This is a genomic window from Amphritea sp. HPY, from assembly GCF_050870985.1.
Classification (GTDB): Bacteria; Pseudomonadota; Gammaproteobacteria; order Pseudomonadales; family Balneatricaceae; genus Amphritea.
In genome coordinates, this window is the sequence record NZ_CP194015.1 from 2926744 (window position 1) to 3388116 (window position 461373).

Consider the following 461373-nt stretch of genomic DNA (forward strand, 5'->3'; position numbering starts at 1 on the left):
GCGATAACCTGTCGATAATCTCCGATACCACTATCGCCGCAACCCGCTCCCAGGGCTGTGAGATGCGCGATAAATTCCGCATGAATTTTAAAATCGCCATGCCTGCCGCAATGATTACGCTAATCTGGCTCTATCTGCAGGGCTCTGATGCTGTAATCTCACAGGCAACCGACTATGAGCTGATTAAAGTACTACCTTATCTGGCGGTGCTGACGCTGGCGTTAGCCGGAGTGAATGTTCTGCTGGTACTGTTCACAGGTATCGTTATGGCCGGGGTGATCGGCCTCGGTAACCTGCCTGATTACACCGTTGCGCAATGGTCCAAAGATATCTACAGCGGCTATACCGGCATGCAGGAGATTATGATCCTGTCCCTGTTCATCGGCGGCCTTGGCGCACTGATGAAAGCCCAGGGCGGATTGGAATTCCTCGCCCGCGCTATCGAACGTCTGACCAGCAGAGGCAAAGAGTCAACAGCCTCTACCCGCAGTGGCGAAATAGGCATCAGCGCCGCTGTAGCGCTAACCAACGCCTGCACCGCCAACAACACCGTATCCATCATCATCTGCGGCGGTCTGGCGAAGGATATCGCTGAGCGTAATAACGTCGATGCTAAGAGGAGCGCCTGCCTGCTGGATATATTTTCCTGCGTAGTCCAGGGCCTGCTGCCCTACGGCGCTCAGGTACTGCTGGCGGGATCTATCGCCGGTCTGTCACCGCTGGTTGTGATTGGTAACATTCACTACAGCTGGCTGTTGGGGGTGGTTGCGGTTGGCACTATTGTTTTTGGCGCGCGTGGGCGGAAAGCTGAGGGGGCTGTAGCTGTTAACTAAAAAGTGGCTAGACCGCGGCTTTGCCGCTAGCTAGAACACGCTTCGCGCTGCTAGTGGCTAGAAAAAGCGTACCAGCAGTTGCTCGTTGCTGCGTTCGAGCCACCAGCGGCTTTTCCCACTTTGTTTGTTTATACTTGCGTTACACCGTGTTCACGGATCATTAATTACAGGGAGTACTAATGAACAAATTACTATTTTCCATTCTACTGACATTGCTCAGTTGCGTCGCTATGTCAGCGGAGCCGGTGAGTAAGAGTTACTGGGGCGGTGTGGCGATAGAGAGTCACGATACGGTGGCGTATCACTCGGCTGAGGTCAGGGAAAAGCATGCTGAAGTTATCGGCGAAGAGCGCTTCACGGTTGAATGGGGTGGCGCTAAGTGGCACTTTGCCAGTCAGGAATCGGCAGATAAGTTTGCCGCTGATCCATTGCGCTATAAGCCGGAGTACAACGGTCATTGCGCCAATGCGCTAAGCCTTAGTGAGGGGCTGGTAAAAACCGACGGTACCGTATGGGAGTTTTTCGGTGAGGAGCTACACTTGTTCTACGCCGAGCGAGGCCGCCAACGCTGGTTAAATGGCGATTGGAAAGCCTACAAACAAGACGCCAATAAAGCCTGGAAAGAACTCACCCAGGACTAACTACAAGCTAAGTCCGAAAGCCTTCTTAATTATCGGCACAATTCTCTCGCTCCGGAACAGTTAAGAAGGCTGTTAAGTTTTTTCTAGCTTGATGTTGGGCATCGTTGCGCTCCGACCAACCTACAGATCCTACGAAGAGCCGGAGTTTGCCGCACCATTATCATCAATTAAGAAGGCTCTTTCGTTTTTTCTAGCTACTGCGGTGCGGCCGCACCGGTCTTCCAAACAACCTCCCTTCCCGGCTCTGGCACAGAGGGAATTAAACGAGCTAATACGAGCGAGACCCCACCCATCGCAGCACCGGTGAGGAATACTGCAGCCGGGGATATCATCCACAACAGGCCATAGGCTGCAGGCAGGACCACTGCTGCAACATGGTTAATAGAGAATGCCACACCCGCTGTCGAGGCCATATCTTTCGGATCGGCGATCTTCTGCAGATAGGTCTTCTGCGCGATCGCCATAGAAAACAGCAGGTGATCTGCTATATACAAACCCACAGCGATCCAGGGGTTGCTGACAAACGCATAGGCAGAGAAGACAATTATCAAACCGATATACTCCAGGGTCAGAGCCTTACGCTCGCCCCAGTGGCCGATCAGCTTGCCGATTTTAGGCGCCAGAATCATATTCAGGGCGCCATTAGCCAGAAACATGATCGATATTTCCCCCGCTGAGAAACCAAACTTCTCCACCATCAGAAAACCGGCAAAGACCACGAAGATCTGGCGGCGGGCACCGCCCATAAAGGTCAGTGCGTAGTAGAGCCAGTAACGTTTACGCAGAATCAGTTTCTTATGCTGTTCTACTTTCTCAGGAATACGCGGGAATACGGTCCAGCAAAACAGGGTGATGGCGATGGTGATACCACCGCCCAGCAGGTACACAATTTCCATCTCAATATTCAGAACATCCAGCGCCAGCCAGATCAGGCCAAAGGCAACTAAACTGGAAAATGAACGGATCGCCACCAGCTGTCCGAGTTTGTGCGCCGCTTCATCTTTATCAAACCACTGCAATGACAATGACTGGTTGATGGTTTCGTAATAATGGAAGCCAAGTGACATCAGCACTGTCGTACAATAGAGCCCTATTTCCGAGGGAAAAAACCCGGTTACTGCGGTACCGATCCCCAGTAATAACATGGATGTTAAGGCCAGCGTCTGCTCGCGCATCAAGACCAGCAGCAGTACCGCGCCAAAAGCCAGAAAGCCGGGAATCTCACGCAGAGATTGCAGGATACCGATCTCAACACCGCCGAATGAAGCACGTTCTATGGCGAAGTTATTCAGCAGCGCCTGCCACACACCAAAGGAGACTGGCATAGCAGCGGCTAATAAAAACAGAAACATCTCAGGCCGGCGGGAAAGATTCACTTCAAAACTCCTCTGTTCTCACCGGCTTTAGTGCGGGTGAATCTTAGTAGCTAGATCGGTTGAGATCAGTGGCTGGATCGCGGCTTCGCCGCTAGCTAGAACGCGCTTCGCGCTTGCTAGTGGCTAGAAAAAACCTTCTTACGAAGCTAATCCTGTTAAAAGAAACTCCGTACTCTGTAAGATTGCTTTTTTGCTTTTTTGCTTTTTCTAGCAAGTCGCTCTGCGACGTCTAGCCACTAGCAAGTGGCGTAGCCACGTTCTAGCTACCTGTCTGTTGTTCCTACTTTAAATCTGAAGCGATTTGTCGTATACCCTATGTTATGCCAACTTATATCGAGAAACAGACAAGACTGCCACAAGTGCCCAAGCACTGGACCCGCTTTGATGGCATCAACAGCCCCAGGATTGAAGAAACGCCCAGGACAGTCGTGGTACGTCAGGTTAGCCACGAACCCGGGGCGTATGCGCCTTATCACAGCCATGGCTGGGGCCAGTTACTATTCATTTACGAAGGATTGATGCAGGTATCGGCTAAGGATATCGGTTACTGGGTTGTGCCTCCCCAGCGGGCAGTATGGATTCCCGCCTTCACAGAACACGACGCCCGCACGATCCACTCAGTGCAGATGCGTAATGTCTATATCGCACCGCAGGCAGCCAGCGCTCTGCCGGACCATTGCCAGGTTATTCATATCACTCCCCTGTTGCGGGAGCTGATTCTGGCAATTGGGGATTTTGCTACGCTGTATGATGAGGCTGGCGCAGAAGGCCGGCTGGTGAAAGTCTTTCTGGATCAGCTGCAAACCACTCCCGAAGTACCGCTGTATCTGCCCCGTCCTACCAGTAAAATGTTGCAAAAGATTGCCGGCACTTTAGCCGAACAGCCTGCCGATCAGCGTTCGATGGATGACTGGGCTGTTGAACTAGGTACCAGTGCCCGTTCGCTGGCGCGGCATTTTCGTCAGGAAACCGGAATGACCTTCGGTCAGTGGCGACAACAGGCCAGACTGCTGTCAGCCATCACCCGGATTGCTCAGGGTGATGCGATCGCCAATGTCGCTCTGGATCTTGGCTACAGCAGCCAGAGCGCCTTTATCTCTATGTTCAAAAAAGCCCTGGGTAAAACACCTGGACGGTATTTTGAAAGCAGTCGCTAGAACGCGCTTCGCGCTCGCCAGACGCCACTGCGTGGCTTGCTAGTAGCTCGAAAAAGCATACAAGCCTTCTTTATTGATAGTCGTGGTGTAGCAAACTCAGGCTCTTCGTAAGAAAGGTAGATTGGTCGGAGCTCAGCGATGCCAAACAGTCCTTGTTTAACGGCTTTCATATTCGTATATTCGCGGTATTAAATTTTACAGAGAGAATCTGATGTCCAAAGTTACAGTGAAGTTTGAGTACGAAAAGGAAACCAAAAACAGCGTGCGTTATCAGGAAGTACCCGCAGAAGGGCAGGCGCCGATCATGGGCTCACTGTATGTACAGAAGTGGTTTGCGGGTAGCAGTAAGACTCTGGAAATCACGGTTGAGAAAAAGGATTAGAAGTCGTCCGTCGTGGCTCGAAAAGCCTTCTAAGATGAGCATGCTGTTGAAGAGGAATTCTTTCTTTGTAAGTAAGTGAGGATTGTTGGGCTTCGCTGCGCTCAGGCCAACCTACCGATCTTGCGAAGCGATGGAGCAAGCCGCAAATACTTATATACATTAAGAAGGTTATTACGCTTTTTCGAGCTACGAGCAACGAATAACGAGCGACTGATTTTTGGCTTTTCCAGCTACGAGCGACGTATTTTTACCCTACACTGACTTCATGTAACCCATCTTAGCCGTTGGACAAACATGGAGTTAAAGATGAGCAGAGCAAGCCCGTTACGTCACATTTCGCAGGCGCTGACTCTCAGTTTGGTGACTGCATCCATTTTAGCGCCACTGCAGGCTTCTGACAGCATTAATAAGACCCGACTAAAGGTACCACTGGCATTCACCTCCGCACTGCCGGCTGTCAAAAGCTCTATATTGTGGGTCGCCGATCAGGCGCCCATCATTAGTAACGGCTCCCTGCAGATTAAAACCTATGAGCCGGGGAAGCTGGTTGCGCCTTTTGAAATTCTTGATGCTGTCTCGACCGGTAAGGTCAATGCAGGCTTCGCTATTTCCGGCTACTGGGCGGGTAAAATTCCTGCCGCAAATATCTTCTCTTCCGTGCCCTTTGGCCCGGAGAGTGGTGAGTTCATGGCCTGGTTGTACTACGGCAACGGCCTGAAACTGTACCAGCAGATGTATGATCAGGCCGGTTATGCAGTGAAAGTCATCCCTTGCGCGATTCTTGCACCCGAGAGTGGTGGCTGGTTTAAGCAGCAGATTAACAAGCCCGAAGATCTCAAAGGCCTGAACATGCGTTTTTACGGCCTCGGCGGCAAGGTTTTCAGCAAGCTGGGCGCATCGGTATCGCTGATTCCCAGTTCCGAGATCTATCCGGCCCTTGAGCGCGGCGCGATCGACGCCACGGAATTCTCCCAGCCAGCCATCGATCAGATGCTGGGCTTTCACAAGATCGCCAAATATAACTACTTTCCCGGCTGGCACCAGCAGGCCAGCGTGATCGAGTTACTGATCAATAACAATACGTGGCAAGGCATGCATCTCAGCCAGCAGGCTACCCTTGAAGCCCTGTGCAAGGCTGCGATGACCAATACCTTAGCTCAGGGTGAGGCGATACAATATCAGGCGATGCAGAAGAATGAGCATGAGCGCGGTGTCACCAACCTCTACTGGAATTCCGAAATGCTGTCGCTATTCGAAACAACCTGGCAGCAGGTGGTCAGCGAAGAATCCGAGGATCCGTTCTTCAAGACCGTATGGGACGACCTGTCAGCATTCCGCAAAAATTACGACCTATGGCAACGCCACGCCTTCCTGCCACGGCAAACCGGCCGTTTAGCGGAATAACGGTCTGTGGACGGGACAATTTTCAAGAAGCCGTTTTGCTTTTGACTTTTCCAGCCACGAGCAAGCGGCAAAGCCGCGTTCTATCACCAATATTCCTCGGCATCATATTGTTGGGCTTCGCTGCGCTCAGACCAACCTACCGTTCTTACAAAGTGAAGAGGTTGAGTCTGGCGGAGCAATAATTAAGAAGGCTTTTTGCTTTTGATTTTTCTAGCCACTAGCAGGAAGGCTTGCCTTCCGTTCTAGCTAGCCGCGCAGCGGCGGTCTAGCTAGCTAAACTTGTTTAGCGGTCTGCTTTTAAAGGCCTGCCTTTATTGGTCTGAATTTCAGGTTATACTTCGCCCTATCAGTCGACAGGAATTAATCATGGCCAGAAATCCCAAAAGCGGCTCCGGGGCAGTCTCCGAAGCAACCAAAACCGAAGCGGCAAAAATTGCCAAAGCTACGCAAAAACCTGGTCAGACCAAGGAACAGACCAAGCTGATCGCGCAAGGAATTCAAAAAGGCATCGATCAATACAAGAAGCAGCATAAAGCAAAGTCGCGGGAGCTGGATAAACAGCGTAAAAAGTACCAGATACATAATTCCACAACGGCTGATGAGTCTGAAATAACTGAGCCACAGGAAACCGGATCCGGCAGTAAACTGCCATGGATTCTGCTTATATTGTCATGGCTACTGTTTGCCGCTTACATAACCCTGGCCTGATTCCTGTTTTCGGCTAATGCACTGCTACTTTTCGAGTAACGAGCTACTTTAGCGGTTGGATATTTTATGTCTCTGACACCTTTCTACTCCCTGCCAGAATTAGAAACCGAGCCATTCCCGGACTGGTCATACGTGTGTCAGAACACCAATGGCCAGGCATCACTACTTCTGGTCTATGCCACTAAGCGTGACTTCCTGTCGGTGCCTAAAACTTACGCTGTGGTGGAGTTCAGAGACAGTGAAGAGATTCCGTTAGAGCTTCACTCAATGGCGATTGAAGAGTATCTGGAAGATACCGAACTGGAAATTGAAGAAGAGACTGCGGGGATCTTTGAACTGGATGCTGCTGACGATTATCAGATAATTCTGCTGCTCAACAATATCACTGCTTTAGAGATCGCTTGCGCCAGCTTTACTCTGCATCAGGAGATCTACCACACGGCAAACTCCCGCGTCGCTTTGGCGCAGTACCTTAGTTCCTGTTGAAATAAGCTGTTGGGCTTCGCTACGCTCAGACCAACCTACCTTTCTTTCGAATACCGAAGACTACTTCAACCCTAAAGTACTATCCCTGCACGCCTATCAGCCAATATATGTTTTCTTTTTGCCCGGGTACCCTGCTATTTGGTCAGAGGTCTAAGAGGTGCATTGGTTATTTATATATTTACAGCAAAGCGTACCTGTTACCTGCTGACACTTCTTATCTTCAGTTTTTCCGGCGCGGTATTCGGCCATGGTGTAGACGCCAATACTGAGCAATTCCTGCTGGGTAACCAGGGTGTCGCACTTGTGCCGTATCTGTACATTGGCGCCAAGCATATGCTCACTGGCTATGATCATCTGCTATTCCTGATCGGGGTTATCTTCTTCCTCTATCGCAGCAAAGATATTCTGCTCTACGTCAGTCTGTTTACTCTGGGGCATAGCCTGACCCTGCTGTTCGGCGTGCTCCACAACGTTGCGATCAATCCTTATCTGATCGATGCCGTTATCGGCCTGTCGGTAGTTTATAAAGGCTTCGATAATCTGGGAGGCTTTCAGCGTACACTTGGCTTCCAGCCCAATACTAAGATCGCAGTACTGGTTTTCGGTCTGTTTCATGGCTTTGGTCTGGCCAGCAAGTTACAGGACTTTCAGCTACCCGCAGAGGGTTTGCTGGAAAACCTGCTGGCATTTAACCTGGGCGTCGAGCTGGGCCAGTTTATGGCGCTGGGCGCGATCTTAACCCTGATCGCTTTCTGGCGTAGGCATAAAAGTTTTATGCACTTTTCCACTGCTACAAACACCCTGCTAATGAGCGCAGGTATGCTGTTGATCGGTTACCAGTTAACCGGATACTTTGAGGGCACACTATGAATCAACTCACTCCACCGATAGCATCAGCAGCCACCCTGATCAAAGCCTGCATATCCGCGATCAGCCTGGCCGCTGTAGTTTTGACTGTTGCCATATTACCGGCTGAATACAACATCGATCCGACCGGACTGGGTAAGGCGATGGGACTCACCTCACTGGCCTCAGTTGAACCCATTAAGTCAGCTGTTACAGCGGCAAAAGTATCTTATCAAAGTGATACGGTGAGTATTGAGGTACCGCCAATGAGCGGACTTGAATATAAACTGCATTTGCAAAAAAACGCGAAACTGAAGTATCAGTGGAGCAGCGGAAGCGGCAGCAGGTCTGCGCCGATCTATTTCGATTTCCACGGCGAACCGCAGGGTGACAAGACCGGCTATTTTGAAAGTTTCACCATCAGCACAAGCAACGAAATCAGCGGCACCTTAACCGCGCCCTTCGATGGCTCCCACGGCTGGTACTGGAAAAACACCAGCTCCGAACCGATCACCATCAGCCTCAACATCGAAGGCGCATATCAGATTGAAGGGATTAAATAGCAAAGCCGTATTTGTAGTTCAAAAGTTGTTAAGCTTCGCTCCGTTCAGACCAACCTACCAATCTTTGTGGGAGCGACGCCCTCGTCGCGAGAATATGCAGAGCGCTAAACCAATCGCCACGAGGGCGTGACTCCCACATATCTGAGTCTTTACGCTTGTTCTAGCCACTAGCAGCGGCAAAGCCGCGTTCTAGCAAGTCGCGTAGCGACGTTCTATCTACTGCCCTCGTCTATACTACCCAACATGTTAAGTAACCCAAGGGAACGTTACTCCCATGCTATTACTCCTCTCCGGCCTCTTCCTTTTTTTAGGCATCCACTCAATATCAATAGTCGCGCTACCTCTGCGCGAACGTCTGGCAGCCGTCAGTGAGATCGCCTGGAAGCTGTTTTACAGTGTTATCTCTGTGCTTGGTCTGTACCTGATTATTCAGGGCTATGCCGAGCTGAAAACAACAGCAACGCTGCTCTACGTAACCCCGCAATGGACCCGTCACCTGGCAGCATTGTTGCTGTTACCGGTTTTTATTCTGTTCTTTGCACCCTATTTTCCCGGCAAAATAAAATACACCACAAGACACCCACAACTTGTCGCCGTCAAACTCTGGGCTGTTGCCCATTTGCTGGTTAACGGCACAGTGGCAGATGTGCTGCTCTTCGGATCTTTTCTGTTGTGGGCGGTGGCTGACCGCCTCTCTATGAGTAACCGCCCACTGCGCGCAGTACCCAGCGTAATAAAATCTAAAACCAACGATATGATTGTGCTGGTGCTTGGCATAGCGGTGTATCTGGCCACCGCTTTCTGGCTGCACGAAATGCTGTTCGGGGTACGGCCTTTTAATTAAAGCAGCTGCTAGATCGTCGCTCCGCGACTAGCCAGAACGGAAGGCAGGCCTTCCTGCTAGTGGCTAGAAAAAACATTCTTAATCGAGAGCATACTCACGGGGAGATTATTTCTTTGTAAGAAAGTGAAGATTGTTGGGCTTCGCTGCGCTCAGACCAACCTACCGAATTCAATCGCCGCGGGGCGCGCCTCCCACAAGCAGCAACGCTTACGAAGTGAAACAGTAGACCTCGGCACAGCAACAAAAAAGAAGGCTCTTCAAGCTTTTTCTAGCCACTAGCGAGTCACGCAGTGACGTTCTAGCTAGCTACTTGTCTATTAACTGCTCCACAACCTTGCCATGCCCCGCATCTTGTAAACCCTGCAAAATTCGGATGGCGGCGTACGCATCATTCGCGGCATAGAGCAGCTGCGCCGGAGAGAGCTGTTTCAGCGCCCAGTTAGAGGTGGATTGCTTCTTTGATTTCTGGAAACGCTGATTAAACTGCACTGCGATGGCAGATTTTACACCGAGCTGCTTGCGGTAACCCAATTTGCGATAGGCCCGATCCAGGTCAAACAGGGAATGCACAGTGACGCCGAATTTACGCAGCAGATGACTACGGTCGGATTTCAGGCCGAAACCAACTTTAACGACCTCGGCCGATTTCAGAATGCGGCAGATCGCGTCATGGTTTTGAGTATTGTGCAGTTGGAATATATAACCGGTTTTCAGGGTGCTGAACTGGACCACATGGGGGCCACTGGATTCCTGCCCCTTACGGAAAGTAGGCCTGGATTCGGTATCAAAGCCGATAAAACGGCAGCTTTCCAGGTCGACCACTGCGGCATCCAGTTCCTGCTCTGTTTCAGGCAGGACGATCTGCTCCAGGGTTAAACCCCGGAACAGTTCCAATTCGGCGATCTCATCTTTCGAAGGCGGTTGGTATTGTTCAGCCATAATTGATCTTTACTGAAATAGTCCGTTATATAACCAGAGTTTTTAGGTACCGTTTTACTGGCTCAGATTAGTAAGATTTCTTACCGCCTTTGACCGGCGCTTTACCCCACTGAAACTTTTCACCGCCAGAGTTTGACGGCTTAGCTGCGGGAGCTTTCTTAGCGGGTGCTTTTTTATCAGCAGCTTTCTCTGCGACAGGCTTGTTTGCTGCAGGTTCACTTTTAGCCGGGGCTTTTTTAACTGCTGCTTTATCAGTTGGCGATTTATTCGCCTTTGGCTCGCTTTTCCGCTCCCGATGCTGCAGTCCGGTAAGGAAGTTACGCAGAATCTGATCCTGGCATTCGCGGTAATTCTTATGCCCTTCCTTGCGGAAGAAAGCACTCAGTTCGTGCTTACTCACCTGCAAATTGGCTAATGCCATAATCGCCAGAATATCTTCTGCAGTCAGATTGAGGGCGATCTTCAGCTTACGGAAGATAATATTATTGGTAACCCGCCGCTCCGGAACCGGGGCCGGACCATCCTGCTTGCCGCGTTTTTCGACGATCAGACCATTCAGAAAAGTCGCCATCTCCAGATCCGGCAGACGGATGTATTCAGGATCATCGTCTTTCTTCAGCCAATGGTTCAGCTGAACCCGGGTAACCGCAAGGTCAGCCAGGCGAAACACGCCGATCATTTTGGTATCGCTGTAATCGAAGGTGTAACGGATGCGGCGCAGAATATCGTTATTGGTCACGGCTTAGCTCAAAGTATGAAAAGAAAGAAGAAACAGGAAAGCCGCCACTTTAACACAAACCCGCCTGCTAGTTGTCAGGTATCTCGTTGGGCTTCATATTGTTGGGCACCTATTGTTGAACATCCTATTGTTGGGCTTCGCTGCGCTCAGACCAACCTACCAGAAATAATCGCCGCGAGGGCGCGCCTCCCACTGGCGCCGCCCTTGCTTAAGAATGCCAATATCACAGTCCGCACCACTAGTAGTAAAAAAGGCTTTTCCGCTTTTTCTAGCCACTGGCAGGAAGGCTTGCCTTCCGTTCTAGCTAGCCGCGCAGCGGCGGTCTAGCTAGCTAAACTTGTTTAGCGGTCTGCCTTACAAATCTTTAACCAGCCGCAGCGCATCATAAATTGCCGCATGGGTATTGCGTGAAGACACGGCATCCCCGATGCGAAACAGCTGAAACTTGCCTTGCGGATTATTCATCTCCTGTTGCACACGCCCCGCGATCAGGTCATCGTGGTTAACCTCACCCAAATTGGTTGAATGGGGCTTCAGATCGAAATAGATCTCATCCATCGGGATAATGCCGTGGTTAATCACCACCTGATCCACTATCCTCTCCTTCGCCAACTCACCCCACTCTCCGCCCAGATAGTCACTGCCTACCCGCGCTTTAAGCCGTCCATCTTCCCGGACCACATCTTCAAGCCGGTACGTCACTGTAAACGTGACATCCTTCTGCTGCATCGCCCGCATGTAAGGCACCAGGTTCATCGCCATCACTTCAGGCGCAAATGAACGATCCGGGGTCATAATTTCCAGCTCAGCACCGGACTCAGCGATGATCTCAGCCGCCTGCATCGCGGCATGGTCGCCGGCATCGTCAAACAGCAGTACTTTACCAGTTGGCTTCACGTCACCGGCGATAATGTCCCAGGCCGAAACTACCAGGTCATTACCGGTTTTCAGCACTTCAGTATCCGGCAGGCCGCCGGTGGCGATGATCACCACATCGGGATTTTCCGCCAGTATATCTTCTGCTTCGGCCCAGGTATTAAAGCGGAACTCAACATCATGGGCGGCACACTGCGCCATACGCCAGTCGATGATTGAGATCATCTCATGTCGGCGCGGGCTCTGCGCAGTTAGGCGTACCTGGCCACCCGGATCAGACTGCGCTTCAAACACGACCACCTCATGGCCCCGCTCTGCTGCGACCCGAGCCGCTTCAAGTCCACCGGGTCCGGCGCCGACAATCACCACTTTACGGGACTTTTCTGCCTTAGGGATATCATGGGGCATACTCAGCTCGCGACCAGTTGCGGCATTATGAATACAAAATGCATCGCCGGCCTGATAGATCCGATCCAGGCAATACGTCGCGCCGACACAGGGACGAATATCGTCTTCCCGGCCTTCGATGATCTTTTTCACTATATGAGGATCGGCCATGTGAGCTCGGGTCATGCCGATCATATCCAGCTTGCCTTCAGCTATAGCATAACGGGCGGTCGCAACATCGGGAATTTTCGCTGCATGAAATGTCGGGAATCCGGTCGCTTCACGCACCGCAGCGGCAAAATCAAGGTGCGGCGAGTTTTTCATGCCCATCACCGGAATCACATCGGTCAGCGCCGGATCGGTATCGATGCGGCCACGGATAACATTCAGGAAGTCCACCTGGCCGGTATCTTTCAGGCGCCGGGATATATCGATCCCCTCGTCCCGGCTGATGCCACCGGCGACCATCTCATCCGCGGTGTACCGTACCCCGACAATAAACTCATCGCCGACCCGCTTACGAATAGCACTGAGTACATCCAGACTGAAACGCATGCGATTTTCCAGATCACCGCCATAGGACCCATCCAGAGTGTTGGTCAGCGGTGACCAGAACTGGTCCATCAGATGTCCGTAGGCCTGCAGTTCGATACCATCCATACCCGCAGCCTTCATTCGCTCGGCGGCGTCGGCATAGTCTCTGATGATACGATCGATATCCCAGTCTTCCATTTTCTTGGGAAATGCACGATGCGACGCTTCACGGCGATGGGATGGCGATACCACCGGTAGCCAATCACCCTTGGCCCAGCCGGTGCGTCGGCCCAGGTGCGTCAGCTGAATCATCACCGCGGTACCATGCTCATGACACGAATCAGTGACCTGTTTCAACCAGGGTACGACTTCATCTTTGTATGCAAGGATATTGTTAAACACCGGTGGGCTGTCTTTTGATACTGTTGCTGATCCTGCAGTCATAGTCAGCGCAACGCCTGCTTTTGCCCGTGCCTCGTGATAGGCACGATAGCGCTCCTTAGGCATACCATCTTCCGGATAAGCCGGCTCATGAGAGGTGGTCATAATGCGATTCTTCAGCGTCAGGTGCTTGAGCTGATAGGGCTGCAGAAGTGGGTCTTTACTGGTCATTGTTGGCTGCCTGCTAACGGAACGGTCATTGCCGTCACTGGATTATTGTTATCTTTGCCGGAGGCGCGAATCTGGATAGCATTAATTTTTACCGCTATGAAGCGCTCCCTTCAAATGATATTTTGAGGCAGCTCGCATGACTTTTTATCATGCGTAAACAAAGCCAGCAGCAAAAACAAGAGCTATTTCACATGCCAAGCCTGAAACAAAGATTGCCGCCCCTGAGTACCCTGCTAACTTTTCAGGCGGCCGCTCGTCACTTGAGTTTCACCCTGGCCGGTGAGGAGTTGCATGTCACGCAAACGGCTGTCAGCCGACAGATCAGAGGATTGGAAGAGTTTCTTGGCGTTGCCCTGTTTCAACGCGGCCACCGCAGCGTGCAACTGACAGAACCGGGGCAGAAGTTGCTGCAGGCTGTGACTATGGGATTGGAACATATCTCGACAGCCGTCGGTGAAATCCGTAACAGCCCGCCACAAGGTCATCTCACTGTTTCAGCAACCATCGCCTTCGCCTCATTATGGTTAACCCCCCGCCTGATGGAGTTCCAGAAACAGTACCCTGATCTGGAGGTACGTATTCTGGCAACCGACCGGGATATCAACCTGCAGGCTGAAAATGTCGACCTGGCTTTCAGCTGCGGTGATTACGACAAACAGAGCGGTATCAGCTCGACCTATCTTTTTGCCGATGAAATATTTCCCGTGTGCAGCGCCGATTACCTGAGCAAACATGGCCCGGTTAAAAAGCCTGAGGACCTGCTGCAGCATGACCTGCTGCATCTTGATGAAGAGCACTGGCGCGCCATCAGCTGGGAGGCAACCGACTGGTCGGTCTGGCTGAAAAGCCAGGGGGTGGATGGACAAGTTCCGGCACGGGGTTTAAGGGTGAATAACTACCCGCTATTACTGCAAACCGCTATCAACAGCCAGGGGATAGCGCTGGGCTGGAGCCACCTGGTCAGCGACCTGCTGGAGCAGGGGCTATTAGTGCGTCCGCTGCAAGCTTCGCTTTGCACCCAACGCGGTTACTATCTGGCGCAACCGAGCAGTGGCGAGCCGACCGAGGAAGTCAGAATCTTCCGCGACTGGATCTTAGAACAGACTTAAACCGGGAGCAGTCCGGTTCAAGTGATACAAAGTATCGCTAAGCTATCAGGCCTCCAGCATCCAGGGCGGCACCTGTCCCAGAAAGTTTTCAACACTCCTGACACCCGGGGTGTTCTGCGCGGCAATTTCAGCGGCGGTCTTTTCCGCGTCGTTATGTACCAGACCCCATAGCTGAACCACTCCGTCGCTAACAATCACATTAATTCTGCCGGAAACCAGGCCAACCTCCGCTGAAAGTTCCTGTTGCAGGCTTTGTCTTATAGTCCGGTCATCGGTTGAGCCCGAAACACCAAGGTCGGCACCTTTGGCGGTCAGTCCATGCAGTAGGTTTGCGCGACTGACAAGCCCGACTAATTGCCCGTCCCGGGTAACCGGAACACGTTTAACATGGTACTTCTCTAGCAATTGGGCAATCTCATGCAGAGGCGTATCTTCGTGCACCGCAACAACATCGCGGGACATAATCTCCCTTGCCGTACGGCCATGAGTTTTCAGGTAATGGTCGGCATCGTGGCTACTGGACAGGAGGTTCTCAACCCACCATGAGTGACGCTCTTCTGTTTCGTTCTCAGCCCGACGCATCAGGTCGCCTTCACTGACGATGCCCAGCACTTTATTGTCATCATCGATAACAGGGACTGCGCTGATCCGGTGTTGCAATAACAACCCGGCGATCTCCCGGACTTCAGTATCCAGTGAAATCGTGATGACATCGGTGGTCATAATATCTGTTGCATGCATATCTTATCTCCTCACTGAGGGAAGCTGCTGACCAGCCCCTTTGACAGTCAATAAGTCATGTAAAGTATAGATTATTCAGCAACGCATAATTATTACGCCAGGTGATGACGTTTGCTGTGATATCGCTCTTCAAGCCGACGCTTTCTCACTGGCAGGTGTTAAGCTAAAGTGAATAGACGGCAGTGATACTGGCCAGACAAGCTGTCTGAAACCGCCAGTTAACGGTCGTTTCAGCACTACAAATACTGCAGCGAGACTGATCCAGATCAGCATCCTGATCTCAACTTGTGCTATATAGCGTCACTGACATGTCGTAAATAAGCATGTGATAAGGCGCAACCAGAAGTATCCGACAATCTTTTTACCGGTATAACTTCACAGGTAATGCGGAAAAGGTATATTTAGTACGATCAGCCTGCACTTACTCTATAAAAAAAACATATCTCTAGTAAGATATGTTTTATAGGTAAAAAGGCTATTTCAGGACCCATATACTATTAAGCCCCATTCTGGTATCTATTGACTTTATAAGGTCTCAAATGCACCGGAATGTAAAAACAAAACTAGCCTAGCCTGACTTAGGAAATATTATGAAAAGAAGAAATATTCTAAAGGCCGCCGCTGCAGGTGTTGCAGCAGCACCACTGGCAATGACTGCAAGCAACTCTCAAGCAGCTTCTACCGTACGCTTGCGTATGCAGACTTACTGGGGCACCGAATCTGACGATATCCACAACGCTTTCGTTGACGACATCAAGGTTTCTTCTGACAAATCCCTACGCGTAAAACGCTTCCGTGGTAGTGAGCTGGTACCAAACGCTGACATGCTGCAGGCAGTGAGCAAGGGCACCATCGACATGTGCCAGGGTTACGCCGGTTACTGGCCTGGCCAGCTGGACATCGCTTCTATCGAAGCGGGGCTGCCAGGTGCCTGGACTGACTACGATGAAGCTCAGTACATCTGTGAAACTAAAGGTCTGAATGATCTGGTACGTGAAGCTTACGCTGAGAAAGGCGTTCACTACCTGGGTCCAATCATGGGTGGCCCATTCGACCTGCTGACTACTAAGCCGGTTAACAGCCTGGACGATCTGAAAAATATGAAGATCCGTGCAACACCTTCTGTTGCCAAGGTTCTGGAAAAGTTCGACATCCCAACCGTATACCTGCCAGGCGGCGAGCTGTACCTGGGTCTGTCGACCGGTACTATCGACGGTGTTATCTACGCCGGTACCAACGAGTACAAGGCGATGAAACTGTATGAATCTGCTAAGTACTACACTTTCCTGGGTATGGTTAACCCGGGTTATGCAGATGACATGCTGATCAACAAGGCGAAGTGGGATTCCCTGTCTGACGGTCACAAGCGCATCATCGAAATGGCATACGCTAAGCACGCTCGTAAGATGCACACCTGGATGGTGAGCGGTTCTATCGAAGCGGGTACTGAAGGCCTGTTCGAATTTAACACTCTGCCAGAATCTGATCAGCAGCGCCTGCGCGAAGCTGCGAAGGTTATCTGGGATGAAGAAGCAGCTAAATCCCCACGCAACGCTAAAGCGATCCAGATTCTGGCTGACGCTGCGAAAGCAACCGGGAGAGGCTGATGTCTGGGATATCTCGCTTACTAGACCTGCAAGACGAGATATCCGACTTCATAGGCAGGGCCGTCTCCTGGATGTGCCTTGCTATGATGGTTGTTCTCACCTACGAGATCACCGCTCGATATCTGTTTAACAGCCCTACCTCCTGGGCACATGAAACCACTACGATGCTGTATGGCACGTTCTGCATTCTTGCAGGCGTTTATACCCATCGTCACCATGGCCATGTGCGAAGCGAGGCGGTTTACCATCTATTCTCTGTCCGTGGTCGTGCCGTACTGGATGTAATTACCGGTGGTATTGGCCTGGTTATTTTCGCCATATTTTTCAATGTCGCATTCGAATTTGCTGCTGAGTCATGGGCAAGCGGAGAGCTTTCATCCAAGAGTACCTGGGCTCCGCCAATCTACCCGTTTAAATCAGTTCTGCCTCTGGCTGTTGGCCTGATGTGGCTGCAAAGCCTGGTTCACTTTATTCGGGACCTGCGTACCGCTCTGGGTATTACACCTCCGGTGGAAGTAACTGAACAATAACCTTTTAGTGTTTGTTTTTTTAAAATAAGCAGTTAACAGAATAAAAAAGGACGCTAACAGTGTTAGATCTCGATCCGTTAGTAGTAACAGGCGGCATGTTCGGCTGCATGCTGTTGCTATTGATTATGGGCGCCCCCCTGACCTGGGCGCTACTCACCGTTGGTGTGGGTTCTGCATATTTCCTTTGGGGCCCTGCCGGTCTTGAACTGCTGGCGATCAGTACGTTCTCCTCAATGGATAACTTTTTGCTGGTAGCCCTGCCCATGTTTATCTTCATGGGTCTGATGCTGCAACGCTCAGGTATCACCGATGATCTGTTTGAGATGATCAACAAGCTTATGGGTGCCACACCTGGCGGCCTGGGCATGGGTACCGTAATTGTCTGCGCACTGATTGCGGCAATGGCAGGTGTATCCGGTGCCGCAACAGTAAGCCTGGGCATTATCGCCCTGCCCGCAATGCTCAAACGTGGCTACGACAAAAAGCTGGCTACCGGTACTATCATGGCAGGTGGCGCACTTGGCTTCCTGATCCCGCCAAGCGTCCTGATGATTATCTACGCCTTCCTTGCACGTGAATCTGTCGGCAAGCTGTTTGCCGCAGGCTTGATGCCGGGTCTGATGCTGGCCGGTATCTATATCGTCTATGTGTATATCCGCGCAAAGATGAACCCTACGCTGGCACCGCCTATCGCTGAAGAGGATCGCGTCGACCTGCGTGGTAAGCTGATCGCCCTCAAGGCACTGGTTCTGCCTGGCTCGCTAATCGCTACTGTACTGTCATGCATCATCTTCGGTATTACGTCACCGTCGGAAGCATCCGCAGTCGGCGCGGTTGGCTCAGTTGTCTGCGCCATGATCTATCGCACCCTGAACTGGTCGGTAATGAAAGATGTATTGATCGGCACCACTAAACTGATGGGTATGCTGTTGTGGATCACTCTTGCAGCCGTATTCTTCAGTAAAGTATATATCGGCCTGGGTGCCGGCATGGTACTGGAAGAGTTCATCGAAGACACCGCGTTGTCACCTTACTGGGTAATTATCGCGATGCTGGCCTGCTACTTCCTGCTGGGTATGTTCCTCGATGACTTTGCTATCGTGTTCATCACGGTACCGCTATTTGTGCCTATCGTTGACACCCTTGGTTTCGATACCGTGTGGTTTGCAGTACTGTTTATTATCAGCATGCAGACTGCCTACCTGACGCCCCCCTTTGGCTACAACCTGTTCTATATGCGATCGGTGGCGCCACCAAGTATCAGTATCTATGACCTGTATAAAGCGGCTATTCCGTTCATTATCCTGCAGATTATCGGCCTGGCCCTGGTAGTAGCGTTCCCACAGATCGCACTATGGCTGCCGGAACTGATATTCGGTTAAACCCTGGTAGATAGTCATTAAAAAGCCTCTCATTTGAGAGGCTTTTTTGTTTCTGTCAGAAGCACTGCTATAGCTGTAACAGCAACTGCTACTCATGAATATCATGCGCCGCCAGTTTGCTGTCAGACTCACGCAGCCTGCGCGCCATCTCCCGGGAGAGATTCATCTGTAACACACCAAAATCAGCAGGAAAATCTTGTTGCATCTCGCTAAACAGAGCGGCCGAAACTTTAAGTAAACAACTCGGCTCCGCCGCGACTGCATCACCGGAACGATTATGCAGGCCAACCATAGCAACGAATCCGATGGTCGTGCCAAAACTATAATTACGAATATGGCAACGACCGGTCTCACAGGGCTTATAGAAGCTGATCAAACCGTCGAGAATGACATAGAAACAGTCTACCCGGTCACCATAACTAAACAGCAGCTCACCCTCCTTCAATTGCAAAATCTTGCCTTTTTGCAGTAGATAGCGAAGCGCCTGACTCGTCAGGGCACCTAAGGTCGAAGCGTCCTTAAAACGGTCCAGACCATAGCGATCAATAATTTCATTGCCGGGGATACTATGCATAGTCATATTCCCACCTCTCAGGTAACGATACATCTGTTCCACTTAAACTATAGCCTAGCTGCCAACTATGAATGCCCCAGCCCGCAGCACTCAATGCGGGTAACTGAGGTATCCTCGACTGGTCCAAATACAGACCATAAACTGGCCCTACTGGTACCAAGGTATAAGCCCTATGATTGCGCGCGAAAGCTGCCTGAATTGCCTTCAAACAGTGCAAACAGGGTGTAATGCGCACCAAAAAGCAGCAATCAGGGCTACGGCCATCCCTGAAACAGTCCCGGCTGTCTCAGCTCAAATAATAATAATGCGAGTACATGCAGTACTCCCCCGGATCGAACCAGTGCGACGATCCGCTACTCGCTCTCCTATACTGTGGTTAAACCAACCGGAGTAAGGGAGCAGCTTCCGTGAAGACGACGGAGCAAGACCAACTATTTTTTGAGCCCGGCAGTCCTGAGATGGCATGCCACTGAATGAGAACATGAAAGCTATGTCTGATTATCCTACCCTGAAAAAGATGGGCATTAAGTCAGTAGAGAGTGTCAATAAATACACCCTGCGTCATCAGGGTGATACTGATGTACTCAAGATCTACTACAAGCGCCCGAAAGGTTCCCTACTGTCACGTAGCAAAAAGTTCACCTTCATGCGTGGCCGTACCAGCCTGCCCCTTGAAGTACGTAACTCTAAAGCTTTTGAACAGATGGATCGTATCAGCCCGCAGCTGGTTATGGCCCTGGACGAACTGAAGCAGCTTGAAGCGACCCGTAAAGAAGTCGTACCACAGGATCCGAAAGAGAAGTTCCTCACCGACCTCGATCATCTGGAAAAAGTAATGACCGCCAAGATGGATGAAATCCGTCGCCAGATTAAAGAGATGGAATAAGAACAGTGGCTGAAAAGCAGTGGCGAGATCGCCGCTGCGCGGCTAGCTAGAACGCGCTGCGCGCTTGCTAGTGGCCAGAAAAATCAAAAGCATAAAAGCCTTCTAAGGTTACTATCGAGCAGCTTAAACTCCGGAACTTCGTAAGAATCGTAGGTTGGGTTAGCGTACCGTAACCCAACACCCCTCCCAGACTTGAGAATACCCAGAACAAACGTAGCTCAGGACTTAGTAGCAGTCGCTAGATCGCCGCTGCGCGGCTAGCTAGAACGCGCTGCGCGCTTGCTAGTGGCCAGAAAAATCAAAAGCATAAAAGCCTTCTAAGGTAACTATCGAGCAGCTTAAACTCCGGAACTTCGTAAGAATCGTAGGTTGGGTTAGCGTAGCGTAACCCAACACCCCTCCCAGACTTGAGAATACCCAGAACAAACGTAGCTCAGGGCTTAGTAGCAGTGGAGAGACCGCCACTGCGCGGCTAGCTAGAATGCGCTGCGCGTTTGCTAGTGGCCAGAAAAACCTAAAGCATAAAAGCCTTCTTAATATAGAGCCTGCCGGGGATATCCCGGCACTTCGCACAGATGGTTGCAAGGCCGCTCTTGCAATGAGTCAGACCTTTTAGGCCAATAACTAATTACTTTCAGTTTCTGAAGGAAAACCCGATCTCATGAAAGTGATAATTTTCCAAATAACTTCTCTCGGCAACTTGTCCTTAAACGCAGGCATCGCCGTTCCAAACTGTTCTCCGCCTTCAGAAATTGACCATAAGAGATAGCCATCAACCGTCATAGGCATTTGAATCAAATGTGCCAAAAGTGCCGGCGATGGATTTAATGAGTTCGCAATATCCCCATCCCCCATGCCTTGTGCACCATGACATTTCAAACAATTCTGACGATATAACAGGTTACCTTGTTCCTTAACTTCAGACGTCGGTAAAAGAGGATTCGTCGAACCGTAGTACTCCTTAGGCAATCCGGTGTTCATAAAGGACCAATGTCTTGTCATTCTCTGACGTTGCCCTGGTGTAATCATTCCTGGCCCCCACATACCATGATCAGTCCACCAAGGATTCCACCTATCGTTAATCGCTATAGTACCTGGTTGAATTATTACAGTTTCACTATAGATAGGCAGTGATACTAAAAGTGCTAAAAAGCTGGATACTAGTACAACAAATAACTTCCGGTATTTTTTTCTCATCTGAACCACCTGTTTCAGGTCATGACGGGCATTCAGCATTCAAAGGGCTTATGTCATATGTTTCAGCACCCTTGCCTGCTTATTCCACCTTTAATGAGAGTAGTTAATATGTTGAGATTATTCTCTAAACGAAGATTTTTTCTTTGTCGCTAAAAACAGGGTTATTTAATTAGGCAGGCTTATTAGTTGGCAGCGTTTGTGACAATAAGCGTGGGTAGCAAAGGTTACCTGCCCATCATCAAGTCCTGCACCTCTATCTATTAACTTACGTACTGTTAGTTTTTGATTTATAGCTGTTATTGCACGTTTACACAGAAGCTATGTGCGTTTGCATCTGGCAGTTTCTCAGAAAGTTAATTAGCATCAGGGAGTTGCATCATTGCGCATCAGAACTTATAGCAACGTACACAGCATAACGCGCGCTGACGTTAACTTAGATTCATCGGAGATGTATTTTTCTAACGAAGCTTTCGTATCAAATAGTTATTGTAAAATTTCAGGAAAGTTATGAAGTCAGTACTAAAATTTGGAGCCACTATTCTTGTTGCCCTTGTGATTTTCGTATCAGGGGTCATTGCTGGTAACACCTATCAAATCACTGACTTTCTTTGTCCTGGCACGGCATCTCCACATTTGCTCGAAGAAGATCTTGTCTCCGAAAATGGAATCATCTTCCCAAAAGGTACCGTTATCCCGCTCCGGCAATGTGCTTACATGCAGCGGTTCAAATGGCACTTCGCTATCGACAATTCAGTTCAACTAAACCAGGCCGAGCCCGAAAACGGGCATAACTATGGTTTCTCTGAACTGAGCAAGAAGGGGCAATGAAAATAAAACAATCACATCAAGAGCCCCTACGAGGCTAGTAACGCAGCAAGGTGGTAAACGGATGGATATAGCTTATAAAGGCAGTTGCTTGTGCGGACAGGTCACATTCGAAGCTGACAGACTGAGTGAACAAGCCGCTAATTGCCATTGCACTATGTGCCGGAAATTCCATGGTGCGGCCTTTGGTACATTAGTCAGTGCTTTGAACTTAAAGTGGTTATCAGGCATGCCTTTACTGCAAGACTATGTCGCTGCAAACGGAACAATACGAACGTTTTGTAAACAGTGTGGTTCCAGTTTGGGCTTCCGGGTAAAAGGCGCCCACTTTGAACAGCTTGAAATAGCTATATCTACGTTTGATGACGACATACCTGTAAAAGTAGACGCGCATATTTATACGAATCACAAAGCCTGTTGGCACTGTATTACAGACCAACTCCCCCAACATGGCGAGGGCCGTAAGTGATAGCTATTGGAGCTGTTATATAACAGGGCTTTTAAACAGAAAAACGCGCCCAAGGGCGCATTTTTTTTCTTCTTCACTCGCCTACACCGTAAGCACTCAACTGACCTGCCAGCAAAACCTATAAAGAAGGCTCTTACGCTTTTTCCAGCCACCAGCAGGAAGGCCTGCCTTCCGTTCTAGCCAGCCGCGTGCGCCGATTTAGCAACTTCTTTTAGTTAGTTGTTGGGTTACGCTGCGCTAACCCAACCTACGATTCTTACGAAGTGCCGGGATTGCCCCAGCAGGCTCTATATTAAGAAGGCTCTTATGCTTTTTCTAGCCACTAGCAGGAAGGCCTGCCTTCCGTTCTAGCTATTCGCGTGCGACGATCTAGCAACTTCTATTAGTTAGTTGTTGGGTTACGCTGCGCTAACCCAACCTACGATTCTTACGAAGTGCCGGGATTGCCCCGGCAGGCTCTATATTAAGAAGGCTCTTATGCTTTTTCTAGCCACTAGCAAGTCGCGAAGCGACGTTCTAGCGAGCTGAGCTTGCTCAGCGGTCTAGCAGCTGCTTTCCAATCCTTTCGCACTTATCCAACAGTTCCACCAGATCCTCATGGCAAACATCGCTGTTAGCCAAAATTAGTCGAATACCAGTACGGCCTTTATACTGGGCGTAATCGACGTAAGCGCCACCGGAACTGCGCATGGTTTTGCAGATCTCGATATTCAGTCGGCGCAGCTCCTGCTCATCAGTGATATGTTCAGGGCGGTAGCGAAACAGCACGTTGAGATAGGTCGCCGGGGCCAGCATCTCCAAGCGGTCGCGCTGTTCAATCATCCCGACGCAGTCGGTCTTGATACTTTGCAGGTAGTCGATCTTATCGGCAAAGCCTTTGTTACCGACCGCTTTCCAGCTCAGCCATACTTTCAGGGAGTCAGCACGACGACCACACTGAATAGAGCGCTCGCCGAGATTGTAGGCGGCGTTCTCATCTGCATGGAACAGGTAATCTCCACCACCACCGGAACAACAGTCTTTTAAAGCGCCGGGCTGCTTCACCAGAATCACAGCGGCGGTTAGCGGTACATTCATCAGTTTGTGGGCATCCCAGGCGAAGGAGTCCGCCAGATGGCTGTCCGCCAGCAGGTGACGATGCTGCGCTGAGAACAGAATCGGACCGCCCCAGGCGCCATCAATATGCAGCCAGATGTTATGTGCTTTTGCGATCTTACTGCAGGCGGCAACAGGATCGTAAGCACCCACTACCGTGGTACCCGCCGTCAGACCGATATAGAACGGGATATGCCCCTGCGCAAGGCTGGATTGAATAGCTTGTTCCAATGCTTCAGGTTTCATTCTGCCACTGTCATCGCTTTGAACAGCAATCAGGTTATCAGTACCTATACCCAGAACATTGGCGGCTTTCTCAGCCGAGTAATGCGCCTGGTCTGAGACGTATGCCACCAGTGTACGGCCACCCGCACCTTTGGTTTTGTAATCCGGACAGGCTTTATGCCGAGCCAGCATCATGCCGATCAGGTTCGCCTGGCTGCCACCGGCAACCATCACGCCTTCACCCTCATCGAAGCCAACCAGCTTATTCCACTGCCGGATCAGCTCAAGCTCCATCAGCGTCGCTACCGGTCCAACCTGATAGGTATGCATAGTGGCGTTACTCAGGCTGGTAATCCAGTCGCCCAAAAGTGCTGGTTTATTCTGTCCGGAATACAATAACTTGAAGAAACCAGCCTGAGAAACATCCGGGTTATAGTGCAGGTAATCACGCACTGCAGACTCCAGCGTTGCCTGATCGCAGCCTTCGTCTGATAATGTCAGATCGAGTGTTTGTTCCAGTTCTGCGGCACTCGGCGCTTGTGACACAGGCCGGTCTTCGGGGATCCATTGCTGAATTGCACGAGTCAGAATTTCTAGATTATCGTTCATCAGTCGCTGCCTTTAAGAAAATTGCTACAGCCAGGGGGTATATGATTCGATCACCACTGGTAACTTGAAATCAGTATAAATATGCTCGACGCCAATCGACCAATGCTGATTTTCTTCTGTCCGGTTACTTTTTGGCATAACAGCAATCAGGTCAAATTATCAGAAGGTGTTTCTGTCAGGTACTAGATAGTTTTGCATAACAGCAATCAGATTAATGAGTGCAACCTCAAGAAACCCATTCAATTGTCTGAAACTATTTCTGTCGGGTACTAATAGTTAGGCATAACCAGACCAACAAAGCACTATTTCACTATCTGTTACCCGCGGTTTCAACCGGATGACGCAGCATCATTCTGATTATACAGATCCTGCAGATAGTCCCAGAACTGTACTGCCGTGTCACAACGAGACTGGCGCAAACGATACAACCGGATGCTCAGGTCGACTGAACACAGCGGTTTGTCCAGCCGCCTTAGCTGGCCATTTAATAGCTCCTGTGTAATCAGGCTTTTTGGCAGCCATGCCATACCGTAGCCTTTTAACACTAGTGCTTTTAACGCTTCAGACAAGCCATTTTCACAAGCAACATGCAGCTTAATATCTTCGCTTAGCTGCGCCAGGCATTGCTGTTGCAGCAAACGACCAAAGAAAGACTCCGCAGGGTGGCTCAACACCTTCAGCATGTTATCCGGCTTGATATCGTGCAACGCCGCACCATCGTTATCAACCGCGCTGACCGGCACCAGCTCATCGACCCCGACCTGCAAGCTTTCAACATCGTCCCGCTGCAGCTGACTAAATATATCCGATGAGGCATAACAGAGCAGGAAGTCGCCGTTACCCGATAAAAAGGTTTCCACGTTGTCATGCAGATTACCGGTTTCGACCTTGATCAGGGCGCCATCGGTCAGGGCTTCTAAGGTCTGCATCCAGGATGGAAAGAACGATACTGCCAGCGCATGCTGCGCCACTATCCGTAACTGCGCCCGGGCAGCGCTGATGTCCCGCATCTGATTACGTACAGCATAGTTTTGGCTAATCAGCTGCCGGGCCTGTTCGGCAAAGGCTTCGCCAGCCGGGGTCAGGGTTGTCGGATACTGGTTACGGTCAACTAAACTTACCCCCAACCAGTTTTCTAACGAACGGATACGGCGGCTGAAAGCAGGCTGCGTGACAAAACGCGCTTCCGCCGCTTTAGAAAAGCTGCCCTGTTCAACCAACGCAACAAAATCTTTCAACCACTTTAGTTCCATTTCAGCTCCACTCAGCCCGCATCTGACTCGCGCTTTAACACTAAAAATCGACACTGTTTACATGCCTATACCGAAAAGTAACCGGTCACTATAAAAATAGCATTGGTCAGTGTGACCTCACTAATCCTACTATCTAAGCATCAACGGTGGCTGCCCGACAGGCCCTGCCACACTAAAGTACTAAGAATAAGAGTGAAGGTGAACTAATGGAATACCTGAAGAAGTCTAACGCACCGGTTGCCGAAAATGATGAGCGTATCCATGCCACGGTAAAAACTATGCTGGCACGGATCGAAACAGAAGGCGAAAGCGCAGTGCGTGAATACGCCGCGCAGTTCGATAACTGGCAGGGGGATTTTATTCTGTCCGATGCGAAGCGCGCTGAGCTGATCGCCCTGGTACCGGAGCAGACCAAACAGGATATCCAGTTTGCGTATAAGCAGGTGAAAACCTTCGCCGAAGCACAACGCGCCAGCCTGACTGAGTTTGAGATCGAGTCAGAACCCGGCGTTAAGCTCGGTCAGAAAGTCATTCCGGTCAACTGTGCCGGTTGCTATGTTCCCGGCGGCCGCTACTCCCACGCAGCATCCGCCCTGATGAGTATCGCTACCGCCAAAGTTGCCGGCGTCGAAACTATCGTCGCCTGTTCCCCGCCTAAAGATGGCAGCATTCACCCGGCAATTGTTTATGCGATGGATCTTGCCGGTGCCGATATTATTCTTGAAATGGGTGGTGTGCACGCTGTTGCGACAATGGCTAAGGGCCTGTTTACCGGCGTAGCCGCCGACATTCTGGTCGGCCCGGGTAACGGTTATGTAGCCGAGGCCAAGCGCTTACTGTTTGGCGAAGTGGGCATCGACGTATTTGCCGGCCCGACTGAATCCGCCATCATCGCTGATGACAGCGCAGATCCTATGACTATCGCCGTCGATCTGGTATCCCAGGCTGAGCACGGCTATGACTCCCCAGTATGGCTGTTCACCACCAGCCGTAGGATCGGTGAGATAGTCGCTGAACTGATGCCTAAAGTTGCTGCCGATATGCCTAACCAGGATGTTGTACAGTCGGCCTGGGATGTTCATGGCGAGATTATCTTCTGTGACAGTCGTGAGGAGTGCGTTGCAGTGAGCGACCAGTATGCTTCCGAGCACCTGCAGGTGCTGACCGAAGATACCGACTGGTGGCGCGATAACCTGAAAAATTACGGTTCACTGTTCCTCGGTGAAGGAGCCACGGTTACCCACGGCGATAAATGCTCCGGCACTAACCATATTCTGCCGACTAAAAAAGTAGCCCGTTACAGCGGCGGCCTGAATGTACATAAATTCCTCAAGATTCTCACTTATCAGGAGATCAGCGAAGAAGCTAACCTGGAGTTCAGCGCGGTCGGATCACGTATTTCACGTGTTGAAGGCATGGAAGGTCACGCCCGTGCCTGTGACTGGCGGTTGCGTAAGTACTTCCCGAATACCAAGTGGGACTTCAATGTCTACGATCAGAAGCGTTACGACTGAGGCAGCTTAGGATGAAGAAATTTACTAAATCGTTCACCCAGCAAGAGTCGATCCCTGAAGCCGGTATTAATTCTGCCATTGAGGTCATGCGCTCTGGTCGACTACACCGCTACAACACCCTGCCGGATGAAAAAAGTGAGACCGACCTGCTGGAGTTGGAGTTTGCCGAATATATGGGCGTGCCTTTCGCTCTGGCCTGCTCCTCTGGCGGTTACGCCCTGCATATCGCGATGCGCGCGGCGGGCGTCGAAGCCGGTGACAAAGTGCTCTGTAATGCTTTCACTCTGGCGCCGGTTCCGGGGGCTATTCACAATAGCGGTGCGATACCGGTACTGGTCGATGTCGCCGATGATTACTGTATCGATCTGGATGACCTTGAGGCGAAGGCGGCCAGCAGCGGCGCCCGCTACTTCATGCTCTCGCATATGCGTGGTCACCTGGCGGATATGGATCGCATCATGGCGATCTGTGATAAATACAGTTTATTCCTGATTGAAGATTGCGCCCATACCATGGGCGCCAGCTGGAATGGTGTTAAAAGCGGTACCTTTGGTGACATCGCCTGTTTCAGTACCCAGACCTATAAACACATTAATTCCGGCGAAGGAGGCTTTCTCACCACCCGTCACCCGGAGATAATGGCCCGGGCGATCATGCATTCAGGTTCATACATGCTGTTTGAGCGGCACTTCGCGGCGCCGCCGAAAGAGGTATTTGACGAGATCCGTTACCATACGCCCAACTACAGCGGCCGGATGGATAACCTGCGGGCGGCAATTCTGCGGCCTCAACTTGCCGACCTCGACCGCCAGTGCCAGCGTTGGAACGCCCGCTACCGGATTCTGGAACAGGTATTCAACCAGTGCGAAGGGATACATATCCCGCCACGGCCCGAGGCTGAGCAGTTCGTCGCCAGTTCAATCCAGTTCTCCCTGCCCGGCTTCAGCACTGAGCAGATTCTGCGGGTCGTTGCGCAATGTAATGAACGCGGCGTCGTGCTTAAATGGTTCGGCGCGGCAGAACCGCAGGATTACACCAGCCGCTATGACAGCTGGCGCTATATTGAAGAGATGCCACAGCTACCAAAAACCGAACAGGTACTCTCTACTCTGGTGGATATGCGTATCCCACTTACGTTCAGTGAAGACGATTGTCAGCTGATTGGTGAAGTGATTAGCGAAGTGGTCGCAACGGTCGCGACAGATAAGGATTAAATGTTCTTATGACGGTTTAATCGACCGGGTAAGCCTACTAAAACCATACACAGTTCTGTGTATGGTTTTAGCATCACATGTGAATAAACATCTCTTCACTTGAGCGGCGAACTTTATTCAACGCAGCATGGTGATCATTTGCATCCCTGAAACCCAGCGCCAGTAGCACCAGACTGCGCATATTTCTCTCTTTAAGCCCTAACAACTGGTCCAGCGCATCCTTATCAAAACCTTCCATGGGTGAGGCATCGATCCGTTCGAATGCAGCTGCCGTGACGGCGGTTCCCAGCGAGATATAAGCTTGTTTAGTCGCCCAGTGCATTTTCTCTACAGTGCTGAATCGATTCACCGCTCCTTTTATCATCGCCTTGTAATCATCTAGATCTGACACATCAGTACCCTGCGCTTGTGCAGTAAGCCGGATGAAATCGTCAACATGGCCCTCGTTAACATTGTCATGGGCAGCAAAGATCAGAAGATGCGACGACTCGATAATCTGAGGCTGATCAAAGGCGATCGGCCTGATCTTTTCCTTTAGTCCCTGATCCTCTATAACAAAAACGCTGTAGGGCTGTAAGCCGTATGAAGAAGGCGCCAGACGTGCGGCTTCAAGTATCCGCTCAAGCTTATCCTGCGGTACCTTCTCACCGTTCATCCGCTTCGTTGCAAAACGCCAGTTAAGCGCATCGGTTATGTTCATGGGGTATCTCCAAATCGTTCATATCAATACACAGACCAGAGGCCGTTATTCAAAAAGTGACAGCATTCAATTCAATTCAATTCAGTCCGGACCTTTCATTGCGAAGCGGAGTGTCCGTTAGCTGGCAGCACAGCCCTGGTCAGAACGTGCCTGTGCCCCCCGGTGAAACAGAAAAGTACCGATAATCACCAGCACTGCCGCCAGCGCCAGATTAGAAGGAGCCGCCTCACCCAGTACAAATACCGCAAACGAAGTGCCGCTCAACGCCGCCACAGTACCGATCTGGCTCAGATAAACCGGGCCGGCCAGCTGTTGCAACACAAAGTAAAACAGATAAAGAATGGCAAACACTGCGATCTCAAAGGCCAGTAGTTGGATCACCTGAGTTGATTCGAACAACGCCCCAACCTGACCCGGCTCAAACAGCAGCACAAAGGGCAGCAATGACAGCGCGCCGCCAAACATCATCAGCGCAGCAAGAAAGATCGGCGCAGCGCCTTCAGGCCAGCGTAGGGTGCGGTAGATGTTGCCAAAAGCAAGCACCAGCGGTAACGCCAGCACCAGAAGGACCCAGCCCTGCGCCTCTCCGGCACTGCCGCTCTTGGCTGAGGCCAGTACTATTCCGCCCAGCAATCCCAGCAACACACCGATAAATCGCATCGCACGTAAACGCTCCATACCCAGGAAAACGGCCAGCACCCAGGTAAGCAATATTGGAAAAGCGAAACTCAGCGATATAAAACCCGCCCCGACATGGCGTATCGCCAGAAAGCCCAGCGCATTAGGCAGTGCAATTAATACACCTGAAATAGCAGCATACTCCAGTGTGCGGCGATTAAAGGGCATCGGCTGGCGCTGCATAATAGCGATTATACCCAGAATTACTCCGGCCCCCGCCATAGCAACCAGCAGGAATGTTAATCGAGGTGCACCCGCGACATCGGCCAGCTTACCAACCACTAAAGACGCGGCCAGCAGAACACCTACCAGCAAGAGGCAGGCAAATGCATAAATGCCGGCTCGGTTTGAACTCTGAAATGACTTATTGATGTTAGACATTATCTGTCTCCTGTACTCTGTTACACTGTATCAACACAAAGCAACTTAATAGAAAGTATCTTAATACAAAGATATATTATGAAAAGTATCTTAACGTAGAGATAAATATAAAACAATGAATAAAGTAGAATTAGCTTCGATTCAATGGCAGCGGGAAATGCCCGAGCTGGATCTGTTACCGATGGAAGTGGTAGCCCGGCTGGGCACAGCCACCCGACTTATCAGCCGCGACTATCTCAATCCGTTCTTCAAAAGCCACGGTTTGCAGCAGGGAGAGTTCGATGTATTGGCTACCCTGCGCCGTTCAGGGGCGCCTTATGAACTGGTGCCGACACAGCTGTTTGAAGCACTGATGATTTCGTCCGGTGGCATGACTAACCGACTGGATCGGCTGGAAAAGGCCGGCTGGATTGCGCGTAAGCCTAACCCGGAAGACCGTCGCGGCACCCTGGTTGCCCTGACTGAACAGGGACTGGAACTGATCAACCTGATATTTCCGCTGCATGTTGAGAATGAAGCACAAGCGCTCACCACGCTCAGTAAAAAAGAGCAGCAGACATTACAGGAATTACTGGAAAAATTACTTGATGGACTGGATGCAGAATAAGGCTGGTGCTTATTTTTACCGCACTAAAAGCAGGTGTGAAATTTTGCGATGTAGTAAGTGATGAAATGAACACCCCACCGTCAGCGCTGACGGCAGGGGGTTCAACATTACTGTGCTTAAATATCTTAAGCGACTAAAGCTTACGCGACTTTAGCGATGTCTTTCTGATTCGACATATATTCATCGAACGTACCCGGGAAGTTAATCACTTCCTGGTCTTTGATTTCAATGATATAGGTAGCCAATGATGATACAAACGCCCGGTCATGGCTAACGAAGATCAGCGTGCCATCGAATGCTTCAAGGGCATTATTCAGTGCTTCGATCGCTTCCATATCCATGTGGTTGGTCGGCTCATCCATGATCAGCACGTTGATGTCCATCATCATCAGCTTTCCAAACAACAGGCGGTTCTTTTCACCACCTGAGCAGACTTTAGCTTTCTTATTAAAGTCATCGGCAGTGAACAGCAGTCGACCCAGCATAGCCCGCACTTTCAGGTCATCATGCTTTGGCGTGCGCCATTGAGACATCCACTCAAACAATGTCAGGTCGCAATCGAAATCAGCGGTGCTGTCCTGTGGACAATAGCCAATAACAGCATTCTCAGACCACTTAACAGTGCCTTCGTTAGCTTGTAGCTCATCCATCAGGCAGCGCAGGAATGTTGTTTTACCGGCACCGTTCTCACCTATTACCGCCAGCTTAGCGCCAGCTTCTAGAATCAGGTTACCGTCAGAGAACAGGTTCTCACCGTCAAAACCGTGCCCCATATCTTCCAGAATCAGTGCCTGACGATGCAGTTTCTTATCCTGCTTCAGCGTAATGGAAGGGATCTGACGGCTGGATGTTTTAACTTCATCCAGTTCGATCTTATCCAGCTTCTTAGCACGGGAGCTGGCCTGCTTAGCTTTCGATGCGTTGGCGGAAAAACGGTTAACAAATGACTGTAACTCGTCCATCTCAGCGCTCTTTTTCGCATTCTCTGTCAGCAGCTGTTCGCGGATCAGAGAGGAGGCTTCCATGAAGTACTCATAGTTACCCGGGTAGATACGCAACTCACCGTAGTCGATATCTGCCATGTGGGTACAGACCGCATTCAGAAAGTGGCGGTCGTGAGAGATAATGATCATGGTACATTTACGCTGGTTAAGTACGTGCTCCAACCAGTTGATAGTGTGAATATCCAGGTTGTTGGTCGGCTCGTCGAGCAACAGAATATCTGGATTTGCAAACAGCGCCTGCGCCAGCAGTACCCGCAGCTTCCAGCCGGGAGCAACCTGGCTCATCAGACCAAAGTGATACTCTTCAGCGATACCCGCTTCCAGCAGGATATCACCGGCGCGGCTTTCCGCGCTGTAGCCATCCATCTCGGCAAACTCTGTTTCCAGGTGCGCTACTTTCATGCCGTCTTCTTCTGACATTTCCGGTAGCGAGTAGATACGCTCACGCTCCTGCTTCACCTTCCACAGTTCGACATCGCCCATGATTACCGCATCGATCACACTATATTCTTCAAACGCGAATTGATCCTGGCTCAAAGTACCAAGCTTCTGACCCGGCGTAATAGAGATATTACCGGATGTCGGAATCAGCTCACCACTGAGGATTTTCATGAAGGTCGACTTGCCGCAGCCGTTTGCACCAATCAGGCCGTAACGGTTACCGTTGCCGAATTTAGCGGAAATATTTTCAAACAAAGGCTCAGCGCCAAACTGCATGGTGATGTTCGCGGTGGAGATCAAAGAAGTATTCCTGGGAGCTTACAGATTAAGGTGAAACCGATAGCGCCAATATAAGAAGTATAAAAGGAGGGCGAACTTTAAAGAGTTGCAGCGGTAATGTCGAGTGCAGCTGTACATTTAATGCACAAAAATCTGAGTATTCTGTTAGTGCTATACCGAATTACCTGTAGCCTGCCAGAGCAGGTCGGCTTCAGTAACCCCGTTGTTTATCCACCACTTGCGGCATCGTGCCATCGGCAAGGTAGTTTTTAACATTGCCGGCGACTATCAGACTCGCGGTACTAACACTGGTCGGCGCCGAAATGTGGGGTAATAACGTAATATTAGGGTTAGACCATAACTCAGAATCGGCAGCCAGAGGCTCCTGTTCAAACACGTCTAATACTGCATGGCCAACCAGGTCTTCGGCTAAAGCCTGAAGCAGATCAGACTCATTGATAGTCGCGCCACGGCCAAAGTTGATCAGCGAAGCGCCTTGTTTAACCCCAGCAAAAAAGGCGGTATTCATTATGCCTTTGGTTTCTGCGGTAAGGGGCAACAGGTTAACTATAATATCAGCCTGCCCTATGGCTTCAGCCAACCCCTGTTCACCGGCATAGCAGCGGATTCCAGAGATGGTCTTCAAAGAGCGACTCCAGCCCGAAATTCTGAAGCCGTTTTCAGCCAAACGCGATGCACTCTTCTGCCCCAGTTCACCCAGGCCAAGAATCACCACATGACGATCACCCGGCTCAACATAGGGCAGTTGCTGCCATTGTGCCAAAGCCTGCTGAGTTCGGTATCGGGGCATATCCCGGTGCAGATACATGACCCAGGCCAGCACCGCCTCCGACATCGTCTGTGCGAGGTTAGAGTCGACCAGGCGCACAATATCAAACGGCATATGCGCCAGTTCAGCCATCATACCTTCGACCCCGGCCCAGACAGAATGGACCCATTTCAGGTTCGGCAGCTGTGCAACATCTGCCGGTAGAGGATTGGCAACAATAGCGAGTTCCGCCCGCGCCTTTTCCTGTTCTGTCAGTTGGTTCAGAAGGCGTATATCGCAGTCGGGCAGTTGTCCACGCAAAGCCCCTAACCATTCATCGGCTTCCTGAGAATCTATCTGATGGACAAAGGGAATCAGTGAGCGCATTCAGGGATCCTTGCGAAACAGCCGCGGGTAAAACATCACGTCGGCCAGTCTGACTATTAGTAAAAGATGTAACAAAAAGATATAGCTAGAAGATGTAACTAAAGGGGCCAGCCCCTTTAGTCTATGGTATCAAACGACTTTACTTCATTTTGTTATATACGAACAACAGGATAAAAGCGCCAACGGTTGCCGTCGCGATGCTGCCGAGGTTAAAACCATCGGCGCCACCGAAGCCAACCAGACTGCCCAGAAAGCCGCCAACAAAAGCACCGGCAACACCCAGTAAAGTAGTGATAATAAAGCCACCGCCATCTTTACCCGGCATCAACCATTTCGCCAGCATACCGGCGACTAAACCTAAAACGATCCATGATAAAATTCCCATACTAAAACTCCTTTTTAAGTAACAAATATAAGGATCGCTAGCTTACCTCAAACCGCAATAAGATACTCCCCAGTTCCCCATATTGTAACGAGAATTCCTGATCTGGCGGCACCTCTATCACGCCCGCATACGAGCTGGTAATAACCAGCTGCCCGGCCTTGATATCGATCCCCTGTGCACTTAGAAAATTCACCAACCAGAACAGCGGCAGTTGCGGATATTTATTCGGGTGTTTGCCGGCGAGGGTTGTAGAAGTTGAAAGATCAGATGGGGCAGTCAAAGTGAACTCAATCTCTGACGCAGAAAAAGCCTGATCCAGGGTTATTTCCGGGCCGATAAACAATCCCTGATTAAACAGACAATCACCCAGATGTTCGAGATAGCTTGCCTCTTCAGAAGCCAGATAACGGTTCTGGATCAGTTCCAGCGCCAGATGCGCGCCAGACAGAGCAGCGATGACTTCCTGCTCGATATAGGGTTCGCTGCGGCTGGGCAGATCTTTGTGAAACCGAAACGCAATTTCCGGCTCAATTTTACACACGCCTTCATCCAGCCGGACGGGACAGGGTGAGCGATCATAAATAGTATTCGCAAATATCGGTGCAGCAACCGGCATTTCGTCCAGATCATTTTCACTAAAAGGCAGTGCGCACTTCCAGCCACCTACCTCATGACCTGTTGAATCCTTCATCTGAGAAATCAGTGCCTGCTGGATCGCCAGCGCCTGATCCGCATTATCGGGTCGAAGGCAGGGTTCAAGTCGAGCAGTTAATTTATTGTTCAGACGGCGCTTTACTAAAGCGTCTGCGGCGCCGTGAATATATTTATCTAGCATAATACTTCCTGAAATCAGTCCACTTTCCCGGATAACGAAGAGACTCGCTTCAACTGGATTATTTGACGCCAATCTCCAGCGCCATTAACTGCTCCTGCAGCCAGCTGCCCGCCGGACCCAGCTGACGGTTTTCGGTCCAGACCACATCGACGCCCTGCAGGATATCAGTTTGTTGATAAGATAACTTTAGTGCAACCAGTTCGCCTGAATCCAGTTTCTCCCGCACCACAGCCTCATGTAGAAATGCCCACCCCATGCCATTGCACAGCAGTTCCAGAATGATATAAGGGCTCTCCGACAGCCACACTTTAGGGCTGAACATATGCCGTTCATGGCTGCGATCTTCCAGATCAATACTGCGGGTTACCAGCTGTCTGTGATTTCGTAACCGGGCATGTGTCAGTGGTTGCTCACTTACCAGCGGATGTTGATGGTGGCACACCGGGATCAGGCTGGAATAGCCTACACCACTGAAGCTGAAACCCTGGGGATAGATTTCCCGTTCCAGCATCAGGCCGATATCGGCCCGGTTAGTGCGAATCAGCTCTGCCACATCACTGCTGCCCGGATCCAGTAGTTCCAGCTCGATATGGGGATAACGCTTCTCAAATTCATGCAACAGCGAAAGCACTGAGCGCCCGGAAATACTCTGCTCAATCGCCAGGCAAAGCTTGCTTTCTTCACTATGGCTGAGCGACAGGGCATGCACCATAAACTCATGCTGACTCTGCAGTACCGTTTTGGCATACGCCAGCAGCGCCTCGCCCTGAACAGTAAGTACCGGATTGCGGCTACTGCGATCAAATAGCTCAACTCCGGTATCCAGTTCCAGATTATTGATCGCAGTACTCACTGCCGATTGCGCCTTGCCCAGGTTGCGGGCCGCTGCAGAGAATGAGCCTTGCTCAGCGGCGATAACAAAAGCTGAAAGTTGATCCAGGCTGGCCATAGAACACCTCTATTTTAAAACCTACAACCTATCTGAATTTCAGATAGTAACTAACTTTAATATATCTGAATAACAACTAGAATGGCCACCACTTCAAATTATCAAATAAACAGAGGAATAGCCGTCATGTCTGATCAGATAGTAACCCGCAGCCCACTTGATCGGCTTCGTTATACTGTACTGTTTGAATTAATTCTGATCGCAATACTGGCTCCATTGATCTCGATAGTTATGGAACAGGAACTGTTCGACATGGGGCTACTGGCACTGGTGCTAAGCATTAAGGCGATGTGTCTCAACTTTATCTATAACTATTGCTATGACCGTATCGATGTTAGCTATGGTCGGGTACCAACCCAACGCTCGCTGAAAGGCAGGATCATTCATGCTGTGGGGCTGGAGCTGGTGCTGACATCGACCTCATTACCGATCATCATCTGGTGGCTGAAGACAGGCTTCATTGAGGCCTTGTTAATGGATCTTACTCTGCTAACCGCAGTGCTGTTCTACACCCTGATCTATACCTGGATTTATGACCGCATTTTTCCAGTACAACAGCCGATTATGTTATCTCAGGCCGGTGCGCCACGGTAATAGTGCCACAGGAAGAGAGAACCTGCGCTTCGCCAGGGCGACCAGTGAGCGATCAGCTCCCTGGCCTGCTTTGGTGTAGGTTTGCTGTCCAGCCTCTTCAGCCGGCCCAATGCCACCAGCAGCGCCAGATCATCCGCCGGAAAGATATCCTGCCGGCCTAACGAAAACATCAGGTAGATCTCCGCACTCCAGCGGCCAAAGCCTCTTAGTGCCACTATCGAATTGATCGCCTCGTCATCGCTTAACCCTGCTAACCCGGCAATGTCCAACTGGCCACTGGCAACCGCCTCGGCCAGCCCTTTGGCATACTCTATCTTACGAAAAGACAGCCCCGCAGCACGCAGGTCCTGTGCATCTGTCGCCAGCACCGTTTCAGCAGATGACTCTCCCAACAAGGTTTCTACCCGGCCCATAATCGCCCGCGCAGATTCAGTTGAAAGCTGCTGACTGACAATAATTGAAAGAAAAGTCGCAAACCCCGCGGCCCTGATCCGGGGTGCTGGATGACCCACTTCAGGCAGCGCCCGGGCGACATCACTGTCGACTTCGGCCAGTGCCGCCAGCGCTTGCTGAATATCAGTTTGATCCATCGGGGTTACTCCGAGCTTGTTTAGCATCAGCGTACCTTAGGCTGGCGGAACGGAACAACCCGGTTCTTGCGGTAAAAGTGGCTAGACCGCCGAACAAGTTCGGCTCGCTAGAACGTCGCTACGCGACTTGCTAGTGGCTAGAAAAATCAAAAGCGAAAAGCCTTCTTAATAATTGCTGCGCCAGGTTTCACCTCTTCACTTTATAAGAAATGTAGGTTGATGAGATGGTCTGAGAGAAACGAAGTCCAATAGGCTGTGCTCGAAAGGACCTTCTAAACCTATTAGTCTGCATGACTCACTTAATCCTTATGTCTTTAAATTCAGCTTTTTGCAGCTGTTAAATTCAGGTAAGCCCGCTCTCCTGTAATCAAGGGAAAGAATTTATTAACCGCAGCTTGTCTATTCATCCGGCAATGTCCAACTCCCCCACATCGTAAGTATTATGGGGTTAGCGCAGCACAACACCACTCCCAGATTAGGAAAAGACGTTTCTCGTGACTCGGAAAGCCTTCTTAAGGGGCAAACTGCCAACTTAAACCAGGTACCTGACAATAAGTAGTGCGTAACCTGAAGTTACTCCCTTATCATTTATGATCTGGTTGTATTGCATTGATTGAAAGCAGTTACTAAATTAAGAAAGCGAAAGAGATAGAGCTATTAGGGAGAGGTATATTGGCCAACCAGAAGAGACTCTTTAGTCCTAATGGGGGGGGGAACAGCAGAATCTAACATTCTGGTCGACCATGCATACTATACTGCCAATAACGTGCCACATTATAGATACACTTAATAATCAACAACTTAACCACATCCGGTCATATTTAGAATTTATAGATTCAAAAAAACAGTCGCTATTTAGTAACAGAAATTAAATCTGACTGTTAAGTATGCTTTACATTAATCAGGACTGATTCACCCGTTTAATAGCCGCAGCTATCAATTTTATTACTAATCAATAAGTTATCCATACTTCGCGGTGCATTAAGTGTATACCTTATGAAAAACTGTCTCTATTTAACAACAAAATAACGCAAAAAAATAAATAACACTTCCTTTTCAATTGGTTACATTGTCAGCAATTGGATACATCACATTATTTCGCCATCAATTGAGTATCTAAGTATAAAAAACCTTACCGTTCTAAAAGGTGGGGGGGGGGCGGTAATCGAGCCTTAGTCTGCCTAAGCAACGAGCATAAACATTCCCCCGTTACGGTATTAAAAAACCGCCAGCTGGCGGTTTTTGTTTTTGAGTTTTGTTTTTTCTAGCCACTAGCAGGAAGACTTGCCTTCCGTTCCAGCGAGTCTAACTTGTTCGATGGTTCTTGCAACTCAGAGATACCACCTATGAAACGGGTATTGCTCATTTTTTGTTGCCTATTCTTGGCATAGCTGGTGCTGGTAGTTCGGTTTCGCCTTTATGGCGAGCCAAGACCTTTAAACGGCCAAAGGTCTTAACAATCTAAAGCCGCCCCTACTGCTTGGTTGGCCAAGCCAACTCCCCTGCGCGTTTCGCTTACAAACGGGTGCACGGAAACTCATGCGCTTCGCACACTCAAACAGCCCTCGCACTTTTCCATTTGTAACCTGTAATACCCAAAGGGCACGATGTGCTCGGCTACACAGAAGGGGAATAGATCCGTGCCAAATCCTCCTTACGGAGTAATAACTTAAAGGATATAGTTAACTCTGAAAAGATGGCTTTTCAGTTTTTTCTAGCCACTAGCAGGAAGGCTTGCCTTCCGTTCTAGCGAGCGGCGAAGCCGCGTTCTGGCAAGCAAAGCTCTGCTTTGCGGTCTTAGAAGCCGCGTTTCGCGGCTTCGAGCGTCTGACTGATCAGCGCATTAATGGTCATAGGACCGACACCGCCAGGTACCGGTGTCAGGGCGGATACCCGTGCTTCCAGACCGGTTTTCTCAATATCGCCGATACCGCCTTCGTGGTAACCGGCATCGATCACTATGGCGCCATCTTTGATCCAGTTCGCTTTGATCAGCTCTGGCTTACCCACCGCGCCGACAACAATATCCGCCTGGGCCACCAGCTCTGCCAGATTTTCGGTACGGGAATGACAGATCGTCACTGTAGCATTGGCATTCAGCAGCATTGCCGCCATCGGCTTACCCAGAATCGGGCTGCGACCAAGGACAATGGCATGCTTACCGGATAACTCAATCTGGTAGTGTTTCAACAGCGTCATAATGCCCGCCGGTGTCGCTGAGCCAAATGCCGGCTCGCCCATCGCCAGCAGACCATAGCCCTGGGTAGTGACACCATCGACATCTTTGGCGATGGCTATCGTATCGAAGCAAGCACGCTCATTGATCTGCTCCGGTACCGGATGTTGCAGCAGGATACCGCAGACTTCGGGATCGTTATTCAACTGATCAATTTTGGCCAATAACTCTGCGGTCGTAGTCGACGCTGGCATCTCAATTTTGGCTGATCCCATACCGACTCTGGCGCAGGCATTTTGCTTCATCTGCACATAGGTGGCTGAAGATGGATCATCGCCCACCAGAATGGTTGCCAGTACTGGCTTGCGCCCACCAGCAGCAAGCAGCTTTTCGACTGCCGCGTGCAGTTGCTGCTCCCGGCTTTTTGCCAGGGCTTTACCATCCAGAATCAGTGCAGACATCGATCGAACCTCATATTAGTGCGGGGTTTCCAAAAAGGAGATAAAAACTACCTGTTCCTGCTCCCTTTGTATAGTCAGGGAACGGTTCAGTGTATCTATTGTAGCTCTGTCTATTGTAACTCTGGATATTGTACCTATGTATGTGGCATTGGCTTCTCTGAACCCGACATTATTTTTCTTTAAGAATTACAGAGAAGCACTCATACAGCCCGACTTTCAGGGCATACCTTCACCTGTGGCAACTAGCCAGGCACAAGATAAGGCATTCCGGACTGTACGGCTCTTCGAACTTTGCAAATGCCGGGCCTGTTCAGGCGTTCATCAGCATTTAATCTTTTCCATCGCAGGATCATATAAAGAACGCAGTGAAGGCGTCACTTTATAACGCTGACATTCAACTTCAATCTCAAACTCTGTACTCTCCAGCCACTCCTTAGTGACACCGGCAGCATGTTCGATATAGCCCATAGCCACTGTCGCGCCAACGGTATGACCAAACATACCTGCGGTAGTACGACCAACAATCCTGCCATCAGCATAGATAGGTTCTTCGTGATAGCACAGCGGCTCCGGATTCTCGAAGCGGAACGCGACGAAGCGTTTCTTTAATGCACCTTCCGCCTTCTGCGCCAACAGAGCTTCTTTTCCGATGAAGCCGCCCTCTTTATTGAAGTCTGAGGCAAAGCCGAGACCTGCCTCGAGCGCGGTGTCGACATCGGTAATATCATGGCCCCAGTGACGGTAGCACTTCTCCATCCGCAGCGAGTTCATCGTATGATAGCCATAAGGGCGAATACCAAATTCGGCTCCGGCCTCTAACACCGCTTCATACACACTAGGGGCATACTCGGTCGGAATATACAGCTCCCACCCCAACTCGCCAACATAGGTAATCCGCGACGCCCGTACTACCGCATAGTTCAGTTCAATCTCACGGGATGTCGCAAACGGGAATCCTTCATTGGACAGACCGTCGCGGGTCAGCTTGCTCAGAGTGTCACGAGACTTAGGCCCCATAACGGTGACCACGGCATAAGCCGATGTCATATCAGTAAAGACCAGCCGCGCGTCATCCGGTTTATTACGACGCAACCAATCCATATCCCGGGTCTGACAAGCAACGCCGGAAACCACCAGATAGCATTCATCGGCTAACCGGGTCACAGTGACATCCGCTTCGATGCCCCCCCGCTCATTGAGCCACTGGGTATAGACCATCTTACCTACCGGTACCGATACGTTGTTTGAACAGATCCGGTTAAGGAAGACTTCGGCATCGGCACCGGCCACCTGGTACTTGGAGAATGAACTCTGATCGATCACGCCGACGGCATTGCGCACCGCTTCATGCTCGGCTTTATTATTATCAAACCAGTTCTGACGGCCATAGGAATATTCATACTCAGCATGCTGGCCCGCTTCGGCGAACCAGTTAGCCCGCTCCCAGCCACTCTCAACGCCAAATACTGCACCTTGCGCCTTAAGCTGTTCATGCAGCACTGAACGACGCACGCCGCGGGCGGTCCTGAACTGTTTAAATGGATAGTGGGTTTCATACAACAGACCCAATGACTCGGTGGTGCGTTCTTCCAGGTAACGCTGCGTACCCTGAAATGGCATATTGCGTCGAATATCGACATCCCACAGATCCTGCGGTGCATGGCCTTTTTTGATCCATTCCGCCAGCATCTTACCGGCACCACCGGCCGACTGAATACCGACTGAGTTAAAGCCGGCCGCAACAAAGTAGTTGCGCAGTTCAGGTGCTTCGCCCAGATGATATCGATCATCCGGGGTAAATGCTTCCGGACCATTAAAGAACAGCTGCAGGCCGGTGCGTTCCAGGATCGGCACCCGGTGCATGGCCGCTTCCAGATACGGTTCCAGATGATCAAAATCATCCGGTAGCTGATCGAAGAAGAAATCTTCAGGGATGCCATCCATACCCCAGGGTTTGGCACCCGGCTCGAACATGCCAACCAACAACTTACCTGCATCCTCTTTGTAGTAGCAGTAGCCATCCATATCCCGCAAAGTCGGCAGTCCGGCCTGCAGGTCGGGCATGTTTTCAGTGACTACATAAAAATGCTCTGCCGCATGCAGCGGCACATTCACACCGGCTTTACGACCAAACTCGCGGGCCCACATACCCGCACAGTTGACCACGTACTCAGCATCGATATCACCCCGTTCAGTAATAACCCCGGCGGCTTTACCATCGCGGATTTTCATATCCAATACTTTGGTATTTTCAAATATCTGGGCACCACCCAAACGCGCACCTTTGGCAAGGGCCTGGGTCACATCAACCGGGCTGGCCATGCCATCCATCGGCAGATGAATAGCACCCAGCACGTCGTCAATATTTAACAACGGCCAGAGTTCCTTTGCCTGATCCGGAGCGATTACGTTGCAGGGAAAACCCGCCACTTTGGCCATAGAAGCGCCACGTTTAAGCTCAGACAGGCGCTCCTTATTGGTGGCAATCGTCAGTGAGCCATTACGTACAAACCCCGTCGCCTGACCTGTCTCCGCTTCCAGTTGCTCGTACAGGCTGGCGCTGTAGTTGGCCAGCATCGACATGTTATAGCTGGCGCGCAGTGTCGGCACCAGACCGGCAGCGTGCCAGGTGGTACCGCAGGTCAGCTGTCGCCGCTCCAGCAATACGACATCGGTGAAACCAAGTTTGGTCAGGTGATAAGCTACGCTGCAGCCGATTACGCCGCCGCCGACGATGACAACCTGTGCAGAAGTGGGTAGTTGCTTGGTCATTATTATTCTCCGTATCCTGCGGCCCAGGCGCAGCATTCAGTTACTTGTTTTTTTACAGCCGATTCGCCGTGCATCTTCAGATAAAAACACCGGTTACGCTCTTAGTTGAAAATAACGGTCTTATTTCCATGCACCAGAATACGGTCTTCAAGGTGTGCACGCAGTCCGCGCGCCAGTACCGTCTTCTCAACATCTTTACCCAGGCGAACCAGGTCATCGACCTTATCGCTGTGGCTGACCCGGACCACATCCTGATCGATGATCGGCCCCTCATCCAACTGTTCGGTAACATAGTGGCAGGTCGCGCCGATCAGTTTCACCCCGCGACGGGAAGCCTGGTGATAAGGTTTAGCACCGATAAAGGATGGCAGGAAACTATGATGTATATTGATCACTTTATGACGTAGCTTCTCGCACAGAGCCTGCGGCAGAATCTGCATGTAGCGGGCAAGCACTACGCACTCAGCCTGATACTCTTCCACCAGTTGCTCCACCTGGGCAAAGCCCCGCGCCTTGTCTTCTTTATCGATCGTGACACAGTGAAATGGGATGCCGTACCACTCCACCAGCCCCCGCATATCCTCATGGTTGGAGATGACGCAGGGGATATCGCATTTCAGGTCACCACTTTGCCAACGATCCAGCAGATCAGACAGACAATGACTGCCCTTACTGGCCATCAGCACCACTTTCTTCGGCGCTGATGTATCGATAATGCGCAGGTTAAGATTCAGTTCCTGCTGCAGGGGCGCAAACTGCGCCCGCAGCTCCTCAATACCAAACGGCAAAGAGTCGGCCTGGATCTCAAAGCGGGAGAAGAACCAGTTACTGTCTTCATCCGAGTGATGCGCGGCTTCGTTGATCCAACCGCCATTTCGGGTGATTACCTCGCCCGCGCGGGTCACGATGCCAACCTGGTCGGGACAATCAAGAATCAGTCGATAGGTACGATTCATGGGTTGCTTCCTTCACTAATATCACGGCCCCGCCTTCACAACTCCAGAAGAAACAGCAGCACTGATAATTTATGGAAAAACCTTCCATAAAATGAAAATATTATATTAAATTTCACACAGATGATTATATTTATCAAGCTTATAAAGCTATAAGCTTTGTTTTCTACTTTTCAGCCGGACGCTTGCATCGCGTTCGGCCAGCAAGGCTCAGGCTTGTACTCTCTAATCCTGCAGGATTACATAGTATTTCTGGCAGGTTTCCACGACCTCCCAGTAGCCATCAAAACCGTAAGGCAACATAAAGGAGTCGCCACTCCGATAACGTCTCTGGCCGCCTTTGGCGTCGCTGATAATGACATCACCACTGATGATGTAGCAGAACTCACGGCGTCCCGGCACCGCTTTCCACTTGCCCGGTTCACTCTGCCATAAGCCTGCAATCAGACGACCCTCTTCGCCCTCCACATAAGTGGCGATCGCCTGTTTCGGATCTCCTTTTAAAAGCCGCTCCGGCGGCGTGAAAAAGCCAACCATTGGCACCGGTTGTTCGTCAAAGCTAACAACCTGATCGATATATGTTGTCGTCATTGTGATTTCCTCCAGGAATTAGCGCTTCTCATCGCGGGCAAAATAGTAGTGGTACAACGCACGCTGCCCCATACGTCGGAAAGGCGCAAAAGGGAACTTTGGCATTGGTTTAGATAACACCGGTAGATCATGACCTTTACTAATACCGGCCACTTTCTCGGCCAGCCGCATGCCTGCCTGCACCGCAAACGACACACCACTACCGCCATACCCCATGGCATAGAACACAGAGCTATCGTCTTCGGTCTGATGGATATGCGGGATATCATCAAAGGTGACGCACACCCAACCGCCCCACTGATAATCAAAACTCAGATCGCCTAAGGCACTGAATTTGCTCGTTAGAGCCCTTAACAGATTATCGTTATGTTTCGGGTTGCAGGCGTCCGCACCGGTAATCGCACTGCGGCCACCGATCAGAATTCGGTTATCCGGCAGTTTGCGGTAATAAAAACGCAGGGTCCGGGTATCGGTAATCACATCCGAGCTGACGAACTGAGTAGCCGCCAGTTCTGTGTCGGTCAGTGGACGGGTAACAATCACGTTAGATAGCACCGGAAAACTGCGATTTTTCAGCTGCGGATGCAAGGTTTGTGAGGTGTAGCCGTTGGTGGCACAGATCACCTTTTTCGCTTTTACCACCCCTCCCGGCGTGACCAACAGGTGCCTATCGCCTTCGCGATACCACTGCAGCACCGGGCTGGAAGTGTGGATAGTGGCGCCAGCGGCCCGGGCCAGGCGATGATAACCATAAGCCAGCTTTAACGGATGCACCCCAAAGCCATGCCGGAAACGCATCGCGCCATGGGCTTCGTCACTGTCGAAATGTTGCTGTTTCAGCTCATCCCCACTGAGGATATCAACGTCATAATTGAAGGTATCTTTGAGGAAGCGGGCTTCGGATTCGATCACTTTCATCATTCGTGGCCGGTGCGCAACCCAGAGATGACCATCAGCCTGCTGATCACAATCAATATTATGATCCTGTATCAATCCGCGCACCCGGGCCAGGCCGTCATAGATCTCATTGAACATGCCCCTGGCAGTTGTTTCACCATAGCGTCGAATCATCTTCTGGTAAGACAGTCGTCCTCCCGCTTTCAGGGCAAAGCCGCCGTTACGACCGCTGCACCCCCAACCAGTGGCATTCGCTTCCAGCACCGTCGCTTCAATGCCTTGCTCATGTACCAGATGATATGCCGCCGATAATCCGGTATACCCGCCGCCGATAATGGCGACCTCGACCTCTTTATCCGCCGTAACAGGGCCATCATCTTGTGGCGCAGGGCCTGCGGTATCAGCCCAGTAAGAACCTGGGTAAGGCATGCCGGTTCCCGGATCTGTAGCAACTAAAGGATCGTACATTGCATCCTCCTGAAAAACGCCGGCCTGCATACCGATCGTTCAGAGTTATTTTTATTGTTTCGCTCCGGCAGGAATACACCATGACCCGAACCTGATGGATGCAAATATAGTGAAGGAGCGTCAAACTTGCAATGAAATTATTGTATATTTTTTCATGATTGAATATAAATAGCACAATATTTCATAAAGACAGGTATGAGAAATCCATTAAAATCAATCAATTATTAAATTTCAGCGAGCATTGGTTATTTCATTCAATTTGTTGGGCATCGCTCCGCTCAGACCAACCTACAACTCTTTCAAACCAACCTTTCGTTCGGTAATACAGTTTATTCAAGGCAATAAAAAACGCGCTCGAAGCGCGTCTATCACCAAACATTCTTACCAGGTCATACTCTTTAGGTATATCACTGAAGGAAACTAAGAAGGCTTTTCATGCTTTTTCTAGCCACTAGCAGGAAGGCTTCCCTTCCGTTCTAGCCAGTCGCGAAGCGGCGATCTGGCCACTAAAGAGCCTGCGGCTCTTAATACCCCCCTGCAAGCGTCCATATCACGACGGTCTCTTCTTCCTGCGACGGATTACGTGACCAGTGCGTCTCATCACCACTGAGAATAAAACTGTCCCCTGCGCTGAGCAGAAACTGCTTATCGCCAATCCCCAGCTCTAAAGTCCCGGACTGGACCAGTCCTCCCTCTTCACCTTTTCGCTGACGGGATTCCTGACTACCCGCACCAGGGGCGAAAGTCGTCAGCACCATCTGCAACTGGCCACTCAGTCGGGGGGACAGTAACTCTTCGCGGATGCCTGTACCGGAAAAGTTAAGACTACGACGGGCATCACTACGCACGATGTGATCCACTTCATTCAGCGGCACTTCGCCATCAGCATGAAAAAACCAGCTGATCTGTACGTCCAGAACCTGACTGATCGCTTGCAGTACCGGAATAGGTAACGAGGATACACCGCGCTCAACCTGGCTGACATAACCCACAGAGCGACCGATCTTTTCGGCCATGGTGATAAGAGTGATCCCTTTTGCCTTGCGCAGATCCCGAATCTGAGCACCGATGCGAAGATTCTCGTTATCTATAGCGTCTTGTTTTTGCTGCGTCATGTTGCATCCACCATTTCAGTTGCTACATAGATAACACCAACGAACACAATAATGAAGTTTGTTTATAGGTTTTCATTAAAACCATACACGTGATTAAAATTATTCATTATGTGAATAAACAGAAAACATATATGTCAGATGCCGGAAGAATACTACTATGACAGGAAAGCGGGGCTATTCAGCTCCTGTACTGCCCCGGGTTGCTAAATTCAGAAGCGGTTACCGAGCGCTCACAGATGGCAAAACTCAACTATAGTATGAATATTCGCTTTCCCGGCAACGCCAGTAACTACGCAGGATTCAGGCTGGCTCCAATACGGCAGATGAGCTGGTTCTAAAAAAGCCGGCCCCATGCGTTAACTATGTATAGCATTATCACGCTAAGATTCTGCACTCTGATAACCATCACGCTAAGCCTGATGGCCATCAGGTAACTAACAACAGATCTGAACGGAGTGATGATGACCCGCAGACAACCGATCCGTCCGTTCTGAATAACAGAACAATAAGAGATCGTCAGCAGCGGGTCGGTCAGCCGGGTCTGACCTACATGACTCTCCCTACCTATCTCAGGATGGGTGGATCAAACAACTCAGGAGTTACTTATGAAACATAAAAATAAGATCGCTAAAGTACTTTCCCTGACTGCTGGCCTGATATTCTCAGCCAGTACTCTGGCCGCAAACTGGAATATCGCTGTCGGTGATGGTGGTGGCAGTGCTCAGGAAGCACTGGGACTCAAATTTATTGAGCAGCTGGAAGCAAAAACCGGCGGTAAGCATTCAGCCAAACTGTTCCTGAACGGTCAGCTGGGCTCTGAACAGGACACAGTCAACGACGCCGCAATCGGCACCCTGGATTTCTCTATCCTGGCCAGTAACAACCTGGCGCCTTTCTCCCCAACTCTGGGTATCCTGTCCCTGCCATACATCTTCGAAAATCTGGATCAGGCAGTACAGACAGTTGAAGGCCCGATCGCCGCAGAACTGGTTAAGAATACGATTCGTGACTCCGGTGTTCGTATCATCGGCTGGACCTATTCCGGTTTCCGGGTACTGAGTAACTCCAAGCGCCCGATCCAGAAACTGGCTGACCTGGACGGTATTGTGATTCGTGTACCGAAAAACGAGATCATGATCGATACGTATAAGTCCTGGGGTAACAACCCTACGCCGATGGCCTGGTCTGAAACCTTTACCGCCCTGCAGCAGGGTGTAGTTGATGGTCAGGATACGCCTTACACTACTATCTACGCGATGAAGTTCGGTGAAGTTCAGAAGTACATCTCTGACCTGCACTACCTGTTCCTGCTGGAGCCGCTGATCGTTTCTGAATCTGTATTCCAGGATCAGAATGAAGCAACCCAGAAGGCAATTCTTGAAGCCGGTAATGAAGCGACTGCTTACAGCCTGCAATGGCTGAAAGATCAGGAAGCAGTTATCAAAGAAGAGTTGGTCAGCAAGTACGGTATGCAGATCGATACCCTGCAAGACGAAGCTGAATGGGCGAAAAAGGCTCAGGAAGCTGTATGGCCTAAGTTCTACGAGTCAGTAGGCGGCAAGGCTAAAGTTAATGAGCTGCTGCGTTCTCTGGGGCGCGATGAAGTCTAAGGTTTAATTAAACCGGCTTTATCAACCTAACAGGATCATGCACCCGCCATGGGTGCATGCTCTTTTTACCGGAGACCATACCATGGGCAGTAAGATCTTTAATTTTCTAAATAATATCGAAAGCTATATCTGTCGCACATTGCTGGCCCTGTTTGTCACCCTGCTGTTTGCACAGATCGTATCCCGTCAGCTGTTTGGATACTCATTTTCCTGGAGTGAAGAGCTTTCCGTTTATATGTTTGTCTGGTTTGTATTTTTCGGTGCCAGTTACGCAGCTAAATTAGCAGCGCATAACCGGGTTACCTTTCAATATAAACTGATGCCTGCGTGGATGCCTCCAATCCTTGAAGTCCTTTCAGACCTGGTCTGGATCGGTTTTAACGTATATTTTGTTTACCTGTCATACGACTTTGTGTTCAACAAGATGAACCTTTTCTGGAAGTCTCAGACACTCGGTATACCGATGAAGTATATCTACCTTATTTTACCGATTGCATTCAGCTTGATGACTATCCGTATCATTCAGGTGAACTATTACAAACTGGTTAAAGGCATCGATATCCGCGATCCCGACTCTCAGGAACTTGATGAGCTGATGGAACACGATATCGACGAAGAAGACAATAAGAAAAACGCCGCGTAATCCAGGAGCAGGTCATGGCTGAATCATCCATAGTATTAATATTATTCGGGTCCTTCTTGGTCCTGTTGGTAATGGGCGCGCCCGTTACCGTTGCGCTCGGGGTTGCGGCACTTTCATCGTTCCTCTATCTCGACCAAAACCCTATTAAGTTTGTCCAGATAGCTTTCACCTCCGTCGGCTCATTCCCGCTGATGGCGCTGCCCGCCTTCATCCTGGCCGGAGCATTGATGGAAGCCGCCGGTATATCGAAACGGCTGGTCACACTGGCGGAAAGTTTTGCCGGCCCGGTCACCGGCGGTATCTCTGCCGCTACCGTACTGGCCTGCATGTTCTTCGGCGCTATCTCAGGTTCCGGCCCTGCTACAACAGCTGCAGTTGGCATGCTAATGATCCCAGCCATGGTTAAGCGTGGCTACGATAAGGGCTATGCTTCGGCAATCACCGCATCATCCGGTGGTCTGGGTATCGTAATCCCGCCGTCCATTCCGATGGTAATCTTCGGCATCTCGGCGATCGGCCTGAGCGTACCGCCGGAAGCTATCGCTGAGCATGGTGAATTCCAGAGTGTATCCATCACTAAGATGTTTATCGCCGGAGTATTCCCGGGGCTGGTTATTTCGATCAGCCTGATGACGCTGAACTATTTCCGCTGTAAGAGACTGGGCTATGCAGGTACTGCTGAAGGCTGGGATTTTGCCCATATTGCAGAAGCATTCCGTACCGGGTTCTGGTCAGTTATGGCACCGCTGGTAATTCTGGGCGGTATCTACTCTGGCTTCTTTACGCCGACTGAGTCTGCGATTGTTGCGATCTTCTATACCTTGTTTGTCGGTGTCTTTATCCATAAAGAGCTGTCCTGGAAAGATCTGTTCCGCTCGCTGGAAACCACCACATGGCTGTCCGGCCGGGTACTGCTGATCCTGTTTACTGCAACCGTATTCGGACGCTTGTTGGTTGAGAATTCCATTCCGGCAATCGTTGCAGAATCGATGCTCAGCCTGACCGATAACATCTACCTGATCTGGTTCCTGATCATCGCTTTCCTGCTGTTCGTCGGGATGTTTATGGAAACCCTGGCAGCGATCATGATTCTGACACCTGTACTGTTACCGGTTACTTACAACCTGGGTATCGATCCGGTGCACTTCGGTATCGTCATGGTCTGTAGTCTGTCGATCGGCTTTGCCACTCCGCCACTGGGTGAAAACCTTTTCGTCGCCTCCGGTATATCCAATATCTCGCTGGAAGAAGTAACAGTGAAAGCATTGCCATTTGCGTTCGTCTCTGCAGTTGCCGTGTTCGTCATCGCCTTCTTCCCGGAAATTTCACTGTTCCTGCCACGCCAGTTTGGCTATTAGCAACAGTTCGCGAATGTCTGAACAACCGGCAGGCAGATGTCCTGCCGGTTACTCAAACTTATCTAAACAGGGAATTTGATTATGCTACCTGAAGTCCGCAAGATTCTTTACAGCACCGATCTTTCCAAAAGCTCTACCGCAGCCTTCGAGCATGCCGCTTATATTGCTAAGAAAACCGGTGCAGAGATCCATATCCTGCACATCGTAGAAAAACTATCCAACGATGCCAAGATAACATTCCAGACCTATGTAATGGACTCCAACAGCCGTCATGATCTACTGCAGGAGAGAGTTCACCGGGCGGAACAGAAACTTCTCGAAAGGCAGGATAACTTCTGGGATGACCTGCACCCGGAAGATGCCAAAGTCCGCAAGCAGATCAAATCGATCAAAATAGTTGAAGCCTATCCGGCGGAAACTATTCTTAAGATATCCAAAGAGCTGGATGTTGATCTGATTGTCATGGGCACCCACGAGAAAGGTATTTTGCATACATTCCTGGGCAGTGTTGCTAAAAATGTACTCAACCGCTCACGCATCCCGATGATGATAGTACCAATTGCGGAGAAAGAAGGATAAGCCCGACATCTAGTCTGGAATTCATTAAAACGCACCTTTCGGTGCGTTTTTTTATGCCTTAAAAAACAGACAGTAAGCGCACAAAAACAACCCGCACCAGTATATTGCAAACGAATTAACCTGAGCCCCAAAGCGATTCACAAAAGCTATACTTCGCGCACCAGAAAGAAACATATAGCCAATCAAATCAACAACTTGGCACCAGACTAAAGCATGAAAATCTGGTTCCAACACAAACAATATACTGGCCCTAATAATAAAATCACTGAACGACAATTATGTAGTCAGTCATTACAACAACAATAAAAACAGCGTTTAAGTCAGCCCCTGCCATGTCAGGTAGTGATACAAACGCACCCTCTCAGGAGTTCACATGAATAAGACCCGTACCCTTCTTTCTATCTCTGCTGGCCTGATGTTTTCTGCCAGCGCCCTGGCCGCAAACTGGAATATCGCAGTGGGCGATGGCGGCGGCAGCGCTCAGGAAGCACTAGGCATTAAATTCACCGAACTACTCAATGAGAAGACCGGTGGTAAGCACTCTGCCAAACTGTTCCTGAACGGTCAGCTGGGTTCTGAGCAGGACACTGTGAACGACGCGGCACTGGGCACCCTGGATTTCTCTATCCTGGCCAGTAACAACCTTGCACCATTCTCTCCGACGCTGGGCATTTTATCCCTGCCATATATCTTCGAAAACCTGGATCAGGCAGTTACAACTGTTGAAGGCCCTATCGCCGCTGAACTGGTGCAGAACACAATTCGTGATTCAGGTGTTCGCATTGTTGGCTGGACCTACTCCGGATTCCGCGTGCTGAGTAACTCTAAGCGCCCAATTCAGAAGCTGGCCGACCTGGACGGTGTCGTAGTTCGTGTTCCTAAAAACGAGATCATGATCGACACGTACAAGTCCTGGGGTAACAACCCAACGCCGATGGCATGGTCTGAGACCTTTACCGCGCTGCAACAGGGCGTAGTTGATGGTCAGGACACGCCGTACACGACTATCTATGCGATGAAGTTCGGTGAAGTTCAGAAGTATATCTCTGACCTGCACTACCTGTTCCTGCTGGAGCCGCTGATCGTTTCTGAGTCTCTGTACCAGGATCAGGATGCTGCGACTCAGAAGGCAATTCTTGAAGCCGGTAATGAAGCAACCGCTTACAGCCTGCAATGGTTGAAAGATCAGGAATCTGTGATCAAGAAAGAACTGGTTAGCAAGTACGGCATGCAGATCGATACCCTGCAGGATGAAGCTGAATGGGCTAAGAAAGCTCAGGATGCAGTATGGCCTAAGTTCTACGAGTCTGTAGGCGGTAAGGACAAGGTCAATGAGCTGCTGACTTCTCTGGGTCGCGATAAGATCTGAAGACTGACAATCCGTATCGTTTAAACTTAAGCGATACGATTAAATAAAAAAAGCCCCGGCTCATATGAGCCGGGGCTTTTTTTTAACTTCCTGCTGGAGGGGAAAGAAGTTAGGGAACCTTATATGGGCCTTAGCCGGCGATACCGACAAAATCGTAACGAGGCTGCTCAACAACCGCTTCTGCCGGCTTAGCCACTTCACGCATCATCGGCTCTACCTGCTTGATCGTCACGCGAATCGTATTCGCCTGAGTCGTTTCCTTAACAGATACCGAAGGTTGCACAGCAGCTTGAGCTAACATAATCACACCTCATTAGTGTTTTAAGCCCTTAGGCATCAGACACTCGTCTGATTGGGCCAGTTTGGATAACTTGATGGAGCCAGTATAAAGAGATCACATAGCGTGTAAATGAATATTAAATTCAATATTTATAACCAAATAGAATATACGACGTAACTATTTGATACGAAATATGTTTTTTTGTATAAAAAACAGTCAGTATATTTATATTTTCTCTTGCAACCGCCCTAATTAAAAATTCAAATTGGCCCTAACAGCATCTCCTGGCTGGCGCTTGGGAGCGATCGTCACTCTTCATATAGTGGGTTATAACCCAAACAAGAGTGTCAGATAATGAATACGAATATCTGTAGCGCTATCGCTCAACATACTGCTCAGGGATGGTCTCGCCCCAGTGTTCTGGTTGGCAGCGGCAACGATAACCGCAGCAGCCACAACGGCCTGCTGACAATTTTCTATAGCAGCCTGGAGCGAGCCGCAAATTATGGCTGGCTCAATGCCGGAAGAACCCTGATTGATAAAACCTATATCAACATCCTGTGGCAAGCCGCATCGCTGCCCCCGATCGGTGTCGAACCAACCAAAATAGCATCGAACCTTGATGCCTTTATTCGCTCCGAACTGGAACCAATATGGCAAGAAATTGAACATCTTAGCCATGATGAAAAACACCGGCTAAGTATCCGGCTGATCCAACAAGCAGCAGCTGAAGTATTTGGCAGCGGCTATCAGGAACAGTGTGCCAGTTGGTTATTGTTCTATCTCTGCCCGCAGTTACCAATTTTCCCAATCAGCGATAAGCTTGTACAGGCTGTTGCTGGACGACTGCAGCTGTCTGAACCCACGGCTGATTATGCCGATTACCATGAACAGTGCCGTCAGCTGTACAGCCGAATGCTGCCCAACATCCATACCACGACACCGGCAGCCTGCTATGGCAGCGAACAGGACAGGAATAACATTGATCATATCCTGCGCGGTAGTGACTGGTGGCAACGACATTGCTTCATTTCTCAGTTACTGGCTCGCTAAAGAAACTGAACTAAAATAACAACCAGCGAACTGGACAGGCATAACATTGCCACGGTTTCAATTACTCAGTTACAGGCTCGCTAAGAGGCCTGAACTAAAACAGACAATTACTCGCTTTTACGGAGATAGCTATGCCCGGATTATTACCCGATGTCGACCCGGATGGATTACTGGAATATTCAGTGGTCTATACCGATCGTGCCCTGAACCATATGTCGCAGTCATTTCAGGCAGTGATGAATGACATATCAACTAACCTGAAGCAGGTTTACAACGCTGATTCAGTAGCCGTAGTTCCCGGCAGCGGAACCTTTGCCATGGAAGCCGTGGCGCGACAGTTTGCCCAGGACAAAAAATGCCTGGTGATCCGCAATGGCTGGTTCAGTTACCGCTGGAGCCAGATTTTCGCAATGGCTAAACTTCCCTCCTCGGAGATTATTCTGAAGGCCAGACCAACCTCTGACCAGCCTCAGGCACCATTTATCCCGGCTCCTATCGAAGAAGTTGTAGCGACCATTAAAGCTGAAAGACCAGATCTGGTGTTTGCTCCCCACGTGGAAACCGCGTCGGGGATGATCCTGCCGGACGACTATATTGAACAGGTTGCTGCGGCGGTGCATTCTGTTGGCGGTATTTTTGTGCTGGACTGTATCGCCTCCGGTACCCTCTGGGTGGATATGCAAAAAACCGGTGTCGATATCCTGATCAGTGCACCTCAGAAAGGCTGGAGCGGCTCCCCCTGTTGCGGTCTGGTGATGATGAACAACAACGTCCGCCAGTTGATTGATGACACTGAGAGTAATAGTTTTGCCTGCGACCTGAAAAAGTGGCTGCAGATCATGGAAGCCTATGAAAGTGGCGGCCATGCCTACCATGCCACTATGCCAACCGACTCACTGACAAAATTTCGGGATGTGATGCTGGAAACAGAGCAGTATGGTTTCTTTAAAGTCTGTGCCGCTCAGAAAGAGCTGGGGATAAAAGTTCGGGAACTGCTAACCAGCAAAGGCATCAAAAGCGTCGCCGCAGAAGGCTTTGAGGCACCCGGAGTAGTCGTTAGCTACACCCGCGATGGTGATATCCAGAATGGCCGTAAATTCCTTAACGAAGGACTGCAAATTGCTGCGGGGGTTCCCCTGCAATGCGACGAACCCGATGATTACCAAACCTTCCGCCTCGGTCTGTTCGGGTTAGATAAACTGAAGAATGTTGACCGGACAGTGGCGGAGCTGGAGAAGGCGCTGGATAAAGTACTTTAATAAAAACCGCCTGCAGCAGTTTTTATATAAAGTACTCAGACCGCCGCTTCGCGGCTAGCTAGAACCGCTGAGCAAGCTCAGCTCGCTAGTGGCTAGAAAAAGCAAAAAGCCGCATCCGCGGCTTTTTTGCTATCTACTGCTTTCCCTCATTTCAGATTTCTCTTCTAAATGAAGGGTTTTCTATATATCTGAAATTAACTTTGAACGTACCGTCCTGTTGTTCACTTTGCCCAGTCACAACCGCCCGGTGATATAGCCGATCCTGCGATGCAGGATTCTCAATCGTAGTAAAGTTACGTTGAAAAACGTCGTATGGGTGTAGTGCTGTTGTTGCGTTTATTTCAGTCGCATCCGGGTCAAAACGCCAACGAAGAACTGAAGGGTTATCAATAGCCTGCCAGTTATTATTGAACACATCTGCCGATGCGATAGAGCCGGTACCTAATCCTAGTAACACAGCAATAAGTAATGAAAACCTTTTCATTGCCATTTCCTCAGGTACATTTGAGTTACACTCAGCATAGGAAATGTAACTGAAAGCAAGCTGAAAAAGCGGCTGTTTTTTAGACAATTGTTTACTGAGGTAATCGCAAAAAGAGCTAAAGCGGACGCAATTCCGACTGGATAAATTGCTCCCGATAGAAAAATCCCTGTATATAATCCAGCGGATACTGTTGCACCCGGGCTAACTGCCGCTCTGTTTCAATCCCTTCGAGTATAGTCTTACGACCAGCCGACCTGGCAAAGTTAAGCAGGCTGCGAAACAGCTCTTCATACTTTGGCTGATCGAGTAAAACCAGCCAGCGCCGATCGAACTTGAGGTAATCCACCGCAACTATCAGATCGACTGAGAGCATCGACTCCCGGGCCCCAATATCATCCAGTGCACATTTGATTCCCTTATTTCCTAAGTCCTGAAGCAGCTTAATACTCGCCTTTGAATCGAGCAGATCGGTATTCTCTATCAACTCAACGACCAGGTTTGTCTGCTGAGCCAGTAATACCATCAGAGAACAGTGCACCTCTTCTGTGACAGCATGAGGATCAAGATTGATGAACAGACGCGCGCCTTCAGGCGCAAGCGCTAACTGGTGCTGTTTCAATTGCAGCTCAGTTTTAGCCAGTAGATGAGGATTGCAATGCAGCGCCTGAAACACTGAAAGCGGTGACACATTTTCATTATTCTTACGATAAAAGCGCGCCAGCGCTTCGTAAGCATACACCGACTGATCATGCAGGCCGATGATAGGCTGATATTCAACACCGCAGTAATGGATGCCTATTGAACCAAGCAAAGGCTCTGTTCCAGCCATCTTATTGTTCTCCGGATTACAGAAACTTGCTACGGAATAACTACCCACTAATTATCGCCCTAAATTACTCAAATTTAACGTGCCACAAAACAATTCTATATGCGAATAATTATCATTACAATGCAATTAATAACCCTCTTTTCCCTCTCGGGTCTCAATCCCACAATAGGTTCCGGGTTAATAATCTGATGAACTATGTCAAACTTATCGGCCGACACAGACTCTTACCTCTTGTCACTGATGCTGATTTTCAAACCTCACACGAGGCAGCAGTATATTCGGAATCTAAATAACCATAAGGCCCGCAGATGACAATCCAACAGAAAGCAGTCCCCCTGAAAGCATTGGTATTCGATAACCGCTTTACCCGTGAGTTACCTGCCGATCCTGAATCTGAAAACTACTGTCGTCAGGTGATGGAATCATGTTATTCACGGGTACAGCCCACTCCGGTAGCAAAGCCTCAGCTGGTCGCTTGTGCCCGGGAGGTTGCTGAGCTGCTGGATCTGAGTCATGACGATTGTCAGAGTGAAATCTTTGTCAGGGCTTTTTCAGGTAACAATCTGCTGCCCGGTATGGACCCTTATGCAATGTGCTACGGCGGCCATCAGTTTGGTAACTGGGCGGGGCAACTGGGTGATGGCCGGGCGATTAATCTGGGTGAGGTGGTTAACAGCCAGGGGCAGCGCCATACGCTGCAGCTAAAAGGTTCAGGTATGACCCCCTATTCCCGTACAGCTGACGGTCTGGCAGTACTGCGCTCATCGGTGCGCGAATTCCTCTGCAGTGAAGCGATGTATCACCTGGGAGTACCCACCACCCGTGCCCTGAGCCTGATATTAAGCGGCGAGCAGGTTATGCGGGACATGTTTTATGATGGTAATACCAAGCTTGAACCCGGCGCTATTGTCTGTCGGGTTGCGCCCTCCTTTACTCGCTTCGGCAGCTTTCAGATTTTCTCTTCCCGGGGCGATAACGAACGCCTAAAACAACTGGCCGACTATACCATTCGTACCGACTTCCCCCACCTTGGCGAACCATCAAAAGCGGTCTACCTGGAGTGGTTTGAAGAGATCTGCCGCACTACCGCGGAGATGATCGTGCACTGGACCCGGGTCGGTTTTGTTCACGGTGTAATGAATACAGACAATATGTCGATTCTCGGACTGACCATCGATTATGGCCCCTACGGCTGGCTCGAAGACTATGATCCCGACTGGACACCGAACACTACCGATGCCCACGGACGGCGCTACCGTTTTGGTAACCAGGCCAAAGTTGCCCAGTGGAACCTGTTCCAGCTGGCCAATGCTATTTACCCGCTAATCGATGAAGCCGAACCACTGCAACAGGCTCTGACTGACTTTGCCGATACCTACGAGAAACTAAGCCAGCAGATGATGGCTGACAAACTCGGCCTTAACCAATACATGCCAGCAACCGATGATGCCCTGTGCAGCGAGCTTGAGGCGATTCTGCAGCTGGTAGAAACCGATATGACAATCTTCTATCGTCAGCTAGCTAAGGTCATATTGGATACAGATCTTGACTCTGCACAACGTTCGGCGCCTTTGCAGCATGCTTACTATGTTCCAGAGCAGCTAACGGATGAATACCTGAGCCGCCTGAATAACTGGCTGGATAATTATAAGTCTCGGCTACAGCAGGACGGTATCACGGAGAATGAGCGCAGTGCACGGATGAATAAAGTGAATCCTAAATATGTGCTGCGCAACTATCTGGCACAGCTGGCGATCGACAAATCTGAGCAGGGCGATCACGCGCTGGTTAACGAGTTGTTGGATGTGCTGCGCCAGCCCTATGACGAGCAGCCAGGTAAAGAGCAGTTTGCAGAGAAACGGCCCGAGTGGGCGCGCTCACGGGCCGGTTGTTCGATGCTGTCATGCAGCTCTTAGAGTTGCAATGTATCTATCAAGCCAGCTTATGGCTCCAACAGGTCGACATAGGCCTCATAGCTGGCATAGGCGGTCACCGGCAGTACGATGACTAACAACGGCAACGCGAACAACAGCGTCGTTAGCATAATCAGCGCCAGCGACAGTGCCCAACGCAACATCAGCAATTTATTACCCCAGACAGTGGCCACACTGGTAAACACCGCAGAAACAAAACTCACCCTCTGATGCATAATCAGAGGGATGGAGAAGGCCCCCACCATAAACCCCATCAAAGCGATCACCATCCCCATCAGGCCGGTGAACAGAAGATAGTGAAACAGACTATCCCGCAATGCCGGATCGGTCAGCAGCTCTGCACTGACCGGCACCGCCTTAACGCCAAAATACATACCATAAATAACCATCGCATCGGTCACCCAGATCAGATAACAAAGGCAAAGCACAAAAGTCAGGAAGAAGATCCCCGGCGTACTCTCTTTAACCCCGGTAATCAGATCCATGAAGCGAGGTTTCTGGCCTTCATGCAGTAACCGGCCTACTCGCTGGAACCCGGTCACCAGCAACGGTGCCACCACCATAAAACCGGTAATAAATGGATATAAAATCAGCCCCAGGTCCTGCTTCAATAGTTGCCAGTAAGCAAGCAAAGATATAATAAGAAACAGACTGCTGAAGCCCATGCTGATCCAGGGAGTCTGGCTAAAATCCTGCCAACCACGCCGTAACCAGAGCCTGACACCGGGAATATGATGAGTTGTTTCGCTACGCTGTTCGGACATGATCCCTCACTGATTTGTAATACCTGTTCATCCATCACAAAAGGTAACAGCTTAGTCGGTTAATACTTTGATCAAAGATCAAATAACTCCCTGTAAACAGATTCATCTCTGACTATATGTCCAGTATCTTACCGCTAACCTTTCCATTAGACAGAGTGCATAGCACCATCGAATTTTCACTGCCCTCTGATGCAATTATCACCTCGCCATCGGAACTCCATACCCGGCTTTTGCCACAGGACTTCCAACCACCGGTTTCGCCGGAATAGTTGGTCATCAATACTGGGAAAACATTCTCCCGTGCACGGCTCTGCAGCAACTGACTATCGGGGGCAAAACCGTTCTCAGAAATCAACACACTGCAAAGATACGCATCAGCACCTGCAGCTTTAGCTTCAGCTGAGTGGTCCGGGTTACAGAAGTCTGCACATATTGCCAACGCGATCTGTTGCCCTTTATAACTGATCACATAGCTTTCGTTTCCGGCAATAAAATACTCGGACTCACCGGGGTGAAGGTGCTGCTTACGATAGAGTTCGGTTATACCCGAAGGATAGGAGATCAGCGCGCCTATATACGGCCGTGTCCCATCACTTTGCAGAGGGCCGCCACTAACTACGATGACACCCTGTGTTTGAGCGGCTTCTGAAAGAGGTATTACAGGATCAGCATCAGCTGATGTATCAAGAGCAAGATCACTGGCCAACTCAGGCTCATAGCCGGTCAAAGACAGCTCCGGAAAAATGACAATATCCGCACCGTTTGCAGCAGCAAGCGCGACATATTTCAGATGGTTCTGCAGATTAAGATCGATACGGCCTTTGACCGCAGGGCATTGCACCAAGGCAAAAGTAACATCACTACTTTTCACCAACTGTCCTCAAATTACAGTAGACCAACATTACGCAGGCGCTAGTCAAACAGTACACTGCCTTGCGCTCGCGATTCCATTAGATGGATAGTGCCGAAAAACCAGCTGAGAAACAATTAAGAGAAAGCCCTGAGTCCAGCCCCTTACAAAGGGCCGGATTCAGAATTAAAAGGAAGGAAGGTATAAAGGCCTTTGCGAGCTACGAACGAGTCGCGCAGCGACGTTCGAACTACGAGCAACGACTTTTACGCCGCAACCTCTTCGCACTTAAGGATATGACTACGCGCTTCCAGCTGTTCAGCATCCAGCGAGTACAAAGTATCCAGGATATGCATATGCAAGCTGCCGGGACCGGCTGAACGTGAAGCCGCTACCTCACCGGCAACAGAGAGTGCCAGCAGTGCTTGCACCGTGGCATCAAACGCGCGGCGGTTAACGGCCAGGAATGTGGCAACAAATGCCGTTGCTGCGCAGCCCATCGCCGAAACCCGGGTTTGCATCAGGTTGCCATTGGCAATCATCAGCGCTTTGCTACCATCAGTAATAATGTCAGCCTCGCCGGTTTGCGCAACCACAGCACCGGTTTGCTGAGCCAGAATCCAGGCCGCTTCCGGTGTATCCCTGCCGACCAGGGCTTTAATTTCAGCGATATTACCGCGGATCACCGTCGGCTTCAGTTCCAGTAGTTCACGGGCGTAATCACAACGTTTTTCGGAAGCGTGCACCGATACCGGATCAAGTACCCAGGGACGGTGATAGTCCAGCGCGGTCTCTATTGCCGGACGGATCGCGGCTTTGCGGGCCGAATCCAGGGTACCAATATTGATACTCAGACTATCGGAACTGGCGACAAACTCCTGAATCTCATCAACCCCCATGGAAAGAGAAGGTCGCGCCCCCACCGCCAGCAGAATATCTGAGGTGAAGTCCATCGCCACCGTATTGGTAATACATTGAACACGGGGTTTCTGCTTCGCGATCGTGGCCAGCATAATGGCACAGGAGCGGGCATAGTCGGTATTGCTCTGGGATTCGATATCAAACACTTTAAAAACAGAAGACATAACACACCTCCAAAAGTATCCTGATCAGGCGCTCAGGCTCAGTCCCTGATCGACTTCAACTTTCTGAATGGCTACTACAAGCTGGGTTCTGTTCTCAATCTCCAGCTTGCGCAGAATATTCGACATGTGGGTTTTGATCGTATGTTCGGTCAAAGACATCTCACTGGCGATCTGCTTATTACGCAGACCGGAGCGTACAAACCGGAGAACGTTATTCTCCTGATTTGACAGACGCCTCAGGGCATATCCCAGACGGGTTTCCTGACCAAGCCACTGATCGACACTCACTTCTTCGTCATAACGCCAACTGCGCCCTTCCATTACAGTGCGGATTGCATCCCCCAGCTCTTCAACATCGGCGGTTTTTGCAATCGCGCCTTTTACACCGTGAAAAGAGGTCCAGCGCATAAAGGCAATATCTTTATTATCGGCCAACATCAGCACCCGTGCATCACTGGCACGAATTATCGCTTTCAACTGGTCAGCCTGATCCAGCCCTGGCAGGCGGGAATCAAGAATAATCATCACTGCATCCTGCTGATGTGACAGAGAACTCCGAAGCTCATCAAAACTGCTGACGAATGATGGCTGGACGGTAACTCCGATGCTGTTCAGGACGAGTTTCACGCCCTGGCAGTACAGAGGAGAAGCTTCAGCAACAATGATTTTCATGATCACCCCGATCAGCTCAGTTCTGCTTTCAGTCGGGCGCGTTCATCATCGCTGTACTGAACATAGCCAACGGGAATATGATCATTGATCGCATCACGAATACGTTGCGCATCATCACCGGAGAATCCACCACAGAGTTCAATCAGCTGAATCCCTTTGGTGATCATCTCCTGAGCGACCAGTTCGGCCTGAGCCACATCACTGACTCCGGCGATAGACATATCGAAGTTGTCACTGTGCAGGCGGGCATGATGTTTGAACATTTCAAGATCATCACTTTTAACAATAAAGCCGTAACGTTGTAGTGCCATATAAGCCTCCGAGCCTGATTATTTTTATATTCTGGGGATGTATTACATTAAAGACCCGATCCGTCTCACTGATTAGGACCAGAGTTTTTTAAACTTTAGGACCAAAAGACAAAGCGAAGCGAAACGAAACAGTGGCTAGAACGTCGAGCAAGCTCGACTGTCAGACGCAGCAAAAGGCCGCTGCTTGCTAGTGGCTAGAAAAAACAGACAAGCCTTCTTAATTATTTACGTGCCAAGTTCGAGCATATTGCTTCGTAAGTGTAGATGCTTGTGGGAGGCGCGCCCTCGCGGCGATTTAGATTGGTAGGTTGGTCTGAGCGCAGCGAAGCCCAACATTGTGGATTGATCCTGAATCGGGGGGGGATGAAAAACTATTTGTCCTTTAAGCTCAATTACTTTCAACAAACATCAGCGGTTAAAGCTAACCGGCTGCTCCAGTTCGTAGATCCCTTCGGTGACATCCTGCATCCGTTTTTCGACCACTGTCTGGGCATCGGCTAAGCCCTGATTGTAGAAATAGGCACCCATCTCCTTCGCTATAAAATCTAACAGAAAATCGGCATCGAACTGGCCTATTTCATGATCCAGCTCGTCATTGAAATAGCGTTGTAAGCGACCGACAAGAACTGCTTTTTCATCTTTAGAAAACTCTATTTGAGGCATTATCCATCCCTTATTATCAGTTGTTTTATATTGCTGTCTTTCCTGAACCCATTTTTATTTCAACTCTATTGAGGTTATTCCGCGACAACCTCTTTCAATCGGGCCTTACCTGAATCAGACACCATCAGAACCGCAACCCCACCATCACGCAACTTAGCTTCCAACGCCAGCGCTTTATCCTTAGGTGCAAAATAGGCTTCGATACCGTATTTAATCCGCACAACTGAAGAATAATACCGGCTTGCGACACGCCCCCGAAGAAACACTCCGGTTGCAGGCTTCTCAAGGGAAGCGCCGGAAAACTGATACAGCCCATCGCCGTTTTGCTCCAGAGAGACATACACCACTTCGCCATTGCGTAGCTGATTCATATTCGGATCTGAATCAGAGAATTCGGTCTCCACGATCTCAGATATCTCATAACGTAACTGGGCATAATTGCCCCGGAACATTGACCGGGGATCCACCGGTACGGTACTGATTCTGACCTCTTTACCCAGCCATAATGGCAACGCTGCATTAACATAAACGCCACATAGCACCAGTAACTGAAACCCGATTGCAAAGCCGAGGGTAGTAACAACTTTCCTGTTCATGACTGCTGCTCTCCCTGCTTAATTTCCTCTGGCTGATGCATCTTTAACTGGTAGCTCTTCCAGTATTTAGCAGCCCCCAGCAATAGTGCAGCGAATACCGCGAACAGAATTGCACCGCCGATATAGTCACCGATAAGATCGATGTAACGCATCAGAGCCGTCAGCATGATCGATGCAACCCCGAGAAAAAAATAATGTGAAATACCGCTATGTATCCCTCTGACAATGAGCCATATTCCCAGCGCCACCAGCAGCAAATTACTGGCGATCTGAAAATAGATCGCATCGCCGCTCTCAGTTGTATTCAGCACACCCAGCAATAACAACCAGAAACAACTGACCAGTCCGCTCACCGGAATCAGCCTTCGGGTAATGTAAGCAAGCAACAATGCCGCTATAGAAAATCCGGCGACCAGCGCAAGCACTGAAGTAATATGCCACCAGTCAGCACGAATCAGATCACGCCATGGGTCTTCAAATCCCATGACCAGCATAAACACCAGTCCGAAACGTAGACTCCACAAGGCCAGTATCGCGCCATAATCTCTCGCCCGCACCGACTCTCTCAGATGTAGCCAGTGACTGAAGGTATATGCCAGAATAAACAGGGCAACACTGACCACAACATGGCCCGCATGAAAATCAAAGTAACGCCCTTCGCGCCAGTATTCCGCCAATGAATATTCAAACCAAACAGCTATACAGGCCACAACCATCAGAAACAACAGAACGCTCTGTTGCCCCCGATACAAGACATAGAGACCACCGGCAATAAACAGCGGAAACAGCGCCGGATAGAACCCCATGCCCGCTTCCATAAAGAACCATATCAGGGCTAATACTAAGCTCTGTAACATCACCATTCTGCTACAGATTAAAATACCGATCGGCAGGCAGCCCAGTGCCCACCAGAACACGCCATCAGGCATATGCTCACCAAGATGATAAACCTGCGCGATGAGGATAATTGAAGCACCATAAAACAGGTTACCCAGAAAAAATATTCCGGTCGCCTGCGCCCGGCCTTGCAAATACAGCCGCAGTGCCAGCCCCTGGGTCGTCATTGTGACTGCGATCAGTCCCCACATGCGAACTGCCCGGGGTATCTCATCCCAGTTGGCTCCCAATAACGTAATCACCGACAAGCCTATAAACAGAAACCCCAGGCCCATTAACACGCTATAGCCAAAGGATCGATTTTTGATCTGATGGTAATCGACGTCATAGCGCTGGCAGATTTTCTCAGCCTGAGACTGACTGATCAGGCCATCGTCGACCCACTCGCAGGCTTCTCTGGCAATATCATTTTTTAACAACCGGATTAAACGCATGCGCATCCCTTACGTCTGTTCGACTATTCATTATTACCGTTTTAAGGAGCGGCCTTCTTATACAGCAACTCTTTGAAAACATACCTTAAAGATGAGCCATCGGCGGGCGGGTTGGCAATAGGATAAATAGCCACCCTGATCTTATAGTTGAAGCCTTCCTGATACTCAAAGCCCTCAATTCTGCCATAAAAAAATTGCCACTTATCGCTCACATTTTCACGAGTCTGCATACAATATTGCGGGACCATTCCCATACAGGGTACGCGCTGGCTATTGATCAGCAACACCTTAGAATCTGGCGTATCTTCCCGCTTAAACGAACCCTGTTTAAGAAAGCTGATAACCTGCTCTGTAACCTGCCTGTTATTCATCATCAACGGATGCGTAACCGGCAACGCAATATGATCAGACATCCCTTCGAGTTTGGTGTTTTCGACGCTGACCTTGCCATCGTCAGGGTTCGGCAACAACGTTGATAACAGGAGATTGATACTGCGTGTCCCCGCAATGATGCCCACTTCAAAATTAGCAGGCCCCAACCGGTTTGGTACACTCCACTCCCCGGTACCAAGCTGCATGCCAGCAGGGCCATTGATAAGCTTGAATCCCGGTACATTTTTTAGTTCATCGACAACCTGGCTGCCCTTATTCGGAGGCCCAAGCATCACCACCCGGCCCATATTACTGATGCTATGATCCATCAGATACTGGCGTACCAGAATGCCACCCATGGAGTGGGTTACAAAGTTAACCTGACTATCTGACGGGCATTTAGTCAGGGCCAGGTCAATCGTATCCTGCGCCAGCGTTTCGATAGCATATTCAGTTGAAGGGTAATTTTGATTGACCGTGTAATAACCCGCTCTTTGCAATCGCCGTTCCAGCGCCGACAGTGAACCGCTGCTTCGTGCTAGTCCATGCAACAACACAACACAGCCCTGTACCTGTATTTTGGGTTGAGTTTGCGCCTGAACATGAGTTTGTAGCGAAAGCACCATCAATATCGTAATAATCGAACCTAACCAATTCATAACCCTGCCCATCCTGTTGCAGCTGTTATTCAGACAGATAGCTTCCAGCTTTTCTATTATCAAACTGTCCCGCTATATCCATCACCAACTTTTCATTTTCATTGATTGCATCAAATTTACTAATTTAATCAGCAAACTGAATCTTTCTGTATAAAAGACTGAGTTACTGGTTTTCAGGCACCCCTTCTTCATACAGCGGCACTCCCTCAGGAATCGTTTCCCAGGCTGCTTTAGAACCAATATAGATATGCCGGCTAAGTTCAATCTCAGGATCACCATTGACGCAACCTAAAGTAACACCGTGAATAACACCATTATAAACAGTGCTCAGGGTAGAACCGCACTGGCGACAAAACTGAATGCCAAAACCATGCTCGCCAACGTAGGATGTCAGTAACGCTTCACCCGATAACCATCTGAATTCATCAGGCTCAACTAATGCACAAGCCGATGCCTGAGCACTAAACGCTTTACGACAGCGCGAGCAGTGGCAGGATCTGGCATCCCTGAGTTTTCCATGGACCTGATACGTTACTTCGCCGCAAAAGCATTCGCCGGTGATTGCCATCTCATTCTCCATTATGCGTTTGCCGGAACATCTGAATCCGGCTTGCTACTGACTGGCCTAACTCTGATTCTGCTATCCGCCTCTGGGGGCAAACATGATGATCGCCATACCGGTCACGGCGACAAACGAGCCAACAATATCCCATGTAGTCGGAGTGATCCCGTCCACCTTCCACAGCCAGAGAATAGCAACGAAAACATACACGCCGCCGTAGGCGGCATATACCCGACCCGCAGACGTAGGGTGCAGCGAAAGCAGCCAGGCAAACAGCGCCAGACTGATGGCTGCTGGAATCAGAAGCCAGATACTCTTATCCTGTTTAAGCCACAGGTAAGGCAGATAACAGCCAACAATTTCGGCGATTGCGGTGACCGTAAACAGTGCTATTGTCTTTAGCTCAAACATAGAGACCTTCCTCCACAATCATCCTCTGCCAGCGGGCAGCTCGAATCGCCTTGCCTAAGAGTTCAGTTCAGCCTGTACTCTCTTTGGTAAGCTACTCAATGCCTTATTATAAGACCAACCCACCAGCTCAGTCAGATACCTTTCATCCACCGCGCGCACATTGACGATAGTCACCCAGTAAAACCGGTGCATATACCGGGCAGGCTTGATCCCCGGCTGATCAGTCAACTCCAGAAAACGCTCAGGAGTCACCCTGATACTGAAGCGCCACTGTTCCGGCTCGCTGGTTTTGAAATAGGCGAATTTTTTGCTACCGACGAAGAACGATAAGATATTAGACGGATGACCGCTCTCTTTCACTGAGGCTCCCGAAAATGACAGGCACATAGCTTTAAGCTGTTCGACATTCATTACTTTCGCAGCTCATAATTCTGGAATCTCAACACCCGATAAATGACACTCTTATGCTTTCTCTGAAGCACCCGAAAATGACAGGCACATAGCTTTAAGCTGTTCGACGTTCATTACTTTCGCAGCTCATAATTCTGGAATCTCAACACCCGATAGATGGCTCTCTTATGCCTGATTAACCGACACATACTCTTCTCTGATGATCTTCCCGTTCTGCCATGTCTGGATATGCTTACCGGTGAATTCGGTGACCTTAGCATCAGCACCAGTCATCTTATAATGGAAGGTAAGCTTAGAAACGTTACCCTCAACTTGCCTGTTAACCAATCTGACATCAAAAGCTGTCACAGACTCAACAAAGCCTTTCTGCTTGTCGTATGACTCACGCATCGACTCTGCAAAAACAGCTCCGTTGTTAAGCATGACAACGTTCTCGTCGTAGTACTTTTCGCATAACTCTAAGACACGTCCCGCCCGGTTCATCGCAATGTAATCATCGATTAATTTTTTCACAGGCTAATGATCCTCTGTTATGAAAAGTACTGGGTATCTGAAAGCAGTTAGCCCGAGACGAGCACAAGGTCATTATTATCAATCTCTGTGCGCCACCAGCAAGCCCAGCCCGGCACACCCCAACACTCCGGCACAGCTCCGATTAAAGACTCTGCGCATCGCCGGACGGGAAAACCAGCTACGCAAATAAACCCCGAAACACCCATATAAGGCGATAGCGATCCACTCTAAACAGAGAAAAACCGCCCCCAGGATAAAAAACTGGAAACCGGCCTGTTCAGTCAGATCGACAAACTGCGGCAGGAAAGCGGTAAAAATAAGAATTGCTTTAGGGTTACCTGCAGCCAGCAGAAACTCCTGCCGGGCCAGACTTGCCAGCGTCAGATTCGACACTGTTAAGGTATCCTCAGCCGAGGGATCTGCCCGCCAAAGCTGAAAAGCTAACCAGAAAAGATAACCGGCACCCAACACCTTGATAACAAAGAACAACTGTTCCGATGCGTAAAGGATAGCGGCAAGCCCGGAAGCCGCCAGCGCGATCATTATGGCGAATGCCGCTATTCTGCCGCTGCCGGCGATACAGGCAGTGCGCAATCCATAACACTTCGCGTTATTCATTGAGAGCAGGTTATTCGGCCCTGGCGACATATTCAAAGCGAAGCAGGCAGGGGCAAACAGCAGCAAAGTTACTATATCCATCTTATCGACTCTATTCTGAGATCGGCTCCACCTGGCTAACAGCAAGGCAATAAACAGGAGCTAATAATATACCGCAGGCCTCAACGCAGCATACAGAATACTTCAGCTACCATCAGTGTGAATTATTGCATCTATATAACTACACCATCGCCTGGAAGCGGGGTCAGGCGTGTTCGGCTTATTACGGATTCCCAGTTTGAATTCAACCACGGATTTCCATTCCAGCGAACCGATATCCGGGCCATGCCCTTCAGAATCGCCGGTACCCAATCTGTCTTCAACCGATGTAAACCACTCAGCTGAGCAAGGCTCAATGGCGGTCGTGACCCTATATGTCTTGCCAATAAAACCGATAGCAACAGCAAGCAATAAAAGAATCAGAGGTAAGTAAAATTTCTTATACATGATCATGAACTACCGGGGCTCTTAATCTATTAAGCGGCGTAACCTTGAGCCTGTGCATACGAAGCCCTTCTCTTCATAGAACTTAATAGTTCCGGGGCTTTCGGCCGACGGAGGGCTGCCAACTTCAAAACGCTTCCAGCCTAACTGCCTGCCCTTCGCAATGGCAGCCTTAAGCAACAGGCTGCCTATTTCAGATGAACGGTATTGCGGCTTAACATACAGCTCTGATATCTCACCGAAGACACCCCCGGCGTAAATTGCCGCACACTCATGGAGCGTGATTCCACCGACGGTTTGTTCATCATGCCTGGCCAGAAACGCCCATATTTTTGAGGAACTTAACAGGGTTTGCGTAACCTGCCCCAACTGCATACCTTCAATTTCAGCTGCAGCTCCGGCTCAAGCTCAAGCAACAGATCCCTGACCACCCCTGAGACCTCCTCAGAATCACTTTCTGATGCTGCGACTATATCGATATTCTGCATGGGTATCCCGTTATTCTGGCGGCCTGCATTAGGGACGCTGCGTACTTCGTTCTCAGCCCCGCATGGGCGACCTTGATGTAACTGTCAGAACGCATTACTCGAATGTATCAAGGTCAATTTTATATTGTTCGAGAACCTGCTGTGCCTGAAGCCGCTTCTGGCCTGCTGCAACAGCCATAACTTTTGCCAAAACTTCAGACACCTCCCCCTTCTTTACCCCGGCCTTTTTGGCTTCGTGAAGGTAGTACCTGGTGCAAGGTTGGCAGTTCATGCCCATCGCGGCAGCCAGCCCTACCAGGACTTCGGTTTTTTGATCCAAAAATTCATTCTGATGGGTAGACTCATAGAATGCACTATAAAGCTCTTTCTGATGTTTGTTCAGCATGCCATTCCTCCTTGTGTGTTCTAACGCCTTGCTAAGGGGCAGCCGAAACGCAGTGTAGGCTGTCCCGCGGAGGCCGCGTCTTTTGCGGCCGGAGTGTACTTGAGCAACTTGTTATGCATTTAAAACATGCGCCCCAAACCGACTCGAACACCTACCGGTACCACCTTGTGTTGAGTAATGGAGTCGAACCAGATGACTGCCTCGTAAGGAGTGTCTCGTTCACCGCCAGCTAGAAGATTGGTAAATATTTTTCTGAAACCATTACCTGACTCCGACCATAACAAATGATCTTTAACCATTTCATCTACTTGAACAAGCTCCGCCTCTTCACCAGCCAGCTCAAAGTACAGTGTTTCTGGCTTGCTCATATTCAGCTCGCCACTTTTGAAATGAATACTCTTAAACTCTTCGCTCAACATTACTTCCTTAGTGATGCATAACGCCGCCAACAGAGGCCGCTGAAACAGAGCGAAGCGGCGAGTAAGCGGTCCTTTCTGATTGGCCTTGTTATGCGACAAGACCACGAACTCCGGCAAGCAAGGCAACATCAGGCATTGACGCCACAGCTTTAGATGAGAGAGCCCATGGATATGATAAGTTATCAAACCAATACATTACGTCAGATTGTGACTCTCGGGGCAAAATAATCATATCTTCGATAACTATTGTTAAATGACTCACAAGATTTGAACCTTCACTTTCAAAGCACCATTGGTAGTCTCCGAATCCTACTCGGGATAACCCGGAAGCCTTTTCTGTCATACCAACTATCCAGCGGCAATTGAGTGCGTCTTCGTGTTGCTCTACAGTGTCGGATAGACAAATTGTATAGATGTTCTCGTATGATTTATTAAATTCTCGAACCAATGTCTCTGTTATTTCATTTAAACCGGTTACATCAGATGGAAAAGAGATATTTTCAGTTTTAACCTTCATCCTCAAAGTTGCGTCTTCAGAAAAGACACTTTTCATCAAATGAGGCTTATTGTCATCCTTTGCCTTTATATATCTACTAATCAGCGTTCCATACTTATTATTCATAGAGCTTTAATTCAACCTCATAGTCTGTTCCAATCGCAGTTGATTGCATAACAGCTAAATATACGTCAGATTGACGTGTTATAACGCGTCAAATTGACGTATAACTCCGAAATAGAGTTTGAAGAAAGAAGTGGTAATACTTTGATATTCATAAGCTTTCCTTTGCTTATTGCATAACGATGTTTGGGGAAAAACATCAAACTGACGTATATCCTCGCACAATCCTCCTTCTCGTTAAAGTTGTATATAAATAGTGAAAAGCATGAGGGGATCTAACCCAACTGCTGGGCTTCGCTGCGCTCTACCCAGAACGCTTCGCGGGGCATACTAAGCGCCAACCTACTATTCTTTCGCATAAAGGCAGTGAAGCGAACATTTTTCAGGCATAAAAAAACCGGCGCAGCCATGTATAGGATAGCTGCGCCGGTTGGTTTCTTTCGCTAACTTAGACTAGTTTTAGCCAGTCAGCTGACCATAACGGGCCAGATGATAATCCGCATCCCCCAGACTCATCTGGGCAACCCGGATTCGCTTGAGGTACAGCCCGACATCCAGCTCATCGGTGACACCGATGCCGCCGTGCATCTGCACCGCTTCGCCACTGATCTTATCCACTGTCTGACCGACTTTCCACTTCGCCAGACTGATCTGTGCTGCCATATCTTCGGCTCCTGTATCAACCGCATTCAGCGCAGCCATAAGCGTGCTGCGGGCCAGGTTAAGCTCGACAAAACACCAGGATGCACGGTGCTGCAATGCCTGGAAGGTACCGATCTGAACGTCAAACTGCACCCGGGTCTTGAGATACTCGATGGTCATAGCAAACAGAGTCTCTGCTGCGCCCAGCATCTCAGCTGCGAGACACAGACGGCCACGGTCCAGTGCCTGTTCCAGTGCTGTCATGCCCTGACCGGCTTCACCCAGCAGGTTAGCAGCCGGGACGCAGACATTATCCAATGACAGGCGAGCCACGTTACGGGCATCGATCAGCGACTGACGGGTTACGGTAACGCCGTCAGTGCCGGCTGGTACCAGAAACAGGCTGATGCCATCGCTATCGCCTGCTACACCAGAAGTGCGTGCGGCGACGATCCAGCCGTCGGCATCAACACCATCCAATACCACTACTTTATCGCCGCTGAGACGATAGCCATCGGTATCACTACTGTTAGCAAGAGTCGCAGCCAGTGCGATTGCAGCAGGGTCGTGACGGTGATCTTCGTCCACCGCCAGTGCCAGACGCTTTTCGCCACTGATCATGGCACTGAGCCATTCAGATTGCTGCGCTTCACTGCCAAGGTACTGCAACACAGTACCGCTGAGCGCAATGGAAGAGAGCATTGGCGAGGCACTCAGGTGCCGTCCAAGCTCTTCAAATACTGCACCCATCCCTTTATAGCCAAACTCGAAGCCACCAAGGGATTCAGGGAACGGAATCGCGCCCCAGCCAAGCTCAACCATCTGTTGCCACAGATCGCCATCAAAGCCCAGAGCTTCATTGTTATCACGTAGCGCGCGCTGTGCCTGAACCGGACTTTTTGCGGCCAGAAACTCGCGTGCGGTATCAACCAGCATGCGCTGCTCTTCGGTATAAACCAGACTCATCGCCGCTCTCCTTTTTTGCCATCGGGCAGTTCCAGTACGCGTTTCGCGATCACGTTCAGCTGCACTTCAGACGCGCCACCGGCAATCGTCTGGGCAAAGCTGTTGAGCCAGGCTTTAGTGATCGCCCGCTCCTGATCGCTAAACTCGTCACCTTCCCAGCCAAGGGCACGGTAGCCCATGGCATCGAGCAGCAGTTCGAACTTAACCTTCTCCTGCTCGGTATGGACCAGCTTCATAATCGACATTACGCCCGAGACATTCTGTCCGGCGCGGGCCTCTTCACCCATCCGCTGTACGGTCAGGTTGTAGGCCTGCTCATCCATGGCACAGGCCTGAGCACGGGCATTCAGAACGATCTCTGCAGCAGTCTCAGGTTGTGGCATATAATCACGGATCAGCGACATCAGGTGGAAATGGGTCGGCAGGCTGAATTCGCCAAACTTCGACATCGCGCTGCGCTCATGCTGCAGCAACTTCTTCGCCAGATTCCAACCGCCGTTCAACGGGCCGATCAGATTCTCTTTCGGTACTTTGACATCGTCAAAGAACACTTCGCAGAAGGTCGACTTGCCGCTGATCAGGTCGATCGGTGCGGCCTGCACGCCTTCTGCATGCATATCCAGCACCAGCAGGCTGATACCCGCATGCTTAGATGCCTCATTATCGGTACGGACCAGGGCATACATCCAGTCGGACTTATCGCCATAGGAGGTCCAGATCTTGCTGCCGTTGACCACATAGTGATCGCCTTCATCCCGCGCCGAAGTGCGGATGTTGGCCAGGTCAGAACCGGCATTCGGCTCACTGAAGCCCTGACACCAGCGTACTTCGCCGCGGGTCATGGGCGTCAACAGACGCTTTTTCTGTTCTTCGGTACCAAACTCAAGCAGTACCGGCCCCAGCATCCAGATGCCGAGATTGATCTGCGGCGGACGACAACGCAGGCGGCGGTTTTCGCTTTCCAGCACCGCCATCTCTGCAGCAGACAGACCACCACCACCGTATTCAACCGGCCAGTCAGGACAAAACCAGCCCTTGTCGCGCATACGTTCAAACCAAAGCTGCTGATCTTCAGTGCTGAACTCCACCTGGGAACCACCCCAGATCAGGTCGCCCTCAGGGGTCGGAGTACGCAGTGACATCGGGCAGTTCGCTTCAAGCCAGGCGCGGGTTTCCTCGCGAAAGGTCTCAATTGTGCTCATAGTATTCTCCTTAGCCCTCAGCTTAGCGGACAGCGCGGGGCGTGCCCAAACCAAACTGTGCGATCAGTTCACGCTGAATCTCGTTAGCACCGCCACCAAATGTCAGTGTGACAGAAGCACGCACTTCATAATCCAGCTCACCCATCAGCAGGGAAGCGGCAGAATCTTCACGCACTAAGCCATTCGCACCGACAATATCCACCAGCCGACGCAGGATCTCAATCGCAGACTCAGAACCATACACCTTAGTGATCGACGCCAGTGCAATATCCATCTGCCCTTTTTCCAGGTCAGACGCGATACGGAAGTTGATCAGGCGCATCGCCTCAAGCCGTGAATAACACTCGGCCAGCGCGGAACGCACCCAGGCTTTATCGGTCGCACGGCGGCCGTTTTCATCGGCGGTGCGCGCCCACAGGTAAACCTTGCGGAACAGACCAGCCACTTTATCAGACCAGGAGCCCAAACCAAGACGCTCATGGTTAAGCTGCGAGGTGATCAGTTTCCAGCCACCGTTCAGTTCACCCACCAGCATATCCTTCGGCACTTTGACATTGTCATAGTATGTCGCCGCCGTCGGGTTGGAACAGGTCGGAATCACGGTACTGGAGAAACCTTCCTCTTTGGTATCCAGAATCAGGATGGATACCCCTTTATGCCGTGGCAGATCCTGGTCGGTACGCGCCGCGATCCAGATATAGTCGGCGGCTTCAGCACCTGAGGTCCACAGCTTGCTACCGTTAACCAGAAAATGATCCTCTTCCGGCTTCGCTGTCGTTTTCAGCGTTGCCAGATCGGAACCGGCACCAGGCTCGGAATAACCGATAGCAAAGGTCAGCTCACCTTTAGCGATACCCGGCAGAAACATCTCTTTCTGCTTGTCACTGCCTTGCGCCATCAGGGTCGGACCTACCGTGTTAATCGTTACAAACGGTAGTGGCGCACCGGCAATATTGGCTTCTTCAAAAAAGATCAGCTGTTCAGAGGCCTGATAGCCCTGGCCGCCGTGTTCTTTCGGCCAGCCTACTGCCAGCCAGCCATCTTCGCCCATCTGGCGAATCACTTTGCGGTATTCATCACCGCCCTCTTTGCCCCGCAATGCCAGACGCAGTTCGGGGGTCATCAGCTCGTTAAAATAGTCACGAACCTTAATGCGCAGCTCATGCTGCTCGGGTGTCAGGTCGACAAACATGCTTGCCTCCTCAGGCTGTGCCTAAAATCAGTCCGCTGGTCGGTACACCGGTACCTGCTGTAACCAGCACGTTTTCTACATCATCCACCTGGTTGACCGCGCTGCCGCGAACCTGACGGACCGCTTCTGCAACGCCGTTCATGCCGTGGATATAAGCTTCGCCCAGCTGACCACCATGGGTATTGATCGGCAGTTTGCCACCGCGGGCATGGTGCCCGGCACGGATAAACTCTTTCGCTTCACCGCGCTTGGCAAAACCAAACTCTTCCAGCTGCGGCAGAACAAACGGGGTAAAGTGATCGTAGATAACCGCGGTCTGGAAATCATCCGGTCCCAGGCCCGATTGGGAGTACAGCTCTTTGGCTACCACGCCCATCTCCGGCAGATCGGTAATATCTTCACGGTAATAGTTGGTCATGATCTGGGTACCGTCAGCGATACCCTGGGAGCCGGCCTTAATTACTACCGGGGTCGATTTCAGATCCTTAGCCCGATCCACGCTGGTGATGACCATAGCCACCGCACCGTCAGACTCCTGACAGCAATCCAGCAGATGCAACGGTTCACAGATCCAGCGTGAATTCTGGTGATCTTCCAAAGTAATCGGCTTTTCGTAGAAGAAAGCCGCCGGGTTAGTCGAAGCAAAATCACGCGCCGCCACAGCGATACGACCGAAATCTTCCGATGTTGCGCCATAGGTGTGCATATAACGTTGCGCGAACATACCGACCCAGGACGCCGGGGTATGGAAGCCATGGGGCATATACCAGCCATAGTTCACATTCTCAAAAATCGGCGTCGAAGCAAAACCGTAGCTGCCGGTACCAAAGCGGTACCATGAGCGTTCATTCATTGCCCGGTAAACGACAACTGTTTTTGCCACACCGGTCGCCACAGCCATCGCCGCATGCATGATCGGCGCACAGGCAGCACCACCACCATGAGGAATCTGGGAGAAGAACTTAACATCTTTACAGCCCAACAAACGAGCGATCTCGTACTCAGGTACTTTGTCGACCGAATAGCTGCTGAAACCATCGACCTCTGACGGATCAATACCAGCATCGGCGAGGGCTTCCAGTGTCGCTTCCATCGCCAGTCGCAATTCGGTACGACCGGAATTCTTGGAAAACTCGGTCGCGCCCAGGCCGACAATGGCTGCCTTGCCACTAATTGAATCATTCATACTTATATCCTCAGGCTTAAGGCAGAACCACAGCCACCGTACCGGTGACATGATTTCCCATTGAGTTTTTACCCTTAAGTGACACCTCAACCGTACGCGTCGCTTCATCCCGCGCGCTGATCTCACCCTGGAACTTCATGTTGTCCCCCGGATAATTCGGCGCTCCCAGGCGGATCTTAAGATCCTGAAAACGCGCACCCGGACCGCACCACTGTTCAACGAAGCGCTCTACCAGACCGCTGGTCGTCAGGATATTCATAAACACATGGGGCGAACCCAGCTCTTGTGCAGCATCTTTATCGTGGTGACCCGGAAAGTAGTCACGGGTCGCGATTGCGCCACCGCTGATCAGGGCCACGGTAATTGGTATATTCAGCTCAGGCAGACTCTCACCGAGGCTGACTTCATCAAAGCGTCTGGTTTTCATCGAGGTCATATTTCCATCCCAGCTTATCGTTAGTGGCCAGCCAGTCGCCGAGGCGTTCCAGAGTGGCTTTGCTACCGCCCAACCCAATACTCAGGGCGCGGCTCCAATAGAGAAAACGGTGCATCGGGTAGGTCAGATCGACCCCGAAACCGCCATGTACGTGTTGCGCTTTATGACCGATCTCATGACCTGCCTCACAGGCAAGCCAGGCGGTGGCCAGCGCTTCAGAAGGTGCCGGCAGACCAGCATCCAGTCGATAGCACAGCTGCCACAGCGTAGAACGCAATGTTTCTACCGCGATCTGACAGTCAGCCATCGCCATCTGTACCGCCTGGAAGCTACCGATCTGACGATCAAACTGACGTCGCTCAGTAATATATTCGACAGTACGACGCAGCTGCTGTTGGCTGACGCCCAGCTGCAAAGAAGCCAGCGCGGCGATGCTGCGCACCTCCAGCCATTGTGTCGCCGCTGCAGGCAGAACATGACTTGCCGCCACTTCCACCTGCTCGAGTATCAGATCCGATACCGACTCACCCTGGGTCAATTTGCCATCGATCCGGCTGATCCCTTTACTTGCAAGATCCAGCACCACCGGCACCACGCCTTGTGGTGTTTGCGCCAATACCAGCGCAGCCTTAGCACGTGCCGCTTCAGGCACCGCCTCAACACGACCGTTAAGAATCAAACCGCCAGCACTCTCTTGCGCCTGCAACTCAATACCATGGGAACGGGTTTCATCGGCCTGGGACAAGGTCAGCAGAACCTCACCGCTGGCAGCTGATTCAGCCAGTGGCAGCAGTTTGCCTGCGCCAAACTCAACCAGCGCGGTAGCCGCTATCTGATGTCGCCACAACGGCACTTGTCCTAATGCTCGACCCTGGGCTTCCAGAACGACCATCAGGTCGGTCATACCCAGCGCGCTGCCACCGGCAGACTCAGGGATGTACAGCCCGTGCAGGCCAGTCTCAAGACAGGTCTGCCACAGCTCTTCCATCGTGGTCTCACCGGATTCGTCAAACTTAATCAGCCGCTCATCGGTACAGATATCGCTGAACAGGCTTTCAGCCATATCTGCGATCGCGCGCTGATCTTCAGTTAGTGAAAAGTCCATGTTGCCTCCTTAACTCGCCACTGGCCGGAATAACGGCAGGGTCAGCTCATCGTCGAAGGTCTGGAATTCGACCTGCAGGCGCTGGCCAATTTCAATCTCACCCGGTTTAACACCCACCAACTGAGCAGTCAGGCGTACGCCTTCATCCAGCTGGATCAGGCCGATTGGATTCGGATGATCAAACGGTTGCACCTCCGGATAGTGCATCACCACGAAGGAGTACAACTCACCGGCACCGGACACAACCTGATAGTCGAGATCAAAAGAGTGACACTTAATGCAAACAGGCGCTGGCAGATGCTGCAGGCTGTCGCATGATTTACAGTGTTGTATGCGCAGCTCACCAGCTTCACAGCCTTCCCAGAAGAAGCGGGTATCATCGCTGATACCAGGCTTAGGACGTTTAACGACCGGCTTCTCTGCGGCCTTTTCTGCTGGTTTCTCTTCAGGCCGTTGTGCAGGCTTGAACTTGAATACGCGGAACAGCAGCTCACCGACCTTCTCGTCCCCTGACGCTTTCTCAGAGAAGAACGACATAATCAGGGTAACGAAGAAACCGGTACCCAGACCGGTTGTTTTCTCTTCGCCGATATCCTTTACCAGGGTGGTGTAGTAAAGCTTTTCACCCAGCTTAACGTAGCGATCAAAGGTCAGCTCAGAGTTAACCGCGACAACCGCCGGGTAACCCTGCTCTTCCATCATTTTCAGAACACCGTAGGGATTCTCATCGGTAGAACCCGGCGGGTAATTATTCATGTGCAACCCTTCCAGACACCAGGCCTGAAGCATTGCCGGTGGCGCTACCAGGCCACCAAATTCTGTGTCTGAGGCATACGCTTCATCGGTATACAGCGGGTTCTCGACCCCCATCACCTCACACCACTGCCGAATCATGGCAGCATTTACTTCATCCCATGCGTAGATACGGCCGTACTCCCGCCCTACCATAGATCGCACTTCGGACAACCACTCGTTATTAGCCAAGTTGAGCCTCCTGCATTCCAGAGCCGCTCGATTCTGAGCGGCGCTTAATTAGTTATTATTCACCGGCGCTCAAAAAAGCCGGACGCTCGCCGCCGCCATGCAGCAGCAAATTACTACCACTGACGTAGCCGGCTTGGGGCGATGCCACAAACAGGCAAGCGTTACCAATATCTTCAGGTTCCGCCATACGGCCGGCCGGGATTGTCTGGCTGACCGCAGCGATACCCTCTTCATCACCATAGTGCAGGTGAGACTGTTCTGTTTTCACCAGACCAGGACTCACTGCCACTACGCGTACTTTTGGTGCCCACTCAACCGCCAAAGACTGCACCAGCGAAAGGATGCCCGCCTTAGCCGCGCCATAAGCCGCAGTGCCAGGTGACGCCCGCATTGCGCTGATGCTGCCGATAAAGACGATGCTGCCACCGCTCTCCTGGGCCTGCATCAGACGGTTAGCGTGCTGTGCTACATTCAATGGCGCGATCAGATTCAGTCGCAATATGCTCTCGTGGAAACGCGGTGAGGTCTCCGCCGCCAGTGCAAAAGGGCTGCCTCCGGCATTATTGATCAGCACATCTAAACGGCCATACTGTTTCTGAATATCGGTAAACAGTGCATCCAGTGATTCAGAGTCACGCACATCCGCAGCAAGAAACGCAGCCTTGCGGCCATCAGCCTCTGGCAGCTGCTCCGGCGCATTACGGCCACAGACAATGACCTGCGCGCCAGCACTCAGGAAACAACGCGCAATACCTGCGCCGATCCCTTTTGTGCCACCGGTAATCAGAACCACCTGGTCCTGAAAGTTAAAATTTGCACCCTGTTTCATCGAAGTCTCCATTTAGAGGCATTTCATACAGTCTAATCAGTGGCCGGTAGATGGGTCTTCGTCTGAATGGACGATGCCGACACTGGCTCCCGACATGGACAATTCGTAACTATGGAAACCCTCTGTCCAGGTGAGGAACAGATCGATGACAGTAAGTAATGAACAACCGGTTTTATTGCAACGACCTGAAGAAGGTGTTGCCGTACTACGACTGAACCGTCCCCATGCCACCAATGCGTTAAGCCTTGAGTTGCAGCACCAGCTATCTGACTATTTCGCCGAGCTGGCGGTTGATGACAGCGTACGCTGCATCGTCCTGACAGGCGGTGACAAAGTATTTGCCGCCGGTGGTGATATCACCGGCATGATCGAAGCGGACCCGATTGAGATTTTCAAGCGCCATACCGAACGTCTCTGGGCACCGATTCAGCACTGCCCTAAGCCGGTCGTTGCAGCAGTTAATGGTTATGCCTTCGGCGGTGGATGTGAGCTGGCGATGCTGGCGGATATAATCATCGCCGGTGAGAATGCCAGCTTCTGCCAGCCGGAAATTCGTATCGGAATCATGCCGGGTATCGGTGGCACACAACGCCTGGTGCGCGCGGTTGGTAAAGCGAAAGCGATGCAGATGGCGCTGACCGGTAAACCGATCACCGCAGAGGAAGCCTGGATCGCAGGACTGGTCAGCGAAGTATGCGCTGATGATGAAGTGCAGGACAAAGCCCTCAGCACCGCCCGCGGCATCGCCCGCATGCCGCCTCTGGCAGCAGAGCAGGTCAAAGAAGTCATTATTGCGGGAATGGATGCATCACTGGATAGCGCCCTGGCGCTTGAGCGCAAAGCTAATGCGCTGCTGTTTGCCTCACGGGATCAGCAGGAAGGGATGCAAGCCTTCCTCGAAAAACGCCACGCCCGGTTCAAAGGGGAATAGGGTAAGGGCGAATAGACCGAATTACCGCACCACCCTTTTACATCTCGTTTGTCACTCTTGCCTCCGGCGGTTGCACCCCCGGAGGTTTTTTTTGTTCTGAAACTCTGCAGAACATTAGGCTCTACACTTCGTCGTTTGATGAGACGCCCCCCTCCTCTCCAGCGAATCGGCTTTAGTGAACGTTGTTGATACCTATTGTTGGGCTTCGCTTCGCTCAGACCAACCTACAGTCGTAATTGGTTTTGGTGCTAATTGTTGGGCTTCGCGGTGCTCAGACCAACCTACAGTCATAATTGGTTTTGGTGCTAATTGTTGGGCTTCGCGGTGCTCAGACCAACCTACAGTCATAAATGCTTTTGGTGCTAATTGTTGGGCTTCGCTCCGCTCAGACCAACCTACAGTCGTAATTGGTTTTGGTGCTAATTGTTGGGCTTCGCGGTGCTCAGACCAACCTACAGTCATAATTGGTTTTGGTGCTAATTGTTGGGCTTCGCGGTGCTCAGACCAACCTACAGCCATAATTGGTTTTGGTGCTAATTGTTGGGCTTCGCGGTGCTCAGACCAACCTACAGTCATAATTGGTTTTGGTGAAAGTTGTTGGGCTTCGCGTTGCTCAGACCAACCTACAGCCATAATTGGTTTTGGTGCTAATTGTTGGGCTTCGCGGTGCTCAGACCAACCTACAGTCATAAATGCTTTTGGTGCTAATTGTTGGGCTTCGCTGTGCTCAGACCAACCTACAGTCATAATTGGTTTTGGTGCTAATTGTTGGGCTTCGCGGTGCTCAGACCAACCTACTATGACCTACACTTACGTAGGTTGGTTTGAGCGTAGCGAAGCCCAACATGCAATCCACAACAACAACAACAACAACAACAACAACAACAACAACAACAACAACAACAACAACAACAACACGCACAATCTCTAACCACAAGGAATGTAACCATGCGTTATCGACGGAGCGATATCCAGGGCGGCAGCTATTTCTTTACCGTTAACCTGTTAGAACGAGAACGTACTTTATTAGTTGATCAGGTAGAGCTGTTACGATCAGTCGTCTCAAAGATTAAAACCAATCACCCTTTCACCATTGACGCTATGATCGTTTTGCCAGACCACCTGCATGCAATCTGGACTCTGCCCGAAGGCGACAGTAATTACGCCATACGATGGCGGCTCATTAAGGCAGGTTTTTCTCATGGACTAATCGGCGCAGAGCTTTGCAGCAAAAGCCGGCTAAAAAAACGAGAACGCGGAATTTGGCAACGTCGATATTGGGAGCACCTGATCAGAGACGATCAGGATTATGCGCGACACGTCGATTACATCCATTTCAATCCGGTAAAACATGGCTATGTTAGCCGGGCTTCGGAATGGCCGTATTCAAGCATTCATCGATTCATCCGAAATGGCATTTTAGATATGAATTGGGGAGCCGAAGCCTTTGATGATAGCGGTTATGGTGAGAGATAGCTGTGTTGTGTTGGGCTTCGCGATGCTCAGACCAACCTACGGTGTAGTTGCTATGTAGGTTGGTCTGAGCGCAGCGAAGCCCAACATATATAAACAATTATGACTTAAAGCACATCCGCAACCGGGGCTACTTCCATCGGCTCAGGTACGCCGCGGCGTACCCGCTGGGCCATAACACCACCGAAAATTGCGACAGCGATAACCGTCGATGCCAACGCCATTAACAGCAGCGGCAGATAGCTTTCAGCAACCAGCATACCCGCCAGCGCCGGACCGACCATAGAACTCAGGGCGAAGGCTGCCGGAATCAGCATGATGGCACGCCCCTGTGGATCGAGCCTTGCAACCGTTGCCGTTTGATAAACGCAACCCCAGGTAAAGCCGACTTCCCAGATCCAGGCACCAAAAGCAAAACTCAGAAAGCTATCGGCTTGCCACAACAACATCAGACCCGCGAGAGTCACCACCAGCACCACCAGATAAGGCACCCGCATCCCCAACCGATCGCCAACAATAGCGATAACAAAAGCCGCCGCACCGCCCAGCAGTTTCAATACAGCAAACACCGTGCCCAGTTCAGCAGGCGCCAGCTCAAGGCTATTACCCATACGCTCAAGAAAAGCCCACAGACCGATGTTACCGGCGCCGAACAGGAAGAAAACGAACAGCGCTAGCCAGGCGATTCCGGGCAGACGCATCTGCTCACGCAATCCCGGCCCGGCTTCGTCAGAAGAGGTGCCCTGAGGCAGGAAAATTGCACTCAGGCTTAGCCCAAGGATAATCATAACCAGCGCGATAGCCGTGCCCTGATAGCCGTAATACACGGTGACAAAAGCCGGCAGAATAAACAGCACTAAAGCAGTGACACCCAGCTCTATCCCCTGGCGCAGCCCCAGCGCCCGCTCTTTGTTAGCCATCTCACCCATGATGCGCAAACCAAGACAGGTCATCAGTGCGGCAAAGAAACCGATCACCGCCCACAGCGGCATCTGTAATTGCACCGGAGCAAAAGACGACAGCAGCAGCGCCGTAGAGGCAGCCAGGGCCGCAAAAACAGTGAGTTTGCGCCAGCAGAACCGGCTGATAATAAATACCGCCGCCAGCGTGCCGACAAAGAAACCAGCAAAACAGGCGGAGCCCAGAAAGCCGGTCTGCTGCGGGCTCAGACTAAAACTGTCCGCCAGCGAGCCTAGAAGTATCGGCAGGGAGTTAAAGGGTAAGCCACCGATAGTCGATGCAAAACTAGCCGCGATCATTACGGTAAAGGCCTGCTTTCCTGTGATTGTCATTATTATTTTCCTCAGGTTTTTGATGGCAGCAGGCTGCACTGCGGCACTTACTTCCGGTAAGGCAAATTCAGTTGCAGTCAGCCGCAATACCCTTCTCACGAGCAAATGACTGGGCGTTAATAGTGCGGAATTGGTAATCCCAAGCTGCAACATCGGTCGCCAGCCAGACAAAAACAGCAGCCGGTAACTCAGGTGGGGCAGTTTGATTACTGAGCGCAAGCACGCCTTTGTCGCCAATTGTCTCTTTCAGAGTTTCAGTGGTGATGACGCCGGGATTAACGGTAAAAGCCTGTATCCCCTGTTCACCCAGCTCCCGACTAAGAATGCCGGAAAGACGCGATACCGCCGCTTTACCCGCACCGTAGGCATAGCCCCAACCTCCCCGGTCTGCCGCAACCGGAGGGTCACTCTCACCGGCGGCCGAAGTGATGTTAATGACTACACCTGCCCCCTGTTCAAGCATCGCAGGCATCACCGCACGGGTCAGAAGAAAGGGCGCTAAGATGTACCCCTGTGCGATCCGCTCCAGGGTATCTGGCTGCAACTCCATGAAGGTCTGGTTGAGATCTGCACCTTGGTAGACGGCGTTATTGATCAGCACATCGATCCGGCCAAAATGCTGTAATACCTGCTGCGCAGCCTGTTGCACTGAACCGCTATCAAGCAGATCCATACGCAACACTTGCACCTGCGCACCCAGCTCCCTTGCCTCAGTTGCGGTTGCATTCAGCGAGCCGTCGAGTGGCCGACCATCGGCTTTACGCACGCTATGCTCGAACTCCTCACCCGACTCCAGCGTTCTCGCACTGATCGCGATATCAAATCCGGCACGGGCAAAGGCGATTGCGGTAGCCCGGCCGATGCCGCGACTTGCTCCTGTAATAAAGGCGACTTTTTTCATGACATCCTCACAGCATCAGGCTTGGGAATAAAACGAATCAATCCATTCTATTACCCGGCACAAGACCAGCATCCCTTGTTTGGACTAAGGCGCCTGTTAACAGATATCCGTGATGCTAAAAACGAGAATGAGTAGAAAAAGATAAAAAGGTCTTACAGAGGAAATGCACAGGAAAAAGAAACGCCCACCCTGGTCATGCAGAGATGGGCGTTTTTAAACGTTCAGACTAAATATTAAAAATCAGTATTAAAAATCCGTAATCAGGACTCGTCTTCGTTATAACCCAGGGCGGCAACACTGTTGAGGAAGATCCTTACCAGCTCGGTCTGGCGACGCACACCGGTCTTGGAGAAGATCGCACGCAGATGCGCACGGGCAGTATTACGACGGATATTCAACGCTTCGGCTGCTTCTTCCAGAGAGAGGCCGTTGGCCAGCTGCAATGAAAGTGCAGTTTCCGCAGGGGTCAGGCCAAACAGTTTTTTGGCGACATCGCTGCTGGCCTGGGATTTACCCACCGCATCGCGGATATAAACTACAGCTGATGATTGGCCTTTACCCTCAGCCCAGCCGCTACTCGGGATCACTTCAATCACCACGCCAAGATTCACTTCACCGGAAGGCCGGGTTATCGACATCGCTTCCGGCAATGTCGATGCAACCTGCTGCTGAGAACGGGCAAACGCCTCTTTGATCAGGCGGCGCAGTTCACGGTTATCGCTTGGATAAAAAGCTTCCAGTCGTCCGCCGACAACCTTCAGACCGTCGCCACTATCCAGAATCTGGCGGGCAAACAGGTTCTGATCCAGTATCACACTGTTCTCGTCGATCAGTACCGTAGCAATCGACAGGCGACCGATCGCCTGAGAATAAAGCGTACCAAGTGATTCACTGCGATCGATCTGATTATGGATATTCAGCGCCCGGCGCAGATGCGGCAGAATAAACTCGCATAACTCGCGGTCCTGTTGTGAAAAACCTTCAGCCGCTTTCGGACGGGTGATACGAAACCGCAGTGAGCCGGAATCTTTAGTCGAAATATCCACCGACATCACATGATAGACATCGTTTTGTGCACACCAGTGCTGACGATAAGGGCTGGCTTCCCACTCCTCTTCGCTCATCAGATCGGTGACGGTAAATATCTTATCCGGCTGCTGGTTGGAAAACGGCGTCAGGGTATGTTGATAGGGCAGATACTGAGCATCCCCCTCCTCTTCTATACCACCGCCAACAGCAACCATCAGGCCCTGTTCATTTTCATTTTCCGGGGAAGGGGTTTTCAGAATCAGCGTGACATAGTTCGCACCGAACAAGCTACGCAATAACAGTAGAGGCTCGGCAAAGCTAATACTGTCCTGTGCCGCATCATAAAGCTTACCCAGCAGCTGGTCATACTCGCCTAAATCAAGATTAATCTGCGCCAAGTTACACCCCGTTTATTATTGTTTTAGATCAGAATCCGGCACCACTCTAAGCAAAAAAAGCGGTGCCGACAAGATCAAACTCAGGCATCTGATAGTTTAGCAGTCAGTTCAGGGATCGCCTCAAACAGGTCGCTCTCCAGTCCATAATCGGCGATCTGAAAGATCGGTGCATCCGGGTCTTTATTGATAGCAACAATGACCTTGGAATCACTCATTCCGGCAAGATGCTGTATCGCCCCGGAAATACCTACAGCGATATACAGGTCCGGCGCAACGATTTTACCGGTCTGGCCGACCTGATAATCGTTAGGTACAAAACCAGCATCAACCGCAGCCCGCGATGCACCAAGCGCAGCACCCAGCTTATCCGCCAGCGGCTCAAGCAACTGATGATAATTTTCACCACTGCCCATACCGCGACCACCGGATACCACAATCGACGCTGATCCCAGCACCGGACGATCCGATTTACTCAATTCACGACCGACCAGGCTGGATAATCCCAGATCTGCTGCTGCATCAATCTGAACACATTCAGCACTGCCATCCATCTCGACTTTGTCAAACGCAGTAGGTCGGATAGTCAGCACCTGAACCGGCTCTGCCGATTCTACCGACAACATCACGTTACCGGCATAGATCGGGCGTACATAGCTACCCGCACTATTAATTACCGTCACATCGGACACCTGCGCTACATCCAGCAGCGCTGCAATACGTGGCGCCACGTTCTTACCAAAGCTGGAGCTAGGTGCCAGTACTGCGGTAAAGCCCTGGTCCCGGACCAGATCGACCGCCAGCTGCGCCAGGTTCTCTGCCAGTTGAGCTGCATAATGCGCGGCTTCCACCTGGATTACTTTTGTTACCTGGCCTACCCGGGCCGCCTCATCAGCAACCGCCTGGCACTGATCGCCAGCGACCAGCAGCTCAATTTCACCACCCAGCTGAGTCGCAGCCTGGACTACATTCAGCGTAACCGGAGCCAACTGCTGATTATCATGTTCTGCAATTACAAGTGTTTTCATCGCTCAATATTCCTCAAATAACCCGCGCTTCCTGGCGTAATTTTTCCACCAGCTCGGCTACATCCGCCACTTTCACACCACCAGAACGTTCTGCCGGAGCGGCATATCGCACTGCCTTCAGGCGTGCCGAGGTATCGACGCCCAGCTCATCGATAGCAATAACATCTAGAGGCTTTCGCTTGGCTTTCATAATATTTGGCAGTGAAGCGTAACGCGGCTCATTCAGACGCAGATCGCTGGTCACTACAGCCGGCAATTTCAGATTCAGGGTTTCCAGACCACCGTCGATCTCACGGGTTACCAGCATCGCATCGGCTTCAATCTTCAGTTCAGATGCGAAAGTTCCTTGCGGCCAGCCCATCAGAGCAGCCAGCATCTGGCCTGTCTGGTTGGAATCATCATCGATCGCCTGCTTGCCACAAATAACCAATTGCGGCTGCTCTTTTTCGACAATGGCGCGCAATGTCTTAGCCACCGCTAAAGGCTCAAGCTGAGCTTCGGTTTCAACCAATATGGCGCGATCCGCACCGACAGCCAGCGCTGCTCGCAGGGTCTCCTGGCTGGTTTTATCACCACAGCTGACCACCACAACCTCAGTCGCGACACCGGCTTCTTTCAGCTTCACAGCTTCTTCAACCGAGATCTCATCAAACGGGTTGATCGACATCTTTACATTGTTCAGATCGACATCGGACTCATCCGATTTCACACGTACTTTTACGTTGTAGTCGATGACCCGTTTTACCGGTACTAATACCTTCATGTTTATTACCTCAATTAGTGCAATACTCAGCCCTGGGAATAATCGCTGTAACCAGCAGCCCCGGCAGTATAAAGAGTGTCCCGATCGAAACCCGACAGCGCGATTCCCTGACGAATCCGGCGTACCAGATCAGGGTTTCCGATGAAGTGACGGGCAAATGAAACCGCCTCGCCCTGACCTGCTTCGACTGCATCACCCGCGGTATCAGGTTCAAAATTATCATTCAGAATCAACGACCCTTTGAAGTGCTCGCGCGCCATAGCAAAAGCATCGATCTTACGGGTCGGCGCCCGCATGACATGCAGAAAAGCTAATTCCAGCGACGCCGCCTGACGTAGCAACTCAATATGGCTGGCAGCCGGATCTTCATCTTTGGTGTCGTTAAAACGGTTACCCGGGTTGATACGTAAACCGACCCGGCCAGCACCTATCTCTTCAGCCATAGCCTGCAGGCACTCAAAGGCAAATCGCGCCCGTCCAGCCGCGTCACCGCCATACTGATCAGTTCGTTGATTAGTGTTAGAGCAAAGAAACTGCATCGGCAGGTAACCACTGGTACAGTGCAGTTCGACCCCATCGAAGCCCGCCTGCTGTGCATTTTTTGCCGCCTGACGATGTTCCTCGACCACAGCCTGAACCTCTTCAGTACTTAGTGCCCGGGGCATATCAAACGGCTGCATTCCGGCAGCATCGGTATAGACCTCACCCTGAGCCTGCAAAGCAGAAGGTGCGACAGACTCAACGCCTTCAGGCTTGATCTTGCTGCTGCCGATACGGCCTGCATGCATTATCTGCAAAACGATCTTGCCGCCACGATCATGCACCGCGTCGGTAATTTTTCGCCAGGCGGTGATCTGAGCTTCGGTCTCAATTCCGGGCTGACGGCAATAAGCCTGCCCGGTCACGCTGGGCCAGGTTCCCTCTGCGATAATCAGACCCGCTTCGGCCCGGTCAGCATAGTAATCGGTCATTACCTGAGTCGGCACACCGTCATTGTCGGCACGGTTGCGCGTCATCGGTGCCATCACGACACGGTTGGCAAGTTCAAGATCGCCTAACGTCAGCGGCTGTAACAGCGCCGCCTGAGAATTATCAATACTCATAGTTTTACCTCAGTCCATCGCTGTAATAAGCACGGCGGAACGACCACCATCAACGGGCAATGTTGCACCGGTGATATAAGACGACTCGTTACTGGCCAGGAAAAGGATCGCGCTGGCCAGCTCATCCGGCTGTCCGACACGCCCCATAGGAATCAGTTTTTCGGTGCTGCGACGGGAGTTTTCATCGTCCAGCATGCCCTGGGTTGCGGGTGTTTCAACCACCGCAGGAATAACCACATTGACCCGGATGCCGTCCGCAGCGCCTTCAGCCGCAGCCGCCCGGGAAAAATTAATAACAGCAGCTTTTGCAGCGGAATAACCCGACATCCATGGGGTACCCAGTTCGCCGCATATAGAAGCCAGATTAACAATAGAGCCGCCATTAGCTTTCATCAGTTTTATCGCTGTACGGGTGCCCCAGAAAGTACCGTCAACAGAGGTCGTAAAGTTGGCATGCCAGTCTGCGGTAGACATCTCTTCGATGCTGCCCCAGGTAAAGGCCATCGCATTGTTAACCAGAATATCCAGCTGGCCAAAACGATCTGCGGCTCCTTCAAGCGCACCCACAAATTCAGCTTCGCAGCTAACATCAGCAACCATCGCCTCGGCTTTGCCACCCGCCGCCTTAATCCGATCAACCACTTCAGCCAGCGGCTCCGCACGACGACCGCAGATCACAACCTGCGCCCCCTCTTTGGCAAAACGCTCTGCTGTGGCTGCGCCAATACCGCTACCACCACCGGTAATAAATGCCACTTTACCTTGCAAGCTCTCTCGCATAACGCTTTCTCCTGTCGCTGATCTCTGCATAGCAATTGCGCCTGCCTGCATTGAATTTGGCTAAAGACCGGTTCCTGAACGAAACAGATCACTATAGATTCAGAGTAAGAGGGACGCTCGCTTTCGCCATCGTCCAAAAAGACTAAACCCGTCAAGCGACGGGTTTATTGAATAGAAAAGAAGGAAGGTAAATCAGGTATACCGGATGCGAACCTTATCGGTTAACGGTACAGCCTGACAGGTCAGTGTCAGTGATTGCGAAAGATCCCGCTCATCGAGGACATCATTCACCAGCAACTTAACTTCACCTTCGGTCACCTCACACATGCAGGATGCACACATACCCGCCTGACAGGAGTAAGGCAGTTCAAGCCCGGCTTTCTCTGCTGCCTCGAGCAGGGTTTCATTGCCATCGCATGTAATCTCATGCACCTGACCATCGAGTTCAATGGTCACAGCGGCTTTATCCACACTGGCCGGCTGATCATGGGCCGCTGCCGCAGCAGCATCCCGAGCTTCCTCATCCGGCAATGAGATAAAGCGTTCTACATGAATCCGCTTTCGCGGCATACCGATCTGGCCAAGCGCGGCTTCAGCAGCATCCATATACGGTCCGGGACCACAGATAAAGGCCTGCCCCTGCACCAGCGGCTCAGCCAGACGCGCCAACAGCTCGGTGGAAGGTATTCCCTGCACCGAGTCCAGCAAGTGAATTACTTCCAGACGATCGGGATATTTAGCCGTCAGTGACTTCAGATATTCTTTGAAGATCACCGAAGCTTCATCCCGGTTGGCATAAATCAGACGAATCCGACCCTTACCATGCTCCAGCACCGCACGCAGTATCGAAAATACCGGAGTGACGCCGCTGCCACCGGCAAAGAGCACAAAGTTGCCATCATAGGATTTCGGCACAAATACACCTGAAGGCTGCATCACCTCCAGGGTATCGCCGGGCTTGACGTTATCGCAGATCCAGTTCGAGCCCCGGCCATCCTGCACCCGTTTAATAGTCACCCGTGGTGAAGAATCCAGCTCCGGAGTACTCGACATCGAGTAACAACGTAGCAGATGCTTGCCCTGCCAGGGCAGGCGCAGGGTCAGAAACTGACCCGGACTATAACGGTATGCTTCCGCCAGCTCCGGCGGAATTTCAAATACCAGAGAGCGGGCATCTTCGGTTTCATCGATCACCGACTGCACGGTAAGACTATGATAACGGGAAGCAGACATCGGCTTTTACCTCTATCGGTTATACGAACGGATCAGTATTAGGCATACCCAGCATGACTGAACCATGAGCCCGCAGATAAGCATCGGCGTTATTGGCAATATGACCACGACCCTGATTGATATCCCGCAGAGTTCGCTCAATCGGGTTAGACTTATACAAACCTGACGCGGCACAGGCACGCAACAGATCATCCACCCGTTGTGCGGTCAGCTTAGACACCAGTGAAGACTGGGCCCGTTGCAGCAAACGCTCTTCTACCGTCATCTGATCGCCGGTTTTGGCACACTCAACGATACGTGCATAGTTGCGGTACAGTACTAATTTTAGCTGATCGCTGGCGACCATTGCTTCAGCAACCGCCATCTGAGCGTTCGGATCTTCCGCAGTTTTTGCACCGTGCTTACCGATATGGGCAGCAGCACGGGTACGGAACTCGTTAATCGCCCCATCCATTGCACCGATACAGGAGGATGAAACCGCGCGCTGGAATACCTGGGTAAACGGAATACGGTACAACCAGCCCGAATTCAGCTCGCGTCCCGGACAGCCGGCATTAGAATGGTTGTTGGTACGCTGGGTGCGGTGCGCCGGTACAAAGGCATCTTCAACCACGATATCGTGACTGCCGGTACCGCGCAGACCATGTACATCCCAGTTCTTTTCAATGCGGTAATCTGATTTAGGCAGCAGGAAAGTAGTGTGCTCCATCCCTTCAGAACCATCCTGCTTTGGCAGCAATGCGCCAAGGAAGATCCACTCGCAATGCTCTGAACCGCTGGAGAAGCCCCAACGACCCGACAGACGATAACCACCTTCAACTTCTTCCGTCTTACCGACCGGCATATAGGTCGAAGCGATCAGGGTACCGGTATCTTTACTCCAGATATCCTGCTGCGCCTGCTCCGGGAACAGCGCCAACTGCCAGTTATGTACAGCGATAACACCATAAATCCAGGCGGTAGACATACAGCCTTCAGCCAGCGTCATCTGAATGGTATAAAAAACCCGAGGGTCCAGCTCATAGCCACCCCAGCGCTTTGGCTGCAGCACTTTAAACAAACCGGCTTCAGCAAGTTCCTTTACTGATTCTGGCGGTACGATGCCAGCCTCATCGGTGGCTTGCGCCCGATCAGCCAGCCGTGGAACCATCGCTCTGGCCGCTTCCAGCAGTGTAATAGCTTCCGGTGTCATAAAATCTTCTGTCGCAATGCCTGCAACCATGTTCTCTGTCAGCGCGCCCATATCACGAGCTCCCTCAGTTTTTATATTTAGTTTTGAAAGCCGGTCACTAGATAACCAAGCCCGGACTGTGGTCAGATTTCCACAGCTGGAAAAGGTACTCATCGTCAATTTGGACTAATGCTATTCACAACTATGCTTACACAGGAACAAACAGGCCCATACGCCTCAGGCCTTTCCGGAGCCTGCAGAAAAATCACTGGCTTTACCCGACGCATTCTGATCTTCCACTATGTGATATAACTCGTTTGGACGATGCTGCAATTCGGGGGCGTGCGAATAATGAATCCAAGCTCACAATACATCCAAGAGCAGGCAGGCAGTTTCTAAACTACAAAAACTGCTAACCTGAAAATAAAAAAGGAGACCAGCTATGCGAGCATCTTTAGGCATTGCAATATCGCTGATCGTGGCCGCCGCCGGGGTTTTCGCGTTCTCTCATCGGGATACCGCCCCGCTGGCAGAAACACGCATCCCGGTAGAAAAGATGAATCTCACCAGCATCAGCCGCACCTCGGCCGGACTGCTGGCCGCCGGCGAGCAGGGACACATCCTGATCTCCGGCGATGAGGGCAAGAGCTGGCAGGTTGCACAGCTTTCCCAGCAGCGTAGCGCACTGATTACGCAACTCACCTTCTCCGATGAAAATACCGGTCTGGCGATCGGCCATGAAGGCTGGATTCTGCGCACCACCGACGGCGGACTTAACTGGCAGGAAGTTGCCTTCAGCCCCGAGGTAAGTGAGCCGCTGATGAGTATCGCCCGCCTGCCCTCCGGTATCTGGATGGCGGTCGGCGCTTTCGGCAAAGTCCTGATCTCGGACGATGATGGCCTCAACTGGAACCCGATGCCTGCCCCGGGCGGCACCGACTGGCACCTCAACTCACTCATCCCCTCAATGGATCGAAAAGTATGGATGATAGTGGGTGAAGCGGGCACGCTGTTCCGCTCCGAAGATGGCGGCGATTCCTGGCAACAGATCCCTGAATTTTATAATGGTTCGCTCTATGGCGGCCTGCACCTGGGCCAGCAGGACTGGCTGGTTTACGGTATGCGCGGCAACATCTTCCGCAGCAGCGATAACGGCAGCAGCTGGAAACAAACCGGTATCGGCCTGCCAATATCAATGTTTACCCACGAGCAACTGGATAATGGCCAACTGCTGTTAGGTGGCCAGGGTGGCATTATCCTGTCCAGTCAGGATAAGGGCCACAGTTTCGAGATGCTGCTGGGTGGCGGCGGACGCATGTCCCTGACTGACATACAGCAACTGCCCTCCGGCAAGTTCATTCTTAGCAGCGATCAGGGCCTGCAACAGAAAGACTCTGATCAAATTATTCTACCTGCCCGCGCAGCTACCGGAGCGTCATGATGTCTCAGACCCAACCGACCCTAACCCAGAACGTTGTAGACCGCTGCGCCCGCATCCTGATCCGTGAGCGCAAGGGATTCGGCTTTCTGTTCCTGCTGATGACTATTATGTTCAGCTTCTCAGCCCTGCAGACCCGATTCGATCCGGGCTTCAATAAGCTGATCCCGCAGAAACACGACTATATGCAGGCTTTTTTTGAGCATGGCTCAAAATTCACCGGCAGTAACCAGATCATGGTCAGCCTGGAATGGACCGGCGAAGGCGATATCTACAACGCTGAATTTATGAGCCGGCTGCGCAAGGCAACCGACGAGGTGTTCTTCACTCCGGGTATCAACCGGGCTACCGTCCGCTCCCTGTTTACACCCGAAGTGCGCTACGCCGAAATCACCGAATTTGGTTTCATGGGTAATGTGGTCATCCCATCGCGCTTTACCGCCGATAAAGAGAGCCTGGCCCAGGTGCGTTCTAACGTATCTAAATCCGGCCAGGTCGGTAACCTGGTTGCCAATAACCTGAAATCCGCCATGGTCCAGGCTGAGTTGCTGGAAACTGACCCTGAAACAGGCCTGAAGACCGACTACGCAGCCGTTGCAGATCACCTGGAGAGTATTCGTAGCAAACTGTCCGGCGCCGGCATCGAGATTCAGATCATCGGCTTTGCCAAAGTGATGGGCGATGTGATGGCGGGCCTGACCACGGTAATACTGTTCTTCATCATCGCCTTTGCCATCACCCTGCTACTGCTGTGGCATTACTCACGTTCGATCAAACTCACCCTGCTGGCGATTACAGTCGCCCTGCTGCCGGTAATCTGGCTGCTGGGGATACTGCCACAGATCGGCTACGGCATTGATCCGATGTCGGTACTGGTACCTTTCCTGATCTTCTCAATCGGCGTATCCCATGCGGTACAGATGACCAACGCCTGGAAACAGGACGTATTGGCCGGCATGGGCGCAGAAGACGCAGCAGAGAGCGCATTCCGCAAGCTGGCAATTCCCGGCACCGTAGCCCTGTTGGCAAATGCACTTGGCTTTATGGTTATTATGCTGATTGACATCCCGATTGTGCATGAACTGGGGGTAACCGCCTGTCTCGGTGTCGCCCTGATGATCATGACCAATAAGATGTTTATGCCGATCATCCTGTCGCACCTGAAACTGGAAAAGATGGCCCTGCGCAAGCCAGACGACACGGACAAAAAACACCAGCTATGGTGGACCGTCTCGGCTCTGGCAGAGCCGCGTCCTGCCCTGTTCAGTATCGCAATTATGGTACTGCTGCTGGCGGCAGGCACCTGGCAATCCCGCTCCCTGCTGACCGGTGATATCGGCAGCGGTGTGCCGGAACTGCGCGAGAACTCACGCTATAACATGGACAACGCTCAGATCATCCGCGATTACTCAATCGGTATGGATGTCATGTCGGTCTATCTTGAAACAAGAAACCGCGCGGCATCCTGCCTCGATTGGGGGGTTATGAATGCGGTCGATCGCTTTGACCTGCACATGCGCGGCGTGGCTGGCGTGCAATCGGTCAGCACCGTAGCGGGCCTGGCCAAAGTTTATGTCTCAGGTAACAACGAAGGCAATCCACTATGGCGTACCCTGCAACGCTCAGAGCAGGCACTGATTGCCGGAGCAACCGCTGCAAATCCGCAGCAGGGCCTTAATGATGCTAATTGTCAGACCATCAACATGATGGTTTACCTGACCGACCATCAGGACGCTACGCTGAAGCATGTCGCTTCTGAGATCCAGAGCTTTATCGATAAAGAACAGCTGACCGACGCCAGCTTCCGCATGCTTGGCGGTAATTCAGGCGTTGCTGCAGCAACCAACGAAGCGGTTGAAAAAGCTGAAGCGCAAATGCTGGCCTCGATCTTTGGCGCCATTACGCTGCTGTGCTGGCTGACGTTCCGCTCATGGCGCGGTGTGCTCTGCGTTATTGTTCCACTGTTACTGGTTTGTATCCTGTGTAACGCCCTGATGGCGCTGCTGGGTATCGGCCTCAAAGTTGCCACCCTGCCGGTTATCGCGCTGGGTGTCGGCGTAGGTGTCGACTATGGCATCTACATATACGAGCGCCTGCAACACTCTCTGAAACTCGGCCATCCGCTGCGCGACTCTTTCTACGAAGCGATGCGCAGCCGTGGCACCGCGGCAGTGTTTACCGCAGTAACCATGTCGATCGGCGTCGGCACCTGGGCCTTCTCGGCCCTCAAGTTCCAGGCCGATATGGGTATCCTGCTAGCCTTTATGTTTCTGGTAAACGTACTGGGCGCTATCTTCCTGCTGCCGGCTATGGCCTGCTGGCTGGGGGTAAAACCGAAGAATGTCACTGCCACCGGCAAACAAACTGAAAATGTATCTGTTAAATCACCCGAGCAGGAAAAAGCAGAACACATAGGATGATCAACTGAACAACCCCACCCTTCATTCCGGAGCTGCTTGCAGCTCCTTTTTTTTGTCCGGCGGGCCTGTAGACAGAGACTAACAGCCCTGGTTGAAGGTCATGTTGGGCTTCGCTCCGCTCAGACCAACCTACGGCGCTCGTTGCTCGTTGCTCGTTGCTCGTTGCTCGAAAAAACATAAAACCTTCTTAAAATAGAACGGTAGGTTGAAAAGCGCTTTAAAAGATAAATTTATAGGAGTATCTATGGACAGCTATCGCGAAATTGAAAACCTGATATATACCTATGCAGAACGCATTGATGCCGGAGACCTGGAAGGCCTTGCGCAACTGTTCAGTCACGCAGAATTTATCAATGCCGAAGGTAAAGTCGTTGCAGCCGGTGCAGAAGAGTTTCTCAAACTGCAAACCAGCGCTATAAAAATCTACTCTGAAACTGGCACGCCACGCACCAAACATGTCACTTCAAATATTATTATTGAGGTTAACGAAGCCACAAACAGTGCTACAACCCGCTCCTATTTTACGGTGTTTCAGGCCGCTGAGAATTTTGCTTTACAGCCCATCATAGCCGGTACATATAAGGATATTTTTGAACGTGTTAACGGCAATTGGCGGTTCCGGCAACGACAGCCGATACCTGAATTGATTGGGGATCTGTCTCAACACCTGAAATTCGATCTTGGAAATTCTGAACGGTAGGTGGGGCTGAACGATAGGTCGGTTTGAAATCGGTGATGCCCAACATCACTGACGATAGTGTTGGGCTTCGTTTCACTCAGACCAACCTACCCGAGAACAAAAGTTGATTGGAAGCTTTGTAGGTTGGGTTAGCGCAGCGTAACCCAACATCCCATCTCTAAGGTGCAACATCACTGACTTAAAATAGTGTTGGGCTTCGTTTCACTCAGACCAACCTACCCGAGAACAAAAGTTGATTGAAAGCTTTGTAGGTTGGGTTAGCGCAGCGTAACCCAACATCCCATCTCTAAGGTGCAACATCACTGACTTAAAATAGTGTTGGGCTTCGTTTCACTCAGACCAACCTACCCGAGAACAAAAGTTGATTGAAAGCTTTGTAGGTTGGGTTAGCGCAGCGTAACCCAACATCCCATCTCTAAGGTGCAACATCACTGACTTAAAATAGTGCTGGACTTCGCTTCACTCAGATCAACCGACCAGAGAACAAAAATTGATTAAAACCTTTGTAGGTTGGGTTAGCGCAGCGTAACCCAACATCCCATCTCTAAGTTGCAACATCACTGACTTAAAATAGTGTTGGGCTTCGTTTCACTCAAACCAACCTACCCGAGAACAAAAGTTGATTAAAACCTTTGTAGGTTGGGTTAGCGCAGCGTAACCCAACATCCCATCTCTAAGGCGCAACATCACTGACTTAAAATAGTGTTGGGCTTCGTTTCACTCAGACCAACCTACCCGAGAACAAAAGTTAATTGAAAGCTTTGTAGGTTGGGTTAGCGCAGCGTAACCCAAAATCACTGATTTAAGAGAGTTGCAGCTGGTTTGGGAGATGGTATCTACGGTTCTGGCGCCGCGCAGTAGTAGCATTCCAAGACCTGCGAAGCAGGGCTGAAGTTGAGCGCCCTGTTATGCATTTTCGTCTTCAGGTCCAACCCAGAAAAATGGATTATATGCCACCTCCCACAGATGGCCATCCGGGTCTTTAAAATACCCTGAATAGCCGCCCCAGGACGCTTTGCGTGCTGCTTTTGAAAGCGTTGCGCCGGCAGAGATAGCTTGTTCCATTATTTGATCCACTTCGGTTTCCGACGACACATTATGTGCAAGAGCGAATCCACTAAATCCACTGCCATCCGGCACAACTGATGCGTCTTCTGCGAGAGCTTCCCGATCGTATAGACCTAACCAGCTTCCATTAAGGGTAAAAAATGCAACTTCAGGAGGTGACTCCATTTGAGGGAATCCTAATCCTTCTTTATAGAATCTAACGGATTTTTCCAGATTTTTGACACCCAAAGTAATCATGCTGATTCTAGGTTTCATGCATACTCCCTGCTTGTGCTGCACAACGCCGCTGCATAGCCTTTTTCGTCATTTCGTTTTTTTTCTTCTTTTTTGAAGACTAAGTCGGCTTTTCTTCGCTGACAAGCATGTCTATGAATTTTGCAAATCGTCTCTGTCTGGTTTCGGGTTTCTTCGCACTTGTCAATCCATGCGCGATGACATAATGACTCGATTTAGTGAGCGTTTCAAAAAATTGTTTCGCCTTCGGCTTGCTATCTAGTGCTGCCAGGAAATCCGTCGGCACTTTCATTTCACTTGCCGCATAGGCGTTCTCCCACCGGCCGTCTGCTTTGGCGGCATGAACGTGCACGAGTCCTGACTCCGTCATCCGGCCCTCGTTTATCAAACGCTCCACATGCTCTCTGTTCCTTTTTGACCAGTTGCTTCGCGCTTTTCTTGGAGTGACCCGCTGGAGATAGGCTTGGTCATCGATTGACTTCTTGACGCCATCGATCCAGCCCCAGCACAGCGACTCAATCACGACATCGTCCCAAGTCACGCTCGGAATCCCAGTCTGTTTCTTGAAAATCTTTATCCACAGTTCACTTTCGATGGCGTGATTCACCTTAAGCCACCGGCCGAGATCTTTCGGCGATGCAAAGGTCATGATTCTCGTTGGATCGGGTTCAGGCATAAAACTAGATTCTCTTCGGCATAATAGTTTAATTGTGGGCGTGCGCGTTTTACTGCCGCAGGTTTTGCGGTAAGGAGGGGAGGTATCTATCTGATATTGCCCGATTATTTTGAGTTATGCCAGTGACAAACCCTGCCGGATTATTGCGGTGTCTGGAATAAAGCGTGCCATATTGATCAGGTTATCCTAATAGACTGTATAGCCATTCATATTTTTCCAGCGCCTTATCCACAGATTTATCGCGCTTTCAGCAGCAGCTTAAAAACAAAAACCGCCACTGGCGATACCAGGGCGGTTTTTAATTTAAAGGGCTGTTTTAATTATGCTGAACACTTAAACAGCTCGACCAGATCGGCCTTCACTACTTTATTCGATGCATTGACCGGCAGCTCCGAAATAAAACGTACGAAACGCGGTACTTTGTAGTTAGCCATGCACTGGCGTGACCATCTGATCAGCTCTGCTTCCCCGAGATCCTGGCCTGGGCGGCATACTACATAGGCGCAACCGACCTCCCCCATCCGATCATCGGGTACGCCGATCACAGCAGACTGCGCTATGGCAGGATGTTCTGCCAGTGCCGCCTCGATCTCCGCCGGATAACAGTTAAACCCGCCAACGATAAACATATCTTTCAGGCGACCGGTGATCTGCAGATTACCCCGCGCATCGAGGTTGCCGATATCGCCGGTATGCATCCAGCCTTTAGCGTCGATTGTCTCTGCGGTTGCGGCTTCATTCTGGAAATAGCCCTGCATTACGTGAAAGCCGCGAAGGCAGATCTCACCGGATTCACCCGCCGCTAAAACTTCACCGTCTGCTGATTGAATCGTTACTTCAGTACCGGAAATTGCACTGCCACTGGTGGTGGCGATTGTGGTGGCATCATCTGCCGGATTGCAGATGGTGGCCAGGCCACCGCACTCGGTCAGGCCATAGGCCGTGGTAACCACGTCAAAGCCCAGCTCATTGCGCATACGCTCGATCAGCACCGGTGGTATTGTCGCGGCACCGGTCACGGCAACCCGCAGGCTGCTAAGATCGGCATCGGCCAGACCCGGATGCGCCAGCAGCGACAGGTAGAGGGTCGGCGGTCCCGGCAAGACACTGATCTTGTCCTGTTCGATACGGGCAAATACCTCTTCGGCATCAAATACTGATTGCGGCAGAATAGTCGCGCCAGCCAACAGACAGGTTACCCAGCCCGCCTTGTAACCAAAGGCATGGAAGAACGGATTGACCACCAGATAACGGTCTCCCGGCACCAGCCCCAGAACCCTGACAAACTCGGTAAAGGCCTGCAGACAAGCCCCGTGTGCGCTCATCACCCCTTTCGGTTTACCGGTAGTACCCGAAGTAAACATCAGGTCCGACAGATCGTCCGGGCCAATCGCTTCAGCCCGCTGCCGGGCGCTGGCTTCACTCACGCCATCGGCCTGCAGCAGGAACTCATCCCAGTCCAGGGTGTCGTCCAGCGGCGCGCCACTGCGTGGCGTCAGCAGTACCTGCAGCTCTATTGATGCAGGGCACTCTTGCGCCAGCATTGCCGGATAATCGACGTCGAGAAAATCCCCCACCATGAAGATTACCCGGGCACCACTGCGCTCAAGTACATCGGCGGCTTCCTGTGCTTTCATTCGGGTATTGATCGGCACCATCACCGCACCGGCCATCTGTAAACCCAGTGCCGCCAGTACCCAACGCGACTCATTGGGTGCCCAGATGGCAACCCGGTCACCCGGTTCTATGCCTTGATGCATCAATGCACGGCTGACCTGCAGCGCCCTGGCTGGCAGATCGGCATAATCAATACACTCACCGTTATCTTCGATAGCCGTAATACCGGCATGCAGCTTCGCAGCCCGAAATACCAGATCGGGAATTGAGCGGGCCTGAATGGCCGTTTGCTGTTTGATCATTTCCTGTTTAGTCATCTCAGATACTCTTCAGTGCGCTGGACTCACCGGCCCTGCCGGTGAACAGACTTTTTATCTCATGCCACGCTTAATACGGCAGCCAACAGGATCGATCCCTGCCAGGCCTGCGTATTATGATGAGCTATTTGCTGCAGCAGCCTGACCGGCACGCCGACCGGAAAACACACAATCTGCCAGGGACAGGCCGCTGATATAAAGATTCGACGGTATTCCTACCGCTGTACGTCCGGCGGCATACAGGCCGGGTATCGGTTGTGCGGAATCATCTTGTACCCGGCCATCGTCTTCAGCCACCTTTAAACCTCCCAGGGTCAATGCACCCAGCGGAAAGATCGGGCTGCCAACTGAAATATCCATGGCATAGTACGGTCCCTCTTCGAGGGACTGACAATAGTCGGTTGATTTACCCTGAGGATCGGCAACTCCGGAGCGGATCGCAGCGTTATAGTGCTGCACATCAGTTTCCAGCGTCGTGGCATCCATCTTCGCGGCTGCGGCAAGTTCAGCCAGGGTTTTACCCTTACGGGCACCCAGCAACATCAGCGCCAGCGCCGGTATGGATTGGAACCACCAGTAACCACCAAACAGCGCTTGTTTAATCGACTGCTTGCGCAACCGTTTATCAAGTACCAGCCAGGCTTTGCCATCCTGCTTTTCACAGATCGCATGACCTAAAGTAGCGCCATAGACCTCTTCATTGCAGAAGCGTTTACCTTCAGGATTAACCACAACCCCTTTAGGCCAGCAGACGGGCGGATTGATAAAGCGCCAGGCTGAAACTGTACCAAGGTGATCAGCTGCGGCACCGACCGACTGACCAAGCTGCAGACCGCTGCCGTCACAGCCGGTCGCGCCGATTTTGAAGTTACGGCGATAATGCGGAGCATGCTCTTTTAACAGGTCACGGTTAAAGATAAAGCCACCGGTACTGAGTACCACACCACGCTGTGCCCGAATCAGTTGCGGACGGGAAAATTCTTGCTCCAGGCGGCTGACTTTCCGGCGCAGCTTGTCACAATAACGCGGTGCCAGGTTCTGCATTTTCTCAGCGCGCCGGGCTAACCGGGCGTGCTGCCGTGCCGCCTTACTGCCCTCAGGCAGGGACCAGATTTCAGCACCAATCACCCGGCCGTCATGTTCATCCACCACCAGCCGACGCACAGCTGATTGTGTCATTACATTAATTCCTGGCTGGCGACAGGCTGCCTGCAGGTGCGAATAGAGCACTGCTCCCCCGTGCCCCTTGCCGACGGTACGGTGGCCGCGCGGCGCTGGTGATTGCTCACCCTGATAGGCTGGAACCTGTTCATTGCCTGAGTAGTAAAGATAGTAACCGTCCGGCGGGTAAGAGGTTTTACCGCCCGGTGGGACCTGATGGCTATAGGGGGCGCCCTTCGACTCTAGCCAGCTCAGGTTGTCACGGCTCTGATCACAGAATCGACGCAGGGTTTTATCCGACACTACGCCCTGGGTTTCATGACGCAGGTAATCGAACATCGCGTCCGGGGAATCACTGTAACCTGCCGCTGCTTGCTGGCTGGTACCACCACCGGCATAGACTACGCCACCGCTTTTAGCGCTGGCACCACCGCCCTGGAACCGGTCAGCAATAATTACATTTGCTCCCTGTTCACGGGCTTCGAGTGCCGCACAGGCTCCCGCGGCTCCCCAGCCAACAACCAACACATCGCACTCCAGATACCAGTTAAGGCTATCGGGGTCTGCTGTGGTCAGTGGCGGCTGGACAACTGTATTATAACTTTTGCTATCTGCGCTGCTCATCAGACGGCCTTGCTTTGCTGAGCCGAGGCAGCACCGGTAAGGTTCTGTTCTGTAAGATCCTGCACCGCGATATAACCAAAGGTCATCGCCGGGCCTAAAGTGGAGCCCGCACCGGGATAACTGGTACCCATGACGGACGCGGAGCAGTTGCCGATGGCGTACAGGCCATCGATCACCGAACCATCATCACGTACCACCTGGGCACGCTCATTGGTCATCAGACCGCCCTTGGTACCGATATCACCGGCATCCAGCCGCATGGCATAGAACGGCCCTTTGGCGATCGGTGCCATACAAGGGTTCGGCTTAACATTCATATCGCCGTAGTAACGATCAAACACGTTGCCACCACGCTGGAAATCTTCATCGACACCGCTGGCAGAAAAACCATTAACCCGTTCAGCCGTGGCTTGCAGACCCGCCGCATCAACACCGATCTTACCGGCCAGCTCATCCAGGGATTCACCTTTCCAGACCATGCTATTCATCCAGTCTTTCGGCAACCGGCTATCCGGCATGATCTGGGACGGCATCAGCGGGCCCATCGCATAGTGGAAGCGGAAATGGCTATCGAAAACCACCCAGGCCGGGATCGATTTACCACCGGTCTGTTCATTATTGCGGTACATCGCATCGCCAAATTCCAGGTACGGCGCTGCTTCATTGATAAAGCGCTTACCCAGAGAATCAACCACATAGGCACCGGGAAAAGCACGCTCGGCAAACACGCCGCGGGCTTTCTCTTCACGGGGCACATTGATGGTCGGCGCCCACCAGCACCAGTCCAGCAGATCGGTGGCCGCACCAACCGCCTGGCCGGCTTCCAGCGCAGCACCGGTATTATCACCCGGCGGCGTGGCACTCCATTCAACACGGGTAGGCTGCGGCAGATATTTTTCACGCAGAGCCTGGTTCTGTTCAAAACCACCGGAGCCCAGAATTACACCCTGACGCGCAGTAAGCACCTGCTTCTGACCATTGCGTTCGACAACAACACCTTCCACCCGGCCATCCTGAACTATCAGTTCGCGGAAATCAGTATTCAGCCATAAAGGAATATCGCGATCCATCAGCGACTGACGCAGCGATGCGACCAGTGAGCCGCCCAAACCAGCACGACGATCACGCTTGGTTTTACGGCGACGGAAAAAATCTAACTTGTAGCGTGCCATCAGCCAGACAATCATAAAATGCCAGCCACGTTCTTTCGAAATCGCCTTGTGCGCCTGACGGGCGGTCCACGCGATGCGGCCCATCAAAAGAGTTGAGGGCGATGCAGCGCGTTGATTGTCATACTCATCACCCAGCTTGGTGATATTGTAAAGCTCGGGATCCAGCGTCCGGCCACCGGGCAGCGAGCCTTCAAGGTGCGGATAGTAATCAGGGTATTTCTCAGCCACGTCGTAACGTACACGGCTGTATTTCTCAAGATGTCGGATCATCTTCGGCGCATTATCGAGATAAGCTTGCAGGCGCGATTCCTCAACCCGACCTCCGGTTGAGGCCTTAAGGTAGGTCATCGCCTTTTCATAGCTGTCATTGCCGCCTTTAGCTTTGAAATGATCATTGTTGGGAATCCAGATCCCGCCGCCAGACAGAGCGGAAGTACCGCCATATTTGTCGCTTTTCTCGACAACCAGTACCGACAGGCCCTGATCAGCGGCAAAAACGGCGGACGATAGGGCACCCGCCCCGGAACCAACTACGATCACATCATAGGTATCAGTGACCTGCGTATGAGATGTCATCTGCTATCTCCATATTGTTATTTTTTACGCTGGTACCTTATGTACTGTCGAACAGATACAACATGCACTCAGCTTTATGGCATTACCTGATAATGCTTGGAGCCGCCCGGACCATCATCGTCAATGCGGACTACAACCGGGACAGATATGAGGAATCAAAGGGAAAGAAAAAAGAAAAAACAAACGAAGGGCAAAAGGAAAGAAAAAACAGGAAGCTGGCAGGCGCATAACGCCTGCCAGAAGAGGGTCAAGCCAAAGGAATCAGGCTTACACTGAGAATTGCTTTTTCAGCTGAACCTTAAGCAGTTTACCAGCGGGATTACGCGGCAAACGCTCCTGCAGAATATGGATTTTTGAGGGCACTTTATACGCCGCAAGGTTAGCTGCAACATGCGCAGTCAGCGCCTGTTCTTCAACATCCTCACCCGGCGAAACAGAGACCACCGCGACAATCGCCTCTCCGGTCTCTTCATCAGGCACACCGTAGACCGCCGCCTCCAGCACATCGGAATGCTGCATCAGGCAGGATTCAACTTCCGCCGCGGCGATGTTTTCACCGGCACGATTAATCACATCTTTAAGGCGATCAACAATGAACATGAAGCCATCTTCATCCAGATAACCCAGATCACCGGTACACAGCCAGCCATCCCTGAAGGCATCTGCGGTGGCCGATGGGTTATTGAGGTAACCATCCATCAGGGTAGCACCCTGCAATTGAATCTCTCCGGTCTGACCGGTAGCCAGTACTTCACCATCCGCGGCACAGACACGCACCCGCATCAGCGGCGAAACGACGCCGGAGCTGCGTGGCTGAAAGCGGAACAGCTCGCCGGACGCGGCAGCACCAACACCATTGGTTTCGGTCATGCCAAAACCGATACCTACCATCTGGTTGCGCAACCGATCCAGCACCATATCGATCAGAGAGTGAGGCAGACCCGCACCACCAAAACCGAGGCCGGCAAACCCTTCCAACACTTCAGGGGTAGAAAAGCCCGGTTCGCGCAGCAGTTGCATCACCATCGATGGTGCGCCGTTAAACTGGGTTACCTGCTCAGCCTTGATCATTTCAACCGCGGTCTTCGGGTCCCAGCGATGCATAAACACCAGCCGCCGACCACTTCTCAGCGCCGACAGTAACTGCGCATGCAAACCACTGACATGAAACAGCGGCACCGCCGTCAGAATCACAGGCGCCCGTCCACTGGCCATAATCCGCGCCACCGCTTCCGGTGATGTCATCCCCGCCTGGGCGCCGATGTAATCGATGTTATACAGTGCCTGACACACCGCCCGCTGTGTTGAAACAACCGCTTTAGCTTTACTGGTTGCACCTGAGGTAAACAATATCAGCGCCGGATCATCAGCCTGAATTTCAACCTGCGGCAGATCGGCAACCGGATGAGTTAGCGCCTCTTCAAAGTTTGTCAGTGCAGCATCGATCTGCATTTGGATCTGGCCCGGACACTCGCCAACCAGCAATATCTGGCAACCGTTAACGCCGGTATCACCGTTGATACGCTTCAGCCGGTCACTATCGCACACCAACATGGCAGGCTGCAGATCTTCCAGCGCAGCGCGCAACTCATGCTCCTGGCCAAAACTGTTCAGTGGTGCAGGCACTGCGCCAATCAGCGCAACAGCGGCAAACGCCGCCACCCACTCCGGCCGGTTACGCATCGCAATAGCCACCCGCTGACCGGGCTCGATGCCCTGCTCCGCAAACCAGCTTGCCAATGCATCTACACGGCTATAAAACTGAGCAAAACTCCAGCGCTGCTCCTGATACACCATAAAGCAGTCGTCATCATCACGCCGCGCACTGCTGATCACCTCAGCAAGGCTCTGTGGCGCGTGTTTGTACACGGGTAACAGCTCCCCTCTGACGCTGACTTCGGTCAGTTCAAAAGGCGCACCCGACGCTGTTAGCTGAGCGTTAGCCTGCGCTACCTGAGCAACAATAGTCATGCCCATTCTCCTGTAATTTTTATTGTCTGTTTGAGCACTGGCTCAGACCGCTGCAGAATACCGGTCGACACCTGCGTCACCGGTTTCTCGTACTAATTCTTTTTGCTTAAGCAACCAGGAAAGATGCGCATGCGTCTCCCCCTGCGCCAGCATCGTTTCTACCGCCCCTAACTCCCTGTCAAACATCCATTTAAGCGCTTCGTAAGCTGTAAAGCCGGTCGTAGCGCGGGCTTTTTTCATCACCAGATCCAACTGGCGCTGGTGATGTTGATGTAACTGCTCAACCCGGCAATGTACATTTTTAAACACCGGACCATGGGAAGGCATCACCAGAGTATCCGACTCAATCTGACTCAGTTTATCCAGCGAGGCCAGCCATAGCGACAACGGATCAGCTTCCGGTTCGACATCGCTGACCAGCACATTAGAACTGATCTCCGGCAGTAGCTGGTCACCTGCGATCAACAGCGAATCCTGTTCGCAGTATAGGCAGGCATGCTCCGGCGAGTGTCCCTCGCCGATCAGAATCTGCCAGTTGCGGCCACCGATATTTAACTGCTGACCTTCTCGCAGGCGATTAAAATCAGGCGGATAATCTCCCATGAAGGGATCACGCTGACAGGCCTTAAGCATCTTATCTATCTGACTCTCAGACATCCCGCTACGCAGATAAAAATCCTTTTGCCGCTCCGACCCCATATCACCACGACTGGTAGCCAGCGCCCGCAACGTATAATACTCGCCATGGGTCATATACAACGGCGCATCAAAATGCTCCATCAGCCAGCGTGCCAGCCCCGCATGATCATAATGAAAGTGAGTACATATTAACCCCTTAACCGGCAAACCACGGAAGCTTTGCTCCGCGACAGTCTGCCAGACATCGCGACTGGCCTCAGTATTCAGCCCGGTATCGATCAGAAACCAACCGTCACCATCATCCAGCAGGTAAACATTAATATGGTCTAACGACATCGGCATCGGCATTCTGGCCCACAGCACACCGGGTGCTACTTCAACTACCTGGCCGTCAGCCGTCGGAGCTGGAAAAGGATAGTCCAATGCCGCCCGCTCTTTCTGCTTACGCGTTTGCAGTTGCTCCTGAACAGGCTTCTGTGCAGATTCACTCAGTGCCATAAATAGCCTCCGTTAATGCGCCATATTAATCCCCATACACGCGGGACACATCTTCCCTATATGAAAAGACATTAGCGCCCGACTCAATACGTCCAAAAGGACGATGTGACTTTATCCACAGGCAGTAATCTCCTATTCATCGAAGTTTTTTTGTAGGAACAACAAATGCAGTCTGCCAACCAACCCAGTGTGACATGGCGCACCCATATCACACTTATCCTGCTCGCATTGGTTTATGTGTTCTCGTTCATCGACCGCAACGTGATTGCGATCGTACTGGAACCGATCAAACAGGAGTTCGGTGCATCCGACACTATGATGGGCCTGATGAGCGGTCTGGCATTTGCTGTTCTCTACGCAGGCCTCAGCCTGCCCCTTGGTCGCATGGCCGACCGTGGCGTCAATCGCCGCACGATGATTGCAACCTGTTGCGGCCTGTGGAGCCTGGCGACGATGGCCTGCGGCATGGTCACGCAATTCTGGCAGCTGATGATGGCACGCATGACCGTTGCCGTCGGTGAAGCCGGTGGTATGGCCCCCTCTGTCTCGATGGTTTCTGACCTGTATCCACCGCACCGCCGTTCTCTGGCGATGAGCATTCTGATGCTGGGACCGCATATCGGCCTGCTGGCGGCGATGGTCGCTGGCGGCTGGATGGCTCAGGAATGGGGCTGGCGATCAGTATTCTTATGGTTTGGCGCACCCGGCATTGTACTGGCGCTACTGCTGTTTCTGTTCTGCAAAGATCCGGGCCGTGGCGTATTTGACAGCGCCGCAACTAAAGCCAGCGATGCTGCTGCAAAACAAGAACCCTTCATCAAGTCGCTAAAATCTATCCTTCAGGTAAGAGCCTTCCTTTTTGTTTGTCTGGCCTGCGCCGTTGCCGGCCTTGCCGGATATGGCTACGGCATCTGGGCGCCGACTTTCATGGTCCGGAACTTTGATATATCTCTGGCACAGGCGGGCCTTACTTTCGGTATCGCCAGCGGTATTTTTGCCGCCGCAGGCTCCATCCTGAGCGCCGTTTATTGTGACCGGCTGACCCGCAAGGATTGTCGCTGGCAGATCAGACTACCTTTAATTGGCATAATCATCAGCCTGCCGATGGGCATCGGCTTTCTGCTCTGGCCCGCCGATGCTTACTGGATGATTGGCGAGTTAAAAGTACCGCAAGCGATCATGTTTGCCGCCGGCTTCAGCTTTTTCAACAGTTGGTGGCCGACCCTCTCTTATGCCGCCGTCAGCCATCTGATGACCAGCCGGCAGCGCGCCACTGGCGCTGCGACACTGAACCTGTTCGTCACGCTGTTCGGTGCCGGCCTGGGCCCTTTAACTGCCGGTTCGTTAAGCGACGTTTTCAGCTCATCGATGGGCGACGACAGTCTGAAATACGCCCTGGTGGCAACGCTGTCGCTGTTAGTTTTTTCTGCGTACTTCTATACCCGCGCACTGAAACCCTACCAGAGTCGCATGGAAGATTTATCTGGTAGCGCAGCTACAGCATCCGGGATGACTGAAAACATCCAGAATAAACAGACAGATACACAAACCGTTTCTTGATATAGATCAATAGCCGTTACTCATATGGTCCATACAGAGTATGCCAGCCGCGCCAAGAGCGATGAAAATGAGTACAGACATTAAAAATAAGGAGAATAAAAATGGCAACTTCTGAGGAATATCGCCTGGGTGAGTATACCTACCCTCGCGGCTGGTTCATGATCGCCACAGCAGACGAAGTCAACAATCACAAGCCTCTGGCGGTGCGTTTCTTTGGTAAAGATTTTGCCTTATACCGCGGCCGCGCTACCGGTAAGATTGTGCTGCTTGACGCATACTGCCCGCATATGAAAACCCATCTGGCAGCCGAAAATGATACATCCTATGTAATCATTGACGGTGGCGGCACCAACATTGAAGGTGACGGCATTCGCTGCCCTTATCATGCATGGCGCTTTGGCCCGGATGGTGAGTGTGACGATATTCCTTACCATGATGGTGCGATCCCGAAAACAGCCTGCGTTAAGTCCTGGACTGTTGTTGAAAGCCTTGGCGCTATCTGGGTCTGGCATGATCCTGAAGGTGGTGACCCTGAGTGGGATCACCCATCATTGCCAGAATGGAACGACAAAGCCTGGGTAAACTGGGAGTTCGATAAACTGGGTATGCTGGAGCAGCATCCACAGGAAGTTATCGATAATATCTGCGATTACGGCCACCTGAGCCCGATTCACGGCTCAACTGTGCAGCGCTATGAAAACGAATTTACCGGTCATCACGCGATACAGCGTCAGTGCGGCCCGCACCGTACTCTGGTCGGCGACGATGGTGTCAGCCCGATTCTGCATACGATCACCAAGTACCATGGCCCTGGCGTCCTGATTTCGCATCTAACAGGATTCTATGAAGCGATCCTGATGATCAACCATACGCCGGTTGACGACGGCACTCTGAAAGTGTGGCACGCACTGCTGGTCAAGTCTCCGAACGGCAACGAAGTTGCCACAGTAGAAGATGAAATTGCTGCACGCCAGTTCCAGCATGCAAGTAAGCTGGCTTTCGCGCAGGACTTTGAAGTCTGGACCAACAAAGCGGCCTGCCTCAACGGTATGTTTATTCCTAGCGACGGCCCGTTCATGAAAGCCCGCATCTGGTATAAGCAGTTCTACAATCCGCGTGCACGCAAAGCTGAGTTCCTGGATAAGTGCGAAGGCGTCTATGTACCACGCGGTGCAGAGCCATACTCTGCAAATTGATCCCGTGAACTAAGTACAACAAGGATCAAGCTACGCAGACCTCGCTCAATAAACGGGTCTGCGGTTACCTGGCGCCATGCTTACCCGCTGGCGCCTGAGCAACACCCAAGCAACACCCAAGCAACACCCTGGCAATACCGAGCAGTTTTAATGACAGCTCACCCCTGGGAAGGTAATTGTTCACCCTTTTCCTGACCACTTCTTGTTCGCTAAATTTTTACCGGCCCCCTGGGCCGGTTTTTTCCTAATGCTTCTTTCCACTGCTGTAACTCCTTGTTTTAATTTCCTTTCTAACTCTAGAGTTAAACACGGGCAGCACGAAGCTCGTAGCGCTAAGCGCTTAAAAGAGTTCAGCGCCAACACTGCCCCCAGCCCCAGGCCGGTCCTACAGACTCCTTTTTTAACACTCCGTGCAAACTCAGGCAGAGCAAAGCAAACAATCGAAATCAAATCTCAGTGCCGCTAAAAACAGCAAAAAAAAAGCTAACCATCGCAAGATGGCTAGCTTATTCTCAGATCCTGAATTGATCAGACAGTCGGCTGATCAACCTCAGTCTGCGGTAACCTGCGCCTCCATCATCGCCTGAAAGCCGTCATGGTAAGGTGGTAACATTCCCCACTCACCACGTGGATCATATTCCGGCGCGGTAAATACCGTACGCATATGGCTGAATTCAAGGAAGCCTTCATAGCCATGGTAATGCCCCATACCGGAGGCACCGACACCACCGAACGGTGCTTCATGCATTGCGGCATGAATCAGCGCATCATTAACACTGACACCGCCGGAAAGCGTCTGGCTCAACACCTGCTCCAACTCTGCTTTGTCCTGGCCAAAATAGTACAGCGCCAACGGGTTGCTGCGGCTGTTGATATCTTGGATGACATCAGCGATATCATCATACGGCAACAGCACCAACGCAGGACCAAATATCTCTTCCTGCATGATACGACACTGCTTTGGCGGATCGATCACCAGACGCAGTGGTCGACGCCGGTTAACGTCAGACACCTGGCTATCATCATGACTTGATTCAATCCGTGCTCCCGCAATCCGGGCATCTTCGATATAGCCTTCGATGCGGCTCAGATGCTGCTCATTGACCACAGGTACAACATCCGGGTTATCGGTAATATTGGGATAAAAGCCACTGAACAGAGTCTTCAGATTATCGATCACAGACTCAAGTTGATCTGCAGGCACATAGAGCAGGTCAGGACTGACACAAAGCTGCCCGCCATTGGCACCTTTAGCCAGCGTCAGTCGCTTACAACTCTCTTCCAGGTCGGCGCTGCGACTTAGAATCGCCGGCGACTTACCGCCCAACTCTAAGGTAACCGGAACCAGGTTCTCGGCAGCCGCGCGCATGATTTTTTTACCGACTTCGGTGCTGCCGGTAAACATCAGGTGATCAAAAGGCTGCGCCGAGAAAACCGCACCGACCTCCGCGCCACCGGTGACGACACCGACAACTTCCGGATCAAGATGCCTGGCGACCGCATCAGCAATAGCCTGAGCGGTACGCGGCGTAATTTCAGACGGTTTAAGAATGGCACGATTGCCCGCCCCCAACACACAAGCCAGTGGGCTTAACAAAGTAAACAGCGGCGCATTCCAGGTGCCGATAATACCCACCGAACCTTTCGGCTGATACATAACCTGAGCCTGAGCACCCAACTGATCATACGGCGCAAAAGGCGTTCTCGATTGTGGTGCCAGCCAACCTTCCAGATGGTCCCGGGCATGCTTCAGTGAGCCCAGAGACCCCAGCACATCATTCATCAGCGAGAAACTTTCCGCACGTCCGCCAAAGTCTTCAGCCATCGCGGCCACCAGAGACTTATGCTCAGCCACCACCATATTAATGACTTGCTGGATACGCTCACGCCGTACTTCGGCGCTGACTGTTCCGGCACCAACGACTGCTTGTTGTTGCCGTTCCAGCAGCGCTGACAAACCATCAACGCTGTTCACAGATCTGTTCATGCTGCTATTTCCTTTCTAGGACAGGACTATTTACCCACACAGAGCAGTCGACCTCATACTCAAAAATGTGGGGCTTAGTCTCTTTTTAACTCTGATCACGGTCAACTGCGTCGTCCAATCGGACGACAGGGCTCAATACAGGTCAGGAAATGCATTAGTCCATAAAGACGATGATCTGATTTTGTCATATCGCGATACTCAGTCTCATACTAGCCGGCCAGAAGAGGCATTACCATGACACAACCTAGCTTTGACACCCAGGCATTTCGCACCGCTCTAGGGACCTTTACCACCGGAGTGACGATCATTACCGCTGAGGCTGAAGATGGCACTCAGGTCGGCGTTACCGCAAACAGTTTCAACTCGGTATCACTGGATCCGCCACTGGTACTCTGGAGCCTGGCCAAAAACGCCATGAGCCTGCCTATATTCACCGAAACCAAGCATTGGAACGTACACGTATTATCGGCTGAGCAAGAGCCCCTGTCCGGGCGCTTTGCATCACGGGGTGAAGATAAGTTCTCCGGCCTGGTGTTGGATGAAGGCATCACTGAAGCCCCGCTGCTGCATGACTGCACAGCTCGCTTCCAGTGCCGCACCGCATTTGCCCACGACGGTGGCGACCATATCATTTTCATCGGTGAAGTACTGGCATTTGACCAGAGCGAACTGCCGCCGTTGGTATTCCAGAGCGGTCAGTATGCGCTGGCGGCTCGCAAGCCGTGGGAAGGTGTCAACCTGAGTTCCGCCGAAGTACCCATTGAATGTAGTTACAGCGAAGATCTGCTGGGCTACCTGCTGGGTCGGGCTCACTTCCAGATGTTCAATAAGATGCAGGACTTGCTGACTAAGCAGGAACTCAATGATAAACAGTTTTTCACCCTGTCGGTGCTCTGTATCAACGACAATCTGACCCTTGATGAGATCAACGCCCATATCGATTACACCGGCCGGAGCGTCACCGAAGACGAGATGGCTCAGCTTACAGGCCGCCAGCTGCTGGCCCTTGAAAGCAACGGCGATAAGCCGCGTTACAGGATGACCGCCGACGGCCGCGAAGCTTCACTGCATCAGATCGCACAGGCCAAAGCGATCGAGGAGAGCCTGATAGACAATCTCGGAGCAGGCGAAGTAATGGCCCTTAAACTGCTGCTCAAGCGCGCGATTAACAGCACTGATCCTGGCCTGCCGGACCTCTGGTCTGCTGTATCCGAAAAGCAGTAAAGGCCCTGTCATTTACAAGACTATTTACAAGGAGCGGTTATGAGCATTCTGGATCAGTTTAACCTTGATAATCAGGTTGCCGTCATCAGCGGCGCAGGCAAAGGAATTGGACGGGCTATCGCCCTGGCCTACGCTGAGGCCGGCGCCGATGTGGTCTGTTCCGCACGTACCTTAGCCGATGTCGAAGCGGTTGCCGAAGAGATTCGCAGCATGGGCCGACGTGCCCTTGCCGTGAGCTGTGATGTCAACGATGAAAAGCAGCGTCAGCAACTGATCGCCAAAGCGGTTGAAGAGATGGGCAAAATCACCCATCTGGTCAACAATGCAGGCGGTGGCGGACCAAACGATCCTCTCAAGATGTCAGCTGAAAAGTTCGCCCAAGCGCTGAACTTCAATACCACGTCGGCCTATGCCCTGATTCAGCTTTGTGTGCCACACATGCGTGAAGCGGGTGCTGGCAATGTGATCAACATCACATCAGGCGCAGCCCGATACTCGCAGCCTTATTTCAGTGCCTATGGCACTGCAAAAGCGGCACTGACTCAGCTGACCAGACTGCTGGCACAGGACTTTGCGCCAGCCATACGCATCAACGCTATTGCACCCGGGCCTATTCTTACCCTCGCTTTAGAGCGCGAAGTAGCCCCCGAAATGCTCAAGGGCATGGCCAGCAATACTCCACTTCAACGTATCGGCAAGACCGACGATATTGCCGCGGCGGCCCTGTATCTGGCGACACCCGCTTCCAGCTGGGTTACCGGAAAAATAATCGAAATTGACGGCGGTGCTGAAAGCACTGTCTGGCCAGGCTGATTTATCAGCGGGAGAATAACAGATGAACACTGCTCTGATAGAACAACTGGGCGAAGAGCTTTATCACGCACTGCGCCAACGTCAGTCCCTGACACCGCTGATCGATCGTCATCCCGAGCTGAACATCGATGACGCTTATCAGATCTCCCTGCACAGCCTGCGCCTGCGGGAAAAAGATGGCGAACGGGTGATCGGAAAAAAGATCGGTGTGACCAGCAAGCCGGTACAGCAAATGCTCAATGTGCACCAACCGGACTTCGGCTTTCTGACCGACTCAATGCACTACACCGACGGCGCTGAAGTCAGCCTGAGTAAAGCCGGGCTTATCCAGCCCCGCGCCGAAGGCGAGATCGCTTTCTGCCTGAAGCAGGATCTGCAAGGCCCGGGTGTCACCGCTGCAGATGTATTGGCGGCAACCGACTGGGTAGCACCCTGCTTTGAGATTGTCGACTCACGTATTCAGGACTGGCAGATCAGTATCGTCGATACCGTAGCCGACAACGCCTCCTGCGGCGTGTTTGTGATCGGCGAGCAGCATACCGATCCCAACACGCTGGATCTGGCGGCCGTAAAGATGGAGGTGAGCCATAACGGCGCGCCTGCCGGTAGCGGCGTCGGCGCCGCCGTACAGGGTCACCCGGCACAAGCTGTCGCCTGGCTCGCCAACACCCTGGGCGAATACGATATCCCGTTCCGCAAAGGTGAAATCATTTTATCCGGAGCCCTGGCTCCGCTGGTCACGGCGGTAGCCGGTGATCATTTCAGTCTTGAGATCGAAGGCCTGGGTGGCTGCTCTATCAAATTCTGCGAGTAAGCTTCTACGAATAATAAAGCTCAGCGAATAACACTCAACTGGCTACGCTCCGATTCAATAAAGAGAGAGACCATGAAGAAAATTAAATGCGCGCTTATCGGTTCCGGCAACATCGGTACCGACCTGCTCTACAAACTGAAACGCAGCCCGCTGCTGGAGCCGGTATGGATGGTCGGTATCGATCCGGAATCGGAAGGTCTGGAACGGGCCCGTCAGGAGGGTCTGAAGACCACCGCTGAAGGCATTGACGGTCTGGTACCGCATATCGAAGCCGACGAGATTCAGATCGCATTTGATGCCACTTCAGCCTATGTGCACGCGGAAAACTCCCGCAAGCTGAACGAAAAAGGCGTGTTGATGATCGACCTGACACCTGCCGCAATTGGTCCATTCTGTGTGCCGCCGGTCAATCTGGAAAGCCTGCTCGACAACAGCCCGATGAACGTCAATATGGTCACCTGCGGTGGCCAGGCAACTATTCCGATGGTCGCTGCTGTATCCCGCGTACAACCGGTTGAATACGGTGAGATTGTCGCCACCGTTTCTTCCCGGTCTGTAGGCCCAGGTACGCGCCAGAATATCGATGAATTTACCCGTACTACATCCGGCGCAGTTGAAAAAGTCGGCGGCGCGAAAAAAGGCAAGGCGATCATCGTCATCAACCCGGCTGAGCCACCACTGATCATGCGCGACACGATCCACTGTCTCACCGAAGGCGAGCCCGATCAGGATGCTATCACTCAGTCAGTACATGACATGATCGCCGAGGTACAACGCTATGTACCTGGCTACACCCTGAAAAACGGCCCGGTATTCGATGGCCGCAAGGTGTCTATATTCCTTGAAGTTGAGGGATTGGGCGATTATCTGCCCAAGTATGCTGGCAACCTGGACATTATGACTGCGTCTGCCGCCCGTACCGCTGAGATGTTTGCCGAGCAGGTTATCGCCGGCACACTCACTCTTGAATCAACTCTGCAAGCTGACACAGCCACCGCATAAGGAGCCCTACGTGAATATACAAGGCAAAAAAATCACTCTGCACGATATGTCTCTGCGCGATGGCATGCATGCACGTCAGCATCAGATCAGCCTGAAAGAGATGGTTGATGTTTCTACCGCACTGGATGCTGCCGGTATTCCACTGATCGAAGTCACCCACGGTGACGGCTTAGGCGGTGCATCACTCAACTACGGTTTCCCGGCGCACAGCGATGAAGAATACCTCAGCGCCGTAGTGCCAAAGATGAAACAGGCGAAGATTTCAGCCCTGCTGCTGCCGGGTATCGGTACCCTTGATCACCTGCACATGGCTAAAGACCACGGTGTAAGTACCATCAGGGTTGCCACCCACTGTACCGAAGCGGATGTTACCGGCCAGCATATCGGCCTGGCGCGTAAGCTGGAGATGGATACCGTCGGCTTCCTGATGATGGCGCACATGGTGACCCCTGAGCAGCTGCTGGAACAGGCAAAGCTGATGGAATCCTACGGTGCCAACTGTATCTACTGTACTGACTCTGCCGGCTACATGCTGCCGGATCATGTTACTGATCGCATCGGTTTGCTGCGCGAAAAGCTGAACCCTGAAACCGAGATCGGTTTCCACGGCCATCATAACCTGGGCATGGGCATTGCCAACTCACTGGCCGCGATAGACGCTGGTGCAAACCGTATCGACGGTTCGGTTGCAGGCCTGGGTGCCGGTGCCGGTAATACGCCACTGGAAGTGTTTGTTGCAGTGCTGGATCGCATGGGTGCCGATCACGGTGTCGACCTCTACAGCATCATGGATGTGGCCGAAGATATAGTGGTACCGATGATGGATCAGCCGATCCGTCTCGATCGCGATGCCCTGACCCTGGGTTATGCCGGTGTGTATTCATCCTTCCTGCTGTTTGCTCAGCGGGCGGAGAAGAAATATGGCATTTCGGCACGGGATATCCTGGTCGAGCTGGGTAAACGCGGCACTGTCGGTGGTCAGGAAGATATGATCGAAGACACCGCGATGACTATGGCTCGTGAAAAACAGGCCGCAGCAAGCTAATGCCGAATCTGGCTAATCCGACAGCGGCCGGCGCCTCCTGGAGGCGCCACGGCCTGCTGTTGTTGCTGACCCTGCTCTACGCTGACGCTTTCATCGGCCGCCAGATCATGGCGGTAATGATAGAGCCGATCAAGCTTGAGTTCGGTGCCAGCGACACCGCCATGGGGCTGATATCCGGACTGGCCTTCGCCGCAGTCTTTGCCCTCTTTGGTCTCTCTGCCGGACAACTCGCCGACCGCGTCTCTCGCACTAAACTGCTGGCGGGTTGCGCCCTGCTGTGGAGCGTCACCACGTTACTGTGCGGCTTTGCCACCGGTTTCTATATGCTGATCGCTGCACGTATGCTGGTTGCAGTCGCAGAAGCACCGATAACCGCAGCATCAGTATCACTGATTTCAGACCTTTATCCCCATCATCGGCGCGCATTTGCCATCAGTTGCTTCAGCTCCGCCCCCACGTTTGCGGCGATAATCGCCATGAGTGTCGGCGCCTGGCTGGTCGAACAATATGGCTGGCGCTCCGGCTTTATGATGGTTGCCGCCCCGGCGATACTGATCGCACTGGTTTTTTCATTTTTTATCCGCGAACCCGGCCGTGGCACCTGGGATACACCGATCAGTGTTGCGCCAAAAACCCAGGGCCTGCGCGCTACCTTAAAAGCGCTGTGGCAAAATAAAACATTCCGTCTGCTGATCCTGTCCAGCGCGGTTACCACCATGGGCGCCAACGCCTACGGCATGTGGAATGCGACATTCCTGGTCCGCTCACACGGCCTTGAACTGCAACAGGCAGGTATGCTGGCTGGCTTTATAGGTGGCGGATCGGCCGCTATCGGTATGCTGTTCAGCGGCTGGTTTGCCGACCACCTGATCAGCCGTAATCGCAACTGGCAGCTACGACTGCCGCAGATCGGCCATATTTTTGGCATCATCGCTTTACTGGCTTACCTGCTCTGGCCGAGCGGCATCATGTTCCATATCGGCTCTCTGCCGGTGCCGAGCGCCATGCTGTGGTGTGCTCTGAATGGTTTCTTCTCGGTTTGGTGGGTCGGCCCCTGCTTCAGCTTTATAACCCAGTTGATTCCACCCGATCGACGCGCCATCGCAATCGCCTGCCAGACTGTAATGATCACCCTGCTGGGGATCGGTGTGGGACCGTTCGCGGTCGGCCTGATCAGTGATAGCCTGGTGGCGTCACTGGGTTCGGAATCGTTACGCTATGCACTGTTATTCTGTTGCCTGACAACAATTATCTCTGTCATGTTGTTGCTGCGAATAGCGCTGCAACAAGCCCAGACAGAGGAAAGCCAGGACAACTCAGCCCCTGGCGAAGCGCTACCCGGAAACAGTTAAAAAGAATAATAGCTGGCAAAGCACTGTTAATGCGATCTAGTCTTTGTGGACGAGGAGCTAAGAGACTTTTTAACGCAATCTATATTCAATGGCTGCTGCGACAGCTGAATGTTACTTAAGGAGAAAACTTATGCCCGTTACAGCTGTTACCGGATCCGCCTCTGGCATCGGAGCCGCCGTGTGCAACCTGCTCAAGCAGGCTGGCCATCGTATTATCGGTATTGATCGCGCTGATGCCGATGTCAGTGCTGATCTGTCAACTGCCGCAGGCCGTCAGGCTGCAGTAGAACAAGTTCTGACTCTGTGTGAAGGCAAGCTGGACGGTCTGATCTGCTGCGCAGGTGTCGGCGTTACCGCGCCATCCAGCGCTATCGTGATCGGGGTTAACTATTTCGGTGTCACTGCGCTGGTCGACGGCCTGCAGGAAGCCCTGAGTAAAGGTAACAATCCCGCCGCACTGATTATCGGCTCGGTTGCCGCCAACCAGCAACTGGGCAATCCTGACCCGATGGTCGCGGCGATGCTCGACGGTGATGAAGCCAACGCACTGGAACTGGCTAATCAGGGGCCAGGCCCGCACATCGCCTACGCTGCATCTAAATATGCGGTCACCGCATTTGCCCGTCGTAAAGCAGTCACCTGGGGGAAGCAGGGAATTCGTCTTAATGTCGTCGCACCAGGCGCGGTAGAAACACCTCTGCATCAGGCATCAATGGACGATCCGCGCTTTGGCGAAGCGGTGAAAAACTTTGTCGCGCCGCTGGGCCGTGCCGGTACGCCGGATGAGATCGCTAAAACCGTTGCCTTCCTGCAGTCTGAGCAGGCCAGCTTCATCCATGGCAGCGTGTTCTTTATCGACGGTGGCATGGACGCGATGATGCGCGCCGATCACTTCTGATCAGCACTGATTGATCTGTCGGGCCTGCCTTCATCAGGCCCGATTATCCTCTCACACATAAACCCAGTTATTTTTGCCTCTTCATGTGTTTACTGCTAAACCCACCAGAAAGCAGCTGATCACGGGATCTTTGATAGCACCTTGATCCAATTCCTGTATTGCATTGCAGGCAGGCCTTTTCTGACGCTGTTAAATCACCAGTTACAGGTTATGCTGTTAGACGTACTCCCCCCCTTCACCTACGCTTACTTTATATCAGCTGTCCATCCATAAGCCGGATGTTGTGATCCCCGATTTCAAATCTCCGATACCTGCTGCCTGATGTGCTATCCATCGACGATAGGAGGCTATAACAATGTATATTTTCGTGCTGCTTTTCATCACTTTATTAACCCCTGATACCCTCTTTGCAGAGCCCCGCACGGGTGTTGATACCATTTATAAGAACGGTAATATCCTGACCATGAATGACTCGAATGATGTTGTTCAGGCAGTAGCCGTAAAGGATGGGGAAATTGTAGCGGTCGGGCGTAACCGTGATATGCGAACGCTTGCCGGCCATAAAACGGAGGTAGTGAACCTGCACCGTAAAACGCTGATGCCGGGCTTTTACGATGCACATAGTCACTTTGTTTTTACTGGCCTCGCCAGCCGGTTTTATGTGGATTTGAATAGTCCGCCAATTGGTACGATAAATACTCTCACTGAAATAATCGAAGCGTTGCGGGCAAGGGCGAACGAGACGCCTGCTGGAGAGTGGATACAAGGTTTCGGCTATGATGACACCTTGATTGCCGAACAGACTCATCCAACGCGTGCTGACCTGGATCTGGCTTCGACAGAACATCCCATATTTATCACCCATAGCTCCGGGCACATAGCCGTGGCTAACAGTTTGGCCTTGGAATTGGCCGGGATCACCGCGGCTACGGCCGATCCTCCCGGCGGGGTGATTAGCAGGGACGCTGATGGCGAACCTACCGGTGTCTTGATAGAGGCTCCAGCGACCGATCTGGTTTTCAGTTTGATTCCTCCTCCGACGTTTTCAGATTTATTGGCGGGTATCGCCCATGCATCCGGAAACTACGCGGCTAACGGTGTCACCACCGCAAACAGCGGCGCAGCGCCTGCCGGATTTATCCCCCTGCTTAAGTTCGCTCTGGCCCAGGGCGTACTCCCGATCAGAGTGATCGTATGGCCTACGTTAGAAGAGGCTGATGCGGCGAACGACTTCGTACTCGAAACCAATATGATTACTGTAGGCGGGGTCAAAGAGTTTGCCGATGGTTCCATCCAGGGCTACTCCGGTTATCTGAGCGAACCGTATCATGTCCAGCCCCCGGGGGAATTCAATTTCCGTGGTTTTCCCCGCCACACACGAGAGATTCTGGTTGAAAGGCTCACCGAGGCACATTGCAAGGGTTACCAGAGCTTAGTTCACGGTAACGGTGATGCGGCCATTGATGACATTCTCCATGCCTGGGCGGAGGCACAGGTTCTGTGTCCGAGGGAAGACCCCCGTTTCGTCGTTATCCACTCACAGATGGCCCGAGAGGACCAACTGGATAAGATGGTGGAACTGAATGCGATCCCCTCTTTTTTCATGCTTCATACTTTCTATTGGGGTGATCGACACCGGGATATATTCATGGGGCCGGAGCGTGCTTCCCGCATGAGCCCCGCCAGGTCGGCGGCAGATCGAAGCCTTCGCTTTACGATTCACAACGACACCCCGGTTGTACCAATGAATCCGTTATTGTCGGTCTGGGCCGCCGTCAATCGACTTTCCACCAGCGGCGAGATTATCGGTGAGGATCAGCGGATAACACCTATAGAAGCGCTGCGGGCTACTACGATCGAGGCTGCCTATCAGAATTTTGAAGAGGAGATGAAAGGATCAATTGAGGTGGGTAAGCTGGCGGACTTTGTTATCTTGTCTGCTGACCCACTGGAAGTAGTGACAGACGATATTAAAGATATAAGGGTGTTACAGACAATCGTCGGTGGCAAGACTGTCTACCAGACCGAGTAGTTGATGATTGTAAAACAGTATGGCTGAGAAACCCGGCCACTGATGGATGTGAGGCTCACTGCCGACCAGACCATCAGCATCGGCACCACCGGCGTATCGGCATGCAGGGTAAACCTGATGCCCCTCTGCGCAGCAGACGGGGCGGACTTATGCGAGCAGCGCCCTCAGGCTAGCTACTCAACAACTGCATCACTAAAGATGGTAGGATCGCCAAAGATAAAACGATGGGAAGGGGGGTAACGTCCATCTATATCTGTCACGCCATATTCTTTAGCCAACTCGGCGCCCACCCATACCTGTCCGCTCCGCGCCATCAGGTTGTTATCTTTTGCCAGGGCATCGATCACAATGCCTGTAAACTGAGGTGACTCAGCGTTATTAATAGCTTCGGCATACAGTTCAGGTTGCGCCTCGAGCACGGCCATACTGCGCTCAGTTTTAATTAATCCCATCCAGATCGAAACCACCGCAACATTGTATGGCTTAAAATCATACGCCATATCATGTGCCATCTTATCAACCGCCGCTTTGCCAGCGCCATAGGCGGGCCCATGCATATAGCAACGACCACCAAAGGAGGAGGTATTCACGATCAGGCCCTCGCCGTTCCTGAGCAGCAAAGGCGCTGCATAGTAGCTGGACACATAAGACGAGCGCATACCCACATCGAGTATGTCCTGAAACGCAAGTGGCTTTTCCCAAAATGGGCCGGCCTGGGTTAAACCATCGGGCACAGCCAGCGCATTGTTCACCAGGATATCCAAACGCCCCTGCTCCCGCTCAACCTGCTCAAATAACGCTTTCACCTGATCATCATCGGCGTGATCACAGACCACAGCGATACCCTTGCCACCCAAACGCGTGATTTCATCCGCCGTGGCGTAGACACTACCAGGCAGTGGAGCAGCTCCCTCTTCCCTGGTACGCCCCGTTACATAAACGGTTGCGCCTGTTGCCCCCAGAGCCAGGGCAATACCCTTGCCAACCCCACGGCTGGCACCTGTCACAACGACTACCCGATCGTTTGTTAAGCTCATAATTAACTCTCTTTCATAGCTTAAGGTATGGATCATCATTCCTGTCACAGAGCAGACGTCCAGCGACTGTAGACTAATGCACCAATAAGAAGGGCTGATGTACCAAACATCAGCCATTTTGAGTCATCGATTGATGAGCCACACAAAAAGTAGTTGCCCGGTAGCTTATCCGGCTTTATTTCTACCTTAACCGGGCTATTTGTTCAGGGGATAAACCCGCTTATCCCCGACGATGGTTTCAAGCACCTGGATATCTTTGATAGTACCCGGCTTAACCGTTAAGGGGTTAGATGACAGAATGGCAAAATCGGCCAGCTTACCGACCTCAACTGAGCCCTTCACCTTCTCTTCAAAATTCTGATACGCCGCGTCGATCGTCGTAGCGCGCAGCGCCTGCAGCGGCGTAATAGTCTGCTCTGCGCCGATAACCCGGCCACTGGTCGATGTGCGGCTCACCGCCGACCAGATCATCAGCATCGGATCCATCGGCACCACCGGCGTATCGGCATGCAAAGTAAAGCGAATGCCCCTCTGTACAGCAGAACGGGTCGGACTCATCCGCGCGGCGCGCTCCGGCCCCATAAAGATATCGCTATGACGATCGCCCCAGTAATAAGTGTGCAGCTCGAAAAACGAGGGGATTATCCCCAACTCTGACATCCTGTCCAGCTGATCCTCGCGGGCCATCTGGGTGTGGATAAGCACATGCCGGGCATCATCACGGGGAAATGCCTGTTGCGCCTTACTGAAGCCATATAGGGCATCGTCGATAGCTGCATCACCGTTGGTATGGATCATCACCTGCTTACCCGAGCGATGAATTTTAAGTATCTTTGCTGCCAGTACTTCGCGATCATGACGGGAAAAACCTTTGTAATCCTCATCACCATGAAAAGCTGTATGGTAAGGCTGACTCAGATAGCCGGTATAGGCCTGGATAGAACCATCGGCAAACTCTTTGGTACCGCCAAGGCTCAGTTTGTCACCTTTCAGTTCCAGCGCATATGCCGCCTCGGCGGCATCCGCCGTAGGCCATGCATTGACTCGAATCGGCAGCAGCCCAGGTTGCTCTGATGCCGCCTTAAGTAGCGATACAAGCCCCATAGAGGCAGCCCCATCATTGGCGGTTGTCACCCCCTTAGCCGCATACAGGTTAGCCGCGTAGTTGATTGCGGTGAAGTATTTCTGCGGGGCCATCGGCGGAATAACACCGGTGACGATATCGGTCGCTGGCGCTTCATCCAGAATACCGGTCGGTTTACCCACGTCATCCTTTCTGATGACGCCGCCTTCAGGCTGCGGAGTATCCGCACTGATTCCAGCCAGCTCTAACGCCAGGGTATTGGCCACGGTCAGGTGTCCGGATACATGCCTAATCTCGATCGGGTGTTTAGTAGAAGCCCGGTCCAGATCGTAACGGGTTGGATGGCGGCCCTCGGCCAGCAGAGTGTCGTCGTAGCCAAAACCTTGTATCCATTCGCCCTCAGGCGTCTCGAGGGCCTTGCTTTGCAATAAGGCAACTATGTCATCGATGGTTTTTATCTGACCGATTGGCGGGCTGTTCAGATTAACCTGAAACAGGCCGATAATACCGGTCGCAACTATATGGCTGTGAGCATCATAGAAGCCGGGAATCAGCGTCTTACCCTGCAGCTCTACCACCCGGGTCCGGTCGCCTTTCAGGGAATCTATCTCCTGATCACTGCCAACCGCTACGATATTGCCATCTTTCACCGCAACAGCCTGGGCTATATCATTGGTGGCGTTGAGCGTAACAATTGCGCCGTTTCTATAGATGGTATCTGCTGATTCGTCCGCTGCAGCCTGGCCATAGGAACCGATCAGCAGTGACAGAACGCCTGCTATTAAAGGTTTTGACGAAAGAAACCGCACCATCAGACTTACTCCATGTGTATGTATTGAGTGGCTCTGTAGTTGATAGTAGTGGATAGCAGTTAAAGCCCGTTAATACCCGCTACAGCCATATAACACTCAATCGCAAAGATTCATTTATTGTTGCACAGCTTAAAGAACGCAAAGCCGTTAGCGACTAAAAAGTCGCAGGAAAAGAGGTTTTCAAAAAAGCTTTATGCCGCTTCAACAGGCATATTCTGCATATAATCTGCCGCTTCCTGGCGGGTAAAGAACCGACCCAGACGCACGAACCCTGAGATCACCGTACTTTTGATCTTCACTGCCCGGCCCTTTAGGTCACGCTCGACGATCCACTCTTCAGGTAAACCATCCAGCATATGACAAGGTGCCGGACGACCATCCTGGAAGCGTGAGATTTCTACTTTCCCGCTTCCTTCATCCTGAAAGGCTGGAGCAAAGCGGGCCTGAGAATTCCCGGCACTGACACCACCGGTGCCAGCAAACTGATGGTTCTCTTCAATCAAACGGGGTGCGTTCTGTTGTCGGAACATCTTCACCACCTCTGTTATACGTTTTTGATTATTCGGTTTAGCTCTTTGTCAGCCATAAACAATAAAATACCGGCTAGCTACCGTTACGGAATCGTCTGAAAGGATTAGTAGGTAGTTCCTGACAATCTCTGAACAAATTTGCTTTCTGCGTTGCGCCCATAACGACGAAGCCCGGCGCATGAGCCAGGCTTCGGAACGGACAAGGTGACAGTGGCTTATGGACAGATGCAGGTAGAAGCTTAAACTATCGTACCGGTATCATCACAGACACTTACCAGGCTGGTTGTTTCAACATCGCTCCGCTGCTGCGATAGCAGTAATGGCTCCAGCTCGGTGTAAGGCATCGGTCTGGCAAGCAGAAAGCCTTGTACCGTATCGCAATTCATCTCCGCCAGTAACTGCATCTGAGACTCTGTCTCAATGCCTTCTGCAACGACCTCCAGTTCCAGAGCCTGGCTCAGTGTGGTAATCGCTTTCAGGATAGCGGCATCGGTCGGATTTGAGACTGCCTCGATAATAAAACTGCGATCGATTTTAAGAATATCGATCGGCATATTTTTAAGATAGCTAAGGGAGGAATAACCGGTACCGAAATCATCAATGGCGATGCGTGCCCCCATCTCCCTGAGCTGTGCCAGGCTGGCCAGGGCTACGGCTTTTTGTTCCAGTAACAGGCTTTCGGTAATTTCAATCTCGATCGATTCAGACGATAAACCATGCTGTTGCAGAGCTTGCTGATAGGCCGTAACAAAATCGATGCTGCGCAACTGAACAGCGGAAACATTTATCGCAATGGGCACATGAATTCCCATCGTTTGTAACCTGGCAGCCCTGGCAGCGGCTTCATTGAGCACCCATTCTCCCATCGGGAGAATCAAGCCTGACTGCTCTGCAATAGGAATAAATTCTGCAGGTGATACAAACCCTCTTTCAGGATGACGCCAGCGCAGCAGCGCCTCACAACCGACAACTTTGCGGGTCTTAAGGTCAAATTGGGGTTGATAATAAAGCTCGAACTGCTGTTCCGGCAGGCCCTTATGGAGATCATTGACCATCTGCTGCTTTTCGGCGACTGCGGTTTCTAACTGTATTTCGAAGCGCTGGAATTTATTACGCCCCGAGCTTTTAGCGCTATACAGTGCCAGATCAGCTTGCTTAAGCAACTCTTTATAAGAAGTACCGGGGCTGATCAGCGTGATACCGATACTCACTGAGACATGCAACTGATTGTGCTGCAGCATGACAGGCTGACTCACCTTCTCCAGAATATGTTCTGCCACCTGGTCAATATAAGCAGGTTTACAACGGAGGATGACGGCAAATTCATCCCCGCCGAGGCGGGCAAGATAATCGTCGGGCCGCAGGTCCTGCTGAAATCGCATGATCATCTTTGTTAGCAGCTCGTCACCCATATCATGGCCCAGGCTGTCGTTAACATCTTTAAAGTGATCCAGGTCCAGGAGGAAGAGAGCATAAGAATCTGACTCGCTACTCAGCCGGTGTAGCAACTGCTCCAGCTTATCTTTGAAGTTACGCCGGTTGGGCAGTCCGGTCAGGTGGTCCCGGTTGGCCTGCTCCTCTGCTTGCTGAGTTTGTTCCCGGGATTGATGCAACAGACGTCGCATCCGGCGCCCCAGAAAGCCGAGACTTGCGGCCAGCTGTCCGGTTTTATCATTCACTATAAACGGAGGTAACCTGAAGTTCTCCAGGGCCGTTTCCTGAGCGTAGTTTTTTAGCAGAGATAGACGTCGATAAACCTGGTAGATAAACAGCAAGAAGAGCAATACCGGGATAATTAACAGCAGCCCGATCAGGATACTGATCTGCAGGCGCGGATGTTGATAACCGCTCTCAACCGTAGTCAGTTCTCGCTGCGCCTCTTCAGCCTCACTGACCAGTTGGCGACTGAGCTCGGTATTGCTTCGAGTAATTTCAGTCCGTCTGGTTTTAATAGCGCTAAGAACTTGTGTCAAAGGGTCAAGGGCATCACGGTAGAGTTGCAGCAGTTCGTTACTGTTCTGTGAGACTTCAGCTTCATAGGCAATATCGATCAATACTTCAACCGCACCCACAAACTCATCATCAAGACTGTCTCCGGCCAGGATCTTTACCTGATCGAGGCTGGCTTGCAGTCGCTGGATGAAACCCTCGACATTTTCAGATAACAGATCCAGGCTGATAGATCGGAGTTCCAGATAATGGATGAAGTCCTGGGCCTCAGAGGACAGGTCATTATACGCCAGTACCAGTGGGAAACGGGTATCAAGCATCTGTTGAGTATTGGACAGGGTACTGACAGCATGCTCATGGGACTCGTGAATTTTATCCTCGGCGCTGTTCAGCAGAAAAAAAACAAACACAACCCCAAGAACCAGGGTAATAAACTGAATGCTTATAAAAGTGTAAGCGAGACTTTCCAGGCGCCATAAACGATTCAGTTTTACACGGCTCATGACTTATTCCTCAGAACTGGAAGATCAGAGTCTGGGATATTGCGTGATCGTCGTTCTCTGAAGCATCGAAGACAGCAACGGCACCTCTTACCGCGGTACCAGGCACAAAAGCAACATCATCGCCGTTCCCGGTATCCAATTTCCGTTCCAATTCAAGGTGCCAGCGCCCCTCTCGCCAATCGCCCTTAGCCTTGATATCCGTTATCGAGCCCGTTACTTCTGCATTCAGAATATACTTTGGCATGACTGAATCGACCTGTTTACGGTAGCGTTTGGTCGTGTAGATCTTAGTGCCGGCATCGCTTTTCCGCATGACATACTGGGTATGCCCTGACGCCCCCTCAATAACACTCGAGCTTAGAACCTTCGTTGGGCTGTGCTCAGTATATTTATCATGAACCAATCCTAACGGGTTTGAACGCGAGGCTTTCCAATGCCACATATCAGCTTTAAAATTCCGGGCGTCACGCCAATCTGCACTCAACTCCCCTTCCATTTCAAACTGCAGAGCAAGGCGATCCTCACGTTGAGTCCCCTTCAGGTAGCGTTGGCTTTCGTTATTCCAGACGTAAGGTTTGTGCAGAAGGCTGGCTTCGCTATCAGGCCATTGAAGGTAGAAGTAAACATTCTCCCCATGGTAGCCAGCCTTGATGTCAACACTTTGAAGTTCCACCTGCGATGGTGTCTTTATTGCTCGCAGCGGAATCTCCTGGGCAGGTATAGCTTCCCAATCCAGCCCCTGACCATCGACTGATGGCGCGCTGGACAGAGGATAAACCTGGATAACCTGATTAGCAGCAGCACTGGTAGAGGACACAAAAAGGACAGACACAGCCCCTAAGACTTTCAGCTTTAGCATTAAACTTACCCGTAATACGACATTATTTAGTGATCTTTAAAATTAATGTAACATTCTGTCTGATCGTATCTAACCGGTTTATCAAGGGCGCTACCCAGATTGGGTAATACATCTCATCTTCACTGACTGGCAAGCTTTATTGAAATTATCCCCACACGGATCATCGGGAGCTTTAACATATGACACATAGCTGCCACCCGGCATTACAGAGCCTGAGCTGGAGACTAATATTAGCCAGGAACCTGCTGTGAAGGTACTGGCGGCATGCTTTCAATGTAACGACGATTGGCCTGCCACAATGTTTTTAACAGCCATGCGAAGCTGATCAAAAACAGTACAGCGGAAACAAATAGCAGTGGGTGTTGCAGCCCGGCACTGAAGAAAGAAATATAGAGAGCTACCAGTGCAGCGCTATGCAACCGGAACTGCCATTTTGAGTCCGAAACGGGCAGCAACTGCCTCATATTAGGTAGTTTCATAAAAGCGCCGGGATCCTTTATGCAGGCTCTCTGCAGATGCAGGAACATCAGGAACGGTACTATTTTCTGCAACATTCCCAACATTACCGACACGATAAACCCCAGACCAAAACCAAAACCCAAAAGCAGCTGAAGCTGATCCTGCCCGATCAGTATATCGATACCCAGCTGGTTTAAGAGATACAGCGCACACATCAAAATCAGATTTACAAAAGCCAGCTGCCAGAAACGAACCGTATAATCTGTCAGCTTGCGTTTACGCCGGTACAGCAGGTAGAGAGAATATGCCCCGTAGAAGCTGATAATCAGTGGTAGTAACAGTAACCCGGCAATTGAGATCGGGCCTTTAACAAACACACCAGCCGCCAGCGCCGCCACCAGGAGAGCAGAGCTCCCCCGGCAAAACCAGCGAGGGAATGCCGGAGCAACGTGAAACATGGGGATAACCTGAAAGCTGACCCCCATGATCAACAGCATCCCCCAGCCTAGCAAACCCAGTAATGCGTGGTGATCGGTACGCTCAAAGGAGTAGCCGATCCATCTTAGTTCCAGGTAAGTAGAGAGCTGAAGGACCCCAAATACCACTGTTATCAACAGGCACAAGGCAGCCAGGCGTAAACAGAATACCGAATCACCGCCTTTTCTGACTCGCACCAGCGCAACCCCAACGGCGCCCAGGAATATCAGGAAAGCTCCGCCCAGCATAGTCAGTGCTATGTAGAAGAGAGTATCCTGCATATATAGGAAACCCAGAGCAAGAAACAGAGATCCTGCAGTCAGCCCTCCTCTTATCCAGGGAGCTAAAGCCGCTGCCGCAGGCACTGGCTGGCTACTGATGACAGGAAGCACCTGTATCATTGCACCAACCATAATCATGGCACCGAAGCCCAGCGTCAGCAGATGTACCGTGGCCAGCATTGCCGGATGCCAGCGTGAACCGATGATCTCTGGGTAAAACATCAAGAGTAAGGCCGCCAGCATGCCGAACCATGGAGCTGTGAGAAAGAACCCCATAGGGACTCTGAACTCAGGTACATTATCCAGTGACAGCCCTGCGATATTCATGATGGCTGTTCCTGGCTTGCGGCTTGATGACAGAATTCTTCCAGCAACTGATCACCTTCCGGCCAGATATAGATAACCAGGTCGCTACGACCTAATTCCACACAATGATATGTATAACCCATCTCCTGCAGGAAACTATATAGAGGAAAGGGGCGCTTGCGGTGACAAACCCTTATTGCAGTAAGGGGTTGCAACTGACGCACTTCATTCAGAATAATCGTCATCGGTTCTGGCGGTTCTAGCTCACTAACATCCAGATGTATCAGCTGCGGCATAAGCTTGGTTACTTACAGATCATTCATACTGTTAATGACAGCAGCGCTATCCGGCAACGCCTGTTGCGTCATAGGATAGAGCATCTGCTCCTCTTTCATGTTGTGTTGCTGCATCAGGATCATCAGGGTTTCAGACAGGCCCAGGTATTCTTCACAATCTTTAGCCTGCAGAGCCTCAGTCATTGACGCAACCATCTCCCTCATCTGCACGTGTTCCAACCGCATGATGGCAGTTGGCCCACCGGTAGAACCTGTCACTTGTTCAAACCGGGGAAAAAGGGTTTCTTCCTCATTATTGAGATGAACCTCAAGGTTGTTGCAGAACAGACCCCATTGGTTTTCCGCTTCTCCCCAATTTTTTTCTGAAACCGCTGCTTCTGCAGCGGCAAAATCATCATCACAGCAGCGATGCTGCCCGGTCATATATTCAATTATTGTTGTCATTGGCTAACTCCATAAAGTTAACGAACTGTAGCAATTAAGCGTTTTGTAGCACCTTGATAAATGTCAGTTCAGGCTGGCATCCTAAGCGCCCCCGGTTATTCCGCCGAAAATTAGCTCAGCCCTTATCTTCAGGACAAATACTACGTGCCTTGGGCAGCCCTCAAGTGTAATAAAACTCATCCCCCCTGGATTGATGGGCACTTTTCATCGTCAACAAACACACCTCAACCATAGAAAATTGCATATGCAGCTTAATCCTGACCGCTTACAGCACCGTCTCACTACATTTGGCTATCACCCTCCTGACAACATCGCACTACGCCCAAAACGACGAAGCCCAGCTGCAAGAGCCGGGCTTCTATATAGATCGCGGTAAGAGAAAAATGAAAAGTGGGGATGACTGGTACATGAAGGGTATGCGCGATCACCTGCGGCGAACCACTTCTTTCCAGGTCAACGTCGCCAACTATCGTCATATTTTAACGCTCTGAATACCCCCTGCCCCGCTGTATATGGGCAGCCGGGAGATTTTTCCCACTCCTAACCCCCAGAACAATGAATCTGTAAATCACGTTATTGTAATTCCCTATTTACCTCCTACCCGATCAGAAGGCATCCCCAGGGTCGTATATTCCCTCTCCTGCTGACAGCTGTAACCGTGAAGACTTAATGCTTCTTCAAGGTAAACTGGCAGCAACGGTTTTGAAAGCAGGTATCCGGCTATATCTTCGCTGTGGGTTTCTTCTGCATCCGCCAGGCTCTGCTCCCATTCGCTAAACTCGTAATCACCGCGACCTAACCACAGCAACGCGATAAGTGCGGCCTGCTGATCGAGTTCCAGATCATCGACAATACTTTTGGCATCCATATAGGTCATATCACCACTATGAGCGGCAAGTATCTGGCGAGCCCAGTCTTCAGCAGGACTGTCGGCTTCGTCCGGAATGACAACCTCTTCCTTGGCATGGAACTCCCGGGCTTTCTCAATAAATGCGCAAACGGTTTCAGGATTGAGGTTCAGCATGACATTACTCCCTATTCAGACTGGCCGTTGGAATGTCAAAACCACTCCACCCGTTGGCCAATACCGTATTATCCAGTAGCAATAAAAAAGCTTCTATTAGTGTGTTAGTACAGAGCAGGTGATAATTCAAATACTTTCCGTTTTGAGCACCGGTGCGACGCCCCATTGAATCCACAGTAAAAAGCTGACGATCGAGAGCTTTAGCTATGGCACATTACTGCCACCCAGCAAAAAGCACAAACCAAAAAGCCCAGTCAGAGACTGGGCTTATGAATAGATGGCGGTATAAAGGGGACGACAGATACAGACGGAAAAGGTCAGGACTACTTGCATGCGGCTGCGTATGTCGACAACAAGCTGATCGATTCAAGACGATAAGGAAAGGCCCTGCCTATCACAACCATAGACAGAGCCTTTCAGGTATTGAGTCAATCTGCAGCTGGCATCATCAGTTATAGCACCTGCAGATTCACATCAATTTCTGACCAGACAGCACACCGGCCGAACGGCTGTTAAACCTTAATGACGCTCCCCCCTGCGGAACGGTACTAACAGCGCCTTTGGATAAACCGCCTTCCGGGCCAGCAGAGTCAAAGCGATAATGCTCAGGATATAAGGTGCCATCAGGAAGAACTGGTATGGAATATCAATGCCGTGCACCTGCTGCAGGCGAACCTGATAGGCATCAATGCCGGCAAACAACAGCGCACCCAGCAAGGCCTTTTTTGGCTCCCATGAGGCAAAAATAACCAGCGCAATACAGATCCAGCCGCGACCATTGATCATGCCGAAAAAGAACGCATCGAAGGCAGATATGGTCAGGAATGCACCACCAATCGCCATCAGGCTGCTGCCCATCATAACGGAAATGGTTCTCACCAGATGAACATTGATACCCTGCGCCTCTGCAGCCATTGGGTTCTCACCAACCATCCTCATTGCCAGGCCAAACGGGGTCTTATACATCACGTACATTACCACTGCGACCATGAGCAGTGAGAGGTAAGTCAACGGTGACTGAACAAACAAGATCTGACCTATAACCGGAATATCAGCAAGCAACGGAATGGCATAGTTAGTGAAGGCATCGATCTTCGGCGGAGTGGTCACATCCGGCAGCATCATTCTGAAAGCAAAATAGCTGATAGAGGATGCAAACATAGTAATTGCAATACCGGTTACATGCTGGGAAAGCCCTAGATATACGGTAAAGCCACTATGCAGTAAACCGGCCATCGCCCCGAGGAAAGCGACAAAGAAAACCGCACTCCACAGGTCGCCGCCCATATATACCCACATCCAGCCGGCCATAGCACCCAGAGTCATTATGCCTTCGATACCCAGGTTAAGGACGCCAGCCCGCTCACAAACCAGTTCACCCAACGTACCGAAGATTAGTGATGTTGCTATACGTATGGTCGCGGCCCAAAAGCCAACCTCTAAAAATATTGAAATAAAATCCATAACTTACCCCCTGATAACCCGGTAGCGAACAAGCAGCATACTCAACAGGATCATGAGGATTGATACTGCAACCATGACATCGGCGATATAAGACGGAATACCCATCCCCTGACTCATAGAGTCAGCACCAACATAGATACCGGCAAAGAAAATGGCTGACGCGATAACGCCTAAAGGATGAAGCATCGCCAGCATGGCTACTGCGATACCCGCATAGCCAAAGCCCGGTGACATATCCAATGTCAGATATCCCTTAAGGCCGGCCACCTCACTGACTCCCGCAATACCCGCCATGCCACCACTGATCAGTGCGGTCAGAACCAGAGTTCGGTTAATGTTAATTCCGGAAAATCTGGCCGCTTCGGAATTAAGGCCAACCGACCGGATTTCATAGCCCCATAGAGAGAACTTCATAAAGATCCAGCAACCTACCGCGGCAATCAGCGCCAGGATAAAACCCAGATGCAAACGGGCTTTATCCATGATCGGCATTAACACACCTTCATCGATAATCGGGCTGCCCTGGGGCCAGCCCATCGACATAGGGTCCTGCATAGGACCTTCTAAGAGGTAGTTAACAAAGAGCAGCACGATAAAATTGAGCAGCAGCGTCACCACTACTTCGTCAACCCGCAGATAATTTTTAAGCAGGGTTGGAATGAGCAGTAATAGCCCCGCCGCTACCGCTCCGGTAACCATAAGAAAGGGGATCATCAGTACCGGATGCAGCGTTATCAAGCCGGAGCCTAATACAGTCGCAAGCACCGCGCCCATGTACAACTGCCCTTCACCGCCGATATTCCAGAGCTTTGCCTTGAAGGCGATAGCTGCTGCCAGGCCGGTAAAGATCAGAGGGGTTGCACGAGTCAGAGTTTCAGATAACGCAAAAGATGTTCCCAGAGCGCCATCGATTAACAAGCCGTATGATTCTAATACCGGCTTTCCCGCCCATAGAATCAACAAACTGCATATGACTAACGATATAAAAATTGCCAGTACAGGAGCCAGTCCTTGTGCCCATATAGGTACGTTTTCACGAACTTCTAAGCGCATACCGCGTCCTCCCGAATATATTCCTTATTGTTATTTTCAATAGAACCGCCACTCATCAGACTACCCAGCTGAGCTTTGGTGATCTCTTTTGCGGAGTAAATCGGACTCAGTTCACCGTGACACATCACCGCCACCCGATCAGAAATACTCAGCAGTTCATCCAGATCTTCAGTAATCAGAATGACTGAAGCACCTGAGCGCCGGGCTTCAAGTAATCGCTCATGAACGTTAGCAATTGCACCGACATCCAACCCCCGGATAGGTTGATTGGCGATGATCAGATCCGGATTCTGAGACAGTACCCGGCCCAGTATCAGCTTCTGCATATTGCCGCCGGACAACAGCCGGGCTTCCTGCTCTATGCCATCACAACGGATGTCATAGTTTTCTATCAGCCCGCTGGTAAACTGTTTCGCTTTATTAAAATCGATAAAGCCAAACCGGCTTATTTTGCGGTAGATTTCGCTGATGGCGTTTTCCCATAAGCTCATCTCCCCGATTACACCTTCTTTGTTACGGTCTTCAGGCACCCGGGCAATCTGATTTTCAACAAAGCTTGCTGACGAAAAGTACGAGATACGATCAGCACTGAAATGTACTTCGCCGGCGTCAGGCCTGATCATTCCGCACAGAAGATTAGCCAGTGCACTCTGGCCATTACCCGATACACCGGTGACACCTAAAATTTCAGAACGCCGTGCATTCAGGTTTACCTGCTCTAAACGGTTACTGGCTTCGGCACTCTTAACAGAGACATTGGTCAGGCTGAAGATCTCCTCGCCGGGAGGCAACTCTTCGGCCATTGGCTCAGCGATACTCTTACCGACCATAGATTCACTGAGACGGTTTTTATCCGCATCGGAAGTTTTCATTTCATCCACCAATACCCCATGACGGAGCACCAGAACCCGATTACTGATTGCCAGAATTTCGTGCAATTTGTGGGAAATAAATATGATTGATAGCCCTTTACCAACCAACAACCTTAAAGTATCAAAAAGGCTTTCAGACTCCTGCGGCGTTAACACAGCAGTAGGTTCATCAAGAATCAGAACTTTCGCATCGCCGTATAAAGCCTTAAGAATTTCAACCCGTTGTTTCTCACCTACAGAAAGGGAACTCACCTTTGCATCGGGGTTTACCTCAAGGCCAAAGTCCTCTGACATCTTCAAAATTTTCTTGCGGGCAGCGGCTTTATCAGTCGAAAATGACCATAAGCCTTCGCTACCCAACATTATGTTTTCAAGAACTGTCAGATTCTCGGCCAGAGTAAAATGCTGATGGACCATACCCACACCAGCTTCGATTGCAGCTTTAGGATCTCCTGGTTGCAGTGTTTTCCCCAACACATCAACAGAACCTTCTTCCGCAACATAGTGACCAAAGATGATATTCATCAGTGTCGTTTTACCCGCGCCATTTTCGCCTAGCAGCGCTAAGACCTCCCCTTTTTGTAATTCAAAAGAGATATTGTCATTCGCGACAAACGAACCAAAGCGCTTGGTGACACCCTTAATATGCAAAGCTGAGTTCATAGCAAACCTCGATCAGAATGAAGATTCTGGTTTTTTGTCGTTAATCTCAACGGAAAAATCACCCGCAAGAATCGCAGCCGATTTAACATCCACCTGAGCTTTCACATCAGCCGGAACGACAGAAGCCATATCGTGATAGGGCGCCAGCATGGAGCCACCTTTGGCCATCATGGTCCACTCACGATAATCTTCACCTTTATAGGTTTTCTGTTTAACCCTTTGTACTGCATGAGCAATCGCGTTATCCATGCTCCACAATGCAGAGGTAACGACTACACCTTCACCCTTCTCCTCAACGTTCATATCGTTAACGTTACCGAACGCCAGAATGCCTTTTTCACGAGCAGCATCGACAACCCCGGCCCGTTCTGCGAATAGAATATCTACACCCGATTCAATCTGAGCAAAGCTTGCTTCTTTAGCTTTCGGTGGATCGTACCAGGAGCCGATAAAGTTAACTTTAAACTCCGCCTGAGGGTTCACCGACTTAGCACCTGCCATAAAGGCATTGAACAAACGATTAACCTCGCCAATCGGATAGCCGCCAACCATACCTATTTTATTGGTCTTGGTTATCGAGCCGGCAATCATCCCCATGAGGTAGCAGGGCTCATGAATGTAGTTATCAAAAACAGAATAGTTTTCTAAATCAGCTTTGAAGGGGTCGCCCATAAGAAAAGCAACCTGAGGGTACGTTTTAGCCACTTTGCGGGCTTCACGACCAATACCAAACGCCTCGCCAACGATCAGATCGGCGCCACCTTCCGCGTATTGCCGCATAACACGAGCGTAGTCAGCATTTGAAACTTTCTCAGAAAAGACATACTCGATCTCACCACTATTCTGGGCTTTTACCAGGGCGGTATGAAGGCGGGCGTCCCACTTTTGTTGAATCGGCTGCGTATATATCCCTGCAACTTTAATCGTTTCGGCAGAAACGGATGAAACAGCTATGACCGACACTAATGCGGATATAGCGACCACTGTCTTTATAAAGACACTTCTTATAATCTTTTTCATATTTTTACCTTATTATTTTTATCAAAATAATTATTAAGATTTATTTAAAAAACCAACATTCTCCTTTCATTAGAAATTAAACTAACAACACCATCTGATGCTAATCAGACACCCAATCAAAATAGATACATGCTGTAGCAGCAGCTTTGTTACACAAGACTGAAAAATCAACAAAAACCTAGATATCAATAACTTAAGAACACAACAAAACACTAGAACAGCTACTTGGCCAGTTCTTAAGGGTGCAGAAAACCGACGTCATCAATAATGACGACGGTCTCAGGCAAAGCTTCTATTTATTAACGGATTAAACAGTCTTTCAAAATCAAGCTACAGAAGATTTTCCCGCAGTATTATCTGAGTAGATAACCTTATAAAGCACTATGTAAGAAATTATCGCTGTAAAGATTGCATTAAGAGGCGCAACACTGAATATGCCACTATCAGGAGAGGCAAATGAAACCGCGATAGCAGCTACCCAGGCAATCATCGCCGCCCAGTTAATATCTTTAAACTGATGATCCTCTGGCTGAGCGTAATTGGTTTTACAACGCAGATAGAAATCGGCAATGATCACACCACCAATCGGCGGTAACGATACACTCAGAAAGACCAGCCAGCTGACAAAGTTGTTATACAGGAAGTCCGACAGAATTGTGCCTACAGCACCGGCAACAACAACCAGATGTACCCGCTTCAAGCCGGTAATATTCGCCAGCCCCAGCCCGGACGCATACAGAGCATTGTCGTTTGTAGTCCAGATATTCAATACCAGCAGTGCAATACCGGCACCCAGCAGTCCCTGTTGGGCCAGTACTTCGGCAATATCAGACAGCCCAGTTGCTGCGGCTCCCACAGCGCCAAAGATAAACATCAGACTATTACCGAAGGTAAATCCGATAATTGTTGCCCATACCCCGACTTTCCGGTTCTTGGCATAACGTACAAAGTCAGGCGTTAATGTTGCACCACTGATAAAAGAACCGACGGCTAAAGCGATACCAACTGCAAAAGTCAGGTTTTCGGTTGGCGAGAATGCCAGCAGCGCTTCCAGACCACCTTCTGTATCAGAAATAGCGGTTGAAACCGACATACAACCGAGAAGAAGAATCGCTGGCACAGCAATAACACTTAACCATTCAATCGCCTTAAAACCGATCACTACTGTATAGGTCATCAGAATACCGCCACCGATGATCAATGGCAGATTGGGAATATCCATAAACTTATTAATCGGGTAGGCAAACATCGCCACCCCCACGCCAAACCAGCCGATCTGGGTAACAGCCAACATGGTAGAGGGGAGCTTTGAGCCGATTCGGCCAAAGGCATATCTCGCGAGAACATGCGTCGAAAGATTGGTTTTCGCAGCAGCATAACCCAGCAAGGCGCCATACACTCCGAGAATCAGGTTACCACCCAGAATCACTATAAACAGGTCAGGCCAGAGCTTGAAGCCCTGTCCCAGGGTTCCGCCAGTCCACATACTGGCAGCAAAAAAGGTAAAGCCAAGCATAACTGCTGACATTGAGAACAGACCACGTCGTGCACTTTCCGGCACAGGGGATAACGCATAATCCTCATGCTCCGCGGCATAGTTTTCTTCATTTTGCCGATCAGACATGTTGTTTCTCCTATCTTGTTTTTATTCGTAGTTCGAAGAAATTTAACTATCAAGGGAATTTACAGACTCAAAAGAGACCTTTTGAGAAGCTCACCGGCTCTTCCTCACCACCAAGGGTTACATAGTTTTCTTGCGCAGGGGTTCGGGCTATAACATCACCATTTTTGATGACAAATAACCTGTTTGGCTTCAACTGCAGTGCTTCAATCGGACTTGCCGCCTGCAGGATAACAATATCGGCTTTGCAGCCGGGCTCGAGGCCATAACCTTCCAGCCCCAGTGCTTTCGCGCCATTTACTGTCACTGCATCATAGGCATGCTGCATACCGTCAAGACTGGTCATCTGGGCAACGTGTAAGCCCATGCTGGCCACTTCCAGCATGTCGTGGGTGCCCATGCTATACCATGGATCCATGACACAATCGTGGCCGAACGCAACGTTAATACCGGCGTTAAGCAACTCCGGTACCCGGGTCATGCCGCGGCGTTTCGGATAACTGTCATGACGACCCTGCAGGGTAATATTGATCAGCGGATTGGCGACGGCATGAATTTCGGCTTCACGCATCAGTGGTAACAGCTTACTGACATAGTAGTTATCCATTGAATGCATGGAGGTTAAGTGGGAACCCGTTACCCGACCGTTAAGGCCAAGCCGCTGGGTCTCACAGGCCAGGGTTTCAATATGCCGGGATTGCGGATCATCGCTTTCGTCGCAATGCATATCCACCCTTAAACCACGAGCTTCGGCAATTTCACACAACTCGCGTATCGCTGTCGCGCCATCGCTAATGGTCCGCTCAAAATGGGGAATACCGCCTACCACATCAACGCCTTTATCCAGCGCACGCAGCAGGTTTTCTCGTGAGCGGCTGTAGCGAAGGAAACCATCCTGAGGAAAAGCAACCAATTGCAGGTCAATAAAAGGTTTCATCTCTTCACGCACTTCAAGCAGCGCATCGACGGCTAACAAACGATCATCACAGATATCAACATGACTGCGAATGGATAAAGTCCCCTGCGAGACAGACCAGCGACACATCTCTAACGCGCGTTTCTTAATTGCTTCAACTGTCAGATGGGGTTTCAGTTCCCCCCACAGCTCAATGCCCTCGAGGAGAGTGCCGCTTTGATTCAGCCGGGGTTGACCGAGACTGAGTGCAGAATCCATATGAAAATGGCTATCGACAAAAGGCGGGGAAGCCAGGTAACCCAGACCATCAATTTCGGTGACTGCCCGGCCCTGTATTGCAGTGGCAACTTCGAGAATTTTTCCATCTTTGATCGCAATATCAACACCCTTGCGACCATCCGGTAAATTCACATTTCGCACAAGCATATCTAACATGCTTAACTCCTCAACATATAACGTAATAGTTATATAAACATCGACCGACCAGGTAGAGCAGTTATCTCTTTTTCAGGTTCAGTCAGTTGTTAAAACAATAGCAGTGATAATTGAAATATGACCCCTGCAGCACAGCCGCAGATCAATCCAAATCGCTATATATCTTTAAGAGAAGTTAGTTGATGATAAAAGCAAACAGCTTTGTCTGTTTAAGATTAAACAGGTAGATGGATGGCAGAAAAGAAGGGAATTTACTGAATGGAGTATTTCTTGCCAGGTAATCTGTACTAACAGCGTATTGTAGTTGGAGTGTATTCAACAGGACGGATAAAAAATGATCGACGTCAGCTGCCAGCGTTACCACGGAGGCAAAGCTTGGCAAACTTGTCTGACTAATCATTTTAAAATTCATCGCACTTACAACCCAATTATTATTAGTGGCGTTCAGGTCTGTAATAACCGCCTGATTAAGACGTAGCTTTATTATTACCAGATCTATAAAACTACATTTTTTTTACCCAATGGTCAACATAACTTTAAAGGCAATTTACATCTATATATATAACCAATTAAAACCTTTAATATCAAATAGATAAAAGTGCATATTACTAATTCTATTCATATTTTAAACGTATCGTTTAAGCTTAGCTTTCGCTATCCGGGTATTCTTCCGCTATTACACTGCCGCATCAAAATTCTGCGCCATAAAATCAGCCGCTTCCTGACGGGTAAAAAAACGGTTGAGCCGAACAAAGCCTGAGACAATTGAGCCTTTTACCCCCTGCACCCGTCCCTTCTCATCCCGTCTGGTTATCCACTCTGCAGGTATACCTTCCAGAATATGACAAGGTGCCTGCCGTCCGTCAAAGAAACAGGAGATTGCGATTCGACCACTTTCCATATCCATAAAGGCAGGGACAAAATTGCAATGCCGATTTTCTGAACTCACACCGCCGGTACCGGAAAATTCACAATTTTCTTTTTCAAGTCGGGGTTTGATATTCATAGTGGTCATAGCAGTCTCTCCTGGTTCGCAGCAGATGAGCAACAAACCTATTTATTTACCATATGGTAAATATAGACCAAATTTACCACTTGGTCAAATTTTATACAATAGCAACTAAATATCAATAACTTATACAAAAAAGCCACTCTAATAAACGTCGTTATTAGAGTGGCAATCTGAATGCCTCTGGGCTGTATTACTGCCCGTACAGACAAATATTCATCCAACCTAAGTCAAAGTTGCAGGCAGCAAGCTGAAGGGGATCTGCGGGGTATAACGCTTACCTCTAAGTTCGACACTGGAAGATATGAATTCAGCAAATAAAGGTCAGAAGTGCCACTTCAACAACAAAGCCGGATTACGTTCATCCGCCCCTTTAATACCAAACTTGTTGCTCCAGTGAGAGTACTCGACACCGACATAAACCGGAGACTTAGTACCGATAAGTTTTCCTGCGTTCCACTTCAGCTGAGAAGTAAAGTTTGTTTCAGATGCGTGATCCGACTCAGCACTGGACCAGTCGATAAAGCCATCATAAAGAAACTCTGAATCACTGATAGTAAAAGGCACACCCCAGGTCAGAGTCACCATGACGTCATCAGCGGTATGGTCATTGTTAACCTGGTAGAAATTTGCGTTAGCATACTGGAACCCCGGCAGATCAAGACTGACACCTACACCTGCCATATAGTTATCAAAACCGTCCCCACTCTCCCAGGTTCCGGTAAGAAAGAGATCTTTTACCAGGCCGAAAGAGAGATCAGCACCGGTGACATAACCAAGGCTCAGTCGGGGTGACAATTCAAAATATGTAGAAGTATCACCATCATCAGACTTCAGTCGATCAACGAAGAAAAAATTATCCCCCCAATTATGACCACTGGCATGCTCTACAGTGATAGTCTGCTGATCCGGGTCAACAACTTCATAGTCACTGCCTTTCAGGTAACTAAGACTGAAATCACTCCACTGCTGTTCTGCTGACACTGCCGTGGAAAGAACAGCACCGCCGAGTATACAAAATGTTTTTGTTGTTATTTTCATTCTAAACCTCATTGATTTCAATTTTTAGACCTTCATAAAAATCGCCACAAATATGTTCAAAAGCTATAAATAGTATTCAGAACTTTTGACTAACCAACAATTCAATAGCGAGCTAAGAAAGAAATATTATTTTTAATTTTTTTTACCAACTGGTCAACACCACTTTATAACCAACAAATCCGATTAAATACTTACAGTTAAGTCTTTTGTTACCTATAACCCAAAAAAAACCCAGTAATAATTTACTGGGCGAAGAAAGGGCCTTCGTTATGCATACGAAGGCTAGAGCAGAGCGGTATAAAGATTATGCTACAGCTTCGAGTTCATCAATGCGGCACGATATATCATAAGACAGATATTTATCAGGAAGGTTTTTATACTGTGGATATATGGCAAGACGCTCTTCGAGCCGAAATCCACATTCAGAGGTTTTAAATTCCAGCGACTTAATCTTAGGCCATGCCCGCTCAGGATTAATATGATCAATCGTCAGAGGCGAGACACCGCCCCAGTCATTAATCCCTGAGTATAGATAATCTTTGTAGTATTCCTGCAGATTAGGCGGCGCCTGTATGCTGATAGTCGGATCAAGAATCAGCCGGGCAACAGCCAGGGTTTTCAGCATATCTTCATGCTCAGGCTCTGGCGCATCAGCCATGGCAGTGCCAGGCTTAGCCTTAAAGTTCTGAATAATAACTTCCTGAATATGACCGTATTTCAGGTGCATCTCATTAATTGCGATCAGACTATCAACCCGTTCCTGCCAGGTCTCGCCGATACCGATCAAAATACCGGTAGTGAACGGTACGTTGTGCTTTCCTGTCAGCTCCAGCGTGCGCAAACGCTGTAGGGGGACTTTATCCGGGCAAGCATAATGCGCCTGTCCTTTCCCCATTAGCCGGCGGCTGACATTCTCCAGCATCATGCCCATGCTGGCGGACACCGGCCGGAGTTTAATGACGTCCTGTTCAGACAGGGTTCCCGCATTAACATGGGGCAGCATGCCGGTCTTCTCGATGACCATCCGGCACATATCATAGACATAATCGATAATGGTACTGTAGCCCCGTTCGGCCAGAAACTTTCTGGCTTCAGGGTAGGTCTTTTCCGGTTTTTCTCCTAAGCTGAAAAGTACCTCCTTACAGCCAAGCTTCTCCCCCTTGTAGACAACCTCCATCACTTCTTCCGGCGTCATTATATTCGCTTCGGAAGAGCCCGGTGGTTTTACAAAAGTGCAATAACCGCAGGTATCACGACACATATTCGTCAGAGGTACAAAGACCTTTTTTGAATAGGTAGCGACATCCCCCCAGTGGAGGTCCCGCAGGGCGGAAGCCTGATTTCGAACTACCTGAATCTGGTCGCTATCAGCATTTTCAAGATTATAAGCTTGCTCAACAGAGATCATCGTTAAGCCTCCCAAGTTCTTTTTATTTTAATAATCAAAGGTATTTCTGCTGCTATTTCACAACAATGAATACCAATATAGATTATTTTTACCACTTGGTCAAATTATTGAGTTTCAATGAATTACTTCAATAAAATCAAACAGCTAGCTTAACAACAAGCTGAGTTCTGTTCTTAGCTTGAAGCTTTTTCAAGATATCCGACACATGACGCTTAACCGTACACTCCTGTATGCCCATTTCGAAGGCGATCTCTTTATTCATAAGTCCTTCTTTCAGATAGCTAAGCACTACACCCTGCTTATCCGTCAGATAATCAAGCCTGGGGCTTTTAAACTGATACCCCTTCCTCAACTCTTTCTGAGGTCTTTCTGAAGCCGGGTAATAATCAGTTTTTGCCCGATAAGATTCAGCACTACAATGCGATCCATTCTTGCGTAGCAGAAGATCAAAAATCCGCTGCTCAATCTCTGCTACCGCATCTGTACTTTTAACCACACCGATTACGTCAAAGAATCTGATCTTTAAATCCAGATCCGGTGTTAACTCTTCGCATAAAACCATAATCGGATCTGATGTTTTATAAAGAAAAGAAGATATCAGTCCGTTGCGACCAACTGAAAGTAAGCTCGACTGAACAATAATCAGATCAAATTCAGAACTATTCCGGGTTGCTTTGATAAATTCATCTTCTGTTCCGGCCTCAAAGAAAACTATTGAATAGTCTCTTGTTGCCAGAATACTTTTCACCCCCTCTCTTACCAGTGGGTTTGAATTGGCTAAAAGAATTTTTTTCAGTCGCATAACATAAGCCTTTCTTATTATTGTTTGAATAAAGGCAACCCCTCCTTTATCCGGGAAGGGTTACGAGGGAGCTAACTAAAGCCCCGTCAGGGCTAGCTCCTGCTGCAATTACAACTATGATCTGAAAGGAACAAAATCAGCTGGGAAATGAGAAAGACACGCCTTCCCGAATACCGCTGGAAGGCCAGCGCTGAGTGATCGTTTTACGCTTAGTGTAGAAGCGAACTGAATCAGGACCGTAAGCGTGCAGATCACCGAACAGGGAGCGCTTCCAACCGCCAAAGCTGTGGTAGGAAACAGGTACCGGCAGCGGTACGTTGATACCCACCATGCCAACCTGAATATTATCGGAGAAGTAACGAGCGGCTTCGCCGTCACGGGTAAAGATACAGGTACCGTTACCGTATTCGTGATCATTGATCAGCTGCATCGCTTCATCCATGCTATTAACACGGACAACCTGCAATACCGGGCCAAAGATCTCTTCCTGGTAGCTCTGCATATCGGCAGTCACGCCATCAATCAACGTCGCACCAACGAAGAAACCACCTTCATAGCCGGCAACTTGCGGGTTACGACCATCAACAACAATCGAAGCTCCGTCTTTCTCAGCGCTGTCGATATAGCCATTTACCTTCTGCTGGTGTGCCTTTGTAATTACCGGACCGAAGTCATTATCGCTGTTGCTGTAAGCACCCACTTTCAGGGGTTCCATTGCAGCACGCATTTTTGCCACCAGGCTGTCTGCCGCTTCATCACCTACAGCTACGGCTACAGACAGGGCCATGCAGCGCTCACCGGAGGAACCGAAAGCAGCACCTAACAGCTGGTTGACTGCGTTATCCATATCCGCATCCGGCATCACGATAGCGTGGTTCTTAGCGCCACCCAGCGCCTGGCAACGCTTACCGTTGGCATTGGCAGTGCTGTAAATGTATTCCGCTATAGGTGTAGAGCCAACGAAACTTACCGCTTGAATCCGATCATCGGTCAGCAGTACATCAACCGCTTCCTTATCACCATTTACCACATTGATAACACCGTCTGGCAGACCTGCTTCCTGCAGCAACTGCGCCATAAACATTGTCGAGCTTGGATTACGCTCAGAAGGCTTCAGAACAAAAGTATTACCGCAGACGATAGCCATCGGGTACATCCACAGCGGCACCATCGCCGGGAAGTTAAACGGCGTAATACCTGCTACTACCCCCAGCGGCTGGAACTCGCTCCAGGAATCAATATTAGGGCCAACATTACGGCTGTGCTCGCCTTTAAGCAGCTCAGGCGCACCGCAGGCGTATTCTACGTTCTCGATGCCACGCTGCAGCTCGCCCGCCGCATCGTGGGCGATCTTGCCGTGTTCTTCGCCAATCATTGCAACGATCTTATCGGCATTGACTTCCAGCAGCCGCTTGAAGCGATACATCACCTGGGCACGCTTTGCCGGTGGCGTGTTTCGCCATGCAGGGAAGGCTTTTTCAGCCGCAGCTATAGCTTCCTCAACAGTCTCAACACTCGCCAGTGCAACCTGCTTGCTTACTTCACCGGTGGATGGGTTAAATACATCCTGTGAACGAGCCGCATCCGTGCGCAGTTCACCATTAATCAGATGGCCAATTGTATTCATTATTTACCTCGACGATATTAATCTTAATGTTTCTAAGCAGTGTTATATCCGGCCTCGCGACTGGTTCAGTCCAGTTCCAGAATTGACTCACCGACCGCATTAATTACGTTATCGATCTCTTCCCGTTCGGTTATGAAAGGCAGACCCAACTGGATGGTGTCGCCACCGTAGCGAACATAGAAACCTTTCTCCCAACACTTCATCGCGATCTGATAAGGCCGCAGCGCAGGCTCCCCTGGCGCTGATTCAATGGTGATACCGCCGGCAAAACCATAGTTACGGATATCAGAGATATACTTAGTACCCTTCAGACTATGAATCGCCTGCTCGAAGATCGGGCTCATCTCTTTCACCCGTGGAATCAGCTTTTCACTTTCCAGAACATCCAGAGATGCCAGCGCCGCAGCACAGGCCACCGGATGACCGGAATAGGTGTAGCCGTGTGGAATCTCCATCATGTATTCAGGGCCGCCGTTATCCATGAAGGTCTGGTAGATGTCAGATTTAGCGATCACAGCCCCCATAGGTACCGCCCCATTGGTCAACTGCTTGGCGACGTTGATCATATCCGGTACAACACCAAATTCTTCGGCGCCGGTGTAGGAACCCATGCGACCGAAACCGGTGATAACCTCATCAAAAATCAGCAGGATGTCATGCTGATCACATATCTCACGCAGACGTTGCAGGTAGCCTTCAGGTGGCGGAATAACACCGGCAGAACCGGCCATCGGCTCAACAATCACTGCGGCAATGTTTGACGCATCATGCAGGGCGATCAGTTCCAGCAGTTCATCAGCCTTCTCAACACCGTTCTCAGGCATACCCTGGCTAAACAGATTCTCTTTCAACAACGTATGAGGCAGGTGATCCGCATCGACACCCAGGCCATATAAAGTCCGGTTTGCACCGATACCACCGACACTGAAGCCACCAAAGTTAACGCCGTGGTAGCCCTTCGAACGCCCGATCAGCTTGGTTTTTGTCGGCTGCCCTTTCTTACGCCAATAGGCACGGGCCATTTTGAGGGATGTATCAGCGCTTTCCGATCCGGAACCGGTAAAGAATACATAATCCAGCCCTTCCGGGGTCAGCTCTTTAATACGGTTTGCCAGTTCAAATGCCTTTGGATGGCCATACTGAAAGGCTGGTGCATAATCCAGTTGGTTCAACTGGCGCGCCACAGCTTCAGCAATCTCCGGGCGGCAATGCCCGGCACCACTGGTCCACAAGCCTGAGAGACCATCAAAAACTTTGCGACCACTAGTATCGGTAAGATAGGCGCCTTTTGCCTCCACGAACATGCGTGGATCATTCTTAAACTGTCGGTTTGCCGTATAAGGCATCCAGTAAGCTTCCAGCTGCTCACGGGTCATACCTGCTGCATTGCGAGTATCAAATTCAGACATATCGTTTACCTCATGCCAGAGAAACAAGACCAGTTGTTCAGGTGAGCAACAGGCTTCAAGAACACACATATTCACCCCGGATTCACGATAGTTAAATTTCAAAGATGTTACTTTCAGTAAACCAAATACTTACCATTTGGTAAAATTTAGTCTAATGTATGAACAATCAACAACGGCCAGTGAGTGCTCGACAGAGGTGTCTATGACTAAAACAAATACAATGGGACATATAGCCGGAGCCGATATCCGGATGCTGAGAATATTTAAAACCATCGTCACTTGTGGTGGGTTTTCTGCAGCTGAATCCGAGTTGAATATCAGCCGGGCCGCCATCAGTATGGCGATGTCTGACCTTGAACAGCGCCTCTCCCTGAAGCTGTGCAACAGGGGCCGTAGTGGATTCTCGCTAACCGACGAAGGTGAACAGGTATATCAGGCAATCCTGCAGCTACTGTCGTCACATCAGGAGTTTCAATTAAGGATCAATAGTATCCATTCTGAACTGAAGGGTGACCTGGATATCGGGATCACCGATTGCCTTGTCACTATGCCCCAGATGCAGATAACCGATTCAATAAAAACATTAAAGGGCAAAGCACCCGAGGTTAATGTCAACATCGAAATGGTCCCCGCCATGGATGTGATCAAAGGCATCCTGGATGGTCGCTTGCATACCGGCGTTGCACCGGTAACCAGCAAAAACCCGAATCTGAAATACATTCACCTTTATAACGAACAGTCGAATCTCTATTGCAGCTCTGACCATCCACTGTTCAGCTATACCGATGAAGAACTCGAACCAGAACTGCTATTCAAATGCGATGCGGTGTTCCCTTCTTACCAGCAATCATCTGATATACGCAGTCACTTCAATCAATTTAAAAAAACTGCCCAGGCATCAGACCGCGAAGGTATCGCTTTCCTGATTTTAACCGGTAGTTACATCGGTTATCTGCCGACCCACTTTGCCCGTAAATGGGCAGACGAAGGCATTATGAAAGCGATCTCTCCGGCGCAATATAACTTTTTAACACCGTACGCCGCGATAACCCGAAAAGACCTTGCCCCGAACCTGATCCTGTCATGTTTTCTGGAAGGGCTACAGGATCTAATTGAACCGGCTTAATACCGTATCTAATACCATGTAAATAACATGAAACTTATGCATGTGCTGTGCATATAATCCGGTTTTAATTTCTCAAACCATAAATAAACACTTACCAATCAACAAGATAATTAACCATTACGTTAATTTTACCAACTGGACAAAAATAGTTGCCAGAGAAAATCATAAAGTCTATATTTACCACACGGTAAAAATTAATATCCGTGAAACACTCTTAATTAAACCAATAAAGTTCACAACCAACTTTAGATAATAAAAATAAGAGGAAATCTAATGAAGAACGCATCATCAGGCTCTTCATCCGCTATAAAAGTGGGTGAGTTTTATGAGCTACAGACAGGTTCTGATGTCTCAAGCAGTAATCACTATAACGACGATATAGCACCCACACAGGTCAAAGAACGCACCTGGAACACCTGGAACGTAGCTGCGTTATGGGTTGGTATGGCTATTTGTGTACCGACTTATACTCTTGGCGGGGTTTTAACCTCATACTTTGGATTATCAGTGACGGAAGCGTTGATGGCTATTCTTATAGCAAACATCATCGTGCTAATTCCACTGACATTGAATGCTTTCCCGGGCACTAAATACGGCATCCCTTTCCCTGTATTATTACGATCTTCATTTGGTGTATTTGGCTCCAACATCCCCTGCTTAATCCGGGCTCTGGTAGCCTGCGGCTGGTTTGGTATTCAAACCATGTTCGGTGGCCTGGCTATCCATATTTTACTCTCAAATATAATGCCGGGCTGGGAATCCCTCGGCGGTACCGGTGAAGTTATTGGCTTCTTTACCTTCCTGGTGCTGAACCTCTATATCGTAATCAAAGGCGCAGAATCTATTAAGATTCTGGAAACCCTTGCAGCTCCCCTGCTCTTAGCGGTCGGTATCGGCCTGATGATGTGGGCAAGCCCTAAAATTTCTTATGAAGCACTACTGGCTATTCCTGCAAATCGCCCCGAAGAGGCCTCTCTCTGGGGATACTTTTTTGCCGGTGTGACAGCAATGGTTGGCTTCTGGGCGACCCTTTCCCTGAATATTCCAGACTTCAGTCGCTATGTTCGTTCCCAGAAAGATCAGATCGTCGGCCAGGTTATAGGCCTGCCACTGACAATGTTCTTCTTTGCTGCTCTGGGCGTTGTCCTGACAGCTGCATCGACAACTCTGGTAGGTGAAACAATCTCTGATCCTGTCACCCTGATCGGCAAAATCGATAATCCTTTCTGGGTAGTTATCGCGATGGCGATCATCATCATTGCCACGTTATCAACCAACACCGCTGCAAACATCGTATCACCGACTAACGACTTCCAGAATGTAGCACCAAAGAAGATCAACCAGACCCGAGGTGTACTGTTAACAGGCCTGATCGGTGTTTTATTGATGAGCTGGGAGCTGCTGAAGAAGCTGGGCTGGATCGAATCAGATGTCAGTGTAGAAGCGATGTACAGCGGCTGGTTATTAGGCTATTCATCCATACTGGGCCCTATCGCCGGTATTATGATCGTTGATTACTTTGTCGTTAAGCGCCAGAAGCTTAGCCTTCCGGATCTGTATCTGACCGATGGTTGCTATAGCGGTTTCAACACTAACGGTATGATCGCTTTTGCTATTCCAGTGGCACTAACCTTGTACTCTCTGCTTAGCGGTAATCTGAACTGGTTCTATCAGTACGGCTGGTTTACCGGCTCCATCCTTGGTGGCCTGATCTACTGGTTCTGCGCTAAAAGCCGGACTGCTGATGTTCCGAACCTTGCGGTTCAAAGCGACTAATCGCCCTAAGCCCCTGCTCTGATGCAGGGGCTTCGCTTCCCTATTTCCTCTGCTTGCCCGAAAAATCAGATTCACTAACACCTGCTAATACCGGAAAAGCTTTTCTTAAGGAGTCATGACTATGTCCATTGTTATCCGAAACGGTAATATCGTAAACGCCGATCAGACTTTTGCTGCTGATATCTATTGTGAAGATGGCAAAATAGTCGCCATCGGTCCTGATCTTGATGTCCCTGCAAACGCCGAAGTGGTGGATGCATCTGGTCAGTACGTAATGCCCGGCGGTATCGATCCGCATACCCATATGCAGCTACCATTTATGGGTACCGTTGCCTCAGATGATTTCTTCACAGGTACCGCTGCTGGCCTGGCGGGTGGTAACACAACAATTATCGATTTCGTAATCCCCGCACCGCAGGAATCACTGCTGGAAGCCTATGAAAAGTGGCGCGGCTGGGCCGAAAAATCTGCATCCGATTACAGCTTCCATGTTGCCGTAACCTGGTGGGACGAATCGGTTCACGCCGATATGGAAACCCTGGTTAAAGAATATGGTGTAAACAGTTTCAAGCACTTTATGGCATATAAAAATGCCATCATGGCCGACGATGAAACCCTGGTAAAAAGTTTCCGCCGCTGTATGGAGCTGGGCGCTATTCCAACAGTACATGCAGAGAACGGAGAACTGGTTTTCCAACTGCAACAGGAACTGCTCAGTAAAGGCATTACCGGCCCTGAAGGCCATCCCTTGTCACGTCCGCCAGTGGTGGAAGGTGAAGCTGCCAACCGGGCTATTCAGATCGCCCAGGTCATGGACGTGCCTATTTATATTGTCCATGTATCCTGCAAAGAATCACTCGATGCGATAACCCGGGCCCGTAATGAAGGTCAGCGGGTGTATGGTGAATGTCTTGCCGGGCACCTGGTTATCGATGACAGCGTCTACCGTAATGAAAGCTTTGAATTTTCAGCAGCCCACGTTATGAGCCCGCCATTCCGTTCGAAAGAACATCAAAATGCCCTATGGAAAGGACTCCAGGGCGGCAACCTTCATACCACAGCTACCGATCACTGCGCTTTCTGTGCTGATCAGAAAGCTGCCGGCAAAGATAATTTCACGCAAATTCCAAATGGTACCGCCGGCGTTGAAGATCGCATGGCCGTGCTGTGGGATGAAGGTGTTAATACCGGTAGGCTGACCATGAACGAATTTGTGGCTGCAACTTCAACCAATGCGGCTAAGATCTTTAATATCTACCCACAGAAAGGTTCCGTTTCCATTGGCGCAGATGCCGACCTGGTGGTCTGGGATCCGCAAGGCAAACGCACCATCTCAGCTAAAACCCACCACCAGAACGTCGATTTCAATATCTTTGAAGGTAAAACAGTAACTGGTATTCCATCCCATACCATCAGCCGGGGCAAAGTTGTCTGGGCCAATGGCCAGTTGAATGTGGAACAGGGCGCTGGCCAGTATATTAACCGCCCCGCTTTTAATCCGGTATTCGATGCCCTGAATAAACAGGCAGAGCTGAACGCACCCAAGCCGGTTAAAAGAAGCTAACCGCTTTAAAAAAATCTGACATAAGGGGCCATAGGCCCCTTTTTTATTTGAGGTAAGCTGACATGGTTATGATAAGTATTTGCATCGTTTTGCTTGCCGGGGCGATGCTTCCCCTGCAGGCGGGTATCAATTCACACCTGGCCCGCTTCAGCGGCAGCACCCTCTGGGCTTCGGCTATCTCGTTTATGATTGGCTGCATGTTACTGATCGCTGTAAATTTAGCGCTCAGAACAACCACACCCAGCATTCTTCAACTTAAAGAGGCGCCTGTATGGGCCTGGGCTGGCGGTCTTCTGGGGGCATTTTTTGTTACTGCTATGGCTATTTTTGCCCCGAAACTGGGGGCATCGACACTGATCGCTCTGGTGATTGCAGGGCAACTACTGACAGCGGTTGCTCTGGACCACTTCGGGCTGGCAGGCTACGAGGCTTCCGAGACAAGCCTGACCCGCATAGCCGGTATCGGACTGGTCGGTTTAGGCGCGTTTTTAACCCACCGTTTCTGAGCTGAACCAGGGGCTGGTTTAAGCCTCCTCTCCTTTCTTAATATAATGATCTGCGCCCGCCCAGAGGGCGCAAACTACACACTCTCGCTGATACCCCCTCTACAGAATCAGACACTAGCCTGATAGCAGTATCCGGCACCTTCTTTCACAGGGTCAGACCCACATCTATTATGCTGATCGGGACAAGCTGACGCTCTGAAAGCGCTGTTACCAGTTTTCTATGCAACGATGAAACACCCGTTGAACAGCTGACGACAGACTTTTGCAGTAGCTATACATCATCTAGCCGACTGCAGATGCAGATGCAGATGCAGATGCAGATGTAGATGTAGATGTAGATGTAGAAACAGAAACAGAAACAGAAGTAGAAGTAGAAGTAGAAGTAGAAGTAGAAGTAGAAGTAGAAGTAGATATTACAAAACCAGGTAAGCTGTCTGAAACATAGTGAGGTAGGTATAAAAAAGCCCGGCCTGCCATAATGGCAACCGGGCTTTAACAAACGAACAGGTCAGGCTGCTTCGTGCAGCGCTGCAGTCAGGTCCATGATGGCCTGTTTACCATCACCGAACAGCATTACCGCATTGTCCTTAGCAAACAGAGGATTTGGCAGACCAGCAAAGCCGGGACTCAGGCTGCGTTTTACAATAACAACGTTCTGCGCCTGATCAACATTAAGAATCGGCATACCATAGATAGGGCAACCTTTGTCTTCCCTGGCCATAGGGTTTGTTACGTCGTTAGCACCGATAACGATAGCCACATCTGTTTTACTGAAATTAGGATTTGATTGCTCCATGGTTTTCATTGAGTCGTAATCAACCTCAGCCTCAGCCAGCAAAACATTCATATGCCCGGGCATACGACCAGCGACAGGGTGAATAGCAAATTCAACTGTGACTCCCCGGCTTTCAAGGGTATCCGCCAATTCACGTACCGCATGTTGCGCTTGCGCCATTGCCAGGCCAAACCCCGGTACAATAACCACTCGCTCAGCACCTTCAAGCATCATGCTGACTTCATCCGCGTTGGAAGACTTGACCTTACCCTTATAAACCTCATCGGCATCTATGGTATCGGCACCCGCTTCTGCCATTTTGCCGAACAGGACGTTCAGTAAAGAACGATTCATCGCAACACACATAATCTGGGTCAGGATAATACCGGAAGCACCGACCAGAGCACCGGAGACAATCAGCACATTATTGCCCATGATAAAGCCCGCAGCCGCTGCAGCTATACCCGAGTATGAGTTAAGCAAGGCAATAACAACCGGCATATCTGCGCCACCGATCGGCATCACCAGAGTCACCCCCAGCACCAGAGCCAATCCGATCAACAGTGCAAAAGTAGTCACGTCTGCAGCACCTGTCACCAGAAAAAAGGAGGTTATAAGTGCGCCAACCAGCAGTGCCAGATTGACAAACTTCATACCACTGAAGCCGATAGCCTGGCCCGGTAATATCTCCTGCAATTTACCGAACGCCACGGCGCTGCCGGAGAAAGTAACGGTACCGATCAGCACCGCCAGCATAATAGAGCTATTGGCGATAATCAGTGTCGCGCCAGACAACCCTGAGCCCATAACGGTGAAATAACTGGCAGCAGCTACCCCCAGAGAGGCACCACCACCCAGACCATTAAGAATCGCAACCATCTGCGGCATAGAGGTCATCTGCACCCTGGTCGCCATGATTACCCCGATGGCTGCACCGATAAGTAAGCCGATGCCGACCAGTTCATAATTGATCACCTGCTTATCCAGCAGCGTAACAACTATTGCCACCAGCATACCGACGGCAGCCATTCTGTTACCCTTAACCGCCGTTTTCGGACGGGTCAGGCCTTTGATACCAAGCACAAACAGAAGCGCTGCAACCAGATAAAAGATATTGATAATCATACTGTTCATTACCGGCCCCTCCGCTTAAACATAATCAGCATTCTATTGGTTACCATAAAACCGGCCACGACATTAATCGTTGCAAACACAATAGCTATAAAGCCCAGCACCTGAACTACAAGACCTGCCTCACTATCAGCTCCGGTGGCGATAATTGCACCGACAATAGTGATACCTGAAATAGCATTACTTCCCGACATGAGTGGCGTATGCAGGGTTGGCGGAACTTTAGTGATCAGCTCTACCCCCAGGAACACCGCCAGGGCAAACAGCGACAGTAAAATTACAAAGGATTCCATTACGCGACCTCCTCGATTAACGGTTGTTTCATCATCGGACTCAGGTTGAGTTTCTCTCTGATACGCTGATTAACAATTTCTGAGTCATGGGTAACCACCGCCTCTTCGATGATCTGATCGTTGAAATCAAGTCCGATAGCGCCCTGTTCATCAAGGATGAGTTTGAGGAAGTTTTCGATATTATTACCAAACATCTGGCTGGCGTGATGGGCTACGGTCGAAGCAATATTATCCGGTCCCATGATGGTGATGCCGTTTTCGGTTACGATCTGGTCATGCTGCGTCAGCTCGCAGTTGCCGCCGCGCTCCGATGCGAGATCAACAATAATTGATCCCGGCTTCATCTTTTTAACCATCTCAGCTGTGATCAGGACCGGGGATTTAGCACCGGGAATAGCTGCAGTGGTTATCACAATATCCTGTTCGGAAAGCACATCGCCCATCAGTTCACGCTGGCGGCGCAGAAAATCTTCACCCTGTTGCTTAGCATAGCCGCCCTGATCTTCAGTTGTTTCAGCCTCCAGCTCCAGCTCTACAGGCTTAGCGCCAACAGAGATAATCTGATCCCGCGCTGCCGGTCGGACATCATATGCTTCAACCACTGCTCCCATACGCTTGGCAGTTGCCGCAGCCTGTAACCCGGCAACACCAGCGCCCATGATGAAAACCCTGGCTGGGCTAAGGTTACCTGCCGCAGTCATCATCATTGGATAGATCCGTTCCGACGCACTGGCAGCGACAACCACTGCTTTATAACCCGCAATCGTAGCCATAGATGAAAGAACATCCATACTCTGCGCCCGGCTAATGCGTGGAATAAGTTCCATCGCAACAGTGGTGACGCCTTTATCAGCCATCAGAGCGAACTTATCCGCTTTGCCCAGCGGATCCATAAGGCCTATAAGTAGCTGACCTTGTTTGGCAAATGCTGCAGCTTGCTCAAAAGCGGCACCGGCTAAATTTACCTGCAGTACAATATCCGAGACCTGATAAATATATTCACAGCTTTCGGACAGTTCAGCGCCTGCGTCAACATAACTCTCATCGCTGAAACCCGCAGCGTTACCCGCTCCGCATTCCACAACAAAGCTAACGCCCCGGTTTGACAGATCCATGACATTTTGCGGGGTAAGCGCAACCCGGGCTTCATTAACCGGACTTTCCTTTGGGATACCTATTTTCATATTTATACTCCCCAAAACCGTTCCACTTTCATCAGGCAATAGAAGGCCTGTGCGCGTGAAAAACACGCACAGGCTTTGCTACTGATTGAATTACCTATCCGGGACCGGAATTAGTTTTTTTTAGATTTATATTCAGAGATAAACTTTTTTAGTTACAGGCTTGATTCAAGACCGCCTGAACCAGGACATTACAACCGGCATTAAGATCTTCCGGTGAGGCATTCTCTGCCTCATTGTGGCTGATACCATTCTCACATGGCACAAACACCATGCCTGTTGGGGCTACACGAGAGATATAGCAGGCATCATGGCCAGCACCACTGACGATGTCACGGTGACTGTAGCCAGCATCAACAGCAGCCTGACGTACGGATTCAACGCAACCTGTATCAAATGGTACTGGTGGCGAGTACCAGATCTCTTCAAACTTCATTTCCAGGCCCTGCTCATCAGCAATTTTTGCGCTCACTTCGCGTAGCTGTTGATCCATCTTAGACAGTACTGCATCATCCGGATGGCGGAAATCAATGGTAAAGAATACTTCACCCGGGATCACATTACGGGAGTTCGGGAACACCTGCATCAGGCCGACAGTTGAACAGGCATTAGGCTGATTAGTTAAGCCGATCTGATTCACTTCATCAATGATCTGAGCCGCACCCAGCAGCGCATCTTTACGACGCAGCATTGGGGTCGGACCGGCATGTGCTTCCTGGCCGGTCAGAGTAACTTCATACCAACGCTGACCCTGAGCATCTGTTACTACGCCGATCGTAGTTTCCTCTTCTTCAAGAATAGGTCCCTGCTCAATATGCGCTTCAAAGAACGCTTTTACCGGACTGCCTAAGTCATGCTCACCGGCATAACCGATACGCTGCAGTTCCTCACCCATGGTTTTACCATCCAGATCAGCCCTGCTCAGGCCATATTCCAGATCAAAAACACCTGCAAATACGCCTGAAGCAACCATTGCCGGAGCAAAACGGGATCCCTCTTCATTGGTCCAGATAGAAGCCTCAACGGGGTGGTCCGTTTCAATATTGTGGTCATTCAGGGTACGGATAACTTCAAGGCCTGCCAGCACACCATAAACACCATCAAACTTACCACCGGTAGGCTGAGTATCAATGTGACTGCCCATAACGACAGGTGGCAGATCATTATTCTTACCAGGACGGCGGGCGAAGACATTACCCATTTTATCAACACGAACGGTACAACCTGCATCCTCACACCAGGATACGAACAGATCCCGGGCCTGTTTATCCAGATCAGTCAGAGCGAGACGACAGCATCCCCCCTTTTCGGTACCACCGATCTCTCCCATTTCCATCAAACTGTCCCAAAGGCGCAGCTTATTTGTTGTTATGTTTTTCATCGCTGAATAGCTCCTTTCTTGTTGTCTTGGCTATGCCCCTGGCAATACAGGACTACCGAATATTTACCACACGGTAAAAGTTAGACTATTTTTACCACTTGGTCAAATATTTTTATATAGAGGACATTCCCCATAAATTCAAATAGTTATATGAATAAAATATAAATAAAGCCTGTTAGATAGCGTTTTTATCGAAGGGAAAAGTCAGTTTTGCATATTAGATATTAATAAAAACGCATAACTTAATACTGACGAACTATGAACAGATAAGATTCAGATAAGTGATCACTTACCCTATTACAAACAAGCCAGAATCAGAGACTGACCAGATGACCCAGCTTTCGCTGTTTGGTTTTCATGTAGCCCAGATTCTGAGCTTTATAAGCCACCTGAATAGGTAACCTCTGAGTAACTAAGATCCCCAGCTCCTGGAGCCCTTGTACTTTTTCCGGGTTATTAGTTAACAACTGAACCCTGCTGATATCTAACGATTTCAACATGCTAGCTGCGATAGTGTAACTACGGCCATCAACGGGTAAACCCAGTTCCAGATTCGCGTCGACCGTATCGAGCCCCTGATCCTGTAACCGGTAAGCTTTAAGCTTATTACTCAGGCCGATACCACGACCTTCCTGACGCAGATAGATTAAGATTCCGCAGCCAGCTTCGCTGATGACTTGTAATGACTGTTCAAGCTGCTCACCACAGTCGCAACGCTGGGAACCAAACAGATCCCCTGTGGCGCACTCAGAGTGGATTCTTACAATCGGAGCGAAGTCTTCCGAGGGGTCTCCCATCACCAGCAAAATATGTTCTTTAGCGTCATCCTGATCGGTAAATACCGTCATGCTAAACTCGCCATACTCTGTTGGCATAGGCACGGTGACAGATTGAGAATAACCTGATAATTTGGTTTCAGTACACATAACGACCTCTTTGCAGTCAGCTCTGATATTGTTCCCCTGATCCCTGATAAAAAAGTCAGTACCGTACCGCCGGCTCGGACGGTGGTACGGTACTTAGCTCAAACCTTACTTGGTAAATTTAGGGATGATGTGCTTACCGTATTTTTCTACGATATTTTCCTCATCTCCGTTATCCAGATAGATATTGAATTGAGTGGTACCTGCCTCTTCCAGCTGCTTCAGCTTAGAGATATGGTCATCAACAGTACCCAGAACACAGAACTCATCAACAATATCTTCAGTGATAAAATCCAGGAACGGGTTATCACTCTGGCCATGCTTCGAGTAATCATAACCCTGACGGTTTTTGATATAAGAGGTCAGACTTTCTGGCACAAGGCCACTGTCGTCGCCGTACTTTTCAACGATATCTGCAACATGATTACCGACCATCGCAGGGAACCACTTAGTCGCTTCAAGGCAGCGCTCTTTAGTACCAAAGTAAGCCGGAGCAGAAGCGATTACCTGATAGTTACTCATATCACGGCCAGCTTCCTTACCCGCTACGATCGCCTGATCTTTAAACCACTGAACCAGCGCTGGCGAACCGATCTGGAGTACTACACCATCACCAACCTCACCGGCGGTTTTCAATGCTTTAGGACCATAAGCACCGATATATACAGGCAGCTCATAGCCTTCAGCCCATGGGAATTTAACCGGTGCCGGACAATCGCCATACTGCACCTCTTCACCGCGAACCATCGCCTTAACTTTGGTGGTAAATTCAGCAACCCGCGCCAGGTTAGCCGGCTTTTTACCCAACACCCGGACACCACTATCACCACGGCCCAGACCGACATGAAAACGACCATTACTCTGCAGTGCCATGCTGCCAAACAGGCTGGCGGCCTGTGACCAGTCACGGGCATTAGGATGAGTTACACATGGGCCGAAGCTGATCTTAGAGGTATGCTCCATACACATAGCCATAGCAGGATAAGACTCACGCCACAGTACATGGGAGTCGTAGAACCAGCAGTGTGTAAAGCCGGCGTCTTCTGCCTGTTTTGCCAGGTTACGCGCGCGCTCAGGGCTGATAAAACCTTTAAATGTAATACCGAAATCCATAATTATTCTCCTAGTCAGGACTGTATTGTTTTTTTTGTGTAGCTTTTATAGGTAACTCTTAATGATCAGGCGCCCAGATCTTCACACCGGCGTGGGAGAACGGAACCTTCTTGGAAATATTCAGACGAATCAAAATCGGGGTAATCGCTTCTATGCAGCGGGCATTAACCGCAGGGCCAGCGTTATATGCCTTCACATCCAGGCTTGAGATCAGGTCCATGACCTTCTCTTTCGCTGCAAGGTTATTACCACACACCAGAATGTCGCAGTTAATGGCATGATCCAGCTTATTCAGCGTCGCGGCTGACACATTGTGCAGCGCTCCAACAACCGGAATTTCATCACCCAGCAGAGCCTGAGCAGCTTCAGTTGCTGAACCTTCAGCTGGCATATCCACAGCCTTAGGATCACCGTCAGCCAGTGGCACAACGATATCGACCAGAATTTTGTCAGACAGCTCACCCTTAATGGCTTCGAGGGTGGCATTGTGAGCAGAGAAAGGCACAGCCAGAATCACAATCTCATCAGCCGCGGCGGTCGCAGCAGCATTATCTGCACCGCTGATAACACCGGAGATACCCGGTTGCAACGCATTCAATTCGACTGCGATTTCTGCAGCGCGTGCACCGTCACGTGAACCAAGCGCCACATCAACACCGGCAGCGGCAAAACGAAGCGCCAGCCCTTTACCTTGTGGTCCAGTGCCACCCAAAATAGCAATTTTCATCTGAATAGATCCTCTTGTTGTGGTCGTACAAGATCGAGAGCGGAGCTTTCACTCCTTTCCCAGTCGACGCCTTTAAAAATCAAAACCGGCATTTTGCCGTCTTTACTCATCAATAAACCGGACGCCGCCGCAATCTCATCCGCCAGGGCTGGTACGGTCACAGACAGTACTCGCCCGTATGCATCTTTCTCACCCGCCAGATCAACTTTACTGGGTACATTAGCCAGACCGATTGCGACATTGACCAATCCCATCCGCCAGGGGCGTCCAAAGGTATCGGTAATAATGACGCCGAGCGTTTTTCCACTAGCCTCTTCTAAGTCCCGACAAATGTTTCGGGCACTGGCATCAGGGTCTTTCGGCAACAGGATTACATTTCCGGGCTCATCAACATTAGATTCATCTACCGCTGCATTGGCGCAGATAAATCCCAGTCGATGTTCGGCAATAATGGTGCCTTCAACCTGTTCAGGTCGTTTAGAGGCCCGGACTACTCTTGTGGACTCTGATAAAACAACTTCAACTTTGCGGGGGTCTTTTTCTAATTTCTCAGACAGCTCAATTGCTTCTGCCGAAGGGTTTATATCATTAAGGTTTACTATCTGACCTTCTGATTTTGAAACGACCTTATGGGCAATAACGATAATATCGCCATCATCGAGGCACATATTATTTTTATCCAGGGCGGCCATTATGTTTTCTGAAAGATCATCACCAGGTTTAATATCAGGAATACCTGGCAAGGCTTTAATTATTACGTCAGAACAACTCAGGTTATTCATAAAAACCTCTTATGCCGTTTTTTTATCAAAAGTAATATCAATTTTTTGCAGATCTTCGGGACGATCCACATCAAAAGAGAGACGTTCCAGGTATAACCTTTTAGTCTGCAAACCGAGCTCAAAAGCGGTTAGCAGATGGACCTGGCTGGAGTTTGGACCATAGCTGAACGGAATAGCGTCCGGTGGTGATGTCAGCAGAGCGTTGCTGCCTCCATCATATGATGGGCACACTATGACCGAACGCTTACTGCGTGGATAACTCAATAAACAGTCCAGCTCATGAGCGTCCAGCTTTTCGATATCACCAGGCACTATCAGCTGTGAATCGAAGTTGCGCTGTACATTAAATTCAGTGGCAGAACTGACCGCAGCGTTAAGGCCAGACAGCTTATCTTCAAGTAAAACCTCCGCCCCTAAAGATTCAGCAATAGATTTAATTCGGGTAGATTCTGTTACAACTAACAAATCATGTTCCGGATAAGTATCTTTAAAGAACTGAACATTTTGTTCAAAAAGAAAAACAGCTAGGTTTTTGCGCTGATTTCGGCTTAAAACCTTTGCAAGTCGCTGCTTAGATCGCTCAGGGCTCTTCATAGGAATGACAATACAGGTTTTCATTTATTCACCCCTAAGCTACAGAATTTAATAAATAATCGGACTGACTTCCCTTATCATATTTTTTAACTCTGTTATCAGAGTCAGCATCCATACTGTCTTTGCAGGCAGCCTCATATAAATGAATAATCGTTTCAGAAAGGCGTACCTTATTAGCCCGCGTCACCATCAGGGTATCGGTAGCTAAAACATGATTAACTTTTTCCGCCAGTTGCGGCACAAAAGTACGATCTAACTGATCAATTATCAGGGCATCGATTACACCATGGTAAAAATCGGCCACTCCTGAAACATCACTGCGATATCCAAGAGCCTGCATCATCCGGTCTGCTGGCCCCTTAACCGTCTCGCCAGCAATAATAGGTGATACAGCAACCTTGAAAGCGGCACTTTGTGCAAGCGCTTCCGATATACCCGGCACTGACAGAATAGGATTGATACTGACAACCGGATTGCTCGGCGCTATAACAATGACATCGGCCTCAGCGATGGCTGCCAGGGTTTCCCGGGTAGCTGAAGCCTGTTCAATACCACTGACCCGGACATCGATCACTTCCGGTAAACATGACCATTTAACAAAGTAATCCTGAAAAGCGATCCAGCCATCTTCAGTTTTTACCTGGGTTTGAATGCAATCATCCGTAGGCAATAAAATAGGAACTTCTACGCCGTATGATCCGGCAATCCTGGAGGCTATGTCTGTTGGCCTTACACCCTGCTGCCTTAATCCGGTCCTGAATATATGGGTAGCAAAATCTTTATCACCCAGATACATCCAGGTATCTGCACCCAGTTTGTTAAGATTGTTGAGGACCTGATTACTTTCATTCTTCAGCCCCCAACCCTTCTCTTTATCAATCTCACCGGCCAGAGTGTAGGTCAGGGTATCGATATCCGGAGAAACCCAGAGCCCGTGGAATTCCTGATCATCCGCCACGTTGCCAATAATCTTGAAGCTCTCTGCGTGGCGACTATTAGCAAAGCCTTCAGCCATTTTTGCACCGCCTACGCCACCAGAAAGCAGCAGGACTTTAATATCTGATGAATTGTTCATGCGAATACCCCGCTGGTTGCAATCAGCTGGAAGCCCGACTGGCTTTCTGAAGTCACACCTGATGCAGCGTAATCATCGAAACGCTCAACGACGCCATACAGGGTATTTCTGCGCACAGGATCCCTGCCCGCAGCGGAAATCATCCGAATCATGTCCTTAGGCACAATCTCCTGACCATGCTTACCACCGGCAGCTCTGGAGATGCTTTCATTCATCAGGGTTCCGCCCAGGTCATTCGCGCCGGACCTGAGCATCTGCTGAGCATATTCAGGCCCCAGCTTGACCCATGACGCCTGAATATTATCGATCCAGCCATTTAGCATCAGACGGGATACGGCATGCATGCGGATATTTTCTTCAGCAGTCGGACCAGGCCTGACATTAGGTGTGTTGATATACAACGGGGATTCATAATGAACAAAACCCAGGGGGACAAACTCAGTAAAGCCACCGGTTTGCTTCTGTATCTTGCGGATCGTATTCAGGTGCGCAGCCCAATGCTTAGGCTCATCGATGTGGCCATACATAATAGTTGCTGTGGTCGGCAGACCCAGCTCATGAGCGGTGGTAATAATTTCAACCCACTGCTCTGTCGTGAGCTTATCTTTGGTAAGCTGCTTACGAATTTCTACATCCAGAATTTCAGCGGCAGTACCTGGCATTGAACCCAGGCCGTGATCGATCAGGTCCTGAATAAACTCAGCTACGGACACTTTACTCTTAAGTGCACCAAACCAGATTTCGAAGGGTGAGAAAGCGTGGATGTGAATTTCAGGAACCCGCTTTTTAATCGCTTTTAGAATGTCCCGGTAATGACTGCCCTTAATATCCGGATGCAGCCCACCCTGAATACAAACCTCTGTCGCACCTTTATGCCATGCTTCCTCCGCCCTGTTAGCAATCTCTTCCAGATCCAGAAGCTCGGCCTGCGCATCATCTTTACGCTTAGCAAAACCACAAAACTTACAGCCCATATAGCAGACGTTGGTGAAATTAATATTGCGGGTGATAACAAAACTGGCTTCATTACCTGTAGCTTTCTGACGTAGGTAGTCCGCTGTTGCCACCAAGGCATCCAACTCGTCACCTTCGGTATTGAACAATGCGATCGCATCGCTTTCTTCCAACTCCTGACCATTCAGGGCACGACTGAGAATTTCACCGATACGTTTTTCGATACCGGAAAACAGGTTAATCAGTGATTGTTTTTCTGATTTTTCACTATCCAGACTTAATACACTCGGAGCATTCATAATTCTTTCCTTAACCTTGTTTCGATGCCATATAAAAAAAGACTTGGCTTTCTACAAAGGCACTGCAGCAAATCTGCCGCAACGGTGTTGAACAAACCGGTAGGGAATAGCGATCAATTACGAAGTGATATTCAGAGAATGCAGCGGTCTCTTCCGTTCTCTTACAGGCTTTCTCTTGCTCGCCTGCTGCTGCAATCTCCGGTAGCTGATGAAGCCGTTCTAGCTTTATGCCCATCAAACCCAGTCTCCGTATTTATTTTTATTCTCGATATAAGGTTTGTACCAACAAACTTTTTACCAAACGGTAAAATAAATACTAGACCAATACTTACCAAATGGTCAAGAAAAAAAACAAAGCAACTAGACAACGTCAATAAATCTGTCGATAGAACAGGTTAATCAATTGTTTCTAAACGATTTAAAGAGAAAGCCCTATGAAAAACCTAACTGCAAGCTGGTGTAGCCAGGGGCGAATCAGATCAAAAAACGCTAATAGAAGAGAACTCTGAACAGTCGAAGTCTGTTTGAAATTGTCAGGCTTCAGAGGTTTTTTGAATAATCAGGGGAGGATGTAACAAGCAGATACTGGGGTGTGTAGCCGGAGATAAAACTCAAAAACGGAGGTACAAGGCTATTGGATGCATATTTTATCCATCCATAGCCTTGCTCTTTAAGGGCTTACTTCAAGCCAATACCTTTAATAATGACATGAGTAAGAAAATCGGTAGCAGCTTGAAAATCTTCCTGCTCCAATTCATCCTTACCCAGTGACAGCTGTACCTGAGAAGAAAAGTCAGCATAAGTCTGGGTTGATGACCAGATCAGGAAAAACAGATGATATGGGTCGATAGGATCCAGCTTGCCTTCTTTTATCCAACCTTTCACCAACCGCACATCTTCTTCCAGTGCCGGCAGAACGTGAGATTTCAGGTGCTCTTTTAGAAAAGGAGCGCCGTTGATAATCTCTATCGCAAATACCTTCGATGCGTTCGGGTTGCTTCGGGACAGCTCAACCTTACCTCGGATATAGTTACGGAGCATTTCAGCCGGGTCCTCGCCCTCCTGCGTCAGGAGCACCATCTTTTCAACCCACAAACCAAGAATGTTCTCCAGCAACCGATGATAAAGTACTTCTTTTGAAGAAAAGTAATAGAGTAAATTTTGCTTCGACATACCTGCCTTTTCGGCGATAGTCTCGACAGCAGTTCCGTTATAGCCATTCCGGGAAAAAATGTCCTCAGCTGCACGAAGAATTGTTGCTTCATGCTCCTCTCTGATACGAGAGCGCCGACGAGGTTTCTTTATCACTGCTTCATCCAATGAATTTGGCATTATATTTTAATCCACAAGTAAACTTTCTATACGCCCAATATTTTACCATATGGTAACTATATTATTATAACAATTACTCACGCTTTAGGCGCACCAATATTAATCATTAAAGTACCTTCCTCTCTGTACTTTTAACTGAATTGACAGTTATCAGACATACTTGCGCCTGATAGGTCCCCCTGTAAACTTCATCTGGGGTTCAGCTCCTAGACTCTGCAATTTTTAGGCTGTCGTGGTTTTGGGACTCTCTATTAACCGCCGCTCGTCCCGAGGAGGAAGCCCGAAGTAGTCTCGGTAGCACTTGCTGAAGTGTGGTGCAGAAACAAAACCGCAGGCCAAGGAGACATCAACCACAGATTTGTCGGTCTGAAGCAAGAGCCGACGAGCGCAGTTGAGTCGTAGCTCCATGTAATACCGGGTGGGAACGCATTGCAGGTATTTCTGAAACAGACGTTCCAGCTGGCGTCGGGAAACACCTACCAGTTGGGAGAGCTCATCGACACTCATGGGTTCCTCTATGTTTGCTTCCATCAGGGAAACCACTTCTATTAACTTCGGTTGACCCGTGCCCAATTGTAGCTTCAGCGGCGTACGCTGGTGATCGTTTTTGCCACGGATCCGGTCGCACATGAACTGTTCAGATATATTGGCTGAGAGCTTGCCGCTGTGGGTATCGGTGATTATCCTCAGCATCATATCTAAGGCGGCACTACCGCCTGCACAAGTATAACGGTCACGGTCAACTTCGTAGAGTTCGTCGCTCACCTGGAGCTTTGGGAATTCCTCACGCATGCTTGCAAGATTTTCCCAGTGGATTGTGCAGCTATAGCCATCCAACAGACCAGAACGGGCGAGTAGATATGCTCCTGAGCAGAGGCCGCCGAGTTTGACCCTCTTACGCTCCAGACTGCACAGGTACTTTTGCAGCATTTTTGAAAAACAACCTGATGCGTCCACACCAGAGCAGACGAAGAGGATGTCCAGTTGAGTGGCATCATCAATGGAGTGGTTGGGTGCGATCATCAGCCCATTGCTGGCTGCTATAGGATCCCCGTCCATAGTGATGACCAACCATTCATACAGCTTTTTTTCGCTTAGCCTATTGGCCATTCGAAGCGGCTCAACGGAATTGGTGAAAGCGATCATCGAATACTTCGGCATTAATAAAAAACCGAAACGAAGGGGCTGTTGCTGAGGTTTCATATGTTCTCATAAGCAGAGTGGCCAAAAAATTGAATTCACCATGCTGCAGTCCGTAGCTTTAAAAAAAGGATCTAGATAATCTCGGGCAATCACTCGCGTGCACACCCCTGACGGCAAACTACCGCCATTAGTTAAAGATCCAACTCGGGCGTTTCTTGCTGCCACTGAGTCGTGGCCAATTTTACTCGATTCACAGTTTCCACCTTATCTCACCAACAAGACACCAATAATCAGCATACTGACTATGTGAATGTATTTCAATTACCTCGCGACTTCCTTTGTCTACTTCCTAAACATCACAGTTGTAAACACAAGGAATCTACGGTCAAGTAAAAAGAATATTGGTAGCGTTTCTCTTGATTTCTTCGGCCACGGCACTCAGCTCTTCGGTGACGATGGTGATTTGAGTATTCATATCGCTTACTGAATTAATCTTCTCCGAGATGTTATGCAGGGCGCTGCTCGCCTGCTCTACCCGGTTGTGCAATTTATTAATCATGGCCTCAATCTCGGTGATTGACGCCTGATGCAGCTTGTAAGTGTACGAACTTCATCGGCAATAACCGCAAATCCTCGCCCCGTATCCTTAGCCCCTACTGCTTCGATCGCAGCGTTGAATGCAGCCTTTTCCACAGGATGTAATAACTCTGGATACAAGCTTAGATCGTAATATTACAATCTAATTAAATTCAATTAGCTGACCCTAATATATTTTCACCCCCTCTCAGCTGAGCCTCCAGGTAGCTGACACATACTCTCAACTTGGCAGATGTTTCTAACCTGGACGGATAGACTGCATAGATATCCGCCCTCTGCCGGTATTCAGGCAACACATGCATCAATACCCCCTTATGTAAAAGTTCTTCAACATTCCAAACTGAGCGCAATAGGATGCCATGACCGTTTAAACACCACTGCCGGGCAACATCACCATTATTAGTTGATAAAACCGTACCGGGCTTAACTGACTCCACTCCTTGTGGGCCCTCGAGTCGCCAAAGACCATAGCCCTGATCACGTTCTCGAATGCCGATACAGTGGTGCTCCACCAGATCGTCAGGCCGTTGCGGTACGCCCTGTTGTTTCAGATAGTCTGGCGCCGCGCAAAGCAGTCGGTAGTTAGATGCAAGTTTGCGTGCAATCAAATGTTGCGGCAATGCACCACCTACTCTAATCTCCAAATCGAACCCTTCAGAAACGGGGTCTATCGGACGGTCAAGCAGCTCCAGATCGACTTGTAATTCAGGATATTCAAAAACCAGTTGAGACACCAACGGAGCAATACACTGACTGCCAAAACCAGTACTACTGGCAATACGTAATACCCCTTTTGGAATCAGTTTATCCTGACTGATTTCAGCATTCATCTGATCCATGTTTTCAAGCATCCGCTGCCCCCAGTTAAAGGCAATCTTGCCCTCCAGCGTCAAACTCATATGACGAGCCGATCTTAAAAACAATCTGATATTGAGGTTTTTCTCAAGTAAAGCGATCCGTTTACTGACGTAGGCAGGAGATACACCTAAAAGATCAGAGGTAGCAGTAAAGCTGCCCAGGCGAGCAGCAGTTATAAAGACTCGTATGTCTTCTAGCGGCGGTAGCTTCTTCACGATATGTATTCTATAAATCAACAATAAAGCAATATAAACACGCAACGTGTTTTTGTAAAATAGAAACAATCATACATTTTGAAAATCCATTCACCACAATATAAGGGCCTCGAATATGGTTTCAGTTAATATTGCAGTCATCCCCGGAGATGGTATCGGAAAAGAAGTAATCCCTGAAGGAATCCAGGCTCTGGAAGCTGCTGGACGAAAACATGGTATTAATTATAACTGGACTGAATTTGACTGGTCATGTGAGACTTACCATAGAACTGGTCGTATGATGCCTGAAGATGGAATAGACCAGCTAAGTAAATTCTCCGCAATCTATCTTGGTGCCGTTGGCTTCCCAGGGGTGCCAGATCATACCTCTCTCTGGGGACTGCTTATCCCTATCAGGCGTGCCTTCGATCAGTACGTCAACTTACGTCCCGTCAGGTTATTTGAAGGCGTTCCCTGCCCGCTCGCCAATAAAAAACCAGGCGACATTGATTTCTATGTAGTTCGTGAAAATGTTGAGGGGGAATATTCTGCTATAGGCGGTATCCAGTACGAAGGTACTGAGCATGAGATAGTTTCTCAGCAAAGCATTTTCACCCGCAGGGGTACTGATCGAATTCTGAAATATGCTTTCGATCTAGCCCAAAGCAGATCAGCTAAACATCTTAGCTCAGCTACAAAATCCAACGGGATTATCCACTCTATGCCATTTTGGGACAGCCGTGTAGCCGAGATAAGTAACGCCTATCCCGACGTAAAAGTTGATCAGTACCACATAGATATACTTACCGCTAACTTCGTTCTGATGCCCGAGCATTTCGATGTTGTTGTAGGCTCAAACCTGTTTGGTGATATCCTTTCCGACCTAGGTCCGGCTTGTACCGGCACCATCGCGATCGCCCCTTCAGCAAACATATGCCCAGAAGGTGATTTCCCCTCAATGTTTGAACCGGTACACGGCTCAGCCCCCGACATTGCGGGGCGAGGCATTGCCAATCCTATCGGTGCCATCTGGTCTGGTGCAATGATGATGCAGCACTTAGGCCACCAACAGGTGCACGACACTATGATGAGTGCAATTGAAGTTGTCTTGAGAGAAAAACATAATCTAACTCGAGACATGGGCGGCAAAGCCAGTACACGAGAACTAGGCCAAGCAATTATTGACGCTATCTGACCTTCATAAATACTAAGTTCAAAAGGATCTCACCGAAAAAAAATACAGGGGGAGGGTGCTTATTTTTTCACAAAAAACAAGTCCGATAGTTCTCTGGATCGATATAACATTGAGCTGCACTACTCAGCCCGGTAAACATCAAACCGTAGAAAGAACCCACTTAGTACAACATAAGCCGTTCAGAGTGGCTCTTTGGGCTTTAAGATACTTAGGGAATAGCTTACTGACATACCCTCCCCTTAACTAGCTAGTTAAGGAGGAGGGTATGTCATCTCGAATCAAAAGCCCAAGGTTACAGCTGCAAACAGAACAAGCGCTCCTGCTTTTCTAAAGCTAAATATTTTAACCAATTCGCACGAAGTTTCGATCTTATTGAGTTAAGTAATACGTTTAGCCATGATTCACTCTTATCATTATATCCTGCATAAACTCTCAACAGACTAGAATATAGTCGCCATGAAAATAATCTTAATAGGTATACTAATGTTTTTTTTCAGTTAGGTTTCACTTTCTAATAGTAGAGTAAAATTATGATTAATGAACAGCGAGGCCAATCATGAAAACTCTCACTATTCCAAGTATATTTATAGCAACCGCACTCATAGCACCTATCCAGACACAAGCTGGTCTTATGCAGCTAGGGCACAATACAGCTGAACAGAACGGAAAGGTTATAGTTGTAGATGAAAAGAAAAAGACTGTTAATCCTCACAAATTCATGTGGGATGAAGATCTCTATACACAGTAATATGCAAACATAAAAAAAACCACTTTATAAGTGGTTTTTTTATAAACGATAACAAAATAAATCTGAACACAATTTTCTATCTTAAAATTCCAGCCTCGCACGAATATCTAAGTATAGAAAATCATGAAATAGGATAGGACAATTTCAATCCTATCAGCTGATAGAACTATTTATTTAATTTCGTATATCGTAGTCAACCAGCTTGTTGCTAATAATCCGGATAACTCTGGACATTTCCCTGGCTAGATTAAGCAGCAGCAACCCAAAATCGATTGGGAATATTTCGTGGAGTTCATAAAACAGTGTACTGGATACCTCAAGAACAATGCTATCTTGACCAGCTTTCGCACTGCCTGTCCGGTCGTGAAGCCCAATCATCGCAACAAATCCAATTTCTTCTCCAAACACGTAGTCTCGAATATACGTACTTCTCCCCTCGTGATATTTGAAGAATGGTATAGCACCTTTCAAAACAACATAGAAACAGTCGCAACGGTCTCCATACTCAAATAAAAAATCACCTTTTTCCAACTGTAGGACTTTTCCCTCATCAAGCAGATACTTTATCGCCTTTTCTGATACAGCACCAAGCGTCGAACACTCCTTGAAGTAGCTAATTCCAAACTCTTCTATCAATTGGCTGCCTATCAAGGTACGCATTTCCAGCTCCCGGATCGAAGCGCAATCCAGCACGGACTGTCGTAGTGGTAAGTATAGGATAGAAAGTAAGTCTTGAAGATATGGCGGCACTAGAACGTAGACGACCGAAGACCGATCGCTATCGGCAAAGCTGAAGTGGTGTTCCATTGCCGCTCCCTGACTGAATGTAGTGATGCGGGTTATGCCACTTTTAGAAACTTATTCGCAGTTTCCTTAGGGAAATGGGATGGACTCCTCCTATCGGCATCTATGTGCCAGATTAGAAGTATACGACTAATCAATGAGAGGGAGTCCACATGAACATTATGGAATCGGCTTGAATTTAGCAAAGAATATTATTGAAGTATTTGGGGTTGATGCTCAGGGTAAAGAAGTTCAAAGCAATACCCTCAAACGAAATAAAGTCCTGGAGTTCTTCTGTCAATTGGAGCCCTGTATTGTTGAAATTGAAAGTTGTGGTGGCGCTCACTACTGGGCACGTAAGCTGAGTAAACCAGGTCATGGGTGCGTATGGTGGCCCTCAGTTTGTCGCACCGTATCGCAAAGGCAGCAAGAATGACCGTAATGATGCCGAAGCAATCTGTGAAGCTGCAGGCCGTACAAACATGCGATTTGTCCCGGTCAAAAACGAGGAGCAGCAAGCTATTTTGACCGTGCATCGAGCCCGCTCCCTGCTGATTGGAGAGCGAACTGCATTGGTTAATCAGGTTAGAGGATTTCTGACGGAATACGGGATCGTGCTGCCGCAAGGGCATAGTCAGGTTCGTTCTCAGCTTCCGAGTATTTAGGAGGATGCTGAGAATGCATTACCGTATCTGGCCCGAGAAGTCTTTGCCGATCAGTATGCGCGCCTGTGTGATCTGGATCAGTTCATTCTGGGCTACGACCGCAAGATCGAAGCCTTGGCTAAGGACCAGGAAGAAACAAAACGCCTGATGCAGCTGGAAGGCATTGGTCCTTTAACCGCAACGGCTCTGGTCGCAACAGTGGGTAATATCAAACAGTTTAAAAACGGTCGACAGTTTGCCGCCTGGCTGGGGCTGGTTCCCCGGCAATGGTCATCTGGAGGAAAAGCACGACATGGCCGGATTACCAAGCGCGGCGATGTCTACCTGAGAACACTGCTGATACACGGTGCACGAACGGTGATGCGCTACCTGGAGCAGAAGGATGATCGCAAAAGTCTGTGGGTTAAAGCGGTTAGGGAGCGACGCGGATTTAACAAAGCGGCAGTCGCGTTGGCAGCCAAGCATGCTCGAATTTTATGGGCAATGTTATCGAAAGGTACCGAATATCAATTGGTAAGGGCCTAATTAGAACGAGTTGAAGGTAATTGCAACGAGAATAGTATGATGGCATAACAGGTTGAACCGACGTCAGCAAAACCTGAGTTCGCAGTGGGCCTTTAAGGCCGGTAGGGAAATGAGGAGCTGGCGGGCGGATCTCCATCAGGGTCCGAGCTAAAAAGTAGCTCACTAAAGAGAGCGGATACAAGCGAGCAGTTAAACCGGAAATGTCAGCCATTAAACTCTTGCCAAACCGGGGGAGTCCATACAAACAGGCGAATAAGTCACTTATGTTCTATACAGGATATTGAGCGTCAAAATGCACGAAAGGCAGTCCATAAAAATGTCTAGACCTTTTCACACAGCCTGACACTGTAGAGAGCCGTTCTAGAACCGCCCGGTGGCTTTCAGATCTATTCGTTAACGATTTTCGGCATACAATCAGTATGCCTGTAATTAGCGTGCCGCTTGGATGCGAAGCCTTAACCTCTAATCGTTCGGATAACCAGAAGCCTAATAGACTTGTTCACAGCTTCCTCATCTAACATTTTCATAGTTATTAACAAGGCCGATCAACTACTAATAATCATCATTTCCTGCTCAATAATATAACCTTTCTTAATTCTTGCTTATAAGGATTCTACTAACGAAGTAAACCTAACGTTGAATAAAATAAAGCCCCACCAATAACAAGATCATACCCAAGATTCTAGACGGCGTGACCTCAACAACCAAAGCACCGAAAAAACCAAAATGGTCGAAAATTAAAGACATTAATAACTGACCGACAATTGCTGCCGCCAGCATGTTAGCTACACCAATTTTCGGCATCAGATAAAGCATACCGCTAACAAAAAACACACCTAAAAAACCGCCACTATATAAATACCAGTCAACTCCCGCGATACGCTTCCAATCGGGCAAACTAGCCTGAACAAACAACAATACGCTTATACAGGCAATTGATCCGCCAAGATACGAAACCAATGTTGCTTGCATAGGATGAGTTAGGGCGACTCCTAAACGAGCATTAAGAGCCCCCTGGATGGGCAATAAAGCACCAACGGCCATCGCAATTGATAATAACCCCCAATTCATAACCACCCTTTAAATAAATACACGTAATGTTTACCCGACAAACTTCTTCGATATCCTAAGTAACCTACTAACAACTCCCATGCCCACTGACCACTCTATAGCCCGCAGTGAAATCAATATACTTACTAACAGCTTCTCAAAAGTGCTTTAAGTGATTCAATGCAAGGATCGATTGATGGTAATCTGAGTGCTAACAGAGCTGTTAATAACTACAACACCATTCGCTTCTCTGATTAGCTTATTTCAATCAGTATTACGGCAACTATGTGATCAACGGACCCCTTTCTTTCACTCCACTTCTGTTACCGAAGAACTATCCATTTTCACACATGAAGCTCTATACCAATTAAGATAACTTCCTAGATATTGCTTCAGGTTGATAATGCTGTTTGGCAGGCTTTTAAATTTAGCGTGTTTAGTGAGAAGCACACCCAATCAAAGGACCATCATGAAGGCAAAAAGATATTCTTAAGACTCTTTTACCCCCACCCTCAGTATCCATCAGGGGCCAAAGAAGCCTTGAAACCATCAAGATCAGGGGACATTTTTATCTGACAACTTAAGCGCGAGTTATCTTGAACATCGAAAGCCAGCTCCAGAAGATCAGCTTCCTCATCGTTTGGCGCAGGAATTCGACCAAGCCACTCATCATCAACATATATATGGCACGTGGCACAAGCACAACAACCACCACATTCAGCTTTAACCGGCAATCCTGCCTCACGCACAATTTCCATGATTCCCCAGCCGTCCTCGGCAGCCAGCTGGTGATCTGCACCATTTCTGTCAGTAATAATAATATTCATGTTAGCCCCGCTATAGCTCACGCCTCTACCGTTATATTGAGACGCTTAGTAATTTAATTGTTATCTAAGAAAGATCCATTACAAGTATTTATAAGCACATATCTGCTCATGCGCACATAGTCAGTATACTGATCTTATTTAGAATCTACCACAACCAACAAAGCAGTTCAACCAAATCATCCTTATGACCCTTTATGCTCAAATATCAACCAACCCCGATCCACTCTCAGAGATATTCTGCTACAGCACCGCTACACGGTGAACGAACAGAAACCGGGGCTTTATAAGATAAAGACATTTGACAGTCGAGAGTTAATCAGTACACTGTTTACTCTACTTAGTTAGTAAAACAAGCCCTGAACATTTAGACACTGTTTCTTCGTTAACTACCGGAAATCTACTGTATAGTATCAGTATGTAGATTCTGAAAACTAACGATTACGAGAGATATCAATGTGGCTGACACAAACATCGAAGGAAACAATAACCCCATGCCTCTATGGAGACGCCCCGGCTTTCTGATTCGCCGTACTCACCAAATCCACCAAACCCTCTTCCTTAAGGAATGTTCGGAATATAATTTGACACCTATACAATACGGAGTGTTAACAGGCCTATTAGAAAACCCTGGTATTGATCAGATTACCTTAGCCCGTGAAGTAGGTATTGACAGAACCAATGTTGCTGACGTTCTACAGCGCCTTGAAAAAAGAAAGCTAGTCGTAAGAGAGACTGCTGAACATGACCGCAGAATGAAGCTGGTCAACCTCACCGCAGAGGGGAGAAAAATTCTGGCTGATATGTATCAAGCCATGATGAATACACAACAGAAGCTTCTGGCGCCTCTCAACGAGCAAGAACAAGAACAGTTCTTAGACTTGCTTGTTCGCCTTGTTAATGAGAACAATCATCTCGGACGCACTGACTTCAAACTCAAAAAAATTGATATGTGAGATAAATATTAATAATATATGGCCTTAAGACAATGACACCAATGCCTTATTTAAAAATTGTTTTGGACATAAATCTATCTCATCCAATTGACCTCCATGACTTTATTAATCCTCTTTTAGCAGAGAGAGGTTAACCCGAGAATGCTCATATAAAGCTAACTCTAATTCCACCAATTCAAATCTAAATAGTGGAATAAAAAGTGTTATTTCAATTCAGTTACTGACACAGTCCGATAGTTTAAAACCCCGAACTATCCGAAAAACCAATTCTCAAGTGCTGAGATATCTCAGCACCTTTAAGTAAACACAACTGACCAGTACAACCATTTATCCAGCACTAACTTCTTCAAAACCTATCCTGCCCTAACAAAAAAGACAATTAATGAATAAAATTATAGACCTAATAAAAGAACACCGATCTATTAGAAAGTTTACAGAACAAGAAATCCCAGATAACACGGTGAGTGAACTCATTCTAGCAGGCCAATCAGCTGCGACATCCAGTTTCATTCAAGCCTGCACCGTAATTCAAGTAAAAGATACTCGTAATCGAGAATTAATAGCAGCAATGGCTGGCAACCAAAGCTATGTATCATCAGCCCCTGTATTTCTTGTATTTTGTGCAGATTTTCATCGCCTGTCGCTTTGTAGTAAAAAACACAAGCAGGACATGCTATCAGGCTTCACCGAACAGCTAATCACTGCGACAGTTGATACATCACTATTTGCTCAAAATACAGTCATCGCAGCTGAGTCATTAGGCTTAGGTAGCGTCTATATTGGCGGTATTCGTAATGACCCCCATGCTGTAAGTAAACTCCTGGAACTGCCAGAAAATGTCTACCCAGTATTCGGCCTGTGCCTAGGCTATCCTGATCAAAATCCTGAAATAAAGCCACGCTTGCCACTTGAACTAATTTTCAAGCAAGAGAAGTATTCTTCAGTGAAAGACAACCAACTCATTAACGACTACGATGAAGTTACCCTGAAGTACTACAAGACTCGAAATGAGAATAATAAAATTGAGCCTTGGAGCAAGCAAATGAGCGCAATGCTAAGCAAAGAATCTCGCCCTCATATGAAAAATTTTCTTGAACAACAGGGATTTAAATGCAACTAATACTACAATCACCTGAACATCAGATGGTATTCCCCTTTTTATTACTTCATTATCAGCGTCTCTAGACTTTGACATTAGCTCCCAGCGCTTTCCGAAGAATTCGGATATCGAAGCAGTTATACAAGCCTCCGAACGAACCATCCCCTGGGATTACACGACGTATAGAGATATCAAGCAGGCTATTTCACTTACTTAAACTCTACTACTGAAATAGCGAGCCTAGTTGATAGTGAAGCAGCAGGATACTAAGATAAAATAGCTTCAGGGAGAGCTACGCCAGCCTACCGAGGAAGGTCACGCGAATTATAGCCCGGGTATCGATCCATTATTGATAGTATTCTAGTGAGATAAACCACAGAACAAAGTGATTAACCGTTCAGTAAAATCAACCCTCTTAAAGCTATGGTTGGCAGGACTTTCTGATAATTTATTAGCAAAAGTATTATAATAATCCATAGCAACGTAAATCATAATTCTGCATAAATTATTTAAATCCGATTGAACATCTAACCCATCAAAAACAAAAACAAAAGAATATTTTAAACTTGCTAAATATACTTAATAAATTAGCAGAAACTTTCATTACACGAAGAAGTTTTATTCAATCACCCCTGCAAGGCAAGAGTATAACAGACAATCATTATTGACTAGAAAAGTTGACTTTTAAATCCACCACTAATAATCGTAAAAAGCTAGTGACCTAATTCTTTTATATAACTAAATCACTAGCCGCTGGAATGCCATTTAACAACAAGGTCGCAGAATATAAGATCAAAATTTGATCACGACCAGGGAGATCAAATAAGCAATGTAATACAACGCCCGAGGGCGCTGTATTACAGGTTTTATAACTAAACAGGATAAACTAAAGAATTATCTAATTGCAAATCGTCATAGACACAAGCACGCTTTTTGAGCTTAAGCTCTCCAGCCTCTACGACAAATGTGTCAATGTATTGACCTACCTGATGGGTCGTTGTTTCCGGCTTATCGTGAAGTGTTTGCATCAACATATAGTTAGCCGATGCTGTAATTTCACCACCTTCAATTTTTTCAACGAAGGTATTAGTAATAAAATGTCGTAAATAACGCGGAGCAAACATTGCTGTGTGAGCGATAGCAACTGCACGATCTCTCATCATCGCCCGGCCTTCGCAGTAGATCAATCCGACTGGAAGGTCATTTTCATAGTTCTCTCTACCAGTAACAATATAGAACGCATCGGACGTAAAGAAAGAAGGCCAATCAGTTAAAGTGCCATCATCAAGCACACGAGCGTATTCATTGTTAAAGTGAGTAACAAGCACCGATAGCGCCTGCGTGTCTTTATCTTTTACCAGCTGTTCAAGATTCATAATTAATTCCTAATTCAACTCAAGCGATGCCCATTTTTTCGCGCCAAGCCTTATACATGCCCCGAATTGTTGCTTCAGAAATCAATGTATCGGCCGTCCCGGTTTCTCGGGCCGGATCCAAGGCAACGAAATGATCACCAGGAATTGAGTTCTTCATTCCGTCTTGTACAAACTTCATCGCTTCGTTGTCTTCCATACCCAGGAAGCCGGCAGGACCCATCAGGTTACCCTGACGCAAACGATGGCGAGTCATCTCTTCAGAGTCTCCCTCAAAGCCGAACATAGTCCAGTTCATCACGAACTCATTTGGACCATTCGGAACTATCTGCCGCACTCCAAGAGTATTCAGCTCGCGCTGAACGATAAGATTTGGCCAGATTGTTGACATAGTCACAGTCCAAGGCGAATCAAACTCTTCGACATACTCAAGGAACTTCGCATCCTCAAGCTTAAAATCATCGCGATAAGCACGCATTTCTTTGACTGTACTTTCATCGACATTACCACCTCGAGCAGAGGCCATTACCCCGTGGAAACCTGATGGATCACTCAGCATTGAGGACTTGTTTCCCGCAACCAGAAGCCCGAATGTAACCAGGAAGGTATGCAATAGGGTAGCATGGTATGGATCTTTCAGGTTCTCATGATAGAGCTTCCAGTTACCTGGAAGGGTATTCTTATAATATCCAAGAATTGTCAACTTCCGACCGTCAAAGGTCGCATCGAATTCCTTAAGAACCTCTTCACCCAAATACTCTTCAAGTGATGGCATCTCCTCCTCGAATGACGCAAAAATAACGCCTCCGCGGGTAGTAACATTTAGCTGCGTTAATGCATGATCACAACTCTTAAAGTCTTTCGGCATACCACCTTTGCCATCGACACCACGACGGAAGGGTACACCGGCAAGGTTACCTTTAAGATCATAAGACCACTGGTGATAAGGACAGACAAACTCGGAAACATTGCCGCGTAAATCTCGTGCAAATTCAGCAGCCCGATGCACGCAACGGTTCAAAAATACGTTGATACCACCGTCTTCATCACGGCTAACAACTACAGGCGTTGGGCCAACATAGCTACGGACATAATCGCCCACATTTGGTATTTCAGCCTCAAGAGCAACATAGTTCCAGCTGTCTGCATGAAATATTTTTTCTACTTCAAGATCATGGATAGCTGGATCGGTATAAACCCAATCAGGTATTTTTGTCAGCCCTTCTTTAGGCCATACGTAGTAATCGTTCAGATTCATATCATTGACTCCACTTGTTGCTATCAATTGTCCAGGCTTAAGACCATGCTGCGCTTCAGCTGGGGATTTACGATCAGACTCCAACCAGGCTTTAAGGGCATCGATCGATAAACCTTGAGCTAACCACTTTCGGCCATCGCGTATTGCAACAGGCGCATCAAAAGCGACAATTCCCGTTAATTTCTCACCATCATGTATATAATAGGCAGCGCCAGGCTGACCTTTCTGCTCATCAATAATCGCTTGATGATCCGCCTCAGGCGTTCCCAGCATTTGGATGTTGATGCCGAATTGATCGGACCAAAACCAAGGCAAAACATCATAATTCGCACTTTCATCACCAGCCATATGACGGGCTGCAACTGCTGCCTGCTCCTGGGCATTTTGCCACGACTCCAGTCGACGACCATCCGGGCTGCCTGGCCAGGTGGCTACATCACCAGCCGCATAAACGTGTGCGTCAGACGTTAATCCGCTAGCATCAACTTTTATACCATTCTCTAACTGAATACCTGCTGCAGCTGCCAATTCAACATTAGGCACAGCACCAATACCTATAACAATCAGATCGACTTCTGGTGAATCACCAGTATCCAGTTCGATCTCTAAACCGTTGGCTGTAGAGTGAATACCCAAGGTTCTGGCTGAAGTAATGATTTTGACGCCTTTACGTTCCGCAGCCTGATGTACTCGCATTGCGGCAAAAGGATGTAGAACTCGCGACAATAGTCGAGGATTTGCTTCTATAACCGTCGCTTCTCCTCCTAACTCCGCGACAACTGAGGCAACTTCCAAACCAATAAAGCCGCCACCTACAACTCCCACACGGCGATCTTTTCCTAGAACCCTCTTCAATGAAATAGCATCATCAAGATTCCGCAACACATACACATGCGGCAAGTCAGCTCCCTTAATATCAGGGATTCGAGGTCGAGAGCCTGTCGCAATCAACAGCTTGTCATAATTTATCTGTGATTCATCGCTAAGCTGAAGAGTCTTCGCTTCAACGTCCAGAGAGTCCGCTAATACACCACCGCGAAAATCAACGTTAAGCTGCTTCATACGTTCATGTGTTAAAAGATGACAAGAATCAGGACCGCCACGTCCTAATAGGACATCCTTAGACAGAGGCGGTCTCTCGTAAGGAGGGTGCCATTCTTCACTAATTACCTGAATTTTCCCTGTATAACCCTGATCCCTCATCGTATTGATAGCACTGGCCGCGGCCTGACCACCACCAACAATAACAAAGTTGCGATCATCGACCGGCAGAGCTTCTATCTCAGCGCCACTCTCTGCTACAGCTTCAGTGTGCTCCGCTGCAGATTGAGAAATATCGACATATACACCACCGTCTTCAACCTTAACCAGGAACGTTTGAAGATCTTCTTTAAGCGGTGCACACTTTGCTTTACCAGTACGGATATCAAACAACCCCTGATGAAGAGGGCATTCAATGCAGCCGTCTTCAATAAATCCATCGGACAATAAAGCCGTTTGATGGGTACATATGTTATGAGTCGCATAATACTGGCCATCAATGCGATAAACGGCGATTGGGGTCTCTTCTATCGTGACTGCCATCACATGACCCTCGTCTAGCAGTCCCTCCGATTTACCCAGTAAAGTCCAAGCCATATACAAGCCCTCTTATTATTAATTATGTGGGTATGTAACCTAGAAATAAGTGTCAGACACACCATCCCAATAATTACTCTTTAACAAAGTTCAAAACTAACTAATCAGTATGCTGATTATATTAATATTGATCAGTATACTGAACATATATTTAAACACAACCCTCAAATAAACCTATTCGCTAAGTTCTATAACCTTAGCGTTAGCAGCTAGCATTAAATGCATGCCCCAAAAGAGTGACTCCTCCTCCCAACCCTTACTTCAGGCAAACATTAACCCCTGCTGCTCTTCAGTTTAATTACCTTCAAAAACTTCACTTCAACATGACCCAAGTCATTGCCAGCAGGCAATTCTGCATCACTTCCAGCATTGCCAATCTAAATTTAATCAGTATACTGACATATATTCAATCAATGCAATTTCCGAACTACCTGCTGCTAAAGCATTGTATTGAAAGAGATATACAGAACATCAAACGAGACAGTGTCTTGCGCTGTCAGTTGATGAAGCGAACCCACACAGGACAGTTAAGATGGCAAAAATCAAAAAAATAGCCTTGGAAGAGCACTTCATGACCCCAGGCTTCCAATCTTATTCCAAAAGTTATCAACAGCATCTAGAGCCACATGTCTTTGAACAACTAGCCCAAGCATTAACTGATTTCGATGAAATTCGTCTTGGTGAGATGGACAGAGCCGGCATTGATATGGTGATCCTTTCCCAGACAGGCCCAGGCGTTCAAGCTGAGCTGGACACACCTACTGCAATTGTACGAGCAAGAGAAAGTAATGACTTTCTTGCCGAGCAGGTCTCCCGCCACCCAACCCGGTATGCTGGATTTGCCTGTCTGCCCATGCAAGATCCGAATGCAGCCGCCAATGAACTAGAAAGAACTGTTACTCAACTCGGCTTTAAAGGCGCTATGGTAAATGGCCATACCAATGGAGTTTACCTCGACGACCCTTCTTACGATGTATTCTGGGAAAAAATGCAGGCTCTTGATGTGCCTCTATATTTACACCCAACCGATCCATCACAGCCACTTATTGCGGCCGAAGGCCACCCAGAGCTGGCTGGCGCCACATGGGGCTGGGGAGTTGAAACCGGCACCCATGCGCTACGCATTTTGTTTAGTGGTGTATTTGATCGTTTTCCAAAGCTTAAACTTATACTCGGTCACATGGGAGAGGCCTTACCTTTTCTGCGCTGGCGCTTCGATAGCCGCTTTGAAGCTTACCCTCATGGCATCAAATTGCAGAAACGCCCATCAGAATATTTTGGCAGCAACATTCTTATCACCACCTCCGGCGTTTGCTCACCAGCAGCACTCGTCGGCGCAATTGCCGAGATGGGTGCTGAATCAGTGATGTTCTCAGTAGACTTCCCTTACGAATCCACTGATGTAGCGGCTGAATTTATTGAGAATGCCCCTCTTGATGAAGAAACACGAAATCTGGTATGCCACGGCAATGCCGAACGAATCTTCAAACTATAACCTCCAAAAATCCAGGAGAAGAACATGAAAAACTCATATCGTATCGGCCAGATAGTACCGAGTTCAAATACAACAATGGAAACTGAAATTCCGGCAATGCTCAACGCCAGGCAATTAATACGTCCAGAACGATTTACCTTTCATTCCAGTCGTATGCGAATGATGACAGTATCCAAAGAAGAGCTTGCCGCAATGGATGGCGAGTCAGACCGCTGTGCTCTGGAATTAAGCGATGCACGCGTAGATGTTTTAGGCTACGCCTGCCTCGTCGCCATTATGTCTATGGGTCATGGCTATCATCGCGTATCAAGTGAGCGACTAACCAAGCACACCCAAGCCAACGGCGGTGAAGCACCGGTACTAACCAGTGCAGGCGCACTCGTAGACGCATTAAAAGTAATTGGTGCTAAGCGCGTCGTTGTGGTAACCCCGTATATGAAGCCATTGACCAAAATGGTTGTCGATTACATCGAAAACGAAGGCTACGAAGTTGTTGATTCGCGTGCACTTGAGATAGCAGACAATCTCGAAGTAGGCCTTCATGATCCTTCTAAGTTACCAGGTATTGTTTCCGAAATGGACTACAGTGACGTCGATGCCATTGTTCTGTCAGCATGCGTTCAAATGCCATCTCTACCTGCAGTATCTAAGGTTGAAGCCATGACTGGCAAGCCCGTAGTAACAGCAGCCATCGCAACTACTTACGCGATGCTCAAAGAACTTGAACTTGAGCCGATTGTTCCGGGTGCTGGTGCCCTACTGTCTGGCGCTTACTAAGATAATTCAGGAGAGAAACATAATCATGAGTAACTTCCAATACGGTGGTCAGGTTCAGGCCAATGGCATTCGGCAGCATTTCCTGCGTTACGGTGAAGCCAAAGAAGGTCGCGATCCGGTAATTATCGTTCCCGGCATCACTAGCCCGGCAGTAACATGGGGATTTGTCGGCGAGCGTTTTGGCGAACACTACGACACTTATATTCTTGATGTTCGTGGCCGCGGTTTATCAGAAGCATCCGACACCCTGGATTACAGCCTTGACGCTCAAGCCGCGGACTTACTCGCTTTCGCGGAAGCCTTGGGACTAGAGCGCTATAGCGTGGTCGGTCACTCCATGGGGGGCCGCATCGGTATTCGTGCCGCTCATTCCAAACCAGGCGCAATCGCTCGACTAGTACTTTTAGATCCTCCCGTTTCGGGCCCTGGCCGTCGTGAGTATCCGTCAAAGCTGCCTTGGTATGTTGATTCTATCCGCATGGCCAAAAAAGGCATTCAACTGGAAGAAATGCGTACGTTCTGTCCTACCTGGACTGAAGAGCAACTACGTCTGCGCATGCAGTGGCTTCATACATGTGACGAGCGCGCGATCGTAGACAGCTTCAATGGCTTTCACACCGATGATTTCCATGTCGACATGCCATATGTAAAAGTTCCGGTAATGCTGATGATAGCCGGTCGAGGCGACGTTATTCGAGAAGAAGATGTTACAGAGATCAAGACCCTTCTCGACGACCTTGTCGTTAGCCACGTACCTGACGCGGGACACATGATCCCATGGGATGACGAAGAGGGATTTTATAAAGCTTTCGGTAGTTTTCTTGGAACGCCAATAACCAGTTCATAAAATTCTGCGCACTGAAAAAAAGGACAATAATATGCCAGTAAGTGATTTCGAAATGATCAATGCCTGGGAACAGGTGTTAAAACTATCCAAACTCGAACCTGGTCAGAGCGTGACAATACTCACTAGCTCGGCCACTCATCCACAGACGCTTTCTTCAGCTTTGATAGCGACACAATCGATGGGCGCAATCGTCAACCGCCTTGATTTACCGCCAGTGAATGCCGAAAAAGCACTCAGTCGTGACTCGCTGGCATGGCTCGGCACCACACCACTTACCGGCAATAATGCCGCTATCGCAGCCCTTAAAGAAAGCGATTTGGTGCTGGACCTGATGACATTGCTGTTCTCACCTGAACAGCACGACATCCTGAGAAGTGGCACTAAAATCCTGCTTGCTGTTGAGCCACCTGAAGTTCTTGTGCGCATGATCCCTAACGAAGCAGATCGTAAGCGCGTACTTGCCGCCTGCGAATTAATTAAGGGAGCAAAGGAGATGCGCGCTGTTTCTGATGCAGGAACAGACATCAGATTCGAACTTGGCGATTTCCCAGCAATCGGTGAATACGGCTACGTTGATGAGCCGGGCCGCTGGGATCATTGGCCGAGTGGTTTTGCACTAACCTGGCCAAACGAACGGAGCGCGAATGGACACCTTGTGATCGACCGTGGCGACATTCTGCTGCCTCAAAAAAGATATGCAGTCGAGCCTGTACATATCACTATAGAGAACGGTTATGCCACCAGTATCGAAGGAGGTTTAGACGCAGACCTTCTACGTGAATATATGGCAACGTTCAATGATCCAGAAGCATATGCATTTTCGCATATAGGCTGGGGCCTTCAGCCTCGCGCTAACTGGACCACCTTAGGCCTGTATGATCGTGAAGCAACGATCGGGATGGACGCCAGAGCATTTGAAGGTAACTTCTTATTCTCATTTGGGCCTAATAATGAAGCCGGCGGGGATCGAACTACTACCTGCCATATCGACATCCCGCTGCGTAACTGCACAGTACTCTTAGATGATACTGAGGTCGTGCGTAAGGGCAAAGTATTGGATGGAAAGTAGTATGAGTAATCATAACGAGATCAGCACATACGAGCGGCAAGGTTTCGGTAATCAACTGGAATTGAAAGCACCTATTGGATTGCTTATTGTCGATTTTGTTAACAGTTTTGCAGACCCGGATACTTTTGGTGGTGGAAACATTCCTCAAGCCATTCAAAATACGGTGCCATTACTCGAGGCAGCCCGAGAACAAGGCTGGACAATTGTGCACAGCCGCATTGTTTTCGCTGACGACGGATCTGATCATAATATTTTCTCGCAGAAAATCCCTGGGATGTTAACTCTGAAAGAAGACGATGCGAATAGCGCAATCGTGGACGAGCTAGCACCACAAGAAGGCGAATATGTCGTGCGAAAAACCGTTCCATCCGCGTTTTTCGGTACATCATTAGCAGCCTGGTTAGCACAGCGTGGCGTACAAACTCTGCTGATTGCTGGTGCCACAACGAGTGGCTGCGTTCGCGCCAGTGTCGTCGATGCAATGTCGTGCGGTTTCCGTCCACTGGTTTTATCTGACTGTGTAGGTGACCGCGCACTAGAACCTCACGCAGCGAACCTGTTCGACATGGAACAGAAATACGCAACAGTGATGACTCGAGACGAAGCTTTAACGGCTCTTGCAAAGCTCAAATCAAGCTCTTAAAGCTAAACGCATATTCATGCACTTACATTAAAGAATTAAGTGCTGCATTAGCATTAATACAGCACTACCTGATACAAGAAACTAGGAATACCCTAATGACGCAAATTATCAAATCCAAAGCAGCAATAGCCTGGGGTGCAGGCCAGCCACTATCCATCGAAGAAGTGGACGTAATGCCACCACAAAAAGGAGAAGTCCGTGTAAAAATAATCGCTTCAGGCGTCTGCCACACTGATGCGTTTACCCTGTCAGGTGATGACCCTGAAGGAATCTTTCCTTGTATCCTTGGCCACGAAGGAGGTGGCATTGTCGAGTCAATCGGCGAAGGCGTAACCAGCGTAAGCGTCGGTGACCACGTAATCCCACTATACACTCCGGAATGTGGCGAGTGTAAGTTCTGTAAGTCGGGCAAAACGAACCTGTGTCAAAAAATCCGTGAAACCCAGGGTAAGGGCTTGATGCCAGACGGAACAACTCGTTTCTCTAAGAACGGCGAGCCAATCTATCACTACATGGGCACTTCGACCTTCTCCGAGTACACCGTACTACCTGAGATTTCACTGGCAAAAGTCAACCCTGAAGCACCTTTAGAAGAAGTCTGCTTACTCGGCTGTGGTGTAACAACCGGTATGGGCGCAGTTATGAATACAGCAAAAGTCGAAGAAGGCGCAACAGTTGCGATCTTCGGACTAGGAGGCATCGGCCTTTCTGCTGTTATTGGTGCCACCATGGCAAAAGCCGGCCGTATCATTGCTATCGACATTAACGAAAGTAAATTTGATCTGGCTAAACAACTGGGTGCTACGGACTGCATCAATCCTAAGAACTTCGATAAACCTATCCAGGATGTCATCGTAGAATTGACTGAAGGCGGTGTTGATTACTCTTTCGAATGTATCGGTAATGTCAACATTATGCGTTCCGCTTTGGAGTGCTGTCATAAAGGCTGGGGCGAATCAGTTGTTATCGGTGTAGCAGGCGCCGGACAAGAAATCTCTACCCGTCCATTCCAACTGGTAACTGGGCGCGTATGGCGCGGCTCTGCCTTTGGTGGTGTTAAAGGCCGCACCGAGCTGCCAGAATACGTTAATCGCTATCTGGAAGGTGAGTTCAAGTTGGATCACTTTATTACTCACACAATGGGGCTTGAAGACGTCAATAAAGCCTTTGATTTGATGCATGAAGGAAAGAGTATCCGTACAGTAATTCATTTCGATAAATAAGAGCACCACTGCCCTGTCATAAACATTAATTAGTTAATAATGCAGGGCAGTGATTTTATTCACTCAGAAAACAGAATAATTAGAAAAAATTATTTTATATAAATAAGTAAAAAAACTATCCTAGATAAAAACTAAAATATTTTTACGTATTACACCTCACCCCCAGCTTCACACACAAGCAGAATAATTCAACAAAGCCTCAAATCATTACAAAAAATTTTAAGTAGACATGCTTAGACAGTCTGTCCAGAGATAGAACAATCTTGTCTACAAAAACTCAGACTAATCGTTAGTAATGTGACACGCATTACAAAATATAACTATGCTACAAGAAGTAAATCACGGCTAACTTCCCTGTTCACAGGGCGTACGCAGCCAGCTAATCAGCCAATGAGATGATCCTCTTATATTAGAGATTCACACAAACCTACAATAAAACTATATATAAAACCAAGAATAATGTCTTACGCCTCAGTTTTTCATACCGAGTTTCGTATCGACTCAGCTACTGTCAGGTAGCGAACAGAATAGATTTAATATTTTCATATAGAATAAGATACCTAAAATAAATCCAACAACAAACTGAAGCACAAACTCAAAAACTGATAACGATTGCAATATTGCCTACTCTTAAACTAAACAAAACTCTTACAATTCATCTATACCTTCACAAACAAAAAAAACAATTCGTCAACCCATAATTATAAAGCCAGCAAAGCCTAAAAAATAGATCAAAATAATTACCGTAACTGTATGCTTTTTACATTATCTGCATATCCAATATTTCAAAAATAACAGATAGTATGACCTAGCAAATAAAAACAACATTGGATATATCTATGACACTGATCAATAAAAAGAACATTTTATTAACCGCAGTTACTTGTGCGATATCTACGAATGCACTTTCCATGGAAATTGGCACATTTAACGATACAACATTCAGTATTGGCGGATACATTAAGGCTGAAGGCGTTTTTAACAAACCTAAAAACGGAGATACAACCTTCGATGCAACCGCGAAGCAGACTCGTTTGAATTTTAAAGTTCAAGCGCCTGTAGAGGGCCATCAGGTAACAGGCTTTCTTGAGGGAGATTTCTACGGTGATGGTGATGGTGCTACCAATGATTACCGTCTTCGTCACGCCTGGGTGAAGGTTGACAACCTACAGGTAGGTCAAGCGTGGAGTGGTCAGCTCTTAGCCACTCAGTATCGCGAATTATTTGATTTTATTAATGGAAGCAAAGGTGGAGTTGGTGCATTTAACTTCAGAAGAACTTTGGTTCGTTATCAAACAGATTCACTTAACCTGACAGCACAGGATCCGGTCTTTGCTGATGCTTCAATCCCGGACACAATAGCAACTTACAAGTTCCCTATTGATGGTGGAAATGTTTTCAAAGTGTCTGCAATGGCTCGTGAAATGGAAAACAGTGATATCGGGGTTGGATTTGCGGCGGCTGGTAAAATTATGCTTGGTAAAAACGATATCCGACTGAATGCCCACTACGGCGAAGGCCTAGGTAAATTCACAAAAGTTGGTGATCAAGGTAAATTAGGCATCAGCGATAGTAATGATATCGATGCTGCAGGTAACGCAGTCAAGCAAAGTGGCTTTAATGCCACTTACCGACATATTTTTAACGATAAGTTGAGAGCGAACCTTGCCTACACTATGGCAGATATCGATGATACGGCCGATACTAAGTTCCAATCAGCACATGTTAACCTGATATACAACGTATTACCGAAATTTGAAGTCGGAGTTGAGTACAGGCAGTTTGATCTGGATTCAGTGACCAGAACTGAGTCTCAACAAGTAGAAGTAATGGCAAAATATAGCTTCTAATAATTAATACCTTTGCAACCCAGGGTCCCCCCTTCACGCTGGGTTGCTTTTTTTACAACTAATTATAAAGTGACCTTCTAATGGTTTCAGAAGGCAATTCTCCAAAGAAGTCTCGATAATAACCAGAAAACCGCCCCACATTTAGAAACCCATAAGAAATAGCCACTTCAGTAATGTTTTTCACTTTCCCTCTCTCAGACAAGTCCTTATATACAAGCTCAAGCTTTATATTTCTTACATAAGCCATCGGAGTTACCCCCAGTTCTTTTCTAAATATATTGAAAACTGATTTCCTGCTCAAACCACACAACAAAGCAATATCATCACAGCTTAAAACATCTTCTGAGTTATTAATTACATACTGCCTAATCATTTCAACATACCGATCACCCACCGGCTGAGAAACTTTAAATTCAAATAAATTATGAGAGTAATTTTTTAACATAAAGCTGATTAACAGCTTATATAAACACGATACATTTTTTAAATCCAACTCTGAACAATCATCAGTAAGAATTTCCAATAGAGCGACAGAAAGGGCTACTGACTTTCTTACAGAACTTTTCTTTTGATCAAAAAAAATACCAGCTTTTGGTATATAATACCCAAGATCAGATATATCTAGAGACAGAGCATCCAAATAAAATTTTATTATGATAGCCCTGCAATATTTTTTACAGCTCAAATTAAATACATCATTTGGATTTAGCACAACGGAGTCGCCAACAAATAAGTCTAATGCTTTTCCGCCAAAGTTCCATGTAGAGCTACCATCCAATATAATACACAATGCATAAAAGTCTTTCCGTCCTGAGAATAAATCTACTTTCACATCCTTTGAGCTAAACTGAAAAACATTTAGTTCATACTTATATAAACTATTATATTCATGCACCACCTGTTGAGCTGCCTGATTGATGGCATCAGAATCACCAACACAATAATAGTTATTCAACGAGTGAGTAGACATACTAGGTTCTGAGAAGTTTCTGTCAAACATATTGATTCCTTTATTTATTTTTATTATATATAAAGACAACAATCGAATTTAGAGCACAGGAATATCAATCAACCATAAAATTGACTGACTAAGTGATTATAGAAAAACAGACTACACGTTAATTAATCATCAGCCCTTGCAACATTTGATTAGTAAGCGCAAATTCTTTTATAGAAGCCTGGTATCGGCCATCAGACCCACCCGCTTATACTGTCAAATGAAGCATCAACGTGTAACACAGCTTTGTGATATTAATTTAAAACAATTTAAATAAAAACTATCTATTTATATTTCTTCAGAAGGTTAAGAATTCAACCTATCCTGTAGCAAAGTCATTCAGGTTACAAAACAAATATTCTGTCAATTTTACGATCTGCATTATAAAGGAGAGATGCAACAGGATTGCTTGAATATTATTCAGATAAAATTGGCCTCTATATAAGCAGGCCAATTTCTAATATATACCAGAGGTGATCCACTAGTATTTAACTTCCACCGGCCTCTTGTACCAGGTTTTTCTGTTCTGCGTTATACAGGCGACGCTGAATCAGACGAGCAGCCATCAGCGCTTTATCTGAAGGCAGTGCGCCTTCTGGTTTTACGTCATTTTCGCATTCAGGTCGAGTATCAATCCAAACCTGCTGCGCTTCATAAACCACATGATCTTCGCGTAGCACGTTGATCATCTGATCACGCCAGACATCAAATGCAGCTGGCTTCAACATTGAGCGCTCGATAGCGACACACCAGAAATCCATTGTCTGGTCTTCAGTAACCGGAGTGATGGCATGGTAAACCTGAAAGCCCCAGTGACCACGCTCAGTTGCTGTATCAACAGGCTGTTCAGGACGATCACTGACCGCATATGAGCCGTTATTGATAAGAATGTAAGATGGTGCGTAACAGTTAGTAACCTGCCAACGATCCACGTTTTCGGTGTATTCACCATAATGTTTATATGCAGGTGCAGGTACTACGTCGGTCATTGACCGCGTCACTCGAACATGTTCGCCGTTAACTTCTGTCTCAACTCCAGCTTGATCAGCTACCTCAACGTTTCCTGTTGTTGAACTATGGACGTAAGCCAGGTGAGACAAATCAAGCAGGTTATCTACGATCAGGCGATAGCCGCCCTTGACATCAATTGTACCTTTTACGCAATGCCAATCAGGGTCAAGCATACTATCGTAAACATCTGGAATCATGGATTCATCAGCCAATTCCGGATCACCCATCCAGATGTATACCCAGTCGTTTCGTTCAACTAGAGGATATGCCTGAACTTTAGCCCAAGCAGGAATTTCATCCATACCAGGAGAACGCGTACATTCGCCTTTCGCGTTGAACTCAAGTCCATGGTAACAGCACTGTAGTGAATCGCCGATTAAGTTACCTTCGGAAAGAGGCACATTACGGTGCGGACAACTGTCTCGTAAAGCAACAGCTGTACCATCCTCAAGGCGATACAGTACGATCATGTCATTCATGATCTTACGACTACTCAGCTCACGAGTAACATCTTTACACCAAGAAGCTACATACCACTTATTTCTTATAAACATAGTCAACCTTCTCTTATTATAATCAGTATGCTGATTGTTTTATCAAATTGTCATAAATTTTTATCAGTGTCAAACCAAGGCATGGAATCAGTTCATGCCAACCTTACTTACAGCTTACCTTAGCGCTAGCTGCTTCATTTAGCAGACTGGCCAAAGGTACGCAAGATAGCTTTATTCGCCTAAAAAAGACCTGGGATGAAAGTAACAATACCAGGGAACATTATCATGACCGCAATACCAGCCATGTATAGTGCGACAAATGGCCAGCTTGCCCGAAACACATCTGCAACCGACATCTCAGGAACTACGGCCTTAAAGGCAAACAACGTATATCCGAACGGCGGAGTAATAGCGCCAAGAGTAATATTGACCAGAAATAGCAACCAGAACCAGACCGGATCAAATCCAATACTGTCGATCACTGGCTGATAAATTGGAATAGTGATCAACATCACTGCAATGGTATCGATGAACATGCAGAGCAGAAATGGCACTGCCAGCATTATCACCAACATCGTGATATTGCCTAAATCAAGGTCAGCGACCAATCCGACCAGGGCAGTTGTAGAACCTGTGAATGCCAGCAACTGTGTAAACATTTTAGATGCTGCCATAATCACTAAGATCATTGCGGAAACACTAATCGCCGCCGCCGCTGACTCTATGATCATCTTAAAGCTAAGCTTACGATAAACAGCCGCTGTTAACAGCGCACCGACTACACCTGTCGCAGCTGATTCAGAAGGCGTTGCTATCCCGAGCATAATCAGTCCCATCACTGAGAAAATGACCATCAGGAATGGCAAACAATGAGTAACAGCCATGATCTTCTGACCTGCTGTCGTATCCTCATGCTCTGATTCAACAGTAGCCGGAGCTAGTGTCGGATCAAATTTAATACGAATAAACACGTATATAAGGAAGATACAACTTAGCAATATGCCAGGCAGTATGCCTGCAATCAACAACTTCGAAATCGAAACATCAGCCATCGTTCCGACTATTATTGCCAACAAACTGGGTGGAATAATCGGTGCTAAGCTCGCACCAGCCAGGATTAAACCCGCAGCAATCTTTCGATTATAGCCACGTTCATGCATGCCCGGCATGACGGCTCGCCCAAGCATAGCAGCAACAGCCATAGCAACTCCTGAAAGCGCGCCAAACACTGCTGAAAGAGAGACAACCAAAACATACTGCCGGCCTTTCACTCTACCAATTAGCGTATCGATAGATCTAAAAAGCACATCCATAGTGCCAGATCGAAATAGCAGTTCACCCATCAAAATAAATAAGGGAATGGATGCCATCGAAGTCGTTGTAGTTGTACTAAGGATACTGTTGGCAAGCATAGGAAAGCCCGCAGTCCCGATTACAGCGCCAATACCTGCAAGCACAGCCATTAAAAAGGCTACAAAAACAGGAACACCCGTTAAAAATAACGTAAAGAGGATTAATAATCCTACTGAAAGAATACCGTACCAAGCCATGGGATTAACCTACCTTATCCAATGATAATTCCCCATTTTCCTGCTCAGAATGGCTGAACATATAGCGCAAGAAATAGAGGCTTGACCACAACAACCCGTATGCAATGAATATAGATATCCACCACTGAGGTATCGGATCATTTGCAAGCGTTGTTATGCCTTTGATCATTTGACGATAGGTTTCATCAGCACAGATCCAGGCTGTAATAACACAAGCTATAAAGCCGAAAAGATTTATCAAGGTCTGAAGTAAAACAGTCATTTTCTTCGGCGCTATGTCAACAAGTATGGTTACAGCTATATGGCCTCTGCTCCTCGTCACTTCCGGTAATGCCAGAAAGACTGAAATGCAGAGCAAATAGCTGACCAGATCATTAGCCCAAGTAGTTGGTGAATCAAACATATATCGGGCAACTACTTCAAACACATAGCTAGACGTAATGACACAGAGTCCCAATACGCCGCCATAAAAACCTACTTTAGTAATCAAATCCTGCAATCGAAAGACCGATGAATTGATTGAGTGCATAGGGACTCTCCTTTAACTAGATAAAGATGTCTTTTACAAACCTTTCGCTTTCACAAAATCTCGAAATGCTTCGCCGTCTTTACCGGTATTGTCCACAGCGACTTTCATCGCCTGTTTTGCGAACAGCTCTTCCAAGTCACTCTTAGACAAATTCACATACTCGGCAGCTTTAGCGCCGGCTTTTGCCATGACTGAATTTTCTTCCTGGAGAAGCTCATTAAAGGTTGTAACTGTATGTTTTTCTAGCTCATAACCTGCGTCAAGCAGCAGCTTTTGCTCATCACCATCCAGGCTATTCCACTTATCAAGGTTCATCATGACCATATAAGAGACACTACCAAAGACGGGATCAACAAGATTCGGGGCTACTTCATGAAATTTGAAGCCCACAATACCTACGCTAGGCCAGATCATGCCGTCGACCACACCTTTTTCCAGCGAGGAATACAGCTCGCCAAAAGGAATAACCACTGGAGCAGCTTCCAGATTATCTACCAGGGCATTGTAAGAAGGCAGCGCCCGAATTTTCTTACCCTTAAGAAGACCATCACTCGGCATAGGGTCTTTCAAAAGCATACGAAAACCGCTGTGAGCCGTTGGAATTGATAACACTTTCAGGTTCTGAGTAGTTTGATAATACTGATCAATCCAACCCCACACTCCGCTGGAGCGACGCTTATCGACATCTTTATCAACGGCATCAATGGCAGCACCAATACCGGTTACACCTGTATGATATAAACCATGAGTAAACACAACATCAAAGACACCACTGGCAACCGGCTGGAGCTGTTTACCTCCAGGAACGACCTCGGGGCCAAATGTTGTAAACTTAACATCCCCACCCGATTTTTCTTCAACCATATCGCGATAAACGTAGGCAATATTTTTGGTTCCGGAGTGATTTTCTCCCCAAGACGTTAACATTTTAAGATCGGTTGCTGATGCGCCAAAAGATGCAAAAGCTGCAGAGATTGCTAGAACTGTACTTACAAAAATTTTTTTCATGATCATGTTCCTAGACAGCAGGCTAAATTCTGTTCGGGCATATCCCGATTTTAGTTCAGCCTGAAATATTATTTTTATAAAGTCTGGGTTACCGTTTTTTACCGCTTCTTACCGCTTCTTACCGTTTCTTACCTCTTCCAACATCCTACCTGCTCATCATTTCTGGTGATTTGAAGGTATCTATTACTGAAGAGACACACCTCCTTATTCGATTTTCTATTGGTTAATTAGTTTCAAGAATGCTTGGTATAACTCACCATCTGGCTTCGCCAGGTCATAAGGTACATCAAAGTGGTGATAACCATCCGGATCTATAACTTCAAGGCTTTGACCCTGGCCTTTCAAGGCCTTTATATATTCAGCCTGGTGATAATGGTACTCGGGTAGCTCTAATTCACCTGTACCAAATATCATATGAGGCACTTGAGTTCGCTCGTTTGGCAACTGTTGAGTAGGACTAGTTTTACGCGCGGATTCCTCCCCCATATTAATATTTTGATTAATATAAGTATGGCGGATTGGCTCCATATCGAAGATACCACTTACAATCATCGCCCCCTGAAAAATATTCGATGGTACGACATCCAGATCCTCTTGTGAGCCAGCCAGCATCATTGCAGCCAGATGACCGCCGGATGAATGGCCACACAGATAGATTCGCTGCGAATCAAATCCTAGAGCTTCAGAATTGTCCCATAAGTATCCAATCGCTTTCTTTGATTGGCGTATAATCTCTTCAACCGTAACATCTGGACAAAGCTCGAAATCAACACAAGCGAAAGCAATACCTTCACGTACGAAATTTTCACCGATAAAACTATAGGAATCTTTCGTCATACTCATCCAATAGCCGCCATGTAAAAAGATGATCAAAGGCGGATTCTTATTTTCAGGGTAAAAGATATCCAGTTTCTGACGGGGAGTATCACCGTATGGAATATCCAATGTACATTTCAGGGACTTCCGTACTTCAGCACTCATTTCAGCCCAGCGCGCGAGATGCTCTTCATTATCAGGAACAGCCCAACGATTGTTGTAATCTGCGTCTCGCTTTAACTGCACAGCTTTTTCATCTGCTGTTAAATGTGTGTACTCAAAATCTAACGCCATTCCCGCCTCCAATGTTTTTTTTATCTGTTCACGTTTCAGCATCCCGGATCATTTCCGGCTAACAGAAATGTGAAAGACAACTAAACAGTATACTGACTAATTTTATATTTCAACTCCTCTTCCCTTCATTTTTGTAATACCTTGCACTTAAGAATCTCTATTCGGCCACTTGAATATTCATGCAAAACAGGTAGCAACAGCGGACAAATATAGTCCCAACTTATAGCCTTAACTGTATCTACTGCGGCCTACACTGCTTATGTGAGGCAATTCACGTTACCCACCTGTATAACCACCTTAGCGGTAACCAATGCCTGACACTCAATCAGCTGTTATTAAAAACCTGAATCAGGCGGATCATTTTCACTCACAGAATCAGCATCCGACTATCAAAACCAACTAATAATAAAAAATTGAACTCAACAAAGGGGCTATGTACTGCAGGTACTATCCTGAAGAGCTAAAGACTTAGCATGGAACAAGAAAACAACCATGTTTAGGCAGCCACGTTGCCAGCGGTAAAGCAGAGTGTTCCAGCTGCCTCCCCCTGCATCAATATCTGTTTATTTGAATGCATCTGAGATTCAGCAAAGCCAGGATCACAAACAACGAATCGTTAGCACCCCAATCAGCAACTTCCACACAATTGACAGCAGGCATAAGATCAGTATACTGATTATTAGAAATTAAGCTTCATTGCCTGTGTCACTAATGCAGCTGATTAAATTAAGGACCCGTTACAACAACAGTGAATAGAGTCATAAGCCATTTTTCAGCCTCTCAAGCTATCCGGCTTAAGAACCGTATAGTTTGTGATTAAGCGCTCTTGGAAATCAACACCAAAGTGCCTTTAGCTAAAAACTACGACTCCTAGCGATAGTTCTATGCTTAATTACATATCTCTACATTCACTGCTAATAATAAGATAAATCCATCAAGATGAGAGATCTAGCCATGCCAAAAACTTGCATTATTATCGGCGCTAGCCATGCTGCAGCCGAACTCGCACCGAGCCTGCGCCAAGAAGGCTGGGATGGACGAATACTTATCATTGGCGATGAGTCTTACCTCCCCTATCACCGTCCGACTTTATCAAAGGCGTTTCTCTCAGGTGAAAAAAGTGCTGATGATATTCTGATTCGTCCAGAAGCCGTGTACGAAAAGAATAATATTGAATTCATGCTTAATGTTCGGGTTGATAGCATCAATCGAGCAGACAAAACAATCACCCTGAACAATGGTGAGATACTCGATTATGATAAGCTGGCTCTATGCACAGGCTCAAGAGTCCGTACAGTCCCACTATCCGGCATAGATCTTCCAGGAATACACTATCTACGAGACCTGTCCCAGGTTGAAGGCATTATGCAAGATGTCGGAGAAGGCAAACATGCCATTATCGTTGGCGGTGGTTATATTGGTCTTGAAACCGCCTCTGTACTCAGAAAGCTGGGGATGGAAGTCACTGTACTTGAAATGGCTCCAAGGGTTCTTGCCAGAGTAACTGCGCCAGAAGTATCCGAATTTTATAGCCGCATGCATGCTGAAGAAGGCGTTACTATTTTAACTGATGTAGCAGTCTCTGGTTTCGAAGGCGATGAGCATGTTTCCCGTGTTATTTGCTCAAATGGTGAAACCTTGCCTGCCAACCTGGTTATTGTAGGTGTTGGCATCCTTCCTAATGTAGAGATAGCCCAAGATGCCGGTCTTGAGGTCGACAACGGCATTATCGTTGATGAATACTGCCTAACATCAGACCCTGACATCGTCGCTGCAGGTGATTGTACAAGCCACCCCAACGCACTTTATAACCAACGCATACGCCTTGAATCAGTACCTAACGCCAGTGAACAAGGAAAGTCTGCTGCAGCATCTATCTGCGGAAATAAAATTGCGTACCAGGCATTACCATGGTTTTGGTCCGACCAGTTCGATGTAAAGTTGCGTATTGCAGGCTTAAGCCAGGGTTACGATGAGGTTGTTATCCGAGGTAACCGACATGAAGGCCGTGAGTTCACTGCGTTTTACCTTAAAGAAGGTAAGTTAATCGCTGCCGACTGCATCAATACCGCTAAAGACTTTATGATTAGCAAGGCACTGTTAAGCAAAGAAATCCCTGTAACCCCAGAAGCTTTAGCGGATGAGAGCTTTGACCTTAAGCAGTTATTAAACAGCTAGTCATTTAACAATATAACTGTACAGCTTCTTCTGATGACTCCTTGAAGCAGGCATAGCTGTACTTTTCCGCCAAACAAATCTCGTTCAATATATTTATTTTGGATATGTTTATCTTTCCATATTAAACAAATTGGCAACCAGTCAATACGGAGCTCATATGCACTTAGAAGAAATTAGCCAGAATAAAAGCTTTGGCGGCTGGAACAAGCAATACAATCACTATTCAGAATCTCTAAACTGTAATATGCGTTTTGCTATCTATCTGCCTCCTGAAGCATCTAAGAATAATCGAGTCCCTGTTCTATACTGGCTCTCTGGACTTACTTGTACAGATGAGAATTTTATGCATAAAGCCGGGGCACAACGAGCGGCTTCAGAATTAGGCATTGCCATAGTGGCCCCGGACACCAGCCCTAGAGGGGATGATGTCCCTGATGATGTCAACAGCTATGATCTTGGAAAAGGAGCAGGCTTCTATGTCAATGCTACTGAATCACCATGGCAAAATCATTATCAAATGTATGATTACATTGTAAACGAACTGCCTTCCATAGTAGAAACTGAGTTTCCGGTCTCAGATCAACGCTCCATTTCAGGTCATTCAATGGGCGGGCATGGCGCCTTAACTATTGCAATGCGAAATCCAGATCAATATTGCTCTGTATCTGCTTTCAGCCCTATCTGCAATCCAATGAAAAGCCCATGGGGCGAGAAGGCATTGACAGCTTACCTAGGAACAAATAGTGCAACCTGGCGCATCTATGATTCGAGTATCTTAATGCGCGATGCTACACACTTTGTACCTGCGTTGGTTGATCAAGGAGAGGCCGACGAGTTTCTAGCTGAGCAATTGAAAACGGATACACTCGAAGAAGCAGCAAAAGCGAGCAACTACCCTCTTCAACTTCGCAGCCATGCAGGATATGACCACAGCTACTACTTTATATCCAGTTATATAGAAGAGCACCTGCGTTTCCACGCGGAACACCTGAATAGTAAGTAATTAAATATATGTATCGAACTGTGCTTGGCAGTTCGATACATGGTCGTTTCTGCTTACTAATATTCCTGTTTCGAATAGTTAAACTAGATAGAAAAGCAAACAACTAACTTCATCAACTATTCCGGATCTTAATAATAAAGAGAGATAGTATGAGCAATCCATATAACCTCCTCGGAGGCGAAGCGGGCGTGAGAAATCTTGCCAATGAATTCTACAACGTTATGGCAACACGACCAGATGCAAAAAAAATACGATTGATGCATGCTGAAAACCTTAATAGCGTACAGAATAAACTGTTTATGTTTTTATCTGGCTGGTTAGGAGGCCCAAATCTTTACTTCGAAGAACACGGTACAATTTGCCTATCAAGTCCACATGCCAAATACTCAATCGGAACTAAAGAGCGTGATCAGTGGCTTGAGTGCATGGATCAAGCTTTAGACAACATCAATGCTTCAGATGAACTGAAGGAAATGCTCAAGATACCAATGTTTAATATTGCTGAGACAATACGGAATCAGAAGTAATTATAATTCCTTTCATACGAAGAATTTAAAAATCAACAACCTATTGTAAGCAACTATACACTGTAAACTATGACACAGTCGTAGAAATAAAAACCACTGCTATGACAGTTCTTGAATGGTTTGAATTGTAAGCTCGATAGGGAACTAACTCCTTGTCAAATGACTAACAAAATCAGGTTCATATCTTCATCAGACAATCGAGATTTATATGACTTCCATACTATCACCTCTAACAATCCGCCAGAATATTCGTTCTGACCAATTTACTGGTAATACGTCCGGAGTTGCTCAAGGATTCGTACAAGGAAATTTGGCCATAATGCCAAAAGAATGGGCAAACGACTTTCTACAATTTTGTCAATTAAACCCGAAGCCATGTCCAATCATTGGAATGTCCAGAAAACCTGGCGATTTCATGCTGACGGAACTTGGAGAAGACCTCGATATCCGTAGTGATATTCCAAAATACAGAGTATATGAGTATGGCGAAGTAACTGACGAAGTAACCAATGTTAGTAAGTACTGGCGTGATGATCTTGTGACTTTTGTATTGGGCTGCTCTTTTTCTTTTGAAGAATCTTTGATTGCAGACGGTCTTGAAATCCGTAATATCACTGAAAAAGTGAACGTCCCGATGTATCGTACTAACATCCAGTGTCGACCCGCTGGTCGTTTCAGTGGCACCACGGTGGTTAGCATGCGGCCAATGAAAGCAGCTGACGCCATTCGCGCAATTCAAATTTGTACCCGTTTTCCATCCGTTCATGGTGCCCCATTACATTTAGGCACACCATCTCAAATTGGTATCTCCGATATCAATAAACCAGACTTTGGTGATCCTGTCACGATTAAAGAAAGAGAGATTCCCGTGTTTTGGGCTTGCGGTGTCACTCCACAGGTAGCTATCGAGCAAGCAAAACCTCCGTTCTGCATTACTCATAGCCCTGGTTACATGCTAATAACAGATCTTCCGAATAGCAGCTTAGCTATTCTTTAATAGACTTGCTCTTATGCAATAAATTTTCTGAATTCTAATTAAACGCTAAACATAGGAGCGGGGGAAGAGCCCCCCCTTATACATGGTTAAGTATTACTCCACATAAACAACGTTCTCTAAGCCAGATTTCGTCCGTTTAGCTCAATTTTATCTACTAAAATTATTTAACCGTCCCAAACAGAGATTCGTTCATGGATATTGATTTTTCCAAATTATCTGCCAATAAGGCATACTTCACCATGACTCAGTCAATTTTACCTCGCCCCGTTGCTTGGGTACTTAGCGAAAACGCTATTGGCGGCTATAACCTTGCCCCGTTCTCATTTTTTTCGGCTGTATGCAATGATCCTCCCATTTTAATGTTCTCTGTTGGGCACAAGACCAACGGGGCAATGAAAGATACCTATAGCAATATAATTTCGCGAAATGATTTTGTAGTTCATTTAGCGCATAGTGGACAAGCACAGCAGGTCACCCAAACGGCACAAGAACTACCGGAAAACGAGTCTGAGGTGGAACACGCGGGGCTATCCCTCGTACCTTTCAATAACAGTCCGCTGCCCCGAATCGATGGAGCACGTATTGCTATGCATTGTGAACTATACGATGTCAAAGAGATTGGCAACACACCACAATTTTTAATATTTGGTCGAATAAAGAATCTCTTTATTGATGACGATGCCGTTGAACTGGATCTCAAGGGTCGCATCAAGATAGCCGCTGATAAAATTGATCCAATTACACGACTGGGAGGCTCTGACTATATGACTTTTGGAGATATTATTTCAATTTCCCGTCGCTAACACGCTCTTGTCAAGCTAAGCAATGTCAAACGGCTCTTGCCCCCAAGCATACTAAAAATAAGCTCGAGCCTAGTTTCTACCTAAAAAACATCTAAGTGACAGCCGCTGGTTGATATCACTTCCTCCTGAGCGGTTAAGCCAACTCAAACTCAATAGCGGAAGACTCTGATGCCTGATATGCCTGTAGAAAGTCATCGAAAGAACTTGTCTCATTATTTTCCAATTGCTGTTGCTGCCTTACAGAGTCTACAGCTAATCGTTTGAGCTCCATATCAAAACCATGTGGCAAGACTTGCCGGAGAAAATGCCTCTTATTTTTTTCAGCTTGCATCTGAATCATCTCAGTATAACTATTCCCTCTCAGGATCTCATGCATGACCTGTCCAGACGGAGTCCGCTCGCTACTTTCAACTTTGTTCCGCTGTAACATCACCGAGTGCTTGTAACCCTGTACATCAAGCCGCTGTTTTTCATGTGCAATATCCAGTAACTTAGCAACGTTTTCAACATCATCTAATAATTGATTGGCCGCATCTTTAAAGGGCAATAGATTACCTGATCGGTATAACATTAAGGACGGTCTACGCCCTTCCAGAATGCATCTTTTCTGATTGTAATTAATCTCATTATTTTCCGTAGGGGAGATATCATCGCTGTCTGCGAGCAGGCAGTAAAGTAAAAAAGCATCAAGAAATCTAACCTGCTCAGCATCAATACCTACAGCCATAAATGGATTGATATCTAAAATACGTACTTCAACATATTCAACACCTCTTTTCTTCAGTGCTTCAAGCGGCGTTTCTCCGGATGACGTAACTCGCTTTGGACGAATATTACTATAATGCTCATTTTCTATCTGTAATAGATTGGTATTTAACTGGCGATATTTACCATCCACTTTGACGCCAATGCTTTCGTAGTCGGGATAGTTCTCCTGAATAGCCTGGCTCAGGCTGCCAATATAACTATCCAACCCCCTATAACAGATATTCATGTTGCCCTGAGCACTGCTCTGATAGCCCAAATCACTCATCCTTAGCGAAGTGGCAAAGGGCAACCCTAATGTACTCTTACTTAGCTGAACTAACTCCTGGGGATTGTTTTCCATAAAGCTACTATCCAAAGCAGGAGAGGCCCCAAATAGATAACTGAGCAGCCAGGAATAACGCTGAAAATTGCGGATAAGGGCAAAGTAGCGATTAGATTTAAATTCCTGTACATCACCTTTATTTTCAAAAAGATCCTGGCAAAGCGGCCAGAACGAATCAGGCATCGAAAAATTATAGTGAATTCCAGCTATCGATTGCATCATCCGCCCATATCGATATGCCAGGCCTTGGCGATAAACCTGTTTCATCTGGCCACTATTAGAGCCACCATATTGCGCGATAGGGATACTGGCTTCCCCATCCAACTTACAGGGCATACTGGCAGGCCAGATATACTCATCACCGATATTTCGCAACGTGAAGCTATGCAAGTGATGAAGATAGTCAATACTCTCATCAACCCGTTGAAAAACAGGCGTTATAAACTCTAACAATGATTCTGAATAATCCGTGGTAATACTTCCATGCATCAAAGCAGAACCAAGCGCTTGCGGATGTCTCGTTTGAGCTAGCATTGCCTGAGACGTCACCCTCAAACCTTCTTTTTCAATACCACGTTGAATATTCTTCAATAACAAGCAGTTTTCTGGGAGTTCTAATCGCTGTAATCTAGCATGGTATAAATCAGACAATACAATCTTCCTTCTAAACAAGTAGTTGAAAGCAACGCGGGTAAATAGGCTATTCTCAATAGTAACCGAGCCTAATATGGGCTGCCTGCCCTTGAAAAACACATCCCTACATTACCGAAGCTGAAAGAGAGTAACGGTACCGCCATGCTTAAGAATTCTGCGTTACATAAGCATTGAATCTTTATTGCTGATCCAGACCAGCCAGTAGTTTCACCAGCAAACCGTCTAGCTGCTTCTGCTCTTCTCGACTAAGAGTTGTAAGAGCACGGGATTCATTTTCCACATGAAGCGGAACGATTCGATTCATCAGTTCGAGTCCATTTTCTGTTAATGAAACAAGGATTCCACGGCGATCATCCGGGTTGGGAGCGCGAGAAATCAAGTCGGACATCTCTAAACGATCCAATCGATTAGTCATCCCGCCCGACGATATCATCAGAGTCTCAAACAATTTAGTTGGTCCTAATGTATAAGGCGCACCAGACCGCCGCAGGGTGGCCAAAACATCGAACTCGCCATGCTGCAGTCCGTAGCTTTTAAAAAAGGGATCTAGATAATCTCGAGTAATCAGCCGTGTTGCACTCCCCAGACGACTAACCACCGCCATCGGTAAAAGATCCAGATCAGGCATTTCTCGCTGCCACTGAGTCGTGACTAATTTTACTTTGTTCACCGTTCCCACCTTGCAGTACCCACAAAACACAAATAATCAGTATACTGACTGTTAAAGTGTATTTCAATTCTTTGACGATTACGCTTTTGACCTCTCAAACACCGCTGTTTAAACACACGGATTGTAGTGGTCAAGTAAAATGAATATTCATGACTAAGCTCTGTTTTACCCCATGCTTCAAGCTCCTAACGGCAACCACTACGGTTGTGTCGCAAAGTCTGAACGAACGAAGGATAATTCAAACTTTTCTTTAGCGGAGAGCTTAAGTGGTTGTCTTCAAAGGCACTCACTACCAAAAGGATGAAATCCTATATGCGGTGCTCTTCTATGTCAGATATGCTATCTCCGACCGCGACCTTGATAAAATAATGGGGGAACGCTGGTATCGGTTGATCATGTCTCGCTAGTTAGTCAAAAAGGCTAAGCAGACATGAACAACCATGGAAAAACAGTTGGTGATCCAAGCTGTGCTAATGGCGTTATGGCAGAAAGATCATGCTGATCCCGTGATGTTGCACTCAGATCGAGGGGCTCAGTTCACTAATTATGAGTATCAGCGCTTCCTGTATGATCACAATGTTATTTACAGCATAAGTGCTTTAGGCAGTTGTTATGATAATGCAGCGGCAGAAATCTGCTTTGGCCTCTTAAAAAGAGAAAGGGTAAACAGGAGAAATTACAAAAACCGAACAGAAGCCAGGGCTGATGTATTTGATTACGTTGAGCGATTCTATAGCCAGAGGAAAAAGCGTAAGCTAACTCAGACTGCTCTTAACTGACTGTCCGTGGTAACGGGGTAAAACCACTAAGACAGTAGACCAGAGAATCCCATCACCAATACTCATAGCTTCAACCTCTTCCTTATGGATCGCCACGGACAGGCATTGTAGCGCTATGTATATCAAGGCCACATATGACTAGGGAAAGAAAGATGGGGATTCAGCAAGGTCTTAATGAGACGTCAACAAACACGTCAACTTTCGCCAACACGATTCGCCATAAGCCATTGAAAATATGGAAAAAATAGAATATGGCGGTGAGAGAGGGATTACTTGCCTTCGGCTACGTGTGTCGCAAACAAGTTTGCTCGGTTCGAACCCTGTCGAGGGTTATTCATTGCTTCGCAATTCACCCCTTCGGGGCCATCGTCGCAAGCTCCAATGTTGTCTCACTGAGCTAGATTCTCACCCATTCTCTGCAGGAGCATAAAACACATACAAAAAAGCCCAGTCAGAGACTGGGCTTCTAAAAAGATAGCGGCGCAAAGATCGAAGAACATAAAAAAGGTCGGGATTACTTGCCTTCGGCTGCGTGTGTCGCAAACAAGTTTGCTCGGTTCGAACCGCGAGGGATCTCGTCCACTCCATCACCGCGACTCCATATTACAATCAAAAAAGCCCGGGCTTCTAAACAGATGGCTCTATAAGGGGGCTACAGGTACAGCGGAAAAGGTCGGGATTACTTGCCTGCGGCTGCGTGTGTCGCAAACAAGTTTGCTCGGTTCGAACCCTGTCAAGGGTCCTCGTCCACTCCATCACAGCGACTCCGTATTACAAACAAAAAAGCCCAGTCAGAGACTGGGCTTTTTTGTTTGAATTAGATGGCGGTGAGGGAGGGATTCGAACCCTCGATACGTTTCCGTATACACACTTTCCAGGCGTGCTCCTTCGGCCACTCGGACACCTCACCGCATTACCTGCTGATATTTATCACGTCGTTACAAGTTCCGACTTCGCCCTGCGGTATCAACCTCAGAGGCCGCGTACTTTAATGGAAATCGGTTGTTAAATCAAACCCGTAAGGGAGATTTATGTTACTTTTTTCAGATTAATTTTTGCAGCGGTAAACAAGACTGTTTCGGCGCCCCGAAAAAAGAAAACCCCATCCGGGAAACAACCTCTGGATGGGGTAATTTTGGCCTAAAAGGTAAGGGATGGGACAGATCCCTGTGGGCTACCTTTTAGTCGGCCTGACGACGCAGGAACGCTGGAATATCCAGGAACTCCATATCGTCAGTGCCGGTCTTCTGCGTTGCCGCAGGTTCCGGCTCAACCACAGGATTATCCTGTGCCCGAACTGAATCGTTACGATTGCGCATTACAGTCGGCAGTTCCAACTGGCTGTAATCGCTGACAGCACTTGCTGCGCGACGAGAGCCGGCAACTGCTGTAGTACCGTTGCTTACAACCCGGATATCCTGCTCTTCAGCACCACCCAGGCCAGTCGCAACAACCGTTACTTTAATCTCTTCGGTCATTTCAGGGTCGATAACTGTACCTACTACAACGGTGGCGTTATCGGAAGCAAACTCTTCTACTACCTGACCTACTTCAGAGAACTCACCCAGGCCCAGATCCAGGCCGGCAGTGATGTTCACCAGAATACCGCGCGCGCCCATCAGGTCGACGTCTTCAAGCAGCGGGCTACGTACTGCTGCTTCAGCTGCTTCAGCTGCACGGTTTTCACCTTTCGCAGAGCCGGTACCCATCATTGCAGTACCCATCTCAGACATCACGGTGCGTACGTCGGCGAAGTCGACGTTGATCATGCCGGGACGGATAATCAGGTCGGAGATACCTTGTACAGCACCTTTCAGGACATCGTTAGCGGCACTGAACGCGTTGATCAGGCTGCAATTCTTGCCCAGCACCTGCATCAGTTTTTCATTCGGTACGATGATCAGGGAGTCGACATTCTCAGACAGCTCTTTAATGCCTTCATCGGCGATCAGTAACCGTTTACGGCCTTCGAACGGGAACGGTTTGGTAACCACTGCAACCGTTAGAATACCCAGCTCTTTCGCCACTTCCGCAACGATAGGTGCAGCACCGGTTCCGGTACCACCACCCATACCTGCGGTGATGAAGATCATATCCGCACCGCTAAGCATATCAGCGATCTGGTCACGATCTTCCAGCGCAGCCTGACGGCCGATATCCGGATTGGCTCCGGCACCCAGGCCTTTAGTGATCTCACTACCCAGTTGCAACACGCTCTTGGCACCCATATTGTCCAGTGCCTGCGAGTCCGTATTGGCGCAGATAAATTCAACCCCATCCACTTCCGTGGATACCATGTGCTGTACTGCGTTACCGCCGCCACCGCCGACGCCAACCACTTTAATTACAGCATTCGATGCTACGCTGTTCAGTAATTCAAACATGTCCCTTTCCCCTCAGGTTCAGTGCCCAACCCGCACCTGTTTATTGCGTTCTCATTAACATCTGCCTGCTACAACCATTCCGTTGTCTGCAGCAAAAACTTATACCCTTAAAGCATCTGCTCTAAAGTGCAATTTTAAAAATTCCCCTGAAACCAGGTTTTCATCCGGTTCAGTACATTCGGCCGCATGATCTCTTCCTCGATCAATACCGCCTCGCCCATCGGCTGTATATTGTCTTGTTTAGCATATTGCAGCAGGCCGATACCGGTGGCATAGATCGGGCTGCACAGAATGTCTTCCATGCCCCGCACCCCTTTCGGGATAGCCAGTCGTACCGGCATATGAAAGATCTCTTCGGCCAGTTCGACCGCGCCTTCCATCTTTGCCGTGCCGCCGGTCAGTACGATGCCGGCCGCGGCTAAATCTTCAAAGCCGCTACGTCGCAGTTCAGCCTGTATCAGGGTGAACAGCTCGTCATAACGCGGCTCTACTACTTCAGCCAATGCCTGGCGGGACAGGTCCCGCGCGGGACGATCACCGACACTCGGCACTTTGATCGTCTCATTGGCACTGGCTAGCTGCGCCAGCGCGCAGGCATATTTCATTTTGATATCTTCAGCATGGGGCGTGGGTGTTCGCAGCGCCATGGCGATATCATTGGTCACCTGGTCTCCGGCGATCGGAATCACCGCAGTATGGCGAATTGCGCCACCGGTGAAGATGGCAATATCGGTGGTACCACCACCCATATCCACCATACACACGCCCAGCTCTTTCTCATCTTCGGTCAATACTGAGTAGCTGGAGGCCAGCTGTTCCAATACACCGTTATCCACTGCAAGACCACACCGCTGGACACACTTTTCTATATTCTGGACCGCATTCACCGCCCCGGTCACCAGATGAACTTTGGCTTCCAGGCGCACGCCGGACATGCCCAGCGGTTCGCGGATGCCTTCCTGGTTATCGATCACATATTCCTGCGGCAGGATATGCAAAATTTTCTGGTCGGCAGGAATAGCCACCGCCCTCGCGGCATCGATTACCCGCTCCAGGTCATGCTCCATCACTTCACCATCGCGTACTGCGACGATACCGTGAGAGTTCATGCTATTAATATGGCTACCGGCTATACCCACGGTTACCGAGTGAATCTTACAACCGGCCATCAGCTCGGCTTCTTCAACCGCCCGCTGGATCGAGTGCACGGTGGATTCGATATTAACCACCACCCCTCGTTTTAAGCCACGGGATTCATGCGAACCAATGCCCACGATATCGATCGTGCCGTCAAGGCCTACTTCACCCACCAGACAGACCACCTTAGAGGTGCCGATGTCCAGTGCTACGATCATATTGCTAGTCATTGTCATTTCCATTCATATTTCAGAGCCTGCTTAAATTCGCTCTACTATTTTCTCGTAGTCGTTATTCACCACCCTTATATTCACGCAAATAGATGGTGATCTACATTTACTGCCCTGACTGTACAAATATTCATCAGAGCTGAACGCTTTCCTTAGCCTTTTATGACACTAGTGTCATTATTTACTAATACAGCAAGAAATAAACCAATTAATTGCCAAAATGAGTAATTCTTTAAACACAATCGGTTAGCAATTAATCAAATATCAAAAATCTTCCTCTATTTCCTTATATCGGCAATATTTTGCCACCTTTAGCGGAAATTCCCCTTGCCGCACCTGATCTGGAGGGCTGCTAGCTCATTCAGATACAGTGCCTCTATTTTTAACATAAATCGTACTTTTTTTGTACAAAAAACAATCAAAAATCAAAATCGAGTTTTGATTTATAATATAGCAATCAATATTTAATCTTGATGTTTTTTAAAATAATCAAAAATTAATATTGATTATTAGCGGTTAATTCAATATTTAATTTTGATTTTTCACTAAATTATCAGAATTTAAATATGATTAAACTTTTAAGCTTTATTGGAGCAAAAAATATAGCGTGAATAATAACCTGAAGATTATAAAAAGTAGTCATAAATTGACAAAAAAAGGGGATAACAGGGAAGAGGCGAGCAAGTCCCTTACGCCCCGGCATGCCCTCTGGGTACTGGTTTTCAGAGAGATTGGAGATCAAGGCAAATTAAAAGGCGATGAGTGAGAGCCCTAAACCTACCAGTCAGGGCTATACAGTCGTATTATTCTCCGGCGGCAGGGTAGCTATACCCGGTATCATAATCACGCCACCGCTGTAGCTGAGGCTTCGCTGACTTAGCATCCCGCTCAAGATAGCGACGAATACTGGTGACACCATCCGCCAGAAAACTGCTGTCGAGAAAGTTATTCAGTACGGCTGCGCCCTGAGACTCTGCAGCCTGCAGGCAGAATGCCAGATAGCGGGGATAAGGCAAGATATCATCGCGCCAGATCCTGCCCGTGTAATATCGTCCTACGCGCACCTCATACTCCTGGGGCGTAATACACTTGTTCAGGCGGTACTCAAGGTCATCATAACCGGTGCACATCCGGCCCCGGGCTACCTCACCGGTAAGAGAAACAGTATCCACTTCAATCCAGCGAAACCGGTGTTCCCGTTCATAGAGTTCAACGAAGTCCTCAGCAGAACACTCAAACTGACTGCAAATAATTTCGCTATCAACTGCTGCCTCTGTAGAACACGACGCAAGGTGAAGACTGTCAGGCGCTGCGCCATGCCGGCTCAGAAATACCACGCCGACCTTATTAAAGATGCGCCGGTACCCCGGCACCCGGACTAAGCGAAAATTACTTAGCGCGGGTACTGTCTGACGCGCCGAATGCTCGGCCAGCAACGACCCATAGCCGACCACTGAAATCATTTCCCGAGGACCTCCAACTGCTCAGCAGAAGACTCTGAAGAAGGTTCAAAAGATGAATCAGGATCTGATTCGGCAGCAGTATCCGCCAGCTTTTTATCCAGATCCTTTTTATTCTTCACGCCTAATTTTTGCAATGCCGCAGCCTGGTTAACCAGATTACCGCGCCCGGTGCTGAGACGATTCTGCGCGGTTTCAAAGGCTTGCTGAGTACGCCCCAAGTGTTTGCCAACATCATCCAAAGATTCAACAAAACCGACGAACTTATCATGCAGCTCACCGCCGCGGCGGGCTATCTCCTGTGCATAACGGTTCTGCCGCTCATAGCGCCAGATGTTATTGATGGTACGCAGGGTCACCAGCAAAGTTGAAGGGCTGACTAATATAATATTGCGCTCATAGGCGAAGCTGAACAGTTCTTTATCCTGTTGCAGTGCCAGCAGAAAAGCGCCTTCAACAGGCACGAACATCAACACAAAATCCAGCGATCGCACACCTTCTAAAGCCTGATATGATTTATCGCTCAGCCCGCGGATATGATTTCTGACCGATTGCAGATGTTCATTCAGATAACCAGCACGGGCTGTTTCATCTTCAGATGAGCAGTATTGTTCATACGCGGTGAGCGATGCTTTGGCATCGACGATGACATCCTTATCGTCCGGCAGGCGGATAATCACATCGGGCAGATAGCGCTGCCCCTCTTCGGCCAGGGCAACCTGCACTTCATACTCATAGCCTTTGCGCAGGCCTGACTGTTCCAGCACCCGCTCCAGAATAACCTCACCCCAGTTGCCCTGGGTTTTACTCTCCCCTTTCAGGGCGTTGGTCAGGTTGATCGCATCGCTGCTCATCTGCTGGTTCAGCTGTTTCAGCTGGGTAATCTGCTCATGCAGAGAGCGGCGATCTTTCGACTCTTTATCGTACACATCTTCGACTTTACGCTTGAAGTCGCCGAGTTGCTCCCGCAGCGGCGTCAGCAACGAGCCCAGAGAGTCTTTATTGGCAGTGGCAAACTTCTCAGATTTCTCTTCGAATATTTTATTCGCCAGATTCTGAAACTCTATTTTCAGCTGATCCCGGGCTTCGGTCAGCAACTGTAATTTCTCTGCCTGAGCAGCCCGTTCGGTTTCAAGGCGGCTTTCCAGCTCAGCCACCTGAGCCTGGCGTAAGCTGAGCTGGCGACGCAGGTTATCCAGCTCTTCATCAAGATCTGCCAGTTGGTCATCCTGCTGTTGTTTCTGTAGCTGCACCTGTTGCAGACGTACCTGTTCCAGCTCTAACTGCCGGATCTGTTCAGACTTTTCCTGCAACACCCCAGCCTGATAGGCATTCTGATCGGCCAGCACCTCCTGCTCAGCACTGCTGCGTTGCAGTTGTTCCTGAAACTGTATGATTTCACTTTCCAGAGTCTGCTGCTGCTGAGTAAACTGCGCCGCCTGACTGAGTTTCTTAAGCTGTAGTAACAGCATGCCGAAAGCCAGACCAATGACCCCACCGGCAAGCGCCGATATAAATGGATCATTGAGCAAATCGAGTAACTGGGTATATATCATCTGGGTGATCGCTTTTCAGGCTGTTAACAGGATTGATCAGCGTAACGTCATTAAAAACAGTTAGCAGCCCTGTTACCAGTAGTAATACAGCAGGCCAACAGAAGCCAGTACCAGAGGCAGCATCAGGAACAGGTTTACTTTATCGCCCAACATTCGCTGGGTAATACCCACCGATATAGCCGGGAAAGTAAGAAAAATGCTACTCAGCGGAATCCACCATTCCAGCAGACGGAAACCATACGCCAGAGCACCAATCAAGGTCAGCGCGGCCAGGTTACCAATCATGATCACCATCACCTGACCATTTCGGTTTTGCATAAAGGCAGGCTTATCTTCATCCGGAAGCTTATTGAGTTGTCCGGCGCTCAATGCAGCTGACATTGAAACAAAGCCGGATAACAAAAACAGAAATAGCGGTTCCACAGGCACTCCCAAGACTGCAGCTTATGCTGCAACGATTGATTAGAAAATAAAGGTACGATTGTAAGGGATTTTCAACACGGAGCCTAAATTATTAACAAGGAAAGGTGCGAACAAGTCCCTTACATGAAGCTGACGGCTTTTTTATCTGTAATATAGCCATATAGATTTTTCAAACCGGTCACTGCCATGGTTAAAAACAGCCTGATAGCATTTTTCTCTTTACTCCTGATATCCGCAGCGATCCGAGCTGAATCCAGGCAGTTCGAAGTAATCGACAGCAGCTATACCGTCTGCACGACCGAGCAACAATACCGGCAGCTATTAAGTTACTCACTCTATGGCGTTGGAAAGCCACCTGCAACGGGCTGTTTCGCCGCACCAGGCGGGGCAAAAGCGATTATCCTTCAGTGCCCGGAAAGTGATATTATCCTCTGCCAATTTCGCCTGGAACCCGATGCTACCGAAGCTATCCACGTCTGGGCCAGTAAAGTGATGTTAAGAGAGAGACAATAAGCCTGTTCTTATAATCATCGATGTGACATTAAGAGAGACGATGAGTCTGTTCTTATAATCATTGAAGTGATGTTAAGAGAAGCACAATAAGTCTGTTCTTATAGTCATTGAAGCAATGTTAAGAGAGAAACAATGAGTCAGTATTTGGTTAATGAAGCGATAGAGGATTACGCCTTTATCCACACCAGTAAAGAACCTGAGTTACTGCAGGAACTTATCGATAAGACCAATGAGAACATGGGCTGGCCGCAGAAACTTTCTGGTCGCTTAGTCGGCCGCACCCTGAAAATGCTCAGCGCGATCCACCAGCCGAAAGTTGCCCTGGAAATCGGTATGTTTACCGGCTATTCGGCACTCTCCATCGCTGAAGGCATGCCGGACGATGGCCGCCTGATCTGCTGCGAAACCAATCCCCGGGCGATCGATTTTGCCAAGACCTTTTATGACCGCAGCGAGCACGGGCATAAGATCGAAGTTATCTTCGGCAAAGCCCTCGAAACAATCGAAAAGTTAGACCTGGAACTGGATTTCACCTTTATCGATGCCGATAAGCGTAACTATCTTAACTACTACCTGAAGGTTAAAGAGATGACCCGCCCCGGCGGCCTGATCATTCTTGATAACGTTCTCTGGTCTGGCAAAGTGGTACAACCGGAATCTGAGATCGACGACATTCTGGTCGATACGAACCGCATTATTGCTGAAGACCCGGATGTGGAAAATGTCTTCCTGACAGTACGCGACGGGCTCAATGTCGTTCGCAAGATTCGCTAACGGTTTGATAAATAGATAACAGGACCGCCGATGTTTTTTGTTATTCATAACACTGCCGATGCCGAACCAGGTAAAGAGTCATACTCGATACAGCGCTATGATTCTGCAGATAGCTTCGCCAACGCAAAGGATGGCAAAGAGGGTCGTGCAGGCGATCTGCGTATCGGCGATTGCGATAGTCTGCTGAGGCTATATGTTGCAACTGAACGGGATACGGTACTTTATAGCCAGTTGCAATCAATTCGGGATCAGTTTCTCGATGATCTTGATTCGGTCAATAGTGCCGCTGAGATCTATGGCCTGATCTGCTGGTTACTGGAAGATAACGGTATTAATGCCCAGGGCGCGTCACTGGAAGAAACCGCCGATCGCCTCAGTGATCTTGATATAGAGGCCGACAGCGATAAGTACACCGGCATAATCTTTCACCTGAAAGACGCCGTCGACCGGCTCTATGAGCTTGAACTGGACTAACATAAACAGGACTGGCTGAAAAACCTGGAGCGACAACATAACTTAAAAGGAGGTATACATGATGCGTAAGCTACTGCTGATTCTACCTCTTTTTCTTGTTGCCGGTGTCTATCTCAGTATTCCTCTACTCGCTGAAAAACTAACCCGGCAACTACTGCAGGAACAAGGCATCAGCACCCACCAGCTGGAAATTGAACATCCCGGCTGGAACTCACTGATAATCCCCCAGGCAAGCTTTCAACTTGATAACCAGAATCAGGAAGTATCTCTGCAGGCCCGGGATATTGAGGTGAATTTCACCCCACTGGATCTTTTGTTCAATCAACGTATCGCCCAGATCACTATCCCCCAACTGGATGCTGATATTAGCCTTGCACTTCCGGCAAACGAAGAAGCATCGGAACCGACCCAGCTACCATTAATAAGCCCGGCACAGCTTCTCACCGAACTGCCCTTTAACAGTCTGAGTATCAGCCGCTACAACATAAACTTAAATATCAATCAGCGATCAGATCTCAGCTTTAATGGCACAGCTAATCTAACCAGTGAAGGCTTAATATGTCATATACAAACAGAGACAGTTAAAGCGAACGAAACTCTCTCAACATCCGTAACAACCGCAACACCCGCAACAACCAACCAGAATAGCGCCTCGCCATTGCTCAGCATCGACCTTCAGGCAAACAGTGACAACCGGATAAAGCTGATCAGTCAGCACTCCGGCCAACCACTATCAGAGATAGAATTCGGCCTTAGCGAAGTTACGGAACAGCTACATGTAGAATCGAATCATCGGGTCGATATAGGGCAATTCATCAGCCTGCTGCAAACGGAAGAACTCAGACAGTTACTGAATAACCTCTCTGTTGATATACCTGAACTACCTGAAACCGATGGCCAGCTTTTACTCAAAGGCAAAAGCACACTGGCCGCGGCGCAGACAGTAACTCAGATAATTGCAGCGGCCGACAGCCACTACCAGATCAGTGCTGCGCTATCACTGAATCAGCCTGTGACAGAATTAAATAGCATTGATATAACGTTTAATAGCGAACTGCAGCAACGACAAGACAATCTAACCGTTAGTCTGACTCAGTTTGACAGCACCCTGCGCAAGATCAGTACCCCCTCAGCCAGCAGCAACAAGATTGAACTCAGCCTTAGCCACCCCCTATCTGTTACAGCCACAGTAACAGAACTCCTGACACTATCAGCACCACAACTGCCAGCGATCACTGTTCCTCCAGCCCAGCTACAGATTCGCGGCGACAGTATTGTTTTGCAACAGTCAGACAGCGCACCGATAACCATCAGTTATCAACCAGCTAAGATCAGCACTATGCCATTTCAACTTAATAAACCTGAAATTAACGCTGATGTTAAGCTCCCGAAAGTGGAAGTAGAGGTACCTGAACAACCGACGCCTCCGTTCAGTATTAGCAGTACTATCAGCTATACCAACAATCAGCTTAACACCCGTTTCAACTCTATTATTACCGATGCACAGTTAGACTCTGGCCATCTCCTGATCAGTGGCAGCAGCAAAACTGCTCTGCCAAAAGAGAATAATCAATTTCCTCATACCACCGCCTTTTGGAAAATCCGGCCTCTGGCACTGCAAGGCATTGAGAAGGTATTACAAAACTACCTGCCAGATCTGCCAGCAGAACTGGTTGTTAAAGCCGGCACGCTGAAACACCGGGGCTGGCTCGATCTCAACCACAACGGCATAGCGCTGCGTTTATTACAAAGCGCTACCAGTGTTGACGCCAGTTTCGACCAGACCCATGCCTATAATGCCGACTGGAGTTCCGAAACCACCCGCAGTCATCGCGGTACGCTGCGCGATAAGGGGCGATTAGTGGTTGAATTTATCGACCTGGGTACGCCGGTTGAGTCGCTAAAAGGCAGTTACCGTTACAACCAACGCCCCGGTAGAAAAGCCCGTATTGAACTGGCCAGCGCTAACGCCCGCCTGTTAGGAGGAGAAATCACCACACTGCCTCTGGCATTCAACCCCTCGGAACCTGAAATAGATACCGCCTTAGCCCTGACTAACCTGGATCTGGCACAGGTTATTGCACTGGAACAGCAGCCCGGCCTCACCGGCCAGGGAACCCTCAACGGCCAGATGCCGTTCCGTTACCAACAGGGTAAGATCAGCATCAGCGACGGGCAGATAAACAGCAATACAGAGGGCGGCTGGATCCGCTTCGATCCACCCGCTGAGTTTATGGCGCTTACCCAGACTAACCCTAGCTTGAAAATAGCCTTCGATGCCCTGCGTAACTTCAACTTCAGCAGCCTGGGCATCCGTCTAAACCTGGCGGAAGATGGAGATGCTATCCTTAATACTCGGATCAAAGGCTTCAACCCGGACTGGAACAACAGCCAACCAATTGATTTTTCTGTTAATATTGAAGAGAACATTCCAAAACTAATTGAGACACTTCAATTCACCGACAAATTGACTCGCGGCATAGAGAAACGCTACCGTTAGGCTGTTCTGAATTTTGCGCTGTTCAGGCTTCAGTAAGCGCTTGGGTTATATACATATATAAAAACAGCGTTATTATTGATGGAGAGCAGGAAATGCACGTACAAAAAACCCTACAATCGCTGTCGCTATTCAGCCTGATGGCAGTCATGCTATCGGCCTGCGCACCGACAGTTCAGGTGGCAGTTCCAAATGAACCGATCACCATCAATCTCAATGTCAAAATCGAGCATGAGATTCTGGTAAAAGTTGACAAAGAGATCGATGACCTCTTTGAAGAAAACAGTGATCTATTCTAGGAGCAGCCAATGAAAACTATGACTAAATTCATAACCCTGTTGGCCCTGGTGCTAACGATGAATGTCACCCCAGTCTGGGCTGCCGGTCTGGCTGAAGCCAAAGCAAGCGGTGTGGTAGGCGAGCAAATTAATGGCTATCTCGGGCTGGTTAAAGGCAATGCCAGTAGTGATGTAAAAGCGTTGATCAAAGATATCAACAGAAAACGCAGTGCAGCGTATGCAGAGAAAGCCAGGAAGGCAGGCGTAGATAAAAAGATTATTGAAACCCGGATCGGAGAGCGCCTGAAACAGCGCGCAACGTCGGGGCAATATATCCAGGACAAAAGCGGCCGGTGGATTAAAAAACCTTAGCTCGCAATACTCAGCATAACTGACACAAAAATAATAATTTCAGTTACAGGGCAATAAATTGAGTACCTTAGATGTATCTGGTCGTCCCTCTTACCGGTTGAATAACGCGTTTGGATTTATTATCTGCGCGCTACTGCTGGCCACTGTCAGCCTGTATATAGAACCGCATACAACCCTGGCTAACTGTGCCTTATGCACAGTGGTCAGGGCGCTGTTGCTGGCAATGTCCGGAGCCTTCCTCCTAGGATTCCTGCTCAATTTCAGCCGTCTGATCCAGTTGCTCTTATCGGTTATCAACATGGTGTTGCTGCTCACCGGTATTGTTACTATTATCCGGTATACCCTCACCCCCATAACCGAGGTTCCAGCTCCGTCCTGTAACCAGGCAGTGCTGGCACAACTGGATGCCAGCCCGCCGCAAGACGTACTACTGAGCGCATTGAACAACGCGATAATCTGCCCCGGTCCCCAATGGAATTTATACGGCGTAAGTTTTGCGCAACTTTCTCTCGCCGCGTTTGTCATACTTTTTCTTGTAGTCTGGAAACTGATGACTAAAAAACAGAAACGAGACCTATCTTTTCGATGAAAAAACATTCTCTGCTGGCGCTGGCCGGACTCATGGCCAGCGTTGGTAGTTATGCCGCTACCGAATCGCATCATAATCAAAACCCGGGCACCCTGACCTTCTATCTGGAAAATGATCTGTTTGCCGATACCGATCAGCAATACACCAGCGGCATCCGGGCATCATGGGTTTCGCCTGATATCAGTGATTACCTGACGGACGAAAATCTACCGCACTGGGCACGAGGTTATAACCGTTTTATCTCGGCGCCTCTTGGTCTGTTCAGAAATGGCAATCCGACGGCTGAAGAGAACGTCGTCAGAAACCTGGTTATTACTCTGGGTCAGCAGATGTATACCCCGGAAGATATCAACCGCACCACGGTCGATCCCGAAGACAGGCCTTACGCAGGCTGGCTTTACCTGGGCATGGGTTACCACATCAAAGATAGTCAGCAGATGGATTCAACAATTCTGAATGTCGGGATTGTAGGGCCGGCGGCACATGGCCAGGAAGCACAGGACTTTATTCACGACCTGCGTGGCTTTGACAAGTTTAAAGGCTGGGATAACCAGCTCAGTAATGAACTGGGGCTGCAGTTGGTATTCGAGCGTAAATACCGTATTCCGGCACAGCAGATCAAAGGCGCGCTGGAATACGATCTGATCTACCATGGCGGGGCCAGCTTAGGCAACGTTGCCACTTACCTCAACGGTGGTGCAGAATTCCGCATTGGCTGGCACCTACCGGATGACTTCGGTACCTCTTCGCTACGCCCCGGCGGTGACAACAGTGCTCCCGGCAAGCATGATGACCGTATCCAAAGCGGTTATAGCGTGAATGAGAATTTTGGCCTGCATGGCTTTATCTCTGCAGATAGTCGCCTGGTGTTACAGGATATTTTCCTCGACGGTAATACCTTTACCGATAGCCATTCGGTGGATAAAAAATATTTAGTCGGTGAAGTCACTCTCGGTGTCAGCATGCTGGTCGACGACTGGAAATTTTCCATGTCGCGGGTGTTCCGCACTAAAGAATTCGATAGCCAATCCGATGCCCATAGCTTCGGTTCTTTCTCTGCCTCTTATAGCTTCTGAACCATTCGTGATTAAACTCTCTTTAGCTTTTCTCCAGACATAAAAAAACCGGGGCATATGACCCGGCTGTAGAGATTATCAGATCTCTTTGCTCTTAAAATCATCCCGCCGATTTTAAAAAAGTCACCAGCAGTGTGCACTGCTGGCGACTCTCTTCATTACTGATCAGAACGATTTACTCAGACGTAACCAGACGCTACGACCCGGCTCAGCCACCTGAAAGGAGTTACCGGTTACAACATCGCCTCGGCTCTCGTGCACGGTATAAAATTTATCGGTCAGGTTATCCACACCCGCAACCAGCGTGATCCCCGACGGGTATTCATACTGGGCATGCATATTAACAATGCCGTAGCCTGGAGTAGCCCGCACGTCCTGACCACCACAATTGGCAGAACCGCTCAGGCAAATATCATTCTGGTTATCCACCAGCTGCAGTTCAACACCAGCCTGGAAGCGGTCACGGTTGTAATCCAGTGATGTAGTTAGTTCCAATGGTGAAATTCGGGAAAGGTCAGTGTTATCGTCCAGATTATTACCGACCGTCCAGGTCAGTGAGCTGCCCAGAGCCCAGTTTTCAGCCAGTTGGTAGCCCATCTCAAGCTCAGCACCATACAACTCAGCCGAAACGTTGCGGTAGATGTCACGGTCTTTCATTCCCATACCTGCAGAAACAGCAACAGACTGACGAAGAATGTAATCATCGACCCGGTTGTACCAGCCGCTGGCAGACCAGTTCAGATAACCATCATTGCTCTGCAGGCTAATTTCCAGCTGATGGTGCTTTTCCGGTTCCAGCTCAGGATTACCGATCCAGTCTCCGGTCATGGTCATTCTGGCCATATAGCGTTCAGTGGCATCGGCTGTCCGCACACTGCGGGACAAGGTCGTCTCAACACTGTACTGATCGTTCAGACGGTGGGTCCAACTGGCAAAACCAGCAACGTTATTTTCGGTTTTCTTTTCACCAGCATCGGCTGGTGCTCCGGCCATTTCCCAGATCTGCTGAGGAGAAAATCCGCCATTCACTTCATCCCGACGGTTAGCAACTGCAGTTACACGGTCATAGCGCAGGCCGGCTTTAACAACATCATCTTTACCGATCGCTTTTTCAGCTTCGGCAAACACACCCTGCTGATCAATTTCAGCCCCCGGCCACAGCAAACGAGAGATAACACCCGCTTTATTCTGCAACTCGGCATCACGATCGTTATTCTGCAGATCAGTACCAAAGGTCCAGTCGATATCTGCCAGTTGCGCATCAAAAGTCAGACGCAGGCCATCGGTATCAGAGGTAGAAGGCGCCTGCATCTGCATCATACCGGCCGGACGCAGACTGTAGTTGTCCATATTATGCTTCACTTCGGAGCGGTACAGTTCTAACTCCATCTGGCGCAGAGCACCTTGCGTGAACTGATGATTCAGCTTCAGGCGCATCGTGTCTGCATCGGCATAAGGGCTGTCCATACCTGCACCTGCAAACAGCACATCTTCCTCTTCCGCCTTTTCAAAGCTGCCTTCCAGGGTAGTGTTATCGCTCAACCGGATACCGGCCAGCAAGGTATTTGAAAGGCTTTCATAAGAGGAGCGCACCTCATTGCCGTCGCCATCTTCGTAGTTATTGCCAGAAGCCTTATGGCTGATAAAACGGACGTAACCTTGCTCACTGCCCGCGGCAACATCCGCACCTAACTCATAACGCTCGCCGTTACTGTTATAGCTGGTAGACAGATCCCCTGTATAACCATTGTCACCGAACAGCGGCCATTCCCGCTCAAACATCACGGTACCGCCAGAACCACCTGCACCGTAGACAACTGTCTGGTTACCTTTGATTACCGTCACCCGATCATAGCTATCGACAGAGCTATACGCTGTTGGCGGATCCATCCGGTTTGGGCAGCCGCCATGAACATAAGCACCATCCAGCAATACATTCAGTTGGGTCTGGCTTTGACCGCGAATGATAGGATCAATCGCCCGCCCCCCCATACGAATGCCAGACACGCCGGTCAGGCTTTTCAGCAGATCCCCGCCATCGGTGGTCGGTGATGCCTGTACCGCGGCGGTTTCATTACGCACAGTATTCTCTACCTGTGGCAGACCACTAGTGATTTCGATCACCATGGTATTTTCATCATTATGCCCGGCCAACGCTGCTCCTGAGACAACCTGCCCGGAGATAACCGCTGCCACTGCAACCGGTAACACTTTCCTGATCACATCCATATCCTTTTCAATGCTTGTTAACACTTGCGCCTTACAACAGGCTCTTAAATCGCAACTTGCTTGATTAGCAAAAGCTAAATTAAAGCTAAGGCCATTCTATTGACAGAAGCGAAAGCTGGGATGTGACATGTTGTCGCACCTCCCCTTATTGGGGCAGGAAAGCGAAAAATGAGTGATCTTAGTCAATACCAGAACAGGCCGCACACTCTGAAATAAGTCCCTTTAGCTTCTGAATAGTGACCAGGAAAGAGCTGAAAAACGGCTCATGAAAAACAAATCCGAGTATTACACAGCGTGTTCATGCAGAGCTTAATAGTGTGGGCTGGCGAACTTTTTTCAGACATAAAAAAACCGGGTCATATGACCCGGCTGTGGAGATCTTTGAAGGACGAATCCAGCAGACCTTAAAAGAGAGAAAATGGCGGTCGTAACTTCTCATTCAGAAAAGTACTGTCATAACCTGCGCTACCCTGAGGCTCTGAAACAGACCTGCAACCATTATATTTATAAAATCTGAGATTGGGATGCGACACGTTGTCGCACCTACCCCTATCAGGGCAGGACTCCGACAAGTAGTAACTGAGTTGAAACCTGAAATAGGGTTAAAAAGCACGAAATCTCCCCCTTATTTGCCAAATAGAGGACTGAAGAGCGACTAAAGCATGATAAAACGCTGTTTCATATAGTGAATTACCGACCTTTTTTTAATACAGCAGGAAACAAAAAAGCTGTATGATACGCGACCAATATAAGGGGCATCTAAGACCCCACAAGCTTTACAGGCAACCAACTTACAATTCTATCGATCTACGCAGGACACACACCATGAGCGCAGATAACAACCGTTCCCTGGCACAGCTGGAACAGACTGATGCATTTATAGGCCGTCATATAGGCCCTAACGCTGCAGAACAGCAGGCAATGCTGGCTGAACTGGGGCTCGAATCACTCGATCAGCTGATCGAGCAGACCGTACCGGAAAGTATCCAACTGGCGCAGCCAATCGATCTGGCCGACAGCCGCACCGAAGCAGACGTGCTGGCAGAACTGAAGCAGATCGCCAGCAAGAACGTCGTCAACCGCAGCATGATCGGCATGGGTTACACCGACACCATTGTACCGAACGTTATCCTGCGTAATGTGCTGGAAAATCCGGGCTGGTACACCGCCTATACGCCTTACCAGCCGGAAGTCGCTCAGGGCCGCCTCGAAGCGCTGTTGAACTACCAGCAGATGATACTCGACCTTACCGGTCTGGATCTGGCCAACGCCTCTCTGCTGGATGAGTCCACAGCCGCTGCCGAAGCGATGACCCTGTGTAAGCGGATGGCTAAAGCGCGTAAGTCAGATATTTTCCTGGTTGACGAAAACCTGCATCCTCAGAACATCAGTGTTATCGAAACCCGTGCCGAACCACTGGGTTACGAAGTCATTGTTGGTGATCTGGACGAGTTGATCGAACAACACGATCCGTTCGGTGTAATCGCCCAGTATCCGGGTACCTACGGCCATGTTAAAGACCTGTCTGAACTGATCGAAAAGACCCACGCTAAAAAAGCCCTGTTCTGCGCCAGCGCCGATATTATGAGCCTGGTGATGCTGAAGTCTCCGGGTGAACTGGGTGCCGATGTGGTATTCGGCTCCGCCCAGCGCTTCGGTGTACCGATGGGCTACGGTGGCCCGCACGCTGCATTCTTCGCTACCCGCGATGCCTACAAGCGTTCCGTGCCGGGTCGTATTATAGGCGTATCCATCGATAGCCGCGGTAATCAGGCGCTACGCATGGCGATGCAGACCCGCGAGCAACATATTCGCCGCGAAAAAGCGACCTCTAACATCTGTACCGCACAGGTCCTGCTGGCCAACATGGCCGGTTTCTATGCTACTTATCACGGCCCTGAAGGCCTGAAAACCATCGCCAGCCGCATTCACCGTATGGCGGATATTCTGGCTACCGGCCTTAAAACCAAAAACATTACACTTGTTAATGACAACTGGTTCGATACCATCACCCTGAATCTGGGCGATAAGCGTGATGCCACCTATGATGCAGCATTGGCACTAGGTATCAACCTGCGTAAAGTAGGCGCCGATCAGTTGGGCATTACCTGCGATGAGAAGACCGGCCGCCAGGAAATTCTGGATCTGTGGCAGGCAATTCTGGGCGCTGATCATGGCCTGGATCTGGCAGCGATTGATGCTGAATTGGTTGCCAACGGTTCTGCCTCTATTCCGGCTGCACTGGTGCGTACCTCAGAGATTCTGAGCCATCCGGTATTCAACACCCATCACAGTGAAACCGAAATGCTGCGTTACCTGAAGCAGCTGGAAAACAAAGATATCTCGCTGACCCACGCCATGATCGCGCTGGGTTCATGCACCATGAAGCTGAATGCCACCGCCGAGATGATTCCGGTCAGCTGGCCAGAGTTCGGCAACATGCACCCGTTTGCGCCGATCGATCAGGCCGCCGGTTACAGCGAAATGATCAACTCACTGGAAGATATGCTCAAAGCGATCACCGGTTTCGATGCGATATGCATGCAGCCTAACTCCGGTGCGCAGGGCGAATACGCTGGCCTGCTGGCGATCCGTAACTACCATATCGCCAACGGCGATGATCACCGTAACATCTGTCTGATCCCAAGCTCCGCCCACGGTACGAACCCGGCGTCGGCAGCACTGGCAGACATGAAAGTGGTTATCGTCGGCTGCGATGATCAGGGTAACGTCGATATGGACGACATGCGGGCCAAGGCCGAGCAACATGCTGACAACTTGTCCTGCCTGATGATCACCTACCCATCGACCCACGGTGTTTATGAAGAGAGCATCCGCGAGATCTGCGAGATCATCCACCAGCACGGTGGTCAGGTGTATATGGATGGCGCCAACATGAACGCTCAGGTGGCGATCAGCCAGCCGGGCGAGATCGGTGCCGACGTATCCCACCTCAACCTGCACAAAACCTTCTGCATCCCTCACGGGGGCGGCGGTCCGGGTATGGGCCCGATCGGAATTAAGGCTCACCTGGCACCTTTTGTTGCCAACCATCCGGTACAGAAGATCGAAGGCCCTAAGCCTGAAAACGGCGCTGTTTCTGCCGCGCCATGGGGCAGCGCCAGCATCCTGCCGATCACCTGGGTGTATATCGCCCTGATGGGTCAGCCAGGTCTGCGCAAGGCGACCGAAGTTGCGATCCTTAATGCCAACTACCTGACTAAGAAGCTGGGTGAGTATTACCCGGTACTCTATACCGGCCGTAACGACAAGGTTGCCCACGAGTGCATCATCGACCTGCGCCCGCTGAAAGAGAGCTCCGGCATCTCTGAAGAAGACGTCGCCAAGCGCCTGATGGACTATGGCTTCCACGCCCCGACTATGTCCTTTCCGGTGGCCGGCACCTTGATGATCGAACCGACTGAGTCAGAGCCTAAGGCCGAGATCGATCGCTTTATTGAAGCGATGATCGCCATCCGACAAGAGATCGAGGATGTCGAAGCCGGTAAACTGGATGCCGATAAGAACCCGCTGAAAGGCGCACCGCACACGCTGGAAGATCTGATCGATCCGAAATGGGATCGTCCGTACTCACCGGTACTGGGTGCCTTCCCGCTGGATTCGGTAAAAGCCAACAAGTTCTGGCCAACCGTAAACCGCATCGATAACGTCTACGGCGACCGTAATTTGTTCTGTGCCTGCCCTTCGATTGAGAGCTACGCGGAAGAATAAATATTGTTGTCACTGAATAATTGAGTATGTATCACGCGAATACAGCAAACGGGCCTTAGGCCCGTTTTTTGTTTATTAGGTTGCTGATCTCAGCTATAGATGCAGGCAGCTGAAAGACCGTTCATAATGCGGTCTTATATGTTTGACCTTAACTCTGATGTTCCTGACAAAGGTTTTGACTGCTATCGACACACTGCGGATATTTGAGTTAAATCAGAACTAATTAATTTGAATCACGAGGGTATAGAAAACCCCGGATCAAGCGGCTTGCTGGAAAAAATCAGGAAGGAGGCGCGCTTGCATGAATGTAGCCTAACCATAAATCACTTCTGGGCATCGCGATTCATAAGTATCAGGCAATCAGGCGGCAACCAACACTGTAGCGTTGTCTAGCATATGCTGCATTTTCTCGCTGTGCTGTGTGCCCCAAATGTTGTTAATAATCTGTAGGTTAATCCAGAACTCAGGCGTAGTGCCCAACACTTTGGCTAGCAAAAAAGCAGTCTCTACTGTTATAGCACGCTTGTTACCACATAACTCGTTCACGGTTTTGCGGCCAACCCCCATTGCCTTAGCCAGCTGGCCCTGAGTTATATTCAGAGGCTCCAAAAACTCCTCTTTTAACATCACGCCAACACTGGTTGGTTCATGCCCTGGTATACGAAATTCAGTAGTCATAGCCCACCTCATTAATACTTGTGCGGATCAAGGTATACATCCATCGCCTTGCCCGCATCCCATTTAAATATCAGTCGATATTGTTTATTGACGCGAATAGAGCACCATCCGGCCAGGTTGCCACTTAGATGCTCAAACCTGTTACCCGGTGGAGATCGAAAGTCGCACTCGGCACAGGCAACATGAATGATATCAAGCTTGCGCTTTAAGCTACGTTCTATTGCTGCCTGTATTTGTCGATGTTTAACAGCCTGCCAATAATAATCAGACAGCCACTCATCCTTGAATGATTCAATCATAATACAACTGCAGCCTGTAACGATACACGATACACTTTAGGACATAAAGTATCAGCCCTCAAACCTGCGAGGCATTTAACCTACTTAAAATACAGTTTAGAGCTGACTTTCTGCATTAATACTTACCGGTTTTCTTATAGGATCGTATTATCAGGTACTCTACACCGGCCGTAACGATAAAGTGGCCCACTAGTGCATCATCGACCTGTGCCCGCAGAAAGGCGCACCTCATACACTGGAAGACATGATCGATCCGAAATGGGATCGTCAGTACACTCAGGTACTGGGAGCCTTCCCGCTTGATTCGGTAAAAGCTAACAACTGGCCAACCGTAAACCGTATCGACAACGTCTACGGCGACAGGAACCTGTTCTGTGCCTGCCCTTTGATTGAGAGCTACACGGAAGAGTATTTTTTTGTCAGTAAGTAATGAAGCTTGTGACTATAACTAAGTTTGTGACTTACTAGAAAATCCAACGGGCCAATCGGCCCGTTTTGCGTTTTTAGGCTGAGCACCTGAATGAGTCGTATAGAAATTTATATGGTTGCCTTTGACCCCGAGTCGACATCAACGCTCGATCCGCTAAGTGAATCCAAAACAACTCTAACCTTACCCCACAGATACGGCAGCAGCACCTCAATCATGATTCCAATGCACTATGCTATTAATGTATGACCACGAAAACTTGGTCCTTAAGAAAGAACCTGCAGTTTTGATCATTTATTAATTCGTTACTAAATTATGTTGTCGAGTCAATGCGTTGCGAATCCTGTGGAGTAAAAAACCAGGCTGGTGCTAAATTTTGCTTTGATTGTGGAGCTGAGCTGACTAAGTCCTGTCCAAATTGTGGGCAAAATATGCAAGCAACAGCAAACTTCTGCGATGCTTGCGGTTCTAAATTATCCGAACGGATTGAGATTGATATCCCGCGAGCGGAAGGCCTGGCACCTATAGACTACACACCCCGACATTTAGTCGAACGAATCCTGGCTGAACACAAAGACGATAAGACGGTGAAAGGAGCGCAAGGAGAACGTAAGGTCATCACTGCACTCTTTGCCGACTTAGTCGACTCCACTGAATTAGTTAACAACCTTGATCCGGAAGATGCTTGTCACCTGATTGACCCTGTTATAGCCCTAATGATGGAATCTGTACATCACTACGAAGGCTATGTAGCCAAGACTCTTGGTGATGGGATTCTAGCGCTGTTTGGGGTTCCAATCGGTCACGAGGATCACCCTCAAAGAGCACTCTTTGCTGCGCTGCGTATTCAGCAAACCATCCAAAATTACGCTGACAAATTTTATAACGATAAAGGGGTATTACTGCAAGTTCGCATAGGTATTCATACCGGAACAGTGGCAGTAAGGTCTGTTCGTACAGAAGACCTGCACGTTGACTATGAACCGATAGGACATTCAATAAACCTAGCATCGCGGCTAGAAAGTATAGCTTCACCGGGGTCAATTGTTGTCAGCGAGGATACGTATAAGCTGGCTTTGGGTTTTTTTACATTCAAGTCATTAGGAAAGAAGCGATTAAAAGGAGTTGCTAAGCTTATTAATGCATATGAGGTGTTGGAAAGCAGGCCATTTCAAACCCGACTGCAAGTCGCTGCAAAAAGCGGACTGGTTAGATTTGTTGGACGCCAGTCGGAGTTAACAGCACTCACTAAAGCCTTTAAAAAAACAAAGGATTCTGGCGGACAGGTTATTGCTGTAGTAGGAGAGGCTGGTGTCGGAAAATCCAGGCTATTTCACGAATTTAAACAGTTATTTCAGTCTGAATGCCTGCAGTTAGAAGCCTTTTCTGTTTCTTATGGTAAGGCATACGCGTATCTTCCACTAATAAAGTTATTAAAACATTATTTCAACATTTTGCCTCTGGACGATGAGAAACAAAAGCTTGAAAAGGTCACCGATAAAGTCTTAGGCCTGGATAAACAACTAAAAGATTGCTTACCCTATTTTTTCTATTTGTTGGGAATTTACGATCCTAGTTTGACACTAGCTCAAATGAATTCGGATCTAAGACGATTGCGCATCTTTGAATCAATTAAGAAATTATTCGTACATGAGAACTTGAAGCAACCAATCATTCTAATATTTGAGGACTTACATTGGATTGATAATGAAACTGAATTATTTTTCCGTTATTTAGCTGATGGTATACAGCACACTCATATTTTGATGCTAGTAAATTATCGCCCTGAGTACCTGCCTAAATGGTGCCACAGCTTGCACTTTAGCCAAATTCGGCTCCATTCATTTAACGAGATTGAATCAACTGAATTGCTGGATACTCTGTTGGGCAATGACAAATCGTTAGTTTCGATTAAATCGCGTTTGATGGAGGAAACTGAAGGAAATCCGTTCTTTCTGGAAGAAGTCATTCAGGGCTTACATGAAGAGCATATCCTAGAGGGTGTGCGAGGTCATTACCACCTGACGAAAGAGATAGATAGACTTCATATACCCACTACCGTACAAGGCGTTTTATGCTCACGCATAGACCGGCTACAACAAGATGAGAAAGAGTTACTTCAAGTACTGTCTGTGATTGGAAAGTCCTTTTCCTGGAGTTTAGTTAAGAAAGTAGTAAATGAAAATTCGGATAGATTACAGGAGCTACTTTACAACCTTCAAACAGGTGAGTTCATATACCAGAGATTGGCCTTTCCTGAGATTGAATATACATTTAAGCATGCCCTTATCCAAGAAGTAGCTTATGGCTCAATGCTTAAAAAAAAGCTTAAACTACTCCATGAGCGAATCGCTGCGGCAATAGAGATATTGTTTGAGGGTCGGCTGGAAAACTACTTTAAACAACTGGCCTACCATTATCAATGTAGTGGTAATAAAGAAAAAGCAATAATGTATCTCTATGAGGCAGGACAGCAAGCCATGAAGCAGTCGACCACCATAGAGGCAATTCGTCACTTCAATGCTGCTTTAGAGTTAAACCGATGCATGCCTTATTGCAGCAAGCAAGAACAACAGGAACTGGCAATAAAACTGAGCATGGCAACAGCTCAGGTGGAATCTCAGGGTTATGCAGCAAGGATAGTAAAAGACACTTTAACTCATGCTTTAAATCTATGTCGAAAAGTAGGCAATAATGACCAACTATTTCGAATATTACTTGGACTAAGAAATTTTCATCAAGTAAGGGGAGAACTGCTTCAGGCGCGTGAGCTTTCAGTAAGGCTTATACAGCTAGCGCAGGATGAACATAATGAATCTCTTTTGATGGAAGCACACAGAGCGATGGGCTCTACGTGTTTACCATTAGGTGAACTCGGGTTGGCTCGTGAGCATCTGGAGCGGGTAGTATCCATTTATAACCCTGCTAAGCACAGGTCCCACATTTTACTCTACGGATTGGAGCCTGGTGTATTCAGTATGGGGTATTTAGCATGGGCTTTATGGCACCTTGGCTACCCGGATCAAGCATTGAAAAAGGTCAAAGAAGCTAACTCACTGGCACAAAAACTTGGCTTTCCATTTGCTATCACACACGCTTACGTTCTCGCTGCAGAACTTCATATCCATCGTGGCGAAGGGAAACAAGCTCAGGAATTAGCTGAAGCAGCTTTTTCTCTTGCAATTGAACATGGCTATTCGTATTGGAGTGCCTGGGCTAAGATTTTGCAGGGAGCAGCCCTTGCTGAACAGAAACAATACGACGAGGGAATTGTTGGAATATTGAGCGGACTTGAAGCATACAAGAAGACAGGTTCAGCCCTTTGGCAATCTCATTTCGTAGCACTATTAGCTGACGCTTATAATCAGTCAGGTCAGGCAGCAAAAGGGATGCAAGTATTGGCGCAAGAATGGGATACAAAAGTAGCTCATGAGGAGCGGCTATATGACAGCGAAATCATTAAGCTTGAAGCAGACTTATCTATCAGTACGGCCCCAAATACAAAAATAGAACTTGTAAGCGATTTAGAAAATCGCTTGAAAAAAGCGATAGTAATCGCTGGCCAACAGAGCTCCAGATCACTTGAACTTCGAGCGAACATAAGCCTTTGTAGGTTGTGGATGCACCAGGGGAAAACGAAAGAGGCACAAGTAAACTTAATCCGTCTCTGCAATGATATGAAAGAAGGTCGTGGTACTTCAGATTCTATGGTTGCTCGTACCCTTTTGGCAAAACTAAACACCGTTCACTATCAATCTGAACAATAGCCTCCTCCTTTATATCTAATTTCAGACATTGCTACATACCTCCAGAGTGTTTCAATACCAAAATGATCCTGTGCTGTAGGCTATCAGGTAGAAAACGGGGGGAGCAAGCTCCCCCAAATAGGCCCGACTCAGGCCTCAAAAGAGTGCACAATCGACAAAAAGTGCCTCGGGCAATAGAGAACCGAATTATTGTTCACAACACAATAAAATCTCTATAGGTACAGGGCATTAACAACTGTGCCCAAGAGTTGCTAAGGGTGCTTGAATAGATCAGAAGATCCATTGAGCCCACAGCTATTACGAAATTGAACAGAGAATGCAAAACTGCCAATTCGTAACGCCTTAAATAAATTACACAACAAGAATGCTCTGGATATATAAGAATATACAAGCAATTACATTTGGATATTCAAACACCACACGGTGTTCGGAAAAACAGAATTCCAGAACAAATAAATAGAAATTTAATCATTCACTTCCATCAGCCATACTCAGTCGACTGGAATTCCTTTGAGTTAATTCAGTGGATTCAAATGTAAGCCTAAGAAGTTTGAAGCTCTTAAGTAAAAATTTTGATTCGTACAAACATCTAATAAGAAGAGAGAGATTATGGCTGGCAAAATTAATAATGGCAGTGCTGATAACATTCCTCAGCACACGATACCATCAGATGAGAGAATGAATAAAGGCTCTCTAAGCATGGCTTGGTGGGCAATTTGTAGTGCAATGTTTTGGTTGGTAGTTGCCGCTACGCTGGCAATGAACTTTGGTACGGTTAACGCTTTAATCGGTCTGGCCCTATCCGTCGTCACTTACGGACTGGTCAACGCAGTAATTACACGCTATGCAATAAAAACGGGGCTATCAGTAGCAGTTTTCTCCAGAGTGCTTTTTGGCAGGATAGGCGCAAGCCTCGCTACTTTGATCTTCTTTGCTACAGCGATTTACTACTGTGTATTTGAAGGATCAGTAATTGCAGTAGCAATTCAGGCATACTTCCCATCCCTGAGTATTGAAATGGCGTATCTGATTGTCGTTTTATACAGCGTTCCACTAGTTTTTGGCAGTGTACAGAACTGGCTGGACAAGTTTAACGGAGTACTACTTCCATTCTACATTCTTGGTTTAATCGCAGCTGTTGCCGTTTCAATTAATGAGTTTGGGTACAGCGATGCCTGGCTGAATATGGGGCCTGAAGGCGGGAATCCTGAGAATGGCTGGTGGAACTGCTTCACATACTTCATGGGTGTATGGATATTAATGATGTACACATGGGATTACGCCAGGTTTGGACGCGAAGACGATTCGGAGTTTCATGCGAAAGTAAATTTCGGTATGCCTTTCTATCTCTTCACCTTCATGGTTAATGGCGTAGTCGGTATATTCCTCGCAGCAACCATACCAACTGAGGGTGGACTTTCTGAAGTCTCAGTTGTATTGGCCATTTTGAAACTAATGGGCTTTTGGGGGCTTTTGTTTGTATGGGTAAGTCAAACACGGATCAATACTGCCAACTTCTACCTGGCAGCTGAAAATATGCAAGCTTTCTTTGAAAAGTTTGGCATCAATAACGTCCCACGCTTTGCCTGGGCAATAGTTGTTGGCGGTGTCGTTTACGCACTGATGCTGATGGATGTGTTTAGCTTTATTTTACAGGCTCTGGCTTATCAGGGTATTTTTGTCGTTGCCTGGGTTGCAATTGCTTTAGCACATATCTTCTCACCCAAATATGACCAAATGTTCGACGGCAAAATCGAGTGTGATCGGAACAAAGTAACCTCGTTCAATCCCTGCGGACTGGTTTCATGGTTTGCAGGTGCTGGTATCGGAATCGTAGTGCTGAATTATGGCAATGATTCCCTTGCACTTTTCTCAGCTCCATTGACTTTTTTGATCTCATTTTGCGTTTATCTGATGCTTCTCAATAGCGCAAAACATCACTGGTTCGTTAAGGAGCAAAAAGTACAAGCAGAGTAAGCACAACTCATAACAAGGGGCCTCTAATGAGGCCCTTTTTTTTCTCTGGCTATTAAGCCTTAGCTTTGTAGTAAAGGTGTCCTATATGTCGGGGGAAAAACCACTGACTGCTTTTACAATAAGTCTACGGAAGAATTTAAAATATTGATAATAAACCTATCAAGACAAATCAACTGCTAAATAAATATAAAAAAATTATTATTTAAAATATTCTGATCGTCTACTCAAGACACCTAGTATCAAATAAAGCAGTCATTTGACTATTTTACCGAAATAAAAATTCAGCAAAAAACCACAAATAAAACAACTCAACACTATGAAACACATACATATTTCATTGTGTACAAATAAATTATCAAAATTTTATTTCTCCTTTTAGCGCGCAGTCCAATTAGTGCTCCTTGCCAATACAATTGTTGATTTGGTTTTTCCGAATTCACAGCATTAAAAATAGAAATTTATTTATCTGGCCTCCCCCTACATACTTTGACTGAGTCCTACTCAAGCAAGATTACAAAAACAAAAAACTTGGAGGCATCACTGATGAACTCACGCAATAAACTTCCTGCGTTTAAACTCAAAAACACTATCGCGCTTGCTGCTAGCTGTATGCTCTTTGCTGGTTCAGTTCAGGCAGATAACTGGTATCCATACAATGTAGAGGTCTGGGAACCCGCTTTTGATATGGCCAGCCCTCGCACTCAAAAGGCATACGCTCCTCTGGCTAAAGCAGAGAAAGCCTGGGACATATGCGTATCATTTCCGCATATGAAAGACGCATACTGGACTGCCGTAAACTATGGGGTAGCATCTGAAGCTGAACGCCTGGGTGTTCAGATGCAGCTGGTTGAAGCTGGAGGTTACACCAACCTGAGCAATCAGATTTCTCAAATTGAAGATTGTATTTCAAGTGGTGCTGACGCTGTTGTAGTTGGCGCAATATCCTATGAAGGCTTAAACAACGTCATAGAGGAAGCTAAAAGCAACAACATTCCTGTCATTGACATTATTAATGGAGTTTCATCAGCGGATATCTCTGCTAAGTCACTCGTCTCATTCGGTGAGATGGGCTACAAGGCTGGTGAGTATCTGGCAAGCATCCATCCTAAAGGTAGCGAAAAAGTAAAAGTAGGCTGGTTCCCTGGCCCCCCTGGTGCAGGTTGGGTCGAAGCAGGTAACAAAGGCTTCCAGGATGCAATTGCTGACAGTGCTATTGAACTTGTTGAAACTAAATACGGTGACACTGGTAAAGAAGTACAACTTAAGCTTGTTGAAGACACATTAGAAGCACACCCAGACCTTAATTACATTGTCGGTACCGCTGTTACTGCCGAGGCTGCTGTTCTGCTACTTCGTTCCCGCGATCTCACTGACGATGTGAAAGTAATGTCCTATTACTACACGCCTGGTGTTCACCGTGGTATTAAGCGAGGACAAATCCTTGCAGCTCCAACTGACTCGACAGTGATTCAAGGTCGAATTGCCATTGACCAGGCCGTTCGAATTCTTGAAGGCAAAGAATATGACAAGCATGTTGGCCCTATTCTGGCTGTAATTGATAAAAAGAACGTAAATTCTTTTGATGATACTGCAGCACTTGCCCCGCAAAGCTTCAAACCTACATTCCAGGTTAAGTAAGTCAGGAGGCTGCACTGATGGCTACTCAACAAGCTCATATTGCCGTTGGTGATGTTCCTGTGGCAGTCAATGCCAGGGAAGAGGTAACCAAGTTGCACGCTAAAGATGTGCAGCCTCTTCTTGAACTCAAGAACATTACAAAACGATACCCTGGCGTAACAGCGCTTCAAGATATGCAACTAACTGTTATGCCTGGCGAAGTACATATCCTGTTTGGTGAAAATGGGGCCGGCAAATCTACATTAATTTCGACTATTGCAGGGGTACAGCACCCTACTGAGGGGCAAATCCTTTTTAAGGGCGAACCAACCATTCTCAACTCTGTACATGAAGCACGCGATCTTGGTATCAGCGCAGTGTTTCAGGAGTTTTCTTTGGTTCCCCAGCTCACAGTTGCGCAGAATCTTTTCTTAGGCACAGAAGTTCAGAATTATGGAATTCTGGACAAGAAAGAGAATAATCGTAAAGCGAAAGAGATACTTGATCGCCTTGGCTTTGAACTCGAGCCAAACTCAAAAGTAGAGTATCTGGGAAGAGCGCAGCAACAAATGGTTGAAATAGCTAAAGCGTTTCGATCAGACCTTTCGATTTTAATTCTGGATGAACCTACCGCATCTCTTACTGAGAAGGAAACAAATCGACTATTCGAACTGGTAACCCAACTTAGAGAAAAAGGTGTGGGAATTATTTATATCACTCATAGGATGAGTGAGATAAAGAAAATAGGAGACCGTATTACCATTCTTCGTGATGGTAAATACATCACGACTGTAAAAGCTCAGGAAACATCTGAAGATGAACTGCTAACACTTATGACTGGCAGGGTCATTGATAAGGTATTTCCAACGGTCAAATTTAATCCTCAGGACCTTATTCTTGAAGTCGGAAATCTATCTACAACAGATGGAAATCTCAAAGACGTATCCATAGAAGTCAGGGAAGGAGAAATTGTTGGCCTGGCAGGCTTGGTCGGTTCAGGCAAGTCTGAGCTTTTAAGATCTTGCTTTGGTTTACATGATATCTCAGAAGGCTACGTTATCTTCAAGGGAGAGAACGTAACCGGCTTCGGACCAAAGAAAATGCTTGATCGTGGCTTTTTCTATAATCCGCCTGACCGAAAGAACGAGGGCCTGGCAATGATTCGGAGCTGCAGAGAAAACATGACTCTGCCCTCACTTGATAGAAAAGCCTTCTCGGCTGGTCCTTTTTTAAGACGCTATAAAGAATTGGTTTCGGCAAAAGCTTTGGCGACAAAGCTACAGCTTCATCCGATGAATATCGAACGGGAAGTAGAACACTTTTCAGGCGGTAACCAACAAAAAGTTCTTTTGGCTAAATGTCTTACTCGCGACGTCAAACTCTATGTATTTGACGAGCCGACTGTTGGCGTCGACGTAGGTACCAGAACCGAAATATATAAATTCATTGCTGAGTTATGTGAATCAGGCGCAGCAGTTGTACTCATATCTTCAGATCTTCCTGAAGTCATTCATCTCTCTAACCGAGCATACGTTATGTACCGAGGCGAACTGAAAGCTGAATTACAAGGCGATGACATCACTGAACAAAATCTTCTCAAACATTTCTTTGAGCGGGAGGAGCAATAATGAGCACCCTTACAGAAACACAACAAGAATCTAAGACTATTTTATATTGGTTTAAAGTCGCTTTCGTGCGTTTAGGCGTTCTGCCGTTTCTCTTAGTACTAGCAATCGCAATTTTTGCTTTTCTCTCAGATAACTTTTTGACTGGAAGAAACATGATGAATGTTCTCAGACAATCCAGCTATCTGATGTTAGTAGCAATGGGGCAAATGTTTGCTTTGCTTACCGGTGGCTTTGATCTGTCTGTAGGTACGATTGTAGCTATAACCTCAGTTGTCGGTGCAACTGTTATGGCGGGTGTTTATAGCATTTATCCCGAATCAGTCATGCTGGCAATTAGCATCGGCATTATCGCAGGCATTGCTGCAGGCATTGCAATTGGCTTTATCAATGGTCTTGGTGTTTCTGTTTTTAACGTCAACCCTTTTATGATGACTCTGGGTATGTCTTCCGTAGGTTTTGGTATCGCACTATACATGACCGGAGGTACTCCCGTTTACGGTATGCCCGCAGAATTCTCAGACATATTTGGCTTTGGTCAGCTCTTAGGAATTCCCTCTCCTATTTGGGTCTGTTTCTTATCCGTTATCGTACTTACTGTCCTTGCTAACTGGACCAGAAAAGGCCGCTATTTTTATGCTGTCGGTGGCAATTTAAAAGCAGCCCAACTGTCAGGTATCAACACACAGAAAATGCTGATGCTTGCCTATGTAATTAGTGGTGCAGCTGCTGCAGTATGCGGAATTCTTCTTACAGCCCGACTCGATACTGGTGAAGCTAATATCGGTTCAAGCTTTCCTCTGGAATCAATTGCTGCATGCGTCATAGCCGGCGTGAGCCTCAGAGGCGGAGTTGGTCGGATAGAAAACGTAGTTCTGGGCGCTCTGTTCATCGGTCTGATAACTAACGGCATGAATTTAGCCAGAATTGAATCCTACCTTCAGACAGTCGTTATTGGTTTATTACTAATTGTTGCAGTAATTGCCGACCAGGTTCGTTTAAAGGTTATGGCCAATTTACAAGACTAGCACACGCTTTATCGGGAGTTATATATGTCTATAAGTGTAAATATTAATTGTGATATGGGTGAAAGCTTCGGCCTTTACAAAATGGGCGAAGATGAAAAGATCATGCCCTTTATTTCTGAAGCCAACGTAGCCTGCGGTTTTCACGGTTCTGACCCAAATCATATGGCCAAAACACTTAGGCTCGCAAAAGAGCACGGCGTTAAGGTTGGCGCACATTTCTCGCTTCCGGACTTACAAGGATTCGGTAGAAGGGAAATGAAGATAGATAGAGATGAAATGAAAAACATCATTATCTATCAAATAGGCGCTCTCAAAGGCTTTCTTGATGAAGCGGGTATGCAACTTAATCATCTTAAACCACACGGCGCTCTATATGGTATGGCGGCAAAGTATGAAGAAACTGCACATGCAGTGGCTGATGCAGCCCAGATATTCAATGTCCCGGTTTTTGGCCTAAGTGGCACTCTTCATGAGGATATCTTCAAGGCGCGAGGGATAGAGTTTATTCCTGAGTTCTTTGCCGATTTAGATTATGACCGAAACGGAAACTTAATTATTACCCGTGAACATCACGCGGTGTCACCTCAGGATGCTGCTGATAAGTGTTATCGAGCGGTTACTGAAGGGGTTGTTCGAAGCGTAGATGGCATCGATATTGATGTTAATGCCAAAACCATATGTGTGCATTCTGATACACCGAATGCGATCGCAGTTGCAGAAGCAGTTAAGTCTAAGCTAGCTAGCTTCATCAGCTAATTTGGAGGAGTGAAAAATGAAAAAAGTACTTATTGCAAATCGTGGCGAGATAGCTTGTCGTGTAATTAAAAGTTGTAAAAAACTTGGCATCAAAACCGTGGCTGTTTTTTCGACAGCTGATGAAAACGCATTACATGTTGAACTGGCAGACGAGTCTTATCACATTGGTCCTGCGAAAGCGTCTGAAAGCTACCTTCAGGCGGAACGCGTTCTGGATGTATGCTTATCTGCCGGAGTAGACGCTGTACACCCAGGCTACGGCTTTCTTTCTGAAAACTGTGAGTTTGCAACTCTGCTGGAAAAACACAACATTCGCTGGATTGGGCCTTCACCAGATTCTATTCAGGATATGGGCGATAAGGAACGAGCTAGGGCTATTGCAGTTGGTGCAGGTGTTCCTGTATTACCAGGCAGCATCCGTTTTGCCTGCGGTGACACAGATGGAGTTATCGAAGCAGGCCAGGAGGTCGGATACCCGCTTTTAGTCAAGGCCTCAGCTGGTGGTGGTGGTATTGGCATGCGACTGGTAGACGGTCCAGAAAAACTGACCGACACCGTTGAATCAACACAGCAAATGGCCGAACGTTCTTTTGGCGACGGTACCATTTTTATGGAGCGCTATGTTCCTCGCGCACGCCATATTGAGATACAGGTTTTCGGATTTGGTGATGGCAGAGCTATTCATTTATATGAACGTGAATGCTCTATCCAACGTCGTTTCCAAAAAATATTGGAAGAATCGCCAGCACCAGGAATTCCAAATGACGTTAAAGAAAAAATGGCCGCTGCTGCTGTAAATTTAACAAGTCAGCAAAAATACAGTGGCGCTGGCACTGTAGAATTTATTCTTGATGCTGACACGCTCGATTTCTTCTTCTTGGAAATGAACACTCGTATTCAGGTTGAGCACCCTGTAACAGAGATGACTACAGATACTGACCTTGTCTCCATGCAGATTCAGTTAGCCCTTGGTGAAAATTTGTCCCATATAACGCAGGACTCTATTCAACACAGAGGCCATGCAATAGAAGCTCGAATTTACGCTGAAGATCCAGCAAGAATGTTCTTACCAACGCCTGGTGATGTAGAAGTATTTTCAGTACCAGGCGCTGATGAAGATCCCAACATTCGTTTAGATACTGGTATTCGAGCAGGCGACAAAATTACAGCCTATTATGATCCCATGATCGCCAAGCTTATCTGTTTCGGTGATAACCGAGCTGAAGCATCGCAGAAACTGGATCAAACACTTACATCGATGACACTTACTGGCATTGGTAACAATGTCAACTTCTTAAGTAAAACGATCAACCACCAAGAGTTCATCGACATGAAATTATTTACTGGCTTTGTAGATAAATTCAAAGATGAACTTCTGAAATAGCTTAATGAGGTGAAATTATGATTTATAAGGAACCAAAGTTCTTACCCGGTGGTGATCGCTACATCCTTATTGAGTTCGGCAACGAAATGAACCTCGAGCTGAATTTCATGGGACAAGGTCTGGCGGCAGCAATTAAAGAAAATAAAACTAAAGGTATTATTGAGACTGCCCCCTGCTTTGCTTCAACACTAATCCACTATGACCCTGATATTGTCAGCTTTGATTATGTAAAAAATGAAGTTACTGAGCTAATTCAATCTTTAGGACCAAGTGAAGATATTGAACTGGACAGTCGGGTTTTTTACTTTCCGACCGTTTATCTGGACCCGTGGAGTGATGAATGTATCGATGACTACATCGAAAAAATCAATCCCGATAAACAGAGAGACGCAGAACTCTTAGCTGATCTAAACAACCTGGAGAGCCCTGAACACTTCGCACGTGTTCATTCAGCAACTGAATACTGGGTAGCATCATTAGGTTTTTGGCCTGGTTTGCCGTTTATGATGCCATTGGATCCAAGGTGTGCAATGACAGCACCAAAATATAACCCTCCCAGAACCTGGACGCCGAAGGGGACAGTAGGCATGGGAGGTGGATCTACTGCAATTTATCCTGATCACCTTCCTGGCGGCTATCAAATTTTCGGGCGTATCCCTGTTCCCATTTGGGATACAGAAAAACGGTTCCCTCAGTTTGAAGACAGTATTTGTCTTTTTAAGCCGGGTGACCGAGTTAAATTTGTGCCATGTTCAATTGAAGAGTTTGAACATATTGAACGTCAGGTAGACGATGGTAGCTATATTTATAACGTCGTCGAATATCAGAAATTTTCAGTGAAGAACTATAAAAACTGGATCAATTCAATCGACAAAGACGCGCGCTTTTAGGAGGTCACTATGATAGAGGTAATAAAAAAAGGGTTAGAAACCTCCGTACAGGATTATCCGGGGCGACAAGGCTATTGGGATCAGGGATTTCCACCGTCGGGTCCGATGGATAATTGGTCATTCCGTCTGGCAAATCGTTTAGTCGGTAATAGTGAAAATGATGCAGGTCTGGAATGCCAGTACATGGGTCCAACCCTGAAGTTTGAATATGACACTGTAATTGCGATTACAGGTGCGGATATGCAAGCTAAACTTGATGACGGTCCTATTGAAAGATGGACAAATATCAAGGTATGTAAAGGTCAGGTACTACACATGTCATTCGTAAAAGGCAGTGGCGCCCGGGCTTACATCGCTATTGCTGGAGGACTTGCTACCGAACCATGGTTAGGTTCCCGCTCCACTTTTCATAAAGCAGGTGTAGGTGGTATGGAAGGCCATGCCATTCAAGAGGGTCAAAAGCTGCCTGTAAACGCACCCTCTTCTGAGCAAATGGAGCTAGGTAATACTCCAAGAAGAGTTAATCCTGAATGCATGCCCAGGTTCTCTGAAAATAAAACCTGGGAGGTTGAGGTCGTTAAAGGTCCAAATGATGATTGGATTGATGATGAAGGTCATCAGCGGTTCATTGAGTCGAACTGGAAACTATCGGCAAAAAGTGACCGAACAGGATTTCGACTTGATGGGCCAGATTGGACCTTTACTAATAAGGCTTTTGAAAAGTCACTTGAGCACGGTACGGAACCCTCCAATATTATTGACCAGGGCTACCCTATTGGGGCAATCAATCTTGCAGGTCAGACCCCAATCATTCTTATGAATGATGGGCCCAGTATGGGTGGCTTTATAAACCCTTACACCGTGCCTACAGTAGGTTTTTGGAAATTAGGCCAAGCTAAGCCCGGCGACACAATAAGATTTAAAGTTGTTACTGTTCAAGAAGCCCAAGACCTTAGAAAAACAGTTAACGAACTATGTACCGAAAATAGCATTATTTAAGAGGAATTATTTATGAGCGCAAATGTAGAACTTCAAACCTCAGGTAACATGTGGAAGGTTCTTGTAAAAGAAGGTGACACTGTGGCCGAGGGCGACGATCTCTTTATTATGGAAGTAATGAAGATGGAAGTTCCTCACCAGGCACCTATAAGCGGAACGATAACAGAGGTTCATGTTTGTGAAGGCGAAGAAGGCCTGGATGCAGGGATGGTAGCTGTTGTAATAGAGTAAACTTAGTAATCTCCTCTTCGAGCCACCCTTCTTAGGTGGCTCTTTTCCCTTTCTCTTATTGGTGTTTCCATGTGTAATAAATGCAACGATTTCTTTTCGAAAAATAAAATTTGGGCAAGTAAAATCAACGAAAATGACCCCTCATTCTTTGAAAAACTATCAAAGCTACATGATCCTGATTATCTTTGGATAGGCTGTTCTGATAGTCGAGTTCCGGTTAATGAGATGTTTGATGTACTTCCTGGTGAAATATTTGTACATCGTAATATTGCAAACCAGGTTATTGAAAGTGATATGAATTTTCTTTCAGTTTTAGAGTATGCAGTGGACGTATTAAAGGTGAAAAATATAATGGTCGTAGGACACTACGAATGTGGTGGCGTTTCCGCAGCAATTAACAGAAGAAGAGAAACCGTTGTAGACTACTGGGTCCACAATATCGTTGATATTATAGACAACATCGACCGTAATCTAATAGCTAAGTTTAATGATCAAGAATTACACGATTATATATGTGAAATGAATGTTATCCAACAGGTTAAGAACTTAAGTAGAACCACTGTTGTTAAAGATGCTCAAGCAAGAGGTGAAGAATTAAATATTCACGGCTGGATTTATAATGTTAGAAATGGTCTATTAAAGGATATCACTCCATAAAACTACGATTTAACGCCTGATGTATATTTCATACGACAAAAATCAATAAATAATTTTGCTTCGTGAGATAGTGTCTTATTCTTCTTCCAAATCAGGCCTGTATCCATTGTAGGAATACTTTCTACTATAGGCCTTGTTTCAATTCGATCGCCATCAAGCGACCATGGTCGGTAAACCATATCTGATAAAATAGTAACGCCCGCCCCAATTGCTACCATATTTCTGGTAGCTTCGACCGATTCAGTCCGAAATATCACATTTGGCTTAAGGTGGTTTTCATTCCAATAAGATGATGTCGTTTTTTCTGCTTCGTCTATCAGCAATTGAATATAGTCTTCAGATGCAATATCAACTAATGAAACACTTTCTTTTGCGGTTAAAGGGTGATTTGCTGCCAGCCATAAATTTCTCTCTGACTTAAGGAGAGAAATTGTTTCAAGAGGCGCAGAATCCCTCACATTTGAAGTTAAAACAATTCCAATATCAATCTGGTCTCGCTCAATTTTCCTTTCAATTACAACCCTGCTGTGCTCATGAAACTCAACCTCAATATTAGGGTATGCTCGCCTAAATGCTTCAAAAATATTTGATAAAAAATAGCCTGACACTGTCACAGAAGATCCAATTACTACTCTCCCCTCAGTTTCATGAGATGACTGCCTGAAATTGTTCTTAGCTTCAGCTACAGCTGATAATATCTGTTTTGCTGATTGTAAAAAACGGTATCCTTCACAAGTTAATCTAACACCAGATCTGCTTCGCTCTAATAGATCTGCACCTAAAGTACTTTCCAGTTCTTTAATTGCTTCAGTTATCGAAGATGGAGATATACTAACACTTACTGCTGCCTCAGTTATTTTACCAGTTTCAGAAACCGCTACAAAATACCTTAACTGACGTAGTGTAAAAGACATAAAACCACCTCTATTTTTATTAAGTATAATTATAACACAATAAAAAAGCCGAACAGAAAACTGTTCGGCAAAATATTGAAGGTAATACAGGGAGATCAAACCAGAAACTTTAGAAAGCCATTGAAAGACCTACACTAAGCGCATTATTTTCTATCTCTGCACCAGCATGGCTTTCGGCAGTCATTGCGGAGTACTCAGCTGAAACAGTTACACCTGGAATCCATGCATGATAGACACCTGCTGTAGTTTTCTGTTCGCTTTTTATCAGTGTAGTCGTGTCTGCTGCAGCCATATCAACATTTGAAACACCATGATTAATACCAAACTTGGTATCACCAATAGTATGAGTAGCCTGAACAAACCAACCATCAGTATCACGTGCGTTGCCAGCGCTATCAGCAGCGTCAATAAACAAACCGTAATAACCTACACCCTCTGCCTTAAATGCTGAAGCAGCAAGAGAAGTAGCACCAACATTAACGGTTGCCGTCAAGTCTGCTGCGTTAGCCGTATAGTTAGCGCTACCGTTATTAACTGACTGTGTCAGGAATGTTGAAGAAACAAAACCAGCACCATGGTCAAAACGAACTTTACCATGTACACCGGGCTGTTCGGAGCCAGAATCACCGACAAAGCCAGCTCCGCCAAATGACACTAAATCCAACGGCTGGAAGATACCGATTGCACCACTAAGTCCTGAATCTGTTTGATTTGAATAGGTAATTTGAGAAATACGATCAGTAAAGATATAACCGTAACCTGCTCCGCCAAGAGTCGTGTTCAATGGGCTTTTAACCGAAGCAGGGGCACCAACACCGGCAAGTGACATATCCTGAAGAATCACATCAATACCAAAGACACCATAATCACGGCCCGCTTTCAGCGTGCCCATCTCTGCATTACCAATAGTGAAATACGCACGATATGCTTCACCGTCACCGTTACCATTAAAGGCTGCATTATCTGTAGTGCCCGGCTCAATCGCGATATGGGCAGAAACATCGTAACCTTCTTTATTGGTAGAAGCACCAAAATTGAAGCTTGCAGGACTATAACCATTTGAAACTGAAGATGCATTTTCACCGGTACAAAGCAGTGCATTACCTGCAACTGTATTGCCACTCTTGTCGCAATCAACGGAAACAGCATGTGCATTAACATAACCGTTCATTGAGAATTTCCAATCACCTGCCTGAATTTCAAGAGCATTAGCCGCTGGTGCAAACATTGCTGTCACACCTAAACCAACAAAAAACAGCCCCTTGCAAAAATCTGTTTTCATAGTTATTCCTTACATCAAGTTTTCATATTTATTATTAAAAATCCAAATTTCCCCAACCACAGATTGCAGTGAAAAATCGGAGCCCTCAATAAGACACTAAGTAAGAAAATCAGTAAAGATTGATTTATAAAATACAGGATTTGCTTTTTTTGAGCATAAAACTTGATTTGCTTAATCCGATTTTTAAATTCGGAACTTTAAAAAACAACACAACAAAAAATAATATATATTAGCAATCACACTTTGATTATTATTTTAATAACAAATAACTGGTAACATTATAAAAACACAAGAAAAAATATTAAGCATGAGCGCTAATGAGCTAATTAACGCTCTAAGAAATCATAGAATATCAGCATCTGAGCTTTTAGAACTGACCATAAGTCATGCTGAAAGAGTATCTACAGCTAATAATCCCTTTGCAGTCAAGCTATATGACAGAGCCCGAGATGCTGCAAAGAATGCCGACGCACTATTACTCGCTAACTCGTTATCGGAACAAGAGCTTTGCGGCCCTCTGTGTGGACTACCTATAACTATTAAGGACTCTCAATGGCTATCGAGAGCTCCCTGCAGCTACAGATCTGAAACTCAAAAAAACCTAATTCCTGATGAAGCCTGCGCAACAGTAAAATCACTTGAAGAAGCTGGAGCAATAATATTTGCAAAAACTACACACTGTGAATTCAGTTTAACGGGCTTCATGAACCGGCAAGGCTTTATCAGACACCTTATTGCGTTAACATAACCCAACTAGAAGTTTTTAATCGACCAGTATTTCGTAGATAGGCGCTACTTGGTAACCTGTTGTTTTTTTTTAATATTGAAGCTAGAAATGAATCAGATGGTTCATCATACATAGAGAAAACAAGTCATATGACTCAGAGGCTTTTAAGTTCTCATAGGGAAAATCACAGCTCAGATAAGACTTCAGCGCACTTTTTACGAAGCAGATCCCGTAGCATCAGTACTGCAGGTGTCACCTGCTTTCTACTGGGACAGATCAGCCAGATGCCTACAGGTTCTGTCTGGTAATTTTTTAATAACCTGACTACCCTGCCGGACCGCAGGTCATCACTCACATCCAGGACCGACTTATAGGCGATACCTTTGCCTGCGACAGCCCAGCGCCGGGCAATTTCAGCATCATTACTCTCACGATTTCCATGCACTTGTATTCTGTAGCGCTGGTCAGCCTCAAAAAACTCCCAAATATTGTATGCACGACTTCCTATTCGGTACAGCAAGCAGTTATGTTTGCGCAGATCCTCAGGGTGTTCTGGCTCGCCAAACTGTGCAAGATACTCAGGTGATGCAAAAGCTATCCGGTTCACTGTCGCTATTTGAAAAGCGACCATGGATGAATCCTCTGGCTCGCCATAGCGTAACGCCACATCAATTCGGTCCATATAAAAGTCAGATAGGTTGTCTCCGACGCTCAACTGAAGAGACAGATCGGTATGCTCTTCCAGCACTTCATCAAGCCAGGGTAATACTATATTTCGCCCTAAATCAGACGACACTGACAGTCGGATCTCTCCCGCAATTTTCCCCCGCATCGCATTCAGGGACGCCTTGCCCTCTTCAAGTGAGGTTAGGGACTGACGGCAGTACAATAAAAACCGCTCACCTTCTGAGGTAATACGAAGCTGGCGGGTTGAGCGGATAAAAAGCTGAACATCTAACTGCTTTTCCAACCTTTTCAATGCTGCACTGGCCGCCGCAGGCGTTATACCTAACTGTTTGGCTGAGGCCGTAATGCTACCGCTATCAGCTGTTCTGACAAAAAGAGTAAGATCTGAAGTATTCATTATCAAAATATTTTTGAAATTAATTAAATGATTAGCCTGTTTTTAGTCTAGATATTATTGCGCACAATGTCTCCATCAAAACAGTCATACGACAAAGACAGAGGCTCCCCATGAAAGCAATTGGTTATCTCGAATCACTCAATATTGATCACCAGGACTCACTGGTAGATGTAGAACTACCAACACCTAAACCCGCCGGTCGCGACCTGCTGGTAAAGGTCGAAGCTATATCGGTAAACCCGGTTGATACGAAGATCAGAGTCAATGTTCCGGCACAAAACAGCGAATATAAGGTTCTGGGCTGGGATGCGGTTGGTGAGGTCATCGAGGTTGGCGAGCAAGCACAGTTTTACAAGAAGGGTGACAAAGTCTTTTATGCAGGCGACCTCACTCGCCCAGGGACAAATTCAGAATACCACCTGGTTGATGAACGCATTGTTGGCCACAAGCCGCAGTCTTTATCTAATGCTGAAGCTGCCGCGTTGCCACTCACAGCAATTACTGCCTGGGAATTGCTTTTTGACCGTCTGAGACTTCAGCAAGCCAGCTCACAGGATTCAAAGGGTAATGACAGAATATTGGTTATAGGTGCTGCCGGCGGTGTTGGCTCTATCCTCATTCAGCTTGCAGCCCGGCTGACTAATGCGACAGTTATCGGAACGGCATCCCGTCCGGAAAGCCAGCAGTGGGTAAAAGAACTGGGAGCCGATTATGTAATCGATCACAGAAAGCCGTTGAGTGCTGAACTCAAGCGCATCGGTATTGATAGCGTATCCCATGTAGTGTCGTTAAATGCTACTGATCAGCACTTTGACGAGATTGTAGAGTGCCTGGAACCACAAGGTAAGTTGGGACTGATTGACGACCCCCAATCACCTATCGACATTAAAAAGCTGAAACTAAAATCAATCTCACTGCATTGGGAATTTATGTATACCCGTACGATGTTTGATACCCAAGATATTGAGAAGCAGCGCGATCTGCTTAACAGCGTCGCGGATCTTATCGATGCCGGACGCATAAAAACCACGTTAGGCGAGCACTATGGGCTTATCAACGCAGAGAACCTGAAGCGGGCCCACGGCAATCTAGAAAGCGGTAAGGCGATCGGAAAAATCGTTCTGGAAGGTTTCTAACCACCAGCTATATAAATGTCTGGATTATAGAATCAACCTTAGAATACAGAGGTATAACAGCATGGCCACACCACTGACAATTGTTGCTCGGATTGAAGCAAAGCCTGATCAGGTTGAGTTAGTAAAATCCGAACTAACGAAGCTGATCGAGCCAACCCGGAAAGAACAGGGTTGTATTCAATACGACCTGCATCAGGATAACGACCGACCAGAAGTTTTTGTTTTTTACGAGAATTGGGAAACCCGCGCCCTGTGGCAAGCGCACATGGAGAACGATCATCTGAAGGCTTACCTTATGGCGACTGATGGGGCTGTAACCGGTTTCACCCTGAATGAAATGAGCACTGTAGAATAAACCGGGCTGATTTCAATCCCGACCAGGCAGCCAGAGGATATGCTCATGGCTGCCTGACCGATATTGGTGCGATATCCTGCCTGAGAGAGCCATCAGGCCTATTTTAAACGACTTCAGGTTCAGCGGTTAAGAAAGATCCTATGTGCTTCATTGTCCGCTCTACGTAATCTTCCTTCTCACCGACGGGGGCAACGTAATGAATAGCGTTTTGAGCGGCTTTAACCCCTTCAAGGCGAGCGATTACCCAGGCTGAAAGATATGAAGAGGCAAGGCAGCCACCGGCACTGGCGACATTACCATTGGCGTAAAATGGCTGATTCAGCACTTCGATACCAGCCTCCAGCACCCAGGGCCTGGTGGTAAGATCGGTACAAGCGGGAACATCATTGAGCAGTCCTAGCCTGGCCAGTACGAGGGTACCGGAACATTGCGCACCCAGTAGCTGCCGGGATGGATCAAGCTGCAGTCGCGCCATAATTGATTCATCAGCCACAACGTCTCGTGTTTTCATACCGCTACCAATGATGACCGCATCAGCAGAACTTGCCTCTTCAAGAGAAACATGACTTTCAACAAATACACCATTCATCGACTCGATTCGCCTGGCGGGGCTGGCGATCGTTACTCGCCAATCCGGTTTTTTAATTCGATTCAGGATGCCTAGTGCGATAAGAGAGTCGAGTTCGTTGAAGCCATCAAAGGTCAGAATAGAGATATGCATAACGCTGTTTCCTTATTGAATTGTGGTAGCGATAAAGCATTCTATTCTCTAAAATCATGACAATAAAAAAATTGTCATGGATACATTACACATGGCCCGCGCACGATACAAACAACTGGTTGATAATTTCGCTACCGATATCCGGGCAGGACATCTGCCGCCAGGTACTCAATTACCCACTCATCGGCAGCTCGCCGCAGAGCAAGGTATTGCTCTTGTGACAGCATCCAGGGTCTATGCAGAGCTGGAAAGTATGGGGTTGGTTAGCGGCGAAGCGGGCCGTGGAACCTTTGTCAGAGAAACTGCGCTGCCACCGGGTCACGGTATAGACCAGCAAGCGACGGCTGAGGGTATGTTTGATCTCAACTTCAACTCCCCATCCCTGCCTGACCAGACAGAAATATTACGAGACGGCCTGCGACAACTTGCCTCATCGGGTGACCTGGAAGCCCTGTTGCATTACCAGCCTCATGCCGGACGTAAGCATGAGCGAGCCATAGTCGCCCATCACCTCGCAAGCCGGGGACTCTCTATCGATACCGATCAGGTTTTAATTGTCAGTGGGGCACAACATGGTCTGGCCACAACGGTTATGGCACTGCTGCATCCGGGTGATGTAGTAGCAACGGATGCTCTGATCTATCCGGGTTTTAAGGCTGTCGCCGAGGTACACCGACTGGAACTGGCCCCCATACCACTAACAGAAAGTGGGCCTGACCTGGATGCACTGGAGCAGTTGTGTCAAAACCGACGAGTCCGGGCCGTTTATGCCATGCCAACACTGCACAACCCAATGGGTTGGGTTATGGATATAGAGCAACGAAAACGGCTAGTCTCGATTGCCCGTCAGCACGGGTTGCTCATTATCGAGGATGCAGCGTATGCCTTCCATGCTGAAGATCCACCACCCCCGCTGGCCGCGCTCGCTCCAGAGATAACAGTCTATGTGTCAGGGCTTTCCAAGAGTGTCGCTACCGGGCTGCGGGTCGGATATGTCGCCGCGCCTGTGCAATGGGTACCCATGATTGAGCGGACCATAAGGGCAACAACCTGGAATACCCCCGGCCTCATGACGGCGATGGCCTGCAGGTGGATAGAAGATGGCACGGTTACACGTCTGGAATCAGAAAAACGTCAGGATGCAAAGATCAGGCAGTCGATGGCCAGAGAGATACTCAACGGGCTGGAATACGTTAGCCACCCGGCATCGTATTTCATTTGGCTCCCCCTGCCTGAGGAGGTTCGGGCAGACCAGGTGGTGATGGAACTTCTGCGCTTAAATATTTCCGTTTCCACGGCAGAGCCTTTTGCAACGACTGACCATGTACCCCATGCGCTACGTCTGGCGCTTGGATCAGTTGAACTGGACAAGCTTCAAGATGCACTGCAGAAAGTGAGGCAAGTGATCGATGAGTATTCGTATTAAGTAGTACTGACTGCCAAAGATGCCTCAGTCCAAGTGGTGAAGAGTCCATCCCATTTACCGGGGTGGTGTATAACTGGAATGATAAACCTGGGCCAGAATGTCACAAACTTCATATATTGTGGATATGGCAGATCGAATATTGAGATCTATTTCTCGCAATCATTATTTCAATTTATATTGCCTGAAGGCTCTATTATTCTTAGCAATTGTTCACTGACTTCATTACTCAACAACAGTTTCCAACTTAGTCTATCTGAAACAGTCGCTATGCTTTCTACGGCATAAAGCTGACATTGTAAGCAGTCAGCTTTAACTCTGGCGAAGTAGGTATGAATAGAGTAAGCGTCTATACTTTTTGTACTTGCTCGACAGGAGGTCACCCGAAATCATGAATGGCCAGTGAATATTCCTGTCTTTTAAAGAGGTGAACAAGCCATGACACCTGATAAGAAGGACACCCATGCCCATGATGAAGATTTCCTGATGCCGGGAGATAAACGCGACCCGGATTACAAGAACCGTCCAGAGCCGACAGGATCATCAGTAAGCGGGCTTCGGCTGGTCGGGTTGCTTGGGGGACCGATTGCAGCATTTATTATTCTGATTTCATCTGCGCCTGAAGGCATGCCACCCGAAGCATGGCGTTTAGTCGCTATGGCCAGTTGGATGGTCATCTGGTGGTTAACCGAAGCGATACCTATTCCGGCCACCGCACTGCTGCCCATCATCCTCATGCCGTTGCTCAACATCGACACGATCAAACCAGTGGCGGCCAATTATGCCCATCCGCTGATCTACCTGTTCCTCGGTGGTTTTTTGTTAGCCGCAGCTATGCAGCACGTTGGTCTGCACCGGCGTATCGCGTTAAAGATCGTCAGTTGGGTGGGCACCTCTCCGTCGCGGATTATTCTGGGTTTCATGCTGGCCACCGCCTTTCTGTCGATGTGGATCTCCAACACTGCAACCACAATCATGATGTTTGCAGTCGCCCTGTCAGTTATCGATTTCGTCGCCCATCATACCGACGATGACAGGATGGTACGTAACTTCGGCGTCGCGCTGATGCTGTCGATTGCCTACAGCGCTTCAATTGGCGGCGTAGGTACACTGATCGGTACCCCGCCCAACGCCCTGCTCGCCAGTTTCCTGCAAAACACCTATAACATCGAAATCACGTTCTTCAGCTGGATGCAGCTGGGCGTACCAGTAGTCATTATTATGCTGCCGACTACCTGGCTCATTCTGACGCGGTTTCTGTTCCCCTCACACCAGATCGCCATTGGCGATGCTGGAAGCGTAGTCGAGCAAGAGCTGGTTGCTCTGGGATCTATGTCCAGAGGTGAGAAGCTGGTAGCTGTCGTATTCCTTAGCGCGGCACTGGGATGGATCTTCCGTAAGTTCCTGGTAGATTTGACCGGGCTTCCGATCAACGACACGATCATCGCATTGATGGCTGCAATGGTATTGTTCGCGGTACCAATATCCCGTTCAAAAGGCGAGTTTGCCCTGGACTGGGAGGCCGCACGCAATGTTCCCTGGGGGGTGCTGTTGCTATTTGGTGGTGGATTGGCGCTGGCCAGCGGATTCAAAGGCACAGGACTGGCTGAATGGATCGGTAACTCCGTAGGCGGCGTAGAGATCAGCACCCTGGCTCTGGTTTTGCTGGTTACCGTGGCGATAGTCTACCTGACAGAAATCACTTCAAACACCGCCTCCACAGCAACCTTCCTTCCCATATTGGCTGCTGTGGCTGTTGGTCTCGGGCTAGACCCTGTAGTCCTCTGCGTACCGGTAGCGCTGGGTGCATCTATGGCATTTATGATGCCGGTGGCCACACCGCCTAATGCGATCGTCTTCTCATACGAGAGAATGGAATTGCGTGATATGGTACGCGCTGGTTTCTTGCTTAACCTTCTGGCTATTGCCGTCGCTTTCGGAATGTTTACTATGCTCGCAGACCTGGTCTTCAACATCGACCTCTGACCTTCTGATCAGGTCCGGTATAGCGTTGCTACGCCAGAGAGCCTTCAATTCAGATGCAGGCTTTGAGCTATTGATAACAACTGATTAAGTTGGAAAACGATACAACCAAAAAGGCCCTTCGAATTCGAAGGGCCTTTTTGGTTAGGCAATTGTCAGTCTACAGATGACTGCCCGGATCACTGCGATCAGCTTTCTTGCTTCACTCTCTACTGGAGCAAGAATAGAAAAAACAGCACAGCACCTTTATCCGCAACATGGATTCTTGTATCCCACCCCTGCTGCATACGACCTAAGTACTTAATTCACTGAAAGGGGAGCATACTTTGGTATCTCAGCTCTTCATCTTTCCCTACGACTGCTCTTAATATGGAATTTAAACGAGGAGGATAACCATGAGTTTACTATCAACACTGAAGTCATTATTTGCTCCCCTGCCGGAGGGCTCTATCCGCTATAAAGGCTTTACGATTGCTGCAACTCCCGAGGAAGATAGCGGTCTGTACCGGATCAGCGGGGTCATCAGCAAGAAAGACCAGCACCATAGCTTTACCCTGGTAGACCAGGTGTTGGTCAGGGATAATTGCGTGCAGTTGACTCAGCAGAAAGCAAAACTATTCATCGATCGGAAAGGCCAGAATATTTTTGTCTGAAGGAATGCATCACTTTTAGCTGAAGTACGCCGAAGTGGGATGATGACCTTTAACCGCAACAAATAAAAAGGCCCTTCGAATTCGAAGGGCCTTTTTATGTTACAAAACAAAGTCTCTGCTCTAGAAATCAGCTACCCGACAACTCCCGTTTCAGCGCATCCTTGTTCACCTGGTTTTTATCACTCTGCACTAAAGGCAGGGATCGCTTGTAAATAACCCGGCTCGGGATCATATATGACGCCAGGTGCTTCTTAAGCTCAAACAGGATCTCTTCTACAGAGATCTCGCTTGGCGCTGAGTAGACCATCACGATCTCTTCTTCGATCTGTTCATTCTCTAAACCGAACACCGCACACTGTTCAATTTGCGGGATATTTCTTGCCACGACCGACTCGATTTCGTAAGGAGAAACCCTGAAGCCTCTGGTCTTGATCATGTCATCGTGTCTGGAAACGAAGTAGAGGTAGCCCTCTTCATCTTTATAGACATAATCGCCCGTAGCGACCACGATTTCATCGGTTAGCTGCCCTTCCAGGTTAATCACATCTTTCAGGATCTGTACGGATTTGAAACGCAGTTCGTTCTGCTCAGGCGCATTCCAGAAGCCCCGGTAGATATACCCACCCCGGTGGATCAGCTCGCCCACTTCACGTACGCCACACTCCTTGCCCTCTTCATTGATGACATAGAGTTCGACATCAGGGATAGCCTTACCAATGGAGTCCGGTCTGATCTGTACCTGTGAAGGATCCAGATAAGTTGAGCGGAACGCTTCCGTCAGGCCATGCATGGAATAGAAGTCAGCTTTCTGGAACGTCTTCTTGCAGTCTTTGATCATTTTAGCGGTGACATTACCACCCGAGGAGGTAATGGTTTTGACACTGTCGAACAGCTCAGCACTCGGGATCCGGTGCATGCCATCCTCAAACATCTGCGAGATGTTGACCGGCATCAGTGGTAGAACCGTTACCTTATCGTTGATCAGATGGTTGAAGAAATCTTCCGGCAGGATAAACCGGTGCAGCGCCAGCGTTGCTTTTTTATACAAGGTACAGAAGATCTGATTCAGGCCGTAATCCAGGTTAAAGATCAGCAGCCCCGAAATAACATCATCCTGTTCCAGCTTCAGATACTGAGAAACAACACGGGCAGAATCGATCAGATTCCGGTGCGAAATGACAATGCCTTTTGGCGTACCTGTCATACCAAACGAGTAGGTAATTACCGCGTTGTCATGGCCGTTGATATCGCAGACATAAGGCTTGTTGTAGTACTTATAGATCTCTTCAAATGAGGCTATCTCTTTTGCCGTTGTCTCATAGGAAAGGATATGGCCGTCAAAATTGATCTCTTCAATACTTTCGAGCTTGAGCTTATCGGTGATGATACATTTGATATCACAATCATTGATAATGTACTCAACCTGCTCAGGCTTGAGCATCTTGGTCAGCGGTACCAGCACATAGTCTGTGGACAAAATAGCCAGTACAGCGACAACCTGTTCAATACCTTTGTTCGAGTAGATACCGATGCGGGTATCTTTTGGCAGACCTAACTCATTCAGGTAGAAAGCCACCTGATTCACTTTGGCATACAGTTCTTCATAACTGATGCTTTTTTCATTGAACACCAGCGCGGTTTTATCGCTGTGAGTCTGAACAGCCCCTTCAAGAAGCGCTCTGATACAGTTAATTGACATTATTCTTTTCCTTTTGCACCCAGGGTCCAGATATCGTAGTTGGTATCCAGAACAACCACCGGCTTATGGTCTGAGGTAAGAATTTTCTTATAGAAAAACGACACTATATCCTCTATCTCTTCGGTCGTGAGTACCTTGGTGATACCCCCTGTCAGAACAATGGAGTTAATAGCGAGCAACTTCAGATTGATATAGGCTTTCCTGTAGTGCGAAATTTTGCACAAGACCAGGAATATAGCCAGCTGCATCAACACTTTAGTAGCCTTTTCACTTTGCTCGGTAAAGATATTCTCAGTCACTTTAAGGTGCATTAGCAGCTCATAGACGAATTCGTTATTCTGCGCCGCAAAAATAAGTGACTGCTTTGACTTATACACACCCAGTTTTTTGAACACCAGTCTGTCGTACTCGTTTTCAGTCACCAGATTGTCATCAACCAGGTCTTTCGAATAGTGAATATCGGTTGTCGCACCGCCAATATCGAGCAGGATAAAAGGATTTACCACTGAGAAGCTGGCATCGATCAGTGGCAGCGTCTTATTCACGATGTATGGCGTTGAATAGATCTGATTAGCGGTAATATCATAGAGATGCTTAATATCTTCCTTACCTTCGATGTCTTGCTGGTAAAGATTGGTCAGATAATCTTTCAGTGAATCCTCTACGATATGCAGCTTATTATCGATGATATTTGGCAATACAACGACATTTTCAATATTCTCTTTGATGACCGGAGCGTCCTGCTCACTGCCGACAAAGACAACATTTGAATACTTCAGCTGCCCCAGATAGTTATACAAACTATCAGAGAAGATACCGGCACATGAATCGATACCGCCGACAATGATAACGACATCAATCAGATCACTTGGCAGCGAATATTCCTCTATATTTTGATAGAGAATGGTATCAATGATGTTGATACCAGAATTGAAAGCGATGTTGGTCGCATATTTTAACGAAAACGACTTGGTAGTGCCGATAATCAGTGTACTTAAACCACCATTTGCCGACGAACAGATATGCACATCGTCTTTGTTAAAACGATCGATGGTGCTACCGCATCTATGCTGCAGATCATCAAGAATATCTTTGTTGAAATCCCGAAAATGCTGCTCAATGCTATCCGGCGTGCTGACTTTGAAATAGGTACTGCCAACATCAATAAGCAGCTTGTCGTTATCCTGGCTCATTGCATAATTCCTATATCATGAACAATATCGTTAACGATACTGGTGGTATCTTTGGTCAGATCGCACTGTGCTTTTTCATACTCATAACAGCGGTCCGGGATAGGTACATTACCCCGTTTGATGATTCTGATATTTTTCTTCGCATCGCGGATCGTAATCATCTCGTTGTGATTAATGATATGCGGTGAGAAAGGTACATCGATAATGCCGTTCTTAATCGAGTTAAAGACTTTACGCCACAGAGTATCGGCAGGATCGTTAAATACCGCCTCCATGATCGCCTTAACTTCCAGCGTCAGGATCTCTTCTTCCTCTTCATCAACAATCGTTGGCAGCCCGTTTAATATACGCAAAGTGTACTGGGTATTTGCCACGGTTTTGGCGTTAGCTTCTTTGGTTGGAATACCCGCCGCTTCTTCCCGGGTCTTAGTGATGATCTTGTCAGCGCCAACCATTGATGCGATTACCGTAGACATATTGATCAGCTGCTCAGCGTAATCTTTATTCATAGGGAAAGCGCCCATCCACTGATGATAGACCAGGTGAATCGCTGCATCAGCGCAATTAATCTGCTCAGCATAGTACTTGGCCATTTTCTTAATAACGGCCCCCATGACGATATCCTGATTCATTGAGCCCGTTTGGGAGAATGAAACAGAGAAGGACTTAACCCCCTCTTCCAGCGAGAGCAACATCTCCAGCAACTGAATAACGATGGTGATAGCCGGAGGCACCAAAGTTGCCGTCAGCGGACCAAATGATTCCCGGTTGATCGGCTCATTCAATTCGGAGTAGTTGGCACAAACCCGCTCAACATACTTCCAGTACAAAAATGCTTTATCTAACGGGAAGTTCTTTGAATAAGGTAAAAGGTAGGTAATCGGGCCGCCTTCTATCTCAAAAATTCCTGAAGCGATCGCTGTCTCAATCAATAGCCTGGCATCGGGGGTACCGTGGCGTAAACTCACCGGCTTATTAAAGTGCGTGATCATCTTACGGGTGGTGCGATAACCATGGTTTACCAAAGGGTAACCGTTAAGCATATCGACATCATTTTCTTCGCTCAGGCGCAGCATTTTTCTGGCGGTAGCGTAATCATTGAGACGGGTATTTGAATCGATAGTTAAGGGCAGGACATCAACATTGGCCTCAACAAAAAATTCATTCAGGGCGAACTGCTTTTTATAGGTTGGAAAGCCGCCCCTTGGCTGAACAAGCATCTTGTCCTTGTTTTTAAAACGATGAGATATAAACAGATCTTTGCTGGCGTTTTTAACAAATTCTGTAACTTCGGCAAAATCGAAGGTATCTACATATTCATTGCTGAGAATGATCTCTCTTTCTTCTTGCAGCAAACTCATTATTTATTTCTCTTCTCTATAAACTCTTCTAACGAGTCCAGCCCGGTATTCAGGTCAACCTGGTGGCATACCAGATCAAAACCGTAGTTTTTGTACTTAGGTACGATCTCTTCAGCATTACCGCTACCGACGACTAAATTGCCGCCGATCATCATAATAAGATTGTCTAAGTTCTTATACTTTGCTTTAAGTGGCTTAACTTCACGGCTCCAGCCCTCTGCTTCACCGTTTAACGATGAGATCAGTAAAACGTCGGCGCCGGTTTCAACTACCGCATCAAAGAACTCTTCCAAGTAGGTATTTACCCCCAGGTTAAACACTTCAAAGCCTCTGGCCCGCAGAGAAAGATCAATGAGTCGATTAGCAACAACGTGGATATCGTTGCCAACTACGCCTGTAACTACCTTCATATCGTCTTATGCCTGACATTTTAAAACGGCAATGATAGCAAATGTTTATGCAAAAAACGGCCCTGCGATGGTAGAATTGTGCGTCAAAAATGGGAACAGGAAGATTTTATGTCGTTTTTTACAGCAGACATCTGTGATGAGTACAGTGAAAAGGTATCTGTGCTGGGCGCAGGCTACAAAAACTATGGTGGTTCGGACAAATGCCAGGGCCGGATAGTCACAGTAAAACTGGATAAAAATAACTCTGATCTCATTAAACTGCTGCGCGACGAAGACGGTACAGGCAAGGTTGTCGTTGTTGATGTCGATGCAGAATACTATGCCGTGGTCGGTGAAAATCTGATGAAGTTCGCACAGCAGAATAACTATGCCGGCATTATCGTCAATGGTTACATCAGAGACACCTTTCAGATAAAAGATATCCCCGTCGTTCTGTACGCACTCGGCACCTGTCCGCGTAAATATATCCCTGTCACACAGGGTGAAACAGATGTGCCGTTATCCTTTGATGGTATCGAATTTAATAACGGCGACTATCTGTATGCCGATACAGATGGTGTAATCGTTACTGCAGAAAAGATCGTCTGATTTTTCTCCAGGCATAAAAAACGCGGCTATATGCCGCGTTTTTTTTGTAGGAGCGTAACCGGTAGGTTGGAGTAAGCCTGACGAAGTCGGGCGAACTTGAACATAACAGTCATCACGTTGAATCGAGCATTATCTACGATTATCATCCAACAAAAGATATTTAATAAGGAGTTTTCAGATGGTGCTGTTCTTCCCAATCCAACAAGAACTTGATTGCATTAGTAGTAGCGGTCGTATTCTCGGGAAGATAAAGTTTGATGTCTTTAAAGGTGAGTACCTATTCTGCCCTGACGATGACTCAGTCGTGTTATCAGATATCGAAGTAGCAAGCATTGCAGAGCGAATTGCTGGACTGTATGCAGGTAAGTATTCCTTCCCTATGCAGGATGATGATTAATCGCAATCCCATAAAAAACGCACCGAAAGGTGCGTTTTTTTACTCTAGCCACTAGCAAGGGGCGTAGCCCCGTTTAGCAAGCGACGCAGTCGCGTTCTAGCCACTGCGAGCGAAGCGAGTCTTAAAGAACTTTGGCAATCGACTGAGTCAGATAATCAACATTACTGGTAGACAAGCCTGCTACGTTAACACGGCTGGAACCTACTACATAGATGCTGAATTCATCCTGCAAGCGCTGAATCTGATCGGTATCGATACCCAGGAACGAGAACATACCGTTCTGCGTAGTGATAAAGCTGAAGTCTTGTGTTACGCCATTTTCAACCAACTTATCAACAAACAAGTGACGCATACTCGCGATGCGGTCACGCATCTCTTTCAGCTCAATATGCCATTGACCGGTAAGCTCATCCGAGCTCAGGATTGTTTCAACGATAGCTGCACCGTGTGCTGGCGGCATTGAGTAGTTAACACGAACCACTGTCAGCATAACCGCGCCAATAATGTCAGCAGCCGCGGCATTTTTACCAATAATCGAGCAAGCACCGATACGGTCGCGGTACAGGCCAAAGTTCTTCGAGCATGAGCTACAGATGATCATCTCGTCGACAGAATCAGCCATCAGTCGCAGACCGTAGGCATCAACATCCAAACCCTGACCAAAGCCCTGGTAGGCGATATCAACAACCGGCATAAAACCGATTTCACGGGCCAGTTCAGCAACCTGCTGCCACTGTTCCTGATTCAGGTCCATACCACTTGGGTTATGACAACATGCATGCAGTAATACTGCATCGCCTGCAGGAACCTGCTTTAGCGCTTCAACCATCGCGTCAAAGTCCAGGCACTTATTCTCATAGTCATAATAAGGATAAGTTTCAATGTTCAGCCCGGCAGCCTTAAACACACCCTGATGGTTTGCCCAGGTAGGGTTGCTCACCCAGATCGTCGCACCAGGTTTGGTTTTGTTAATCAGTTCACCAGCTATGCGTAACGCCCCCGTTCCACCCGGAGTGGAAACAGTGCGCACACGATTTTCGCGAATAACCTTATGATCACCCAGAACAAGTGAGGCTATCTTATCATTGAACAACGCAGAACCTGCAGAGCCTAAGTAGACCTTACTGGCTTCGTTCTCAACACGAAATTTTTCAGCAGCTTTTACACAAGCTAAAACTGGCGTATTACCAGCCTCATCTTTGTAAATACCAGGCCCGAGATCAATTTTATTCGGGTTGCTATCGGCTTTGAATTTGACCGATAGACCCAGAATCGGATCAGCTGGCGGTTGCTGTAGCTGGGAGAACATAAGATTTAGTACCTTTTAATTTCTATGCTTCATTTCTATAACTAATCGGGCTAGCCATGTACTACTGACCAAACCGACCATTTTTTTGCAAAAGTTCAACAACCTGATGAGTTGTTGTTCAGCAAAGTCAGTTGGCGACAATATTATTCCTTAACGCTGTTGCCGTACAGCGTTTTAGTGCATTTCGATGTAATCCCTGACATCCAATTGTAGTTTTGGCGTAAAGAATTGATCCGGCGCAGAATCCGCTACTATTACAAGCGCTGAAAAATCTCAGGAACTATAAATTTAGTCACTCCAAATGAGCCCTTTATCTTGTCTGCTATTTCACATAGCATCCGCGTTAATTTGGCGTTGTTCATTCTCCAGATGACCGATATGTTCTTATAACCTGAGATCTCTTTTATCGGGTTCACTATTTTATTTCTGTATCAGCACCGATTTATCAACCTTTATGCGGGGACACCACCGCTATATAAGTGAAAGAGGCGACCTTTGTCCGACTTTGATACGAATTTACACGAACTTAATCGCCAGAATGTATGGGCCGGTTTTAAGCAACTGGTTCCAATCTCTTTCTTTGTGATTATCTTCGGCCTGGCTTTTGGACTGGCTGCAACACAGGTCGGTCTGGCTAATTTTTCAATTATTGCCATGAGCACACTCGTCTTTGCCGGCGCATCACAATTTGCCGCTTTAGAGTTATGGGGTGCCGAAGTAGCAGTTATACCTCTGGCAGTTACGGTATTCGCAATCAATGCCCGTCACCTGCTAATGGGAGCGACCTTGTATCCCTGGTTACGCCATCTGCCACCAGCAAAACGCTATGGTGTGATGCTGGTTGCCACCGATGCTAACTGGGCAATGTCTATGCAGGCTTTTACCCGTGGCGAGCCAGCTATGGGCCTTTTATTCGGAGGCGGTCTTGCGCTCTGGTCCTTCTGGATATTAGGTACCTGGCTTGGTATTTACTTTGGCAGCGCTATTCAGGATCCTGTGAGTCTGGGTCTGGATATGGTAATGGGATGCTTCTTATTGGCAATGGTCGTTGGAGGGCAAAAAGACTTACGTATTTTTATTATCTGGATAGTTGCAGCGGTGTCATCACTTATGGCTTATTGGTATCTGCCGGCCAATAGCCACGTTGTTGTTGGCGCACTGGCTGGCGGCGTTCTGGGCGCGGTATGGATGGATAAAAAACAATGATTATAGAAACCACCGGATATGGTCCGCTTATCATTGTTCTGATCATGGCAGCAGTTACTTTAGCAACCCGCTGGGGTGGCGTTTTTGTTATGTCGTTCGTACCTATCGGCTATCGGGTAAAACAATTTATCAGTGCCATGTCCGGCTCGGTGCTTGTAGCACTTCTTACACCGCTGGCGATCAGTGGTGACAACGGCGCACGTCTGGCTTTACTGACCACAGCGATCACCATGTTAATATTAAAAAAACCTCTTCCTGCTATCGCAGCCGGAATACTTGCAGCGGCGCTGTTCAGGCAGTTCTGACTATTAAATGTTCATGCTGCTCGCTTCGGAGTGAGGACAGCTATCCTACTTTCAATATTCAAACTGAGAGGCCACTTATGAAGCGGCCTTTTTTACTAAATACCATAATCACGTTCAACTTTCGATATGCGAACCTTGAAGGATGAATACCATTTTTCGTGACCTGACTTCTGAGCCTCAAGGTGCTCAATGTTTGCCTTCCATGCTTTGATAGATTCAAGATCAGACCAGTATGAAACAGTAATTCCGACCTCTTCTCTTGCCGACTCGACACCTAAAAACCCGGTTTGTTCTGAGGCCAGCCCGACCATTCTCTTTGCCATTTTGCCGTAACCATGATCACCTTCTGTTCGATGGTTTGTGAAAATAACCGCATAGTAAGGTGGTTTCGGTGTGTTAGCGATGAGTGACATTCATGCTCCTGCTTATATTAAATATGTTGATACTGCTCAGATCAGTGATTAAATCTAAACCTGAAACCATTCTGCCAGTCTGCGCGACAAAACTCTTGCCGCTGACTGAGGTAGTTCCGACTCACGAACTAATGCTGACCACCCCAGACCAAGGCTGTCTTTTCCCACCTTCACGGCTGACACACTTTTATTTTGAATGGCTGACTGGACAGCCCATCTCGAAAGAATGCTCACACCAAAGCCTGCCGCGATCAGCTCAACAATTGCATCGGTCACTTCAACCACGGTTACCAGGTGAGGCACTGTTCCGGAGGGGCGAATAAATCGCTCATACTCAAAGCCTGGTTGGGCAGATTTGCTATAGGTCAGGTATTCCTCACCTTCTAAGTCTGTTGCCTCAATAAACTGCTTTGTTGCCAACTCATGATTTACATGTGTTAGCAAAACCAGTTCATCCTCAAAAACAGGAATTGAATCAATACCTGGTATAACCAGATGACCGGGTGCTAACACCACATCAACTGTACCTTCCTGGAGGTTTCGTATTGGATTTTGCGTTGCAGAGGCAACCAGTTCCAGTTGAATACCGGGCTCTTTTTCAGACATTATTTTTAAAAATGACGGTAACCAGTGATAGCAACTATAAGCAGCAACACCAAAGCGAACTACAGTGATTTCATTATCAGCCATCTGCTGAAAATCAAATTCAGCACGCTGTAGCGCAGGAATGACCTGATTTGCAGTTTGTGTCATTGCACGACCTGAAGCTGTCTCTCGCAGTTTGCGACCTTCCCTCTCAAATAACAGTCCACCCAGGCGTCTTTCAGCTTCTGCAAGGCGATGACTCAAAGCAGACTGAGTTATACCTAGCACGTAAGCGGCTTGCCTTAGCGTACCTGTTTCATTAATCGCTTTCAGCATTTCCCAATGCCGGATATCCAGTCTCACGCTTTTGCCTCATATCATTGTCATAGACAGGCCCCAGGAAAACCTATCAATAGATGCATACTATTAATCAATAACTCGAATTATTCACTATTTATTTAATCAGTAGCGAACTATCGTTCCAGCCTAAGGAGCCTACGGATGCCCTGTTCGCAGGTTCCCTAACCTACGGAATAATATTAACGTGAACAGCAAACCAACTATCAATGGCCAGTCTTTAGTCGTAATGGCTGCTTTCTTTTACGGGCTAAATCCATTTTTTGCACAGCTTTTATTTAAGGAAGGTTTAGGTGCCGAGATTGTCAGTCTGTATCGGTTTATTCTGCCTGCGATATTTTTCGCTTTTTTCCTGCGTACACCACCGGCAAACAGACCTGAAGCGTTAAGAACCTTCTTTTTAGGTGTCGTCAGCGGTATTTCTATTTTTGGCTATTTTCATGCTCTGGAAACTATTCCAGCTGCTACAGCTATTTTGATCTATTACACCTACCCGGTTTTCAGTGTTTTGATCGGCTGGGCTGTATTCAGGCGGATACCTTCACAAAATAGTTTGATCTCAGCTGCACTGGTGGCTATCGCTGCGTCTTTAGCCGTCAGGCCAGAAACTCTTCCTGCCGGTGTCTTATTTTCAGTTGCAGCCTGCTTTTTGGCACCATTGGTTGTCGCCACTCAGGTTCAGTATTTATCAAATCCAAAAACACATATTCCAATTACCAATCGAATGGCCTGGATAACAACCGGACATATTATGGTTCTCCTGCCAATAGCAATATGGATTAAGCCTGAGCAAATATTGCCCGACTCACTGACCGGTTTAATCTCAGTAGTCGGTATCGCTTTAGTGGCCGCAGCAATCCCCCAGGTGTTGTTTATGCTGGGTGCTCCAAAGTCATGCGCAGATAAAAATGCATTAACAGGATCGTTAGAGTTAGTCGTTGCTCTACTGGCAGGAGCTGTTTTATTAGGAGAGAATTTGGATCGACTGGAAATTACCGCTATGGTCCTGATTGTACTGGCTTTATTTATCAAGCAAGTAGAAAGCAAGCCCATGGAAAAACAGCCATCGGTTAACATTACTCGCAGCTAGTCCGCATAGATCTGCTTTACAGAATATGGCCTGGCTGTTCAGTACTGCACAGAATGAGACCAAAGGCCTCACCGCAGCAGGGTATAAAGATACCAGGCAGCCACCAGCACTAACTGAAAATCATTGCCTCAAAACAATAAATCGGCATATTTCTCCAGATTCTTCTTGAACCTCCACCTGCTGGAGGTTTTATAATCCCCGGATTCACGCTTGGCAGGATCTGATCCAGCCGGTAATAATATTGAATCTGACGAAAGGCTTAGCGATGGCACTCGCGAAAAATCAAAGCAATGACAACGTCTGGTGGCTCCTTAGCGCAGCCTGGATCATTGCTTTGGTATCAACACTGAGCGCGCTGTTTATCGGCGAAGTGCTGGGCCAGACGCCCTGTGTTTTATGCTGGTATCAACGAATCTGTATGTTTCCACTAGCGGTGATACTAGGCATTGCAGCAATCCGCTCAGATATAAAAGTCATCTGGTATGCACTACCGCTGTCGCTGATCGGGACTGCGATTGCTGCTTACCACTCTCTGACCTATGCAGGCTATATCACCACACCTATCATTCCATGCGGCCAGACAACCTCCTGTACCGGCAGCAACATGACCATTCTTGGTGGCATTTCACTACCCTATCTTTCGCTGGCAGCATTTGTTGCTATCAGCCTGTTACTTTGCATACTATTTCGGAAATCTGAAGCATGACACGACCTAAAATCATCCTCAGCGTTACACTCATCGCTTTAATCATATTTGCAGCATCCGCATATCTCTGGACGCAGCAACAAGCTGACGTTGTCAGTACTAAGGCCTATGAAGATAGTCTGCTGGAGCGGCCACATTCGCCCAGCTTTGGCCCGAAAAATGCGAAAGTCACCATCGTTGAGTTTTTCGATCCTGCCTGCGAAGCCTGCCGGGCGTTTTATCCTTTCGTAAAGAGAATAATGGCGGAAAATCCTGATGACGTCCGTGTAGTACTACGCTATACCACATTCCACAAAGGCTCTGATGAGGTGGTCCGCATCCTCGAAGCGGCACGACTGCAGAATCTGTTCAAACCGGTGCTGGAAGCGATATTGATAAAGCAACCATTATGGGCGGACCACGGCAATCCTAACCTTTCCCTCGCCTGGGATGCAGTCAAAGAAGCAGGTCTTGATATTGAGCAGGCCAGAGAGGACATGCAAAGCGCTGCTATTACTAACGTGCTGCAACAGGATAACGCCGATGTAAAAGCTGTGGGCGTTGAAAAGACACCAACATTTTTCGTCAATGGCAGACCTCTGCAAACATTCGGCGCGAAACAGTTAGTTGAGTTGGTAAACAGTGAACTGGCTGCCCAATAATCGATAGAAAAACTCATAATATTGGCAGATTACCTCTCGAGGTCCGACTCCGGGCCTCTTTCTAAAACAGCTATATCCTCTGACAATAGATTAAAAAAATCGATGATGCTTTGCATGAAAACAGAGAACCTTTAGCATAGATGCTCTCCTGATCTGTTAGCTTCATTCCTCAGCTCAGTACCAAAAGCCCCTCAATGAATGATTCTGGTTAGCCGGTTATCAACAAGAGAAAAGAATGAGCAGCGCCGTAATAAAAAACCGAGAAATGTCACTATTCAACCCGGTACTGATCACCGGATGCATCATCTTACTGGTGAGTTTCTCAATACGTGCCTCGTTTGGTCTGTTTCAGATACCTGTCGCTGAAGAGTTCAACTGGCTCAGAGCGGATTTCTCCTTTGCTATAGCGATACAAAACCTGTTTTGGGGTATAGGTCAGCCAATCTTCAGTGCCTTAGCTGAAAAGTATGGTGATAAAAAAGCCATTGTTGCTGGCGCTGTTTGTTATGCGGTCGGTTTGGTATTGTCAGCGTTTGCTATCACGCCGGGGCAACACCAACTGCTGGAAATGCTGGTCGGCTTTGGTATTGCAGGCACCGGGTTTGGCGTTATTCTCGCGGTGGTGGGTCGTGCAGTATCCGATAAGCACCGCTCTCTGGCGCTGGGCATTACCACCGCTGCGGGCTCAGCAGGACAGATAGTCGGCCCGCCGGTAACACAATTTTTATTACAGCAGATGCCCTGGCAGTCTGTGTTTATATTCCTCGCCGGCTTCGTTATTGTCTCACTGCTGGCGCTGTTTTTTATGCGTATTCCACCGCCCCCCAACAAACAGCAAAGTGACGAGCCGATGGGCCAGGTGATTATGCAGGCGATTAAAGATCCCTCTTTCGCCTTTATTTTTATCGGCTTCTTTTCTTGTGGGTATCAGCTTGCCTTTATTACCGCACATTTTCCGGCGTTCATTACCGAGATGTGCAGCGTCGTCACCCCCGGCAGTATCATCCAGTCGTTAGGTGTTTCATCCACATCCACCCTGGGGGCCATCGCCATCGCCCTGATAGGTGTCTCGAACATATGCGGTACCATTCTGGCGGGTTGGCTGGGCAGTAAGTATTCAAGAAAATACCTGTTATCCAGCATCTATCTGATGCGAACTATCGTTGCTGCCGCCTTTATTCTCAACCCTATCACCCCCGAATCGGTGGTATTTTTCTCAATAATAATGGGTGCCCTGTGGCTGGCAACGGTACCGCTGACATCGGGCCTTGTGGCTCAGATTTACGGCCTGCGTTATATGGGCACCCTGTACGGACTGGTATTTTTCTCACATCAACTCGGCGGCTTCATCGGCGTCTGGCTTGGCGGAACAATGTACGATCTGTACGGTAACTACACCCTGGTATGGTGGGTTGGTATTGGTGTAGGTGCACTTTCTGCACTGGTTCACCTGCCAATAGATGAACGCCCCTGGGCAAAGCGACAGCCTCAGTTAGCGATATCCTGAGTAAAGCAAAATGGCCTCGTAATGAGGCCGTTTATACTAAGCAGGCTTTCCACCAGGCTTTCGCTGTACTAAATAAAGGCTGTGGTCAGATCCCTTCAGCTACCCGATATGCCGGGCTTAACTGACTTACCCCCAAGCCACTCTTCTTAGTCACCCTAAGCTGAGTCGGAATACGTTCTTTCATCGCTTCTATGTGGCTGATCACGCCGATCATCTTGCCTGAGGCATTGAGGTTATCCAGCGCATCCAGGGCGATATCGAGGGTCTCGCTATCCAGTGTACCGAAGCCTTCATCGAGGAACAGAGAGTCGATGCTGGTTTTGTGGCTGACCAGATCAGATAGTGCGAGGGCCAGGGCCAGGCTTACCAGAAAGCTTTCACCACCGGATAAGGTTTTGGTATCTCGCTCAACATCACCCTGCCAGGTATCCAGCACACTGAGCTCTAGCCCCTCGCCTTGCTTACGTTTAAGCAGGTAGCGGCCATGCAGGCGTTCCAGCTGCTGGTTAGCCAGATGTACCAGATTATCCAGAGTCAGTCCCTGGGCAAACTTGCGGAATTTATCGCCCTTTTGCGAGCCGATCAGTGAGTGCAGGTACTGAATATCATCGTAGTGTTCACGGTAACGCTCAATCTCATCGAACAGTGCTTGCTGATCCCTTCGCCGCGCCAGGTCTGAGGTTAATTCATTACTGATTTCACCGTCACGCTTAGCAAGCTGCTCCAGTGTTATAGTCAGAGCACTTATCTGAGCTTCAACATCAAGCTTCTGGGTTTTCTGGTATTCATCAGACTTTAAGTTTTCCAGCACGGCTTGCAGCGCTTGCTCCGCGTTATCCAATAACGCAGTGGCCCGTTCAAGCTCGCTATCCAGTCGTTGTTTCTGCTCTATGAGCACCTGACGCTCCTGTTCCGGCAACAGCGCCTGTTGAAACTCTGCCACCGTATTAAACGGGCTTGGCGCCAATAAGGTAAGCCAGCTTGCTTCTCGTTCTTCCGCCCGGAACTGCTGTTCTTGCAGGGCTTGTTGCAGGCTATTCAACTCAGCGATCAGGGCTTTATGGTCGCCGGATAACTGGTGACTGCTTTGCTGTGCACTCTGGTACTGTGTCTCTGCAGACTGGAGTCTGTTGTGACTATTTGAACGTTCCTCATTAATCAGCTTATCACCGAAGATCTCCCGGCGTTGTTCCATGACTTCTTGAATCGAGCGATCCAGATCATCCCGCTGAGACTGCAGTTGTGTCAGCTGTGACTCGAAATCATTAAGCTGGCTGAGGCTGTTTTTCCGTTCCGCTTCAAGTATTTGCAAACTGCTACTGAGCTGTTCTTTTGTGCCGCTGTTACGCTCCCATTGATCGGCATCCTGATGTTTAGCTTCCAGCCACACCTGCAACTGATCCCGCTGAGGCTGGATATATCCCTGCTCGGTTAATTGCGAGTTAAATGCATCATACTGTGATCGGATCTGGTCGGCCCGCCTGGTTTGATCTTGTTGGATTTCGAGCAAACTCTGCGAACTGTTGGCAATAGCCTGGGCAGTCAGCTTAAGTGCAGCGTCCAGTTGTTCCGCATTACGCTGTACGCTGTCGCTATACTGTTTCGCCTCGTCTCTGTGCCTGTTTAACAGCTTAAGATTCTGAATTGCAGCAGTACATTTTTTTAGTGTTTCTTGTGCACTGTTTTCATACTGTTGCAGACTTTTCGCATCAGCAATCGGAAAAATAATATTCAGCGCTATTGCTGCCACATGCCACTGCTGTTCCAGCCCGCTCTGCTCTGCCTGAATTTCATTCAGTCGCTGCCCGATCTCTTGCAGATGGCGATCAAGCGACGCCAGAGTTACGCTGATCTCCTGACCTTTTTCCTTAATACCGCTGAGCTCCTGCTCGGCGGTCAGTTTATCGGTGATGGTCTGCGCGACACCGGCCACACCCGCTTCCAGTTTCGGATGGTTTTCCGAGCCACATAACGGGCACTCTTCACCCGACTGCAGTACTGCACGGAACTGAGCTAACTGTTCATCCTGAGTAACCAGCTGACTCAGCGCGTTAACCAGCTGCTCCTGCTTTTTATACTGTTCCCGCAGCTGAGTACGGGTCTGTTGCAACGCCTGCTGCTGACTCAATTCAGCCTTTTGCGTGGTACGCTTATCCTGTTGTTCTGTTTCGAGCTGTTGCCAGCGTCGATTGAATTCCTGCAACTGCAGCAGTACCGAGTGATTGCCGGTCAGCTGTTCGCGCTGCGCTTCGAGGACTTCAACATCGCCACTTTCGCTGGCCTTAATACAGGCCTCATTCGCCAGCTGCCAGGTTTTCTCCCTGCTGCTAACTTCAGCCACTGCATTCTTGTACTGCTGTTCTTCAGCAACATGCGACTCTTGCTGCAGCCTGAGCTGCTGTTGCAGCCCGGCTTGTTTTTTGGTCAGACTGTTCAGAGCACTCTCTTCTGACCGGATCTGCTGTGCCTGTAGCTGCCACTGCCCCAAATATTGCTTTAACGATCGGTCAGCCTGATGCTGTTGCAGATATTGCTCGGCACTGCTCAGTTCCCTGGTCTGGCTCTCGATCTGGATATTTAGCGATTTCAGCTGATCCTGGTATGTCTGCTGCCTGCTGACGACCTCTTTGATAAGGCTATCTTTGTCTTTGCGCTTATCCTGTGCGACAGCGATCTGCTGATCAAGGGGTATAACCCGGTCATTGATCAAACGCTCCTGCTGCTCATGAAATTCTCTTGCTGTGGATAGCTGCTCACTCTGCTGTTTAAGTTGCTCAGCCGCGGTTTCCAGCTGCTTTTGCAGAGCTTGCTCGGCGACCTGCTTGTCACTGAGTAATTTCTGACCATTACTGACCTGTGTCCGGGCCTCTTGCAGCAACATAAAGGGCGTTCTGAGTTTTTCCGCCGGTTCACTCTGCTGTAAGCGAAGCAGATTCGGCTGTGATTGAGTCTGCTGCTCTTTGGCAGCAAGCAATCTCGCTTCAGTCGAGGCTTTATCCTGCTGCGCCTTGTCGTGCTGTAGCCACCAGTTCAGGTGTGCATTACACGCGCTTAATTTAACTTTCTGCTCAGCCTGCTGTTGCTGAAGTTGTGCCGACTCCTGCTGCAGTAACTGTTGGCTTTCTTCGCTGAGCAGCTGGACGCCTTTGGCCTGGGCTTCCAGCTCTGCCAACGTTTGTTTGGCTAATGCAAAGTGCTGATGAACCCGCTCTGATATCTGGCCGTAGATTTCGGTGCCGGTCAGTTCTTCAAGCAGCTCGGCACGTTCCGCTTCTTTGGCATTGAGGAATGCCGCAAATTCGCCCTGGGACAGCATCATCGACTTAGTAAAGCGGGAAAAATCCAGCCCGGTGATGCGTTCAATTTCTTCGCTCTTTTGCCGGATTTGCGTCGCCAGCACTTTGCCTGTCGCTACTTCAGCCAGCTCAACATCAGCCTGTTGCAAGTTGCCTTCGGCTTTGCCCCGCGAGCGCCGCATACTCCAGTGGGCACGATAGGCCTGACCTTTTACTTCGAACTGGACTTCGGCAGAGCACTCAGCCGTGCCCCGGGTCATGATCTCATTGGTTGAGGCCGAGATGGGGCCCAGGCGTGGCGTCTGGTGGTATAGCGCCAGACAGATGGCATCCAGCAGAGTGGTTTTGCCCGCCCCTGTCGGCCCGGTAATGGCGAACAGACCATTGTCGGCAAAGGGCGATTGAGTAAAGTCGATCTTCCACGCATCCTTGAGTGAGTTCAGGTTTTTAAACTGGAGGCTTAAGATCTTCATGCGCTTTGCTCCGGGTTCTCAACTTCGGACAGTATCTCCCGGAACTGCTGTTTTATCCTGCCGAGTCGCGCCTGCTCCTTCTCTCCGTCAAATGTTTCGAGTTCGAGCCGTTTGGCGAATACGTCATGGGGGGTTAGCTCTGCCAGTGTTTCACGCTCTACCTGGGTTAACGCTTGCTGAGCCTTGTTGCGGGAGCGGCGCAACTGCAATACTTCGACGTTCAGATGCTCGGTCATGGTTTGAATGCGCTGCTGCAGATCGGACAGGTAATCCTGAATCTCGACCTCGATGCAGAGCCACACCGGCATTTCCGGGAGAGAATTTTCGTATTGTTTAAGCTGAGTTTCTATTGCACCGAGGTCACCTTTCAATACCGCCATTGGCTGAAACCGAGGAATCTCGATCGGCGTAATCCCGGTCCTGTCACTCCCATCAAACTCCACCTTCATCACTTGCTTTACGGTTTTCAACTCGTCAAAGCTAAGCGGGATGGGCGAGCCGCTATAGCGAATGTGGTCTGATTTTGCGACTATCTGAGGCCGGTGAATATGCCCCAGCGCAATATAGTCTGCCGGCGGAAAACCATCGGCGGCAAACCCTTCCAGCGTGCCGATGTAGATATCACGAACCGAATCAGACTGGCTCACGCCCAGGGCGGTCAGGTGACCGGTGGCAATGATCGGCACAGAGAGTTGTTTCTCATCCCGGATGTTCAGTGCCGCCTGATAGAGTTGATGATAGTGCTGCTTTATTGCGCTGCCTAAGGCCTGACGCTTCTCTGTGCCCGATTCACCTGCGCTGCTCTGGATGACATCACGGGGCCTGATAAAAGGGATTGCACACAAGATAGCACCGGTTTCGCCACGACTATTACTGAGCTCAATGATCTGGTTACCGGCCTGTTCAGAGTTCTCAGCAACGAAATTGGAAACTTCATTAGTAACTACACTGGCAACTACATGGGTGTTGAGACAGGCAACCAGCTCTTTGGATTCATTCAGGGTCGAAACGGAATCATGATTACCACCCAGCACCACCAGGGTACAGCCAAGCTGACTGATGGCCACAATGAACTGATTATACATTTCCCGGGCGTAACTCGGCGGTGTACCGGTATCGAAGATATCACCAGCGACAATCACAGCATCTATACCGTTGGCGGCGATCTGTTCCAGCAACCAGTCGAGAAATGCCTGATGCTCGGCTTTGCGACTCTTTGTGAAAAAACTCTGACCGAGATGCCAGTCAGATGTGTGCAGGATTTTCATACCGATCGCCCATAACCAGCCAAAAAAAGGACAAATATCCTATCACAGTGACGGCATGGGCAAGGGGTGTTTTATACGATTAGCTGGTTTTTTGAACGAACCATGCAACTTCATAAAGGTGCTCTGGCAGTGGCCGGTTATTAACGGCTGAATAGATCTGCGACAAGCGTCATGAATCGCAATTCCAACAACTAAGTTACTCTTGCTGTTTAACCATGGCCAGCTGTTCAGCCATCTGCGCTTGTAATACTGCAACCTGTTGCTTAAACGCACCGCGTTTTTTTCTCGAGATAGTTTGTACTACCGGGATCGGTGCGGTCATTGCGTTCACCGGGCGGTTATTTTTGTGCAGTTCATAGTGCAGATGCGCGCCGGTGGAACGACCGGAGTTGCCTGAAGCAGCGATCTTCTGCCCACGGGATACCTTCTGCCCTTTTCGAACATAAGCCTTATTCAGATGCAGGTAACGGGTCTTATATTTACTGCCATGTTTGATCTCAATATACAGCCCGGCATAGCGATGTTTAATCACCCGGCTTACGATACCATCACCCGCAGCCAGTACCGGCGTACCTTTGCGCAGTGGAAAGTCGGTTCCGTTGTGGGGCCGGATCAGGCCGGTAATCGGGTGCTTACGCTTGGGATTGAAATGTGAAGATATCCGATAGCGCTTCGTCAGAGGGATGCGCTGAAACGCCTTTTCCAGGCTTTCACCTTTAGCATCAAAGTAGCTGTCGTTGAACAGAAAAGCAGACACATCCCGTACCTGACCATCATAGACAAACCCTTCCACCCGGCTGTTACCGGTGTACTGACCATCGACATACTGACGCGACATAACTAACTGGAAGCGATCGCCGGCACGCAGATGGGTACGGAAATTCATGCGCTCTTTGAGCAGGCTGGTGACCGAATACGCCTCCGCCAGTGTGGTACCGGCGCGTTGCATCGATGACGGCAGGTTGCCTTTGACCAGACCACTAAACACTTCTTTGCGATAGCCGCCCTTTTCAATATATTCGGTAAATTCAAAACCGCCTTTTTTACTGCGGTCAAACACCACTTTATAGGTCAGCCCGGAGCGAAATATAAACTGCTCCAGTTTACCCTTTTCATCGTAATTAAAGCCAAGTTCATGACCCGGCTGAATGGTGTCCAGCGCCAGTATGTTGAGATCCGCTTCCATCAGTTTATACAGGGTTGGCTGTGATATCCGCAGGGTATCGAAGATAGTGCTCAGGGTATCGCCCTTCTGCACCACATAACTGATCTCACTTTCCGGTTCAGGCTCGGCTGCAGACAGAGCTTCAGCGGTTATCTCAGAAAAAGCTTCAACGGTTTTCTCAGAAAAAGCTTCAGCGGTGTTGTCAGATTCAGTCGCAGCATCAGACACTGTACCGCTCAGGGACAGGTTGGCAGAAAACTGGCCCGGCGCAGTTGCTACAGCGGAGCTGTCATCAGATAGCGTAATGGAAAACAGAATAATCACTGAGGCACAGCCAAGCATCACCCGATGCAGGGTAGGCAGATGTCCCAGAAACTTCTTCGCACTGGCAGCCAGCTGTTGCAGCTGTGCTGTAAATTCCCCTTTATTCAAACTCTGTCACTCTGGCTGGTAATCGTATGGCCCCGCAGGTCTGCTGGTGTGACAGACCAATCGGAAAATTGTTCCTGCGAATTATGCCTGAAACATAGCATAAATTCCGCAGCTATCACGCATTCTGCGACAACCACATGGCAAGTGAGTTATATCTTTGCTTTCTGCTACAACTGCTTAGCTAGTGAATTACACCTCCTGTTTCTGATACAACCACATGGCCAGTGAATTTATCTCCACTTCCTGATATTACAGCTACAACTGCTTCGCTAGTGAGTTACACCTCCTGTTTCTGATACAACCACATGGCCAGTGAATTTATCTCCACTTCCTGATATTACAGCTACAACTGCTTCGCTAGTGAGTTACACCTCCTGTTTCTGATACAACCACATGGCCAGTGAATTTATCTCCACTTCCTGATATTACAGCTACAACTGCTTCGCTAGTGAGTTACACCTCCTGTTTCTGATACAACCACATGGCCAGTGAATTTATCTCCACTTCCTGATATTACAGCTACAACTGCTTCGCTAGTGAGTTACACCTCCTGTTTCTGATACAACCACATGGCCAGTGAATTTATCTCCACTTCCTGATATTACAGCTACAACTGCTTCGCTAGTGAATTACACCTCCTGTTTCTGATACAACCACATGGCCAGTGAATTTATCTCCACTTCCTGATATTACAGCTACAACTGCTTCGCTAGTGAGTTACACCTCCTGTTTCTGATACAATGCGCGCCAGTTATCTATCCAGTTATGGAGTTATTCCTTTGACCCAGTTTCGTCCCTGTATCGACCTGCACCAGGGCCAGGTTAAACAGATAGTCGGCGGCAGCCTGAACGACCAGGGCGCCGATACCAACTTCGTCAGCCAGTATGATGCTGAATACTACGCCAGCCTGTACCGCAAGCATAACCTGACCGGTGGCCACGTCATCGCGCTGGGACCGGGAAATAAAGAACAAGCCCTGAAAGCGCTCGCAGCCTGGCCCAAAGGGCTGCAATTTGGTGGTGGCGTGAACCATGAAAACGCGGCTGAATTCCTTAGCGCCGGTGCATCCCATGTGATCGTCACATCCTCCCTGTTTGATGGCGGCCAGTTCAGCTGGGACAAGCTGGAGCAGATTAAATCTGAAACCGGTGCCGAACGGCTGATCCTGGATCTCAGCTGTCGCCGTACTGATCAGGGCTGGAATATCGCTACCGATCGCTGGCAGACGGTGACTGAAACTCAGGTAAATGCACAAACCCTGGCTGAACTGAGCCAGCACTGCGCTGAATTTCTGATTCATGCCGCCGATGTGGAAGGGTTACAGGGTGGTATCGACCAGGATCTGGTTAAACTGCTTGGCGAGTCCTGCCCGATTCCGGTGACTTATGCCGGTGGTGCCCGCTCGCTGGAAGACCTGAAACTGGTCGACAGCTTGTCTGGCGGCAATGTAGATCTGACCATCGGCAGCGCGCTGGATATATTTGGCGGTGCAGGCGTGACACTGGCGGAATGTATCGACTGGAACCGGCAGCAAGCGGTTTAACTTTGTTAAGTTCATTATCAGGCGCGGCGATCACTGTCGCGCTTTTTTATATCCTCAGTTTCAGCTCTCTTCATATTACTTTTCATAGCTTTCCTCATACTTTTAGCCAAAACATCGCTCCGTCTGATTGCGATCTGCTAGGGTGAAAGCAAACCGGCAGCGCAGAATTCAGACACACGAGAACCAGCATGAAAATCAGAGCAGCCACGATTGAAGATTCAGCACAGGTTTCAGTACTGATGTTGCAACTCGGCTATCAGCTAACTCCTGTGCAAACCGCTGAGATGATCCATAGCCATCAGAAACGCAATGATGAGGTCTATGTCGGCCTGCTGGATAACCAGGTCCGCGCGGTCATCTCGCTGATCTATTTCGATTACTTCCCCGGCGCGCAACGGCTATGTCGTATTACCGCACTGGTGGTGGATGAATCGTTACGGGGACAAGGCTACGGCACCGCACTGGTCGAACTGGCCCGGGCCAGAGCTAAAGCCAGACAATGCTCAAGCCTGGAGCTGACCACCAATTTTCGCCGTAATAAGACCCACGCCTATTATGAGCATCTCGGATTTGAGAAAACCTCTTATAAGTTTGTTATGCCCGTACCCGCTAACAACTAAACGGCAGACTCAGCTCTATCGCGCCCGACTTGATCAAAGTCGTGTACAGCAGCCGCCGTCAGTCAGAATATAGACCCTATCTTCAGCGATATGGTTAATAGAACAATGTTCAACCTGAAAGCGTTTATTATTGGTTGCATCACCGTAATAGTGGTTGGCCTTACCCTGCAACTGGGGTATGTGTTGCTGGCTTCTTATATCAGCACCGCCGACAGCGGCGACGGCTTCTTCTCTACCTACCAGTCAGAACTCTGGTTTATATCGGCGATGCTGGTGTATGGCCTGACGATGCTCGCAGGCGGCGCTGTCACCGCGCTGATCAGTGGTCAGTGCAAATGGCTGACGCCAGCCCTGGTCGGTTTAAGTACCAGCTTGTTATCATTGCTCACTTCTTCCAGCAGCGGTGATATCACCTGGTTCAGCATTTTAATGATATTTGCCAGTGTTGGCGTTTGCGTTCTGGGTAGCCAGGTTATTCCCAAACGCTGGCAGAACGTTACAATATAAGCAGACAAATGTTGTTAACAGATAAGCACTGCTGACAGATAAGAGTCGACCGGAGCCTAATGTGACCAGACCTTTTCGCCAAATTATCAGGTTCGCTCTGAGCCTGCTTGCCCTGCTAGCCCTGAGTAGCTTTTCTTATGCCGAGTTGAAAGGTGTTACGCCGACACAACTGCAGGAGATGATCGACCGGGGAGTACCGGTTATCGATATCCGCACGCCGCAGGAGTGGCAGCAAACCGGCATTATCCCCGAGAGTAAGACACTGATGTTCTTCGACAGCAAAGGTAATTACGATACCGCCAGCTGGCTGGCAAGTTTCCGTCAGTTAGTTGCGGACGAAAATCAACCCTTTGTCCTGGTCTGCCGATCCGGTAACCGTACCGGTAAGGTCGGTACGTTTCTGGCTGATCAGATGAAAATGAGTCAGGTTTATCACCTTAAAGGCGGCATCAACGACTGGCGTCGTCAACAACTGCAGGTCACTGCGCCCTGATTCCGGCGACTTGCGAAGAATAGCAACGCGACCCTATAATCCGGTTCATCAACACTCATGCATGAAAAGGATTTCGTATGCGACAGTTACTACTTGCTCTGACCTTAAGCTGTTCGATCCTGCTGGCGGGCTGCAATAAACCCGAACTATCCTACCTTCCTGAACAGGCAACGGTACTGGCATTTGGTGACAGCCTGACTGTTGGTGTCGGCACATCGACTGAACACAGCTATCCTGCAGTACTGCAGCGGCTATCAGGCCGGCAGGTAATCAATGCCGGTGTATCAGGTGAAACTACCACCGCAGGGCTGAACCGGTTTCCTTCATTGCTGGATCGCTATTCGCCAAACCTGATCGTGCTGCTGGAAGGTGGTAACGATATTCTGCGCAACCAGAGCCAGCAACAGTTAAAGCAAAACCTGATTGAGATGATCGAGCTGAGCAAGCAGAGAGATATTGAACTGGTTCTGATCGGCGTCCCTGAGAAAAAGCTATTTTCCGACAGTGCACCGCTGTATGCCGAACTGGCGGAACAATATGACCTGGTCCATGACAATGAGATCATCGCAGGTCTGCTCCGCTCCGCCAGCAACAAATCAGATCCGATCCATTTCAATCAGCAGGGTTATCAAAAACTGGCACAACGGATTCACCAACTGATGCTTGATCACGGTGCGCTCTGACCAATACAGCCTGACCACTACCTGAGGCTGTATGACCACGGCCTCGATGGCAATAATAAACCGCCTCTACAACCTATACCCAGAAGAAGTTGTGATCGGGTAGAATCCGCCGGGAATTTTTTTCGCCGGCTGCAGTCACAGCTATAATTCATCTTTACACCCGATTGACAGAACAAGCTGTAAACTATGTTTTTACGATTTACCCTATTGTCACTGCTGAGTTTTTTTAGTTGTTTCAGTGTTGCTCAAACCGTTACCGATGAAGGCCAGCACAGCCTCTCTGTTACCCATGAAAACCTGCAGCAATTTCGCCAGATCTCATTACGCATTCTGGCAGCCTATAAAAGCCAACCACACTATATTGGCTCCACCGGACAGTGGCACCTGTTCCTGAAGAAAGAAACATCCGTTTCTGAAAGCCGTTCCTATTCATCGGTATTCGGCTATAAGATTGCAGTGGCCAGAGCCGATGTCATCAATGGTTGGAATCTTGAAATTCCGGTGGCCCCGGTTAATCCGGAAAACTGTCCACAGATAACCCGGTTCGATGCGCTATACAGTAGTTTCAGCCTGCCTAATGGTGACCTGACCCGACAAGTTTGTGTAGAGACAGCTCCACAGAATTAACCCCGGTCAAAGCCCTGCCAATAATTTGCAGGGTAAGCTAGCGGTTAGCAGTAGTTTTTAAAACCCAGGGCTGAGCATAAATCCGATGAGCAATGACAGGTCGCAATTACTCAAACTCGCAGAACAGATACAGCAGGCCTGCATTCAGGCGGCATTAGAAGGTTATGAGCATGCAGGAATAAGCGGCTTATGCGAAGAGGGACGTCTCGAAGTGGCGATCAGTGAGATGCGGATGCTTGATCTGGACACATTGATTAAACCATTTGATGGCGTCGGGTAAGCAATAAGCAGGTAATCCTGAAAATACACTCCCCGATTACAATTCACTGCGCCGTAGCAGCAGAAATTATTCAAGTTTTGTTCAGCAGCTACAGTTATAATTCAAATAGTTGTATGAAATATCCGGGAAAACATGTGAATAATAAAATCGCGATGGAGCAGATCAACCCACCGAACAAAGCCGGTGTAATTCCAGGCTTAATAGCCTGTGCTCTGGCGGTGGCGGGTATATTCTCCATCGGTATTGTTTTTGTCCCCCTGGCACTGCTGTTTCTATGCTTCGGGTTACTGTTTTCCATTCTTGGCGGCAGCGGTTCTGGAATCGCTTATAACATCCTTGGCCTGATCCTGATCATAGTTGCCACCCTCGCATCACCGGTATTGTTAGGCATTATTGGCCTCAGTGGTTTAGCCTTAAATCTGTAATACATTTTTGCCACGATGACAGATAGCTATGCATCAGTACTAGCCACATCAGGAATTAAACACTATGAAACCTATTGCAATTATTACCCTGGTCGGAGCAACCCTCTGTGCTCCGGTATACGCAGGCTTTGGCGACTTTCTCAAAGACCTCGGTGAAACAGGTAAACAGATTCTGCAGGACAGTGACCAGTCGACTCAGCCTGCTGCCACTACCGACACAGGGCTGGATCACAATACCCTTATCGCAGGCCTTAAAGAAGCACTGGATGTAGGTACCCGCAGAGCGGTGGAAGAGATCAGTAAGCCCGATGGTTATATGAGCAATCAGCTAATCCGCATCCCAATGCCGGACCAACTGGAACAAGCCAGCGGACTGTTACGCAAATTTGGCCTGGGTTCCCAGGTTGATCAGTTTGAACTGAGTATGAACCGCGCCGCGGAAAAAGCCGCGCCACAGGCAACCGAGATCATCGTCGGTGCGATCAAAGAGATGAGCATCGAAGATGCGCAAACTATTCTTAATGGTCCTGACAACGCCGCCACCGAATACTTTCGCGAAAAAACATCGGCTAACCTGAGCGACCTGTTTAAACCATCGATCACAGAGTCAATGAATCAGGTCGGCGTCACCCGCTACTATGGTGAGCTCACCGAGGAAGCCAGCAAAGTACCGATGGTTGGCGATATGGCCCAGAACTACAAACTGGAAGACCATGTCACCGAACAAGCCCTCAATGGCCTGTTTACAATGCTTGCCGCTGAAGAGAAAAAGATTCGAGAAAATCCTGCCGCCCGAACCACTGACCTGCTTAAACAGGTTTTCGGTCTGTAATTTAACGAGGTATATCATGCTGAAAAAAATCATATCCACCCTTATAGTCACGACTCTGGCCCTGTTTGGCTCAGCTCAGGCGCAAGAAGTTAATCCGGTCGTCGTGATGACCACCAGTGCCGGTGTCATTGAGATTGAGATGATGCCGGAACAGGCACCAGCCAGCGTAGAAAACTTTCTTATGTATGTTGAGAAAGGGTTTTACAAAGGCACCATTTTTCATCGGGTGATCGATAACTTCATGATTCAGGGTGGTGGTTTTGATCAGGATATGAGCCGCAAAGAGGCCTTTCCGCCAATTATGAACGAATCCATGAATGGCCTGAACAACGATAAAGGCACCATCTCTATGGCGCGAACCAACGATCCGGACAGCGCCACATCACAGTTTTTTATCAACCTGAAAGACAACGATTTCCTTAACCCCCGTGGCCGTCAGGCTGGTTATGCGGTATTCGGTAAAGTCGTTTCCGGCATCGAAATCGTTGAAGCTATCGGCAAAACCAGCACCGGTGTTGTCGGGCCATACCGGGATGTACCGAAAGAGGCGATTATTATAGAAAACGTAACAGTTAAGTGACCGAACGCCTTAGTTTTAAACGGCAAGTAGCTAGAACGTTGCTTCGCAACTCGCTAGACCGCTGAACAAGTTCAGCTAGCTAGTGGCTAGAAAAAACATATCCGCTTCGCGGATAAAAAAACGCCATCTGGCGTTTTTTTTGCTGTAAGGTATGAATAAAAAAGAGCCGTAGATTTCATAATCTACGGCTCTTTTTTACAATTGTGTAATGTCCGCTTTGTGCTGTAGTTTCAATAAACCGAGCATCTCCTTAACCGTACATTATCCCAAAAGCAGACATTCGTAAGAAGAGCATAGCTTGACTCATTTCGGCACAGAGTGGACATTCTCATCGAACGAGTTTTTAACCTGCGACCCTTCTGAAATAGTTCAGTGTAGTCTCAAGCACATGAGCGTTTTTTTCGCGGTGAGGTACATGGCCACAATCGTTGAGAACTTCCATCTGTACCTTTCCTTTAACACTCTCTTTAATCGTTTCGGGAAAAACGACAGAACCATACTCGTCTGATTCTCCGTGGATGACTAATACAGGACAAGTGACCTTTTTAAGATTCTGGACAATATTCCACCCAGCAAACTCATCGGACAACCATACCTCTGTCCACGCTGATAGAACCCATTCCGATTTGCCATCGTGCCATTTCTTTAGTTTATTGAACTGTCCCAAATTTTGGAACGCTTTCTTGGCTGCCCGTATTCCCTCCAGTGTAGCTTCTTCTACAAACACTTGTGCAGATAAGGAGATCACCCCCTTACATTGTTTGTGAGTAGCTGCAATTAATAATGCCATTGCTCCGCCAACGCTATGCCCACATATGAAGAAACCTGACAGGCCTAATTCATCGCATAGAAGTGGAAAATAGAATTCCGCCTCTTCTGAAATAAACTCTACAGATGGCAGAGTAGCTCTTCCAGATGATTTTCCAAACCCGAGCCGATCATATGCTATGACAGGGCGATTTAGTGTAAAGGCTAACTGTTCGGGAAACTCCCTCCATAATTCTACGCTTCCAAGCGAATCGTGTAACAGGATGAGTGGAGAAAGATGCTCAGTATCGGAAGGTATCCACTGGTGAACAAAAATTTGCCCTTGAGGGATGTCTAAGTAACTCTCAATGATTCTCATATTATCCCTCTCATACTTATATATTATTATGACAACTCCTGTAGGCTAAGAGAAACACGGGATCTATACGATATCCGTTTAGACCATTCTATAGTCTGATCAGACCAAGCGAGGTTAAAAAGTGGATATCACAATAATTGCCTACAGTCGCTGCTGGGCAATGAATGTCATGACCATAAAAGACTTTGTACATATCGCCTCGATACTGGAGAAAAAAATATTCCAAGAAAGTCGTATTACGTGTTCCATCGCAACGGTAGGCGGGAGTGCTGTAAAAAGTGCCAATGGGAGCATCATATGCCCTGACCGCTCTTTGGAACGCATCAAAAAAACAGATTTGATCGTTATACCTGCCATTGAGGGGGGAGGACTTGATGAGAAAATTATCCATGAAGCAGAAATTGCTCGCTGGTTATCTGACCAGCGATCGAGATCAACACCTATTCTGGCACTAAGCACAGGTGTGATCCTGTTAGGAAAGGCAGGGATTTTGGATAACCAGATCATTGCAACGCATTGGGCTTTTCTCGCTCGTTTTCGAAAGCTTTTCCCAAAATGTACCTTTACGTCTCACAGTTCATTCGTTGAATCCAATCACATTTTCACAGCAGGGAGCTTCGTTGGTGGTGTTGACGCATTTCTATATCAGCTTGGAAAGTATAGAGACGACAGATTTTCCAACCTTTGTGCAGCCCATGGACTTATTACCTCACCTAAGCATGTTACGCCTATCCTGCCAGGACGCAGGAATCACCTGGACATGGATATTTCCAGAATTCAGGACTGGATAGAAGAGCATCATAGCGAGGCCATCCTGATTGAGAGTGTGGCTAAACGATTTAATTTTAGTAATACAGCCTTAAAAAGGCGTTTCAAGAAGGCTACTAGCATGTCCTTCACACAGTATATTCAGGCAGTTAGAGTCGAGAGATCTAAAAGGCTGCTCCTTGCTACCGACATGACAGTGAGGGATATCGCTTATTCAGTAGGCTATGAAAATCAGAGTTTTTTTATTCGGGTCTTCAAAAGGGAAACATCGACCACACCGACCAGGTACAGAAATGAACTAAAGGAAATGGTGCAGTCTTAATAAACCTTGTTTTAGTCGTATTACAGGCCAGCTTAGGTCGATAAGAGTCTAACCTTGGCGTGCCGATCTATGACCGCTGTTGGTCGTTAGATGGCTGATTGCCATTCTTGAAAAATCGCCCCTAATGTTTCCTGTGGGTCGGTAACGGTCATAACTGTGCGACCTTGTTAAGGCCAGCCAGAAAAAATCTTCATGACAAATAAAGGAGGCCAATAGCCTCCTTTTTTGATTTTGATCTTCGCATTTTCTAGCCACTAGCAGGAAAGCTTGCTTTCCGTTCTAGCAAGTCGCACAGCGACGTTCTAGCGAGCTGTCATATTTTTTATAGGGAAGTAAAAGTTTACACCGTTAACAAATCTGTACGACTACAGAACTCTGAACTAGGCTAAAAATGTTTTACGAACTATTTAACAGCAGGTAAGCCGATCAGGTTGATTCTGCAATTTTCCAGCTGCACGTTTTTTACAGTAAGCAAGGGGTTCCCATGAACAACACAGCTAATGGAAGCCTGCCTTTGATTCTCCGACTAATACTCCCCTTCACCCTCGCAATACTGCTTATTACAGTACCTGTTTATGCCAATCAGGATGGGGATGTTGATCAGCAACTTGTCGAGCGGATCAAGGCTGAGGTTATCCAGGAATTACGCAACAGTGACTGGTTACAACAAGAGATTGATACCGGCATCCAAAACTATATTACAACTCAGAGAGAAACCAGAGCCAAAGCTCAGGCCGATGCCCGCGCTGAAAAAGAAAGAAGCGCTAACGAAAAAGCCCGCAATGCACGCAGCATCGAGCAAGGACGAGACCATATTTATGGCAACCCGGAAGCTTCGATCAGCCTGATCGAATATTCGGACTTTGAATGCCCCTACTGCAAGCGCTTTCATCAAACGGTTAAAAACCTGATTGATCTTTTTGACGGGCAAGTGAATTGGGTTTACCGGCATTACCCCCTCAGCTTTCATAATCCTGGTGCGCAAAAACAAGCTGAGGCCGCTGAATGCGCTTATGAACAAGGAGGAGATGAAGCTTTCTGGCGCTACACTGACGCCATCTATCAGCGTACCCAATCCGGAGGCAAAGGCTTTGCTTTGGACAAACTCTCACCTCTGGCGGCAGAATTTAGTCTGGATGCTGACGTTTTTCAGGAATGCCTGGACAGCAACAGGTATTCAGATCGTGTAAAAGAGGATTTCGAAGACGGGCAACAAGCCGGAATCACAGGAACTCCAGGCAATATACTGATAAATAATCTCACCGGGCAAGTGCTTGCTAAATCCGGTTCCCAGCCCTTAGAGGCATTTAAGCAGGCAATTGAAGGGATGCTGAAACAGGACGGCCAGAGTAATTAGCCTCCGGCACAGGAAATACCTACATCCACAACTATCGGGGCATATTGCCCGTAACAAGAAATACTCAGGGGCAAACCACCCCTGAGCATTTTGCACTATTAATTGACCATACTTCTATTTAGCGTTTCTTGCCGTTGCCTTTATTACCACCATTGCCACCGGTGTCACCAGTATCGCCAGAGCTTTGCAACTGAATGCTGACACTGGCAGAGGCCGTTTTTCCACCATCACTGATGCTGTATGTGAAGCTATCGCTATTTTTAAAGCGCTTGCCAGGGGTATAAGTTAGCGTACCGTCAGAATTAATAGCGACATTACCTTTAGCACCCTGCGTAACACTAAGAAGAGATAAGCTATCGCCATCCGGATCCCAGTCATTATCCAGCACAGCAATAGTCACTGGCGACTTACTGCTAATCACAACACTGTCGTTGTCGGCAACCGGTGAACTGTTAGTGTTACCTACAGGATTGCTGACAACATAAGTTAATGCCACGCTGCCGGAGTTGGCTCCAGCGGTTGCACTGGCATTAATGTTATAGAACCCGTCTGCGGCACTGGCTGTTGAGATCACTGTCAGGCCTACTGTACGACTCTCACCTGGCGCCAGGGATACAGATGTTGAGTCAAAGTTTGCACTCCAACCACTGGGCTTAGTCATGCTCAGATTAAAAGAGCTGGTACCGCAATCCAGACTATTACGGTTAGTCACGGTTATGCTGTAACTGAAGCTGGTACCGGCGGCAATCCACTCGCTCTGTACCGGGCTGGCACTCAGGGCTGGGCTTTGCTCAGCGCAGCTTTGCGGAGCCATATCAATTGTTACAGAAGCACTGCTGGCATCAACCCAGTTAGTTGATATATCTACACCGGCATTGCCATCATAGTATTGCTGACCAACGGCAAGCGCAGGATCGTACCAGGAGCTGGTCTCCGGCGTCATATCCAGCAAATAACTGGTATTACGGCTGGAATCACTACCGGTGCTGATAACAACACCCTCAGAGGTATTGGTAATTGAATTGAGGCCACTGTCATAACCTGACGGTCGACGATACTGTAGATAGTACCAAGTCTTATCACCGGTTACGGCATCAGTTCCCTTGAGCACTTTCAAAGCCTTTGGCGCCCCACCCTCGCTAGTGGCATAAGTATCCAGATCAAAAGTCCCGCTATTGGAAATAGTGGTAATACTGGATGCATCCAACCAGCCTAACAGTTCCTTCTGAAAAGCATTGAAATGCGCAGATGCACTGCCCATTACACCGGTAGTGTCACCATACTCATAAGTACTGCACGTGTTACCAATAACCACAGATCCACACTCGAGAGAATGAGAATGGTAAAGTCCGAAGTTATGCCCCAGCTCATGGGAAATTGTTTTCCAGCGCATACTGCCATTAATCCAGGTGGTGGATGGCGAACCACCAACCGTACCCAGGCCCGCCCAACCACAGCTACTAAGACGAGGGAAAATAAATACCTGCCGATCATAACCTGACACGTTTATTCCACTGTTCTGGGCCGCCTCACGCGCAGCCGAGGCTATCGCATTATGATCACAACTTGAGCTACTCAGTGGCAGGGTATGCCAACCGAAAACGTCACCATTGAGCCAGGTTTGTTGGTAAGAGTTTTCCTGTATGTGATTATTCGTTTGGTTGAATACTTCGTCGCGAACCTGATCCACAGTCCAGGGCTGGCTGGTATCGTCCTGGAAATTAACCAGAATCACAGCGGTTTTCTGTTCACCAAAAGTACCAGGCAGAGCCGCCAGAACCTCTTGCGTGTTACTGTTATCACCACCGGCCGCCAACGTCACCAGACTGTCAGCCTTGCTGTCCAGCGCCAGATATCCGTCAAGGTCATTACGCTCTGAATTTGCCGATAACAGCAAACCATGCGCGCGAATTTTGCTGCCATTCGGCAACTGTAATTTAGCGCCTGGTGCATGCAGCTCAAAACGCTCGCCAAAGGGTGTATTCAGGAAGTGCGAAAGCTTGTGGCTACCATCTTCATAATCTGCGTAGAAGGTTTCCAGTTCACCTTCTATCTCCAGCGTCTGCTCAAGCATATCCAGCACTGCAGCGGGCATTCCTGCTTGCTTGTTGTTAGGGATCGCATACCGGAAGGCGTCTTCAGGATTGTTTTTTATCAGTTCGATCAGCACCTGCTGCCGCTGTTCAACTTTGCCGATTAAGTTTTGCAGAGCGCTGGCTTTGCCAGAGGCACCCTGAGCCATTGCCCACTGCTTTTGGGCGTTAATAATCTGTTCAGTGGATTCAGCAGCCGCTTTACGCTGGGCAGCCGGCGTTGAACTTGCAACGGCATGGCCGTATTGAGACTCTAAATGATCCTTATGCTGAACGTGCTCAGGTTGTTGTGCGACAACCAGGCTGCTGGCACTGGCAATTGTTGCGCTGATGCCGAGTGTAACCAGTAGGTTTGTTGAACCAAGCCTAAATGGGTGCATGAAAGATCTCTCCAGTTATTTCAGGTCGAAGATCCTCATACAGGCAGGCCTGAGGTAGGTTCTCTCATTCGGCAATCAGGCGGTTCAAACAGAACCCATGACTTTGCGACGCCCGAATACTCAGGCCAGCCCTTTCGTGAGAGGATCTTACTTGTACAATGTTTACTCTTTGCAGGAGGTCTTTTCCTGCGAACGGAGCACTTAAAGCACGCACCGTGCCAAGCTGTACGTTTTTTAACCAGATCAAGTGGTTAGAGATAGTCTTACTTTGCAGATAACCGCTAATGGCTACGGGGAGGTGAGAAAAAAACAATTACTGTCGCAGGCACAACTAAAGTTACTTTGTTCGATAACCCAATACAGGGGTATTAAGCACGGTTTTATGTCTGAATAGCCGGTGAGCACCGATAAACAGTACAATTGAAAATTGTAAGCTCTGTTTAACAGTTTTGTTACCTTAACCAGACGCAACTAATTGAGCCAAACACTAACCAACTGAAATATATAGATAAACAAATGTATCAAAAAAGAGACAAAGCCATGTAAACAGATCGCCAAAGGGCTGTCGGTGAAAAGGATCAATGCTTCCCAGGTGGGTGAGGACTTATCCGGGTTTGTGATACCGTTTTTGATTGATGGCTCAACGAAACGGCCAAAGTAAAATGACCATACTGGTACTGGATAATATTTCTGATGGCGAAGCTCTATCTGCCAGCGCTGTAGCCCAGAGTGTGAAAGGTCAGGCTCAGATAACTGATAACGAAGCCCAGGCCTGTTAGCTGGGTAAACGGTCAAACATAGTATCTGCTTCACTCACACCATAAGCGATGCTGCACAATCAACCTCTGCCAGTGTCAGCATTCAACACTGAAGCTCCGGTGGCAAAGGTAATTAAAGAAACGCCAAACAATGAAATTACAATTAAGAAGGGATCGATTTCATAAGGCTTTTTGTTTTCAAATTCATAAAGAAAATCGTTTAATCCAACAATATATCAAACAGTTAAAACAGCTGTTAATAATCCATTACAATTAAAAATCTATATATGTACAGTTTCATTAACACTAAAAAAACACTGAAAACATTAGTTAACACTAATAACAAAAAATAACGACCTGCTAACCCTTTAAATAAAAACGACTTTATCAATCACAAAAATAACCTTTCCCTTTATAATTTTATAAATTTCAATTTCCATATGTTAATCAAAGTTAACACTTGTAGAAACACAGTACCCAAAACCCTCTCAAAGTTACTAATAAAAAACAAAAGGTTACTCATCATGGCAATAATCTTGCTTTTCTATGATGTAAATCCGAGTTTGATCCGGTGATACAGAACGTAAGCAGTATCTAATTTGCGTTGAGTTTAAGAATTATAGCTGTTTGACCTATCGCTATATGAGGCTTTGCATGAGACCTAAGATCAGGATGCCAATAACGAACTGTAGGAACACAGCCCAACAGGTGTTAAACAACCGTGCATACAGGCAACATGGCTACATAAGCATTCTTAACATAGCTATTTTCATAGCTATCGGAGCACTTTTATACATTACTTTCAGCATATTTTCTGGGTTCTTATATAATAGCGCGACTCCTTATACAGCCTCTCACCAGGTACATTCCGCAATATCCAGAACTGATAATCAGATAGATAATCAGATAGATAGTAGCAACAATTCAGTTGACGTGATTTATTCATCGTATAAAAACGGAAGTAATCAAACCTCCTCTGGTTACAATTTACAGTCCAGGTCAAATGATCGAGCTCAGCAGCAGCTATCGGCAGCAGAATATACAAATAATCCTGAATCACAGGCACCCGTCAAATATCACGACAAATCATCCCAGGGCACAGTTAATAGCCGGTCTTCAAGGCTAAACAGAAACACTCAGGCAGCATCACAAACCAATGCCGATAATAATCCGTCCAAGATTGGCGCTTATGGTAGTTATTCAATTTCAGGGCAGGTTATCGATCAAATGGGCTGGCCGGTTTCAGGCATAGAGGTGATTGCAAAAGTCAGTCGTATTTTCGACGAACAGACTGCAGAAAAACTCACTCCGGGTACTTTAGTACAAAGCTCGATCACCAATAGTTCAGGCACTTTCCATCTGCCCACGCTTGCCGAAGGTGAATATAAAGTCGAGACCGTTATCAGTGATTACTACCCCTCACCAGCCAGCCTCACCACCCGCACAGGTATCGAAAACGTTAAATTGGTGCTGACTGAACAACGCACAATTTTAATATATGGAACAGTTGAAAATGCAGCAGGAGAGCCGCTATCCGGCGTTGAGATTGTACCGTTTTCGAATCCGGATCTTGCGATCTTTACCAATCGTGATGGCTATTACAACCTCAATATAAATGTTAAGGGAAATGCAGGTTATACCCTCCAGTTCTGGGCTGATGGTTATCAGGAGCAGCTGCTCCGTCTCAGCAGTATGGAAACACAAAAAGTAACTGAAATCGAAAGAAGTATTACGCTCAAGCCGGATAAAAACCTGGTTAGTGTCTCGGGCTCTTTAAGCAGTTCCGGCTCAGCCATATCAGGCGAACGGGTCTATCTGAAATCCTCATCGACTAAACGTAAGTTCAGCGGTGTCACAGACAGTTCCGGAAAGTTCACCATGGCAAACGTCGAAGCAGGCAATGATTATATCCTTTGGGTTTCACCGCAGGGCCCGTACGAACTCTATAGACAGAATCAAGTTATCGTCCCTGTTGATGGTCTGAGTAACCTGGCGATTAACCTTAAGCCAATGGGGGTAGGTAATCTTACCGGCCAGATGATCGATCTTAACGGCAATCCTGTACCCAATTTCACCCTGTTTCTACGCAGCAAAAGCTCGTCCAGCAGCCTTGTCACAGTGACCGGTAATAGCGCTGGCTACTTCACCGCCGAAAGCGTTCCCAAAGGCGAACTTGTTCTGGGGACATCTTCACTTCCTAAGTTAAATGTAAGCGGAATCATGCTTCAGGATGGTGATGAAAAGGAGGTCGAGTTAATTCTCGATATTGGCAGCTATCAGCTTCTTGGACAGATTACAGATAACTATGGCGATCCGATTCCCGCTGCCAATGTAGTACTTAGCTGGGTATACCGGGACAACGGTATAACTTATGAATCAATTCACAAATCGACATCAACTTCTAATGGAGATTTCAGATTTTCCCAGCTTGGGCCAGGAGAGCGCACACTGAGCATCGCAGCGCCGGGCTATGAGCCGGCCAATATTCTATACGGTGCCGGTATATCCGGCGAACAAACGGTTTCAGTTCAGCTTGAACCAAAAGCTGGGGGATGATGCATCACAAAACATAACCGAATTTAACACAGACTCATAAAGACGGTAGCAGCACAATTGTAGTGGGGAATTAGCAACACAGCCCCCCCAAAAGCACCACCGTCAGGGGCCTGATTCAGAAACAATTAAACAGGCTAAAACACGTTTTAAAATATTTTTTTCAATCACGTTCGGTGTTCTCACAAGCAGTTTCAGGTGGGAAGCCAAAACTAACAGGTGAGACTGGTTTGTTTCACTTACCCATAAAACAACAAACGACAAAGCCCCACCGCAGATGTATCGCGGCGAGTGAAATACGAGGGGATTCATAATGAATAATCAATCAATAACTTCAGGCTGTTGGCACCAGCTAAGGCAGACGGCAGTGTACAGTTTGCTGTTCCTCTGCATGCTTTTTGGTGCACAGACGGCCATGGCCGACAATAATGGTAACCCGGATATCATGCCAGATATCGGCTGTATGGAGGACGTTGCCGGCTTCGGTCTGAACTGTACCGCCAACGATATCCAGCTAGCGGATGTCACGAATGTAGATGTTCTCGATGACGGTTGTGCCTATCCGGGTGACGACGTTACTTTTACCGCAGACTTTGAAGTCCTGCTGACAGCCCAGGCACGTCATGATATAGGTATCTGGTTTGCCCAGGATGGCGGTGACGCCCTCACCGGCACCTGTACCGCGGTTACACCAGCCTATGCGCCGGATCCGCCCTGGCTGGATCTTGATGGCACCGGTGATACCTTCCCTGATACCAACGTGGTTTCAAATATACAGGATACTTGCGGTGATATAGACGACGATCACAACCCGCAATTTCCAAGGGTCACTCTCACCGTTCAATGTCTGGACTCAGACGGTAATGGACTGCTTGATATACCTAACTGTACTAGCTGGCGTCAACCTGGCGCAAATGATCTCTGTACCGGTCCCGAAGGGGCATACCCAGGATCACCTTCCAAGTGCCGCTGCGCTTCTATAGAAGTGCCAATTGAAGTACCTGATAAATTTATTGAGGTAGTCAAGGTATTAAGTCCAGCTGAAGATGGTGGTCTGTTTAATCTATTGATCGACGGAAATCCTGAAGCCACTGATGTAGGCCATAATGGTACAACCGGACGGGTAGAAGTCGTTGAAGGCCTCCATACTGTTAGTGAGGTGGCTGGTAGCGGAACGGATCTATTGTTCTATGATACAGCTATCAGCTGTGTAGACCGTTCGGCGAATAGCCATCCAACTGTAGACTGTCCGGATTGTACTTCACTAAATGTAAACATACCGGTGAGCGGGGCAGATTATCTCTGTACCATCACCAATACCCTGGCTCTACGGGCACCGGACTTCACTGTTGTCAAAACCAATAATGCGGATGGCGATAGCTTATTTACAGATACCGAGACAGTACCGTTCAGTGCCGTTTATCCGGTAACGGTCCCCTATAAGCTGGAGATCACAAACAATGATTCATTGTTTGCTTTTACAATCGATAATCTTACGGACGATAAGCATAACACCGAGATGTTAGCAGGCTGCTCAGGCTTGCTTGGCCAGGTTGTTGCTCCGCTTGGAACTGTTGACTGTACCTTCAATGTTATGTTCGACAATGCCAACCTTGGATCAATTACCAATCTCCTGACTGTATTCGTCATCAATGGATTGGGACCTTTTAATGACGCTGATGACTCGACGGTAATCTTTGAACAGGATCCGTCCATTAATATCGTTAAGAGTTCCAATGCCACCGGCACCAACGCCGTGGGTGACACTATCACCTACACCTATGATGTCGAGAACACCGGTAATGTGACGCTGACCAACCTGCAGGTCACCGACCCGCACAGCGGTCTGAGCGCGATCAGCTGTAGTCCGATTGCCCAGGGTGGCACCATGGCACCGGGTGATACTACCCAGTGCTCCGCCACCTACACGGTCACTCAGGCTGACGTCGATGCCGGACAGATCGATAACACCGGTACCGCCACCGGCACGCCGCCGAGCGGTCCTGATGTTACCGATGACGATCCACTGACCGAACCGGTCGCACGGAATCCGGCCATCGATATCGTGAAGAGCTCCGATGCCACCGGCACCAATGGCGTAGGCGATACCATCACCTACACCTACGATGTCGAGAACACCGGTAATGTCACCCTCACCAACCTGCAGGTCACCGACCCGCACAGCGGTCTGAGTGCCATCAGCTGTAGTCCGATTGCTCAGGGCGGCACCATGGCGCCGGGCGATACGACCCAATGTACCGCCACCTACACCGTCACCCAGGCGGATGTGGATGCCGGAGAGATCGATAACATCGGTACTGCCACCGGTACCCCTCCGATCGGTGATGACGTCTCCGACGACGATCCGCTCAATGAACCGGTTGCACAGACTCCGGCCATCGATATCGTGAAGAGCTCCGATGCCACCGGCACCAATGGCGTAGGCGATACCATCACCTACACCTACGATGTCGAGAACACCGGTAATGTCACCCTCACCAACCTGCAGGTCACCGACCCGCACAGCGGTCTGAGTGCCATCAGCTGTAGTCCGATTGCTCAGGGCGGCACCATGGCGCCGGGCGATACGACCCAATGTACCGCCACCTACACCGTCACCCAGGCGGATGTGGATGCCGGAGAGATCGATAACATCGGTACTGCCACCGGTACCCCTCCGATCGGTGATGACGTCTCCGACGACGATCCGCTCAATGAACCGGTTGCACAGACTCCGGCCATCGATATCGTGAAGAGCTCCGATGCCACCGGCACCAATGGCGTAGGCGATACCATCACCTACACCTACGATGTCGAGAACACCGGTAATGTCACCCTCACCAACCTGCAGGTCACCGACCCGCACAGCGGTCTGAGTGCCATCAGCTGTAGTCCGATTGCTCAGGGCGGCACCATGGCGCCGGGCGATACGACCCAATGTACCGCCACCTACACCGTCACCCAGGCGGATGTGGATGCCGGAGAGATCGATAACATCGGTACTGCCACCGGTACCCCTCCGATCGGTGATGACGTCTCCGACGACGATCCGCTCAATGAACCGGTTGCACAGACTCCGGCCATCGATATCGTGAAGAGCTCCGATGCCACCGGCACCAATGGCGTAGGCGATACCATCACCTACACCTACGATGTCGAGAACACCGGTAATGTCACCCTCACCAACCTGCAGGTCACCGACCCGCACAGCGGTCTGAGTGCCATCAGCTGTAGTCCGATTGCTCAGGGCGGCACCATGGCGCCGGGCGATACGACCCAATGTACCGCCACCTACACCGTCACCCAGGCGGATGTGGATGCCGGAGAGATCGATAACATCGGTACTGCCACCGGTACCCCTCCGATCGGTGATGACGTCTCCGACGACGATCCGCTCAATGAACCGGTTGCACAGACTCCGGCCATCGATATCGTGAAGAGCTCCGATGCCACCGGCACCAATGGCGTAGGCGATACCATCACCTACACCTACGATGTCGAGAACACCGGTAATGTCACCCTCACCAACCTGCAGGTCACCGACCCGCACAGCGGTCTGAGTGCCATCAGCTGTAGTCCGATTGCTCAGGGCGGCACCATGGCGCCGGGCGATACGACCCAATGTACCGCCACCTACACCGTCACCCAGGCGGATGTGGATGCCGGAGAGATCGATAACATCGGTACTGCCACCGGTACCCCTCCGATCGGTGATGACGTCTCCGACGACGATCCGCTCAATGAACCGGTTGCACAGACTCCGGCCATCGATATCGTGAAGAGCTCCGATGCCACCGGCACCAATGGCGTAGGCGATACCATCACCTACACCTACGATGTCGAGAACACCGGTAATGTCACCCTCACCAACCTGCAGGTCACCGACCCGCACAGCGGTCTGAGTGCCATCAGCTGTAGTCCGATTGCTCAGGGCGGCACCATGGCGCCGGGCGATACGACCCAATGTACCGCCACCTACACCGTCACCCAGGCGGATGTGGATGCCGGAGAGATCGATAACATCGGTACTGCCACCGGTACCCCTCCGATCGGTGATGACGTCTCCGACGACGATCCGCTCAATGAACCGGTTGCACAGACTCCGGCCATCGATATCGTGAAGAGCTCCGATGCCACCGGCACCAATGGCGTAGGCGATACCATCACCTACACCTACGATGTCGAGAACACCGGTAATGTCACCCTCACCAACCTGCAGGTCACCGACCCGCACAGCGGTCTGAGTGCCATCAGCTGTAGTCCGATTGCTCAGGGCGGCACCATGGCGCCGGGCGATACGACCCAATGTACCGCCACCTACACCGTCACCCAGGCGGATGTGGATGCCGGAGAGATCGATAACATCGGTACTGCCACCGGTACCCCTCCGATCGGTGATGACGTCTCCGACGACGATCCGCTCAATGAACCGGTTGCACAGACTCCGGCCATCGATATCGTGAAGAGCTCCGATGCCACCGGCACCAATGGCGTAGGCGATACCATCACCTACACCTACGATGTCGAGAACACCGGTAATGTCACCCTCACCAACCTGCAGGTCACCGACCCGCACAGCGGTCTGAGTGCCATCAGCTGTAGTCCGATTGCTCAGGGCGGCACCATGGCGCCGGGCGATACGACCCAATGTACCGCCACCTACACCGTCACCCAGGCGGATGTGGATGCCGGAGAGATCGATAACATCGGTACTGCCACCGGTACCCCTCCGATCGGTGATGACGTCTCCGACGACGATCCGCTCAATGAACCGGTTGCACAGACTCCGGCCATCGATATCGTGAAGAGCTCCGATGCCACCGGCACCAACGAGGTAGGCGATACCATCACCTACACCTACGATGTCGAGAACACCGGTAATGTCACCCTCACCAACCTGCAGGTCACCGACCCGCACAGCGGTCTGAGTGCCATCAGCTGTAGTCCGATTGCTCAGGGCGGCACCATGGCGCCGGGCGATACGACCCAATGTACCGCCACCTACACCGTCACCCAGGCGGATGTGGATGCCGGAGAGATCGATAACATCGGTACTGCCACCGGTACCCCTCCGATCGGTGATGACGTCTCCGACGACGATCCGCTCAATGAACCGGTTGCACAGACTCCGGCCATCGATATCGTGAAGAGCTCCGATGCCACCGGCACCAATGGCGTAGGCGATACCATCACCTACACCTACGATGTCGAGAACACCGGTAATGTCACCCTCACCAACCTGCAGGTCACCGACCCGCACAGCGGTCTGAGTGCCATCAGCTGTAGTCCGATTGCTCAGGGCGGCACCATGGCGCCGGGCGATACGACCCAATGTACCGCCACCTACACCGTCACCCAGGCGGATGTGGATGCCGGAGAGATCGATAACATCGGTACTGCCACCGGTACCCCTCCGATCGGTGATGACGTCTCCGACGACGATCCGCTCAATGAACCGGTTGCACAGACTCCGGCCATCGATATCGTGAAGAGCTCCGATGCCACCGGCACCAATGGCGTAGGCGATACCATCACCTACACCTACGATGTCGAGAACACCGGTAATGTCACCCTCACCAACCTGCAGGTCACCGACCCGCACAGCGGTCTGAGTGCCATCAGCTGTAGTCCGATTGCTCAGGGCGGCACCATGGCGCCGGGCGATACGACCCAATGTACCGCCACCTACACCGTCACCCAGGCGGATGTGGATGCCGGAGAGATCGATAACATCGGTACTGCCACCGGTACCCCTCCGATCGGTGATGACGTCTCCGACGACGATCCGCTCAATGAACCGGTTGCACAGACTCCGGCCATCGATATCGTGAAGAGCTCCGATGCCACCGGCACCAACGAGGTAGGCGATACCATCACCTACACCTACGATGTCGAGAACACCGGTAATGTCACCCTCACCAACCTGCAGGTCACCGACCCGCACAGCGGTCTGAGTGCCATCAGCTGTAGTCCGATTGCTCAGGGCGGCACCATGGCGCCGGGCGATACGACCCAATGTACCGCCACCTACACCGTCACCCAGGCGGATGTGGATGCCGGAGAGATCGATAACATCGGTACTGCCACCGGTACCCCTCCGATCGGTGATGACGTCTCCGACGACGATCCGCTCAATGAACCGGTTGCACAGACTCCGGCCATCGATATCGTGAAGAGCTCCGATGCCACCGGCACCAATGGCGTAGGCGATACCATCACCTACACCTACGATGTCGAGAACACCGGTAATGTCACCCTCACCAACCTGCAGGTCACCGACCCGCACAGCGGTCTGAGTGCCATCAGCTGTAGTCCGATTGCTCAGGGCGGCACCATGGCGCCGGGCGATACGACCCAATGTACCGCCACCTACACCGTCACCCAGGCGGATGTGGATGCCGGAGAGATCGATAACATCGGTACTGCCACCGGTACCCCTCCGATCGGTGATGACGTCTCCGACGACGATCCGCTCAATGAACCGGTTGCACAGACTCCGGCCATCGATATCGTGAAGAGCTCCGATGCCACCGGCACCAATGAGGTAGGCGATACCATCACCTACACCTACGATGTCGAGAACACCGGTAATGTCACCCTCACCAACCTGCAGGTCACCGACCCGCACAGCGGTCTGAGTGCCATCAGCTGTAGTCCGATTGCTCAGGGCGGCACCATGGCGCCGGGCGATACGACCCAATGTACCGCCACCTACACCGTCACCCAGGCGGATGTGGATGCCGGAGAGATCGATAACATCGGTACTGCCACCGGTACCCCTCCGATCGGTGATGACGTCTCCGACGACGATCCGCTCAATGAACCGGTTGCACAGACTCCGGCCATCATGGCCGACAAGGTGTTCCTGTCTATCGTTAATGATGCTGACGGTAATGGTCTGATCTCCAGTGGCGATACCATCGCCTACCGGATCACGGCAACCAACATCGGCAATATTACGCTGAATACCGTTACCGTAGATGACGATCTGACCATGACCGAGAATGCACCTTGTGCTGCATCCCTGGCGCCGGGAGAGAGTTGTTCTGTCGATGTGACCTATGACGTACTCGACACAGATCCCGGTCCGGTTGAAAACATCGGTACGGTCACTGGCCAGTGTACCCATGCGGATTGTCCGGTTTCAGATACTGATCCGGAACTTGTACTGGTGTGGGGCGATGTTTGCGAAAACGCCAAGCCAACCAGCCTCACTATGCTGTATGAAGGCGATAACGATTCTGATCACAGTCAGGACGGAAACGAGGTCATTATCGACGGTGATTCCATGGGTGTCGATCCGGCCTACATTATCGTTGAGGACCACAGGGGCAGAACCCAGTTCAGTGGTTATGTCGATCTCAATGATATCTTCATTGTCGGCGGCAGCAAGAAGCGGATCTCGCCTCGCCATGCGTTCTTTATCTACGATGAAAAGCCTGGCGGAAACACCCAAGGTACGCTGAAAGAAACCGTGCAGTTCCACACTTCCTGTTCTCAGGATCTGTTTATCGGCGATGAGTTTGGTAGTTTAACTGTCTTCGATTCAACCGACTAAAAAGAGGTAGTATCATAAATAACCGGATGGCTCAGGCCATCCGGTTTTTTTATTCATTCCTAACTTATGAGGCTTTCATTGAATCAGGCTTCCAGTATTTTTCTAGCCACTAGCTGTAGATGCTAAAGACCTTGTTCACATCATAAAGGGATATGGGATACTGGTGTTCTTTTGCTTTTGATCTTCGCATTTTCTAGCCACTAGCAGGAAAGCCTGCTTTCCGTTCTAGCTAGTTGCGGAGCAACGTTCTAGCTACTGCCTTTCAATCGCTGTATACGCCCCGCTTAACTTCATCGCGACGACATCCCCCTGCCGAACTTCGACTTCGAGGTTCAGCCGGCCGCGACCTTTGTTGTCCATGTATGACATAAAGGTGGTTAACTCGGCATCGTCTGGCAGTGCAGTAACGGCGGAAAAGTCTCCGGTAACCGGGGCCAGGTATTGCAACTGGCTGTCACGGATCATGACATCACAGTCGCGGCCCTGCTCCCGCAGGTAGAGGGTGACCATAGCCCAGCCGCAGAGTGTGGCCAGTGTTGCCAGCGAACCGCCAAAGCCGGTGCCTTTGTCGTTAACATTAGGAGCCAGCGCTGCAGGCATTTGCAGTGAGCGGCCATCGTATACCAGATCACCGAATCCCATGTGGTTGATCAGTGGAATCTCGCCTTTGAGCCAATCAAGAAACTGCCCGGCTGTCTGCTGATAATCACTCTGCTGTTGATCGCTCATTCCTGTTCCCCTATTACTTGGCTGGCAGCTCAGCGCTGTTACCAATCAGCTCCAGTCACTGACAAACTTGTCGATATCCAGCTGCGGTACTTTACGGCTGCGTGCCGGTGTGCCCAGATACAGATAGCCGACTATCTCTTCGCCTTCAGACAGCTCCAGCCCCTGATGAACAGTCTCATCATAGGCCATATCGCCGGTTCGCCACATCGCGCCCAAATCCTGGGCATGGGCTGCCAGCAACATATTCTGCACCGCGCATCCGGCGGATATCAGCTGTTCAGAATGAGGCACCTTCGGATGTTCTTTGGTTTTCGCTATCGCGATAATAAGCAATGGTGCTCGCAGGGGCATGGCCTGAAACTTAGCTAACCGTTCCTCTGACAATTCAGGATCTTTCAGCATCGCGGCTTTGGCGAACAGCTGACCCAGTTTAACCCGGGCATCGCCCTGCACGTTCAGGAAACGCCATGGACGGATAGCGCCATGGTCAGGGGCCCGCAGGGCTGCCCGGTACATATTATCAAGCTGCTCCGGGGTCGGCGCAGGTTCCTGCAATGCAGGAATCGACACCCGCTGATGAAGATTGTCCAGTGCGTCCATGACGTCTCCTGTTTGTTTCACTTATATACCTGCTGGCTCTGTTACTGACGACTCAGACGCAGGTTATCGGGTTGTTGCTGTACGCTACTGCGATAAGGGTTGATATCCAGTCCACCACGACGCAGATAACGGGCATACACTGTAAGTTCCGCCGGCTTACAACGGTTCCAGATATCCATAAAGATCGACTCAACACACTGCTCATGGAAGTCGCCATGTTCACGGTAGGAAATCAGGTATTGCAGTAATCCGGCCTGGTCTATCGCCGGACCTTTATACTCTATCGCGATACTGGCCCAGTCCGGCTGCCCGGTGACCGGACAATTGGATTTCAGCAGATGACTGTACAAAGTTTCAGAAACTTCTTTCCCCGCTGAGCTAAGACGCTCTGGTGCCGGACTATAATCACTGATCTCAACATCAAGCTCATCCAGGCATTCGCCATGGAATGGCTCAATAGCGGCGGTGGTATCCGGGTGGCTGAAAATCACCTCTACCTGCCCTTCTGCGGCGGCGGAAAGGTCATCAGCCATCCGCGCTACAACATCGGCTTCTGACTCAAACCGGGTCAGGTTAAACGAGTTCAGGTACAGCTTGAACGATTTCGATTCGATAATATGGCTGCTGGTTGCCGGAATCCGAAATTCCGCCAAACGCACCACCGGTTTGCCTTTAGCATTCAGCCAGGATATTTCATAGGCGTTCCAGATATCGACACCAAAGAACGGCAGCGTATTGCGTTCGATTCCCTGCGCCTGCCAGTTCAGGTGGCGGGCGATGGGATACAACAACGAGGCGTCATACTGATTTACATACTCAGTATCGGCCCCCAGCGGGGCATGTTCTAAACCGGATTCAACTTTCTTCATTTCACAACCTGCTATATCTGTCTGTCACAATATTTTTATGACAGCTTACAACGACTCTTTCTGCCAGACTTTGATGATATTTATATCACTGACGAATACCTTTACCCGTTTTCAGCAGATACAGAGAGAAGCTGAACAGGATGGCGATAAAACCGATAATCATACCGTAGGCAAAGCCGACATCGATATCGCTGACGCCAAGAATACCGTAGCGAAAGGTGTTAACCATGTACAGTATCGGATTCAGCTGTGACACCCCCTGCCAGAATTCAGGCAGCAGATTGATCGAATAAAACACTCCGCCCAGATAGGTCAGCGGGGTCAGGACAAAAGTCGGAATAATCGATACATCATCAAAGCTATTGGCATAGATAGCGTTAATAAAGCCGCCAAGGGAGAACAATATCGCGGTCAGTAATACCACTGAGCACATCACCAACAGGTTATGGATATGCAGATCGGTAAAAAACAGCGACAACAAGGTCACGATCAGCCCCACCAAAAGTCCCCGCACTGAGCCACCAATGACATAGCCACAGAGAATGACCCAGTTCGGTGTCGGCGAAACCAGCAGCTCTTCAATATGGCGCTGAAACTTAGTGCTGTAGAACGATGACACTACATTACTGTAGGAGTTAGTAATCACCGACATCATGATCAGGCCAGGCACTATATATTCCATATAGTCGAAGCCGCCCATATCGCCGATGCGGGAACCGATCAGATTGCCGAAAATAATGAAATACAGCGTCATGGTAATCGCTGGCGGTAATAGCGTCTGCCCCCAGATCCGGGTAAAACGACGTACCTCACGAACCACTATGGTCCAGAAGGCAATAAAGATTTCACGGTTGCTCATGAACTTTCCTGCTCCAGATTCTTATTCACCAGCGTTACGAACAGTTCTTCCAGACGGTTGCTCTTGTTACGCACTTCACGGTTGCTCATGAGCTTTCCTGCTCCAGATTCTTGTTCACCAGCGTTACGAACAGTTCTTCCAGGCGATTACTCTTGTTACGCATACTGGTCACTTCGATCCCCAGCTCGACCAATTGACTGAAGATGCCGGTCAGCCCCTTGGACTTATGCACATCCACCAGCAAAGTATGATCACCTTCCAGTTTCAGCGGATAGCCATCAATCACCGGGCACTGGGCTTGTACCGGGGTAATATCCAAAATAAAGGTTTCAGTATCCAGCTGTTGCAGCAATTTACGAATACTGGTGTTCTGCACAATATGGCCGTGATCGATAATACCTATATTGCGGCACAGGCTCTCGGCCTCTTCCAGGTAGTGGGTAGTCAGAATAATCGTGGTGCCTTCGGCGTTGATCTCCTGCAGAAATTGCCACATTGAGCGACGCAATTCGATATCCACGCCAGCGGTTGGCTCATCAAGAATCAGCAGTCGCGGTTCATGCATCAACGCACGAGCGATCATCAGACGCCGTTTCATGCCGCCGGAGAGCATCCGGGAGATCTCATTCCGTTTATCCCACAGACCTAACTTACGCAGATAAAAATCAGCCCTTTCACTGGCCTCATCAGCGGCAATACCGTAATAACCTGCCTGAGTGGTGAGAATATCCTTCACCTTCTCAAACATGTTGAAATTGAACTCCTGCGGTACAACTCCCAGCTGACATTTGGCCTTGCTCGCCTGTGTATCCAGGTCATAGCCAAACACCTCAACCTGACCTGAAGTTTTATTCACCAGCGAGGAGACTATCCCCAGCGTCGTGGATTTTCCCGCTCCGTTCGGTCCCAGCAGCGCAAAGAAGTCACCTTCCTGCACCTCAAAAGAGATCCCCTTAAGGGCTTCGAAACCGTTTCCATAGACCTTACGCAGATCTTTAATTGCCAGCGCTGTTGTCATGCCTGATCCTGTTAATAGGTTGAACTGCATAAATGGGGATAGGGAGCCATTTTTTCAACTGGTTATTGTACCGGTACCGCTTTTGGTTTTATAAAAATGGGCGCATCCGTTACGAACAACACTGCAGCTGGGTATCTCTTGTCTTCGGCGAAGCCTGAACCTGATTACAGCAAATTCAATTGCACTTCCTCTGGCTGCATCTCGCCTCACCTTATACAATAGCCACCTGAATTGATCGGAGAAACCAATGACGCCTTACCAGTTCCACCACCTGAACTTCCTTAAGATTGCTTACAACAACTTTATTAAATCTGAGCCATTCACGCTGGATGACATCACCAATGAAGAAGAGCAATTCATCCTGGACTTTCAGCAACTGATCAAAGACTTTGAGGAAGGTTCAGAACACGTCTATCAGGATGGTGAGAACTTCATTGACCGGGCGTTCCGAATGTACCCACAACTGGCCCACCTGATCGCCCGGGACCTGCTCTGGTTTTTTGGCGGCAACTGCCTGCACAACATGCCAGACCATGAGATCGATAAATTCCAACAGCTCGATGAGCTACGCTTTGCAGCAGAAGATAAAGGTGAAGAGTTCGATTACCTTAACTCAAGGGCCAGCGTGTTCGGTCAGAACTGAACTACAGGCCCCGCCCTGAAGAAGGCCCGATAAACTCATCTATCACTACAAAATTCTGCAAGCCGGACAAGCGATGCTATTCCGGCTCTGAGCTTTCAATAACCAATTGCCCCTGGCTACAGACAAAGTCCATCAGATCATCCGCCGAAAGCGGCTTACTGAAATAAAAGCCTTGTATCAGAGTACAGCGGTGTTGCACCATAAAATCCAGCTGTTCCTGCGTTTCCACACCTTCTGCGACTACCTGTAACCCCAATGAATGGCACATCGCCAGGGTCGCCTTGATAATCGATTCATCACTGCGATCAACGCCGATATCTTTGACGAAGCTGCGATCGATTTTTAACTTATCGATCGGTAGTTTTTTCAGATAACTAAGCGACGAATAGCCTGTACCGAAGTCATCCATCGCCAGCGTAATCCCCTTATCCCGCAGGTAGGTCAACTTACCAACGGTTACCTCCGGCTGCTGAATAACAAAATTTTCGGTGACTTCCAACTCCAGCCATTCCGCGTCAAGGCCCGATTCTTCCAATGCACCTTCGACCGAAGCCAGTAATCTTTCGTGAGCAATCTGTTGTCCTGCCAGATTCACCGCCACCTTCATCTGCGGGAAACCTAATAACTGCCATGCTTTCATCTGCCGGCAGGCTTCTCGCAACACCCACTCACCCAGGGGAATAATAAGATCCAGCTCTTCAGCCAGAGGTATAAATCGATTTGGCGGCAACAGGCCAACCACGGGATGCTGCCACCGAACCAGCGCCTCAACCCCGATTACCGTCCCTGAAACAGCGTCAATCTGAGGCTGGTAATGCAGTACCAGCTCATCATGCTGAATCGCTTTACGCAGATCGGCCCCTAAAGAAAAACGTTCAAAACGCTGATGGTCTTTTTCCACATCATAAACGTAATAGCAGTTTTTACCGGCATCTTTTGCCTGGAACATCGCCACATCGGCATGTTTAATCAGGCTAGCCCCATCATTGCCATGATCCGGGAACAGGCTTATACCAATGCTGGCGGTAACGACAATCTCATACTCACCGATCCAGAACGGTTGCTGAAAAGCCTGCAAAATCTTACTGGCAACCACCTCCGCACCTTCAAGATTACGCACACTGGTCAACAGAACAGTGAATTCATCACTGCCCAGTCGCGCCAGCAGATCACTCTCCCGGATACATTCATTTATCCGCTTAGTCGCTACTTTTAATAACCGGTCACCAACCGCATGGCCTAAAGAATCATTAACTTCTTTAAACCGATCCAGATCGATAAACAAAATAGAGACATTCGTATCCTGATTTCTGCTGGTTTCAATCGCATCATTCAGATAACTCATAAAGAACAAACGGTTTGGCCGCTCAGTCAGAGGGTCGTGGTTAGCCAGCCAGTGCAGACGCCGCTCTGCCCGCTTGCGATCACTGATATCCATACCGATACTCAGGATCAGCGGCACATCACCATCGTTATGCCGTAACCGGGCATGCAACCAGGATATATCATGACGATTACCCGCATGATCCAGCAACACGCTATCGGTACGCACCTGGCTTTCAAGCCCGGCCATTAAGCGACTAATCTGAGCATTAAATTCAAGCCGCTCATCTTCCCGCTGCAGCAAACCGTTGTAATTCACTTTTCTGAGCTGACCCGCCTTCAGATTTAACAACTGTATACCGAAATGGTTAACACTGCGCAGCTCGCCTTGCTGGTTTTGAGTGAGGATCAACAGCGGTGCAGCTTCAGTCAGGCTGTACAGGAAATCCCGCTCTTTGCGCAGCGCCAGACGGCTTTTCTCAAGGCTATCGGTTCGCTCACTAATCTCTTCTTCTAAACTTTGCAGCTGATCACTCAACTGCAGAGATGAGCTTACCAAAAGGTCCCGTTCATCATGCCCGATCCGCTTAGCTCGTTGCTGATGCCGCTGTAAGGCCTCACGAAACTCGGGATAAGAACTTTTACTAAGCAGGGGTAACTGGTTGGCCAGCAGAACAAAAAAATCGATCGGTTTCTGCAGCAGTAATGCCAGCAGAAGCAGCGCTGTTGAGATACCACCCACACCCAAGAGCAGGTAATTCAACAAGCTCTCTCTGATACTTTTCAGGTGACCGGTTATATCGTCCATAACCACCCAGTAAGCCATACCTTCAGACAAGCCTTCCAGGGGGGAAAAGATCACCTCATATTGACGATCTCCGACAGCCAGGCGATATTCTCCACCAGCCTTATCAAACTGCTGTTGAACACTGAGTTGCTCCAGTAAAACCTGATTGCGCGGACGATTTGTCAGCGAATTAATCAACAATCCCCAGTTCGCCAGCTCACCAACCCGCTCCGGCGCCTGCAGTGCCAAACCAATATCGAGAGTGGTCTGCTGCTTAATGTCATAGATGACATCATATAGAAAACGGCCCACCATCAACACGCCAGCTTTCTCACCATCGAGCTGAATCGGGATCGCGACATAGCGGATACAGCTGGTGCTGCAAACCAGCTTTCGCAGTGGTCGCTCGGTTTCATATACCGCTCGAATCTCCGCTTCAGGTATATGAATCTTATCCCCCCAGAAACCAACCATCCTGGCCTCGCCATCATACAGGTAGGCAGCATTGACTGAACCATTCAGCTGGAATGCATCGAACTTGAGATTAATAGTCTGCGATAATTTAGCCAACGGACTGATATAGTCGGCACTCTGCGATGTATCGACTAAAGGCAATAGTTCAGCGGCCTCAAGTAAGCGCTGATAGGACGCTTCGATAGAGCCATTGAGGCGTGCTATTTCAGCACTGTTAATCTGCTGGCGCTGCTGCTGGAACTGATACTCAAGCTGATACAGGGAAAACAGGGCATAAGCCCCCTGCACTCCGACCAGAACCAGAATGAGAATCATATAAATTTTCCAGCGCAAGCTCAGAAACCTGCCGGTATTGTTACTCATTTCCTGCCCGTATATCGTCCTAAATAATCAAAAGCGGTAAGTCGCTTGCAACGCGTAAATATTCCAGTTTTTGCGCTGGGCTGCCGCCGGGCCAGGATTATCCTGCTCTGGTAGCCAGCCGGTACCTTCAACCCGGTGATACTCGGCCCTGATCAGCCAATCCTGTGTCGGTGCCCAACCAACTCCAAAGGTCCAGTCTTTACTATAAAAAGCATGGGCGGGCTTGGGGAATATTGCGCTATTGGCGATACCGTCGGGGTCATTTTTATCCAGCAATAACTCATCATAACGCAACACCAGGTCCCATTCCTGGCTCAAACGATACTGGCCCTGTATATAAAAAGATTCAATTGTCGATTCCGGCCGGGGGGTAAACAGCCCCCCCATCTCGCTCCAGTCGATATCATGTTGCATATATTCCGCTGTCAGGCTCCATTTTTCAGCATTATACTGGGCAGAGAGAAGCGCTAGATTGAGTATCATATCGCCGGCATCAAACTCAAAAAAATCGAGCGGAAAGCCAGGGCCTCCCGCAGGTTTATAACCCAGTTTATATTCGGCTAGCGTCGCGCCAATACGATATGCGCCCGAGTCATCATTATATATAGCCCGGGCCATATAGCCTTCTGAATCATCGAACGAGCCTGTCGCATCAAACCCCAGATAAGCGTATTCAACATTTCGATCTTTTTGCGGTATGCCATATAAAAGATCAATATCCAGGCGCCCGCCAGGCACTTCAACATAGCTATAGAAGATTCCACCATCAACCGAGAGTTCCAGATCTCGGGCCTGATCGAAGTAAAGCGACTGCGGCAGCATTATCGTTGGCCGGGTAAATGCCACATCCCGGGTTTCGTTATAAAAACCAAAAGGAATTTTAAGCCGCCCGAAACGGACGCCGAACTGGTTATCCACAGCATCACTAAAACGGTAATCCAGTAGTGCATAGTCAATCTGAGGCGTTCCATCATCCACTTCGCCCGCCCGGCGCGACATCAACTGAACCGCACCCCGTAAACGTGGAGTAAATCGATACGAGGTATTAATCGCCAGTTCACGAAAATCCAGGCTGCCCTGATCACTGCTCTCGCCGTAGACATTATTATGATCGGTGTAAAAAAATCCCTGGGTAATAAAACCGTGAATTTTTAATGCCTCAGGATCAAATTCGGCCCGGGCCGCACCGCTCAATAACAAGCTACAGGCTGATAAAAAAATCAGAAAATGCCGTTTAATATTCATCGATACCCCTCACACCGTCCATTGTGATCTCTTCATCGGCGATATAACCGATTGCTCCCGGAGTTTGAGCTATGCGTTGTATCATTTCGGCTGCGGAATTTACCTGGCGAGGTGATTCTCCGGAGCCGGTATAGAGAGCCCGGTCCCAGGTATTGCGAAGCTGATAGGGGAATATTTTAAGACGCTGCTTAACAAACTGAAAATGCGCCGGATCACGGTCAGGATAGACAAACACGCGGATCGGCGTGCCATCTTGCCAGCGAGTTACACGCATAGAAAAAACTGAAACCAGAAAAGCTCTGTCGACAACACCGACCTCAACATCGGGCGCGACGATTACAGAACCCGCTAAAGAATGAGAGGCCGTGAAACTTATACAGATAAGAATCAAGGATGTCCGTATCAACCTTACCATATCACTGTGTACCTAAACATACTGTTCAGACGGCAGTATATACAACCTTGATCAGGCTTTATATGGAGCAGATTAAAGAATATTGCCAGACTGGGCATAAGGAGAAAAAGTGGCGTCCCATAGGGGGTTCGAACCCCTGTTACCGCCGTGAAAGGGCGGTGTCCTAGGCCACTAGACGAATGGGACGCATCATACAGTCAAACTGTATTTGGAGCGGAATATCGGGCTCGAACCGACGACCTGAACCTTGGCAAGGTTCCGCTCTACCAACTGAGCTAATTCCGCAAAAAGAGTGGCGTCCCATAGGGGGTTCGAACCCCTGTTACCGCCGTGAAAGGGCGGTGTCCTAGGCCACTAGACGAATGGGACGCAGTTACCTGAGTAACGTTCCTCGTCAGAGGAGGCGCGTATATTAATAACTTGATCCGACATCGTCAAGCATAAAATAACAAAAAAACAAAAGCAGTGGATCAGGGGCCAAATACGACACGCAGCATTATCCATGAAGCCTTCAAAACAACCACATGTGAATATGTCATTAATACAGCTTGAGAGTATTGCTAACGAAACGTGTTGATATCGCTGAGAACTGAGAACTGAGAACTGAATAATTCGAAACGACAAAAGAAGCAATGCCTGGAATAAGCAGAGCAAATCAAACAATGAAAGGTAGAGAAATTGGAGCGGAATATCGGGCTCGAACCGACGACCTGAACCTTGGCAAGGTTCCGCTCTACCAACTGAGCTAATTCCGCAAAAAGTGGCGTCCCATAGGGGGTTCGAACCCCTGTTACCGCCGTGAAAGGGCGGTGTCCTAGGCCACTAGACGAATGGGACGCTGAGGCCGTTTCCCGTTACCGGAAGACGGGGCGTATAATATTTATCGGACCGCTTCTGGTCAAGCGGTTTTTACTACTTTTTTCCTTCTTCCTGCAAATAGCCTGATCCTTGATCACCTATGCCCTGACCCGGTCCTCTTGCCGCTCAGGTTCCGCTGCTTCTGACGGCTCACCGGCCTCTTTTTCAGCCGGCCCCGGTTTTACCAGGTGAGAGGTACGATCAACCAGCAGATCAGTAACACCGGCACCCACCCACATCGACGCCAGCGCAACCCATGCGGTAATCGAAAACGCCGAACCACCGGTCAATCCTGCCCCCACGGCACAGCCTCCGGCCAGCATGCCACCAACGCCCATCAAGACTGCACCGAGAATATAACGCACCATGCTACGGCCATCTTTAAAGCCCTGCAGTTTAAAAGTACCGGATAGAACGGCTGCCAGGAAAGAGCCCAGGAATACCCCCGGCACCAGCCCTACATCGAAATCCAGAGGGGCCCCACCTGGCGTCAGGAAGTACATCAGAGTATCCGCAGACGGCCCGGTAAATGTCATGCTCTCTACCTGGGTCGGTTCAAAGGTCTGATATGACATGTGGTAGGTAAACCACCAGCCGCCGACGACCATACAACCAACCCCAATAGCGCCAATCCACCCCCAACCGCTGAGTCGATTCCTGGCCGCAATAATAACGGCGACGATGGCACAGGCCAGACCGATGTAGATACCGGTATGCTCACCCCAACCGAGAAATGAGATTAACTCCAGACCGCCGTCATCATGTAGCAGCCAGGCGCCCGCTACGGAGTCCCTGACCGGCGCAAATATGCCGCGCAAAGTCGCCTGAGCCGCAGTCGCAAACAACAAGCCGGAACACAATGCCCGCAGATTACCGGTCGCGGCCAGTACCAGCAGCCGGGCACCACAGCCCCGTGCCAACACCATGCCGGCACCAAACAACAAACCACCTATTACTGCACCGGATAAACTGCCGTAAGACGCCAGCATACGTGAGTCTGAAATATCCAGCAGATCAAATGTTATAAGGAATTGAGTTCCAAGCACTGCCGCTGAAAATGTCAGCAGCCAGATACCAACTTTCGGGCCTAGCTTTCCGTGACAAAATTCCACCACCGCTGCCCGCAGACAAAACTGGCTACGCTGGGCAAAAGCACCAAACATAGTACCCAGAATAAAGCCTCCTAATGCGGTCGTCCCCGATTCGCCAAGAAGATCGATAATCCACTCAAAATCCATATTAATACCTGCAAGCAGCTTCCAAGACAGACATCCGGTACCAAAAGCCTGTCTATTTAATGATCACTGCATACTACAGGAATAAGCTTATTCTTGTTTGATATATATCAGAGGTTTATATTGGCAAGACAATTCAGAACTAAACATTAAGGAGCCTGCGAACAGGCTCCTTATTTTAATAAAAATATATTTAAGCTATCCGACAACTTATTATTCTGGTTGAGGAACTATTCGGATATAGGGCTTAGGGGCTTTCCAACCTTGTGGGTACTTCTTTTTCGCCTCTTCATCAGATACTGCTGGCACGATAATCACATCTTCCCCCGCCTTCCAATTTACCGGTGTTGCAACCTGATGCTTCGCGGTCAGCTGAATTGAATCAAGCACCCTTAGTACCTCATCAAAGTTGCGGCCGGTACTCATTGGGTAGGTGAGCATCAGTTTTATCTTTTTATCCGGTCCGATGACAAATACAGATCGTACAGTAGCATTATCCGCCGCGGTTCTTTCTGCAGCATTACCACTGGCATTTGGATGGATCATATCGAACAATTTGGCAACCGACAGATCAGTATCACCTATCAGCGGATAATTGAGCGCATGTCCCTGAGTTTCTTCAATATCCTTCGCCCAGCGGACATGGTCACTGACGGCATCAATACTCAGACCAATGATCTTGCAGTTTCGTTTATCAAATTCGCCTTTAAGGCCCGCCATATAGCCCAGTTCAGTCGTGCAAACCGGGGTAAAATCTTTTGGATGAGAAAACAATACCGCCCAGCTATCACCTATCCATTCATAAAAATTGATTGTTCCTTCAGTCGTTTCGGTGGAGAAGTCAGGGGCATCATCTCCAATACGCAATGGCATGACACACCTCCATAGTAATTGAGTGAGTTGAGTTGATTTATGAAACCTATGCACAGAAGCTTCATAGCATCCATGAGTATAGTTGGGCTGGAAAACCATAAAATCACTAATGACTATTATTGAGTCCAATCCACCCATCCAACGCAGCTATACTGACCAATGCGGTATATCTTGAAAGGAGAAGACCTTACTATGACTTTTGTAGTGACTGAGCCCTGTATCAAATGCAAATACACCGACTGCGTCGATGTCTGTCCGGTGGATTGCTTCTATGAAGGACCTAACTTTCTGGTTATCAATCCCGAAGAGTGTATCGACTGCGCGCTGTGTGAACCGGAATGTCCTGTCGATGCAATTATGGAAGAAAAAGATGTGCCTGCAGATCAACAGGAGTTTATAAAGCTCAATGCCGAACTGGCTGCTATCTGGCCCAATATTGATGAGGTTAAAGAGGGTCCGCCAGATGCTAAGGAGTGGGAGATTGAAACCAACAAACGACACCTGCTGGAACGTTAGAACTTGCTCCAGTGGCGCTGTATAAGTCCTTTCCTACTTACTATTATGCTCTGGCTATACTTAAGGAGAGTACTTTGCTTAGGCAGCAGTGAGGCGACAAATGATTCCGGAAACCCATAAAATATTACCGACCAAATACTGGCATAAGCTTGATGATGATCGCATCCAGTGCGACGTCTGCCCCCGCGCCTGTAAACTGCGCGAAGGCCAGCGCGGTCTGTGTTTTGTACGTGGCCGCGAAGACGACCAGATCATGCTGTATACCTGGGGCCGTTCCAGCGGCTTCTGTATCGACCCGATAGAGAAGAAGCCACTCAACCATTTTCTGCCCGGCAATTCAATTCTTTCCTTTGGTACCGCTGGCTGTAATCTGGCCTGTAAATTCTGTCAGAACTGGGATATGAGCAAATCCAGGGAGATGGATATCCTGGCGGATCAGGCTCTGCCAGAAGAGTTAGCGGCAACCGCAAAACGCCTCGGCTGTATCGGCATTGCGTACACGTACAACGATCCGGTGATATTTATGGAATACGCCATGGATGCCGCTGATGCCTGCCATGAACTGGGGTTAAAGAGTGTTGCTGTTACAGCCGGTTATATCTGCCCGGAACCGAGAGCTGAATTTTACCGCCATATGGATGCAGCCAATGTCGACCTGAAGGCCTTCACCGAGAAATTCTATAAGAAAATCTGTGGCGGAGAACTGGCTGCGGTACTCGATACCCTCGAATACCTTAAACACGAAACCGATGTCTGGTTCGAGATAACCAACCTGCTGATTCCGGGTGAGAATGACTCCAGCGAGGAAATTGAGGCCATGACCCGCTGGGTTGTTGATCATCTGGGGCCTGACATTCCCATGCATTTTTCCGCCTTTCACCCCGACTGGAAGATGATGGATAAGCCAAGTACACCACCTGAAACCCTTACCCGTGCTCGTGAAATCGCTATAGCAAACGGCATCCGCTACCCTTATACAGGCAACGTCTATGATACTGCCGGCGAAAGCACGTATTGTCATAACTGCGGTGCCATGCTGATTGAGCGTTGCTGGTACAAGTTGGGCCATTGGGGACTCACCGACGACGGCCACTGCCTCAAATGTCACACCCCACTGCCCGGTGTGTTCAATGGTCCTCCCGGCACATGGGGTCCACAAAGGAAGATGGTGCGTATTCTACAAACTGAATAACTCCGACCTTCAGCTGCAGCGGTTTTTCTATTTCAAGAGCTTCTATTTTGACGGCACCTGATTGGGCTGCCGAACTTTCAAATACGCAAGCACAATAAAATCATAAAGCCCGTGCGTGATGATTGGCACCAGAAGATTATCAAAGCTAAGCAACAGCCAGCCCAGATAGAGACTAAACAACGCCGCAAATATCGCATAACTCAGTGATATGAAATGTACCAGGCCAAACAGAAGGCTGGTAATCACAATGCCAGCCCAGGGCGTGAATTCAATTGCGAGTCGGGTTTGTATCACTCCCCTGAACAGCGCCTCCTCCCCAATACCGGCAACACCGGCGATCAGGGCAAGATCCAGTAGAGAAGCACCGCTAAAGAATATTAATACACGCTCGCGGCTCAGGCGAAACAGGTGCTTAATCGGACCGTAGCCCGACTGTGAAGCGATCAACATAACCAGCAACGGCGGCAATGTCGCCAACGTCCCCCAGGCTCCGCCTTGCCAGCCGAACTGAAATTGCGCGAACGGTGGCGAATTAACCAGCCAGCCCAGCATCAGGGCGACGATAACCAGGCCGCCCTCAAAGACCAACGCTAAGCGGATAACTCTCACGTTAGATGCTATCTGTTTTCCAGGCTTCATACTGCCTCAGCTAAAGATCACTTTTCTTAGGCTCCTTAGCAAACATCTCAGTATCGCGACCGCAGCCGTACAAATATCAGCCTAGCTGAATCAGCATGCAAGGGGGAAGAATTCTGAGCAGGCAACCTATATGGGACTATACTGGTACTGTATAAAGACAAAGGAAATACCCGATGTTGCGCGTAAGCAAACTGACTGATTACGGCACCGTTATTCTGGCTCAGATGGCACTTAGCCCGGCGGCTTCTTATAGTGCTGCCAGCCTGGCTCAGCAGGTTACATTACCTGCCAGTACTGTCAGCAAACTGCTGAAGATAATGAGCCGGAGCGGCTTGCTCTATTCCAGCCGCGGCAAACAGGGAGGCTACACACTGGCAAAGGCTCCACAGGAGATATCGCTGGCCGAGGTTATAGAAATACTGGAAGGCCCGATCGGACTAACGCAATGCAGCTGTCAGAGTGGCTTGTGTCAGATAGAGTCCCATTGCGCCATTCGCCAGCAGTGGCAGGGAATCAATGGCGTGATCCACGAAGCGCTGCAACAAGTAAGCCTGGAGGCTCTGCTGAGACAATCGGTTCAGACAAGACCTTCAGCGAATAACAGAAAGCCATCAGCCAGGGAGCTAGAGTTTTCAGTTGATAATAATAAGCCATTAGCTACAAATAATGAGCCTTCAGCTGACAAAGAGAATTTCGATCTGAAAATGTAAGACCCTGAAAAGGGAGGAGAGCCCCTCATGGCTACCACAACACCTCCACTTGAGCGCATGCTTGAGCGAGGTTACAGCCAGGGATTTGTTACAGAAGTAGATTCTGACAGTTTGGCACCGGGATTAAGTGAAACGGTTATTCGCCAGATTTCCGCGAAAAAAAACGAGCCAGAATTCATGCTGCAGTGGCGCCTGCGGGCCTATTTTCACTGGCTGACCATGGCAGTACCCCGTTGGTCCCGCGTGCATTATGAGCCGATCGACTATAACGCCATTTGCTACTATTCAGCCCCCAGAACAACATCCGAAGGCCCTAAAAGCCTGGACGAAGTCGATCCGGAAATTCTCCGGACGTACGAGCGGCTGGGGGTTCCGCTGCACGAGCGCGCCCGTCTGGCTGGCGTGGCCGTTGACGCAGTTTTTGACAGCGTATCTGTCGCGACCACGTTTCAGGACGAGCTGGCGGCAAAGGGAATTATATTCTGCTCCTTCTCTGAAGCGGTACAGAAGCACCCGCAGCTGGTGCAGCGTTATCTGGGTTCAGTTGTTCCCTATACCGACAACTTCTATGCCGCCCTCAACGCGGCGGTTTTCAGTGATGGCTCCTTCTGTTATATCCCCAAAGGCGTGCGCTGCCCGATGGAGCTGTCCACCTATTTCCGTATCAACTCTGCCAACACAGGTCAGTTCGAACGCACCCTGATCATTGCCGAAGATGACAGCTACGTCAGCTATCTGGAGGGCTGTACAGCCCCGATGCGGGATGAGAACCAGCTTCACGCCGCGGTGGTTGAACTGGTGGCACTTGAGAACGCAGAAATTAAGTACGCCACCGTTCAAAACTGGTACCCCGGGGATGAGGAAGGCAATGGCGGAATTTTCAACTTCGTCACTAAGCGCGGCCTCTGTGCCGGTGCCCACAGCAAAATCTCCTGGACTCAGGTAGAAACAGGCTCGGCAATCACCTGGAAGTATCCCAGCGTGATTCTGAAAGGCGATTATTCCGTAGGTGAGTTCTACTCCGTTGCACTGACCAATAATTATCAGCAGGCCGATACCGGCACCAAGATGACCCATCTCGGTAAACATACCCGCAGCACGATTATCTCCAAGGGAATATCCGCAGGGCACGGACAAAACTGCTACCGGGGCCTGGTTAAAGTCGGGCCGAAGGCACTTGATTCCCGCAATTACAGCCAGTGTGATTCATTGCTGCTCGGCGCATCCTGCGGCGCCCACACCCTGCCCTATATCGAAGTAAAACACCCTCAGGCCCAGATAGAACATGAAGCGACCACCACCAAGATCAGTGATGAGCAGCTTTATTACTGCCAGCAACGGGGTATCGATACTGAAGCGGCCGTCTCCATGCTGGTCAGTGGCTTCTGTAAAGAGGTGTTTCATAAGCTACCAATGGAGTTTGCGGTAGAGGCACAAGCATTGATGGAGGTAAGTCTGGAGGGCGCTATAGGCTAAACAGAGGTGAATTATGTCTGACACTAAATACACTATGACCCATGAAAAAAAGGGTTTGCTGAAATCGCTGATTAATCTCCTGCGTCGGCTATGGCGGTTCCTGAAAGACCGTCTGCTGCCCACGGTCGTTAAATATACAGGAGATTAAACATGCTGAGCATCAAAGACCTGACCGTGCGTATTGAAGACAAGCTGATCCTGCAGGGTATCAACCTGGAAGTGGCTGCAGGCGAAGTCCATGCCATCATGGGGCCTAACGGCTCAGGGAAAAGCACGCTGGCCCAGACATTGGCAGGCCACCCTGATTACCATGTTTGTCAGGGACAAGTGTTATACCAGGGTAAAGATCTGCTATCACTGAATGTCGAACAACGTGCGGCAGCCGGGATTTTCCTGGCCTTCCAGTATCCGGTAGAAATCCCCGGCGTCAGTAACATTCACTTTCTTAAGAGTGCGCTTAACAGCCTGCGCAAACAACGCGGTGAACCGGAACTGGATGCGATCGATTTTCTCTCCGACGTAAAACATAAAATGGCCCGGATGCAGATGGAAGAAGGCCTGCTTTACCGGGGGGTCAATGAAGGCTTCTCCGGAGGGGAAAAGAAAGGTAATGAGATACTCCAGCTACTGGTTTTGGAGCCGCAACTGGCGATACTCGATGAGACCGACTCAGGGCTCGACATCGACGCCCTGAAGCGGGTTGCCGCCGGAGTCAACGCATTTCGCAGTCCTGATCGTGCCCTGATACTGGTAACCCACTACCAACGCCTGCTGGAATACCTGGTGCCCGACCGGGTTCATGTACTACAGGACGGCCGTATCATTCGCTCAGGCGGACCTGAGCTGGCTCTGGAACTTGAGCGACAAGGCTATACCACAGACCAGCCGGAATCGATAACTGATAAGACTCAGTTCATTTCTGACGAATCACACGCAGCCTTGAATGCATCGCTGAAAATTGATCAGGAGGTGCCGGATGCAGATGGCCAGACATCTCAATGAAGTACACGAATATAATTCTCCAGCAGGTTCAGACTGGCCCTGGCTAACTGCGTTTCGCAAGCAGGCGCAGCTGGACTTCACGGCACAAGGACTGCCGACTACGCGACAGGAAGCCTGGAAATACACCAGTATCAAAACACTGCACCAAACAGCGTTTAATCTCGCGCCCCCCCGCACGATGACCCGCACGATAAAAAGTCAGGCCATAAACCTCAGCGCATCGAGTGAGGCTGTCACTCCTATTCATAATTACCGCTTAACATTCATCGCGGGGCATTTTCAGGCGGACCTGTCTCAGCTTGAGGCACTTCCGCCGGACGTTAAACTGATACCGTTAAAACAGGCACTGGAACAAAAAGACTGCCTGATTCAAAGCCATATGGGACGCATTGCACAGCAACAAAACCATCCATTTGCAGCACTGAATTCGCTCTGTCTGGAAGATGGAGTCCTGCTTTATGTGCCTGCGGACTGCCACCTGAAAAAGCCGATTCACTGCCTGTTTTACAGCCCCGAAGAGCCAGAACCTCAAGCCTGCTATCCTCGCCTGCTCATTGTGCTGGAGGCGGGAGCGCAGGCCCAGCTGATCGAAGAGTATCTGGGCAGACCTCCTGAGAAACAGAAAAGTATCGCTCCGCATTTTACCAATGCCCTTACCGAAGTCGTTCTGGCAAACGGCGCCCGGCTAAACCACTCTAAGCTGGTTCGGGAAAGTGCGCAGGGTCAGCATATCGCCGGCATCCACGTAGAACAGGCCGCAGACAGTCACTTTCATAGCTTCTCGCTGGCACTCGATGGCGGATTCTGCCGTAATGACATTCAGGTCCGGCTTACCGCCAAAGGCGCTCAGACCCAGCTGGATGGGCTTTATGTCCTCGCGGGTCGCCAGCATCTCGATAACCACCTCAGAATCGATCATCTCCAGCCCGGCTGCAAAAGCGAAGTGTTCTACAAAGGTATTCTCAACGGTCAGGCTCGTGGAGTCTTTAACGGCATGGCGGTGGTTCACCCCGGAGCCCAGCAAAGTGATGCCCGTCAGGTGAATAAGAACCTTCTGCTTTCCAAAAAAGCGGAGATCGACACAAAACCCGAACTGCAGATTGAGGCCGATGACGTTAAGTGTTCCCATGGTGCCACAGTAGGCCAGCTGGATAATGACGCCTTGTTCTATCTTGGCAGCAGAGGTCTGGACCAGGACAGTGCCCGTACCCTGCTGACCTCGGCATTTGCCCACGATCTGCTGAATCGCATGGACGCAGGACCGCTACGTAAACAGCTAACCTCTCTGACTCGTATTGCCCTGGCTTCGCAACCTGACGGGGCACGGCAACCAGATGAACAATACAAGCCCCTAAGGTGGTCGTGATGAACATGCGCGATCGCATCCACGGCAAACAAGCTCCAGATTTGGTCAACAATAGCCCAACGTTTGATATAGACGCTGTACGCAAGAACTTCCCCATTCTGGGACGCCGGGTGTATGACCAGCCTCTGGTCTATCTGGACAATGCTGCCACCAGCCAAAAACCGAGAGAGGTCGTTGACTGTATCCAGGCATACTATCTACAAACTAATGCCAATGTTCACCGCGGGGTTTACCGTCTCAGCGAAGAAGCCACCAGCGCCTATGAGGCATCCCGGGATATAATTCAGCGGTTCCTGAACGCAAAGAGCCGAAAAGAGGTCATCTTCGTGCGGGGCACCACCGAAGCGATTAACCTGGTTGCTCACAGTTATGCCAAACCCCTGCTATCCCCTGGGGACGAAATATTGATCAGCACCATGGAGCATCACTCTAACATCGTGCCCTGGCAGATTATCTGTAACCAGACCGGCGCTGTATTAAAAGTAATCCCGATTAATGATGCCGGTGAAATCGAGCAGAATACATTTACAGCAATGCTGGGCCCCAAATGCCGGCTGCTTGCCATCACTCACGTCTCCAACGCCCTGGGTACTATCAATCCGGTAAGGCAGATGATCAAACTAGCCCATGCGCAGGGCATTACAGTACTTATTGATGGCGCTCAGGCCGCACCTCATCTGCAGGTTGACCTGCAGGCATTGGATGCTGATTTTTATGCATTTTCCGGCCATAAAGTGTACGGACCAACCGGTATTGGTGTGCTTTACGGCAAACAGGAATTGTTGGAAAAGATGGAGCCCTATCAGGGCGGGGGCGACATGATCAGTCGTGTTACTTTTGCTCATACAGACTACAACGAGCTGCCCTACCGGTTTGAAGCAGGCACACCCAATATAGCAGGCAGCATAGGTCTGGGCTGTGCTCTGGGTTATATAAATAACATCGGTCTTGATCAGATTGTCCGCCATGAACAGGCACTGCTGGGTTACGCCACTGAACAACTGTTATCGATTGAAGGCCTGCGTTTGATCGGTACCGCCAGGCATAAAGCGGGCATCCTCTCTTTTGTAATGCCAGAAGCCCACGCTCATGATATCAGCACAATTCTGGATCAGTCTGGCATTGCGATCCGCGCAGGGCATCACTGCACTATGCCTTTGATGACACGCTTTGGCATCGCAGCTACCGCCCGGGCCTCGCTCGCACTCTATAACAACCGCGCAGATATCGATGCTCTGGTAGCAGGCTTACACGAGGTAAAGCGCATATTTAAATAGCGGTTTGATGACCTTTTTTAACACTCGCAACCAGCAACCAGCAACCTGAGGAGCAGAAAAAAGCCAACATATTAAGCCAGGTTTTATATGAATAACGAACTGCGTGAACTGTACCAGGAAGTCATTATTGACCATGGACGACGCCCCCGTAACTTCAGAGTGCTGCAGGAATACAGCCATAGCCAGGAAGGCTATAACCCTCTGTGCGGCGATCGTCTGCAGCTGTTCCTGTTAATCAGGCCCGGGCCGGAACCGGTCATCGAAGATGCCTCTTTTCTGGGCGAAGGCTGTGCTATCTCAATGGCATCAGCCTCCCTGCTGACCGAAAGTCTGAAAGGCAAAACAGCAGCTGAAGCGCAGACTCTGTTCCAACAATTTCATCAGTTGCTCACTGGCGATGAAGCAGCTCAGTCAGAGGTTGGCAAACTCCAGGTATTAGCCGGTGTGCGAGCCTTTCCGACCCGAATCAAATGCGCCACACTGGCCTGGCATACCCTGATTGGAGCCCTCAACGGCGGTGAAGACAAACCTGAGGCCTGGGTTACTACTGAATAGAATATCGATGTATAGGAGGGGGCTGGCAAATGGAAAACAAAAAAACAATCAAACTACAGAGGGATTGTAGCGCCCTGCTGATTCCATCGGCCGAGTCGATAGCCCTCACCAAAGGCACTGAAGTCATAGTTCAACAGGCCCTCGGGGGAACCTATACCGTCAAAACCGGCTCATCTCTGGTGCGCATTGATAGTCGGGATGCCGACGCCCTCGGCTTAATCCCCCTGCACACAGGGACAGAAGTCACAGCTGCCAGTGAGTGTGAAGATGTCCCGGTCGATCACGACGAGATCCGACGCCAACTCAGAACCTGTTTTGATCCGGAAATTCCCGTCAACATTCTTGATCTGGGTCTGGTGTACAGCTGCCATATCAGCCGTCACCCCGAAGGTGGCAATCACATTCAGATAGAGATGACTCTGACAGCTCCAGGCTGCAGCATGGGGGCAATTCTGGCCAGCGATGTCAAAGCAAAACTGATGCAGGCCAGAGGTGTTCGTTCCGTAGATATCAAACTGGTATTCGATCCACCCTGGGATTCAAGTCGCATATCTGAAGCCGCAAAATTGCAACTTGGGCTACTCTGAAAGAGCAACCTGGCCTGCATTAATTGCACGGAGATAATTGTTAAATGGCACACTGGTGTGACATAGCAACCGGATTAGAACCGGGCGAGCATACGGTGATTGAGCTGAATGAATTCAGTGTATTACTGGTGAATATCGATGGCTATTACTATGCCGTTGAAAATATCTGCCCCCACGATGGTGGCGAGCTTGATGGCGGGACTTTCTCAAGTACGACCGGCAGCATGACCCACAACACAACCTACAAAAAGACGAACAGCAAAGCTAACGACACGGCCAATAGCGCGACGGTTACCTGCCCCAGACACGGCGCCTGCTTTAGCCTGAAAACAGGCAAAGTGCTCAAGCCCCCCGCCTTCGAGGATATTGACTGTTTTGCAGTGCGCATTCAGGATGGCCAGCTACAAGTTTATGATGAGCCCACTGAACAGGATGACCCTGATCTTTCTTAAGACAACATCCGGAAGGAGGATCCTATAATTCGATCGACGTCTTAAACTTCTGCCGACGCAAAGAGATAAGAGTCCGAAACTTGCGCAGATTAACGTCACTGGAAAGATCCCGGCGAATAAAGGTTTCATAGGCCTCCATATCAGGCACCATCAAAAGGAAATCGACCTCTCCGGTTACCTGATAACACTGGGTCACCTCAGCTGCCAGATCCATCTTTTTGATAAAGGCATCATAGACATCAGACTGATCCCGGTTCATCTCCACCTCGACGATGATGTTGAGATAGCGCCCCATCACCCGGGGATCAACCAGGGATACATCAGCCATGATGATTCCGTCATTCCTGAGTTTGCGAACCCGACGCAGGCAAGCCGGCGGAGAAAGACCAACCCGCTCCGCCAGTTCCTGATTGCTGATACGGTTATCCTGCTGCAACAGGTTCAGGATATGACGATCGATACGATCCAGCTCAATATTCATAAATTCAACAATCCAGCTTAATAAGCTAATTCAATTCAGTATTGAACTGATAAAAAGATATTTAATTTCGTTAATATAAGAATATACGAAACCCAACACATTAAAACTCAATTACACTACTGTTTCGTTATTTCAGGCCGCAGCAAATGAATAATCTTACCCATCACTTCATCAAACAAACTATTCCAAGCCTGGCAAAAGAGACCTATGAGGTGTGCCTGCTGCTGTTCAAACTAACCATTCCGGTACTTATCGCGGTCAAGATACTCGAAGAACTGGGCGCTATCCCCTATATCAGCCGGGCACTGGAACCCCTGATGCAGCTAGTTGGCCTGCCGGATACGATGGGGCTGGTCTGGACTACCACTCTACTGACCAATATCTACGGAGGTATGCTGATATTCTTTCAGCTGGCACCTCAGGAAAACCTGACCATTGCCCAGGTAACCGTGCTCAGCAGTATGCTACTGATCGCCCACAGCCTGCCGATAGAGCTACGCATCGCTCAGAAAGCGGGCGTCCGCTTTGCCACTGCATTACTAATAAGGTTGATCTGCGCGTTAGTACTGGGTGCCTTGCTACATCACAGCTATCGCTGGGGGGGCTGGTTACAGCAACCTGTCGAACTTATCTGGATCGCCCCGGTTACCGATACCAGTCTTACAGCGTGGATTATCACTCAATTGCAAGGTCTGGCGATGATCGTCGTGATCGTAACCGCACTCCTCAGCTTGCTCCGATTCCTGCGCTGGGTGCATATTGAGCGTCTGATGATCTGGTTGTTGCGTCCGGTACTCAGGTTACTTGGCATAGGCCAACAAGCCGCCTCACTGACTATTATCGGTGTAACACTGGGACTATCTTTCGGTGGAGGACTGCTGATCCGTGAAGCACAGAGCGGACATATCAGCCCTAAAGACTGTTTCTCAGCACTCTGCCTGCTAAGTCTGTGTCACAGTATTATCGAAGATACCTTGCTGGTCCTGACGATGGGCGCAGACCTGTCAGGTATCCTCTGGGCTCGCCTGGCTTTCAGCCTGCTGTTTGTTGCCGTAATGACACGTTTGCTCAACTACACCAGTGACAAATTCCAGTATCGATTTCTGATGCACAAAGTTACATCTGACCAATCCGCCTCAATACAGGGACAATCGAGTGCCAACTGATACCGAGCAACGTAAAGGCATTCTGTTCGCCCTCGCCGCCTACGGTATGTGGGGGCTGGTACCGATCTATTTCAAGGCGGTCGACCATGTCAGCCCGTTTGAAGTGGTTGCCCACAGAGTACTCTGGTCGGTCGCCTTTCTGGCCGTTATTATTCTGGCTACCGGCCGCTGGCAGGAATTTACCAGCTACCTTAAACAGCGTCGCCTGATTGCTGGTTTGTTGCTTTCAGCAATTATTATATCGCTTAACTGGCTGGTATTTATCTGGGCCGTAGGGCAAGACCGCATTCTGGAAACTGCACTGGGTTACTTCATTAATCCGCTGATCAGCGTATTGCTGGGAATGATCTTTCTCGGCGAGCGCCTAAGGCTGATTCAGTGGTTAGCTATCATTCTGGCTGCTATTGGCGTCGGCTATCAGTTGTTGCTGCTAGGCAGCCTGCCCTGGGTAGCTCTTGTGCTGGCCTTCAGCTTTGGCTTCTACGGCCTGCTACGTAAACGCCTGGCTGTCGATGCATTCTCCGGCCTGCTCATTGAAACTCTATTGCTCAGCCCGGTAGCACTGATTTACCTGATATGGCTCACGCTACAGGGTGATATGCAGTTCCTGTTCACCACAGGCTACACGACTCTGTTACTGATCGCCTCTGGGCTAGTTACAAGCTTGCCCCTGATATGCTTCGCTGCGGGCACCCGCCGTTTAACGCTGACCCTCAACGGCCTGCTGCAATACATCGCGCCGAGTATCGCCTTCCTGCTGGCGGTGTTCATCTACAACGAGCCTTTAGATGGTAACAAGCTAATCACCTTCGCCTTTATCTGGACTGCGCTGGTGTTGTTCACTGCTGAGGGGATATGGCGGACAAGAAGAGTCTAAGTCAGATGCAATATAAGGGAGTATGAAAAACTACTCCCCTACAGCGGAAGACTCCCCATCAACAATCACCTCTTCCGGCGCGGGAAAATCGTTCAGTATGCTGATCATACCGGTAACATTCCCCATCCCCTGATATCCAACAGAACCGGAATCACCGCTAGAATCCACAATCATATCCCGGATATCATGGGCCCGGCCTAACAATGCATTAACATCCTTTGTCATCACCGGCCGACTCACCAGATAGCCCTGCATTTCATCGCAGTGAAGGTCTTGCAGGAACCGTAACTGTTCCTTGGTTTCCACCCCTTCCGCTATCACCCGAAGCCCCAGGCTATGGCTCATCGCAATGATTGCACTGACAATCGCCGCGTCGCTTGAGTCCTGAATAAACTCAGTCACAAATGAACGATCAATCTTAACCTTGCTGAGCGGGAACTCCTTCAGGTAGCTCAGTGAGGAGTAACCCGTACCAAAGTCATCCACCGAAATACCAAACCCGGCACTGTTTAGCTTGATCAGGGTATCGATCGCAGTATCCATATTCTGCATGACGGTGGTTTCGGTAATTTCAAATTCCAGCGCGCTTACCGGCACGCCTGAATCGGCGACTAACTTGATTATCTTATCGCCCAGCTCCGGGTCCCTGAATTCAAGCGGGGACAGATTAACCGCCACATTAACGGTGCCATGACCGGCATCCTGCCAAAACTTAATCTGCTGACACACTGTACTGATAACCCACTGGCTGATCTCATCAATAAACCCGGTCTGCTCCGCCAAAGGAATAAAATCATCCGGAGGAATCATACCCAGTTGCGAGTGTTGCCAGCGTATCAAGGCCTCCATTCCAACTATCACACCGGTTTTCAGGTCTATCTTTGGCTGATAGCAAACGATGAACTCATCACGCTCCACTGCCCGGTGGAGCTCAGCCTCCAGACGAATCCTTTTACGGTATCGCTTATTAATATCATCATCATAGAAACGAAAGCTGTTGCGGCCGTTGCTGAGTTTGGCTTCCCGCATCGCGCTACAGGCATTGCGGATCAGGGAATCGGGTTCTTTTCCATCTTCCGGAAACAAACTGACCCCGATATTCGAGTTAAGGTAAAATTCGTGGCCTTCCACCTCGACCGGTGAGTTATAAACACTGAACATACGTTGCAAAATTATTGGCACAACTTCACTCCGTTCAAGATCCATTAGAAGCACAACGATCTTATTAAAGCCAAGCAATGAAACACTGAACTTAAAACCATCCTCTTTCAGAGCGGACTTGCTCATATACTTCAATACTTGCTTCAGGCGAATCACAATCGTCTTGCCAATTTTCTGATTCACCGCATGACCCAGGGTATCGCTCACATAGTGCAAAGCGTCAATATCGATAACCATCACGGCAACCTTGGTATCGTAACGCTGGGCACATGTCACCGCCTGCTCAATCCGGCCTGACTGCAGCACATTATTGGCAAAGCTGTCCTGATCCTTATTCAGCAGGTTGTGCAACAATGCTTCATCGGCTGGCGAGGTCAACACTGCTTCTGAATCATTCAGATCACTGCAACTCAGGTTCTCAGTACCAGCGGCTATCTGCGACTCTATTTCAGGATTAAGCGGTTCATGCTCTGTATCATGCTCGGCACTGCCGTCTATTGAACCGGACCAGATAACCACCCGGTTACGGCCTTGCTCTTTAGCTGAATATAAAGCCTTATCGGCCTGTTCCAACATCATGGAATAACTCTCTGAGGCCTCCATCAGGGTTGCCACCCCAAAGCTGGATGTTATTTCCAAAGCCTCGGAAAGAGGATTTTCATCATCCCCCTCCTGTACTGCCAAACGTATACGTTCAGCAATCCCGAAAGCTATATCGGAACCGACGCCAGGCAACACCAACAAAAATTCCTCACCACCATAGCGCCCGACCAGATCATTAGGGCGGGAGTGGTCAGTCAGGATTCGCGCAAGCAACTTAATTACCACATCACCTACGCTATGGCCGAATCGATCATTTACCGACTTAAAGTGGTCGATATCCACCATGATACAACTCAGCTCCTCCTCCTCTTCCCGGGCCTCATCAAACAAAGTCTGAAAACCTACAGCAAGGGATCTTCGATTCAGCAGAGCGGTCAGTGGATCACGGGTGGCCAGTATTTGTAGTTCACGATTCTGCCGGGTAATTTCACGCTGACTCTTTTCCAGTTTGCTGAATGTCCGGCGTAACTCTTCGCTTTTCTTTTCAATTTCAGTTATATCATTGAGGGTTACTAAAACCCCTCTGACCTTACCGCCAGGGGTGGTTATTGATGAAGCATTAACGTTAAAGGAATACACACTATCGTGGGAAGTTTTGAGCCTGATCTTCTCGTCTTCCGGCAACTTCTGACCGGCCAGAACCCGAAGCCATGGCAGCTCTGCACTACCATTTTTATCAGACTCAACCTCCCACTCAAAGCTGCTGCTCAGCTTACCAACCAGTTTCTGAGGAGGCAGCCCGAGCTTGGCGGCAAAATTACTGTTTGAAAAGATAATCCTGTTATCGGTATCAATAATCAGGAGGCTCTCAGCCAGCGTGTCCAGCGCTTCTCGCACTCGATCAGGAATCACTGAATCCGGGTTTAACTCACTCAACGTTCGTTTAAGAAACATCATATATGCGATAAAGCCAACCAGCGCTATAAACAGGATAGCGGTATAGAAAGAGCTTCCCCTGGAGAAAATATCACCCATACCCGGCAATGGTTTAAAGCTCAGCTCTACTGCCCCCCATCGCGCAGAGCCATTAAAGATAGGTACCCGCACCTGCTCCGGTGTCGACTTAGCATCGCGAGCCAGAGTCCAGTGCTGCTCATGGCCACCAAATTGAGCAATCAGCTTGCCCTCCCCCATTCTAACTGCAGCAGAAAGAATTTCGTCATTCCGCGACACTACGGTACTCAGAAGCCTTTCGACGCGACGCAGCTTACGCTCGGCAATTTCTGTAGAGAGCTGTACTGCAATAGATTCTGCGATCACTTTACGGGCCTTCAGCTCGGCTCTTTTCGTATCCGGAACCAGACCAAGCGCATCGGTGATCAATAGCATGGTGATCGTCAGCATCACCAGACCCAAACTGATTCGCACCAGTGGTGATTTAAAAATATTTAACATGCACCCTCCCAATCACTCAGAGTCCTGTTTCAATCAGAGTCCTGCTGCCTGAACAACTCATCAACTCTGTCATCTTCCGGACCGCTGCCACTGCCCGATAAGCTATCTTCAGCCAGTTGCTTATCTTTTTTACCTTTTGTTGCGCCGAGAACCGGCAACGGATCAAGTTGCGTCCATAAAGGCAGTACAGACAAACAACATGCCAGCAGTGAACCCGCCCGGAACATCCAGATGGCAAACCAGGCTGAGATACTCATGGTGATACCGATAGCAGTCTCACCTCCCAGTTGATAGCGGGCCTCGCTGTCCTCTACCGCGCTATCAAGCTCCAGCTTCATCACGTCGAGCTCAGCAACAAAAGAACGGTTATCGATCACAGAGTTAACCAGCACAGACTCATTGCCATACTCACTGTAAGAAGCGATATCCAGGTTTCGCAAATCGATTGTTTTAGGAGGAATAGGTTCAATAGTCTGTTCCTGATATTCATAGGGATCCCTGCCTGCTGAAACATCAGTCACCACGCTTAACAACGCCACACTATCTAACGGAGACACCGTTTCTACCTCAGGTAAAACGACGGTACCGGTCAGGCTACTGCTGACACTTTCTTCCGTAACAATGGTCTGTTCAGATTGCGGGTTCTCTTCCTCAAAATCGCCGGTCGTCTCATCAACCTCTTCGGCTTCAACAGCAGGTTCCTCTTCCTCCTCTCCTGTTTCTTCCGCATCACCGCCTTCATCCGGAACCGGTACATTGGCTACCGGAGGAGTTTCAACACTGGTCACCATTTCACTGGCACTAAAAGCATCAACGTAACTTACCTGTACTGATATTTTTGCCCCTAAATCCTCTCCCTGCAGCTGATAAGTAGAATTCTCAGCCCCGGAAATCGCAGATCCATCCCGCAGCCATTGGTAACTGAAACTACCTAATCCATCATCATCAGAGATAGGAGAGGTATTCGCCATTAAGATGTGATCCAGCTGCGCAACGCCTGATATAGCAGGCCGACCGACCGGAAGATCATTTATATTATTCACCGCTGCAGTCTGACCACTAAGCAGCATCTCGTCAGTGCCATTCGCATCGGTATAGGCAACCTCTATCGAGATCTGATTACCGACATCGGCATCATCCAATTGATGAGCAGCACTATTAGCACCGCTAATTGCAGAACCGTTTCGCAGCCACTGGTAATTAAAACTTCCAAGGCCATCATCATCTGCAATACCGCTGGTATCCACGCTCAGGGTCTGGTCTTCAGTCACAGTACCGTTGATCACAGGCAAACCCACTGGCAGATCGTTAACATTACCCACCGCCGCGGTCTGGACACTGGTCACCACCTCATCGGTACTGTGGCCATCGCTATACGAAACCTGTACTGAGATCTGTGTGCCGACGTCGGCATCCCCCAACAGGTAGCTGGTACCGGTGGCACCGCTGATCACCGAGCCATTACGCAACCATTGATAGCTGAAACTGCCCAGGCCATCATCATCGGTGATACCGCTGGTATCCACGCTCAGGGTCTGGTCTTCAGTCACGGTACCGTTGATCACAGGCAAACCCACTGGCAGATCGTTAACATTACCCACCGCCGCGGTCTGGACACTGGTCACCATCTCACTGGTACTGTGGCCATCGCTATAAGAAACCTGTACTGAGATCTGTGTGCCGACGTCGGCATCCCCCAACAGGTAGCTGGTACCGGTGGCACCGCTGATCACCGAGCCATCGCGCAACCATTGATAGCTGAAACTGCCCAGGCCATCATCATCGGCGATACCGCTGGTATCGACGTTCAGGGTCTGGTCTTCAGTCACAGTACCGTTGATCACCGGCAGCCCAACCGGCAGATCGTTAACATTGACCACCGCCGCGGTCTGGACACTGGTCACCATCTCACTGGTACTGTGGCCATCGCTATACGAAACCTGTACTGAGATCTGTGTACCGACGTCGGCATCCCCCAACAGGTAGCTGGTACCGGTGGCACCGCTGATCACCGAGCCATTACGCAACCATTGATAGCTGAAACTGCCCAGGCCATCATCATCGGCGATACCGCTGGTATCGACGTTCAGGGTCTGGTCTTCAGTCACGGTACCGTTGATCACAGGCAAACCCACTGGCAGATCGTTAACATTACCCACCGCCGCGGTCTGGACACTGGTCACCATCTCACTGGTACTGTGGCCATCGCTATACGAAACCTGTACTGAGATCTGTGTGCCGACGTCGGCATCCCCCAACAGGTAGCTGGTACCGGTGGCACCGCTGATCACAGATCCATTACGCAACCATTGATAGCTGAAACTGCCCAGGCCATCATCATCGGTGATACCGCTGGTATCCACGCTCAGGGTCTGGTCTTCAGTCACAGTACCGTTGATCACCGGCAGCCCAACCGGCAGATCGTTAACATTGACCACCGCCGCGGTCTGGACACTGGTCACCATCTCAGTGGTACTGTGACCATCGCTATACGAAACCTGTACTGAGATCTGTGTGCCGACGTCGGCATCCCCCAACAGGTAGCTGGTACCGGTGGCACCGCTGATCACCGAGCCATCCCGCAACCATTGATAGCTGAAACTGCCCAGGCCATCATCATCGGCGATACCGCTGGTATCGACGTTCAGGGTCTGGTTTTCAGTCACGGTACCGTTGATCACAGGCAAACCCACCGGCAGATCGTTAACATTGACCACCGCCGCGGTCTGGACACTGGTCACCATCTCACTGGTACTGTGGCCATCGCTATACGAAACCTGTACTGAGATCTGTGTGCCGACGTCGGCATCCCCCAACAGGTAGCTGGTACCGGTGGCACCGCTGATCACCGAGCCATTACGCAACCATTGATAGCTGAAACTGCCCAGGCCATCATCATCGGTGATACCACTGGTATCGACGTTCAGGGTCTGGTCTTCAGTCACGGTACCGTTGATCACAGGCAAACCCACTGGCAGATCGTTAACATTACCCACCGCCGCTGTCTGGACACTGGTCACCATCTCACTGGTACTGTGGCCATCGCTATAAGAAACCTGTACTGAGATCTGTGTGCCGACGTCGGCATCCCCCAACAGGTAGCTGGTACCGGTGGCACCGCTGATCACCGAGCCATTACGCAACCATTGATAGCTGAAACTGCCCAGGCCATCGACATCACTGATGCCGGTGGTATCGACACTCAGGGTCTGGTCTTCAGTCACGGTACCGTTGATCACCGGCAGTCCAACCGGAAGGTCATTCACTGGATTAACCGTTATATCACTGCTGGCCACATCAGAGCTAAAGGCCGTTGCCCCACCAACCGCATCATTGCGAGTAAACTCAATCTGCAGATCATCTATTCTCAGGTTATCATTCGGATTACCGTTTTCTCCGGTTTCAACATAAAACCGGACCTGCAGGCCGTCAGCAATATAGGCTGTGATATCGGTCAGGATAGTACCGGTCCCGGTATTTGATCCGGTCGTAAAGCTTTCGATGGTTGTAAAGGTCAGGCCGCCATCTTCCGAAACCTGAAGATCAACCTGTTGTGCTCCTGACAGGCTATTGTCGTATGAGAAAGAGAGACTGGCGGAGATTGCGCCCGTCAGGTCGGCCTGACGATAGATCCAGTCACCGGTTGTTTCAGGCACGATTTCCAGGGTCTCCTGATTAATACTGAAGTTACCGGTATTCACATTCACCGGACCTGCACTATCGTTTTCCATCCAGCTGCCGGACCATGTCTCAGTTCCGTGGTTATTATCGTAACTAGGGGGATTACTGAACTCATCAAGCAGATTCTGGGTTGTGGGACTCAGGTCAGCAGTACCACCTGCGATACCACTGGTCTGATCCCAGGCATGAAAGCTGATTCCGTCGGTTACTGTCCCGTTCCAGTCAGCATCAGGCACAAATCGAACATAGGTACTACCATCATCAGCCAGCAATAGTGCACTGGATATATCCGGTGAACCGAAAGCGGTCCAGCTGGTTCCGGAATCGGTACTGTACTCCCAGGTGCCGTTGCTGTTATCAACCGCTACCACTGCGATACCGGAAGCATCCGGGTCCGGATCTGTGACCTGGCCAGCGATAAGATCCGCAACAGAAGCACCTGAATTGCTGAGAGGATCTTCATCGATATCGGTCAGATCATTGGCTCCCGCCAAAACCGGAGCCGTATTAGCCAGCACCGACGACCATTGCTGCTGAATATCCGTACCGAATGCAACATTGGTCTCGACACTGCCTGAGGTATACTCAAGGTCCCAGTCTCCCCCTTGTGACGAACTACCAGTCAGGTCAACCGAAGCTGCAACATCGGTACCGGTAAGCAGGGCCAGAGAATCAACCAGCTGGACGCCCTCGACAGAGGCAGCCAGATCGCAGCCATAGAGCAGAAGATCGGCATCCTCAGCCAGACTCTCTTGCCAACTACTAAGACTTACGCTGTGGTCAGCCAGAGTTTCCTGCGACAGGATATCACTGCCCAAAGTCACTTCGCCCGCACTGCCATGAGAAACCAGATGCACAGCTTCCACATCCTGGTATGAAGTCAGGGTATCGCTGATTACCTGTAAGCCGCTTTCCTCAGCACCGATAAATACCACCTCAAACTGGCGACTGTCATCCATCGCAAGATCACTGATCAGCAGTTGATAATCAGGGGTACGGGAATCGACAAACAGCAGTTCAGTCACCGTGGGAGTAACCTCTGCCTCCGACAAAGCAATATTATTTTCAGAGTCCTGCTGCTGGGCTACCAGCCTTTGTTGCTCAAAGATAGCGACAGTGTCTTCCAGTGTTGAGGCTAGCGAATCCTCAGTAGCCAGACTTTCAGCAGCCCCGCCAAGCAGGTCAGCCGAGAAAAGAATCCTGGGTTCAAGCGCTTCAATCAGCAGGGTGCGTGACTTATTACCTTTCTGCCTGTTCATCACAACCTCCCTGCATCAGTCTCGGTCAGATGCGCAATAGAGGTGGAGCAGGCAACCGGGCTTATTTTGGCGTCAGGCGATCTGGCAGTAACCGTATCCGGTAATTGCCCGGGTAACTCCCCACCAGCGGCGACTGAGAGATCCACCCAATAGCGGGTAACGGCCTGGCGAAGGGGGATTACTTTTGAGTCGATACCCTTTACGGCAAGCTTTTTCTGCAACTTAACCGCGGTACCAGGATGGTTGTAAAAACCTAATGATAGCCAACCTTTATATTTGCCCCTTGATAATTTAAAGGACTCAACTACTCCCACCGACTTAAGGCCTTCATCAAACGCCAGCTCATCAGCGACCGATTTTGTCACCGGTTTAACAGCAACATAATAGCCAGTTTTCTGCTTAACCCGCTCATTGCGTAAAGCCTGCTCTACCAGCGGTACTTCCAACCCTGCAAATAACTGCCGGGCCTCATCTTCATCCTCAAAAGGACCTGCGGTGTAACATTGCCCTGGATGCTGCACTACCCCGGTGGAAGTATTGCCCTGCAACACTGACATTTCAGAGGTGGTCTGTACTATGGGGAGATCACCTTTCGGTAAGGGGACCTGATCAGTGCTACTTACTGCCATCTTTTTCGGAGCCATCTGCTCCGGCGGCAGGAAATTAACACGGCAACGAAGTCCGGCGGCTATCTTATACTCGGGATTGGCAAGACTCAGTCGCACGCCGTAGGTGCCACTGGCTGCATCTGCAACCCGATCAACCCGCTGCACCGTAGCCAGATGAGTTCCCGAACCCATCAGGTTCAGCGTAACCTCAGCCTTCATACCCGGAACGATACGACCAAGATAGTCTACTGACACAATCACTTCGACATGTAACGGATCAAGCTGGGCGACCCGTAACAGGGGACCATCCTCAACATATTCACCGACTGCTTTAAAGCGTTCCATCACCACCCCGGTTACGGGGCTGCGGATAGTCCGCTTCGCTAATACGGCATCTGCACGACGATATTCCAACCCGGCAAGGCGCTTATTATCCTTTTCCTGCCTGACCTGCAGCTCTGCCATCCGGGTTTCAGTGCGCAGCTGATCCATCTCATGCTGGGAGATAACTGCTTTTTGCAGCAGTTCCTGATTTCGTTGCTGGGTCATTGAGCCAAAAGCTGCACCTTCCTGTCGCAACCTGATGCTCGTGTTCAGTTGTGCCCGGGTCCTGGCCAGCTCCAATGTTGCCTGCTCAACACTGGATTCAAGCTCAACCAGAATATCCCCCTTGTTTATAAGATCGCTTCGATGAACATGGATCGATTCAACCACGCCGGATACGGCACTGCCAACATCGACTGTGTCACTGGGCTGAATAACGCAATCCAGTTCAGGAATACTGCCGGCATCATCCACCACCCAGTATTCATTTTCCTCTGCGGCCACACTCATAACAGCTGTCGCCATAACTACAGACAGGAGGTGCTTTCTTATCTTATTCATCATAATCACCCGCCACACACTCACCGCTTTCTTATCCTGAAGGCATCGATGACATCCTTATCTGTTGATTACCAACAATCACTTTTTACAGCGATGATGGTTTGCATTTTTAAAAAGAAAGGCGACTGAGCAACAACTGACGACCACTGCGCAGCCACTGACCAGCTAACGGCTCAGCGCCATGGTCAAATCGCACATACGCTCTTTCTCCCACTCCCGTTACATCAAAATCATCTGGTAATCCCAGATCGACCTGAAATACTTTTTCAGCTGCGGTAAGCCCATTCTTCGAGTTCATCCGCACTGCGATATCACCGCCCCCTGCTGCCCCTAATGCCCGGCTTGGCAGCGTCGTACTTGCGGACGGTTTTTGTCTGATAACACTAACTTCCAGCACTTCATCCAGTCGCTCAGCGAAGCGCACTTCCACATGGTTTACCTGTTGCCGGACAAGACCGATTTCAGATTGAGGGATAACCGCCCGAATAATCAGATTCTGCCTGCTGAACACATAACCGATCAGCGCACCCTGAAGCAGATACTGCCCCTTAAAACGCTGATCGTTTGCCATTACAAATATTCCTGCCGCACGACTGCGTACCAACAGGGCAGATTTTTGCTCCCGAAGAAGCGCCAGTTCAGCCTCTACCACAGCCACCTCTTCATCGACCATTGCTGACTGCAATCGACGTTCAACCCTATCGGCGGCACTGCGGATAGAAAGCTCACGCCTGCGAGCTTCCAGCTTGGCAATCCTGGAATCTAATGAAAAAGCACGCATCTGAATTATTGGGGTACCTACCTCAACAGGGGTGCCGCTGGCTACTAGTTGCTCAGCAACAACCCCTTCGGCTCCGGCATAAACCTGAGCCTGATCTGAAACCCATACAACACCTTCTACACTTGTCGTCTGAGATACAGGCAGAAATATCAAGACAGCACTACCCCCTCCCAGCAACAGTAATGATGCTAAAGTTGCGCGCAAACGCCTGCCATTGAGCGCGTTCCCCAAAAGCAGAAAACGTAAGGCTCGGAATAATGGCAAAATCAGTTGTGTTGTTGCCGCCCAGATACCAAGGACAACACCCACCACGAGATACTCTTCGATAAGAAACAGGACGATCAGCACCAGAATAATCAAACGATAGAAGAAAGCGGCGAGGCCATAAATACTAAACCAGACCGCTTCACCTTTACCCGTTACTGGCGAGCAGAGTTGCTTCAGGCCAAACAGATAGCGTTGAATCAGATAAAGATAGTAACGGCTTGCGCGAGTGGCAAGATTGGGAATTTCAATCAGGTCCTGCAGTACATAATAACCATCAAAGCGCAGCAGAGGGTTAGCATTAAACAGCAAGGTTGAAACACTGCCGACAAAGAAAGCATTCAGTGCCGCATCTTTTATCAGGCCTGGCTCAACCGTCAACCACACCAGCAAGCCCAGCGCCGCCAGAAACAGTTCCGCCAAAATCCCCACTGCCCCCACCAGCACTCTCTTGTACTTATCCCGGAACCCCCAGGCCGCAGAAGCATCAACATAAGGAACCGGAGCCAGGACAAGCAGCGTAATGCCCATCTCATGCACCTCGCCCCCCCACATTTTCACCGCAAAAGCATGACCAAATTCATGCACAATTTTGATAATGATAAACACCAGCAACATCATCAAAAAGTTATCAGGAGAAAGAATGTTTTTATCCAGAGCAGTGCTGATCATTGATACATTTGCCAGCAGCAAAAGACTGGCAAACGCCATCACAAGAAACCATATTAAAGCCCCGCCTTTAGAAAACAGCGGACGTACCCAGGGTATTAACCGGTTAAGCAAAACATCGGGATCCAGCAATGGCACTCGTATCGCCAGCGGATTCATAATCATTCGCAGACGTCGCATACTGCGATCATTCTGGAACCGGCTAAAGAAAGCCCGGGCATCGGCAGGCAGATCAGATCTCAGTACATCGATGGCAAATAACTGATGCAGCAGAATGATGACTTCATCCTGACTCAGCCCCTCCCCACCCAATGCGGTACAGGCTTTTTGCCAGGCACTCTCAACGCTGAGCGAACCATCAAGGCGCGCAATAAATTCATAGGCGGAAGCAGTAAAACGAAGATGGCGTCCATCCGACTCATCTCTCAGAACATACCAACGCTGACCACGGTAGACCTGAGGGTAAATTCTGACATGCCGGCGTAGCTGCGGCTGCAGCCTGCTAATTATTACCCAATCCTGACTTTCAGTGGCATCAGTCATAACTACCACCCTACAGCCCACAACCAGAGCCGGACTCGGTCGATTACCCCATGGGTCCATATCCAGAGCAAACTTCTCTGTCCCATATCAACCTTTGCCACTCCGTGCATTCCGGGGCGCAACAGGGAGGAGGGCTGATCCAACGAAGCCTCAACCCTGAAATAGTTACCCGACTCACCGGAAACAGCGATCGGATGTAGCTGATCGACAACAATGTCGAAAGATGATTGCGGTAAAGCAGCAAATATCAGATGACCTGACCTACCCCCGCCCACGCCCGCGACATCATGTTCATCTACTTCCATCACCACCCGATAGCTCTCCAGAGGTGCTATTTCAAACAGTACCTGCCCGGTCTCAACCGGGGCTCCCAATGACTGACTAAGATCACCACTAACCACAATGCCATCAAAAGGAGCCCTTAGTTGAGTTCGCTCTATGGCCTCACGGACCATTTTCAGTTCAGTATCCACCTGCTCCAGCCTGGCTCGCAGGACGCTGAGTTTAGTACGCTCATGTCTGGCCAGAGCATCCTGATACTCTTTTTCGATTTTGTTTCGCTCGCCCTGCCACTTTCTGGATTCCAGTTGCAGGTTTCGATCGTCCAGTACGGCTATCTGCTGCCCTTTAGTAACAAGATCGCCAGCCCGGACCCCCGCCTCTTTGATATACCCCTCTTGCGACGCTACCAGCATCTGACGAACCTCACCTTCGATGCTTGCAGGAGCCGTCACCTGATGGACACCATCAATAGAGCCGAGAGCCGTTAACAAAAAGACCGCTGCCAGGCTGAGTAATTTCAACTTAAGACGGGCAGGACCTATAACGCCACCGGTGAGCTTCAATAAAGCTTCACTGCTCCGGGACCAGACAGAGCGCTCCTCCCGCTGTTTCAACTCCAGCAGGGGGGCAACAATCCTCACCAGTGACTCACATAACATCATGGTTATTTTATCGAAGGGCCGGCCTGCTTCACGCTCAAACGTAATAGCACCGACAGCCCCTGAACAACCAGTCAGAGGCATAGTAAAAATAGTTCCACAGCCATGCTGCTCCGATAACTTAGCATGGGCACGGCTTACGAAAGACTCACTACCCTGCTCTTCCGGATAGGAAATGATAGCGTTCTGATCTATCGCCTCTTCCATGGCCGCTTCAAGCGTGCGCACCAACTGGCTGCGGGAGGAAAAACTTGCAACATGGGATAATGAATACAAACGAACGGTGAGGCCTTTACGGTAACCGATACTGACCCGCTCACAGCCAAATTGATCTGCCAGGCGGTTAGTAATATCCATAACAGCTGACTGAAACGAAGAATGGCTGAGAATTGCCGCCATCAGCTCTGAAGATAAGGAACCCGCCTCCTGCTTTACAAAGTTCTGATGATGGAACAATGTTTCCATCCACATCCCGCCCCATTGCAGCAGTTGCAATACAGCATGTTGCTGAGGCTTAGAACGCTGTGAGAGCATAACAGCCACAACCGCTACCGGCTTATTATCAACAATGAGAGGCGTAGCAACCAGATCGCATATCCTCTGCCCTTCTGGCCCATAGCGTTTATGGGAGTGTGTTACACCCCGGTTTTTTGTCAACGCTTGTACTGCAACATCCGTCAGCTGTTGTTCACCTTCTCCTTCGCCAGGCCAGATCGCGATTATCGACCCTGAATCACCGCTATTATCGGGGAGGAAAAGCACGCCGCGAATGATGCCCGCCACCATACGACACTGCCACTCAATCCACTCCTGACCCAGCTCTTTCAGGATAAGCTCCAGGCTTTTGCGATCATATTGATCTGCCTGAGGCAACGGTTTTATCCGGGATGGATCAGCTGACTTACCCGCTCTGGCTGTGCGGGCTTCAGTCGCACATTTCAGCTCGGTCTCAATATGAGCTTTATGCAAACCTGAAATATTATGCCCGGGTATCTCGCTTGGCATGACTACATACCACCTGAGTCAGGTCGTTATTCTGTCATAGCACCAGAGCAGAATAACCTGGTTGAATTCCACACATTTACATCATGTAAATGCGCCATCACAGAGTGGATATATCTATTAATTCCCCCCCTCCGCTAATGCAGACTAGTTGTCATTCTAAGCACACAACAAACGCAACATACCCAAAATGGGCACTGTAAAGCAAAAGTTACACAAACAAACCCTCTCCTTTACTTGACACCAAAAGCAAACCTATATATGGAACAACCGTTTAACTTCCCCACATCTAAAAGCCCCCTCCTTTACATAGCCATACCCTTTATATGCCAAATATGACTCAGCAGCCGCGCAGCAGATAGCCGCTTCGCTCAGGACAGACTAAACCTTGCAGACACTGCACAAAGAATTAATAACCAAATGAGTGATGGCCAAGAAATGACCCGGACTGTTTTTCGGGACATCAGGATTCGTACCTGCCCCCCCTTCACAACCAGCCAGACTTTGTTAAGAAAGTTGTAGCTGGTTTGGAGAGATGGCACCTACCAATCTTAAGAAGTGCTGAGTATGTTCTGGCAGACTCTATATTCAGAAGACTTTTTGCTTTTGCTTTTTCTAGCTACTAGCAAGCGGCGCAGTCATGTTCTAGCTAGCAAAGCTCCGCTTTGCGGCCTGCTTGACGGATTGTTGGGCTTCGTTTCACTCAGACCAACCTACCAATCTTAAGAAGTGCTGAGTATGCCCTGGCAGGCTCTATATTCAGAAGGCTTTTAGCTTTTGATTTTTCTAGCTACTAGCAAGCGGCGCAGTCATGTTCTAGCTAGCATAGGTCCGCTTAGTTGTCTGCTTGACGGATTGTTGGGCTTCGTTTCACTCAGATCAACCTACCAATCTTAAGAAGTGCTGAGTATGTCCTGGCAGGCTCTATATTCAGAAGGCTTTTAACTTTTGATTTTTCTAGCTACTAGCAAGCGGCGCAGTCATGTTCTAGCTAGCAAAGCTCCGCTTTGCGGCCTGCTTGACGGATTGTTGGGCTTCGTTTCACTCAGACCAACCTACCAATCTTAAGAAGTGCTGAGTATGTCCTGGCAGGCTCTATATTCAGAAGGCTTTTAACTTTTGATTTTTCTAGCTACTAGCAAACGGCGCAGTCATGTTCTAGCTAGCAAAGCTCCGCTTTGCGGCCTGCCTGACGGATTGTTGGGCTTCGTTTCACTCAGACCAACCGACTAATCATACAAAGTGCTGAGCATGTCCTGGCAGACCCTATATTCAGAAGGCTTTTAGCTTTTGATTTTTCTGGCTACCAGCAAGCAGAGGTCCACTTAGTTGCCTGCTTGACGGATTGTTGGGCTTCGTTTCACTCAGACCAACCTACCAATCTTAAGAAGTGCTGAGTATGTCCTGGCAGGCTCTATATTCAGAAGGCCTTTAGCTTTTAGCTTTTGATTTTTCTAGCTACTAGCAAGCGACGCAGTCGCGTTCTAGCCACTTTTATCCAGGCACACCTGACCCTGCAGAACCTGTATACAGAATTAACAACTACAGAAACAAGAATAGATATTGGTCGGGACAGCGGGATTCGAACCCACGACCCCTACTCCCCCAGAGTAGTGCGCTACCAGGCTGCGCTATGTCCCGACATGGAATGAGACGAGCGTCTCAGAACAGGCATTATGGTACGCCATGAGGAAATTTGAGAAAAGTACTTTTTTCAGATTTGTAGCGGATTTTATACTAGGATTTCAGTAGTTTACTGATCTCTTCCAGCTCAGCAATAGACTGCCGGATAAGCTGTTTATAGCGCGCGGTATCATCTTCAGCCTGATCACTACTGAGCCACTGACGGGCACCACTGATGGTATAACCGCGCTCGTGCAACAAGCCCTGAATCTGACGGATAATCAATACGTCCTGGCGCTGATAGTAACGCCGACCATTGCGCTTAACCGGGCTGATCTGCTCGAATTCCTGCTCCCAGTATCTCAGCACGTGGGGTTTGAGCTGACACAAACGCGCTACTTCACCGATGGTGAAGTAGCGCTTATTTGGGATCGGTGACAGATCTTCCGAGACTTGTTCAGTCTCCCTCATAGGCCTCTACACGATCCTTAAGTTTCTGCCCCGGCCGAAAGGTTACTACACGACGAGCACAGATAGGCACCTCTTCTCCGGTTTTCGGATTTCGACCGGGCCGCTCACGCTTATCACGCAGGTCGAAATTACCAAAGCCAGACAGTTTTACCTGCTCATTGCCGGCCAGACTGGCACGAACTTCCTCGAAGAAGGCTTCCACCATCTCCTTAGCTTCGCGCTTATTCAGCCCTAACTCTTCATACAGGCGCTCAGCCATATCCGCTTTAGTCAAAGAGCCCATCAGAACACCCCTGTCGCTTACTCTCTTAATGTAGCACCGTACTGTTTTTTCAGTGCAGACACAACAAAATCAATGACTTCGTTGACTTCTTCATCATTAAGAGTGCGCGATGGATGCTGTAACGTCAAGCCCAAAGCCAAGCTTTTTTGCCCTGGCTCTACCCCCTTACCCTGATAAACGTCAAACAGAGTAACCGCTTTCAGGAACTCGCCGCCCTGTTCTTTAGCAACCAAACGAATCGATTCGAAACTAATATTCTCATCAACCAACAGCGCCAGGTCACGACGACTTTCAGGGAATTTAGACAAGCTGCCAAAGCGTGGCAACTGACCATCCAGCACCACCGACTGAACGATCTCAAACAGGAATACAGGACCATTTAGACCCAGTGACTTAACCAGCTCAGGGTGCAGCGCACCCATGTAGCCAACCGTCTCGCCATTACGCTGAATCGCAGCAGACTGGCCTGGATGTAGTGCCACATGACGACCTGCAACAAAGCTAAACTGTTCCGGGCAACCACCCAATGCCAGCAGAGCTTCAACGTCTCCCTTGATATCAAAGAAATCCACAGTCGCGCTATCAGCGGTCCAGCCTTCAGCCTGACGCGGGCCACAGATCAGACCTGCAATGACGTTTTCCTGAATCAGCTCATCACCTTCCGGCAAAAAGCGCTGACCTGTCTCAAACAGGCGTACACGTCCCTGCTGACGATTCTGATTGTACTGCAGTGCTTTAACCAGACCCGGCCAGATAGTCGTACGCATTACCGCCATCTCCGCAGAGATTGGGTTCGCCAACGCTTTCGCCTCATGCTTATCATCAAACTGAGCCGCCAGACCCTTTTCGATAAAGCTGTAAGTGATCGCTTCCTGATAACCGGCGGCAATTAACTGACGTCGCACATCTTTAATACCAACTTTAGACTCATCGTCGGCGATCATATTCAGCTCGGCAGTCGGCACTTTAACCGGCAGGTTGTTGTAGCCGTAAACCCGCGCCAGCTCTTCAATAAGATCGGCTTCGATACTGATATCAAAACGGTATGACGGCACAGCGATAGTCCACTCACCTTCACCACTGCTTTCGACCTGCATACCAAGGCGAGTCAGAATCTCTTCAATCTCAGCCGCAGGCATCGCAAATGCCAGCACCTGATTAACCTTGCTCTGACGTAGTTTCACAGTAGAGGAAGTCGGCAGATTTTCATTGCTAACCGCTTCAACTACAGGACCAGCTTCACCGCCTACGATATCCAGCAGTAGCTGTGTCGCACGCTCGGTCGCCTTACGCTGCAGCTGCCAGTCAACGCCACGCTCGTAGCGGTGTGAAGCATCGGTGTGCAAGCCGTATGAACGGGCACGACCAGCAATCGTAATCGGGTTGAAATAAGCACACTCAAGGAAGATATCTTTAGACTCAGCTGTTACACCTGTCGCCTCACCACCGAAGATACCCGCCATAGCTACCGCTTTTTCGCTATCGGCAATTACCAGGGTTTTATCGTTCAGCTCGGCTTCATTACCATCCAGCAACGTCAGTTTCTCACCCTGCTTAGCTTTGCGTACGACAATACCGCCACTCAGCTTGCTCAGGTCAAACGCATGCATCGGCTGACCCAGCTCCAGCAGGACGTAGTTCGTTACATCAACTACCGGATCGATAGAACGGATACCGCAACGACGCAGTTTCTCAACCATCCATAGAGGGGTGGCAGCAGACATATCAACATTACGGATGATACGGCCCTGATAACGTGGACAGCCTTCAGGATCTTCCAGGGTAATCGTCACAGTATCATCGATACTCGGCGCCACCGGAGCAACATCAACGTAGGTCACCGGTGCTTTATTAAGCACACCGACTTCACGAGCCAGACCGGCAATAGACAGGCAGTCACCCCGATTAGGCGTCAGATCGACATCGATGATGGAATCATTCAGATCGAGGTATTCACGCAGATCAGTGCCGACTGGCGCATCCGCTGCCAGCTCCATGATACCGCCGTGATCCTCAGAGATACTCAGCTCATCGTCGGCACACAACATGCCAAAGGATTCAACCTGACGCAGCTTGGCTTTCTTAATTTTAAACTCTTTACCATCAGGACCGCCCAGGACAGCCCCGACTTTAGCAAATGCCGTTTTAAGGCCGGCACGGGCATTCGGCGCACCGCATACAACCTGAAACTGTTCGCTGCCATCGGACACCTGACAAACCTGCAGTTTATCGGCATTAGGGTGCGGCTCGGCGGTCAGAATTTCACCGACAACCACTCCACTGAACTGACCGGCAACCGGCAGGACTTCGTCTACTTCCAGGCCAGCCATCGTGATCTGGTCGGCAATACCTTGTGTATCGGTGGCCGGGTTCACCAGCTCGCGTAACCAATTTTCGCTGAATTTCATGTTACTCAATCCGAAATTTTGTTAATTACTTTTTAAACGTCTCTGTTTTGCTCTACCAGATATTTAACTATTGTTAGTTAAACTGACCCAGGAACCGAAGATCGTTTTCAAAGAACAGGCGCAGGTCATTAACGCCGTAACGGAGCATAGCCAGACGCTCTACACCCATACCGAAGGCAAAGCCGGTGTACTCTTCCGGATCAATGCCAGAGTATTCAAATACTTTCGGATGCACGATGCCACAACCCAGCACCTCCATCCAGCGACCGTCACCACGATCGATATCGACTTCAATAGAAGGCTCAGTGAACGGGAAGTAAGACGGACGGAAGCGGACTTTAACATCCTCTTCAAAGAATTCGCGCAGGAACTGCTCCAGCGTGCCTTTAAGGTCGGCAAAGCTGATGTCCTTATCCACAATCAGGCCTTCTACCTGATGGAACATCGGCGAATGGGTCTGATCGTAATCGCAACGGTAAACACGACCCGGACAGATAATACGGATCGGCGGCTGCTTACTCTCCATCGTACGCACCTGAACACCGGAGGTATGGGTCCGCAGCAGAGTATTCGCATTGAAATAGAAAGTATCGTGCATCGCCCGGGCCGGGTGGTGCGACGGAATATTCAGAGCTTCGAAGTTATGGTAGTCATCTTCAATCTCCGGACCTTCAGCAACGCTGTAGCCGATACGGGCGAAAAACTCTTCGATCCGCTCCAGGGTTTTCGTGACCGGATGGAGACCACCAAAAGACTGGCCGCGCCCCGGCAGGGATACATCGATGGTTTCCTCTGCCAGTTTCGCTTCCAGCGCCGCAGATTCAAGACCCGTCTTACGCTCGTTCAGCACGTCCTGCAGCGCCTGCTTGGCTTCGTTAATCTTAGCTCCCGCCTGAGGACGCTCTTCCGCAGACAGTGCTCCAAGGCCTTTCAATAGCTGGGTAAGATGACCTTTCTTACCGAGATACTGAACCCGAACCTGATCCAGATCCTGAGTGCTGGTTGCCTGTTCTGCAGCTTGCTTGCCTTCTGCCAACAGGATTTGAATGTTTTCCATTTACCGCTCCAAATAAAAATAGGGGAAGAGCTCACACCCTTCCCCTATCACAACGATCAATACTTACCAGAAGGTAAGGGTGTCTTACAGTGCAGCTTTTGCTTTTTCAACGATAGCAGCAAATACTTGCGCTTCGTGAACAGCCAGATCAGCCAGCACCTTACGATCGATTTCGATAGATGCTTTCTTCAGACCAGCAATAAAGCGGCTGTAGGACAGACCATTGATGCGGGCCGCAGCATTGATACGAGCAATCCACAGCGCGCGGAACTGACGCTTACGCTGACGACGGTCGCGGTATGCATATTGACCAGCTTTGATAACTGCCTGTTTAGCTACACGGAATACACGGCTACGAGCACCGTAATAACCTTTAGCTTTTTTCAGGATCTTCTTGTGACGACGATGTGCCACTACACCACGTTTTACACGAGCCATATTATTCTCTTCCTAACTTAATTCTGTGAGTTCTACTAATTAGATGTAAGGCAACATACGCTTGATCAGCTTTTGGTCCGCTGCATGAACCTGCAGCAATGGACGCAGCTGACGCTTACGCTTAGTAGACTTCTTGGTCAGGATATGGCTTGTGAAAGACTGCTTGTGCTTAAAGCCGTTAGCAGTTTTCTTAAAACGTTTTGCAGCGCCGCTGCAAGATTTCATTTTAGGCATTACAATTTTCCCCACGCATTCGTTAATTATATTTCACCTGAACAAACAGCAAAACCCGCAACCGGCTCATAATGAGTCAGAACGGGTTAAGTCGTCAGTCAAACTACTTTTTCTTTTTAGGAGCAATGACCATGATCAGTTGGCGGCCTTCCATTTTCGGACGCTGCTCAACGACACCCAACTCTTCCAGATCCTTTTCGATCCGGTTTAATAGCTGCATGCCTAACTCCTGGTGTGCCATTTCACGGCCGCGGTAACGCAGGGTTACCTTAGCCTTATCGCCACCTTCCAGGAAACGTATCAGGTTGCGTAGTTTTACCTGATAATCCCCTACTTCCGTATTAGGACGGAATTTCACTTCCTTAACCTGCATCTGCGTCTGCTTTTTCTTTGCAGCATTCGCTTCTTTCTTCTTCTCGTACAGATACTTACCGTAATCCATCACTTTACAGACGATTGGATCTGAGTCAGAAATCTGCACCAGGTCAAGGCTAACTTCTTGAGCCGCCTCTAGGGCGTCTTTGATAGACACAACGCCTATCTGTGTTCCATCTGGACCAATCAACCGACACTCGCGGGCGCTGATATTTTCATTAATCGGCGGCTTATTCCGCTCTTGACGCCCTCTTCTGTTATCGCGCTTGATAGTGGTATCTCCAATAAATTTATTAAACTTTGCGACCTTTCTGCGCAACATCCTGCGCCAGATGATCACAAAACTCTTCTATCGACAATGTGCCGAGGTCTTCACCGGTCCGAGTTCTTACAGCAACGGACCCGGTTTCTACTTCCTTATCACCGACAACCAGTAAATAAGGAACCTTCTGAATAGTATGCTCGCGGATTTTAAAGCCGATCTTCTCATTTCTCAAGTCCGCACGGGAAAAGAATCCAAGATCGTTCAATTTTTCTTCAATTTCACGGCAATATTCGGCTTGCTTATCGGTAATATTCAAAATCGCCACCTGCTGAGGTGCCAACCAGGTCGGCAATGCGCCGGCGAAGTTTTCAATCAGAATACCGATAAAACGCTCAAATGAACCCAGTATCGCACGGTGCAGCATAACCGGTGTTTCACGATCACCCGCCTCATTAACGAACTGCGCACCTAAGCGACCCGGCATCGAGAAATCAACCTGAATGGTACCGCACTGCCATACCCGACCCAGACAATCTTTCAGCGAGAACTCAACTTTAGGGCCATAGAAGGCACCTTCACCTGGCAGCTCATCCCAATCCAGATTTGCCGCGTCCAGCGCATCGCCCAGTGCTTTCTCGGCCTTATCCCAGACTTCATCAGATCCGACACGTTTTTCAGGGCGGGTCGACAGCTTATAAATCACTTCGGTGAAACCAAAATCAGCATACACTTCATGCAGGAAGTCGATGAATTTAGCAACTTCACTCTGAATCGCATCTTCAGCACAGAAGATATGCGCATCGTCCTGGACAAAGCCACGCACCCGCATGATGCCATGTAACGCACCGGACGGTTCATTACGGTGACAGCAACCAAACTCTGCCAAACGTAAAGGCAGATCACGGTATGAGCGCAGACCCTGATTGAATACCTGAACATGACACGGGCAGTTCATCGGCTTGATAGCAAAGTCACGGCTTTCTGAATGGGTGGTAAACATCTCGTCGGAGAATTTATCCCAATGACCGGACTTCTCCCACAAACTACGTTCAACAACCTGAGGCGTCTTAATTTCGTCGTAGTCATGCTGACGCTGTTTGAAACGCATGTACTGTTCAATCGTCTGATACAGTTTCCAGCCATCCGGGTGCCAGAACACCATACCCGGCGCTTCCTCCTGCAGGTGGAACAGGTTCAGCTGCTTACCCAACTTACGGTGATCACGCTTCTCAGCTTCTTCCAGGCGGTGCAGGTAGGCTTTAAGCTCTTTCTTATCCCCCCAGGCAGTACCGTAGATACGCTGTAGCATCTCGTTATCAGAGTTACCACGCCAGTAGGCACCGGCAACCTTCATCAGCTTAAACGCCTTGATATGACCAGTAGAAGGCGCATGAGGACCACGACACAGGTCGATAAAATCGCCCTGAGAGTAGAACGACAGATCCTGCTCATCCGGAATCGCTTCCAGTAGCTCAACCTTATACTTCTCGCCCTTCTCGTCGAACAGCTTCACTGCTTCGTCGCGGCTCATCAGGGAGCGACTGATCTGATGATTAGCCTTTACCAGCTCTTTCATCTTCGCTTCGATCTTCAGCAGATCTTCCGGGGTAAACGGACGCTCATAAGCAAAGTCGTAGTAAAAACCATTCTCGATAACCGGACCAATAGTAACCTGCGCTGTAGGAAACAGATCCTGAACCGCCATCGCCATCAGGTGTGCACAGGAATGACGAATTACATCAAGCCCTTCCTCATCACGGGGCGTTACGATCGCCAGATCAACATCTTCGGTAATGATGTGGGAGGTATCCACCACATCACCATTAATTTTTCCGGCCAGGGCAACTTTAGCCAGGCCAGCACCGATATCAGCGGCAACATCAAATACAGTAACGGCGTTAGCAAACTCCCGCTTGCTGCCATCAGGAAGGGTAATTACAGGCATCTTGATTCCTTAGTTTTCAGTGGTGACCCCTACCAAAGGCCACTTCGTAAAAATTCGATATGCCGCTACAAACCAGGTAGCCGCATGAAGGCGGGGGATTTTACCGGATAGCGCGCTATAAAGCTATTTCAAACGAGCACCTGAATAAGAGGAAATAACTCGCCGCAATGACCACTTAATCTGCAATCGACTTCAATAGCTCAGCAATTGATGTAATCACAGGGACCTGTGGAGGAATTTTTTCAAGATCAGATGGCTGAAATTTACCGGTTTTTACCTGAACCGCCTGCAATCCGGCACTTAAAGCAGCTACAACATCGGCTTGCCAGTCATCACCTACCATCATACACTCAGAAGGCTCAAAACCTGTTGATGCGACCGCTTGCTGGAAAAACTCAGCACTGGGCTTGCCCAATACTACCGCCCGTGTTTCCGCAGCCCACTCCAACGCGCGGACAAACGGGCCGGCATCCAACTGTAGTCCATCATCACCCATAAAATAGCGGTTCATCCCTATAGCGATCAGGGGAGCACCCTGATTACAAAGCCGAAACGCCTGGTTAAGTGAATGATAGTTAAGTCCGTCACGGGCATCACCCAGCAGTACCGCATTAGCTGTGTGTTCACCATAGTGAACAAACAGATCAGCAACGGCAGGTGGCAGCAGGCAATAGGGCCTCAATCGATGCTGGTCAATATAGGCTTTTGCCGCCATTGGTGCTGTAAATAGCTCAGAATGGCCGATAGTTATATCCATCTCAGCCAACTGAGTGATGATTATTGCTGTCGACTTACTCGCAGTATTGGTAACGAAGCGCAAGGTCAGACCAAGCTTACGCGCCTGTTCAACAGCTTCAGCAGCACCAGGAATAACAGCACTGCCCTGATATATCACACCACTAAGGTCCAGCAACAAAGCCTTGCAACTAAGTCTTTCTTTCAGTTTTTCATCCGACTTACCATTCAGCACCGCCATCTGCTTCACCTACCCGATTCAGTAGCCAGTTTAGCTAAAGTAAGTTTAGCCAACAGCGTCAAATATCAACGGGCTCTCCCTCCAGATGTCTACGGGTATAGAGGATATGTTCTACCGCCGCATTACGGGCAGCATCTGCATCCCGGGAGATAATTGCCTGATAGATAGTACCATGCTGGGCGCGAATACCGTCCGGATAGCGGCCGTAGCGTTTCAGGGTACGCGACAGCACACCATAAATCGCATTGAAGAAACGGCTATAGAATATCTGGCTGAAAGAGATAACTAACAGATGGTGCGATGATTCGGCGATCATCATATGAAAACGCAGATCCTCCTTGGCTTTAGCCAGTGTGGTCTCACGCTGCCCGCGCTGTTGCATTCTGTTATATTCCAGCGTCAGAGCTTGCAATTGTTGGTCAGTAGCTCGCCGGGCTGCATAGAAAGCAGCCTCACCCTCCAGCATCGCCCGCACATCCATCACCTGCATCTGGAATTCAAGGTTATCACCTAAGCCTTCTAAGGGCAGATCGAAATAGTGCTCCAACAGATTATTGATCAGGGTCTTGCCGCCATGCTGTACTTCGATAAAACCCTCAGCCTCCAATAACCCGACGGCTTCTCTTACCGTCGCCCTGGACATACCATAATGTTCCGACATCTTACGTTGCGACATTAACGAACTGCCGGGCAGTAACTCTCCGGTATAAAGGTCCTCTTTAAGACTCTGAATCAGCTGCTCGCTCAGATTTTGTGTCATCGAGATGATTTCCATTCCGCTTTTGGTCAGACCAGTTGGCAGTGTAGCATTTCTTTTTCCGCTGCCCTTAACTATCTTTGATTCACGATTTGCAGTTATAGCCTTTACCGACCCGCGCCAAACCGGTTGTATATTATAAGAACACAGGTAACCCCGATGCCCCTATCAGATACGAGCCCTTCAGTTACCAGCCCTTCGATTTCAAGTCCAAGCGTTGGCCTTTTTGTTACCTGCCTGGCCGATATGTTCCGCCCATCGGTAGCCTTCGCCACAGTTAAACTATTGGAACAGGCTGGCTGTAGTGTTGAAGTACCCGAACGACAGACTTGTTGCGGGCAACCTGCGTTTAACTCGGGCGACCGTAAAACCACTGCAGATATTGCCCGCCAGACTATCGATGCATTTGATGGCTATGAATACGTTGTCGGCCCGTCCGGCTCCTGTATCGGTATGCTGCATCAGTACCCGGATCTGTTTGCTGAAACAGATTCATACTTTGCCCGCGCCACCGAGCTTGCAGCAAAGAGCCATGAAATTACCTCATTCCTGTTTGATGTTATGGGTCTGGATACGTTACGGGATAACCTCAATAAGCTGCACTTCGATGGCGCTGTCACTTACCACGATTCCTGCGCCGGATTACGTGAACTGGGGGTAAAAGATCAGCCCCGCAAACTACTGCAACAGGTTGATGGCCTGACTATCAATGAGATGGAGGAAGCGGAAACCTGCTGCGGTTTCGGCGGTACTTTTTGTGTCAAATACCCGGAAATCTCCAACCGCATGGTTAGCAATAAAACCGACAACATCAGTAACAGCGGCGCCAGCACCCTGCTCGGTGGCGATCTGGGCTGCCTGCTCAATATGGCCGGCAAGCTGAAACGCGAAGGTAAAGCGATTGAAGCCCGGCACGTGGTTGAAGTATTAGCCGGTATGACTGATATCCCCGCGATCGGCGAAGCCGATTACGATCTTGCCAGCCAACTATAAGCCTCTTTATTAAAGGAAAAAACGATGCAGATAAATACGCCCTTTTTTAAAGAACGCGCCCACGACGCCCTGGAAGATAAAAACCTGCAGCGCGCATTGGGCAACCTGAAAGCAGGCTTCCCGGAAAAACGCGCGATAGCAGTAAGTCGAATGCCTGAGTTTGAAGAGCTGCGCAACCAGGGTCGCGACCTGAAAAATCATGTCATGGAAAACCTCGACCTGTATCTGGAGCAGTTTGAGAGCAAGGTGATCGAAAATGGCGGTCATGTACATTGGGCCCGCACCTCAGAAGACGCCAATAAAATTATCCTCGACATCTGTAAACAGGTCGATGCTAAAACAGTTACCAAAGGTAAATCGATGGTAACCGAGGAGATAGGTCTCAACGACTACCTGGAACAGAATGGCGTGCAGCCGGTAGAAACTGATCTGGGTGAATATATCCTGCAGCTGCGGGGCGATCACCCGAGCCATATTATCGCACCGGCAATCCATCTAAACCTGGACGATGTTGCCGAAGCCTTCCATGAGCATCATCATCGACCGAAGTCCGATGATCCTGCGGTGCTGATGCAGGAGGCCCGCGAAGTGCTACGCGATAAATTTGTCGCAGCCGATGTTGGCATCACTGGTGCGAACTTCTGCGTTGCCGAAACCGGCTCGACCATTATCGTGACCAACGAAGGTAACGGCGACCTGACCCAAACGCTGCCCAAGACCCATATCGTTGTCACCTCTATCGAAAAAGTAGTTCCCACCCTCGAAGATATGACCCTGTTTCTGCGCTTGCTGGCCCGCTCAGCCACCGGACAGGAATTCACCGTCTATAACACTCTTTCGTCCGGCCCGCGCCGCGAAGGCGATCAGGATGGCCCGGAAAACTTCCACGTAGTACTGGTCGATAACGGTCGCAGCGAAATGGTAGGTACCGAACTTCAGGACATGCTGCGCTGCATCCGCTGTTCCGCCTGTATGAACCACTGCCCGGTTTACGGCGCCGTTGGCGGCCACAGCTATGGCTGGGTCTACCCGGGCCCGATGGGTTCTGTACTGACGCCGCAGATGATCGGCATAGAAAAAGGCGGAATGCTGCCTAATGCCTCAACTTTCTGTGGCAAATGTGAATCGGTCTGTCCGGTTAAAATCCCACTACCTAAGTTGATGCGTCACTGGCGTGAAGATGAGTTCGAGAAGCATCTCAGTCCGAAACCAGTGCGCTACGGCATTGCCGGCTGGGCCTTCCTGGCTAAGCGACCAATGCTGTACAAGTCATACACCCGGATGGCGACCTGGTTCATGAAAAAGTGGGCCGGCAAGAAAGGAAAGATTGAGAAAATGCCATTAGCTGGCGGCTGGACCGACTGGCGCGATATGCCTGCACCACAAGGAAAAACCTTTATGCAGGCCTGGAAAGAACAACAGAAAGCAGGAGAGCAGCCATGAGCCGCGCAGAAATTTTTGGCAATATCCGTCGTGGCCTGGGTCGTAAAGGCAACAATGGCGAAGCGCCTGCTGAGCAGAAACAGGCAGTACAGAATCGCCTTAATGCTCACGCCGACAACCTGATTCCACAGCGGGCACAACTGCCCCACAAAGAGCAGGTTGAACTATTTAAAGCGATGGCGACCGAAGCGGTAGCCGAACTAATCGAACTGGACAATATCGCTCAGGTTCCCCAAGCCTGTGCCGACTGGCTCAAAGCCCATGATATCAAGCAACTGATCAGCGCCAGCAATAGCGAGATCAACACGCAGGACTGGTCTGTACTGCAAGCTGCTGATATCGAGCGAATTGAGCGGGTGGCACAGGCGGGCGATATTGCCAGCCTTACTTCCAGCTTTGCCGGCATCGCCGAAACTGGAACCCTGATGCTGCACTCTGGTCCGCAAAGCCCGACCACGCTTAACTTTCTGCCGGATAACCATCTGGTGATCCTGAAGCGTTCAACCATTGTTGGTGTATACGAAGAGGCCTGGAAAAAAATCCGCGCAGCCTTCGGAGGTACTATGCCGCGTACGGTCAATATGATCACAGGGCCTTCGCGCAGCGCCGATATAGAGCAAAAATTGCAGATGGGCGCACACGGGCCAAAGACCTTAGTTATTTTTCTGGTCAACGATTAAAAGAGAAAGCCCGAACATGCATTTAAAAAGGAGACCATAGGTCTCCTTTTTAAATTGTCGAATTGATAAGCCACGAAAAAACAGCTCAGAGCCTATAAATCGTTATTCCATATAAAAGCGCACAGCATAAAAGTAAAAACAGAACACCAGGCCTTAGCCGTTTTAAGGTCGCAGGCATACGACTCAAATTTACAATGTACGCTGAAGTCAGCAACAGCAGAACACCCGACACCAACGCCGCGATTCCCCAAAACTCGGTGAGGTGTCGCAACGCATACCAAAAAACATTCCACAGACCCGCTGTAAACACTAGCGAAGCTATTATCTTTTTTAAGCTAACAGGCAAGAGCTGTACAGAACGCAACACTGGCAACCGAGTTGCAAACAGCAAACCCGTGACCATACAACTGGTCATGATAGTCCCCATCGGCAGCACAACAACCTCCTCAACCTGGAAAAATTTGCTAAAAGTAAATGATACTTAAAACTCGTCAGAGTAGGACAACAGCATATAGAATAGTTCTGTTAATAATTAATCAGATTGTTTCCGGGCTTACTCAGAACAAAACCATGCTTTTATTACGCATAAAAAAACCGCTCAATGAGCGGCTTCGGTATTCTGCACGGTAAACTTCAAGCCCGTACATCAACATTCTGACCCAGCGGTGACTCTGGATCAGCTACCTGAACGGCACTTTCCAGTAATTGCAAAGCCATAGCCCCTTGTAGCTCAAGATTATCTTTCGCCTTACCCGCTACGGCGATAGCAACATCGTTCTGCAGACTGGCCTGTTGATATGCCGATGCAGACGCTGCTGAAATTTCCATAGTGTACTCCCAAGCTTAACTACAAAGTAACGGTACTTAATATATCGGTTATCGATCGCATAACTTTAGCTCTATTACGATCGGTGGTAATTAGGAAAGGCTTTCGTTTTTTCTAGCCACTAGCAAGCGACGCAGTCGCATTCTAACCAGCCGAACTTGTTCGTCGGTCTCGCTACTGCTGTCAGAACTTAGGCATCTGAATTGGTGGAAACCCCATACTATCATCCGACCGGGCGATACATTTTCCGATTGATCCGGGCGCACAGATTGCACCGTCAGGCATAGTCGCACCGCTCAGATCAACCTTATCAAGGATAGTACCGGTCAGATCAGCATTAGACAGATAGGCGTCGGTCAGGTCGGCACCGGTGAGGTCTGTATTATATAGCCTGGCGTGAAACATATCGGCGTGAAAAAAATCCGCGCCACGCATCGAAGCTTCACTAAGATCGGTGTTATACATAGTTGTCTCATAAAAATCGGCTTTATCGAAACATGCATTGCGTGCGGTGGATGTGTTCATGTTGGCTTTAATAAGACAGGCTTCAGTTAAATCGGCGTTATCCAGATTACAATGGAACAGCTGAGCTTCTCGCAGAGTAGCCTCCTGAAGCCGGGCACCGCTCAGATCCGAATGATAAAGGTCAGCACCCGACAGGTCCGCCCCCCTCAAATCAGCGCCTTTCAGATTAGAATGGCTAAGGTCCGCTTCAGCCAGCGTTGCGCCACGCAGATCAGCACCTGACAGATCAGCCTGGAACAGGTCCTTGCCATACCATTCAACGCCCTGCAGATCCTGCGATTTATAATCAGTCATACCGTTATTCCATCCAACTCAATACGCTTGATTAAGGAACCTGCGAACAGGTCCTGTTCGTGCTCTGCAAGTCCTGAAGCCTGCAGATGCAAGGCGAAGTACGCCATTAATGGCCATAGTCCTTAATCAGAACTTCAACGAAGCAGATGTGGGCTTCAGGCCTTGCCCTACGGGGCTTACGGGAAAGCTCACACTCGGTGTCAGTACTTATTGTAAGGTCCAGACATTACTGCAAAGTTCTTCCTTGATTGTGAACTTTCCCGTAAACCAGAGTGCCGTCAGGACTTATTCGCAGATTCCCTAAGACAACCAAACCTATATTCAGCAGCCTACACCAATCAGCAGCTACACAGCATTGATCCGATGCAGCTCACTACGCTTTGCTAATAACTGTTTCAGCGCCACCGGCGCAACATGCAGATAACCTTGCTGGTAGTTTACCCCATTTCTTTTGAGTAACTCCGCCTGCCAGGCGTACTCAACACCTTCGACAATCATTCTTTTACCCAGCGCAGTAACCAACTGATGAATACATTGAATAGTTTCAGTACCGTGATCCAGCTGCTCCACAAACTCACGATCAAGCTTGACCCAGTTCGCTGGAATACTGTTCAGGTAAGCCAGCGATGAAAAACCGGTACCGAAATCATCGATAGCCACATCAAACCCTTTACCCACCAGTTCTGTGACCGTGGCGGCGTACTCTTCAGAATCCGGCATCATCACCGTCTCCGTCAGCTCCAGCACCAGATCCCCTGGCCGTAAACTGGCATCGGTTACGGCCCGACACAAGGACTCTACCAGCCCCCCCTGACGCACATGCAAACCCGAAATATTGACTGACAACTGCACCTGCTCACCATAGCAACTGCGTATCTGACCAAAGTCCTGACAGGCGCGGTAATAAACCCAGTTACTCACCTCACCGATAAAGCCACAGTGCTCTGCAGCATCAATCAGTTCTTCGGCAGAGACATGACCTAAAAGCGGATTATTCCACCGCAGCAGAGCTTCAATAATCACCACTCGTTCGTTTTCAACATCCAACACCGGCTGATAAACAAGCTGAAACTCGCCATTACTCAGCGCCGCAGCTAACTGTTGCGATACCTGGGTACGACGATGAAATTGCTCTCGCATGCCCTGCCGATATTCAATCCAGCAGCGCCGCCCGCGATCTTTTGCCACATACATAGCTGTATCAGCATCCGCTAAGAGCAGATTCAGATCCCGATCATGCTCCGGAAAACGCGCAACGCCAACACTCACCGAAAGCGCAATCGATAAGGAGTTCTGTGACACCCGGTACTGCCCGGACAGAGAGTTAACCAGAGTAGTTGCAAGACAGGCCTGTCCGGTTGCAGGCTCGCAACCTTCAACCGCAACGATAAACTCATCACCACCAATTCGGGCAATGACACCTTGCTCTGAGGCATGGGCGGTCAGACGCTTTGCAACCTCGACCAATAACTCATCTCCGGCGGAATGACCATAACTGTCATTAATCGGTTTAAAACCATCCAGATCCAGATAAAACAAGGTGAACGGAATTTCCCGTTCAAGAAAAGGGGTCAGTTTTTGCATCATTCCATTACGGTTCAAGACTCCGGTCAGAGGGTCAAGCAATGCCATCGACTGCAGCTGCAATTCACGGCTTTTCCGCTCATGAATATCCTGCAGAGTAACAGTAAGCAAGCCGCCCTCATTACGCGTCCGTCGCAACTCAATACTGTACCAACGGGCGCCACGCAGAGTTTTAACTTTAATATCTTCCTGATGCCCGCCCTGCTCATGGACTATCTGCAACAGCACCTCGGACTGCTCCGAATATAACAGCAGATCGGACAAATACTTTGTCTGGCCACCAAACTGCTCCTGCAGTGAAGGACTCGCGCTGACCATTGCGCCGCTTTCATCGTAAAGAGCGACCACTGCAGAGCCACTGAACAGATGAGCATCCATCTCTACCCCTTCCACCAGCATCGCCATGCGCCCATCCTCCAGCCGAACACCGGAGAACTGACAATACACATCTTTCACCTTACCCAACGGACTTAACTGCCACCAGTGACAGATAGAGCGGCCTTTTTCAAATTCATCCAGATAGGTCAGCAGGGTCTGATAGACGGCATCGGAAGCATCGGTTCGGAAATCACGGGAAGTCAGCTCAGCCAGGTCTTCAGCCTGCCACAAGCGCAAGGCGGTACGATTGGCCCAATGTATACGAAAATTAACGGTATCGTAGATCCAGACAGGCGTCTGAAGCTGATCAAAATGAAGCATTGCCATCCCTGCTCTGTTACATACAGCACAGAATCACCGCCAAACCTCTGGCACGTAACTCCCCCTATTGCCGCAACAATATAGCACGTAACCTTCCCTATAAAACATCTGCGCCACACTCTCGCAGAACAATAACAGGCGAATAATTCAGAATAGGTGGTGATGCAAGCGCGCCAGACATATCCACCTGATAAGACCTGTCATTAACAACCCGCCTTAAATCTTAGCGCCCCTAACAACATAGATCATAAAGTGTAACCACGACAGCAGCATTTGTATCAGGCACAACCCTGACCGGGAGTCATATTCGTAAGATAATTCTCCCTTTTACAACGTTCCGCTTTTATCCCGATACATCGCATTGTCTACCCGCTCAACCAGCCCCTCTACAGACTCTTCACCAAAGCTATCCACGACACCAAAACTTGCACTAATCTGTGCTTCCGGGTGCGACAACTGATTAGCAACGTTAGTCATCTCCCGCCTGATGCGCTCAACCCACTGCACTGCATCCTCTACTCTGGACTGGGGTAACACCACCAGAAACTCGTCCCCACCCCAGCGACCGAGAATATCGACCTCGCGCAACCGATCTCCGATAAATCGCGTAAAAGTGACCAGAATCTCATCACCAAAATGATGGCCGTAGGTATCATTCTGCACTTTAAAATTATCCAGATCGATCATCACCACGCTGATGGAATGACCGAACCTGCGGCAGCGCTCCAACTCTCGATTCAACGTTTCTTCCAGGAAACGACGGTTACTGACCCCGGTCAGAGGATCTTCAGTTGCGGCCTTCTGCAGCTCATCTATCAGTCTCGCCCGCTCAGGGATATCTCTTACCACCGCAGTAAACTCGGTATTACCACCGACACTGATCTTTGCAATCGTCACTTCCGCCGGGAACTCTGTACCATCTGCTCGCAAACCACGCACCGAAACCTGGGACTCCATCGGCCGGGATGAGACAGGCGATTCGCCAAATGAACTGACATAACGTTTATGGTGACTACGGTGCTTATGGGGAATTAACTGCTCCAGACTGCGCCCCATCAGATTCTCTTTCCGGGCGGTAAAAATATCGCAGGCGGCACGATTAATCAGCTTTATATTCTGGTTTTCATCGACCGAAATAATACCGTCATAGGCCGCTTCGACAACCGCTTCAAACCGGTTTCGACTGTTGACCAATGACTGCTCAAGCTGCTTTTTTCTGTAATTTCTATGCCGGTAGCCAACACCCGACGAACATGAGCCCTGTCACTCACTACAGGGGAAAAGATAATTCTCCACCAGCGCTGCCGGCCGGAACGATCAATCACCATCTCCATTTCGCCCGATGACTGACTGGAAACACACTCCAGAGCTTGTCATACAACGGCTGTTCTACATAGCGGGGAAACAACTCACGCAGGCTCGCGCCGATCATCGAGCTGACATCAATATCGGTTATTTCAGTAAATAATTCATTGGCACTAACGATGGAAAACTGCTTATTGTCCTCCTGCTTAAAAATTGCCACGCTGGCACCGATCGCATTCACAGCTGAACGCAGATCATTATGGTTACCACTCAAAAACAGCATCATGTTCCTGGAACTCCTGTTAGAAAACATGCAGTTTTGATGTTCTAGCGTACAACTGAATCGACTAAAACAACTTATATTGCGGGGCGCACATGCTTTCGAAGTCTTGCCCGAGGAATACCAGAATAGTATCCACAACCGGTGCAAGCTGACGATCGAGGTAATGCTGATAATTGATTGGAGAGCTGGTGAATTGAAGCGGTTCAGGTCCATTTACCGTTATCAGATACTCTATATGCGTCCCTGCAGAGATTGAGCTTAGCCTACCCTGTTTCTGCAATGTATCACAAGCTTTGTGTGCCGCTTGCACATGAGGAGGCTGCTGTTTGGTATATTGTTCCAGCGGCCGACGCAGGCGTTTTCGATATACCAGCTCATGATCGAGCAAGCCCGCTTTAAGCTCCTCAACTATGCCTTTGAGAAACTCGCGATAGGGTTGTCCGGCAAAGATAAGCTGATACAGCTGCCGTTGCACCCGACGCGCCAGCGGCGTCCAGTCAGAACGCACCGTTTCCAAGCCTTTAAAGACAATCTCTTCACTGCCGTCGGCATAGTGTCGGATTCCCGCGTAACGCTTTTTAGTACCCTTTTCAGAGTGACGCATGGTCGGCATAAGAAAGCGCCGATAGTAAGTTTCATACTCAAGTTCCAGATGGCACGGCAGATTAAAGCGTTGCTGCAGATCATCCTGCCACCAGCGATTTAAAAACACTGCCAGACGCTCTCCCTCCGCAGCAGCCCGATCTTCCGGAAAATCATCCCCCAGCCATACAAATACCGAATCGGTATCGCCATAGATAACGGTATAACCAAATTCCTGCTCAATGACATCACGGGTTTTATTAAGAATCTCATGCCCTCGCAAGGTAATCGATCCTGATAACCGCTGGTCAAAAAAACGACAAACATTGGATCCCAGCACACCATAAAAACTATTCATGATGATCTTAATTGCCTGCGACAACGGCTTATTCTGCTCCGCCTTTGCCCGATCTCTGGCCTGCCATAAGCGCTCAATTATTCCCGGCAGTATTGCACTTTTTCGGCTGAAGATTCCACGGTTAAAGCCCGGTACCAGATCATCAGGATCACACTCGGTACCAGTGCCTTCGGCCAGCGCATAAGGGTCAACGATAAAGGTACGGATGATACTCGGATACAGACTCTTAAAATCCAGTACCAACACCTGCTTATACAGCCCGGGACGGGAATCCATAACAAAACCGCCCGGAGCACCCAGATCAGACTCTCCTGAAGCGTAGACCGGCGCGACATAACCTTTTCGATGCAGCCTTGGCAGATACTGGTTGTCAAATGCGGCAGCCGAGCCGCCTACTTTATCGAGCGCCAGACCAGTCAGGTTAGTTCGTTCCACCAGATAGTGCAGCAATTGTGCTTTATCGAAGATATCCCGTACCAGACGACAATCTTCCAGATTGTATTGCGCCAGCTGGCGGGGATTATCCCGGTATACCTGTTGAATCTCTTCGCCTTTATTAAGACCATTTTCAAGCTGATGGCCCAACAGCTTACCCCGCTCCAGCAGTTGATTAGACACATACTCCAGCGAGAAGCTTTCGAACTGATACGTGGCGCCTTTGAGGGTATCGATACCGTCCAGCACCACCCGGCCAGCGATGCGACAAAACCATTTTCCTTGCGCCGACAGAATCACCTGAATCGTAGAGCCATCCCGACCCAGCTTCAGCCCGATACCCAAACGTTTAGCCCGCTCATACAACACCCGGAAATCAAAACCGACCACATTCCAACCGATAAAAACATCCGGATCAAAGGCACTCACCTCAGACACAAACGCCGCTAAAAGGGAGCGTTCATCCGGCAGGTACCGTAACCAGGATTCATCCGCACCATCGCCGATAATCAATACCCGACTGATGCCGTCACCATAAAGCCCGATTGAAAAGACCCGGTCAGCCTGCATCGTGGTTTCAATATCCAACGACAACATCTTCAGCCGGGGCTCATACTCTGCCGGTTTTAACTGTATCCCTTTTGCGCTGTGGATAACCTGAGCCCCACCCTGGATAAACCGCTCCATCAGGTAACGATCCACCGGGCGGATATCTTCTTCAATCATCGGAATATGGTGTTGATTGAGCAGATCCGTGACCTGTCGCAGAGTTTGCAGAGAGCGACAATAGAGCCCATGAACCCCCTGCTGCTCCAGATCTTTAAGTTCAAGATTAGCTAGCCGCCAGCCAGATAAGGGTTGAAGCAGCTGCCTTATGGCATCTGCATCCCGGTCAAAAACAAAAAGGACAGCTTCCTGGCCAGTTACGGTAACAGGAAAAGCACCGACATTGTGTTGTAGCCAGAAGGTAAAATCGATCCCGTCAGCACCATCACTTTGCTGCCGGGTCAGGATAAAGCCCTGTTGTTGGTCCTTATATTGTTGGGCCTGACGTTGTGGGACCTGATTCAGGCGAACGGGCACACCACTTCCATTGCAGGGAACTGCAGCTTTACCGCAGCCTCATCAGCAGCGCTAAACAGAAGCTTAAGGTTGGGGCCGGCATCCATCGTAAAATACACTTCAGTGCCACTGGCTCGCAGTTGCCAGATTGCGTGCATCGCAGCAACAGAGTCTGGCTGCCAGTAAAGTAACGGCGGCCAGGATGCAATCATCGTTGCATGCATCGAAAGGGCGTTTTGCTCTGCAGTTTCACCCAGTAATGTAAAATTATTATCCGTTATCGCCTGATGCAATTTTTCCAGATCTGCGGCAGCCTGCAACGGCCAGCTCTGATACAAGTGTGCGGTATCGACGGTACGATTCATCCCGGACCGGGAATCCACCGCTTTAGGCCCGGTACTGACCTTGATCAGGCCAATTCTAAGATCCGGCCACTGCGCCTGGAGTGGAAAGGCAAAACTATCCATGCCATCTTCCCGTACCCCCATCTGCCATTCGACAAAGCCTTCAAACAGTGAACGGCTGGCACTGCCACTACCCATTCGGGCAAACGCAGAAAGCACCTGCGTTGGCAGGTTAAGAGCATAAAATTGATCGATCGCCAACGTCAGCGCAGCAAAGCCCGAGGCTGAAGAGGCTAACCCTGCAGCTGTCGGTATATTATTCTCGGTTTCTACCTTGATCCCATGATCAGCACCACGACGGAACAGATCGATAAAATCAATCACCTTGCTGGCAAACTTGTCATCCGCAGCGACCTGCTGACCATTAAGCCAGACTTCATCACCGCCTGATTCATTAACTGATAACCGGGTTTTACTGCCGAGATGGGCCAGGGATACAGACAGACTGCTGTTAATCGGCAGATTCAGCTCGGCATCCCGCTTACCCCAATACTTGCACAGGGCTATATTACTGGGAGCAAAGACCGCTTGATCCATGCTGTCTTTGACCGGACTGATCTGCTGTGGCAGGTATTCGGCAACTACCGATTGCTTATTGATATTCAACACTCACACCCTGGGCTGAAATAGAAACGGGAATCTGTTCATACGCTATAGAAAGGTTAGCATCTTGCCCCAGGGCCAGCACACAATCACCCAGCCCGGATCCGGATATTTTTGCAGCATAGATAGCATCAGACTGACGCAGGCTATAGATAATATCCACCAGCTGTTTATCGTTTACTCCCAGGGCATCCATAAAACCCTGATACATATTCATCAACTGCCCGAGGCTAACCCAGTCGGACCGCTCGACGGCGAGCTCAGCCTGCGCAGTACACTGGCCCATCAAGCGATAGATACCCGCATAGAGTTGTGGCTGCTGCGCGCAATATTGCTCGACGATTTTCAATACATCAGGGGTCTTGGTTTTATAGCCAGCATAATACAGACTAATTTTTGGCAACCCTTTTAACGCCCGGATCTGGGCAGGTGACTCAGCTGTAGCAACTGTATAGCTAACCACTCCGCCAAATACGGCAGCCACCAGATCGGTACCGGAACCACGCCCGTCCTGAACCTGATGTACCACTGCCAGAGATTCATTGAATACAGCCATAGGGTCGCCCGATGCCCCTGAGAACGCCATCAGTGCGGTGACTACGGCAACAGTGACTGCCGCCGAAGAACCTAAACCGACCGTATGAGAAAATTCAGATCGGATCCTCAACTCAAAACCTGCCGGCAATACCGCTTGTTGACGCTGAATCGCCACCAGCACAAAACTGAGCTTAGCTTCAGCCGCCAGATGATCGAGATCAGAGCGATAACCGGCCAGCGCCGAATCGATAACCACCTGACGATCGTCACGGGGAGTCAGCTCGACACTGATACGTTTATCCACAGCACAGGCCAGCGCCGGCTCACCAAACAGTACCGAGTGCTCGCCCATCAACATCAGGCTGCCCGGAGCTGTTACTTTCAAAGGAGTTAAATCAATCACAGAGTCGGGCACCTTTAGAATCCTCTTCGATAGCCATGAAGCTATAGCCAAATTCTGCACACAACGGAGCGATATCGATAGTCGGCGCGTAAATCAGCAGCGCACCACCAGCGTCGCCGGTAACTGAACCAGCACCACTTATTTTAGCCGCTGCACCGAGCAGTTCCAGGCGATCAATAAAGCGACTGACAGCTGCAGGGACAACGCCGATATACTGCAACAACCGGTGATTCTCCCGGATTAACGCTGTAGTTAAAGCCGTAGTATCATCAGCCGCAGAAATAGCCTGCTCCAAACGCAGGGTCAGACCGGCAAATTGTGACCACACCGCATCATCAGCAAACTGCTGGCGCACCTGTTCGACACATTCACCGGTACCCGACTCAGGAGTACCGCTGTTAACATAAAACCAACCTCCACCCAGCTGCGCAGTCAATTCGGTAACTCCGCCGTTCTGGACCTTGATCAAACCACCACAGGTCACAGCTGCAGCATCGATAAGCCCGCCCCGGCCATGACACAAACGTTCACAGTAGCGCACCAGGCGAAACTTCTCATCGCTGGTAAGAGGCTTATTAAAAAGCGCTTCGGATAGCGTAAGTATGGCAGCAGACGCCGCAGCGGAAGATCCCATGCCGGCACCGGGAGGAAGTTCAGAGTTAACCTGAATAGATATGCCAGACAAAGGACAAGGTTGAGGCATTAACTGAGCAATGGCATAAAGCAGCAACTGTTCAGGCGCCTGCAGAATAGCGGCTACCGGCAGTTCATTGCGTTCAAACATGGAAAATCGGGTATCCAGCCGCTGTGCCTGTCGCGCCAGTTCAGACCAGCTGATATGACCCTGACGCTGCAGCTCGGGCAGTGACCAGGTAAGACCACTTTGGACAGCATCAGCACTATGACACTTTATATGACGTTTGACCGCCAGCGCCAGTGCCGGCGCCCCGTATACTACAGAGTGTTCACCACTGAGTATCAGTTTTCCCGGGGCACAAGCCTGCATCGATGGGCCTCTGAATACCTGCTATGTTAACAGGCGATATATTCACGCTTATGATGAGATACCGCAGCCAGACGAAAACGCCCGGTGGTACCCTGTTGTTTCTGGTGTTCGCCACCATCAACAGGATCAACATCATTATACAGTTGCAGATATTCTTCGTAGGAAACCTCATTGCGGGCTTCCAGCATCGCCTTATGTCGCGCGCCGTGCAGATACTGTTCGTAACCGGCAACAACGCGACCGGAGAAAAATTCGGCGACACAACCGGAGCCATAGCTGAAGAAACCAACCCGTTCGCCGGACAAGTTCTGCTTACAGTTTTCCAGTAATGACACCAGTCCGATATACATCGATGCGGTATAACTGTTGCCGATAATACGGTTATACGACAAAGAATCTTCGATCTGCAGATCCAGCATTTCCGGTGTTAACTCACTTTTATTCACTTTAGCCAGGTGTTTATGCGCTTTCTGCGCCATCCGGGTAAACGGCAGGTGATAACAAAAATGCTGAAAATCACTGAATGCCAGAGAGCTCACTTCACGGAAGTGCTCCCATGCCTGCTTCAGAGACTTAAGGTAAATTTTGGTTGAATACTTACCATCCACCAGCGCGGTAGAACGGTAATTAGGTCGCCAGAAGTCCATGACATCTTCGGTATAGTTACCGACTTCAGGATCCAGCTCGACCAGGCGTGGATTTGCCGTGATAAGCATAGCCACTGCGCCACAACCCTGGGTTGCTTCACCTGGCGTACTCAGATCATAACGGGCTACATCAGACGCCACCACCAGCACCTTCTTTTCCGGCTGGCGCGCAACCAGAGCACAAGCCATCTGAATAGCCGCAGTTGCGCTATAGCAGGCCTGCTTCAACTCGACCACACGACATCTCGGACTCAACCCCAACAGCCGGTGTACGTAGACACCCGCAGATTTAGACTGGTCGATGCCGGTTTCAGTGGCAAACATTACTGTGCTGACAGCATCCGGCCCGACCCTTTCGATCAGGGGCAGCGCCGCATTAGCAGCCATTGTAACGACATCTTCGTCAGGCGCGGGCATGCCCATCTTTTCCTGACCAATTCCCTGATAATACTTATCACTGTCAATCTGCTGCCTGGCAGCCAGATTTTTCAGGTCAAGAAAATAATTCGAAGTGTAGAAACTGATTTCATCAATACCGACGGACATACCTAATATCAATCCTCAACGCTCACTCAGAATGAGAGCCCGATTCATAAACAGACTATTCACATCCGACATACCCAGCAAAAACATCGCTGTCTTAAACTCACGTCGGAGCTGCTCTATCGACTGAACCACCGCATCCGCAGATTCCATTGCGGGTTTCAGGAAAGGGGCGGCCACGCCACAGAGCGAGGCGCCGAGTATAACAGATTTAACCATATCAATCCCATCCCTGAGACCACCACTGGCGACGAAAGATGCACTATTTTGATACGGCTCAGCAAGCTGCAGCGCCAGAGGTGTTGGAATTCCCCAATCCTGGAAGCGAAGCCCTGTCAGATCTGCCGAATCAGCTGTACGATGATGCTCAATCCGGCTCCACGAAGTACCACCGGTTCCCGCCAGATCAAAGTAACGAATCCCCTGCGCTATACCCAGTTCAATATCCTGAGGCGAAAGCCCGGCACCAACCTCTTTCAACAACACAGGAACACTAAGCTTACCGGCCAGAACCGCTATCTTTTGCGACAACCCTGAAAAATCGATATCGCCCTCGGGCTGAATGGCTTCCTGCAACGGATTCAGATGCAGATACAAGCCGTCAGCCTGCAGAATATCTACTGCCTGCTGACACTGTTCCAGACCAAAACCGCAATTTAACTGTACCGCGCCAACATTACCCAGTAACAAAGCGCTGGGAGCATACTGTCGCAACTCAAAACTTTCCCGGGCACCCGGATGGGTAAACATCACCCGCTGCGACCCTACAGCCAGTGCAACACCGGTTTGCTCCGCAGCAATGGCGAGGTTGCGATTTATAGTCTTAATCAACTCATGATCACCCCCGGTCATGGAAGAGATCAATAATGGAAAGCTGAGTTTTTTACCAAGAAATTCAACCGATGTGTCAATCTGATCCAGTGACAGTTCAGGCAAAGCACGATGACTCAGATGAATTCGATCAAAGTAGCGCCGATCCCGATCAATTCGATCATCACGTTCAATCGCGCGAATATGTTCAATTTTCCGGTCGTTGGTAGGATCAGTCATTATCTTTCCATCTTCAGATGGGATTCCATCAATTCGCCCGGATTAGTTTGCGCAGCCATCAGAGATAACTCACCACAGAGTACAGTTGCGGCACAGATAGCTGCAAGACGACGCGCATTAGCACCCGGCTCGCGCTCCTCTTTACAACCTAATGCTCGAAGATTTTCCTCAACAAACTCTATGCCTTTACCATTACCGACACTGCCCACAATCAAGTTTGGCAGGGTACAGGAAAAGTACAGATCACCATTTCGCACTTCAGCATGCACAATACCCTGCGACCCTTCAATAATATTCGCAGCATCCTGACCAGTCGCCAGATAAAAGGCCAGCAACATATTGGCGTAGTGAGCATTAGCACTGCGTAAGCCACCGGCAATCATAGTACCGATCAGGTTTTTCTTGATATTAAGGTCGACCACTTTTTCAGGGGTGGTCTTCAGACGACGCTCACAGATATCACGGGGAATCAAAATTTCACTGACAACATACTTACCACGCCCCAGAATACCGTTAACCGCGGTGGCCTTCTTATCAGAACAGTAATTTGCTGATATTGAGGAATAACGCAGCTGAGGGTACTCATTCAGCAACCATGGAATTAACTTATCCGCAGCGTTTGTCACCATATTATGACCGGAAGCATCTCCGGTGGTGAACTCCAGCCGCAGATAGATCAGATTGGCTACAACCTGGCTATGCATGTCGATCAGTTTGGCAAAACGACTGGTCGTCGCGACGACTGCATTAAGATCATCCTTACGCGACTTGATCGAAGCCAGCGCTTCTACTGCAGCCAGAGCGTCCTCAGCTTCAAGCAACACCGAGCGCGTCATACGCTCATCCACCACCGTGGTTTTAATACCTTCGGTCAGGGTGGAAACACGAGCGCCACGCCCCACAGAGGGCCATAGTGGAGTTTCATAGGTCGCCAGTGGTACCGCAATTTTTTCATCAACAATATGACCGCATATTTTTATCGGCCCTACAGTGCGCATTGGAATCGGAGCTTGCTGAATTTTATGGGATTTCATAGTCATCTTACGCAATAAAAAAGGGCTGCCGCGGCCAGCAACATCGCCAGTCTACAGTGCAACCCTTTTTAAAAATCTTTGAGTTAGCGCGATTTTATCGAGCCGTAGCACAATATGCAATCAACCGACATACTGCCAGAGTACCCAAAGTGCAGGTTTCAAGCTTGACCCACAGGAAACTCTACGGCCATACTTCGCTTTATTATTCTCAAAACAACCGCAGCAGGTTTGGATACCACAATGCTATACGCCATCAGAAACACTCAGGGACAGATCACTTCACTTTCAGCCACCCAGCAAGGCAACTCCTCACCTGTTGATATTCGAGACCCTGAAGTCATCATATTTCTCTCCAGAGGCGGCGAAGAATTTTCTCCCCTCGAATTCCTGGAAAAATCAGACAACGATCTGAGCCGGATCATCGAAGACCTTATCGACCTGCTAGTCACTAAAAATACAATTCTGTTTACCGACCTGCCTGAAGTAGCGCAACAAAAACTATTAACCCGCAAGCTCGCTCGTTCAGCACACAGCGAAAATACTGAGCAACCACTACAGACCAACAACTCCATTCTTACCGACGATGAAACTATCTGAAGGGCTCAACGATTAATCAGCAGCAACTCAATCTTCGCCTGATCCCTGATCATCTTTACGATGCCGTAACTTACGCACCATATCAGCACAACGCTCGTAAAGATTCAGATAACGATTTTGCTGACGACCGCTGAGGGCCCCGTAGTTTATAGCATACAACGCATTATCACACTGCAACAATAGCTCCTGCTGCTCCGGACCTGACTGTCGCGCTTGCTCTAACGCAGCCTGCACCAGATTCAAAACGACGCTGGGGTTATTCGGCAACAAGCCATCGGCCCGAACAAAAAAACCCAATGCCTTACGGTATTCTTTCTTACGGTAGCAGAGCATGCCCTGAATATTCAGTTTACCCCATTCCAGCCGCGACATATCCCGGTTTATCTGCTGCCGCAAAGCCTGCGCCTCAGCCTCAACCTCACTACCTTCTAAACCATCCATCATCGGTTCAATCCATTCCGCCTGCTCGGTCAACTCAAGATTACAGAACAGATCAAACGCATTCTGCGCGGCTAGATTAGCCCGTGCAGCCGAGCCGGTCAGGCGATAAACCATGGCAGCTAGCAAGCGAGACTTAAACTGAATAAGCGCCTCACCGGAAAAAGCACCCACTACATCCTCCAACACCCGAATTGCCTCAGCCTCTGCCTCAATCGCATCGGCACTGGAAGAACTGTCAACCCTGGACAATAAGGCACCAACAAGGCCGAAATAGAAATCATCGGTCTGAAAGCAGCTATGGTGAGCATAACGAACCGCTTCCCGGTAAGCACTAATAGCGATCGGCCACTCTTTATTCTGCGCTGAAAGACTGCCCAACACTCCTTGCAGCTGAGGCACAGTAGGCTGCAATAAAATCGCTTTGCGCAACAATCCGATCGCTTCCCCCCGCTCCCCCATAGCCAGATATGAACGGGCCAGCCAGGAAAATGCCTCAACACAGAAATGAGAGTCATCAATCACTTGTGTCAGATACCGCTGCGCCGCCCCGTACTCACCAAGATGACACAGCGCCACTCCCAATCCCACCTTAGCCCAGGGCAGATCGCGCTGCGCTACCAGCGACTCAAACAAGCTCTCTGCTTCGGCATACAGCCCCAGCTCAATCAGGATAATGCCCCGAATGCGCTCAATATAAAGATTCAGGCCTGGAAACTCCTGCAACAACCGGCCGCAAGTATCCAGAGCCCCCTGCAGCTCCCCACTATCAAGCAACGCTTCTAACGGCTGTAAGACACTCTTTATTCTAAGTATTTTCTCAACCCGATAGCGCACCTTCGCTTCTGCAAATGGCTTTGATATATAGGTATCGGGAGCACTATCAAGGGAACCAAATAACAACTTAGAACGATCAGGATCGACGATCAGAATAAACGCAGTAGCATACTGACGACAGCCTTCAGCGGCAGCCTCCTGGATCAGCTGCAAACCGTTTTTCTGATCCTTACCAAGATCAAATACAATAAAACAGATGTCATAACGCTCAACCCGCAACAGCGCCAGAGCCATATTCACAGAGGAAGCAACCTGAATCGTAGACACACTCATACGCTCAAGAATTTTCTTAAGCTCACCCAGATCTTCCAGGCGGTTATCGACGATCAGAACCTTTTTCTCTGTATACCTGATTTCCATAGCACTACGTCAGAGGGGACAGCCTTCAAGTATCATATAAATCAGTTAATTAGCATAGTAATCCGGCATATAAAAAAACCCCGTTATGGTGACATAACGAGGTTTTCAGATTACCGATATAGATCAATGCTCAGGCTTATGACAGATCACGGCCTTTACCGGCTTCGATACGCATACGCAGAGCATTCAGCTTAATAAAGCCTGCAGCATCCTTCTGATCATAGGAACCCGCATCATCTTCGAAGGTCGCAATATTCTCATCGAACAGAGTATCGTCAGAACGACGACCGACAACGATAACGTTACCTTTATAAAGCTTAAGGCGAACATCACCATTAACATACCGCTGTGATTCATCGATCATCTGCTGAAGCATCTTACGCTCTTCAGACCACCAGAAACCGTTATAGATCACTTTCGCATAGCGCGGCATCAGCTCATCTTTCAGATGCGCAGCTTCACGGTCTAAAGTAATAGACTCAATCGCACGATGTGCGCGCAGCATGATGGTGCCGCCAGGCGTTTCATAACAGCCACGGGACTTCATACCCACAAAGCGGTTTTCGACGATATCCAGACGACCAATGCCGTTTTCGCCGCCTACTTTGTTCAGATACTCCAGAACGGTAGCCGGGCTCATAGCCTTACCATCGATAGCAACGATGTCGCCTTTCTCGTAGGTCAGATCCATGTAAGTTGCTTCATCAGGAGCGTCCTCAGGAGATACTGACCAGCGCCACATATCTGCTTCAGCTTCAGCCCATGGATCTTCCAGAATGTCACCCTCATAAGAGATGTGCAGCAGGTTAGCATCCATTGAATATGGAGACTTCTTCTTTTTATTGGAGAAATCTACCGGAATATCATGATCTTCACAGTACTTCATCAGTGTTTCACGGGACGTCAGATCCCACTCACGCCATGGCGCGATAACCTGAACACCCGGCTTAAGCGCATAAGCACCCAGCTCGAAGCGAATCTGGTCATTGCCTTTACCTGTTGCACCATGAGAGATCGCATCAGCACCGGTCTCGTTAGCGATCTCAATCAGACGCTTAGCGATCAGTGGGCGCGCAATAGAAGTACCCAGCAGGTACTCACCTTCATAGATAGTATTGGCACGGAACATCGGGAAAACGAAGTCACGAACAAACTCTTCACGCAGATCTTCGATGTAGATCTCTTTAACACCCAGAGCTTCAGCTTTAGCACGGGCCGGTTCTACTTCTTCGCCCTGACCCAGGTCAGCGGTAAAAGTAACAACCTCGCAGTTGTAGGTATCCTGCAACCAGCGAACAATAACAGAGGTATCAAGGCCGCCGGAGTAGGCCAGCACAACCTTTTTGATGTCGGACATAAAGAGGCTCCAAACGAAATTCAGCCCCGTAGAGAACAACGAACAGTCTCTACCGGACATCTAAGAATAGGAAAGCGCGCAATTGTATCACGATTACGCCAGAGTAACAGAGACAGACAGAACATCTGTCTTTTAAAGAACTTTTCACCAAGCCGCTCCCGGAAAGCGACCGGCTGAGGTATCACGATTACGCCAGAGTAACAGAGACAGACAGAACATCTGTCTTTTAAAGAACTTTTCACCAAGCCGCTCCTGGAAAGCGTCCTGCTAAGGCATCACGATTACGCCAGAGTAACAGAGACAGACAGAACATCTGTCTTTTAAAGAACTTTTCACCAAGCCGCTCCCGGAAAGCGACCGGCTGAGGTATCACGATTACGCCAGGGCAACAGAGACAGGCAGAAAATCTGTCTTTTAAAGAACTTTTCACCAAGCCGCTCCCGGAAAGCGACCGGCTGAGGTATCACGATTACGCCAGGGCAACAGAGACAGGCAGAAAATCTGTCTTTTAAAGAACTTTTCACCAAGCCGCTCCCGGAAAGCGTCCTGCTAAGGCATCACGATTACGCCAGAGTAACAGAGACAGACAGAACATCTGTCTTTTAAAGAACTTTTCACCAAGCCGCTCCCGGAAAGCGACCGGCTGAGGTATCACGATTACGCCAGGGCAACAGAGACAGACAGAAAATCTGTCTTAATTCAAAACCAACGATCAGTCACGATCCAGTCGAATAGTCACCCGTCGACTGCGGTCTCGGGTGGCCCGGTTATTTTTCTGCTCAACCGGGTAACGTTCGCCATGATAGCGGGTAGTAATAAGCTCAGGATTCACTCCCTTTTTTTCCAGATAAGCCGTAACCGCTTCAGCCCTCTTTTTCGACAGGTCGCGGTTTGCCAAACGACGCCCCTGAGCATCGGAGTGACCATCCACATAGACCGAGTTCACAGCATCATCGTTATTCACATACACAGCAATCAGATCAAGACGCGCCTTAGTAGAATCTGACAGCTGCCATGTTGCTGAAGGAAACAGCACTGCGGTCCGGGCGATCTGCCGGTAATTCACCGGCAGCAGTCCAGCGATACAGCCAGTATAAGCCTCATAAGCCGGTTGAAAATTCGCTGCCGACAAACCGATCCGAACCGACTCATCAGTGCCGGACCAGTTATTCGCAAGAAAAGCCGGCTGCATCCCTTTAAACAGCGCCGCCAGCATCTGCCGCGCATAATTGCTAAGCACCTTTATTTCACCACTGCCGGTAACAAACTCAACTTCGCCGATCTGCCTCACCGCAAGCCCCGGCTGCCAGGGCGAAGCTTCCGCCATCAACAGAACCCTCCCCTTAAGCCCGTGCCCCTGCAGTGGTTTTAATGTAAAACGCACAGCCTCGCCCGCCTCATGATCAAACACCCCCTCACCAAACAGAGGAATCTGTTGTGACAAGCGACAATTAAACTTCGACGCCTCCATCCCCCACTTCGACTGATCGATATCGGCGCTAAAACTAACCGCTCCCGCCGACACAGAAAGCAACATTAAAACCAGGGCCCCGAATACACGCATGATGAATGAAGATTCCTTTAATCAAACAAAAATTAGTCAGTTTGGGGCAGATAACCTGTTACCCGACCTCTTTATAATTATCGACCCGGGCAATTAAAGCTTTAGGCCGTAATCCCCGAAGTAAACACCAGATTGTGAAACAGTGAGCAAAAACTGTAAACTGCTTGCTGGTTCCAGCACAATATCATGCCACTTACGCAAGGACAGCGTTAAACAAGATAATTGTGACCGAGCAATAGCTCTACAACTTAAATTTGGCTGAGCGCTACAGCCATTAAGGATTTTTCTTGAACAGACATAACTCCCAGTATCAGCACCCTATGTCGAACCGCTTCAGAGGCTATCTGCCGGTCGTTATCGACGTTGAAACCGCTGGCTTTAATTCTGCCACTGATGCCCTGCTGGAGATCGCAGCGGTCACCTTAACGATGGATGATGATGGCAACCTGCTGATTGACCAGAGCTATGAATTCAATGTCGAACCGTTCGAAGGTGCCAATCTGGAAAAATCGGCCCTGGAGTTTACCGGCATTGATCCTTATAACCCTCTGCGAGGCGCGATTCCCGAACAGGAAGCTCTGGAGAAAATATTCAAGCCGATCCGCAAGTCAGTTAAAGCCCATAACTGCAAACGTGCGATTCTGGTAGGTCATAATGCCAACTTTGACCATAGCTTTGTCACCGCCGCATCAGAACGCTGCGATATTAAACGCAACCCTTTCCATCCGTTTTCTACCTTTGATACTGCGACACTGGCAGGCCTGGCTTTTGGCCATACCGTACTTGCCAAAGCCTGCGACCTGGCCGATATCGATTTTGATGGTCACCAGGCTCACTCAGCACTGTATGACACAATGAAGACAGCCGAGCTATTCTGCACCATTGTAAACCGCTGGAAAGACCTCGGTGGCTGGCAGATGGTGCAGGATAACTACGAGTGATCTGAGACCGTCGGGCTACGCCCTTCTCGCTAGAACGCAACGCAAGCGTTGCTGCTAGTGGCTAGAAAAAGCAAAAAAACCCGCCGATGGCGGGTTTTTTTTAATTCTGTAATTTCTTCCGATATTACAGCTTGTCAGCGTTGTCGGTCAGGTAAGATGCAACACCTTCAGGGGAAGCAACCATACCTTTATCGCCTTCGTTCCAGCCTGCAGGGCAAACTTCACCGTGCTCCTGGTGGAACGCCAGCGCGTCAACCATACGCAGCATTTCGTCAACGTTACGGCCCAGTGGCAGATCGTTAACCACCTGGTGACGTACCAGACCATCTTCGTCGATCAGGAAAGAACCACGGAAAGCAACGCCGCCTTCAGATTCAACATCGTATGCCTGGCAGATGCTGTGAGTCATATCAGCAACCAGAGTATAATTAACTGCACCGATACCGCCGTCGTTAACAGCAGTGTTACGCCATGCGTTGTGAGAGAAGTGAGAATCGATGGAAACACCGATCACTTCAACATTACGCTTTTTGAATTCTTCGATACGGTGATCGAAAGCCAGCAGCTCAGATGGGCAAACAAAAGTAAAATCCAGTGGGTAGAAGAATACTACTGCTTTTTTACCTTTAGCCGCTTCAGACAGAGTAAAAGAATCAACGATTTCTCCGTTACCCAATACCGCTGGTGCTGTAAAATCTGGTGCTTGCTTACCTACTAATACGCCCATTTTCTATCTCCATTTAAGTGCAGCGTTAAACGCAAAACTAATTCAAAAATAACTTAAGAGAGCTCTATAACTGAACTCTGTAAAAGCACTTGCAAAACTAAAGTTCAGATAGCTTAGCCGTACAATTCTGATAACACTAATAAAACAGAACTATGCAGCCGATAAACAATTGCTATAAAGAATACCTGCTACAGGTAAAACCAGCTCAGCAATCGCTTAACCTTCAGCACTCTCTTCATCACCGGCAACCGACTCGATCAGCTCTTTAAGCTCACCATTTTCAGCCATTTCAGCAATGATGTCACAACCACCTACCAGTTCGCCCTTTACCCACAACTGCGGGAAAGTTGGCCAATTAGCATATTTAGGCAACTCAGCACGAATTTCCGGACTTTCCAGAATATTAACGAACGCAAAGCGCGCACCACAAGCCATTACAGCTTCCGATGCACGGGAAGAAAAACCGCACTGAGGAAAGCGTGGCGTACCCTTCATATAAAGCAGGATATCGTTACTTTCAATTTGCTCTTTAATAGTATCAACAACACTCATGAGTTTACCTTTTCTTTCTTGAACCAATCCGCCACGATCAATGAATGGGCAGCGTAAAAAACGCCAGCCTAGCACAAACCCGATCATTTTACTCGGATAAATGCTCACCTGAAAAACCGCTGGCTTATTTCGTCTTATATAGGGGCTATGCCATTGAAAACCAAGCCCCACTGTTGCATATTGCTTATTCGATAACAAATGCATAAAATTGCTCGTTTTTCAGTTCGGCAGCTACACGGCTGCCGTTTTGCGTTGCAGTGAGGGATACAATGTCTACACAGCCTGTTATGAATACCTATTCACGCTTCTCCGTGGCTTTTGATCATGGTGAGGGCTGCTGGCTGTTTGATACAGACGGCAACAAGTATCTGGACGCTCTCAGCGGTATCGCTGTATGCGGTCTGGGCCATGCACACCCCGCTGTAACTACCGCTATTAGCGAACAAGCCAGCCAGCTGATCCATACCTCAAACCTGTACACTATTCCGTTGCAGGAACAGCTGGCACAACGTCTGACCCAGATTTCCGGCATGGATAGCGTGTTCTTTGGCAACTCCGGCGCGGAAGCTAACGAAGCCGCTATCAAGCTGGCCCGTCGTTACGGACACCAGAAAGGTATCGATCTGCCGGTTACTATCGTAATGGATGGCTCATTCCATGGCCGCACCATGGCAACCCTGAGCGCTACCGGCAACCGCGCAGTCCAGGCAGGCTTCGAACCACTGGTCAGCGGGTTTGTCCGGGCCCCTTACAATGATGTTGAAGCGATCAGAACAATCGCCTCAAATAATCCCAATGTCGTTGCCATCCTGGTCGAGCCGGTACAAGGCGAAGGCGGTGTTGTCATTCCTGCCGACGATTATCTGAATCAACTACGTGACATCTGTGACCAGAACGAATGGTTGCTGATGCTGGATGAAGTACAGACTGGTAATGGCCGGACCGGAAGCTACTTTGCATACCAGCAAAACAACATCCTGCCGGATGTAGTAACCACTGCTAAAGGCCTGGGGAATGGTGTACCTATCGGTGCCTGTCTGGCGCGTGGCAAAGCCGCTGAAGTCTTATCGCCGGGTACTCACGGCTCGACCTACGGTGGCAACCCGTTATGCTGTGCAGCAGCACTTGCGGTTGTCGATACTATTAGCAATGAAAAACTTGATCAACGCGCCAAACAGCTGGGCGATACTATAACCAATGGTTTCCGTGATCAGATTGGCGATGCATCATATGTCAAAGAGATCCGTAACAAAGGCCTGATGATCGCCATCGAGCTGAGCGAAGCGGGCTCTGAACTGGCAGTACTGTCAAAAGTGAAAGGCGTACTACTTAACATAACCGGCGGTGGCAAAGTTGTGCGTATGCTGCCACCGTTGATTATGTCCGATTCTGAAGCGGAACTACTGGTAAACACCGTATCCCGTATCATCAAAGTCTATATGGCTGACGAATAAACAGTCCGTATATTAACAATAGAATAAGCTCACAGGCCTGCTCTGGCAGGCCGGTACTAATACTATGACAATAAGACACTTTCTTACTCTGCGGGACCTGTCTCCTGCGGAACTGAAGCAGCTGATTCAACGTGCTGTCGAACTCAAACAGATCCGCAATAACGGTGAAGTTTACGAACCTCTGAAAAACCAGGTGCTGGCGATGATCTTTGAAAAATCATCAACCCGCACCCGGGTTTCATTTGAAGCCGGCATGGCCCAGTTTGGTGGCCACGCCCTGTTCCTGTCATCCAGAGACACCCAACTGGGCCGCGGCGAACCGATTGAAGATAGCGCCCGGGTCATTTCCAGCATGTGCGACGTGGTTATGATTCGTACGTTTGATCATGCGACAGTGACCAATTTTGCGGCTAATTCAAAGGTTCCGGTGATAAACGCCCTGACCGACGACTACCATCCCTGCCAGCTGCTTGCCGACATGCAAACGTATCTGGAACACCGGGGCGACATCACAGGCAAGACTGTAACCTGGATTGGTGATGGCAATAATATGTGCCACTCCTATATTAACGCCGCTCGCCAGTTCGACTTTAAACTTCAAATTGCATGCCCTGAAGGTTTTGATCCGGATCCCGATCTGGTTGCGGCTAATCAGGATCGGGTTCAGATTTTCCGCACCCCGCAAGAAGCCGTAACTGGTAGCCACCTGGTGGTAACCGACGTCTGGGCTTCAATGGGCCAGGAAGAGGAACAAAAAGAGCGTGAAAAAGCGTTTGCCGGCTATCAGGTCACCACTGAGCTGATGGATCAGGCAGACAAAGACGCAATCTTTATGCACTGCCTGCCAGCCCACCGCGGCGAAGAAGTCAGTGCAGAGATGATGGATGATCCTCGCTCCGTTGTCTTTGACGAAGCAGAAAATCGCCTGCACGCACAAAAAGCTCTGCTTGAATTCCTGCTGGTAAAATAAGCAGAGCTCCCCCCGAATCAGAAACTGCCTGCACAACTGGCAGTTTCTGATTGTTGCACCGCACGATCCCATATGAAGATAATTCATACTATACTCAGGTTCTATCCGAATATTTGATGAGGCTAAAAGGCATGATCGAACTTCGTCACCTGAAAACACTGTCTGCCCTGCGCGACTCAGGCAGTCTGGTGGAAGCAGCTGAACGTATCCATCTGACCCAGTCAGCCCTGTCACACCAGATCAAAGATCTGGAAGACCGCCTCGATTGCTCACTGTTCATTCGCAAGACTAAACCGATCTGCTTCACCAGCGCCGGCCAACGCATCCTTGCCCTGGCCGACGACGTGCTACCGATGATCCGCAACGCAGAACGGGATATCGCCCGCCTCGCGGGCGGCGAAGCCGGTCGCCTGAATATCTGCATCGAATGCCATAGCTGTTTTGACTGGCTGATGCCGACGATCGATCATTTCAGGCAAAACTGGCCTGAAGTCGAAATGGACCTGACCACCGGTTTCAGCTTTCAGCCGCTACCTGCCCTTGCCCGTGGCGACCTGGACCTGGTCATCACTTCGGACCCGGAAGACCGCAACGGCATCGCCTACATTCCGCTGTTTACCTATGAATCCGTGCTGGCGATGAGCAAACAGCACCAACTGATTGCCAGGCGCTACATTCACCCGGAAGATCTGGAGCAGCAAACCCTGATCACCTATCCGGTGGAATCAGAACGACTGGATATATTTAAGCACTTTCTCGACCCCGCTGGCATTGAACCGGCGGAGATCAGGCCATCCGAACTGACCGTAATGATCATGCAACTGGTCGCCAGTGGACGAGGTGTATCGGCACTGCCCAACTGGGCAATCCATCAATATCTGGAACAAGACTATATAGCCTCACGCCCGCTCGGCGAGAAAGGCGTCTGGTGCACCCTCTATGCCGCTATCAGAGAGGACCAGAAGAACGCCGATTTCATGATCGACTTCCTCAACACTGCTAAAGAGATCACTTTCCGTAACCTCAGTGGCATTAAATCTGCCTGAACTCAAATCTCTGATCAATAAGTATTCGAATAATTACATAACGTGACTATTTCACACCTGGGCAACCTTGAGCAGGCAGAGACCATACTCTACCTGCCTGCGCCACCAATATTGCCTACGGGCGATACCCTCAACCTGCCCGAGTTGATCAAGATCAACGGCAACCACTGGCGAAAAATCCTGACCATATACGCCAAACTCTGTTGCACAAAAGGGCGCTGGCAGGATTACCGTGATCAGAAATTACTCCATAACGTTGATGCGATTAGCTTCGCTAACCAGCTAATCGATAATCAAAACCCACGATGCAGCCACATTGTCGCAGGCAAAGCCAGCTGGGCCCGGCTGGGCATTGAGCCCAGCCAACTTGATGATATCGATGCTGAAGGAATGGCAAAGAGCTGCGCATATAAAAAGGGCCAGTTAATACTGACCCCTTATCCGGATTACCGGCAATTTCCGAACGCCCTGATCGAGCAGGTTAAGCACGTTCTACAAGGCTAATCCTGCCAGGCATCCAGCACTTCCTGAGCTGCGCGGAAAGCCTCCTGCGCCGCAGGCGCGCCACAATAAACAATCGAGTGAAGCAGCACTTCCTGTATCTCCTCTTTAGTACAGCCATTATTCAATGCGCCACGCACATGACCTTTCAACTCCTGAGGTGCTTTCAATGCCGCCAGCATGGCGATCGTCACCAGGCTTCTGGTCGAACGAGGCAACCCTTCCCGCTGCCATGTTGAACCCCAGGCATGCTCGTTAATCCAATCCTGCACCGGCTGCGTAAGCTCGGTCGTGTTATCAATTGCCCGCTGCACAAACTCTTCACCCATAACTTCAGTGCGTACTTTCAAGCCGTTTTGCTTATCTTGCTCCGACATAATCCACCTCATCAAAATTTGATATTATTAAATCACCTTCTCCCATGAATACAAAGCCGACCAATTTGTTTTTATTCTCTTGTAGAAAGTATCAAATTTTAACCTAGGCACTTACCTCAACTGATAATGATGGTTAAACTACAACCTCTGAAGCCCCCTCATGTATAGAGTTAATTAAATGGAAAACTGGTCTCCCGATAGCTGGAAAAGCAAACCCATTCTGCAGCAGCCTGAATACCAGGATGCCGCAGCCGTAAAACTGGCCGAAGACGAACTGGCAGCCCTGCCACCTTTAGTCTTTGCCGGCGAAGTGCGCTCGCTGCATAAGCAGCTGGCGGATGTTGCCGATGGCCGTGCTTTTTTACTCCAGGGAGGCGATTGCGCCGAAAGCTTTGCCGAGTTTAATGCCACCAATATCCGGGATACCTTCCAGGTCATGTTGCAGATGGCGATCGTGATGACTTTTGCCGGCAGCTGCCCGGTGGTTAAAGTTGCCCGGATTGCCGGCCAGTACGCCAAGCCCCGCTCAACCGGCACGGAAACTATCAACGGTATTGAGCTGCCAAGCTATCGCGGCGATATCATTAACGATATCGATTTCACCGCTGAATCTCGCGTACCTGACCCGCAACGCCTGGTACGTGCTTACCATCAGGCGACTTCTACGCTGAACCTGCTACGTGCATTCGCCCAGGGTGGCTTTGCCGATCTGCATAAGGTGCACCAATGGAACCTGGGCTTCGTTAAAAAGAGTCCACAGGGTGAAAAATACCAGCATCTGGCCAGCCAGATCGATGACACTCTGGCGTTCATGGAAGCCTGCGGTATCCGTGGCAGCAACGTACCACAGCTGAAAGAGACCTCGCTTTACACTTCGCATGAGGCGCTGCTGCTTAATTACGAACAAGCACTGACCCGTCAGGACAGCATCACCAACCGCTGGTATGACTGTTCCGCCCATATGCTATGGATCGGTGACCGTACCCGACAACTGGACGGTGCACATATTGAGTTCCTGCGCGGCGTAGAAAACCCGGTTGGGGTAAAGGTTGGCCCAACCATGAAACCCGACGAACTGATTCAGCTGATCGACGCGCTGAACCCGAACAACCTGCCAGGCCGACTGACCCTGATCAGCCGTATGGGCGCCGATAACATTACTAAACTCCTGCCTCCGCTGGTACGCCGGGTTAAAGAGGAAGGTCGTAATGTCGTCTGGAGTTCTGATCCGATGCACGGCAATACGATAAAGGCCAGCAGTGGCTTTAAAACCCGTAGCGTCGACAGCATTTTGAAAGAGATGAAGGGATTCTTTGAAGTTCACCGTGCGGAAGGCACATACGCCGGTGGCGTTCACTTTGAAATGACCGGTCAGAATGTCACCGAATGTATCGGTGGGGCATACCGTATTACGGAAGAAGGGCTGGGGGATCGCTATCACACCCACTGCGATCCGCGTCTCAATGCCGATCAGGCATTGGAACTGGCATTCCTGATTGCCGATACTCTGAAACAGGCCCGCGGCCGCTAATCAGAGCGTAGCAGATGCAGCCCGGAAGCCCGGGGTTGCATCTGCTCTTACTACAGCCCTCTTGAAAGCATTACGCCAGTAATAGCTGAGACTATTATCCGGTCAGCAGGCCATCCAGAACGATCTCATTGTATCCCACTACACCAATCACCGCGCCATTATCCAGCACCGGCGTCATCGCCAGGCCAAAAGTATCAAACAAACGTGCGCAGTAACGCACATCCATCTGTGGATCGACACCAATAACCGGTTTTGTCATTACTTCATACACATTGACCCGTTCCGGCGCACGGTCCTTAGCCAGGACTTTTTTGGCTATGTCCGACAGCAGCAGAATACCGTACTCATCATCGGCATTGCGCTTGTTAATAAGCAGTACAGCCGCCTTACGCTGCTTATAGATCTCTAAAGCCTCTTTAATGGTGATCAGGCCATCGACCATCGCAAAGTCCTGAACCATTACGTCCTTAACCCGAACTACCTTGTTATCGCTCATAGCTCTTCCTCAACTACGCTTGCCAGGGTTTCAATCTGGTGAGCAACGCCCACCGCATCTTCCACATCCAACTGTACCGCAATCCCCTGCCCCGGAGATTCGTCAAATTCAGCCACTCTGGAGATAGTCTCCAGGATCTTCCGGCTCAGATGCTCTTCAACAATAAACAGCAGCACATCACGCTGGGTTTCCAGGGTAAGACCAAAAAAGGTCTTAGACTTGTTTACCCCTTCACCACGGGCATTATTGATCACTGTCGCCCCGGTAGCTCCAGCATCCCGGGCCGCCTGCATTACCTCGTCTGTCTTAGAATCCTCAACAAACACTAACAATAATTTAAAGTGCATAATCCCATCCTACTCCTGATGAATCTGCTCAGCCTGTTCACGTTTATCCCGCTCCCGTTTTTCCCGTTCACGAGCACCAACCCACTCGGTAATCTGGGCATAGCCCATTACCGTAATCATTGGGAACAAACTGGCAAAAGCAATCAATCCAAAACCATCAATAAGGGCACTACGGCCCGGAACTGTACTCGCCAGACCTAACCCTAACGCAGCTACCAAAGGCACTGTTACAGTCGAGGTTGTCACGCCACCGGAATCATACGCCAGAGGTACTATCATCTTCGGCGCAAAGAAGGTCTGTATAACAACAAATACGTAACCACTGATAATAAACCAATGAATCGGATAACCGGTGACAATACGCCAGGTACCCAGGCTTATACCCACGGCTACACCCAGCGCTACCGCCAGCCGCAACCCCCATACTCCGATAGCACCACCGGATACTTCATGCGCTTTAATCGCCACGGCGATCAGCGATGGCTCGGCAATAGTGGTACTGGCACCAATCGCAAAGGCGAAAATATACACCCAGTAGTAATCCTGCCAACTCAGTACCGCCCCAGCCGAAGCTAATCCACTACGAATAAACTCGGGATCAGTTAGCTGTTGTGCCATCATGCGCCCCACCGGAAATAACGCTTTTTCCAGCCCAAGCAGGAATAAAGCCAGCCCGACGATAACGTAAATAAAACCAAATATTACTTTTTTCAGATGTGGAATCCGGCGCCGGATAACCAACAGTTGGAAGCCAAAGATAATAGCGACAATAGGAATCACATCCTTGATCGTAGACAACAAAATCGTGAGCAGCTGCTGTAACAGTTCCATCAGATCACCATTCCATATGCCATAACAAAAATCATCGGCGTAAGGGAGGCAAATGCGATCAGACCAAAACCATCGATCATCGGGTTACGCCCCTCAATAGAAGACGCAAGTCCCACTCCAAGCGCAGTAACCAAAGGTACCGTGATGGTCGAGGTGGTCACGCCTCCGGAATCATAAGCGATGCCGATAATCTCTCGCGGAGCGAAGGCGGTCATCACTACTACCATAAGATAGCCCGCAATGATCATATACTGGATCGGCCAGCCTTTAAGAATTCGCATGACACCGATAACAATCGCCAGGCCAACAGAAAAAGCCACGGTATAGCGTAAACCGGAAGCATAACTGAGCATCGAAGCTTCAGTATGCTCGATCATCCCCCCTTCAGCCGCCACAGTGGCCGCTTCAGCGGCCACTGCAATCAGCGCAGGCTCTGCGATCGTAGTACCGAAACCTAAAGAGAAAGCAAAGACTATCAGCCAGAACACGCTACCCTTGCGGGCAAAGGCATGGGCCAGGGTTTCTCCGATTGGAAACAAGCCCATTTCCAGGCCATAGATAAAAAACGTCAGCCCCGCCACGACACAGAGCAGGCCGGTCATTACACCAAAAAAATCCGGCAACGGCTGTTGCAGTACGGCAACCTGGAAAAAACCGATTACCACTACGATCGGCAGCAGATCTCGCATACTGCCAACCATCGAACGCCCTAAAGCAAAAAAACCGCTACTCAATTGAACTCCTTTCTATCATCCGTTTTTGCCTACAACAGTCCCTGAGAGAACAGCAAATTCCTGCGCCATCAAACTGATGTTTGATTTATCCCGACTATCTTTAATGATATAAAAACCAGCGATCAACCAACAGTCTTTTCCGCCTCAATTTAGGTACTAAAACTGCAGGACAGAAAGTACCCTGAAAGTACAACCATGTTACCGCTGTATATCCCACCCTCGCGCTGTTAAAATGCCCGCCTAATACGATATCCAGAAAGCTCAGGCACTGTAATGACCCAATTCGAAACACTCGTCGATTTTATCCGCCAGACTGAAGCCCAGTTCCGCATTTTTGATATGGGACGCTGCATCAGCAAGTTATCACCGGATACTTTCCATAAGGTCGAACAGGGCCATATCCCTTATCCTGCTCCGTTCCTGCATCAGGCATGGGTTGGCATTCTGATGTGGAATCCTAAAGCAGCATCTGAAAGTGTCGTCTGGTTTCTGAAACTGCCTTTAGATGAACAGGGCTTTCTGGTGCAGGCTGCACGCGATGATTTCCTCAACCGTCTGTTACAGAATCTGAGCAATAGCATGGGCAAAGGGCCACTGGACCAGCCTGCTGATGCCACAGAATACCGCGACGCACTGAAGGATAATCCATTCTCCTTTACTCCTGATCAGGAAAAGATGGCCGCATTCCATGCCACCGCCACCCTGACCACAGGTCAGCCGGCTTCGTCTTTCTATCAGCCTGCAGTAAGTTATTTCAGCGGTAAAACCGATATCAATGACTGGCCAGGCATTGGCTTTCAGGGCATTGCTGATTTCGTTATACGCCACCAACAGAATGATCACGAGACGCAGCTGGCTAATATTTTCAGCCAGCTACCGGATACACCTTTGGAGGCTACCTGTACTTTTATCGAGCATATTAAGCCGAACAAAGAACTTAGTTCTGTAATAGTGCAACGCCTACGTACTGCTGTTACTAATCAGAACAGCAGCGCTAATCAGGTTGGCGCACTGGTACGGGCTATTTCACAAGGCTTTGATGAGCGACAGAAAGTCGATGTACTAAACGATGTACTGAACAGCCCTTTCGGTACCGACCCTGAAGTGATTGCAGCCCTGGCCAGCCGCTGCTGGTCTGCCCTGCAACACCCGGAGCTGCTCAGGACTTTTCTGGAGACCCTGGCGCTGAACAAAGCGGGCCAGGCATGCTTTAACCGGGTTATGGCCGATCTGATGTTCATTCCGACGCTACGGGCACTTTCCCTGCAGCAGTTCCGCTCGCCTGAGCGAAGTGAAGCTTTGAGCAAGGCAATAGGCGGCATGTTTGGTAGCGACTTTAGCTGAAACAGTTTCCAGAATCATTCTACAGTCCCCAAAAAAAAGCCCCTCAAAAGAGGGGCTTTTTTATCGCTATCGATTAATAGCTCTTTGATACTGACAGGGAGTACTGGTCCCGATCATACTCAAAAGTTTCTACATTCGAGTCATTTTCAATTCGACTAATCGTACCACTAACCGTCAGTGCGTTTTCAAATTCATAGATAAGTCCGATCTGCAACTGACGTTCTTCATCATTGCGTGCTTCATCAAACACTGGCTCGTTGCCTTTATAATCTGAGTGAGACTCACTATAACGGGCAAAAGTCGTCGCTTGCGGCTTAAACTGCCAGTTAGCCCCGATAAACAGTTCACCACCATCGTAGCTATAACGGTCCAGATCCGCTTCATTGGTCAGCAGTTTGAAACCACCCTGCACTGCAACTGTATTGTTCTTGTAACCCTTACCCAGTGAGACACCAGCAGAATAGTATTCTGAATCGCGCAGCTGATCATCAGCCTGGGTAAAGTCTCGCTTGGTTACTTCAACAGATGCTGTCAGTTCGGTACTGTCGTTGAGAGACCAGGTCGCCGTTGGCTGAGCACCCAGATAGTTGGCCAGCTCATCGTCTCCCAGACGAATATTATCCAGTACCAGCGGTACAGAAGCACGGAAACCACCGTTAGTAATAACCGCAGGACCAGTACGCAGTGACAATACCCGCAGATTGAAATCATCATGTGTATTGTAGTTGCGGTCATAAATGGACGCACCACTCTGCCATAGTACCAATCCGGTATTCTCACCCACTCTCAGTGTCTTACCGGTACGATAAGAATGATCGAATGCCGCAGAAAGCGTATAAGCAGCATCTTCAACCGGCATAGCTCCCGGATCAAGCTGCAGAGTATTACCATCAATATTGAGAATATCGTCCGCCGGCCCAACGTTAACATTGGTGTCATACATTAAACCAGCTGATACAGTAACCTTAGCTGTATGACCCGGTAACAGACTCTCAGAATCTTTTTTCACCTGGGCCAGAAATGCCAGAATAGAGATTTTTACGTTATCTGGCGTTGACGGATCATCCAGAACCTTTTGAGCTGCGGCCTGGGCTTCCTCAAACTGCAGGGTCTGCAGGTAAGCAACCGCCAGCTCAAGCCGGGCGCGGTTCAGCGCCGGTTCATTGCTCAGAATAGTCTGGAAAGATTCGATCGCGGAATACGGCTTACCCTCTGTCCGTTCTTCCATACCTTTCTTAAAAAACTCTTCTGCATCGAAGCCTTCCGACTCCTCAGTAGCAAATGCAGGCAACGCTATAGATACAGCAGCAAGCGCCAGTAATGTCTTCCCTTTTTTCGAACCTAAATCCAGCATTGTAGTACTCCCTCTCAAACTGTATCCATTCAATTAATTGCGCTTAGTCTACTTGTTGCCGTTCTGCAACACAAATTACGTGCTAAAAGAATTTTGATTGACCATTATGAGCAGCCGCCTTTTATTAAGTGCTATACAACCCTGCCGATTCAGTTAGTCTGAGTTTTGTATTTTTGTCTCTTTAATTAACACCTTACCGGGAGCTTGTTGGTGCGCCTTACCCCGTCGCTCAGAAGTCAGGTATCTACACTGACCGCCGGTCTCGGCTTCTGCCTGAGCCTGGCCTTTAGCAGTGAGTTATTTGCGGGCATCTTCAATTACTCCGAACTGCCGCAGAAAAGCGTCACAACAGCGCCTCACTGGCTTGAAATGATGGGCCGGCATATAGATCAGGATCAGAACAGATCAGATTGTATAAATAGCGGCGCACAGCTGTGCAAACTATATGGCTGGTACCGATTTCTCGACACCCTGAACGGACTATCACCAAGAGAACAGATGGAACGGGTCAATCTATATGCCAATAAACACCCTTACATACTGGATATCAACAACTACGGCGTAGAGGACTATTGGGCCATATTACGCGAATTCCTGACCCTCAGCGGGGACTGCGAAGATTACTCACTGACCAAATATTTCTCGCTGCGACGCCTGGGTTTCAAAGCGGAACAGATGCGTATTGTCGCCCTACAGGATACCAACTTACGGGTCGCCCACGCGGTACTGGCTGTTGAATTTGGCGGAGACACTCTGATTATGGATAACCAGTCGCAAAGAATACTGTCCCATAGCGAAATTTTACATTACGCTCCCCTCTACTCGGTTAATGAGAAGGGATGGTGGATGCACCTGCCGGCTTATTAAACAACTAACAGGAAAACAGTGAATGAAACGCCCTCTGCTTACCGGACTCATCTGTATCACTATTATTGTGCTTGGCTGCTTTCAGTTAATTAATTATCTGACCAGTCAGGAGCAGGTGCGCACCACCAGCCACTGGGAAATCACACTGCGTAGCCTCGCTGACCAACAAAGTCAGCAAATCAGTTACTGGCTTGATGAAAACCTGAACCAACTCAGGCAAATCAGTCAGAACGACTCAGTTCGCCTCTACCTGCAACGCTTACTGGAACAGCAAGACCAGGGGCAAACAGAACTTGCACAGCTTACTTTCATTCGTAACATCGTAATAAACTCCGCAAACCGGTTTGGCTACATCTCAGCCAGCCACAGCATCAATGCCAATGTTTTACCCGCCGGGTCTGAATCCCTGGCATTTTATTCAGCGAATAAGAAACTGATAACCGGTACAGCAGGTGACACCCTGCAACACCCGCTACTGCAGAATGCGTTCGATCAGGCCATCACCTCAGGCAAAGCGATTATAACGCCGCTTTGGAGCTCTCCAGGAAAGCATACAAATATTGCATTCATTCTTCCGGTTAAAAGCCTCCCTGCATTCAGTGCATCAACTCAGATATTAGGCGCAGTCGTCGGTATTAAGCAGCTTGAAGCCACTGTATTTCCTATTCTGAGAAACAATATTCTCAGCATAAAATCCCTCGAGAGCAGCCTGATTCAACAGTTCAACGGCCAGTTGCTATACGCATCACCACTGCACAACAACCACCAGGCCCTGTCCCGTTCGGTCACACTATCTGAAGAACAGTTACGCTCCGCCGAAACCAAGCTGCTGCAAGCTCCGGATTACAACGGCCAGCAATCTCTGATGGTAACCCGCACCATCACTGATACAGGGCTTAGCCTGCTGGTCAAAGTTGATCGCGCCGAGGCCTTTCAGGAGAGCAAAACCTATCAAACCTTCATCAGCACCCTGGTATTGCTCTCAGGTCTGCTGCTGTCAGCGGTAATGTACGCAGCCTGGTGGTACGGACAGGCTTTGCAACAAAACCGCAGCAACCAGTTAATAAATCAACAAAAGAGCAAGATTGCCTATCAAAGCACTCTGCTTTCGGCTATCAATGATAATATCAGCGACGCTATCATTATCAGCGATAATCAGCGCAATACGCTGTTTATCAATAAGACCCTGGCCGGACAACTATGCATTACTCCAGAGGATGCACAAAACAAGCACATCAATGCTCTGCTCGGCAACAATTATGCCGATCAGCTGGACCCCCTGATCAACTGCGCGATAGAGCAACAACACAGTATTACAGAAGAACTGACACTGATTTTCAGGAATAAACCCGGCCAGTTCCACATCACAGTGGTCCCGATTGAATACCAGAATCACCCGGCAGCGATGATCACCCTGCATGATATTACGGCAGCATCACTGAGCCGGGAAAAACAAACCCGACTGCTTCAGCAGATCATCTCCTCACTGATGCACGCAATTGACCTGCACGACCCTTATTCAGCCAACCATTCAGCAAAAACATCGCTGCTTGCCCTGCGAATTGCAGGCCAGATGCAACTTGATCGTGGCAGCAGAAACACTCTGGAAGTCGCTGCGAACCTCTGCAATCTGGGTAAACTGTTTATACCTAAAGAGCTGCTGACCAAGACCGGGCCACTAAGTCAGGAGGAGAAGGACTTACTCCAGTCAGAAGTAACTCATACCAGCGAGATCCTTAAAGGAATCGATTTCAACGGTCCCGTACTGGAAACCATTATGCAGAAATATGAATACCTGGACGGCAGCGGTAATCAAGGTCTGCAAGGGGATGAACTTTCGACTATTTCACGGATTCTGACCGTTGCTAATGACTTTGTCGCGATGATCAGCCCCCGGGCATACCGTAATAAAATAGAACCGAAGCAGGTACTCAACATTATGTACCAGATGGCAGACAGCAAGTATGACCGCCAGGTAATCGCAACCCTGTTCTACATTATTGAAAACCAGTTACCGGAAGAGCTTCTTCCCTGAACGAAAAGGCCCACTGTCTCTCAGTTAAGACAATGGGCCCAATCAACTAACAACAACTGAAAAAATAAACAGGCTATTGATAATTCAGAGGCAACTCTATGTTCAGCCCCCAGCTTTCAGCGCGCTGCATACTCGCCTCCCGAAAACGCTCCCGAATCGCACTACCTTCAGGCTTGGTCATATAAAACAATAAAGTACTGGCCTGTTCAGGTTTGAGGTTATTCTCCTCACCCCAGCGCCGTATAAACTCCACCAGAGTATTGTCACTTTTGTTTTCCAGTGCCACAGGCACCGGTTCAGACAGCTCTTCTCCAGCCCGAACCCGACGACAGATGACCTGATAGTTATACCGAAAATCGGGAAATACTTTGTCTTCTTCTTCACTGCGCAGACGAAACCAATCGGTTTCACGGCCGGCATGATAGATCGCCTGATGGCTCCAGTGATGACGGCTAGGCTGATCAGCAAAGCGGCACGCTTCAGCGTAAGCCTGTTTTACAGGAGGCAAACCAAAATCTCCGGTCAGGTCATTGAGAATGCTAAGAAATTCCGAGATGGTCGGCATCCACGCCAGAGTTTCCTTGCAGCGATCAATCGCCGCCACCAGCTCAACCTCGCCGAAACCCTGGATGCTCAGTGCCCATTCCCGTTTAGCGATACGGATCTCATCCTGGGTTTCGAAACAACTCTTAAACTTATGACCGTAGATCGCCATGAACCGGGCGAATATCATATTCACCATGGTCTTGGTTTCGTTGGTAATAGCTACCTGTTCAGGACGGGGTTGTTCAGGCTCACCAGTCGGCGTTCTTGATGTCCATGATTGCCGGGATAAACCGCCTGTATTTTTCCCGAGGATCTGTGCGGGTGTTTTCATGGCTTACACCTGTATTAGATTCGTTGGCAATGGTGACCTGTTCTGCTAAAACTTACTTAAAAGCTACTCCGGCTCACCAGTCGGTATCCTTGATATCCATGATTGCTGCGGTAACCCGCTTGCGCTTTTCCCGGGGGTCTGCACGGGTATTTTCATGGTTTACACCTGTATTAGCGTCTTTAGCATAGCGTTGTTCGCGACCATCACGAGTCTGCTTCTTAACCCATTCACGCTTGACCCATGCAAGAAACTTCTGATCCCAGTTAGATTCTTTACGGTCTTTATCCAACCAGTATAGAACGAATTCATCAAGCAATTGCTCGGCAAAGTCCGCCGGAATATTATGCCGGGGCAACATCTCAAACAGTATTTTAGAGGGGCGCCAGCCGAGAAACATCGGATGCAGTTTCTGGTTCTTCTCCTCGATAGCGTCGAGACGGGAAGCAAAGTCATTTTCACTCATCTGCGCCCGCCGGTTAGACCAGCCGATACTACCACCAAAAGTAGGCGCCGGGCCACGAACCTGGGGCTGGGCCTGATGCACTCTGCGACTGATCTCGTTGCGTTCTGGCGGCTGTTCTACCACCGGTAACTGCTGCACAGCAACAGGCTCTTGTTCATATTCGTATTCGGGCATCACCTGCGGCTGACCCGGTTGCTGCAACTGGATACGGATAGCACCGCCCTGACCAAAAGCTGCCTGCAGATAGCCCTGACTAACCAGGCTGTTAGTGGTCACCGCCAGGCGTTCTTCATCCCAGAAATCAGCCAGCGCCAGCCACTCCTGTCGCCCCAAAGTGGCAACATTCTGCCCCGATTGGTCAGGCAGCCCATGCAACTGTATATGCTCATGGTAGAGCGCAAGCAGAATCGCTTCGTCGGAACCGATCTCACGGGCCAGCGAAGGATAGAATAAAACTGGTTTTTCCGGGAAACGGAAGCCCATAATCAGATAGTCCAGACAGCTGTAAAAACAACGATACCAATACCGTCGTTAGTCAATAATAAAAACTAAAAAGCCGCCTCTTCAGCCCCCGCAATGCTTGATCGCATCACGAGAAAAAGGCGGCTTAAAAAGAAACAGACAGATCAACCGTCCTGGGCAAACTGCTCTACGGCTCTGAGCACATCCCGGCGACTGATCTGGCCGACCAGTTTACCATCTTTTACCACCGGCAGGCGACGTCGGCCGTTAGTAATAAAATCTTCCGCGACGGCAATAATATCGGCATCATGATTGATGGTGTAAACTTCTGGCGACATATAGTCACCGACCCGACCACCCATCTCTTCTTCATGATAGGTCAGAGTAAGAATCGCTTTCAGGCAGTCAGCCTCGGATAGCAGACCAACCAGCTTGCCATCGTTACAGATGACCGGGGCACCGGTAATACGGTGTTCCAGTAATTGGTTGATCGCTTGAAACAGATCAGTATCAGGCGTAAAAGTAACCAGCTTTTCAGCCATGTAATCACTGGCTTTTACAGATCGCAGCATTGTATATCCTCCACCGGACAACACAGGAGTCGTACCGGGCCGGTTTATCCAGCCCCGACTTGCCTCTATCTTAGCCCAGTATCAAATGACAAAACACTATCTGGATCAGTTAAACCACCAATTTGAGGCTTCTGTTTAAAACTTAGTAAAAGCTTAATTGAAAAATTTAGTTGAATACGACGGTCTTATTGCCGTGCACCAACACCCGATCTTCAAGGTGCCACCGCAGACCGCGGGATAATACAGTTTTCTCAACGTCTTTACCCAGACGAACCATCTCTTCAGGTTGATCACGGTGGCTGACACGCACTACATCCTGGTCGATGATCGGACCGGCATCCAGCTCTTGAGTGACATAGTGACAGGTAGCACCGATCAACTTAACCCCGCGCTCATGCGCCTGGTGATAAGGCTTAGCACCGGCAAACGAAGGCAGGAAGCTGTGGTGAATATTAATAATCCTGTGCGGGTACTGATCACAGACTTCGCTTGGCAGAATCTGCATGTAGCGCGCCAGGACGATAGAATCCGCCTGATGCTCGAGGATCAGCTCACTCACCCGATCAAAATGCGGCTGCTTATTATCTTTATCCACCGGCACATGGAAATAGGGAATACCGTGCCACTCGACCATGCTGCGCAGATCGTCATGGTTTGAGATAACACAGGGGATCTCGCAATCCAACTCATTCTCATGGTAGCGATACAGCAGATCTGCCAGACAATGCGCTTCCCGGCTCGCCATCAGAATGACCTTCTTAGGCACGCTGGAATCACTGATTGTCCAATCCATATTGAAGGACTGGGCGATCGGCGAAAACGCCTCTTCCAGCTGTTCACGGGAAAATGACAGGGACGCAGTCGCAATTTCCACCCGCATAAAAAACCAGCCGGTGGTTGGGTCTGAGTGCTGATTGGCATCGGCGATAGAGCCGCCATGGCTGGAAATAAAGTTACTTACCATTGCAACAATACCCAGGCGATCCGGGCAAGCCAGTACCAATCTAAATCTGCGATCCATGACGACCTTCTTATCTGTCTTAAGCTATTGAAAGATTGCGTATTCTAGCAGCTAACAGCAGAATCAGCATCCGCCGATGGCGCTCTGGCGCGACATCCCAAAATTGGTACTCACGTCATATACAGGATTCGGCATTGTTGCTATAAACAAAACAGGTGTTTGTACTCAATAGTCAGACTGAATAGCCGGAATGGATAGTTGTACTGGATAGCCAGATTAAATAATTGCACTACATAATCAGCCGCAACACAACGGCTGCCTTGCCAAGGAGCGTCTGCAGATGATTTTCATCCCCGAACGTAGCACCCCGTTACAGGCTCGCCGGCTAGGTATCGACTCCCGGCAGGAGACCATTATCTATCTCCGCGCAGACAGCCCGGTATGTCGTTCTGAGGGATTCTCAGCCCTGTCACGGGTGCTGGTCAACACGGAACAATCTCATATAATCGCCACCCTCAATATTATTACCGGCGAGATGTTACGCCGCGGCCAGATCGGCTTTTCCGAATCGGCCTGGCAGCGCCTGAACCTCAAAACCGATGATAATATCTGGTTATCACACCCCCGCCCGGTGCAGTCACTGTCCCACGTCCGGGCCAAAGTGTACGGTCATACCCTGGACAAACCGATGTTTCAGGAGATCATCAACGATATCGTCGACGGCCACTACGCCGACGTTCACCTCGCTGCGTTCATTACTGCCTGCGGTGACGACAAACTCGATAATAATGAGATCACAGCCCTGACCCAGGCGATGATCGATTCCGGCAGCCGGATCGACTGGGAACAACCAATGGTAATCGACAAGCACTGTGTCGGTGGTTTACCAGGTAACCGTACCACGCCGATAGTTGTCGCTATACTTGCCGCCAGCGGCCTGACTATGCCAAAAACCTCCTCCCGGGCGATCACCTCCCCTGCCGGTACCGCCGACACTATGGAGACCATGACCGAAGTCAGCCTGACCCTGGAACAGATGAAGCAGGTGGTTAAAGACCAGGGAGCTTGTCTTGCCTGGGGTGGTTCGGTGCGGCTAAGCCCCTCCGACGACATTCTGATCCAGGTTGAACGGGCACTGGACATCGACAGTGAAGGTCAGCTGATCGCTTCAGTGCTATCGAAAAAGATCGCCGCCGGCGCGACCCATGTACTGATCGATATACCGGTCGGTCCGACTGCAAAGGTACGCAGTAAAGAAGCCGCAGACAAGCTCGCCGATTCATTCCGGGTGGTTGCCGAAAAGCTCGGCCTGATCATTAAAATACTCTATACCGACGGCAGCCAGCCGGTGGGTAACGGAATCGGTCCGGCACTCGAAGCCAGAGACGTACTGGCAGTACTGCAAAATGATGATCGCGCACCACAAGACCTGAAGCAACGCGCCGTATCAATGGCTGGCGCTATGCTGGAAATGGCCTCGGTAGTTACCGACGGTAAGGGCCAGGAAAAAGCACTCACGGTACTCGAAAGCGGTCTTGCCTGGGAAAAATTCTGTGCCATCTGTGAAGCTCAGGGGGCTGTAAAACAGCCGACCGAAGCGCCATACCTGTTTAAGATGATCGCTGAATCAACCGGCACCGTGCGCCAGATAGATAACCGGCGCCTGGCACAAGTCGCCAAGCTGGCCGGAGCACCACTGGACCCCGCAGCAGGGCTCGAGATCCATATCAAGCTCGGACAGCAAGTGCAGCCCCATACCCCGTTACTGACTATCCATGCCGAAAGTTCAGGTGAATTGAATTACGCCGTTGAGTATCTGGAAAATCATCCCGAAATCATCTGCCTTACCGATCAGGAGGATACTTCGCAATGAACCCAGTACTGATTAACCTGGTATCTGATCCAAAGCTTGAAGCGCGACTGCAGGACAAGCTTCAGGCGGAACAAGGTAAAATAGAGCTACGCCGATTCCCCGATGAAGAAACCTACTTACGGGTACTAAGCGATTGCAGCGACCGCGATGTAGTTATTTTGTGTAACCTCTACCAACCCGACAACAAATTACTGCGCCTGATCCTGCTGGCGGATACTCTGCGGGAGATGGGTGCCAATAAAGTTGGCCTGGTGACCCCTTATCTGGCTTATATGCGCCAGGACAAACGTTTCCATGACGGCGAATGCGTCAGCTCCCGTCCCTTTGCCAAACTGATCTCTCAACACCTGGACTTTATGGTTACCGTTGATCCCCACCTGCATCGCTATAACAGTCTGGACGAAATCTACTCGATACCTTCCACCCTGGTACACGCAGCACCACTGATCGCAGACTGGATTCAACAGCATATTAAAAAACCACTATTAATAGGCCCTGACAGTGAGAGTGAACAGTGGGTATCTGAAGTTGCTAAACTGGCCGGAGCACCGTTTCAGGTACTGAGTAAAATCCGCCGCGGCGACTATGACGTTGAAGTCACCCTGCCAGAAATAGAGCGCTGGCGTGACCATACTCCGGTACTGGTCGACGACATTATATCCAGCGGCCGAACCATGCTCGAAACCATTGCACATCTGGACCAGGCCGGCATGCCAAAAACCACCTGTATCGCAGTACATGGGATATTTGCCGGCGACGCTTACGACCGCCTAAAGGCAGTATCTGACGTCGCAACAACCGGTTGTATCATTCACCCGAGCAATCAGATTGAGATCAGCGAAGCAGTTGCAAAAGCGATCCAAAAGCACCTGACGGAATGAAGCAACAGATTAAAATAAGCGACGGCGAGCTAATCCTGATACCTGACTTTCTGCCCGAACAAGAGAGCGACTCGCTTTATCAGCAATTACAACAGGAGATCCACTGGCGTCAGGATGACATATTCCTGTTTGGCCGCCAGGTTAAAATACCGCGCATGCAAGCGTTTCAGGGCGAGCCCGGTATTCAATACCGTTACTCCGGCCTGAGCATGAAAACAGAGCCATGGCATCCCCGGGTACTGGCAATTAAACAACGCCTGGAAAACCTCAGCGGAAGTCATTTCAACTCTGTACTACTCAACTACTATCGCAACGGCAGAGACAGTATGGGCTGGCACAGCGATGATGAACCGGAATTGGGAAGCAACCCCGTTATAGCCTCGCTGAGTCTGGGTGATACCCGACGTTTCCTGCTACGCCATCGGTATGATAAATCCATCCCCCAACAGGAGCTATTGCTCAACAACGGTTCTGTGCTGATAATGGCAGGCAAGCTACAGCATAACTGGCAACATAGCGTGCCGAAAACAGCCAAAGCGATGCAGGGTCGCATCAACCTGACATTCCGGCTAACCCGAAACTGATTAAGAGAACAAGCACTATAACTCTGTTGTCGTAATGGCAGCTAAACTACAGCACAACTGGCAACTTATCAGCCAGCAGCATACCGAAAACAGCCAAAGCGATGCAGGGTCGCATCAACCTGACATTCCGGCTAACCCGAAACTGATTAAGAGAACGAGCACTACAACTCTGTTACCGTAATGGCAGCTAAACTACAGCACAACTGGCAACACTATTTCCAATAACAGGCCAAAAGCGTGCCGAAAACAGCTAGGAAAATTCAGGGGCGCATCAACCTGACGTTCCGGCTAATCCGAAACTGATTAAGAGATAAAGCATAATGAACTCTGTTATCGAACTACTAAACAGCCACCGCTCTATTCGTAAATTCACAGATCAGGCTGTATCTCAGGACACCATCAACACAATCGTGCAGGCGGGCCAGGCAGCAGCCACCTCCAGTTTCATCCAGGCCTGCACCGTCATTCAGGTCAACAACCCGGACAACCGCACAAAACTGGCTGAATACGCAGGTGGTCAGGCCTACGTCGAAGAGGCACCGGTATTTCTGGTACTCTGCGCCGATATGAAACGCCACCAGCTGGCCTGCGATATGAATGGTGCCGAGATGAAATCCGGCTTTACCGAGCAGTTCATCACCGCCACAGTCGATGTCGGCCTGCTGGCGCAGAACCTCACCACTGCCGCTGAATCTCTGGGCCTGGGCGCTGTATATATCGGCGGCATCCGCAACCAGATCGCTAAAGTGGCCGACCTGCTTGAGCTGCCAGAGATGGTTTATCCGGTATTCGGGCTCTGCCTCGGTTACCCGGATCAAAACCCGGAAGTAAAACCCCGCCTGCCGGTAGAAGTCGTATTGAAACAAGATAGTTACGACGACAGCAGCGACGCCGCAGTCATCGCCGAATATGACAAAGCAGTCAGTGAGTACTACCAAACCCGCACCGGCGGTAATAAAGATATGACCTGGAGCGAACAGATTTCCGGCATGCTCGTTAAAGAAGCCCGGCCTCACATGCTCGATTTCCTGAAAGATCGGGGGTTTTTATTGAAATAAGTGCTTGCTGGCAGGGCTTAGTTCTTAAACGGCAAGTCGCTAGAACGCGGCTTCGCCGCTTGCTAGACAGCGTAACCCAACATAACTGCTACCCTTTATTCAGGCCATCAATAAAAAGGGCCTGACTCTTATTTCAGGGGCCACTCAATGAAAACAGCGATATCCAGAGTTAGTTCAGCTAAATACTCTATCGGTGAATTAGTCCATCACAGGCTGTTTGATTATCGGGGCGTAATCTTCGACATAGATCCCTGCTTTCAATTAACGGACGAATGGTACGAAACAGTTGCCCGTAGCAGACCTCCAAAGGATGAGCCCTGGTATCACGTACTGGTACATCAGGCGACACACACTACCTATGTTGCAGAACAAAACCTGGAAGCAGACCCGAGTGGTGGCAGAATTAATCATCCTATGACCAATGATTTTTTTACTCATTTAAAAAATGGCCGATATCTTAATGCTCGGAAAGCGAACTGATTACCTGACAAGCTACTCATAGATACCTGTGAGAACCACCTATTAAAGCGCTCTAACCAGGAATAAGAAATAAAAAAGGAGACCATCGGTCTCCTTTTTAATTTTTGCCTTTTCTAGCCACTAGCAACTGAGCTTGCTCAGCGTTCTAGCAAGCGGCAAAGCCGCGATCTAGCTACTCTGGATAGATGTATGGGCAGCCAGGCTTACAGCTTGGTTGACCATACATCTATCCAGGAAGCCGCTTCTTCGTCGGCGTCCGGGGTTTCGCAGCTGTCGATATACAGAGTCTGGCCCAATGGTTTAGCCTGCAGATCATGCATCAGCTCATTCATCTGTTTACCACCTTCAGCATAGGTCTCATAAGAGCTGTCACCCAGCGCTATCAATCCAAAACGAACGTGAGACAGTACCGGAGAACGGTCTTTTAGCTGCTCATAGATTGGCAGCAGGTTAGCCGGCACTTCACCCTGACCAACCGTTGAGGTGCAGATCAACAGCACATCGGTATCTTCTACAACCTGCTCATAGGTCGCTTCAGACAATACTGCCGCCTCATGTCCTAACCCTTGTAGCTGATCGGTACAGTCCTCAGCTATCTGGCTGGCATTACCATAGGTAGAGCCGACCAGTACTTTAATATTCGCCATTTTTCATAACACCCTAAACTTTTTGGCCAACTATCATAATGAAAACCGGGCCTATATGGAAATCAGCTGGATTCACCAGTCTGTGGATATGCCGTTTTACCTGACTGAATTCCTCAACTATCTTTTGTTATACAGATAGAAATGGGAGACGAAACTATGCCAAACAATCATATTTCGCATCTGCTGCAGGAGCTGGAACACCAGGCAACGGTCCGCGGTAAGCAAATGGAATGCAACTTCACCCTGAACCAGGAAGACTTGATCAAAGTCGAAGCTCTGGCCGAACTTTACAGCCTGCCTAAGGAGGAGTTAGTCGCGACTCTGCTGCACACGGTATTACTGGAGATTGAACAGAAAATGCCCTACAAGGCCGGCACTAAGGTGATCAGGATTGAAGAGGGTGATCCTATCTATGAGGATATTGGCCCTATGCCCCGCTATCTGGCTATTCAGAACCGGCTGCAGGCTGGCACTAAATGCGCCTGAAAACTAAAAATTAAGAGAGCGCCTTAAGTAAAGGCGCCCTCGAAAAGCATAATAGCTTTTACAGTGTTTTCAAATAGGCGATCAGATAATCCTGTTCCGCCAGATCGGTAATAGCAACATGACGCATCCGGGTTCCAGGTACCAACTTGGTATTATCCTCAACCCACATCCGCAGGTTAGCTTCTGTCCAGGTAATCCCTGACTTGGACAGCCCCTCAGAGTAGGCGAAGCGCGGCAGTGATGCCGCTTGACGACCAACTACACCGGACAGGCTGGGGCCAAAGGCATTCTTACTTATATCCTGGGAATGGCAAGCCTCACAGCGCTTAAACACTTCAGCTCCGGCTGCCGCCATCGCCGCTGTATCAGCCTGAACATTGACACTAAACGCCGATAATAAGGCGCCCGCAGAAACCAGATTTAATATTAATTTTTTCATTTTAGTTACTCTCATCAAATACAGAAATAACCAAAAAAGTATACTTTTATGCCACTTCCAGGGATTTAGTACTTGAGTACCCTTCCCCCCCTACCTGAGCACTATTTATTCGTGCCACAAAAAAGTGACAAAAAAACGCGGCACAGGGTCGCGTTTTTAAATCGGTGAAAGCTTACACCTGTTCGGCGATAATCTTCTTCCACTTGGCAGGACCGGTGTTATGCACCGACTCACCTTTTGTATCTACCGCAACAGTAACCGGCATATCTTTAACATCAAACTCGTAGATCGCTTCCATACCCATCTCCGGGAAGGCCAGCACTTCTGCGTTAGTGATCGCCTTAGAAACCAGATAAGCAGCACCACCTACAGCCATAAGATATACCGCCTTATTATCCCGGATAGCATCGATAGCAACCGGGCCACGCTCAGACTTACCGATCATGCCCAGCAAGCCTGTGCTCTCGATAACCTGACGGGTAAACTTATCCATCCGGGTTGCAGTGGTCGGACCAGCCGGCCCGACGACTTCATCGTCAACCGGATCAACCGGTCCAACGTAGTAGATAAAGCGGCCTTTCAGATCAACCGGCAGCTCTTCGCCATTGTTGAGCATCTCAACCATTCGCTTATGCGCGGCATCACGACCGGTCAGCATCTTACCGTTCAGCAATACTGTTTCACCCGGCTGCCAGCTCTGCACGTCTTCCGGCGTCACTGTATTCAGATCAACACGACGCGTGCTTTCACCGACTTCGAAGGTCACTTCCGGCCACTCTTCCAGGCTCGGTGGCGTCAGTACTGCAGGGCCGTTACCATTCAATTTAAAATGGGTATGACGGGTCGCGGCACAATTTGGAATCATGCACACCGGCAGGGATGCCGCATGGGTTGGATAGTCTTTGATCTTCACGTCCAGCACAGTGGTCAGGCCACCCAGGCCCTGAGCGCCTATGCCTAATGCATTTACCGCATCCATGATTTCCAGACGCAGCTCTTCAACCCGGTTTTGCGGGCCACGATCACGCAGTTCGTGGATATCGATCGGATCCATCAGGGATTCTTTCGCCAGTACTGCTGCTTTCTCTGCAGTACCACCGATACCAAGACCCAGCATACCCGGTGGACACCAGCCTGCTCCCATAGTCGGTACGGTTTTAACAACCCAGTCAACGATGCTGTCAGATGGATTCAGCATCACCATCTTGGATTTGTTTTCAGAGCCGCCACCTTTGGCTGCAACATGCACTTCCACTTCATCGCCATCGACGATTTCGTAGTGGATTACCGCCGGGGTATTATCTTTAGTGTTCTTACGGGCACCGGCAGGATCATCAAGAATCGACGCACGCAACACGTTATCCGGGTGTGTATAAGCGCGACGAACACCTTCGTTAACCATGTCGGTCACGTTCATCTTGGCATCCCAGACAACATTCATACCTACTTTCAGGAATACGGTAACGATGCCGGTATCCTGACAGATCGGACGATGACCTTCAGCACACATACGGGAGTTAATCAGAATCTGAGCCATGGCGTCTTTAGCTGCCTGGTTCTGCTCTTTCTGATAGGCTTCGTGGACTCCCTGAATGAAGTCGATCGGATGGTAGTAGGAGATAAACTGCAGCGAATCGGCGATGCTGCTGATGAAATCGTCTTGGCGAATTACGCTCATTCTTGACTCCGAAAATCAGGCTCTGTGTGGTGGCAGACAAGGCTCCAAAGCACCCTGCCCTTTATAATAGTGGCGAAATTATACACTAGTTTCAGGTAAGAAAATGGTCGGCCTTAGTCTTAAGGAAAGAGTCTTAAGGAAACAGTCTTAAAAGAACAACGACAAACAGCATAACGATTCACCATCACAGTCATCAAACCAGTAGCTCCGGGCTGCGCCAGTTAAAACACTCGACCCGGTTGCGACCTTTTCGTTTAGCGGCATACATCGCCCGATCACAACAGCTTAGCAATTCCTCAAGGTTAGTATGGTTATCGGCAAACACCACACCAACACTGATACTGGTTTGCAACCTTTCCCCATCAGGCAGCTCTATCTGGCAAGCGGCAACCAGATCACACAAACGCTGTGCCACAGCAATTGCTGTTTCCTCATCGGCTTGCAACAGTGCGATAGCAAACTCCTCCCCTCCGATCCGGCCAAACAGGTCATGTTCTCGCAACTCATTAGTACAGGTATCCACTATCGACTGCAGCACCAGATCCCCTGATACATGCCCGTATCGATCATTAACCTCTTTAAAGCGATCAACATCAAACATCAGCAGTGAGATAACCTCACCATAACGCTCGCTTCTTTTTAATTCCCCTCTCAGCGTGCTAAACAACTGTCGGCGATTCATAATTCCAGTCAGCTCATCGGTGGTCGCAAGTCGACGTAAATTACGCTCCAGTGACTTGCGCTCTTCCAGCTCTGCGTTAAGGGCCCAGGTCTGCAGCAGAACCTTTCGACTCAGGGTGCGATTCCAGACAAATACCAGCACCATCAAAGCCAAGCCTGCCAACAGACCAAGCTGAAATAGCTGTTCAGTACTGATAATCGGCTCTGATGATTCAAGATTGATCCAACGACGATAGATTTCACGCTTTTCATCTTCGCTGATCAGGTCCAGACCTTTCTGAATAATACCCAGCAACGGCGCATACTCCTCACGCACCGCAAACCTCAGCTGCCACTCATAGCCGGATTCACCCGCAACCCGCAGATTACTCAGACCGTCGCGTTCGATATAAAACAGTGCTGCAGCATTGGTGGCGACAATAGCATCAGCCAGTGAGTAGGAGACCATCCGCAGACCTGTTTCAAGATCAGGCACTTCAATATAATCAAAGCCAGGATAGGTCTCTTTAACATATTCGGCAGAGGCATAATTCTTAATCAACACAACTCGCTTACCCTGCAGGTCACGCATATTGAGTGGTCCATGCTGCTCCTTACGCACCACAAGCACTGCCGGAAGCCGGATATATGGCTGGGTAAAATCCATGTAGCGGTCACGCTCTTCAGTGTAAGCAGCCGCCCCCCAAACGTCCACATAGCCTGACTTAGCCCCCTCAACAACATGCTGCCAACTGGGTAATTGTTTCACGGTAAGCTTGATATCGAGCCGCTGCGACATCAATTCAACAAAGTCTGCGGTGATGCCCCGATAAGTACCCGACTCGTCAAAATATTCGACCGGGGGGTAATAGGGTGCCGGTGCAAAATGAATAACCGGATGCTGCTGTAACCAGAGCTGCTCTTCTTCACTCAGCCCCGTAGCGAATAGCACGGGAGACATAAATAGCAGCATCAGGACAACACCGATTAATCTGAACATCGTTACACCCTACAACTCAGAAGTTTCCAGTTTTGATCACTCCAAGCTAGGCAATTGTCCAGAGGAGATCAACCGCTAAGGTCACAAACTGAGTGTATAAAGTATTCCGAAAAACAGATAAAAACGGCCGGTTAAAGGGGGGAGTCGATTTCGTTGCTGCAGGCCTGCCTCGAGCGCACGGAACATCAGCCACAATACCGGCAGGGCCATCAGCCACCATAAAGTAGTAATATGATTCGTTAGCCACAGCAGCCCGGCAATCACAAAAACACCCACTGCCGCTAACCGATAGAGGATCACTGCCCGCTGCAAACCAATTCTGACCGTCAGCGTTGCGATTCCCTGATGCAGGTCTGACTCATAATCCCTGATCTCGTTCGCCAGCAGCAACAGGGAGCTTATCAGACTGACCGGTACCGCCTGCCAGAATACCTGCCAGATAATCGTTCCGGTCATGACATAATAAGTGCCGCACACCATCAACACCCCCATCAACCAGAACACCAGCACCACGGCCAGCCCGCGGCGCTTGAAGTTGATCGGCTCCAGGGTGTAACCCAAAGCTCCACCAAGCCCAATCAGCAGTAAAATCAGTAAAGGGGTCCCCAATAGTGTTACCAGATAAATACCCAGTACAGCCGCCAGCAGGAAACAGGTCAGGCCCAGACTAAAGTTACGCCGTATTTTTTGCTGTGCCAGCGGGTTTTCTACCCATCGCAGATCTGAATAGTCATTGATCAGATTGACACCGGCCTGCAGCACTACTGCCGCCAGCAGCACAATTGCCGCCAGCCACCCGTTTAAAGGTGTCAATCCGGTCGAGCTGACAATACCCACAAGGCAGGTGATTAACGCAACCGAAAACGAAAATGGTCGCAGGGCAGCTATGAATGAGTACTTTTGTTGCATCAGCAAGACCCCATCTGGCGCACATAAAAAAAGGTATCAAACGATACCTTTTTTCTTCAACTGAATCAGTTACTTCTGGCTTTCGTAGGCCGGCGCGTTAGGCAAATCGCGCATCAGCAGCGCATATTCCAGATCCGCATCGGTTTCCAGCTGCAAGCGCACCTTATGTCCGGAACCCGGCGCACAGTCCCTGGATTCACCCTGCAGGCTTTCCAACTGTTCCAGCTTGAACTTCTGATTGCCGGACGGTGTCATCAGCTCCAGAGTATCACCCACCATAAAGCGGTTTTTCACTTCAATATCGAGGGTACCTTTCTGAGTATCACGGCCAATCACTTCGCCGACAAACTGCTGGTGTACACCAACTGAATTACCGGTTTCATAGTTCTGATACTCGTCATGTACATGGCGACGATAGAAACCTTCGGTATAACCCCGGTTGGCCAGATTCTCCAGATTATCCATCAACCCCATATCAAATGGTCGCCCGGCGACCGCATCATCGATCGCCTTACGGTATGCCTGAGCAGTACGCGCCGCATAATAATGTGACTTTGTACGGCCTTCGATCTTGAGCGAGTGGATACCCATCTCAGTCAGGCGCTGCACATGCTGGATCGCCCGCAGGTCTTTAGAGTTCATGATATAGGTACCATGCTCATCTTCAAACGCCGGCATATATTCGCCGGGGCGGGTCTCTTCCTGTAACAGGTACATTTTATCAGTCGGTTTGCCTGCACCAAGGGCTGGTTCGGCCACCGCTTCATTCGGGTCAAAGTTCTGCACCGGGATCAGATCACCACTGTCATCCTGCTTCGCTTCATGAGCATCATACTTCCAGCGACAGGAATTGGTGCAGGTTCCCTGGTTAGGGTCCCGTTTATTAATGTAGCCAGACAGCAGACAACGACCGGAATAAGCGATACAAAGCGAGCCGTGTACAAATACCTCCAGCTCCATCTCCGGACATTTTTCACGGATCTCGGCAATCTCATCCAGAGACAGTTCGCGGGACATGATAATCCGCTCGATACCTGCCTGATGCCAGAACTTTACGCTGGCCCAGTTCATGGTATTGCTCTGCACCGACAGATGAATTGGCACATCCGGGAAATTCTCTTTAACCAGCAGAATCAGACCCGGATCAGACATAATCAGTGCATCCGGTCCCATTTCGATCACTGGACGCAGGTCATCAATGTAGGTCTTCAGCTTACTGTTGTGGGGCATGATATTACTAGCCACATACAGTTTTTTACCCTGGGCATGGGCTATATTTATCCCCTCATGCAGGTTATCCAGGTTGAAGTCATTATTACGTACCCGCAGACTATAACGGGGCTGGCCCGCATAGACTGCATCGGCACCGTAAGCGAAGGCGTATTTCATATTTCGCAGCGTTCCCGCCGGCGATAGGAGTTCTGGTTTAAACATTATTCACTACATTGAAAATTTAATCGGATTGAGCTTGTGGCTCAGGCCATGTCTTGCAGAGGAATCTCGAACAACGGGGTATATATAGAGCCCCGTTCACCCGGCTTACTCTGATACAGAATGACAGAGTCCGCCAAACTATAAAGATCCAGCTCAGGCCAGCTTTCAGGTGGCTCAAAGCTATTTTTTGCCGGCAAGCGCCCCAGAGTTATATGTGGCCTGAAGTCTTCCTCTTTGAACTTAATACCGGCTTCCAGCGCGATTTCCATCATCACCCGGTTCAGCGAAGTAAGCTCCGGATGTTCAGGGCTTAACGCTGCAATCAGCGCCAACGCCTGACTCACCGGGTAATACTCAGAAGTATTGATATGCACCTGAAACGAGCTGACTTCAGCCAATTTTCTGGTGGCTATCGCTTCTAACTGATCAACTTGTTCCAGCGAGATATCACCCAGAAAACAAAGTGTCATATGGTATGACTCGGAATCAACCCAGTTGACCTCAACATGCTTATCAAACTGGCACAGGTTATCTGCGTGATCCGCCAACCATCGAGCAACTGCATCCGGCAATTGCAGCGCAAAAAAAGCACGAATTTCCATTAGTGCGTTTACTACCTCACAAAAAATGACCCACTATTCTGCCTGTCATCATTGTCCAGCGCAAACAGAAACTGTTCAATATTTAGACAAACTTAAACAACAGACCGTTCAGGTCATTTTTTTCGCAATTTGCACGCCAGAAACAGTGTGCATTTAGATTCAGACAAACTTAAAAAACATACCGTTCAGGTCACTTTTTTACGATGAGCAGGCCAGAAACAGTGTGCATACGAATTAGGCAAATTTAGCCTGCTGAGCGTTCACGCACACGTTTTTGCGATGGTAACGCCAGAATCTTACGTACCCAGGCCGCTACTGCCGGATAACGGCTGTAATCAAATCCGGCTAACTTAGGCCACGCCAGTACTGCAGCGCCGTGCAGGTCGGCCACCGTCAGATGGTCTGATACCAGGAACTCCCGTCCGATCAGGTGTGCCTCGAGTACTGGCAGAAAACGATCAAGGACGTCTACCAAAACCGCTTGTTTTTGCTCATCAACCTGACCATCACGGGCGAATTTAACGCTCAGCAACATATCCAGTGCGGCAACTTCCAACTGGTTACTGATAAACAGTGACCAGCGATAAAGCTCAGCCTCCTGGGCAAAACCTTCCACCCAGAGCTTTTGCGCACCATATTTGCGCGCCAGGTAAAACAGTATGGCCTGGCTTTCCCACAGCACCAGCTCGCCATCCACCAGCGTCGGTAATTTGCCGGTCGGATTCAATGCCCGGTATTCATCTGACTGAGTGCCTTCACTGCGTGGCAGCATCTCAATATTCTCATACTCCAGACCAAGCTCTTCCAATGCGCACATCACCATACTGGCGCGAGAAAACACACTGCCGTAGACCTTAATCATGTTGCTGTCCCTTTACTTATTACTGAATCCCAGACCATTAGCGATCAGAGTTTTTCTACCTGCAGTTGCAGGTTATTCAGTTTCTGCCTGATCTGCAGCAACTCTTTATTCAGCAAAATACGCGATCCGTCGATAGCTCTTACTGCCTGCTCGTTCACTTTCACCCGGCGTTCCAGACCCGCACTGGAATTCTGATTAGTCTGCAGGGCTACGATCTGCTCGGCAAAACCTGAGAGTATTTTCTTCTGATCAGCCTGCTGCAGCTCAACCGACTCTGCCATCACCTGAAATTCCGAACTGACCGCTGCCGCTGTTTTTTTCACTGCCGCCAGCTGCTGTTCAGTTTTATTATCCGCCTGCTGCAAGGCCTTCAGAGATGCTGAAAACTTGTTAACTTCAGCGCTCAGGCCTTTAACTTTTTTCTCCTGAGCAACTGCGCCTTTCTGCTGCCTCGCGACTTCTGAGCGAGCCACTTTAAGCTGTTTTTCCAGCTCAGCTATCTTCGGCGTATTGCGCTGATGAGCCACCGCCCACAGTTTGGCAATTTCTGAATCCAGCTGCTTATATTTTCCCTGCGCCTCGACACCCTGTTTTTTCATGGTATCCAGCAGTGATTCTCCGGACTCGGCCGCACTACTTTCAGCAACCTGCAGCAACTGCTGTAGCTCCAGCACCTGAGTCTGCATAGACTCTTGAGATGTTTGGTAGGCCTGCAACTGCTGGTGTTGCATATAGCCCCAATAAGTCAATCCGGCAACGGCTGCAGCCAGTAACAAAACAATAATGAAGCTCAAGCCACCACCGGACGAGCTTTTCGGTGCAGGGGCTCCACCGCTTTTGCCGCCGTTACCACCGCTACCCGATGGTGCAGTTGGTTTGGGAGCCGTTTCAGGCGCTTTCGGGGCTGCTTTTTTGCCTATAGCAGTATCCCGTTCCGCCGGACCAAAACTTGGCACATCCAGATCTTTATCCTGATCACGCATTAATAACCGCCTCTCATGCTTACTGACGCTATCCATTTAATCTTATCGGCGCAGTTTACACCATTCGAGGCTCTGACAGCGCCCATTAGAATAAGTTTTTTAGTAAGCTGACAATAAGCTTTGAAAACAAAAAAGCCCTGTGCATAACACAGGGCTTTTTCATATAACCAATACAACGGTCAACCTTATCCGCCAGTAAGGCTATCAGAGATCACTTCTGCTATTGCTCAGCAGTGCATCCCGGGTAAAGTTTTCAATGCCCGTATCCGTTACCAGAATATTATCTTCTATTCTGATACCTCCATAAGGAGCCAGCTCATCCACCAGAGTCCAGTTAACTAGCTTACCCACAGCGCTATTACGTAGTGGTGTCAGCAGGCTGTCGATAAAATAGAGCCCTGGCTCAATTGTGATTACGTATCCCGCTTGTAACTTGCCTGTCAGACGCAGGAATGGGTGTTCTGCCGGAGGTCTTGATTCAGTGCCCTGAGTGTCATGCTGCCAGCTACCAACATCGTGTACCTGTAGACCCAATAGATGACCCAGACCATGGGGAAAAAAGGCCCGCGTTATACCACTATCGATCTGCTGTTGCGGCTCCGCCCGTACCAGCCCGGAACGTTGTAACAGTTCAGCGAGCAGGTAGTGCATTCGGCAATGCAGGCTGACAAAATCGCCCCCGGCACAGACTTCACTATTCAGTTGCTGCTGCGCCAGGTTCAGCCCGATCACCAGCTCAGCAAAGACACTGCCTGGCGGAGTAAAGGTACGAGTAATGTCCGCTGCATAACCAAGAAAACAAGCTCCGGCATCGATCAGCAAACTACGATGCTGATCCGGTACCTGACGCTGCTGAAACTGATAATGTAAAACAGCGGCATGCTCGTTCAGGCCGACAATATTATCATATGGCATATCCCGTTCATTATGCTCAATAGCATTGAGATAGGCCTGATGGATCTGATACTCACTGGCACCGGCAAGAAACTGCTGCTCAGCTACCAGATGCCCTTTAACAGCTATCTTGTTTGCTTCGCGCAAACAGTGGCTTTCCCAGTCCGACTTCATTCTGCGATTCGAATGCAGATCGTGCAGCAGCAGTTCAGGGTTGTGCTGCCAGCTATCCTTAGCGAAATCAGGCATCGCCTCGGCAATTACCGCCAGACTTTGTTGGTTTAGGGCCGGACGATCAGTCACTGCGATAATATCAAAGGCATCACACCACCACTGGTCAGGAAGCTCCGGCACTATATGCCAGAAATCACTCGGCATATGATAGTAAAGCTGCGGCTTACAACCGGGTTTTACCAATAGCCAGCAATGCGGATGCTGCGCCAGAAAAGGCACCCAGTGCAGAAAGTGTGGGCTGGCTTTATATGGATAGTTGTTATCATCCAGAAAGCGCCTATGGAGTTGACCGGAAGCGACCAGTATGCCGTCATAGCGGTGCTTTTCAAGTTGCTCTTCGGCCACAGCCTGAAGCCGTGCGATATGTTGAAAAAACAGATGCTGCATTACTTATTTCTCTCTATGCGCTACGCTCAGGTTCTAGCAAATGCTGGGGGACACCCTGAGAATTGATCTGATACTTTAACTGCTGCCAGAAGTGGTTCAGGTTGCTGTTTGGGTTATTTTTCAGGCGGTACAGCCGGATCTGTATCGGGATATTCCACTCTTTGCCGCCGGCCAGCCCCATACGGTTATATCTGAAGTTATTTTGCAATAACCGTGAAGGGATCCAGCCGAACCCAAAGCCCTCTTTGATCATCGCCTTGGCGCTAACGGAATGAACATTCTCATTCATCGTTACCAGATGGGGCGGATTCGGGTGTTGCTGTAAGAATTGCTTAATGACCGGCTGCATAAAAGAGCTGGCATGGTAACCAATATAAGATAGTGGCTGTGGCTTAGTGCCCGGCAGGCTGAACAACGGCTGACCGTCATCACCCAGTGCCGTGACAGGTACTAACTGCTCTTCGCAAAGCTCAATATGTTCAAACCGGTCATCGCTAAGTTCGGCTATAAACTCAATCGAAGGGTGCCAGTAACAGAGAACCAGGTCACACTCGCCGCTGGAAATCGCATTGACGAAGTCGGCACCCATCCAGGCAGTTGATTTAAGATTATGATCCACCTCAATCCCTTCCTGTTCGGCGAAAGGTTGCAACCATGACTTCCAGAATCCGAGATACAAAGTCTGGGTTGCGGCAAACGTCAGGCGCCCTTTCTCCTGCTCCAGAATATCGATACAGCGGCTTTTGGTTTCATGGTGGATACGCGAGATCTGTTCTGCCGCAGCCAGAAAAACATCGCCAGCAGGGGTCAATGACAGTGGCAGACTGTTACGGTCTATCAGCGTCACCTTCATCTCATCTTCAAGCAGCTTGATACGCCGACTGAGGGTTGGCTGGGTAGAGTTTCGTTCATCCGCGGCACGGGAAAAATTCCGCGTTTTTGCCAATGCGATGAAGTCATCTAACCATCGGATTTCCATACAATTCCTTTATATTCGTTCCGGACTTATTTTAACTATCATCGCAACGATCAAGCCAGGCCGCAAACGGATACAGTACCGATTCGCCCAAGCGTATAGAGCGGGCAGGAGACCAGCCGAATTCAGGATCAGGCTGAAGGTCAAAATCCTTAAAAGGCATCTCAAGGGTCATCGATGGACAGTTAAAACGATGGCCAATCCAGTTAGCTGCGATGGTCATCGTTTCACTGCCGAACTTACCCGGTTCATAACCGCGTTCCATCTGAAAATCGGGGTTAACCGCCATCAGATCCAGCTCGAACTGTTGTTCCTGAGCAAGAAGCTGGTCGGATACTCCCGGCACGCCTATCTGACCGGCAATAAAATTACAGGGCAGCGCTTCATCACCGTGGACATCAAGCAACAGATCCACCCCGGTCTGCTCCATCATGTTACGTACGAAGAGCACCTCAGGGCTACGCTCTGCTGTCGGCATGGCCCATTCGCGATTAAGGTTAGCACCAACAGCATTGGTCCGTAGGTGACCGCGCACCGATCCGTCGGGGTTCATATTAGGCACCACATAAAACTCAACCTGCTGGCGCAACTTGCTGGCCAGTGCATCATCCTCATCAAGTAAACGCTCCAGAAAGCCTTCAACAAACCACTCAGCCATCGACTCACCAGGATGCTGGCGGGCGGTCACCCAGAATGTTTTCTTCGGCTGTTCCGTGGCGCTGATTCTGAGCACCTCGATATCTCTGCCATCCAAAGTCTGGCCAAGATGCTGACTCTGGCAGTACGGCGACTGTTCAGCAAACGCTAGCAGGTCCAGATGCCGTTCAAAACTGTAGGGGGCGAAGTAAGCGTAATAAATGCTGTTTGATTCCGGCTCATGTTCGATAATTAATTCGCCATTTTCATAGCGGGTTGGTACCCGGAACCAATCCTGGCGATCATATGAAGCCACCGCCTGATAGTTTTCCCAGCCATCCACATAGGCAGCTTCAGCGGCGTTCAGCAAACGCATACGCAGTAACTGACCTGCACCGCCCTGCAGCCGATAGTAAAACCATTGAAAAAAGTCGGAACCGTTATCTTTACGGATATTCAGCTGTATATCAGCGCTATCCTGCAACGAAACCACTTCAATATTGCCGGCATCAAAGCCGGTACTTACCGTTAGCATCAACAGTACTCACTCAAATTATGATCATTTAACTATAAGGCACTCGCCAGAGTGACTATGTATAAACACCAGGACTTAACATCCCAAACCAGTAAATTGTAACTGGTTCACAGGAACAACGTTGCCGTCCTCAATAACTCATCAAATCCAGTTATCTCATGCCGTCAACATGAACAACTCTCACACATAATAATTATGATCATTTAACTATAAGACATTAGCCAGGGAGTTTTATAACTTGTTCCCCGACTAATAAGACTGGACTCAAATACGCCCCTCTTCGACGGCATGACAGGCAACCTGAGTTCCACTATCGGTTGCAATCAACTGAGGAATTTCCTCTTTGCAGCGATCATTGGCATATGGGCAACGACCATGGAACACGCAACCACTCGGCAGGTTGACCGGGGTCGGCACCTCTCCCTGCAGCTTGATATGGTTCGGACGATCATCCGCCAGCTTTGGTATCGCTGACATCAATGCCTGAGTATAAGGATGGCGCGGGCTATCAAACAACTGCTCGCTGGTCCCTAACTCGCACAACGTACCAAGATACATTACCGCGACACGGGTACCGAAATGTTCAACCACCGAAAGATCATGGGTGATAAACATATAGGTCAGATCCCGTTGCTCCTGTGCATCCATCATCAGATTCAGCACCTGGGCCTGAATCGATACATCCAGCGCGGAAATAGGCTCGTCGGCAACAATAAATTCAGGATCCACCGCCAGTGCCCGGGCGATACTGATTCGCTGACGCTGACCACCGGAGAATTCGTGAGGGAAACGGACGCCCCAGCTCGGATCGACCCCGACAGAGAACATCACCTCATGCACCTTATCCCGGACTTCAGCACGACTCCATGCAGGATTATGGAACTGTACCGGCTCGGCTAGTGTTTCGCTGACGGTCATCCGCGGATTCAATGATGCATACGGGTTTTGAAAGATCATCTGCATCTTTTTGCGGTAAGGCATCAATGCCTTGCCGGACAGATTATCTATGCGCTGACCTTCGTAACTGATACTACCGGATGACGGATTCAGCAAGCCCATAACGGTTCGCGCAACGGTAGACTTACCGCAGCCGGACTCGCCGACAACACAGAGCGCCTCACCTTTAAGGATGTCGAGGTTAACACCATTAATCGCATGAACGTGTTCCTGGTGCCGCTTGATCTTACCGCCTTCAAAACGCAGCTGGTCAAGAAAATCACCAGAGATAGAAAATCGCTTATACAGATCTCTGACTTGCAGCAGAGACTCATTTTGTTGAACTGTCACTGTGCCGCCTCCTTAATTTCCAGTTTCACTGCCTGCTCTTCACGCTTCAACTCAGCCACCATATGACAGGCGACCTTGCAACCACCCGACTCAGTAAAGCCTGGGACATTATGAGCACAGGTTTCTATGGCGTAGTCACAGCGCTCTCTGAAGGCACAGCCGGCAGGAACAGATTGCAGCGATGGCATCGCACCGCGAATCTGATGTAATCGCTGGCCCCGGACACCCATCTGCGGTAACGCATTAATCAATCCCTGAGTGTAGGGGTGCTGAGCATCGTTAATAATCTCTTTGGTCGGCCCCTGCTCTATGATTCTGCCGGCATACATAACGAAAGTACGCTGGGTAACCTGAGACACAACACCCAGATCATGGGTAATCAATATCAGTGCCACATTATTGCGTTCACAGAGTTCCAGCATCAGCTCCATAATCTCAGCCTGAATAGTTACATCCAGCGCCGTAGTCGGCTCATCAGCGATGATGATATCCGGGTCCATCAACAGGCCGATGGCGATAACCACCCGCTGACGCATACCACCAGACAGCTCATGAGGGTACTGGTCAAGCCGGGTTTCAGGGGACGGAATATACACCTGCTGCAACTTCTGCACGGCGATATTCCGGGCATCTTTTTTACTGATAGTACGATGCTCCATCAGGCACTCGACCATCTGATCACCGATAGTCAGTACCGGATTCAGGGTCATCATAGGGTCCTGAAAGATCATCGAGATACGATTGCCGCGAATGCTGCGCAGCTGCTGATGATTCATCTTCGCCAGATTCTGGCCTTCAAACATCACTTCGCCCTGGGAGACATATCCGGGCTGGGAGATCAGGTTGATGATCGAGAAACCCAACACCGACTTACCGGCACCGGATTCACCAACGATACCGATACGCTCGCCACGCTCAATTTTGAAATCGATATTACGCAGGGCTTTCACTTCGCCCTTACGCAAGCCGAAACAGACTTCAAGGTTATTTACTTCTAATAAAGCCATCAGATTACCCCTTGTACAGTTTCGGGTTAAGCACGTCGCGGAGCCAGTCACCCAGCAGATTCATAACCAGAACCAACACGATCAGAACAAGACCTGGAATCACGGTAATCCACCAGGAACCAGAGAATATATACTCAAAACCACTGGAGATCAGTGAGCCCAGGGATGGCTGTGAAACCGGCATTCCCAGCCCCAGGAAGGACAGTGCTGCTTCGGAAATAATCGCATTTGCTACCTGTACCGTTGAGATAACCAGAATCGGTGACAAGGTATTTGGTAAAATATGACGGAACATAATGCGTGGCGCACGCAGACCCATAACCCGCGCAGCATCGACATATTCTTTCTCTTTTTCTGCCAGCACTGAGGCCCGAACGGTTCGGGCATACTGCGGCCACTCGGCAATACCGATAACCAGAATCAGCATCACCATCGCCAGTTCCTGATACAACTGGGTGCCGAATGTCGCCTGGAACACCGCCAGTACAATGATCGCCACCATCATGGTTGAAAAAGACAGCTGCACATCGGCCAGACGCATCAGCAGACTATCGACCTTACCGCCAACATAACCAGCCACCAGACCGATACAAATACCCAGAAACGCCTGCAACATTACCGCACAGATACCGATCATCAGCGACACCCGGGTGCCATAGAGAATAGTCGACCAGAGATCCCGGCCCTGAGCATCGGTGCCCAGCCAGAATGCGGCATCGCCCTCTTCCTGCCAGCTCGGTGGCAGCTCTGAGTTCATAATATCGATAGACCCCGGATCATAAGGATCAAACGGCGCCATCAGTGGCGCAAGCAAAGCCATAACGGCATAGGCCACAAACACCAGAAAACTGATCTGGGCGACCTTATCAATACAGAAACTATGCCAAAAGTGTGACTGACGAAAACGCTGCCAGTTCGATACGGTTTGTTCTTCTACAATTGCACTCATATTCATTTACCCCCGAATAGCTTAACGGTCGGGTTCACAAGACCATAGATCAGATCGACAATGGTGTTGGTAATTACAAAGATCGCGCCAACTACTATCAGATAAGCAACAATCAGCGGCGTATCGACACGGTTAACCGCCTCGAGGAACAGGAATCCCATGCCCGGCCACTGGAATACAGTTTCAGTCAGTATGGTATACGCCACCATAGTACCGATCTGTACACCACCCACGGTTATAACCGGCAACATGGTATTTTTCAGCGCATGGAGATAATAGATACGCTTCGGCGCCAGGCCTTTGGCCCAGGCAAATTTAATATATTCCGACTGCAGCACTTCCATCATTTCGGAACGGATCAGACGGATAAACAATGGCAACATGATTGAAGCCAGGGTAAAACAAGGCAGGACCAGATGCGCCAGACCATCACTGGTCAGAAACGCCGTGTCCCAGAAACTAAAAATATGGCCCACATCTCCCCTGCCGAAGGAAGGCATCCAGCCCAGCTCAATCGAGAACAGGTAGATAAGTCCGATACCGGTCAGGAATACCGGCACCGAGATACCCACGGTACTGAAGCCCATAACGAGTTTAGAGAACATACTGCGGGGATTGATCGCAGCATAGACACCCAAAGGCACCGAAAAACCGATAATAATCAGGGTCGCACCGAACACCAGATCTAAAGTTGCCGGCAACTTCTTCAGGATCACATCCAATGCAGGCTCTTTAAAGAAATACGAAGTGCCCAGGTCGCCATGCAACGCATTACCGGCAAAGCGCATATACTGAACAAAAAAGGGATCGTTCAGCCCCATCTCATCGCGTAGCGCCTGACGCTCCTCTTCAGATACGGACTGACCTACCAGCTCGCGAAGGGGATCGCCCAGATTATCCTGGATTGAAAAGCTGATTATGCTGATTACAAACATAACCACGACAGCTTGTGCCAATCGTTTTATTAAAAAAGCTAACATAGTCTCTCAGCCTTTGTGCCTTGATGTATGATTCAGAGAGGTAAAACTCACTGCAATATATCGATTTACTGACAGAACGAACTTCGAATATAGACTATTCGCAGCCATTCAGACCTGACCCATCATTGTGCGATGGTAGGAAGATGCAGATAAGGGCCCCACAGTGGGGGCCCTTTTCTGACTGTAGCAGTCAGGGATTACTGGTTACTTTTTAACAACCAGGTCACCCAGATATGGGAAGTTCATCTTGTTTACAACAGGTGCGATATCAACACCGGTACGGGCGCCCCAGGCCAGGTTCTGCCAGTGCAGCGGGATGTAAGCAGCATCGTCATACAGCATCTGTTCAACCTGTTGCATAATCTGAGCACGCTTAGCCGCATCAGTTTCAGTATTTGCCTGTGCCATCAGCTTATCCGCTTCAGGATTACAGTAGTTACCGCTGTTGTACTGACCCAACCCACTTTCCTTATCCGCACAAGCGGTGAGGAATTCGAAGAAGTTATTTGAGTCTTCAGTATCCGCGTGCCAGCCGATCATCATGATGTCCGCAGCGCGCTCATCGAAAGTTGGCCAGTACTGCGCTTTCGGCATCGTCTTCAAATCAACAGTAATATTGATCTTAGCCAGCATTGAAGCCACCGCCTGAGCGATCTTGGCGTCGTTCACGTAACGGTTATTCGGCGCCATCATAGTCACAGTGAAGCCTTTTTCATAACCGGCGTCTTTCATCAACTGCTTAGCTTTCTTCAGATCGTAACGCGGCGTCAGTGCTGCATTGTATCCCAGGTAACCTTCAGGGCTCATCTGTGCGGCAGGGGTTGCGAAGCCACGCATGATCTTCTTAACGATACCTTCCTGATTGATCGCATGCACAATAGCCTGGCGCACACGAACGTCTTTAAACTGCTCAACGCGTTCCTGGTTCATCTGCATGGTGATGATACGGGTACCCGGCATTGTCACCAGATCAACCTCGGAATTACCGCCGATACGCTTATGGTCTGCAGGTGGAACCGGCATAATGAAATCGACATCGCCAGACAACAGCGCAGCAACACGGGTCGGAGCCTCTTTGATCGGTGTCAGTACGATCTTATCGACATTACCTTTGGAAGCGCCATCCCAGTAATCAGCATTACGGCTAAATTCAGTACGCACACCCTGTTCACGATAAGAGATCGTGTAAGGACCGGTACCTGAGATGTTACGGGATGCAAAAGAGTTACCATGCTTAACCAGCATATCCTTAGCGTTGCCGTTCTCGTCTTCACCGCTATAGAACTTGCTGTCCATCGGGAAGATGTAAGTCGCGTTGTTCAGAATCAGCGGGAATGGCTCGTTGGTAACCAGATCAAAAGTATGATCATCAATCACACGAACTTCTTTAAATGGAGTGAAAATGCCTTTGAAATCCGGGGAGTTCTGCAAACGCTTGAAAGTAAACTCAACATCCTTGGCAGTCAGCTCATTACCAGAATGGAATTTAACGCCCTGGCGCAGGTGAAAACGCATCGTCAGGTCATCAATCCGCTCCCATTTTTCTGCCAGGCGCGCTTCGATGCCCATATTCAGATCCCAACGAACCAGGGGATCGAATGTCATGTGGGACAACTGAAGCATGCCACCGGACAGCTGCTCATGCGGATCCAGAGTAACCGGATCAGAGTCGTAGGCCATCTTCAGTGTTTCAGCCTGAGTCGCCATCGCAGACAGACCCAGCAGAGCACCGGCTAGCAAGGTCGCAGTTTTTTTCATCATCAGAAAGTTCCTGTCATTGTTATTGTTGGGGTGTGACTCCCGTTACAGCATAACAGCCTAGCGAAAGCCGACTGTTTGACCAATCGAAATAGTGACTAGCCCTATACCGTATCCGTATGCGAAATATAAACACCCTATTTATCAGATATTTACGCACACACAATTCAAACAACTCAATATCAGAAGAAAACGTTATTATTTCTGTCAGACACAAAAAAACCGGCATAAAAGCCGGCTTTTCTAATTGCGAGGGAGGATGATTACATCATGCCGCCCATGCCGCCCATACCACCCATGCCGCCCATATCAGGCATACCACCAGCAGCACCGCCTTCAGATGGCGCATCAGCGATCATCGCTTCAGTAGTGATCATCAGACCAGCAACAGAAGCCGCAGCCTGCAGTGCAGAACGGGTTACTTTCGCAGGGTCAAGGATACCCATCTCGATCATGTCGCCATACTCACCGGAAGCAGCGTTATAACCGAAGTTGCCTTTACCCTTTTCACGGATATTAGCCACGATTACAGAACCTTCTTCACCAGCATTACCAACGATCTGGCGCAGAGGCGCTTCAAGGGCGCGGAAAGCTACTTCGATACCAACACTCTGGTCGTGGTTTTCGCCTTTCAGCTCGCCAACGTTATCCATAGCACGGATCAGCGCAACACCACCGCCAGGCACTACGCCTTCTTCAACAGCAGCGCGGGTCGCATGCAGAGCATCTTCTACACGGGCCTTCTTCTCTTTCATTTCAACTTCAGTCGCAGCGCCAACCTTGATTACCGCAACACCGCCAGCCAGCTTAGCAACACGCTCCTGCAGCTTCTCACGGTCGTAGTCAGAAGAGGTATCTTCCATCTGCGCACGGATCTGCTGAACACGAGCTTCGATAACAGCCGCTTCGCCAACACCGTCAACAACAGTAGTGTTGTCTTTAGTGATAGTTACACGCTTAGCCTGACCCAGCTGTTCCAGAGTCACGCCTTCCAGGTTCAGGCCGATCTCTTCAGAGATTACAGTACCAGCAGTCAGGGTAGCGATATCTTCCAGCATCGCCTTACGACGATCACCGAAACCAGGCGCCTTAACAGCAGCAACCTTAACAATACCGCGCATGTTGTTAACTACCAGAGTAGCCAGCGCTTCGCCTTCAACGTCTTCAGCAATGATCAGCAACGGACGGGAAGTCTTAGCAACCTGCTCCAGTACCGGTAGAAGATCGCGGATGTTGGAGATTTTCTTGTCAACTAACAGCATGAACGGGTTTTCCAGCTCAACACTCATGCTGTCCTGGTTGTTGATGAAGTAAGGAGACAGGTAACCGCGGTCGAACTGCATACCTTCAACAACGTCCAGTTCGTTTTCCAGACCAGTACCTTCTTCAACAGTGATAACACCCTCTTTACCAACCTTTTCCATCGCTTCAGCGATGATGTCACCCACCTGGGTGTCGGAGTTAGCAGAGATAGTACCAACCTGAGCGATCGCTTTAGTGTCGGCACAAGGTACAGACATAACACCCAGCTGTTCAACAACAGCGGCAGCCGCTTTGTCAATGCCACGCTTCAGATCCATCGGGTTCATGCCGGCAGCAACAGACTTCAGGCCTTCGTTAACAATCGCCTGAGCCAGAACAGTTGCTGTAGTCGTACCGTCACCCGCAACATCGTTGGCCTGGGAAGCAACTTCCTTAACCATCTGTGCGCCCATGTTTTCGAACTTGTCAGTCAGCTCGATCTCTTTTGCAACAGATACGCCGTCTTTAGTAACAGTCGGAGCACCGAACGCTTTATCCAGAACAACGTTACGACCTTTAGGTCCCAGAGTCGTTTTAACAGCGTCAGCCAGAATGTTTACGCCATCCAGCATGCGCACGCGCGCATCATTTCCAAACAATACTTCTTTAGCCATTTTCAAAAATCCTGTCTCAAATTCAATCTGAAATTCTTAATACCGGAACAGCAGCGCTTAGCTTTCCAGAACACCGAAGATATCGCTTTCGTTCATGATCAGCAGCTCTTCACCGTCAACTTTAACAGTGTTAGAACCGGCGTACTGACCGAACAGAACGGTATCACCAACCTTAACAGCCAGCGCCTGAATCTCACCAGTGCTGGTGATACGACCAGTACCGATTGCAAGAACTTCACCCTGATTCGGCTTTTCTGTAGCTGAACCCGGCAGAACGATACCGCTGGCAGTCGTTGCTTCTTCTTCTTTACGGCGAACTACAACACGGTCGTGAAGTGGACGAATTTTCATTGAATCTCTCTCCTGATCTTCGTGATCAAAAAAAATAATTTATTATGGTTATCAAAGCCTGTCAGAGACTGGCTCTAATTGCTTGATGTTTAGCTAGGTGGGGGCAGCGAAGTACATTTCAACGCTGTCAGATAAAAAATTAGGAAATAACATCAAAAAAGGAGGGATTAGACGCTTAATTCAGTCTTCGCGACGATATTCGCCGTCGATCACATCACCATCCTTTTTTGGCGGGTGAACAGAATGACGGGACTGCTGGAACGGACTTTCCCGATGTACAGATTCCGCTTCACCTTCAAATGTCTGACCACCATGCTGGTGCATAGACACCATGGTAAAGCGACTCATCAGGGCATCGGCAAAACGCTGTCGGGTAAATGGGATAAGGCACAAAAAGCCGATCACATCGGTGACAAATCCCGGCGTCAGCAGCAGAGCACCACCGACCGCCAGAACGATCCCCTCGATCATCTCCCGCCCCGGAATCTGACCGGCATTCATCCGTTGTTGCGCCCGGCTAAGAGTAGAAAACCCCTGGTAACGCAACATATTGACGCCAATAAAGGCAGACAACAGCACCAGTCCCACCGTATTCCAGGCGCCGATCGCCTGCCCGACGTTAATCAGAAGGGTGATCTCAACGATAGGAACAATAATGAACAGTAAAAAAAGGAAACGCATGGGGTACCTGCCTAAGCCATAACTCAGTTTGAGTAGTGTAAGACTACTACAAACACAAAAAATTCACGATCAGGCAGATTACGTGCTGCAATTACCCGATTATGATAAACATCTATATTATCAATGGAGTTATGGGCGTATAGCCGACTTTTCAAGCCCTCAGCCCGTTACGCCAACACAACATTCAGACTAAAGTATAGTACGCCACCCGCTTTGCTGCCCTGCAATAAAAACACCTATCTTTCAGGCACTTATCGATATACCTACTTTTACATATATACTCTAACTCTTTGTATTTATAAGATTTACCCATATCCCCCAGTAGGGTTGTAGACTTTTACGCAGAAGCGTTATAAGTTCTTATACAGCGTTTGTTGCATTGCACAACAACAGTGATAATAACTAAAACGAAAAATTGAATATAAGGTAGTAAAACGATGGAATTGAAAGATAAAGTAATCGTTATCACCGGCGGTGGCCGTGGTCTGGGTCGTTCAATGGCTCTGGAGCTGGCGCAACAGGGTGCCAAACTGGCACTGGCCGATCTGGATCAGGCTGGCCTGGATGAAACCGTTGGTATGTGTATGGAGTACGGCGTAGAAGCTCGTGGCTATATCGCAAACGTTGCTGAAGAAGATTCCGTTGTAAAGCTGTTCAACGATGTTGTTGCTGACTTCGGCACGCTGAATGGCCTGGTAAACAATGCTGGCGTAACCCGTGACGGCTTGTTCCTGAAAGTTGACCGCGAAACCGGCAAAGTAGTCAAGAAGATGAGTATGGACCAGTGGAACCTGGTAATGGACGTCAACCTGACCGGCACTTTCCTGTGTGGACGTGAAGCTGCTGCACATATGATAGATCTGGGCACCGAAGGCTGCATTATCAACATCTCGTCTATCTCCCGTCACGGCAACATGGGCCAGACTAACTACACTGCAACTAAAGCAGGCGTAGAAGCAATGGCTGTTACCTGGGCGAAAGAACTAGCCCGCTACGGCATCCGCGCTGCATCCATCGCACCGGGTTACATCGGTACTGAGATGGTAATGAGCATGAAGGCTGAAGCACGGGAAAAGATCGAGGCGGGTATCCCTGCTAAGCGTCTGGGCAAGCCTCAGGAGATCGCGAACACCGTTACCTTCATCATGCAGAATGACTATGTAAGTGGTCGGTGCATCGAAGTTGATGGCGCGTTGAGAATCTAATCTGCAAGATTTGATGATTGAAAAAGCTGGCTGTGATGCCGGCTTTTTTGGTTTTAAAGCGCCATCAACTTCAAGTGGCGATAACCAGCATCCTTAATTTATCCGGTGTGAACAACCTCCTTAGTACTTACAGCTAGTGGCTAGAAAAAGCGGAAAAGCCTTCTTTTCAAATTCTCCTGCTCCTTCCCACTCCACACCTCGTAAGATTCGTAGGTTGGGTTAGCGAAGCGTAACCCAACACCTCCCTCAGGATGAGCATAGGTTGTTAAGACCTTTGGCCGCTTAATGATCTTGACCCGCCAATAAAGGCGGAAACGATGTTTAGAAACTCTAAGATAATCAAAAAATAGAGATGGCATCAACGATTCTTGTAGGAGGCGCGCCCTCGCGGCGATGAACTACCATAGGAACTGACATTTATCGCGGCGAGGGCGCCCCTCCTACTGGCCTGCGCTGAACTGCTGTAGCAGTTTCTTCATCTCTGATTTGCGCTCCCGGCTGGCAAAACTATATTCAAAACTATTCGCCGCTAGCTGAACAGCTTGCTCGCGGGTCATACCCAGCCCCTGCTCAAGGGCAATAAAATTCTCCGTCAGATACCCACCAAAATACGCCGGATCATCGGAGTTCACAGTAACCTTCAGCCCCTGTTCCAGCATCTGCAAAATATTGTGCTGGCTCATATCATTGAACACCCGCAACCGGGTATTAGACAGCGGGCATACAGTTAAGGCCATTTTCTCTTTAGCCAGTCGCTGCATCAGCGCGGCATCTTCAGCTGCGCGAACACCGTGATCGATGCGGTCTACTTTTAACAGGTCCAGCGTATCGATTACATTTTGTGCAGGGCCTTCTTCGCCCGCGTGGGCTACTGCTAGCAACCCCATAGAACGGGCTTTAGCGAATACCCGCTCGAACTTGGCCGGTGGGTGACCCTGTTCCGAGCTATCCAGCCCGATACCGATAATTTTATCGAGGTAGGGTTCAGCCTGATGCAGGGTATTCAGTGCCTCTAATTCGCTCAAATGACGCAGGAAGCACATAATCAGACCAGAGCTGATGCCGTACTTTATTTCAGCATCGTGCAGGGCACGGCTAATACCACTGATCACCGTTGCGAATGGCACCGAGCGGTCAGTATGGGTCTGGGGATCAAAAAACGGCTCGATGTGGATAACATTCTGCGCTTTACAGCGTTCGATATAGGCCCAGGTCAGGTCGTAGAAGTCCTGCTCGGTTTGCAGCACCTCAGCGCCCTGGTAATAAAGATCAAGAAAGTCCTGCAGGTTACCAAAGTCATAGGCTTCACGCAGCTGATCTACGGTCTCATAGGGCAGAGTAATCCCATTACGCTGAGCGAACTGGAACATCAATTCAGGCTCCAGGGTACCCTCCAGATGAAGGTGAAGCTCTGCTTTTGGCATAGCATTGAGAAAACTTTCCATAATCTTCCTCTCTACAAAGTCGGAACTATTAAAGTGTATGAAACCACATCAAGAATGCCATTGCTTTATGCGTTTGGATTTAGCTGCGAGTTAGACAACAGATAATATTGCCTCTGCTGTCGATGAAAGGGACAATGGCGATTCAATTATTGAAGGAATCGCTGATGTCACCCACGCAATCCGGATCAGAATCCTGGCTTGAGTCCAGTAAAATCTATCTACATCCAAGGGCTATCACACTTTTCTTTCTCGGTTTTTCTTCCGGCCTGCCCCTGCTTCTGGTTTTCGGAACTCTGTCATTCTGGCTACGTGAAGCAGGTGTTGAACGCAGCCTGATTACTTATTTCTCCTGGGTGGGTCTGGCCTACGGTTTTAAATGGATCTGGGCACCACTCACCGACCGCTTATCTATCCCGCTGCTCTCCCCCCTGTTGGGCAGGCGGCGTAGTTGGCTGGTACTGGCTCAGGTAATGCTAATTCTGAGCTTGTCCGGACTGGCATTCTCTAATCCACTTGAAAATCTTAAGCTGATGGCATTGCTGGCACTGCTCGTTGCCTTCAGTTCTGCCACTCAGGATATTGTAATCGATGCCTACCGCATAGAGTCCGCTGGGGAACGTCTGCAGGCCGCGATGGCCGCCACTTATATGGCGGGTTACCGTATCGCAATGATTGTTGCCGGAGCCGGTGCTCTGGTCGTTGCAGCCTGGGCATCACCCATTGCAGATGCTTACTCTGTCGATGCCTGGCGTACCGCTTACCTGTGCATGTCCGCCCTGATGGGAGTGGGTTTAGTAACCAGTTTAATCATCTCAGAACCGCAACCCGTGGAGATGGATCAGGAGACACTGGAACAACAGCAGAAAGTAATCGAGTTCAGTGAGAGGATGGCTCATCTGCCGCACGGGCTATCACGTTTTCTTGGATGGCTGTATATCGCCATATTCTGTCCCTTCAGGGACTTTACCAGTCGCTATGGCATGCAGGCTATTATTATTCTGGCGCTGATCAGCTGCTATCGGATCTCAGATGTTATCCTCGGGATTATCGCTAACGTTTTCTATGTAGATATGGGCTTCACCAAGGAAGAGATTAGCAAGATCATTAAGGTTTACGGCGTAGTAATGACCATTGTCGGTGCCGGTATTGGCGGCATTCTGGTCAACCGCTTTGGAGTCATGAAGATCCTCTTTAGCGGAGCACTGCTGGTTGCACTGACTAACCTGCTGTTTGCCTGGCTGGCAATGGTGGGCCATGACACCTTTGTACTGACCATAGTGATCTCACTGGATAATCTCAGTGGCGGTATCGCTACTGCCGCTTTTGTTGCATATCTTTCCAGCCTCACCAACATTCAGTATTCAGCGACACAATACGCCCTGTTCAGCTCGGTAATGTTATTGCTGCCTAAATTCCTTGGGGGGTTCTCGGGGGGCTTTGTCGATAACTTCGGTTATATCTGGTTCTTCACCGGGGTGGCGCTACTGGGATTGCCAGTGTTGATACTGGTATGGATGGCGGCCCGGGTAAAACAAAAGACTAGTGAGAAACAGGAGGTTCAGGAGCCAGTCACAGACTCCTGATCGCAGGCAGTTTACCAGGCTCTGTTAATCACGGAAGTTATTGAACTGCAATGGCAGCTCCAGATCAGCTTCACGCAGCAGCGCCATCACCTGTTGCAGGTCATCGCGTTTCTTACCGGTTACCCGCACCTGCTCGCCCTGCACCTGCGTCTGGACCTTCAGTTTGGCATCTTTGATCAGTTTGATAATTTTCTTGCTCAGCGGCTGATCCAGCCCCTGCTTCAGATTGACCAGCTGCCGGGCACGCATATTCGCGGTATGGGCATCGCCTATATCCATACTCTTAATATCGATCTTGCGAGCCACCAGTTTGTTACGCAGGATATCCAGCATCTGCTGCAGCTGAAAATCAACCTCCGCGTTCAGTGTAATCACCTCACCGGACAGTTCAAAGCTGGCCTCGACTTTATTAAAGTCATAACGGGTACCCAGTTCCCGTGAGGCCTGATCAACTGCGTTATTGACTTCATGCATATCCAGTTCAGAAACAATATCAAATGAAGGCATCGCCTTAACTCCTAATCAATATATTGGTTCTGCTTGTCGGGCACTGAGATTTGCCGTGCAGAAACCTTAAAAAATAAATCCTGTTAATGGCCACTATCATACCGTTATGATGGCGATACACCTACACCCAAAAACAGATTCAACAGGTAATTTATGCACTGGCATATTCTGGGCGCCGGCGCCATCGGGCTGCTATGGGCAGGCATGCTCAACCGGGCTGGTTTTACGACTACGCTGCTATTCCGTAACAGTGAAAAACTGGCTGCATTCCAACAAACCGGTAAGCTCTCGCTAACTCAGGCGGCACATCAGGAACAGGATACGCAGCAATACCCGGCCGATGCCCGGCTGGTTTCCGATCCCGGCCGGATCGATAACCTATTGCTCACAACCAAAGCCTTTGCTGCCGTCGATGCCTTTAATACCGTCAAACCTTTTTTATCGGCCGATGCCCGGATACTGCTGTTGCATAATGGCATGGGACCGCAGGAAGCTTTGGCACAGCAAAATCCGGAGCTGAATATCTGGGCCGGCAGTACCACCGATGGCGCTTATCAAAGCGCCCCTTATCAGGTTGTCCAGGCGGGTAAAGGCGAGACCCGGATCGGCGCCCTGAACGGTAATATGAGTGGCCTGTTCCGGCAACTCAGCCCGGCTATCGATAACCTGATCCACGAACCGGACATCATCCCGGTTTTATGGCGCAAGCTGGCTATAAACTGTGCAATCAATCCACTTACAGCGATCTTTAACTGTAAAAATGGCGAGCTGGCTACCAATCCTGAATACCGCAAAGAGATGGCAGAAATCTGTACAGAGGTGGAACAGGTTGCCCGTGCACTGGGGATAACACTATTTGAGAAGCCGCTGATAGAGCAAGCCTGCCATGTAGCTACCGTCACCGCCCGGAACAGCTCCTCGATGCAACAGGACGTCATGCACCGGCGGCCGACAGAGATCGACTCAATCACCGGGTTTCTCTGCCAGCAAGCTGCTATAGCAGGTATCGATGTGCCCGCTAACCAGCAACTGCTGATGCAGGTCAGGAAACTCCAACCGGAAACAAATATACAGGATCGATAAAAAAACCTGAGAGCAGGCCTGAAGTCGTTTAATCTTCTGCTGCAGGCCGTCATCTGGAATCTACAGTAGGTTATTGCTTCTGATAGCCTTTGCATTATTCAATCTGTGCTACCATTTTTCTGAAGAGAATTTGAGCAGGAGTCCCTATCTATGGCTAACCGCCTGACCCGAATCTATACCCGTACCGGCGATAAAGGCACTACGTCTCTGGCCAGCGGTGCCAAAGTAGCCAAGAATCATCCCCGTATCGAAGCCCTGGGCGATACCGATGAGCTTAACTGTTTGCTGGGTCTGTTGCTGGCGGAGCTGCCTGCGGCTGATGAGCTGAAGTCAATTCTGACACAGTGCCAGAACGATCTGTTCGACCTGGGTGGCGAACTGGCAGTAGCGGATGATAACTACAAGGTGATCACCGCTGAGGTTATCGCAGAAATGGAACAGCAGATCGATAATCTGAACCGCGAACTGCCACCGCTGAAAGAGTTCATCCTGCCCGGAGGTAGCCGTGCAGCAGCTCTATGCCATCAGGCACGCAGCATCTGTCGCCGTGCAGAACGCAGGATAGTTGAACTTGCCCACGAAGAAACGGTCAACCCTGAAGGCGCAGCTTACCTGAATCGATTATCCGATCTGTTATTTGTTGCCGCGCGCGTTCTGGCTCGGCGAAACGACGGCCAGGAAGTTCTTTGGCAGCCGCGAAAACCAGTTTAAAATAACGGCCAGGAAATTCTTTGGCAGCCAATTACCTGGTAAGCCAGCAACCCCGTAAACCTGTTAAGAGATACCAACCCCATGCGATCCATTCTGATTCTACTCTCCGCTTTGCTACTATCACCGATAGCATTAGCCGATTGTTCCGATGAGCAAACCTGGTGCAACACTAAGTGTGAAGTAAAACACCTGGGGGATGACGCTGCTATCACCGGATGCAAATCAAAATGCGTTGCCGCCCGCGCCGCCTGCAGTACTAAATCAGGAGCCGAAACAGCCGTTGAAGCGAGCAAGAAAGCGTTAAAAAATACTGAATCATTCTTTAAAGGGCTAACTGAGTAAGCCAGAAAACCGGTTGGCCACAACAGAGATCATCGACCGGGTAACCAGTTAATGAACGCCACTGATGCCCAGCCTTTGCCGTCATCACCGCCCTGTTCATTATCAAATCCCAGCTGGATCCGGCTCAGACTGGCATGGTCCAGCTGCAGAGTCGACCAGCTAGACGACGGCAGCCGCAACACTTGCGCCAGAATCCCACGAATTACTCCGCCGTGACTCACCACCAGCAGATTGTCATCTTCACCAGCCAGCACCTGATCCAAAAATTCAGCTATGCGGGACTGAAGCTCAGCAATAGTCTCCCCACCCGGCGGAGGATTCTCTTCCGGGGTACGCCAGAAAGCCTCGGCCTGTTGCGGAAAATCACGCCATACAGCACTGACATCACGCCCTTCCCAATCCCCGAAATCGATCTCCCTCAGGTTTTGATCTAGCATCAACGGCACATTTCCTGCCGTAGCGAAATTCTGGGCAAAACCACTACAACGCTGCAGTGGTGAGCTAAACACTTTCTGCCAGACCGAAGCTGAGCTGAAATCGCTAACCGTTTGCTTCATCTGCCTGGCGCCTTCTGCACTCAGGGCAGAATCGGTTGTACCCCGATAGATCGGGCCGCCCTCTGTTGCGCCATGGCGAAGCAGATCAATGGTGATCACCCGGTTATCCATTTGCCTCTCCCGCTCCGTTTGGAGCAATTTTAAAAAATGCCTGCATGTCTGATCCGATACTTCTGAGCGTGCATATCGGACTCTTGCAACCAATTCAGATACGTTATGTTGATATCACCTTATGAAGGCTACCGGCTTTCCCTGACATTCTGCAACGTATCACACATCGCTTCGGCACCATCCAGAATCCGCATGGTCGGCCGGTACAGCAGATCTTCATTGAGCTGATAGAACTGATCGCTCTTAGCGGCACTAAGCGTATGCCACTGCTGCCATTGTTCGGCCCAGTCCTGTGGAATATTTTTCCTACCCGTCAGGATCACTTCGGGATCAACTGACAGTACCGACTCGACGCTTAATCGGGGGACCGGTTCGGCATGCCCGGTAAACAGGTTTTGTCCTCCGCACAGGCTTATTATCTGATCAATTAACTGGCTGTGGTTTATTGTCATCAACGGTTTATTCCAGAGCTGGTAAAACACCCGCACCGACGCCTGTCCCGCGTACTTCCTATGCAACTCAGCCAGCCTGAAATCAAACCGTTGCGCTAATGCTTCACCCTCACTACGGCCAGTCAGGATACCAAAGCTACGTAAATTAGCGGGTATATCTTTCAGCAGGTGCGGATCCGAATAATAAACAGGAAGCCCCAGCGCTTCGAGCCGTTCCAACTGAATCCGGGGATTACCGTCCGGCCAGCCGATTACCAGATCCGGCTGCAGGGCGATAATCGCTTCAATATTGAGGGATTCATAATTACCGATAACCGGCAGTTCAAGGGCTTCGGCAGGGTAATCGCTATGGCTGGTGACGCCGACAACTTGTGGCCCTGCTCCGACCGCAAACAGGTTTTCGGTGATGTGCGGTGACAGTGAAACCACCCGCTGCGCCGGTTGAGCAAGATCAAGCACCCGGCCCCGGTTATCTGTCACACTGATTTCAGCTAAAGCGGACTCTGTAACAAGCAAAAACAGGAACAACTTAACAAAGATGTATTTATAATGCATAATTAGTCCGCAATTGAATTAACAACGCAATTTTACTCTATTCAGCATCAAAACGGTCGTAGATTTCATGCAGATTCAGGAACCCAGAGACCCTAAGGGGTTTGCTTTATTTAACCTAGGCTTCCGGCCTTTCTTCCTTCTTAGCGCAGCATCGGCACTGGTTCTGATGCTGATCTGGCTGATGATGCTGGGTAAAGGCGATTCCGCTCACAACTATTATCTACTGAATCAGTACTGGCATGGACATGAGATGCTATTCGGCTATGCCATCGCCGTCATCGCAGGCTTTCTGCTTACCGCGGTACGCAACTGGACATCGATCCAGACCCCGTACGGAGCCACTCTGGCAGGCATCACCGCAGTATGGTTTCTGGGTAGAATACTACCGTTTTTCAGCGCTGTTGTTCCGGATTATGTAATCGCTGCTGCTGACCTGGCCTTTCTACCGCTGGTTGCCCTCGGCATCGGACTGCCTATCGTTCGCTCCGGCAATTATCGTAACCTGGTGTTTATCGTAATTTTGCTGGCGATGACCGTAGCCAACCTGTTGGTTCACCTACAGCTGCTGGGTTACACCGAAAACACTTTAGCCGCCGGACTGCAGATGTCGCTAGCTCTTATCGTCACCGTCATGGTCGTGATGGGTGGACGGGTTATTCCCTTCTTCACCGAACGGGCGCTGGGTGTTTTTCAGGCTAAAAAATATGACTGGCTGGAGAAATCCGTTATCCCACTGGCCTTTGGCTGGCTGTTTGCCGACCTGCTGATACCACAAGAATCAGCCCTGCAGTCAATCACTTACCTGCTGGCAGGTATCAACGGTATCGTACATTTGATTCGGGTCGCTGGCTGGTTCCACCCTCGCATGCTCCGCAACCCGTTAATCTGGGTGTTGCATGTTGCTTACCTGTTTATCCCGCTGGGTTTCATCCTGTTCGCGCTGAGCGACCTGCTGAATATCTCAATTTACCTGTCCACCCATGCTTTTGCCGCCGGAGCGATAGGCTCCATGACCCTTGGCATGATGGCACGTGTATCCCTGGGCCACACCGCACGCCAACTGAAAGTTTCAAAACTTGTGGTTGCATCATTCCTGCTGATGGCCGTCGCCGGTGTGATCCGGATACTTCTGCCGATGATTCCGGGAATGTACATGATGGGTCTGCATATCTCCGGCGGGCTGTGGATTATTTCCTGGGCGCTATTTTTGGTGCCGTACACCCCAATACTCATCAGACCTAGAATGGATGGACAGTTTGGCTAGTTTCGATCAGGCCAGACCGCGGCTTCGCCGCTCGCTAGAACGTCGCTGCGCGCCTTGCTAGTGGCTAGAAAAAGCGGAAAAGCCTTCTTAAGCGGGTATCTTCGGATAGCCGCTTTTTTTTGCTTTGTAAGCAAGTATTGAAGATTGGTATTGCACTGTAACTCATCACTTGTAGTCGGGTCATTACTCAACCAAACTTATGCTTCAGCACAACGTTAAGCTGTAGAGCCTCAGAATGAAAATAGTGTTTCTTACATTAATTTTTCTATCATCTTTTGCCAGGGCAGAAGACTGTGAAATAACAGGCCAGGCCATTCTTTGGGCATACGACGCCTGTTTTTGGAAGCATGAAACTGATGACTCAATTCATCCCGGAGTAATTGAGTGCGTAAGAGATTCACAAAAAGAAATTAAGTCGCATGGCGAATGCCCGGCAAGGCAGTTATTTAAATCCCGGATTTGTGATTTAGCTAAAAGGTGGAGCCTGACTGAACCTGATCCAGAAACCTGCATGGCCATAGATAAGCCTCTGGGACCTGCCGTTAAAGAGGGCGGCATATAAAAACGTTCCGTTTATTCTCTATCACTGTCAGTATGAATAACAAAAAAGGAGACCAACGGTCTCCTTTATGCTTTTTCTAGCCACTAGCAAGGCGCGTAGCGACGTTCTAGCGAGCGGCAAAGCCGCGTTCTAGCCACTTATTTATTAGGATCTACGAGAGTACGCCCCTGAATCTTACCTGCAATAATATCCGCCGCCGCTTGCGGCACTTCCGACAAACCGACGACATTACCGATATCCCCCAACGCGGACTCAGGCAGATCGGTCAGCAGACGATTCCAGGCCTGGGTACGAATATCCACAGGGCACATCACCGAGTCGACACCCTGCAGACGGACGTTACGCAAGATAAACGGCATAACAGTAGTTGGCAATTTAAAACCACCAGCCAGACCGCAGGCTGCAACTACACCACGATAATCTGTTTCCGCCAGAACCCGAGCCAGAATAGCATCGCCCACAGTATCGATAGCACCTGCCCAACGTTGTTTTTCTAGCGGACGCGACTTCTCGGCCATCTCTTCGCGGGATAATAGTTCACTGGCACCCAGAGAGCGCAGATAGTCATGAGTTGATTCGCGGCCGGTCACAGCGGCAACGGTGTAACCTAACTTACTCAGGATCGCTACGGCAACACTGCCAACACCGCCGGCAGCACCGGTTACAACTACAGCGCCTTTATCTGGTGTAATCCCCCCCTCCTCTAGCGCCATCACACACAGCATCGCGGTGAGGCCTGCTGTGCCAATTGTCATAGATTTCTGGGCATCCATGCCGGTCGGCATTTTGACCAGCCACTCAGGCTTCAGGCGGGCAAACTGGCTGTAGCCCCCCCAGTAACGCTCACCGACACTCCAACCGGTCATGATCACCTGATCACCTGGCTGAAAATCGACAGAGCGAGACTCTTTTACGGTGCCCGCCAGATCAATTCCCGGTACCATCGGGAAGCTATGCACAATTTTTCCAGTTCCGGTTACAGCCAGGCCATCCTTGTAGTTCAGCGATGAATAGCTGACTTCTACCAGCACATCTTCATCCGGCAGATCGACCAGATCCAGTTGTTTAACTTCGGACAGAGTCTTGCCGTCCTGTTGATCCAGCACTAGTGCATTAAACATAACTAACCTCGCTTATTAGCAGCCTGTAACGGTAATTCTGACAGGGCTTTCTATTTGTCTTACAAATTTACATTAGAGCAATATAACCTGTTTTTATTTGTCTTACAAATTAACAATAAGCCGTATCTATGGAATAATGGCTGCCTAACTATAGTTGTAAAAACAGGAATTCATCTGTGAATCTGGAAATCGAACCCGTCGCACAACGCAGCTTGTCCAGCCAGATTGCTGACCAGATCCGTCAGGCGATCATGGATGGTTCACTAAAAGCCGATGATCGCCTGCCAACCGAAGGCGAACTCGCGCAGCGCTATCAGGTATCACGCCCGACTATACGCGAAGCACTGAAGCGGCTGGCTGCACAAAACCTGGTACGCTCCCGCCGCGGCCCTACAGGTGGTACATTTATTAACCGTCCTTCGGCAGCTGACCTGAGTGATGCCCTGAGCAGCGCCACCACGTTGCTGGTCGGCATGGATGCTTTCTCCATGGATGAGATTAACCAGACCCGCCTGCTGATGGAACAAAACTGCATCCGTCTGGCGGCAGATGCGATCACTTCAGAACAGCTACAACAACTTGAGCAGGAATTGGATACTCAGCAGCAACCGCAACTCAGCCCGGAAGAGTTCTGCGCGTCGGATGTCCGCTTCCATCGTACTATCGCCGAAGCTTCGGCTAACCAGCTACTCAGCTTTATCATGTTCAGTATTATCGAAGCGCTACAGCCGATCAGTAATATGGTTACCTTCCGATTCCGTGAACGTTCGGTGATTATTGATCAGCATCAGCGCATGCTCCGCGCCTTACAAAATAGTGATGCGGAACTGGCTTGCGCGGTACTGCGTGAACAGATTAATTATCTGGCTGAGAAATATGCCGAAGTACAGCAATGGCGCGATAACCGGGAGCCGGTAAAACCTGCTCAGTAGCATTGATCCGACGCAGCTGATCGACCAATTTAGCATAGGCATTGCTATGACTTTGGGGTATTCTTTGGCTTACGCTTTCTGATAGTAATTTATGGTTTAAAAAGCGACTTAAGGAGTCTTTGTGGAAGATAACAGCGTCTGGATTATCGGTATCGTCACCCTGGCAGTCGGCGCCCTGATAGGTTACCTGCTGGGCCGTTCGGGTGAAAATTCGAACAAGCAACAACAACTGATCGATCAGCTCAATGAGTCACAACGCGAGCTGACCGAATATAAAGACCAGGTTAATAATCATTTCGAGCAAACCGCCGATCTGGTTAACAATCTGACTGAGAGTTACAAGGCAGTTCACCAACATCTGGCTAAAGGTTCCGAGGCATTATGCCTCACCGAACACACCCCGGTTGAACTGGATAAAGCACCTTTGCAATCCCGTATTCAGGACAATCCTGAAACAGAAGCGAAAGCGGAGATCCCAACAGTCACCGACGAAGTCAGCAGCCCTGAATCCGCACCTGCCGAGCCAGAAGTCGTTGAGCCACCACGGGACTACGCGCCGAAGAAAGCAGATGAAGAGGGTACTCTCTCTGAGAGCTATGGTCTGAAGAAAGAGCCGGTCGAGGAAGAGGAAGATATTCCGGTACTGAAAGATCATATTCCCGGTAACGCATTGCGTGATGATGAGCATAAGCAAAGCGCATAATAATTCTGCTTAGCCCTTAAGAAACTACTCATAACACTACAAACCCGGTTTTTAGACCGGGTTTTTTATATCTACAAACTGATGCTCCAGATCAAACTCAGCAGCCAGCGCCTGTCCCAACGCCTGCACACCATAACGCTCAGTCGCATGGTGACCGGCAGCGAAGTAATGAATACCAAGCTCTCTGGCACTATGCACCGTCGGTTCTGATATTTCTCCTGAAATATAGGCATCCAAACCCTGCTCAGCCGCCTGATCGATGTAGTCCTGCGCGGCACCGGTACACCAGCCAACCGATTCAATCAGTTCTGGACCAGCGTCAATATGCATCACCTCCCGCCCCAGCACTGCACTGATATGGCTGGCAAACTCCGTCGCCGTTACAGGCTTTGTCAGGCGTCCGGTCAGGCCGATACTAAGAGGGTTATCCGGCTCAAGGCCGGCAACGGTTTCAAGTCCAAGTAACTCAGCCAATTGCGCATTATTCCCCAGCTGCGGGTGCCCGTCTAATGGCAGGTGATACGCCAGCAGGCTGATATCATTTACCAGCAACGTTTTCAGGCGCTGTTTTTTTATTCCGCAAATCTGCGGTGCCTCACCTTTCCAGAAGTAGCCGTGGTGTACCAGGACCAGATCAGCCTCCAGCTCAACCGCCCGGTCAAGCAAGGCCTGACTGGCTGTTACACCACTGACAATACGCGATACCTGATCTTTGCCTTCCACCTGAAGACCGTTAGGACAATAATCCCGGTAGCGCTCCGGCGTCAGTAACTGGTTACTGTATTTAATAATTTCCTGCAGAGATGTGGCCATAATGGTTATCTTTCTTTTTCCAAAATTCTGTATAATTCTAAGAACACTCGAAAAGCTTTACCACCGTTATAAAGGCAAAATCGATGCGACGTCTTTCATTTCTGGTCTGGCCGATACTCTCTGGTATTCTGGCAGCCGTTATTTTGCTTAATTATCTGCCGGAGATGTTTGCTCCGCAGATCAATACGGTGGAGATTCGTGAAACTCCTGCGCAGAATAGCAACCTGTCGCTCTCCGGCCCGGTATCTTATGCCGATGCAGTTGAGCATGCCGCCTACAGTGTCGTCAACATCTACACCCGCACTGTTATTCCGAAAAATGAAAACCCACTGTATAACGATCCTGACTTCCGTAAATTCTACGAGGGTAAAAACAGCGGTAAAGAGCGAATCCAATCCAGCCTGGGTTCCGGTGTAATCCTCACCTCCGATGGTTATATCGCTACTAATAACCATGTTATTTCCGGCGCTGGCAGCGTTGTCGTTGCCCTTAAGGATGGCCGCGAAGCACTCGCTAAGATTGTCGGTGTCGATCCTGAAACAGACCTTGCAGTACTCAAGATCGAACTGCAGAACCTGCCCAGCATTACGCTCAGTTCATCCGCCAATCTTCGGGTCGGCGACGTCGCACTGGCAATCGGCAATCCGTTCGGCGTGGGACAGACAGTGACTATGGGAATCATCAGTGCCACCGGCCGTAACCAGCTGGGGCTGAATACTTATGAAGACTTTATTCAGACCGATGCAGCCATTAACCCCGGCAACTCCGGAGGTGCCCTGATTGATGCCCGTGGTAACCTGATCGGTATTAATACCGCTATATTCTCACGTACCGGAGGATCTCAGGGGATCGGCTTCGCGATTCCTTCGGACCAGGCCAAACAGGTCATGCAGGACCTGATTCAGCACGGCCGGGTTATCCGTGGCTGGGTCGGCGTTGAAGTACAGGAGATGACCAGCCAACTGGCCGAATCATTTGGCCTTAAAGAGAGCCACGGCCTGATTGTTGCCGGTATCTTCCGTAACGGACCGGCCCACAAGGGCGGCCTGCTACCCGGAGATATTATGCTGGAGATCGCCAACGAAAAAGTGATCGACAGCTTCAGTTCAATGAACAAAGTGGCGCGGATGCCGCCTGACAGTGTGGTGCCAATTAAAGTATGGCGTAATGGCGAATATATTAATCTTGAAATCATTGTTGCAGAACGGCCGCAGCGGCAGCCACAGAAACAACCTTCACAGTCACAGAACAAGTAGCGACAATTCAAAACAAAAAAGCCCTGCAAGTGCAGGGCTTTTTATTAACTGGAACTAAGCAACAACTTAATCCTTGATACGGTACTCAGCAGAGCGGGCGTGAGCTGTCAGACTCTCACCACGGGCCAGCACGGAAGCGATTTTACCCATGTCCGATGCTCCCTGATGGGAGAAGTTGATCAAAGAAGAGCGCTTCTGGAAATCATACACCCCTAAAGGTGAGGAAAAACGTGCAGTACCCGATGTCGGTAGTACGTGGTTAGGACCGGCACAATAGTCACCCAGCGCTTCAGCAGTATAACGCCCCATAAAGATGGCTCCGGCATGACGAATCTGTGGCAGCAATGCTTCAGGATCTTCGATAGACAGTTCAAGGTGCTCAGGCGCTATCCGGTTACACACTTCAGCCGCGTCATTCAGATCAGCAACTTTGATCAGCGCGGCCCGGTCAGCCAGAGATTTAGTAATGATCTCCTCGCGCTCCATGGTCGGTAACAATTTCTGAATGCTCTGCTCTACCCGATCCAGGAAGTCAGCATCAGGGCTCAACAGAATAGATTGAGCATCTTCATCATGCTCCGCCTGAGAGAACAGGTCCATCGCAATCCAGTCGGGATCGGTCTGACCATCGCAGATCACCAGAATTTCCGAAGGGCCGGCGATCATATCAATACCAACAGCGCCAAACACTGCACGTTTAGCCGTGGCCACGAAAATATTACCTGGGCCAACGATCTTATCGACCTTTGGTACTGTTTCAGTTCCATAGGCCAGTGCCGCCACTGCCTGCGCACCACCAATGGTAAAAGCACGGTCAACACCAGCCAGCGCGGCAGCAGCCATCACCAGCTGATTTACTTCGCCGTCCGGCGTCGGTACGACCATGATCAGTTCACCGACACCAGCAACTTTAGCCGGAATCGCATTCATCAGTACTGATGATGGATAGGACGCTTTGCCTCCGGGCACGTAGAGTCCTGCTTTATCCATCGGCGTAATCTTCTGCCCCAGGACGGTGCCATCAGCCTCGGCATACTGCCAGGACTCACCCTTCTGACGCTCATGGTAGTCACGCACGCGTTCAGCAGCCACTGTCAGCGCATGGCGCTGATCATCGGGCAAGGTATCCAGCGCCTGCTGAAGATCTTCCTGAGTCAGCTCAAGCTCACTCATTGCGCCTGCATTCAGGCGATCGAAACGGTTAGTGAATTCGATAACCGCACTGTCACCTTCGCGCTTAACCCGCGCCAGAATATCGTTAACGATGCCGTTAACCTGGTCATTAGATACTGACTCCCAGGCTAACAGCTTATCCAGCTGTTCACTGAAGTCAGCCTGACTGTTATCCAGTCGTAAGATCTCAACATTGGCCATTATTTTTCAGCCTTTTCTTTACCAGCGCTGTCTTTACGCGCTTCAACTGCGGCAGACAGAAGATCAATAATCGGCTGGATCTGGCGGTGTTTCATCTTCATTGCGGCTTTTCCAACCACCAGGCGGGAGCTGATATAACCAATATCTTCCATCTGCTCCAGGCCATTAGCCCGCAGCGTGTTGCCAGTATCGACAATATCAACGATACGATCGGCCAGCCCCATAATAGGGGCCAGCTCCATCGCACCATACAGTTTGATAATATCGACCTGACGCCCCTGACGGGCAAAGTATTCTTTAGTGACATTGACAAATTTAGTCGCCACTTTCATGCGCCCTTCAACTTCACTGGCATTCTTCATTCCGGCAACCATCAAACGGCAGCAGGCGATATTCAGATCCAGCGGTTCGTAAAGGCCCTTAGCGCCATATTCAAGCAGCACATCTTTACCTGCCACACCCATATCCGCACCGCCATGCTCAACATAGGTCGGTACATCGGTAGCCCGGATCACAACCAGCTTAATGTTGTCATGATTGGTATCGAAGATCAGCTTGCGACTGCTGAAAATATCTTCAGCCGGAACAATATCAGCCGCCTCTAGCAGAGGTAGCGTATCTTTCAGAATGCGTCCCTTAGACAGGGCAATTGTCAGTTTCTGTTTCATATTCGCTGTTTCGTTACCACTTGGATTCATAGACCCCTGCTCTTATAGTGGCAGGAGTCTGTGAACATTCTGTTAATCTTTATGACTTAAGCTGAGAGCCCGGTTGTACAGTCTAATCCTGCGAACCCGGTTAGCCCGGTACACGCTTGATTTTGGCACCCAGCAACTGCAGCTTTTCTTCGATACATTCATAGCCACGGTCGATATGGTAGATCCGCTCGATCATGGTATCGCCTTTAGCGACCATAGCCGCAATTACCAGGCTGGCCGATGCCCGCAAGTCTGTCGCCATTACCGGAGCAGCTGTCAGCTCTTCAACACCTTCGATGATCGCAGTATTTCCATCGATAGTAATCTTGGCTCCCATCCGGATCATCTCTTGCATGTGCATGAAACGATTTTCGAAAACGGTTTCCTTGATTACACTGACGCCTTCTGCAACGATATTCATCGCTGCAAACTGAGCCTGCATATCCGTAGGAAAAGCGGGGTAAGGTGCTGTTGTCAGGTTAACCGCCTTTGGCCGTTTACCTTTCATATCCAGAGAAATCCAATCTTCGCCGACTTCTATCTCAGCGCCGGCTTCCTGCAGTTTCTGCAACACGGCATCGAGAATATCAACTCGGGTATTCTTAACTCGAACAGAGCCGCGTGCAGCCGCTGCAGCAACCAGGTATGTACCGGTTTCAATGCGGTCGGCAATAACCGGAAAATGGCAGTTTTTCAGCGATGCCACACCGTTAACCGTAATAGTATCAGTACCGTGGCCTCTGATATCCGCACCCATAGCGATCAGGAATTCCGCCAGGTCGACGATTTCAGGCTCACGGGCAGCGTTCTCTATTATACTCTGACCTTCTGCCAGGGCCGCTGCCATAAGGATGTTTTCGGTTCCGGTTACGGTCACTACATCAAAGAATACCCGACCTCCTTTCAGGCGACCATCGCAAGTCGCACGGATAAAGCCCTCTTCAACGGTAATTTCAGCACCCAGCGCTTCAAGGCCTTTGAGGTGCAGATCAACCGGACGACTACCGATTGCACAACCACCCGGCAGCGAAACTTCAGCATGACCGTAATGCGCAACCAAAGGCCCCAGCACCAGGATAGATGCACGCATGGTTTTAACTAATTCATAGGGTGCTACAGTCGAAGTAAGGGTCCGGGCATCGATCTCAACATTGAGTTTTTCATCGATGGTCAGGTCCACTCCCATCTGCCGTAATAGCTCCAGCATGGTCGTAATATCATGCAGGTGAGGCAAATTACTGATCGTCACCGGCTCGTCGGCTAGCAGTGTCGCAGCAAGAATTGGCAACGCAGAGTTTTTCGCACCGGAGATTTTAACATCACCGCTAAGATCATAGCCGCCGCTTATAATCAGCTTATCCATCTTAATACCCCTGAAATCAGTTTTGCTGCTCAGCCCACTGAGCACGCGTGAAGGTCTTGATCGTCAGAGCATGGATACTGCCATCAGCAATCTGGTCTGACAGGCATTGATAAACCACCTGCTGCTTTTTGACCGGACGCAGGCCTTCAAACAGATCGCCGACGACGGTGACCTGAAAGTTGCAACCTTCACCTTCCGGGTAAACATCACAACCATCCAGCTTGGATTCCAGAATCTGCTTCACTTCTTCAATTTGCATGCAAGATACCGATAAAATTGGGGAAAATAGTAAACCGGAAATGATATCCGATTATCAAAAAAAAGGCGATATTTAGGTCTGTTCCGGGCTAATTTAGTTGCGCTGATTAAAATGACGGATTATTGAAACCAGCTGCAATTAACTGCATACAACCGTATATAACTACAGCAACAAACTACTCTTTTCTAAGCCGACCAGCTGAGCAATCGACTTCAGTTCCGCAGGAACATTTTTCACTTCAAGCTTAATCCCAACAGCGTCTGCTTTGCGTTCGAAACAAAGCCACAATGACAAAGCCGAGCTATCCAGCCGGGTAACGCCTGCAAAGTCGATACACAGCGCCCCCTGAGCAGTGGCAATTGACCGCTCAACACTATCACGTACCGCCGTAATCGTACTGAACACCAGCTCGCCCTCAAGTAGAATTGAACCCGGCTTCGCTTGTACTGCGAAGGCACCCATCAGGCACCCTCTTCCTTAGCATCAGTGGATACCAGTGCTTCCCAGTCGCTAATTACCTGGCCGACATTACCTTTAGTACGGGAGACCATATCGGCAAACTGGTTCTTAAAATTCAGGCGCAGGTTAATACCATCCACCAGCACGTTAACCAGCTTCCAGCTCTCGTCCTGCTTCAGCATGTAATATACCAGCGTGTATTTCGTGCCATTGCCAGAATATACATAGACACTGACAATCTGCTTATTTGGCTTCGGGCTTGGTTTACCCTGCGGAGCCATTTCGTAACGTACTATGCCAAAACCTGACAATGATTTGGCATAGGTTCTGATCAGAGTATTCTTAAATGCCCTGCTAAAGGTCTGCTGCTGTTCTGCAGAAGCCTTACGGTAATACTTACCCATCACCCGCTTGGAGATATATGGAAAATCCACTACCGGATTCAAAATCGATTCTATCTCAGCCATCAGCGGATCGACTTCCTGATACGCTGGATCATCAAGAATCCCCATTAACTGTGATGACGCCTGGTCAACAGTCGCCTGAGCTTCCTGCCAGGACGCCTGCACTGCAGTCAGGGGAGCCAGACCTATAACGCATAGCAATGCGATTGCCAGTCTTTGTAACATGTTCATCTTCTTTTACTCGGTAGCCTGGTTAAACAAGAACTTACCAATCAACTCTTCAAGCACCAGAGCTGACTGGGTGTCTTCAATATAATCGCCATTCCCTAGCATCTCGTCATCAGCACCCGTAGTGATACCGACATACTTTTCCCCCAGCAACCCTGCCGTAAGGATTGACGCTGAACTATCCAGCGTCAGGTAGTCAACATTATCCTGAATTTCCATCTCAACCAGCGCCATCAGCTGGTCTTTATCCAGCGTAATCGACGTAACTTGCCCTATATGTACCCCGGCCATAGTCACTTTAGAGCGCGCAGTCAGGCCACCAATATTCTCAAACAGTGCATATACTTTGTATGATGCTGTCTGTTGCGACAGATTCATTCCACTGACATTTAAAGCCAGCACAGCCAACGCCAAAGCGGCCGCCAACATAAATACACCCACTCCCAGTTCCAGTCCCCGGATACGCATGCTTAAAAATCTCCAAACATCAAAGCAGTCAAAATAAAATCAAGCCCCAGTACAGCCAGCGAAGAGTAAACTACCGTTTTAGTCGTCGCCTGACTGATTCCCTCAGAGGTAGGAACCGCATCGTAACCCTGAAAAATAGCAATCCAGGTCACTACAAAACCAAAAACCTGAGCTTTTATCAGGCCATTTACCACATCTTCTGAAAAATCAACGGAGTTCTGCATATTAGACCAGAACGACCCTTCGTAGATACCAAGCCAGTCAACACCTATCAGCATGGCTCCCCAGATCCCCACTGCACTGAAAATCATCGACAGCAGTGGCAAACTGATAAAACCTGCCCAGAAGCGGGGTGCAATAATGCGCCGCAACGGATCAACACCAATCATCTCCATACTCGACAGCTGTTCCGTCGCCTTCATAAGACCGATCTCAGCAGTCAGCGCCGAGCCGGCCCGACCAGCGAACAACAATGCAGCAACCACCGGAGACAGTTCACGCACCAGACTCAGGGCAACCATCTGCCCCACTGCCTGTTCAGAACCATAATCCACCAGAATGGTATAGCCCTGCAGGCCCAGCACCATACCTATAAACAACCCGGAAACAACAATAATAACCAGCGATAACACGCCGACAAAGTACAACTGTTTAATCAATAACGGAAACGACTCTGCAGGCGTCGGTCGGGCTATAATCGCCTGCATCAAAATCTGTCCGGAGCGCCCTAAAGCTGACAGTTTATGGACGCCAATACGACCAAATGTCTGAATCTGTTGCAACATAATTTACTGCCCCTTCATCAATTCAGACTGATAGTCATCAGCAGGAAAATGAAACGGTACAGGTCCATCGGGCAATCCTTCCATAAACTGTTTAACCTGCGAAGAAACGACCTGCCGTAATTCCTCCGGTGTCCCCTGGGCAATGACTTTAGAATCCGCGACCAGGTAAATGTAGTCAGCAATGCCAAGCGTTTCCTGAATATCGTGAGAGACAATAATACTGGTATGCCCCAGCGCCTGATTAAGTCGACGGATCAGATTCACCAGCACCCCCATTGCGATCGGATCCTGACCGGTAAAAGGTTCGTCATACATAACCAGATCCGGATCCAGCGCTATCGCTCTGGCCAGGGCAACCCGGCGCGCCATGCCCCCAGACAGCTCACTGGGCATCAATTTATACGCCCCACGCAAACCTACCGCCTGTAGCTTCATCAATACTACATCGCGAACCATATCCTCCGGCAGATCGGTATGCACCCGCAACGGAAATGCGACGTTTTCAAACACCGACATATCGGTAAACAGGGCACCACTCTGGAACAGCATGCCCATTTTTTCCCGCGCATCGAAAAGATCTTTACGGTTAAGCTCTGGAATATTATCGCCATCAAGCCATATATCCCCTGAGTCTGGCATCAACTGACCGCCTATCAACTTCAGCAGCGTTGTTTTACCGGTGCCACTAGGTCCCATGATCGCAGTGATTTTACCGCGGGGAATCTGGATATCTACATCCTGAAAAATTGTCCGCTCACTGCGACTGAATGTCAGTTTCTGAATATCTATAATGATATCGTCAAAATGTTTCATTGAAGACTTACTCATCAAGCGAAAGGATGAAAACGGATGATAATCGGACAAAGCCCCCTGCCTTGTCTGCACCAGCTCCCGAATTCCCCTTATTTTCCGGAGATTTACTACTTAGTAACTGAGGCTGTGCACTATAACATTCTCTCTATCAAACGTGAATTAAATCGACACTCGGGCCAGCTTCCTCTTGCACTGACTGGCGATAATTCATTAAATAGGCCTCCGTTTTAATAACAGCTGAATATTACTCTCAATGCTATATCCCATTATTGCTCTACTGATCGGTTTTATTGTCCTGGTTTGGAGTGCCGATCGTTTTGTTATCGGCGCCGCAGGTACCGCCCGGAATTTCGGTATGTCACCGATGTTGATAGGCCTTACTGTCGTATCCTTCGGCACCTCAGCACCGGAGATGCTGGTCTCTGGGATGGCAGCTACAACAGGCGCGGGCAGCCTTGCCGTCGGTAACGCACTTGGTTCTAACATCGCCAACATCGGCCTGGTGCTGGGTGTTACTGCATTGATCGCCCCACTGCCGGTCAGATCAAGCGTGTTAAAAAGAGAAATCCCACTACTTCTGGCTATTACTCTTTTGGCCGGCGGCGTCCTGTACGATCTTTATCTGGGACGGATCGATGCGATAGTTCTGGCACTGTCACTTATCGCTTGCCTGTTCCTGTTTGCCCGATTCCAGAAGAGCGCTTCTGAGCAGGATATCGCAGACGAAACCGAAGAACTTCCCGAGTTGCCGACCGGCCAGGCAATATTCTGGCTGATCTTTGGCCTGGCCCTGCTGGCCGGCAGCTCCAGAGTACTGGTGTGGGGAGCGACTGAAATCGCGACAATTCTTGGCGTCAGTGAACTTATTATCGGACTGACAATCGTAGCTATAGGTACCAGTCTGCCAGAGCTGGCTGCGTCTGTTGCCAGCGCCCTGAAAGGCCATACTGACATCGCCCTGGGTAATATTGTCGGCTCTAACATTTTCAATATTGCTGCGGTGATGGCGGTACCGGGATTCCTCGCTCCAGTAACGCTGGATAGCGTTGTCTTATGGCGAGACTACGGCGTGACTTTTGCGTTAACAGCAGTCCTTGCTATCCTCGCCTTGCTGCAAAAACCACCTCGTATCAGTAAGATAGAGGGCGGCGTGTTAGTCTTGGGATATGCAGCCTATCTCTATCTGCTATACACTATGAGCGTTTAAACCATTTACCAACAGTCTGAGTCTGAATATTACCAATGACCGAACACTTCAATTTTATCGACTCTGCCCGTCGTACTATCAGCCTGGAAAGAGATGCGGTTGATGCCCTGTTACAACAACTGGATGGTGATTTCACCAGGGCCTGCGAACTGTCTCTTAACTGTAGTGGCAGGGTCATCGTCACCGGCATGGGCAAATCCGGACACATTGGTAATAAGATTGCAGCCACTCTGGCTTCGACAGGAACCCCTTCATTCTTTGTTCACCCTGGCGAGGCCAGCCATGGCGATCTGGGCATGATAACCCGCCAAGATGTGGTTATTGCCTTATCTAACTCTGGCGAGACCAGCGAAGTGGTGTCAATTCTGCCACTTATCAAGCGGATGAATGCCCCGCTAATCAGCATTACCGGCAACCCAAAATCAACCTTATCACGCTCTGCCGACGCCAACCTAAATGTCGCGATAGCCGTCGAAGCCTGCCCGCTGGGACTGGCACCGACCTCCAGCACGACTGCCGCACTGGTGATGGGTGATGCACTGGCTATCTCATTGCTGGAAGCCCGTGGTTTCAGCGCCGAAGACTTTGCCTTTTCCCACCCCGGCGGCAGCCTGGGACGACGTCTGTTACTAAAAGTATCCGATATTATGCATACCGGTAACGATATCCCTCAGGTCAGCACTGAAACCAAACTGCATCAGGCCCTTCTGGAAGTGACCCGCAAACGTCTGGGTATGACTGCGGTAATCAACGACAATGGAATCCTCCTGGGTATCTTTACCGATGGCGACCTGCGTCGTACCCTGGATCACGATGTAGATATGAAGAACACTACTATTGCCGAAGTAATGACTACCGACTGCACCACCATCAATGCTGATATGCTGGCGGCAGAGGCCCTGCAGATCATGCAGGACAAACAGATCAACGCCCTGATAGTACTGGATCAGGAACAACGCCCGGTTGGCGCGCTGAACATGCACGACATGCTACAGGCGGGGGTAATCTGATGACCGAACAACAAACTGAACAACTCACCAAACAGATCAGCGAAGAACTACTGCTAAAACTGCAACAGGTACGTCTGGCTGTATTTGATGTTGACGGAGTACTTACCGACGGCCAGCTCAACTTTCTGCCTGACGGTCAGGAAATCAAAAGTTTTAATACCCTGGACGGACTCGGCATCAAGCTGCTGGCACAAGCCGGCATTGAAACCGCAATAATCACCGGACGGCGTTCGCCACAGGTGGAAAAGCGAGCCAAGTCTCTGGGCATCAATTATCTTTATCAGGGCCGGGAAGATAAACTAATCGCACTACAGGAACTCTGGAGTGATACCGGATACAGTGCAAACTCAACCGCCTATATCGGCGATGACCTGCCTGACCTGGCGGCTATTCGCGCTGTTAGTTTCGGCGCAACAGTCAACGGCGGGCACCCTTTTGTCCGCCAGCATGCCGACTGGAGCACCACCAGAATCGCAGGCCAGGGTGCCGGCAGAGAGTTCTGTGAGACGATTCTCGCCGCGCAGGATAAATTGCAGCAACTGTATGATGAGTTCCTGTAGATGCTGACCGGACGCGCCCGACTGGCGACTGCTGCGTTGATCCTCACCCCGGTACTTATCTATCAGGGGCTTGATGATAAATCGCAAAAAAGCAGCGACGTCCCTGAGCCCAGCCCGGCTCATCAACAGTCAGATTTTTATATCATCGACGCCGCGATCGATGATTACAGTGTCACCGGCCAGCTAAAGCAAAAGCTACGCACCAGTCAGCTGGAACACCAGCCTCAGTTACAGCAGGTTTTAACTGTCGAGCCACAATTAACTTTATTTGCCACTGACAGAGAGCCTGTTACATTAAGCAGTCTGTCTGGGGTTATGTCGGACCAGCAAGATATCGTCAACCTGGCGGGCTCTGTCACCATACAGGACCATCCTGATTCACAAGAGGCCAATATAATGACCACTGAATCTTTGATGATTTTTCCAGATAAAGGCTTTGCTGAAACCGATAAAAAAGTAACACTGTCGAACAAGATGGGTAAAACAACCGGAGTGGGTATGAAAACCACTTTTGATACCCGAACCATAGAGTTGCGCTCCCAGGTTAAGGGGATACACAATGTTAACTAACACCATCAACAAACTAGCCCTGCTACTGCTAATGTCAGCTTCGGTACAGGTAATGGCCCTGCCGGACGACCGTAACAAGCCGATCCATGTCAGCGCCGATAGCGCGACCCGCAACGATCAGAGCGGCATCACCTTATATAAAGGCCGTGTCGAGCTGGCCCAGGGTAGCATGCAGATCACCGGCAGCAGCGTCGAAATTCGCCAGAATGACAGTGGTTTACGCGCCATCGTTGCCAAAGGGAAACCCGCCAAATATCAGCAGCAACCTGCGCCAGGTGAGGAGATCACCTACGCATACGGTCAGCGGCTCGAATACAATATCAAGACCCAGAAACTGACAATCACCGGTCAGGCTAAAGTCACCCAGGGTAGCGACACATTCAGCGGCAACAAGATTGTTTACGACATGCGTAAAAGCATTGTCGACGCATTCAGCGACAACAGTTCCAACGGTGAGCGGGTACAGATGGTAATCCAGCCTAAACCGGCGGTACCGGAAACCGAATCTGAGTCCAGCACTGAATCCATTAGTACACCCGAAGCAGAGCAACCAACCGAGACCGGACAAGAGCAGCCTCAATGAGTCGACTGGAAGCGTTAAACCTGGCCAAAAGCTATAAGAGCCGGGCTGTTGTAAAAGATGTTTCACTGTCCATAGAAAGCGGTCAGATCGTTGGCCTTCTGGGTCCCAACGGGGCAGGCAAAACAACCTGTTTTTATATGATCGTCGGCCTGGTTGATGCCGATCAGGGCCGCATCAAAATTGATCATGAAGAGCTGACACATTACCCGATGCACGGCCGTGCCCGCAAAGGCATTGGCTACCTGCCCCAGGAAGCATCTATTTTCCGCAAGCTCAGCGTGCACGACAACATCATGGCCATACTGGAAACCCGCAAGGAACTGAGTCGTCTCGAGCGAAAGCAAAAGCTGGAACAGCTACTGGAAGAATTTCATATCTCCCATCTCAGCAGCAGCCTTGGCATGAGTCTGTCCGGCGGTGAACGGCGACGCGTTGAAATTGCCCGCGCCCTGGCCACCGAACCCACCTTTATACTGCTTGATGAGCCATTTGCCGGTGTCGACCCAATCTCGGTCAGCGATATAAAGCAAACCATCAAGCATCTGCAAAAAAAGGGAATCGGCATTCTCATTACCGATCACAATGTCCGCGAGACTCTGGACATCTGCGAGCAGGCCTATATTGTAAGTGAAGGATATATCCTTGCTCAGGGCTCACCGCAGGATATACTGAACAACCAGCAGGTAAAACAAGCCTATCTTGGCGAACAGTTCCGTCTCTGATAATAATGATCCAGCATTACGGTAAAGTGATCTCTATTTTATGAAGCAAGCGTTACAACTTAAAATCGGTCAGCACCTGACGATGACCCCACAGTTGCAGCAAGCGATCCGCTTGCTCCAGCTATCGACGCTTGATCTGCAGCAGGAGATCCAGGAAGCCCTGGAATCGAACCCGATGCTGGAAGTTACCGAAGAGGAGCACCACGACTCTTCCGAGCAGGAAACGCCTGTGGCGACCAGCGAAGCCGGGGAAGTAGTAGTCAAAACCGAAAGCGAAGAGACCCAGGTTGCCGATAGCGACTGGAATGAAAATATTCCTGAAGAGCTGTCCACAGATAGCTCCTGGGAAGATACCTTCCAGACAGTTTCAACCTCGACCTCAAGCAGCAGCGACTTCTCAGACATGTCAATGGAGTCTAACGATACCTCTGACGAAACCCTGCAGGACCACCTCAGCTGGCAGCTTAACCTGACCCCGATGAGCGATGTCGATCAGCTGATCGCAACCAGCCTGATCGATGGTATCGATGTCGATGGTTACCTTACAGTCACTCTGGAAGCGATTCACGAGCACTTCCTGGCCCAGGATGAAGAACAACTCAACAGTATTGAACTGGATGAGATTGAAGCCGTACTACGCCGTATTCAGCAGTTTGATCCACCTGGCGTTGCCGGGCGCAACCTCGGAGAGTGCCTCAGCATTCAGCTTCAGCAGATGCCGGAAGATACTGAATTCCGACGCGAGGCGATCAAGGTCGTCACTCAGTACATCCATCTGCTTGGTAGCCATGATTACAAGCAACTGATGCGCAAGGCGCGCCTCAAAGAACACCAGCTGCAGCAAGTTATCGAACTGATTCAGACCCTCAACCCAAAACCTGGCGCAATGATCACCAGCAGCCAGTCTGAATACGTTACTCCCGATGTACTGGTGCGTAAAGAACAGGGGGTCTGGCACGTACTGTTAAACCCTGAGGTATCACCCAAGTTACGTATCAATGATGGTTATGCCGGCCTGATCAAGCGTGCCGATAGCAGCCCGGATAATACTTACCTGAAAAACCACCTGCAGGAAGCGCGCTGGTTCATCAAGAGCCTGCATAGCCGCAACGACACCCTGCTAAAAGTTACCCGGGAAATAGTTGCCCGCCAGGAAGGTTTTCTGGAGCATGGCGATGAAGCGATGCGGCCGATGGTATTACACGACATAGCCGATGCCGTAGAGATGCACGAATCGACAATTTCACGGGTTACCACGCAGAAATTCATGCACACCCCGACCGGCATCTATGAGTTGAAATACTTCTTTTCCAGCCACGTCAGCACCGCAAATGGTGGCACCTGTTCATCAACCGCTATCAGGGCACTGATCAAGAAACTTGTCGCAGCAGAAAATCCGGCCAAGCCACTGAGTGATAATAAGATCGCACAGCTGCTGGATGATCAGGGCATAAATGTTGCGCGCCGAACAATCGCAAAATATCGCGAGTCGCTTAGCATTCCGCCTTCTAATGAACGCAAGCGTCTGGTTTAATAATATTATTTAGTGGGAAACGGGCTCAGTCCCGAATATAGACAACTAGGAGATTACCATGCAGATCAATATCACTGGTCACCACGTTGAACTGACTGATTCAATGAGCGAATACGTACACTCTAAATTTGGTAAACTGGAACGTCATTTCGATAACATTACTAATGCACAGGTAACCCTGAGCGTGGAAAAAACCCGCCAGAAAGCCGAAGCTGATGTCCGCGTTGCCGGCGGTCAGCTATTTGCTACCCACGAGCACGACGATATGTACGCAGCAATTGATGGCCTGATCGACAAACTCGACCGTCAGGTAATCAAGCACAAAGAAAAAATGAAAAATCACAAATAGTAGTATCTATCCATAATGTTAATTAATGAACTGCTGTCACCTTCAAGGGCCATCTGCGCCCTCGAAGGCGGTAGTAAAAAACGCACCCTTGAAATTGTCAGCCGACATATTGCCGAACAACAACCGGAAATGACCGCCGATGAAATATTCAGCGGCCTGATCAACCGGGAACGACTCGGCAGTACAGGCATCGGAGAAGGGGTTGCGATCCCCCATTGCCGGCTCAGGGACTGTAACCAGGCACTGGGTATTCTTATTCAACTGGACCAGGCCATAGAGTTCGACGCTATCGATGGTAAACCGGTAGACCTTCTATTTGTTCTGCTGGTGCCGGAAGAAGCATGCGATGAGCATCTGCAAACCCTGGGTAATCTGGCAGAGCTGTTCAGTCAGGAAACATTCCGTGAACGCTTACGCAGCGCTCAATCCAATCGCTCCCTGTACAATGCCGCAGTTGAATTTCAGGCGGGCTGATACTAGTGAAACTAATTGTTATCAGCGGCCGCTCCGGCTCCGGCAAATCCACCGCACTTCAAGCACTTGAGGATGTCGGCTTTTACTGCATCGACAACCTCCCGGCACTGCTGCTTCCGGAGCTGGTCAATCAGATTCTCACCCAGCAGGATCACCCGCCGCAACTGGCAGTAAGCATTGACGCCCGCAACCTGCAGAGTAACCTGCAACGCTTTCCTGAAGTTTTCCTGCAGTTACGACAAAGCGGCAAAGTAAGCTGTGAAATCCTGTTCCTGGATAGCTCAGAAACAACCCTGTTAAAACGCTATAGCGCCACCCGACGCAAACATCCCCTGTCCGATGATCAGCAAGGCCTGCAGGAATCGATCAGTTATGAGCGCAAACTACTGGAGCCCTTAGCTGACCTGGCCGATATCCGTATCGACACCACCCGCATGTCGCTGTACGAGCTTCGCGACAGCATCAAACTCCGGGTTGCCAAACGGCAAGAGCAGGCATTATCAATTCAGGTTGAATCCTTCGGCTTTAAGCATGGTGTACCACTGGATGTAGATTTCACCTATGACGTACGCTGTCTGCCAAACCCATACTGGATACCAGAACTGCGCGGCCATACGGGACAGGAACAGCCGGTCATCGATTTTCTTGATCAACAGACCGAGGTACAGGAGATGCTTGCGGATATCATCGCGTATCTGGAAAAATGGCTGCCCTCCTTCGAGCGTAACAACCGCAGCTACATCACCATTGGCATCGGCTGCACCGGCGGTCAGCACCGTTCGGTCTATATCAGCGAGCGATTGGCTGGCCATTTCCGGACAACTATGGATAATGTGCATATTCGACATCGGGAGCTATCCTGAGCCACAGTAACACCGGAGTCCGACTATGCAGGAAAAGCAGATCACAATTATCAATAAGCTGGGCCTGCACGCCCGTGCTGCGGCCAAACTGATCAACGTAACCAGCCAGTTTTCAGCGGATATCCAGCTCATAAAAGATGGTCGCAAGGTCGACGGCAAGAGCATTATGTCCGTGATGATGTTAGCCGCCAGCAAAGGCACCGATCTGACGGTAACCACCGATGGCGAAGACGAACAACAAGCCCTGATCGCAATTGAAACGCTAATTAATAACCGTTTCGATGAAGAAGAGTAACTTCGCACCTTATTCCTTTAAAAACAATCCGATATAATACCCCAGATAACAGCTCGGTAATGTTGGCGGATCTCGCCAATGGCTGCCCATAGCTTCAGCTACCCATAGTTTCTTAATTGCCTGATCAACTGGGGCTTGATATGACTGTTTCCCACAGCGCTACCGAACTCGACAAGCTGAACATCGCTCTTGAAGAAGGCGCTTTCAAGCAGATCAGTCATACTCTGAATAAAGTCCTGCGCCCGTCAGAAGTCGCCCATCTGATCGAAAAATCTCCACCTAAAGAGCGCCATCTGCTGTGGAGCCTGATACACAAAGATATAGAAGGGGAAGTGCTGCAGGATCTGGGCGACGATGTTCAGGCTGAAATCCTGAGCAAGATGAATACCTCGGAAGTTCTTGCGATCACCGAAACGCTGGAAACCGATGACCTGGCAGACGTAATGCAGCAACTGCCGGAAACGGTGATGCGCGAGCTGCTGCGGTCAATGGATTACCAAAACCGCGAACGCCTGGAAAAGGTCCTCTCCTATCCGGAAGATACCGCCGGTGGCCTGATGAATACGGACACCATCACTATCCGGCCGGATATTACTATTGAAGCGGCACTGCGTTATCTGCGCCGTCACGATGAGCTACCCGAGATGACCGACAGCTTATTTGTTGTCAGCCGCAAAGACTCCTATATCGGCGCTCTGCCCCTGACTAAAATGCTGGTCAGCGACCCGAATATCACCGTGCGGGAGATCATGGTCACCGAAGCCGACGCAATCGCCGCCAATACACCGGACGATAAAGTCGCCCAGCTATTCGAGCAGGAAGACCTGGTATCGGCTCCCGTAGTTGACGAAAACAATAAGCTTCTCGGCCGTATCACCATCGATGACGTGGTCGATGTAATCCGCGAGGATGCCGACCACTCTCTGATGAGCATGGCAGGTCTGGACGAAGACGAAGACACCTTTGCACCAATAATGAAAACCACCCGGCGCCGCGCCGTCTGGCTGGGCGTAAACCTGATAACAGCATTCATAGCCTCTGCCGTGATCGGACTGTTTGAAGACACAATTGAAAAAGTGGTGGCGTTGGCAGTATTGATGCCAATCGTTGCGAGCATGGGCGGTATTGCCGGTAGCCAGGTCCTTACCCTGATGATCCGTGGTCAGGCACTGGGGCATGTAGAACGCTCCAATGCCGGCTGGCTGCTCAATCGAGAACTTATCGTTGGCGCACTCAACGGTGTGATCTGGGCATTAGTCGTGGCGGTAATCGCGGTATTGTGGTTTCAGGACACAACCATCGGCGTTATCATCGCCTGCGCTATAATTATTAATCTGGTGGCCGCTGCGCTGGCAGGTACTCTATTACCAATAATATTAAAAGTCTGGGGTATCGATCCCGCACTAGCCGGTAGTGTATTATTGACCACCATTACCGACGTGGTCGGATTTTTTGCCTTTCTCGGATTGGCAACCTTCTTTTACAGTTAAGCTGGTTTTACAGCCAAGAGAGCAACATGAGCGATAAAGATTTTAATCCCGAGCACGAATCTGATGAAGACTGGGTATCTAAATCCCAGAAGAAGCGGGAGATGGACGAACGACAGGCATTGGGAGCCAAGCTACCTGCACTCAATCCGGAGCAACTGGCCAAAGTGCCAATGAGCCCGACACTGATGAGCGCGGTAAAAGAAGCCCAGCGCCTTCAGCCCCGCTCTGAAGCAACCCGCCGCCAGCTTCAATATATCGGGCGACTGATGCGTGACGAAGATATGGAAGTGATCCAGAATGCGATCGAACGCTTCGAAGCAGGCAAACAGGCCCACGCTCAGATATTCCATAAACTGGAGCGCTGGCGCGACCGTCTGATCCAGGGTAACAACTCAGATTTGCAGGCCTATCTGGAAGAAGACCCCGATGCCGATATTCAACACCTACGCCAACTACTGCGTAATGCACAGAAAGAAGCCAAACTGGATAAACCGCCAGCCGCTTCACGCAAGCTGTTCAAGTACCTGAGAGAACGTGCAGAAGCCCGGCTCTGATCAGCCAGCCCTGATTTGAAAGAATCAAATTCAGGGCTACTTAAAACTACCAGGACTATTTGTTGTAAATCTCGCTCAAGGCTGTTTTTTGACAAGCACGCTCAGGGCTGTTTTTAAAACCCCGCTCAGGGCTGCTTCCCAGAGGGCTGTTCAGCCCGCTCCTGAATCAACTCGACTTTCGGATCACTCCAGTCACCACTCATCTGATAACTCACTGTAGCGATCTCTTTCTTCACTTTGTCGCCGATCAGCTTATCCAGCAGGAAAGCAACACCAGCCACCTGAGGCGCGCCTAACAGCACCGCAGCCAAGGGTAAATTATCAGTAACCGGTAGCGTGACGGCCATCTGCTTATTGACCGTTTCCGCAACCAGATCCAGCTCTCCGGTCATCGCCATATCCACAGAAGGGCCGCGTAAAATAAACGCATCCTTAGTCCGGGCAACACCCTGCTCAATCAGGTAATCGCCGGTCATCCGATCAAAGCTAACCCCTTTAGCAAACAGGTCTGCAAAATCCAGCCTCAGGCGGCGGCCAATCGCATTCAGGTTAAGGATGCCGAAGACGCGCAGAAAACCAGTCGACCCAGCCTCAATCAAGCGCCCATCTTCGGCGTGGAAGCGTGCCGAGCCATGGCTAGCTGCCAGATCATACTGCCAGGGTGCTCCAGGCCAGTTCAGCTTAAGATCCGCATTAAAGACCTCTGTTTCCAGCACCTTGTCAAAACCCGCGCTTTGCAGACTGCGGCCAAGATTTTGTGCATCGACCCGTAGCACCAACTGTGATTTTGATGGCGAGCCCGGCTGCCAATCCAGCTGCCCTTTAGCCTTGAGCTGATCCATCTGCCCCTGAATATCGCGTATAACTGTATGCTGTTCACTATTTCGGACCTTGAATGACCAACTTCCCCAGCGCTTATCTTTTAGAATAAGATTAGCGATACTGATATCAAAGTCCGACAGACTTCCAGGTTCCGGAGCTTTAATATCCGGCTTATCAGCGAGGCTTGCCGTTTCAATCTTGCTGGCCATAATCCGGTCCAGATTAAGATCACCCAGCTCTACCTGGTACGGCATCTGCGAATTCACTGGAAACCTGATCAGCGCATCACTATCAACATTAGACAATCTGAGCTGCCATCCCTGATTCCGCTCCAACCGGGCATGCACACCGGTCAGAGAGAAAGCCTCATACTCGAACTCTCCAATTTTCAGATCGACCAAAACATCGAGAGCATCGATAGTTGAAGCTGGCTGGCTGGATGCTTTTTCCGCCAGCAAGCCCGAAGCGTCGAGAAAACGACTCAGGCGGCCATAATTAACCAGACCGAGATCACCTTTAATCAGCAAACCTTGTGTCTCTGATAGTTTTGGCTGCCCCCCCCCCAGCGTGAGAACACCCCGGCTCAACTTTCCTTTACGCAGTTCCAGCACTGCACGTAGCGTATCGTCTAAAGTCAGGTGAAAACGTTGCTGCTCGCCAAAGTCCGTTGCCAACTTAAACGCCACAGGCACGCCTTTCTTTTTGTCATACGGCGGCAGCAACGCCAGAGAGGTCGCCGCCAGATCAGAGCTTATCCTGAGCCCGGAACAATCACCTGAAGTACAGATATCCAGTACTGCCTGGTATGGCTGCACACCATCTGCGAGGCGCAGCAAATCGATTCCGGACCAGCTTTGCAGCCGACTCATCGCGACCGTAGAGTTTAGAGTAGTGCGAATGCGCTCGCCTGATTTAACCGCAGAAGAGGCAATTTTGGCATTAAAGGGGTGCCCGAAAAACTGACCTTTAAGTTTTTCAGCATACAGCCCGGAGCCGGTTTTATAACCAATCCGGCCCACCATTTCAGACAATTCAAGATCACGCTTATCCGACTGGAGCGTACCGCCACTAAGGTCCGACGTCAGATCAACCTTAACAATTGGTTTCGCAGTCAGTGGAATAGATAATCCAAGTTTAGTATGCGCCGCGCCGGACAAACGCCAGTTGGCCAGCTCGGATCCGGTATCTTTTAGCAATGGACTGTGCAGTAAAGCCTGCTGCACATCAGCTGCATCGCCAGATGTATCAGCGAGTACGACTAAATGCTGGGATCCGGGCGGCAGGTACACCCAGGCATACCCCAGATCACTGTTTAAAACCCGCCCCTTGCGGACGTCAACTTCGAAACCACCGTCACGCATCAGAAAGCTGGCCTGCGCCCCGGTTACGGCAGGCCAGCCATCCTGATAGGCCACATTTGCATCTGCGATATCCAGAAACAGCTGTACTACAGGCGACTGACGATCTTCAATTCTGCGGGTACCGGTACGCAGCATGAAGCCGCCCTGATTGATATGCCCCTTCTTGACCGCTTTACTCACCCAGCGTTTAATCGCCGGTGATACCACATGATCAGGTATCAGCTCCGGCGCCAAACTGCCGTCAGATCCCTTCAGACCGATCAACAAAGTCAGCTCACTTTGATTTTCCCGCTGCAGGGGAAGATGCAAGCTCCAGCGTCCGGCAGCATTGATTCCCGCTTTTTGCAGTTCTAACATCTCACTGCGCAGGGTCAGTACTTTATCCACCAGCGACAGATGAATAACGCCCTGGGCGGCATCATACTGCCAACCCTGCTCGAATACGTCAGGGAAAAACAACCCCAGCCCCTGACTTTGTAAGTCAATACGACCCACCAGACCAGCATCGCCATTATCAAGCTCAAGCCGGCCAGTAACACCGCTCATCTCCGGCGCACCGTACGCCGCTGCAAACTGTACTTTGTCCAGGTCGGAGCGCAAACTAAACCGGCTTACATCGAACTCAGAATCAGTTACCGGCCAGCTCAGCATCAAATTACTTACGCTACCTGCGAGCTGCAGCTTGTCCAATACTGATTTAACAGTATCCGGCACCAGCGACTGACTTTGTAGCCAGTTATCCAGCTCAGTCAACTCAATCCCATTCAGGGCCACAGAGCTTAACCGTCCCTGTTGGTGATCGATCACTACTTCCGGCAACACCAGCGGTGCCTGATTGACTACTGCAGCCAGCTCGCGCAACTGTACCTGATAATCGCCCGGACTTGGCTGCAGCAACACGAAACCCGTACTGAAATCATTTACTTGCAACGACAGGTCGGGCTTTTCCAGCTGCATCAGATCCATATCCAGCGAGCCCTGCACGCTGGCCAGCCGCCCCCCAGACCAGCGCCCCCAAAGCTCACTGCCCAGCTGGAATTGCGTTAACTCCGGCGGAACTGGAAGCAGCTCCCGCGCTAACTCCAGTACTTCGCTATCCAGCCCGGCCAGCTTGAGATAGAAGTCGAAATTCGCTGCTGCGGGATTCAGCGCCGCGCCATCGGATTCGACCATCAAAGTTAACGCAGACTGTTTATCCAGATACTCCAACAACAACTCACCACGAAAATGATGCTGTGAAGAACTGTTTTCCACATTTAAACGGGAACTGGTAAAACTGACCTGTTTACCGGAGGGTAAGGCCACATTAAAGCGCGTATCGTAGAAAAATATATGCGGCTGCAGCCAAAGTGCAGCCAGTGGATCCCCTACCGGAGCAACATCACCTGCTGCAGCCTTCCGTTCAATCTGGCCGGCATACAACTGCAGTTCAGTGTGCAGGGACCAAACTTCAACCTTGCTCAGTACCGGTTGTAACCGGAGCAGGGAACTGATCGGGTTGATCCCCAGAATTAACTGCTCGGCACTGATCTCATTAATCGATCTGGAATGGTGATCGGCAATTTTTACATTTTGTAATAACAGGGTAGGGAAACGCCCTTCCCAACTTGCCTCAATCGCTCCGATACTGACCGGGGTTCTTAACCGTTCGCTAAGATAAACTTCAATATCCGACCGGTATTCACTGATAGCCGGCAGCAACTGACGCACAATCACCGTTAGCAGGGCTACCAATAAAACCACAAAAACCAGCAGCCAACCCAGCCATCGGTTGAGAGCTCTGAAGTAGCGTGCAGTTAACGACACAACTACTTTAACACCACATCAAACTGTTCCGGGCTATACATCGTTTCAGTCTGAAAACGGATCGTCTTACCGATAAAAGCCTCCAGCTCAGCCACATGGTCAGATGCTTCATCGAGCAGCATATCGACCACCGCCTCCGCAGCCAGTACCAGGTAGCTTTCGGTATCATAGGCTCTGTGCTGGCGCAGGATCTCGCGGAAAATCTCGTAACAGACGGTTTCCGGGGTTTTGATCGAACCGCGCCCCTGGCAGTGTTCACAAGACTCACACAACACATGTTCAAGGCTTTCCCGGGTCCGCTTACGGGTCATTTCAACCAGACCAAGCTCTGATACACCGGTAACCTTACATTTAACATGATCCTTTTCCAGCACCCGCTCCAGCGTTCTCAGCACCTGGCGCTGATGATCTTCATCCACCATATCGATAAAATCGATAATAATAATCCCACCCAGATTACGCAGGCGCAGCTGCCTGCCGATCGCCGTTGCCGCTTCCAGATTGGTTTTAAAAATTGTTTCTTCGAGATTACGATGACCAACATAAGCACCGGTATTAATATCAACCGTGGTCATGGCCTCGGTCTGATCAAAAATCAGATAACCGCCGGATTTCAGCTCAACCTTACGCCCCAGCGCTTTCTGTATCTCCTCTTCAATGTTGTAGAGATCAAAAATAGGTCTTTCGCCGGGATAATATTCCAGTACTGTATCGATCTCGGGTACTAAAGCAGAAGCAAAATCGATCGATTTCTGAAACGTCTCTTTTGAATCAATACGGATACGCTCAATTCCAGAATGAGCCATATCACGCAGCGCACGCATATTCAGGGGCAGATCTTCATAGATACAGGAAGGTGCTGAAAGGGATTTAATCTTTTCTTCTATCGTATCCCATAAGCGGCACAGGAACTGCACATCCTGGGACAGCTCGGCTTCGCAGACACCTTCAGAAACGGTACGCAGAATGAAGCCACCGGTTGTTTCACGATCAAGACCGGCAACCACCGCCTCCACCAATCCACGCAAACGATCACGTTCGTCGGCATCTTCAATACGCTGGGATATTCCAATATGCTCATTGCCCGACATATACACCAGATAGCGGGAAGGGATTGAAAGATGGGTGGTCAGGCGAGCACCTTTGGTACCGATAGGGTCTTTTGTCACCTGCACCACCAGTGACTGACCTTCACGCAACAAACGATTAATTGCCAGGGTGCCCTTTCCGTTTGCCGCAAAGTCATCAGGCAAAGGTAACTCATCAACATGAATGAACGCCGCCCGCTCCAACCCAATATCGACGAATGCGGCCTGCATTCCGGGCAATACCCGTACCACTTTTCCTTTATATATATTACCGACAATACCCCGCCGTTCGGCACGTTCAATATAGATCTCCTGCGGCATGCCGTTTTCAATCACAGCAACCCGGGTTTCCATAGGGGTAAAGTTAATCAGAATCTCTTCGCTCATTGCCTGTCCTTATTCTGTAGACTGTTGCCAGATAGCAATATCAAACTTTTCCAGAAGTTCTGCGGTTTCAGTCAGAGGCAAACCTACAACGGAGGAATAACTGCCTTCAATACCAGCAACAAAGACCGCACCTAATCCTTGAATTCCATAGCTTCCAGCCTTATCCCTGGGCTCGCCACTGTCCCAATATTGTTCACACAAAGCACGCGGCAATTCACGGAAACGGACCAGAGTTGAGACTACAATCGATTCAATTTGTTCCCGATCGGCGACCGCCACCGCAGTCAAAACATGATGTTCATCACCTGAAAGTCGTTGCAACATGGCGATACTTTCTGCACGGTCTGCAGGCTTACCCATAACGATACCCTGGTGTACCACTACTGTATCCGATCCCAGCACGACCTTGTCAATAAAAGAACAAGTTGCAGAAGTCTGCTTAGTGGAAATATTTCCAGCTGAGAGTTTATTAACGGCAGCCTGCACTTTCTCACGGGCCATCCGCTCAACGAATTCAGTAGCAGACTCATTCTCAGTCTTAATCTCAGCGATATCCACCGGCAACACTTCACAGTTAACACCGATCTGAGACAGTAACTCGCGCCGCCGCGGTGACGCTGAAGCCAAAACTAATTCTGCCATCCGATAACCTCCCGTCAGGCCACTCGAAAAGTTCGTCGCAAACCGCGCAGGATAACGAATAACCATGGCCACAAGAATGCACTCATCACAGCAGGCAACAGGAATAACAAACTATCCCCCCGTGTTCCCATCAGACTATGCGCCCAGTTAAACAGCATCTGGTTAATCCCGACCAGCACCATAACCATTAAAGCCTGTTGCACCAGAGGGAACATGCGTAATCGCTTATGCAATAACAAGGTCAGGTAACAGATAATCAGCAGCGAAATAACATTCAACCCCAACGGGCTGCCCTGAATCAGGTCCAGCCCCAACCCGACAACGGCCGCAGTACCTAAACCGACTCTCTCCGGCAAAGCCATCGCCCAGTAGATCATAATCATTATCACCCATTCCGGACGAAACCATTCTGCCATTTGCGGCAGGGGCATCTGACTCAGCATCAAGCCAACCAGGAAGGTCGCCAGAATAATAGTGCCGCCACCGGTCTTATTAGCCATCAGTAGCCTCTGGGATTTGCGGTGTGACTTTCTTTGTTTCAGCCTGTTCTTGTTCAGCCGGCAGACTTACCGCTTCAGGCAGATCGACCAGCAGAATATGACGGCTTTTATTCAGGCGGGCAGTAGGCCTGACCTTAACCACTGCAAAGGGCTGTCCCGGATCTCGCTTAACACTGATCACAGTAGCCACCGGATAACCCCGCGGAAAACGCCCGCCAAGACCCGAGGTAACCAACAGATCTCCCTCTTTAATATCGGCAGTATCCGGCACATGTCCCAGTTCCAGCTGGTTCACTGAGCCATTACCCAGGGCGATCGAGCGAAAACCATTGCGGTTTACTTCAACCGGAATCGCATGTCGGGAGTCGGTAATTAGCATCGCCCGGCTGGTATAGAGCGAAAGCTCGACCACCTGCCCCATAATCCCGCCGGAATCTAACACCGCCTGCCCGATATAGGCGCTGTCTTCGGAGCCACGATTGAGAATAATCTGATGCTGAAACGGATCCGGATTAACCCCGATCAATTCCGTCAGCATAACGTCCTCAGCCAGCTTCTGGCGCCCTGCCATTAACTCCCGCAGCCGAACATTTTCGGCTGTCAGAGAGGCAAACTGCAACACCCGCTGCTTCAGCAGCAAGGCTTCCTGGCGCAGGCGCCGGTTATCGTCCACCAGCTGACTACGGGTAACCAATACATCACTGAGCTCGTCTGCGACCTGTGCCGGGGTATCCACCACCCATTGCAACGGCGTAATCAGCAGTGTCAGATAGGCGCGGGTCTGATTCATCTTGGCCCATTTAAGGTCCAGTATAATCAACACAACAGCGAGCAGAATAAGAACGACAAAGCGGGTCTTTAAAGACCCGCCATGGAAGATACTAGCGATGGGAAACCTCCCTCATAACACACCCCACCGTGGGAATGAATAATGGAATTTCAGCCATCCGAACTATTCAAATGTCAGCAACTCAAAAGCATGTTTATCCAGCAATTCAAGAGCCCGACCGCCGCCACGGGCGACACAGGTCAGCGGATCTTCTGCCACAATAACCGGCAATCCGGTCTCTTCACTCAGCAGCTTATCCAGGTTACGTAGCAACGCACCACCACCTGTCAGCACAATACCACGTTCAGCAATATCAGACGCCAGCTCCGGTGGACACTGCTCCAGCGCGCTTTTCACCGACTGCACAATCGCCGACAACGGCTCCTGCAGGGCTTCCATTATTTCATTACTGTTCAGGGTAAAGCTGCGCGGAATGCCTTCGGCCAGGTTTCGACCCCGCACATCAATTTCACGGGTTTCAGCTGAAGGATAAGCAGAACCTATCTCCTGTTTGATTCGCTCAGCTGTCGCATCTCCGATCAGGCTGCCGTAGTTACGACGGATATAAGTAACGATACCTTCATCAAACCGGTCACCACCAACGCGAACCGACTCGGCATAGACAATACCGTTAAGGGAGATGATCGCAATCTCGGTGGTACCGCCACCGATATCCACCACCATCGAACCGTTCGCTTCTTCTACCGGCAGACCGGCGCCAATTGCTGCCGCCATCGGCTCTTCAATCAGATAGACTTCACGGGCACCAGCCCCCATCGCCGACTCTTTAATAGCACGACGTTCAACCTGGGTAGACTGGCAAGGTACACATACCAGTACGCGCGGGCTTGGCGTCAGAAAACTATTGTCGTGAACTTTGCTGATAAAATGCTGCAGCATTTTCTCAGTCACATGAAAATCAGCAATAACACCATCTTTCATCGGGCGGATCGCTGTAATATTGCCCGGGGTCCGGCCCAGCATACGCTTAGCATCAGTACCGACTGCGGCGACAGTTTTTTGCGCTCCGTTGGCGCTTTGGCGAATAGCGACGACAGATGGTTCATTCAACACGATATCTTTATCGCGAACATAAATCAGGGTATTTGCGGTGCCCAGATCGATGGATAGATCACTGGAAAAAATTCCGCGAATTTTTTTAAACATTGATGGTCCGCCTTAGGAATGTGCAGTGCACAAGTCGATATATCTCAAAAACACCCCACTGTAGCAATGGCGGGGATTTTGGGCAAGCCGCAAATGTGTTAACGTAGCGCTTTATTCAGGCTACCGGCGAATAAATTGTCTCAATCCTCTGCAGGTTACTAAAAGAGCATAAATGCAGAGGACCGATTCACCGGTTTCCAATAACAACATCGCCAAGCTGTGAGAACTCAATAATGGCTCTAGACCGTTCCGATGTGGAAAAAATTGCCCACCTGGCCCGCCTGCAAATAGCAGAGCAGGATACCCAGGAATACGCCAAAAACCTGTCCAGCATCCTGGACCTGGTGGATCAGATGCAAGCCGTAGATACGACTGATGTCGCACCGATGGCTCATCCTCTGGACGCTGTCCAACGCTTACGTATCGACGAAGTGACCGAAGACAACCAGCGCGACCACCTGCAAACAGTTGCTCCTGCTGTCGAGGCAGGCCTGTTCCAGGTACCGAAAGTCATTGAATAAGGTTATCGAAGTAACCAACATAATTACCCGCTTTTAAGGATTAATACCTGTTATGTTTGAGAAAACTCTCGCCGAACTGGCTCAGGGGTTAGCATCCGGTGAATTCAGCAGCGTTGAGCTGACCCGCGCTTACCTCGATCGCATTCAGGCTGAAGACAAAACGCTGAACAGCTACATCTCGGTCACCGAAGAACAGGCTCTGGCGCAAGCTGAAGCCGCCGATCAGCAGCGTGCCAGCGGTAATGCCGGTGCATTTACCGGCCTGCCAATTGCCCATAAAGATATCTTTTGCACCCAGGGCGTTCGCACCAGCTGTGGTTCAAAAATGCTGGACAACTTCATCTCTCCTTACGATGCAACAGTGGTTGATAACTTCAACCGGGCCGGCGCAGTTATGCTGGGTAAGACCAACATGGATGAATTTGCGATGGGCTCTTCCAATGAATCCAGTTTCTACGGCCCATCCCGCAACCCATGGGATACCGACTGCGTTCCTGGCGGTTCTTCCGGTGGTTCTGCTGCTGCGGTTGCCGGTCGCCTGGCACCAGCCGCCACAGGTACAGATACCGGTGGTTCGATCCGTCAGCCTGCAGCCCTGTGTGGCATTACCGGTCTGAAGCCAACCTATGGAAGAGTATCTCGCTACGGCATGATCGCCTTTGCATCCTCACTGGATCAGGGCGGTCCGATGACGCGTACCGCCGAAGATGCTGCGATGATGCTGAACGTGATGGCCGGTTTCGATACTAAAGATTCCACCAGCCTGGAACGGGAAGTACCTGACTATACCCTGCAGTTAAACCAGTCGCTGGCCGGTCTGAAGATTGGACTGCCAAAAGAGTTTTTCGCTGACGATATCGATCCATTGATTGCAGAGCAAGTGCAGAACGCAATCAAAGAGTACGAAGCACTGGGCGCCACTGTTAAAGAGATCAGCCTGCCTAATACCCATCTGGCAATTCCTGCGTACTACATTATCGCACCAGCTGAAGCATCGTCTAACCTGTCCCGTTTCGACGGAGTACGTTACGGCTACCGCTGCACAGATCCGGTGGATCTGGAAGATATGTATAAGCGCAGCCGGGGTGAAGGTTTTGGCGAAGAGGTTAAGCGCCGCATTATGGTTGGTACTTACGCGCTGTCGGAAGGATTCTACGATGCCTATTATAAGAAAGCCCTGCAGATCCGCCGTCTGATTCAGCAGGACTACGTTAACGCGCTGGCTGAAGTTGACATTATTATGGGCCCTACAACGCCGCACCCAGCCTTTAAACTGGGTGAAAAAACGTCCGACCCGGTGGCGATGTACATGGAAGATATCTTTACTATCTCCCTTAACCTGGCCGGTATGCCGGGTATGTCCGTACCTTGCGGTTTCGCCAACGGATTGCCCGTCGGCCTGCAACTGATCGGCAATTATTTTGCCGAGGAACGCCTGCTCAATGCGGCACACCAGTTCCAGCAAGCCACCGAATGGCACCGCCAGACTCCTGCTGCTAAGTAATCTGTTAATGCAGCTAAAGAATTTAACGCGGCTGTTAATAACAGCCGCAAGTTAAGAGGTTTACAAAATGGAATGGGAAGCAGTCATCGGGCTTGAGATTCATGCCCAACTGGCGACTAAGTCCAAAATCTTTTCCGGCGCCAGCACCGCTTTTGGTGCCGAGCCTAATACACAGGCCTGCGCTGTTGACCTGGCCCTGCCAGGTACGCTGCCAGTATTCAACGCTGAAGCGTTGCGCATGGCGGTAATGTTTGGCGTAGCCATCGATGCAGAGATCGGTCACAGATCGGTTTTTGACCGTAAAAACTATTTCTATCCTGATCTGCCTAAAGGCTATCAGACCAGCCAGCTGTTCCACCCGATCGTGGGCATCGGCCACGTCGATCTGGAACTGGAAGACGGTACCACCAAGCGGGTCGGCGTTACCCGGGCTCACCTTGAGGAAGACGCAGGTAAATCCCTGCACGATGAATTCCCGGGCATGACCGGTATCGACCTCAACCGAGCCGGCACACCTTTGCTGGAAATCGTATCCGAGCCGGATATGCGCAGCGCTGAAGAAGCGGTCGCCTATGTTAAGAAGATCCATTCGATCGTCACTAACCTTGGCATCTGCGATGGTAATATGGCCGAAGGCTCATTCCGTTGCGACTGCAACGTATCCGTTCGTTACAAGGGTGAGGAAAAGCTTGGCAACCGCACCGAGACCAAGAACATCAACTCCTTCCGCTTTATCGAGAAAGCGATCAAAGGCGAGATCGTTCGCCAGATCGACCTGCTGGAAGACGGCGGCCACATCACCCAGGAAACCCGCCTGTATGATGCCAACAAAGATGAAACCCGCTCCATGCGAAGCAAAGAGGAAGCCAACGACTACCGTTACTTCCCTTGCCCGGACCTGCTGCCGATCATCATCGATGATGAATACGTAGCACAGCTGCGGCAGACCCTGCCGGAACTGCCGGATGCACGCAAAGCCCGCTTTATCGAAGAGTTTAAGCTAAGCGATTACGATGCCATGGTGCTATCCGCCTATCGCGATCTGGCGGGTTACTTTGAAATCGCAGCCAATACTGCGGGCGATGCTAAACTGGCAGCCAACTGGGTTATGGGTGAGCTGTCCAAGCACCTAAACCAGAACGATACAGCGATTACGGATTCTCCCGTTTCAGCGGAACAGTTAGGCAGCCTGCTGCAGCGCATCAAGGACAACACGATTACCGGCAAGCTTGCCAAGCAGGTATTTGAAGCGATGTGGGCCGGTGAAGGCAGTGCTGACCAGATAATTGAAGCCAAGGGTCTGAAACAGGTTACCGACAGTGGCGCTATTGAAGCGATGGTTGATGAAGTGATTGCCGCCAATCAGCCCCAGGTTGATCAGTACGTGAATGCCGAACCCGAGAAACGCGGCAAGATGATCGGCTTCTTTATGGGTAAAGTGATGCAAGCCTCCCAGGGTAAAGCCAATCCGGGGCAAGTACAGGGTCTGTTAAAGCAGAAACTGGATCAACTGGCGGGCTAAGCCTGTTACAGATCAAAAAAAACCGGCCTAGGCCGGTTTTTTTTCGTTATGACACTTTTTTCATGAGATAGTGCAGACATCAATTATAAAACGACTAATCTGTAATGATCAGTTTCTGAAACAAGGAGTCGCCAATGCCTACCGCTACATTTGCTGCCGGGTGCTTCTGGGGTATTGAAGCACGTTTTGCAAAACAGGATGGAGTCACCAGTACCGCCGTCGGGTATATGGGCGGCCATACTCCGGAGCCAAGCTATCAGGAGGTCTGCAGTAAAACCTCAGGCCACGCCGAAGTAGTACAGCTTGAATACGATGATCAGATTATCGACTATGATGCACTGCTGGATCTGTTCTGGCAGATGCACGACCCTACGACACTTAACAGACAAGGGCCGGATATCGGTGACCAATACCGCTCGGTAATTTTTTATCACGATGATAACCAGCGCATCATGGCCGAGCAAAGCATGGTAGTGCTGGATAAAAGCGGTATTTTTGGTGACCCTATCGTGACCATGATCACCCCGGCAACCAAGTTCTGGCGGGCCGAAGAGTACCATCAGCAATACCACGCCAAAAACGGCCCTGGCGGCTGCGCCATCTGACTCCTCCCGCCAACAATAAGCCAGCGACATCAGAAAGTTGCCAAAGCCTCTCGCCTTAAAGCAGCCGCACAAAAAAGCCGTAACAGGATACCTGTTACGGCTTTTTTCAAGCTACCCAGTACTGTAGGATCAGATCTCTGCAGCGAGCCGGGTGCCCTGATTAATAGCGCGTTTCGCATCCAGCTCACTAGCTACATCTGCACCACCAATAAGATGCACCGGCTTACCCCGTACCCCATCCGCCAGTTCCCGCAGAGGGTCCTGTCCGGCACAGATAATAATATTATCCACAGCCAGCAAACGCTCCTCCCCAGCGATGGAAAGATGCAGCCCCTGATCGTCGATCTTGTGATACTCACAAGCCGGAATCATCTCTACCTGCTTATTCTGCAGCCCTAAGCGATGCGCCCAGCCGGTGGTTTTGCCCAGTTTAGCGCCAACCTTAGATTTTTTACGCTGCAGCAGGAATACTTCACGCGGCGACGGCTGATGAACCTGCTCAACACCTTCTACACCGCCCCGGGATTGTAGCGTCATATCGATACCCCATTCAGCCATGAAAGCCGGAATATCCAGACTGGTTGCCACGCCGCTATGGGTCAGGTATTCACTGATATCAAAGCCAATACCACCAGCACCAATCACCGCCACCTTATGACCTACTTCTGCACCGGACATCACATCCAGATAGCTGAGCACCTTAGCGTTCTCTACACCTTCGATGTCCGGCATCCGGGGCGCAATTCCGGTAGCAATAACAACCTCATCAAAATCACTGTCGTTGAGATCGGCAGCGCTAACCCGCTGATTCAGTTCTAACTTAACGCCGGTCAGCTCTATCTGCTTACCGAAATAGCGCAGTGTTTCATAGAACTCCTCTTTGCCCGGAATCCGCTTAGCGATATTAAACTGCCCACCAATCTCGCTAGCCGAATCAAACAAAGTGACATCATGACCACGCGCAGCAGCAGTAGTAGCAAACGATAGCCCTGCAGGCCCCGCACCAACGACTGCCAGCTTCTTTCGAGCGTCAGTAGCAATGATATTCAACTCAGTTTCATGACAGGCCCGTGGGTTGACCAGACAACTGGTCAGCTTGCCAACAAAAATATGATCGAGGCAGGCCTGATTGCAACCGATACAGGTATTGATCTCATCGACCCTATTTTCTTCAGCTTTTTTAACAAACTCGGCATCGGCCAGAAAAGGCCGCGCCATTGATACCATATCAGCGTCGCCCCGCGCCAGAACCTGCTCCGCGACATCCGGCATATTAATACGGTTGGAGGTAATCACAGGAATAGACAGCGCTTTACGCACTTTAGCGGTGACCCAGGTGAATGCTGCTCTCGGCACCTTGGTCGCAATCGTCGGAATCCGCGCTTCATGCCAGCCGATTCCGGTATTAATCAGGGTTGCACCGGCTTTTTCAATCGCCTGGCCCAGCTGCACTATTTCATCATAGCTACTGCCACCTTCAACCAGATCCAGCATCGACAAACGGTAAATGATTATAAAATTCTCACCAACCCGCTGTCGTACACGCTTAACAACTTCGATTGCGAAACGGATACGGTTATCGTAATCACCGCCCCAGCTATCGCTACGGTGATTGGTACGTTTAGCAATAAACTGATTAATAAAATAACCTTCTGAGCCCATGACCTCGACACCGTCATAACCGGCCTCTTTAGCCATTCCCGCACAGCTGACAAAGTCTTCAATCTGCTGTTCGATCTCGTCTTCGGTTACTTCATGGGGCGGGAACGGATTGATCGGCGCTTTAATTGCAGAAGGTGCAATCAGCTTATCGTTAACCGCATAGCGACCGGTATGCAGAATCTGCATGCAGATCTTGCCATCCTCACGGTGTACCGCATCGGTCACAATACGATGATTAGCGATATCTTCCGCGGTTTTCATCTGCGCCGCATGGGCATGTACCGCGCCTTCCTTATTAGGTCCGATGCCGCCGGTCACAATCATTGCGACACCACCTTTAACCCGCTCAGTATAGAATGCTGCCATACGCTCAAAACCATTCGGCGCCTCCTCCAGCCCCAGATGCATAGAGCCCATCAGCACCCGGTTCTTCAGGGTAGTAAATCCCAGATCCAGTGGTGCCAACAGGTGCGGATATTGATTATTCTCTGTGGTCATGACGGTACTCACTCAATTCGGTTTGTTATTGTTGTCGTCTTTAACTGCTTCCTGCATGGCAGGAACGATCGCCCGCAGTGGCTCAAACTGTGGCGACTGCCCTGACATTTTGGCAGCAAAAGTCTGCATCATATCGTTTGGCTGAAACATACCCGCTTGCCAGGTTGCCATATAGTTCAGGCTATCACTAACACTGTGGTCACGGGCATAATTCAGCATCTGCTTACTGCCAGCTACAGCCAGGGGAGATTGCCGGGCTATCTGTTCTGCCACTTCCAGCACACCGGCCAGCAAGGTCTCGGCACAAGGATAAACCCGGTTTACAAATCCAGCCTGCAACGCCTCGGTCGCAGGCATTTTTCTTGCGGTATAAGCCAGCTCACGCGCCAGGCCGGCGGGTATCAGACCCGGCAAACGCTGCAATGTCCCCAGATCAGCAGTCATCCCCAGCTCGGTTTCTTTCACCGTAAAATATGCGTCTTCTGTGCAGTAACGACTATCACTGGCACAGACCAGATCCAGCGCACCACCAATACAACCACCCTGCACTGCCACCAGCACAGGTATGCGAATATGCTCCAGTGCAGTAAAGCAATCCTGTAACTGCAATACCAGTCGCCGCATAGCCTCTCCACGACGCCCCGCCTCGCCCTGAAACATTTGCGGGTCGGGTTGGGTGAATACTTCGAGATCCATCCCGGCACTGAAATGCTTACCGGTCGATGAAATAACCAATACCCGGGCTTCAGCACTGGCATCAAGCGCCGCTATCGCGTCCGGAAATTCACGCCAGAACGCTCTGGTCATAGAATTACAAGCTTGCGGGCGGTTTAGCTGCAACTGTGCAACAGCGTTATTAACCGTCAGGGAAAAGGTTGAATATTCCATTAACAATAGACCTCAGATCAGTACTGAAAAACCAAACTAGACAGCGTCAAGATAGAGTTATATTTTGACACTGTCAAGATCTATTGATACCTTGCCCGCATGACTAAGACAAAAGCCCCCGCAAACAATCAATACCACCACGGTGATCTGTACCAAAGCCTGCTGACTGCGGCTGTCGATATGATCAGCGAAGGAGGCGTAGCCACCTTGTCGATGCGTAAACTGGCGGATAAAGTTGGCGTTTCCCGTACCGCTCCCTATCACCACTTTAAAGATAAAAACGAACTGCTCTGCGCAATAGCCGAACAAGGCTTTACCCACCAGGAAACGACCGCCGGGCGTCTGCGTCAACAAGTAGCCGGCCAAAGCTTGCGACAGCAGTTTGAGGTTTACGTCAGCAGCTATATCAGTTTTGCCCACGAAAACAGCGAACAGTATGACCTGATGTTCGGTCGCGAAATCTGGAAGAACGGATCGCCAACAGCAAACCTGAAAACGGTCTCCCGGCAGAGCTTTCAACGTTGGCTTGAATGGATTGAACTATTACAACAGCAAGGAATTATGCCTGACCAGGACTCAGCCCTCAGAGTCGCACAGGTCAGCTGGGCGACCTTGCACGGCCTATGTCGCCTGCTAAATGATGGCATCTACACCGACACCAGCAACCTCAGCGAGATGACGCAGAGCGCTGTAAATATGCTATTGAAGAGCGATCAATAGCCACTGCTCGTTGCTCGTTGCTCGTTGCTCGTTGCTCGTTGCTCGTTGCAACGTTGTGGACAGGATTTTCCAGCCCGCACATTCTTCCATGCAACAAAAAACGCACCGAAGTGCATTTTATTTACCTATTTTTCTTACAACGCTCCTCTACTCCAAACCACCGAGGAAGTGATTAAGAAGGCTATTCTGTTTTTTCGAGCTACGAGCAAGTCACGAAGTGACGCTCGAGCCACGAGCAACTGCTATAAATTTCAGACAAAAAAAAGACCAACCTTTCGATTAATCTGATTTTAGACGTTGGTAGCGGGGGCCATGCTTAAACTGCCGAGCTTCCCGGCTTTATCGAGAGTCGAGCCCGACGTATTTTTTGCTTTATCCCACGCAAAAAAAGCCAACCTTTCGGTTAGCTTCATCTTTTACGTTGGTAGCGGGGGCCAGATTGATTCAAAACAGCCTGTAGACTGTTTCGCCCCTGCGGGCATCGCCGCATGCGGCTCGATGGTGATTGCTACGCAATCGCTGAACTGACCAGTTCTCATCGCCCCCCTTTTCAACGCAAAAAAAAAAGGCAACCTTTCGGTTAGCCTTCTCTTTTCGTTGTGGTAGCGGGGGCCAGATTTGAACTGACGACCTTTCCGAGCCCTTATGAAGAGTCGAGCCCGACGCTTTCTGCCTTATTTCAGGCACAAAAAAAGGCATGTCATACGACACACCTTTAATTATACGTTGGTAGCGGGGGGGGCAGGTTTGAACTGGCGACCTTCCTGAGTCTTTATGAAGAGCCGAGCCAGACGCTCTTCTTGCATCTTATTTCGGGCAAAAAAAAAGCCAACCTTTCGGTTAGCCTTCTCTTTTCGTTGTGGTAGCGGGGGCCAGATTTGAACTGACGACCTTCGGGTTATGAGCCCGACGAGCTACCAGGCTGCTCCACCCCGCATCAACGTGGGGCGAATAGTACAGACGACCTCATACCTTGGCAAGGAATTTCGAATAAATATCGAAATTACCTGCCACTCTCAGGATACCAATCAGTTAGCAACTCACTTTGCGCACCTGACTACTCGCAGGAATATAATTTTCATATCCCGCTACGTATACTTACACCCCAAATTTGTAACGTTTGTCGGAGTTTTATGAGCCGGTTACACAGGCAAGTCACCTATACTATTCTGTTCTGCATTCCTCTTCTTGCAGTATGGCTTATACCAGCCAGCCACCCTTTCGAAGGCCTATCGAAATACCTCCCCCTGCACACAGCACTGGAAGGGTTCTCGATCACTGTTTGCGCGCTGATTTTTGCTATTTTCTGGAACTCGTACTCTAACAAACGCCCCGGCAATGTGCTCATTCTGTCTTGCGCCCTGCTCAGTGTCGGGTTTATCGACTTTGCTCACCTGCTTTCTTACCCCGGTATGCCTGACTTTGTCACACCATCCAGCCCCGAAAAAGCGATCAATTTCTGGTTATTCGGACGCCTTATAAGCGCTCTCGCCATATTACTTGTTGCAGTCAAATCATGGCAGCCTCTGCAACAGGACTCGAATAGATATCTGCTATTAATAGCGGCATTGATTACAACGCTGATTATCTACTGGATTTGTCTGTACCAGGCGGACCGACTCCCACGTAGCTTCGTGACGGGAAGCGGATTAACCCCTTTTAAAATCTATAGCGAGTATCTGATCATGGCGATATTCGGGCTTTCTGCCCTGATATTTTTCCATCAAACCCATATAAAAGGCATGAAAAACACCGCCTATTTCTTCATCGCTGCAGTGTTAGCCGTGATCAGCGAGCTCTGTTTTACATTCTATTCTTCAGTGAGTGATATCTATAATCTATTAGGCCATATCTACAAAGCAGGCTGTTTTATTGCACTCTATCAGGCGGTATTCGTTCTCAGCGTCAAAGACCCCTTTAACCGGGTCAAACAGGCCGAAACTATAGCCAATAGCAGATTACTCGACCTGCAAGAAAGCCGCCGTCAACTTGAAACAGCAGGACGGGAATGGAATGCGGCTTTCGACGCCGTAAAAAATCCAATTTTCATCGTCGACAATCAGTTCAGAGTAATACGGGCTAATGAGTCGTATATCCAGCACGCCAATAAAAAGCTCAGCGATATCATCGACACCCCCTACTGGCAGATCTTCCCAAAATTAGCTGGCCCCTCTATAGCAGCAAGCAGCCTGATAGAACAACAGGATAGCCTTGAACAAAAAGAGATTATCGAGCTTGATAACCAACAGTGCTTTGATCTAAGAACATACAAAGTAGCCGATGACAACGGCGCATTTAAATTTGCTATCCATGTAATGGATGACATTACCGAATCCAGACGGTTTGCAGAAGAGATATCCTATCAGGCCAGCCACGATATGCTGACCGGGCTGATTAACCGCCGGGAATTTGAGCGGCACTTACAAGAAGTTGTCAGATCTTCCCATAGCAGCGACACAACGCATGTGCTGTGCTACCTCGATCTGGATCAGTTCAAGGTTGTTAATGATAGCAGTGGTCACGTAGCCGGCGATGAGCTACTGCGCCAACTGGCTTTTCTACTAAAAAAACAGTTACGTCAGCATGATACCCTGGCTCGTATTGGCGGCGATGAGTTTGCCATACTGCTTGAGCACTGCAGCCTGGAAAAAGCAGAAGCCATTGCCAACGAAATTCGCGAACTGATTGCAGAATTCCGCTTCCATTGGCAAAAACAGATTTTCACTATTGGTGCCAGCCTGGGACTGACCGAGATCACGTCCAGAACGCAGAATTCAACAGAGGCACTGAAACAAGCAGACATGGCCTGCTATGCAGCAAAAGATGCCGGACGTAACAGAGTCCACCTTTTCAAGGCCGACGATGAGCAACTGGCGCTTAAGCAGGGTGAAATATTCTGGGCCAATGAAATAAAAAGCGCCCTCTGTGACAATCGCCTTGAGTTATTTGCCCAAACCATCAAACCATTAAAAAGTAGCCCATACGATTGCGGCTATGAAATTTTATTACGCCTGAGATCGAAAGATGGGGAACTGATCGCTCCCGGCCGCTTCTTA

Annotated in this window: 420 protein-coding genes, 8 tRNA genes and 3 pseudogenes (2 of these 431 cut by a window edge); 181 read left to right on the top strand and 250 right to left on the bottom strand. The window is 49.4% G+C overall.

Annotation, left to right across the window (positions count from 1 at the left end):
- Both ACQUQM_RS12935 and ACQUQM_RS12940 read left to right on the top strand, forming a co-directional pair.
- On the top strand, positions 1-833 hold the 3' portion of the coding sequence (locus ACQUQM_RS12935; protein ID WP_432470302.1) for a Na+/H+ antiporter NhaC family protein. 499 nt of this gene lie to the left of the window's left edge; the window shows 833 of its 1332 coding nt (coding positions 500-1332); the start codon falls outside the window, past its left edge; the stop codon is at positions 831-833.
- Positions 834-1012: 179 nt separating this feature from the next.
- Positions 1013-1474 carry a YHS domain-containing (seleno)protein gene (locus ACQUQM_RS12940; protein WP_432470303.1) on the top strand — a complete coding sequence of 154 codons (462 nt, stop codon included), beginning with the start codon at positions 1013-1015 and terminating at the stop codon, positions 1472-1474.
- A gap of 194 nt (positions 1475-1668) precedes the next feature.
- Here ACQUQM_RS12940 and ACQUQM_RS12945 read toward each other — a convergent pair whose 3' ends face one another.
- Positions 1669-2850: an MFS transporter gene (locus tag ACQUQM_RS12945; protein ID WP_432470305.1), complete on the bottom strand. Its 1182-nt coding sequence runs from the start codon at positions 2848-2850 to the stop codon at positions 1669-1671.
- Between the two features lie 359 nt (positions 2851-3209).
- Here ACQUQM_RS12945 and ACQUQM_RS12950 point away from each other — a divergent pair, with 359 nt between their 5' ends.
- The 8 genes from ACQUQM_RS12950 (at position 3210) to ACQUQM_RS12985 (ending at position 9240) form a co-directional block, all read left to right on the top strand.
- Positions 3210-4007 (top strand): AraC family transcriptional regulator, encoded by a 798-nt coding sequence (locus ACQUQM_RS12950; protein ID WP_432470306.1) that lies wholly within the window; start codon positions 3210-3212, stop codon positions 4005-4007.
- A 211-nt stretch (positions 4008-4218) separates the two neighbouring features.
- The gene (locus ACQUQM_RS12955; protein ID WP_432470307.1) at positions 4219-4389 is read left to right on the top strand and encodes a hypothetical protein; all 171 of its coding nucleotides are present in this window, start codon (positions 4219-4221) and stop codon (positions 4387-4389) included.
- Between the two features lie 306 nt (positions 4390-4695).
- Positions 4696-5793 (top strand): TRAP transporter substrate-binding protein, encoded by a 1098-nt coding sequence (locus ACQUQM_RS12960; protein ID WP_432470308.1) that lies wholly within the window; start codon positions 4696-4698, stop codon positions 5791-5793.
- Positions 5794-6159: 366 nt separating this feature from the next.
- On the top strand, positions 6160-6501 hold the full coding sequence (locus ACQUQM_RS12965; RefSeq protein ID WP_432470309.1) for a DUF2956 domain-containing protein: 342 nt from the start codon (positions 6160-6162) through the stop codon (positions 6499-6501).
- A gap of 66 nt (positions 6502-6567) precedes the next feature.
- Positions 6568-6987 (top strand): hypothetical protein, encoded by a 420-nt coding sequence (locus tag ACQUQM_RS12970; RefSeq protein WP_432470310.1) that lies wholly within the window; start codon positions 6568-6570, stop codon positions 6985-6987.
- 162 nt (positions 6988-7149) lie between these two features.
- Positions 7150-7857, top strand: coding sequence for a HupE/UreJ family protein (locus ACQUQM_RS12975; protein WP_432470311.1), 708 nt, complete (start codon positions 7150-7152; stop codon positions 7855-7857).
- Positions 7854-8396 carry a hypothetical protein gene (locus ACQUQM_RS12980; RefSeq protein ID WP_432470312.1) on the top strand — a complete coding sequence of 181 codons (543 nt, stop codon included), beginning with the start codon at positions 7854-7856 and terminating at the stop codon, positions 8394-8396. The genes ACQUQM_RS12975 and ACQUQM_RS12980 overlap by 4 nt, the downstream gene beginning before the upstream one ends.
- 274 nt (positions 8397-8670) lie before the next feature.
- Positions 8671-9240 (top strand): NnrU family protein, encoded by a 570-nt coding sequence (locus tag ACQUQM_RS12985; protein WP_432470313.1) that lies wholly within the window; start codon positions 8671-8673, stop codon positions 9238-9240.
- Between the two features lie 306 nt (positions 9241-9546).
- On the opposite strand, the gene ACQUQM_RS12990 is transcribed toward ACQUQM_RS12985, so the two are convergent.
- From ACQUQM_RS12990 to ACQUQM_RS13000, 3 genes are all read right to left on the bottom strand, one after another.
- Positions 9547-10179 carry a 3'-5' exonuclease gene (locus ACQUQM_RS12990; protein WP_432470314.1) on the bottom strand — a complete coding sequence of 211 codons (633 nt, stop codon included), beginning with the start codon at positions 10177-10179 and terminating at the stop codon, positions 9547-9549.
- A 67-nt stretch (positions 10180-10246) separates the two neighbouring features.
- Positions 10247-10918 carry a DUF1456 family protein gene (locus tag ACQUQM_RS12995; protein WP_432470315.1) on the bottom strand — a complete coding sequence of 224 codons (672 nt, stop codon included), beginning with the start codon at positions 10916-10918 and terminating at the stop codon, positions 10247-10249.
- Positions 10919-11272: 354 nt separating this feature from the next.
- Positions 11273-13327 (bottom strand): NAD(P)-binding protein, encoded by a 2055-nt coding sequence (locus ACQUQM_RS13000; protein WP_432470316.1) that lies wholly within the window; start codon positions 13325-13327, stop codon positions 11273-11275.
- Between the two features lie 149 nt (positions 13328-13476).
- Here ACQUQM_RS13000 and ACQUQM_RS13005 point away from each other — a divergent pair, with 149 nt between their 5' ends.
- The gene (locus ACQUQM_RS13005) at positions 13477-14436 is read left to right on the top strand and encodes a LysR substrate-binding domain-containing protein (RefSeq protein WP_432470317.1); all 960 of its coding nucleotides are present in this window, start codon (positions 13477-13479) and stop codon (positions 14434-14436) included.
- Between the two features lie 45 nt (positions 14437-14481).
- Here ACQUQM_RS13005 and ACQUQM_RS13010 read toward each other — a convergent pair whose 3' ends face one another.
- Positions 14482-15177 (bottom strand): CBS domain-containing protein, encoded by a 696-nt coding sequence (locus ACQUQM_RS13010; RefSeq protein ID WP_432470318.1) that lies wholly within the window; start codon positions 15175-15177, stop codon positions 14482-14484.
- Positions 15178-15767: 590 nt separating this feature from the next.
- Between ACQUQM_RS13010 and dctP (ACQUQM_RS13015) the strand changes: the two genes are divergently transcribed.
- From dctP (ACQUQM_RS13015) to ACQUQM_RS13025, 3 genes are read left to right on the top strand one after another with little or no spacing between them, the layout of a single operon-like run.
- Positions 15768-16784: a TRAP transporter substrate-binding protein DctP gene (dctP, locus tag ACQUQM_RS13015; RefSeq protein WP_432470319.1), complete on the top strand. Its 1017-nt coding sequence runs from the start codon at positions 15768-15770 to the stop codon at positions 16782-16784.
- Entirely contained in the window at positions 16784-17314 is a 531-nt protein-coding gene (locus ACQUQM_RS13020) for a TRAP transporter small permease subunit (RefSeq protein ID WP_432470320.1), read from the top strand. The genes dctP (ACQUQM_RS13015) and ACQUQM_RS13020 overlap by 1 nt, the downstream gene beginning before the upstream one ends.
- Before the next feature lie 59 nt (positions 17315-17373).
- The gene (locus tag ACQUQM_RS13025; RefSeq protein WP_432470322.1) at positions 17374-18696 is read left to right on the top strand and encodes a TRAP transporter large permease; all 1323 of its coding nucleotides are present in this window, start codon (positions 17374-17376) and stop codon (positions 18694-18696) included.
- Positions 18697-18784: 88 nt separating this feature from the next.
- Here the strand turns inward: ACQUQM_RS13025 and ACQUQM_RS13030 are convergent, their stop codons facing one another.
- Complete coding sequence (locus ACQUQM_RS13030; protein ID WP_432470323.1) at positions 18785-19276, bottom strand: Crp/Fnr family transcriptional regulator; 492 nt, start codon at positions 19274-19276, stop codon at positions 18785-18787.
- Between the two features lie 484 nt (positions 19277-19760).
- Between ACQUQM_RS13030 and ACQUQM_RS13035 the strand changes: the two genes are divergently transcribed.
- Positions 19761-20156 (top strand): DUF3461 family protein, encoded by a 396-nt coding sequence (locus tag ACQUQM_RS13035; RefSeq protein ID WP_432470324.1) that lies wholly within the window; start codon positions 19761-19763, stop codon positions 20154-20156.
- Positions 20157-20780: 624 nt separating this feature from the next.
- On the opposite strand, the gene ACQUQM_RS13040 is transcribed toward ACQUQM_RS13035, so the two are convergent.
- Positions 20781-21353: a c-type cytochrome gene (locus tag ACQUQM_RS13040; protein WP_432470325.1), complete on the bottom strand. Its 573-nt coding sequence runs from the start codon at positions 21351-21353 to the stop codon at positions 20781-20783.
- A 507-nt stretch (positions 21354-21860) separates the two neighbouring features.
- Here ACQUQM_RS13040 and ACQUQM_RS13045 point away from each other — a divergent pair.
- Together ACQUQM_RS13045 and ACQUQM_RS13050 are read left to right on the top strand one after the other, a co-directional pair.
- Positions 21861-22181 (top strand): hypothetical protein, encoded by a 321-nt coding sequence (locus ACQUQM_RS13045; protein ID WP_432470326.1) that lies wholly within the window; start codon positions 21861-21863, stop codon positions 22179-22181.
- A gap of 61 nt (positions 22182-22242) precedes the next feature.
- A complete protein-coding gene (locus tag ACQUQM_RS13050) occupies positions 22243-22647 on the top strand; it encodes a GFA family protein (RefSeq protein WP_432470327.1) in 405 nt (134 codons plus the stop codon).
- A gap of 534 nt (positions 22648-23181) precedes the next feature.
- On the opposite strand, the gene ACQUQM_RS13055 is transcribed toward ACQUQM_RS13050, so the two are convergent.
- A complete protein-coding gene (locus ACQUQM_RS13055; protein ID WP_432470328.1) occupies positions 23182-24576 on the bottom strand; it encodes a pyridoxal phosphate-dependent decarboxylase family protein in 1395 nt (464 codons plus the stop codon).
- 329 nt (positions 24577-24905) lie between these two features.
- On the bottom strand, positions 24906-25829 hold the full coding sequence (locus tag ACQUQM_RS13060) for a LysR family transcriptional regulator (RefSeq protein WP_432470329.1): 924 nt from the start codon (positions 25827-25829) through the stop codon (positions 24906-24908).
- A 206-nt stretch (positions 25830-26035) separates the two neighbouring features.
- On the opposite strand from ACQUQM_RS13060, the gene hisD (ACQUQM_RS13065) reads away from it, so the two are divergent.
- Positions 26036-27343 (top strand): histidinol dehydrogenase, encoded by a 1308-nt coding sequence (hisD, locus tag ACQUQM_RS13065; protein ID WP_432470330.1) that lies wholly within the window; start codon positions 26036-26038, stop codon positions 27341-27343.
- Positions 27344-27354: 11 nt separating this feature from the next.
- A complete protein-coding gene (locus ACQUQM_RS13070) occupies positions 27355-28557 on the top strand; it encodes a DegT/DnrJ/EryC1/StrS family aminotransferase (RefSeq protein WP_432470331.1) in 1203 nt (400 codons plus the stop codon).
- 73 nt (positions 28558-28630) lie between these two features.
- Here ACQUQM_RS13070 and ACQUQM_RS13075 read toward each other — a convergent pair whose 3' ends face one another.
- A complete protein-coding gene (locus ACQUQM_RS13075) occupies positions 28631-29257 on the bottom strand; it encodes an NAD(P)H-dependent oxidoreductase (RefSeq protein WP_432470332.1) in 627 nt (208 codons plus the stop codon).
- 117 nt (positions 29258-29374) lie between these two features.
- Entirely contained in the window at positions 29375-30316 is a 942-nt protein-coding gene (locus ACQUQM_RS13080) for an EamA family transporter (protein WP_432470333.1), read from the bottom strand.
- 115 nt (positions 30317-30431) lie between these two features.
- Between ACQUQM_RS13080 and ACQUQM_RS13085 the strand changes: the two genes are divergently transcribed.
- Positions 30432-30923, top strand: coding sequence for a MarR family winged helix-turn-helix transcriptional regulator (locus ACQUQM_RS13085; RefSeq protein WP_432470334.1), 492 nt, complete (start codon positions 30432-30434; stop codon positions 30921-30923).
- A 140-nt stretch (positions 30924-31063) separates the two neighbouring features.
- Here the strand turns inward: ACQUQM_RS13085 and ACQUQM_RS13090 are convergent, their stop codons facing one another.
- The 5 genes from ACQUQM_RS13090 to ACQUQM_RS13110 form a co-directional block, all read right to left on the bottom strand.
- Positions 31064-32668, bottom strand: coding sequence for an ABC-F family ATPase (locus ACQUQM_RS13090; protein WP_432470335.1), 1605 nt, complete (start codon positions 32666-32668; stop codon positions 31064-31066).
- Between the two features lie 190 nt (positions 32669-32858).
- Positions 32859-33803 (bottom strand): 2-hydroxyacid dehydrogenase, encoded by a 945-nt coding sequence (locus tag ACQUQM_RS13095; protein ID WP_432470336.1) that lies wholly within the window; start codon positions 33801-33803, stop codon positions 32859-32861.
- Between the two features lie 139 nt (positions 33804-33942).
- The gene (locus ACQUQM_RS13100) at positions 33943-34188 is read right to left on the bottom strand and encodes a GlsB/YeaQ/YmgE family stress response membrane protein (RefSeq protein WP_432470337.1); all 246 of its coding nucleotides are present in this window, start codon (positions 34186-34188) and stop codon (positions 33943-33945) included.
- A gap of 37 nt (positions 34189-34225) precedes the next feature.
- Positions 34226-35023 carry a hypothetical protein gene (locus ACQUQM_RS13105; RefSeq protein ID WP_432470338.1) on the bottom strand — a complete coding sequence of 266 codons (798 nt, stop codon included), beginning with the start codon at positions 35021-35023 and terminating at the stop codon, positions 34226-34228.
- A gap of 58 nt (positions 35024-35081) precedes the next feature.
- The gene (locus ACQUQM_RS13110; RefSeq protein WP_432470339.1) at positions 35082-35972 is read right to left on the bottom strand and encodes a LysR family transcriptional regulator; all 891 of its coding nucleotides are present in this window, start codon (positions 35970-35972) and stop codon (positions 35082-35084) included.
- Positions 35973-36098: 126 nt separating this feature from the next.
- On the opposite strand from ACQUQM_RS13110, the gene ACQUQM_RS13115 reads away from it, so the two are divergent.
- The gene (locus tag ACQUQM_RS13115) at positions 36099-36566 is read left to right on the top strand and encodes a PACE efflux transporter (RefSeq protein ID WP_432470340.1); all 468 of its coding nucleotides are present in this window, start codon (positions 36099-36101) and stop codon (positions 36564-36566) included.
- Here the strand turns inward: ACQUQM_RS13115 and ACQUQM_RS13120 are convergent.
- The 7 genes from ACQUQM_RS13120 to ACQUQM_RS13150 all read right to left on the bottom strand — a co-directional run bounded on the left by ACQUQM_RS13120 (position 36545) and on the right by ACQUQM_RS13150 (position 46589).
- Complete coding sequence (locus ACQUQM_RS13120) at positions 36545-37156, bottom strand: DNA-3-methyladenine glycosylase family protein (protein ID WP_432470341.1); 612 nt, start codon at positions 37154-37156, stop codon at positions 36545-36547. The genes ACQUQM_RS13115 and ACQUQM_RS13120 overlap by 22 nt on opposite strands.
- A 1797-nt stretch (positions 37157-38953) precedes the next feature.
- Complete coding sequence (gene folD / locus ACQUQM_RS13125; protein WP_432470342.1) at positions 38954-39793, bottom strand: bifunctional methylenetetrahydrofolate dehydrogenase/methenyltetrahydrofolate cyclohydrolase FolD; 840 nt, start codon at positions 39791-39793, stop codon at positions 38954-38956.
- Between the two features lie 321 nt (positions 39794-40114).
- Positions 40115-42565, bottom strand: coding sequence for a GcvT family protein (locus ACQUQM_RS13130; RefSeq protein ID WP_432470343.1), 2451 nt, complete (start codon positions 42563-42565; stop codon positions 40115-40117).
- Positions 42566-42666: 101 nt separating this feature from the next.
- Positions 42667-43521 (bottom strand): formyltetrahydrofolate deformylase, encoded by an 855-nt coding sequence (gene purU, locus ACQUQM_RS13135; RefSeq protein WP_432470344.1) that lies wholly within the window; start codon positions 43519-43521, stop codon positions 42667-42669.
- 222 nt (positions 43522-43743) lie between these two features.
- A complete protein-coding gene (locus ACQUQM_RS13140; RefSeq protein WP_432470345.1) occupies positions 43744-44109 on the bottom strand; it encodes a cupin domain-containing protein in 366 nt (121 codons plus the stop codon).
- An 18-nt stretch (positions 44110-44127) separates the two neighbouring features.
- On the bottom strand, positions 44128-45474 hold the full coding sequence (locus ACQUQM_RS13145; RefSeq protein ID WP_432470346.1) for an NAD(P)/FAD-dependent oxidoreductase: 1347 nt from the start codon (positions 45472-45474) through the stop codon (positions 44128-44130).
- 524 nt (positions 45475-45998) lie between these two features.
- Positions 45999-46589, bottom strand: coding sequence for a helix-turn-helix domain-containing protein (locus ACQUQM_RS13150; protein WP_432470347.1), 591 nt, complete (start codon positions 46587-46589; stop codon positions 45999-46001).
- Positions 46590-47194: 605 nt separating this feature from the next.
- Between ACQUQM_RS13150 and ACQUQM_RS13155 the strand changes: the two genes are divergently transcribed.
- From ACQUQM_RS13155 to ACQUQM_RS13175, 5 genes are all read left to right on the top strand, one after another.
- On the top strand, positions 47195-48199 hold the full coding sequence (locus tag ACQUQM_RS13155) for a TRAP transporter substrate-binding protein (RefSeq protein ID WP_432470348.1): 1005 nt from the start codon (positions 47195-47197) through the stop codon (positions 48197-48199).
- Positions 48200-48281: 82 nt separating this feature from the next.
- On the top strand, positions 48282-48842 hold the full coding sequence (locus ACQUQM_RS13160; RefSeq protein WP_432470349.1) for a TRAP transporter small permease: 561 nt from the start codon (positions 48282-48284) through the stop codon (positions 48840-48842).
- Positions 48843-48856: 14 nt separating this feature from the next.
- Entirely contained in the window at positions 48857-50200 is a 1344-nt protein-coding gene (locus tag ACQUQM_RS13165; protein WP_432470350.1) for a TRAP transporter large permease, read from the top strand.
- Between the two features lie 81 nt (positions 50201-50281).
- A complete protein-coding gene (locus ACQUQM_RS13170; RefSeq protein ID WP_432470351.1) occupies positions 50282-50779 on the top strand; it encodes a universal stress protein in 498 nt (165 codons plus the stop codon).
- A gap of 373 nt (positions 50780-51152) precedes the next feature.
- Positions 51153-52148 (top strand): TRAP transporter substrate-binding protein, encoded by a 996-nt coding sequence (locus tag ACQUQM_RS13175; protein WP_432470352.1) that lies wholly within the window; start codon positions 51153-51155, stop codon positions 52146-52148.
- Between the two features lie 130 nt (positions 52149-52278).
- Here the strand turns inward: ACQUQM_RS13175 and ACQUQM_RS13180 are convergent, their stop codons facing one another.
- Complete coding sequence (locus tag ACQUQM_RS13180; protein WP_432470353.1) at positions 52279-52449, bottom strand: hypothetical protein; 171 nt, start codon at positions 52447-52449, stop codon at positions 52279-52281.
- A 333-nt stretch (positions 52450-52782) separates the two neighbouring features.
- Here ACQUQM_RS13180 and ACQUQM_RS13185 point away from each other — a divergent pair, with 333 nt between their 5' ends.
- Both ACQUQM_RS13185 and ACQUQM_RS13190 read left to right on the top strand, forming a co-directional pair.
- Positions 52783-53481 (top strand): hypothetical protein, encoded by a 699-nt coding sequence (locus ACQUQM_RS13185; protein ID WP_432470354.1) that lies wholly within the window; start codon positions 52783-52785, stop codon positions 53479-53481.
- A gap of 131 nt (positions 53482-53612) precedes the next feature.
- Entirely contained in the window at positions 53613-54740 is a 1128-nt protein-coding gene (locus ACQUQM_RS13190; RefSeq protein ID WP_432470355.1) for an aminotransferase class V-fold PLP-dependent enzyme, read from the top strand.
- A 151-nt stretch (positions 54741-54891) separates the two neighbouring features.
- Here the strand turns inward: ACQUQM_RS13190 and ACQUQM_RS13195 are convergent, their stop codons facing one another.
- Together ACQUQM_RS13195 and ACQUQM_RS13200 are read right to left on the bottom strand one after the other, a co-directional pair.
- The gene (locus ACQUQM_RS13195) at positions 54892-55224 is read right to left on the bottom strand and encodes a hypothetical protein (protein WP_432470356.1); all 333 of its coding nucleotides are present in this window, start codon (positions 55222-55224) and stop codon (positions 54892-54894) included.
- Between the two features lie 115 nt (positions 55225-55339).
- Entirely contained in the window at positions 55340-56053 is a 714-nt protein-coding gene (locus ACQUQM_RS13200; RefSeq protein WP_432470357.1) for an EAL domain-containing protein, read from the bottom strand.
- Positions 56054-56361: 308 nt separating this feature from the next.
- On the opposite strand from ACQUQM_RS13200, the gene ACQUQM_RS13205 reads away from it, so the two are divergent.
- A complete protein-coding gene (locus ACQUQM_RS13205; RefSeq protein WP_432470358.1) occupies positions 56362-57969 on the top strand; it encodes a protein adenylyltransferase SelO in 1608 nt (535 codons plus the stop codon).
- A 26-nt stretch (positions 57970-57995) separates the two neighbouring features.
- Here ACQUQM_RS13205 and ACQUQM_RS13210 read toward each other — a convergent pair whose 3' ends face one another.
- The 27 genes from ACQUQM_RS13210 to ACQUQM_RS13340 form a co-directional block, all read right to left on the bottom strand.
- Positions 57996-58751: a DUF2189 domain-containing protein gene (locus ACQUQM_RS13210; protein ID WP_432470359.1), complete on the bottom strand. Its 756-nt coding sequence runs from the start codon at positions 58749-58751 to the stop codon at positions 57996-57998.
- A 112-nt stretch (positions 58752-58863) separates the two neighbouring features.
- On the bottom strand, positions 58864-59622 hold the full coding sequence (locus ACQUQM_RS13215) for a carbon-nitrogen hydrolase family protein (protein ID WP_432470360.1): 759 nt from the start codon (positions 59620-59622) through the stop codon (positions 58864-58866).
- A 245-nt stretch (positions 59623-59867) separates the two neighbouring features.
- Positions 59868-60686, bottom strand: coding sequence for a hydroxyethylthiazole kinase (gene thiM, locus ACQUQM_RS13220; RefSeq protein WP_432470361.1), 819 nt, complete (start codon positions 60684-60686; stop codon positions 59868-59870).
- A 24-nt stretch (positions 60687-60710) separates the two neighbouring features.
- On the bottom strand, positions 60711-61358 hold the full coding sequence (locus tag ACQUQM_RS13225) for a response regulator transcription factor (RefSeq protein WP_432470362.1): 648 nt from the start codon (positions 61356-61358) through the stop codon (positions 60711-60713).
- Positions 61359-61369: 11 nt separating this feature from the next.
- A complete protein-coding gene (locus tag ACQUQM_RS13230) occupies positions 61370-61669 on the bottom strand; it encodes a DUF6506 family protein (RefSeq protein WP_432470363.1) in 300 nt (99 codons plus the stop codon).
- 408 nt (positions 61670-62077) lie between these two features.
- Complete coding sequence (locus tag ACQUQM_RS13235; protein WP_432470364.1) at positions 62078-62332, bottom strand: DUF2164 domain-containing protein; 255 nt, start codon at positions 62330-62332, stop codon at positions 62078-62080.
- 74 nt (positions 62333-62406) lie between these two features.
- A complete protein-coding gene (locus ACQUQM_RS13240; RefSeq protein WP_432470365.1) occupies positions 62407-62928 on the bottom strand; it encodes a GDYXXLXY domain-containing protein in 522 nt (173 codons plus the stop codon).
- Positions 62925-64259: a DUF2157 domain-containing protein gene (locus tag ACQUQM_RS13245; protein WP_432470366.1), complete on the bottom strand. Its 1335-nt coding sequence runs from the start codon at positions 64257-64259 to the stop codon at positions 62925-62927. The genes ACQUQM_RS13240 and ACQUQM_RS13245 overlap by 4 nt, the downstream gene beginning before the upstream one ends.
- Positions 64260-64300: 41 nt before the next feature.
- Positions 64301-65290, bottom strand: coding sequence for a DUF4377 domain-containing protein (locus ACQUQM_RS13250; protein ID WP_432470367.1), 990 nt, complete (start codon positions 65288-65290; stop codon positions 64301-64303).
- Between the two features lie 163 nt (positions 65291-65453).
- The gene (locus ACQUQM_RS13255; protein ID WP_432470368.1) at positions 65454-65858 is read right to left on the bottom strand and encodes a GFA family protein; all 405 of its coding nucleotides are present in this window, start codon (positions 65856-65858) and stop codon (positions 65454-65456) included.
- A gap of 72 nt (positions 65859-65930) precedes the next feature.
- Positions 65931-66263 (bottom strand): YnfA family protein, encoded by a 333-nt coding sequence (locus ACQUQM_RS13260; RefSeq protein ID WP_432470369.1) that lies wholly within the window; start codon positions 66261-66263, stop codon positions 65931-65933.
- Between the two features lie 54 nt (positions 66264-66317).
- Positions 66318-66674: an MmcQ/YjbR family DNA-binding protein gene (locus ACQUQM_RS13265; RefSeq protein WP_432470370.1), complete on the bottom strand. Its 357-nt coding sequence runs from the start codon at positions 66672-66674 to the stop codon at positions 66318-66320.
- Positions 66675-66839: 165 nt separating this feature from the next.
- Entirely contained in the window at positions 66840-67187 is a 348-nt protein-coding gene (locus ACQUQM_RS13270) for a hypothetical protein (RefSeq protein ID WP_432470371.1), read from the bottom strand.
- Positions 67188-67265: 78 nt separating this feature from the next.
- Positions 67266-67886, bottom strand: a complete 621-nt coding sequence (locus tag ACQUQM_RS13275; protein WP_432470373.1) for a LysE family translocator — start codon at positions 67884-67886, stop codon at positions 67266-67268.
- Between the two features lie 102 nt (positions 67887-67988).
- Entirely contained in the window at positions 67989-68291 is a 303-nt protein-coding gene (locus ACQUQM_RS13280; RefSeq protein WP_432470374.1) for a hypothetical protein, read from the bottom strand.
- 21 nt (positions 68292-68312) lie between these two features.
- Positions 68313-68663, bottom strand: coding sequence for a GNAT family N-acetyltransferase (locus ACQUQM_RS13285; RefSeq protein WP_432470375.1), 351 nt, complete (start codon positions 68661-68663; stop codon positions 68313-68315).
- 207 nt (positions 68664-68870) lie between these two features.
- Complete coding sequence (locus ACQUQM_RS13290) at positions 68871-69161, bottom strand: carboxymuconolactone decarboxylase family protein (RefSeq protein WP_432470376.1); 291 nt, start codon at positions 69159-69161, stop codon at positions 68871-68873.
- 119 nt (positions 69162-69280) lie between these two features.
- On the bottom strand, positions 69281-69679 hold the full coding sequence (locus ACQUQM_RS13295) for a hypothetical protein (RefSeq protein ID WP_432470377.1): 399 nt from the start codon (positions 69677-69679) through the stop codon (positions 69281-69283).
- Positions 69669-70202, bottom strand: coding sequence for a hypothetical protein (locus ACQUQM_RS13300; RefSeq protein ID WP_432470378.1), 534 nt, complete (start codon positions 70200-70202; stop codon positions 69669-69671). The genes ACQUQM_RS13295 and ACQUQM_RS13300 overlap by 11 nt, the downstream gene beginning before the upstream one ends.
- A gap of 456 nt (positions 70203-70658) precedes the next feature.
- A complete protein-coding gene (locus ACQUQM_RS13305; RefSeq protein ID WP_432470379.1) occupies positions 70659-71807 on the bottom strand; it encodes an acyl-CoA dehydrogenase family protein in 1149 nt (382 codons plus the stop codon).
- Positions 71804-73009: an acyl-CoA dehydrogenase family protein gene (locus ACQUQM_RS13310; RefSeq protein WP_432470380.1), complete on the bottom strand. Its 1206-nt coding sequence runs from the start codon at positions 73007-73009 to the stop codon at positions 71804-71806. Before ACQUQM_RS13310 ends, ACQUQM_RS13305 begins: the two co-directional genes overlap by 4 nt.
- Before the next feature lie 22 nt (positions 73010-73031).
- Positions 73032-74201 carry an acyl-CoA dehydrogenase family protein gene (locus ACQUQM_RS13315; RefSeq protein WP_432470381.1) on the bottom strand — a complete coding sequence of 390 codons (1170 nt, stop codon included), beginning with the start codon at positions 74199-74201 and terminating at the stop codon, positions 73032-73034.
- A 10-nt stretch (positions 74202-74211) separates the two neighbouring features.
- A complete protein-coding gene (locus ACQUQM_RS13320; RefSeq protein ID WP_432470382.1) occupies positions 74212-75387 on the bottom strand; it encodes a lipid-transfer protein in 1176 nt (391 codons plus the stop codon).
- A 16-nt stretch (positions 75388-75403) separates the two neighbouring features.
- Entirely contained in the window at positions 75404-75814 is a 411-nt protein-coding gene (locus tag ACQUQM_RS13325) for a MaoC family dehydratase (protein ID WP_432470383.1), read from the bottom strand.
- On the bottom strand, positions 75795-76928 hold the full coding sequence (locus ACQUQM_RS13330) for an acyl-CoA dehydrogenase family protein (RefSeq protein ID WP_432470384.1): 1134 nt from the start codon (positions 76926-76928) through the stop codon (positions 75795-75797). The genes ACQUQM_RS13325 and ACQUQM_RS13330 overlap by 20 nt, the downstream gene beginning before the upstream one ends.
- A 9-nt stretch (positions 76929-76937) precedes the next feature.
- On the bottom strand, positions 76938-77912 hold the full coding sequence (locus tag ACQUQM_RS13335) for an OB-fold domain-containing protein (RefSeq protein ID WP_432470385.1): 975 nt from the start codon (positions 77910-77912) through the stop codon (positions 76938-76940).
- Positions 77913-77967: 55 nt separating this feature from the next.
- Positions 77968-78741, bottom strand: a complete 774-nt coding sequence (locus ACQUQM_RS13340; RefSeq protein ID WP_432470387.1) for an SDR family oxidoreductase — start codon at positions 78739-78741, stop codon at positions 77968-77970.
- Positions 78742-78886: 145 nt separating this feature from the next.
- On the opposite strand from ACQUQM_RS13340, the gene ACQUQM_RS13345 reads away from it, so the two are divergent.
- Positions 78887-79672 (top strand): enoyl-CoA hydratase, encoded by a 786-nt coding sequence (locus tag ACQUQM_RS13345; protein ID WP_432470388.1) that lies wholly within the window; start codon positions 78887-78889, stop codon positions 79670-79672.
- Positions 79673-79864: 192 nt separating this feature from the next.
- Here ACQUQM_RS13345 and ACQUQM_RS13350 read toward each other — a convergent pair whose 3' ends face one another.
- Positions 79865-80419, bottom strand: a complete 555-nt coding sequence (locus ACQUQM_RS13350; protein WP_432470389.1) for a hypothetical protein — start codon at positions 80417-80419, stop codon at positions 79865-79867.
- Between the two features lie 52 nt (positions 80420-80471).
- On the opposite strand from ACQUQM_RS13350, the gene ACQUQM_RS13355 reads away from it, so the two are divergent.
- Positions 80472-80603, top strand: a complete 132-nt coding sequence (locus ACQUQM_RS13355; RefSeq protein WP_432470390.1) for a hypothetical protein — start codon at positions 80472-80474, stop codon at positions 80601-80603.
- Between the two features lie 17 nt (positions 80604-80620).
- Positions 80621-81148, top strand: coding sequence for an REP-associated tyrosine transposase (locus tag ACQUQM_RS13360; RefSeq protein WP_432470391.1), 528 nt, complete (start codon positions 80621-80623; stop codon positions 81146-81148).
- Between the two features lie 104 nt (positions 81149-81252).
- Here ACQUQM_RS13360 and ACQUQM_RS13365 read toward each other — a convergent pair whose 3' ends face one another.
- The 9 genes from ACQUQM_RS13365 to ACQUQM_RS13405 all read right to left on the bottom strand — a co-directional run bounded on the left by ACQUQM_RS13365 (position 81253) and on the right by ACQUQM_RS13405 (position 90912).
- Positions 81253-82437: an MFS transporter gene (locus ACQUQM_RS13365; protein WP_432470392.1), complete on the bottom strand. Its 1185-nt coding sequence runs from the start codon at positions 82435-82437 to the stop codon at positions 81253-81255.
- 67 nt (positions 82438-82504) lie between these two features.
- Positions 82505-83338, bottom strand: a complete 834-nt coding sequence (locus ACQUQM_RS13370; RefSeq protein ID WP_432470393.1) for an SDR family NAD(P)-dependent oxidoreductase — start codon at positions 83336-83338, stop codon at positions 82505-82507.
- 260 nt (positions 83339-83598) lie between these two features.
- Positions 83599-84765, bottom strand: coding sequence for a helix-turn-helix transcriptional regulator (locus ACQUQM_RS13375; RefSeq protein WP_432470394.1), 1167 nt, complete (start codon positions 84763-84765; stop codon positions 83599-83601).
- Between the two features lie 80 nt (positions 84766-84845).
- On the bottom strand, positions 84846-85790 hold the full coding sequence (locus ACQUQM_RS13380) for an electron transfer flavoprotein subunit alpha/FixB family protein (RefSeq protein WP_432470395.1): 945 nt from the start codon (positions 85788-85790) through the stop codon (positions 84846-84848).
- Between the two features lie 13 nt (positions 85791-85803).
- A complete protein-coding gene (locus ACQUQM_RS13385; protein ID WP_432470396.1) occupies positions 85804-86553 on the bottom strand; it encodes an electron transfer flavoprotein subunit beta/FixA family protein in 750 nt (249 codons plus the stop codon).
- Between the two features lie 26 nt (positions 86554-86579).
- The gene (locus ACQUQM_RS13390) at positions 86580-87656 is read right to left on the bottom strand and encodes an alkene reductase (RefSeq protein ID WP_432470397.1); all 1077 of its coding nucleotides are present in this window, start codon (positions 87654-87656) and stop codon (positions 86580-86582) included.
- A 9-nt stretch (positions 87657-87665) separates the two neighbouring features.
- Positions 87666-88436 carry an SDR family NAD(P)-dependent oxidoreductase gene (locus tag ACQUQM_RS13395; protein WP_432470398.1) on the bottom strand — a complete coding sequence of 257 codons (771 nt, stop codon included), beginning with the start codon at positions 88434-88436 and terminating at the stop codon, positions 87666-87668.
- 192 nt (positions 88437-88628) lie between these two features.
- Entirely contained in the window at positions 88629-89669 is a 1041-nt protein-coding gene (locus tag ACQUQM_RS13400) for a 2Fe-2S iron-sulfur cluster-binding protein (RefSeq protein WP_432470399.1), read from the bottom strand.
- A gap of 19 nt (positions 89670-89688) precedes the next feature.
- Positions 89689-90912 (bottom strand): acyl-CoA dehydrogenase family protein, encoded by a 1224-nt coding sequence (locus ACQUQM_RS13405; RefSeq protein WP_432470400.1) that lies wholly within the window; start codon positions 90910-90912, stop codon positions 89689-89691.
- A 370-nt stretch (positions 90913-91282) separates the two neighbouring features.
- On the opposite strand from ACQUQM_RS13405, the gene ACQUQM_RS13410 reads away from it, so the two are divergent.
- From ACQUQM_RS13410 to ACQUQM_RS13420, 3 genes are all read left to right on the top strand, one after another.
- Positions 91283-92281 (top strand): WD40/YVTN/BNR-like repeat-containing protein, encoded by a 999-nt coding sequence (locus ACQUQM_RS13410; protein ID WP_432470401.1) that lies wholly within the window; start codon positions 91283-91285, stop codon positions 92279-92281.
- A complete protein-coding gene (locus ACQUQM_RS13415) occupies positions 92281-94698 on the top strand; it encodes an efflux RND transporter permease subunit (protein ID WP_432470402.1) in 2418 nt (805 codons plus the stop codon). The genes ACQUQM_RS13410 and ACQUQM_RS13415 overlap by 1 nt, the downstream gene beginning before the upstream one ends.
- 244 nt (positions 94699-94942) lie before the next feature.
- A complete protein-coding gene (locus tag ACQUQM_RS13420) occupies positions 94943-95398 on the top strand; it encodes a nuclear transport factor 2 family protein (RefSeq protein ID WP_432470403.1) in 456 nt (151 codons plus the stop codon).
- Between the two features lie 906 nt (positions 95399-96304).
- Here ACQUQM_RS13420 and ACQUQM_RS13425 read toward each other — a convergent pair.
- The 5 genes from ACQUQM_RS13425 to ACQUQM_RS13445 all read right to left on the bottom strand — a co-directional run bounded on the left by ACQUQM_RS13425 (position 96305) and on the right by ACQUQM_RS13445 (position 102843).
- Complete coding sequence (locus tag ACQUQM_RS13425) at positions 96305-96721, bottom strand: VOC family protein (RefSeq protein WP_432470404.1); 417 nt, start codon at positions 96719-96721, stop codon at positions 96305-96307.
- A 79-nt stretch (positions 96722-96800) separates the two neighbouring features.
- Positions 96801-97376, bottom strand: coding sequence for a YdeI/OmpD-associated family protein (locus ACQUQM_RS13430; protein WP_432470405.1), 576 nt, complete (start codon positions 97374-97376; stop codon positions 96801-96803).
- A gap of 320 nt (positions 97377-97696) precedes the next feature.
- The gene (locus ACQUQM_RS13435; RefSeq protein ID WP_432470406.1) at positions 97697-99310 is read right to left on the bottom strand and encodes a FadD3 family acyl-CoA ligase; all 1614 of its coding nucleotides are present in this window, start codon (positions 99308-99310) and stop codon (positions 97697-97699) included.
- A gap of 114 nt (positions 99311-99424) precedes the next feature.
- Positions 99425-101095, bottom strand: coding sequence for an FAD-binding protein (locus ACQUQM_RS13440; RefSeq protein WP_432470407.1), 1671 nt, complete (start codon positions 101093-101095; stop codon positions 99425-99427).
- The gene (locus ACQUQM_RS13445; RefSeq protein ID WP_432470408.1) at positions 101095-102843 is read right to left on the bottom strand and encodes an FAD-dependent oxidoreductase; all 1749 of its coding nucleotides are present in this window, start codon (positions 102841-102843) and stop codon (positions 101095-101097) included. The genes ACQUQM_RS13440 and ACQUQM_RS13445 overlap by 1 nt, the downstream gene beginning before the upstream one ends.
- Here ACQUQM_RS13445 and ACQUQM_RS13450 point away from each other — a divergent pair.
- Positions 102837-103073, top strand: a complete 237-nt coding sequence (locus ACQUQM_RS13450; protein ID WP_432470409.1) for a hypothetical protein — start codon at positions 102837-102839, stop codon at positions 103071-103073. The genes ACQUQM_RS13445 and ACQUQM_RS13450 overlap by 7 nt on opposite strands.
- Before the next feature lie 37 nt (positions 103074-103110).
- Here ACQUQM_RS13450 and ACQUQM_RS13455 read toward each other — a convergent pair whose 3' ends face one another.
- A complete protein-coding gene (locus ACQUQM_RS13455; RefSeq protein ID WP_432470410.1) occupies positions 103111-104814 on the bottom strand; it encodes a class I adenylate-forming enzyme family protein in 1704 nt (567 codons plus the stop codon).
- 42 nt (positions 104815-104856) lie between these two features.
- The gene (locus ACQUQM_RS13460) at positions 104857-105951 is read right to left on the bottom strand and encodes an MBL fold metallo-hydrolase (protein ID WP_432470411.1); all 1095 of its coding nucleotides are present in this window, start codon (positions 105949-105951) and stop codon (positions 104857-104859) included.
- A gap of 165 nt (positions 105952-106116) precedes the next feature.
- Between ACQUQM_RS13460 and ACQUQM_RS13465 the strand changes: the two genes are divergently transcribed.
- A complete protein-coding gene (locus tag ACQUQM_RS13465) occupies positions 106117-107511 on the top strand; it encodes a spinster family MFS transporter (protein WP_432470412.1) in 1395 nt (464 codons plus the stop codon).
- A gap of 101 nt (positions 107512-107612) precedes the next feature.
- Positions 107613-108707 carry a Rieske 2Fe-2S domain-containing protein gene (locus ACQUQM_RS13470; RefSeq protein ID WP_432470413.1) on the top strand — a complete coding sequence of 365 codons (1095 nt, stop codon included), beginning with the start codon at positions 107613-107615 and terminating at the stop codon, positions 108705-108707.
- Between the two features lie 550 nt (positions 108708-109257).
- Here ACQUQM_RS13470 and ACQUQM_RS13475 read toward each other — a convergent pair.
- A complete protein-coding gene (locus tag ACQUQM_RS13475) occupies positions 109258-110694 on the bottom strand; it encodes a coniferyl aldehyde dehydrogenase (protein ID WP_432470414.1) in 1437 nt (478 codons plus the stop codon).
- Between the two features lie 234 nt (positions 110695-110928).
- On the opposite strand from ACQUQM_RS13475, the gene ACQUQM_RS13480 reads away from it, so the two are divergent.
- The 8 genes from ACQUQM_RS13480 (at position 110929) to ACQUQM_RS13515 (ending at position 119874) form a co-directional block, all read left to right on the top strand.
- Complete coding sequence (locus tag ACQUQM_RS13480) at positions 110929-111918, top strand: flavin reductase (RefSeq protein WP_432470415.1); 990 nt, start codon at positions 110929-110931, stop codon at positions 111916-111918.
- Positions 111919-111957: 39 nt separating this feature from the next.
- Positions 111958-112731, top strand: a complete 774-nt coding sequence (locus ACQUQM_RS13485) for a glucose 1-dehydrogenase (RefSeq protein WP_432470416.1) — start codon at positions 111958-111960, stop codon at positions 112729-112731.
- A 22-nt stretch (positions 112732-112753) separates the two neighbouring features.
- Complete coding sequence (locus ACQUQM_RS13490; RefSeq protein WP_432470417.1) at positions 112754-113545, top strand: fumarylacetoacetate hydrolase family protein; 792 nt, start codon at positions 112754-112756, stop codon at positions 113543-113545.
- A 72-nt stretch (positions 113546-113617) separates the two neighbouring features.
- Entirely contained in the window at positions 113618-114547 is a 930-nt protein-coding gene (locus tag ACQUQM_RS13495) for an acetaldehyde dehydrogenase (acetylating) (RefSeq protein ID WP_432470418.1), read from the top strand.
- Positions 114548-114557: 10 nt separating this feature from the next.
- On the top strand, positions 114558-115592 hold the full coding sequence (dmpG, locus tag ACQUQM_RS13500; protein ID WP_432470419.1) for a 4-hydroxy-2-oxovalerate aldolase: 1035 nt from the start codon (positions 114558-114560) through the stop codon (positions 115590-115592).
- Complete coding sequence (locus ACQUQM_RS13505; protein WP_432470420.1) at positions 115592-116944, top strand: spinster family MFS transporter; 1353 nt, start codon at positions 115592-115594, stop codon at positions 116942-116944. The genes dmpG and ACQUQM_RS13505 overlap by 1 nt, the downstream gene beginning before the upstream one ends.
- 130 nt (positions 116945-117074) lie before the next feature.
- A complete protein-coding gene (locus tag ACQUQM_RS13510; RefSeq protein ID WP_432470421.1) occupies positions 117075-117842 on the top strand; it encodes an SDR family oxidoreductase in 768 nt (255 codons plus the stop codon).
- A gap of 355 nt (positions 117843-118197) precedes the next feature.
- Positions 118198-119874: an amidohydrolase gene (locus tag ACQUQM_RS13515; protein ID WP_432470422.1), complete on the top strand. Its 1677-nt coding sequence runs from the start codon at positions 118198-118200 to the stop codon at positions 119872-119874.
- A 173-nt stretch (positions 119875-120047) separates the two neighbouring features.
- On the opposite strand, the gene ACQUQM_RS13520 is transcribed toward ACQUQM_RS13515, so the two are convergent.
- The 21 genes from ACQUQM_RS13520 to ACQUQM_RS13620 form a co-directional block, all read right to left on the bottom strand.
- A complete protein-coding gene (locus ACQUQM_RS13520) occupies positions 120048-120911 on the bottom strand; it encodes an SDR family NAD(P)-dependent oxidoreductase (protein ID WP_432470423.1) in 864 nt (287 codons plus the stop codon).
- 195 nt (positions 120912-121106) lie between these two features.
- On the bottom strand, positions 121107-122807 hold the full coding sequence (locus tag ACQUQM_RS13525; protein ID WP_432470424.1) for an amidohydrolase: 1701 nt from the start codon (positions 122805-122807) through the stop codon (positions 121107-121109).
- Positions 122808-122998: 191 nt separating this feature from the next.
- Positions 122999-123337, bottom strand: a complete 339-nt coding sequence (locus ACQUQM_RS13530) for a hypothetical protein (protein ID WP_432470425.1) — start codon at positions 123335-123337, stop codon at positions 122999-123001.
- Between the two features lie 239 nt (positions 123338-123576).
- On the bottom strand, positions 123577-125790 hold the full coding sequence (locus ACQUQM_RS13535; RefSeq protein ID WP_432470426.1) for a putative bifunctional diguanylate cyclase/phosphodiesterase: 2214 nt from the start codon (positions 125788-125790) through the stop codon (positions 123577-123579).
- 10 nt (positions 125791-125800) lie between these two features.
- The gene (locus ACQUQM_RS13540) at positions 125801-126649 is read right to left on the bottom strand and encodes an ethylbenzene dehydrogenase-related protein (protein ID WP_432470427.1); all 849 of its coding nucleotides are present in this window, start codon (positions 126647-126649) and stop codon (positions 125801-125803) included.
- A gap of 230 nt (positions 126650-126879) precedes the next feature.
- Complete coding sequence (locus tag ACQUQM_RS13545) at positions 126880-128193, bottom strand: hypothetical protein (protein ID WP_432470428.1); 1314 nt, start codon at positions 128191-128193, stop codon at positions 126880-126882.
- On the bottom strand, positions 128190-128468 hold the full coding sequence (locus ACQUQM_RS13550; protein ID WP_432470429.1) for a DUF2249 domain-containing protein: 279 nt from the start codon (positions 128466-128468) through the stop codon (positions 128190-128192). Before ACQUQM_RS13550 ends, ACQUQM_RS13545 begins: the two co-directional genes overlap by 4 nt.
- A 12-nt stretch (positions 128469-128480) precedes the next feature.
- Positions 128481-128912 carry a hemerythrin domain-containing protein gene (locus ACQUQM_RS13555; protein WP_432470430.1) on the bottom strand — a complete coding sequence of 144 codons (432 nt, stop codon included), beginning with the start codon at positions 128910-128912 and terminating at the stop codon, positions 128481-128483.
- A 586-nt stretch (positions 128913-129498) separates the two neighbouring features.
- Positions 129499-129936 carry a DUF3775 domain-containing protein gene (locus ACQUQM_RS13560; RefSeq protein ID WP_432470431.1) on the bottom strand — a complete coding sequence of 146 codons (438 nt, stop codon included), beginning with the start codon at positions 129934-129936 and terminating at the stop codon, positions 129499-129501.
- A 519-nt stretch (positions 129937-130455) separates the two neighbouring features.
- Positions 130456-131400 carry an ABC transporter permease gene (locus tag ACQUQM_RS13565; RefSeq protein ID WP_432470432.1) on the bottom strand — a complete coding sequence of 315 codons (945 nt, stop codon included), beginning with the start codon at positions 131398-131400 and terminating at the stop codon, positions 130456-130458.
- Positions 131401-131403: 3 nt separating this feature from the next.
- Positions 131404-132453 (bottom strand): ABC transporter permease, encoded by a 1050-nt coding sequence (locus ACQUQM_RS13570; RefSeq protein ID WP_432470433.1) that lies wholly within the window; start codon positions 132451-132453, stop codon positions 131404-131406.
- Positions 132444-133988, bottom strand: coding sequence for an ABC transporter ATP-binding protein (locus ACQUQM_RS13575; protein WP_432470434.1), 1545 nt, complete (start codon positions 133986-133988; stop codon positions 132444-132446). Before ACQUQM_RS13575 ends, ACQUQM_RS13570 begins: the two co-directional genes overlap by 10 nt.
- 12 nt (positions 133989-134000) lie before the next feature.
- Positions 134001-135008, bottom strand: a complete 1008-nt coding sequence (locus tag ACQUQM_RS13580) for a BMP family protein (RefSeq protein ID WP_432470435.1) — start codon at positions 135006-135008, stop codon at positions 134001-134003.
- Positions 135009-135333: 325 nt separating this feature from the next.
- Complete coding sequence (gene codB, locus ACQUQM_RS13585) at positions 135334-136632, bottom strand: cytosine permease (RefSeq protein ID WP_432470436.1); 1299 nt, start codon at positions 136630-136632, stop codon at positions 135334-135336.
- Between the two features lie 67 nt (positions 136633-136699).
- Positions 136700-137980, bottom strand: a complete 1281-nt coding sequence (locus ACQUQM_RS13590) for an amidohydrolase family protein (RefSeq protein WP_432470437.1) — start codon at positions 137978-137980, stop codon at positions 136700-136702.
- A gap of 676 nt (positions 137981-138656) precedes the next feature.
- Positions 138657-138995, bottom strand: a complete 339-nt coding sequence (locus ACQUQM_RS13595; RefSeq protein ID WP_432470438.1) for a hypothetical protein — start codon at positions 138993-138995, stop codon at positions 138657-138659.
- Between the two features lie 318 nt (positions 138996-139313).
- Positions 139314-140030 carry a DUF5020 family protein gene (locus ACQUQM_RS13600; RefSeq protein WP_432470439.1) on the bottom strand — a complete coding sequence of 239 codons (717 nt, stop codon included), beginning with the start codon at positions 140028-140030 and terminating at the stop codon, positions 139314-139316.
- Positions 140031-140334: 304 nt separating this feature from the next.
- On the bottom strand, positions 140335-141438 hold the full coding sequence (gene cofG / locus ACQUQM_RS13605; protein ID WP_432470440.1) for a 7,8-didemethyl-8-hydroxy-5-deazariboflavin synthase CofG: 1104 nt from the start codon (positions 141436-141438) through the stop codon (positions 140335-140337).
- A 136-nt stretch (positions 141439-141574) separates the two neighbouring features.
- Positions 141575-142240: a LuxR C-terminal-related transcriptional regulator gene (locus ACQUQM_RS13610; RefSeq protein ID WP_432470441.1), complete on the bottom strand. Its 666-nt coding sequence runs from the start codon at positions 142238-142240 to the stop codon at positions 141575-141577.
- 136 nt (positions 142241-142376) lie between these two features.
- Positions 142377-143867 (bottom strand): CoA-acylating methylmalonate-semialdehyde dehydrogenase, encoded by a 1491-nt coding sequence (locus tag ACQUQM_RS13615; RefSeq protein WP_432470442.1) that lies wholly within the window; start codon positions 143865-143867, stop codon positions 142377-142379.
- Between the two features lie 65 nt (positions 143868-143932).
- Entirely contained in the window at positions 143933-145276 is a 1344-nt protein-coding gene (locus tag ACQUQM_RS13620; protein ID WP_432470443.1) for an aspartate aminotransferase family protein, read from the bottom strand.
- Between the two features lie 202 nt (positions 145277-145478).
- On the opposite strand from ACQUQM_RS13620, the gene ACQUQM_RS13625 reads away from it, so the two are divergent.
- From ACQUQM_RS13625 to ACQUQM_RS13640, 4 genes are all read left to right on the top strand, one after another.
- Positions 145479-146402 (top strand): LysR family transcriptional regulator, encoded by a 924-nt coding sequence (locus ACQUQM_RS13625; RefSeq protein ID WP_432470444.1) that lies wholly within the window; start codon positions 145479-145481, stop codon positions 146400-146402.
- A 273-nt stretch (positions 146403-146675) separates the two neighbouring features.
- Positions 146676-148178, top strand: coding sequence for an NCS1 family nucleobase:cation symporter-1 (locus ACQUQM_RS13630; RefSeq protein WP_432470445.1), 1503 nt, complete (start codon positions 146676-146678; stop codon positions 148176-148178).
- 121 nt (positions 148179-148299) lie between these two features.
- Positions 148300-149742, top strand: a complete 1443-nt coding sequence (gene hydA, locus ACQUQM_RS13635) for a dihydropyrimidinase (RefSeq protein ID WP_432470446.1) — start codon at positions 148300-148302, stop codon at positions 149740-149742.
- 62 nt (positions 149743-149804) lie between these two features.
- Positions 149805-150248 (top strand): DMT family transporter, encoded by a 444-nt coding sequence (locus ACQUQM_RS13640; protein ID WP_432470447.1) that lies wholly within the window; start codon positions 149805-149807, stop codon positions 150246-150248.
- 508 nt (positions 150249-150756) lie between these two features.
- On the opposite strand, the gene ACQUQM_RS13645 is transcribed toward ACQUQM_RS13640, so the two are convergent.
- The 11 genes from ACQUQM_RS13645 to cofH form a co-directional block, all read right to left on the bottom strand.
- Entirely contained in the window at positions 150757-152157 is a 1401-nt protein-coding gene (locus ACQUQM_RS13645) for an NAD(P)(+) transhydrogenase (Re/Si-specific) subunit beta (RefSeq protein ID WP_432470448.1), read from the bottom strand.
- On the bottom strand, positions 152157-152447 hold the full coding sequence (locus ACQUQM_RS13650; protein WP_432470449.1) for an NAD(P) transhydrogenase subunit alpha: 291 nt from the start codon (positions 152445-152447) through the stop codon (positions 152157-152159). Before ACQUQM_RS13650 ends, ACQUQM_RS13645 begins: the two co-directional genes overlap by 1 nt.
- A complete protein-coding gene (locus ACQUQM_RS13655; RefSeq protein WP_432470450.1) occupies positions 152447-153631 on the bottom strand; it encodes a Re/Si-specific NAD(P)(+) transhydrogenase subunit alpha in 1185 nt (394 codons plus the stop codon). Before ACQUQM_RS13655 ends, ACQUQM_RS13650 begins: the two co-directional genes overlap by 1 nt.
- Positions 153632-153779: 148 nt before the next feature.
- Positions 153780-155009: a Zn-dependent hydrolase gene (locus ACQUQM_RS13660; RefSeq protein ID WP_432470451.1), complete on the bottom strand. Its 1230-nt coding sequence runs from the start codon at positions 155007-155009 to the stop codon at positions 153780-153782.
- Positions 155010-155323: 314 nt separating this feature from the next.
- Positions 155324-155935 carry a GTP cyclohydrolase II gene (ribA, locus tag ACQUQM_RS13665; RefSeq protein ID WP_432470452.1) on the bottom strand — a complete coding sequence of 204 codons (612 nt, stop codon included), beginning with the start codon at positions 155933-155935 and terminating at the stop codon, positions 155324-155326.
- A 105-nt stretch (positions 155936-156040) separates the two neighbouring features.
- Positions 156041-157045 (bottom strand): TIGR03842 family LLM class F420-dependent oxidoreductase, encoded by a 1005-nt coding sequence (locus ACQUQM_RS13670; RefSeq protein ID WP_432470453.1) that lies wholly within the window; start codon positions 157043-157045, stop codon positions 156041-156043.
- Between the two features lie 58 nt (positions 157046-157103).
- Positions 157104-157772, bottom strand: coding sequence for an NADPH-dependent F420 reductase (gene npdG, locus ACQUQM_RS13675; protein WP_432470454.1), 669 nt, complete (start codon positions 157770-157772; stop codon positions 157104-157106).
- The gene (cofE, locus tag ACQUQM_RS13680; RefSeq protein ID WP_432470455.1) at positions 157769-158554 is read right to left on the bottom strand and encodes a coenzyme F420-0:L-glutamate ligase; all 786 of its coding nucleotides are present in this window, start codon (positions 158552-158554) and stop codon (positions 157769-157771) included. The genes npdG and cofE overlap by 4 nt, the downstream gene beginning before the upstream one ends.
- Positions 158555-158563: 9 nt before the next feature.
- On the bottom strand, positions 158564-159172 hold the full coding sequence (cofC, locus tag ACQUQM_RS13685; protein ID WP_432470456.1) for a 2-phospho-L-lactate guanylyltransferase: 609 nt from the start codon (positions 159170-159172) through the stop codon (positions 158564-158566).
- 10 nt (positions 159173-159182) lie between these two features.
- The gene (cofD, locus tag ACQUQM_RS13690; RefSeq protein ID WP_432470457.1) at positions 159183-160223 is read right to left on the bottom strand and encodes a 2-phospho-L-lactate transferase; all 1041 of its coding nucleotides are present in this window, start codon (positions 160221-160223) and stop codon (positions 159183-159185) included.
- The gene (gene cofH / locus ACQUQM_RS13695) at positions 160220-161476 is read right to left on the bottom strand and encodes a 5-amino-6-(D-ribitylamino)uracil--L-tyrosine 4-hydroxyphenyl transferase CofH (RefSeq protein WP_432470458.1); all 1257 of its coding nucleotides are present in this window, start codon (positions 161474-161476) and stop codon (positions 160220-160222) included. Before cofH ends, cofD begins: the two co-directional genes overlap by 4 nt.
- Before the next feature lie 24 nt (positions 161477-161500).
- Here cofH and ACQUQM_RS13700 point away from each other — a divergent pair, with 24 nt between their 5' ends.
- Positions 161501-161875 (top strand): hypothetical protein, encoded by a 375-nt coding sequence (locus tag ACQUQM_RS13700; protein ID WP_432470459.1) that lies wholly within the window; start codon positions 161501-161503, stop codon positions 161873-161875.
- A 279-nt stretch (positions 161876-162154) separates the two neighbouring features.
- Here the strand turns inward: ACQUQM_RS13700 and ACQUQM_RS13705 are convergent, their stop codons facing one another.
- The 5 genes from ACQUQM_RS13705 to ACQUQM_RS13725 all read right to left on the bottom strand — a co-directional run bounded on the left by ACQUQM_RS13705 (position 162155) and on the right by ACQUQM_RS13725 (position 165690).
- Entirely contained in the window at positions 162155-162808 is a 654-nt protein-coding gene (locus ACQUQM_RS13705) for a TetR family transcriptional regulator C-terminal domain-containing protein (RefSeq protein WP_432470460.1), read from the bottom strand.
- Between the two features lie 222 nt (positions 162809-163030).
- Positions 163031-164011: a GlxA family transcriptional regulator gene (locus ACQUQM_RS13710; RefSeq protein ID WP_432470461.1), complete on the bottom strand. Its 981-nt coding sequence runs from the start codon at positions 164009-164011 to the stop codon at positions 163031-163033.
- A 325-nt stretch (positions 164012-164336) separates the two neighbouring features.
- Positions 164337-164510 carry a hypothetical protein gene (locus ACQUQM_RS13715; RefSeq protein WP_432470462.1) on the bottom strand — a complete coding sequence of 58 codons (174 nt, stop codon included), beginning with the start codon at positions 164508-164510 and terminating at the stop codon, positions 164337-164339.
- The gene (locus ACQUQM_RS13720) at positions 164507-164644 is read right to left on the bottom strand and encodes a methyl-accepting chemotaxis protein (protein ID WP_432470463.1); all 138 of its coding nucleotides are present in this window, start codon (positions 164642-164644) and stop codon (positions 164507-164509) included. The genes ACQUQM_RS13715 and ACQUQM_RS13720 overlap by 4 nt, the downstream gene beginning before the upstream one ends.
- Positions 164645-164700: 56 nt before the next feature.
- Entirely contained in the window at positions 164701-165690 is a 990-nt protein-coding gene (locus ACQUQM_RS13725; protein ID WP_432470464.1) for a LysR family transcriptional regulator, read from the bottom strand.
- A gap of 46 nt (positions 165691-165736) precedes the next feature.
- Here ACQUQM_RS13725 and ACQUQM_RS13730 point away from each other — a divergent pair, with 46 nt between their 5' ends.
- Entirely contained in the window at positions 165737-166795 is a 1059-nt protein-coding gene (locus ACQUQM_RS13730; protein WP_432470465.1) for a tartrate dehydrogenase, read from the top strand.
- A gap of 556 nt (positions 166796-167351) precedes the next feature.
- Positions 167352-167543 (top strand): hypothetical protein, encoded by a 192-nt coding sequence (locus ACQUQM_RS13735; RefSeq protein WP_432470466.1) that lies wholly within the window; start codon positions 167352-167354, stop codon positions 167541-167543.
- Positions 167544-167717: 174 nt separating this feature from the next.
- On the opposite strand, the gene ACQUQM_RS13740 is transcribed toward ACQUQM_RS13735, so the two are convergent.
- Positions 167718-168350, bottom strand: a complete 633-nt coding sequence (locus ACQUQM_RS13740; protein WP_432470467.1) for a Crp/Fnr family transcriptional regulator — start codon at positions 168348-168350, stop codon at positions 167718-167720.
- Between the two features lie 133 nt (positions 168351-168483).
- On the opposite strand from ACQUQM_RS13740, the pseudogene ACQUQM_RS13745 reads away from it, so the two are divergent.
- Positions 168484-169516: pseudogene (locus ACQUQM_RS13745) on the top strand (IS110 family transposase).
- A 630-nt stretch (positions 169517-170146) separates the two neighbouring features.
- Here the strand turns inward: ACQUQM_RS13745 and ACQUQM_RS13750 are convergent.
- Together ACQUQM_RS13750 and ACQUQM_RS13755 are read right to left on the bottom strand one after the other, a co-directional pair.
- Positions 170147-170587, bottom strand: coding sequence for a DMT family transporter (locus tag ACQUQM_RS13750; RefSeq protein ID WP_432470468.1), 441 nt, complete (start codon positions 170585-170587; stop codon positions 170147-170149).
- 491 nt (positions 170588-171078) lie between these two features.
- Complete coding sequence (locus tag ACQUQM_RS13755) at positions 171079-171393, bottom strand: 2Fe-2S iron-sulfur cluster-binding protein (RefSeq protein ID WP_432470469.1); 315 nt, start codon at positions 171391-171393, stop codon at positions 171079-171081.
- 455 nt (positions 171394-171848) lie between these two features.
- Here ACQUQM_RS13755 and ACQUQM_RS13760 point away from each other — a divergent pair, with 455 nt between their 5' ends.
- Both ACQUQM_RS13760 and nfsA (ACQUQM_RS13765) read left to right on the top strand, forming a co-directional pair.
- Complete coding sequence (locus tag ACQUQM_RS13760; protein ID WP_432470470.1) at positions 171849-172346, top strand: MarR family winged helix-turn-helix transcriptional regulator; 498 nt, start codon at positions 171849-171851, stop codon at positions 172344-172346.
- A 382-nt stretch (positions 172347-172728) separates the two neighbouring features.
- Positions 172729-173466, top strand: coding sequence for an oxygen-insensitive NADPH nitroreductase (gene nfsA, locus ACQUQM_RS13765; RefSeq protein ID WP_432470471.1), 738 nt, complete (start codon positions 172729-172731; stop codon positions 173464-173466).
- Between the two features lie 851 nt (positions 173467-174317).
- Here the strand turns inward: nfsA (ACQUQM_RS13765) and ACQUQM_RS13770 are convergent.
- Both ACQUQM_RS13770 and ACQUQM_RS13775 read right to left on the bottom strand, forming a co-directional pair.
- Positions 174318-174821 (bottom strand): aromatic-ring-hydroxylating dioxygenase subunit beta, encoded by a 504-nt coding sequence (locus ACQUQM_RS13770; RefSeq protein WP_432470472.1) that lies wholly within the window; start codon positions 174819-174821, stop codon positions 174318-174320.
- A 19-nt stretch (positions 174822-174840) separates the two neighbouring features.
- Complete coding sequence (locus ACQUQM_RS13775) at positions 174841-177699, bottom strand: FAD-dependent oxidoreductase (protein ID WP_432474826.1); 2859 nt, start codon at positions 177697-177699, stop codon at positions 174841-174843.
- A gap of 547 nt (positions 177700-178246) precedes the next feature.
- Here ACQUQM_RS13775 and ACQUQM_RS13780 point away from each other — a divergent pair.
- The 7 genes from ACQUQM_RS13780 (at position 178247) to ACQUQM_RS13810 (ending at position 185618) form a co-directional block, all read left to right on the top strand.
- A complete protein-coding gene (locus ACQUQM_RS13780; protein WP_432470473.1) occupies positions 178247-179209 on the top strand; it encodes an amidohydrolase family protein in 963 nt (320 codons plus the stop codon).
- A gap of 24 nt (positions 179210-179233) precedes the next feature.
- Positions 179234-179986: a maleate cis-trans isomerase family protein gene (locus tag ACQUQM_RS13785; RefSeq protein ID WP_432470474.1), complete on the top strand. Its 753-nt coding sequence runs from the start codon at positions 179234-179236 to the stop codon at positions 179984-179986.
- 25 nt (positions 179987-180011) lie between these two features.
- Positions 180012-180833 carry an alpha/beta fold hydrolase gene (locus ACQUQM_RS13790; protein WP_432470475.1) on the top strand — a complete coding sequence of 274 codons (822 nt, stop codon included), beginning with the start codon at positions 180012-180014 and terminating at the stop codon, positions 180831-180833.
- A 31-nt stretch (positions 180834-180864) separates the two neighbouring features.
- Positions 180865-181902 (top strand): 2,5-dihydroxypyridine 5,6-dioxygenase, encoded by a 1038-nt coding sequence (locus ACQUQM_RS13795; RefSeq protein ID WP_432470476.1) that lies wholly within the window; start codon positions 180865-180867, stop codon positions 181900-181902.
- A 1-nt stretch (position 181903) separates the two neighbouring features.
- Positions 181904-182545, top strand: coding sequence for an N-carbamoylsarcosine amidohydrolase (locus ACQUQM_RS13800; RefSeq protein WP_432470477.1), 642 nt, complete (start codon positions 181904-181906; stop codon positions 182543-182545).
- 95 nt (positions 182546-182640) lie between these two features.
- Positions 182641-183768, top strand: coding sequence for an S-(hydroxymethyl)glutathione dehydrogenase/class III alcohol dehydrogenase (locus ACQUQM_RS13805; protein WP_432470478.1), 1128 nt, complete (start codon positions 182641-182643; stop codon positions 183766-183768).
- Between the two features lie 839 nt (positions 183769-184607).
- On the top strand, positions 184608-185618 hold the full coding sequence (locus tag ACQUQM_RS13810) for a DcaP family trimeric outer membrane transporter (protein ID WP_432470479.1): 1011 nt from the start codon (positions 184608-184610) through the stop codon (positions 185616-185618).
- A 58-nt stretch (positions 185619-185676) separates the two neighbouring features.
- On the opposite strand, the gene ACQUQM_RS13815 is transcribed toward ACQUQM_RS13810, so the two are convergent.
- The 6 genes from ACQUQM_RS13815 to ACQUQM_RS13840 all read right to left on the bottom strand — a co-directional run bounded on the left by ACQUQM_RS13815 (position 185677) and on the right by ACQUQM_RS13840 (position 192359).
- Positions 185677-186618: a helix-turn-helix domain-containing protein gene (locus ACQUQM_RS13815; RefSeq protein WP_432470480.1), complete on the bottom strand. Its 942-nt coding sequence runs from the start codon at positions 186616-186618 to the stop codon at positions 185677-185679.
- 485 nt (positions 186619-187103) lie between these two features.
- Positions 187104-188180 carry a Rieske 2Fe-2S domain-containing protein gene (locus tag ACQUQM_RS13820; RefSeq protein ID WP_432470481.1) on the bottom strand — a complete coding sequence of 359 codons (1077 nt, stop codon included), beginning with the start codon at positions 188178-188180 and terminating at the stop codon, positions 187104-187106.
- Between the two features lie 179 nt (positions 188181-188359).
- Complete coding sequence (locus ACQUQM_RS13825; RefSeq protein WP_432470482.1) at positions 188360-189670, bottom strand: TRAP transporter large permease; 1311 nt, start codon at positions 189668-189670, stop codon at positions 188360-188362.
- A gap of 4 nt (positions 189671-189674) precedes the next feature.
- Positions 189675-190199: a TRAP transporter small permease gene (locus tag ACQUQM_RS13830; RefSeq protein WP_432470483.1), complete on the bottom strand. Its 525-nt coding sequence runs from the start codon at positions 190197-190199 to the stop codon at positions 189675-189677.
- A gap of 33 nt (positions 190200-190232) precedes the next feature.
- On the bottom strand, positions 190233-191207 hold the full coding sequence (dctP, locus tag ACQUQM_RS13835) for a TRAP transporter substrate-binding protein DctP (RefSeq protein ID WP_432470484.1): 975 nt from the start codon (positions 191205-191207) through the stop codon (positions 190233-190235).
- A 216-nt stretch (positions 191208-191423) separates the two neighbouring features.
- Complete coding sequence (locus tag ACQUQM_RS13840; RefSeq protein ID WP_432470485.1) at positions 191424-192359, bottom strand: alpha/beta hydrolase; 936 nt, start codon at positions 192357-192359, stop codon at positions 191424-191426.
- Positions 192360-193271: 912 nt separating this feature from the next.
- Between ACQUQM_RS13840 and ACQUQM_RS13845 the strand changes: the two genes are divergently transcribed.
- The 5 genes from ACQUQM_RS13845 (at position 193272) to ACQUQM_RS13865 (ending at position 197825) form a co-directional block, all read left to right on the top strand.
- Complete coding sequence (locus ACQUQM_RS13845; RefSeq protein WP_432470486.1) at positions 193272-194495, top strand: NAD(P)/FAD-dependent oxidoreductase; 1224 nt, start codon at positions 193272-193274, stop codon at positions 194493-194495.
- Positions 194496-194652: 157 nt separating this feature from the next.
- Complete coding sequence (fghA, locus tag ACQUQM_RS13850) at positions 194653-195498, top strand: S-formylglutathione hydrolase (RefSeq protein ID WP_432470487.1); 846 nt, start codon at positions 194653-194655, stop codon at positions 195496-195498.
- Positions 195499-195647: 149 nt separating this feature from the next.
- Positions 195648-196025, top strand: a complete 378-nt coding sequence (locus ACQUQM_RS13855; RefSeq protein WP_432470488.1) for a group II truncated hemoglobin — start codon at positions 195648-195650, stop codon at positions 196023-196025.
- 208 nt (positions 196026-196233) lie between these two features.
- Entirely contained in the window at positions 196234-197022 is a 789-nt protein-coding gene (locus tag ACQUQM_RS13860) for a putative hydro-lyase (protein WP_432470489.1), read from the top strand.
- Between the two features lie 191 nt (positions 197023-197213).
- The gene (locus ACQUQM_RS13865) at positions 197214-197825 is read left to right on the top strand and encodes a flavin reductase family protein (RefSeq protein ID WP_432470490.1); all 612 of its coding nucleotides are present in this window, start codon (positions 197214-197216) and stop codon (positions 197823-197825) included.
- A 133-nt stretch (positions 197826-197958) separates the two neighbouring features.
- Here the strand turns inward: ACQUQM_RS13865 and gshA are convergent, their stop codons facing one another.
- Together gshA and ACQUQM_RS13875 are read right to left on the bottom strand one after the other, a co-directional pair.
- Positions 197959-199566, bottom strand: a complete 1608-nt coding sequence (gene gshA, locus ACQUQM_RS13870; protein WP_432470491.1) for a glutamate--cysteine ligase — start codon at positions 199564-199566, stop codon at positions 197959-197961.
- Between the two features lie 181 nt (positions 199567-199747).
- Entirely contained in the window at positions 199748-200239 is a 492-nt protein-coding gene (locus tag ACQUQM_RS13875) for a MarR family winged helix-turn-helix transcriptional regulator (protein ID WP_432470492.1), read from the bottom strand.
- A 266-nt stretch (positions 200240-200505) separates the two neighbouring features.
- Here ACQUQM_RS13875 and ACQUQM_RS13880 point away from each other — a divergent pair.
- A pseudogene (locus tag ACQUQM_RS13880) lies at positions 200506-200645 on the top strand (IS6 family transposase); the annotation flags it as partial.
- Between the two features lie 37 nt (positions 200646-200682).
- Positions 200683-201018 (top strand): annotated as a pseudogene (locus ACQUQM_RS13885) (DDE-type integrase/transposase/recombinase); the annotation flags it as partial.
- 822 nt (positions 201019-201840) lie between these two features.
- Here the strand turns inward: ACQUQM_RS13885 and ACQUQM_RS13890 are convergent.
- The 6 genes from ACQUQM_RS13890 to ACQUQM_RS13915 form a co-directional block, all read right to left on the bottom strand.
- Positions 201841-201928, bottom strand: a tRNA-Ser gene (locus ACQUQM_RS13890).
- A gap of 271 nt (positions 201929-202199) precedes the next feature.
- Positions 202200-203402: a cell division protein FtsZ gene (gene ftsZ / locus ACQUQM_RS13895; RefSeq protein WP_432470493.1), complete on the bottom strand. Its 1203-nt coding sequence runs from the start codon at positions 203400-203402 to the stop codon at positions 202200-202202.
- Positions 203403-203536: 134 nt separating this feature from the next.
- Positions 203537-204775 carry a cell division protein FtsA gene (gene ftsA / locus ACQUQM_RS13900; RefSeq protein WP_432474827.1) on the bottom strand — a complete coding sequence of 413 codons (1239 nt, stop codon included), beginning with the start codon at positions 204773-204775 and terminating at the stop codon, positions 203537-203539.
- 797 nt (positions 204776-205572) lie between these two features.
- On the bottom strand, positions 205573-206232 hold the full coding sequence (locus ACQUQM_RS13905) for a gamma-glutamylcyclotransferase (RefSeq protein ID WP_432470494.1): 660 nt from the start codon (positions 206230-206232) through the stop codon (positions 205573-205575).
- Positions 206229-207785 (bottom strand): DNA recombination protein RmuC, encoded by a 1557-nt coding sequence (gene rmuC / locus ACQUQM_RS13910; RefSeq protein WP_432470495.1) that lies wholly within the window; start codon positions 207783-207785, stop codon positions 206229-206231. The genes ACQUQM_RS13905 and rmuC overlap by 4 nt, the downstream gene beginning before the upstream one ends.
- Before the next feature lie 72 nt (positions 207786-207857).
- Positions 207858-208208 carry a hypothetical protein gene (locus ACQUQM_RS13915; protein WP_432470496.1) on the bottom strand — a complete coding sequence of 117 codons (351 nt, stop codon included), beginning with the start codon at positions 208206-208208 and terminating at the stop codon, positions 207858-207860.
- 186 nt (positions 208209-208394) lie between these two features.
- Here ACQUQM_RS13915 and ACQUQM_RS13920 point away from each other — a divergent pair, with 186 nt between their 5' ends.
- The 8 genes from ACQUQM_RS13920 to ACQUQM_RS13955 all read left to right on the top strand — a co-directional run bounded on the left by ACQUQM_RS13920 (position 208395) and on the right by ACQUQM_RS13955 (position 214781).
- The gene (locus tag ACQUQM_RS13920; RefSeq protein ID WP_432470497.1) at positions 208395-208721 is read left to right on the top strand and encodes a hypothetical protein; all 327 of its coding nucleotides are present in this window, start codon (positions 208395-208397) and stop codon (positions 208719-208721) included.
- Positions 208722-208853: 132 nt separating this feature from the next.
- Positions 208854-209495, top strand: coding sequence for an O-methyltransferase (locus ACQUQM_RS13925; protein ID WP_432470498.1), 642 nt, complete (start codon positions 208854-208856; stop codon positions 209493-209495).
- Positions 209496-209525: 30 nt separating this feature from the next.
- Complete coding sequence (locus tag ACQUQM_RS13930) at positions 209526-209969, top strand: hypothetical protein (protein WP_432470499.1); 444 nt, start codon at positions 209526-209528, stop codon at positions 209967-209969.
- A gap of 58 nt (positions 209970-210027) precedes the next feature.
- Positions 210028-212469: a YdbH domain-containing protein gene (locus ACQUQM_RS13935; RefSeq protein ID WP_432470500.1), complete on the top strand. Its 2442-nt coding sequence runs from the start codon at positions 210028-210030 to the stop codon at positions 212467-212469.
- Positions 212470-212561: 92 nt separating this feature from the next.
- A complete protein-coding gene (locus tag ACQUQM_RS13940) occupies positions 212562-212765 on the top strand; it encodes a YnbE family lipoprotein (protein ID WP_432470501.1) in 204 nt (67 codons plus the stop codon).
- Between the two features lie 9 nt (positions 212766-212774).
- The gene (locus ACQUQM_RS13945) at positions 212775-213116 is read left to right on the top strand and encodes a YdbL family protein (protein WP_432470502.1); all 342 of its coding nucleotides are present in this window, start codon (positions 212775-212777) and stop codon (positions 213114-213116) included.
- Positions 213117-213174: 58 nt separating this feature from the next.
- Complete coding sequence (locus ACQUQM_RS13950; protein ID WP_432470503.1) at positions 213175-213705, top strand: disulfide bond formation protein B; 531 nt, start codon at positions 213175-213177, stop codon at positions 213703-213705.
- Positions 213702-214781, top strand: coding sequence for a lipid A deacylase LpxR family protein (locus ACQUQM_RS13955; protein WP_432470504.1), 1080 nt, complete (start codon positions 213702-213704; stop codon positions 214779-214781). Before ACQUQM_RS13950 ends, ACQUQM_RS13955 begins: the two co-directional genes overlap by 4 nt.
- A gap of 165 nt (positions 214782-214946) precedes the next feature.
- Here ACQUQM_RS13955 and ACQUQM_RS13960 read toward each other — a convergent pair whose 3' ends face one another.
- Complete coding sequence (locus tag ACQUQM_RS13960; RefSeq protein WP_432470505.1) at positions 214947-217034, bottom strand: TonB-dependent copper receptor; 2088 nt, start codon at positions 217032-217034, stop codon at positions 214947-214949.
- Positions 217035-217835: 801 nt separating this feature from the next.
- On the opposite strand from ACQUQM_RS13960, the gene gcvP reads away from it, so the two are divergent.
- Positions 217836-220742: an aminomethyl-transferring glycine dehydrogenase gene (gcvP, locus tag ACQUQM_RS13965; protein WP_432470506.1), complete on the top strand. Its 2907-nt coding sequence runs from the start codon at positions 217836-217838 to the stop codon at positions 220740-220742.
- Positions 220743-221102: 360 nt separating this feature from the next.
- On the opposite strand, the gene ACQUQM_RS13970 is transcribed toward gcvP, so the two are convergent.
- Together ACQUQM_RS13970 and ACQUQM_RS13975 are read right to left on the bottom strand one after the other, a co-directional pair.
- Positions 221103-221420, bottom strand: a complete 318-nt coding sequence (locus ACQUQM_RS13970; RefSeq protein WP_432470507.1) for a HigA family addiction module antitoxin — start codon at positions 221418-221420, stop codon at positions 221103-221105.
- Positions 221421-221431: 11 nt separating this feature from the next.
- Complete coding sequence (locus ACQUQM_RS13975; protein ID WP_432470508.1) at positions 221432-221719, bottom strand: type II toxin-antitoxin system RelE/ParE family toxin; 288 nt, start codon at positions 221717-221719, stop codon at positions 221432-221434.
- 244 nt (positions 221720-221963) lie between these two features.
- Between ACQUQM_RS13975 and ACQUQM_RS13980 the strand changes: the two genes are divergently transcribed.
- From ACQUQM_RS13980 to ACQUQM_RS14035, 12 genes are all read left to right on the top strand, one after another.
- Positions 221964-222149, top strand: a complete 186-nt coding sequence (locus ACQUQM_RS13980) for a hypothetical protein (RefSeq protein WP_432470509.1) — start codon at positions 221964-221966, stop codon at positions 222147-222149.
- Between the two features lie 326 nt (positions 222150-222475).
- Positions 222476-225913 (top strand): adenylate/guanylate cyclase domain-containing protein, encoded by a 3438-nt coding sequence (locus ACQUQM_RS13985; protein ID WP_432470510.1) that lies wholly within the window; start codon positions 222476-222478, stop codon positions 225911-225913.
- A gap of 609 nt (positions 225914-226522) precedes the next feature.
- Positions 226523-227890 carry a purine-cytosine permease family protein gene (locus tag ACQUQM_RS13990; protein WP_432470511.1) on the top strand — a complete coding sequence of 456 codons (1368 nt, stop codon included), beginning with the start codon at positions 226523-226525 and terminating at the stop codon, positions 227888-227890.
- A gap of 543 nt (positions 227891-228433) precedes the next feature.
- Entirely contained in the window at positions 228434-229528 is a 1095-nt protein-coding gene (torT, locus tag ACQUQM_RS13995; protein ID WP_432470512.1) for a TMAO reductase system periplasmic protein TorT, read from the top strand.
- 17 nt (positions 229529-229545) lie between these two features.
- Positions 229546-231135 (top strand): sugar ABC transporter ATP-binding protein, encoded by a 1590-nt coding sequence (locus tag ACQUQM_RS14000; RefSeq protein ID WP_432470513.1) that lies wholly within the window; start codon positions 229546-229548, stop codon positions 231133-231135.
- A complete protein-coding gene (locus ACQUQM_RS14005) occupies positions 231135-232160 on the top strand; it encodes an ABC transporter permease (protein WP_432470514.1) in 1026 nt (341 codons plus the stop codon). Before ACQUQM_RS14000 ends, ACQUQM_RS14005 begins: the two co-directional genes overlap by 1 nt.
- A 24-nt stretch (positions 232161-232184) precedes the next feature.
- Positions 232185-232916: a LamB/YcsF family protein gene (locus tag ACQUQM_RS14010; RefSeq protein ID WP_432470515.1), complete on the top strand. Its 732-nt coding sequence runs from the start codon at positions 232185-232187 to the stop codon at positions 232914-232916.
- A 16-nt stretch (positions 232917-232932) separates the two neighbouring features.
- A complete protein-coding gene (locus ACQUQM_RS14015) occupies positions 232933-234300 on the top strand; it encodes an acetyl-CoA carboxylase biotin carboxylase subunit (protein WP_432470516.1) in 1368 nt (455 codons plus the stop codon).
- A gap of 17 nt (positions 234301-234317) precedes the next feature.
- A complete protein-coding gene (locus ACQUQM_RS14020; protein ID WP_432470517.1) occupies positions 234318-235190 on the top strand; it encodes a 5-oxoprolinase subunit B family protein in 873 nt (290 codons plus the stop codon).
- A 9-nt stretch (positions 235191-235199) separates the two neighbouring features.
- Positions 235200-236189 carry a biotin-dependent carboxyltransferase family protein gene (locus ACQUQM_RS14025; RefSeq protein ID WP_432470518.1) on the top strand — a complete coding sequence of 330 codons (990 nt, stop codon included), beginning with the start codon at positions 235200-235202 and terminating at the stop codon, positions 236187-236189.
- A 12-nt stretch (positions 236190-236201) separates the two neighbouring features.
- Positions 236202-236420: a biotin/lipoyl-containing protein gene (locus ACQUQM_RS14030; RefSeq protein ID WP_432470519.1), complete on the top strand. Its 219-nt coding sequence runs from the start codon at positions 236202-236204 to the stop codon at positions 236418-236420.
- 69 nt (positions 236421-236489) lie between these two features.
- The gene (locus tag ACQUQM_RS14035; RefSeq protein ID WP_432470520.1) at positions 236490-237077 is read left to right on the top strand and encodes a carbonic anhydrase; all 588 of its coding nucleotides are present in this window, start codon (positions 236490-236492) and stop codon (positions 237075-237077) included.
- A 2-nt stretch (positions 237078-237079) separates the two neighbouring features.
- Here ACQUQM_RS14035 and ACQUQM_RS14040 read toward each other — a convergent pair whose 3' ends face one another.
- Together ACQUQM_RS14040 and ACQUQM_RS14045 are read right to left on the bottom strand one after the other, a co-directional pair.
- Positions 237080-237991 (bottom strand): LysR family transcriptional regulator, encoded by a 912-nt coding sequence (locus tag ACQUQM_RS14040; protein ID WP_432470521.1) that lies wholly within the window; start codon positions 237989-237991, stop codon positions 237080-237082.
- A 109-nt stretch (positions 237992-238100) separates the two neighbouring features.
- Positions 238101-239273, bottom strand: coding sequence for a hypothetical protein (locus ACQUQM_RS14045; RefSeq protein WP_432470522.1), 1173 nt, complete (start codon positions 239271-239273; stop codon positions 238101-238103).
- A 307-nt stretch (positions 239274-239580) separates the two neighbouring features.
- Here ACQUQM_RS14045 and ACQUQM_RS14050 point away from each other — a divergent pair, with 307 nt between their 5' ends.
- Positions 239581-240021 (top strand): amidase family protein, encoded by a 441-nt coding sequence (locus tag ACQUQM_RS14050; protein ID WP_432470523.1) that lies wholly within the window; start codon positions 239581-239583, stop codon positions 240019-240021.
- A gap of 163 nt (positions 240022-240184) precedes the next feature.
- On the opposite strand, the gene ACQUQM_RS14055 is transcribed toward ACQUQM_RS14050, so the two are convergent.
- Positions 240185-241084, bottom strand: a complete 900-nt coding sequence (locus ACQUQM_RS14055) for a LysR family transcriptional regulator (protein WP_432470524.1) — start codon at positions 241082-241084, stop codon at positions 240185-240187.
- A 110-nt stretch (positions 241085-241194) separates the two neighbouring features.
- Here ACQUQM_RS14055 and ACQUQM_RS14060 point away from each other — a divergent pair, with 110 nt between their 5' ends.
- Complete coding sequence (locus ACQUQM_RS14060; RefSeq protein WP_432470525.1) at positions 241195-242220, top strand: zinc-binding alcohol dehydrogenase family protein; 1026 nt, start codon at positions 241195-241197, stop codon at positions 242218-242220.
- Positions 242221-242281: 61 nt separating this feature from the next.
- A complete protein-coding gene (locus tag ACQUQM_RS14065; protein WP_432470526.1) occupies positions 242282-242575 on the top strand; it encodes a putative quinol monooxygenase in 294 nt (97 codons plus the stop codon).
- A gap of 103 nt (positions 242576-242678) precedes the next feature.
- On the opposite strand, the gene ACQUQM_RS14070 is transcribed toward ACQUQM_RS14065, so the two are convergent.
- Positions 242679-243296, bottom strand: coding sequence for a DJ-1/PfpI family protein (locus tag ACQUQM_RS14070; RefSeq protein WP_432470527.1), 618 nt, complete (start codon positions 243294-243296; stop codon positions 242679-242681).
- 76 nt (positions 243297-243372) lie between these two features.
- Between ACQUQM_RS14070 and ACQUQM_RS14075 the strand changes: the two genes are divergently transcribed.
- The 3 genes from ACQUQM_RS14075 to ACQUQM_RS14085 all read left to right on the top strand — a co-directional run bounded on the left by ACQUQM_RS14075 (position 243373) and on the right by ACQUQM_RS14085 (position 247355).
- Positions 243373-244722, top strand: coding sequence for a PLP-dependent aminotransferase family protein (locus ACQUQM_RS14075; RefSeq protein ID WP_432470528.1), 1350 nt, complete (start codon positions 243373-243375; stop codon positions 244720-244722).
- Positions 244723-245157: 435 nt separating this feature from the next.
- Complete coding sequence (locus ACQUQM_RS14080) at positions 245158-246705, top strand: SLC13 family permease (RefSeq protein ID WP_432470529.1); 1548 nt, start codon at positions 245158-245160, stop codon at positions 246703-246705.
- A gap of 392 nt (positions 246706-247097) precedes the next feature.
- Positions 247098-247355: an HlyU family transcriptional regulator gene (locus ACQUQM_RS14085; protein WP_432470530.1), complete on the top strand. Its 258-nt coding sequence runs from the start codon at positions 247098-247100 to the stop codon at positions 247353-247355.
- A gap of 127 nt (positions 247356-247482) precedes the next feature.
- Here ACQUQM_RS14085 and ACQUQM_RS14090 read toward each other — a convergent pair whose 3' ends face one another.
- The 4 genes from ACQUQM_RS14090 to glmS are packed head-to-tail and all read right to left on the bottom strand — an operon-like array spanning position 247483 to position 252018.
- The gene (locus tag ACQUQM_RS14090) at positions 247483-249054 is read right to left on the bottom strand and encodes an AMP-binding protein (protein WP_432470531.1); all 1572 of its coding nucleotides are present in this window, start codon (positions 249052-249054) and stop codon (positions 247483-247485) included.
- Positions 249054-250247 (bottom strand): glutamate mutase L, encoded by a 1194-nt coding sequence (locus ACQUQM_RS14095; RefSeq protein ID WP_432470532.1) that lies wholly within the window; start codon positions 250245-250247, stop codon positions 249054-249056. Before ACQUQM_RS14095 ends, ACQUQM_RS14090 begins: the two co-directional genes overlap by 1 nt.
- Positions 250244-251608: a methylaspartate mutase gene (locus ACQUQM_RS14100; RefSeq protein ID WP_432470533.1), complete on the bottom strand. Its 1365-nt coding sequence runs from the start codon at positions 251606-251608 to the stop codon at positions 250244-250246. The genes ACQUQM_RS14095 and ACQUQM_RS14100 overlap by 4 nt, the downstream gene beginning before the upstream one ends.
- Positions 251608-252018 carry a methylaspartate mutase subunit S gene (glmS, locus tag ACQUQM_RS14105; RefSeq protein ID WP_432470534.1) on the bottom strand — a complete coding sequence of 137 codons (411 nt, stop codon included), beginning with the start codon at positions 252016-252018 and terminating at the stop codon, positions 251608-251610. Before glmS ends, ACQUQM_RS14100 begins: the two co-directional genes overlap by 1 nt.
- Positions 252019-252126: 108 nt before the next feature.
- Here glmS and rraA point away from each other — a divergent pair, with 108 nt between their 5' ends.
- Complete coding sequence (rraA, locus tag ACQUQM_RS14110; protein ID WP_432470535.1) at positions 252127-252606, top strand: ribonuclease E activity regulator RraA; 480 nt, start codon at positions 252127-252129, stop codon at positions 252604-252606.
- Between the two features lie 178 nt (positions 252607-252784).
- Positions 252785-253003 carry a hypothetical protein gene (locus ACQUQM_RS14115; protein WP_432470536.1) on the top strand — a complete coding sequence of 73 codons (219 nt, stop codon included), beginning with the start codon at positions 252785-252787 and terminating at the stop codon, positions 253001-253003.
- Between the two features lie 121 nt (positions 253004-253124).
- Here ACQUQM_RS14115 and ACQUQM_RS14120 read toward each other — a convergent pair whose 3' ends face one another.
- On the bottom strand, positions 253125-254312 hold the full coding sequence (locus ACQUQM_RS14120) for an amino acid aminotransferase (protein ID WP_432470537.1): 1188 nt from the start codon (positions 254310-254312) through the stop codon (positions 253125-253127).
- Positions 254313-254807: 495 nt separating this feature from the next.
- Between ACQUQM_RS14120 and ACQUQM_RS14125 the strand changes: the two genes are divergently transcribed.
- Both ACQUQM_RS14125 and ACQUQM_RS14130 read left to right on the top strand, forming a co-directional pair.
- Positions 254808-255518: an AzlC family ABC transporter permease gene (locus ACQUQM_RS14125; RefSeq protein WP_432470538.1), complete on the top strand. Its 711-nt coding sequence runs from the start codon at positions 254808-254810 to the stop codon at positions 255516-255518.
- A complete protein-coding gene (locus ACQUQM_RS14130) occupies positions 255515-255823 on the top strand; it encodes an AzlD family protein (protein ID WP_432470539.1) in 309 nt (102 codons plus the stop codon). The genes ACQUQM_RS14125 and ACQUQM_RS14130 overlap by 4 nt, the downstream gene beginning before the upstream one ends.
- Before the next feature lie 95 nt (positions 255824-255918).
- Here the strand turns inward: ACQUQM_RS14130 and ACQUQM_RS14135 are convergent, their stop codons facing one another.
- Both ACQUQM_RS14135 and ACQUQM_RS14140 read right to left on the bottom strand, forming a co-directional pair.
- On the bottom strand, positions 255919-256236 hold the full coding sequence (locus ACQUQM_RS14135; RefSeq protein WP_432470540.1) for an antibiotic biosynthesis monooxygenase family protein: 318 nt from the start codon (positions 256234-256236) through the stop codon (positions 255919-255921).
- Between the two features lie 54 nt (positions 256237-256290).
- Positions 256291-257184: a LysR family transcriptional regulator gene (locus ACQUQM_RS14140; RefSeq protein WP_432470541.1), complete on the bottom strand. Its 894-nt coding sequence runs from the start codon at positions 257182-257184 to the stop codon at positions 256291-256293.
- Positions 257185-257365: 181 nt separating this feature from the next.
- Between ACQUQM_RS14140 and ACQUQM_RS14145 the strand changes: the two genes are divergently transcribed.
- From ACQUQM_RS14145 to ACQUQM_RS14160, 4 genes are all read left to right on the top strand, one after another.
- The gene (locus tag ACQUQM_RS14145) at positions 257366-258268 is read left to right on the top strand and encodes a DMT family transporter (protein ID WP_432470542.1); all 903 of its coding nucleotides are present in this window, start codon (positions 257366-257368) and stop codon (positions 258266-258268) included.
- A 265-nt stretch (positions 258269-258533) separates the two neighbouring features.
- Entirely contained in the window at positions 258534-258974 is a 441-nt protein-coding gene (locus ACQUQM_RS14150; RefSeq protein WP_432470543.1) for a disulfide bond formation protein B, read from the top strand.
- Positions 258971-259615, top strand: coding sequence for a DsbA family protein (locus tag ACQUQM_RS14155; RefSeq protein ID WP_432470544.1), 645 nt, complete (start codon positions 258971-258973; stop codon positions 259613-259615). The genes ACQUQM_RS14150 and ACQUQM_RS14155 overlap by 4 nt, the downstream gene beginning before the upstream one ends.
- Positions 259616-259850: 235 nt before the next feature.
- A complete protein-coding gene (locus ACQUQM_RS14160) occupies positions 259851-261122 on the top strand; it encodes an MFS transporter (RefSeq protein WP_432470545.1) in 1272 nt (423 codons plus the stop codon).
- A gap of 85 nt (positions 261123-261207) precedes the next feature.
- Here the strand turns inward: ACQUQM_RS14160 and ACQUQM_RS14165 are convergent, their stop codons facing one another.
- From ACQUQM_RS14165 to ACQUQM_RS14175, 3 genes are all read right to left on the bottom strand, one after another.
- Positions 261208-264891 (bottom strand): SbcC/MukB-like Walker B domain-containing protein, encoded by a 3684-nt coding sequence (locus ACQUQM_RS14165; protein WP_432470546.1) that lies wholly within the window; start codon positions 264889-264891, stop codon positions 261208-261210.
- Positions 264888-266159, bottom strand: coding sequence for an exonuclease subunit SbcD (gene sbcD / locus ACQUQM_RS14170; protein WP_432470547.1), 1272 nt, complete (start codon positions 266157-266159; stop codon positions 264888-264890). The genes ACQUQM_RS14165 and sbcD overlap by 4 nt, the downstream gene beginning before the upstream one ends.
- A gap of 196 nt (positions 266160-266355) precedes the next feature.
- Complete coding sequence (locus ACQUQM_RS14175) at positions 266356-267756, bottom strand: peptidoglycan DD-metalloendopeptidase family protein (protein WP_432470548.1); 1401 nt, start codon at positions 267754-267756, stop codon at positions 266356-266358.
- A gap of 779 nt (positions 267757-268535) precedes the next feature.
- On the opposite strand from ACQUQM_RS14175, the gene hisA reads away from it, so the two are divergent.
- From hisA to ACQUQM_RS14225, 10 genes are all read left to right on the top strand, one after another.
- Positions 268536-269300, top strand: a complete 765-nt coding sequence (gene hisA, locus ACQUQM_RS14180) for a phosphoribosylformimino-5-aminoimidazole carboxamide ribotide isomerase (protein WP_432470549.1) — start codon at positions 268536-268538, stop codon at positions 269298-269300.
- A gap of 188 nt (positions 269301-269488) precedes the next feature.
- Complete coding sequence (locus ACQUQM_RS14185) at positions 269489-269920, top strand: GNAT family N-acetyltransferase (protein ID WP_432470550.1); 432 nt, start codon at positions 269489-269491, stop codon at positions 269918-269920.
- A gap of 105 nt (positions 269921-270025) precedes the next feature.
- The gene (locus ACQUQM_RS14190) at positions 270026-270427 is read left to right on the top strand and encodes a hypothetical protein (protein WP_432470551.1); all 402 of its coding nucleotides are present in this window, start codon (positions 270026-270028) and stop codon (positions 270425-270427) included.
- Positions 270428-270488: 61 nt separating this feature from the next.
- Positions 270489-270920: a rhodanese-like domain-containing protein gene (locus ACQUQM_RS14195; RefSeq protein WP_432470552.1), complete on the top strand. Its 432-nt coding sequence runs from the start codon at positions 270489-270491 to the stop codon at positions 270918-270920.
- Positions 270921-270997: 77 nt separating this feature from the next.
- Complete coding sequence (locus ACQUQM_RS14200; RefSeq protein WP_432470553.1) at positions 270998-271603, top strand: GDSL-type esterase/lipase family protein; 606 nt, start codon at positions 270998-271000, stop codon at positions 271601-271603.
- Between the two features lie 186 nt (positions 271604-271789).
- The gene (locus ACQUQM_RS14205) at positions 271790-272230 is read left to right on the top strand and encodes a hypothetical protein (protein WP_432470554.1); all 441 of its coding nucleotides are present in this window, start codon (positions 271790-271792) and stop codon (positions 272228-272230) included.
- Between the two features lie 85 nt (positions 272231-272315).
- Positions 272316-272510: a hypothetical protein gene (locus tag ACQUQM_RS14210; protein WP_432470555.1), complete on the top strand. Its 195-nt coding sequence runs from the start codon at positions 272316-272318 to the stop codon at positions 272508-272510.
- A gap of 134 nt (positions 272511-272644) precedes the next feature.
- A complete protein-coding gene (locus tag ACQUQM_RS14215; protein ID WP_432470556.1) occupies positions 272645-272935 on the top strand; it encodes a hypothetical protein in 291 nt (96 codons plus the stop codon).
- 64 nt (positions 272936-272999) lie between these two features.
- Positions 273000-273767, top strand: a complete 768-nt coding sequence (locus ACQUQM_RS14220; RefSeq protein WP_432470557.1) for a DUF4197 domain-containing protein — start codon at positions 273000-273002, stop codon at positions 273765-273767.
- 16 nt (positions 273768-273783) lie between these two features.
- A complete protein-coding gene (locus ACQUQM_RS14225; protein WP_432470558.1) occupies positions 273784-274347 on the top strand; it encodes a peptidylprolyl isomerase in 564 nt (187 codons plus the stop codon).
- A gap of 343 nt (positions 274348-274690) precedes the next feature.
- Here ACQUQM_RS14225 and ACQUQM_RS14230 read toward each other — a convergent pair whose 3' ends face one another.
- Positions 274691-275473 (bottom strand): alpha/beta fold hydrolase, encoded by a 783-nt coding sequence (locus ACQUQM_RS14230; protein WP_432470559.1) that lies wholly within the window; start codon positions 275471-275473, stop codon positions 274691-274693.
- A gap of 121 nt (positions 275474-275594) precedes the next feature.
- Between ACQUQM_RS14230 and ACQUQM_RS14235 the strand changes: the two genes are divergently transcribed.
- Both ACQUQM_RS14235 and ACQUQM_RS14240 read left to right on the top strand, forming a co-directional pair.
- Positions 275595-276563 (top strand): GlxA family transcriptional regulator, encoded by a 969-nt coding sequence (locus ACQUQM_RS14235; protein WP_432470560.1) that lies wholly within the window; start codon positions 275595-275597, stop codon positions 276561-276563.
- A 484-nt stretch (positions 276564-277047) separates the two neighbouring features.
- Positions 277048-277920, top strand: a complete 873-nt coding sequence (locus ACQUQM_RS14240; protein ID WP_432470561.1) for a DsbA family protein — start codon at positions 277048-277050, stop codon at positions 277918-277920.
- A gap of 118 nt (positions 277921-278038) precedes the next feature.
- Here the strand turns inward: ACQUQM_RS14240 and ACQUQM_RS14245 are convergent, their stop codons facing one another.
- Positions 278039-280393, bottom strand: coding sequence for an Ig-like domain-containing protein (locus ACQUQM_RS14245; protein ID WP_432470562.1), 2355 nt, complete (start codon positions 280391-280393; stop codon positions 278039-278041).
- 1466 nt (positions 280394-281859) lie between these two features.
- Here ACQUQM_RS14245 and ACQUQM_RS14250 point away from each other — a divergent pair.
- Positions 281860-283707 (top strand): carboxypeptidase-like regulatory domain-containing protein, encoded by a 1848-nt coding sequence (locus tag ACQUQM_RS14250; protein WP_432470563.1) that lies wholly within the window; start codon positions 281860-281862, stop codon positions 283705-283707.
- 310 nt (positions 283708-284017) lie between these two features.
- Positions 284018-291262, top strand: a complete 7245-nt coding sequence (locus ACQUQM_RS14255; protein WP_432470564.1) for a DUF7507 domain-containing protein — start codon at positions 284018-284020, stop codon at positions 291260-291262.
- Between the two features lie 252 nt (positions 291263-291514).
- Here the strand turns inward: ACQUQM_RS14255 and ACQUQM_RS14260 are convergent, their stop codons facing one another.
- The 5 genes from ACQUQM_RS14260 to ACQUQM_RS14280 form a co-directional block, all read right to left on the bottom strand.
- Positions 291515-291991, bottom strand: coding sequence for a YiiD C-terminal domain-containing protein (locus ACQUQM_RS14260; protein WP_432470565.1), 477 nt, complete (start codon positions 291989-291991; stop codon positions 291515-291517).
- 45 nt (positions 291992-292036) lie between these two features.
- Positions 292037-292612, bottom strand: a complete 576-nt coding sequence (locus ACQUQM_RS14265) for a nitroreductase family protein (protein ID WP_432470566.1) — start codon at positions 292610-292612, stop codon at positions 292037-292039.
- Positions 292613-292632: 20 nt separating this feature from the next.
- Complete coding sequence (queF, locus tag ACQUQM_RS14270) at positions 292633-293460, bottom strand: NADPH-dependent 7-cyano-7-deazaguanine reductase QueF (protein ID WP_432470567.1); 828 nt, start codon at positions 293458-293460, stop codon at positions 292633-292635.
- 85 nt (positions 293461-293545) lie between these two features.
- Complete coding sequence (locus ACQUQM_RS14275) at positions 293546-294319, bottom strand: ABC transporter permease (RefSeq protein WP_432470568.1); 774 nt, start codon at positions 294317-294319, stop codon at positions 293546-293548.
- A gap of 85 nt (positions 294320-294404) precedes the next feature.
- Positions 294405-295337 (bottom strand): ABC transporter ATP-binding protein, encoded by a 933-nt coding sequence (locus ACQUQM_RS14280; RefSeq protein WP_432470569.1) that lies wholly within the window; start codon positions 295335-295337, stop codon positions 294405-294407.
- Positions 295338-295584: 247 nt separating this feature from the next.
- Here ACQUQM_RS14280 and ACQUQM_RS14285 point away from each other — a divergent pair, with 247 nt between their 5' ends.
- Positions 295585-295980, top strand: coding sequence for a PA2817 family protein (locus ACQUQM_RS14285; protein WP_432470570.1), 396 nt, complete (start codon positions 295585-295587; stop codon positions 295978-295980).
- A 76-nt stretch (positions 295981-296056) separates the two neighbouring features.
- On the opposite strand, the gene ACQUQM_RS14290 is transcribed toward ACQUQM_RS14285, so the two are convergent.
- The 10 genes from ACQUQM_RS14290 to ACQUQM_RS14335 form a co-directional block, all read right to left on the bottom strand.
- Positions 296057-298879 carry an EAL domain-containing protein gene (locus ACQUQM_RS14290; protein ID WP_432470571.1) on the bottom strand — a complete coding sequence of 941 codons (2823 nt, stop codon included), beginning with the start codon at positions 298877-298879 and terminating at the stop codon, positions 296057-296059.
- A gap of 75 nt (positions 298880-298954) precedes the next feature.
- The gene (locus ACQUQM_RS14295) at positions 298955-300172 is read right to left on the bottom strand and encodes a hypothetical protein (protein ID WP_432470572.1); all 1218 of its coding nucleotides are present in this window, start codon (positions 300170-300172) and stop codon (positions 298955-298957) included.
- Positions 300162-300446, bottom strand: coding sequence for a hypothetical protein (locus ACQUQM_RS14300; protein ID WP_432470573.1), 285 nt, complete (start codon positions 300444-300446; stop codon positions 300162-300164). The genes ACQUQM_RS14295 and ACQUQM_RS14300 overlap by 11 nt, the downstream gene beginning before the upstream one ends.
- Before the next feature lie 251 nt (positions 300447-300697).
- Positions 300698-300773: transfer RNA gene (locus ACQUQM_RS14305), tRNA-Glu, on the bottom strand.
- A 23-nt stretch (positions 300774-300796) separates the two neighbouring features.
- Positions 300797-300872 (bottom strand) — tRNA-Gly (locus ACQUQM_RS14310).
- An 8-nt stretch (positions 300873-300880) separates the two neighbouring features.
- A tRNA-Glu gene (locus tag ACQUQM_RS14315) sits at positions 300881-300956 on the bottom strand.
- 310 nt (positions 300957-301266) lie between these two features.
- A tRNA-Gly gene (locus ACQUQM_RS14320) sits at positions 301267-301342 on the bottom strand.
- A 6-nt stretch (positions 301343-301348) separates the two neighbouring features.
- Positions 301349-301424 (bottom strand) — tRNA-Glu (locus ACQUQM_RS14325).
- A 119-nt stretch (positions 301425-301543) separates the two neighbouring features.
- Complete coding sequence (locus ACQUQM_RS14330) at positions 301544-302683, bottom strand: YeeE/YedE family protein (protein WP_432470574.1); 1140 nt, start codon at positions 302681-302683, stop codon at positions 301544-301546.
- 210 nt (positions 302684-302893) lie between these two features.
- Positions 302894-303553, bottom strand: a complete 660-nt coding sequence (locus tag ACQUQM_RS14335) for a peroxiredoxin (protein ID WP_432470575.1) — start codon at positions 303551-303553, stop codon at positions 302894-302896.
- Between the two features lie 192 nt (positions 303554-303745).
- On the opposite strand from ACQUQM_RS14335, the gene fdxA reads away from it, so the two are divergent.
- Together fdxA and amrS are read left to right on the top strand one after the other, a co-directional pair.
- Positions 303746-304069: a ferredoxin FdxA gene (fdxA, locus tag ACQUQM_RS14340; protein WP_432470576.1), complete on the top strand. Its 324-nt coding sequence runs from the start codon at positions 303746-303748 to the stop codon at positions 304067-304069.
- A 100-nt stretch (positions 304070-304169) separates the two neighbouring features.
- Positions 304170-305261 (top strand): AmmeMemoRadiSam system radical SAM enzyme, encoded by a 1092-nt coding sequence (gene amrS / locus ACQUQM_RS14345; protein ID WP_432470577.1) that lies wholly within the window; start codon positions 304170-304172, stop codon positions 305259-305261.
- 42 nt (positions 305262-305303) lie between these two features.
- Here amrS and ACQUQM_RS14350 read toward each other — a convergent pair whose 3' ends face one another.
- Entirely contained in the window at positions 305304-305900 is a 597-nt protein-coding gene (locus tag ACQUQM_RS14350; RefSeq protein WP_432470578.1) for a CPBP family intramembrane glutamic endopeptidase, read from the bottom strand.
- Between the two features lie 173 nt (positions 305901-306073).
- Here ACQUQM_RS14350 and ACQUQM_RS14355 point away from each other — a divergent pair, with 173 nt between their 5' ends.
- The 9 genes from ACQUQM_RS14355 (at position 306074) to ACQUQM_RS14395 (ending at position 313325) form a co-directional block, all read left to right on the top strand.
- Positions 306074-306610: an SUF system Fe-S cluster assembly regulator gene (locus ACQUQM_RS14355; protein WP_432470579.1), complete on the top strand. Its 537-nt coding sequence runs from the start codon at positions 306074-306076 to the stop codon at positions 306608-306610.
- Between the two features lie 27 nt (positions 306611-306637).
- Positions 306638-308086 (top strand): Fe-S cluster assembly protein SufB, encoded by a 1449-nt coding sequence (sufB, locus tag ACQUQM_RS14360; protein WP_432470580.1) that lies wholly within the window; start codon positions 306638-306640, stop codon positions 308084-308086.
- 13 nt (positions 308087-308099) lie between these two features.
- The gene (locus tag ACQUQM_RS14365) at positions 308100-308234 is read left to right on the top strand and encodes a hypothetical protein (protein ID WP_432470581.1); all 135 of its coding nucleotides are present in this window, start codon (positions 308100-308102) and stop codon (positions 308232-308234) included.
- 2 nt (positions 308235-308236) lie between these two features.
- Positions 308237-309088, top strand: coding sequence for a Fe-S cluster assembly ATPase SufC (gene sufC, locus ACQUQM_RS14370; RefSeq protein ID WP_432470582.1), 852 nt, complete (start codon positions 308237-308239; stop codon positions 309086-309088).
- The gene (gene sufD, locus ACQUQM_RS14375) at positions 309063-310454 is read left to right on the top strand and encodes a Fe-S cluster assembly protein SufD (RefSeq protein ID WP_432470583.1); all 1392 of its coding nucleotides are present in this window, start codon (positions 309063-309065) and stop codon (positions 310452-310454) included. The genes sufC and sufD overlap by 26 nt, the downstream gene beginning before the upstream one ends.
- Positions 310454-311731 carry an aminotransferase class V-fold PLP-dependent enzyme gene (locus ACQUQM_RS14380; RefSeq protein ID WP_432470584.1) on the top strand — a complete coding sequence of 426 codons (1278 nt, stop codon included), beginning with the start codon at positions 310454-310456 and terminating at the stop codon, positions 311729-311731. Before sufD ends, ACQUQM_RS14380 begins: the two co-directional genes overlap by 1 nt.
- An 87-nt stretch (positions 311732-311818) precedes the next feature.
- Positions 311819-312286 carry a Fe-S cluster assembly sulfur transfer protein SufU gene (gene sufU, locus ACQUQM_RS14385; RefSeq protein ID WP_432470585.1) on the top strand — a complete coding sequence of 156 codons (468 nt, stop codon included), beginning with the start codon at positions 311819-311821 and terminating at the stop codon, positions 312284-312286.
- Positions 312287-312315: 29 nt separating this feature from the next.
- Positions 312316-312873 carry a putative Fe-S cluster assembly protein SufT gene (sufT, locus tag ACQUQM_RS14390; protein WP_432470586.1) on the top strand — a complete coding sequence of 186 codons (558 nt, stop codon included), beginning with the start codon at positions 312316-312318 and terminating at the stop codon, positions 312871-312873.
- Positions 312874-312917: 44 nt separating this feature from the next.
- Positions 312918-313325, top strand: a complete 408-nt coding sequence (locus tag ACQUQM_RS14395) for a Rieske (2Fe-2S) protein (protein ID WP_432470587.1) — start codon at positions 312918-312920, stop codon at positions 313323-313325.
- Between the two features lie 22 nt (positions 313326-313347).
- On the opposite strand, the gene ACQUQM_RS14400 is transcribed toward ACQUQM_RS14395, so the two are convergent.
- A complete protein-coding gene (locus ACQUQM_RS14400) occupies positions 313348-313806 on the bottom strand; it encodes an Lrp/AsnC family transcriptional regulator (protein WP_432470588.1) in 459 nt (152 codons plus the stop codon).
- 146 nt (positions 313807-313952) lie between these two features.
- Here ACQUQM_RS14400 and ACQUQM_RS14405 point away from each other — a divergent pair, with 146 nt between their 5' ends.
- Entirely contained in the window at positions 313953-314972 is a 1020-nt protein-coding gene (locus tag ACQUQM_RS14405) for a hypothetical protein (protein WP_432470589.1), read from the top strand.
- Positions 314962-315849: an EamA family transporter RarD gene (gene rarD / locus ACQUQM_RS14410; RefSeq protein ID WP_432470590.1), complete on the top strand. Its 888-nt coding sequence runs from the start codon at positions 314962-314964 to the stop codon at positions 315847-315849. Before ACQUQM_RS14405 ends, rarD begins: the two co-directional genes overlap by 11 nt.
- 30 nt (positions 315850-315879) lie before the next feature.
- Here the strand turns inward: rarD and ACQUQM_RS14415 are convergent, their stop codons facing one another.
- The 16 genes from ACQUQM_RS14415 to ACQUQM_RS14490 all read right to left on the bottom strand — a co-directional run bounded on the left by ACQUQM_RS14415 (position 315880) and on the right by ACQUQM_RS14490 (position 340476).
- On the bottom strand, positions 315880-319008 hold the full coding sequence (locus ACQUQM_RS14415) for an EAL domain-containing protein (RefSeq protein ID WP_432470591.1): 3129 nt from the start codon (positions 319006-319008) through the stop codon (positions 315880-315882).
- Between the two features lie 29 nt (positions 319009-319037).
- Positions 319038-323948, bottom strand: coding sequence for a DUF4347 domain-containing protein (locus ACQUQM_RS14420; RefSeq protein WP_432470592.1), 4911 nt, complete (start codon positions 323946-323948; stop codon positions 319038-319040).
- Positions 323948-325444 carry an efflux RND transporter periplasmic adaptor subunit gene (locus ACQUQM_RS14425; protein WP_432470593.1) on the bottom strand — a complete coding sequence of 499 codons (1497 nt, stop codon included), beginning with the start codon at positions 325442-325444 and terminating at the stop codon, positions 323948-323950. The genes ACQUQM_RS14420 and ACQUQM_RS14425 overlap by 1 nt, the downstream gene beginning before the upstream one ends.
- A 106-nt stretch (positions 325445-325550) precedes the next feature.
- Positions 325551-327698, bottom strand: coding sequence for a hypothetical protein (locus tag ACQUQM_RS14430; RefSeq protein WP_432470594.1), 2148 nt, complete (start codon positions 327696-327698; stop codon positions 325551-325553).
- 2 nt (positions 327699-327700) lie between these two features.
- Positions 327701-329644 carry an efflux RND transporter periplasmic adaptor subunit gene (locus ACQUQM_RS14435; protein ID WP_432470595.1) on the bottom strand — a complete coding sequence of 648 codons (1944 nt, stop codon included), beginning with the start codon at positions 329642-329644 and terminating at the stop codon, positions 327701-327703.
- A gap of 1561 nt (positions 329645-331205) precedes the next feature.
- Positions 331206-331282, bottom strand: a tRNA-Pro gene (locus ACQUQM_RS14440).
- A 96-nt stretch (positions 331283-331378) separates the two neighbouring features.
- A complete protein-coding gene (locus tag ACQUQM_RS14445) occupies positions 331379-331735 on the bottom strand; it encodes a MerR family transcriptional regulator (protein ID WP_432470596.1) in 357 nt (118 codons plus the stop codon).
- Entirely contained in the window at positions 331722-332018 is a 297-nt protein-coding gene (ihfA, locus tag ACQUQM_RS14450; RefSeq protein ID WP_432470597.1) for an integration host factor subunit alpha, read from the bottom strand. The genes ACQUQM_RS14445 and ihfA overlap by 14 nt, the downstream gene beginning before the upstream one ends.
- 17 nt (positions 332019-332035) lie before the next feature.
- On the bottom strand, positions 332036-334426 hold the full coding sequence (gene pheT, locus ACQUQM_RS14455) for a phenylalanine--tRNA ligase subunit beta (RefSeq protein WP_432470598.1): 2391 nt from the start codon (positions 334424-334426) through the stop codon (positions 332036-332038).
- A 73-nt stretch (positions 334427-334499) separates the two neighbouring features.
- Positions 334500-335483, bottom strand: a complete 984-nt coding sequence (gene pheS, locus ACQUQM_RS14460; RefSeq protein WP_432470599.1) for a phenylalanine--tRNA ligase subunit alpha — start codon at positions 335481-335483, stop codon at positions 334500-334502.
- 84 nt (positions 335484-335567) lie between these two features.
- Positions 335568-335921 carry a 50S ribosomal protein L20 gene (gene rplT, locus ACQUQM_RS14465; protein WP_205658109.1) on the bottom strand — a complete coding sequence of 118 codons (354 nt, stop codon included), beginning with the start codon at positions 335919-335921 and terminating at the stop codon, positions 335568-335570.
- 39 nt (positions 335922-335960) lie between these two features.
- Positions 335961-336155, bottom strand: coding sequence for a 50S ribosomal protein L35 (gene rpmI / locus ACQUQM_RS14470; protein ID WP_432470600.1), 195 nt, complete (start codon positions 336153-336155; stop codon positions 335961-335963).
- A gap of 103 nt (positions 336156-336258) precedes the next feature.
- Positions 336259-336852 carry a translation initiation factor IF-3 gene (gene infC / locus ACQUQM_RS14475; protein ID WP_432470601.1) on the bottom strand — a complete coding sequence of 198 codons (594 nt, stop codon included), beginning with the start codon at positions 336850-336852 and terminating at the stop codon, positions 336259-336261.
- Entirely contained in the window at positions 336824-338740 is a 1917-nt protein-coding gene (thrS, locus tag ACQUQM_RS14480) for a threonine--tRNA ligase (RefSeq protein ID WP_432470602.1), read from the bottom strand. Before thrS ends, infC begins: the two co-directional genes overlap by 29 nt.
- Before the next feature lie 175 nt (positions 338741-338915).
- Positions 338916-339716: a TIGR01458 family HAD-type hydrolase gene (locus ACQUQM_RS14485; RefSeq protein WP_432470603.1), complete on the bottom strand. Its 801-nt coding sequence runs from the start codon at positions 339714-339716 to the stop codon at positions 338916-338918.
- A gap of 58 nt (positions 339717-339774) precedes the next feature.
- Entirely contained in the window at positions 339775-340476 is a 702-nt protein-coding gene (locus ACQUQM_RS14490) for a FadR/GntR family transcriptional regulator (protein WP_432470604.1), read from the bottom strand.
- Positions 340477-340632: 156 nt separating this feature from the next.
- Between ACQUQM_RS14490 and ACQUQM_RS14495 the strand changes: the two genes are divergently transcribed.
- Genes ACQUQM_RS14495 through ACQUQM_RS14505 form a run of 3 tightly spaced genes read left to right on the top strand, consistent with a single transcriptional unit; the run spans position 340633 to position 343589 of the window.
- The gene (locus ACQUQM_RS14495; RefSeq protein ID WP_432470605.1) at positions 340633-341466 is read left to right on the top strand and encodes a (Fe-S)-binding protein; all 834 of its coding nucleotides are present in this window, start codon (positions 340633-340635) and stop codon (positions 341464-341466) included.
- A 24-nt stretch (positions 341467-341490) separates the two neighbouring features.
- Positions 341491-342909 (top strand): LutB/LldF family L-lactate oxidation iron-sulfur protein, encoded by a 1419-nt coding sequence (locus tag ACQUQM_RS14500; protein WP_432470606.1) that lies wholly within the window; start codon positions 341491-341493, stop codon positions 342907-342909.
- On the top strand, positions 342906-343589 hold the full coding sequence (locus ACQUQM_RS14505) for a LutC/YkgG family protein (protein WP_432470607.1): 684 nt from the start codon (positions 342906-342908) through the stop codon (positions 343587-343589). Before ACQUQM_RS14500 ends, ACQUQM_RS14505 begins: the two co-directional genes overlap by 4 nt.
- Positions 343590-344222: 633 nt before the next feature.
- On the opposite strand, the gene ACQUQM_RS14510 is transcribed toward ACQUQM_RS14505, so the two are convergent.
- The 12 genes from ACQUQM_RS14510 to ACQUQM_RS14565 all read right to left on the bottom strand — a co-directional run bounded on the left by ACQUQM_RS14510 (position 344223) and on the right by ACQUQM_RS14565 (position 357769).
- A complete protein-coding gene (locus ACQUQM_RS14510; protein WP_432470608.1) occupies positions 344223-344417 on the bottom strand; it encodes a putative motility protein in 195 nt (64 codons plus the stop codon).
- A gap of 181 nt (positions 344418-344598) precedes the next feature.
- Complete coding sequence (locus ACQUQM_RS14515) at positions 344599-345234, bottom strand: pentapeptide repeat-containing protein (RefSeq protein WP_432470609.1); 636 nt, start codon at positions 345232-345234, stop codon at positions 344599-344601.
- Positions 345235-345579: 345 nt separating this feature from the next.
- Complete coding sequence (locus tag ACQUQM_RS14520) at positions 345580-347517, bottom strand: putative bifunctional diguanylate cyclase/phosphodiesterase (RefSeq protein WP_432470610.1); 1938 nt, start codon at positions 347515-347517, stop codon at positions 345580-345582.
- A gap of 327 nt (positions 347518-347844) precedes the next feature.
- Positions 347845-348711, bottom strand: a complete 867-nt coding sequence (locus ACQUQM_RS14525; RefSeq protein ID WP_432470611.1) for a sensor domain-containing diguanylate cyclase — start codon at positions 348709-348711, stop codon at positions 347845-347847.
- A gap of 127 nt (positions 348712-348838) precedes the next feature.
- Positions 348839-349108, bottom strand: coding sequence for a hypothetical protein (locus ACQUQM_RS14530; RefSeq protein WP_432470612.1), 270 nt, complete (start codon positions 349106-349108; stop codon positions 348839-348841).
- Positions 349109-349169: 61 nt separating this feature from the next.
- Complete coding sequence (locus tag ACQUQM_RS14535; RefSeq protein WP_432470613.1) at positions 349170-351563, bottom strand: DNA polymerase II; 2394 nt, start codon at positions 351561-351563, stop codon at positions 349170-349172.
- Positions 351548-352552 carry a diphosphomevalonate decarboxylase gene (gene mvaD, locus ACQUQM_RS14540; RefSeq protein WP_432470614.1) on the bottom strand — a complete coding sequence of 335 codons (1005 nt, stop codon included), beginning with the start codon at positions 352550-352552 and terminating at the stop codon, positions 351548-351550. Before mvaD ends, ACQUQM_RS14535 begins: the two co-directional genes overlap by 16 nt.
- On the bottom strand, positions 352539-353489 hold the full coding sequence (locus ACQUQM_RS14545; protein ID WP_432470615.1) for a mevalonate kinase family protein: 951 nt from the start codon (positions 353487-353489) through the stop codon (positions 352539-352541). The genes mvaD and ACQUQM_RS14545 overlap by 14 nt, the downstream gene beginning before the upstream one ends.
- Positions 353482-354495: a mevalonate kinase family protein gene (locus tag ACQUQM_RS14550; RefSeq protein WP_432470616.1), complete on the bottom strand. Its 1014-nt coding sequence runs from the start codon at positions 354493-354495 to the stop codon at positions 353482-353484. The genes ACQUQM_RS14545 and ACQUQM_RS14550 overlap by 8 nt, the downstream gene beginning before the upstream one ends.
- Before the next feature lie 26 nt (positions 354496-354521).
- On the bottom strand, positions 354522-355688 hold the full coding sequence (locus tag ACQUQM_RS14555; protein ID WP_432470617.1) for a hydroxymethylglutaryl-CoA synthase: 1167 nt from the start codon (positions 355686-355688) through the stop codon (positions 354522-354524).
- Between the two features lie 15 nt (positions 355689-355703).
- Positions 355704-356735 carry a type 2 isopentenyl-diphosphate Delta-isomerase gene (gene fni, locus ACQUQM_RS14560; protein ID WP_432470618.1) on the bottom strand — a complete coding sequence of 344 codons (1032 nt, stop codon included), beginning with the start codon at positions 356733-356735 and terminating at the stop codon, positions 355704-355706.
- Entirely contained in the window at positions 356735-357769 is a 1035-nt protein-coding gene (locus ACQUQM_RS14565) for a hydroxymethylglutaryl-CoA reductase (RefSeq protein WP_432470619.1), read from the bottom strand. Before ACQUQM_RS14565 ends, fni begins: the two co-directional genes overlap by 1 nt.
- Before the next feature lie 240 nt (positions 357770-358009).
- Here ACQUQM_RS14565 and ACQUQM_RS14570 point away from each other — a divergent pair, with 240 nt between their 5' ends.
- Positions 358010-358366: a hypothetical protein gene (locus tag ACQUQM_RS14570; protein WP_432470620.1), complete on the top strand. Its 357-nt coding sequence runs from the start codon at positions 358010-358012 to the stop codon at positions 358364-358366.
- A 27-nt stretch (positions 358367-358393) separates the two neighbouring features.
- Here ACQUQM_RS14570 and ACQUQM_RS14575 read toward each other — a convergent pair whose 3' ends face one another.
- From ACQUQM_RS14575 to ACQUQM_RS14585, 3 genes are all read right to left on the bottom strand, one after another.
- Positions 358394-360001 (bottom strand): tetratricopeptide repeat protein, encoded by a 1608-nt coding sequence (locus tag ACQUQM_RS14575; RefSeq protein WP_432470621.1) that lies wholly within the window; start codon positions 359999-360001, stop codon positions 358394-358396.
- 136 nt (positions 360002-360137) lie between these two features.
- Positions 360138-361358 (bottom strand): argininosuccinate synthase, encoded by a 1221-nt coding sequence (locus tag ACQUQM_RS14580; protein ID WP_432470622.1) that lies wholly within the window; start codon positions 361356-361358, stop codon positions 360138-360140.
- Positions 361359-362070: 712 nt separating this feature from the next.
- Positions 362071-362922 carry a flagellar protein MotY gene (locus tag ACQUQM_RS14585; RefSeq protein ID WP_432470623.1) on the bottom strand — a complete coding sequence of 284 codons (852 nt, stop codon included), beginning with the start codon at positions 362920-362922 and terminating at the stop codon, positions 362071-362073.
- Positions 362923-363242: 320 nt separating this feature from the next.
- On the opposite strand from ACQUQM_RS14585, the gene rnt reads away from it, so the two are divergent.
- On the top strand, positions 363243-363863 hold the full coding sequence (gene rnt, locus ACQUQM_RS14590) for a ribonuclease T (protein WP_432474828.1): 621 nt from the start codon (positions 363243-363245) through the stop codon (positions 363861-363863).
- 124 nt (positions 363864-363987) lie between these two features.
- Here rnt and ACQUQM_RS14595 read toward each other — a convergent pair whose 3' ends face one another.
- Together ACQUQM_RS14595 and grxD are read right to left on the bottom strand one after the other, a co-directional pair.
- Positions 363988-364590 carry a peroxiredoxin gene (locus ACQUQM_RS14595; RefSeq protein WP_432470624.1) on the bottom strand — a complete coding sequence of 201 codons (603 nt, stop codon included), beginning with the start codon at positions 364588-364590 and terminating at the stop codon, positions 363988-363990.
- A gap of 216 nt (positions 364591-364806) precedes the next feature.
- A complete protein-coding gene (gene grxD, locus ACQUQM_RS14600) occupies positions 364807-365142 on the bottom strand; it encodes a Grx4 family monothiol glutaredoxin (protein ID WP_432470625.1) in 336 nt (111 codons plus the stop codon).
- Positions 365143-365411: 269 nt separating this feature from the next.
- On the opposite strand from grxD, the gene ACQUQM_RS14605 reads away from it, so the two are divergent.
- From ACQUQM_RS14605 to ACQUQM_RS14620, 4 genes are all read left to right on the top strand, one after another.
- Entirely contained in the window at positions 365412-366596 is a 1185-nt protein-coding gene (locus ACQUQM_RS14605) for an aspartate aminotransferase family protein (protein WP_432470626.1), read from the top strand.
- Between the two features lie 64 nt (positions 366597-366660).
- A complete protein-coding gene (gene argF, locus ACQUQM_RS14610; protein ID WP_432470627.1) occupies positions 366661-367566 on the top strand; it encodes an ornithine carbamoyltransferase in 906 nt (301 codons plus the stop codon).
- A gap of 131 nt (positions 367567-367697) precedes the next feature.
- Positions 367698-368612 carry a LysR family transcriptional regulator gene (locus ACQUQM_RS14615; RefSeq protein WP_432470628.1) on the top strand — a complete coding sequence of 305 codons (915 nt, stop codon included), beginning with the start codon at positions 367698-367700 and terminating at the stop codon, positions 368610-368612.
- A gap of 42 nt (positions 368613-368654) precedes the next feature.
- On the top strand, positions 368655-369116 hold the full coding sequence (locus tag ACQUQM_RS14620; RefSeq protein ID WP_432470629.1) for a DUF6942 family protein: 462 nt from the start codon (positions 368655-368657) through the stop codon (positions 369114-369116).
- On the opposite strand, the gene ACQUQM_RS14625 is transcribed toward ACQUQM_RS14620, so the two are convergent.
- Positions 369113-369490 (bottom strand): carboxymuconolactone decarboxylase family protein, encoded by a 378-nt coding sequence (locus ACQUQM_RS14625; protein WP_432470630.1) that lies wholly within the window; start codon positions 369488-369490, stop codon positions 369113-369115. The two genes, ACQUQM_RS14620 and ACQUQM_RS14625, sit on opposite strands and share 4 nt — an antisense overlap.
- A 178-nt stretch (positions 369491-369668) precedes the next feature.
- Between ACQUQM_RS14625 and ACQUQM_RS14630 the strand changes: the two genes are divergently transcribed.
- The gene (locus ACQUQM_RS14630) at positions 369669-371021 is read left to right on the top strand and encodes a class II 3-deoxy-7-phosphoheptulonate synthase (protein ID WP_432470631.1); all 1353 of its coding nucleotides are present in this window, start codon (positions 369669-369671) and stop codon (positions 371019-371021) included.
- Between the two features lie 94 nt (positions 371022-371115).
- On the opposite strand, the gene ACQUQM_RS14635 is transcribed toward ACQUQM_RS14630, so the two are convergent.
- From ACQUQM_RS14635 to ACQUQM_RS14650, 4 genes are read right to left on the bottom strand one after another with little or no spacing between them, the layout of a single operon-like run.
- Entirely contained in the window at positions 371116-371517 is a 402-nt protein-coding gene (locus ACQUQM_RS14635; RefSeq protein WP_432470632.1) for a CBS domain-containing protein, read from the bottom strand.
- Positions 371514-371864 (bottom strand): P-II family nitrogen regulator, encoded by a 351-nt coding sequence (locus ACQUQM_RS14640; protein ID WP_432470633.1) that lies wholly within the window; start codon positions 371862-371864, stop codon positions 371514-371516. Before ACQUQM_RS14640 ends, ACQUQM_RS14635 begins: the two co-directional genes overlap by 4 nt.
- A 9-nt stretch (positions 371865-371873) precedes the next feature.
- Positions 371874-372695, bottom strand: a complete 822-nt coding sequence (locus ACQUQM_RS14645) for a DUF1538 domain-containing protein (RefSeq protein WP_432470634.1) — start codon at positions 372693-372695, stop codon at positions 371874-371876.
- Positions 372695-373396, bottom strand: coding sequence for a DUF1538 family protein (locus ACQUQM_RS14650; protein ID WP_432474829.1), 702 nt, complete (start codon positions 373394-373396; stop codon positions 372695-372697). Before ACQUQM_RS14650 ends, ACQUQM_RS14645 begins: the two co-directional genes overlap by 1 nt.
- Positions 373397-373702: 306 nt before the next feature.
- Between ACQUQM_RS14650 and ACQUQM_RS14655 the strand changes: the two genes are divergently transcribed.
- Complete coding sequence (locus ACQUQM_RS14655; RefSeq protein WP_432470635.1) at positions 373703-374773, top strand: DUF3549 family protein; 1071 nt, start codon at positions 373703-373705, stop codon at positions 374771-374773.
- Between the two features lie 73 nt (positions 374774-374846).
- On the opposite strand, the gene ACQUQM_RS14660 is transcribed toward ACQUQM_RS14655, so the two are convergent.
- On the bottom strand, positions 374847-376127 hold the full coding sequence (locus tag ACQUQM_RS14660) for a hypothetical protein (RefSeq protein ID WP_432470636.1): 1281 nt from the start codon (positions 376125-376127) through the stop codon (positions 374847-374849).
- Positions 376128-376337: 210 nt separating this feature from the next.
- Between ACQUQM_RS14660 and ACQUQM_RS14665 the strand changes: the two genes are divergently transcribed.
- The gene (locus ACQUQM_RS14665) at positions 376338-376994 is read left to right on the top strand and encodes a transglutaminase-like cysteine peptidase (protein ID WP_432470637.1); all 657 of its coding nucleotides are present in this window, start codon (positions 376338-376340) and stop codon (positions 376992-376994) included.
- A gap of 22 nt (positions 376995-377016) precedes the next feature.
- Complete coding sequence (locus ACQUQM_RS14670; RefSeq protein ID WP_432470638.1) at positions 377017-379029, top strand: HD domain-containing phosphohydrolase; 2013 nt, start codon at positions 377017-377019, stop codon at positions 379027-379029.
- A 73-nt stretch (positions 379030-379102) separates the two neighbouring features.
- Here ACQUQM_RS14670 and ACQUQM_RS14675 read toward each other — a convergent pair whose 3' ends face one another.
- From ACQUQM_RS14675 to purU (ACQUQM_RS14690), 4 genes are all read right to left on the bottom strand, one after another.
- The gene (locus tag ACQUQM_RS14675; RefSeq protein ID WP_432470639.1) at positions 379103-379906 is read right to left on the bottom strand and encodes a replication protein P; all 804 of its coding nucleotides are present in this window, start codon (positions 379904-379906) and stop codon (positions 379103-379105) included.
- A 73-nt stretch (positions 379907-379979) separates the two neighbouring features.
- Positions 379980-380852, bottom strand: coding sequence for a DnaT-like ssDNA-binding domain-containing protein (locus ACQUQM_RS14680; protein ID WP_432470640.1), 873 nt, complete (start codon positions 380850-380852; stop codon positions 379980-379982).
- Between the two features lie 143 nt (positions 380853-380995).
- Positions 380996-381403 (bottom strand): CBS domain-containing protein, encoded by a 408-nt coding sequence (locus ACQUQM_RS14685; RefSeq protein ID WP_432470641.1) that lies wholly within the window; start codon positions 381401-381403, stop codon positions 380996-380998.
- Positions 381404-381569: 166 nt separating this feature from the next.
- Positions 381570-382424, bottom strand: coding sequence for a formyltetrahydrofolate deformylase (gene purU, locus ACQUQM_RS14690; protein WP_432470642.1), 855 nt, complete (start codon positions 382422-382424; stop codon positions 381570-381572).
- Positions 382425-382704: 280 nt separating this feature from the next.
- Here purU (ACQUQM_RS14690) and ACQUQM_RS14695 point away from each other — a divergent pair, with 280 nt between their 5' ends.
- The 5 genes from ACQUQM_RS14695 to hspQ all read left to right on the top strand — a co-directional run bounded on the left by ACQUQM_RS14695 (position 382705) and on the right by hspQ (position 387240).
- Positions 382705-384237 carry a thymidine phosphorylase family protein gene (locus ACQUQM_RS14695; protein ID WP_432470643.1) on the top strand — a complete coding sequence of 511 codons (1533 nt, stop codon included), beginning with the start codon at positions 382705-382707 and terminating at the stop codon, positions 384235-384237.
- Positions 384234-385118: a ribose-phosphate pyrophosphokinase gene (locus ACQUQM_RS14700; RefSeq protein WP_432470644.1), complete on the top strand. Its 885-nt coding sequence runs from the start codon at positions 384234-384236 to the stop codon at positions 385116-385118. The genes ACQUQM_RS14695 and ACQUQM_RS14700 overlap by 4 nt, the downstream gene beginning before the upstream one ends.
- The gene (locus tag ACQUQM_RS14705; RefSeq protein ID WP_432470645.1) at positions 385115-385702 is read left to right on the top strand and encodes an alpha-ketoglutarate-dependent dioxygenase AlkB family protein; all 588 of its coding nucleotides are present in this window, start codon (positions 385115-385117) and stop codon (positions 385700-385702) included. The genes ACQUQM_RS14700 and ACQUQM_RS14705 overlap by 4 nt, the downstream gene beginning before the upstream one ends.
- Before the next feature lie 320 nt (positions 385703-386022).
- Positions 386023-386760: an oxygen-insensitive NADPH nitroreductase gene (gene nfsA, locus ACQUQM_RS14710; RefSeq protein WP_432470646.1), complete on the top strand. Its 738-nt coding sequence runs from the start codon at positions 386023-386025 to the stop codon at positions 386758-386760.
- Between the two features lie 147 nt (positions 386761-386907).
- Complete coding sequence (hspQ, locus tag ACQUQM_RS14715; protein ID WP_432470647.1) at positions 386908-387240, top strand: heat shock protein HspQ; 333 nt, start codon at positions 386908-386910, stop codon at positions 387238-387240.
- Positions 387241-387443: 203 nt separating this feature from the next.
- On the opposite strand, the gene ACQUQM_RS14720 is transcribed toward hspQ, so the two are convergent.
- Positions 387444-387887, bottom strand: a complete 444-nt coding sequence (locus tag ACQUQM_RS14720) for a flavodoxin domain-containing protein (protein WP_432470648.1) — start codon at positions 387885-387887, stop codon at positions 387444-387446.
- Between the two features lie 156 nt (positions 387888-388043).
- Here ACQUQM_RS14720 and ACQUQM_RS14725 point away from each other — a divergent pair, with 156 nt between their 5' ends.
- Entirely contained in the window at positions 388044-388373 is a 330-nt protein-coding gene (locus tag ACQUQM_RS14725) for a hypothetical protein (RefSeq protein ID WP_432470649.1), read from the top strand.
- Between the two features lie 58 nt (positions 388374-388431).
- Here the strand turns inward: ACQUQM_RS14725 and ACQUQM_RS14730 are convergent, their stop codons facing one another.
- From ACQUQM_RS14730 to ACQUQM_RS14820, 19 genes are all read right to left on the bottom strand, one after another.
- The gene (locus tag ACQUQM_RS14730) at positions 388432-388812 is read right to left on the bottom strand and encodes a c-type cytochrome (protein WP_432470650.1); all 381 of its coding nucleotides are present in this window, start codon (positions 388810-388812) and stop codon (positions 388432-388434) included.
- Between the two features lie 172 nt (positions 388813-388984).
- Positions 388985-390490, bottom strand: coding sequence for a fumarate hydratase (locus ACQUQM_RS14735; RefSeq protein ID WP_432470651.1), 1506 nt, complete (start codon positions 390488-390490; stop codon positions 388985-388987).
- 193 nt (positions 390491-390683) lie between these two features.
- Entirely contained in the window at positions 390684-392150 is a 1467-nt protein-coding gene (locus tag ACQUQM_RS14740) for a transporter substrate-binding domain-containing diguanylate cyclase (RefSeq protein WP_432470652.1), read from the bottom strand.
- An 81-nt stretch (positions 392151-392231) separates the two neighbouring features.
- A complete protein-coding gene (locus ACQUQM_RS14745; protein WP_432470653.1) occupies positions 392232-393059 on the bottom strand; it encodes a prenyltransferase in 828 nt (275 codons plus the stop codon).
- Between the two features lie 69 nt (positions 393060-393128).
- Entirely contained in the window at positions 393129-394493 is a 1365-nt protein-coding gene (yegQ, locus tag ACQUQM_RS14750) for a tRNA 5-hydroxyuridine modification protein YegQ (RefSeq protein ID WP_432470654.1), read from the bottom strand.
- A gap of 41 nt (positions 394494-394534) precedes the next feature.
- Entirely contained in the window at positions 394535-395095 is a 561-nt protein-coding gene (gene thpR / locus ACQUQM_RS14755; protein WP_432470655.1) for an RNA 2',3'-cyclic phosphodiesterase, read from the bottom strand.
- Between the two features lie 244 nt (positions 395096-395339).
- The gene (locus ACQUQM_RS14760; protein WP_432470656.1) at positions 395340-395957 is read right to left on the bottom strand and encodes a glutathione S-transferase family protein; all 618 of its coding nucleotides are present in this window, start codon (positions 395955-395957) and stop codon (positions 395340-395342) included.
- A 44-nt stretch (positions 395958-396001) separates the two neighbouring features.
- On the bottom strand, positions 396002-396940 hold the full coding sequence (locus ACQUQM_RS14765) for a hypothetical protein (RefSeq protein ID WP_432470657.1): 939 nt from the start codon (positions 396938-396940) through the stop codon (positions 396002-396004).
- A gap of 204 nt (positions 396941-397144) precedes the next feature.
- On the bottom strand, positions 397145-398455 hold the full coding sequence (gene pepQ, locus ACQUQM_RS14770; RefSeq protein ID WP_432470658.1) for a Xaa-Pro dipeptidase: 1311 nt from the start codon (positions 398453-398455) through the stop codon (positions 397145-397147).
- A gap of 13 nt (positions 398456-398468) precedes the next feature.
- A complete protein-coding gene (locus ACQUQM_RS14775; RefSeq protein WP_432470659.1) occupies positions 398469-399434 on the bottom strand; it encodes a LysR family transcriptional regulator in 966 nt (321 codons plus the stop codon).
- Between the two features lie 31 nt (positions 399435-399465).
- On the bottom strand, positions 399466-400602 hold the full coding sequence (locus ACQUQM_RS14780) for a M14 family metallopeptidase (protein ID WP_432470660.1): 1137 nt from the start codon (positions 400600-400602) through the stop codon (positions 399466-399468).
- 264 nt (positions 400603-400866) lie between these two features.
- Complete coding sequence (locus tag ACQUQM_RS14785; RefSeq protein WP_432470661.1) at positions 400867-401889, bottom strand: ABC transporter ATP-binding protein; 1023 nt, start codon at positions 401887-401889, stop codon at positions 400867-400869.
- Complete coding sequence (locus ACQUQM_RS14790; protein ID WP_432470662.1) at positions 401886-402896, bottom strand: ABC transporter ATP-binding protein; 1011 nt, start codon at positions 402894-402896, stop codon at positions 401886-401888. Before ACQUQM_RS14790 ends, ACQUQM_RS14785 begins: the two co-directional genes overlap by 4 nt.
- Before the next feature lie 4 nt (positions 402897-402900).
- Entirely contained in the window at positions 402901-403845 is a 945-nt protein-coding gene (locus tag ACQUQM_RS14795; protein WP_432470663.1) for an ABC transporter permease, read from the bottom strand.
- A 2-nt stretch (positions 403846-403847) separates the two neighbouring features.
- Positions 403848-404825, bottom strand: a complete 978-nt coding sequence (locus ACQUQM_RS14800; protein ID WP_432470664.1) for an ABC transporter permease — start codon at positions 404823-404825, stop codon at positions 403848-403850.
- Positions 404826-405029: 204 nt separating this feature from the next.
- A complete protein-coding gene (locus ACQUQM_RS14805) occupies positions 405030-406583 on the bottom strand; it encodes an ABC transporter substrate-binding protein (RefSeq protein ID WP_432474830.1) in 1554 nt (517 codons plus the stop codon).
- Between the two features lie 263 nt (positions 406584-406846).
- Entirely contained in the window at positions 406847-408499 is a 1653-nt protein-coding gene (gene groL, locus ACQUQM_RS14810; RefSeq protein ID WP_432470665.1) for a chaperonin GroEL, read from the bottom strand.
- Positions 408500-408556: 57 nt separating this feature from the next.
- On the bottom strand, positions 408557-408850 hold the full coding sequence (locus tag ACQUQM_RS14815) for a co-chaperone GroES (protein WP_432470666.1): 294 nt from the start codon (positions 408848-408850) through the stop codon (positions 408557-408559).
- A gap of 180 nt (positions 408851-409030) precedes the next feature.
- The gene (locus ACQUQM_RS14820) at positions 409031-409531 is read right to left on the bottom strand and encodes an FxsA family protein (protein ID WP_432470667.1); all 501 of its coding nucleotides are present in this window, start codon (positions 409529-409531) and stop codon (positions 409031-409033) included.
- Positions 409532-409968: 437 nt separating this feature from the next.
- Between ACQUQM_RS14820 and ACQUQM_RS14825 the strand changes: the two genes are divergently transcribed.
- The gene (locus ACQUQM_RS14825; RefSeq protein WP_432470668.1) at positions 409969-410736 is read left to right on the top strand and encodes an SDR family oxidoreductase; all 768 of its coding nucleotides are present in this window, start codon (positions 409969-409971) and stop codon (positions 410734-410736) included.
- Positions 410737-411176: 440 nt separating this feature from the next.
- On the opposite strand, the gene ACQUQM_RS14830 is transcribed toward ACQUQM_RS14825, so the two are convergent.
- The gene (locus tag ACQUQM_RS14830; protein ID WP_432470669.1) at positions 411177-412181 is read right to left on the bottom strand and encodes an adenosine deaminase; all 1005 of its coding nucleotides are present in this window, start codon (positions 412179-412181) and stop codon (positions 411177-411179) included.
- 164 nt (positions 412182-412345) lie between these two features.
- On the opposite strand from ACQUQM_RS14830, the gene ACQUQM_RS14835 reads away from it, so the two are divergent.
- The gene (locus ACQUQM_RS14835) at positions 412346-413764 is read left to right on the top strand and encodes an AmpG family muropeptide MFS transporter (RefSeq protein WP_432470670.1); all 1419 of its coding nucleotides are present in this window, start codon (positions 412346-412348) and stop codon (positions 413762-413764) included.
- 24 nt (positions 413765-413788) lie between these two features.
- On the opposite strand, the gene ACQUQM_RS14840 is transcribed toward ACQUQM_RS14835, so the two are convergent.
- Positions 413789-414271 carry a YajQ family cyclic di-GMP-binding protein gene (locus tag ACQUQM_RS14840; RefSeq protein WP_432470671.1) on the bottom strand — a complete coding sequence of 161 codons (483 nt, stop codon included), beginning with the start codon at positions 414269-414271 and terminating at the stop codon, positions 413789-413791.
- Positions 414272-414424: 153 nt separating this feature from the next.
- Between ACQUQM_RS14840 and ACQUQM_RS14845 the strand changes: the two genes are divergently transcribed.
- The 3 genes from ACQUQM_RS14845 to ACQUQM_RS14855 all read left to right on the top strand — a co-directional run bounded on the left by ACQUQM_RS14845 (position 414425) and on the right by ACQUQM_RS14855 (position 416407).
- On the top strand, positions 414425-415354 hold the full coding sequence (locus tag ACQUQM_RS14845; RefSeq protein WP_432470672.1) for a ketopantoate reductase family protein: 930 nt from the start codon (positions 414425-414427) through the stop codon (positions 415352-415354).
- Positions 415355-415504: 150 nt separating this feature from the next.
- Positions 415505-416065, top strand: a complete 561-nt coding sequence (locus tag ACQUQM_RS14850) for a cob(I)yrinic acid a,c-diamide adenosyltransferase (RefSeq protein ID WP_432470673.1) — start codon at positions 415505-415507, stop codon at positions 416063-416065.
- Between the two features lie 81 nt (positions 416066-416146).
- A complete protein-coding gene (locus tag ACQUQM_RS14855) occupies positions 416147-416407 on the top strand; it encodes a hypothetical protein (protein WP_432470674.1) in 261 nt (86 codons plus the stop codon).
- A 29-nt stretch (positions 416408-416436) separates the two neighbouring features.
- On the opposite strand, the gene ACQUQM_RS14860 is transcribed toward ACQUQM_RS14855, so the two are convergent.
- Together ACQUQM_RS14860 and ACQUQM_RS14865 are read right to left on the bottom strand one after the other, a co-directional pair.
- Positions 416437-417075: a histidine phosphatase family protein gene (locus ACQUQM_RS14860; protein ID WP_432470675.1), complete on the bottom strand. Its 639-nt coding sequence runs from the start codon at positions 417073-417075 to the stop codon at positions 416437-416439.
- A gap of 128 nt (positions 417076-417203) precedes the next feature.
- Entirely contained in the window at positions 417204-418082 is an 879-nt protein-coding gene (locus ACQUQM_RS14865; protein WP_432470676.1) for a cobalamin-binding protein, read from the bottom strand.
- Positions 418083-418149: 67 nt separating this feature from the next.
- Here ACQUQM_RS14865 and ACQUQM_RS14870 point away from each other — a divergent pair, with 67 nt between their 5' ends.
- Complete coding sequence (locus ACQUQM_RS14870) at positions 418150-419346, top strand: NnrS family protein (RefSeq protein ID WP_432470677.1); 1197 nt, start codon at positions 418150-418152, stop codon at positions 419344-419346.
- A gap of 235 nt (positions 419347-419581) precedes the next feature.
- Complete coding sequence (locus ACQUQM_RS14875) at positions 419582-419908, top strand: hypothetical protein (protein WP_432470678.1); 327 nt, start codon at positions 419582-419584, stop codon at positions 419906-419908.
- A gap of 137 nt (positions 419909-420045) precedes the next feature.
- Here ACQUQM_RS14875 and ACQUQM_RS14880 read toward each other — a convergent pair whose 3' ends face one another.
- The gene (locus ACQUQM_RS14880) at positions 420046-421029 is read right to left on the bottom strand and encodes an MDR family oxidoreductase (RefSeq protein WP_432470679.1); all 984 of its coding nucleotides are present in this window, start codon (positions 421027-421029) and stop codon (positions 420046-420048) included.
- A gap of 176 nt (positions 421030-421205) precedes the next feature.
- Between ACQUQM_RS14880 and ACQUQM_RS14885 the strand changes: the two genes are divergently transcribed.
- Entirely contained in the window at positions 421206-421961 is a 756-nt protein-coding gene (locus tag ACQUQM_RS14885) for a FadR/GntR family transcriptional regulator (protein WP_432470680.1), read from the top strand.
- 121 nt (positions 421962-422082) lie between these two features.
- Positions 422083-422664, top strand: a complete 582-nt coding sequence (locus ACQUQM_RS14890) for a YhcB family protein (protein ID WP_432470681.1) — start codon at positions 422083-422085, stop codon at positions 422662-422664.
- 51 nt (positions 422665-422715) lie between these two features.
- Here ACQUQM_RS14890 and ACQUQM_RS14895 read toward each other — a convergent pair whose 3' ends face one another.
- A complete protein-coding gene (locus ACQUQM_RS14895; RefSeq protein ID WP_432470682.1) occupies positions 422716-423477 on the bottom strand; it encodes a Nif3-like dinuclear metal center hexameric protein in 762 nt (253 codons plus the stop codon).
- 83 nt (positions 423478-423560) lie between these two features.
- On the opposite strand from ACQUQM_RS14895, the gene ACQUQM_RS14900 reads away from it, so the two are divergent.
- Complete coding sequence (locus ACQUQM_RS14900) at positions 423561-424733, top strand: trypsin-like peptidase domain-containing protein (protein WP_432470683.1); 1173 nt, start codon at positions 423561-423563, stop codon at positions 424731-424733.
- A gap of 66 nt (positions 424734-424799) precedes the next feature.
- Here the strand turns inward: ACQUQM_RS14900 and hisD (ACQUQM_RS14905) are convergent, their stop codons facing one another.
- The 9 genes from hisD (ACQUQM_RS14905) to ACQUQM_RS14945 form a co-directional block, all read right to left on the bottom strand.
- Positions 424800-426107, bottom strand: a complete 1308-nt coding sequence (hisD, locus tag ACQUQM_RS14905; RefSeq protein ID WP_432470684.1) for a histidinol dehydrogenase — start codon at positions 426105-426107, stop codon at positions 424800-424802.
- Positions 426107-426775 carry an ATP phosphoribosyltransferase gene (hisG, locus tag ACQUQM_RS14910; protein ID WP_432474831.1) on the bottom strand — a complete coding sequence of 223 codons (669 nt, stop codon included), beginning with the start codon at positions 426773-426775 and terminating at the stop codon, positions 426107-426109. The genes hisD (ACQUQM_RS14905) and hisG overlap by 1 nt, the downstream gene beginning before the upstream one ends.
- A 130-nt stretch (positions 426776-426905) precedes the next feature.
- The gene (murA, locus tag ACQUQM_RS14915) at positions 426906-428168 is read right to left on the bottom strand and encodes a UDP-N-acetylglucosamine 1-carboxyvinyltransferase (protein ID WP_432470685.1); all 1263 of its coding nucleotides are present in this window, start codon (positions 428166-428168) and stop codon (positions 426906-426908) included.
- Between the two features lie 16 nt (positions 428169-428184).
- Complete coding sequence (locus tag ACQUQM_RS14920) at positions 428185-428427, bottom strand: BolA family protein (protein ID WP_432470686.1); 243 nt, start codon at positions 428425-428427, stop codon at positions 428185-428187.
- Positions 428428-428589: 162 nt separating this feature from the next.
- Positions 428590-428889, bottom strand: coding sequence for an STAS domain-containing protein (locus ACQUQM_RS14925; RefSeq protein WP_432470687.1), 300 nt, complete (start codon positions 428887-428889; stop codon positions 428590-428592).
- Positions 428889-429515 carry an MlaC/ttg2D family ABC transporter substrate-binding protein gene (locus tag ACQUQM_RS14930; RefSeq protein ID WP_432470688.1) on the bottom strand — a complete coding sequence of 209 codons (627 nt, stop codon included), beginning with the start codon at positions 429513-429515 and terminating at the stop codon, positions 428889-428891. The genes ACQUQM_RS14925 and ACQUQM_RS14930 overlap by 1 nt, the downstream gene beginning before the upstream one ends.
- Positions 429516-429527: 12 nt before the next feature.
- Positions 429528-429986, bottom strand: a complete 459-nt coding sequence (gene mlaD, locus ACQUQM_RS14935; protein WP_432470689.1) for an outer membrane lipid asymmetry maintenance protein MlaD — start codon at positions 429984-429986, stop codon at positions 429528-429530.
- A 2-nt stretch (positions 429987-429988) separates the two neighbouring features.
- A complete protein-coding gene (gene mlaE / locus ACQUQM_RS14940) occupies positions 429989-430771 on the bottom strand; it encodes a lipid asymmetry maintenance ABC transporter permease subunit MlaE (RefSeq protein ID WP_432470690.1) in 783 nt (260 codons plus the stop codon).
- Between the two features lie 3 nt (positions 430772-430774).
- Positions 430775-431584, bottom strand: coding sequence for an ATP-binding cassette domain-containing protein (locus ACQUQM_RS14945; protein ID WP_432470691.1), 810 nt, complete (start codon positions 431582-431584; stop codon positions 430775-430777).
- A gap of 253 nt (positions 431585-431837) precedes the next feature.
- Here ACQUQM_RS14945 and ACQUQM_RS14950 point away from each other — a divergent pair, with 253 nt between their 5' ends.
- The 13 genes from ACQUQM_RS14950 (at position 431838) to yjgA (ending at position 441795) form a co-directional block, all read left to right on the top strand.
- Positions 431838-432791: a calcium/sodium antiporter gene (locus ACQUQM_RS14950; RefSeq protein WP_432470692.1), complete on the top strand. Its 954-nt coding sequence runs from the start codon at positions 431838-431840 to the stop codon at positions 432789-432791.
- A 35-nt stretch (positions 432792-432826) separates the two neighbouring features.
- A complete protein-coding gene (locus ACQUQM_RS14955; RefSeq protein ID WP_432470693.1) occupies positions 432827-433801 on the top strand; it encodes a KpsF/GutQ family sugar-phosphate isomerase in 975 nt (324 codons plus the stop codon).
- Positions 433801-434361, top strand: a complete 561-nt coding sequence (locus ACQUQM_RS14960) for a KdsC family phosphatase (protein WP_432470694.1) — start codon at positions 433801-433803, stop codon at positions 434359-434361. The genes ACQUQM_RS14955 and ACQUQM_RS14960 overlap by 1 nt, the downstream gene beginning before the upstream one ends.
- Positions 434362-434931 (top strand): LPS export ABC transporter periplasmic protein LptC, encoded by a 570-nt coding sequence (lptC, locus tag ACQUQM_RS14965; RefSeq protein WP_432470695.1) that lies wholly within the window; start codon positions 434362-434364, stop codon positions 434929-434931.
- Positions 434921-435514: a lipopolysaccharide transport periplasmic protein LptA gene (lptA, locus tag ACQUQM_RS14970; protein WP_432470696.1), complete on the top strand. Its 594-nt coding sequence runs from the start codon at positions 434921-434923 to the stop codon at positions 435512-435514. Before lptC ends, lptA begins: the two co-directional genes overlap by 11 nt.
- A complete protein-coding gene (lptB, locus tag ACQUQM_RS14975) occupies positions 435511-436236 on the top strand; it encodes an LPS export ABC transporter ATP-binding protein (protein ID WP_432470697.1) in 726 nt (241 codons plus the stop codon). The genes lptA and lptB overlap by 4 nt, the downstream gene beginning before the upstream one ends.
- Before the next feature lie 40 nt (positions 436237-436276).
- Positions 436277-437770, top strand: coding sequence for an RNA polymerase factor sigma-54 (locus tag ACQUQM_RS14980; protein ID WP_432470698.1), 1494 nt, complete (start codon positions 436277-436279; stop codon positions 437768-437770).
- A 58-nt stretch (positions 437771-437828) separates the two neighbouring features.
- A complete protein-coding gene (gene hpf / locus ACQUQM_RS14985; RefSeq protein ID WP_432470699.1) occupies positions 437829-438119 on the top strand; it encodes a ribosome hibernation-promoting factor, HPF/YfiA family in 291 nt (96 codons plus the stop codon).
- Between the two features lie 15 nt (positions 438120-438134).
- Positions 438135-438593 carry a PTS IIA-like nitrogen regulatory protein PtsN gene (gene ptsN / locus ACQUQM_RS14990; protein WP_432470700.1) on the top strand — a complete coding sequence of 153 codons (459 nt, stop codon included), beginning with the start codon at positions 438135-438137 and terminating at the stop codon, positions 438591-438593.
- Between the two features lie 5 nt (positions 438594-438598).
- Complete coding sequence (gene rapZ / locus ACQUQM_RS14995; RefSeq protein ID WP_432470701.1) at positions 438599-439456, top strand: RNase adapter RapZ; 858 nt, start codon at positions 438599-438601, stop codon at positions 439454-439456.
- 25 nt (positions 439457-439481) lie between these two features.
- Positions 439482-439751, top strand: a complete 270-nt coding sequence (locus ACQUQM_RS15000; protein WP_432470702.1) for an HPr family phosphocarrier protein — start codon at positions 439482-439484, stop codon at positions 439749-439751.
- A gap of 140 nt (positions 439752-439891) precedes the next feature.
- The gene (mgtE, locus tag ACQUQM_RS15005) at positions 439892-441241 is read left to right on the top strand and encodes a magnesium transporter (protein WP_432470703.1); all 1350 of its coding nucleotides are present in this window, start codon (positions 439892-439894) and stop codon (positions 441239-441241) included.
- 26 nt (positions 441242-441267) lie between these two features.
- The gene (gene yjgA / locus ACQUQM_RS15010; protein ID WP_432470704.1) at positions 441268-441795 is read left to right on the top strand and encodes a ribosome biogenesis factor YjgA; all 528 of its coding nucleotides are present in this window, start codon (positions 441268-441270) and stop codon (positions 441793-441795) included.
- Between the two features lie 125 nt (positions 441796-441920).
- Here yjgA and ACQUQM_RS15015 read toward each other — a convergent pair whose 3' ends face one another.
- The 6 genes from ACQUQM_RS15015 to ACQUQM_RS15040 form a co-directional block, all read right to left on the bottom strand.
- On the bottom strand, positions 441921-445784 hold the full coding sequence (locus ACQUQM_RS15015) for a YhdP family protein (protein WP_432470705.1): 3864 nt from the start codon (positions 445782-445784) through the stop codon (positions 441921-441923).
- Positions 445785-445786: 2 nt separating this feature from the next.
- Positions 445787-447259: a ribonuclease G gene (rng, locus tag ACQUQM_RS15020; protein ID WP_432470706.1), complete on the bottom strand. Its 1473-nt coding sequence runs from the start codon at positions 447257-447259 to the stop codon at positions 445787-445789.
- 9 nt (positions 447260-447268) lie between these two features.
- Positions 447269-447901, bottom strand: a complete 633-nt coding sequence (locus tag ACQUQM_RS15025) for a Maf family protein (protein WP_432470707.1) — start codon at positions 447899-447901, stop codon at positions 447269-447271.
- A gap of 14 nt (positions 447902-447915) precedes the next feature.
- Positions 447916-448401 (bottom strand): rod shape-determining protein MreD, encoded by a 486-nt coding sequence (gene mreD / locus ACQUQM_RS15030; protein WP_432470708.1) that lies wholly within the window; start codon positions 448399-448401, stop codon positions 447916-447918.
- Positions 448394-449290: a rod shape-determining protein MreC gene (gene mreC, locus ACQUQM_RS15035; protein ID WP_432474832.1), complete on the bottom strand. Its 897-nt coding sequence runs from the start codon at positions 449288-449290 to the stop codon at positions 448394-448396. The genes mreD and mreC overlap by 8 nt, the downstream gene beginning before the upstream one ends.
- Positions 449291-449353: 63 nt before the next feature.
- Positions 449354-450397, bottom strand: coding sequence for a rod shape-determining protein (locus tag ACQUQM_RS15040; protein ID WP_432470709.1), 1044 nt, complete (start codon positions 450395-450397; stop codon positions 449354-449356).
- Positions 450398-450630: 233 nt separating this feature from the next.
- Between ACQUQM_RS15040 and gatC the strand changes: the two genes are divergently transcribed.
- The 4 genes from gatC to msrA all read left to right on the top strand — a co-directional run bounded on the left by gatC (position 450631) and on the right by msrA (position 454549).
- The gene (gatC, locus tag ACQUQM_RS15045; protein WP_432470710.1) at positions 450631-450918 is read left to right on the top strand and encodes an Asp-tRNA(Asn)/Glu-tRNA(Gln) amidotransferase subunit GatC; all 288 of its coding nucleotides are present in this window, start codon (positions 450631-450633) and stop codon (positions 450916-450918) included.
- A 52-nt stretch (positions 450919-450970) separates the two neighbouring features.
- Positions 450971-452422, top strand: coding sequence for an Asp-tRNA(Asn)/Glu-tRNA(Gln) amidotransferase subunit GatA (gatA, locus tag ACQUQM_RS15050; RefSeq protein ID WP_432470711.1), 1452 nt, complete (start codon positions 450971-450973; stop codon positions 452420-452422).
- A 67-nt stretch (positions 452423-452489) separates the two neighbouring features.
- Positions 452490-453944, top strand: a complete 1455-nt coding sequence (gatB, locus tag ACQUQM_RS15055; RefSeq protein WP_432470712.1) for an Asp-tRNA(Asn)/Glu-tRNA(Gln) amidotransferase subunit GatB — start codon at positions 452490-452492, stop codon at positions 453942-453944.
- Between the two features lie 134 nt (positions 453945-454078).
- Entirely contained in the window at positions 454079-454549 is a 471-nt protein-coding gene (msrA, locus tag ACQUQM_RS15060; protein WP_432470713.1) for a peptide-methionine (S)-S-oxide reductase MsrA, read from the top strand.
- A gap of 129 nt (positions 454550-454678) precedes the next feature.
- Here msrA and ACQUQM_RS15065 read toward each other — a convergent pair whose 3' ends face one another.
- Positions 454679-456709: an FAD-dependent oxidoreductase gene (locus ACQUQM_RS15065; protein WP_432470714.1), complete on the bottom strand. Its 2031-nt coding sequence runs from the start codon at positions 456707-456709 to the stop codon at positions 454679-454681.
- Positions 456710-456721: 12 nt separating this feature from the next.
- Positions 456722-457597 carry a crotonase/enoyl-CoA hydratase family protein gene (locus ACQUQM_RS15070; RefSeq protein WP_432470715.1) on the bottom strand — a complete coding sequence of 292 codons (876 nt, stop codon included), beginning with the start codon at positions 457595-457597 and terminating at the stop codon, positions 456722-456724.
- Between the two features lie 99 nt (positions 457598-457696).
- Between ACQUQM_RS15070 and ACQUQM_RS15075 the strand changes: the two genes are divergently transcribed.
- Entirely contained in the window at positions 457697-458317 is a 621-nt protein-coding gene (locus ACQUQM_RS15075; RefSeq protein WP_432470716.1) for a TetR/AcrR family transcriptional regulator, read from the top strand.
- Between the two features lie 860 nt (positions 458318-459177).
- Here the strand turns inward: ACQUQM_RS15075 and ACQUQM_RS15080 are convergent.
- Positions 459178-459254, bottom strand: a tRNA-Met gene (locus ACQUQM_RS15080).
- 196 nt (positions 459255-459450) lie between these two features.
- Here ACQUQM_RS15080 and ACQUQM_RS15085 point away from each other — a divergent pair.
- A protein-coding gene (locus ACQUQM_RS15085) for an MASE3 domain-containing protein (RefSeq protein ID WP_432470717.1) crosses the window boundary here: on the top strand, positions 459451-461373 show its 5' portion. The gene runs 606 nt beyond the window's last position; the window shows 1923 of its 2529 coding nt (coding positions 1-1923); it begins with the start codon at positions 459451-459453; its stop codon lies beyond the right edge, outside the window.

Bases quoted from the DNA above. Each gene is read 5' to 3' on its own strand.
- ACQUQM_RS12940 (WP_432470303.1), top strand. From the start codon at position 1,013: ATGAACAAATTACTATTTTCCATTCTACTGACATTGCTCAGTTGCGTC.
- ACQUQM_RS12955 (WP_432470307.1), top strand. From the start codon at position 4,219: ATGTCCAAAGTTACAGTGAAGTTTGAGTACGAAAAGGAAACCAAAAAC.
- ACQUQM_RS12960 (WP_432470308.1), top strand. From the start codon at position 4,696: ATGAGCAGAGCAAGCCCGTTACGTCACATTTCGCAGGCGCTGACTCTC.
- ACQUQM_RS12965 (WP_432470309.1), top strand. From the start codon at position 6,160: ATGGCCAGAAATCCCAAAAGCGGCTCCGGGGCAGTCTCCGAAGCAACC.
- ACQUQM_RS12970 (WP_432470310.1), top strand. From the start codon at position 6,568: ATGTCTCTGACACCTTTCTACTCCCTGCCAGAATTAGAAACCGAGCCA.
- ACQUQM_RS12980 (WP_432470312.1), top strand. From the start codon at position 7,854: ATGAATCAACTCACTCCACCGATAGCATCAGCAGCCACCCTGATCAAA.
- ACQUQM_RS12985 (WP_432470313.1), top strand. From the start codon at position 8,671: ATGCTATTACTCCTCTCCGGCCTCTTCCTTTTTTTAGGCATCCACTCA.
- ACQUQM_RS12990 (WP_432470314.1), bottom strand. From the start codon at position 10,179: ATGGCTGAACAATACCAACCGCCTTCGAAAGATGAGATCGCCGAATTG.
- ACQUQM_RS13000 (WP_432470316.1), bottom strand. From the start codon at position 13,327: ATGACCAGTAAAGACCCACTTCTGCAGCCCTATCAGCTCAAGCACCTG.
- ACQUQM_RS13005 (WP_432470317.1), top strand. From the start codon at position 13,477: ATGCGTAAACAAAGCCAGCAGCAAAAACAAGAGCTATTTCACATGCCA.
- ACQUQM_RS13010 (WP_432470318.1), bottom strand. From the start codon at position 15,177: ATGCATGCAACAGATATTATGACCACCGATGTCATCACGATTTCACTG.
- dctP (WP_432470319.1), top strand. From the start codon at position 15,768: ATGAAAAGAAGAAATATTCTAAAGGCCGCCGCTGCAGGTGTTGCAGCA.
- ACQUQM_RS13020 (WP_432470320.1), top strand. From the start codon at position 16,784: ATGTCTGGGATATCTCGCTTACTAGACCTGCAAGACGAGATATCCGAC.
- ACQUQM_RS13030 (WP_432470323.1), bottom strand. From the start codon at position 19,276: ATGACTATGCATAGTATCCCCGGCAATGAAATTATTGATCGCTATGGT.
- ACQUQM_RS13035 (WP_432470324.1), top strand. From the start codon at position 19,761: ATGTCTGATTATCCTACCCTGAAAAAGATGGGCATTAAGTCAGTAGAG.
- ACQUQM_RS13040 (WP_432470325.1), bottom strand. From the start codon at position 21,353: ATGAGAAAAAAATACCGGAAGTTATTTGTTGTACTAGTATCCAGCTTT.
- ACQUQM_RS13045 (WP_432470326.1), top strand. From the start codon at position 21,861: ATGAAGTCAGTACTAAAATTTGGAGCCACTATTCTTGTTGCCCTTGTG.
- ACQUQM_RS13050 (WP_432470327.1), top strand. From the start codon at position 22,243: ATGGATATAGCTTATAAAGGCAGTTGCTTGTGCGGACAGGTCACATTC.
- ACQUQM_RS13055 (WP_432470328.1), bottom strand. From the start codon at position 24,576: ATGAACGATAATCTAGAAATTCTGACTCGTGCAATTCAGCAATGGATC.
- ACQUQM_RS13060 (WP_432470329.1), bottom strand. From the start codon at position 25,829: ATGGAACTAAAGTGGTTGAAAGATTTTGTTGCGTTGGTTGAACAGGGC.
- hisD (WP_432470330.1), top strand. From the start codon at position 26,036: ATGGAATACCTGAAGAAGTCTAACGCACCGGTTGCCGAAAATGATGAG.
- ACQUQM_RS13070 (WP_432470331.1), top strand. From the start codon at position 27,355: ATGAAGAAATTTACTAAATCGTTCACCCAGCAAGAGTCGATCCCTGAA.
- ACQUQM_RS13075 (WP_432470332.1), bottom strand. From the start codon at position 29,257: ATGAACATAACCGATGCGCTTAACTGGCGTTTTGCAACGAAGCGGATG.
- ACQUQM_RS13080 (WP_432470333.1), bottom strand. From the start codon at position 30,316: ATGTCTAACATCAATAAGTCATTTCAGAGTTCAAACCGAGCCGGCATT.
- ACQUQM_RS13085 (WP_432470334.1), top strand. From the start codon at position 30,432: ATGAATAAAGTAGAATTAGCTTCGATTCAATGGCAGCGGGAAATGCCC.
- ACQUQM_RS13095 (WP_432470336.1), bottom strand. From the start codon at position 33,803: ATGCGCTCACTGATTCCCTTTGTCCATCAGATAGATTCTCAGGAAGCC.
- ACQUQM_RS13100 (WP_432470337.1), bottom strand. From the start codon at position 34,188: ATGGGAATTTTATCATGGATCGTTTTAGGTTTAGTCGCCGGTATGCTG.
- ACQUQM_RS13105 (WP_432470338.1), bottom strand. From the start codon at position 35,023: ATGCTAGATAAATATATTCACGGCGCCGCAGACGCTTTAGTAAAGCGC.
- ACQUQM_RS13110 (WP_432470339.1), bottom strand. From the start codon at position 35,972: ATGGCCAGCCTGGATCAACTTTCAGCTTTTGTTATCGCCGCTGAGCAA.
- ACQUQM_RS13115 (WP_432470340.1), top strand. From the start codon at position 36,099: ATGTCTGATCAGATAGTAACCCGCAGCCCACTTGATCGGCTTCGTTAT.
- ACQUQM_RS13120 (WP_432470341.1), bottom strand. From the start codon at position 37,156: ATGGATCAAACTGATATTCAGCAAGCGCTGGCGGCACTGGCCGAAGTC.
- folD (WP_432470342.1), bottom strand. From the start codon at position 39,793: ATGTCTGCACTGATTCTGGATGGTAAAGCCCTGGCAAAAAGCCGGGAG.
- ACQUQM_RS13130 (WP_432470343.1), bottom strand. From the start codon at position 42,565: ATGACCAAGCAACTACCCACTTCTGCACAGGTTGTCATCGTCGGCGGC.
- purU (WP_432470344.1), bottom strand. From the start codon at position 43,521: ATGAATCGTACCTATCGACTGATTCTTGATTGTCCCGACCAGGTTGGC.
- ACQUQM_RS13140 (WP_432470345.1), bottom strand. From the start codon at position 44,109: ATGACGACAACATATATCGATCAGGTTGTTAGCTTTGACGAACAACCG.
- ACQUQM_RS13145 (WP_432470346.1), bottom strand. From the start codon at position 45,474: ATGTACGATCCTTTAGTTGCTACAGATCCGGGAACCGGCATGCCTTAC.
- ACQUQM_RS13150 (WP_432470347.1), bottom strand. From the start codon at position 46,589: ATGACGCAGCAAAAACAAGACGCTATAGATAACGAGAATCTTCGCATC.
- ACQUQM_RS13155 (WP_432470348.1), top strand. From the start codon at position 47,195: ATGAAACATAAAAATAAGATCGCTAAAGTACTTTCCCTGACTGCTGGC.
- ACQUQM_RS13160 (WP_432470349.1), top strand. From the start codon at position 48,282: ATGGGCAGTAAGATCTTTAATTTTCTAAATAATATCGAAAGCTATATC.
- ACQUQM_RS13165 (WP_432470350.1), top strand. From the start codon at position 48,857: ATGGCTGAATCATCCATAGTATTAATATTATTCGGGTCCTTCTTGGTC.
- ACQUQM_RS13170 (WP_432470351.1), top strand. From the start codon at position 50,282: ATGCTACCTGAAGTCCGCAAGATTCTTTACAGCACCGATCTTTCCAAA.
- ACQUQM_RS13175 (WP_432470352.1), top strand. From the start codon at position 51,153: ATGAATAAGACCCGTACCCTTCTTTCTATCTCTGCTGGCCTGATGTTT.
- ACQUQM_RS13180 (WP_432470353.1), bottom strand. From the start codon at position 52,449: ATGTTAGCTCAAGCTGCTGTGCAACCTTCGGTATCTGTTAAGGAAACG.
- ACQUQM_RS13185 (WP_432470354.1), top strand. From the start codon at position 52,783: ATGAATACGAATATCTGTAGCGCTATCGCTCAACATACTGCTCAGGGA.
- ACQUQM_RS13190 (WP_432470355.1), top strand. From the start codon at position 53,613: ATGCCCGGATTATTACCCGATGTCGACCCGGATGGATTACTGGAATAT.
- ACQUQM_RS13195 (WP_432470356.1), bottom strand. From the start codon at position 55,224: ATGAAAAGGTTTTCATTACTTATTGCTGTGTTACTAGGATTAGGTACC.
- ACQUQM_RS13200 (WP_432470357.1), bottom strand. From the start codon at position 56,053: ATGGCTGGAACAGAGCCTTTGCTTGGTTCAATAGGCATCCATTACTGC.
- ACQUQM_RS13205 (WP_432470358.1), top strand. From the start codon at position 56,362: ATGACAATCCAACAGAAAGCAGTCCCCCTGAAAGCATTGGTATTCGAT.
- ACQUQM_RS13210 (WP_432470359.1), bottom strand. From the start codon at position 58,751: ATGTCCGAACAGCGTAGCGAAACAACTCATCATATTCCCGGTGTCAGG.
- thiM (WP_432470361.1), bottom strand. From the start codon at position 60,686: ATGTCTTCTGTTTTTAAAGTGTTTGATATCGAATCCCAGAGCAATACC.
- ACQUQM_RS13225 (WP_432470362.1), bottom strand. From the start codon at position 61,358: ATGAAAATCATTGTTGCTGAAGCTTCTCCTCTGTACTGCCAGGGCGTG.
- ACQUQM_RS13230 (WP_432470363.1), bottom strand. From the start codon at position 61,669: ATGGCACTACAACGTTACGGCTTTATTGTTAAAAGTGATGATCTTGAA.
- ACQUQM_RS13235 (WP_432470364.1), bottom strand. From the start codon at position 62,332: ATGCCTCAAATAGAGTTTTCTAAAGATGAAAAAGCAGTTCTTGTCGGT.
- ACQUQM_RS13240 (WP_432470365.1), bottom strand. From the start codon at position 62,928: ATGAACAGGAAAGTTGTTACTACCCTCGGCTTTGCAATCGGGTTTCAG.
- ACQUQM_RS13245 (WP_432470366.1), bottom strand. From the start codon at position 64,259: ATGCGTTTAATCCGGTTGTTAAAAAATGATATTGCCAGAGAAGCCTGC.
- ACQUQM_RS13250 (WP_432470367.1), bottom strand. From the start codon at position 65,290: ATGAATTGGTTAGGTTCGATTATTACGATATTGATGGTGCTTTCGCTA.
- ACQUQM_RS13255 (WP_432470368.1), bottom strand. From the start codon at position 65,858: ATGGCAATCACCGGCGAATGCTTTTGCGGCGAAGTAACGTATCAGGTC.
- ACQUQM_RS13260 (WP_432470369.1), bottom strand. From the start codon at position 66,263: ATGTTTGAGCTAAAGACAATAGCACTGTTTACGGTCACCGCAATCGCC.
- ACQUQM_RS13265 (WP_432470370.1), bottom strand. From the start codon at position 66,674: ATGAATGTCGAACAGCTTAAAGCTATGTGCCTGTCATTTTCGGGAGCC.
- ACQUQM_RS13275 (WP_432470373.1), bottom strand. From the start codon at position 67,886: ATGGATATAGTAACTTTGCTGCTGTTTGCCCCTGCCTGCTTCGCTTTG.
- ACQUQM_RS13280 (WP_432470374.1), bottom strand. From the start codon at position 68,291: ATGTATAAGAAATTTTACTTACCTCTGATTCTTTTATTGCTTGCTGTT.
- ACQUQM_RS13285 (WP_432470375.1), bottom strand. From the start codon at position 68,663: ATGCAGTTGGGGCAGGTTACGCAAACCCTGTTAAGTTCCTCAAAAATA.
- ACQUQM_RS13290 (WP_432470376.1), bottom strand. From the start codon at position 69,161: ATGCTGAACAAACATCAGAAAGAGCTTTATAGTGCATTCTATGAGTCT.
- ACQUQM_RS13300 (WP_432470378.1), bottom strand. From the start codon at position 70,202: ATGAATAATAAGTATGGAACGCTGATTAGTAGATATATAAAGGCAAAG.
- ACQUQM_RS13305 (WP_432470379.1), bottom strand. From the start codon at position 71,807: ATGAGTCTGGTTTATACCGAAGAGCAGCGCATGCTGGTTGATACCGCA.
- ACQUQM_RS13310 (WP_432470380.1), bottom strand. From the start codon at position 73,009: ATGAGCACAATTGAGACCTTTCGCGAGGAAACCCGCGCCTGGCTTGAA.
- ACQUQM_RS13315 (WP_432470381.1), bottom strand. From the start codon at position 74,201: ATGTTTGTCGACCTGACACCCGAGCAGCATGAGCTGCGCATTAAGGTT.
- ACQUQM_RS13320 (WP_432470382.1), bottom strand. From the start codon at position 75,387: ATGAATGATTCAATTAGTGGCAAGGCAGCCATTGTCGGCCTGGGCGCG.
- ACQUQM_RS13325 (WP_432470383.1), bottom strand. From the start codon at position 75,814: ATGAAAACCAGACGCTTTGATGAAGTCAGCCTCGGTGAGAGTCTGCCT.
- ACQUQM_RS13330 (WP_432470384.1), bottom strand. From the start codon at position 76,928: ATGGACTTTTCACTAACTGAAGATCAGCGCGCGATCGCAGATATGGCT.
- ACQUQM_RS13340 (WP_432470387.1), bottom strand. From the start codon at position 78,741: ATGAAACAGGGTGCAAATTTTAACTTTCAGGACCAGGTGGTTCTGATT.
- ACQUQM_RS13345 (WP_432470388.1), top strand. From the start codon at position 78,887: ATGACAGTAAGTAATGAACAACCGGTTTTATTGCAACGACCTGAAGAA.
- ACQUQM_RS13350 (WP_432470389.1), bottom strand. From the start codon at position 80,419: ATGACTGTAGGTTGGTCTGAGCACAGCGAAGCCCAACAATTAGCACCA.
- ACQUQM_RS13355 (WP_432470390.1), top strand. From the start codon at position 80,472: ATGACCTACACTTACGTAGGTTGGTTTGAGCGTAGCGAAGCCCAACAT.
- ACQUQM_RS13360 (WP_432470391.1), top strand. From the start codon at position 80,621: ATGCGTTATCGACGGAGCGATATCCAGGGCGGCAGCTATTTCTTTACC.
- ACQUQM_RS13365 (WP_432470392.1), bottom strand. From the start codon at position 82,437: ATGACAATCACAGGAAAGCAGGCCTTTACCGTAATGATCGCGGCTAGT.
- ACQUQM_RS13370 (WP_432470393.1), bottom strand. From the start codon at position 83,338: ATGAAAAAAGTCGCCTTTATTACAGGAGCAAGTCGCGGCATCGGCCGG.
- ACQUQM_RS13380 (WP_432470395.1), bottom strand. From the start codon at position 85,790: ATGAAAACACTTGTAATTGCAGAACATGATAATCAGCAGTTGGCTCCG.
- ACQUQM_RS13385 (WP_432470396.1), bottom strand. From the start codon at position 86,553: ATGAAGGTATTAGTACCGGTAAAACGGGTCATCGACTACAACGTAAAA.
- ACQUQM_RS13390 (WP_432470397.1), bottom strand. From the start codon at position 87,656: ATGAGTATTGATAATTCTCAGGCGGCGCTGTTACAGCCGCTGACGTTA.
- ACQUQM_RS13395 (WP_432470398.1), bottom strand. From the start codon at position 88,436: ATGCGAGAGAGCTTGCAAGGTAAAGTGGCATTTATTACCGGTGGTGGT.
- ACQUQM_RS13400 (WP_432470399.1), bottom strand. From the start codon at position 89,669: ATGTCTGCTTCCCGTTATCATAGTCTTACCGTGCAGTCGGTGATCGAT.
- ACQUQM_RS13405 (WP_432470400.1), bottom strand. From the start codon at position 90,912: ATGGGCGCGCTGACAGAGAACATGGTTGCAGGCATTGCGACAGAAGAT.
- ACQUQM_RS13410 (WP_432470401.1), top strand. From the start codon at position 91,283: ATGCGAGCATCTTTAGGCATTGCAATATCGCTGATCGTGGCCGCCGCC.
- ACQUQM_RS13415 (WP_432470402.1), top strand. From the start codon at position 92,281: ATGTCTCAGACCCAACCGACCCTAACCCAGAACGTTGTAGACCGCTGC.
- ACQUQM_RS13420 (WP_432470403.1), top strand. From the start codon at position 94,943: ATGGACAGCTATCGCGAAATTGAAAACCTGATATATACCTATGCAGAA.
- ACQUQM_RS13425 (WP_432470404.1), bottom strand. From the start codon at position 96,721: ATGAAACCTAGAATCAGCATGATTACTTTGGGTGTCAAAAATCTGGAA.
- ACQUQM_RS13430 (WP_432470405.1), bottom strand. From the start codon at position 97,376: ATGCCTGAACCCGATCCAACGAGAATCATGACCTTTGCATCGCCGAAA.
- ACQUQM_RS13435 (WP_432470406.1), bottom strand. From the start codon at position 99,310: ATGACTAAACAGGAAATGATCAAACAGCAAACGGCCATTCAGGCCCGC.
- ACQUQM_RS13440 (WP_432470407.1), bottom strand. From the start codon at position 101,095: ATGAGCAGCGCAGATAGCAAAAGTTATAATACAGTTGTCCAGCCGCCA.
- ACQUQM_RS13450 (WP_432470409.1), top strand. From the start codon at position 102,837: ATGTCATCTGCTATCTCCATATTGTTATTTTTTACGCTGGTACCTTAT.
- ACQUQM_RS13445 (WP_432470408.1), bottom strand. From the start codon at position 102,843: ATGACATCTCATACGCAGGTCACTGATACCTATGATGTGATCGTAGTT.
- ACQUQM_RS13455 (WP_432470410.1), bottom strand. From the start codon at position 104,814: ATGACTATTGTTGCTCAGGTAGCGCAGGCTAACGCTCAGCTAACAGCG.
- ACQUQM_RS13460 (WP_432470411.1), bottom strand. From the start codon at position 105,951: ATGGCACTGAGTGAATCTGCACAGAAGCCTGTTCAGGAGCAACTGCAA.
- ACQUQM_RS13465 (WP_432470412.1), top strand. From the start codon at position 106,117: ATGCAGTCTGCCAACCAACCCAGTGTGACATGGCGCACCCATATCACA.
- ACQUQM_RS13470 (WP_432470413.1), top strand. From the start codon at position 107,613: ATGGCAACTTCTGAGGAATATCGCCTGGGTGAGTATACCTACCCTCGC.
- ACQUQM_RS13475 (WP_432470414.1), bottom strand. From the start codon at position 110,694: ATGAACAGATCTGTGAACAGCGTTGATGGTTTGTCAGCGCTGCTGGAA.
- ACQUQM_RS13480 (WP_432470415.1), top strand. From the start codon at position 110,929: ATGACACAACCTAGCTTTGACACCCAGGCATTTCGCACCGCTCTAGGG.
- ACQUQM_RS13485 (WP_432470416.1), top strand. From the start codon at position 111,958: ATGAGCATTCTGGATCAGTTTAACCTTGATAATCAGGTTGCCGTCATC.
- ACQUQM_RS13490 (WP_432470417.1), top strand. From the start codon at position 112,754: ATGAACACTGCTCTGATAGAACAACTGGGCGAAGAGCTTTATCACGCA.
- ACQUQM_RS13495 (WP_432470418.1), top strand. From the start codon at position 113,618: ATGAAGAAAATTAAATGCGCGCTTATCGGTTCCGGCAACATCGGTACC.
- ACQUQM_RS13505 (WP_432470420.1), top strand. From the start codon at position 115,592: ATGCCGAATCTGGCTAATCCGACAGCGGCCGGCGCCTCCTGGAGGCGC.
- ACQUQM_RS13510 (WP_432470421.1), top strand. From the start codon at position 117,075: ATGCCCGTTACAGCTGTTACCGGATCCGCCTCTGGCATCGGAGCCGCC.
- ACQUQM_RS13515 (WP_432470422.1), top strand. From the start codon at position 118,198: ATGTATATTTTCGTGCTGCTTTTCATCACTTTATTAACCCCTGATACC.
- ACQUQM_RS13520 (WP_432470423.1), bottom strand. From the start codon at position 120,911: ATGAGCTTAACAAACGATCGGGTAGTCGTTGTGACAGGTGCCAGCCGT.
- ACQUQM_RS13525 (WP_432470424.1), bottom strand. From the start codon at position 122,807: ATGGTGCGGTTTCTTTCGTCAAAACCTTTAATAGCAGGCGTTCTGTCA.
- ACQUQM_RS13530 (WP_432470425.1), bottom strand. From the start codon at position 123,337: ATGTTCCGACAACAGAACGCACCCCGTTTGATTGAAGAGAACCATCAG.
- ACQUQM_RS13535 (WP_432470426.1), bottom strand. From the start codon at position 125,790: ATGAGCCGTGTAAAACTGAATCGTTTATGGCGCCTGGAAAGTCTCGCT.
- ACQUQM_RS13540 (WP_432470427.1), bottom strand. From the start codon at position 126,649: ATGCTAAAGCTGAAAGTCTTAGGGGCTGTGTCTGTCCTTTTTGTGTCC.
- ACQUQM_RS13545 (WP_432470428.1), bottom strand. From the start codon at position 128,193: ATGAATATCGCAGGGCTGTCACTGGATAATGTACCTGAGTTCAGAGTC.
- ACQUQM_RS13550 (WP_432470429.1), bottom strand. From the start codon at position 128,468: ATGCCGCAGCTGATACATCTGGATGTTAGTGAGCTAGAACCGCCAGAA.
- ACQUQM_RS13555 (WP_432470430.1), bottom strand. From the start codon at position 128,912: ATGACAACAATAATTGAATATATGACCGGGCAGCATCGCTGCTGTGAT.
- ACQUQM_RS13560 (WP_432470431.1), bottom strand. From the start codon at position 129,936: ATGCTGAACCTCAATCCTGAAACCGTTTGCGCATTTATTGAGAAAGCC.
- ACQUQM_RS13565 (WP_432470432.1), bottom strand. From the start codon at position 131,400: ATGGATTTTATTTCAATATTTTTAGAGGTTGGCTTTTGGGCCGCGACC.
- ACQUQM_RS13570 (WP_432470433.1), bottom strand. From the start codon at position 132,453: ATGCGCTTAGAAGTTCGTGAAAACGTACCTATATGGGCACAAGGACTG.
- ACQUQM_RS13575 (WP_432470434.1), bottom strand. From the start codon at position 133,988: ATGAACTCAGCTTTGCATATTAAGGGTGTCACCAAGCGCTTTGGTTCG.
- ACQUQM_RS13580 (WP_432470435.1), bottom strand. From the start codon at position 135,008: ATGAAAAAGATTATAAGAAGTGTCTTTATAAAGACAGTGGTCGCTATA.
- codB (WP_432470436.1), bottom strand. From the start codon at position 136,632: ATGTCTGATCGGCAAAATGAAGAAAACTATGCCGCGGAGCATGAGGAT.
- ACQUQM_RS13590 (WP_432470437.1), bottom strand. From the start codon at position 137,980: ATGTTAGATATGCTTGTGCGAAATGTGAATTTACCGGATGGTCGCAAG.
- ACQUQM_RS13595 (WP_432470438.1), bottom strand. From the start codon at position 138,995: ATGACCACTATGAATATCAAACCCCGACTTGAAAAAGAAAATTGTGAA.
- ACQUQM_RS13600 (WP_432470439.1), bottom strand. From the start codon at position 140,030: ATGAAAATAACAACAAAAACATTTTGTATACTCGGCGGTGCTGTTCTT.
- cofG (WP_432470440.1), bottom strand. From the start codon at position 141,438: ATGATCTCTGTTGAGCAAGCTTATAATCTTGAAAATGCTGATAGCGAC.
- ACQUQM_RS13610 (WP_432470441.1), bottom strand. From the start codon at position 142,240: ATGCGACTGAAAAAAATTCTTTTAGCCAATTCAAACCCACTGGTAAGA.
- ACQUQM_RS13615 (WP_432470442.1), bottom strand. From the start codon at position 143,867: ATGAATACAATTGGCCATCTGATTAATGGTGAACTGCGCACGGATGCG.
- ACQUQM_RS13620 (WP_432470443.1), bottom strand. From the start codon at position 145,276: ATGTCTGAATTTGATACTCGCAATGCAGCAGGTATGACCCGTGAGCAG.
- ACQUQM_RS13625 (WP_432470444.1), top strand. From the start codon at position 145,479: ATGACTAAAACAAATACAATGGGACATATAGCCGGAGCCGATATCCGG.
- ACQUQM_RS13630 (WP_432470445.1), top strand. From the start codon at position 146,676: ATGAAGAACGCATCATCAGGCTCTTCATCCGCTATAAAAGTGGGTGAG.
- hydA (WP_432470446.1), top strand. From the start codon at position 148,300: ATGTCCATTGTTATCCGAAACGGTAATATCGTAAACGCCGATCAGACT.
- ACQUQM_RS13640 (WP_432470447.1), top strand. From the start codon at position 149,805: ATGGTTATGATAAGTATTTGCATCGTTTTGCTTGCCGGGGCGATGCTT.
- ACQUQM_RS13645 (WP_432470448.1), bottom strand. From the start codon at position 152,157: ATGAACAGTATGATTATCAATATCTTTTATCTGGTTGCAGCGCTTCTG.
- ACQUQM_RS13650 (WP_432470449.1), bottom strand. From the start codon at position 152,447: ATGGAATCCTTTGTAATTTTACTGTCGCTGTTTGCCCTGGCGGTGTTC.
- ACQUQM_RS13655 (WP_432470450.1), bottom strand. From the start codon at position 153,631: ATGAAAATAGGTATCCCAAAGGAAAGTCCGGTTAATGAAGCCCGGGTT.
- ACQUQM_RS13660 (WP_432470451.1), bottom strand. From the start codon at position 155,009: ATGAAAAACATAACAACAAATAAGCTGCGCCTTTGGGACAGTTTGATG.
- ribA (WP_432470452.1), bottom strand. From the start codon at position 155,935: ATGTGTACTGAAACCAAATTATCAGGTTATTCTCAATCTGTCACCGTG.
- ACQUQM_RS13670 (WP_432470453.1), bottom strand. From the start codon at position 157,045: ATGGATTTCGGTATTACATTTAAAGGTTTTATCAGCCCTGAGCGCGCG.
- npdG (WP_432470454.1), bottom strand. From the start codon at position 157,772: ATGAAAATTGCTATTTTGGGTGGCACTGGACCACAAGGTAAAGGGCTG.
- cofE (WP_432470455.1), bottom strand. From the start codon at position 158,554: ATGAATAACCTGAGTTGTTCTGACGTAATAATTAAAGCCTTGCCAGGT.
- cofC (WP_432470456.1), bottom strand. From the start codon at position 159,172: ATGAAAACCTGTATTGTCATTCCTATGAAGAGCCCTGAGCGATCTAAG.
- cofD (WP_432470457.1), bottom strand. From the start codon at position 160,223: ATGAACAATTCATCAGATATTAAAGTCCTGCTGCTTTCTGGTGGCGTA.
- cofH (WP_432470458.1), bottom strand. From the start codon at position 161,476: ATGAATGCTCCGAGTGTATTAAGTCTGGATAGTGAAAAATCAGAAAAA.
- ACQUQM_RS13700 (WP_432470459.1), top strand. From the start codon at position 161,501: ATGCCATATAAAAAAAGACTTGGCTTTCTACAAAGGCACTGCAGCAAA.
- ACQUQM_RS13705 (WP_432470460.1), bottom strand. From the start codon at position 162,808: ATGCCAAATTCATTGGATGAAGCAGTGATAAAGAAACCTCGTCGGCGC.
- ACQUQM_RS13710 (WP_432470461.1), bottom strand. From the start codon at position 164,011: ATGAAACCTCAGCAACAGCCCCTTCGTTTCGGTTTTTTATTAATGCCG.
- ACQUQM_RS13715 (WP_432470462.1), bottom strand. From the start codon at position 164,510: ATGATTAATAAATTGCACAACCGGGTAGAGCAGGCGAGCAGCGCCCTG.
- ACQUQM_RS13730 (WP_432470465.1), top strand. From the start codon at position 165,737: ATGGTTTCAGTTAATATTGCAGTCATCCCCGGAGATGGTATCGGAAAA.
- ACQUQM_RS13735 (WP_432470466.1), top strand. From the start codon at position 167,352: ATGAAAACTCTCACTATTCCAAGTATATTTATAGCAACCGCACTCATA.
- ACQUQM_RS13740 (WP_432470467.1), bottom strand. From the start codon at position 168,350: ATGGAACACCACTTCAGCTTTGCCGATAGCGATCGGTCTTCGGTCGTC.
- ACQUQM_RS13750 (WP_432470468.1), bottom strand. From the start codon at position 170,587: ATGAATTGGGGGTTATTATCAATTGCGATGGCCGTTGGTGCTTTATTG.
- ACQUQM_RS13755 (WP_432470469.1), bottom strand. From the start codon at position 171,393: ATGAATATTATTATTACTGACAGAAATGGTGCAGATCACCAGCTGGCT.
- nfsA (WP_432470471.1), top strand. From the start codon at position 172,729: ATGAATAAAATTATAGACCTAATAAAAGAACACCGATCTATTAGAAAG.
- ACQUQM_RS13770 (WP_432470472.1), bottom strand. From the start codon at position 174,821: ATGAATCTTGAACAGCTGGTAAAAGATAAAGACACGCAGGCGCTATCG.
- ACQUQM_RS13780 (WP_432470473.1), top strand. From the start codon at position 178,247: ATGGCAAAAATCAAAAAAATAGCCTTGGAAGAGCACTTCATGACCCCA.
- ACQUQM_RS13785 (WP_432470474.1), top strand. From the start codon at position 179,234: ATGAAAAACTCATATCGTATCGGCCAGATAGTACCGAGTTCAAATACA.
- ACQUQM_RS13790 (WP_432470475.1), top strand. From the start codon at position 180,012: ATGAGTAACTTCCAATACGGTGGTCAGGTTCAGGCCAATGGCATTCGG.
- ACQUQM_RS13795 (WP_432470476.1), top strand. From the start codon at position 180,865: ATGCCAGTAAGTGATTTCGAAATGATCAATGCCTGGGAACAGGTGTTA.
- ACQUQM_RS13800 (WP_432470477.1), top strand. From the start codon at position 181,904: ATGAGTAATCATAACGAGATCAGCACATACGAGCGGCAAGGTTTCGGT.
- ACQUQM_RS13805 (WP_432470478.1), top strand. From the start codon at position 182,641: ATGACGCAAATTATCAAATCCAAAGCAGCAATAGCCTGGGGTGCAGGC.
- ACQUQM_RS13810 (WP_432470479.1), top strand. From the start codon at position 184,608: ATGACACTGATCAATAAAAAGAACATTTTATTAACCGCAGTTACTTGT.
- ACQUQM_RS13815 (WP_432470480.1), bottom strand. From the start codon at position 186,618: ATGTTTGACAGAAACTTCTCAGAACCTAGTATGTCTACTCACTCGTTG.
- ACQUQM_RS13820 (WP_432470481.1), bottom strand. From the start codon at position 188,180: ATGTTTATAAGAAATAAGTGGTATGTAGCTTCTTGGTGTAAAGATGTT.
- ACQUQM_RS13825 (WP_432470482.1), bottom strand. From the start codon at position 189,670: ATGGCTTGGTACGGTATTCTTTCAGTAGGATTATTAATCCTCTTTACG.
- ACQUQM_RS13830 (WP_432470483.1), bottom strand. From the start codon at position 190,199: ATGCACTCAATCAATTCATCGGTCTTTCGATTGCAGGATTTGATTACT.
- dctP (WP_432470484.1), bottom strand. From the start codon at position 191,207: ATGAAAAAAATTTTTGTAAGTACAGTTCTAGCAATCTCTGCAGCTTTT.
- ACQUQM_RS13840 (WP_432470485.1), bottom strand. From the start codon at position 192,359: ATGCTGAAACGTGAACAGATAAAAAAAACATTGGAGGCGGGAATGGCG.
- ACQUQM_RS13845 (WP_432470486.1), top strand. From the start codon at position 193,272: ATGCCAAAAACTTGCATTATTATCGGCGCTAGCCATGCTGCAGCCGAA.
- fghA (WP_432470487.1), top strand. From the start codon at position 194,653: ATGCACTTAGAAGAAATTAGCCAGAATAAAAGCTTTGGCGGCTGGAAC.
- ACQUQM_RS13855 (WP_432470488.1), top strand. From the start codon at position 195,648: ATGAGCAATCCATATAACCTCCTCGGAGGCGAAGCGGGCGTGAGAAAT.
- ACQUQM_RS13860 (WP_432470489.1), top strand. From the start codon at position 196,234: ATGACTTCCATACTATCACCTCTAACAATCCGCCAGAATATTCGTTCT.
- ACQUQM_RS13865 (WP_432470490.1), top strand. From the start codon at position 197,214: ATGGATATTGATTTTTCCAAATTATCTGCCAATAAGGCATACTTCACC.
- ftsZ (WP_432470493.1), bottom strand. From the start codon at position 203,402: ATGTTTGAATTACTGAACAGCGTAGCATCGAATGCTGTAATTAAAGTG.
- ftsA (WP_432474827.1), bottom strand. From the start codon at position 204,775: ATGACAATGACTAGCAATATGATCGTAGCACTGGACATCGGCACCTCT.
- ACQUQM_RS13905 (WP_432470494.1), bottom strand. From the start codon at position 206,232: ATGATTTCAGTGGTCGGCTATGGGTCGTTGCTGGCCGAGCATTCGGCG.
- rmuC (WP_432470495.1), bottom strand. From the start codon at position 207,785: ATGATATATACCCAGTTACTCGATTTGCTCAATGATCCATTTATATCG.
- ACQUQM_RS13920 (WP_432470497.1), top strand. From the start codon at position 208,395: ATGGTTAAAAACAGCCTGATAGCATTTTTCTCTTTACTCCTGATATCC.
- ACQUQM_RS13925 (WP_432470498.1), top strand. From the start codon at position 208,854: ATGAGTCAGTATTTGGTTAATGAAGCGATAGAGGATTACGCCTTTATC.
- ACQUQM_RS13930 (WP_432470499.1), top strand. From the start codon at position 209,526: ATGTTTTTTGTTATTCATAACACTGCCGATGCCGAACCAGGTAAAGAG.
- ACQUQM_RS13935 (WP_432470500.1), top strand. From the start codon at position 210,028: ATGATGCGTAAGCTACTGCTGATTCTACCTCTTTTTCTTGTTGCCGGT.
- ACQUQM_RS13940 (WP_432470501.1), top strand. From the start codon at position 212,562: ATGCACGTACAAAAAACCCTACAATCGCTGTCGCTATTCAGCCTGATG.
- ACQUQM_RS13945 (WP_432470502.1), top strand. From the start codon at position 212,775: ATGAAAACTATGACTAAATTCATAACCCTGTTGGCCCTGGTGCTAACG.
- ACQUQM_RS13955 (WP_432470504.1), top strand. From the start codon at position 213,702: ATGAAAAAACATTCTCTGCTGGCGCTGGCCGGACTCATGGCCAGCGTT.
- gcvP (WP_432470506.1), top strand. From the start codon at position 217,836: ATGAGCGCAGATAACAACCGTTCCCTGGCACAGCTGGAACAGACTGAT.
- ACQUQM_RS13970 (WP_432470507.1), bottom strand. From the start codon at position 221,420: ATGACTACTGAATTTCGTATACCAGGGCATGAACCAACCAGTGTTGGC.
- ACQUQM_RS13975 (WP_432470508.1), bottom strand. From the start codon at position 221,719: ATGATTGAATCATTCAAGGATGAGTGGCTGTCTGATTATTATTGGCAG.
- ACQUQM_RS13980 (WP_432470509.1), top strand. From the start codon at position 221,964: ATGATCGATCCGAAATGGGATCGTCAGTACACTCAGGTACTGGGAGCC.
- ACQUQM_RS13985 (WP_432470510.1), top strand. From the start codon at position 222,476: ATGCGTTGCGAATCCTGTGGAGTAAAAAACCAGGCTGGTGCTAAATTT.
- ACQUQM_RS13990 (WP_432470511.1), top strand. From the start codon at position 226,523: ATGGCTGGCAAAATTAATAATGGCAGTGCTGATAACATTCCTCAGCAC.
- torT (WP_432470512.1), top strand. From the start codon at position 228,434: ATGAACTCACGCAATAAACTTCCTGCGTTTAAACTCAAAAACACTATC.
- ACQUQM_RS14000 (WP_432470513.1), top strand. From the start codon at position 229,546: ATGGCTACTCAACAAGCTCATATTGCCGTTGGTGATGTTCCTGTGGCA.
- ACQUQM_RS14005 (WP_432470514.1), top strand. From the start codon at position 231,135: ATGAGCACCCTTACAGAAACACAACAAGAATCTAAGACTATTTTATAT.
- ACQUQM_RS14010 (WP_432470515.1), top strand. From the start codon at position 232,185: ATGTCTATAAGTGTAAATATTAATTGTGATATGGGTGAAAGCTTCGGC.
- ACQUQM_RS14015 (WP_432470516.1), top strand. From the start codon at position 232,933: ATGAAAAAAGTACTTATTGCAAATCGTGGCGAGATAGCTTGTCGTGTA.
- ACQUQM_RS14020 (WP_432470517.1), top strand. From the start codon at position 234,318: ATGATTTATAAGGAACCAAAGTTCTTACCCGGTGGTGATCGCTACATC.
- ACQUQM_RS14025 (WP_432470518.1), top strand. From the start codon at position 235,200: ATGATAGAGGTAATAAAAAAAGGGTTAGAAACCTCCGTACAGGATTAT.
- ACQUQM_RS14030 (WP_432470519.1), top strand. From the start codon at position 236,202: ATGAGCGCAAATGTAGAACTTCAAACCTCAGGTAACATGTGGAAGGTT.
- ACQUQM_RS14035 (WP_432470520.1), top strand. From the start codon at position 236,490: ATGTGTAATAAATGCAACGATTTCTTTTCGAAAAATAAAATTTGGGCA.
- ACQUQM_RS14040 (WP_432470521.1), bottom strand. From the start codon at position 237,991: ATGTCTTTTACACTACGTCAGTTAAGGTATTTTGTAGCGGTTTCTGAA.
- ACQUQM_RS14045 (WP_432470522.1), bottom strand. From the start codon at position 239,273: ATGAAAACAGATTTTTGCAAGGGGCTGTTTTTTGTTGGTTTAGGTGTG.
- ACQUQM_RS14050 (WP_432470523.1), top strand. From the start codon at position 239,581: ATGAGCGCTAATGAGCTAATTAACGCTCTAAGAAATCATAGAATATCA.
- ACQUQM_RS14055 (WP_432470524.1), bottom strand. From the start codon at position 241,084: ATGAATACTTCAGATCTTACTCTTTTTGTCAGAACAGCTGATAGCGGT.
- ACQUQM_RS14060 (WP_432470525.1), top strand. From the start codon at position 241,195: ATGAAAGCAATTGGTTATCTCGAATCACTCAATATTGATCACCAGGAC.
- ACQUQM_RS14065 (WP_432470526.1), top strand. From the start codon at position 242,282: ATGGCCACACCACTGACAATTGTTGCTCGGATTGAAGCAAAGCCTGAT.
- ACQUQM_RS14070 (WP_432470527.1), bottom strand. From the start codon at position 243,296: ATGCATATCTCTATTCTGACCTTTGATGGCTTCAACGAACTCGACTCT.
- ACQUQM_RS14075 (WP_432470528.1), top strand. From the start codon at position 243,373: ATGGATACATTACACATGGCCCGCGCACGATACAAACAACTGGTTGAT.
- ACQUQM_RS14080 (WP_432470529.1), top strand. From the start codon at position 245,158: ATGACACCTGATAAGAAGGACACCCATGCCCATGATGAAGATTTCCTG.
- ACQUQM_RS14085 (WP_432470530.1), top strand. From the start codon at position 247,098: ATGAGTTTACTATCAACACTGAAGTCATTATTTGCTCCCCTGCCGGAG.
- ACQUQM_RS14090 (WP_432470531.1), bottom strand. From the start codon at position 249,054: ATGTCAATTAACTGTATCAGAGCGCTTCTTGAAGGGGCTGTTCAGACT.
- ACQUQM_RS14095 (WP_432470532.1), bottom strand. From the start codon at position 250,247: ATGAGCCAGGATAACGACAAGCTGCTTATTGATGTTGGCAGTACCTAT.
- ACQUQM_RS14100 (WP_432470533.1), bottom strand. From the start codon at position 251,608: ATGAGTTTGCTGCAAGAAGAAAGAGAGATCATTCTCAGCAATGAATAT.
- glmS (WP_432470534.1), bottom strand. From the start codon at position 252,018: ATGAAGGTAGTTACAGGCGTAGTTGGCAACGATATCCACGTTGTTGCT.
- rraA (WP_432470535.1), top strand. From the start codon at position 252,127: ATGTCGTTTTTTACAGCAGACATCTGTGATGAGTACAGTGAAAAGGTA.
- ACQUQM_RS14115 (WP_432470536.1), top strand. From the start codon at position 252,785: ATGGTGCTGTTCTTCCCAATCCAACAAGAACTTGATTGCATTAGTAGT.
- ACQUQM_RS14120 (WP_432470537.1), bottom strand. From the start codon at position 254,312: ATGTTCTCCCAGCTACAGCAACCGCCAGCTGATCCGATTCTGGGTCTA.
- ACQUQM_RS14130 (WP_432470539.1), top strand. From the start codon at position 255,515: ATGATTATAGAAACCACCGGATATGGTCCGCTTATCATTGTTCTGATC.
- ACQUQM_RS14135 (WP_432470540.1), bottom strand. From the start codon at position 256,236: ATGTCACTCATCGCTAACACACCGAAACCACCTTACTATGCGGTTATT.
- ACQUQM_RS14150 (WP_432470543.1), top strand. From the start codon at position 258,534: ATGGCACTCGCGAAAAATCAAAGCAATGACAACGTCTGGTGGCTCCTT.
- ACQUQM_RS14155 (WP_432470544.1), top strand. From the start codon at position 258,971: ATGACACGACCTAAAATCATCCTCAGCGTTACACTCATCGCTTTAATC.
- ACQUQM_RS14160 (WP_432470545.1), top strand. From the start codon at position 259,851: ATGAGCAGCGCCGTAATAAAAAACCGAGAAATGTCACTATTCAACCCG.
- ACQUQM_RS14165 (WP_432470546.1), bottom strand. From the start codon at position 264,891: ATGAAGATCTTAAGCCTCCAGTTTAAAAACCTGAACTCACTCAAGGAT.
- sbcD (WP_432470547.1), bottom strand. From the start codon at position 266,159: ATGAAAATCCTGCACACATCTGACTGGCATCTCGGTCAGAGTTTTTTC.
- ACQUQM_RS14185 (WP_432470550.1), top strand. From the start codon at position 269,489: ATGAAAATCAGAGCAGCCACGATTGAAGATTCAGCACAGGTTTCAGTA.
- ACQUQM_RS14190 (WP_432470551.1), top strand. From the start codon at position 270,026: ATGTTCAACCTGAAAGCGTTTATTATTGGTTGCATCACCGTAATAGTG.
- ACQUQM_RS14200 (WP_432470553.1), top strand. From the start codon at position 270,998: ATGCGACAGTTACTACTTGCTCTGACCTTAAGCTGTTCGATCCTGCTG.
- ACQUQM_RS14205 (WP_432470554.1), top strand. From the start codon at position 271,790: ATGTTTTTACGATTTACCCTATTGTCACTGCTGAGTTTTTTTAGTTGT.
- ACQUQM_RS14210 (WP_432470555.1), top strand. From the start codon at position 272,316: ATGAGCAATGACAGGTCGCAATTACTCAAACTCGCAGAACAGATACAG.
- ACQUQM_RS14220 (WP_432470557.1), top strand. From the start codon at position 273,000: ATGAAACCTATTGCAATTATTACCCTGGTCGGAGCAACCCTCTGTGCT.
- ACQUQM_RS14225 (WP_432470558.1), top strand. From the start codon at position 273,784: ATGCTGAAAAAAATCATATCCACCCTTATAGTCACGACTCTGGCCCTG.
- ACQUQM_RS14230 (WP_432470559.1), bottom strand. From the start codon at position 275,473: ATGAGAATCATTGAGAGTTACTTAGACATCCCTCAAGGGCAAATTTTT.
- ACQUQM_RS14240 (WP_432470561.1), top strand. From the start codon at position 277,048: ATGAACAACACAGCTAATGGAAGCCTGCCTTTGATTCTCCGACTAATA.
- ACQUQM_RS14245 (WP_432470562.1), bottom strand. From the start codon at position 280,393: ATGCACCCATTTAGGCTTGGTTCAACAAACCTACTGGTTACACTCGGC.
- ACQUQM_RS14255 (WP_432470564.1), top strand. From the start codon at position 284,018: ATGAATAATCAATCAATAACTTCAGGCTGTTGGCACCAGCTAAGGCAG.
- ACQUQM_RS14260 (WP_432470565.1), bottom strand. From the start codon at position 291,991: ATGAGCGATCAACAGCAGAGTGATTATCAGCAGACAGCCGGGCAGTTT.
- queF (WP_432470567.1), bottom strand. From the start codon at position 293,460: ATGAAGAAAGTTGAATCCGGTTTAGAACATGCCCCGCTGGGGGCCGAT.
- ACQUQM_RS14275 (WP_432470568.1), bottom strand. From the start codon at position 294,319: ATGAGCAACCGTGAAATCTTTATTGCCTTCTGGACCATAGTGGTTCGT.
- ACQUQM_RS14280 (WP_432470569.1), bottom strand. From the start codon at position 295,337: ATGACAACAGCGCTGGCAATTAAAGATCTGCGTAAGGTCTATGGAAAC.
- ACQUQM_RS14285 (WP_432470570.1), top strand. From the start codon at position 295,585: ATGACGCCTTACCAGTTCCACCACCTGAACTTCCTTAAGATTGCTTAC.
- ACQUQM_RS14290 (WP_432470571.1), bottom strand. From the start codon at position 298,879: ATGATTCTCATTCTGGTTCTGGTCGGAGTGCAGGGGGCTTATGCCCTG.
- ACQUQM_RS14295 (WP_432470572.1), bottom strand. From the start codon at position 300,172: ATGAATATTAAACGGCATTTTCTGATTTTTTTATCAGCCTGTAGCTTG.
- ACQUQM_RS14300 (WP_432470573.1), bottom strand. From the start codon at position 300,446: ATGCGTGTAACTCGCTGGCAAGATGGCACGCCGATCCGCGTGTTTGTC.
- ACQUQM_RS14330 (WP_432470574.1), bottom strand. From the start codon at position 302,683: ATGGATTTTGAGTGGATTATCGATCTTCTTGGCGAATCGGGGACGACC.
- ACQUQM_RS14335 (WP_432470575.1), bottom strand. From the start codon at position 303,553: ATGCCATTGCGTATTGGAGATGATGCCCCTGACTTCTCCACCGAAACG.
- fdxA (WP_432470576.1), top strand. From the start codon at position 303,746: ATGACTTTTGTAGTGACTGAGCCCTGTATCAAATGCAAATACACCGAC.
- amrS (WP_432470577.1), top strand. From the start codon at position 304,170: ATGATTCCGGAAACCCATAAAATATTACCGACCAAATACTGGCATAAG.
- ACQUQM_RS14350 (WP_432470578.1), bottom strand. From the start codon at position 305,900: ATGAAGCCTGGAAAACAGATAGCATCTAACGTGAGAGTTATCCGCTTA.
- ACQUQM_RS14355 (WP_432470579.1), top strand. From the start codon at position 306,074: ATGTTGCGCGTAAGCAAACTGACTGATTACGGCACCGTTATTCTGGCT.
- sufB (WP_432470580.1), top strand. From the start codon at position 306,638: ATGGCTACCACAACACCTCCACTTGAGCGCATGCTTGAGCGAGGTTAC.
- ACQUQM_RS14365 (WP_432470581.1), top strand. From the start codon at position 308,100: ATGTCTGACACTAAATACACTATGACCCATGAAAAAAAGGGTTTGCTG.
- sufC (WP_432470582.1), top strand. From the start codon at position 308,237: ATGCTGAGCATCAAAGACCTGACCGTGCGTATTGAAGACAAGCTGATC.
- sufD (WP_432470583.1), top strand. From the start codon at position 309,063: ATGCAGATGGCCAGACATCTCAATGAAGTACACGAATATAATTCTCCA.
- ACQUQM_RS14380 (WP_432470584.1), top strand. From the start codon at position 310,454: ATGAACATGCGCGATCGCATCCACGGCAAACAAGCTCCAGATTTGGTC.
- sufU (WP_432470585.1), top strand. From the start codon at position 311,819: ATGAATAACGAACTGCGTGAACTGTACCAGGAAGTCATTATTGACCAT.
- sufT (WP_432470586.1), top strand. From the start codon at position 312,316: ATGGAAAACAAAAAAACAATCAAACTACAGAGGGATTGTAGCGCCCTG.
- ACQUQM_RS14395 (WP_432470587.1), top strand. From the start codon at position 312,918: ATGGCACACTGGTGTGACATAGCAACCGGATTAGAACCGGGCGAGCAT.
- ACQUQM_RS14400 (WP_432470588.1), bottom strand. From the start codon at position 313,806: ATGAATATTGAGCTGGATCGTATCGATCGTCATATCCTGAACCTGTTG.
- ACQUQM_RS14405 (WP_432470589.1), top strand. From the start codon at position 313,953: ATGAATAATCTTACCCATCACTTCATCAAACAAACTATTCCAAGCCTG.
- ACQUQM_RS14415 (WP_432470591.1), bottom strand. From the start codon at position 319,008: ATGTTAAATATTTTTAAATCACCACTGGTGCGAATCAGTTTGGGTCTG.
- ACQUQM_RS14420 (WP_432470592.1), bottom strand. From the start codon at position 323,948: ATGAACAGGCAGAAAGGTAATAAGTCACGCACCCTGCTGATTGAAGCG.
- ACQUQM_RS14425 (WP_432470593.1), bottom strand. From the start codon at position 325,444: ATGATGAATAAGATAAGAAAGCACCTCCTGTCTGTAGTTATGGCGACA.
- ACQUQM_RS14430 (WP_432470594.1), bottom strand. From the start codon at position 327,698: ATGACTGATGCCACTGAAAGTCAGGATTGGGTAATAATTAGCAGGCTG.
- ACQUQM_RS14435 (WP_432470595.1), bottom strand. From the start codon at position 329,644: ATGCCAAGCGAGATACCCGGGCATAATATTTCAGGTTTGCATAAAGCT.
- ACQUQM_RS14445 (WP_432470596.1), bottom strand. From the start codon at position 331,735: ATGAGGGAGACTGAACAAGTCTCGGAAGATCTGTCACCGATCCCAAAT.
- ihfA (WP_432470597.1), bottom strand. From the start codon at position 332,018: ATGGGCTCTTTGACTAAAGCGGATATGGCTGAGCGCCTGTATGAAGAG.
- pheT (WP_432470598.1), bottom strand. From the start codon at position 334,426: ATGAAATTCAGCGAAAATTGGTTACGCGAGCTGGTGAACCCGGCCACC.
- pheS (WP_432470599.1), bottom strand. From the start codon at position 335,483: ATGGAAAACATTCAAATCCTGTTGGCAGAAGGCAAGCAAGCTGCAGAA.
- rplT (WP_205658109.1), bottom strand. From the start codon at position 335,921: ATGGCTCGTGTAAAACGTGGTGTAGTGGCACATCGTCGTCACAAGAAG.
- rpmI (WP_432470600.1), bottom strand. From the start codon at position 336,155: ATGCCTAAAATGAAATCTTGCAGCGGCGCTGCAAAACGTTTTAAGAAA.
- infC (WP_432470601.1), bottom strand. From the start codon at position 336,852: ATGTTGCGCAGAAAGGTCGCAAAGTTTAATAAATTTATTGGAGATACC.
- thrS (WP_432470602.1), bottom strand. From the start codon at position 338,740: ATGCCTGTAATTACCCTTCCTGATGGCAGCAAGCGGGAGTTTGCTAAC.
- ACQUQM_RS14485 (WP_432470603.1), bottom strand. From the start codon at position 339,716: ATGGCGGTGCTGAATGGTAAGTCGGATGAAAAACTGAAAGAAAGACTT.
- ACQUQM_RS14490 (WP_432470604.1), bottom strand. From the start codon at position 340,476: ATGACACAAAATCTGAGCGAGCAGCTGATTCAGAGTCTTAAAGAGGAC.
- ACQUQM_RS14495 (WP_432470605.1), top strand. From the start codon at position 340,633: ATGCCCCTATCAGATACGAGCCCTTCAGTTACCAGCCCTTCGATTTCA.
- ACQUQM_RS14500 (WP_432470606.1), top strand. From the start codon at position 341,491: ATGCAGATAAATACGCCCTTTTTTAAAGAACGCGCCCACGACGCCCTG.
- ACQUQM_RS14505 (WP_432470607.1), top strand. From the start codon at position 342,906: ATGAGCCGCGCAGAAATTTTTGGCAATATCCGTCGTGGCCTGGGTCGT.
- ACQUQM_RS14510 (WP_432470608.1), bottom strand. From the start codon at position 344,417: ATGGAAATTTCAGCAGCGTCTGCATCGGCATATCAACAGGCCAGTCTG.
- ACQUQM_RS14515 (WP_432470609.1), bottom strand. From the start codon at position 345,234: ATGACTGATTATAAATCGCAGGATCTGCAGGGCGTTGAATGGTATGGC.
- ACQUQM_RS14520 (WP_432470610.1), bottom strand. From the start codon at position 347,517: ATGCTTCATTTTGATCAGCTTCAGACGCCTGTCTGGATCTACGATACC.
- ACQUQM_RS14530 (WP_432470612.1), bottom strand. From the start codon at position 349,108: ATGATGCTGTTTTTGAGTGGTAACCATAATGATCTGCGTTCAGCTGTG.
- ACQUQM_RS14550 (WP_432470616.1), bottom strand. From the start codon at position 354,495: ATGCAGGCTTGTGCCCCGGGAAAACTGATACTCAGTGGTGAACACTCT.
- ACQUQM_RS14555 (WP_432470617.1), bottom strand. From the start codon at position 355,688: ATGTCCGTCGGTATTGATGAAATCAGTTTCTACACTTCGAATTATTTT.
- fni (WP_432470618.1), bottom strand. From the start codon at position 356,735: ATGACTGATCCTACCAACGACCGGAAAATTGAACATATTCGCGCGATT.
- ACQUQM_RS14565 (WP_432470619.1), bottom strand. From the start codon at position 357,769: ATGAAATCCCATAAAATTCAGCAAGCTCCGATTCCAATGCGCACTGTA.
- ACQUQM_RS14570 (WP_432470620.1), top strand. From the start codon at position 358,010: ATGCTATACGCCATCAGAAACACTCAGGGACAGATCACTTCACTTTCA.
- ACQUQM_RS14575 (WP_432470621.1), bottom strand. From the start codon at position 360,001: ATGGAAATCAGGTATACAGAGAAAAAGGTTCTGATCGTCGATAACCGC.
- ACQUQM_RS14580 (WP_432470622.1), bottom strand. From the start codon at position 361,358: ATGTCCGACATCAAAAAGGTTGTGCTGGCCTACTCCGGCGGCCTTGAT.
- ACQUQM_RS14585 (WP_432470623.1), bottom strand. From the start codon at position 362,922: ATGCGTGTATTCGGGGCCCTGGTTTTAATGTTGCTTTCTGTGTCGGCG.
- rnt (WP_432474828.1), top strand. From the start codon at position 363,243: ATGTCGAACCGCTTCAGAGGCTATCTGCCGGTCGTTATCGACGTTGAA.
- ACQUQM_RS14595 (WP_432470624.1), bottom strand. From the start codon at position 364,590: ATGGGCGTATTAGTAGGTAAGCAAGCACCAGATTTTACAGCACCAGCG.
- grxD (WP_432470625.1), bottom strand. From the start codon at position 365,142: ATGAGTGTTGTTGATACTATTAAAGAGCAAATTGAAAGTAACGATATC.
- ACQUQM_RS14605 (WP_432470626.1), top strand. From the start codon at position 365,412: ATGTCTACACAGCCTGTTATGAATACCTATTCACGCTTCTCCGTGGCT.
- argF (WP_432470627.1), top strand. From the start codon at position 366,661: ATGACAATAAGACACTTTCTTACTCTGCGGGACCTGTCTCCTGCGGAA.
- ACQUQM_RS14615 (WP_432470628.1), top strand. From the start codon at position 367,698: ATGATCGAACTTCGTCACCTGAAAACACTGTCTGCCCTGCGCGACTCA.
- ACQUQM_RS14625 (WP_432470630.1), bottom strand. From the start codon at position 369,490: ATGTCGGAGCAAGATAAGCAAAACGGCTTGAAAGTACGCACTGAAGTT.
- ACQUQM_RS14630 (WP_432470631.1), top strand. From the start codon at position 369,669: ATGGAAAACTGGTCTCCCGATAGCTGGAAAAGCAAACCCATTCTGCAG.
- ACQUQM_RS14635 (WP_432470632.1), bottom strand. From the start codon at position 371,517: ATGAGCGATAACAAGGTAGTTCGGGTTAAGGACGTAATGGTTCAGGAC.
- ACQUQM_RS14640 (WP_432470633.1), bottom strand. From the start codon at position 371,864: ATGCACTTTAAATTATTGTTAGTGTTTGTTGAGGATTCTAAGACAGAC.
- ACQUQM_RS14645 (WP_432470634.1), bottom strand. From the start codon at position 372,695: ATGGAACTGTTACAGCAGCTGCTCACGATTTTGTTGTCTACGATCAAG.
- ACQUQM_RS14650 (WP_432474829.1), bottom strand. From the start codon at position 373,396: ATGGTTGGCAGTATGCGAGATCTGCTGCCGATCGTAGTGGTAATCGGT.
- ACQUQM_RS14655 (WP_432470635.1), top strand. From the start codon at position 373,703: ATGACCCAATTCGAAACACTCGTCGATTTTATCCGCCAGACTGAAGCC.
- ACQUQM_RS14660 (WP_432470636.1), bottom strand. From the start codon at position 376,127: ATGCTGGATTTAGGTTCGAAAAAAGGGAAGACATTACTGGCGCTTGCT.
- ACQUQM_RS14670 (WP_432470638.1), top strand. From the start codon at position 377,017: ATGAAACGCCCTCTGCTTACCGGACTCATCTGTATCACTATTATTGTG.
- ACQUQM_RS14675 (WP_432470639.1), bottom strand. From the start codon at position 379,906: ATGAAAACACCCGCACAGATCCTCGGGAAAAATACAGGCGGTTTATCC.
- ACQUQM_RS14680 (WP_432470640.1), bottom strand. From the start codon at position 380,852: ATGGGCTTCCGTTTCCCGGAAAAACCAGTTTTATTCTATCCTTCGCTG.
- ACQUQM_RS14685 (WP_432470641.1), bottom strand. From the start codon at position 381,403: ATGCTGCGATCTGTAAAAGCCAGTGATTACATGGCTGAAAAGCTGGTT.
- purU (WP_432470642.1), bottom strand. From the start codon at position 382,424: ATGGATCGCAGATTTAGATTGGTACTGGCTTGCCCGGATCGCCTGGGT.
- ACQUQM_RS14695 (WP_432470643.1), top strand. From the start codon at position 382,705: ATGATTTTCATCCCCGAACGTAGCACCCCGTTACAGGCTCGCCGGCTA.
- ACQUQM_RS14700 (WP_432470644.1), top strand. From the start codon at position 384,234: ATGAACCCAGTACTGATTAACCTGGTATCTGATCCAAAGCTTGAAGCG.
- ACQUQM_RS14705 (WP_432470645.1), top strand. From the start codon at position 385,115: ATGAAGCAACAGATTAAAATAAGCGACGGCGAGCTAATCCTGATACCT.
- nfsA (WP_432470646.1), top strand. From the start codon at position 386,023: ATGAACTCTGTTATCGAACTACTAAACAGCCACCGCTCTATTCGTAAA.
- hspQ (WP_432470647.1), top strand. From the start codon at position 386,908: ATGAAAACAGCGATATCCAGAGTTAGTTCAGCTAAATACTCTATCGGT.
- ACQUQM_RS14720 (WP_432470648.1), bottom strand. From the start codon at position 387,887: ATGGCGAATATTAAAGTACTGGTCGGCTCTACCTATGGTAATGCCAGC.
- ACQUQM_RS14725 (WP_432470649.1), top strand. From the start codon at position 388,044: ATGCCAAACAATCATATTTCGCATCTGCTGCAGGAGCTGGAACACCAG.
- ACQUQM_RS14730 (WP_432470650.1), bottom strand. From the start codon at position 388,812: ATGAAAAAATTAATATTAAATCTGGTTTCTGCGGGCGCCTTATTATCG.
- ACQUQM_RS14735 (WP_432470651.1), bottom strand. From the start codon at position 390,490: ATGAGCGTAATTCGCCAAGACGATTTCATCAGCAGCATCGCCGATTCG.
- ACQUQM_RS14740 (WP_432470652.1), bottom strand. From the start codon at position 392,150: ATGTTCAGATTAATCGGTGTTGTCCTGATGCTGCTATTTATGTCTCCC.
- ACQUQM_RS14745 (WP_432470653.1), bottom strand. From the start codon at position 393,059: ATGCAACAAAAGTACTCATTCATAGCTGCCCTGCGACCATTTTCGTTT.
- yegQ (WP_432470654.1), bottom strand. From the start codon at position 394,493: ATGTTTAAACCAGAACTCCTATCGCCGGCGGGAACGCTGCGAAATATG.
- thpR (WP_432470655.1), bottom strand. From the start codon at position 395,095: ATGGAAATTCGTGCTTTTTTTGCGCTGCAATTGCCGGATGCAGTTGCT.
- ACQUQM_RS14760 (WP_432470656.1), bottom strand. From the start codon at position 395,957: ATGATTAAGGTCTACGGCAGTGTGTTTTCTCGCGCCAGTATGGTGATG.
- ACQUQM_RS14765 (WP_432470657.1), bottom strand. From the start codon at position 396,940: ATGCGTGATCAGGATAAAGATCTGGATGTGCCAAGTTTTGGTCCGGCG.
- pepQ (WP_432470658.1), bottom strand. From the start codon at position 398,455: ATGCAGCATCTGTTTTTTCAACATATCGCACGGCTTCAGGCTGTGGCC.
- ACQUQM_RS14775 (WP_432470659.1), bottom strand. From the start codon at position 399,434: ATGGAAATCCGATGGTTAGATGACTTCATCGCATTGGCAAAAACGCGG.
- ACQUQM_RS14780 (WP_432470660.1), bottom strand. From the start codon at position 400,602: ATGCTAACGGTAAGTACCGGCTTTGATGCCGGCAATATTGAAGTGGTT.
- ACQUQM_RS14790 (WP_432470662.1), bottom strand. From the start codon at position 402,896: ATGGCTTTATTAGAAGTAAATAACCTTGAAGTCTGTTTCGGCTTGCGT.
- ACQUQM_RS14795 (WP_432470663.1), bottom strand. From the start codon at position 403,845: ATGAGTGCAATTGTAGAAGAACAAACCGTATCGAACTGGCAGCGTTTT.
- ACQUQM_RS14800 (WP_432470664.1), bottom strand. From the start codon at position 404,825: ATGTTAGCTTTTTTAATAAAACGATTGGCACAAGCTGTCGTGGTTATG.
- ACQUQM_RS14805 (WP_432474830.1), bottom strand. From the start codon at position 406,583: ATGAAAAAAACTGCGACCTTGCTAGCCGGTGCTCTGCTGGGTCTGTCT.
- groL (WP_432470665.1), bottom strand. From the start codon at position 408,499: ATGGCTAAAGAAGTATTGTTTGGAAATGATGCGCGCGTGCGCATGCTG.
- ACQUQM_RS14815 (WP_432470666.1), bottom strand. From the start codon at position 408,850: ATGAAAATTCGTCCACTTCACGACCGTGTTGTAGTTCGCCGTAAAGAA.
- ACQUQM_RS14820 (WP_432470667.1), bottom strand. From the start codon at position 409,531: ATGCGTTTCCTTTTTTTACTGTTCATTATTGTTCCTATCGTTGAGATC.
- ACQUQM_RS14825 (WP_432470668.1), top strand. From the start codon at position 409,969: ATGGAATTGAAAGATAAAGTAATCGTTATCACCGGCGGTGGCCGTGGT.
- ACQUQM_RS14830 (WP_432470669.1), bottom strand. From the start codon at position 412,181: ATGGAAAGTTTTCTCAATGCTATGCCAAAAGCAGAGCTTCACCTTCAT.
- ACQUQM_RS14835 (WP_432470670.1), top strand. From the start codon at position 412,346: ATGTCACCCACGCAATCCGGATCAGAATCCTGGCTTGAGTCCAGTAAA.
- ACQUQM_RS14840 (WP_432470671.1), bottom strand. From the start codon at position 414,271: ATGCCTTCATTTGATATTGTTTCTGAACTGGATATGCATGAAGTCAAT.
- ACQUQM_RS14845 (WP_432470672.1), top strand. From the start codon at position 414,425: ATGCACTGGCATATTCTGGGCGCCGGCGCCATCGGGCTGCTATGGGCA.
- ACQUQM_RS14850 (WP_432470673.1), top strand. From the start codon at position 415,505: ATGGCTAACCGCCTGACCCGAATCTATACCCGTACCGGCGATAAAGGC.
- ACQUQM_RS14855 (WP_432470674.1), top strand. From the start codon at position 416,147: ATGCGATCCATTCTGATTCTACTCTCCGCTTTGCTACTATCACCGATA.
- ACQUQM_RS14860 (WP_432470675.1), bottom strand. From the start codon at position 417,075: ATGGATAACCGGGTGATCACCATTGATCTGCTTCGCCATGGCGCAACA.
- ACQUQM_RS14865 (WP_432470676.1), bottom strand. From the start codon at position 418,082: ATGCATTATAAATACATCTTTGTTAAGTTGTTCCTGTTTTTGCTTGTT.
- ACQUQM_RS14870 (WP_432470677.1), top strand. From the start codon at position 418,150: ATGCAGATTCAGGAACCCAGAGACCCTAAGGGGTTTGCTTTATTTAAC.
- ACQUQM_RS14875 (WP_432470678.1), top strand. From the start codon at position 419,582: ATGAAAATAGTGTTTCTTACATTAATTTTTCTATCATCTTTTGCCAGG.
- ACQUQM_RS14880 (WP_432470679.1), bottom strand. From the start codon at position 421,029: ATGTTTAATGCACTAGTGCTGGATCAACAGGACGGCAAGACTCTGTCC.
- ACQUQM_RS14895 (WP_432470682.1), bottom strand. From the start codon at position 423,477: ATGGCCACATCTCTGCAGGAAATTATTAAATACAGTAACCAGTTACTG.
- ACQUQM_RS14900 (WP_432470683.1), top strand. From the start codon at position 423,561: ATGCGACGTCTTTCATTTCTGGTCTGGCCGATACTCTCTGGTATTCTG.
- hisD (WP_432470684.1), bottom strand. From the start codon at position 426,107: ATGGCCAATGTTGAGATCTTACGACTGGATAACAGTCAGGCTGACTTC.
- hisG (WP_432474831.1), bottom strand. From the start codon at position 426,775: ATGAAACAGAAACTGACAATTGCCCTGTCTAAGGGACGCATTCTGAAA.
- murA (WP_432470685.1), bottom strand. From the start codon at position 428,168: ATGGATAAGCTGATTATAAGCGGCGGCTATGATCTTAGCGGTGATGTT.
- ACQUQM_RS14920 (WP_432470686.1), bottom strand. From the start codon at position 428,427: ATGCAAATTGAAGAAGTGAAGCAGATTCTGGAATCCAAGCTGGATGGT.
- ACQUQM_RS14925 (WP_432470687.1), bottom strand. From the start codon at position 428,889: ATGGGTGCCTTCGCAGTACAAGCGAAGCCGGGTTCAATTCTACTTGAG.
- ACQUQM_RS14930 (WP_432470688.1), bottom strand. From the start codon at position 429,515: ATGTTACAAAGACTGGCAATCGCATTGCTATGCGTTATAGGTCTGGCT.
- mlaD (WP_432470689.1), bottom strand. From the start codon at position 429,986: ATGCGTATCCGGGGACTGGAACTGGGAGTGGGTGTATTTATGTTGGCG.
- mlaE (WP_432470690.1), bottom strand. From the start codon at position 430,771: ATGTTGCAACAGATTCAGACATTTGGTCGTATTGGCGTCCATAAACTG.
- ACQUQM_RS14945 (WP_432470691.1), bottom strand. From the start codon at position 431,584: ATGAAACATTTTGACGATATCATTATAGATATTCAGAAACTGACATTC.
- ACQUQM_RS14950 (WP_432470692.1), top strand. From the start codon at position 431,838: ATGCTATATCCCATTATTGCTCTACTGATCGGTTTTATTGTCCTGGTT.
- ACQUQM_RS14955 (WP_432470693.1), top strand. From the start codon at position 432,827: ATGACCGAACACTTCAATTTTATCGACTCTGCCCGTCGTACTATCAGC.
- ACQUQM_RS14960 (WP_432470694.1), top strand. From the start codon at position 433,801: ATGACCGAACAACAAACTGAACAACTCACCAAACAGATCAGCGAAGAA.
- lptC (WP_432470695.1), top strand. From the start codon at position 434,362: ATGCTGACCGGACGCGCCCGACTGGCGACTGCTGCGTTGATCCTCACC.
- lptA (WP_432470696.1), top strand. From the start codon at position 434,921: ATGTTAACTAACACCATCAACAAACTAGCCCTGCTACTGCTAATGTCA.
- lptB (WP_432470697.1), top strand. From the start codon at position 435,511: ATGAGTCGACTGGAAGCGTTAAACCTGGCCAAAAGCTATAAGAGCCGG.
- ACQUQM_RS14980 (WP_432470698.1), top strand. From the start codon at position 436,277: ATGAAGCAAGCGTTACAACTTAAAATCGGTCAGCACCTGACGATGACC.
- hpf (WP_432470699.1), top strand. From the start codon at position 437,829: ATGCAGATCAATATCACTGGTCACCACGTTGAACTGACTGATTCAATG.
- ptsN (WP_432470700.1), top strand. From the start codon at position 438,135: ATGTTAATTAATGAACTGCTGTCACCTTCAAGGGCCATCTGCGCCCTC.
- ACQUQM_RS15000 (WP_432470702.1), top strand. From the start codon at position 439,482: ATGCAGGAAAAGCAGATCACAATTATCAATAAGCTGGGCCTGCACGCC.
- mgtE (WP_432470703.1), top strand. From the start codon at position 439,892: ATGACTGTTTCCCACAGCGCTACCGAACTCGACAAGCTGAACATCGCT.
- yjgA (WP_432470704.1), top strand. From the start codon at position 441,268: ATGAGCGATAAAGATTTTAATCCCGAGCACGAATCTGATGAAGACTGG.
- rng (WP_432470706.1), bottom strand. From the start codon at position 447,259: ATGAGCGAAGAGATTCTGATTAACTTTACCCCTATGGAAACCCGGGTT.
- ACQUQM_RS15025 (WP_432470707.1), bottom strand. From the start codon at position 447,901: ATGGCAGAATTAGTTTTGGCTTCAGCGTCACCGCGGCGGCGCGAGTTA.
- mreD (WP_432470708.1), bottom strand. From the start codon at position 448,401: ATGGCTAATAAGACCGGTGGCGGCACTATTATTCTGGCGACCTTCCTG.
- ACQUQM_RS15040 (WP_432470709.1), bottom strand. From the start codon at position 450,397: ATGTTTAAAAAAATTCGCGGAATTTTTTCCAGTGATCTATCCATCGAT.
- gatC (WP_432470710.1), top strand. From the start codon at position 450,631: ATGGCTCTAGACCGTTCCGATGTGGAAAAAATTGCCCACCTGGCCCGC.
- gatA (WP_432470711.1), top strand. From the start codon at position 450,971: ATGTTTGAGAAAACTCTCGCCGAACTGGCTCAGGGGTTAGCATCCGGT.
- gatB (WP_432470712.1), top strand. From the start codon at position 452,490: ATGGAATGGGAAGCAGTCATCGGGCTTGAGATTCATGCCCAACTGGCG.
- msrA (WP_432470713.1), top strand. From the start codon at position 454,079: ATGCCTACCGCTACATTTGCTGCCGGGTGCTTCTGGGGTATTGAAGCA.
- ACQUQM_RS15065 (WP_432470714.1), bottom strand. From the start codon at position 456,709: ATGACCACAGAGAATAATCAATATCCGCACCTGTTGGCACCACTGGAT.
- ACQUQM_RS15070 (WP_432470715.1), bottom strand. From the start codon at position 457,597: ATGGAATATTCAACCTTTTCCCTGACGGTTAATAACGCTGTTGCACAG.
- ACQUQM_RS15075 (WP_432470716.1), top strand. From the start codon at position 457,697: ATGACTAAGACAAAAGCCCCCGCAAACAATCAATACCACCACGGTGAT.